At 70.6% G+C, this 455,561-nt stretch carries 418 protein-coding genes, 16 tRNA genes, 2 other RNA genes and 11 pseudogenes (2 of these 447 cut by a window edge); 150 read left to right on the top strand and 297 right to left on the bottom strand.

What is annotated here, in order from left to right:
• The 24 genes from carB to FB391_RS11710 form a co-directional block, all read right to left on the bottom strand.
• Positions 1 to 256, bottom strand: the start of a protein-coding gene (gene carB, locus FB391_RS11825) for a carbamoyl-phosphate synthase large subunit (protein ID WP_141894555.1). The gene continues 3,032 nt to the left of window position 1, outside the view; the window shows 256 of its 3,288 coding nt (coding positions 1-256); the start codon lies at positions 254 to 256; its stop codon lies off the left edge, out of view.
• Positions 249 to 1,406: a glutamine-hydrolyzing carbamoyl-phosphate synthase small subunit gene (gene carA, locus FB391_RS11820; RefSeq protein WP_141894554.1), complete on the bottom strand. Its 1,158-nt coding sequence runs from the start codon at positions 1,404 to 1,406 to the stop codon at positions 249 to 251. Before carA ends, carB begins: the two co-directional genes overlap by 8 nt.
• Positions 1,403 to 1,912 (bottom strand): PH-like domain-containing protein, encoded by a 510-nt coding sequence (locus FB391_RS11815; RefSeq protein ID WP_141894553.1) that lies wholly within the window; start codon positions 1,910 to 1,912, stop codon positions 1,403 to 1,405. The genes carA and FB391_RS11815 overlap by 4 nt, the downstream gene beginning before the upstream one ends.
• The gene (locus FB391_RS11810; protein WP_141894552.1) at positions 1,909 to 3,219 is read right to left on the bottom strand and encodes a dihydroorotase; all 1,311 of its coding nucleotides are present in this window, start codon (positions 3,217 to 3,219) and stop codon (positions 1,909 to 1,911) included. Before FB391_RS11810 ends, FB391_RS11815 begins: the two co-directional genes overlap by 4 nt.
• Complete coding sequence (locus FB391_RS11805) at positions 3,216 to 4,193, bottom strand: aspartate carbamoyltransferase catalytic subunit (RefSeq protein WP_141894551.1); 978 nt, start codon at positions 4,191 to 4,193, stop codon at positions 3,216 to 3,218. The genes FB391_RS11810 and FB391_RS11805 overlap by 4 nt, the downstream gene beginning before the upstream one ends.
• 6 nt (positions 4,194 to 4,199) lie before the next feature.
• Positions 4,200 to 4,733 (bottom strand): bifunctional pyr operon transcriptional regulator/uracil phosphoribosyltransferase PyrR, encoded by a 534-nt coding sequence (gene pyrR, locus FB391_RS11800; protein ID WP_141894550.1) that lies wholly within the window; start codon positions 4,731 to 4,733, stop codon positions 4,200 to 4,202.
• Between the two features lie 117 nt (positions 4,734 to 4,850).
• On the bottom strand, positions 4,851 to 5,381 hold the full coding sequence (locus FB391_RS11795; protein ID WP_141894549.1) for a DoxX family membrane protein: 531 nt from the start codon (positions 5,379 to 5,381) through the stop codon (positions 4,851 to 4,853).
• A 160-nt stretch (positions 5,382 to 5,541) separates the two neighbouring features.
• A complete protein-coding gene (locus FB391_RS11790) occupies positions 5,542 to 7,116 on the bottom strand; it encodes a Rieske 2Fe-2S domain-containing protein (protein ID WP_141894548.1) in 1,575 nt (524 codons plus the stop codon).
• A gap of 97 nt (positions 7,117 to 7,213) precedes the next feature.
• Positions 7,214 to 10,510 carry a DEAD/DEAH box helicase gene (locus tag FB391_RS11785; RefSeq protein WP_246093472.1) on the bottom strand — a complete coding sequence of 1,099 codons (3,297 nt, stop codon included), beginning with the start codon at positions 10,508 to 10,510 and terminating at the stop codon, positions 7,214 to 7,216.
• A gap of 49 nt (positions 10,511 to 10,559) precedes the next feature.
• Positions 10,560 to 10,970: a transcription antitermination factor NusB gene (gene nusB / locus FB391_RS11780; RefSeq protein WP_141894546.1), complete on the bottom strand. Its 411-nt coding sequence runs from the start codon at positions 10,968 to 10,970 to the stop codon at positions 10,560 to 10,562.
• Between the two features lie 3 nt (positions 10,971 to 10,973).
• Positions 10,974 to 11,534: an elongation factor P gene (gene efp, locus FB391_RS11775; RefSeq protein WP_141894545.1), complete on the bottom strand. Its 561-nt coding sequence runs from the start codon at positions 11,532 to 11,534 to the stop codon at positions 10,974 to 10,976.
• Between the two features lie 106 nt (positions 11,535 to 11,640).
• Positions 11,641 to 12,099, bottom strand: a complete 459-nt coding sequence (gene aroQ / locus FB391_RS11770; RefSeq protein WP_141894544.1) for a type II 3-dehydroquinate dehydratase — start codon at positions 12,097 to 12,099, stop codon at positions 11,641 to 11,643.
• Positions 12,100 to 12,119: 20 nt separating this feature from the next.
• Entirely contained in the window at positions 12,120 to 13,709 is a 1,590-nt protein-coding gene (locus FB391_RS11765) for an MFS transporter (RefSeq protein ID WP_141894543.1), read from the bottom strand.
• Positions 13,710 to 13,839: 130 nt separating this feature from the next.
• Positions 13,840 to 14,370 carry a GNAT family N-acetyltransferase gene (locus FB391_RS11760; RefSeq protein ID WP_141894542.1) on the bottom strand — a complete coding sequence of 177 codons (531 nt, stop codon included), beginning with the start codon at positions 14,368 to 14,370 and terminating at the stop codon, positions 13,840 to 13,842.
• Positions 14,367 to 15,443 (bottom strand): 3-dehydroquinate synthase, encoded by a 1,077-nt coding sequence (gene aroB / locus FB391_RS11755; RefSeq protein ID WP_141894541.1) that lies wholly within the window; start codon positions 15,441 to 15,443, stop codon positions 14,367 to 14,369. The genes FB391_RS11760 and aroB overlap by 4 nt, the downstream gene beginning before the upstream one ends.
• A complete protein-coding gene (locus tag FB391_RS11750) occupies positions 15,440 to 15,970 on the bottom strand; it encodes a shikimate kinase (RefSeq protein ID WP_141894540.1) in 531 nt (176 codons plus the stop codon). Before FB391_RS11750 ends, aroB begins: the two co-directional genes overlap by 4 nt.
• On the bottom strand, positions 15,954 to 17,198 hold the full coding sequence (aroC, locus tag FB391_RS11745; RefSeq protein ID WP_141894539.1) for a chorismate synthase: 1,245 nt from the start codon (positions 17,196 to 17,198) through the stop codon (positions 15,954 to 15,956). The genes FB391_RS11750 and aroC overlap by 17 nt, the downstream gene beginning before the upstream one ends.
• A gap of 30 nt (positions 17,199 to 17,228) precedes the next feature.
• Entirely contained in the window at positions 17,229 to 18,107 is an 879-nt protein-coding gene (locus FB391_RS11740) for a shikimate dehydrogenase (protein WP_141894538.1), read from the bottom strand.
• Positions 18,074 to 19,831, bottom strand: a complete 1,758-nt coding sequence (gene mltG / locus FB391_RS11735) for an endolytic transglycosylase MltG (protein WP_141894537.1) — start codon at positions 19,829 to 19,831, stop codon at positions 18,074 to 18,076. The genes FB391_RS11740 and mltG overlap by 34 nt, the downstream gene beginning before the upstream one ends.
• Entirely contained in the window at positions 19,831 to 20,298 is a 468-nt protein-coding gene (gene ruvX / locus FB391_RS11730) for a Holliday junction resolvase RuvX (protein ID WP_141894536.1), read from the bottom strand. The genes mltG and ruvX overlap by 1 nt, the downstream gene beginning before the upstream one ends.
• On the bottom strand, positions 20,295 to 22,952 hold the full coding sequence (gene alaS, locus FB391_RS11725; protein ID WP_141894535.1) for an alanine--tRNA ligase: 2,658 nt from the start codon (positions 22,950 to 22,952) through the stop codon (positions 20,295 to 20,297). The genes ruvX and alaS overlap by 4 nt, the downstream gene beginning before the upstream one ends.
• 81 nt (positions 22,953 to 23,033) lie before the next feature.
• A complete protein-coding gene (locus FB391_RS11720; protein WP_141894534.1) occupies positions 23,034 to 23,330 on the bottom strand; it encodes an ATPase in 297 nt (98 codons plus the stop codon).
• Positions 23,331 to 23,459: 129 nt separating this feature from the next.
• Positions 23,460 to 24,089 carry a 30S ribosomal protein S4 gene (gene rpsD, locus FB391_RS11715; protein ID WP_141894533.1) on the bottom strand — a complete coding sequence of 210 codons (630 nt, stop codon included), beginning with the start codon at positions 24,087 to 24,089 and terminating at the stop codon, positions 23,460 to 23,462.
• Between the two features lie 198 nt (positions 24,090 to 24,287).
• Complete coding sequence (locus tag FB391_RS11710; protein WP_141894532.1) at positions 24,288 to 25,661, bottom strand: replication-associated recombination protein A; 1,374 nt, start codon at positions 25,659 to 25,661, stop codon at positions 24,288 to 24,290.
• A 134-nt stretch (positions 25,662 to 25,795) separates the two neighbouring features.
• On the opposite strand from FB391_RS11710, the gene FB391_RS11705 reads away from it, so the two are divergent.
• The 3 genes from FB391_RS11705 (at position 25,796) to FB391_RS11695 (ending at position 28,483) form a co-directional block, all read left to right on the top strand.
• Complete coding sequence (locus FB391_RS11705) at positions 25,796 to 26,089, top strand: dioxygenase (protein WP_141894531.1); 294 nt, start codon at positions 25,796 to 25,798, stop codon at positions 26,087 to 26,089.
• A 123-nt stretch (positions 26,090 to 26,212) separates the two neighbouring features.
• The gene (locus FB391_RS11700) at positions 26,213 to 27,775 is read left to right on the top strand and encodes a DUF349 domain-containing protein (RefSeq protein WP_185843037.1); all 1,563 of its coding nucleotides are present in this window, start codon (positions 26,213 to 26,215) and stop codon (positions 27,773 to 27,775) included.
• A gap of 132 nt (positions 27,776 to 27,907) precedes the next feature.
• Positions 27,908 to 28,483 carry a type IV toxin-antitoxin system AbiEi family antitoxin gene (locus tag FB391_RS11695; RefSeq protein ID WP_141894530.1) on the top strand — a complete coding sequence of 192 codons (576 nt, stop codon included), beginning with the start codon at positions 27,908 to 27,910 and terminating at the stop codon, positions 28,481 to 28,483.
• Here the strand turns inward: FB391_RS11695 and FB391_RS11690 are convergent.
• The 11 genes from FB391_RS11690 to pdxS form a co-directional block, all read right to left on the bottom strand.
• Positions 28,453 to 30,702, bottom strand: coding sequence for a RelA/SpoT family protein (locus FB391_RS11690; protein WP_141894529.1), 2,250 nt, complete (start codon positions 30,700 to 30,702; stop codon positions 28,453 to 28,455). The genes FB391_RS11695 and FB391_RS11690 overlap by 31 nt on opposite strands.
• 101 nt (positions 30,703 to 30,803) lie before the next feature.
• Positions 30,804 to 31,796 (bottom strand): protein translocase subunit SecF, encoded by a 993-nt coding sequence (secF, locus tag FB391_RS11685; RefSeq protein ID WP_141894528.1) that lies wholly within the window; start codon positions 31,794 to 31,796, stop codon positions 30,804 to 30,806.
• Positions 31,796 to 33,520 (bottom strand): protein translocase subunit SecD, encoded by a 1,725-nt coding sequence (gene secD / locus FB391_RS11680; RefSeq protein ID WP_141894527.1) that lies wholly within the window; start codon positions 33,518 to 33,520, stop codon positions 31,796 to 31,798. The genes secF and secD overlap by 1 nt, the downstream gene beginning before the upstream one ends.
• Positions 33,521 to 33,564: 44 nt before the next feature.
• Positions 33,565 to 34,026: a preprotein translocase subunit YajC gene (locus tag FB391_RS11675; protein WP_141894526.1), complete on the bottom strand. Its 462-nt coding sequence runs from the start codon at positions 34,024 to 34,026 to the stop codon at positions 33,565 to 33,567.
• An 83-nt stretch (positions 34,027 to 34,109) separates the two neighbouring features.
• Positions 34,110 to 35,135 (bottom strand): Holliday junction branch migration DNA helicase RuvB, encoded by a 1,026-nt coding sequence (gene ruvB, locus FB391_RS11670; protein WP_141894525.1) that lies wholly within the window; start codon positions 35,133 to 35,135, stop codon positions 34,110 to 34,112.
• Positions 35,128 to 35,754 (bottom strand): Holliday junction branch migration protein RuvA, encoded by a 627-nt coding sequence (gene ruvA, locus FB391_RS11665; RefSeq protein ID WP_141894524.1) that lies wholly within the window; start codon positions 35,752 to 35,754, stop codon positions 35,128 to 35,130. Before ruvA ends, ruvB begins: the two co-directional genes overlap by 8 nt.
• A 70-nt stretch (positions 35,755 to 35,824) precedes the next feature.
• Complete coding sequence (ruvC, locus tag FB391_RS11660) at positions 35,825 to 36,406, bottom strand: crossover junction endodeoxyribonuclease RuvC (RefSeq protein WP_141894523.1); 582 nt, start codon at positions 36,404 to 36,406, stop codon at positions 35,825 to 35,827.
• Between the two features lie 80 nt (positions 36,407 to 36,486).
• On the bottom strand, positions 36,487 to 37,248 hold the full coding sequence (locus FB391_RS11655) for a YebC/PmpR family DNA-binding transcriptional regulator (RefSeq protein WP_141894522.1): 762 nt from the start codon (positions 37,246 to 37,248) through the stop codon (positions 36,487 to 36,489).
• Positions 37,249 to 37,320: 72 nt separating this feature from the next.
• A complete protein-coding gene (locus FB391_RS11650; RefSeq protein WP_141894521.1) occupies positions 37,321 to 37,842 on the bottom strand; it encodes a hypothetical protein in 522 nt (173 codons plus the stop codon).
• Between the two features lie 10 nt (positions 37,843 to 37,852).
• On the bottom strand, positions 37,853 to 38,479 hold the full coding sequence (gene pdxT / locus FB391_RS11645; protein ID WP_185843052.1) for a pyridoxal 5'-phosphate synthase glutaminase subunit PdxT: 627 nt from the start codon (positions 38,477 to 38,479) through the stop codon (positions 37,853 to 37,855).
• The gene (pdxS, locus tag FB391_RS11640) at positions 38,473 to 39,363 is read right to left on the bottom strand and encodes a pyridoxal 5'-phosphate synthase lyase subunit PdxS (RefSeq protein ID WP_141894519.1); all 891 of its coding nucleotides are present in this window, start codon (positions 39,361 to 39,363) and stop codon (positions 38,473 to 38,475) included. Before pdxS ends, pdxT begins: the two co-directional genes overlap by 7 nt.
• Positions 39,364 to 39,496: 133 nt before the next feature.
• On the opposite strand from pdxS, the gene FB391_RS11635 reads away from it, so the two are divergent.
• Positions 39,497 to 40,837 (top strand): aminotransferase class I/II-fold pyridoxal phosphate-dependent enzyme, encoded by a 1,341-nt coding sequence (locus FB391_RS11635; RefSeq protein WP_141894518.1) that lies wholly within the window; start codon positions 39,497 to 39,499, stop codon positions 40,835 to 40,837.
• Between the two features lie 7 nt (positions 40,838 to 40,844).
• Positions 40,845 to 41,696: a pyridoxal kinase PdxY gene (gene pdxY, locus FB391_RS11630; protein WP_141894517.1), complete on the top strand. Its 852-nt coding sequence runs from the start codon at positions 40,845 to 40,847 to the stop codon at positions 41,694 to 41,696.
• 51 nt (positions 41,697 to 41,747) lie between these two features.
• Here pdxY and FB391_RS11625 read toward each other — a convergent pair whose 3' ends face one another.
• Positions 41,748 to 42,329, bottom strand: coding sequence for an HIT family protein (locus FB391_RS11625; protein ID WP_141894516.1), 582 nt, complete (start codon positions 42,327 to 42,329; stop codon positions 41,748 to 41,750).
• Complete coding sequence (gene thrS, locus FB391_RS11620) at positions 42,326 to 44,320, bottom strand: threonine--tRNA ligase (protein WP_246093470.1); 1,995 nt, start codon at positions 44,318 to 44,320, stop codon at positions 42,326 to 42,328. Before thrS ends, FB391_RS11625 begins: the two co-directional genes overlap by 4 nt.
• A 182-nt stretch (positions 44,321 to 44,502) precedes the next feature.
• Here thrS and FB391_RS11615 point away from each other — a divergent pair, with 182 nt between their 5' ends.
• Positions 44,503 to 44,715 carry a KTSC domain-containing protein gene (locus FB391_RS11615; protein WP_141894515.1) on the top strand — a complete coding sequence of 71 codons (213 nt, stop codon included), beginning with the start codon at positions 44,503 to 44,505 and terminating at the stop codon, positions 44,713 to 44,715.
• Between the two features lie 43 nt (positions 44,716 to 44,758).
• Here the strand turns inward: FB391_RS11615 and FB391_RS11610 are convergent.
• The 3 genes from FB391_RS11610 to FB391_RS11600 form a co-directional block, all read right to left on the bottom strand.
• Positions 44,759 to 44,830, bottom strand: a tRNA-Val gene (locus FB391_RS11610).
• 26 nt (positions 44,831 to 44,856) lie between these two features.
• Positions 44,857 to 44,927: transfer RNA gene (locus tag FB391_RS11605), tRNA-Cys, on the bottom strand.
• Positions 44,928 to 44,980: 53 nt separating this feature from the next.
• Positions 44,981 to 45,053 (bottom strand) — tRNA-Gly (locus FB391_RS11600).
• 157 nt (positions 45,054 to 45,210) lie between these two features.
• Between FB391_RS11600 and FB391_RS11595 the strand changes: the two genes are divergently transcribed.
• Positions 45,211 to 45,286, top strand: a tRNA-Val gene (locus FB391_RS11595).
• Positions 45,287 to 45,346: 60 nt separating this feature from the next.
• Positions 45,347 to 45,796: a pyridoxamine 5'-phosphate oxidase family protein gene (locus tag FB391_RS11590; RefSeq protein WP_141894514.1), complete on the top strand. Its 450-nt coding sequence runs from the start codon at positions 45,347 to 45,349 to the stop codon at positions 45,794 to 45,796.
• Positions 45,797 to 45,833: 37 nt separating this feature from the next.
• Here FB391_RS11590 and FB391_RS11585 read toward each other — a convergent pair whose 3' ends face one another.
• The 3 genes from FB391_RS11585 to zapE all read right to left on the bottom strand — a co-directional run bounded on the left by FB391_RS11585 (position 45,834) and on the right by zapE (position 48,977).
• On the bottom strand, positions 45,834 to 46,367 hold the full coding sequence (locus tag FB391_RS11585; protein WP_141894513.1) for a type II toxin-antitoxin system PemK/MazF family toxin: 534 nt from the start codon (positions 46,365 to 46,367) through the stop codon (positions 45,834 to 45,836).
• A 116-nt stretch (positions 46,368 to 46,483) separates the two neighbouring features.
• Positions 46,484 to 47,752, bottom strand: coding sequence for an ammonium transporter (locus tag FB391_RS11580; RefSeq protein ID WP_141894512.1), 1,269 nt, complete (start codon positions 47,750 to 47,752; stop codon positions 46,484 to 46,486).
• A gap of 196 nt (positions 47,753 to 47,948) precedes the next feature.
• Positions 47,949 to 48,977: a cell division protein ZapE gene (gene zapE, locus FB391_RS11575; RefSeq protein ID WP_141894511.1), complete on the bottom strand. Its 1,029-nt coding sequence runs from the start codon at positions 48,975 to 48,977 to the stop codon at positions 47,949 to 47,951.
• 172 nt (positions 48,978 to 49,149) lie between these two features.
• Here zapE and FB391_RS11570 point away from each other — a divergent pair, with 172 nt between their 5' ends.
• On the top strand, positions 49,150 to 50,055 hold the full coding sequence (locus tag FB391_RS11570) for a sulfurtransferase (protein WP_141894510.1): 906 nt from the start codon (positions 49,150 to 49,152) through the stop codon (positions 50,053 to 50,055).
• Between the two features lie 47 nt (positions 50,056 to 50,102).
• On the top strand, positions 50,103 to 50,540 hold the full coding sequence (locus tag FB391_RS11565; RefSeq protein ID WP_141894509.1) for a SufE family protein: 438 nt from the start codon (positions 50,103 to 50,105) through the stop codon (positions 50,538 to 50,540).
• Between the two features lie 12 nt (positions 50,541 to 50,552).
• Here FB391_RS11565 and FB391_RS11560 read toward each other — a convergent pair whose 3' ends face one another.
• Entirely contained in the window at positions 50,553 to 51,806 is a 1,254-nt protein-coding gene (locus FB391_RS11560) for an alpha/beta hydrolase family protein (protein ID WP_141894508.1), read from the bottom strand.
• A gap of 25 nt (positions 51,807 to 51,831) precedes the next feature.
• Between FB391_RS11560 and FB391_RS11555 the strand changes: the two genes are divergently transcribed.
• The 4 genes from FB391_RS11555 (at position 51,832) to FB391_RS11540 (ending at position 57,049) form a co-directional block, all read left to right on the top strand.
• Positions 51,832 to 52,422 carry a DUF3000 domain-containing protein gene (locus FB391_RS11555; RefSeq protein WP_141894507.1) on the top strand — a complete coding sequence of 197 codons (591 nt, stop codon included), beginning with the start codon at positions 51,832 to 51,834 and terminating at the stop codon, positions 52,420 to 52,422.
• Positions 52,415 to 53,614: a ribonuclease D gene (locus tag FB391_RS11550; RefSeq protein WP_141894506.1), complete on the top strand. Its 1,200-nt coding sequence runs from the start codon at positions 52,415 to 52,417 to the stop codon at positions 53,612 to 53,614. The genes FB391_RS11555 and FB391_RS11550 overlap by 8 nt, the downstream gene beginning before the upstream one ends.
• A gap of 72 nt (positions 53,615 to 53,686) precedes the next feature.
• Entirely contained in the window at positions 53,687 to 54,892 is a 1,206-nt protein-coding gene (locus FB391_RS11545; protein ID WP_141894505.1) for a thiolase family protein, read from the top strand.
• A gap of 12 nt (positions 54,893 to 54,904) precedes the next feature.
• Positions 54,905 to 57,049, top strand: coding sequence for a 3-hydroxyacyl-CoA dehydrogenase NAD-binding domain-containing protein (locus FB391_RS11540; protein ID WP_141894504.1), 2,145 nt, complete (start codon positions 54,905 to 54,907; stop codon positions 57,047 to 57,049).
• Between the two features lie 81 nt (positions 57,050 to 57,130).
• On the opposite strand, the gene pepN (FB391_RS11535) is transcribed toward FB391_RS11540, so the two are convergent.
• Positions 57,131 to 59,638 carry an aminopeptidase N gene (pepN, locus tag FB391_RS11535; protein ID WP_141894503.1) on the bottom strand — a complete coding sequence of 836 codons (2,508 nt, stop codon included), beginning with the start codon at positions 59,636 to 59,638 and terminating at the stop codon, positions 57,131 to 57,133.
• Positions 59,639 to 59,679: 41 nt separating this feature from the next.
• On the opposite strand from pepN (FB391_RS11535), the gene FB391_RS11530 reads away from it, so the two are divergent.
• Entirely contained in the window at positions 59,680 to 60,372 is a 693-nt protein-coding gene (locus FB391_RS11530) for a TetR/AcrR family transcriptional regulator (protein WP_141894502.1), read from the top strand.
• Positions 60,373 to 60,388: 16 nt separating this feature from the next.
• On the opposite strand, the gene dxs is transcribed toward FB391_RS11530, so the two are convergent.
• From dxs to dut, 5 genes are all read right to left on the bottom strand, one after another.
• Positions 60,389 to 62,341, bottom strand: coding sequence for a 1-deoxy-D-xylulose-5-phosphate synthase (dxs, locus tag FB391_RS11525; RefSeq protein WP_141894501.1), 1,953 nt, complete (start codon positions 62,339 to 62,341; stop codon positions 60,389 to 60,391).
• Positions 62,342 to 62,439: 98 nt separating this feature from the next.
• On the bottom strand, positions 62,440 to 65,274 hold the full coding sequence (gene acnA, locus FB391_RS11520; protein WP_141894500.1) for an aconitate hydratase AcnA: 2,835 nt from the start codon (positions 65,272 to 65,274) through the stop codon (positions 62,440 to 62,442).
• A 135-nt stretch (positions 65,275 to 65,409) separates the two neighbouring features.
• Positions 65,410 to 66,216, bottom strand: a complete 807-nt coding sequence (locus FB391_RS11515; RefSeq protein ID WP_141894499.1) for a DUF3159 domain-containing protein — start codon at positions 66,214 to 66,216, stop codon at positions 65,410 to 65,412.
• Positions 66,213 to 66,812, bottom strand: a complete 600-nt coding sequence (locus FB391_RS11510; RefSeq protein WP_141894498.1) for a DUF3710 domain-containing protein — start codon at positions 66,810 to 66,812, stop codon at positions 66,213 to 66,215. Before FB391_RS11510 ends, FB391_RS11515 begins: the two co-directional genes overlap by 4 nt.
• Positions 66,809 to 67,261 (bottom strand): dUTP diphosphatase, encoded by a 453-nt coding sequence (gene dut / locus FB391_RS11505; protein ID WP_185843036.1) that lies wholly within the window; start codon positions 67,259 to 67,261, stop codon positions 66,809 to 66,811. Before dut ends, FB391_RS11510 begins: the two co-directional genes overlap by 4 nt.
• 12 nt (positions 67,262 to 67,273) lie before the next feature.
• Here dut and FB391_RS11500 point away from each other — a divergent pair, with 12 nt between their 5' ends.
• Positions 67,274 to 67,792, top strand: coding sequence for a DUF3093 domain-containing protein (locus tag FB391_RS11500; RefSeq protein WP_141894497.1), 519 nt, complete (start codon positions 67,274 to 67,276; stop codon positions 67,790 to 67,792).
• Here FB391_RS11500 and FB391_RS11495 read toward each other — a convergent pair.
• The gene (locus FB391_RS11495; protein WP_141894496.1) at positions 67,767 to 68,060 is read right to left on the bottom strand and encodes a DUF4193 domain-containing protein; all 294 of its coding nucleotides are present in this window, start codon (positions 68,058 to 68,060) and stop codon (positions 67,767 to 67,769) included. The two genes, FB391_RS11500 and FB391_RS11495, sit on opposite strands and share 26 nt — an antisense overlap.
• 206 nt (positions 68,061 to 68,266) lie before the next feature.
• On the opposite strand from FB391_RS11495, the gene sepH reads away from it, so the two are divergent.
• On the top strand, positions 68,267 to 69,310 hold the full coding sequence (sepH, locus tag FB391_RS11490; protein ID WP_141894495.1) for a septation protein SepH: 1,044 nt from the start codon (positions 68,267 to 68,269) through the stop codon (positions 69,308 to 69,310).
• Position 69,311: 1 nt separating this feature from the next.
• Here sepH and FB391_RS11485 read toward each other — a convergent pair whose 3' ends face one another.
• The gene (locus FB391_RS11485) at positions 69,312 to 70,427 is read right to left on the bottom strand and encodes an alkaline phosphatase family protein (RefSeq protein ID WP_141894494.1); all 1,116 of its coding nucleotides are present in this window, start codon (positions 70,425 to 70,427) and stop codon (positions 69,312 to 69,314) included.
• Positions 70,428 to 70,495: 68 nt separating this feature from the next.
• Here FB391_RS11485 and FB391_RS11480 point away from each other — a divergent pair, with 68 nt between their 5' ends.
• Entirely contained in the window at positions 70,496 to 72,955 is a 2,460-nt protein-coding gene (locus FB391_RS11480) for a DNA gyrase/topoisomerase IV subunit A (RefSeq protein ID WP_141894493.1), read from the top strand.
• 64 nt (positions 72,956 to 73,019) lie between these two features.
• Here FB391_RS11480 and FB391_RS11475 read toward each other — a convergent pair whose 3' ends face one another.
• A complete protein-coding gene (locus tag FB391_RS11475; protein ID WP_425462949.1) occupies positions 73,020 to 75,101 on the bottom strand; it encodes a DNA gyrase/topoisomerase IV subunit B in 2,082 nt (693 codons plus the stop codon).
• Positions 75,102 to 75,271: 170 nt separating this feature from the next.
• On the opposite strand from FB391_RS11475, the gene FB391_RS11470 reads away from it, so the two are divergent.
• A complete protein-coding gene (locus tag FB391_RS11470; protein WP_141894492.1) occupies positions 75,272 to 75,490 on the top strand; it encodes a DUF7455 domain-containing protein in 219 nt (72 codons plus the stop codon).
• 16 nt (positions 75,491 to 75,506) lie between these two features.
• Here FB391_RS11470 and FB391_RS11465 read toward each other — a convergent pair whose 3' ends face one another.
• Both FB391_RS11465 and FB391_RS11460 read right to left on the bottom strand, forming a co-directional pair.
• Positions 75,507 to 76,556, bottom strand: coding sequence for an alanine racemase (locus FB391_RS11465; RefSeq protein WP_141894491.1), 1,050 nt, complete (start codon positions 76,554 to 76,556; stop codon positions 75,507 to 75,509).
• Positions 76,553 to 77,236, bottom strand: a complete 684-nt coding sequence (locus tag FB391_RS11460) for an alanine racemase C-terminal domain-containing protein (RefSeq protein ID WP_246093469.1) — start codon at positions 77,234 to 77,236, stop codon at positions 76,553 to 76,555. Before FB391_RS11460 ends, FB391_RS11465 begins: the two co-directional genes overlap by 4 nt.
• A gap of 43 nt (positions 77,237 to 77,279) precedes the next feature.
• On the opposite strand from FB391_RS11460, the gene FB391_RS11455 reads away from it, so the two are divergent.
• The gene (locus FB391_RS11455) at positions 77,280 to 78,302 is read left to right on the top strand and encodes a sugar-transfer associated ATP-grasp domain-containing protein (protein ID WP_141894490.1); all 1,023 of its coding nucleotides are present in this window, start codon (positions 77,280 to 77,282) and stop codon (positions 78,300 to 78,302) included.
• 6 nt (positions 78,303 to 78,308) lie between these two features.
• Here the strand turns inward: FB391_RS11455 and FB391_RS11450 are convergent, their stop codons facing one another.
• From FB391_RS11450 to FB391_RS11435, 4 genes are all read right to left on the bottom strand, one after another.
• Complete coding sequence (locus tag FB391_RS11450) at positions 78,309 to 78,752, bottom strand: VanZ family protein (RefSeq protein WP_141894489.1); 444 nt, start codon at positions 78,750 to 78,752, stop codon at positions 78,309 to 78,311.
• A 98-nt stretch (positions 78,753 to 78,850) separates the two neighbouring features.
• Positions 78,851 to 79,546 carry a coenzyme F420-0:L-glutamate ligase gene (locus FB391_RS11445; RefSeq protein ID WP_141894488.1) on the bottom strand — a complete coding sequence of 232 codons (696 nt, stop codon included), beginning with the start codon at positions 79,544 to 79,546 and terminating at the stop codon, positions 78,851 to 78,853.
• Positions 79,543 to 80,880 carry an RNA polymerase sigma factor gene (locus tag FB391_RS11440; RefSeq protein WP_141894487.1) on the bottom strand — a complete coding sequence of 446 codons (1,338 nt, stop codon included), beginning with the start codon at positions 80,878 to 80,880 and terminating at the stop codon, positions 79,543 to 79,545. Before FB391_RS11440 ends, FB391_RS11445 begins: the two co-directional genes overlap by 4 nt.
• Before the next feature lie 256 nt (positions 80,881 to 81,136).
• The gene (locus FB391_RS11435; protein ID WP_141894486.1) at positions 81,137 to 82,057 is read right to left on the bottom strand and encodes a PAC2 family protein; all 921 of its coding nucleotides are present in this window, start codon (positions 82,055 to 82,057) and stop codon (positions 81,137 to 81,139) included.
• An 85-nt stretch (positions 82,058 to 82,142) separates the two neighbouring features.
• On the opposite strand from FB391_RS11435, the gene FB391_RS11430 reads away from it, so the two are divergent.
• The 3 genes from FB391_RS11430 (at position 82,143) to sucB (ending at position 86,823) form a co-directional block, all read left to right on the top strand.
• Entirely contained in the window at positions 82,143 to 83,630 is a 1,488-nt protein-coding gene (locus tag FB391_RS11430; protein ID WP_141894485.1) for a leucyl aminopeptidase, read from the top strand.
• Positions 83,627 to 85,000, top strand: a complete 1,374-nt coding sequence (lpdA, locus tag FB391_RS11425) for a dihydrolipoyl dehydrogenase (RefSeq protein WP_141894484.1) — start codon at positions 83,627 to 83,629, stop codon at positions 84,998 to 85,000. Before FB391_RS11430 ends, lpdA begins: the two co-directional genes overlap by 4 nt.
• A 62-nt stretch (positions 85,001 to 85,062) precedes the next feature.
• Entirely contained in the window at positions 85,063 to 86,823 is a 1,761-nt protein-coding gene (gene sucB / locus FB391_RS11420) for a 2-oxoglutarate dehydrogenase, E2 component, dihydrolipoamide succinyltransferase (protein WP_141894483.1), read from the top strand.
• Positions 86,824 to 86,839: 16 nt separating this feature from the next.
• Here sucB and FB391_RS11415 read toward each other — a convergent pair whose 3' ends face one another.
• Positions 86,840 to 88,162, bottom strand: a complete 1,323-nt coding sequence (locus FB391_RS11415) for a hypothetical protein (protein WP_141894482.1) — start codon at positions 88,160 to 88,162, stop codon at positions 86,840 to 86,842.
• A gap of 125 nt (positions 88,163 to 88,287) precedes the next feature.
• Here FB391_RS11415 and FB391_RS11410 point away from each other — a divergent pair, with 125 nt between their 5' ends.
• Positions 88,288 to 89,004 carry a DUF4191 family protein gene (locus FB391_RS11410; RefSeq protein ID WP_141894481.1) on the top strand — a complete coding sequence of 239 codons (717 nt, stop codon included), beginning with the start codon at positions 88,288 to 88,290 and terminating at the stop codon, positions 89,002 to 89,004.
• Between the two features lie 89 nt (positions 89,005 to 89,093).
• Here the strand turns inward: FB391_RS11410 and FB391_RS11405 are convergent, their stop codons facing one another.
• Entirely contained in the window at positions 89,094 to 89,486 is a 393-nt protein-coding gene (locus FB391_RS11405) for an RDD family protein (RefSeq protein WP_141894480.1), read from the bottom strand.
• A gap of 132 nt (positions 89,487 to 89,618) precedes the next feature.
• Here FB391_RS11405 and glnA point away from each other — a divergent pair, with 132 nt between their 5' ends.
• Together glnA and FB391_RS11395 are read left to right on the top strand one after the other, a co-directional pair.
• Positions 89,619 to 91,043, top strand: coding sequence for a type I glutamate--ammonia ligase (glnA, locus tag FB391_RS11400; RefSeq protein WP_141894479.1), 1,425 nt, complete (start codon positions 89,619 to 89,621; stop codon positions 91,041 to 91,043).
• A gap of 253 nt (positions 91,044 to 91,296) precedes the next feature.
• Complete coding sequence (locus tag FB391_RS11395; protein WP_246093468.1) at positions 91,297 to 91,896, top strand: peptidase M23; 600 nt, start codon at positions 91,297 to 91,299, stop codon at positions 91,894 to 91,896.
• A gap of 25 nt (positions 91,897 to 91,921) precedes the next feature.
• Here FB391_RS11395 and FB391_RS11390 read toward each other — a convergent pair whose 3' ends face one another.
• Genes FB391_RS11390 through FB391_RS11380 form a run of 3 tightly spaced genes read right to left on the bottom strand, consistent with a single transcriptional unit; the run spans position 91,922 to position 96,563 of the window.
• Positions 91,922 to 94,924 carry a bifunctional [glutamine synthetase] adenylyltransferase/[glutamine synthetase]-adenylyl-L-tyrosine phosphorylase gene (locus FB391_RS11390; RefSeq protein ID WP_141894477.1) on the bottom strand — a complete coding sequence of 1,001 codons (3,003 nt, stop codon included), beginning with the start codon at positions 94,922 to 94,924 and terminating at the stop codon, positions 91,922 to 91,924.
• Between the two features lie 13 nt (positions 94,925 to 94,937).
• The gene (locus tag FB391_RS11385) at positions 94,938 to 96,275 is read right to left on the bottom strand and encodes a glutamine synthetase family protein (RefSeq protein WP_141894476.1); all 1,338 of its coding nucleotides are present in this window, start codon (positions 96,273 to 96,275) and stop codon (positions 94,938 to 94,940) included.
• A 60-nt stretch (positions 96,276 to 96,335) separates the two neighbouring features.
• Entirely contained in the window at positions 96,336 to 96,563 is a 228-nt protein-coding gene (locus tag FB391_RS11380; RefSeq protein WP_141894475.1) for an SPOR domain-containing protein, read from the bottom strand.
• An 89-nt stretch (positions 96,564 to 96,652) separates the two neighbouring features.
• Here FB391_RS11380 and ppgK point away from each other — a divergent pair, with 89 nt between their 5' ends.
• Positions 96,653 to 97,417, top strand: a complete 765-nt coding sequence (gene ppgK, locus FB391_RS11375) for a polyphosphate--glucose phosphotransferase (protein WP_141894474.1) — start codon at positions 96,653 to 96,655, stop codon at positions 97,415 to 97,417.
• 30 nt (positions 97,418 to 97,447) lie between these two features.
• Here ppgK and rnpB read toward each other — a convergent pair.
• An RNA gene (gene rnpB, locus FB391_RS11370) (RNase P RNA component class A) lies at positions 97,448 to 97,807 on the bottom strand.
• 245 nt (positions 97,808 to 98,052) lie between these two features.
• Between rnpB and FB391_RS11365 the strand changes: the two genes are divergently transcribed.
• Positions 98,053 to 98,643 carry a cell wall protein gene (locus FB391_RS11365; RefSeq protein WP_141894473.1) on the top strand — a complete coding sequence of 197 codons (591 nt, stop codon included), beginning with the start codon at positions 98,053 to 98,055 and terminating at the stop codon, positions 98,641 to 98,643.
• A gap of 4 nt (positions 98,644 to 98,647) precedes the next feature.
• Entirely contained in the window at positions 98,648 to 100,432 is a 1,785-nt protein-coding gene (locus tag FB391_RS11360) for a DUF4012 domain-containing protein (protein ID WP_141894472.1), read from the top strand.
• A gap of 3 nt (positions 100,433 to 100,435) precedes the next feature.
• Here the strand turns inward: FB391_RS11360 and FB391_RS11355 are convergent, their stop codons facing one another.
• Positions 100,436 to 102,163: a bifunctional 3'-5' exonuclease/DNA polymerase gene (locus FB391_RS11355; RefSeq protein ID WP_141894471.1), complete on the bottom strand. Its 1,728-nt coding sequence runs from the start codon at positions 102,161 to 102,163 to the stop codon at positions 100,436 to 100,438.
• An 18-nt stretch (positions 102,164 to 102,181) separates the two neighbouring features.
• Positions 102,182 to 102,913, bottom strand: coding sequence for a zinc ribbon domain-containing protein (locus FB391_RS11350; protein WP_141894470.1), 732 nt, complete (start codon positions 102,911 to 102,913; stop codon positions 102,182 to 102,184).
• Between the two features lie 89 nt (positions 102,914 to 103,002).
• On the opposite strand from FB391_RS11350, the gene FB391_RS11345 reads away from it, so the two are divergent.
• Complete coding sequence (locus tag FB391_RS11345; RefSeq protein ID WP_141894469.1) at positions 103,003 to 104,520, top strand: amino acid permease; 1,518 nt, start codon at positions 103,003 to 103,005, stop codon at positions 104,518 to 104,520.
• A 23-nt stretch (positions 104,521 to 104,543) separates the two neighbouring features.
• Here the strand turns inward: FB391_RS11345 and FB391_RS11340 are convergent.
• Positions 104,544 to 104,616 (bottom strand) — tRNA-Val (locus FB391_RS11340).
• Between the two features lie 141 nt (positions 104,617 to 104,757).
• On the opposite strand from FB391_RS11340, the gene aceE reads away from it, so the two are divergent.
• From aceE to FB391_RS11310, 6 genes are all read left to right on the top strand, one after another.
• Positions 104,758 to 107,484: a pyruvate dehydrogenase (acetyl-transferring), homodimeric type gene (aceE, locus tag FB391_RS11335; RefSeq protein ID WP_141894468.1), complete on the top strand. Its 2,727-nt coding sequence runs from the start codon at positions 104,758 to 104,760 to the stop codon at positions 107,482 to 107,484.
• Between the two features lie 7 nt (positions 107,485 to 107,491).
• Positions 107,492 to 108,712 carry a PucR family transcriptional regulator gene (locus FB391_RS11330; protein ID WP_141894467.1) on the top strand — a complete coding sequence of 407 codons (1,221 nt, stop codon included), beginning with the start codon at positions 107,492 to 107,494 and terminating at the stop codon, positions 108,710 to 108,712.
• A 92-nt stretch (positions 108,713 to 108,804) separates the two neighbouring features.
• Complete coding sequence (locus FB391_RS11325; protein ID WP_141894466.1) at positions 108,805 to 109,716, top strand: ACP S-malonyltransferase; 912 nt, start codon at positions 108,805 to 108,807, stop codon at positions 109,714 to 109,716.
• Between the two features lie 13 nt (positions 109,717 to 109,729).
• Positions 109,730 to 110,731: a beta-ketoacyl-ACP synthase III gene (locus FB391_RS11320; protein ID WP_141894465.1), complete on the top strand. Its 1,002-nt coding sequence runs from the start codon at positions 109,730 to 109,732 to the stop codon at positions 110,729 to 110,731.
• A gap of 91 nt (positions 110,732 to 110,822) precedes the next feature.
• Entirely contained in the window at positions 110,823 to 111,071 is a 249-nt protein-coding gene (locus FB391_RS11315) for an acyl carrier protein (protein WP_013586517.1), read from the top strand.
• 60 nt (positions 111,072 to 111,131) lie between these two features.
• Complete coding sequence (locus tag FB391_RS11310) at positions 111,132 to 112,370, top strand: beta-ketoacyl-[acyl-carrier-protein] synthase family protein (RefSeq protein ID WP_141894464.1); 1,239 nt, start codon at positions 111,132 to 111,134, stop codon at positions 112,368 to 112,370.
• 164 nt (positions 112,371 to 112,534) lie between these two features.
• Here the strand turns inward: FB391_RS11310 and FB391_RS11305 are convergent, their stop codons facing one another.
• Together FB391_RS11305 and FB391_RS11300 are read right to left on the bottom strand one after the other, a co-directional pair.
• Positions 112,535 to 113,038: a DUF3145 domain-containing protein gene (locus tag FB391_RS11305; protein ID WP_141894463.1), complete on the bottom strand. Its 504-nt coding sequence runs from the start codon at positions 113,036 to 113,038 to the stop codon at positions 112,535 to 112,537.
• A gap of 147 nt (positions 113,039 to 113,185) precedes the next feature.
• A complete protein-coding gene (locus FB391_RS11300) occupies positions 113,186 to 113,959 on the bottom strand; it encodes a hypothetical protein (protein ID WP_141894462.1) in 774 nt (257 codons plus the stop codon).
• Positions 113,960 to 114,123: 164 nt separating this feature from the next.
• Between FB391_RS11300 and FB391_RS11295 the strand changes: the two genes are divergently transcribed.
• Complete coding sequence (locus tag FB391_RS11295; RefSeq protein ID WP_141894461.1) at positions 114,124 to 116,130, top strand: DUF262 domain-containing protein; 2,007 nt, start codon at positions 114,124 to 114,126, stop codon at positions 116,128 to 116,130.
• Between the two features lie 54 nt (positions 116,131 to 116,184).
• Here FB391_RS11295 and nagE read toward each other — a convergent pair whose 3' ends face one another.
• From nagE to FB391_RS11280, 3 genes are all read right to left on the bottom strand, one after another.
• Positions 116,185 to 118,122 (bottom strand): N-acetylglucosamine-specific PTS transporter subunit IIBC, encoded by a 1,938-nt coding sequence (nagE, locus tag FB391_RS11290; RefSeq protein ID WP_141894460.1) that lies wholly within the window; start codon positions 118,120 to 118,122, stop codon positions 116,185 to 116,187.
• Positions 118,123 to 118,286: 164 nt separating this feature from the next.
• Positions 118,287 to 118,360 (bottom strand) — tRNA-Ile (locus FB391_RS11285).
• Between the two features lie 24 nt (positions 118,361 to 118,384).
• Positions 118,385 to 119,479 carry a DMT family transporter gene (locus FB391_RS11280; RefSeq protein ID WP_141894459.1) on the bottom strand — a complete coding sequence of 365 codons (1,095 nt, stop codon included), beginning with the start codon at positions 119,477 to 119,479 and terminating at the stop codon, positions 118,385 to 118,387.
• Between the two features lie 42 nt (positions 119,480 to 119,521).
• Between FB391_RS11280 and def the strand changes: the two genes are divergently transcribed.
• Positions 119,522 to 120,088 (top strand): peptide deformylase, encoded by a 567-nt coding sequence (gene def / locus FB391_RS11275; protein WP_141894458.1) that lies wholly within the window; start codon positions 119,522 to 119,524, stop codon positions 120,086 to 120,088.
• A gap of 52 nt (positions 120,089 to 120,140) precedes the next feature.
• Here the strand turns inward: def and FB391_RS11270 are convergent, their stop codons facing one another.
• From FB391_RS11270 to dusB, 7 genes are all read right to left on the bottom strand, one after another.
• On the bottom strand, positions 120,141 to 120,779 hold the full coding sequence (locus FB391_RS11270; protein ID WP_141894457.1) for a DUF1345 domain-containing protein: 639 nt from the start codon (positions 120,777 to 120,779) through the stop codon (positions 120,141 to 120,143).
• 36 nt (positions 120,780 to 120,815) lie between these two features.
• Positions 120,816 to 121,484, bottom strand: coding sequence for a hypothetical protein (locus tag FB391_RS11265; protein ID WP_141894456.1), 669 nt, complete (start codon positions 121,482 to 121,484; stop codon positions 120,816 to 120,818).
• Between the two features lie 65 nt (positions 121,485 to 121,549).
• Positions 121,550 to 121,622: transfer RNA gene (locus FB391_RS11260), tRNA-Asn, on the bottom strand.
• Between the two features lie 77 nt (positions 121,623 to 121,699).
• Positions 121,700 to 122,488: an ATP-binding cassette domain-containing protein gene (locus tag FB391_RS11255; protein ID WP_141894455.1), complete on the bottom strand. Its 789-nt coding sequence runs from the start codon at positions 122,486 to 122,488 to the stop codon at positions 121,700 to 121,702.
• A gap of 63 nt (positions 122,489 to 122,551) precedes the next feature.
• Entirely contained in the window at positions 122,552 to 124,420 is a 1,869-nt protein-coding gene (gene dnaG, locus FB391_RS11250) for a DNA primase (protein WP_141894454.1), read from the bottom strand.
• The gene (locus tag FB391_RS11245) at positions 124,420 to 125,781 is read right to left on the bottom strand and encodes a deoxyguanosinetriphosphate triphosphohydrolase (RefSeq protein ID WP_141894453.1); all 1,362 of its coding nucleotides are present in this window, start codon (positions 125,779 to 125,781) and stop codon (positions 124,420 to 124,422) included. Before FB391_RS11245 ends, dnaG begins: the two co-directional genes overlap by 1 nt.
• On the bottom strand, positions 125,771 to 126,937 hold the full coding sequence (gene dusB / locus FB391_RS11240) for a tRNA dihydrouridine synthase DusB (RefSeq protein WP_141894452.1): 1,167 nt from the start codon (positions 126,935 to 126,937) through the stop codon (positions 125,771 to 125,773). Before dusB ends, FB391_RS11245 begins: the two co-directional genes overlap by 11 nt.
• Before the next feature lie 60 nt (positions 126,938 to 126,997).
• On the opposite strand from dusB, the gene FB391_RS11235 reads away from it, so the two are divergent.
• On the top strand, positions 126,998 to 127,501 hold the full coding sequence (locus FB391_RS11235; RefSeq protein ID WP_141894451.1) for a glutathione peroxidase: 504 nt from the start codon (positions 126,998 to 127,000) through the stop codon (positions 127,499 to 127,501).
• A gap of 59 nt (positions 127,502 to 127,560) precedes the next feature.
• Here the strand turns inward: FB391_RS11235 and FB391_RS11230 are convergent, their stop codons facing one another.
• Genes FB391_RS11230 through recO form a run of 3 tightly spaced genes read right to left on the bottom strand, consistent with a single transcriptional unit; the run spans position 127,561 to position 129,844 of the window.
• A complete protein-coding gene (locus FB391_RS11230; protein ID WP_141894450.1) occupies positions 127,561 to 128,250 on the bottom strand; it encodes a DsbA family oxidoreductase in 690 nt (229 codons plus the stop codon).
• Between the two features lie 29 nt (positions 128,251 to 128,279).
• Positions 128,280 to 129,104 carry an isoprenyl transferase gene (locus FB391_RS11225; RefSeq protein ID WP_141894449.1) on the bottom strand — a complete coding sequence of 275 codons (825 nt, stop codon included), beginning with the start codon at positions 129,102 to 129,104 and terminating at the stop codon, positions 128,280 to 128,282.
• Positions 129,101 to 129,844, bottom strand: coding sequence for a DNA repair protein RecO (gene recO / locus FB391_RS11220; protein ID WP_141894448.1), 744 nt, complete (start codon positions 129,842 to 129,844; stop codon positions 129,101 to 129,103). The genes FB391_RS11225 and recO overlap by 4 nt, the downstream gene beginning before the upstream one ends.
• 59 nt (positions 129,845 to 129,903) lie before the next feature.
• Between recO and FB391_RS11215 the strand changes: the two genes are divergently transcribed.
• On the top strand, positions 129,904 to 130,590 hold the full coding sequence (locus tag FB391_RS11215; RefSeq protein ID WP_141894447.1) for a trimeric intracellular cation channel family protein: 687 nt from the start codon (positions 129,904 to 129,906) through the stop codon (positions 130,588 to 130,590).
• A gap of 66 nt (positions 130,591 to 130,656) precedes the next feature.
• Here FB391_RS11215 and leuA read toward each other — a convergent pair whose 3' ends face one another.
• The gene (gene leuA / locus FB391_RS11210; protein WP_141894446.1) at positions 130,657 to 132,417 is read right to left on the bottom strand and encodes a 2-isopropylmalate synthase; all 1,761 of its coding nucleotides are present in this window, start codon (positions 132,415 to 132,417) and stop codon (positions 130,657 to 130,659) included.
• A 246-nt stretch (positions 132,418 to 132,663) separates the two neighbouring features.
• On the opposite strand from leuA, the gene FB391_RS11205 reads away from it, so the two are divergent.
• Entirely contained in the window at positions 132,664 to 133,290 is a 627-nt protein-coding gene (locus FB391_RS11205) for a hypothetical protein (RefSeq protein WP_141894445.1), read from the top strand.
• Positions 133,291 to 133,299: 9 nt separating this feature from the next.
• Here the strand turns inward: FB391_RS11205 and era are convergent, their stop codons facing one another.
• The 10 genes from era to FB391_RS11155 all read right to left on the bottom strand — a co-directional run bounded on the left by era (position 133,300) and on the right by FB391_RS11155 (position 142,477).
• Positions 133,300 to 134,226 carry a GTPase Era gene (era, locus tag FB391_RS11200; protein WP_141894444.1) on the bottom strand — a complete coding sequence of 309 codons (927 nt, stop codon included), beginning with the start codon at positions 134,224 to 134,226 and terminating at the stop codon, positions 133,300 to 133,302.
• Complete coding sequence (locus FB391_RS11195) at positions 134,223 to 135,575, bottom strand: hemolysin family protein (RefSeq protein ID WP_141894443.1); 1,353 nt, start codon at positions 135,573 to 135,575, stop codon at positions 134,223 to 134,225. The genes era and FB391_RS11195 overlap by 4 nt, the downstream gene beginning before the upstream one ends.
• Positions 135,572 to 136,042, bottom strand: coding sequence for an rRNA maturation RNase YbeY (ybeY, locus tag FB391_RS11190; RefSeq protein ID WP_141894442.1), 471 nt, complete (start codon positions 136,040 to 136,042; stop codon positions 135,572 to 135,574). Before ybeY ends, FB391_RS11195 begins: the two co-directional genes overlap by 4 nt.
• Positions 136,039 to 137,151, bottom strand: a complete 1,113-nt coding sequence (locus tag FB391_RS11185) for a PhoH family protein (protein ID WP_141894441.1) — start codon at positions 137,149 to 137,151, stop codon at positions 136,039 to 136,041. Before FB391_RS11185 ends, ybeY begins: the two co-directional genes overlap by 4 nt.
• Positions 137,129 to 137,476, bottom strand: a complete 348-nt coding sequence (locus FB391_RS11180) for an HIT domain-containing protein (RefSeq protein ID WP_141894440.1) — start codon at positions 137,474 to 137,476, stop codon at positions 137,129 to 137,131. The genes FB391_RS11185 and FB391_RS11180 overlap by 23 nt, the downstream gene beginning before the upstream one ends.
• A gap of 53 nt (positions 137,477 to 137,529) precedes the next feature.
• Positions 137,530 to 138,267 (bottom strand): 16S rRNA (uracil(1498)-N(3))-methyltransferase, encoded by a 738-nt coding sequence (locus tag FB391_RS11175; RefSeq protein WP_141894439.1) that lies wholly within the window; start codon positions 138,265 to 138,267, stop codon positions 137,530 to 137,532.
• A 3-nt stretch (positions 138,268 to 138,270) separates the two neighbouring features.
• Positions 138,271 to 139,386: a molecular chaperone DnaJ gene (gene dnaJ, locus FB391_RS11170; RefSeq protein WP_141894438.1), complete on the bottom strand. Its 1,116-nt coding sequence runs from the start codon at positions 139,384 to 139,386 to the stop codon at positions 138,271 to 138,273.
• A gap of 48 nt (positions 139,387 to 139,434) precedes the next feature.
• Entirely contained in the window at positions 139,435 to 140,475 is a 1,041-nt protein-coding gene (gene hrcA, locus FB391_RS11165) for a heat-inducible transcriptional repressor HrcA (RefSeq protein ID WP_141894437.1), read from the bottom strand.
• A gap of 120 nt (positions 140,476 to 140,595) precedes the next feature.
• A complete protein-coding gene (hemW, locus tag FB391_RS11160) occupies positions 140,596 to 141,813 on the bottom strand; it encodes a radical SAM family heme chaperone HemW (protein ID WP_141894436.1) in 1,218 nt (405 codons plus the stop codon).
• Positions 141,814 to 141,826: 13 nt separating this feature from the next.
• The gene (locus FB391_RS11155) at positions 141,827 to 142,477 is read right to left on the bottom strand and encodes a DUF1990 domain-containing protein (RefSeq protein WP_141894435.1); all 651 of its coding nucleotides are present in this window, start codon (positions 142,475 to 142,477) and stop codon (positions 141,827 to 141,829) included.
• A 109-nt stretch (positions 142,478 to 142,586) separates the two neighbouring features.
• On the opposite strand from FB391_RS11155, the gene FB391_RS11150 reads away from it, so the two are divergent.
• The gene (locus FB391_RS11150) at positions 142,587 to 143,327 is read left to right on the top strand and encodes an AAA family ATPase (RefSeq protein WP_141894434.1); all 741 of its coding nucleotides are present in this window, start codon (positions 142,587 to 142,589) and stop codon (positions 143,325 to 143,327) included.
• A 23-nt stretch (positions 143,328 to 143,350) separates the two neighbouring features.
• On the opposite strand, the gene lepA is transcribed toward FB391_RS11150, so the two are convergent.
• On the bottom strand, positions 143,351 to 145,201 hold the full coding sequence (lepA, locus tag FB391_RS11145) for a translation elongation factor 4 (RefSeq protein WP_141894433.1): 1,851 nt from the start codon (positions 145,199 to 145,201) through the stop codon (positions 143,351 to 143,353).
• 63 nt (positions 145,202 to 145,264) lie between these two features.
• On the opposite strand from lepA, the gene FB391_RS11140 reads away from it, so the two are divergent.
• Together FB391_RS11140 and rpsT are read left to right on the top strand one after the other, a co-directional pair.
• A complete protein-coding gene (locus FB391_RS11140; RefSeq protein ID WP_141894432.1) occupies positions 145,265 to 145,984 on the top strand; it encodes an alpha/beta fold hydrolase in 720 nt (239 codons plus the stop codon).
• A gap of 117 nt (positions 145,985 to 146,101) precedes the next feature.
• Positions 146,102 to 146,362, top strand: a complete 261-nt coding sequence (rpsT, locus tag FB391_RS11135) for a 30S ribosomal protein S20 (protein ID WP_141894431.1) — start codon at positions 146,102 to 146,104, stop codon at positions 146,360 to 146,362.
• Between the two features lie 77 nt (positions 146,363 to 146,439).
• Here rpsT and holA read toward each other — a convergent pair whose 3' ends face one another.
• The 5 genes from holA to FB391_RS11110 all read right to left on the bottom strand — a co-directional run bounded on the left by holA (position 146,440) and on the right by FB391_RS11110 (position 154,640).
• The gene (gene holA, locus FB391_RS11130) at positions 146,440 to 147,477 is read right to left on the bottom strand and encodes a DNA polymerase III subunit delta (RefSeq protein WP_141894430.1); all 1,038 of its coding nucleotides are present in this window, start codon (positions 147,475 to 147,477) and stop codon (positions 146,440 to 146,442) included.
• Positions 147,478 to 147,515: 38 nt separating this feature from the next.
• Complete coding sequence (locus FB391_RS11125) at positions 147,516 to 149,858, bottom strand: ComEC/Rec2 family competence protein (protein ID WP_246093467.1); 2,343 nt, start codon at positions 149,856 to 149,858, stop codon at positions 147,516 to 147,518.
• Position 149,859: 1 nt separating this feature from the next.
• Entirely contained in the window at positions 149,860 to 150,402 is a 543-nt protein-coding gene (locus FB391_RS11120) for a helix-hairpin-helix domain-containing protein (protein ID WP_141894740.1), read from the bottom strand.
• A 251-nt stretch (positions 150,403 to 150,653) separates the two neighbouring features.
• Positions 150,654 to 153,230, bottom strand: a complete 2,577-nt coding sequence (gene leuS, locus FB391_RS11115) for a leucine--tRNA ligase (RefSeq protein ID WP_185843035.1) — start codon at positions 153,228 to 153,230, stop codon at positions 150,654 to 150,656.
• 102 nt (positions 153,231 to 153,332) lie between these two features.
• On the bottom strand, positions 153,333 to 154,640 hold the full coding sequence (locus tag FB391_RS11110; protein WP_141894428.1) for an anthranilate synthase component I family protein: 1,308 nt from the start codon (positions 154,638 to 154,640) through the stop codon (positions 153,333 to 153,335).
• 42 nt (positions 154,641 to 154,682) lie between these two features.
• Between FB391_RS11110 and FB391_RS11105 the strand changes: the two genes are divergently transcribed.
• From FB391_RS11105 to FB391_RS11090, 4 genes are read left to right on the top strand one after another with little or no spacing between them, the layout of a single operon-like run.
• Positions 154,683 to 155,372, top strand: coding sequence for a DedA family protein (locus FB391_RS11105; protein WP_141894427.1), 690 nt, complete (start codon positions 154,683 to 154,685; stop codon positions 155,370 to 155,372).
• 5 nt (positions 155,373 to 155,377) lie between these two features.
• Positions 155,378 to 156,424 (top strand): App1 family protein phosphatidate phosphatase, encoded by a 1,047-nt coding sequence (locus tag FB391_RS11100; protein WP_141894426.1) that lies wholly within the window; start codon positions 155,378 to 155,380, stop codon positions 156,422 to 156,424.
• A 50-nt stretch (positions 156,425 to 156,474) separates the two neighbouring features.
• Positions 156,475 to 157,188 carry an SOS response-associated peptidase gene (locus FB391_RS11095; RefSeq protein WP_141894425.1) on the top strand — a complete coding sequence of 238 codons (714 nt, stop codon included), beginning with the start codon at positions 156,475 to 156,477 and terminating at the stop codon, positions 157,186 to 157,188.
• A 42-nt stretch (positions 157,189 to 157,230) separates the two neighbouring features.
• Entirely contained in the window at positions 157,231 to 158,103 is an 873-nt protein-coding gene (locus tag FB391_RS11090) for a 3-methyladenine DNA glycosylase (RefSeq protein WP_141894424.1), read from the top strand.
• A 3-nt stretch (positions 158,104 to 158,106) separates the two neighbouring features.
• On the opposite strand, the gene FB391_RS11085 is transcribed toward FB391_RS11090, so the two are convergent.
• From FB391_RS11085 to FB391_RS11055, 7 genes are read right to left on the bottom strand one after another with little or no spacing between them, the layout of a single operon-like run.
• Positions 158,107 to 159,312, bottom strand: a complete 1,206-nt coding sequence (locus FB391_RS11085; RefSeq protein ID WP_185843034.1) for a glycoside hydrolase family 3 N-terminal domain-containing protein — start codon at positions 159,310 to 159,312, stop codon at positions 158,107 to 158,109.
• A 27-nt stretch (positions 159,313 to 159,339) separates the two neighbouring features.
• Entirely contained in the window at positions 159,340 to 160,983 is a 1,644-nt protein-coding gene (locus tag FB391_RS11080) for an acyl-CoA dehydrogenase family protein (RefSeq protein ID WP_141894423.1), read from the bottom strand.
• On the bottom strand, positions 160,980 to 162,065 hold the full coding sequence (locus tag FB391_RS11075) for a zinc-binding metallopeptidase family protein (RefSeq protein WP_141894422.1): 1,086 nt from the start codon (positions 162,063 to 162,065) through the stop codon (positions 160,980 to 160,982). Before FB391_RS11075 ends, FB391_RS11080 begins: the two co-directional genes overlap by 4 nt.
• 46 nt (positions 162,066 to 162,111) lie before the next feature.
• Complete coding sequence (locus tag FB391_RS11070) at positions 162,112 to 163,254, bottom strand: PQQ-dependent sugar dehydrogenase (protein ID WP_141894421.1); 1,143 nt, start codon at positions 163,252 to 163,254, stop codon at positions 162,112 to 162,114.
• Positions 163,251 to 163,727 carry a VOC family protein gene (locus FB391_RS11065; RefSeq protein ID WP_141894420.1) on the bottom strand — a complete coding sequence of 159 codons (477 nt, stop codon included), beginning with the start codon at positions 163,725 to 163,727 and terminating at the stop codon, positions 163,251 to 163,253. Before FB391_RS11065 ends, FB391_RS11070 begins: the two co-directional genes overlap by 4 nt.
• A gap of 58 nt (positions 163,728 to 163,785) precedes the next feature.
• Positions 163,786 to 164,853 carry a sensor histidine kinase gene (locus FB391_RS11060; RefSeq protein ID WP_141894738.1) on the bottom strand — a complete coding sequence of 356 codons (1,068 nt, stop codon included), beginning with the start codon at positions 164,851 to 164,853 and terminating at the stop codon, positions 163,786 to 163,788.
• Positions 164,854 to 164,863: 10 nt separating this feature from the next.
• Entirely contained in the window at positions 164,864 to 165,544 is a 681-nt protein-coding gene (locus FB391_RS11055; RefSeq protein WP_141894419.1) for a response regulator transcription factor, read from the bottom strand.
• A gap of 86 nt (positions 165,545 to 165,630) precedes the next feature.
• Here FB391_RS11055 and FB391_RS11050 point away from each other — a divergent pair, with 86 nt between their 5' ends.
• Positions 165,631 to 166,260 carry a M15 family metallopeptidase gene (locus FB391_RS11050; RefSeq protein ID WP_141894418.1) on the top strand — a complete coding sequence of 210 codons (630 nt, stop codon included), beginning with the start codon at positions 165,631 to 165,633 and terminating at the stop codon, positions 166,258 to 166,260.
• 79 nt (positions 166,261 to 166,339) lie between these two features.
• On the opposite strand, the gene FB391_RS11045 is transcribed toward FB391_RS11050, so the two are convergent.
• From FB391_RS11045 to rplU, 10 genes are all read right to left on the bottom strand, one after another.
• A tRNA-Ala gene (locus FB391_RS11045) sits at positions 166,340 to 166,412 on the bottom strand.
• A gap of 70 nt (positions 166,413 to 166,482) precedes the next feature.
• Positions 166,483 to 166,863 (bottom strand): ribosome silencing factor, encoded by a 381-nt coding sequence (gene rsfS / locus FB391_RS11040; protein WP_141894417.1) that lies wholly within the window; start codon positions 166,861 to 166,863, stop codon positions 166,483 to 166,485.
• Positions 166,863 to 168,101, bottom strand: a complete 1,239-nt coding sequence (locus FB391_RS11035; RefSeq protein WP_141894416.1) for a hypothetical protein — start codon at positions 168,099 to 168,101, stop codon at positions 166,863 to 166,865. Before FB391_RS11035 ends, rsfS begins: the two co-directional genes overlap by 1 nt.
• A complete protein-coding gene (gene nadD, locus FB391_RS11030) occupies positions 168,098 to 168,694 on the bottom strand; it encodes a nicotinate-nucleotide adenylyltransferase (RefSeq protein ID WP_141894415.1) in 597 nt (198 codons plus the stop codon). The genes FB391_RS11035 and nadD overlap by 4 nt, the downstream gene beginning before the upstream one ends.
• 10 nt (positions 168,695 to 168,704) lie before the next feature.
• On the bottom strand, positions 168,705 to 168,929 hold the full coding sequence (locus tag FB391_RS11025) for a hypothetical protein (protein WP_141894414.1): 225 nt from the start codon (positions 168,927 to 168,929) through the stop codon (positions 168,705 to 168,707).
• Positions 168,930 to 168,984: 55 nt separating this feature from the next.
• Entirely contained in the window at positions 168,985 to 170,244 is a 1,260-nt protein-coding gene (locus FB391_RS11020; RefSeq protein WP_141894413.1) for a glutamate-5-semialdehyde dehydrogenase, read from the bottom strand.
• 33 nt (positions 170,245 to 170,277) lie between these two features.
• A complete protein-coding gene (gene proB / locus FB391_RS11015) occupies positions 170,278 to 171,102 on the bottom strand; it encodes a glutamate 5-kinase (protein WP_141894412.1) in 825 nt (274 codons plus the stop codon).
• Positions 171,099 to 172,619: a GTPase ObgE gene (gene obgE / locus FB391_RS11010; RefSeq protein ID WP_141894411.1), complete on the bottom strand. Its 1,521-nt coding sequence runs from the start codon at positions 172,617 to 172,619 to the stop codon at positions 171,099 to 171,101. Before obgE ends, proB begins: the two co-directional genes overlap by 4 nt.
• Before the next feature lie 93 nt (positions 172,620 to 172,712).
• The gene (rpmA, locus tag FB391_RS11005) at positions 172,713 to 172,970 is read right to left on the bottom strand and encodes a 50S ribosomal protein L27 (protein ID WP_141894410.1); all 258 of its coding nucleotides are present in this window, start codon (positions 172,968 to 172,970) and stop codon (positions 172,713 to 172,715) included.
• An 18-nt stretch (positions 172,971 to 172,988) separates the two neighbouring features.
• Positions 172,989 to 173,297 carry a 50S ribosomal protein L21 gene (gene rplU / locus FB391_RS11000; RefSeq protein ID WP_141894409.1) on the bottom strand — a complete coding sequence of 103 codons (309 nt, stop codon included), beginning with the start codon at positions 173,295 to 173,297 and terminating at the stop codon, positions 172,989 to 172,991.
• A gap of 161 nt (positions 173,298 to 173,458) precedes the next feature.
• On the opposite strand from rplU, the gene FB391_RS10995 reads away from it, so the two are divergent.
• Entirely contained in the window at positions 173,459 to 173,725 is a 267-nt protein-coding gene (locus tag FB391_RS10995; RefSeq protein WP_141894408.1) for a DUF4031 domain-containing protein, read from the top strand.
• Here the strand turns inward: FB391_RS10995 and FB391_RS10990 are convergent.
• Both FB391_RS10990 and FB391_RS10985 read right to left on the bottom strand, forming a co-directional pair.
• Positions 173,662 to 174,819: a glycosyltransferase gene (locus FB391_RS10990; protein WP_141894407.1), complete on the bottom strand. Its 1,158-nt coding sequence runs from the start codon at positions 174,817 to 174,819 to the stop codon at positions 173,662 to 173,664. The two genes, FB391_RS10995 and FB391_RS10990, sit on opposite strands and share 64 nt — an antisense overlap.
• A 71-nt stretch (positions 174,820 to 174,890) precedes the next feature.
• Positions 174,891 to 177,323: an Rne/Rng family ribonuclease gene (locus FB391_RS10985; protein WP_141894406.1), complete on the bottom strand. Its 2,433-nt coding sequence runs from the start codon at positions 177,321 to 177,323 to the stop codon at positions 174,891 to 174,893.
• 317 nt (positions 177,324 to 177,640) lie between these two features.
• Here FB391_RS10985 and FB391_RS10980 point away from each other — a divergent pair, with 317 nt between their 5' ends.
• Positions 177,641 to 178,249: a vitamin K epoxide reductase family protein gene (locus FB391_RS10980; protein WP_141894405.1), complete on the top strand. Its 609-nt coding sequence runs from the start codon at positions 177,641 to 177,643 to the stop codon at positions 178,247 to 178,249.
• 69 nt (positions 178,250 to 178,318) lie between these two features.
• Here the strand turns inward: FB391_RS10980 and ndk are convergent, their stop codons facing one another.
• From ndk to ileS, 4 genes are read right to left on the bottom strand one after another with little or no spacing between them, the layout of a single operon-like run.
• Positions 178,319 to 178,732: a nucleoside-diphosphate kinase gene (gene ndk, locus FB391_RS10975; RefSeq protein ID WP_141894404.1), complete on the bottom strand. Its 414-nt coding sequence runs from the start codon at positions 178,730 to 178,732 to the stop codon at positions 178,319 to 178,321.
• Positions 178,733 to 178,750: 18 nt separating this feature from the next.
• Positions 178,751 to 179,179, bottom strand: coding sequence for a DUF4233 domain-containing protein (locus FB391_RS10970; protein ID WP_141894403.1), 429 nt, complete (start codon positions 179,177 to 179,179; stop codon positions 178,751 to 178,753).
• Positions 179,176 to 180,534 carry a bifunctional folylpolyglutamate synthase/dihydrofolate synthase gene (locus tag FB391_RS10965; protein ID WP_141894402.1) on the bottom strand — a complete coding sequence of 453 codons (1,359 nt, stop codon included), beginning with the start codon at positions 180,532 to 180,534 and terminating at the stop codon, positions 179,176 to 179,178. Before FB391_RS10965 ends, FB391_RS10970 begins: the two co-directional genes overlap by 4 nt.
• Positions 180,531 to 183,968 carry an isoleucine--tRNA ligase gene (gene ileS, locus FB391_RS10960; RefSeq protein ID WP_141894401.1) on the bottom strand — a complete coding sequence of 1,146 codons (3,438 nt, stop codon included), beginning with the start codon at positions 183,966 to 183,968 and terminating at the stop codon, positions 180,531 to 180,533. Before ileS ends, FB391_RS10965 begins: the two co-directional genes overlap by 4 nt.
• 317 nt (positions 183,969 to 184,285) lie before the next feature.
• Here ileS and FB391_RS10955 point away from each other — a divergent pair, with 317 nt between their 5' ends.
• The 4 genes from FB391_RS10955 (at position 184,286) to FB391_RS10940 (ending at position 190,160) form a co-directional block, all read left to right on the top strand.
• Complete coding sequence (locus FB391_RS10955; RefSeq protein WP_141894400.1) at positions 184,286 to 185,776, top strand: GH1 family beta-glucosidase; 1,491 nt, start codon at positions 184,286 to 184,288, stop codon at positions 185,774 to 185,776.
• A gap of 64 nt (positions 185,777 to 185,840) precedes the next feature.
• Positions 185,841 to 187,175 carry an MFS transporter gene (locus tag FB391_RS10950; RefSeq protein WP_246093465.1) on the top strand — a complete coding sequence of 445 codons (1,335 nt, stop codon included), beginning with the start codon at positions 185,841 to 185,843 and terminating at the stop codon, positions 187,173 to 187,175.
• Between the two features lie 143 nt (positions 187,176 to 187,318).
• Entirely contained in the window at positions 187,319 to 189,919 is a 2,601-nt protein-coding gene (valS, locus tag FB391_RS10945; protein ID WP_141894399.1) for a valine--tRNA ligase, read from the top strand.
• Position 189,920: 1 nt separating this feature from the next.
• On the top strand, positions 189,921 to 190,160 hold the full coding sequence (locus tag FB391_RS10940; RefSeq protein ID WP_141894398.1) for a hypothetical protein: 240 nt from the start codon (positions 189,921 to 189,923) through the stop codon (positions 190,158 to 190,160).
• Positions 190,161 to 190,236: 76 nt separating this feature from the next.
• Here FB391_RS10940 and FB391_RS10935 read toward each other — a convergent pair whose 3' ends face one another.
• The 3 genes from FB391_RS10935 to FB391_RS10925 are packed head-to-tail and all read right to left on the bottom strand — an operon-like array spanning position 190,237 to position 192,459.
• Entirely contained in the window at positions 190,237 to 191,601 is a 1,365-nt protein-coding gene (locus FB391_RS10935; RefSeq protein ID WP_141894397.1) for an MFS transporter, read from the bottom strand.
• Positions 191,598 to 191,828, bottom strand: a complete 231-nt coding sequence (locus FB391_RS10930) for a hypothetical protein (protein WP_141894396.1) — start codon at positions 191,826 to 191,828, stop codon at positions 191,598 to 191,600. The genes FB391_RS10935 and FB391_RS10930 overlap by 4 nt, the downstream gene beginning before the upstream one ends.
• A gap of 10 nt (positions 191,829 to 191,838) precedes the next feature.
• Positions 191,839 to 192,459 carry an ArsR/SmtB family transcription factor gene (locus FB391_RS10925; RefSeq protein WP_141894395.1) on the bottom strand — a complete coding sequence of 207 codons (621 nt, stop codon included), beginning with the start codon at positions 192,457 to 192,459 and terminating at the stop codon, positions 191,839 to 191,841.
• A 107-nt stretch (positions 192,460 to 192,566) separates the two neighbouring features.
• Between FB391_RS10925 and FB391_RS10920 the strand changes: the two genes are divergently transcribed.
• Complete coding sequence (locus FB391_RS10920; RefSeq protein WP_141894394.1) at positions 192,567 to 194,615, top strand: M3 family metallopeptidase; 2,049 nt, start codon at positions 192,567 to 192,569, stop codon at positions 194,613 to 194,615.
• Here the strand turns inward: FB391_RS10920 and FB391_RS10915 are convergent, their stop codons facing one another.
• From FB391_RS10915 to FB391_RS10880, 8 genes are all read right to left on the bottom strand, one after another.
• The gene (locus tag FB391_RS10915; protein ID WP_141894393.1) at positions 194,616 to 195,365 is read right to left on the bottom strand and encodes an alpha/beta hydrolase; all 750 of its coding nucleotides are present in this window, start codon (positions 195,363 to 195,365) and stop codon (positions 194,616 to 194,618) included.
• Positions 195,366 to 195,375: 10 nt separating this feature from the next.
• Entirely contained in the window at positions 195,376 to 196,494 is a 1,119-nt protein-coding gene (locus FB391_RS10910; protein ID WP_141894392.1) for an epoxide hydrolase family protein, read from the bottom strand.
• Positions 196,495 to 196,528: 34 nt separating this feature from the next.
• A complete protein-coding gene (locus tag FB391_RS10905; protein ID WP_141894391.1) occupies positions 196,529 to 197,500 on the bottom strand; it encodes a serine hydrolase domain-containing protein in 972 nt (323 codons plus the stop codon).
• A gap of 26 nt (positions 197,501 to 197,526) precedes the next feature.
• Positions 197,527 to 198,795, bottom strand: a complete 1,269-nt coding sequence (gene clpX / locus FB391_RS10900) for an ATP-dependent Clp protease ATP-binding subunit ClpX (RefSeq protein WP_141894390.1) — start codon at positions 198,793 to 198,795, stop codon at positions 197,527 to 197,529.
• A gap of 193 nt (positions 198,796 to 198,988) precedes the next feature.
• Complete coding sequence (locus FB391_RS10895) at positions 198,989 to 199,666, bottom strand: ATP-dependent Clp protease proteolytic subunit (RefSeq protein ID WP_141894389.1); 678 nt, start codon at positions 199,664 to 199,666, stop codon at positions 198,989 to 198,991.
• 32 nt (positions 199,667 to 199,698) lie between these two features.
• Entirely contained in the window at positions 199,699 to 200,301 is a 603-nt protein-coding gene (locus FB391_RS10890) for an ATP-dependent Clp protease proteolytic subunit (RefSeq protein WP_018171012.1), read from the bottom strand.
• Positions 200,302 to 200,470: 169 nt separating this feature from the next.
• Positions 200,471 to 201,982 (bottom strand): trigger factor, encoded by a 1,512-nt coding sequence (gene tig / locus FB391_RS10885; protein ID WP_141894388.1) that lies wholly within the window; start codon positions 201,980 to 201,982, stop codon positions 200,471 to 200,473.
• Positions 201,983 to 202,060: 78 nt separating this feature from the next.
• Positions 202,061 to 202,134, bottom strand: a tRNA-Pro gene (locus tag FB391_RS10880).
• Positions 202,135 to 202,283: 149 nt separating this feature from the next.
• Between FB391_RS10880 and FB391_RS10875 the strand changes: the two genes are divergently transcribed.
• Together FB391_RS10875 and FB391_RS10870 are read left to right on the top strand one after the other, a co-directional pair.
• A tRNA-Gly gene (locus FB391_RS10875) sits at positions 202,284 to 202,357 on the top strand.
• A 94-nt stretch (positions 202,358 to 202,451) separates the two neighbouring features.
• On the top strand, positions 202,452 to 203,351 hold the full coding sequence (locus FB391_RS10870; RefSeq protein WP_141894736.1) for an alpha/beta fold hydrolase: 900 nt from the start codon (positions 202,452 to 202,454) through the stop codon (positions 203,349 to 203,351).
• Positions 203,352 to 203,368: 17 nt separating this feature from the next.
• Here the strand turns inward: FB391_RS10870 and FB391_RS10865 are convergent, their stop codons facing one another.
• Entirely contained in the window at positions 203,369 to 203,908 is a 540-nt protein-coding gene (locus FB391_RS10865) for a gamma carbonic anhydrase family protein (protein ID WP_141894387.1), read from the bottom strand.
• Complete coding sequence (locus FB391_RS10860; protein ID WP_141894386.1) at positions 203,905 to 206,052, bottom strand: acyltransferase family protein; 2,148 nt, start codon at positions 206,050 to 206,052, stop codon at positions 203,905 to 203,907. Before FB391_RS10860 ends, FB391_RS10865 begins: the two co-directional genes overlap by 4 nt.
• A gap of 165 nt (positions 206,053 to 206,217) precedes the next feature.
• Between FB391_RS10860 and FB391_RS10855 the strand changes: the two genes are divergently transcribed.
• Positions 206,218 to 206,703 (top strand): Dps family protein, encoded by a 486-nt coding sequence (locus FB391_RS10855; RefSeq protein ID WP_141894385.1) that lies wholly within the window; start codon positions 206,218 to 206,220, stop codon positions 206,701 to 206,703.
• Between the two features lie 59 nt (positions 206,704 to 206,762).
• Here FB391_RS10855 and FB391_RS10850 read toward each other — a convergent pair whose 3' ends face one another.
• The 8 genes from FB391_RS10850 to FB391_RS10815 form a co-directional block, all read right to left on the bottom strand.
• Positions 206,763 to 207,437 (bottom strand): response regulator transcription factor, encoded by a 675-nt coding sequence (locus FB391_RS10850; protein ID WP_141894384.1) that lies wholly within the window; start codon positions 207,435 to 207,437, stop codon positions 206,763 to 206,765.
• Between the two features lie 20 nt (positions 207,438 to 207,457).
• Positions 207,458 to 208,855 (bottom strand): sensor histidine kinase, encoded by a 1,398-nt coding sequence (locus tag FB391_RS10845; RefSeq protein WP_141894383.1) that lies wholly within the window; start codon positions 208,853 to 208,855, stop codon positions 207,458 to 207,460.
• Positions 208,836 to 210,413, bottom strand: coding sequence for a multicopper oxidase family protein (locus FB391_RS10840; protein WP_246093462.1), 1,578 nt, complete (start codon positions 210,411 to 210,413; stop codon positions 208,836 to 208,838). Before FB391_RS10840 ends, FB391_RS10845 begins: the two co-directional genes overlap by 20 nt.
• Before the next feature lie 87 nt (positions 210,414 to 210,500).
• A complete protein-coding gene (locus tag FB391_RS10835; protein ID WP_141894382.1) occupies positions 210,501 to 212,012 on the bottom strand; it encodes an amidohydrolase in 1,512 nt (503 codons plus the stop codon).
• Positions 212,009 to 212,650 carry an FMN-binding negative transcriptional regulator gene (locus FB391_RS10830; RefSeq protein WP_141894381.1) on the bottom strand — a complete coding sequence of 214 codons (642 nt, stop codon included), beginning with the start codon at positions 212,648 to 212,650 and terminating at the stop codon, positions 212,009 to 212,011. The genes FB391_RS10835 and FB391_RS10830 overlap by 4 nt, the downstream gene beginning before the upstream one ends.
• 54 nt (positions 212,651 to 212,704) lie before the next feature.
• Positions 212,705 to 213,703 carry an Fpg/Nei family DNA glycosylase gene (locus tag FB391_RS10825; RefSeq protein WP_141894380.1) on the bottom strand — a complete coding sequence of 333 codons (999 nt, stop codon included), beginning with the start codon at positions 213,701 to 213,703 and terminating at the stop codon, positions 212,705 to 212,707.
• 4 nt (positions 213,704 to 213,707) lie between these two features.
• Complete coding sequence (locus FB391_RS10820; protein ID WP_141894379.1) at positions 213,708 to 214,274, bottom strand: ribose-5-phosphate isomerase; 567 nt, start codon at positions 214,272 to 214,274, stop codon at positions 213,708 to 213,710.
• A gap of 84 nt (positions 214,275 to 214,358) precedes the next feature.
• Positions 214,359 to 215,558 carry a ferrochelatase gene (locus FB391_RS10815; RefSeq protein WP_141894378.1) on the bottom strand — a complete coding sequence of 400 codons (1,200 nt, stop codon included), beginning with the start codon at positions 215,556 to 215,558 and terminating at the stop codon, positions 214,359 to 214,361.
• A gap of 163 nt (positions 215,559 to 215,721) precedes the next feature.
• On the opposite strand from FB391_RS10815, the gene pepN (FB391_RS10810) reads away from it, so the two are divergent.
• From pepN (FB391_RS10810) to FB391_RS10775, 8 genes are all read left to right on the top strand, one after another.
• Positions 215,722 to 218,268 (top strand): aminopeptidase N, encoded by a 2,547-nt coding sequence (gene pepN / locus FB391_RS10810; protein ID WP_141894734.1) that lies wholly within the window; start codon positions 215,722 to 215,724, stop codon positions 218,266 to 218,268.
• Between the two features lie 162 nt (positions 218,269 to 218,430).
• Positions 218,431 to 219,342, top strand: coding sequence for an ABC transporter ATP-binding protein (locus FB391_RS10805; RefSeq protein WP_141894377.1), 912 nt, complete (start codon positions 218,431 to 218,433; stop codon positions 219,340 to 219,342).
• Entirely contained in the window at positions 219,339 to 220,157 is an 819-nt protein-coding gene (locus FB391_RS10800) for an ABC transporter permease subunit (protein ID WP_141894376.1), read from the top strand. Before FB391_RS10805 ends, FB391_RS10800 begins: the two co-directional genes overlap by 4 nt.
• A 10-nt stretch (positions 220,158 to 220,167) precedes the next feature.
• The gene (locus FB391_RS10795) at positions 220,168 to 221,436 is read left to right on the top strand and encodes a sensor histidine kinase (RefSeq protein ID WP_246093461.1); all 1,269 of its coding nucleotides are present in this window, start codon (positions 220,168 to 220,170) and stop codon (positions 221,434 to 221,436) included.
• Entirely contained in the window at positions 221,433 to 222,122 is a 690-nt protein-coding gene (locus FB391_RS10790) for a response regulator transcription factor (protein WP_141894375.1), read from the top strand. The genes FB391_RS10795 and FB391_RS10790 overlap by 4 nt, the downstream gene beginning before the upstream one ends.
• A 36-nt stretch (positions 222,123 to 222,158) precedes the next feature.
• On the top strand, positions 222,159 to 223,250 hold the full coding sequence (locus FB391_RS10785; protein WP_141894374.1) for a mechanosensitive ion channel family protein: 1,092 nt from the start codon (positions 222,159 to 222,161) through the stop codon (positions 223,248 to 223,250).
• Complete coding sequence (locus tag FB391_RS10780) at positions 223,247 to 223,726, top strand: globin (RefSeq protein ID WP_141894373.1); 480 nt, start codon at positions 223,247 to 223,249, stop codon at positions 223,724 to 223,726. Before FB391_RS10785 ends, FB391_RS10780 begins: the two co-directional genes overlap by 4 nt.
• A 36-nt stretch (positions 223,727 to 223,762) precedes the next feature.
• Positions 223,763 to 225,427, top strand: coding sequence for an FAD-binding dehydrogenase (locus tag FB391_RS10775; protein ID WP_141894372.1), 1,665 nt, complete (start codon positions 223,763 to 223,765; stop codon positions 225,425 to 225,427).
• A 42-nt stretch (positions 225,428 to 225,469) separates the two neighbouring features.
• Here the strand turns inward: FB391_RS10775 and FB391_RS10770 are convergent, their stop codons facing one another.
• Positions 225,470 to 226,147, bottom strand: a complete 678-nt coding sequence (locus tag FB391_RS10770) for a DUF8185 domain-containing protein (RefSeq protein WP_141894371.1) — start codon at positions 226,145 to 226,147, stop codon at positions 225,470 to 225,472.
• A gap of 103 nt (positions 226,148 to 226,250) precedes the next feature.
• On the opposite strand from FB391_RS10770, the gene FB391_RS10765 reads away from it, so the two are divergent.
• On the top strand, positions 226,251 to 227,111 hold the full coding sequence (locus FB391_RS10765; protein WP_141894732.1) for an acyl-CoA thioesterase: 861 nt from the start codon (positions 226,251 to 226,253) through the stop codon (positions 227,109 to 227,111).
• A 68-nt stretch (positions 227,112 to 227,179) separates the two neighbouring features.
• Here FB391_RS10765 and FB391_RS10760 read toward each other — a convergent pair whose 3' ends face one another.
• The 4 genes from FB391_RS10760 to ssb form a co-directional block, all read right to left on the bottom strand.
• On the bottom strand, positions 227,180 to 227,701 hold the full coding sequence (locus FB391_RS10760) for an acyl-CoA thioesterase (protein ID WP_141894370.1): 522 nt from the start codon (positions 227,699 to 227,701) through the stop codon (positions 227,180 to 227,182).
• Complete coding sequence (ettA, locus tag FB391_RS10755; protein WP_141894369.1) at positions 227,694 to 229,373, bottom strand: energy-dependent translational throttle protein EttA; 1,680 nt, start codon at positions 229,371 to 229,373, stop codon at positions 227,694 to 227,696. The genes FB391_RS10760 and ettA overlap by 8 nt, the downstream gene beginning before the upstream one ends.
• Before the next feature lie 75 nt (positions 229,374 to 229,448).
• Positions 229,449 to 229,985 (bottom strand): DUF6993 domain-containing protein, encoded by a 537-nt coding sequence (locus FB391_RS19690; protein ID WP_246093460.1) that lies wholly within the window; start codon positions 229,983 to 229,985, stop codon positions 229,449 to 229,451.
• A gap of 58 nt (positions 229,986 to 230,043) precedes the next feature.
• Positions 230,044 to 230,595, bottom strand: a complete 552-nt coding sequence (ssb, locus tag FB391_RS10745) for a single-stranded DNA-binding protein (RefSeq protein ID WP_141894368.1) — start codon at positions 230,593 to 230,595, stop codon at positions 230,044 to 230,046.
• 222 nt (positions 230,596 to 230,817) lie between these two features.
• On the opposite strand from ssb, the gene FB391_RS10740 reads away from it, so the two are divergent.
• Positions 230,818 to 231,081 carry a hypothetical protein gene (locus tag FB391_RS10740; RefSeq protein WP_141894367.1) on the top strand — a complete coding sequence of 88 codons (264 nt, stop codon included), beginning with the start codon at positions 230,818 to 230,820 and terminating at the stop codon, positions 231,079 to 231,081.
• Positions 231,082 to 231,088: 7 nt separating this feature from the next.
• On the opposite strand, the gene yczR is transcribed toward FB391_RS10740, so the two are convergent.
• Positions 231,089 to 232,513, bottom strand: coding sequence for a MocR-like transcription factor YczR (gene yczR / locus FB391_RS10735; RefSeq protein WP_141894366.1), 1,425 nt, complete (start codon positions 232,511 to 232,513; stop codon positions 231,089 to 231,091).
• Positions 232,514 to 232,574: 61 nt separating this feature from the next.
• On the opposite strand from yczR, the gene yczE reads away from it, so the two are divergent.
• Positions 232,575 to 233,228, top strand: a complete 654-nt coding sequence (yczE, locus tag FB391_RS10730) for a membrane protein YczE (RefSeq protein WP_141894365.1) — start codon at positions 232,575 to 232,577, stop codon at positions 233,226 to 233,228.
• Positions 233,229 to 233,246: 18 nt separating this feature from the next.
• Here the strand turns inward: yczE and FB391_RS10725 are convergent, their stop codons facing one another.
• Entirely contained in the window at positions 233,247 to 233,459 is a 213-nt protein-coding gene (locus FB391_RS10725; protein ID WP_141894364.1) for a methyltransferase, read from the bottom strand.
• A 106-nt stretch (positions 233,460 to 233,565) separates the two neighbouring features.
• Here FB391_RS10725 and FB391_RS10720 point away from each other — a divergent pair.
• From FB391_RS10720 to FB391_RS10695, 6 genes are all read left to right on the top strand, one after another.
• Positions 233,566 to 233,638, top strand: a tRNA-Arg gene (locus FB391_RS10720).
• A 76-nt stretch (positions 233,639 to 233,714) separates the two neighbouring features.
• Complete coding sequence (orn, locus tag FB391_RS10715; RefSeq protein ID WP_141894363.1) at positions 233,715 to 234,341, top strand: oligoribonuclease; 627 nt, start codon at positions 233,715 to 233,717, stop codon at positions 234,339 to 234,341.
• A 37-nt stretch (positions 234,342 to 234,378) separates the two neighbouring features.
• Positions 234,379 to 234,454: transfer RNA gene (locus tag FB391_RS10710), tRNA-His, on the top strand.
• A 58-nt stretch (positions 234,455 to 234,512) separates the two neighbouring features.
• Positions 234,513 to 234,860 (top strand): metallopeptidase family protein, encoded by a 348-nt coding sequence (locus FB391_RS10705; protein WP_141894730.1) that lies wholly within the window; start codon positions 234,513 to 234,515, stop codon positions 234,858 to 234,860.
• Positions 234,860 to 235,159 (top strand): ATP-dependent Clp protease adapter ClpS, encoded by a 300-nt coding sequence (clpS, locus tag FB391_RS10700; protein WP_141894362.1) that lies wholly within the window; start codon positions 234,860 to 234,862, stop codon positions 235,157 to 235,159. The genes FB391_RS10705 and clpS overlap by 1 nt, the downstream gene beginning before the upstream one ends.
• Entirely contained in the window at positions 235,156 to 235,647 is a 492-nt protein-coding gene (locus FB391_RS10695) for a DUF2017 family protein (protein ID WP_246093458.1), read from the top strand. Before clpS ends, FB391_RS10695 begins: the two co-directional genes overlap by 4 nt.
• Positions 235,648 to 235,657: 10 nt before the next feature.
• Here the strand turns inward: FB391_RS10695 and FB391_RS10690 are convergent, their stop codons facing one another.
• From FB391_RS10690 to gatC, 6 genes are all read right to left on the bottom strand, one after another.
• Positions 235,658 to 236,251 (bottom strand): nucleoside/nucleotide kinase family protein, encoded by a 594-nt coding sequence (locus FB391_RS10690; protein ID WP_246093456.1) that lies wholly within the window; start codon positions 236,249 to 236,251, stop codon positions 235,658 to 235,660.
• Entirely contained in the window at positions 236,226 to 236,546 is a 321-nt protein-coding gene (locus tag FB391_RS10685) for a hypothetical protein (protein ID WP_141894360.1), read from the bottom strand. Before FB391_RS10685 ends, FB391_RS10690 begins: the two co-directional genes overlap by 26 nt.
• A 68-nt stretch (positions 236,547 to 236,614) precedes the next feature.
• Positions 236,615 to 237,877 carry a DNA polymerase IV gene (gene dinB, locus FB391_RS10680; protein ID WP_141894359.1) on the bottom strand — a complete coding sequence of 421 codons (1,263 nt, stop codon included), beginning with the start codon at positions 237,875 to 237,877 and terminating at the stop codon, positions 236,615 to 236,617.
• A 91-nt stretch (positions 237,878 to 237,968) separates the two neighbouring features.
• Positions 237,969 to 239,486 (bottom strand): Asp-tRNA(Asn)/Glu-tRNA(Gln) amidotransferase subunit GatB, encoded by a 1,518-nt coding sequence (gene gatB, locus FB391_RS10675; RefSeq protein ID WP_141894358.1) that lies wholly within the window; start codon positions 239,484 to 239,486, stop codon positions 237,969 to 237,971.
• Positions 239,486 to 241,033: an Asp-tRNA(Asn)/Glu-tRNA(Gln) amidotransferase subunit GatA gene (gatA, locus tag FB391_RS10670; RefSeq protein ID WP_141894357.1), complete on the bottom strand. Its 1,548-nt coding sequence runs from the start codon at positions 241,031 to 241,033 to the stop codon at positions 239,486 to 239,488. The genes gatB and gatA overlap by 1 nt, the downstream gene beginning before the upstream one ends.
• A gap of 9 nt (positions 241,034 to 241,042) precedes the next feature.
• Positions 241,043 to 241,342 (bottom strand): Asp-tRNA(Asn)/Glu-tRNA(Gln) amidotransferase subunit GatC, encoded by a 300-nt coding sequence (gatC, locus tag FB391_RS10665; RefSeq protein ID WP_141894356.1) that lies wholly within the window; start codon positions 241,340 to 241,342, stop codon positions 241,043 to 241,045.
• A gap of 68 nt (positions 241,343 to 241,410) precedes the next feature.
• Between gatC and FB391_RS10660 the strand changes: the two genes are divergently transcribed.
• Positions 241,411 to 243,111, top strand: coding sequence for a long-chain-fatty-acid--CoA ligase (locus FB391_RS10660; protein ID WP_141894355.1), 1,701 nt, complete (start codon positions 241,411 to 241,413; stop codon positions 243,109 to 243,111).
• Between the two features lie 20 nt (positions 243,112 to 243,131).
• Here the strand turns inward: FB391_RS10660 and FB391_RS10655 are convergent, their stop codons facing one another.
• The 4 genes from FB391_RS10655 to FB391_RS10640 all read right to left on the bottom strand — a co-directional run bounded on the left by FB391_RS10655 (position 243,132) and on the right by FB391_RS10640 (position 248,378).
• Entirely contained in the window at positions 243,132 to 243,623 is a 492-nt protein-coding gene (locus FB391_RS10655; protein ID WP_141894354.1) for a DUF4262 domain-containing protein, read from the bottom strand.
• Positions 243,624 to 243,696: 73 nt separating this feature from the next.
• A complete protein-coding gene (gene ligA / locus FB391_RS10650) occupies positions 243,697 to 246,030 on the bottom strand; it encodes an NAD-dependent DNA ligase LigA (protein ID WP_141894353.1) in 2,334 nt (777 codons plus the stop codon).
• 56 nt (positions 246,031 to 246,086) lie between these two features.
• Positions 246,087 to 247,184 (bottom strand): tRNA 2-thiouridine(34) synthase MnmA, encoded by a 1,098-nt coding sequence (gene mnmA, locus FB391_RS10645; protein WP_141894352.1) that lies wholly within the window; start codon positions 247,182 to 247,184, stop codon positions 246,087 to 246,089.
• 9 nt (positions 247,185 to 247,193) lie between these two features.
• Complete coding sequence (locus FB391_RS10640; RefSeq protein WP_141894351.1) at positions 247,194 to 248,378, bottom strand: cysteine desulfurase family protein; 1,185 nt, start codon at positions 248,376 to 248,378, stop codon at positions 247,194 to 247,196.
• A gap of 105 nt (positions 248,379 to 248,483) precedes the next feature.
• Between FB391_RS10640 and glgX (FB391_RS10635) the strand changes: the two genes are divergently transcribed.
• From glgX (FB391_RS10635) to glgB, 3 genes are all read left to right on the top strand, one after another.
• Complete coding sequence (gene glgX / locus FB391_RS10635) at positions 248,484 to 250,568, top strand: glycogen debranching protein GlgX (protein WP_141894350.1); 2,085 nt, start codon at positions 248,484 to 248,486, stop codon at positions 250,566 to 250,568.
• A gap of 188 nt (positions 250,569 to 250,756) precedes the next feature.
• A complete protein-coding gene (locus tag FB391_RS10630) occupies positions 250,757 to 252,724 on the top strand; it encodes a maltotransferase domain-containing protein (RefSeq protein ID WP_141894728.1) in 1,968 nt (655 codons plus the stop codon).
• Positions 252,721 to 254,901, top strand: a complete 2,181-nt coding sequence (gene glgB / locus FB391_RS10625) for a 1,4-alpha-glucan branching protein GlgB (RefSeq protein ID WP_141894349.1) — start codon at positions 252,721 to 252,723, stop codon at positions 254,899 to 254,901. The genes FB391_RS10630 and glgB overlap by 4 nt, the downstream gene beginning before the upstream one ends.
• A 35-nt stretch (positions 254,902 to 254,936) precedes the next feature.
• Here glgB and FB391_RS10620 read toward each other — a convergent pair whose 3' ends face one another.
• Together FB391_RS10620 and FB391_RS10615 are read right to left on the bottom strand one after the other, a co-directional pair.
• Positions 254,937 to 255,881, bottom strand: a complete 945-nt coding sequence (locus tag FB391_RS10620; protein WP_141894348.1) for a tetratricopeptide repeat protein — start codon at positions 255,879 to 255,881, stop codon at positions 254,937 to 254,939.
• Positions 255,878 to 257,776: a DUF8094 domain-containing protein gene (locus tag FB391_RS10615; protein WP_141894347.1), complete on the bottom strand. Its 1,899-nt coding sequence runs from the start codon at positions 257,774 to 257,776 to the stop codon at positions 255,878 to 255,880. Before FB391_RS10615 ends, FB391_RS10620 begins: the two co-directional genes overlap by 4 nt.
• A gap of 170 nt (positions 257,777 to 257,946) precedes the next feature.
• On the opposite strand from FB391_RS10615, the gene FB391_RS10610 reads away from it, so the two are divergent.
• Positions 257,947 to 259,020 carry an AI-2E family transporter gene (locus FB391_RS10610; RefSeq protein WP_141894346.1) on the top strand — a complete coding sequence of 358 codons (1,074 nt, stop codon included), beginning with the start codon at positions 257,947 to 257,949 and terminating at the stop codon, positions 259,018 to 259,020.
• Positions 259,021 to 259,026: 6 nt separating this feature from the next.
• Here the strand turns inward: FB391_RS10610 and FB391_RS10605 are convergent, their stop codons facing one another.
• The 9 genes from FB391_RS10605 to rpsB all read right to left on the bottom strand — a co-directional run bounded on the left by FB391_RS10605 (position 259,027) and on the right by rpsB (position 265,755).
• Positions 259,027 to 259,752: an alpha/beta hydrolase gene (locus tag FB391_RS10605; RefSeq protein ID WP_141894345.1), complete on the bottom strand. Its 726-nt coding sequence runs from the start codon at positions 259,750 to 259,752 to the stop codon at positions 259,027 to 259,029.
• Position 259,753: 1 nt separating this feature from the next.
• On the bottom strand, positions 259,754 to 260,038 hold the full coding sequence (locus FB391_RS10600; protein WP_141894344.1) for a hypothetical protein: 285 nt from the start codon (positions 260,036 to 260,038) through the stop codon (positions 259,754 to 259,756).
• A gap of 3 nt (positions 260,039 to 260,041) precedes the next feature.
• Positions 260,042 to 260,635, bottom strand: coding sequence for an aggregation-promoting factor C-terminal-like domain-containing protein (locus FB391_RS10595; protein WP_141894343.1), 594 nt, complete (start codon positions 260,633 to 260,635; stop codon positions 260,042 to 260,044).
• Between the two features lie 191 nt (positions 260,636 to 260,826).
• Entirely contained in the window at positions 260,827 to 261,390 is a 564-nt protein-coding gene (locus FB391_RS10590) for a DivIVA domain-containing protein (protein ID WP_141894342.1), read from the bottom strand.
• Entirely contained in the window at positions 261,387 to 262,469 is a 1,083-nt protein-coding gene (locus FB391_RS10585) for a phosphatidate cytidylyltransferase (protein ID WP_141894341.1), read from the bottom strand. The genes FB391_RS10590 and FB391_RS10585 overlap by 4 nt, the downstream gene beginning before the upstream one ends.
• An 8-nt stretch (positions 262,470 to 262,477) precedes the next feature.
• The gene (frr, locus tag FB391_RS10580) at positions 262,478 to 263,032 is read right to left on the bottom strand and encodes a ribosome recycling factor (RefSeq protein ID WP_141894340.1); all 555 of its coding nucleotides are present in this window, start codon (positions 263,030 to 263,032) and stop codon (positions 262,478 to 262,480) included.
• A 52-nt stretch (positions 263,033 to 263,084) separates the two neighbouring features.
• Positions 263,085 to 263,804 carry a UMP kinase gene (gene pyrH, locus FB391_RS10575; RefSeq protein WP_141894339.1) on the bottom strand — a complete coding sequence of 240 codons (720 nt, stop codon included), beginning with the start codon at positions 263,802 to 263,804 and terminating at the stop codon, positions 263,085 to 263,087.
• A gap of 116 nt (positions 263,805 to 263,920) precedes the next feature.
• The gene (tsf, locus tag FB391_RS10570) at positions 263,921 to 264,748 is read right to left on the bottom strand and encodes a translation elongation factor Ts (RefSeq protein WP_141894338.1); all 828 of its coding nucleotides are present in this window, start codon (positions 264,746 to 264,748) and stop codon (positions 263,921 to 263,923) included.
• 86 nt (positions 264,749 to 264,834) lie between these two features.
• The gene (gene rpsB / locus FB391_RS10565; protein ID WP_141894337.1) at positions 264,835 to 265,755 is read right to left on the bottom strand and encodes a 30S ribosomal protein S2; all 921 of its coding nucleotides are present in this window, start codon (positions 265,753 to 265,755) and stop codon (positions 264,835 to 264,837) included.
• Between the two features lie 340 nt (positions 265,756 to 266,095).
• Here rpsB and FB391_RS10560 point away from each other — a divergent pair, with 340 nt between their 5' ends.
• Entirely contained in the window at positions 266,096 to 266,671 is a 576-nt protein-coding gene (locus tag FB391_RS10560) for a murein hydrolase activator EnvC family protein (protein ID WP_246093455.1), read from the top strand.
• A gap of 3 nt (positions 266,672 to 266,674) precedes the next feature.
• Here FB391_RS10560 and FB391_RS10555 read toward each other — a convergent pair whose 3' ends face one another.
• From FB391_RS10555 to FB391_RS10515, 9 genes are all read right to left on the bottom strand, one after another.
• Positions 266,675 to 267,583: a tyrosine-type recombinase/integrase gene (locus FB391_RS10555; protein ID WP_141894336.1), complete on the bottom strand. Its 909-nt coding sequence runs from the start codon at positions 267,581 to 267,583 to the stop codon at positions 266,675 to 266,677.
• Positions 267,584 to 267,643: 60 nt separating this feature from the next.
• A complete protein-coding gene (gene dprA / locus FB391_RS10550) occupies positions 267,644 to 268,861 on the bottom strand; it encodes a DNA-processing protein DprA (RefSeq protein ID WP_141894335.1) in 1,218 nt (405 codons plus the stop codon).
• Entirely contained in the window at positions 268,858 to 270,381 is a 1,524-nt protein-coding gene (locus FB391_RS10545; RefSeq protein ID WP_141894334.1) for a YifB family Mg chelatase-like AAA ATPase, read from the bottom strand. The genes dprA and FB391_RS10545 overlap by 4 nt, the downstream gene beginning before the upstream one ends.
• Complete coding sequence (locus tag FB391_RS10540) at positions 270,378 to 270,746, bottom strand: YraN family protein (protein WP_141894333.1); 369 nt, start codon at positions 270,744 to 270,746, stop codon at positions 270,378 to 270,380. Before FB391_RS10540 ends, FB391_RS10545 begins: the two co-directional genes overlap by 4 nt.
• Positions 270,747 to 270,848: 102 nt before the next feature.
• A complete protein-coding gene (locus tag FB391_RS10535) occupies positions 270,849 to 271,172 on the bottom strand; it encodes a DUF2469 family protein (protein WP_045297888.1) in 324 nt (107 codons plus the stop codon).
• Between the two features lie 66 nt (positions 271,173 to 271,238).
• Entirely contained in the window at positions 271,239 to 271,898 is a 660-nt protein-coding gene (locus FB391_RS10530; protein ID WP_141894332.1) for a ribonuclease HII, read from the bottom strand.
• The gene (gene lepB, locus FB391_RS10525) at positions 271,895 to 272,686 is read right to left on the bottom strand and encodes a signal peptidase I (protein WP_141894331.1); all 792 of its coding nucleotides are present in this window, start codon (positions 272,684 to 272,686) and stop codon (positions 271,895 to 271,897) included. Before lepB ends, FB391_RS10530 begins: the two co-directional genes overlap by 4 nt.
• A gap of 147 nt (positions 272,687 to 272,833) precedes the next feature.
• Positions 272,834 to 273,181, bottom strand: coding sequence for a 50S ribosomal protein L19 (gene rplS / locus FB391_RS10520; RefSeq protein WP_141894330.1), 348 nt, complete (start codon positions 273,179 to 273,181; stop codon positions 272,834 to 272,836).
• A gap of 168 nt (positions 273,182 to 273,349) precedes the next feature.
• Positions 273,350 to 273,853, bottom strand: a complete 504-nt coding sequence (locus tag FB391_RS10515) for an MFS transporter permease (RefSeq protein WP_141894328.1) — start codon at positions 273,851 to 273,853, stop codon at positions 273,350 to 273,352.
• A 117-nt stretch (positions 273,854 to 273,970) separates the two neighbouring features.
• Between FB391_RS10515 and map (FB391_RS10510) the strand changes: the two genes are divergently transcribed.
• Positions 273,971 to 274,753: a type I methionyl aminopeptidase gene (map, locus tag FB391_RS10510; RefSeq protein WP_141894327.1), complete on the top strand. Its 783-nt coding sequence runs from the start codon at positions 273,971 to 273,973 to the stop codon at positions 274,751 to 274,753.
• A gap of 36 nt (positions 274,754 to 274,789) precedes the next feature.
• Here map (FB391_RS10510) and glgX (FB391_RS10505) read toward each other — a convergent pair whose 3' ends face one another.
• Together glgX (FB391_RS10505) and FB391_RS10500 are read right to left on the bottom strand one after the other, a co-directional pair.
• On the bottom strand, positions 274,790 to 276,991 hold the full coding sequence (gene glgX / locus FB391_RS10505; protein ID WP_141894326.1) for a glycogen debranching protein GlgX: 2,202 nt from the start codon (positions 276,989 to 276,991) through the stop codon (positions 274,790 to 274,792).
• A gap of 24 nt (positions 276,992 to 277,015) precedes the next feature.
• Positions 277,016 to 278,461 (bottom strand): aminotransferase class V-fold PLP-dependent enzyme, encoded by a 1,446-nt coding sequence (locus FB391_RS10500; protein ID WP_141894325.1) that lies wholly within the window; start codon positions 278,459 to 278,461, stop codon positions 277,016 to 277,018.
• Positions 278,462 to 278,754: 293 nt separating this feature from the next.
• Between FB391_RS10500 and nirB (FB391_RS10495) the strand changes: the two genes are divergently transcribed.
• From nirB (FB391_RS10495) to FB391_RS10480, 4 genes and pseudogenes are all read left to right on the top strand, one after another.
• Positions 278,755 to 281,334, top strand: coding sequence for a nitrite reductase large subunit NirB (nirB, locus tag FB391_RS10495; RefSeq protein ID WP_141894324.1), 2,580 nt, complete (start codon positions 278,755 to 278,757; stop codon positions 281,332 to 281,334).
• Complete coding sequence (gene nirD, locus FB391_RS10490; protein ID WP_141894323.1) at positions 281,331 to 281,744, top strand: nitrite reductase small subunit NirD; 414 nt, start codon at positions 281,331 to 281,333, stop codon at positions 281,742 to 281,744. The genes nirB (FB391_RS10495) and nirD (FB391_RS10490) overlap by 4 nt, the downstream gene beginning before the upstream one ends.
• On the top strand, positions 281,741 to 282,493 hold the full coding sequence (gene cobA / locus FB391_RS10485) for a uroporphyrinogen-III C-methyltransferase (RefSeq protein ID WP_141894322.1): 753 nt from the start codon (positions 281,741 to 281,743) through the stop codon (positions 282,491 to 282,493). The genes nirD (FB391_RS10490) and cobA (FB391_RS10485) overlap by 4 nt, the downstream gene beginning before the upstream one ends.
• Positions 282,490 to 283,627: pseudogene (locus FB391_RS10480) on the top strand (uroporphyrinogen-III synthase). The gene cobA (FB391_RS10485) and the pseudogene FB391_RS10480 overlap by 4 nt, the downstream one beginning before the upstream one ends.
• 27 nt (positions 283,628 to 283,654) lie before the next feature.
• On the opposite strand, the pseudogene trmD (FB391_RS10475) reads toward FB391_RS10480, so the two are convergent.
• A pseudogene (trmD, locus tag FB391_RS10475) lies at positions 283,655 to 284,356 on the bottom strand (tRNA (guanosine(37)-N1)-methyltransferase TrmD).
• Between the two features lie 177 nt (positions 284,357 to 284,533).
• On the opposite strand from trmD (FB391_RS10475), the gene FB391_RS10470 reads away from it, so the two are divergent.
• Positions 284,534 to 285,892, top strand: a complete 1,359-nt coding sequence (locus FB391_RS10470; protein ID WP_342778190.1) for an MFS transporter — start codon at positions 284,534 to 284,536, stop codon at positions 285,890 to 285,892.
• Between the two features lie 172 nt (positions 285,893 to 286,064).
• Here FB391_RS10470 and FB391_RS10465 read toward each other — a convergent pair whose 3' ends face one another.
• Positions 286,065 to 286,271, bottom strand: coding sequence for a hypothetical protein (locus FB391_RS10465; RefSeq protein WP_141894329.1), 207 nt, complete (start codon positions 286,269 to 286,271; stop codon positions 286,065 to 286,067).
• Between the two features lie 261 nt (positions 286,272 to 286,532).
• On the opposite strand from FB391_RS10465, the gene FB391_RS20095 reads away from it, so the two are divergent.
• Positions 286,533 to 286,661: a hypothetical protein gene (locus FB391_RS20095; RefSeq protein ID WP_281286425.1), complete on the top strand. Its 129-nt coding sequence runs from the start codon at positions 286,533 to 286,535 to the stop codon at positions 286,659 to 286,661.
• Positions 286,662 to 286,780: 119 nt separating this feature from the next.
• On the opposite strand, the pseudogene FB391_RS10455 reads toward FB391_RS20095, so the two are convergent.
• A pseudogene (locus FB391_RS10455) lies at positions 286,781 to 288,191 on the bottom strand (MFS transporter).
• A gap of 177 nt (positions 288,192 to 288,368) precedes the next feature.
• Here FB391_RS10455 and trmD (FB391_RS10450) point away from each other — a divergent pair.
• A pseudogene (trmD, locus tag FB391_RS10450) lies at positions 288,369 to 289,071 on the top strand (tRNA (guanosine(37)-N1)-methyltransferase TrmD).
• A gap of 27 nt (positions 289,072 to 289,098) precedes the next feature.
• Here trmD (FB391_RS10450) and FB391_RS10445 read toward each other — a convergent pair.
• From FB391_RS10445 to nirB (FB391_RS10430), 4 genes and pseudogenes are all read right to left on the bottom strand, one after another.
• Positions 289,099 to 290,236, bottom strand: a pseudogene (locus FB391_RS10445) (uroporphyrinogen-III synthase).
• A gap of 16 nt (positions 290,237 to 290,252) precedes the next feature.
• On the bottom strand, positions 290,253 to 290,885 hold the full coding sequence (cobA, locus tag FB391_RS10440; protein WP_246093454.1) for a uroporphyrinogen-III C-methyltransferase: 633 nt from the start codon (positions 290,883 to 290,885) through the stop codon (positions 290,253 to 290,255).
• Positions 290,886 to 290,981: 96 nt separating this feature from the next.
• Positions 290,982 to 291,395, bottom strand: a complete 414-nt coding sequence (gene nirD, locus FB391_RS10435) for a nitrite reductase small subunit NirD (protein ID WP_141894323.1) — start codon at positions 291,393 to 291,395, stop codon at positions 290,982 to 290,984.
• Positions 291,392 to 293,972 (bottom strand): annotated as a pseudogene (nirB, locus tag FB391_RS10430) (nitrite reductase large subunit NirB). Before nirB (FB391_RS10430) ends, nirD (FB391_RS10435) begins: the two are co-directional and overlap by 4 nt.
• Positions 293,973 to 294,265: 293 nt before the next feature.
• Here nirB (FB391_RS10430) and FB391_RS20190 point away from each other — a divergent pair.
• From FB391_RS20190 to glgX (FB391_RS10420), 3 genes and pseudogenes are all read left to right on the top strand, one after another.
• Positions 294,266 to 295,186 (top strand): annotated as a pseudogene (locus FB391_RS20190) (aminotransferase class V-fold PLP-dependent enzyme); the annotation flags it as partial.
• Positions 295,187 to 295,289: 103 nt separating this feature from the next.
• Positions 295,290 to 295,712, top strand: a complete 423-nt coding sequence (locus FB391_RS20185) for an aminotransferase class V-fold PLP-dependent enzyme (RefSeq protein WP_425462954.1) — start codon at positions 295,290 to 295,292, stop codon at positions 295,710 to 295,712.
• 24 nt (positions 295,713 to 295,736) lie between these two features.
• Positions 295,737 to 297,938 carry a glycogen debranching protein GlgX gene (glgX, locus tag FB391_RS10420; RefSeq protein WP_141894326.1) on the top strand — a complete coding sequence of 734 codons (2,202 nt, stop codon included), beginning with the start codon at positions 295,737 to 295,739 and terminating at the stop codon, positions 297,936 to 297,938.
• A gap of 36 nt (positions 297,939 to 297,974) precedes the next feature.
• On the opposite strand, the gene map (FB391_RS10415) is transcribed toward glgX (FB391_RS10420), so the two are convergent.
• Entirely contained in the window at positions 297,975 to 298,757 is a 783-nt protein-coding gene (gene map, locus FB391_RS10415) for a type I methionyl aminopeptidase (RefSeq protein ID WP_141894327.1), read from the bottom strand.
• Between the two features lie 117 nt (positions 298,758 to 298,874).
• On the opposite strand from map (FB391_RS10415), the gene FB391_RS10410 reads away from it, so the two are divergent.
• Complete coding sequence (locus FB391_RS10410; RefSeq protein ID WP_141894328.1) at positions 298,875 to 299,378, top strand: MFS transporter permease; 504 nt, start codon at positions 298,875 to 298,877, stop codon at positions 299,376 to 299,378.
• 169 nt (positions 299,379 to 299,547) lie between these two features.
• Positions 299,548 to 300,075, top strand: a complete 528-nt coding sequence (locus FB391_RS10405; protein ID WP_425462948.1) for a 50S ribosomal protein L19 — start codon at positions 299,548 to 299,550, stop codon at positions 300,073 to 300,075.
• A 146-nt stretch (positions 300,076 to 300,221) separates the two neighbouring features.
• Here FB391_RS10405 and rplS (FB391_RS19945) read toward each other — a convergent pair.
• A pseudogene (gene rplS / locus FB391_RS19945) lies at positions 300,222 to 300,572 on the bottom strand (50S ribosomal protein L19); the annotation flags it as partial.
• Between the two features lie 169 nt (positions 300,573 to 300,741).
• A complete protein-coding gene (locus FB391_RS19940; protein ID WP_246093453.1) occupies positions 300,742 to 300,948 on the bottom strand; it encodes a hypothetical protein in 207 nt (68 codons plus the stop codon).
• 413 nt (positions 300,949 to 301,361) lie between these two features.
• Here FB391_RS19940 and map (FB391_RS10390) point away from each other — a divergent pair, with 413 nt between their 5' ends.
• Positions 301,362 to 302,144 carry a type I methionyl aminopeptidase gene (gene map, locus FB391_RS10390; RefSeq protein WP_141894327.1) on the top strand — a complete coding sequence of 261 codons (783 nt, stop codon included), beginning with the start codon at positions 301,362 to 301,364 and terminating at the stop codon, positions 302,142 to 302,144.
• Between the two features lie 36 nt (positions 302,145 to 302,180).
• On the opposite strand, the gene glgX (FB391_RS10385) is transcribed toward map (FB391_RS10390), so the two are convergent.
• Together glgX (FB391_RS10385) and FB391_RS10380 are read right to left on the bottom strand one after the other, a co-directional pair.
• Positions 302,181 to 304,382, bottom strand: coding sequence for a glycogen debranching protein GlgX (gene glgX, locus FB391_RS10385; RefSeq protein WP_141894326.1), 2,202 nt, complete (start codon positions 304,380 to 304,382; stop codon positions 302,181 to 302,183).
• Between the two features lie 24 nt (positions 304,383 to 304,406).
• Positions 304,407 to 305,852: an aminotransferase class V-fold PLP-dependent enzyme gene (locus tag FB391_RS10380; RefSeq protein WP_141894325.1), complete on the bottom strand. Its 1,446-nt coding sequence runs from the start codon at positions 305,850 to 305,852 to the stop codon at positions 304,407 to 304,409.
• Positions 305,853 to 306,145: 293 nt separating this feature from the next.
• Between FB391_RS10380 and nirB (FB391_RS10375) the strand changes: the two genes are divergently transcribed.
• Genes nirB (FB391_RS10375) through FB391_RS10360 form a run of 4 tightly spaced genes read left to right on the top strand, consistent with a single transcriptional unit; the run spans position 306,146 to position 311,017 of the window.
• Positions 306,146 to 308,725 carry a nitrite reductase large subunit NirB gene (gene nirB, locus FB391_RS10375; RefSeq protein ID WP_141894324.1) on the top strand — a complete coding sequence of 860 codons (2,580 nt, stop codon included), beginning with the start codon at positions 306,146 to 306,148 and terminating at the stop codon, positions 308,723 to 308,725.
• The gene (gene nirD, locus FB391_RS10370) at positions 308,722 to 309,135 is read left to right on the top strand and encodes a nitrite reductase small subunit NirD (protein ID WP_141894323.1); all 414 of its coding nucleotides are present in this window, start codon (positions 308,722 to 308,724) and stop codon (positions 309,133 to 309,135) included. The genes nirB (FB391_RS10375) and nirD (FB391_RS10370) overlap by 4 nt, the downstream gene beginning before the upstream one ends.
• Positions 309,132 to 309,884, top strand: a complete 753-nt coding sequence (gene cobA / locus FB391_RS10365; protein ID WP_141894322.1) for a uroporphyrinogen-III C-methyltransferase — start codon at positions 309,132 to 309,134, stop codon at positions 309,882 to 309,884. Before nirD (FB391_RS10370) ends, cobA (FB391_RS10365) begins: the two co-directional genes overlap by 4 nt.
• Positions 309,881 to 311,017 (top strand): uroporphyrinogen-III synthase, encoded by a 1,137-nt coding sequence (locus tag FB391_RS10360; RefSeq protein ID WP_141894321.1) that lies wholly within the window; start codon positions 309,881 to 309,883, stop codon positions 311,015 to 311,017. The genes cobA (FB391_RS10365) and FB391_RS10360 overlap by 4 nt, the downstream gene beginning before the upstream one ends.
• A gap of 27 nt (positions 311,018 to 311,044) precedes the next feature.
• Here the strand turns inward: FB391_RS10360 and trmD (FB391_RS10355) are convergent, their stop codons facing one another.
• Complete coding sequence (trmD, locus tag FB391_RS10355; protein WP_141894320.1) at positions 311,045 to 311,746, bottom strand: tRNA (guanosine(37)-N1)-methyltransferase TrmD; 702 nt, start codon at positions 311,744 to 311,746, stop codon at positions 311,045 to 311,047.
• A 176-nt stretch (positions 311,747 to 311,922) separates the two neighbouring features.
• On the opposite strand from trmD (FB391_RS10355), the gene FB391_RS10350 reads away from it, so the two are divergent.
• Positions 311,923 to 313,332 (top strand): MFS transporter, encoded by a 1,410-nt coding sequence (locus tag FB391_RS10350; protein ID WP_141894319.1) that lies wholly within the window; start codon positions 311,923 to 311,925, stop codon positions 313,330 to 313,332.
• 119 nt (positions 313,333 to 313,451) lie between these two features.
• Here FB391_RS10350 and FB391_RS10345 read toward each other — a convergent pair whose 3' ends face one another.
• The 4 genes from FB391_RS10345 to rpsP all read right to left on the bottom strand — a co-directional run bounded on the left by FB391_RS10345 (position 313,452) and on the right by rpsP (position 319,018).
• A complete protein-coding gene (locus FB391_RS10345; RefSeq protein WP_141894318.1) occupies positions 313,452 to 317,570 on the bottom strand; it encodes a bifunctional nitrate reductase/sulfite reductase flavoprotein subunit alpha in 4,119 nt (1,372 codons plus the stop codon).
• Between the two features lie 117 nt (positions 317,571 to 317,687).
• Entirely contained in the window at positions 317,688 to 318,350 is a 663-nt protein-coding gene (gene rimM / locus FB391_RS10340; RefSeq protein WP_425462953.1) for a ribosome maturation factor RimM, read from the bottom strand.
• Position 318,351: 1 nt separating this feature from the next.
• Positions 318,352 to 318,582, bottom strand: a complete 231-nt coding sequence (locus tag FB391_RS10335; protein WP_141894317.1) for an RNA-binding protein — start codon at positions 318,580 to 318,582, stop codon at positions 318,352 to 318,354.
• A 4-nt stretch (positions 318,583 to 318,586) separates the two neighbouring features.
• Positions 318,587 to 319,018 carry a 30S ribosomal protein S16 gene (rpsP, locus tag FB391_RS10330; protein ID WP_141894316.1) on the bottom strand — a complete coding sequence of 144 codons (432 nt, stop codon included), beginning with the start codon at positions 319,016 to 319,018 and terminating at the stop codon, positions 318,587 to 318,589.
• A gap of 192 nt (positions 319,019 to 319,210) precedes the next feature.
• On the opposite strand from rpsP, the gene FB391_RS10325 reads away from it, so the two are divergent.
• Positions 319,211 to 320,374 carry a glutamate--cysteine ligase gene (locus FB391_RS10325; RefSeq protein WP_141894315.1) on the top strand — a complete coding sequence of 388 codons (1,164 nt, stop codon included), beginning with the start codon at positions 319,211 to 319,213 and terminating at the stop codon, positions 320,372 to 320,374.
• A gap of 48 nt (positions 320,375 to 320,422) precedes the next feature.
• Here the strand turns inward: FB391_RS10325 and ffh are convergent, their stop codons facing one another.
• The 3 genes from ffh to FB391_RS10310 are packed head-to-tail and all read right to left on the bottom strand — an operon-like array spanning position 320,423 to position 323,465.
• Positions 320,423 to 321,985 carry a signal recognition particle protein gene (gene ffh, locus FB391_RS10320; protein ID WP_141894314.1) on the bottom strand — a complete coding sequence of 521 codons (1,563 nt, stop codon included), beginning with the start codon at positions 321,983 to 321,985 and terminating at the stop codon, positions 320,423 to 320,425.
• A gap of 49 nt (positions 321,986 to 322,034) precedes the next feature.
• A complete protein-coding gene (locus FB391_RS10315) occupies positions 322,035 to 323,024 on the bottom strand; it encodes a TetR family transcriptional regulator (protein WP_141894313.1) in 990 nt (329 codons plus the stop codon).
• Between the two features lie 9 nt (positions 323,025 to 323,033).
• Entirely contained in the window at positions 323,034 to 323,465 is a 432-nt protein-coding gene (locus tag FB391_RS10310; RefSeq protein ID WP_141894312.1) for an ACT domain-containing protein, read from the bottom strand.
• A gap of 55 nt (positions 323,466 to 323,520) precedes the next feature.
• Here FB391_RS10310 and lipB point away from each other — a divergent pair, with 55 nt between their 5' ends.
• Both lipB and lipA read left to right on the top strand, forming a co-directional pair.
• Complete coding sequence (gene lipB / locus FB391_RS10305) at positions 323,521 to 324,198, top strand: lipoyl(octanoyl) transferase LipB (protein WP_281286430.1); 678 nt, start codon at positions 323,521 to 323,523, stop codon at positions 324,196 to 324,198.
• Entirely contained in the window at positions 324,195 to 325,244 is a 1,050-nt protein-coding gene (gene lipA / locus FB391_RS10300; RefSeq protein WP_141894310.1) for a lipoyl synthase, read from the top strand. The genes lipB and lipA overlap by 4 nt, the downstream gene beginning before the upstream one ends.
• A 33-nt stretch (positions 325,245 to 325,277) precedes the next feature.
• Here lipA and FB391_RS10295 read toward each other — a convergent pair whose 3' ends face one another.
• The 4 genes from FB391_RS10295 to smc all read right to left on the bottom strand — a co-directional run bounded on the left by FB391_RS10295 (position 325,278) and on the right by smc (position 331,133).
• Positions 325,278 to 325,778, bottom strand: a complete 501-nt coding sequence (locus FB391_RS10295) for a DUF2004 domain-containing protein (RefSeq protein ID WP_141894309.1) — start codon at positions 325,776 to 325,778, stop codon at positions 325,278 to 325,280.
• An 80-nt stretch (positions 325,779 to 325,858) separates the two neighbouring features.
• Positions 325,859 to 326,731 carry a signal recognition particle-docking protein FtsY gene (gene ftsY, locus FB391_RS10290; protein WP_141894308.1) on the bottom strand — a complete coding sequence of 291 codons (873 nt, stop codon included), beginning with the start codon at positions 326,729 to 326,731 and terminating at the stop codon, positions 325,859 to 325,861.
• A 69-nt stretch (positions 326,732 to 326,800) separates the two neighbouring features.
• Positions 326,801 to 327,484, bottom strand: coding sequence for a hypothetical protein (locus FB391_RS10285; RefSeq protein ID WP_141894307.1), 684 nt, complete (start codon positions 327,482 to 327,484; stop codon positions 326,801 to 326,803).
• A gap of 49 nt (positions 327,485 to 327,533) precedes the next feature.
• A complete protein-coding gene (gene smc / locus FB391_RS10280) occupies positions 327,534 to 331,133 on the bottom strand; it encodes a chromosome segregation protein SMC (RefSeq protein ID WP_141894306.1) in 3,600 nt (1,199 codons plus the stop codon).
• Between the two features lie 492 nt (positions 331,134 to 331,625).
• On the opposite strand from smc, the gene FB391_RS10275 reads away from it, so the two are divergent.
• From FB391_RS10275 to FB391_RS10265, 3 genes are all read left to right on the top strand, one after another.
• Complete coding sequence (locus tag FB391_RS10275; RefSeq protein ID WP_141894305.1) at positions 331,626 to 331,877, top strand: hypothetical protein; 252 nt, start codon at positions 331,626 to 331,628, stop codon at positions 331,875 to 331,877.
• Positions 331,878 to 331,959: 82 nt separating this feature from the next.
• Entirely contained in the window at positions 331,960 to 333,042 is a 1,083-nt protein-coding gene (locus FB391_RS10270) for a GNAT family N-acetyltransferase (RefSeq protein ID WP_185843031.1), read from the top strand.
• Positions 333,035 to 334,126 carry a GNAT family N-acetyltransferase gene (locus tag FB391_RS10265; RefSeq protein ID WP_141894304.1) on the top strand — a complete coding sequence of 364 codons (1,092 nt, stop codon included), beginning with the start codon at positions 333,035 to 333,037 and terminating at the stop codon, positions 334,124 to 334,126. Before FB391_RS10270 ends, FB391_RS10265 begins: the two co-directional genes overlap by 8 nt.
• Here the strand turns inward: FB391_RS10265 and mutM are convergent, their stop codons facing one another.
• From mutM to FB391_RS10235, 6 genes are read right to left on the bottom strand one after another with little or no spacing between them, the layout of a single operon-like run.
• Positions 334,127 to 335,053, bottom strand: a complete 927-nt coding sequence (mutM, locus tag FB391_RS10260) for a bifunctional DNA-formamidopyrimidine glycosylase/DNA-(apurinic or apyrimidinic site) lyase (RefSeq protein WP_141894303.1) — start codon at positions 335,051 to 335,053, stop codon at positions 334,127 to 334,129.
• On the bottom strand, positions 335,046 to 335,747 hold the full coding sequence (gene rnc / locus FB391_RS10255) for a ribonuclease III (protein WP_141894302.1): 702 nt from the start codon (positions 335,745 to 335,747) through the stop codon (positions 335,046 to 335,048). The genes mutM and rnc overlap by 8 nt, the downstream gene beginning before the upstream one ends.
• A gap of 14 nt (positions 335,748 to 335,761) precedes the next feature.
• Entirely contained in the window at positions 335,762 to 335,971 is a 210-nt protein-coding gene (gene rpmF, locus FB391_RS10250; protein WP_141894301.1) for a 50S ribosomal protein L32, read from the bottom strand.
• Between the two features lie 2 nt (positions 335,972 to 335,973).
• Entirely contained in the window at positions 335,974 to 336,519 is a 546-nt protein-coding gene (locus tag FB391_RS10245; protein ID WP_141894724.1) for a YceD family protein, read from the bottom strand.
• Between the two features lie 41 nt (positions 336,520 to 336,560).
• Entirely contained in the window at positions 336,561 to 337,058 is a 498-nt protein-coding gene (coaD, locus tag FB391_RS10240; protein WP_141894300.1) for a pantetheine-phosphate adenylyltransferase, read from the bottom strand.
• 38 nt (positions 337,059 to 337,096) lie between these two features.
• Complete coding sequence (locus FB391_RS10235; protein ID WP_141894299.1) at positions 337,097 to 339,259, bottom strand: ATP-dependent DNA helicase RecG; 2,163 nt, start codon at positions 339,257 to 339,259, stop codon at positions 337,097 to 337,099.
• Between the two features lie 22 nt (positions 339,260 to 339,281).
• Here FB391_RS10235 and rsmD point away from each other — a divergent pair, with 22 nt between their 5' ends.
• On the top strand, positions 339,282 to 339,842 hold the full coding sequence (rsmD, locus tag FB391_RS10230; RefSeq protein ID WP_141894298.1) for a 16S rRNA (guanine(966)-N(2))-methyltransferase RsmD: 561 nt from the start codon (positions 339,282 to 339,284) through the stop codon (positions 339,840 to 339,842).
• Here rsmD and FB391_RS10225 read toward each other — a convergent pair.
• The gene (locus tag FB391_RS10225; protein WP_185843030.1) at positions 339,803 to 341,185 is read right to left on the bottom strand and encodes a serine hydrolase domain-containing protein; all 1,383 of its coding nucleotides are present in this window, start codon (positions 341,183 to 341,185) and stop codon (positions 339,803 to 339,805) included. The two genes, rsmD and FB391_RS10225, sit on opposite strands and share 40 nt — an antisense overlap.
• A gap of 42 nt (positions 341,186 to 341,227) precedes the next feature.
• Positions 341,228 to 342,223 (bottom strand): thiamine-phosphate kinase, encoded by a 996-nt coding sequence (gene thiL / locus FB391_RS10220; protein ID WP_141894296.1) that lies wholly within the window; start codon positions 342,221 to 342,223, stop codon positions 341,228 to 341,230.
• A gap of 64 nt (positions 342,224 to 342,287) precedes the next feature.
• Here thiL and FB391_RS10215 point away from each other — a divergent pair, with 64 nt between their 5' ends.
• A complete protein-coding gene (locus tag FB391_RS10215) occupies positions 342,288 to 342,779 on the top strand; it encodes a DUF3515 family protein (RefSeq protein ID WP_141894295.1) in 492 nt (163 codons plus the stop codon).
• Between the two features lie 15 nt (positions 342,780 to 342,794).
• On the opposite strand, the gene FB391_RS10210 is transcribed toward FB391_RS10215, so the two are convergent.
• The 7 genes from FB391_RS10210 to FB391_RS10180 form a co-directional block, all read right to left on the bottom strand.
• Positions 342,795 to 343,886, bottom strand: a complete 1,092-nt coding sequence (locus FB391_RS10210; protein ID WP_141894294.1) for a D-alanine--D-alanine ligase family protein — start codon at positions 343,884 to 343,886, stop codon at positions 342,795 to 342,797.
• Positions 343,786 to 344,922 carry an NAD(P)H-dependent glycerol-3-phosphate dehydrogenase gene (locus FB391_RS10205; protein WP_141894293.1) on the bottom strand — a complete coding sequence of 379 codons (1,137 nt, stop codon included), beginning with the start codon at positions 344,920 to 344,922 and terminating at the stop codon, positions 343,786 to 343,788. Before FB391_RS10205 ends, FB391_RS10210 begins: the two co-directional genes overlap by 101 nt.
• A complete protein-coding gene (locus FB391_RS10200) occupies positions 344,912 to 345,706 on the bottom strand; it encodes a lysophospholipid acyltransferase family protein (RefSeq protein ID WP_425462947.1) in 795 nt (264 codons plus the stop codon). Before FB391_RS10200 ends, FB391_RS10205 begins: the two co-directional genes overlap by 11 nt.
• Positions 345,681 to 347,063, bottom strand: coding sequence for a UDP-N-acetylglucosamine 1-carboxyvinyltransferase (murA, locus tag FB391_RS10195; protein WP_185843029.1), 1,383 nt, complete (start codon positions 347,061 to 347,063; stop codon positions 345,681 to 345,683). Before murA ends, FB391_RS10200 begins: the two co-directional genes overlap by 26 nt.
• 111 nt (positions 347,064 to 347,174) lie before the next feature.
• Positions 347,175 to 347,771, bottom strand: coding sequence for a 3-isopropylmalate dehydratase small subunit (gene leuD, locus FB391_RS10190; RefSeq protein WP_141894291.1), 597 nt, complete (start codon positions 347,769 to 347,771; stop codon positions 347,175 to 347,177).
• Between the two features lies 1 nt (position 347,772).
• Positions 347,773 to 349,245 carry a 3-isopropylmalate dehydratase large subunit gene (gene leuC / locus FB391_RS10185; protein WP_141894290.1) on the bottom strand — a complete coding sequence of 491 codons (1,473 nt, stop codon included), beginning with the start codon at positions 349,243 to 349,245 and terminating at the stop codon, positions 347,773 to 347,775.
• A gap of 195 nt (positions 349,246 to 349,440) precedes the next feature.
• Positions 349,441 to 350,478, bottom strand: coding sequence for a TerC family protein (locus tag FB391_RS10180; protein ID WP_141894289.1), 1,038 nt, complete (start codon positions 350,476 to 350,478; stop codon positions 349,441 to 349,443).
• Between the two features lie 267 nt (positions 350,479 to 350,745).
• On the opposite strand from FB391_RS10180, the gene FB391_RS10175 reads away from it, so the two are divergent.
• Genes FB391_RS10175 through FB391_RS10160 form a run of 4 tightly spaced genes read left to right on the top strand, consistent with a single transcriptional unit; the run spans position 350,746 to position 353,235 of the window.
• On the top strand, positions 350,746 to 351,315 hold the full coding sequence (locus tag FB391_RS10175) for an RNA polymerase sigma factor (protein ID WP_141894288.1): 570 nt from the start codon (positions 350,746 to 350,748) through the stop codon (positions 351,313 to 351,315).
• Positions 351,312 to 352,496, top strand: a complete 1,185-nt coding sequence (locus FB391_RS10170; RefSeq protein ID WP_141894287.1) for a DUF4349 domain-containing protein — start codon at positions 351,312 to 351,314, stop codon at positions 352,494 to 352,496. Before FB391_RS10175 ends, FB391_RS10170 begins: the two co-directional genes overlap by 4 nt.
• A 29-nt stretch (positions 352,497 to 352,525) precedes the next feature.
• Positions 352,526 to 352,888, top strand: a complete 363-nt coding sequence (locus tag FB391_RS10165; RefSeq protein ID WP_141894286.1) for a YidH family protein — start codon at positions 352,526 to 352,528, stop codon at positions 352,886 to 352,888.
• Complete coding sequence (locus FB391_RS10160; RefSeq protein WP_141894285.1) at positions 352,885 to 353,235, top strand: DUF202 domain-containing protein; 351 nt, start codon at positions 352,885 to 352,887, stop codon at positions 353,233 to 353,235. The genes FB391_RS10165 and FB391_RS10160 overlap by 4 nt, the downstream gene beginning before the upstream one ends.
• Before the next feature lie 65 nt (positions 353,236 to 353,300).
• Here the strand turns inward: FB391_RS10160 and FB391_RS10155 are convergent.
• Both FB391_RS10155 and FB391_RS10150 read right to left on the bottom strand, forming a co-directional pair.
• Positions 353,301 to 353,373 (bottom strand) — tRNA-Glu (locus FB391_RS10155).
• Positions 353,374 to 353,413: 40 nt separating this feature from the next.
• Positions 353,414 to 353,489 (bottom strand) — tRNA-Glu (locus FB391_RS10150).
• Positions 353,490 to 353,597: 108 nt separating this feature from the next.
• Here FB391_RS10150 and FB391_RS10145 point away from each other — a divergent pair.
• Positions 353,598 to 354,233, top strand: a complete 636-nt coding sequence (locus FB391_RS10145) for an MBL fold metallo-hydrolase (protein WP_141894284.1) — start codon at positions 353,598 to 353,600, stop codon at positions 354,231 to 354,233.
• Positions 354,234 to 354,337: 104 nt separating this feature from the next.
• On the opposite strand, the gene FB391_RS10140 is transcribed toward FB391_RS10145, so the two are convergent.
• The 4 genes from FB391_RS10140 to FB391_RS10125 all read right to left on the bottom strand — a co-directional run bounded on the left by FB391_RS10140 (position 354,338) and on the right by FB391_RS10125 (position 358,495).
• Positions 354,338 to 354,607: an HPr family phosphocarrier protein gene (locus FB391_RS10140; protein WP_141894283.1), complete on the bottom strand. Its 270-nt coding sequence runs from the start codon at positions 354,605 to 354,607 to the stop codon at positions 354,338 to 354,340.
• An 80-nt stretch (positions 354,608 to 354,687) separates the two neighbouring features.
• Complete coding sequence (locus FB391_RS10135) at positions 354,688 to 356,736, bottom strand: PTS fructose transporter subunit IIABC (RefSeq protein ID WP_141894282.1); 2,049 nt, start codon at positions 356,734 to 356,736, stop codon at positions 354,688 to 354,690.
• A 41-nt stretch (positions 356,737 to 356,777) separates the two neighbouring features.
• Positions 356,778 to 357,719, bottom strand: coding sequence for a 1-phosphofructokinase family hexose kinase (locus FB391_RS10130; protein ID WP_141894281.1), 942 nt, complete (start codon positions 357,717 to 357,719; stop codon positions 356,778 to 356,780).
• Positions 357,716 to 358,495, bottom strand: coding sequence for a DeoR/GlpR family DNA-binding transcription regulator (locus tag FB391_RS10125; RefSeq protein WP_141894280.1), 780 nt, complete (start codon positions 358,493 to 358,495; stop codon positions 357,716 to 357,718). Before FB391_RS10125 ends, FB391_RS10130 begins: the two co-directional genes overlap by 4 nt.
• 91 nt (positions 358,496 to 358,586) lie before the next feature.
• Here FB391_RS10125 and FB391_RS10120 point away from each other — a divergent pair, with 91 nt between their 5' ends.
• Positions 358,587 to 359,510 carry an aminoglycoside phosphotransferase family protein gene (locus FB391_RS10120; protein WP_141894279.1) on the top strand — a complete coding sequence of 308 codons (924 nt, stop codon included), beginning with the start codon at positions 358,587 to 358,589 and terminating at the stop codon, positions 359,508 to 359,510.
• Positions 359,511 to 359,523: 13 nt separating this feature from the next.
• On the opposite strand, the gene FB391_RS10115 is transcribed toward FB391_RS10120, so the two are convergent.
• Positions 359,524 to 361,176, bottom strand: a complete 1,653-nt coding sequence (locus FB391_RS10115) for an MFS transporter (protein WP_141894278.1) — start codon at positions 361,174 to 361,176, stop codon at positions 359,524 to 359,526.
• The gene (gene glsA / locus FB391_RS10110) at positions 361,173 to 362,192 is read right to left on the bottom strand and encodes a glutaminase A (RefSeq protein ID WP_141894277.1); all 1,020 of its coding nucleotides are present in this window, start codon (positions 362,190 to 362,192) and stop codon (positions 361,173 to 361,175) included. Before glsA ends, FB391_RS10115 begins: the two co-directional genes overlap by 4 nt.
• A 169-nt stretch (positions 362,193 to 362,361) precedes the next feature.
• Here glsA and FB391_RS10105 point away from each other — a divergent pair, with 169 nt between their 5' ends.
• Together FB391_RS10105 and FB391_RS10100 are read left to right on the top strand one after the other, a co-directional pair.
• Positions 362,362 to 362,694 (top strand): PadR family transcriptional regulator, encoded by a 333-nt coding sequence (locus tag FB391_RS10105; protein ID WP_141894276.1) that lies wholly within the window; start codon positions 362,362 to 362,364, stop codon positions 362,692 to 362,694.
• Positions 362,691 to 363,515: a permease prefix domain 1-containing protein gene (locus FB391_RS10100; RefSeq protein WP_141894275.1), complete on the top strand. Its 825-nt coding sequence runs from the start codon at positions 362,691 to 362,693 to the stop codon at positions 363,513 to 363,515. The genes FB391_RS10105 and FB391_RS10100 overlap by 4 nt, the downstream gene beginning before the upstream one ends.
• Positions 363,516 to 363,569: 54 nt before the next feature.
• Here FB391_RS10100 and FB391_RS10095 read toward each other — a convergent pair whose 3' ends face one another.
• On the bottom strand, positions 363,570 to 364,193 hold the full coding sequence (locus FB391_RS10095; protein WP_141894274.1) for a TetR/AcrR family transcriptional regulator: 624 nt from the start codon (positions 364,191 to 364,193) through the stop codon (positions 363,570 to 363,572).
• A gap of 87 nt (positions 364,194 to 364,280) precedes the next feature.
• Between FB391_RS10095 and FB391_RS10090 the strand changes: the two genes are divergently transcribed.
• Positions 364,281 to 364,970, top strand: coding sequence for a DUF998 domain-containing protein (locus FB391_RS10090; protein WP_141894273.1), 690 nt, complete (start codon positions 364,281 to 364,283; stop codon positions 364,968 to 364,970).
• A 397-nt stretch (positions 364,971 to 365,367) separates the two neighbouring features.
• Here the strand turns inward: FB391_RS10090 and FB391_RS19685 are convergent, their stop codons facing one another.
• Complete coding sequence (locus FB391_RS19685) at positions 365,368 to 365,949, bottom strand: hypothetical protein (RefSeq protein WP_185843028.1); 582 nt, start codon at positions 365,947 to 365,949, stop codon at positions 365,368 to 365,370.
• Positions 365,918 to 366,409 (bottom strand): hypothetical protein, encoded by a 492-nt coding sequence (locus FB391_RS10080; RefSeq protein WP_141894272.1) that lies wholly within the window; start codon positions 366,407 to 366,409, stop codon positions 365,918 to 365,920. The genes FB391_RS19685 and FB391_RS10080 overlap by 32 nt, the downstream gene beginning before the upstream one ends.
• A 271-nt stretch (positions 366,410 to 366,680) precedes the next feature.
• On the opposite strand from FB391_RS10080, the pseudogene FB391_RS10075 reads away from it, so the two are divergent.
• A pseudogene (locus tag FB391_RS10075) lies at positions 366,681 to 367,771 on the top strand (fatty acid desaturase family protein).
• Between the two features lie 34 nt (positions 367,772 to 367,805).
• On the opposite strand, the gene FB391_RS10070 reads toward FB391_RS10075, so the two are convergent.
• On the bottom strand, positions 367,806 to 368,141 hold the full coding sequence (locus FB391_RS10070; protein WP_246093450.1) for an ANTAR domain-containing protein: 336 nt from the start codon (positions 368,139 to 368,141) through the stop codon (positions 367,806 to 367,808).
• Between the two features lie 59 nt (positions 368,142 to 368,200).
• Here FB391_RS10070 and FB391_RS10065 point away from each other — a divergent pair, with 59 nt between their 5' ends.
• Positions 368,201 to 368,800, top strand: coding sequence for a MarR family transcriptional regulator (locus FB391_RS10065; RefSeq protein ID WP_141894271.1), 600 nt, complete (start codon positions 368,201 to 368,203; stop codon positions 368,798 to 368,800).
• A 724-nt stretch (positions 368,801 to 369,524) separates the two neighbouring features.
• Here the strand turns inward: FB391_RS10065 and FB391_RS10055 are convergent.
• The 11 genes from FB391_RS10055 to FB391_RS10015 form a co-directional block, all read right to left on the bottom strand.
• Positions 369,525 to 369,803 carry a hypothetical protein gene (locus FB391_RS10055; protein ID WP_141894270.1) on the bottom strand — a complete coding sequence of 93 codons (279 nt, stop codon included), beginning with the start codon at positions 369,801 to 369,803 and terminating at the stop codon, positions 369,525 to 369,527.
• Positions 369,785 to 371,008 carry a diacylglycerol/lipid kinase family protein gene (locus FB391_RS10050; protein WP_246093449.1) on the bottom strand — a complete coding sequence of 408 codons (1,224 nt, stop codon included), beginning with the start codon at positions 371,006 to 371,008 and terminating at the stop codon, positions 369,785 to 369,787. The genes FB391_RS10055 and FB391_RS10050 overlap by 19 nt, the downstream gene beginning before the upstream one ends.
• Before the next feature lie 685 nt (positions 371,009 to 371,693).
• Positions 371,694 to 371,891, bottom strand: a complete 198-nt coding sequence (locus FB391_RS10045) for a hypothetical protein (RefSeq protein ID WP_141894269.1) — start codon at positions 371,889 to 371,891, stop codon at positions 371,694 to 371,696.
• A gap of 673 nt (positions 371,892 to 372,564) precedes the next feature.
• Entirely contained in the window at positions 372,565 to 372,939 is a 375-nt protein-coding gene (locus tag FB391_RS10040; RefSeq protein ID WP_141894268.1) for a hypothetical protein, read from the bottom strand.
• 310 nt (positions 372,940 to 373,249) lie between these two features.
• On the bottom strand, positions 373,250 to 373,579 hold the full coding sequence (locus FB391_RS19935; protein WP_246093487.1) for a tyrosine-type recombinase/integrase: 330 nt from the start codon (positions 373,577 to 373,579) through the stop codon (positions 373,250 to 373,252).
• Entirely contained in the window at positions 373,519 to 373,800 is a 282-nt protein-coding gene (locus tag FB391_RS19930) for a site-specific integrase (RefSeq protein ID WP_246093496.1), read from the bottom strand. Before FB391_RS19930 ends, FB391_RS19935 begins: the two co-directional genes overlap by 61 nt.
• 8 nt (positions 373,801 to 373,808) lie before the next feature.
• On the bottom strand, positions 373,809 to 374,453 hold the full coding sequence (locus tag FB391_RS19925) for a hypothetical protein (protein ID WP_246093448.1): 645 nt from the start codon (positions 374,451 to 374,453) through the stop codon (positions 373,809 to 373,811).
• Positions 374,446 to 374,646: a helix-turn-helix domain-containing protein gene (locus FB391_RS10030; protein WP_141894267.1), complete on the bottom strand. Its 201-nt coding sequence runs from the start codon at positions 374,644 to 374,646 to the stop codon at positions 374,446 to 374,448. Before FB391_RS10030 ends, FB391_RS19925 begins: the two co-directional genes overlap by 8 nt.
• Positions 374,647 to 374,842: 196 nt before the next feature.
• Positions 374,843 to 374,914 (bottom strand) — tRNA-Gln (locus FB391_RS10025).
• 70 nt (positions 374,915 to 374,984) lie between these two features.
• Positions 374,985 to 376,514 carry a glutamate--tRNA ligase gene (gene gltX / locus FB391_RS10020; RefSeq protein WP_141894266.1) on the bottom strand — a complete coding sequence of 510 codons (1,530 nt, stop codon included), beginning with the start codon at positions 376,512 to 376,514 and terminating at the stop codon, positions 374,985 to 374,987.
• Between the two features lie 11 nt (positions 376,515 to 376,525).
• Positions 376,526 to 377,497 (bottom strand): LysR family transcriptional regulator, encoded by a 972-nt coding sequence (locus FB391_RS10015; RefSeq protein ID WP_141894265.1) that lies wholly within the window; start codon positions 377,495 to 377,497, stop codon positions 376,526 to 376,528.
• An 82-nt stretch (positions 377,498 to 377,579) separates the two neighbouring features.
• On the opposite strand from FB391_RS10015, the gene FB391_RS10010 reads away from it, so the two are divergent.
• The 7 genes from FB391_RS10010 to FB391_RS09980 all read left to right on the top strand — a co-directional run bounded on the left by FB391_RS10010 (position 377,580) and on the right by FB391_RS09980 (position 384,641).
• Positions 377,580 to 378,650, top strand: a complete 1,071-nt coding sequence (locus FB391_RS10010) for an aminotransferase class V-fold PLP-dependent enzyme (protein ID WP_141894264.1) — start codon at positions 377,580 to 377,582, stop codon at positions 378,648 to 378,650.
• Between the two features lie 126 nt (positions 378,651 to 378,776).
• Positions 378,777 to 379,433 carry a DUF2306 domain-containing protein gene (locus FB391_RS10005; protein ID WP_141894263.1) on the top strand — a complete coding sequence of 219 codons (657 nt, stop codon included), beginning with the start codon at positions 378,777 to 378,779 and terminating at the stop codon, positions 379,431 to 379,433.
• On the top strand, positions 379,430 to 380,575 hold the full coding sequence (locus tag FB391_RS10000) for a sensor histidine kinase (RefSeq protein ID WP_221886295.1): 1,146 nt from the start codon (positions 379,430 to 379,432) through the stop codon (positions 380,573 to 380,575). The genes FB391_RS10005 and FB391_RS10000 overlap by 4 nt, the downstream gene beginning before the upstream one ends.
• Entirely contained in the window at positions 380,563 to 381,246 is a 684-nt protein-coding gene (locus tag FB391_RS09995) for a response regulator (RefSeq protein ID WP_425462946.1), read from the top strand. The genes FB391_RS10000 and FB391_RS09995 overlap by 13 nt, the downstream gene beginning before the upstream one ends.
• Before the next feature lie 44 nt (positions 381,247 to 381,290).
• On the top strand, positions 381,291 to 382,952 hold the full coding sequence (locus FB391_RS09990) for an N-acyl-D-amino-acid deacylase family protein (protein WP_141894261.1): 1,662 nt from the start codon (positions 381,291 to 381,293) through the stop codon (positions 382,950 to 382,952).
• A gap of 40 nt (positions 382,953 to 382,992) precedes the next feature.
• Positions 382,993 to 383,379 (top strand): RidA family protein, encoded by a 387-nt coding sequence (locus FB391_RS09985; protein WP_141894260.1) that lies wholly within the window; start codon positions 382,993 to 382,995, stop codon positions 383,377 to 383,379.
• Between the two features lie 5 nt (positions 383,380 to 383,384).
• The gene (locus FB391_RS09980; protein WP_141894259.1) at positions 383,385 to 384,641 is read left to right on the top strand and encodes a type III PLP-dependent enzyme domain-containing protein; all 1,257 of its coding nucleotides are present in this window, start codon (positions 383,385 to 383,387) and stop codon (positions 384,639 to 384,641) included.
• A 40-nt stretch (positions 384,642 to 384,681) separates the two neighbouring features.
• Here the strand turns inward: FB391_RS09980 and FB391_RS09975 are convergent, their stop codons facing one another.
• The 6 genes from FB391_RS09975 to FB391_RS09950 all read right to left on the bottom strand — a co-directional run bounded on the left by FB391_RS09975 (position 384,682) and on the right by FB391_RS09950 (position 391,419).
• Positions 384,682 to 385,467: a class I SAM-dependent methyltransferase gene (locus FB391_RS09975; protein WP_141894258.1), complete on the bottom strand. Its 786-nt coding sequence runs from the start codon at positions 385,465 to 385,467 to the stop codon at positions 384,682 to 384,684.
• Positions 385,460 to 386,743 (bottom strand): MFS transporter, encoded by a 1,284-nt coding sequence (locus FB391_RS09970; RefSeq protein WP_141894257.1) that lies wholly within the window; start codon positions 386,741 to 386,743, stop codon positions 385,460 to 385,462. Before FB391_RS09970 ends, FB391_RS09975 begins: the two co-directional genes overlap by 8 nt.
• A 35-nt stretch (positions 386,744 to 386,778) precedes the next feature.
• Positions 386,779 to 387,588: a fumarylacetoacetate hydrolase family protein gene (locus FB391_RS09965; protein ID WP_141894256.1), complete on the bottom strand. Its 810-nt coding sequence runs from the start codon at positions 387,586 to 387,588 to the stop codon at positions 386,779 to 386,781.
• An 80-nt stretch (positions 387,589 to 387,668) separates the two neighbouring features.
• The gene (locus FB391_RS09960) at positions 387,669 to 388,781 is read right to left on the bottom strand and encodes a branched-chain amino acid aminotransferase (protein WP_141894255.1); all 1,113 of its coding nucleotides are present in this window, start codon (positions 388,779 to 388,781) and stop codon (positions 387,669 to 387,671) included.
• 36 nt (positions 388,782 to 388,817) lie between these two features.
• On the bottom strand, positions 388,818 to 389,870 hold the full coding sequence (locus FB391_RS09955) for a 3-isopropylmalate dehydrogenase (RefSeq protein WP_141894254.1): 1,053 nt from the start codon (positions 389,868 to 389,870) through the stop codon (positions 388,818 to 388,820).
• Between the two features lie 7 nt (positions 389,871 to 389,877).
• On the bottom strand, positions 389,878 to 391,419 hold the full coding sequence (locus FB391_RS09950) for an MFS transporter (RefSeq protein WP_425462945.1): 1,542 nt from the start codon (positions 391,417 to 391,419) through the stop codon (positions 389,878 to 389,880).
• Between the two features lie 63 nt (positions 391,420 to 391,482).
• On the opposite strand from FB391_RS09950, the gene FB391_RS09945 reads away from it, so the two are divergent.
• A complete protein-coding gene (locus tag FB391_RS09945) occupies positions 391,483 to 392,028 on the top strand; it encodes a TetR/AcrR family transcriptional regulator (protein ID WP_141894253.1) in 546 nt (181 codons plus the stop codon).
• 4 nt (positions 392,029 to 392,032) lie between these two features.
• On the opposite strand, the gene FB391_RS09940 is transcribed toward FB391_RS09945, so the two are convergent.
• The 8 genes from FB391_RS09940 to FB391_RS19680 form a co-directional block, all read right to left on the bottom strand.
• Complete coding sequence (locus FB391_RS09940) at positions 392,033 to 392,386, bottom strand: hypothetical protein (RefSeq protein ID WP_141894252.1); 354 nt, start codon at positions 392,384 to 392,386, stop codon at positions 392,033 to 392,035.
• 172 nt (positions 392,387 to 392,558) lie between these two features.
• Positions 392,559 to 394,163 (bottom strand): phosphoglycerate dehydrogenase, encoded by a 1,605-nt coding sequence (gene serA, locus FB391_RS09935; protein WP_141894251.1) that lies wholly within the window; start codon positions 394,161 to 394,163, stop codon positions 392,559 to 392,561.
• A gap of 148 nt (positions 394,164 to 394,311) precedes the next feature.
• Complete coding sequence (locus tag FB391_RS09930; RefSeq protein ID WP_141894250.1) at positions 394,312 to 394,704, bottom strand: bacitracin resistance protein; 393 nt, start codon at positions 394,702 to 394,704, stop codon at positions 394,312 to 394,314.
• On the bottom strand, positions 394,701 to 395,252 hold the full coding sequence (locus FB391_RS09925) for a DNA polymerase III subunit gamma/tau (protein WP_141894249.1): 552 nt from the start codon (positions 395,250 to 395,252) through the stop codon (positions 394,701 to 394,703). The genes FB391_RS09930 and FB391_RS09925 overlap by 4 nt, the downstream gene beginning before the upstream one ends.
• 78 nt (positions 395,253 to 395,330) lie before the next feature.
• The gene (locus FB391_RS09920; protein ID WP_141894248.1) at positions 395,331 to 396,176 is read right to left on the bottom strand and encodes a peptidoglycan-binding domain-containing protein; all 846 of its coding nucleotides are present in this window, start codon (positions 396,174 to 396,176) and stop codon (positions 395,331 to 395,333) included.
• A 132-nt stretch (positions 396,177 to 396,308) separates the two neighbouring features.
• Positions 396,309 to 397,025, bottom strand: a complete 717-nt coding sequence (locus FB391_RS09915) for a copper homeostasis protein CutC (RefSeq protein WP_141894247.1) — start codon at positions 397,023 to 397,025, stop codon at positions 396,309 to 396,311.
• A gap of 105 nt (positions 397,026 to 397,130) precedes the next feature.
• Positions 397,131 to 397,334 (bottom strand): hypothetical protein, encoded by a 204-nt coding sequence (locus tag FB391_RS09910; RefSeq protein WP_141894246.1) that lies wholly within the window; start codon positions 397,332 to 397,334, stop codon positions 397,131 to 397,133.
• A gap of 90 nt (positions 397,335 to 397,424) precedes the next feature.
• A complete protein-coding gene (locus FB391_RS19680; protein ID WP_185843027.1) occupies positions 397,425 to 397,583 on the bottom strand; it encodes a hypothetical protein in 159 nt (52 codons plus the stop codon).
• Between the two features lie 159 nt (positions 397,584 to 397,742).
• On the opposite strand from FB391_RS19680, the gene FB391_RS09905 reads away from it, so the two are divergent.
• The gene (locus tag FB391_RS09905) at positions 397,743 to 401,990 is read left to right on the top strand and encodes an nSTAND1 domain-containing NTPase (RefSeq protein WP_141894245.1); all 4,248 of its coding nucleotides are present in this window, start codon (positions 397,743 to 397,745) and stop codon (positions 401,988 to 401,990) included.
• On the opposite strand, the gene FB391_RS09900 is transcribed toward FB391_RS09905, so the two are convergent.
• The 7 genes from FB391_RS09900 to FB391_RS09870 all read right to left on the bottom strand — a co-directional run bounded on the left by FB391_RS09900 (position 401,987) and on the right by FB391_RS09870 (position 411,350).
• A complete protein-coding gene (locus FB391_RS09900) occupies positions 401,987 to 403,822 on the bottom strand; it encodes a bifunctional metallophosphatase/5'-nucleotidase (protein WP_246093447.1) in 1,836 nt (611 codons plus the stop codon). The two genes, FB391_RS09905 and FB391_RS09900, sit on opposite strands and share 4 nt — an antisense overlap.
• Positions 403,823 to 403,975: 153 nt before the next feature.
• Positions 403,976 to 405,001, bottom strand: coding sequence for a ketol-acid reductoisomerase (gene ilvC / locus FB391_RS09895; protein ID WP_141894243.1), 1,026 nt, complete (start codon positions 404,999 to 405,001; stop codon positions 403,976 to 403,978).
• 66 nt (positions 405,002 to 405,067) lie between these two features.
• Positions 405,068 to 405,577: an acetolactate synthase small subunit gene (gene ilvN / locus FB391_RS09890; protein WP_141894242.1), complete on the bottom strand. Its 510-nt coding sequence runs from the start codon at positions 405,575 to 405,577 to the stop codon at positions 405,068 to 405,070.
• A 3-nt stretch (positions 405,578 to 405,580) separates the two neighbouring features.
• A complete protein-coding gene (locus FB391_RS09885; protein ID WP_141894241.1) occupies positions 405,581 to 407,383 on the bottom strand; it encodes an acetolactate synthase large subunit in 1,803 nt (600 codons plus the stop codon).
• Positions 407,384 to 407,430: 47 nt separating this feature from the next.
• A complete protein-coding gene (ilvD, locus tag FB391_RS09880; RefSeq protein ID WP_141894240.1) occupies positions 407,431 to 409,152 on the bottom strand; it encodes a dihydroxy-acid dehydratase in 1,722 nt (573 codons plus the stop codon).
• 48 nt (positions 409,153 to 409,200) lie between these two features.
• The gene (gene otsB / locus FB391_RS09875) at positions 409,201 to 409,980 is read right to left on the bottom strand and encodes a trehalose-phosphatase (RefSeq protein ID WP_141894239.1); all 780 of its coding nucleotides are present in this window, start codon (positions 409,978 to 409,980) and stop codon (positions 409,201 to 409,203) included.
• On the bottom strand, positions 409,977 to 411,350 hold the full coding sequence (locus FB391_RS09870) for an alpha,alpha-trehalose-phosphate synthase (UDP-forming) (protein ID WP_246093486.1): 1,374 nt from the start codon (positions 411,348 to 411,350) through the stop codon (positions 409,977 to 409,979). Before FB391_RS09870 ends, otsB begins: the two co-directional genes overlap by 4 nt.
• Positions 411,351 to 411,624: 274 nt before the next feature.
• On the opposite strand from FB391_RS09870, the gene FB391_RS09865 reads away from it, so the two are divergent.
• A complete protein-coding gene (locus FB391_RS09865) occupies positions 411,625 to 411,879 on the top strand; it encodes a hypothetical protein (RefSeq protein WP_141894238.1) in 255 nt (84 codons plus the stop codon).
• 72 nt (positions 411,880 to 411,951) lie between these two features.
• On the opposite strand, the gene FB391_RS09860 is transcribed toward FB391_RS09865, so the two are convergent.
• Genes FB391_RS09860 through FB391_RS09850 form a run of 3 tightly spaced genes read right to left on the bottom strand, consistent with a single transcriptional unit; the run spans position 411,952 to position 414,585 of the window.
• A complete protein-coding gene (locus tag FB391_RS09860; protein WP_141894237.1) occupies positions 411,952 to 413,136 on the bottom strand; it encodes an acetyl-CoA C-acetyltransferase in 1,185 nt (394 codons plus the stop codon).
• Positions 413,133 to 413,798 carry a CoA transferase subunit B gene (locus FB391_RS09855; protein ID WP_185843026.1) on the bottom strand — a complete coding sequence of 222 codons (666 nt, stop codon included), beginning with the start codon at positions 413,796 to 413,798 and terminating at the stop codon, positions 413,133 to 413,135. Before FB391_RS09855 ends, FB391_RS09860 begins: the two co-directional genes overlap by 4 nt.
• Before the next feature lies 1 nt (position 413,799).
• Positions 413,800 to 414,585, bottom strand: a complete 786-nt coding sequence (locus tag FB391_RS09850; protein WP_141894236.1) for a CoA transferase subunit A — start codon at positions 414,583 to 414,585, stop codon at positions 413,800 to 413,802.
• 104 nt (positions 414,586 to 414,689) lie between these two features.
• Here FB391_RS09850 and FB391_RS09845 point away from each other — a divergent pair, with 104 nt between their 5' ends.
• Complete coding sequence (locus FB391_RS09845) at positions 414,690 to 415,475, top strand: IclR family transcriptional regulator (protein ID WP_141894235.1); 786 nt, start codon at positions 414,690 to 414,692, stop codon at positions 415,473 to 415,475.
• A gap of 100 nt (positions 415,476 to 415,575) precedes the next feature.
• Here FB391_RS09845 and FB391_RS09840 read toward each other — a convergent pair whose 3' ends face one another.
• The 9 genes from FB391_RS09840 to FB391_RS09800 are packed head-to-tail and all read right to left on the bottom strand — an operon-like array spanning position 415,576 to position 424,261.
• Complete coding sequence (locus tag FB391_RS09840) at positions 415,576 to 416,502, bottom strand: alpha/beta fold hydrolase (RefSeq protein WP_246093446.1); 927 nt, start codon at positions 416,500 to 416,502, stop codon at positions 415,576 to 415,578.
• On the bottom strand, positions 416,499 to 417,251 hold the full coding sequence (locus tag FB391_RS09835) for a 3-hydroxybutyrate dehydrogenase (RefSeq protein WP_141894233.1): 753 nt from the start codon (positions 417,249 to 417,251) through the stop codon (positions 416,499 to 416,501). The genes FB391_RS09840 and FB391_RS09835 overlap by 4 nt, the downstream gene beginning before the upstream one ends.
• The gene (locus FB391_RS09830) at positions 417,248 to 417,943 is read right to left on the bottom strand and encodes a TetR/AcrR family transcriptional regulator (protein WP_141894232.1); all 696 of its coding nucleotides are present in this window, start codon (positions 417,941 to 417,943) and stop codon (positions 417,248 to 417,250) included. The genes FB391_RS09835 and FB391_RS09830 overlap by 4 nt, the downstream gene beginning before the upstream one ends.
• Positions 417,943 to 419,544, bottom strand: a complete 1,602-nt coding sequence (locus FB391_RS09825; protein WP_141894231.1) for a class I adenylate-forming enzyme family protein — start codon at positions 419,542 to 419,544, stop codon at positions 417,943 to 417,945. Before FB391_RS09825 ends, FB391_RS09830 begins: the two co-directional genes overlap by 1 nt.
• Positions 419,541 to 420,644: a branched-chain amino acid ABC transporter permease gene (locus tag FB391_RS09820; protein WP_141894230.1), complete on the bottom strand. Its 1,104-nt coding sequence runs from the start codon at positions 420,642 to 420,644 to the stop codon at positions 419,541 to 419,543. Before FB391_RS09820 ends, FB391_RS09825 begins: the two co-directional genes overlap by 4 nt.
• On the bottom strand, positions 420,641 to 421,516 hold the full coding sequence (locus tag FB391_RS09815) for a branched-chain amino acid ABC transporter permease (RefSeq protein WP_141894229.1): 876 nt from the start codon (positions 421,514 to 421,516) through the stop codon (positions 420,641 to 420,643). Before FB391_RS09815 ends, FB391_RS09820 begins: the two co-directional genes overlap by 4 nt.
• Positions 421,513 to 422,226, bottom strand: a complete 714-nt coding sequence (locus tag FB391_RS09810) for an ABC transporter ATP-binding protein (RefSeq protein ID WP_141894228.1) — start codon at positions 422,224 to 422,226, stop codon at positions 421,513 to 421,515. The genes FB391_RS09815 and FB391_RS09810 overlap by 4 nt, the downstream gene beginning before the upstream one ends.
• The gene (locus tag FB391_RS09805; RefSeq protein WP_141894227.1) at positions 422,223 to 423,038 is read right to left on the bottom strand and encodes an ABC transporter ATP-binding protein; all 816 of its coding nucleotides are present in this window, start codon (positions 423,036 to 423,038) and stop codon (positions 422,223 to 422,225) included. Before FB391_RS09805 ends, FB391_RS09810 begins: the two co-directional genes overlap by 4 nt.
• A 20-nt stretch (positions 423,039 to 423,058) precedes the next feature.
• Positions 423,059 to 424,261 carry a substrate-binding domain-containing protein gene (locus tag FB391_RS09800; protein ID WP_141894226.1) on the bottom strand — a complete coding sequence of 401 codons (1,203 nt, stop codon included), beginning with the start codon at positions 424,259 to 424,261 and terminating at the stop codon, positions 423,059 to 423,061.
• A gap of 195 nt (positions 424,262 to 424,456) precedes the next feature.
• On the opposite strand from FB391_RS09800, the gene FB391_RS09795 reads away from it, so the two are divergent.
• From FB391_RS09795 to FB391_RS09785, 3 genes are all read left to right on the top strand, one after another.
• The gene (locus FB391_RS09795; RefSeq protein ID WP_141894225.1) at positions 424,457 to 424,900 is read left to right on the top strand and encodes a MarR family winged helix-turn-helix transcriptional regulator; all 444 of its coding nucleotides are present in this window, start codon (positions 424,457 to 424,459) and stop codon (positions 424,898 to 424,900) included.
• The gene (locus tag FB391_RS09790) at positions 424,897 to 426,129 is read left to right on the top strand and encodes an MFS transporter (protein ID WP_141894224.1); all 1,233 of its coding nucleotides are present in this window, start codon (positions 424,897 to 424,899) and stop codon (positions 426,127 to 426,129) included. Before FB391_RS09795 ends, FB391_RS09790 begins: the two co-directional genes overlap by 4 nt.
• 78 nt (positions 426,130 to 426,207) lie before the next feature.
• Positions 426,208 to 427,353: a flavin-containing monooxygenase gene (locus tag FB391_RS09785; RefSeq protein ID WP_141894223.1), complete on the top strand. Its 1,146-nt coding sequence runs from the start codon at positions 426,208 to 426,210 to the stop codon at positions 427,351 to 427,353.
• Positions 427,354 to 427,436: 83 nt separating this feature from the next.
• On the opposite strand, the gene FB391_RS09780 is transcribed toward FB391_RS09785, so the two are convergent.
• A tRNA-Lys gene (locus tag FB391_RS09780) sits at positions 427,437 to 427,512 on the bottom strand.
• A 93-nt stretch (positions 427,513 to 427,605) separates the two neighbouring features.
• Here FB391_RS09780 and FB391_RS09775 point away from each other — a divergent pair.
• The 3 genes from FB391_RS09775 to FB391_RS09765 are packed head-to-tail and all read left to right on the top strand — an operon-like array spanning position 427,606 to position 429,599.
• Complete coding sequence (locus FB391_RS09775) at positions 427,606 to 428,433, top strand: inositol monophosphatase family protein (RefSeq protein ID WP_141894222.1); 828 nt, start codon at positions 427,606 to 427,608, stop codon at positions 428,431 to 428,433.
• A gap of 44 nt (positions 428,434 to 428,477) precedes the next feature.
• Positions 428,478 to 429,056, top strand: coding sequence for a hypothetical protein (locus tag FB391_RS09770; RefSeq protein ID WP_141894221.1), 579 nt, complete (start codon positions 428,478 to 428,480; stop codon positions 429,054 to 429,056).
• A gap of 3 nt (positions 429,057 to 429,059) precedes the next feature.
• A complete protein-coding gene (locus FB391_RS09765; RefSeq protein ID WP_141894220.1) occupies positions 429,060 to 429,599 on the top strand; it encodes a YaeQ family protein in 540 nt (179 codons plus the stop codon).
• A 19-nt stretch (positions 429,600 to 429,618) separates the two neighbouring features.
• Here FB391_RS09765 and FB391_RS09760 read toward each other — a convergent pair whose 3' ends face one another.
• Positions 429,619 to 430,035: an NUDIX hydrolase gene (locus tag FB391_RS09760; RefSeq protein ID WP_141894219.1), complete on the bottom strand. Its 417-nt coding sequence runs from the start codon at positions 430,033 to 430,035 to the stop codon at positions 429,619 to 429,621.
• A 49-nt stretch (positions 430,036 to 430,084) separates the two neighbouring features.
• Here FB391_RS09760 and FB391_RS09755 point away from each other — a divergent pair, with 49 nt between their 5' ends.
• Both FB391_RS09755 and FB391_RS09750 read left to right on the top strand, forming a co-directional pair.
• Positions 430,085 to 431,566: an SDR family oxidoreductase gene (locus tag FB391_RS09755; RefSeq protein ID WP_185843025.1), complete on the top strand. Its 1,482-nt coding sequence runs from the start codon at positions 430,085 to 430,087 to the stop codon at positions 431,564 to 431,566.
• The gene (locus FB391_RS09750) at positions 431,560 to 431,784 is read left to right on the top strand and encodes a putative acetyltransferase (RefSeq protein WP_141894218.1); all 225 of its coding nucleotides are present in this window, start codon (positions 431,560 to 431,562) and stop codon (positions 431,782 to 431,784) included. The genes FB391_RS09755 and FB391_RS09750 overlap by 7 nt, the downstream gene beginning before the upstream one ends.
• A gap of 8 nt (positions 431,785 to 431,792) precedes the next feature.
• On the opposite strand, the gene FB391_RS09745 is transcribed toward FB391_RS09750, so the two are convergent.
• Positions 431,793 to 432,584, bottom strand: a complete 792-nt coding sequence (locus FB391_RS09745) for an SDR family oxidoreductase (RefSeq protein WP_141894217.1) — start codon at positions 432,582 to 432,584, stop codon at positions 431,793 to 431,795.
• 501 nt (positions 432,585 to 433,085) lie between these two features.
• Between FB391_RS09745 and FB391_RS09740 the strand changes: the two genes are divergently transcribed.
• The 4 genes and pseudogenes from FB391_RS09740 to FB391_RS09725 all read left to right on the top strand — a co-directional run bounded on the left by FB391_RS09740 (position 433,086) and on the right by FB391_RS09725 (position 435,225).
• Positions 433,086 to 433,442, top strand: coding sequence for a hypothetical protein (locus FB391_RS09740; RefSeq protein ID WP_185843024.1), 357 nt, complete (start codon positions 433,086 to 433,088; stop codon positions 433,440 to 433,442).
• Between the two features lie 9 nt (positions 433,443 to 433,451).
• Positions 433,452 to 433,925 carry a hypothetical protein gene (locus FB391_RS09735; protein WP_141894215.1) on the top strand — a complete coding sequence of 158 codons (474 nt, stop codon included), beginning with the start codon at positions 433,452 to 433,454 and terminating at the stop codon, positions 433,923 to 433,925.
• A gap of 224 nt (positions 433,926 to 434,149) precedes the next feature.
• Positions 434,150 to 434,777 (top strand): annotated as a pseudogene (locus tag FB391_RS09730) (transposase); the annotation flags it as partial.
• Between the two features lie 97 nt (positions 434,778 to 434,874).
• Positions 434,875 to 435,225 (top strand): LysR family transcriptional regulator, encoded by a 351-nt coding sequence (locus tag FB391_RS09725; protein WP_141894214.1) that lies wholly within the window; start codon positions 434,875 to 434,877, stop codon positions 435,223 to 435,225.
• A 12-nt stretch (positions 435,226 to 435,237) separates the two neighbouring features.
• Here FB391_RS09725 and FB391_RS09720 read toward each other — a convergent pair whose 3' ends face one another.
• Positions 435,238 to 436,902: an ABC-F family ATP-binding cassette domain-containing protein gene (locus FB391_RS09720; RefSeq protein WP_141894213.1), complete on the bottom strand. Its 1,665-nt coding sequence runs from the start codon at positions 436,900 to 436,902 to the stop codon at positions 435,238 to 435,240.
• A 68-nt stretch (positions 436,903 to 436,970) separates the two neighbouring features.
• Here FB391_RS09720 and FB391_RS09715 point away from each other — a divergent pair, with 68 nt between their 5' ends.
• The 3 genes from FB391_RS09715 (at position 436,971) to FB391_RS09705 (ending at position 439,519) form a co-directional block, all read left to right on the top strand.
• Complete coding sequence (locus FB391_RS09715) at positions 436,971 to 438,299, top strand: flavin monoamine oxidase family protein (RefSeq protein ID WP_141894212.1); 1,329 nt, start codon at positions 436,971 to 436,973, stop codon at positions 438,297 to 438,299.
• A gap of 97 nt (positions 438,300 to 438,396) precedes the next feature.
• Complete coding sequence (locus FB391_RS09710; protein ID WP_141894211.1) at positions 438,397 to 438,753, top strand: VOC family protein; 357 nt, start codon at positions 438,397 to 438,399, stop codon at positions 438,751 to 438,753.
• 385 nt (positions 438,754 to 439,138) lie between these two features.
• On the top strand, positions 439,139 to 439,519 hold the full coding sequence (locus tag FB391_RS09705; RefSeq protein WP_141894210.1) for a RidA family protein: 381 nt from the start codon (positions 439,139 to 439,141) through the stop codon (positions 439,517 to 439,519).
• A 335-nt stretch (positions 439,520 to 439,854) separates the two neighbouring features.
• On the opposite strand, the gene FB391_RS19920 is transcribed toward FB391_RS09705, so the two are convergent.
• The 5 genes from FB391_RS19920 to ssrA form a co-directional block, all read right to left on the bottom strand.
• A complete protein-coding gene (locus FB391_RS19920) occupies positions 439,855 to 439,998 on the bottom strand; it encodes a PLDc N-terminal domain-containing protein (RefSeq protein WP_342778187.1) in 144 nt (47 codons plus the stop codon).
• A gap of 130 nt (positions 439,999 to 440,128) precedes the next feature.
• Positions 440,129 to 440,467 carry a substrate-binding domain-containing protein gene (locus FB391_RS09695; protein WP_141894208.1) on the bottom strand — a complete coding sequence of 113 codons (339 nt, stop codon included), beginning with the start codon at positions 440,465 to 440,467 and terminating at the stop codon, positions 440,129 to 440,131.
• 97 nt (positions 440,468 to 440,564) lie between these two features.
• Positions 440,565 to 441,149, bottom strand: coding sequence for a hypothetical protein (locus FB391_RS09690; RefSeq protein ID WP_141894207.1), 585 nt, complete (start codon positions 441,147 to 441,149; stop codon positions 440,565 to 440,567).
• A 2-nt stretch (positions 441,150 to 441,151) separates the two neighbouring features.
• A complete protein-coding gene (locus tag FB391_RS09685; RefSeq protein ID WP_185843023.1) occupies positions 441,152 to 441,724 on the bottom strand; it encodes a helix-turn-helix domain-containing protein in 573 nt (190 codons plus the stop codon).
• A gap of 309 nt (positions 441,725 to 442,033) precedes the next feature.
• Positions 442,034 to 442,404: a transfer-messenger RNA gene (gene ssrA, locus FB391_RS09680) on the bottom strand.
• A gap of 201 nt (positions 442,405 to 442,605) precedes the next feature.
• Here ssrA and FB391_RS09675 point away from each other — a divergent pair.
• Positions 442,606 to 443,115: a DUF2231 domain-containing protein gene (locus FB391_RS09675; protein ID WP_141894205.1), complete on the top strand. Its 510-nt coding sequence runs from the start codon at positions 442,606 to 442,608 to the stop codon at positions 443,113 to 443,115.
• Between the two features lie 19 nt (positions 443,116 to 443,134).
• On the opposite strand, the gene FB391_RS20090 is transcribed toward FB391_RS09675, so the two are convergent.
• The 5 genes and pseudogenes from FB391_RS20090 to FB391_RS09650 form a co-directional block, all read right to left on the bottom strand.
• Positions 443,135 to 443,743, bottom strand: a complete 609-nt coding sequence (locus FB391_RS20090; RefSeq protein WP_425462944.1) for an SDR family NAD(P)-dependent oxidoreductase — start codon at positions 443,741 to 443,743, stop codon at positions 443,135 to 443,137.
• Positions 443,653 to 443,865, bottom strand: a pseudogene (locus tag FB391_RS20180) (SDR family NAD(P)-dependent oxidoreductase); the annotation flags it as partial. The pseudogene FB391_RS20180 and the gene FB391_RS20090, both read right to left, overlap by 91 nt.
• A gap of 17 nt (positions 443,866 to 443,882) precedes the next feature.
• Positions 443,883 to 444,170: a hypothetical protein gene (locus FB391_RS09660; protein ID WP_246093443.1), complete on the bottom strand. Its 288-nt coding sequence runs from the start codon at positions 444,168 to 444,170 to the stop codon at positions 443,883 to 443,885.
• A gap of 70 nt (positions 444,171 to 444,240) precedes the next feature.
• Entirely contained in the window at positions 444,241 to 445,713 is a 1,473-nt protein-coding gene (locus FB391_RS09655; protein ID WP_141894202.1) for a phytoene desaturase family protein, read from the bottom strand.
• Complete coding sequence (locus FB391_RS09650; protein WP_141894201.1) at positions 445,710 to 446,369, bottom strand: SRPBCC family protein; 660 nt, start codon at positions 446,367 to 446,369, stop codon at positions 445,710 to 445,712. The genes FB391_RS09655 and FB391_RS09650 overlap by 4 nt, the downstream gene beginning before the upstream one ends.
• A gap of 116 nt (positions 446,370 to 446,485) precedes the next feature.
• On the opposite strand from FB391_RS09650, the gene FB391_RS09645 reads away from it, so the two are divergent.
• Entirely contained in the window at positions 446,486 to 447,154 is a 669-nt protein-coding gene (locus FB391_RS09645) for an SIMPL domain-containing protein (protein ID WP_141894200.1), read from the top strand.
• A gap of 18 nt (positions 447,155 to 447,172) precedes the next feature.
• Here FB391_RS09645 and smpB read toward each other — a convergent pair whose 3' ends face one another.
• The 4 genes from smpB to prfB all read right to left on the bottom strand — a co-directional run bounded on the left by smpB (position 447,173) and on the right by prfB (position 450,913).
• Positions 447,173 to 447,649 carry an SsrA-binding protein SmpB gene (smpB, locus tag FB391_RS09640; RefSeq protein WP_141894199.1) on the bottom strand — a complete coding sequence of 159 codons (477 nt, stop codon included), beginning with the start codon at positions 447,647 to 447,649 and terminating at the stop codon, positions 447,173 to 447,175.
• Between the two features lie 75 nt (positions 447,650 to 447,724).
• Positions 447,725 to 448,639, bottom strand: a complete 915-nt coding sequence (gene ftsX, locus FB391_RS09635) for a permease-like cell division protein FtsX (protein WP_141894198.1) — start codon at positions 448,637 to 448,639, stop codon at positions 447,725 to 447,727.
• Positions 448,636 to 449,730: a cell division ATP-binding protein FtsE gene (ftsE, locus tag FB391_RS09630; protein ID WP_141894197.1), complete on the bottom strand. Its 1,095-nt coding sequence runs from the start codon at positions 449,728 to 449,730 to the stop codon at positions 448,636 to 448,638. The genes ftsX and ftsE overlap by 4 nt, the downstream gene beginning before the upstream one ends.
• Before the next feature lie 70 nt (positions 449,731 to 449,800).
• Positions 449,801 to 450,913 carry a peptide chain release factor 2 gene (gene prfB, locus FB391_RS09625; RefSeq protein WP_141894196.1) on the bottom strand — a complete coding sequence of 371 codons (1,113 nt, stop codon included), beginning with the start codon at positions 450,911 to 450,913 and terminating at the stop codon, positions 449,801 to 449,803.
• Positions 450,914 to 450,938: 25 nt separating this feature from the next.
• On the opposite strand from prfB, the gene FB391_RS09620 reads away from it, so the two are divergent.
• Positions 450,939 to 452,246, top strand: coding sequence for an MFS transporter (locus FB391_RS09620; protein WP_141894195.1), 1,308 nt, complete (start codon positions 450,939 to 450,941; stop codon positions 452,244 to 452,246).
• Between the two features lie 4 nt (positions 452,247 to 452,250).
• On the opposite strand, the gene FB391_RS09615 is transcribed toward FB391_RS09620, so the two are convergent.
• Positions 452,251 to 453,267, bottom strand: a complete 1,017-nt coding sequence (locus tag FB391_RS09615; protein ID WP_246093442.1) for a transcriptional regulator TrmB — start codon at positions 453,265 to 453,267, stop codon at positions 452,251 to 452,253.
• An 86-nt stretch (positions 453,268 to 453,353) separates the two neighbouring features.
• On the opposite strand from FB391_RS09615, the gene FB391_RS09610 reads away from it, so the two are divergent.
• Positions 453,354 to 455,561, top strand: partial view of a S8 family serine peptidase gene (locus tag FB391_RS09610; RefSeq protein WP_141894194.1) — the 5' portion only. Its footprint extends 1,638 nt past the window's final position; the window shows 2,208 of its 3,846 coding nt (coding positions 1-2,208); it begins with the start codon at positions 453,354 to 453,356; the stop codon falls past the right edge of the window.

The following is a 455,561-nucleotide window of genomic DNA, read 5'->3' as shown; positions in this document are numbered from 1 at the left end:
TGGCATCCGGCTTCTCCTTCGCGATGATCGTCTCGATGACCGCGGGCGTGATGGGCTCGATGTACGTCGCGTCGGCGAAGTCGGGATCGGTCATGATCGTGGCGGGGTTCGAGTTCACGAGGATGACGCGCACGCCTTCCTCGCGCAGCACGCGGCAGGCCTGGGTGCCGGAGTAGTCGAACTCGCAGGCCTGGCCGATGACGATCGGACCGGATCCGATGACGAGGACGGAGTTGATGTCGTCGCGCTTAGGCATTCTTCTTGGTCTCCAGGTTCGCGACGACCAGGTCGCGGAAGCGGTCGAACAGGTAGTTGGCGTCGTGCGGGCCGGCAGCCGCCTCGGGATGGTACTGCACCGAGAAGGCGGGGATGTCGAGGGCGCGCAGGCCCTCGACGACCTGGTCGTTGAGGCCGACGTGGCTGACCTCGACCTTGCCGTAGCCGTTCGGGCTGTCGAACTCGCCGTCCAGCGGGGCATCGACGGCGAAACCGTGGTTGTGGGCGGTGATCTCGACCCGGCCGGTGACCTTGTCGAGCACGGGCTGGTTGATGCCGCGGTGACCGAAGGGCAGCTTGTAGGTGCCGAGGCCCAGGGCGCGGCCGAGCAGCTGGTTGCCGAAGCAGATGCCGAAGAACGGGAGGCCGTCGTCGAGCACGCTGCGCAGCAGGTCGACGTGGTCTCCGGATGCGGCGGGGTCGCCCGGGCCGTTGGAGTAGAAGACCGCGACCGGGTCGATCGCGCGGATCTCGTCGATCGTGACGTCCTGCGGCAGGACGTGCACGTCGAAGCCGCGAGCGGCGAGGTTGTCGACCGTGGCCTGCTTGACGCCGAGGTCGAGCACGGCGAGGTTCCCGATGCGCTCGGCGGTCGCGGGGGTGACCTCGGCCGCGGCGACCGACACCTCGGCCGACAGGTTCTGGCCCGCCATCTCGGGCGCCTCGCGTACGAGGCGCAGCTGCTCGTCGGCGTCGATCGCGGCCGCGTCGCCCGAGAAGATGCCGCCGCGCATGCTCCCGGCCGAGCGGATGTGCCGTGTCACCGCGCGCGTGTCGATCCCGCTGATGCCGACGACGCCGTCGTTCACGAGCGCGTCGTCGAGCGACTCGTCGGCGCGCCAGTTCGAGACGACGCGGGAGGGGTCGCGCACGATGTAGCCCGACACCCAGATGCGTCGCGACTCGGGGTCCTCGTCGTTCATGCCGGTGTTGCCGATGTGCGGCGCGGTCTGCAGCACGATCTGGCCGGCGTACGAGGGGTCGGTGAGCGTCTCCTGGTAGCCGGTCATGCCGGTCGCGAAGACGACCTCGCCGAGCGTCGTGCCGTGCGCGCCGTATGCGCGGCCGACGTGGCGGGTGCCGTCCTCGAGCACGAGGACGGCCGGTGCGGTCTGGAAGAGGGAGGTCATGCGTCGGTTCCCGTCTGGGTCGGGGGAAGGATGCCGGCCACGGCGTCCGCGAGGGCGCGGGCCGAGGCATCCTGGGGGCGAAGGTAGGAGTCGACGACGGTGCCGTCGTCGAGGCGCCATGCGAGGCGCACGAGGCCGTCGGGCTCGACGACGCGGTCGATCGCGACGGTCGACTGCCCGACGTCGGCGATCCGGTCCGCAGCGAGGAAGACCCGGGGCTGGCCGGTGAGATCCAGCGCGACGCCGGCGTCGGTCACGGTGACGTCCGACCGGGAGCGGAAGCCCAGGCCCGCGATCGCGAGCCGCTCGAGCGGGTCGCCGTGCCGCGTGGTCGCGACGTACAGCGCCGCGAACTCGGCCACGGCGTGCGCCTCGCCGGGGATCTCGCCGACCGGCGCCTGGAACGCCGCGTCGCGCCGCGTTCGTCGCCACCAGGCCCACACGAGGGCTGCGAGCAGCCCCACGGCGACGGCGATCATGATCGCCAAGGCGCCCTCGCGGGTCATGCCCGCACCCCCGGGGCGTCGAGCAGGGTGCCGTCCGCGACGGTCACGGTGCCGGCGTGCAGGGTCCAGCGCACGTCGCCGGGCAGTTCGCGCCCGAGGTAGGGCGAGTTGACGCTGCGGCCGTGGAGGTCGTCGGTCGTGAACGTGCGGCGCGGCGACGGGTCGTAGAAGGCGAGGGATGCCGGCTGCCCGGCGGTCAGCGGCGTCCCGTGCCCGGCGAGCCTGCCGATGCGGGCGGGTTCGCGCGACATGACGCGGGCGACGTCTCCCCACGTGATGAGGCCGGTGTCGACCATCGCCTGCTGCACGACCCGCAGCGCGCTCTCGAGTCCGACCATGCCGTTGGCGGCTGCGTGCCATTCGCACGCCTTCGCCTCGGCCGGGTGCGGCGCGTGGTCGGTCGCGACGATGTCGATCGTGCCGTCGGCGAGGCCCTCGCGCACCGCGAGCACGTCCTCTTCGCGGCGCAGCGGCGGGTTGACCTTGAAGCGCGCGTCGTAGTCGCGCACGAGCTCGTCGGTCAGCAGCAGGTGGTGCGGCGTGACCTCGGCGGTGACGTTGACGCCCCGCTTCTTGGCCCACCGGATGATGTCCACCGAGCCTGCCGTCGACAGGTGGCACACGTGCAGGCGGGAGCCGACGTGCTCGGCCAGCAGCACGTCGCGGGCGATGATCGACTCCTCCGCGACGGCGGGCCAGCCGGCGAGGCCGAGCTCTGCCGACACGGCGCCCTCGTTCATCTGGGCGCCCTCGGTGAGGCGGGGGTCCTGCGCGTGCTGGGCGATCACGCCGTCGAACGCCTTCGCGTACTCCAGGGCGCGACGCATGATGAGGGGGTCCCACACGCAGAAGCCGTCGTCGCTGAAGACCCGCACGCGGGCGCGGGAGTCGGCCATGGCGCCGAGCTCGGCGAGCCGTTCGCCCTTCTGACCGACGGTGACGGCGCCGATCGGCTGCACGGTGACGAACCCGGCGGCCTCGCCGAGGGCGAGCTCCTGCTCGACGACACCGGCGGTGTCGGCGACGGGCGAGGTGTTGGGCATCGCGAACACGGCGCTGTAGCCGCCGGCAGCCGCTGCCCGTGAGCCGGTGAGGATCGTCTCGGATGCCTCGTACCCGGGTTCGCGCAGGTGCGTGTGCAGGTCGACCAGCCCCGGCAGTAGCACCAGCCCGCCGACGTCGACCACGGTGGCGCCGGCGCGGCTGAGGCCGGGGCCGATCTCGGCGATCACGCCGTCGTCGACGATCACGTCGGCTGCAGCGGTGCCTTCGACCAGTGCTCCGCGGAAGAGGAGGGTCTCGCTCATCGGGTGGTCTCCTTCGCGATCTCGGTCGTGGGGTCGTCCGCACCCGCCAGCAGCAGGTAGAGCGCCGCCATGCGCACCGAGACGCCGTTGGTCACCTGCTCGAGGACGGTCGAGCGCGGCGAATCCGCGGCTTCTGCGGAGATCTCCAGGCCCCGGTTCATCGGACCGGGGTGCATGACAATGCTATCGGCGCCCAGTGCGCGCAGCCGCAGGGGGTCGAGCCCCCAGCGGCGCGAGTACTCGCGCTCGGTCGGGAAGTAGGCGGCGCCCATCCGCTCCAGCTGGATGCGCAGCATCATGAGGGCGTCCGGGCCGGCCGCGATCGCCTCGTCGAGGTCGTAGAGCACGCGCACGGGCCAGCCCGACACGTCCTGCGGCACGAGGGTCGGCGGCGCGACGAGGGTGACCTCGGCGCCGAGGGCGTCGAGCAGCCAGACGTTCGAGCGCGCGACCCGGGAGTGCAGGATGTCGCCGACGATCGTGACCTTGACCCCGGCGAGGTCGCGCCCGCGGCTGGCGTCGCCGAAGCGGCGCTTGCGGATGGTGAACGCGTCGAGCAGCGCCTGGGTGGGGTGCTCGTGCGTGCCGTCGCCGGCGTTCACGACGCCCGCGCTGATCCAGCCGCTCGTGGCCAGCGTGCGCGGTGCCCCGGACGCCCCGTGGCGGATGACGACGGCATCCGCCCCCATGGCCTGCAGGGTCTGGGCGGTGTCCTGAAGGGACTCGCCCTTCGAGACGCTGGAGCCCTTGGCCGAGAAGTTGATGACGTCCGCCGACAGCCGCTTGGCGGCCGCCTCGAACGAGATGCGGGTGCGGGTGGAGTCCTCGAAGAACAGGTTCACGACGGTCTTGCCGCGCAGCGTGGGGAGCTTCTTGATCTCGCGCTGCTGCGTGTCGGCCATGTCCTCGGCGACGTCAAGGATGCGCAGCGCGTCCTCGCGGGCGAGCGTCTGGGTGTCGAGCAGGTGCCTCATATCAGATCACCGTCCCTCGATCGTGACGGAGTCGCTGCCGTCGTTCTCGATGAGCCGCACGTTCACGCGTTCCTCGCGCGAGCTCGGCAGGTTCTTGCCGACGAAGTCGGGGCGGATCGGCAGCTCGCGATGGCCGCGGTCGACGAGCGTCGCCAGGCGGACGGCGGCGGGGCGTCCGATGTCCTGCAGTGCGTCGAGGGCGGCGCGGATGCTCCGCCCCGAGAAGAGCACGTCGTCGACGAGGACGACGACCTTGCCGTCGATGCCGCCGTCGGGGATGTGCGTGCGCTGCGGGGCACGCGTCGGGTTGCGGTGCAGGTCGTCGCGGTACATCGTGACATCGAGCGATCCGATGGGCACCGCCGTTCCGCCGAACTGCTCGACGAGGGCGCCGATGCGGTTCGCGAGCGTGACGCCGCGAGTGGGGATGCCGAGGAGGACCAGGCCATCGGGTCCCTTGTTGGACTCGAGGATCTCGTGCGAGATCCGAGTCAGGGCCCGGGCGATGTCGGCCTCATGCAGCACGATGCGCGTGCTCATCCGCCGCTCCCTTCTCCGCCTCACAGGACGGGGTTAAAGGTTGCTGTGATCGCCACCCAGTCTACGACACGGAGCCGGGGCGGATCGTCACGATCCACCCCGGCTCCGATGTGACGGTCAGCTGCGGTGCGGCGCCGAGCGCAGGGCTCGGGATGCCACGACCAGCGCCGCGGCCACGAGCACGACGTCCTTCAGGATGTACTGGGCGGTCAGCGTGGGGCCCGGCGTGAAGAGGTCGCCCGTGAAGAACACCAAGGGCGACAGGATGCCGATGAACGTGACGGCGAGCAGCGCCAGGGCGAATCGCTGGAACACCCCGATCACGAGGAGGACGCCGACGACGGACTCCATCGCGGCGGTGAGGGCCATCGCCGGGTAGCCGGTGACGATCCCGAACGACAGGGCGTCCCACGTGCGCACCACGAGCGCTTCGATGGGGCTCACTCCGGGGAGGAACTTCAGCGCCCCGAACACGAGGAACACGAGGCCGAGCGCGACGCGCAGCGCGGGGATGCTCCAGCGTCCGAGGAAGACCTTGACGGCGCCCTCCGCGCGGGCCTCGAAGGCGAGGGCCGCGCGCAGCGGGCTGGTGCGGCGGGCAGGGGGCGTGACGACGCCGGCGGCGCCGCGGACGGGAACAGTGGTCATGACGGGCTCCTTCGAGTTCTGATCGCCCGTCTGGCGGGCACGGTGATCAGGACTCGCTCGCCCGCCTCGGTGATACTCGCCCGGCAACATTCGGCGCCGCCGTACAACGAAACGCCCGCCGGAGCGGGCGTTTCGTTGTAAGAGTTCTACAAGATCACGGTCAGGCGGCCGGAGCCGCCGCCTCGCTCTCGCGCTCCGGCTCGACCTGCGACGCCCGGATCGGGTGGCCCTGGCTGGTGAGGCAGCGGCCCGACGCCAGGTCCCACTTCCAGTCGTGCAGCGAGCACGTGAGGACGCCGTCCTCGATCTTGCCGGTCTTGGTGAGGTCCGCGCGCAGGTGCGGGCACCGGCGCTGCACGGTCCACTCCCCCAGCTGCGCATCCTCGGTCTGATCGGTCTGCTCGGCGTACCAGTTCTCGACGTACTCGATGCGATCCCGCGACAGGCACTTGAGGAAGGTCGTGAGGAACTCGTTGAACTTGCCGCTGCGGCCCACCTCGAACTGCATCGACAGGAAGATCGAGTTCGACCAGTCGATCTCGTGGTCGCGGATGTTCGTCGAGACGAGATCGGCGGGGATCGTGTACCAGTAGATGCACTCCTCGCCGTCGTACTCGCGCACCTTGGCCTTGGGGAAGTCGACGACCATGTCGAGGTCGCCGATGCGGAAGCGCACGTTGCCGCCGACGCCGTTGCGGATGGTGCGGGCGCGTCGCAGCAGCGGCTCCCACCACTCGCGGATCGCTGCCAGCATCTCGGCCGGCGGCAGCACGGCGGCGCGGGACGCCTCCTCCGCGCGGATCTCGTCCTGGCGGGAGTCACGCTGCTCGCCGAGGTACGACCACTTGTCGTCGAAGACGCGGTCGATCTCGGCGTCGGTGTACAGCGTCTGCGTGATCGAGACCTCGCTGCCGACGATGTCGACGACCGTGCCGGGAAGGAACTCGTACCCCTTCTGGTCGGGACGCTGCTCGCGCATGTGGGCGAGGAACTCGCGCTGGTCGGTGAAGATCGCGTCGCCGTCGAGACCCTGGCCGTTGTAGCGGAACAGCTCCTCGCGCAGGAACATGGGCGGCCCCGCCATCGGGAAGACGTGCTCGGCGTCGACCTTCTCGATGTAGTAGAGCGCACGCTTGTTCTGCGCGTCGCGCTTGAGCTTCGCGAAGTTCTGCTTGGCGTCCTGCGGCAGGTCGTACACCATCGGCCACCAGATGGCGCCCGACACCTGGGTGAAGTACGCGTCGGGCTTCGAGAACGACATGAGCTTCTCGAGGTCGAGCGGATGCGAGTCGTTCTGGTTCAGGATGCTGGCGGTGCCGTCGTCGACCGACAGCGACGAGTCGCCGATCGGGCCGTCGCTGGGCGCGCGCAGCGGCGTGACCATGAGCTTCAGCGGGCCGAACTCCAGCGGCACGCCGGCCTGCGTGTAGACGATGTTGTCGTAGCCGAGCTTGCGGAGGTCCTGCTCGAGATCGTCCGTGGGGTACTCGGGCAGCAGGACCTTGATGTCCTTGGGGACCACGCGCTCCATGAGGGCGGGGTCGAAGTGGTCGCGGTGCCGGTGCGACACGTACAGGAAGTCCGCCTTGCCGTACTTCTCCCAGTCGAGGCCGCGGTTGTCGGGGAACGGGAACCACGATCCGAAGAAGGTCGGACCGATCACCGGGTCGCAGAGGATGCTGCCGCCCGCCGTCTCGATGAACATTCCGGCGTGGCCGAGGCCCGTGACGCGCATGGGAGGACCTGCCCTTTCCTGCAGACGATCGGTGGAACCCGTCGATTCTAGGCGAGAGCCCGTGCGGACCCGGATCGACCGGCCGTGCAAAACCGGGTCATCCGTCGAACAGCCCGCGGATGTCGTCGGCGGTCAGGGCCCGGCCGAACAGGGCATCGTCGTCCATGACCGCTCGGAAGAGGCGTGCCTTGCGCTGCTGCAGCGCCATCACCTTCTCTTCGATCGTGCCGTTGGCGATGAGCCGGTAGACCATGACGCTGCGATCCTGACCGATCCGGTGCGCGCGGTCGACGGCCTGCGCCTCGGCGGCGGGATTCCACCAGGGGTCGAGCAGGAACACGTAGTCGGCCTCGGTGAGGGTGAGGCCGAAGCCGCCGGCCTTGAGGCTGATCAGGAAGACGGGGGCCGCACCCCCGCGGAACGCCGCGACGGCGGCATCCCGGCCCCGCGTCGAGCCGTCGAGATAGGCGTACGGGATGCCGCGTGCCTCGAGTTCGGCGGCGGCCAGCCCCAGGAACGACGTGAACTGGCTGAACACCAGTGCGCGATGCCCCTCGGCGAGGATCTCGTCCAGCTGTTCGAACATCGCGCCCAGCTTGCTCGGGGCGATGTGCGCGTGCGCGGGATCGACGAGCTCGGGCGCGAGCGCCAGCATGCGCAGCAGCGTGAGCGAGCGGAACACGATGAAGCGGTTGCGGTCGAGGTCGTCCAGCAGCCCCAGCACCTTCTGCCGCTCGCGCTGCAGCACGGTGTCGTAGAGAGCCCGGTGCGCGGCGCCGAGCTCGATGCGCACCTCCTGCTCCTGCTTGGGCGGCAGGTCGGCGGCGACCAGTTCTTTCGTGCGCCGCAGCACGAGGGGGCGGATGCGGCGGCGCAGCCGGGCCAGGCGTCCGGCGCGGTACTCGCCGCCCTCCTGGTTCTCGGGCACCTTGCCCTTCTCGATGGGCCCGACGTACTCCTCGCGGAACCGCCGTGCGGACGCGAACAGGCCCGGGGCGGTCAGCGACAGCAGCGCCCACAGCTCGGTGAGGCTGTTCTCCATCGGTGTGCCGGTGATGGCGAAGACGACGTCGGCGCTGAGGTCGCGCGCGGCCCGGTACACCTTCGTCTGGCTGTTCTTCACGAACTGCGCCTCGTCGAGGATGAGTCCGGCCCACTCGACCGCCGCGAACTCGGCCTCGTCGAGCCGCAGCAGCGTGTACGACGTCACGACGAGATCCGCGGAGGCCGCCGCCTGTGCGACCGTCATCCCGCGCTTCCTGCGCGTCGCGTCGACCACCGCGACGCGCAGCCCGGGCGTGAAGCGCGCCGCCTCGGTGCGCCACGTCGACAGGACCGAGGTCGGCGCCACCACGAGGAACGGCCGTCGTTCGTCCTGCTCGACCGCGTGTGCGACCAGCGCGAGCAGCTGCAGCGTCTTGCCGAGCCCCATGTCGTCGGCGAGGATGCCGCCCAGGCGGTGCTGCCACAGGAAGGCGAGCCACTCGAACCCGGTCCGCTGGTACGGGCGCAGCTCGGCGTCGAGCCCGGACGGGAGGGGCGTGGACGGCACCGAATCGACGTCGCGGAGCGCCTCGACGGTCGCCCGCCACGACACCGCCGGCTGCGCCTCGTCGGCCAGATCCTCGAAGTCCGCCCACAGTGCGGTCTGGTACCGGCTGATGCGCGGCCCGGTCTCCCACTCGTCGAGTTCGCCCGCTTCGTCGATCAGATCCCGCAGTCGCTGCAGCGCGGGATGCGACAGCGAGAAGTACGCCCCATCGCTCAGCATGATCCGCTTGCGTCCGCGCGACAGCGCGGTGAACAGCGTCCCGAACGGGATCGTGCGGCCGTCGATGGAGACGACCACGCCGAGGTCGAACCAGTCCGCGTCGGCCGTCTCGACGGTGCTGATCTCGATCCGCGGGTCACCGGCCAGTTCGCGATAGCGCGGCCGCTCCCCCGACAGCTCGACATCCACATCGGGGTCGGCCTCCAGCAGCGGCAGCAGCACGGCCGAGAACTCCGCGGAGTCCAGCCCCGTCAGGGTGCCGGCCGCCGTGAACCCCACGGGCGACGCCTCGTGCCACAGCGCCTCCACGCGGTCGCGGATCGCGAGCTCTGCGGCCGGGTCCCGGTCGTCGTCGAGCAAGCCAGGCGCTCCGTCGCGCTCGCCGGAGCCGTCGAGCCCGACGAGCGCCCCGCCGTAGCGCCAGGCGACGGTGAACACGATGCGGTGGCCCTCGTCGAAGCGCGCGGACACCAGGAGCCGAGGAGGTGCCGCGGGCGCGACCTCGATGCCGGGGGCGGCGACCTCGACGCGCCGCGCGAGCCGCGGCAGGTGGTCGCGCACGAACTCCGCGGCGTCGTCCGGTGGCACGGTGACCGCCTCACGGGCGGCCAGGAGCGCCGGCACGGGGTCGGGCAGCGCCACTTCGGCCAGCAGGAGGTCGATGCGGTCGTGCTGGACGGCGAAGCGGTAGAGGCCGGTGCGCCCGACCGGGCGAAGCTCCGCCGCCGCGATCCGCTCGCCGTCCAGGACGACCACCGGCGCGACCTCCACGCCGCCGCCGGTGCGTCGCGCCTGGACCGACACGGACGCCGTCTCGGCCAGCGCGACGGTCGTGCCGCGCCGGGTCGGGACGACGGGAATGCCGCGGTCCGCGGCGGCGGCGAGGTGCGGCCACAGCAGGCTCGACTCGATGTCGTCGAGGGTCAGCCACTCCGACACGTCCGAGAACGCCCCGAACGACCGCACGTCGCGCCCGATGCTGTGCAGCTCGGCGAACCACCGCGCCTGCGCCGGATCGAAGGCCGTCGACGGGCGTCGCAGCGCGTCCCACGAGACGCCGCCCTTGATCCACGCCGCCGACCGGCCGGAGCGCTGCAGCGGGCGCAGGCCCACCAGCACGTCGGCGCCGAACTGGTGGAGGCCGCGCGCAGTGGCCGTCTCGATGCGCGCCGGCGCCCAGTTCGAGGTGCCGCGGCGCACCCGCTGGCGCAGCTCCACCCCGAGCGCCAGCGGCGTGCGGTCGTGGACGGGCGCGACGGCGGGAGCGAACACGCTGCGCCACGCGGTCTCGGACGACGCCGCGGGCGCCTGCCGCGCGAGCCGGTTCGCCGCCAACAGCACCGCGACCGTGTGCTTGCAGTCGAACTGGACGGGGCACGTGCACGATGTCGCCGCGATCGGCCTGTCGGTCCGCTGCGGGTCCAGCCGGATGCGGCAGCGGTACGCGTCTCGGCCGCTTCCTGCGACGCTCGCTTCGAGCACCGAGGTGAACGGATCCCACGTCAGCTGCTGGACGGCGCCGTCGGCGAAGTAGGCGACGCCGCGCTCGTACGTGCCGCCGTCGGTGAACCGCCGGATGTGCGCCGGGTCGATGAACGGCGGCGCGGCGTTCGGCGGGGTCACGGCATCCATCCTGCCAACACCCGCGGACACGGGGCCCGGTGCGGGAGGGTCAGGATGCGCGGGCGATGTTGGCGAGGACGCCGTGGACGAAGGCGCCCGACTCGTCGGTCGAGAACTCCTTGGCGAGCTCGACCGCCTCGTCGATGGCGACCGCGGTGGGGACCTCGTCGTTGTACAGGATCTCCCACACGCCGATGCGCAGCACGGCGCGATCGACCGCGGGCATGCGGGCGAGCGTCCAGTCCTTCGCGAACGTCGTGATCTGCTCGTCGATGGCTTCGCGGTTGTCGATCACGCCGTCGACGATGTCGCGCGCGTACAGCCATGACGCCTGACGGGCGGGCTCGCCCGCGGCGCGCTTGGCCTCGGCGGCGAGGATCGTCGCGGGCTGCTCACCGCGGACGTCGGCCTGGAACAGGATGTCGAGCGCGCGCTTGCGCGCCTTCGAGCGGGCGCTCACGCCTTACTTCTCGCGGCCGAGGTACTCGCCCGTGCGGGTGTCGACCTTGACCTTGGTGCCGGTCTCGAGGAACAGCGGCACCTGGATCTCGTAGCCGGTCTCGAGCGTGGCGGGCTTGGTGCCGGCCGACGAACGGTCGCCCTGCAGGCCGGGCTCGGTGTACGTGATCTCGAGGATGACGGATGCCGGCAGCTCGATGTACAGCGGGTTGCCGTTGTTGAGCGCGATCTGCACCTGCTGGTTCTCGAGCAGGAAGTGCGCCGCGTCGCCCACCGTCGCGGCGCCGACCGTGAGCTGGTCGTAATCGGCGACGTCCATGAAGACGAAGCCTTCGCCGTCGTTGTACAGGTAGGTGAAGTCGCGGCGGTCGACGTTCTCGATCTCGATCTTCGCGCCCGCGTTGTACGTGCGGTCGACGACCTTGCCCGAGACCACGTTCTTGAGCTTCGTGCGGACGAACGCGCCGCCCTTGCCGGGCTTGACGTGCTGGAACTCGACCACGCTCCACAGCTGTCCGTCGATGCTGAGGACGACGCCGTTCTTGATGTCTGCGGTGGAAGCCATGAGGTGATTCTGTCCGTTCGTCAGGGAAAGTCATGCGGGGCCGGCACGCGCGATGGCGCACCGCCGACAGGACATTCTACGGGATGCCTCGCCGCGAGCGGATTCGTCAGCCCTCGGCCTGGCCCGTCAGGATGTCGATCAGGCGCGTGACCGCGGTGCCGTACCCCGCGACGCCCTCGCCCACGACGTGCACGACGGCGACATCGGCCACGTACGAGTGGTGGCGGAACTCCTCGCGCGCCCTCACGTCCGAGATGTGCACCTCGGCCACCGGCAGGCCGACGGCCGACAGCGCATCGCGCAGGACGACGGAGGTGTGGGTGAGCCCGCCCGGATTGATGACGATGCCGGCGCAGTCCTCGCGCGCCGCGTGGATCGCGTCCAGCAGCACGCCCTCGTGGTTGCTCTGCACCGCCCGGACGTCGAAGCCGCGCCGGGCGGCGGCATCCACCGTCGTCTTCTCGACGTCGGCGAGGGTGTGCGTGCCGTAGATCTCGGGTTCGCGCGTGCCGAGCAGGTTGAGGTTCGGTCCGTTGACGAGGAGCAGGCGGCGCGGCGTGGTCACCGGCCCACCCTACCGTCGCTTCACGCGGCGGACGGCGCCCTCGGTGACGGCTGCTCGTCCTCGGCGCGGTACTGCGCCAGCAGGGCCTTCTCGCGCTCGAACTTCGGGAACGCGAAGAACACCAGCACGGCGCCGATCGCCACGGCGATGATCCCGGCGAGGTACGCCCATGTCTGGCCCTGTTCGAACGACTCCCTGGCGGCCTTGATGATCGCATCGGAGTACTGGGGGTACTGCTGTGCGACGTTGGCTGCGCTGGCGAACGACTTCGTGAGCTGGCTCTGCACGGACGCGGTGATCTGGTCCGCGTCGGGCGCGTCCCCGATGAGCTTCGCGGCGGAGGCGGCGTACCCCGCCGTGAGCAGGGCGCCCAGGATGGACTGCATGATGGCGCCGCCGAGGTCGCGCTGCAGATCCGCCGTGCCTGACGCCATGCCCGCTCTGCGCACCGGCACGGCGCCCGTGAGCGAATGCGACGCGGGGGTGCCGGCGAGCCCCACGCCGGCGCCGACGAACGCGTACCCGAGGCCCACCGCCCAATACCCGGCGCTGCCGGTCCACAGCACCAGCATCGTGAGGAAGCCCAGCAGCACGGCGACATAGCCGACGAGCAGGGTGAACCGCGCGCCGCGGGTCTCGACCAGCTTCGCCGACCGGGGCGCCAGCAGCACCATGAAGATCGCGGCCGGGAGGATCGCGAACCCCGACTCGAGCGTCGAGTAGCCGAGGACGTTCTGCAGGTACTGCTGCCCGATGAACATCGCGCCCATGAGTGCGCCGAACACGATGATGCCGGCGCATGCGGCGACCCAGAAGATCGGCCGCGCTGCGATGGTGAGGTCGTACAGCGGGTTCTTCGCCTTGCGCTGCCGGATGACGAAGGCGATGAGCGCGGCCGCCCCGATGATGACGAGGCCCAGCACCAGCGTTCCGGCGTCCGGCACGGCGGCGAAGTTGATGGCCAGGATGAGTCCGCCCACGAGGATCACCGACAAGAACCCGCCCAGGTTGTCGACCGGATCCGTCGACTCGTTCACGTGGCTCGGCACCACCTTGATGACGAGCGGGATCGCGACGAGGATCAGCGGGATCGTCAGGAGGAAGACCGACCCCCAGTGGAAGAACTCCAGCAGCACGCCGGACAGCAGCGGGCCGAGGGCCGAGATCGCTCCGCCCGTCGCCGACCACAGCGCGATCGATCGCGTGCGCGCCGCGCCGGACCACAGCGCCGTGATGAGCGCCAGCGTCGTCGGATACGCCATGCCCGCGGCGAGCCCGCCGACGATGCGCGCGACGATCAAGACGTCGATGGTCGGCGCGAACGCCGCGACCAGCCCGGCCGGCAGCGAGAGGAGCACGCCGATCAGCAGCATCATCTTGCGGCCGTAGCGGTCGCCCACCGCCCCGAGCCACAGCACCGAGGCGGCCAGGCCCAGCGAATAGCCGACCGCGACCAGGTTCAGCTGCGTCTGCGAGGCGTCGAAGGCCTCGCCGATGTCGGGGAGGGCGACGTTCGCCACCGACAGCGGCAGGTTCGCGACGGCGGCGACGAGGATGAGGGTCGAGAGGATCGCGCCGGACTTCGCGGGGGCGTTCGTGGTGGCACTCATGCGAGGACTCCCTTCGACGGGCGCGCATCTGCCGCGCGGCGACAGTCTGGCAGTGCCCTCCCCTGCACCGCATCACCTCATCGGCGTGAAGCCTCTCGAACGCCCGGAGCGCATCGGCACGCCTGTCCGGTCAGAGCGGGCGTGCCATCTCCAGCTCGGGACCGATGGGGCCGGTGAACGTCACGCCCGTGGGCGAGAAGCCGTTGCGCCGGTACGCGGCCTGCGCTCGGGCGTTGTCGGCGTGCACATCGAGCGTGAGACGACGAAGTCCCTGGGATGCCGCCCACGCGGCGGCCGCGTCGAACAGCGCGTCCACGGTGCCCGTGCCGCGGTAGGCGGGGTTCACGTAGACGCCCACCGCGTCGGCACGACGGTCGTCGACGTAGCGGCCGAGGTGGTCCTTCTGCCCGGTGGCGCGGATGAGCACCGAGAGGCTCGCGACCCAGACGCCCTCGGCCTCTGCGACGAACTGCGCGGCGACCTCGCTCTCGGCCGCGCGCGCCGTGCGGTCCCTCCAGAAGTCGTCGGGCCGCGCCGCCACCTGCTCGGGCGTCTCCAGGAACGCGATGGCCGCGTCGGGGTCGCTCGTCGACTCCAGGCGGAGCGCGCGCACCTCGGGCCACTCGTCGGCCCGGACGCGACGCACCGCCGCAGCGGTCATCCCGCGACCTCCTGGTATGCCGCGAACAGCAGCGACTCATCCGGCGCCTGCAGCACCGTCGGCTTCGCGATGTCGTCGAGCACGATGAAGCGCAGCATCCCGCCACGGCTCTTCTTGTCGCGCTGCATGGTCGACAGCAGCTGCGGCCAGGCGCCCGGGCGGTAGCTCGTCGGCAGTCCGAGCGAGTCGAGGATGTCGCGGTGGCGCTGGGCTGCGGCATCCGGAAGCCGGCCGGCCAGTCGCGACAGCTCGGCGGCGAACACCATGCCCACCGAGATCGCCGCGCCGTGCCGCCACCGGTAGCGCTCGGCATGCTCGATGGCGTGCCCGAGCGTGTGGCCGTAGTTGAGGATCTCGCGCAGCCCCGCCTCGCGCAGGTCCTCGCCGACGACGCGCGCCTTCATCTCGATCGCCAGCTCGATGGTGCGACGGAACGCCGCGCTCTGCGGATCCACGGCCGTCTCGGGGTCGGCCTCGACCAGATCGAGGATCTCGGGCGCCCAGATGAAGCCGGCCTTCACGACCTCGGCGTACCCGGCCACGCGCTCGTTGCGCGAGAGGCTGTCGAGCAGGTCGAGGTCGCACAGCACGGCGCGCGGGGCCCAGAACGCGCCCACGAGGTTCTTGCCCTCGGCGGTGTTGACCCCGGTCTTGCCGCCGACGGCGGCGTCGACCATGCCGAGGACCGTCGTCGGCACCTGCACGACCTCGACGCCGCGCAGCCACGTTGCGGCGACGAACCCCGCGAGGTCGGTCACCGCCCCGCCGCCGAAGCCGATGACGGCGTCGGTGCGGGTGAAGTCCGCCTTGCCCATGACCTGCCAGCAGAACGCTGCCACCTCGATGCGCTTGCCCGCCTCGGCGTCGGGGATCTCGGCGAGCAGCACCTCGCGGTCGCCGACGAGCTGCGCGCGCAGGCGCTCCGCCTGCTCCGCGAGGGTCGGCGGGTGGATCACGAGCACCTTGCGCGCGGCGGGCGGCAGCGCGGCGCCGAGGGACGAGAGGATGCCGCGCCCCACGGTGATGTCGTAGCTGGCGTCTCCGCGCACGGTGATGGTCGTGGCATCCGTCATGCCGTCTCCTCCTGGTCGTGCTCGCCGCGCACCCACGCGACGAGCGCATCGACGATGTCTTGGATGGGGCCGCTCGACGTGTCGAACGTCACGTCGGCGAGCTCCTCGTACACGGGGCGGCGCTCTTCGTAGATCGCCGTCCATCGTTCGATCGCGTCCTCGCCCTGCAGCAGCGGGCGGCTGGAATCGCGCACGCGGCCCGCGACGACGCGGGGTGCGACCGTGAGCAGCACGACGCGGCGCTGGGCGAGTTCGGCCCGCGTCTCGGGATGGGTCACCGCTCCGCCGCCGAGCGAGACCACGCCGCCCGTGGCGAGTCCTTCGCTCACCGCGGCCCGCTCCAGCGCGCGGAAGTGCGCCTCGCCGTGCTCGGCGAACAGCCGCTCGATCGGACCGTGGTCGCGAACCACGGCCGCGTCGGTGTCGAAGAACGGCACACCCAGGGCGCGCGCGGCCTTCTTGCCGATGCTGGTCTTGCCGGCCCCCATCGGGCCGATCAGCACGACGGCGTCAGAGGGCGAGGTCATGGCTGACAGCGACGTCGCCCGTCAGGGCGGCGTCGCTCTCGGCTGCGGTGCGCAGGGCGTCGGGGATCGCCGCGAGGTAGCCCTCGAGGTTGCGGCGGGTCTCGGCGACGCTGTCGCCGCCGAACTTCTCCAGCACGACCTCGGCCAGCACGACCGCGACCATCGCCTCGGCCACGACGCCCGCGGCGGGGACGGCGCACACGTCGGAACGCTGGTGGTGGGCCTGTGCGGAATCGCCGGTCGCGACGTCGACCGTGTGCAGCGCGCGGGGGACGGTGGCGATCGGCTTCATGCCGGCGCGCACCCGCAGCACGGTGCCGGTCGACATCCCGCCTTCGGTGCCGCCCGCCTTGTCGCTGGAGCGCGTGATGCCGTCCTCGGCGGTGTAGAGCTCGTCGTGCGCGGCCGATCCGCGGCGTCGGGTGGTCTCGAAGCCGTCGCCGACTTCGACCCCCTTGATGGCCTGGATGCTCATGAGGGCCTGCGCGAGCTTCGCGTCGAGGCGGCGGTCCCAGTGCACGTGCGAGCCGAGCCCCGGAGGCAGGCCGTACGCGAGCACCTCGACGATGCCGCCGAGCGTGTCGCCGTCCTTCTTGGCCGCATCGACCTCTTCGACCATGGCGGCGCTGGTGGCCGGGTCGAAGCACCGCAGCGGGTCGGCGTCGAGGGCGTCGACGTCGTCGGGGGTCGGCAGCGCGGACCCGGCCGGCACCTGGACGGGACCGATGGACAGCGTGTGGCTGACCAGGCGGATGCCGAGCTCGCCGAGGAAGGCACGGGCCAGCGCGCCCAGTGCGACGCGCGCAGCCGTCTCGCGGGCACTCGCGCGCTCGAGGATCGGGCGGGCCTCGTCGAAGCCGTACTTCTGCATGCCGACGAGGTCGGCGTGGCCGGGCCGGGGACGTGTCAGCGCAGCGCCGCGACCGCGGGACTTGTCGGTGAGCTCGACGGGCTCGGGGCTCATCACCTCGACCCACTTGGGCCACTCGGTGTTGCCGATGCGCAGCGCGATGGGGCTGCCGAGCGTGTAGCCGTGGCGGACGCCCGACGAGATCGTCAGCTCGTCCTCTTCGAACTTCATGCGCGAGCCGCGGCCGTAGCCGAGCTTGCGGCGCGCGAGATCCTCCTGGATCGCGGCGCGAGAGATCGGGACGCCCGCAGGCAGACCCTCCATGACGGCGACGAGTTCGGGGCCGTGGGATTCGCCGGCCGTGAGCACGCGGAGCATTGCTCCAGTCTCCCACGCCCCGGGCGCCGGTTACGCCGCCGCGGGGCCTTCGAGCGCCTGGCGCATCGCCTCGAGCACGCGGTCCTCGGCGTCCAGCGCGGTGTCGGCGTCCCCGTGGCGGAAGATCCTGACCTGCAGCAGAGCCTGATGCAGCAGCATCCCGAGTCCCGATCGAGCGGGTGCGCCCGCCCGGTCCCACGCGGCCGAGAGCGCCGTCGGCCAGTGACCGTAGACCACGTCGAGCAGCAGCCCGCCCGACTGCGCGAGGGCGTCGGCCGCGGCATCCCCCACCGGCGCATCGCCCGGGAGCGTCGCGATCGTGAGGGGAACCTCCTGGAAGGTGGATGCCGTGAAGGACGCCGCCGTGACCTGCACGCCGATACGGCCGCCCAGGGCCGTCAGCGGCTCGACCGCCTCAGGGCGTCGGGCGACGACCTCGACGGCGGCCGCGCCGAGTTCGCCGAGGGCGACGAGCGCGGAGGTCGCCGTCGCGCCGGCACCGATGATCCGTGCGCGCGGCACGGCGGTGAGCCCGTCGTCGGCGAGCGAGCGGACGATCCCGCCGACGTCGGTGTTGAAGCCGCGGGGTCCGTCAGGATCGAGGAGCAGCGTGTTCACCGCTCCGGTCAGCTGCGCGCGACGGTCGAGGCCGGCCGCGGCCGCGCGCGCCACGCCCTTGAGCGGCATGGTCAGCGACAGGCCGCGCCACGTGTCATCGAGCCCGGCGAGCTCGGCGCCGAACGACTGCTCGTCCACGCGGCGCCGTCCGTAGCTCCAGTCGAGTCCCAGCACCTCGTACGCGGCGGCGTGCAGCTGCGGCGAGCGGCTGTGCGCGATGGGATCGCCCCACACCTCCAGGCGGGCGGCTGCGGGGTTCAGCACCCCGAGTCCGGGTGCTCCGAGCACCACTGCTGCATCTGCTTCACGTACTTCTGGTGCTCGCTGTAGGTGTCGGTGAAGATCGTCTCGCCGGTGTCCATGTTCACTGTCACGAAGTACAGCCACGGTCCGTCCGCCGGATGCATCGCGGCGTCGATCGCCACGTCGCCCGGGTTCGCGATCGGCCCGATGGGCAGACCGGTGTGGACGTACGTGTTCCACGGGTTCGGGTCGTTCTGGGCCTCGTCCGACGTGCTGGCCGAACCGGCGTGCAGCTCGCCGAAGCCGTACTGCGCGGTCGAGTCCATCTGCAGCTTGCCGAACGTCTCCTGGTTGTTCGCGTCCAGCCGGTTCAGGATCACGCGCGACACCTTCTGCATGTCCGCCTCGTACCGCGCCTCGCGCTGGATGATCGAGGCGGTCGTCAGCACGCTCTGCCGCTGGTCGGCGGGCACGCCGGCGGCATCCAGCGACTGGATCGTGCGGTTCACGAGCGTCTGGATCGCCGTCTGGGCCGTCACGCCCGGATCGAACGTGTACGTCGCCGGGAACAGCCAGCCCTCCAGCGGCTGCCCGCCGGCCGCCGCGATGGCCGGATCGACGGAGATGCCGTACAGCGAAGGGTCGGCGGCGGCAGCCTGCAGGTCCGCGAGCGGGATGCCGGTGCCTTCAGAGAGGCGCTGCAGCGTCCCGTCGACGGTGTAGCCCTCGGGGATCTGCGCCGTGTTCTCCTGGCGATTGGCGGGGTCCATCAGCGCCGCGAGGGCGGCCTCGCTCGTCATCTGCTTCTGAAGCGTGTAGACCCCGGGCTGGAAGTTGGGGTTCTGGCCGGTCTCGATCAGGTAGTCGTAGAAGGCGCCGGCGGTCTTCGTGACGCCCGCGTTGAACAGCGCCTCCGAGATGGGCTGACCTGTGTCGCCGGACATGATGGTGATCGAGGTCTCGCCGTTCGCGAGCCCGGCCTCGTAGTCCTTCGGCTCTTCCCAGCCCATGACCTTGCGGATCTGAGGCTCGTACGTGTTCCACACGTAGAGTCCGCCCGCCGCGACGCCGCCCAGGATCAGCAGGACGACGCCGAGCGCGATCCATCCGCCGATGCGGCGGCGCTTCTTGTTCTTGGGCGGGGGCACGTGTCCGATGTCGTCGGTCGAGGTCGAACCGCTGAACAGATCGTCGAGCGTTCCCGTCGCGGGGCTCTGCACCGCCTGTTCGGGCGCCTTCTCGGGCATCGTCGCCGTCCGTGTCGCCGTCGCGGTCACCGTCGCGGTCGCGCCGGTGTTGCCCCGACTGTAGGGCATCGCGGGCGCCGTGTCTCCGGAGAACAGCCACGGATCGGTCTCGGGCGTGGCGTCGACGTCGGTGCGAGTGGGCCGCGGCGCACGCAGCGGAACGGGCTGGAAGCCGCTGCCCGCCGTCTCGTCCCGGGTCTGCGCGGCTGCCGGCGTCGCCGGCGCGGTGGGGGCCGATGCGGGTGCAGGGGCGGTGGGACCGCTCCCGACGATGGGGGTCGCGCCGGTGATCAGCGACTCCCACGTGGGTGCGGGCTCGTGCGGCTGCGCGGGGGCGGGCTGCGCGGGCGCGGGCTGAGCGGCAGACGGGGCGTGAGGGGCGGATGCCGCCGACACCGGCGCCGCCGGAGACGGCTGCGGGGTCACCGCCGGTGTCGCTCCGGTGGCCGCCCGTCGAGCGGCGGCCTCACGGGCGGCGCGGCGCGACAGCGGTGCTGCGGCGCCATCGGGCGATGAGTCGGGCATCAGGCGGGCTCCTGGGGGACGGGGGTTCCGGGCGGGCGGCCGGTGCTCTTCTCGACATCGAGTGCCTGCTGAAGCAGCACGACAGCGGCGACCTGGTCAACGATGCTACGCGACGATCGCTGGGATCTGCCCGAACTGCGCAGTGCCGCGTGTGCCGACACCGTCGACAGGCGCTCATCGACGAGGCGCACCGTGAGGCCCGAGGCTGCCGACAGCGCAGCCGCGACGTCCCGCGCGTCCTGCGTGGACGGCGTGTCTTCGCCGCGCAGATTCAGGGGCAGTCCGACGTACAGCTCGAGCGCCGAGTGCTCCTCGGCCAGCGCGACGATCCGCGCCACCGTGGCGTCGTCTCGGGGCACCGTCTCGACGGGCGTCGCGAGCAGGCCGTCGGGGTCGCATCTCGCGACGCCGACCCGGGCCTTGCCCACGTCGATGCCGAGCCGGGTGCCCCGCCTGAAGCCGGTCACGCGCCGACGGCGTCCTTCACCGAGGCCAGCGCGGCGGGCAGCGCCGCAGCATCCGCTCCCCCGCCCTGCGCGACGTCGTCGCGGCCGCCGCCGCCGCCGCCGAGCACGCCGGCGGCGGTCTTGGCGAGCACGCCCGCCTTGGCGCCCGCGGCGCGAGCGGCGTCGTTGGTCGCGACGATCACGACGGGACGCTCGCTGACGACGGCGCCGAGCGCGACGACGGCCGCCTCGGAGCCGAGGCGCTCCCGCACCTGCAGGGCGAGCGAGCGCACGTCGTCGGCGGAAGCCGCCGTTCCGAGCGATTCGGCGACGACCAGCGTGTCGCCGACACGCGTCGCCGCATCCGCGAGAGCCGGGAGACGGTCGCCGAGCGCCTTCGACTCGAACGCGGCGATCTTCTTCTCGGCCGTCTTCAGGTTCGCCTGGAGTTCCGCGATGCGCGCGGGCAGCTGCTCGCGCGGCGCCTTGAGCGACGACGTCAGCTGCGACACGAGCGCGCGCTCGGCGGCCAGCGACCGGAACGCGTCGAGACCCACGAGCGCTTCGACGCGACGGTTCGAGGCGCCGACGGACGACTCGCCGACCAGGCTGATGAGGCCGATCTCGGCGCTCGTCGAGACGTGGGTGCCCGCGCACAGCTCGCGCGACCACGGCCCGCCGATGTCGACCATGCGCACGGTGTCGCCGTACTTCTCGCCGAACAGCGCCATCGCACCGAGCGATCGCGCCTCGTCGAGCGGCAGCACGCGCGTGGTCACCTCGAGGTTGTCGCGCACGGCGTTGTTGGCGATCTCTTCGATCTCGGACTTCGTGTCGTCCGACAGCGCCTGGCCCCAGGAGAAGTCGAAGCGCATGTAGCCGGCGCGGTTGAGCGATCCGGCCTGCGTCGCCGTCTTGCCGAGCGTGTCGCGCAGCGCGGCGTGCACCAGGTGGGTGGCGGAGTGCGCCTGGCGGGCGGCACGGCGGTTGGCGGCATCCACCACCGACGTCGCCGGCTGGCCGACGCCGACCTCACCCGAGGACACCTCGACGGTGTGGCTGATGAGGCCCGGCACCGGCTTCTGCACGTCGAGCACCTCGAGCTCGTAGCCCGGGCCGACGATGACGCCCTTGTCGGCGACCTGACCGCCCGACTCGGCGTACAGCGCGGTCTCGGCGAGGATGACCTCGGCGATCTGACCCGTGGTGGCACGGTCGACAGACACGCCGTCGACGAGGATGCCGAGCACGCGAGACTCGGTCTCGAGGTCGCTGTAGCCGGTGAACCCGGTCTCGCCCAGCGCGCGCAGGTCGCGGTACACGCTCGTGTCGGCGAGCTGGCGCTTGCGGGCGCGGGCGTCGGCCTTGGCGCGGGCGCGCTGCTCCTGCATGAGGGTGTCGAACGCCGCGCGGTCGACCGAGAGGCCGGCCTCTTCGGCGATCTCGAGCGTCAGATCGATCGGGAAGCCGTACGTGTCATGCAGCAGGAACGCCTCGGCGCCGGCGATCGTCGTGCCGCCCGCGGACTTGGTCTCGACCAGCGACTCCTCGAGGATCGACTCCCCCGCCGCGAGCGTGCGCAGGAACGTCGCCTCCTCGGCCAGCGCGTACTGCGAGATGCGCGCCCAGTCCGTCTCGACGACGGGGTATGCGCTCTTCATCGCGTCGCGGGATGCCGTGAACAGCACCTCGAACGTCGGGCCGTCGACGCCCAGCAGCCGCATGGAGCGGATCGCGCGCCGCATGAGCCGCCGCAGGATGTAGCCGCGGCCGTCGTTGGACGGGGTGACGCCGTCCGACATCAGCATGAGGGACGACCGCACGTGGTCGGCGATCACGCGGAACCGCACGTCGTCCTCGTGATCCGCGCCGTACGTGCGGCCCGAGAGCTCCACGGCCTTGTCGAGCACCGGACGCACCTGGTCGGTCTCGTACATGTTGTCGACGCCCTGCTTGATGAACGCGATGCGCTCCAGGCCCATGCCGGTGTCGATGTTCTTGTTCGGCAGTTCGCCGACGATGTCGAAGTCGTACTTCGAGCGCACGTTGGTGATCTCGTACTGCATGAACACGAGGTTCCAGATCTCGACGTAGCGGTCGTCGTCTGTCGCGGGGCCGCCGTCGATGCCGTACGCGGGTCCGCGGTCGAAGAAGATCTCCGAGCACGGGCCGGCGGGACCGGGCAGGCCGGTGCTCCAGTAGTTCGTGTCCTTGCCCAGGCGCTGGATGCGCTCGGCGGGCAGGTCGGTCAGCCGCAGCCAGAGGTCGTGGGCCTCGTCGTCCTCTTCGTACACCGTGACCCATAGGTCCTTCGGGTCGAAGCCGAGGCCGCCGTCCTCCTCCGCGCTGGTCAGCAGCTCCCAGGCGTAGCGGATCGCGCCTTCCTTGAAGTAGTCGCCGAAGGACCAGTTGCCGAGCATCTGGAAGAACGTCCCGTGACGGGGGGTCTTGCCGACCTCTTCGATGTCGTTGGTGCGGATGCACTTCTGGTTATCGGCCGCGCGCGCATAGGGGGCGGGCACATCGCCCGACAGATACGGGATGAACGGCACCATGCCGGCCACCGTGAACAGCAGCGCCGGGTCGTCGGTCACCAGCGACGCCGAGGGGACGATGGTGTGGCCGTTCTTCTCGAAGTAATCGAGGTAGCGCTGCGCGATCTCGGCGGTCTTCATGCGGGTCCTTGCTGTGCGTGCGAATGCGTGTCGGGCGGCACGCCGACTCTCCGGCTCTGCCGGTGAGCGGTGGTGCGCGGGTCAGTCGGTGAGCTTGTCGGCCGCGCTCGCGGCGGCGTCTGCGACGGCCTCGGCGGCGGTGGATGCGGCGTCCTTCGCGGTGCCGGCGGCTTCGGCGGCGGCATCCCGGACGTCGTCGACGATGCCGGCGAAGCGGGCCTCCTGCTCGCGGTAGGCGTCGCCGATGCGGTCGGTGAACTCGGTGATGCGCGCGTCGACCTCGGCCAGGATCTCGTGCCCACGGGGGTCCTTGTTCATGAAGTGCGCCACCACGAATCCTCCGGCGATGCCGAACAGGAACCACACCAGGTTCTTCATGTCACCACTTCCTCGCGGGCCGCCGGGGCGCGGCATCCCTCCATCGTAAGGGGAAACGACGAAGGGCGTCGGGTGACCCCGACGCCCTTCGTGCTTCGGTCGTCGAGCGAGCGAAGCGAGACGAGACGCTTAGCGCGCTGCGTAGTACTCGACGACGAGCTGGACGTCGCAGACCACGGGAACCTCGGCGCGCTTGGGGCGACGCACGAGACGGGCCTGGAGCTTGTCGAGCTCGACCTCGAGGTAGCCCGGAACCGGGGGCAGGACCTCGGCGTGACCGCCGAGCGCTGCGACCTGGAAGGGCTCGATGCCCTCGCTCTTGGCCTTGACGTGGATGAGCTGACCCGGCTTCACGCGGAAGGACGGGCGGTCGACGAGCTGGCCGTCCACGAGGATGTGGCGGTGCACGACCATCTGGCGCGCCTGCGCGGTGGTGCGGGCGAAGCCGGCACGCAGCACGAGGGCGTCCAGACGCATCTCGAGCTGCTCGACGAGGTTCTCACCCGTCAGGCCCTGGGTGCGACGGGCCTCGTTGAACTGGATGCGCAGCTGCTTCTCGCGGATGCCGTACTGCTCGCGCAGACGCTGCTTCTCGCGGAGGCGGACGGCGTAGTCGCTGTCCTGCTTGCGCTTGGTGCGGCCGTGCTCACCCGGAGCGTAGGGGCGCTTCTCGAGGTACTTGGCGGCCTTCGGGGTGAGGGCCACGCCGAGAGCGCGGGACAGACGGACCTTGCGGCGGTCCTGGGACTTCGTTGCCACGAAGTGTTCCTTTCGATGACGCTGCCGTGTCTTTCACGGCTCGCGGACGTATCGCCCTGTCTTCGCCCTGTCCGGACTGCACGCCGGGGCATGCCGGAAGGTAGGTCAGGAAGAGAGGGGATGCCCGAAAACTGCGTTTCGAGCCGCTCAAGCTTATCAGACACGGGCTTTCGCCCCGGTCGGCCGATGTTCAGGCGCTCAGTCGCCGCCGAGGATGCGACGGATCTTCTCCAGTCGTGCCTGCACGTCGCGCTCCGCGCCGAGCGCCTTCGGCTCGTAGTAGCGGCGGCCCCGCAGCTCGTCGGGCAGGTACTGCTGCGCCGCGATCCCGATGTCCGAGTCGTGGGGGTACACGTAGCCCTTGCCGTGGCCGAGCCGCTTGGCACCCGGGTAGTGCGCGTCGCGCAGATGCATCGGCACGCGCCCGAACCCGCCCGAGCGGACGTCGGCGATCGCCGCGTCGATCGCCAGGTACGCGGCGTTCGACTTCGCCGTGGTGGCGAGGTACGCGGTCGCCTCGGCGAGCGGGATGCGTCCTTCGGGCATGCCGATGAACTGCACCGCGTCGGCGGCGGCGACCGCGATCGGCAGCGCCTGCGGATCGGCGAGGCCGATGTCTTCTGCGGCCGAGATGATGAGACGCCGCGCGATGAACCGCGGGTCCTCCCCCGCCTCGATCATCCGCGCGAGGTAGTGCATCGCCGCGTCGACATCCGACCCGCGGATCGACTTGATGAACGCACTGATGACGTCGTAGTGCTCGTCGCCCTGCCGGTCGTACCGCAGGAGGGCGCGGTCGACGGCCTGTGCGACGTGGTCCGCCGTGATCACGGGCGCGTCGACGGCGTCCTCGGGGGTCTCGGAGCCGTCGTCTTCGCCATCGTCCTGGTCCTCGGAGGGCACGGCGAGGGATGCCGCGGCCTCGAGCGCCGTGAGAGCCCGGCGGGCATCTCCCGACGCGAGACGGACGAGCGCGTCGCGGGCGTCGTCGCCGAGCGTCACCGCCCCGGCGAGGCCGCGCGCATCAGCGACCGCGCGGTCGAGCAGCATCGCCAGGTCGGCGTCGGTGAGCGGCTTGAGAGTCAGCAGCAGTGAACGCGACAGCAGGGGCGAGATCACCGAGAAGGACGGGTTCTCGGTGGTCGCGGCGATCAGCACGACCCAGCCGTTCTCGACGCCCGGGAGGAGCGCATCCTGCTGCGCCTTCGTGAACCGGTGGATCTCGTCGAGGAAGAGGATCGTGGACTGGCCGTACAGATCGCGCTGCGTGAGCGCCTCCTGCATGACCTCGCGCACGTCCTTGACGCCCGCGGTCACGGCCGACAGCTCCACGAAGCGGCGCCCGGACGAGCGTGCGATCGCCTGCGCGAGGGTCGTCTTGCCCGTGCCGGGCGGGCCCCACAGGATGACGGAGGTCGCAGCGCGGGCCGCGGCATCCGGATTCGCCAGCGTCACCAGCGGCGACCCCGCGCGCAGCAGATGCGACTGCCCTGCGACCTCGTCGAGCGACGAGGGGCGCATGCGCACCGCCAGCGGCGTCAGCCCCTGGAACAGCGCGGTGGGTGAACTCACTCGTCAAGGCTATCCCGGGGGCGCGACAGCGGTTCCGGTGCGGGTTTTGGCCGCCGTGCCGCCGGGCCGTAGGATCAACCCGCCCCGGGGCTGTGGACCGGGTGAGCCTGGGACGACGACAATGAGGAGGCCCCGTGGCCGGCGGTGGCAAGGATCGAGACGCACGTGCCGCACGTGAGCGGACGCGGACCTATCAGGCGCGCCGTCAGTTCCACGACGACCAGGCTCGTCGCCGCACGCGCGACAACCTGATCGCCGGCATCGCCGGCGGCGTTCTCGTGCTCGGCATCGTGGGCATCCAGACGGCCTACTTCATGGCGGGCCCAGGCGCCCCGGAGCCGTCGCCGACCTCGACGTCCACCCCGACTCCGACGCCGACCGTCACGGACGCGCCGACCCCGAGTGCCACACCGACTCCGACGCCCTGAGGCCACGGGGACGCATCCGCGTCCGAAGCTGCCCGCAACGGCACCGGGATGAGGCATCCGCCGTACTAGGCTGTGAGCCGTCCTACTCCCACAGACGGCGCAAGCCGCGATGAGGTGCATCCCGTGACTGCCGCAGCAGACCCCCAGCCCGAGACCGACGCCCCCGAGCTCCCCGAGAACGGCGAGCCCGAGACGACGTCCACCCCCGACCAGAACCCTGCCGAGACCCCCGTCGCCGACGACGCGGTCGAGGCGGATGCCGCCACCGCCGACGCGACGGCGCCGGAGGCCGCGGAGACCGAGGCCGACGCCGCCGACGCGGACGCCGCCGAGGCCGACGCCGCAGCGGCCGAGGTCGTCGAGGTCGAGGCCGTTGAGATCGTCGAGGTGGTCGAAGACGCCGAGGGCGACGTGGTGGCCGTCGAGGTGACTGAGATCGTCGTCGAGACGCCTGTCGGCGCCGATGAGCCGTGGGGCCGCGTCGACGACGACGGCACCGTCTCGGTGCGCGAGGCCGACGGCTGGCGCGTCGTCGGTCAGTACCCCGACGGGTCGCCCGAAGAGGCGCTCGCATACTTCGAGCGCAAGTACGCCGATCTCGCCAGCGAGGTCACGCTGCTCGAGGTCCGCCACCGCCGCGGAGGCGCGTCGGCCGCGGACCTGCGGGCGACCGCGCGCACCATCAACGGGAAGCTCGACGGCGCTGCCGCCGTCGGCGACCTGGCCAGCCTCGTCGCCCGCGTCGCCGCGCTCACCGAGGCGCTCACCGCGCAGTCCGAGACCGAGGCCGTCGCCGCCCGCGAGGCCGTCGATGACGCCGTGAAGGCGCGCACTGAGCTCGTCGAGAAGGCCGAGGCCCTCGCCGCGCGCGACCCGCGCACCGTGCAGTGGAAGCAGGCGACGGCCGAGATCAACGGCCTGTTCGACCAGTGGCAGTCGCAGCAGCAGAACGGCCCCCGTCTGCCGAAGTCGACCGCGCAGCAGCTCTGGAAGCGATTCCGCGATGCACGTGCCACCGTCGACAAGCACCGCCGCGCGTTCTACGCCGAGCTCGATGAGGCGCACAAGGGCGTCCGCGACCGCAAGACGCGGCTGGTCGAGAAGGCGGAGGCACTCGCTCCCAAGGGCGAGGACGGCATCCCCGCCTACCGCGATCTGCTCGACGAGTGGAAGACCGCGGGCCGGGCAGGCAAGAAGGTCGACGACGCGCTGTGGGCGCGGTTCAAGGCCGCCGGTGACGCGCTGTACGGCGCCCGTGTCGAGCGCGAGGCGGCCGATGCCGAGGCGTCGCGCGAGAAGATCGAGGCCAAGCGCGCGCTGCTCGAAGAGGCCAAGGCCGTGGGCGACGAGCGCGACATCGCCAAGGCCCGATCGATCCTCACCGGCATCCAGCGCCAATGGGACGAGATCGGGCGCATCTTCCCGCGCGATGCCGAGCGCTCGCTCGACGACGAGCTGCGTCGCATCGAGAACGCACTGCGCGGGCGTGAGGACGCGGACTGGAAGCGCAACGACCCCGAGCAGAAGGCGCGCGCCAACGACATGACGCGCCAGCTCACCGATGCCATCCAGAAGCTCGAGGACGAACTCGCCGTCGCGAAGAAGTCCGGTGACAAGAAGGCGATCGCTCAGGCCTCCGACGCGCTCGACGCACGCAAGTCCTGGCTCAAGGCCCTCGGCGGCTGACGCCGGCGTCGATCCGAACCAGGGCCTGCGGCCGGCACGGGATGCCGGCCGCAGGCCCATTTCGGCGTGGGTTGTCCACAGGCGACCGGGGTGCGGCATCCACCCGTCCGCCGGGTGCGCCACACTTCACGCATGGCCTCGCCGTTCCTGTACTTCGCCGACGACCGGCTGTCACGCGCGGAGCTGACCGCCGCCTGCCTCGACGGGCACCTCGTCGAGCTGGGTGACGCGTACATGCCCGCCGATGCCGTCGAGACGGCGGCGCTGCGCGCCGGCGCCCTCGCTCCGCTTCTGGGCGAGACGCTGGCCGCCACGCACCTGACCGCGGCGTGGATCCACGGCGGACTCCCCCACCCGCCCGCGCGCCACACTGTGCAGCGCGCGGTGGAGCGCCGGCTTCACCTCGTCCCCGACCGTCACGTGGTGTACCGCGACCCGTCGGTCCAGCCCGAGGACGTCGACCTGATCGGCGGCGTGCGGGTCACGACGCCGGTGCGGACGCTCATCGACCTGGCGAGGACGACGGATGCCGTCCACGCACGTGCCGCGTGCCAGCTGGCGCGGGTGCACGCGGCCGCCGTGGCGCGCGCGATCGCACGGCTGGAGCACGGACGCCTCCCCCACAAGAACGCCGGGCTCCGCGTGCTGCGGTCGATCGCCGCGGAGCGGGCGGAGGATCAGGACGACGTGACGCGGTACACGTCGTAGACGGCGTCGATCCGGCGCACCGCGTTGAGGACGCGGTCGAGGTGGACGATGTCGCCCATCTCGAACACGAACCGGCTGAGCGCGAGGCGGTCGTTCGTGGTCGACACCGTCGCCGAGAGGATGTTGACGTGGTGCTCGCTGAGCACGCGGGTGACATCGCTCAGCAGTCCCGAGCGGTCGAGTGCCTCGACCTGGATCTGGACGAGGAAGACGCTCTTGGTCGTCGGCGCCCACTCGACGTCGATGAGCCGCTCGGGATCCTCCATGAGCGACTTCACGTTCGTGCAGTCGGTGCGGTGGACCGAGACGCCGCTGCCGCGGGTCACGAAGCCGACGATCTGATCGCCGGGGACCGGGGTGCAGCACTTCGCGAGCTTGACCAGGATGTCGGGAGCCCCGCGCACGAGCACCCCCGAGTCGCCGCCGCGCGGAGCGCGCGACCGGCCGACCGGGGGAAGATCGATCGGGCCGGTGGCGGTGTCGTTGGCGGCGACGAGCGCGGTGACCTTCTCGATGACCGACTGGGTCGAGACGTGTCCTTCGCCGACGGCCGCATACAGCGCCGACACGTCCTCGTAGCGCAGCTGGTGCGCGACCTCGGAGAACGAGTCCTGGCTCATGAGCCGCTGCAGCGGCAGGTTCTGCCGCCGCATCGCGCGCGCGATCGACTCCTTGCCCTGCTCGATCGCCTCTTCGCGGCGCTCCTTCGTGAACCAGCCGCGGATCTTGTTGCGGGCCCGCGTGCTCTTGACGAAGCCCATCCAGTCCTGCGACGGCCCCGCGTCCGGGTTCTTCGAGGTGAACACCTCGACGACGTCGCCGCTCTTCAGCTCGGACTCCAGCGGCACCAGCCGGCCGTTGACCTTGGCGCCCATCGTGCGGTGGCCCACCTCGGTGTGCACCGCGTACGCGAAGTCGACCGGGGTCGCACCCGCCGGCAGGCCGATCACGCGGCCCTTCGGCGTGAAGACGTAGACCTCTTTCGCTCCGATCTCGAAGCGGAGCGAGTCCAGGAACTCGCCGGGGTCGGCGGTCTCGGCCTGCCAGTCCGAGATGTGCGCGAGCCACGCCATGTCGGTGTCGACGGACTTGGAGTCCGACTTGCCGCCGTTCATGCGCTCTTTGTACTTCCAGTGCGCAGCGACGCCGTACTCGGCCTGCTGGTGCATCTCGTGCGTGCGGATCTGGATCTCGACGGTGCGCCCGCCGGGACCGATGACCGTCGTGTGCAGCGACTGGTAGAGGTTGAACTTCGGCGTGGCGATGTAGTCCTTGAACCTGCCCGGAAGCGGCGTCCATCGCGCGTGGATGGCACCGAGCACCGCGTAGCAGTCGCGCACGCTGCCGACGAGGATGCGGATGCCGATGAGGTCGTAGATGTCGTCGAACTCACGACCGCGCACGACCATCTTCTGGTACACCGAGTACAGCTGCTTGGGGCGGCCCATGACACGCCCCCGGATGCGGAGCTCGCGCAGATCGCTGTCGACGGCGTCGATGACGTTCTGCACGTACTGCTCGCGCTGCGGGGTGCGCTGCTTGACCAGGCTGTCGATCTCGGCGTACAGCTTGGGCTGCAGCACGGCGAACGAGAGGTCCTCGAGCTCGGACTTGATCGCCTGGATGCCGAGCCGGTGCGCGAGCGGAGCGTAGATCTCGAGGGTCTCGGTGGCCTTCTTGCGCGCCTTCTCGGGCGGGACGAATCCCCACGTCCGCGCATTGTGAAGACGGTCGGCGAGCTTGATCAGGAGCACGCGGATGTCGCGCGACATCGCCACGATCATCTTGCGGACGGTCTCGGCCTGGGCGCTCTCGCCGTACTTGACCTTGTCGAGCTTGGTGACGCCGTCGACGAGCATCGCGACCTCGTCGCCGAACTCGGCGGTCAGCGTGTCGAGGGAGTAGTCGGTGTCTTCGACCGTGTCGTGCAGCAGCGCCGCCGCGATGGCGCGCGGGCCGAGGCCGAGATCGGCGAGGATCTGCGCCACGGCGAGCGGGTGCGTGATGTACGGCTCACCGCTCTGTCTGGCCTGACCCGAGTGCGCGCGCTCGGCCACCGAGTAGGCGCGCTCGATGATCGAGAGATCGCCCTTCGGGTGGTGGGTGCGCACCGTGCGGAGCAGCTGCTCGACGTCGTCGCGACGGGCCGACCGCGAGAAGATGCGCGGCACCAGGCGGCGCAGCGACGACGATTGGGCGGGCGGGATGGTCTCGGTCATACGAACCCTCCCCTCCGCCGAATCCCACAATCCTACGCCCGCGGCCGGGCGTCACCGGCCGCGGAGGGCCGGGCCGGCATCGTGCCGGCCCGGCCGTCGCGTCAGGCCGGGGTGCCCGCGAGGGCGCGTGCGTCGGTGACGCGCTGGTCGCGCGCCTTGATCGCCGGCTCGTTCTCGCGCAGCAGCGAGTACAGCGGCGACGCGACGAACAGCGTCGAGTACGCCGCGACGATGGTGCCCACGAAGATCGACAGCGACAGGTCGGTGAGCGTCTGCGCGCCGACCCAGATGAGGCCGATGAACAGGATCGCGCCGGTCGGCAGGATCGCCACCACCGTCGTGTTGATCGAGCGCACGAGCGTTTGGTTGACCGCGAGGTTGACGGATTCGCCGAAGGTGCGACCCGACACCTCGCCGTCCTCACTCGTGTTCTCCCTGATCTTGTCGAACACGACCGTCGTGTCGTACAGCGCGTACGACAGGATCGTCAGGAAGCCGATGACGGCGGCGGGCGAGATCTCGAACCCGAACAGCGCGTACACGCCGATCGTGATCACGAGCACGTCGACCAGGCCGATGATCGCCGAGACGGACATCTTCCAGGTGCGGAAGTACAGCGCGAGGATCAGGAAGGTCAGCGCGAGGAAGATCGCCAGACCCCACAGCGACTGGCGCGTGACGTCGGCTCCCCAGCTGGGACCGATGAACGAGGCGCTGACCTCGCTCTCAGGCACGTCGTAGGCCTCGGCGAGGGCGGCAGTCACCTGGCGGCTCTCGCTGTCCTCGAGCTGGTCGGTCTGCACCCGGACGGTGTCCTCACCGACGGTGGTCACCTTCGTCGTGGCTCCGGGCACGACCGAGTGCACGGCCTCTGTCGCGATCAGCTGATCGACGGGCGTCGCCACGCCGCTCACGGTGAACTGCGACCCGCCGGTGAACTCGATGGAGAACTGGATCGGGCGGAACACCGGCACGAGCGCCGATGCCACCACGAGGATCGCGGCGATGAGGAACCACAGACGCCGGCGGCCGACGAAGGGGAACGACGTCTTGCCGGAGTAGAGGTCGTTGCCGAGCTGGCTCATGGAGCGCATCAGTCGTCTCCCTCCTTGAGAGTCGTGACGGGTTTACCGCTCTCGGTGGCCGACTGCTCCGCCTGCTTGCGCTCGGCGATGGTCTGCCGGCGAGCGGCCTCGCCCCGCGATTTGGCGTTGCGGCGCCCGGCCGTGCCCGTGGTGAGCACCGGGTCGCGGAACTGCGCGCGACCGCGGTACACGGCGCCGAGCGCGGTCGGGTCGAGCCCCGACAGGGGATGCCCCGAGCCGAAGAACTTCGTCCTGGCGAGCAGCTGCAGCACCGGGTGGGTGAACAGGATGAAGATCAGGACGTCGATCGCGGTCGTGAGACCGAGGGTGAAGGCGAAGCCCTTGACCGTGGCGTCCGCGAGGATGTACAGCACGACGGCGGCGAGGATGTTGATCGACTTCGAGATGTAGATCGTGCGCTTGGCGCGACCCCAGCCGTCCTCGACGGCCGCGGTGATCGACTTGCCGTCGCGCAGCTCGTCTCGGATTCTCTCGAAGTAGACGATGAACGAGTCGGCGGTGAAGCCGATCGTCACGATCAGGCCCGCGACACCGGCCAGCGACAGGCGGAAGCCCATGCGCCAGGCCAGGATGCACAGCGTGAGATAGGTCAGGACCGCCATCACCACGAGCGAGGCGATGATGATGAAGCCGAGTGCGCGGTAGACGATCAGTGAGTACAGCGCGACGAGAGCCAGACCGATGAGACCGGCGATGAGGCCGATCATCAGCTGCTGCGAGCCGAGCGTCGCCGAGATCGAGTCCGAGCTCACCACGGTGAAGCTCAGCGGCAGCGCACCGTACTTGAGCTGGTCGGCCAGAACCTTCGCGCTCTCCTGGGTGAAGCTGCCGGTGATGCTCGGCTTGCCGTCCATGATGACGCCGTTCATCGACGGCGCCGACAGCACGTAGCCGTCGAGGACGAACGCGAACTGGTTCAGCGGGGCGGTCGCACCGTACAGGCGCTGGCTGATCTCGCCGAAGGTCTTGGTGCCCTCGTCGTCGAACTGGAGGTTGACGGCCCACTGGTTGTTGGTCGTCTGCAGGCCGAAGGTCGCGTCGTCGATCGACGAACCGTCGAGCTCGACCGGGCCGAGGATGTACTTGACCGTGCCGTCGGCGTCGCACGTGATGAGCGGCTCGTCCTTGGGCGCGTTGGCCGGGTCGTTCGCCGGGTCGGAGCAGTCGTACGCCAGGTACTCGGCCTGCAGCGCAGGAGTGATCCAGGCGGTGTCGCTGCCGTTGGTGGGCGATGCGGTCGGCGTCGCCTGCAGCGAGGGGTCGGGCGTCGGGTACGGCGTCTCGTTGCCGTCGTCGCCGACGAAGGTGTTCGCGGGAGCGCCGGTGTACAGGACGGCGCGCAGCTGGAGCTGCGCGGACGCCTCGATGCGGTTGCGCGTCTCTTCGTCCGCCTGGCCGGGGATCTGCACGACGATCTGGTTGCCGGCCTGGGTCGTGACGTCGGCCTCGCCGACACCCGATGCGTCGACGCGCTGGCGGATGATCGTGACCGCCTGCTGCATCTGCTCGGTCGACGGGTCGGCGCCGTCCTCGGTCTGCGCTTCGAGGACGATCTGGGTGCCGCCCTGCAGGTCGAGCGCGAGGGACGGGACCCACGAGCTCTTGCCGAACACGTAGACGCCGAGCGCGTTGATGCCGACGAGGATCGCCACGATGGCGAGAAGGCCGGTCAGCGCGCGCCACGCATGCCGGACGGGAGTGGATGTCGCCACGTCTTCGCTTTCTGGAGGTGCCCGAACGGGCGAACGGTCAGACCTTAGTCCTGTGCCTTGGTGCCGGACGGGGCATCGCCGTTGCCGGCGTCCTTGTCCTTCGCCTGGGCGGCGTCGTCGCTGATCGAGCTGATGTCGCCGTTGGCGACGCCCTCCGCGTACTCGGCGTGGCTCTCTTCGGCCTCGAGGTACTCGTCCTCGGTGACCGAGTCGGCACCGGGCGTCACGACGCGCAGGATGGCCTGGCTGTGGACCTTGATCTCCACGCCGGGGGCCAGCTCGACGATGGCGGGCTGGTCGAGGTTGTCGGCGTCGTACGACACGATCGTGCCGTAGAGGCCGCCCTGGAGGAGCACCTCCGAGCCGGGCACGGTCTGGCGCGCCTTCTCCTCCTGCTCGGCCTTCTGCTTCTGCATACGACGGCGGGAGCTCCAGAACATGAAGACGAGGAGCACGACCAGCAGGATGATGAGGCCGTAGTTGCTCAGGAAGGCAGCGAAGTCCATGGAGCCGGTGGCACCTTTCGGGTCAGGCACGCGCCGTGGCGGCGGTGCCTTGCAGGAGGGGGGTAGGCGAAAGCCTCCAGTGATTATAGGTCATCGAATCGGAGCGCCGATTCTGCGGAGGGGACGCCCATGTGGGCATAGGCGTCGGGCATCGCGATCCGGCCGCGCGGCGTGCGCCCCATGAAGCCGATGCGGACGAGGTACGGCTCGACCACCGACTCGATCGTGTCGGGCTCCTCGCCGACCGCGACAGCCAGCGTGCTGAGCCCGACAGGGCCGCCGCGGAACCGTCGCACGAGCATGTCGAGCACGGCGCGGTCGAGCCGGTCGAGCCCGATCGCGTCGACGTCGTAGAGGTCGAGGGCGGCATCCACCGTGGCGATGTCGGCGCCAGTCCGCCCGTGCACGACGAGGTAGTCGCGCACCCGGCGCAGCAGGCGGTTCGCGATGCGGGGCGTGCCGCGTGAGCGCCGGGCGATCTCGGCGCGTGCCGCGGGCGGCAGCGAGACGCCGAGCATCACCGCGGAGCGCTCGATGACGCGTTCCAGCTCTTCGGGCTCGTAGTACTCCAGGTGCGCGGTGAAGCCGAAACGGTCGCGCAGCGGGTTGGGGAGCAGCCCCGACCGGGTCGTGGCGCCCACGAGCGTGAACGGCGCGAGGTCCAGCGGGATGCTGGTGGCGCCGGCGCCCTTGCCGACCATGATGTCGATGCGGAAGTCCTCCATCGCGAGGTAGAGCATCTCTTCGGCCGACCGGGCCATGCGATGCACCTCGTCGATGAACAGCACCTCACCGGGGGTCAGGCTCGACAGCAGCGCCGCCAGATCGCCCGCGTGCTGGATCGCCGGACCGCTGGAGAGCCGCAGCGGACGGTTGCTCTCGTGCGCGACGATCATCGCGAGCGTGGTCTTGCCGAGTCCGGGCGGCCCCGACAGCAGGATGTGATCGGCCGGCCGCTGCTGGATGCGCGCCGCGTCGAGCAGCAGCTGCATCTGCCCGCGCACCTTCTGCTGGCCGACGAACTCCGAGAGCGAGGTCGGACGCAGCGCCCCCTCGATGGCGAGCTCGGCCTCGTCGACGGGCTCGCTGTCGTCGTGGACGTCAACCACCGACCGTCTCCTTCCGTGCCGGCCCCAGTGCCGCCAGCGTCAGGCGCAGGAGCGCGGGCACCGACGAGCGGTCGGCCTCGGCGGCATCGGATGCCGCCGCCTCGACCGCGTCGACCGCCGTGCGCTCGGACCACCCGAGGCCCACCAGAGCCTGCACCACCTGGGCGGGAACGGTGGCGGAGGCTGCGGCATCCACTGCCCCGGATCCGGAGGGGCGCGTCACCGCGATCTTGCCGGCGAGCTGCACGACGATGAGCTTCGCCGTCTTGGGGCCGATTCCCGAGACGCGGCGGAACGGGGCGTCGTCGTCCGCGGCGACGGCATCGGCGATCTGGGGCACCGTGAGGGTCGCGAGCACGCCGAGCGCGGACTTCGGCCCGACTCCGGTGACCCCCAGCAGCTGCCCGAACACCGTCAGCTCTTCGCGCGTCTCGAAGCCGAACAGCGACAGGGCGTCCTCGCGGACGATGAGCGTCGTGTGCAGCAGCACGGTGTCGCCGAGGTGGGTCGTGCGGGCCACCTGCGGGGTGACGGCGACGTGAAGCCCGACTCCCCCGACCTCGACGACGACCGAATCCGCATCGACGTGCACGGCGGTGCCGCGGACTGAGGAGATCATGCCCCGAGCCTACGTGCTGGTTCGGACGTTTGTTCGAGCGACACGCATGGGCGCCGCCGCGGCACGCCTCTCAGCGGCGGGCGAGGCGCTCGGCGTCCGCCCAGGCGCGCTGAGCGGGCGTCAGGGGCGACGACGAGCGCCCGGAGGCCGCCGGTGCGCCGCGCCACGCGTGGCACAGCGCGAGCGCGAGGGCGTCGGCCGCGTCCGCCGGCTTCGGGAGCTCCTCGAGGCGCAGCACGCGGGCGACCATGGTCTGCACCTGACGTTTGTCGGCGTTGCCGTATCCCGTGATGGCCGCCTTGACCTCGGAGGGCGTGTGCGTCGCGGCGGGGATGCCGCGCTCGCCCGCGATCAGCAGCGCGATGCCGCTGGCCTGAGCCGTACCCATCACGGTCTGGCGGTTATGCTGCGCGAACACCCGCTCGACGGCGACCACGTCCGGGCCGTGCGCTTCGAGCACGGCGCGCAGCCCGGCGGCGATGACGGCGAGGCGCTCCTCGATCGGCGCGTCGGCGTCCGAGCGCACGACGCCCACGTGCACGAGCTGGGCGGACCGGTCGGGGGCGACGTCGACCACGCCGACGCCGCAGCGGGTCAGGCCGGGGTCGATGCCGAGGACGCGGAGTGATCCGCGGGAGCTGCCGGTGCGCACTCCCTCACGCTAGATGAGAGAAGCGGATGCCTCGGCCAGGCGCGCTGCGCCGGGCCGAGGCATCCGCTCGATCCGTCCGCTCAGTCCTCGTCGGACTCGAGCTCGGCCTGCACCTCGGCGGTGAGGTCGAAGTTGCTGTAGACGTTCTGGACGTCGTCGCTGTCTTCGAGCGCGTCGATGAGGCGGAAGACCTTGCGTGCGGTGTCGGCGTCGACCTCGACCTTGAGGTTGGGGACGAACTCGACGTCTGCCGACTCGTAGTCGATGCCGGCATCCTGCAGCGCAGAGCGCACCGCCACCAGGTCGGACGCCTCGGTGATGACCTCGAAGCCCTGCGCGTGCGGCTCGACCTCTTCGGCGCCCGCCTCGAGGACGGCGAGCATGACGTCGTCCTCGCTCGTGCCCTCGCCGCCGACGACGATCACGCCCTTGCGCGTGAAGTTGTACGCCACGCTCCCCGGGTCGGCCAGCGTCCCGCCGTTGCGGGTCAGCGCCGTGCGCACCTCGGCGGCGGCACGGTTCTTGTTGTCGGTCAGACACTCGATCATGAGCGCGACGCCGTTGGGGCCGTAGCCCTCGTACATGATCGAGGCGTATTCGACGGACTCGCCGCCGATGCCCGCACCGCGCTTGATGGCACGATCGATGTTGTCCTTGGGGACCGACGTCTTCTTCGCCTTGAGCACGGCGTCGAAGAGGGTCGGGTTGCCCTGCAGGTCAGCGCCGCCCAGCTTGGCGGCGACCTCGATGTTCTTGATGAGCTTGGCCCACGACTTCGCACGGCGCGCGTCGATGACGGCCTTCTTGTGCTTGGTCGTGGCCCACTTGGAATGCCCGGACATGGTCCTCCTGAAAATCGCTCGTCAGCGGAAGGCGCGTGAGCGCTTCGCCCGATGGACCAGTTTATCCCCCGGCTACAGCGCGAACTCGAAACCGAACCGCGAGGACAGCAGTGCGACGAGGTCGCGCGGCACCTTCGTGAGGTATGCCGGGGCGGGCGCGAGCGTCTCGGGCGACCCGATGAACGGGAAGTACACCGGCCCGTCGGTGAGCGCCTCGACGCGGTCGCGGACGTCGACGATCTCAGAGCCCACGCGGCGCAGACTCGGCAGCGTGATGGGCGCGGCGAGGCGCAGGGTGTCGCTGATCGGCATGCGCCAGTGCGGGAGGTCGTCGCCGCGGCGGTCGCGCGTCTCTTCGCCCAGCGGTCCGAGCACGCGGCCCCACGCCGCGATCCCCGGCACGGGCAGCGTGCGGTCCCACACGAACAGCGTGTCGCCGGGCTCGGTGTACCCGACGAGCTCGTGCGACCACTCGAAGCGGCGCTCGTCCTGCGCCTTCGAGGCCGACAGGGCGTCTCCGACGACACCGCGCGACGGCGCGATCATCCAGTAGCGCTCCTCGGGGTGCTCGCGCCACCAGTCGTTGATCGTCATGGCACAGAATCTACCTCGCGGCGTCGCGTCGGCCGGCTCGCCGCACGCGCTCGCGCACCAGATCGAGCAGGAGCGCATGGAAGCGCTGTTCGCCGGTGACCTCGGGATGGAACGAGGTGCCGAGCAGGGCGCCCTGGCGCACCGCGACGACGCGGCCGTCGTCGAGTGTCGCGAGGGCCTCGACCCCCGGACCGACCTCCTCCACAAGCGGCGCGCGGATGAACGCCGCGTGCACGGGCGGCGCGCCGAGCGCCTCGACCTCGAGATCCACCTCGAAGGAGTCGACCTGGCTGCCGAAGGCGTTGCGGCGCACGGTCACGTCCAGCCCGCCGAGCGTCTGCTGACCGGGCGCCCCGTCGGCGATGCGGGCGGCGAGCAGGATGAGGCCCGCGCACGTGCCGTAGACGGGCATCCCGTCGGCGATGGCGGCGCGGAGCGGATCCTGCATCCCGAACGCGCGCGCGAGCTTGTCGATGACGCTGGACTCGCCGCCCGGGATCACGAGGCCGTCGACCTCGGCGAGCTCGTCGGGCCGGCGGACGGTCACGACGTCGGCGCCCAGGTCCGCGAGCACGCGGACGTGCTCGCGGACGTCGCCCTGCAGCGCGAGGACGCCGACGCGCGGAGTTGTCACCAGCCGCGCTCGGCGAGCCGGTGCGGGGCGGGCAGGTCGGCGACGTTGATGCCGACCATCGCCTCGCCGAGACCGCGCGAGACGTCGGCGATCACCTTCGCGTCGTCGTAGAACGTGGTGGCCTTGACGATCGCGGCGGCGCGCTCGGCCGGGTTGCCCGACTTGAAGATGCCCGAGCCGACGAACACGCCGTCTGCGCCGAGCTGCATCATCATCGCGGCGTCCGCGGGCGTCGCGACGCCACCCGCGACGAAGAGCACGACGGGCAGCTTGCCGGTCTCGGCGACCTCGGCGACGAGCTGATAGGGCGCCTGCAGCTCCTTGGCCGCGACGTACAGCTCGTCCTTCGACATCGAGCGCAGGGCGTTGATCTCGGCGTTGATCTTGCGGATGTGCTTGGTCGCCTCCGACACGTCGCCGGTGCCGGCCTCGCCCTTGGAGCGGATCATGGCGGCGCCCTCGTTGATGCGGCGCAGGGCCTCGCCGAGGTTCGTCGCACCGCACACGAACGGCACGGTGAAGTTCCACTTGTCGATGTGGTTGACGTAGTCCGCGGGCGAGAGAACCTCGGACTCGTCGATGTAGTCGACACCGAGCTGCTGCAGCACCTGCGCCTCGACGAAGTGGCCGATGCGGGCCTTCGCCATGACCGGGATCGAGACGGCGTCGATGATGCCGTCGATCATGTCGGGGTCGCTCATGCGCGACACGCCGCCCTCGGCGCGGATGTCGGCGGGCACGCGCTCCAGCGCCATGACGGCGACGGCGCCGGCGTCCTCGGCGATCTTGGCCTGCTCGGGGGTGACGACGTCCATGATGACGCCGCCCTTGAGCATCTCGGCGAGGCCGCGCTTGACGCGGTCGGTTCCCGTGTCGGCAGTGGTCACGAGGGTTCTCCTTCGACGGGTCGCGGGCTGTGCGCGCGACAGATGAGGACAATGGCGGGTATTGACCTAGGCCAAAAGATAGCATGGTCTGCGTCCTACAATCGGCGGACCGGCGAAGAGCAGGGACGGTGCCATGACCTCCGACATCCGCGGCAGATCCGCGACCGAGATCGCCGACAGCGTGCGCGCCCTCATCGAGCGCTCGCAGCTGCGCGCCGGCGACCCGCTGCCCCCGGTGCGGTCGCTCGCCGACGACCTCGGGGTCAACCGCAACACCGTCGTGGCCGCGTACCGCCAGCTGACGCAGGCAGGCGTCGTCGTCACCCGCGGCCGTGGCGGCACGCGCGTGGCCGACCTCTCCCCCGTCGCGCAGGAGGGTTTCGCGGCCGACAGCGTGCTCCGGGACGTGGGGACGGGAAACCCCGATCCGGACCTCATCCCCGATCTGGCGCCCGCCCTGGCGCGCATCGCCGGACGACCCGTGCTCTACGGCGAGCCTGTCGTCGATCCGGGCCTGGAGCAGTGGGCCCTCGAGTGGATGGCCGGAGACCTCGCCGCGGGCGACGTCCGGCTCACGATCACCAGCGGCGCCGCCGACGCGGTCGAGCGCCTGCTCGCCCAGGCGCTGACGCGCGACGACGCGGTCGCTCTGGAGGACCCGTGCTTCCTCACGAGCATCCACACGGTGCGGATCGGCGGTTACCGCGCCGTACCGGTCCCGGTCGATGACGAGGGCATGACCGTCGAAGGACTGCGGGTCGCACTGGAGCAGGGCGTGCGCGCCGTCGTCCACACGCCGCGGGCCCAGAACCCGACCGGCTCGAGCCTGTCGGCCGCCCGGGCGGCACAGCTCCGCGAGGTCCTGCGCGCCCACCCGTACGTCCTCGTGATCGAGGACGACCACTTCTCGATGCTGTCGCAGCAGCCGTTCCATTCGCTGATCGCGCCCGAGCACCGGCGCTGGGCGCTCGTGCGGTCGGTGTCGAAGTTCCTCGGACCCGACATGTGCCTGGCCGTGACGGCATCCGATCCCGAGACCGCGGAGCGCCTCGCCATGCGACTGACCCCGGGCACCACGTGGGTCAGCCATCTTCTGCAGCGACTCACCCACGCGCTCGTGACGGATGCCGCCACCGCGGCGTCGATCGCCGACGCCGGCGCGCACTATGCGGCGCGCAACGCGTCGTTCGTCTCGCTGCTGCGGGAGCACGGGCTGGATGCCGACGCCGGCGACGGGCTGAACCTCTGGATCCCGCTTCCGGTGCCCGCACGCGACGTCTCGGAGCAGCTCATGCGGCGCGGGTGGCTGGCTCGCCCCGGCGACGAGTTCGTCCTCGCCGGCGACGAGCCCTCGCACCGGCTGCGGCTGACCGTGCACGACCTGGACGACGACGACGCCGTCCAGCTCGCGGCGGATCTGGCCGCCGCGGTCGGCGCGGCCGGCGGCAGGGCCCGGCTGCGGGAAGTGGGATGATCGACCGGTGAAGATCCTCTCGATCCAGTCGGCGGTCGCTTACGGCCACGTCGGCAACTCGGCAGCCGTGTTCCCGCTCCAGCGCATCGGCGTCGAGGTGATGCCGGTGTACACCGTCAACTTCTCGAACCACACCGGGTACGGCGCATGGCGCGGCCCGATGATCAGCCCGGACGACGTGCGCGAGGTGATCCTCGGCATCGAGGAGCGCGGCGCGTTCCCGCAGATCGACGTCATCCTCTCGGGCTACCAGGGCGGTGAGGGCATCGCCGATGTGATCCTCGACGCGGTGGCGCGTGTGAAGGCCGCGAACCCCGACGCCGTCTACGCGTGCGACCCCGTCATGGGCAACGCCAAGTCGGGCTGCTTCGTCGCCCCGGCGATCCCGGTGCTGCTGCGCGACCGCGTGGTTCCGGCCGCCGACATCATCACGCCCAACCAGTTCGAGCTGGGGTTCCTCACCCAGACCGAGCCCGCCGACCTCGAGTCCACGCTCGCCTCCGCCGACCTCGCCCGCGGGATGGGCCCGCGCACGGTGCTCGTCACGAGCGTCGAGCGGCCCGACCGCCCGGAGGGCACGATCGAGATGCTCGCGGTCACCGACGACGGCGCGTGGATCGTGCAGACCCCGCACATCCCGATGAAGGCGAACGGCTCGGGCGATGTCACCGCCGCGCTGTTCACCGCGCACTACCGCCGCACCGGCGACGCCGCGGACGCGCTGGCGCGCACGACGTCGAGCGTCTTCGACCTGCTCGAGCGCACGCACGCCTCGGGCGAGCGCGAGCTGCAGCTCATCGAGTCGCAGGACGCCTACGCGAACCCGCGCCTGCAGTTCACCGTCGAGCAGGTGCGCTGACGGGATGTGAGAAGGGGATGCCGCGGCCTGCGGCATCCCCTTCTCACACGCTCACACGTTCCAGGCGTCGGCGATCGCGCGGCGCACGTCGCCGAGCAGCTGCGGCAGCGCCTTCGTCTTGGCGATGATCGGGAAGAAGTTCGCGTCGGACGCCCACCGCGGCACGATGTGCTGGTGCAGGTGCTCATCGACGCCCGCGCCCGCCACATGGCCCTGGTTCATGCCGATGTTGAACCCGTCGCAGCGCGACACCTGACGCAGCACGCGCATGCCCTGCTGGGTGAGCGCGCCGATCTCGGCGACCTCTTCGTCGGTCGCCTGGTCGTACGTCGCGATGTGCCGGTAGGGGCACACCAGCAGGTGCCCGGAGTTGTACGGGAACAGGTTCAGCAACGCGTACGCGGTGCGTCCGCGGAAGACGATGAGTCCGTCCTCGTCCGACTTGCGCGGAGCCTCGCAGAACGGGCACTCCTTGCGCAGCACCTCGGGGCCGGCCTGGATGTACGCCATGCGGTGCGGCGTCCACAGGCGCTGGAACTCGTCCGGGACTCCGGCGAACGTCGCGGCGTCGACGAGGGCCGAGTCGGCGGCATCCCCTTCGGGAGCGCCCGACCCGGCCCCGTCGTCGTTCACGCGAAGTCCTCCGCGGTGTTCACCAGCGCGTGCGACGCGATCGCCTCGCGCACGCGGCGCACGGCGTCCGCGATCGGCACGCCGTTCTCCTGCGAGCCGTCACGGAAGCGGAACGAGACCGTGCCGGCCGCCTGGTCCTGGGCACCCGCGATCAGCTGCAGCGGCACCTTCTGGGTGGTGTGCGTGCGGATCTTCTTCTGCATGCGGTCGTCGGAGTGGTCGAGCTCGGCGCGCACGCCCTCGGCCTTGAGCAGGTCGACGACCTCGCCGAGGTAGTCGGCGAACTCCTCGGCGACGGGTATGCCGACCACCTGCACCGGCGACAGCCACACCGGGAACGCGCCCGCATAGTGCTCCAGCAGGATCGCGAAGAACCGCTCGATCGAGCCGAACAGGGCGCGGTGGATCATGATCGGGCGCTTTTTCTGGCCGTCCCGGTCGGTGTACTCCAGCTCGAACCGCTCCGGCAGGTTCGGGTCGACCTGGACCGTGGACAGCTGCCAGGTGCGGCCGATGGCGTCACGGGTCTTGAGGTCGATCTTCGGCCCGTAGAAGGCGGCCTCGCCCGGCACCTCGGTCAGCTTCAGCCCACTGGCGACGGCGACGTTGCGGAGCGCATTCGTCGAGTACTCCCAGAACTCGTCCGAGCCGATCCACTTGTCCTTCTCGTCGTCGCGCATCGACAGCTCGAGCTCGAAGTCGTCGAGGCCGAAGTCGCGCAGCATCGAGATGACGAACTCGAGCACGCGGGTCGCCTCGCCCTCGAGCTGCTCCGGAGTCACGAACAGGTGCGAGTCGTCCTGGGTGAACCCGCGGACGCGGGTGAGGCCGTGCAGGGCACCCGAGAGCTCGTTGCGGTAGACCGTGCCGTTCTCGGCCAGGCGCATCGGCAGATCGCGGTAGCTGCGTGCGCGCTCCTTGTAGATCAGGATGTGCATCGGGCAGTTCATGGGCTTCAGGTAGTAGTCCTGGCCCTGCTTGGTGATCTCGCCGTTCTCGTCGCGCTCCTCGTCCATCACGATGGGCGGGAACATGCCCTCCTTGTAGGTGACGAGGTGGTTCGAGGTGAGGAACAGGTCCTGCTTCGAGATGTGCGGGGTGTACACGTAGGTGTAGCCGCCGGCGATGTGACGACGGCGCGCGTGCTGCTCCATCTCGCCGCGGACGATGCCGCCCTTGGGATGCCACACCGACAGGCCCGAGCCGATCTCGTCGGGGAACGAGAACAGGTCGAGGTCCTTGCCGAGCTTGCGGTGGTCGCGCTTGGCCGCCTCTTCGAGGCGGGTCTGATACGCGCGCAGCTCGTCCTTCGTGGGCCATGCGGTGCCGTAGATGCGCTGCAGCTGAGGGTTCTTCTCACTCCCGCGCCAGTAGGCGCCGGCGACGCGCTGCAGCGCCCAGCCGTTGCCGATCAGGCGGGTGTTCGGCAGGTGCGGGCCGCGGCAGAGGTCCTTCCACACGGTCTGACCGTCGCGGTCCACGTTGTCGTAGATGGTCAGCTCGCCGGCGCCGACCTCGACCGAGGCGCCCTCGGTCTTCTCGGCGCCGCCGCCCTTGAGGCCGATGAGCTCCAGCTTGAACGGCTCGTCCACGAGTTCGGCCCGGGCCTCTTCGTCGGTCACGACACGGCGGACGAAGCGCTGGCCCTCGCGGACGATGCGCTGCATCTCTTTGTCGATGGCCTTCAGATCCTCGGGGGTGAAGGGATGCTCCACGCCGAAGTCGTAGTAGAACCCGTCGGTGATCGGCGGGCCGATGCCGAGGTTCGCCTGCGGGTTGATCCGCTGGACGGCCTGCGCGAGGACGTGCGCGGTCGAGTGGCGGAGGATGGCGAGGCCATCCGGGCTGTCGATGGTGACCGGCTCGACGGCATCCGTCTCGGTCACCACCGTCGCGAGGTCTTTCAGTTCGCCGTTCACCCTCAGCGCGACCACGGATCGGTCGGGGAACAGGGCGAAGCCGTCAGCGGGATAAGGCACAGCGTCAGTCACGGAAACTCTCCTGGGAATGGCTCGGATCAAGGCTACTCAGCTTCGGGCGCACGCCGCGCCCCGCCCGCTCAGGCGCCGAGCGTTCGCGTGACGGCCTGATATGCCGCCGCAGCGAGCGACCGGACGAGTTCCACGCGACGATTCTACCCAGTGACCAGGCCCGGGCCGCTTAGCCTGAAGCCGTGCGACGACACCGGCTCGACTCCACGGCGATCACGTCGGCGGGGTATGACGCCGACGTGGCCGTGCTCGAGCTCGAATTCACCTCCGGCGAGGTGTACCGCTACTTCGCGGTGCCGCCGTCCGTGCACCGGGCACTCCTGTCGGCCGACAGTGCGGGGCGGTTCTTCCGGGAGTCCATCCGGGACGTCTACCCGGCTGAGCACGTGCGCTGATTCCGGGCAACAAAAAACCCTCGGAGAACCGAGGGTTTCGTCGTGCGCGATACTGGGATCGAACCAGTGACCTCTTCCGTGTCAGGGAAGCGCGCTACCGCTGCGCCAATCGCGCCTAAAGAGGCTGTTAAGTTGTCGGCGAGGTGGCGACGGGATTCGAACCCGTGTAAACGGCTTTGCAGGCCGGTGCCTAGCCGCTCGGCCACGCCACCGCGTGTGGTTTGACCCCACGTGCTGTGGTCCCTGGAGGAGACCCCTGCACTTGAGCGGATGACGAGACTCGAACTCGCGACCCTCACCTTGGCAAGGTGATGCGCTACCAACTGCGCTACATCCGCATTTCGTTCCCTTCGCTCTCGCGCCGGGCACTTGTAAGACTTTAGCCGATGCTCGGCCGCATGCAAAACCAGATGCACCCCGCGCGTGTCACACCGTTGTGGTTCGAGGCATGCCTCGGCATCCGGTACTATCGTTACTCGTCCCCCTCGGGGGCACGGGCGATTGGCGCAGTTGGTAGCGCGCTTCCTTCACACGGAAGAGGTCATCAGTTCGAGTCTGGTATCGCCCACCATGAGAAAACCCGCGGTTCGCCGGGGGTTTTCGCTGTTCTCCGGGCTGTATCGTGCTGTCCATGGTGCTCGATCCCCACGAGCGGGCGTCCGTCGTGGCGTTCCTGCGTGACCATGGCCGCGGCGTCGTGGCGACGGTCTCCCCCGATGGCTCGCCCGAAGCCGCCCTGGTCGGGCTCGTGGCACTCGACGACGGGTCTATCCTCTTCAACGCCTTCGCCTCCTCCCGCAAGGTCGCGAACCTCCGCGTCCAGCCGGCGATCGCGCTGGTGGTCGGCACCTCGGGGGACGTCACACTGCAGATCGAGGGGACCGCGGCGCTCGCGCCTCTCGACCGACGCGACGCGCTGGGCGAGGAGTTCCTCCGTCACGCGCCGGGATCACGCGTGCACGACGAGGCAATCGCCCTGATCGTGGTCACGCCCCAGTGGGTGCGCTGCTACGACGCGTCCACCGCGCCCTCGGTGAGCGCGGAGGCGCGCTGGGATCGCGGCATCCTGCCCTCGGACTGAGGCGAGCGCGGCCGACGGCGGACCGGGCGGGCTCAGCCTAGCGCGGCTCCCCCACGGCCCAGCCGTAGCGGCGATGCAGCGCGTCCGCGACGCGCACGAAGCGCTCCAGGTCGAGCGCGGCGGCCTCGCGTCGCATGCCGGAGCGGTGCACGAGGTAGAACTGGTCGATGTCGACCCACGACGGCCGCCCCTGCGAGTCCCACGCCCCGGACCCGATCGGGAGGAAGTCCCGCTGTCCGTCGTGCGCCTTGCTCGTGAGCTTGACGGCGTACACGGTGTCGGCGTCGCGCCGCCCGATGACCAGCACGGGCCGGTCCTTGCCGCGGCCGTCGCGCTCCGCGTACGGCACCCAGGTCCAGACGATCTCGCCGGCGTCGGGGTCCGCGTCGTGGACGGGCTTGTAGGTGATACGCAGCGCCGAGCTGCGGGGCGGAGCGATCTCGCGTGTCGCGGTGGCGCCGTAGCGGCCGGGACCGGCCTCACCGGTGACCGTCGCGGTCGTCGTGCGCCTCGACGGCCGACGGGACGGAAGGAGGACGTTCAGGAGGGACGAGAGGATGCCGCGGGCCACGGCATCACGATAACGGGCGTCTGCAGCATCCTCCCCCCGGCTGCGGCGCGGGAACGCCGAAGGGGCGTCGCGGCGGGGGGAACCGCGACGCCCCTTCGGGGTCGGTACGGGACGGATCAGACGCGAGCGCCCTCGAGGACGTAGCCCTCCTCGCCATGCACGACCGTGTCGATCCCGGCGACCTCGTCCTCGTTCTTCACGCGGAAGCCGATCGTCTTCTCGATGCCCCAGCCGATGGCGTAGGCGAGCACGAACGAGTAGACCAGCACCGCGATGGCGGCGATCGCCTGCACCATGAGCTGCGTCAGGTCACCGCTGTAGATGAGGCCCGTGTTGTTCGCGAAGAAGCCGAGGTACAGCGTGCCCAGCAGGCCGCCGACGAGGTGGATGCCCACCACGTCGAGCGAGTCGTCGAAGCCCCACTTGTACTTGAGCTCGATCGCCAGCGCGCAGACGGCACCGGCCACCAGGCCGAGCACGATCGCCCAGATCGGGGTCAGCGCGGCACAGGCCGGGGTGATCGCGACGAGACCGGCGACGGCGCCCGAGGCGGCGCCGACCGAGGTCGGCTTGCCGTCCTTGATCTTCTCGACGAGCAGCCACGCCAGCAGGGCGGCGGCGGGGGCGGCGATCGTGTTGACGAAGGCCACGGCTGCGGTGCCGTCGGCGGCGAGCTCGGAGCCCGCGTTGAAGCCGAACCAGCCGAACCACAGGAGACCCGCGCCCAGCAGCACGAACGGCGGGTTGTGCGGGACGTGCACGCCCTTCTGGAAGCCGAGGCGCTTGCCGAGGACGAGCGCGAGGGCGAGGGCGGCCGCACCCGCGTTGATGTGCACCGCGGTGCCGCCGGCGAAGTCGATCGCGCCGACGCCGAACCACTCCTGCATGCCGTACGTGATCCAGCCGCCGTACGCGAAGCTGCCGTCCTCGGCCAGGCCGAAGTTGAACACCCAGCTCGCGACCGGGAAGTAGACGATCGTCGCCCAGATCGCGGCGAAGATCATCCACGAGCCGAACTTCGCGCGGTCGGCGATGGCGCCCGACACGAGTGCGACGGTGAGGATGGCGAAGGTCGCCTGGAACGCGACGAAGGCCAGCGGCGGGTAGGCGGCGCCCTCCGGAACCTCCAGCAGGCTCGTCAGGCCGATCGCCGACCAGTCGATCGACCACGGCGGCACGAGGCCCTCAGAGCCGGGGAACGCGATCGCGTAGCCGTAGATGACCCACAGCACGCCGATGAGGCCGAGGGCGCCGAAGCTGAGCATCATCATGCTGATGACGCTCTTGGCCTTCACCAGGCCGCCGTAGAAGAATGCGAGACCGGGCGTCATCAACAGGACGAGCGCAGCCGCTATGAGCATGAATGCGGTGTTGCCTTGATCCATCTCGGTGGAGAACCTCTCTGCGGGGGACGCAGGATAGCGTCGGGTCCCCTCAGTGTCGCGAGGCGCCGTTTCCGCAGCGGACCATCCCGTGTTTCCCGTCGGTTACACGGCGGCCCTCAGCGTAAACATCGTGTTTCGGCGCGCCGAAGACGACCCGTGAATCAGGCCGGAGCCTGCCGGGTCGCGCGCGGCGGACTCAGGCCAGAGTGGATGCCACGAGACGCGAGATCGCGCGCAGATACTTCTTGCGGTACCCCCCGGCGAGCATCTCGTCGGGGAAGACGAGATCCAGCGAGGTGCCCGTCGCGCGGATCGGGAGCTGCGCGTCGTATACGCGGTCGATGAACGCGACGAAGCGCAGCGCCGCCGACTGGTCGGTGAAGGGCTGCACCTCGCGCAGGCCGACCATGGCGACGCCGTCGATGAGGCGGATGTAGCGGGAGGGATGCACCTGGGCGAGATGTGCCACCAGCCCGTCGAAGCCGTCGTCCGAGACGAGACTCGTGGTGGCGGCATCCGCGACGGCCGCCTCGTACGCGGGGGCCGACAGCACCGCCGCGTGACCGTCGACCGCGCGGTGGCGGTAGTCGGTGCCGTCGATGCGCACGGTCTGGAAGCTCGACGCCATGGCGTGGATCTCGCGCAGGAAGTCCTGCGCGGCGAACCTGCCCTCGCCTAGGGCGTTCGGCGGGGTGTTCGAGGTCGCCGCGAGGCGCGTCCCCGACGCGACGAGCTCACCGAGCAGTCGCGTCATGACCATCGTGTCGCCCGGGTCGTCGAGCTCGAACTCGTCGATGCAGAGCAGGTCCGAGCCGCGGAACAGCTCCACCGTGTTCTGGTAGCCGAGCGCTCCGACCAGGGCGGTGTACTCGATGAACGATCCGAAGTACTTCCGGCGCGCGGGCATCGCGTGGTACACCGACGCCAGGAGGTGGGTCTTGCCGACGCCGAAGCCGCCGTCGAGGTAGACGCCCGGCTTGATCTCGGGGCGCTTGGCCCGCCGGAACAGGCCGCCCTTGGCCGGGGCTCCCCCGCCGGTGAACGCGATCAGCAGGTCCTTCGCCTCCTGCTGCGACGCATACGCCGGATCGGCTCGATACGTGTCGAACGTGGCGCCGGCGAACTGGGGCGGCGGAACGAGCGCGGCCACCATCTCCGCTCCGGTGAGCTGCGGCGCACGCTCCGTGAGGTGGACGATGCCGGTGCGGGTGGCGGAGACGGTCATGCGGGTCCTCTGTCGCGGTCTCACGCGGCCTGTGACGGCGTCTTACGTCGCGGGGCCGCGCGGGCACGTGGGAATCTAGGGTCGGAATCGACGGTTCAACCCTAACCGTCAGCCCTGTGCTCATCGTCAGCACGCCGCCGGCACCCCGGCGCACAGAACCGCAGGAGAAGCCATGCCCGTCGAGATCGACACGTCGTCCGAGAAGTTCGCCGAGTACGCCCAGCCGGGCCGGCTCGTCACCGGCGACTGGCTGCAGGCGCGGCTGGGAGAGCCGGGGCTCGTCGTCGTCGAGTCCGACGAGGACGTCCTGCTGTACGAGACGGGGCACATCCCTGGGGCGGTGAAGGTGGACTGGCACACCGAGCTCAACGATCCCGTCGTGCGCGACTACGTCGACGGCGAGGGCTTCGCCGCGCTGCTGAGCGCAAAGGGCATCTCGCGCGAGGACACCGTCGTGATCTACGGCGACAAGAACAACTGGTGGGCGGCGTACGCGCTGTGGGTGTTCTCGCTGTTCGGCCACGAGGACGTGCGCCTGCTCGACGGCGGCCGCGACAAGTGGATCGCCGAGGGACGCCCGATCACGACGGATGCCTCGAACCCGGCGCCGACGCAGTACCCCGTCGTCGAGCGCGACGACTCCCTGCTGCGCGCGTACAAGGACGACGTGCTCGCGCACCTGGGCGCCGGGCCCCTCATCGATGTCCGCTCCCCCGAGGAGTACGACGGATCCCGCACTTCTGCCCCGGCCTACCCCGAGGAGGGCGCGCTGCGCGGCGGGCACATCCCGACGGCCCAGAGCGTGCCGTGGGCGCGGGCGGTCGCCGAGGACGGCGGGTTCAAGCCCCGCGCCGAGCTCGACGCCATCTACCGCGGCGAAGCCGGCCTCGAGGACGGCGACGCGATCGTCGCCTACTGCCGCATCGGCGAGCGGTCCAGCCACACCTGGTTCGTGCTGACGCACCTCCTCGGCTTCCAGGACGTCCGCAACTACGACGGCTCGTGGACGGAGTGGGGCAGCGCGGTGCGCGTGCCGATCGTGACGGGTGGCGAGCCGGGCGCCGTCCCGGGACGCTGACGCGCCGGCATCCTCCCCGCCCGGCTGCGCGTGGGAGACTGGTCGCGATGAGTGACGCCCTTCCCGAACCCCTCGCCGAGATCCGCGACGAGTTCCTCGAGCTGCCCGAATCCGACCGGCTGCAGCTGCTGCTGGAGTTCTCGTACGAGCTGCCGGCGGTGCCCGCCGAGTACGAAGGGCACCCCGAGCTCGCCGAGCGTGTCGTGGAGTGCCAGTCGCCGGTGTACATCATCGTGGACGTCGACGCCACGGGCACCGTCACGATGCACGCGACCGCTCCCGCCGAGGCGCCGACGACGCGCGGCTTCGCCAGCATCCTGGCGCAGGGGATCACCGGTCTCAGCAGCGCCGAGGTGCTCGCCATCCCCGGCGACTTCCCGCAGACCCTCGGGCTCACGAAGGTCGTGTCGCCGCTGCGGATCTCGGGGATGACCGGGATGCTCCTGCGCGCACAGCGCCAGGTGCGGGCGAAGTCCGCCGCGTGAGCGAGGCGGCGCCTACCCGGCCGTGAGGCCCTGGCGCTCCAGCCACGAACGGATGCTGTCGGACCAGCGCTCCTGGTCGTAGTTCCACAGCTTGGTGTGCCGCGCGACCTCGAACACCTGCAGCTCCACGAGATCGGGGCGCGCCAGGGCGAGACCGTGCGAGGCGTCGGACGGCACGAAACCGTCGTCATCGCTGTGGAGGATGAGGATGGGATGCCGCAGCTCGGCGGCCCTCGCCACGACATCGAGCCGGTCGAGATCGATGGCCCCGCCGGTGCGCGCGAGCGGTGCGGCCCACTCCGATTGCAGTGCGCTGATCGCGAACCGGCTCACGGCACCGGGGACCCGCTCGGCGCGCGCGTGGAAATGCAGGACGACCCGCCAGTCGACGACGGGAGACTCGAGGATGAGGCCCGCGATCACGTCGCCGTGGGCGGAGTTGAGCGACAGCTGCAGGGCGATCGCACCGCCCATCGACCACCCCATCACGATGATCCGCCGGGCGCCGCGGCGACGCGCGAAGCCGACGGCGGCATCCACGTCGCGCCATTCGGTGTCCCCGAGCGCGTACGTGCCCGTGCGGCTGCGCGGCGCTTCGCCGTCGTTGCGGTACGAGACCACCAGGGAGGTGATGCCCAGGCCGTGGAACACCGGCACGGCGCGCAGGCACTCCGCCCGCGTGGTGCCGCGGCCGTGCACCTGGATGACCCACGTCTCGCCGTCGCCCGCCGGGAAGAGCCAGGCGGGGCATGGGCCGACGGTCGAGCCGATGAGCTCCGGGGTGAACGGCAGATGCAGCTGCTCCGGGCGATCGAAGTACCAGCCGCTGAACGCGGCGTCCGGCTCCAGCCGCGCGTCCGAGCCGACGTGGGTGAGCAGCTTGCGCTTGACGCTCGCGGCGTCCTCCGACAGCACCGAGCCGAGCTTGACGTAGTCCGAGGTCCCGGTCGTGAACAGGCCGTAGCGGCCGGGCAGCTCGGTGTCGGCCGTCCGAGAGAGGGTGATCGTCTGCGCGGCGGTGTCGAGCGCAAGGATGCGGGTGTCGGGCAGCCGCCGGGCAGGCGTGACGACCTTCCGCGCCATCACCACGGAACCGGCCGCCAGTGCGCCGACGGCAGCGGCGAGGCCGAAGCTCAGCACCGTGAGCGCGGCTTTGACGCCGGCGACGTAGGCACGAGAACGCGGTCCGGGTGCGGGGCGAGAGGCCCTCAGCCGGCTGCGGGTGGGTGTTGCGCCGTCTCTCGCGGCGCGCCTGGAGACGACCATCGAGGCATCACTCTAGTCTGTCCGCGTGGCTGAGCAGCGTCCCCCCGCGGCACCCGACTCGTTCGAGCAGGCGGCCGACGCGGTGCGCGCGATCGTGTTCCGCGACGATCTGACGGTGCGCGAGATCGCGGCGCCGCAGGGACTGGCCCCCGACTCCATCGCGATCGCCGGCGACGTGCGCCCGGATGCCGACGAGGGCGATTCCCCGTACGGCACCGGTCGCCTGGTGCTGCTGCACGATCCGGATGAGCCGACGCCGTGGAACGGGGCGTGGCGGATCGTCTGCTTCGCCCAGGCGCCGCTCGAGCCCGAGATCGGCATCGACCCGCTGCTCGCCGACGTCGCCTGGACCTGGCTCACCGACGCCCTGGAGTCCCGGAAGGCCGCCTTCCACTCGGCGTCCGGAACGGCCACCAAGACGCTGTCCAAAGGCTTCGGCTCCCTGACCGCAGAAGGCGACGGCGCCCAGATCGAGCTGCGGGCGTCGTGGTCGCCGGAGGGCGCGATCGCTCCACACGTGGAAGCATGGGCGGAGTTGGTTTGCATGCTGGCGGGTCTTCCGCCCGGCTCGGAAGGGATCGCGATGCTCGATTCGCGCAGGTCGCCTCGTGGCTGACTACGACGTCATCGATGAGGCAGGCGGCGCAGCCGAGGCCGCGCGCCGTCTCGCCGACGGCACGGGGCCGGTGGCGGTGGACGTCGAGCGCGCCTCCGGATTCCGCTACTCGCAGCGGGCGTACCTCGTGCAGGTGTACCGCCGCGGAGCGGGGGTGTTCCTCTTCGACCCGCCCCCGATCGGCGACTTCCGGCCGCTCGAGGACGCCATCGGCGGCGAAGAGTGGGTGCTGCACGCGGCCAGCCAGGATCTGCCCTCGCTGCGCGAGCTCGGTCTGGAGCCGCCGCGGATCTTCGACACCGAACTGGCGGCCCGCCTGCTGGGTCACGATCGCGTGGGGCTCGGAGCGGTCGTCGAGGACACGCTGGGCATCACGCTCGCGAAGGCGCACTCCGCGTCCGACTGGTCGACGCGCCCGCTGCCCCAGTCGTGGCTGGAGTATGCGGCGCTCGATGTCGAGCACCTGATCGACGTGCGCGACAAGCTGGCGGTGGAACTGGACGAGCAGGGCAAGACGGACTTCGCCGCGCAGGAGTTCCAGGCGGTGCTCGAACGCGAGCCCAAGCCGCGGCGCGAGGAGCCGTGGCGGCGCTTGAGCGGACTGCACACGGTGCGAGGGCGCAAGGCGCTCGCCGTGGCGCGAGAGCTCTGGACGGCGCGGGAGGAGTACGCCCGTGAAGAAGACGTCGCGCCGGGACGACTCGTGCCCGACCGCGCCCTCGTCGCGGCGGTGCTCGCCGACCCCGCGTCCAAGAGCGCCCTGGCCGCCGTGAAGGACTTCACGGGTCGTGCGAGCCGCACGCAGCTGGACCGGTGGTGGGCGGCGATCGAGGCCGGCCGCGCCGTCACGCAGCTCCCGCTGGAGCGCGCCAGCGGCGGTGACACCCTGCCGCCGCCCCGCGCGTGGATCGACCGCAACCCCGAGGCGGATGCGCGGCTGAAGGCGGCGCGCCCGCTCGTCGAGCATCGCGCCGAAGAGCTCCACATGCCCACCGAGAACCTTCTGACCCCTGAGCTGCTGCGCCGCGTCGCCTGGGCGCCGCCGCAGCCGCTGTCGGCGGCATCCATCGGCGACGCCCTCGCGGAGCTCGGTGCGCGCCGCTGGCAGATTGAGCAGACCGCACAGGTGATCGCCGATGCCTTTGTGGGTTCCGTGCAAGAGGCCTCGAGGGCGTCCGAAGCGGCTTCGTAGGTTTCCGCCACCCGATTCCAGTCGCTCTGCGCCCCCTCCTAGGCTGGCGTCATCCCTATTTTTGGAGGCAGAGTGGCCGAGATCTCGGACGTCTTCTTCGTCGATGGAATGCGCACCCCCTTCGGGCGCGCCGGCGAGAAGGGCATGTACTGGAACACCCGAGCGGACGACCTCGCCGTCAAGGCGACGATCGGGCTCATGGAACGCAACCCGAACGTTCCGAAGGACCGCATCGACGACGTCGCGATCGCCGCGACCTCGCAGACCGGCGACCAGGGGCTCACGCTCGGGCGCAGCGTCGCGATCCTCGCCGGGCTCCCCCAGACGGTTCCGGGCTTCGCGATCGACCGCATGTGCGCCGGCGCGATGACGAGCGTCACCACGATGGCGGGCTCGATCGGCGTCGGCATGTACGACGTCGCCCTCGCCGGCGGCGTGGAGCACATGGGGCATCACCCCATCGGCGGCAACGCAGACCCGAACCCCCGCTTCGTCGCAGAGCGGATGGTCGACCCGGGCGCGCTGAACATGGGCGTCACGGCGGAGCGCATCTTCGACCGCTTCCCGCACCTGACCAAGGAGCGCTCGGACCGCTTCGGCATGCTGAGCCAGCACAAGGCGCAGGCGGCGTACGACGCCGGCAAGATCCAGCCCGACCTCGTGTCGGTCGCGATCAAGGACGCCGAGGGCTCGTGGGGCCTGGCCACCGAGGACGAAGGCCGTCGCCCGCAGACCACGATGGAGGACCTGGCTGCGCTGAAGACCCCGTTCCGGCCGCACGGCCGCGTCACGGCGGGCACGTCGTCGCCCCTCACCGACGGTGCGACGATGTCGCTGCTCGCCGGCGGCGGTGCGGTGAAGGAGCTCGGCCTGCGGCCGAAGATGAAGCTCGTCTCGTTCGCCTTCGCCGGCGTCCAGCCCGAGATCATGGGCATCGGGCCGATCCCCTCGACCGAGAAGGCCCTGAAGAAGGCCGGCCTGAAGATCGACGACATCGGCCTGTTCGAGCTCAACGAGGCCTTCGCCATCCAGGTGATCTCGCTGCTCGACCACTTCGGCATCGCCGACGACGACCCCCGCGTCAACCAGTGGGGCGGCGCGATCGCCCTCGGCCACCCGCTGGCCGCCTCGGGCGTCCGCCTGATGATCCAGCTCGCGGCGCAGTTCGCCGAGCGTCCCGACGTCCGCTACGGCCTCACCGCGATGTGCGTGGGCCTCGGCCAGGGCGGCTCGGTCATCTGGGAGAACCCGTTCTACGACGGCAAGAAGCGCAAGTAAGGGCCTGCACGAATGACGAACTACGACGACATCGACTTCTCGCCGATCCTCGCCCTCACCGAGGGCGAGGTGATCACGCACTCCCGCGTGCGCGACATCCGTCTCGCCTCGGGCAAGGTGCTCGCACTCATCACCCTCGACAACGGCCGCGACCACACGCGCCCGAACACGCTCGGACCGGCGACGATGTTCCAGCTCGGCGAGACGCTCGACGCGCTCAAGGCGCGCGTCGCGGCGGGTGAGATCCAGGCGGTCGGGATCACCGGCAAGCAGTACATCCTGGCTGCCGGCGCCGACCTGAGCGACATCACCAAGGTCGGCTCAAAGGACAACGCCCGGCTGGTCGCACAGCTCGGACACAAGGTGTTCGGCAAGCTCGGCGACCTCGGCGTGCCGACGTTCGCCTTCGTCAACGGGCTGGCGCTCGGTGGCGGGCTCGAGATCGCGCTCAACAGCGCCTACCGGACGGTGGATGCCTCGGCCGCCGCCATCGCGCTGCCCGAGGTGTTCCTGGGCATCATCCCCGGCTGGGGCGGCGCCTACCTGCTGCCGAACCTGATCGGCATCGAGAACGCGCTCGAGGTGGTCATCTCGAACCCGCTCAAGCAGAACCGGATGCTCAAGCCCCAGCAGGCGTTCGACTACGGGATCGTCGACGCGATCTTTCCCGCGGCGAACTACCTCGAGGACTCGCTGAACTGGGCGGACGGCGTGCTCACGGGCAAGGTCAAGGTGGAGCGCAAGAACGAGCCCGGCAAGATCGAGCGCCTCACCAAGTGGCCGATCGCCATCAAGATGGCGCGCGGCATGCTCGAGTCCAAGATCGGCACCGTGCCGAAGTCGCCGTATGCGGCGCTGGAGTTGCTCGACAAGGCCAAGGGCGGCACGAAGGCAGAGGGCTTCGCCCGCGAGGACGAGGCGCTGGCCGAACTCGTCACGGGCGACCAGTTCGCGGCGTCGATGTACGCCTTCGACCTGGTGCAGAAGCGTGCGAAGCGTCCGGTCGGAGCTCCCGACAAGGAGCTGGCCAAGAAGGTCACCAAGGTCGGAATCATCGGCGCCGGTCTGATGGCGAGCCAGTTCGCCCTGCTGTTCGTGCGCAAGCTGCAGGTGCCGGTGCTCATCACCGACCTCGACCAGGCGCGCGTCGACAAGGGCGTGGCGTACATCCACGACGAGATCGGCAAGCTCGAGGCGAAGGGCCGCCTCGACGGCGACAGCGCCAACAAGCTCCGTGCGCTCGTCACCGGGACGACGGACAAGAGCCTGTACGCGGACTGCGACTTCGTCATCGAGGCCGTGTTCGAAGAGGTCGGTGTCAAGCAGCAGGTGTTCGGAGAGATCGAGCAGATCATCGCCGAGGACGCGATCCTCGCGACCAACACGTCTTCGCTGTCCGTCGAGGAGATCGGCGCGAAGCTCGCCCACCCGGAGCGGCTGGTCGGCTTCCACTTCTTCAACCCGGTGGCGGTCATGCCGCTCATCGAGATCGTGAAGACGCCGCACACGTCGGACGCCGCGCTGTCGACGGCGTTCGTCGTCGCGAAGAACCTCGGCAAGAACGCGGTGCTCACCGCCGACGCCCCCGGGTTCGTCGTGAACCGTCTGCTGGCGAAGGTCATGGGCGAGGCCGCACGCGCCGTGTACGAGGGCACGCCGGTCGCCGACGTCGAGAAGGCGTTCGCCCCGCTCGGCCTGCCGATGGGCCCGTTCCAGCTGATCGACCTGGTCGGCTGGAAGGTGGCCGCCCACGTGCAGGACACCATGGTGCACGCCTTCCCGGAGCGCTTCTACGCGAACGAGAACTTCCACGCGCTCGCGGAGCTGCCCGAGGTGGTCGAGAAGGACAAGGGCGGTCGCGTGACCGGCTGGACCAAGGCCGCCGAGAAGCTCCTGAAGCCGGCTGTCGGCTCGTCGCCCGCGTCGGCGGCGACGATCCTCGGTCGCGTGCAGGACGGACTGGCGCAGGAGATCAAGCTGATGCTCGACGATGGCGTCGTGCCCGAGGTCGAAGACATCGACCTGTGCCTCATCCTCGGCGCCGGTTGGCCGTTCATCGACGGTGGCGCCTCGCCGTACCTCGACCGCGAGGGCGCGTCCGAGCGCGCGTTCGGCGACACGTTCCACCACCCGCCCATCCGGGGCATCGAGAGCTGACCCCTCCGACGACACGGTGGCCCCGGGCGCTCGCCCGGGGCCACCGCCGTTTCAGGCCCCGTGTTCCCGGGGCCGCGGCTGTCAGGGCGCGACGGGCTGCGCGGCGCGGACTCGGAGGTCCCGAGCGAGGCCGTCACGCTGCTCGATCACGAGGCGACGGAGAGCGGCCGGGGCATCGTCGTTCTCGGCGAGCCACCCGTCCACATCGTCGAGCGAGCCCGACGACGGGAACAGTCCGACCACCAGCCGCCGCGCGATCTCGATGCTGCGCGATGCCCAGGCCGGGCGGATGCGGGCGAAGTAGTCGTCGTCGAGGTCCGCGACCAGATCCCGCCGGTCACCGGCGCGCGCACCGGCGATCGTCGCGGCCAGGTGATCGTTGGTGAGGCTCTCGTCCTCCCAGGCTGCGCGCCACGCCGACACGCGCACCGCGGCGTCGGGGCGGGCGGCCAGCGCCGTCCGGTGGGCGACGTGGCCCTGCGCAGACGGATCGGCCGCGAGTTCGGCGTCGGCGTCCTCCGTCGACGCATGCCCGGTGGCCGCCAGCGCGATGAGCCACGCCCAGCGCAGCTCGGGGTCAAGTGCGAGGCCGTCCGGAGCCGGCGCGGTGCGCGCGAGGATCGCGTGCATCTCGTCCGCCTTGCCCGCGGAACGTCCGGCGGCCGCACCGAGGGCACGCGCCCAGGCGAGCTGCGCGTCAGAACCCGGCTGCGCTGCCCACAGCGCGTTCCAGCACGTCTCGACCCACGCGCCGGCAAGGGCATCACGCGCATCGGCCGCTGCGTAGTGCCCGATCGCGGCGTGGGTATGAGCGAGCGCGTCGGCGAGCAGCGCGACGTTGGGCTCGTGCGTCGCATGCCGCGACACGACCGCCACGAACCGCGTGACCGGCAGGTCGCCGTCACGGGTGGCGTTCCACAGCGCCGCCCAGATCACCGCCCGGGCCACCGGATCGTCGATGGATGACAGGTGGTCCGAGGCCACATCGGTCGAGCGCGCGTCCAGGCGCACTTTCGCGTAGGTGCTGTCGTCGACGTTCGGCAGCACGAGGTCGATGCCGTCCGCGCTCACCCGCCCGAGCGGCGTGCGTGCGTCGACGACCTCGACCTCGACGTCTCCTTGCCGCACGAGACGATCGCCCGTGACCGAGAACAGTCCGCATGTGAGCCGATGCGGGCGCGGGTCGGTCTGCGTCAGCACCAGCCCGTTCACGTCGTCCCGCTCCACCGCAATCTCTGACAGCCCGCTGGTCTGCAGCCAGGCACGGCTCCACGCCGTCAGGTCACGCCCCGACTCGGCTTCCAGCGCGGACAGCAGGTCGGGCAGCGTCGTGTTGCCGAACGCGTGGTCGGCGAAGTACCGCTGCGCTCCGCGGAAGAACGCGTCCTCGCCCACGAAAGCGACGAGCTGCTTGAGCACCGAGGCCCCCTTGGCGTACGTGATGCCGTCGAAGTTGAGCTTGGCAGCCTCGAGGTCAGGGATGTCGGCGACGATGGGATGCGTCGTCGGCAGCTGGTCCTGGACGTACGCCCACCCCTTGCGCCGGCTCGCGAACGTCACCCACGCGTCCGGGTATCCGCCCGCGGCGACGGCGGTGTGGGCGCCCATGAAGTCGGCGAAGGACTCCTTCAGCCACAGATCGTCCCACCAGCGCATCGTCACGAGATCGCCGAACCACATGTGCGCCATCTCGTGCAGGATCGTGTTGGCCCGGCCCTCGTGCTGAGCCGCGGTCGAGGCGCCGCGGAACACGTAGCCTTCGGTGAACGTCACCAGCCCCGGGTTCTCCATGGCGCCGAGGTTGTACTCGGGCACGAAGATCTGGTCGTACTTGCCCCACGGATACGGGTAGGCGAACGCCTCCTCGAAGAACTGCAGCCCGCGCCGGGTGATGTCCAGGATCTCGTCGGCGTCGAGGTGCACGGCGAGCGATGCCCGGCACAGCACGCCCAGCGGAACCACCCGGTCGCCGCCCTCCCACACGCCGTCCACGCGGTGATACGGACCCGCCGCGACAGCGGTGATGTAGCTGGAGACCGGCAGGGTCTCGGCGAACGCGACGCGCACGCCGTCCGGCAGGGCCTCGCGCCCGGTCTCCATGCCGCCGGACAGGACCTGCCACGCGTCCGGGGCATCCACCGTGAAGCGCCACCGCGCCTTCATGTCGGGCTGCTCGAAGACGGGGTACACCCGCCGGGAGTCCGCGGGCTCGTACTGCGTGTAGAGGTAGACCTCGCCGTCGACCGGGTCGCGGAACCGGTGCAGGCCCTCACCCGAGGTGCTATAGCGCCCGTGGGCGCGGACGCTCACGACGTTGTGCTCCGCGAGGCCCTCGATGCGGATGCGGGAGCCGTCCCAGTCGACCTCGCGCGGGGCGCCGTTGACGGTGACGCCGTCCACGGAGGCGCCGATGAAGTCGATCCACGTCGCATCGGCCGTGGCGTCGAAGGTCAGCGTGGCGGTCGTCGGAAACGTCTGCGTCGTGAGATCGCGTGCGTTGCGCAGGTCGAGCTCGACCTCGACCGCCTCCAGGCGGATCACGTTCGAGCGGGCCGCGGTCTCGTCGCGGGTGAGGTTCGCAGAGGTCATGCCACCATGCTTTCATGCGGTGTCCGTGCTAGCTTCTGAACATGTTCAGTGAGGATGCCGCGGTCTCGACTCCCCCGCTCACGAAGAGCGAACGCACCCGGGCGAAGCTGCGCGACATCGCCCTGCTCTCGTTCCACGAGCGCGGGTACGACGCCACGACCATCCGCCTCATCGCCGAAGAGGCCGGCGTCTCGGTGGGCACCACGCACTACCACTTCGCCACGAAGAACCACCTCGTGCAGGAGCTGTATCTGGACGTCCAGCAGAAGCACCGGGATGCCGCCCTGCCGGAGCTGGCGGCATCCACGGATCTCGTGGACCGGCTGGCGATCGTCTACCGCACCGGCCTCGACCAGCTCACGCCGTTCCATGCCCATGCCCCGGAGTTCCTGTCGGCCGCGGTGTCGCCCCGCTCGCCGATCAACCCGTTGTCGGACGAGTCCGCCGAGGCGCTCGGGATCACGCAGGAGCTCTTCCGCGAGGCTGTGGACGGCGCTGCCGGCTCACCGCTCCCGGACGACTTCCGGGCGGCGCTCCCCCGGGCGCTCGTGCTCGGCCACCTGCTGCTCGCGCTGTTCTGGGTCTACGACCGTTCGCCCGGCCAGGAGCGCACGCGTGCGCTCCTGGATCGCGGTCTGCGACTGCTGCGCCTCGCGCTCCCGCTGACCCGCATGCCCCTGCTCCGCCGGCCGCTGCAGGAGCTGCTGGACCTCGTCGCGTCCGTGGGTGCGTGACGCGCGGCGGACGGCTCTAGCCGCGATCGTCGCGTGAGAACGTGGGGATGACGGGGATCTCGGTGGTCTGCGCGCCGCGGGCGACCGGGATGCGCGTCCCGAGAACCTGGGCGACGACGTCGTGGGCGATCTTGGACGCGGTGAGCCCGGCGTCTTCGAGGATCTGCTCGCGGCTCGCGTGATCGATGAACTCGTCGGGGACACCGAGCTCGTCCACCGCCGTGTCGACGCCCGCCTCGCGCAGCACCTGCCGCACGCGCGTGCCGATCCCGCCCACCCGGATGCCGTCCTCGATCGTGATGACGAGGCGATGGGATGCCGCCAGCTCGACGATCGACGGCTGCACCGGGACGACCCACCGGGGATCGACCACGGTCGCGCCGATGCCCTGCGCGCGCAGACGGTCGGCGACCTCGACCGCCACGTGCGCCATCGGTCCGATGCCGACGAGGAGCACGTCGGGCGTGTCGGAGCGGACGAGCACGTCCACGCCGTCGGCGAGGCGCTCGAGCGTCGGGATCTCGGCGCTCACGCCGCCCTTCGGGAAGCGGATGACCGTCGGGGCGTCGTCGACGGCGACGGCCTCGCGCAGCTCCTCGCGCAGACGCGCCTCGTCGCGCGGCACGGCGATGCGGATGTGCGGCACGATCTGCAGCATCGCGAGATCCCAGATGCCGTGGTGACTGGGGCCGTCGGGGCCGGTCACGCCGGCGCGATCGAGGACGAACGTCACCCCGGCCTTGTGGAGCGCGACGTCCATCAGCACCTGGTCGAAGGCGCGGTTCATGAACGTCGCGTAGATCGCGACGACCGGGTGCAGTCCACCGAAGGCCAGGCCCGCAGCCGACGCGACCGCGTGCTGCTCGGCGATGCCCACGTCATAGACGCGGTCGGGGAACCGCTGCGCGAAAGGCAGCAGGCCGGTCGGCCGCAGCATCGCGGCGGTCATCGCGATGACGTCGGAGCGCTCCTCTCCGACGGTCACCAGCTCGTCGGCGAACACGTCGGTCCACGCCTTGCCGCCCGATCCGCCCAGCGACTCGCCGGTGACCGGATCGATCTTGCCGACGGCGTGGAACTGGTCGGCTTCGTCCTCGAGTGCCGGGGCATAGCCGCGGCCCTTCTCGGTGATCGCATGCACGATGACCGGCGCGCCGTACGACTTGGCGAGCTCGAGAGTCTCCAGGAGCGTGGCCAGGTCATGCCCGTCGACCGGACCCAGGTACTTGATGTCGAGGTTCGAGTAGAGCGCGGCATTGTTGGTGAACCTCGACAGGAACCCGTGCGTGCCGCCCCGGATGCCGCGGTACATCGCGCGCCCGGCCGGCCCGAACCGCCGGAACAGGGTGTCGGATCCGCGGTGGAGCGTCCGGTACGAGTCGGCCGTGCGGACCCGGTTGAGGTATCGCGCCATGCCGCCGATCGTGGGCGCGTACGATCGCCCGTTGTCGTTGACCACGATGACGAGGTTGCGGTCGTTGTCGTCGGAGATGTTGTTGAGCGCCTCCCACGTCATGCCGCCGGTGAGCGCGCCGTCGCCGACGACGGCCACGACGTGGCGGTCCTTGCGCCCGGTGCGGGTGAGGGCGCGTGAGACGCCGTCGGCCCAGCTCAGCGAGCTCGACGCGTGCGAGGACTCGACGACATCGTGCGGGCTCTCTGAACGCTGCGGGTATCCGGCGAGGCCGCCGCGCGTGCGCAGGCCGGTGAAGTCCTGGCGCCCCGTCAGGAGCTTGTGCACGTACGACTGGTGTCCGGTGTCGAACACGATGGGGTCGTGCGGCGAGTCGAACACCCGGTGCAGCGCGATCGTCAGCTCGACGACTCCCAGATTGGGGCCGAGGTGACCGCCTGTGCGGGAGACGTTCTCGACGAGGAACCCGCGGACCTCGTCCGCCAGCTGCTCCAGCTGATCGATGCTCAGGGCATCGAGATCACGGGGCCCGGTGATGGACGACAGCAACGACATCCCCCGCTCCTTTCCCGGCCCGGACGGGCCTTGTCAGTCTACCCGCGGCATGACGAAGGACCGGGTGCCGCGGCACCCGGTCCCCCGTGAATCCGCTGTCAGACGAGCGAACGCAGCACGTACTGCAGGATGCCGCCGTTGCGGTAGTAGTCGGCCTCACCGGGCGTGTCGATGCGGACCACCGCGTCGAACTCGACGGTCTGCTTGCCCTCGGGCGAGAACTCGCTCGGCGCCGCGGTGACGTGCACGGTCTTCGGCGTGACGCCCTCGTTCAGCTGCTCGAGGCCGCTGATCGAGACGATCTCGGTGCCGTCCAGGCCCAGCGACTTCCAGCTCTCGCCGGCGGGGAACTGCAGCGGCACGACGCCCATGCCGATGAGGTTCGAGCGGTGGATGCGCTCGAAGCTCTCGGTGATGACCGCCTTGACGCCCAGCAGGCTGGTGCCCTTGGCCGCCCAGTCGCGCGACGAGCCGGAGCCGTACTCCTTGCCGCCGAAGACGACGAGCGGGGTGCCCTGCGCCTGGTAGTTCATGCTCGCGTCGTAGATGTACGACTGCGGGCCGCCCTCCTGGGTGAAGTCGCGCGTGAAGCCGCCCTCGACGATCTGACCGTCGTTGACGGCCGCGACCAGTTCGTTCTTCAGGCGGATGTTCGCGAACGTGCCGCGGATCATGACCTCGTGGTTGCCGCGGCGCGAGCCGTAGGAGTTGAAGTCCTTCTGCGCGACGCCGTGCTCGGTGAGGTACTGCGCGGCCGGGGTGCCGGCCTTGATGTTCCCCGCGGGCGAGATGTGGTCGGTGGTGACCGAGTCGCCGAGCGTCGCCATCACGCGGGCCCCGGAGATGTCGGCGACGGGCGTCAGCTCCATCGACATGCCCTCGAAGTACGGCGCCTTGCGCACGTAGGTCGAGTCGGCGTCCCACTCGAAGATGGGGCCCTCGGGCGTCGGCAGGTTCTGCCAGCGCTCGTCGCCGTCGAAGACCGTCGCGTACTGCTTGATGAACTGCTCGCGCGAGATCGACGTGTCGATGATCTGCTGCACCTCTTCAGGCGACGGCCAGATGTCCTTGAGGAAGACGTCGTTGCCGTCGGTGTCCTTGCCGAGCGCGTCGGTCTCGAAGTCGAAGTTCATCGAACCCGCCAGCGCGTACGCGACCACGAGGGGCGGCGATGCGAGATAGTTCATCTTCACGTCGGGGCTGATGCGGCCCTCGAAGTTGCGGTTGCCCGAGAGGACCGCCGTGACGGCGAGATCGTTCTCGTTGATGGCCGCCGAGACCTCTTCGATGAGCGGACCCGAGTTGCCGATGCAGATCGTGCAGCCGTAGCCGACCGTGAAGAAGTCGAGGCCCTCGAGCGCCTTGTCGAGTCCCGACTTCTCGTAGTAGTCGGTCACGACCTTCGAGCCCGGGCCGAGCGTCGTCTTGACCCACGGCTTGCGCTTGAGGCCCTTGTCGACCGCCTTCTTGGCGAGCAGGCCCGCCGCGATCATGACGGAGGGGTTCGACGTGTTCGTGCACGACGTGATGGCCGCCAGGGTCACCGCCCCGTTGTCGAGGATGTAGGCCTCGCCGTCGGGCGTGGTGACCTTGATCGGCTTGGACGCCGATGCGGGCGCACCGCTGTTGATGTGCACGGGGCGCGTCGACGGCTCCTCCTCGCCGGGGACCTGACCCGGGTCGGAGGCCGGGAAGGAGTGCTTCGACTCGAGGTCGACGATGTCGTCGCTCGTCGAGGGCGACGCGTAGTTCACGATGTCCTTCTCGAACTGCGCCTTGGCCTCGGACAGCAGGATGCGGTCCTGCGGACGCTTCGGGCCGGCGATCGAGGGGACGACCGTCGAGAGGTCGAGCTCCATGTACTCGCTGAAGTTCGGCTCGTTGCCGGCGTCGTGCCACAGCGCCTGCTCCTTGGCGTACGCCTCGACGAGCGCCACGGCGTCCTCGTCGCGGCCGGTCAGGCGCAGGTAGTCGAGCGTCACGTCGTCGATCGGGAAGATCGCGGCGGTCGAGCCGAACTCGGGGCTCATGTTGCCGATCGTGGCGCGGTTGGCCAGCGGCACCGAGGCGACGCCCTCGCCGTAGAACTCCACGAACTTGCCGACGACGCCGTGCTTGCGGAGCATGTCGGTGATCGTGAGCACGACGTCGGTGGCGGTGACGCCGGCGGGGATCTCGCCGGTCAGCTTGAAGCCGACCACGCGCGGGATGAGCATCGACACGGGCTGGCCGAGCATCGCGGCCTCGGCCTCGATGCCCCCCACGCCCCAGCCGAGCACGCCCAGGCCGTTGACCATGGTGGTGTGCGAGTCGGTGCCGACGCAGGTGTCGGGGTAGGCGCGGAGGACGCCGCCCACCTCGCGGTCGTAGATGACCTTGGCCAGGTGCTCGATGTTCACCTGGTGGACGATGCCGGTGCCCGGGGGGACGACCTTGAAGTCGTTGAACGCGGTCTGGCCCCAGCGCAGGAACTGGTACCGCTCGCCGTTGCGCTCGTACTCGATCTCGACGTTGCGCTCGAGGGCGTCCTCGCGGCCGAACAGGTCGGCGATGACGGAGTGGTCGATGACCATCTCTGCGGGCGAGAGCGGGTTGATCCGGCTGGGGTCGCCGCCGAGGGCGGTGACCGCCTCGCGCATCGTCGCGAGGTCGACGATGCAGGGCACACCCGTGAAGTCCTGCATCACGACGCGTGCGGGCGTGAACTGGATCTCGGTGTCGGGCTCGGCGTCGGGGTTCCACGAACCGAGCGCCTGGATCTGCTCCTTCGTGACGTTCGCACCGTCCTCGGTGCGCAGAAGGTTCTCCAGCAGCACCTTGAGGCTGAACGGGAGCTTGTCGTAGCCCTCGACCGTCGCGATGCGGAAGATCTCGTAGTCGGTACTGCCGACCGTCAGGGTGCCCTTGGCACCGAAGCTGTCAACCGTGGACACGTCTGTCTCCTTCGTCGGCGGCGGGAGCTGGCCGGAACCCCGGCATCCCCATCTTCCCTCGCGGCGAGGCCCTCGGCTAGTGAGGCCGCCCTAATCCCGGCGAGGGAAATTTATCTTGATGTCGAGATAAATGTATCACTCGTCGGCGGGGGCCGCTTCCGCCTCGCGGCGGGGGTACAGCGCCCGGACCGCCAGCCAGGTGACCGCGACGAGCGGCGCGAACAGGGGCAGCCCCATCACCAGCTTGAGCGTTCCGAGGGCGGTCACGTTGCCGGAGAAGTAGAGCGGCAGCTGCACGATGAGGCGCGCCGCGAACAGGCCCGCCCACGCGATCGACAGCCAGAAGAACACGCGGCGCTTGCGCTTGTCGGCGCGCCACGCGGTGCCCTCCCCCATCAGGAACCCCACGGCGAGGCCGATGAGCGGCCACCCGATCAGCGCCGAGACCAGGAACGCGGTGCCGTAGATGGTGTTGGTGAGGAATCCGGGGATGAAGCTGTCCTCGCCGCGGCCCGTCCACAGCGAGAGTGCGGCGGCGGCGGCCGCGGCGATCAGTCCGCCGATCGCCGCGCTCGCGGACTGGCGCTGGATGAGACGGACGACGGTGAACACGGCGGCGAGCCCGACCGACAGGCCGAGGCTGAGCAGCAGGTTGCCCGAGCGCACATCCGGATCCGGGTCGTACGTCGCCGTCCAGACCACCAGGAAGACGACGCCGGGAAGGACCGATTCGAGGATGCCGCGCCATCCGCCCATCGCGGCCCAGACGACGTGACCCGTGCTCTTGCCTGCCGCCGGATCGAGCCCGGCGCGCCGCGCGGCGCCCCCGAGAGCCGCCCCGAGGATCTCGGATGCCGACGCCGGCGCATCGGGCGGCGTCGCGGACGGACGGTCGGCCGACGGGTCGGGCGATCCGTCCTCGGGGTGCGGGGTGTCGCTCACGCGGTGCCCGGCGTGGCCGGCATCTTCAGCGGGATGAGGTCGCGCGGCGGCATCGGCGATCCGCCCCGGACGACGACGATCGAGCGGAACAGGTCCTCGACCGCGGCGGCGGCCTCGACGTCGGCGGTCGCGGCGCCGCCGATCACACCGCGCAGGAACCAGCGCGGACCGTCGACGCCGACGAAGCGCGCGAGGCGCTTGCCCGCGGTGGCCTCGGGGCCGGCGACGACCGGGACCTCGGCGAGCAGCTCGGGCCCGAGCGGACCCTCGCGCTCCTCGACACGGCCGCCCTGCTGGCGGATCTGCTGACGGATCTGCTCGCGGGTCTCCTCCCACAGGCCGGCCGTTCGCGGCGCCGCGAACGGCTGCACCTGCAGGGTCGAGCCGGCGTAGTCGAGGCCGACGGCAACGATGCGCTTCGTCTGCTCCTCGACCTCGAGCCGCAGGTTCAAGCCCTCACGGGGCAGGATCTTGATGCCGCCGAGGTCGATGTAGGGGCGGACCGGGTTGGCCTCCGACTCGTCGAAGGGTCCGGACGTCGCGCGGTCCTCGGGCGCGATCTTGCGGGGGCTGTCGGCGGGCGTGGGGTCGGTCATGCGAGGACTCCGTCCTTCTGGTAGCCGGTCGAGCCGAAGCCGCCGTCGCCGCGGACGCTGTCGGGCAGCTCCTCCACGGGGACGAAGCGGGCCCGGGGTACCGGCATCACGATGATCTGTGCGATGCGGTCGCCGACCGCGATGTCGTGCGCGTGCTCGCGATCGGTGTTGAGCAGGATGACCTTGATCTCGCCGCGGTAGCCGGCGTCGATGGTGCCCGGGCTGTTCACGACCGTGATGCCGTGCTTGGCCGCGAGGCCGCTGCGCGGCACGACGAAGGCGACGTGGCCGTCGGGCAGCGCGATGCGCACGCCGGTCCCGACGAGCGCGCGGGCTCCAGGCTCCAGGCGCACCGCTTCGGCGGCGACGAGGTCGGCTCCGGCATCCCCAGGGTGCGCGTACACCGGGACGTCGGAGGCGATAATGGGGACGTCCACCGTTTCAGTCACCCAACGAGGGTAATGCAGAACACAGCGCGCAATGCCGGGCCCGACGCGGCCGCAGCCGGACGAGCCCCCGCGGAGCGATATCGAGAGCGGCTGGGGCCTTCGCTGTGGGTCCTCGTGGCCGCGGCGCTGGCCGGCCCGATGGCGGCCCTGGTCTTCACGCCGATCGACACGACGGTCGCGCTCGTGATCGGCGCAGCAGTCAGCGTGCTGGTGATCGCGCTGCTGATCCTCGCGGCGCCCGTGGTGCGCGTCGAGGGCGGCGAGCTGCGGGCGGGGCGGGCGCACATCCCGGTCGACCTCCTCGGTGAGCCGACGGTGCACACCGGCGATGACGCACGTCATCAGCGCGGCGCCGGACTCGACCCCCGCGCGTGGCATCTCATCCGCGGCGGGATCGATGGCGTGCTCGTCGTGCCGGTCGTAGATGCAGACGATCCGACGACCGCGTGGGTGATCTCCTCGCGGACGCCGGATCGGCTTGCTGCCGCAGTGCGGCGTCATCAGGTCAAGCAGCGCACTCCGCGCAGATAGGACCGTCTGCGCTTTCGTGGTCGAGCTGCGAGCGGTGCTTCACGAGGAAACAGTTCGCACAGGTGAACTCATCCTCCTGAGCGGGGAGAACGACGACGTCGAGCTCGAGGTCCGAGAGATCGGCTCCGGGCAGCTCGAAGCCCGACGGGTTGTCGGCGTCCTCCACGTCGACCGAGCCGGAGAGCTTGTCGGGAACTCGCTCCTTGAGCGCTTCGATCGACTCGCTGTCGTCCTCGGTCTTGCGGGGGGCGTCGTAATCGGTGGCCATGCGTGAAGATCTCAACTTCCGGGGTATCGCGGTTGCGCTCGCCCTTGCGGGCGGCGATAGTTTGCACGACGGCTCTGGTTTTCGCAAATGCGGAGTGCCGGCTTCGCACCGTGCGTTCGCGTGAAACTCGCGCCACGCGTGGGATATTCCCGGCCCATGCTGCGCCCTGTGACAGCATGGGCGGGACAGCTGGAAGGGGCGTTCGCATGGAACAGCTCAAGGTCATCGGAACCGAGGACGACAAGCTCATCCTGGCGACCGAGTCGGGCGACAGATTCTCGCTCGATGTCGACGACGTGCTGCGGGTCGAACTGCGCAAGGCGCGCCGTGATCGCGATCCCGATGCGCAGACCCCGCGGCCGAGTCCCCGCGAGATCCAGTCGCACATCCGCGCGGGACTGTCGGCACGGGAGGTCGCCGAACTGCTCGGCGCCCGTGTCGAGGACGTGGAGCGCTTCGAGGGCCCCGTCCTCGCCGAGCGCGAGCACATCGTCGGCCAGGCTCTGGCCGTGCCCGTGCTGCTGGGCGGCGACTTCGACAGCGACGGCCAGTCGACCTTCGGCTCGGCGCTGCGCGTCAAGCTGTCCGAGGCGGGCGCGTCCGGCGAACGGTGGACCAGCTGGAAGGAGCCGACCGGCTGGATCGTGAAACTCGAGTTCACGGCCGGTGAGATCGACCACGACGCACGCTGGGGGTTCGATCCCCGTCGCAGCACGCTCACGCCTCTGAACACGGACGCGATGCAGCTCTCCCGCCAGGGCTCGCTCCCCGATGGGCTGATCCCCCGCCTGCGCGCCCTCGACGCCGTGCACCCGAAGGACGACTCGCGCTTCGACAGCGGTGCCTTCGGCCCCCGCCGTCTTCCCGACGCGGACCTCGAGTCGCCCGATCTGCCGGCGCCTGCCGCTCCTGCGGTGCAGGAGGCGGCGATCAAGCGTGCGACCGAGCCCACCGTGGTCACATCCGCCGAGACGGCCGACCTGCTCGAGGCACTCCGGCGCCGTCGGGGCCAGCGCGAACCGCTCCCCGGCGCTGAGGAGGTGGCCGCCGCACCGCGCGGCGCGGCCCCGGTCGCCCTCTTCGACGCCCTGGAGCCGGGGTACGACGAGTCCTCCGCGGACGACGAGCCGACGCCGTCGGACTACCAGGCGCCCTCCCCCGCCGTCGTCGCCGAGGCGGGCCGGCGCAAGGGGCGCACGTCGATGCCGTCGTGGGACGAGATCGTCTTCGGCGCACGCACCGAGGACTGAGTCAGGCGAACGCGCCCAGCCGGATCAGGGGCACGGTGCGCTCCTCGTCGGTGAGGGAGCCGTGCTGTCCGATCATCTTCTGGGGCGCTTTGTCGGGCACCCGATCGTCGTAATACGCGATGCCTGCCCGCGGCGCGACGATCACGTCGCCGATCCGCTCGCGCACATCCGGAGCGACGTCGCCGATCAGTCCCGATGCGATGAGCTCGTCGCGCGAGACGACCCACGATCGGGATGCCTCGGCCTGGCGCCACCGGGCCAGCACCGCGTCCGCTTCACCGGGCTCGGCATACAGGTGCAGCATGCGCGGCTCGCCGCCGATGAGGCGGACGCCCGAGACCAGCTCGTCGCCGTCGTGCAGCAGCACGTGGCGGTGGCGGGGGACGTCGATCATGCCGTGGTCGGAGGTCACCACCACCCCCGTGCCGCGATCCAGCGCGCCCGCGAGCGTGCGGGCGGCGGCATCCACCCTCTCCAGGGTCGCCACCCACTCGTCGGACTCCCAGCCGCGCCGGTGGCCGATCGCGTCGAGGTCGGGTGCGTACAGATAGACGAGAGAGCCCGGCGTGCGTGCGGCCAGGTCGGCTGCCAGGCGCACCCGCTCGTCGAGGTCGTCCGCGGCGTGGAACTGCGCACCCCCGAGCGTGGCCGCGGTGAAGCCGGTGCCGGCGTACTCACTGCGCGACACCGCGAAGAAGGGGCGACCCAGCGACGTGGGAAGAGGCTCGGCGCGCTGGAACGAGAGCGGCAGCCCGTCGGTGTCCCAGCCGCGCAGCTGGTTCACGACGTCATCGGTGCCGGGCACGCGTGCGCGGTAGCCGACGATGCCGTGCTCGCCCGGGAGCGTGCCGGTCAGCAGGCTGGTGAGCGCCGCCGCCGTGGTCGACGGGAACACCGTGCGTGCGGCATCCCGCTTCGTCTTCGCCTCGGAAAGGAATCGGGCATGCCCGGCACGCTGGGCGAGGTTGTGCGCACCCAGGCCGTCGAGCACCCAGACGATCGCGCTGCGCGCCGGCGCGAACCACTCCGATGCCCCGTCCAGAGCCGCCGCCATCTCGGGGACGACACGGGTGAGGCTCCGGGCGCGGGGCGGGTCCGCGGGTAGGCTGAGTGACATCGGGGCCAGTTTCGCACACCGCGGCCGCGCCCCTTCTCTCCCGCCGTCACCCGAGGCTTTCAGGTCCTATGCCCGCATCCCGCACCGACTCCTCTCCCGCCGACCACGGACGCATCGAGGATGTCGACGTCTCATCCGAGATGCAGACGTCCTTCCTCGAGTACGCGTACTCGGTCATCTACTCGCGCGCCCTCCCCGACGCGCGCGACGGCCTCAAGCCCGTGCAGCGCCGCATCCTGTTCCAGATGGCCGACATGGGGCTGCGTCCCGACCGCGGTCACGTCAAGAGCGCGCGCGTCGTCGGCGAGGTGATGGGAAAGCTGCACCCGCACGGAGATGCCCCGATCTACGACGCGCTCGTGCGGCTCGCCCAGCCGTTCTCGCTGCGGGTGCCGCTGGTCGACGGACACGGCAACTTCGGCTCGCTCGACGACGGCCCCGCCGCGCCCCGGTACACCGAGGCGCGCCTCGCACCGCCCGCGCTCGCGCTGACCGAGAACCTCGACGAGGACGTCGTCGACTTCATCCCCAATTACGACGGCCAGTTCCAGCAGCCGGAGGTGCTGCCGGCCGCGTTCCCGAACCTGCTCGTCAACGGCACGACCGGCATCGCGGTCGGCATGGCCACCAACATGGCGCCGCACAACCTCATCGAGGTGGTGGGGGCCGCGACCCACCTGCTCGACAACCCGGAGGCGACCGTCGAGGAGCTGATGGAGTTCGTGCCGGGGCCGGATCTTCCCGGCGGCGGCATCATCGTCGGCCTCGACGGCATCAAGGACGCGTACACGAACGGCCGTGGCAGCTTCCGCACACGGGCGAAGGTGTCGATCGAGTCCCTCGGCCCGCGACGCACGGGTCTCGTCGTGACCGAGCTGCCGTACCTCGTCGGTCCGGAGCGCGTGATCGAGAAGATCAAGGACGCCGTCAACGCCAAGAAGCTGCAGGGCATCGCGGACGTCACCGACCTCACGGACCGGCACAAGGGCCTGCGCCTCGTGATCGGAATCAAGACGGGCTTCGACCCGCAGGCGGTGCTCGACCACCTGTACCGGCTCACGCCGCTGGAGGACTCCTTCAGCATCAACAACGTCGCGCTGGTCGAAGGCCAGCCGCAGACGCTCGGCCTGCGCGAACTGCTGCGCGTGTACCTCGACCACCGCATCAGCGTCGTCACGCGTCGCAGCCGGTACCGCCTGGACCGGCGCAAGGAACGACTGCACCTCGTCGAGGGCCTCCTCATCGCGATCCTCGACATCGACGAGGTCATCCAGGTCATCCGCGCCTCGGACGACGGCGAGCAGGCGCGCACGCGCCTCATGGACGTCTTCGACCTCTCGCAGCCGCAGGCCGAGTACATCCTCGAGCTGCGCCTGCGCCGGCTGACGAAGTTCTCGCGCATCGAGCTGGAGACCGAGCGCGACAACCTCAAGGCCGAGATCGCCCAGCTCGAAGAGCTGCTCGGCAGCGACGTGCTGCTCCGCGCGCAGGTCGCGAAGGAGCTGGATGCCGCAGCCGAAGCGTTCGGCACGCCCCGGCGCACCCTCCTGCTGAACGGCGGACCGGTGCAGCCGCGCTCCCGCGCGGCGGCCGCGGTCGCCGATCTGCAGATCGCCGACTCCCCGTGCCGCGTCTACCTCTCGGCGACGGGCCGGATGGTGCGCGCCGAGCTGGACGCCGCAGCGCCGGGCGGCGGCATCGTCGCGCCGGCACGACGCTCCAAGCACGACGCCGTCCGCTCCGCGGTCGACACCACGACGCGCGGTGACGTGGGCGCCGTGACGAGCCTCGGGCGCCTCGTGCGGTTCACGCCCGTCGACCTGCCGTCGGTCCCGGGGAATTCCGTGCAGCTGGCCGCCGGCACGCGCGTCGACCAGTACCTGGGCCTCGGCTCGGGCGAGCACGTCGTGGGGCTCGTCCCGCTGACCGACGCACCGCCCATCGCCATCGGGACGGCGCAGGGCGTCGTCAAGCGCGTCGCCGCGTCCGAGATCGGCAGCAAGCACGACATCGAGATCATCGCGCTCAAGGACGGCGACCGGGTGATCGGCGCCGCACCGGCTTCGGACGGCGCGGAACTCGTCTTCGTCACCTCTGACGCCCAGCTGCTGCGCTTCGACGCCTCATCGGTGCGCCCGCAGGGGCGTTCCGCCGGCGGCATGGCCGGCATCCGGCTGACCGACGGCGCCGTCGTCATCGCGTTCGACGTCGTGGGTCCGACGGCGTTCGACGCCGTCGTGGTGACGGTCGCGGGCTCCGACAGCGCCATCGCGGGCACCGACGCCGGCAGCGCCAAGGTGTCGCTGTTCAGCGAGTTCCCCGCGAAGGGCCGCGCGACGGGCGGTGTGCGCGCCCAGCGTCTTCTGAAGGGCGAGGACGCGCTGACGCTCGCGTGGGTCGGCTCCGACCCGCGCGCGGTGGGCAGCGACGGCGCGACGCGTGTGCTCCCCGATTCCGGCGCGAAGCGCGACGCCTCGGGCACGCCGCTTGACGGCGTGATCGGGGCCGTGGGCACCGGCATCCGCTGACCCGCCCGGAATGACCTGAGGCGCACCGGCTGAGCCGGTGCGCCTCGCGTCGTCTCGGGACGCGTCAGGCGTCGATGCGCTCGCGCACCAGGCGGTCGCTCGAGTCGATGATGAACTCCTTCCGCGGCGCCACGTCGTTGCCCATGAGCAGTTCGAAGACGGTTGCCGCGGCCTCGGCATCCTGCATCCGGACGCGGCGCAGCGTGCGGCCGGCACGGTCCATCGTGGTGACCGCGAGCTGGTCGGCGTCCATCTCGCCCAGGCCCTTGTAGCGCTGTACGGGCTCCTGCCAGCGCTTGCCGGCCTTCGTGAGCTTCGTGAGCAGGGCGTGGAGCTCCTGCTCGGAGTACGTGTAGATCGTGTCGTTGGGCTTCGAGCCGGGGTTCATCACGACCACGCGATGCAGCGGTGGGACGGCGGCGTACACACGTCCTTCGTCGATCAGCGGACGCATGTAGCGGAAGAAGAGCGTGAGCAGCAGCGTGCGGATGTGCGCGCCGTCCACGTCGGCGTCGCTCATCAGGATGATCTTGCCGTAGCGGGCCGCGTCCAGGTCGAACGAGCGCCCCGACCCCGCGCCGATCACCTGGATGATCGCGGCGCACTCGGCATTGGACAGCATGTCGCTGATCGACGCCTTCTGCACGTTGAGGATCTTGCCCCGGATGGGCAGCAGCGCCTGGAACTCGCTGTTGCGGGCGAGCTTGGCGGTGCCGAGCGCCGAGTCGCCCTCGACGATGAACAGCTCGGATTCGGCGACGTCGTTCGAGCGGCAGTCGGCGAGCTTGGCCGGCAGCGACGAGGACTCGAGCGCGTTCTTGCGGCGCTGCGTCTCTTTGTGCGTACGCGCCGAGATGCGCGCCTTCATCTCGGAGACGACCTTGTCGAGCAGCAGGGCGGTCTGCGCCTTGTCGTCGCGCTTGGTCGAGGTGAAGCGCGCCGTCAGCTCGCGGATGACGACGTTCGTGACGATCTGACGCACGGCCGGGGTGCCGAGCACCTCTTTCGTCTGTCCCTCGAACTGCGGCTCAGGCAGACGCACCGTGAGGACGGCGGTCAGGCCGGCGAGGATGTCGTCCTTCTCGAGCTTGTCGGTTCCGACCTTGAGGCGCCGGGCGTTCTGCGTCACCTGGTCGCGGAGCACCTTCATGAGCCCCTGCTCGAAGCCCTGCTGGTGCGTGCCGCCCTTGGGGGTGGCGATGATGTTGACGAAGGAGCGCGAGACGGTCTCGTAGCCCGTCCCCCATCGCACCGCGATGTCGACGTGGCACTCACGCTGCACTTCGGTCGGCAGCATCGCGCCGGACGGCTGCAGCACGGGCACCGTCTCGGTGAAGGACCCGATGCCGGTCAGGCGCCAGGTGTCGGTCACCGCCGTGTCGGGGGCGAGGAAGTCGGCGAACTCCGAGATGCCGCCGTCGAAGCGGTAGCTGGTCTCGACGGGTTCCTCGGTCTCGCGCCCGGCGCGCTCATCACGGATGACGATCTCGAGCCCGGGGACGAGGAACGCCGTCTGGCGGGCGCGCTGCTCCAGCTCCTGCAGGTTGAAGGCGGCGTCCTTGGTGAAGATCTGCCGGTCGGCCCAGTACCGGATGCGGGTGCCCGTGGCGCCCTTCGCGGCGCGACCTGCGACCCGCAGCTCGCTGCGCTCCTGGAACGGCGTGAACGCGGACTCGGGGCTGCCGTTGGAGAAGACGCCCGGCTCGCCGCGGTGGAACGACATGGCCCAGGTCTTGCCGCCGCGGTCGACCTCGACGTCCAGGCGCTCGGACAGGGCGTTGACCACCGAGGCGCCGACGCCGTGCAGACCGCCCGAAGCGGCGTACGAGCCGCCGCCGAACTTGCCGCCGGCGTGCAGCTTGGTGAAGACGACCTCGACTCCCGAGAGCCCGGTGCGCGGCTCGATGTCGACGGGGATGCCGCGCGCGCGGTCCTGGACCTCGACGCTGCCGTCGGCGTGCAGGATCACATCGATGCGGGTGCCGAAGCCGCCGAGGGCCTCGTCGACCGCGTTGTCGATGATCTCCCACAGGCAGTGCATGAGGCCCCGAGAGTCGGTCGAGCCGATGTACATGCCGGGGCGCTTGCGGACCGCTTCGAGCCCTTCGAGCACCTGAAGATGATGGGCGGAGTACTCGGCGGTCACAATCTCCCATCGTAATCGCGGCGCCCGACACCCCCGCGCCGACACGCTCCCGCGGACGCCGGCGCTACGCGCACAGCGAACTGTGAGCAGTCAAGGGCATTCTCGCAACTGCGGCGTGGTTGTATTTCTTGACCGATACGGATGTTCTACGTACACGAGGAGGCACCGAGATGAACACGCTATCGACACCCACCGAGACCGCCGCCGTCCTCGAGTACCGCCTCACCGCGATGGACCGCTGCGACTCCTGCGGAGCACAGGCCTACATCGCGGCCGAGGTCAACGGCACCGAGATGCTCTTCTGCGCCCACCACGGCCGCAAGTACGAAGAGAAGCTCCGCTCCATCGCCACGTCGTGGCACGACGAGACGGCGCGTCTCTCGGAGTGATCCGCCCCGCCGCGCGTCAGCTCTCGTAGGCGCGCGGCACCAGCGGCGACACGCGAACGGCGATCTCTTCCCCGATCGTGCCGATGAGCTCGGCGAGATCCGTGCTGGATCCTTCGCCGCGCACGCCCGGGCCGAACACCGTGACGGTGTCTCCCACGGCGGCCCCGGGCCAGCGCTCGACGAGAGAGTGCGTCTCGCCCACGAGTTCCAGGTGCCGGCCGCCTTCGGACGTGCCCACCCGCACGCGCCCACCGCCCAGCGACGTGGGCAGTCCGTGGAGGGCCCCGATGCCGACCTCGACGTTCTCGTGGTGCACCGCGGTGACGTCGGCCTCGAGCCGTGCGATCGGCCGCAGCCCGAGTTCGCCGGCCGACGGTCCGCCCGACGACCGGATGCCGTAGCAGAACGCCCCCACCCGCACGAGGTCGTAGCGGAACTCCGGCCGCGCGAACGATGCTGCGCTGGCCGCGAGGTGACGGACCGACGGAGGGATGCCGGCGGCCGCCGCTTCCCCGAGAGCCCATTCGTACACCGCGCGGGCGTCATCGTCCTCGTCGTCCGAGGCCTCGGCGATGTGGCTCCAGACGCCGACGACGTCGATCGCCCCCTGCGTCTGCAGCTCGGCGGCACGCCGCACGAAGGCGGGCCAGGCCTCCGGCCGCACGCCGTTGCGGTGCAGCCCCGTGTCGATCTTGAGGTGCACCCGCACGGTCGCGCGGGCGGCGTGTGCGGCATCCGCCAGTTCTTCGAGAAGGTCGGCGTCGCCGATGCCGAGGTCGAGGTCCGCGGCGATCGCGGTGTCGAGGTCGTGGCGCGACGCGGCGATCCAGGCGAAGATCCGCGGCCCCTTGCCGAGGACGGCGCGCACCGCCGCTCCGGTGCGGGTATCGAATGCGCCGAACCAGTTCACGCCCGCCGCCGCGGCGGTGCGGACCACCGGCTCCAGGCCGTGTCCGTAGGCATCGTCCTTCACGACGAGCATCAGCTCGGCCGGCGCGACGGTCTCGCGCACGCGGTCGAGGTTCGCCGTGAGGGCGGCCAGATCGACGTGCAGCCGCGCGGTCATGGTGCCTCCTCGCGGATCGCTCGCAGGCCGATCATCGTGATCAGCTCAGCCGCCTGCAGGTCCGTCGCGTCCATCCAGTCCCCGAGAGACGGTTCCCCCGCGGCAGGATCGCCGAGGAACAGCACCTCGTCGCCGCGCCGGACGCCGGCATCCCGGATCTCGACCACGCACACGTCCATCGCGACGCGACCGACGATGCGGTGCGGCTCCCCCGCGATCGACACGTCGACGGCGCCGCCGAGCGCCCGCACGATGCCCTGGGCGTAGCCGCCGGTCACAAGAGCGACGCGCGTGTCGGCAGGGGCGCGGAACGCGTAGCCGTACGAGACGCCCTCGCCGGCGCGGAGATCCTTGACCGACAGCACGGTGCCGGTGAGACGCAGGGCAGGAGTCACGCCGGGTGCGACGCCGGGAAGCCCGAGCAGGCTCGCCGCAGACAGGGTGTCGCGTGCGGCGGGATCCGGCACGAACTGCTCCGCCGCCAGGACGCTCCGCACGAGCTCCGCACCGTGCCCCCAGGCATCCGCCTCGAAGATCGACGGAGAGAACGAGTGGATGCCGCGCGCCCTCGCCGCACGGGCGTTCGCGGTGAGCGCGGACCTCGAGATGCGGGCGACCGGTGCGCTGCGGGGTCCGGATCCTGGTGCCGGCATGCCGTGCCCAGGGATCGACGAACTCACGCCTCTAGACTATCGGGGTCCCCGAACCGAACCCGGAGCACGCATGTCTTCTCAGGGCCTCGCCCTCTCGAACCGCCTTCGCTATCTCGCCTGGCGCATCCGCCGCATCGATGTCGGATCCGTGCTGGAGCGTGCGAAAGAGACCGCCCACGAGCACGGCAAGTGGACGCCCGCCGTCGTGGTCGACATGCTGTGGTCGGCCGGTTTCCGGCAGGTGGGCTTCCAGGACTACGTCGACTACGACTTCGCGATCCTCAATCGCGCCGAGCGCGCCACGTACATGACGCACCCGGTGTCGAACGAGCTGTCGCAGAAGTACGACCACCCCGACTACCGCGGCCTGTTCCAGGACAAGGTCGAGTTCGACCGCACCTTCAGCGAGTTCCTCCGTCGCGACTGGATGGTCGTCGAGGCCGGCAACGCCGACGAGGTGCGCGCATTCGCCGAGAAGCACGGCACGATCGTCACGAAGGAGCCGGTGGGTCAGGCCGGAACCGGCGTCCACCGCTACCACGCGGCCGAGATCTCGGACTGGGATGCCTTCCACCGGGGCTTGCTCGATCGCGGCGAGCTGCTGATCGAAGAGGTCATCCGCCAGCACGCCGACCTCGCGGCGGTCTGCCCGGGCACAGTCAACACCACGCGGGTGACGGCGTTCTTCGACGGAGAGAAGACACACATCCTCGCGATGGCGCAGAAGTTCGGGCGCGGCGCGGTGAGCGACCAGATGACGTTCGGCGGCTTCTACACGATGCTCGACGAGAACGGCCATGCGGTCGGGCCCGGGTACGACTCGCACGCGCACGTGCACGTCACGCACCCCGACAGCGGGTTCGTGATCGCCGACTTCCAGCTGCCCATGATCGACGAGGTGAAGGCGTTCGTCGACCAGGTGGCTCGCGTCGTGCCGCAGATCCAGTACGTGGGCTGGGACATCGTGGTGACACCCGAGGGGCCCGTGCTCGTCGAGGGCAACTGGGGAGCAGGCGTGTACGAGAACAAGCCGAGCGTCACCGGCATCCGCACAGGTCACAAGCCTCGCTATCGCGCCGCGATCGGGTTTTGACCCGACTCAGCGCCGGTGGCGGGACCGCCCTGTCACCAGGAGGAGCAGCCCCGCCGCGGCGGCGCCGGCGATCGAGCCCGCAGTGTTCCAGAGGACGTCCTGAAGGTCGGGGACGCGACCGGGGATCTGTGACTGCGCGTACTCGACCGCGCACGAGACGGCGAGGCCGAGCACGGGTGCCAGCATCCACAGCCGCCGTCCCAGGAGGAGCGCCAGCGCTGCCGCGAGCGGGACGAACAGCAGCGCGTTGAGCATGCTCTCGATCTGCGGATAAGTCAGTCCCGCGATCAGCGGGCCGGCCCAGCGCTCCGCCGCCGCCATGAAGAGGCCGCGGGCGGGCGCGACGGCGCCGCGGGGCGCGAGAGTCAGGGCGAGGACGAGGGCCGTCGCCAGGACGGACAGGAAGAGTCGCGGGCCGACGGAGGACTCGGTGCGAACAGGGGTGGACATTCCTCCACCTCACCGCAGCCGATGTTGCGTGAGCGTATGCATCCACGCACGCGAAAGGCGCGGCACCCGCGGGCACCGCGCCTTCCTGCTGTGTCGATTCAGACGGCACGGACGACGCCGAGCGGCGTCGACTGGTGTCCCTGACCGAGCGGATTGTCCTTAAGGATCGCGACGAGCTGCTTCTCGCCGGCCCTGTCGAGCGTCGAGCCGAGGATGTTGCCGCCGAGATCGTTGATGTCGACCACGGCGACCTCAGGGACGCCGCCGAGCAGCGCCTTGAGGTGCTCCGCAACTTCGCGCGGATGCTCCGGTCCGAGGACGACCGCCTTGTTGTACGGCGGGATCGTGCCCGACGTCGGACCGTCGATGGCGCGGGCCTTGTCGCCGGCGATGCGGTAGAAGTCGCCCTTGCGGCCGAACAGCTTGGTGACCGCCGAGACCGCCGCCGCGAACAGGATCCGCAGCGTGCCGCACTCGCGCAGCGCCATCTCCATCGTCTCGGGCATGCCCAGGCCGATGCCGTACGGCGTGCGCGTGACGTACTTCGAGAGGAAGAACGCGAGCTTTCGCGGCTTGATGTCCTCGACGAGATACGAGCGGCCCTGCGTGATCGCGACGATCTTCTCCGTCACGAACAGCAGGTCGCCGTCGCGCACGACGTCGCTCGCGTATTCGCGGATGAAGTCGTCGAGGTCGTCGCCCGGCATCACGACCCGCGTGCGGATCGGGATGCGAGCGAACGACGAGCCTTCGACCTGGACGGTGAGCGCCTTGCCGGCGTTCGCCTCACTCACTCGAGGTAGTCCCGCAGCGACTGCGAACGCGACGGGTGGCGCAGCTTCGCCATCGTCTTGGACTCGATCTGGCGGATCCGCTCACGGGTGACGCCGAAGGTGTCGCCGATCTGGTCCAGCGTCTTGGGCTGGCCGTCACCGAGGCCGAAGCGCATGCGGATGACGCCCGCCTCGCGCTCGGACAGCGAGTCCAGCAGCGACTCGAGCTGACGCTGCAGCATCGTGAAGCCCACCGCGTCCGCGGGGACCACGGCCTCGGTGTCCTCGATGAGGTCGCCGAACTCGCTGTCGCCGTCCTCGCCGAGGGGCGTGTGCAGCGAGATGGGCTCGCGGCCGTACTTCTGCACCTCGATGACCTTCTCGGGGGTCATGTCCAGCTCGCGGCTGAGCTCCTCGGGCGTGGGTTCGCGACCGAGGTCCTGCAGCATCTGCCGCTGGACGCGGGCGAGCTTGTTGATGACCTCGACCATGTGCACCGGGATGCGGATCGTGCGGGCCTGGTCGGCCATCGCGCGCGTGATCGCCTGACGGATCCACCAGGTGGCGTACGTCGAGAACTTGAAGCCCTTGGTGTAGTCGAACTTCTCCACCGCGCGGATGAGACCGAGGTTGCCCTCCTGGATCAGGTCCAGGAACTGCATGCCACGGCCGGTGTAGCGCTTGGCGAGCGAGACCACGAGGCGCAGGTTCGCGCCCAGCAGGTGGCTCTTGGCGCGCTGGCCGTCACGGGCGACCCACTGCAGGTCGAGTCCGAGCTGCGAGGTCTTCTCGGCCGCCGACATGTGCGACAGCTTCTCTTCGGCGAACAGGCCGGCCTCGATGCGCATCGCGAGCTCGACCTCTTCGGCCGCGTTCAGGAGCGGCACCTTGCCGATCTGCTTGAGGTAGTCCTTGACCGGGTCGGCAGTGGCGCCGGTGATCTGCGTCGAGTAGACCGGGACGTCGTCCTCGTCGCTCGACGAGATGACGATCGCGCCGGTGGGGAGGGGCTCGGTGAACGCCGGCTTGGTGCTCTCCTCGTCCTCCTCCTCGTCCTCGGAAGCGCTCTCGTCGCCCGACGCCGGCTTGGCGGCGCCCTTGGCGTCCGTCGCCTCGCCGGCCTCGTCGTCCGCGGACTCGTCCTCGTCGAGTTCGACGTCTTCGTCGAGCTCTTCGACGTCGTCCTCGAACTCGTCGTCCGACTTCTTCGCGCGCTTGGACGCGGTCTTCGGCGCAGCCTTGGCCTTGGCGGCGCCCTTCGCTGCGGGAGCCTTCTTGGCGGCTGTGGTCTTCGTCTCGTCCGACTCGGTGTCCTTCGCGGCCGAGCGAGCCTTGGTGTTCGTGCCTGGAGTCACGTTTCGCCTTTCACCGGTCGACGCGCACGGCGCGTCTCCGGTCGGTTTCGGACACTAGTAAGACCCTTGTCAAGTCCCGAGCTTCGCAGAGTGCTCTCGCGAAGACGGTTGACAACGGGTCAGAGCGTCTAGTATCTCATACTTGCCGTGCGCCGCCAGCATCGCCCCGCCGAGGCCGGCGCACCTCCGTACTGATGACAACGCGCAGGCAGGAACGAGAATTCCGCGCCGCGCCGACGGAGCAGGCGGCGCCGGCTCAGGAGCCGCGCTTGTCGTCCTCGCCGGGCCGGGTCGCCAGGAACCGTTCGAGCTCTGCCGCCAGCTCGTCGGCGCTGGGCAGGTCGCCGGTGTGGATCATGGGCGTCGCGAGCGTCGAGCCGGCCATGTAGGCGTCGTACCGCTCCTCCAGGCCCTGGACCATGCGCGCCAGCTCGTCGCTGCCCTCGATCTGCTCGGTGACCTTCTCGAGGTACTCGCGGTTGTCTTCGCGCAGCTCGTCGCCGGCGAAGACCAGCCCCGTCGCGACCGTCAGGCTGTCCAGCGCGGCGAGGGCGGCGGCCGGGTACTCGGAGTCGCCCAGGTAGTGAGGCACCAGCAGCACGAACCCGGCGACACGGACCCCCGCCTCGGCGAGCCGGTACTCCAGCAGGTGACCCGCCGTCGCCGGCACCTGGGTGTGCGGCTGCCACACCGAGTGCGCCTCGGTGAGCTCGGTGCGGGTGCCGCTCACCGTCGTGCCGATGGGGCGCGTGTGCGGCACCGGCATCGGGATGGCATGCACCCACGTGACCGTCGACACGCCATAGAGCTCGGCGAGCTCCAGGACCGCGGCGGCGAACGCGTCCCACGCGAAGTCCGGCTCGTATCCGGCGAGGACCAGGAACGGCTGACCGAGCGAGTCGTGGGCGAACGACAGCTCCAGGCGCGGCGGACGGTAGTCAGTCAGGTGATCCTTGTCGAACGCGACGATCGGGCGGCGTGCGCGGTAGTCGAGCAGCGTGTCGTTCGAGAACACCACGAGCGGCGACGGGGACAGGTCGTCCCGCACATAGTCGATGACACGGCTCACGGCGCTGCCCGCGTCGGTGAAGCCGGTCAGGGCGATCACCAGCGGCAGACCGCGCGGTACCGGGGGCGCGGAGACCGCGCGCTCGAACAGCGGGCCGGAGAGAGGCATGACCCCATGCTACGAGTCGTCGGCGGGGCCCGGGTCGGGCCCGTCGCGCTCAGAGCGAACACGCATGCTCCCTAGGATGGATCCCATGTCGTTCCCCGACCTCGAGTACCGCAACACCCCCGTCCGAGAGTCCGAAGCCGACGCACTCCTGCTGGCGCTGCCCCCGATCGAGGGCGACAGCGCACCCGACCTGTCCGACTGGCCGGGCCTGCGCGACGCGCTGTCGGCCGTCGGCTTCGCGGGCTCGACCGGGTCCTTCCTCCGCGTCTACGCGCCGGAGTCCACGACCCTCCCGCTGGCCGTCGTGGGGACGGGCACGGACCCGGATGCCGCGGCCCTCCGTGACGCCGTTGGCGCCGGCATCCGCTCGCTCACGGGCTACGCGACGGTCGCCGTCGCCGCACCGTTCGCGGACCCCGCGCTGTGGACCGCGGCAGCGGAGGGCGCCGCCCTCGGCGGGTACCGGTTCGACGGCTACAAGTCGGAGGCGCCGAAGCCTCGTGCCTCGCGGGTGCTCGTGCACGGCGCGGCGGATCCGGACGATGTCGCGCTGCGCCTCGTCGCCGAGACTGCGGCATCCGTCGCCCTGGTGAAGGATCTCGTCAACATCCCCGCCGAGTGGCTCGGCCCGGCCGACGTCGCGCAGAAGGCCGCCGACGCGGTCGCGGGCCTGCCCGTGCAGGTCGAGGTGCTCGACGAGGAGGCGCTGCGCGCGCAGGGCTTCGGCGGCATCCTCGGCGTGGGGCAGGGGTCGGACCGGCCGCCGCGCCTGGTGCGGCTCGACTACGCGCCGGCCGGCGCGACGCGCCACATCGCGCTCGTCGGCAAGGGCATCACGTTCGACACCGGCGGACTGTCGCTCAAACCTGCCGCCTCGATGGTGGGCATGAAGTACGACATGGCGGGTGCCGCGACGGTCCTCGCCGTCCTGCGGGCTGCGGCGTCGGTTGCGGCGCCCGTCCGCGTCACCGCCTGGCTCTGCGTCGCCGACAACATGCCCTCGGGGGCCGCCATCCGTCCTGGCGACGTGCTGCGGCTGCTCGACGGCACCACCGTCGAGGTGCTCAACACCGACGCCGAGGGGCGCCTCGTCCTCGCCGACGGCCTCGTGGCCGCCAGCCGCGAGCATCCCGACGTGATCGTGGACGTCGCCACGCTGACCGGCGCCGTCCTCGTGGCGCTCGGCACGAGGCACACCGGCGTCATGGGCGACGAGCAGGCGGTCGCCGATTTCCTCGCCGCCGCGGCCGACGCGGGTGAGCCGGCGTGGCAGCTGCCGCTCCCCGCGCACATGGTCGAAGAACTCGACTCCCCCATCGCCGACCTGCAGAACGCCAAGATCGGCGATCCCGCGGGCGGCTCGCTCTTCGCAGGAGTCTTCCTGCGTCACTTCGTCGGCCGCACGGGCGACGAAGCCGATGCCCCCCGCATCCCGTGGGTGCATCTCGACATCGCCGGCAGCGGGACCCACAAGGGCGCGCCGTACGGCTACACCGACAAGGGACCGACTGCCGCGACCGTGCGCAGCCTGATCCGCTTCGTCCTGACTGACCTCGATGAGGAGGCACGATGACCGACCACACCTTCGATCTCGTCGTACTGGGCGGTGGCAGCGGAGGCTACGCGGCCGCACTGCGCGCCGCGGAACTCGGCAAGACGGTGGCGCTCATCGAGAAGGACAAGGTGGGCGGCACGTGCCTGCACCGCGGGTGCATCCCCACCAAGGCGCTGCTCCACGCCGCCGAGGTCGCCGACACCGCCCGCGAGGCGGCGGCGTACGGCATCCGCGCGACCTTGGAAGGCATCGACGTCGCGGGCGTCCGCAGCTACCGCGAGGGCATCGTCGCGAAGAAGTACAAGGGGCTCGAGGGCCTCGTGAAGGCGCGCGGAATCACCGTCGTCAGCGGCGAGGGCCGGCTCGAGTCGGGCACCGCGGTCCGCGTCGGCGACGACCTCTACCGCGGCGCGGACGTGATCCTCGCCACCGGCTCCTACAGCCGGACGCTGCCGGGGCTCGACATCGGCGGTCGGATCCTCACGAGCGAGCAGGCGCTCGAGCTCGACGAGATCCCGTCGAGCGTCGTGATCCTCGGCGGCGGCGTGATCGGTGTCGAGTTCGCGAGCGTCTGGCAGTCCTTCGGCGCAGAGGTCACGATCGTCGAGGCGCTCGACCACTTCGTGCCCAACGAGGACGTCGCCCTCAGCAAGGCTCTGGAGCGCGCGTACCGGCGTCGCGGCATCCAGTACTCCCTCGGCGTGCGGTTCCAGACCGCGACGCAGACGGCGGATGCCGTCACGGTGACGCTCGAGGACGGCAAGACCTTCACCGCCGACTATCTGCTCGTCGCCGTCGGCCGCGGGCCGGCGACGGCGGGGCTCGGCTACGAAGAGGCCGGGGTCTCGCTGGATCGCGGTTTCGTCGTCACCGACGAGCGCCTGCGCACCGGTGTGCCGCACGTGTGGGCCGTCGGCGACATCGTGCCGGGACTCCAACTCGCGCACCGCGGGTTCCAGCAGGGCATCTTCGTCGCCGAGGAGATCGCCGGGCTCTCCCCCGTCGTGATCCCCGATGTCCAGATCCCCAAGGTCACCTACAGCCACCCCGAGGTCGCCTCGGTAGGCCTCACCGAGGCGCAGGCCGTGGAACGGCTCGGCGCGGACGGCATCGTCGCGTACGAGTACAACCTGGCGGGCAACGGCAAGAGCGAGATCCTCGGCACGAGCGGCATCGTCAAGGTGGTGCGCGAGAAGGACGGCCCCGTCCTGGGCGTCCACCTCATCGGCGACCGTGTCGGCGAGCTCATCACCGAAGGCCAGCTGGCCGTGGGATGGGAGGCGCACCCCGAAGACATCGCGCCGTTCATCCACGCGCACCCCACTCAGTCGGAAGCGCTCGGTGAGGCGTTCCTCGCCCTCGCGGGCAAGCCCCTGCACACGCTCTGACCCTCCCGACCGCCCCCGATCACTAAGCTAGATCCGATATTCATTCAGAAGGAGACTTCCTCATGAGCACATCCGTGGTCCTCCCCGCTCTCGGCGAGAGCGTCACCGAGGGTACGGTCACCCGCTGGCTCAAGAACGTCGGCGACACGGTCCAGGCCGACGAAGGCTTGCTCGAGATCTCCACGGACAAGGTGGACACCGAGATCCCCTCGCCGGTGAGCGGCGTCATCGAGGAGATCCTCGTCCAAGAGGATGAGACCGTCGAGGTCGGTGCCGTGCTCGCCAAGATCGGCGACGGCTCCAGCGCGCCCGCCGAGGCGCCGGCACCTGAGGCCGCCGCCGCCGAGCCTGCCCCCGCCGCCCCCACGGAGGCCGCGCCCGCCGCTGCTCCCGCCGCTGAGGCACCGGCCGCCGCCCCCGCCGCCGAGGCGCCCGCCGCTGCACCGGCGCCTGCTGCTGCCCCCGCCGCAGGCGGTGCCGGCAAGGAGGTCGTGCTCCCCGAGCTCGGCGAGAGCGTCACCGAGGGCACCGTCACCCGCTGGCTCAAGCAGGTCGGCGATGAGGTCGCCGTGGACGAGCCGCTGCTGGAGATCTCGACCGACAAGGTCGACACCGAGATCCCGTCGCCCTTCGCCGGCGTCCTGCAGGAGATCCTCGTGAGCGAGGATGAGACGGTCGAGGTCGGCGCGGCGCTCGCCCGCATCGGCGAGGCCGGTGCCGCTCCGGCTCCCGCCGCCGAGGCGCCTGCTCCGGCCCCTGCTGCTGCTGCCCCGGCTGCTGCTGCCCCGGCTCCTGCTGCTGCTGCCGCGCCGGCTCCCGCTGCCGCGCCGGCTCCCGCTGCCGCGCCGGCTCCTGCTGCCGCGGCGGCTCCTGCTGCCGCGGTGGCTCCTGCTGCTGCCGTGGTCGCCGACGACGACGCGGTCACCTACGTGACCCCGCTCGTGCGTCGTCTCGCCCAGCAGCAGGGCGTCGACCTGGCGTCGGTCAAGGGCACCGGCGTGGGCGGTCGCATCCGCAAGGAGGACGTGCTCAAGGCTGCCGAGTCGGCTGCCGCCCCGGCCGCCGCGGCTCCCGCAGCCGCCGCCCCGGCGCCGCTGGAGGTGTCGCCGCTGCGCGGCACGACGCAGCCCATGTCGCGTCTGCGCAAGGTGCTCGCCTCTCGCGCGGTCGAGTCGATGCAGTCGACGGCACAGCTGACGACGGTGGTCGAGGTCGACGTGACGAAGCTCGCGAACTTCCGCGACAAGGTGAAGAACGACTTCCTCGCCAAGACCGGCGACAAGCTGTCGTTCCTGCCGTTCTTCGCGCTGGCCGCCGCCGAGGCGCTGCAGGCGTATCCGGTGATCAACTCGACCGTCGACGGCGACCAGATCGTCTACCCCGCGACCGAGAACCTGTCGATCGCGGTCGACACCGAGCGCGGGCTGCTCACGCCGGTGCTGCGCGACGCCGCCACGAAGAACCTGGCGCAGATCGCTCACGAGATCGCCGACCTCGCCGCGCGCACGCGCGACAACAAGCTGAAGCCGGACGAGCTCGCCGGCGGCACGTTCACGCTGACCAACACCGGTTCGCGCGGCGCGCTGTTCGACACTCCGGTGGTGTTCCTTCCGCAGTCGGCCATCCTCGGTACGGGTGTCGTCGTCAAGCGGCCCGGCGTCGTGACGGTCGACGGCAAGGATGCGATCTCGGTGCGCTCTTACGTGTTCCTCGCGCTGTCGTACGACCACCGTGTCGTCGACGGTGCCGACGCGGCCCGTTTCCTCAGCGCGGTCAAGACCCGCCTGGAGGCCGCGGCCTTCGAGAGCCAGCTCGGCATCTGACCCGCAACGCGGATCCTCACGGCTGCTGCGCGACGTCATGGACGTCGCGCAGCAGCCATTTCTCGTCTGTGCGGAGGATCACCACGAGCTGAGGGACGACGCTGCCATCGATCGCGTCGAGGCGGAGCACGGCCACGTCCCCGAAGTCGTCCAGGAGGGTCACGGTGCGATCGGGCGCCGCGAGATCGATCGCACCGGTGACCTCCGCCAAAGCCGCGGGCTCGACGGCGACGCGTGACACGCACGGTTCGTCTCCCGCGCACGCGATCCGCGCGTCGAGCAGGTCGGCTGTGACCGCGGCGAGGTCGTCCGGGGAACCCGCGCCGGCGGCTGCCGGGTCCTCGACGCCGCCGGTCCCATCGCCGTCGTCGGATCCGCTCGCGGCCGATGCCGACGGCGAGGGTTCGGCCGTCGGCACCGCGCTGCCGTCGGCCGTCGCCGGTCCCCCGGCCGGCCAGAGGGCGCCGGCGACGAGGACGGCAGCGGCGACGCCTCCCGCCACGATCCACGGCATCCGTCGTGACCCTTTCACCTCTCCACCGGTCGCGCGTCGCCCGCTCAGCCGCCGCCAGACCGCCGTCGTGGCGTGCGACACCGTGTCGGCGAGGTCCGCGTCCACCCCGTGCAGGAGTGTCTGCCAGACCGAACGGGGCGCATCGGCTGCATCCGGCGCGCGCTCCGTCCGCGCCGCGGCGGCGACGTCGAGGGCCGCTCGGGGCCCGAGACTCGTCGTGCCGAGGGGTTCAGGCGTCGCCAGGGCGAACAACGCGTCCTCGGCGGAAACCAGATCGGTCACCGACAGGCGTTCCGCGGTGATCGCGCGCAGCGCGGTGTCCCATGTGCGCCGCAGGGTGGGATCGAGATCGAGCGCCGTCATCGCGTCGGCGGTGGCGTCCCGCGCGCGTCGAGACCCGACGTCCGTCGCCAGGACGGGCCGGCCGCCGTCGTCGAGCCACCACTCCCCTGCGCTGTCGGGCGCAGAGACGAGCTGAGCGCACCCCCGCAGCAGACTCACGCCGAGGGTGACGGCCTCACCCGGGGTGAGGGCAAGCCGTTGCGCGCGCCGGCGCAGGAAGTCTTCCAGCCGCTCCACGCATACCGGCAGCACCACGTCGTGCCCGTCGCGGCGCCGTGCGACGTCGAGGGCTGTCAGCACGTGGCCGTCGGGCGCGGCATCCCATCCGCTCCAGTCGGGCCCGAGCTCGCCGGCATCCACGAGCAGACGCATCCCACCGCCCTCCTCACGTGCGAGCACCCCTTGCCACGGAGCGTCCTCCTTCGCGCGCACCGTGCGGACCGGGCGGTACGGGGCGCCGAGCAGGCTGTCGTCGGTGGTCACGCGGCAAGTCTCCGCCGGTATCGCGGCGGCGCGAGAGCGAGGCGAGCGATCTGTGGACGACGTCCGCCGAGGCCCACCTGGGGAGGAGCCGAGGATGACCGCTCCGAAAAGGTAGGCTGGAAGGTATGGCCGCGCGCAGTTCCGCACCCGAGAAGAGCCCGGGCTTCTTCTCCCAGATCCGTACCCTCTACACCTTCACGCAGAAGGAGTTTCGCTGGCTGCCGTATCTGCTCGGCGGCATCCTCCTCCTCGGCGTCGCCGTCGGCGTCGGCATCGGGTTCCTGATCCCGCCGGTGGCGATCTGGAGCGTCATCCTGTGGGGCATCACGGGCCTCATGCTCGGCGTCCTCGCCTCGATGATGACGATGACGCGCCTGTCGACGCGGGCGATGTACAAGAAGATCGACGGGATGCCGGGGGCCACGGGTCACGTGCTCTCGACGTCGCTCGGCCGCTCCTGGCAGGCCAGCGAGATGCCCGTCGGCATCAACCCGAAGACGCAGGAGGCCGTGTACCGCGCGGTCGGCAAGGGCGGCGTCGTGATCGTGGGCGAAGGCGCCCGCGGGCGGCTGACCCGACTCGTGAACGACGAGCGCTCCAAGGTGCAGCGGGTCGCCTCGGGCGTGCCGGTAACCGTGCTCTACGTCGGTCACGGGGACGGCGAGGGCGAGGTCACGATCGCGAAGCTCGCGTCGACCATCAAGTCGCTCCCCAAGAAGATCGACCGCACCACGCAGGCGGCGGTCGTCAAGCGCATCGACTCCGTCTCGCAGTCGCTCACGTCGCTGCCGATCCCGAAGGGCATCGACCCGACGAAGGCGCGCGCACCGCGTCCGCGCTGACACGCCCCGACGGCCTGACAGTCGCGCCCGGCCATGTGCCGGGCGCGACGGCGTTACAGGCGAGATCCGGTCCGCGGGCGTGGAGCGTGTCAGGCGCGCAGCAGCACCGTGCCCGCAGCCTTGTCGTGGAGTCCCCGGTGGTCAGCATCCCAGATGACCGCGGGGATCACGACGATGAGCAGTGCGGTGCGGATGACCGGACGCCACAGCCCGACCCACGCACCGTCGAGGCGCACGAGCCGCAGCCCGAACAGCCGGTGCCCGGGGCTCCCCTGCAGCGTCGGCAGGAACACGATCTGGATCGCCGCGAACAGCGCGAGGATCGCCAGCGGATCCCACCCGAAGAACCCGGAGATGAGGTACGCGGCGCCGTAGTCGATGAACAGCGCGCCGACGCGACGGCCCAGGTGGCCGATCGATCCGCTGCCCTCCCGCGGGAGTCCGAGGCGTTCGCCGGGGTAGTCCTGAGTGCTCTGCGTCACTTCTCAAGGGTACCCAGCCCGTCGTAACATCCCCGAAACACAGGTGATACTGCCGGGCAATCCCCTGCAGGTACTTTGCCAAGGAGCCCGACCCGCACGGGCGGATCCGAATGCCCTACCTCTGGAGTCTTCATGTTCAAAGATTCATCCGAGGTGCTGAAGTTCATCAAGGACGAGGACGTCAAGTTCCTCGACATCCGTTTCACGGACCTTCCTGGCGTGCAGCAGCACTTCAACATCCCGGCCTCGACCGTCGACGAAGAGTTCTTCACGGTCGGCCAGCTGTTCGACGGCTCCTCGATCCGAGGCTTCGCGAACATCCACGAATCTGACATGCAGCTCATCCCGGACGTGTCGACGGCATACCTCGACCCGTTCCGTGAGGCGAAGACCCTCATCATGGTCTTCGACATCTACAACCCGCGCAACGGCGAGATCTACTCGAAGGACCCCCGCCAGGTCGCGAAGAAGGCCGAGAAGTACCTCGCGTCGACGGGCATCGCCGACACCGCGTTCTTCGCTCCCGAGGCCGAGTTCTACATCTTCGACGACGTCCGCTACGAGGTGAAGCAGAACTCGAGCTTCTACTCTGTGGACTCCGAGGAGGGCGCCTGGAACACGGGCCGCGCCGAAGAGGGCGGCAACCTCGGCAACAAGACCCCGTACAAGGGCGGCTACTTCCCCGTCTCGCCCGTGGACAAGACGGCCGATCTGCGCGACGACATCAGCCTGCGTCTCATCGAGTCGGGCCTGCACCTCGAGCGCGCCCACCACGAGGTGGGCACCGGTGGCCAGCAGGAGATCAACTACCGCTTCGACACCATGGTGCACGCGGCCGATGACATCCTGAAGTTCAAATACATCGTGAAGAACGTGGCCGAGGAGTGGGGCAAAGTCGCGACCTTCATGCCGAAGCCGCTGTTCGGCGACAACGGCTCGGGCATGCACACGCACCAGTCGCTGTGGCTCGAGGGCAAGCCGCTGTTCTACGACGAGAAGGGCTACGCGCAGCTCTCCGACCTCGCGCGCTGGTACATCGGCGGCATCCTGGCGCACGCTCCGGCGCTGCTCGCCTTCACCAACCCGACGCTGAACTCCTACAAGCGTCTGGTCAAGGGCTACGAGGCTCCCGTCAACCTCGTCTACTCGGCGGGCAACCGGTCGGCTGCGATCCGCATCCCGATCACCGGCTCGAACCCCAAGGCCAAGCGCATCGAGTTCCGCGCCCCCGACGCCTCGGGCAACCCGTACCTCGCGTTCGCCGCGCAGCTGATGGCGGGCCTGGACGGCATCCAGAACCGCATCGAGCCGCACGAGCCGGTCGACAAGGACCTGTACGAGCTTCCCCCCGAGGAGGCGAAGAACATCCCGCAGGTGCCGAACTCGCTGCTCGACTCGCTCGAGGCGCTGCGTGCCGACCACGAGTTCCTGCTGAAGGGCGGCGTCTTCACGCCCGAGCTCATCGAGACGTGGATCGAGTACAAGATCGAGAACGAGATCCAGCCCCTCAACGCACGTCCGCACCCGTTCGAGTACGAGCTGTACTTCGGCGTCTGACGTTCCAGCACCGCAGTTCCTGCACGCCAGAAGGGCCCCGGGCGACCGGGGCCCTTCTGCATGCGCGGCGGTCGGATGCCGCCGCCGGGCGTGCGCGTAGGCTGGATCAACGCGTCCGCGCTCCCCGACCGAAGGCGACACGATGCCCTCCCGCACCACCGCCACGACCCGTGCGCGTCGTGTCCGCGCCGTGAAGACGGCGCCGCGGCGGCGCCCGTCACGGCGTTCGCACGCCCGCTCCCGAGGGCGGCGGATGAAGATCGCGTGGGCGATCGCGGTGCCGGTCGCCCTCGTCGCCGCCTTCCTCATCGGCACCGGCTACCTCGCGCGGTCGCTGGATCAGACCTTCCCCGACTACGGGTCGCACGTCTCCGTCCCGGCCGTCGCCGGGTATCGCGCCGAGCAGCTGCAGAACGCCTGCGCCATCCTCGCCGCCGGCAGGGACCTCGGCTTCGACGAGCGCGATCAGACCATCGCGGTGATGACGGCGATGGGCGAGTCCTCGCTGCGCAACATCGACTACGGCGATTGGGAGACCAGCGGCGAGACGAACCCCGACGGCTCCCGCACCACCTCGATCGGCCTGTTCCAGCAGCAGGACTCGTGGGGGTCGAGAGAAGCGCGACTGGATCCGTACACGGCGGCAGTGGTGTTCTACCGTGCGATGGCCGAGCGCGTTCCCGACCGCGCCGGGATCGAACCGACGCTCGTCGCCCACCGCACCCAGGTGAACGACGATCCGCTGCACTACGCGCGCTTCTGGGACCGCGCCGTGCGCGTGGTGGCGGCCGTCAGCGGCGCACCGATCGCGGGCGACAGCGTCGAAGGGATCCCGCAGTGCCCCGTGGTGTGATGGATGCCGGCGGCCGCGGCATCCTCTACCCGTAGAAGAGCTTCTCGAAGACGCGACGCGCCCGGCGGGTCGTGCCGAGGTAGTCCTCCTCGACGCGCGTGGCGGAGCGGGGCGGGTACTCGAGCAGGCGTCCGATGCCGTCGAGCCGGTTGCGGTCGACGGGCAGCACGTCGCTGGTCTGGCCCGACAGCAGCGTGTTCGCCGAGCGCAGCCGGCTGGCGAGCCGCCATGCCGCCGCGAGCCGGTCGGCCGCGTTCGACGGGATGAGGCCGGCGTCGACGGCCGCTTGCAGCGCGCCGAGGGTCGAGGTCGTCCGCATGGCGGGGATCTCGCGGGCGTGCTGCAGCTGCAGCAGCTGCACCAGCCACTCGACGTCGCTCAAGGATCCGGGCCCGAGCTTGAGGTGGCGCGAGGGATCGACACCCTGTGGCAGCCGCTCGCTCTCGACGCGCGCCTTGATCCGCTTGATCTCACGCACAGCGGTGGGTTCGACCTTCTCGGGGTACCGCACCGTGTCGGCGAGCTCCATGAAGTCGTGGATGAGCTTCACGCTGCCCGCGACACCGCGTGCGCGCAGAAGAGCCTGCGCCTCCCACGAGAGGGCCCAGCGCCGGTAGTACTCGGCGTAGGCGTCGAGCGATCGCGCGAGCGGCCCGTTGCGGCCTTCGGGCCGCAGATCGGCATCCAGCTCCAGGGGTACCCGGTGGTCCTCGGAGTGTGTGCGCAGGCCGGCGACGAGCTTGAGGGCGAGCTCGTGCGCGCGTTGCGGGTCGACCCCGTTGGCGCGGTACACGTACATGACGTCGGCATCCGATCCGAACCCGAGCTCGGCGCCGCCGAACCTGCCCATCGCGATGACCGAGAAGTCGAGCGACTCGTCCTCCGGGGGCACGACATCGCGCCGCACCGCGCGCAGCGTGGCCTGGATGGTCACCTCGGTGATGGTGGTCAGGGCCTCCGCCACCTCTTCGATCGTCACCGCGCCCAGGATCGCGGCCAGCGCGAGACGCAGCTGCTCGCGGCGCCGGAGCGCGCGGACCGCACGCATCGCGTCCAGAAGGCCTGCGTGGCGTGTCTGGATCGCCCGCGCCTCTTCCTGCAGCGCCAGGCCCGAGCGCGGCCGCAGCAGCTCGGGGTCATCCAGCCAGGCGGCCGACTCGGGGATCCACTCCATGAGCTCGCCCACGTAGCGGGATCCCGACAGCACGCGGGACAGGCTTTCGGCAGCACCCGACGAGTCGCGCAGCATCCGCAGGAACCAGTGCGTGTCGCCCAGCCGTTCGCTGAGGCGCCGGAACGCGAGGAGGCCGTAGTCCGGGTCGACGCCGTCGGCGAACCACCGGATCATGACGGGCATGAGGTGACGCTGGATCGTGGCCTTGCGGCTCAGACCGCTCGTCAGCGCCGCGATGTGCCGCAGCGCCCCGGCGGGGTCGGCGAAGCCGATCGCCGCGAGCCGGTCGTGCGCCTGCTCGGTGGACAGCACGCGCTCATCGGCGGGAAGCGCCGCGACCGCGGACAGCAGCGGCCGGTAGAACAGGCGCACGTGGATGTCGCGCACTTCGCGCTTGACCGATTCCCACAGGTCCCACACGCCCTGCCCGGTGTCGGCGAGGGCGCTGGCCCGGGCGAGCACCCGCAGATCGTCCGGCCGCTCCGGCATGAGGTGCGTGCGGCGCAGGTGGCGCAGCTGCACGCGGTGCTCGAGCAGACGCAGCACGCGGTAGTCGCGCGAGAAGGCAGAGGCCTCGGTCCGGCCGATGTAGCCCTCAGCGACGAGGGCGTCCAGCGCCGCGAGCGTACCGCGCTGGCGGATGCGATCGTCCGACAGCCCGTGGACGAGCTGCAGCAGCTGCACCGTGAACTCGATGTCGCGGATGCCGCCCGGCCCGAGCTTCAGCTGGTACGGGACGTCGCCGGCCGGGATGTGCTCGGTGACGCGTTCGCGCATGCGCTGCACGCTGTCGACGAAGTTCTCGCGCGCGGCGCTGGTCCACACCTTCGGCTGCACGGCGGCGATGTACTCCGCGGCCAGCTCCGGGTCGCCGGCGATGGGACGCGCCTTGAGCAGCGCCTGGAACTCCCAGCTCTTGGCCCAGCGCTCGTAGTACGCCACGTGGGAGTCGACCGTGCGGACGAGAGCGCCTTGCTTGCCCTCGGGCCGCAGGTTGGCGTCGACCTCCCACAGCGGCGGCTCGATCTCGACGCCCGAGATGCCCCGCATGGTCTGCACGGCGAGCCGGGTCGCGATGTCGACGATACGGCTCTCGCCGAACTCGGTCATCGCCTCGGCCGACCCGCCGGCCACGAAGATGACGTCGACGTCGCTGACGTAGTTGAGTTCGCGGGCGCCGGTCTTGCCCATCCCGATGACCGCGAGCCCGGTGTGGGCCACCTGCTCGCGCGGGAACAGGCCGGCTCCTGCGGCTCCGCCGGACACCCGCGTGCGGGCGACCGCGAGGGATGCCTCCAGCGCCGCGCCCGCGGCATCCGCGAGCCGCGCCGAGACGGCGGCGATCTCGTCGACCGGCGAGGGGCTCAAGAGGTCGTAGGCGGCGATCCGCGCGAGCATGCGGCGATACCGTACGCGCAGAGCCACCCACGCGCTCTCGCCGCCGTCCGAGGCGAAGCCGTCGACCGCTCCGACGGCGTCGAGCAGCGAGCCGCGCAGCTCGTCATCGGTCGGGAGCCGCTCACCGGCGTGGACGAGCTCGTCCAGCTCGGCCGGGTGGCGTGCGAAGAACTCGCCGAACCCCGTCGACGCGCCGAGCAGAGCCCACAGTGCACGCCACGCGCGGGAGTCTCGGTGTCCGCGCTGCACGGCCCGGTCGTCGCGACGGGCGAGCTTGGTGACCGCGTGCAGCGCCTCGTCGGGATCGGCAGCGGTCGCCGCGCGTTCGAGGATGGCTTCGCGAGGGATGCCGGTCAGCCCGGTGAGCTCGTCGAGCAGCTGTTCGGCGTCGCCCAGCCGGCTGAAGCCGACGCGCGCGAGCGGCGTGAGGGAGCTGGGCCGATCGCTCGCAGACATGCGTCAGACGGCCTCAGAGCAGTTCGAGGTTGCTCTTGAGCTCGAACGCGGTGACCTGAGAGCGATACTCCTGCCACTCGCGACGCTTGTTCAGCAGCACGTGGTTGAAGACCTGCTCGCCGAGCGTCTCGGCGACGAGTTCGGACTCCTCCATGAACTCGAGCGCGTGATCGAGGCTCGCCGGCAGCGGGGCGTAGCCGAGGGCCCGGCGCTCGGCGTCGGTCAGCGACCACACGTTGTCTTCGGCCTCGGCCGGAAGCTCGTACTCCTCTTCGATGCCCTTCAGACCTGCGGCGAGCATGAGGGCGTACGCGAGGTAGGGGTTGGCGGCCGAGTCCAGTGCGCGGTACTCGACACGGGAGGACTGCCCCTTGCTCGGTTTGTAGAGCGGCACGCGGACGAGCGCGGAGCGGTTGTTGTGGCCCCAGCAGATGAAGCTGGGGGCCTCGTCGCCGCCCCACAGGCGCTTGTACGAGTTGACGAACTGGTTGGTGACCGCCGAGATCTCATTGGCGTGGCGGAGCAGACCGGCGATGAAATGCCGGCCCACCTTCGACAGCTGGTACTGCGCGCCCTCTTCGTAGAACGCGTTCATGTCGCCCTCGAACAGGGACATGTGCGTGTGCATGCCGCTGCCCGGCTTGCCGGTCATGGGCTTCGGCATGAACGTGGCGTAGACGCCCTGCTCGATGGCGACCTCTTTGATCACCGTGCGGAACGTCATGATGTTGTCGGCGGTCGTCAGCGCGTCCGCGTAGCGCAGGTCGATCTCGTTCTGTCCGGGGCCGCCCTCATGGTGGCTGTACTCCACCGAGATGCCGAGGTCTTCGAGCATGCGGACCGAGCGACGGCGGAAGTCGTGCGCCGTGCCGCCGGGCACGTTGTCGAAGTAGCCGGCGGAGTCGACGGGCTCGGGGCCGTCGGTGCCGTAGGACGACGACTTGAGCAGGTAGAACTCGATCTCGGGGTGCGTGTAGAACGTGAAGCCGGCATCCGCGGCCTTCGCGAGCGTGCGCTTGAGCACGTGGCGGGGATCGGCGACCGCCGGCTGCCCGTCCGGGGTCGTGATGTCGCAGAACATGCGCGCGGTCGGGTCGATCTCGCCGCGCCACGGAAGGATCTGGAACGTCGTGGGATCGGGGTGCGCGAGCAGGTCGGACTCGTACGACCGCGTGAGGCCCTCGATGGCGGACCCGTCGAAGCCCAGTCCCTCGGCGAACGCGCCCTCGACCTCGGCCGGCGCGATCGCCACCGACTTCAGCGTGCCGATCACGTCCGTGAACCACAGGCGGACGAACTTGACCCCTCGTTCTTCGATGGTCCTCAGAACGAAGTCACGCTGCTTGTCCATCGCGTCCTCTCCGGTGCCCGATCCGGCCCGCTCGCCCTGATGAGCGGGGTCGAAGCCAGACTACTGGTCGGCGTCGGACTCGTCGGACACGGGGCCGCTCCCCCACGAGTCCTCGCGGGCCTCCTCGTCGGCCCACGCCCGCGAGCGCTCGCGGATGACGTCGGGCGCCTTGGCGGCCTCCTCAGGCGTGTCGAACGGACCTGCACGGTCGGGCGCGGGCGATTCGAAGCCCTTCTCGACCTCGCCGGTCTTGAGGTTGTACCAGTACTTCTCGCTGCCGTCCGTCATCGTGCGCTCCTCGATCGGTGGCTGGTCGTCAGCACGATCCTACTGACGGCGGCTCGGGTTCGGCGGCGCGTCGTGGATAGGCTGAGGGCATGGCATCTGACGCGGCACGCGCCGTCGGCGTGGACATCGGCGGGACCGGCATCAAAGCGGGCATCGTGGACCTCGAGCGTGGCGAGCTCGTGAGCGACCGGGTCAAGGTCGCGACGCCTCCGGGAGCGCACCCGCCGGACGTGCTCGCCGCCGTGACCCAGGTGCTCTCGACGCTGGGCGTCGCGGACGACACCTCCGTCCCGCTCGGCGTCGCCTTCCCCGCCATCGTCAAGAACGGGCGCACCCTGTCGGCGGCGAACGTCTCGGACCAGTGGATCGACTTCGAGGCGGAGAAGTTCTTCGAAGACGGTCTCGGCCGCGACATCCACTTCGCGAACGACGCCGACGTGGCCGGCGTCGCCGAGGTCCGCTACGGCGCGGCGAAGGACCAGCCCGGCCTCACGATCCTCACGACGCTCGGCACCGGCATCGGCTCGGCACTGCTCTACGACGGCGTGCTCGTGCCCAACTCCGAGCTCGGCCACGTGCAGCGCGCCAAGCACGGCGGCGACGCCGAGTCCTACGCCGCATACTCCGCGATGGAGCGGCACAGCCTCTCGTGGGAGAAGTGGGCGAAGCGGCTGCAGTGGTACTACAGCCACATCGAGTTCCTGTTCAGCCCCGACCTGTTCGTGGTCGGCGGCGGCGTGTCCAAGCACGCAGATCAGTTCCTGCACCTGCTCGACCTGAAAACGCCGATCGTCCCGGCCGTGCACCGCAACAACGCGGGGATCATCGGCGCTGCGGCGCTCGCCCGCGGCTGAGCCGCGGTCGAAGGCGGCCGGCCCGAGAGGCGAATGGGCCGGCCTGTACGCCGGGTTCTGTCCGGGGGCGTGAGCCCCGTGGACGGTCATCTCTCTCGGCGACACGTTGCCGTGCCGCTCCAGCGGCCTACCCGGGGACTCGGCGGGCCGCGTCATCATCCCCTGTCTGGCCTTGCTCCGGGCGAGGTTTGCCGTGCGGGTCGTGTCACCACGACCCCGGTGGTCTCTTACACCGCCCTTTCACCCTTACCCGGCCGAAGCTGGGCGGTCTGCTCTCTGTGGCACTGTCTCGCGGATCGCTCCGGGTGGGTGTTACCCACCGCCCTGCCCTGTGGAGCCCGGACGTTCCTCGGCGCGGGAGTCCCGCGACGCGACCGTCCAGCCGACCCATTCGCTCAGCCATTCTACGGGTCTTCCGGGAGACCGGTCGGCGTGGATCGTTCCCGCGGAGGAACTGCGTGCGGTACCATGACGATGACTGGATCCGCCATGGGAGGTCGGCATCCGGTTCAAGCCACCTGGGGAGGCTGATTACTGTGCGCAAGATCGTTGTGTCCGCGTGTGTCATCGCGGCAATGCTGTGTGCTCTTCCGACTGCCGCGTCTGCTGCTGTCGGCAGTGCCGTTCCCGCATACGTGCAGACGGAGGGCGACGACGGTTACACGCCAAATCAGCACCAGGCGCCCACGCTCGCCGGGTCGACCGCTGTCGGCGAGTGCGACGGAGACGTGCCGTGGATCAGCTATTCGGTGGAACTGACGGATCCCGACAACCAGTCCACGGGGCACACCGCTCGACTGGTGATCACCAACGGCACCGAGTCGGAGACGATCGTGCTCGGCGAGCTCGTGAACGGGACGCTCTCGGGGCGGGTGCTCTGGCCCGGAGCCTCGGTCGATGAGAACGGCAACCCCACCGGGTGGCCCGGCTGGGCGTTCGTGAACGGCGAGTGGGTCGAGACCGACGGCAACTTCCGGTGGACGCGAGGTGACATCTCGGCCACGATCGAAGTGAACCCCGAGGTGGCAGTGCCCCTGTCGTATCCGCCGTCGACGCCGCAGTGTGCCACCAACCCGCACAACCCGGGCGAACCCGCGACCGCTGGCCTCCCGGCGACGGGTCTGAGCGCGTCAACACTGCCGATCGCCGTCACGGGTGGAGCGCTGGCCGTCCTCGGCGTCGTGCTCCTGTTCGTCATGCGTCGTCGCGGTCGCGCGCTACGATGACGCGGTGACGCCTCCCGACAGCCCGACGTCTGGCGACATCGGGCGCAAACGGAAGACTCGTCGGAACATCCTGCTCGTTCTCACGGGTGCGCTGGTGGCGCTCGTCGGGGCGACCGCCTGGGTTGGCATCCGCGCGGTGCTGCTGAAGAGCGAGCTGGAGGCGATGCTTCCGGTAGCTTCCCGAATCGAGGAGGCCGTCGGAACCCGTGATCTGAGTGGGCTCGGCGATCTGGTCGGGAACCTTCGAGGCCACGCGGCACAGGCGGAGGCTTTGAGCGGAGATCCGATCTGGCGCATCGCCGAGCTCATCCCCGGATTGGGTGCCGACCTGACGGCCGCGCGTGTGGTGTCGTCGAGCCTTCACGACATCGCGACCGCGGCCGGGCCGCTTGTCGATGTCCTCGCGACGGCGAACACTGCGGGAGCCTCAGGGTTGGATCTCGAATTGCTCGCGCGGCTCGGCGGCCCGCTTCAGCAGACATCGACGGCGTTCTCTGCGGCTGAGACCGACCTCGCCCGGCTGGATACCAGCGTCCTCGTCCCGCAGCTCGCGTCAGGAGTGGAGCGACTCAGTGCGACAGTATCGGCTGCGGCGCAGCCGATTGCCACGATCACCCCCGCCGTCCGAGCGCTGCCCTCGATGCTCGGGGCAGACGGTCCCAGCAATCTGCTGGTGATGCTGCAGAACAACGCCGAACTGCGAACGGGAGGAGGGATCACCGGCGCATTCGCGATGCTCCGCTCGGACCACGGCACGGTGACGCTCGTCGATCAGACGGACCCGGGTGAGTTCCCCGGATTGCCACAACCGATCGCTGCCGTGCCGGAATCGACGACGGAGCTGTTCGGAGACCAATTCGCACGGTTCGTCCAGAACACGTCGATGACACCTGACTTCGCACTCACAGCCGACTTGGTGTCGGCGTGGTGGAAGACTCGCTCCGACCAGGCGCCGGACGCGATCGTCTCCCTCGACATGCCCGCCGTCGCCGCCCTGCTCAAGGCCACGGGACCGGTACAGCTCCCCGCCGGTGAGCTGACAGCGGACAACTTCCTGCAGGTGATGCTTCAGGACGTCTACACCGCTCTCGATCGTGACGAGCAGACAGCGTTCCAGCAGCAGGTCACCGCGGCGGTGTTCGCTTCGGCGCTCTCCGGTGACGTCGACGCGCTCGGTCTTATGGAGGCCCTCGCGGACCCGGTCGACGACGGGCGGGTGTCCCTGTGGAGTGCGGATCCCGACATCGAGGAGCTCCTTCGAGAAAGCGCTTACGGCGGTCCGAGCGCCCGACAGGCCGACGCCGAACCGGGAGCCTTCGCCGTTTACTTCAACGATGCGACGACCGGCAAAATGGGGCCTTTCCTTGACGTGGCACTGGGTATCGGGCGCGCGGAGTGCCGATCCGACGGCCTGACGGATGCCGTCGTCACCGTGACCCTCACGAACACCGCGGCAGCTGACGCGGGCACCACGCTCCCGTGGTGGGTATCCGGCGGCGGGATCGAAGGCGTGCCGCCCGGCGACATCGCCACCAGCGTCAGCGTCGCTGCTCCGACGGACTCGTTCTTCGCCGGCGTCAGCATCGACGGCGAGCAGCTGCCGTCGACGGATGTCAAAGACGCGGGGTATCCCACCAGCGCAGTGACTGTCACGGTGCACCCCGGTGAGACGAAGACGATCGAGTACCGCTTCACGCTCGAACTCGACCAAGGCCTGGTTCCCTCGCTCCTTCACACCCCGTTGATCACCGATCCCGAGATCGTTGTCACGAACCCGAGCTGCGGCTGACCGTCAGTCCTTGAGCGCGGTCTCGGCGATGCGCACATCGAGCCGGAAATCGAGCGGGAACCCGCCGAACAGCAGGCGCCCCGCTGACGCTGCGGCCTCGCTCACGGCCTCAGCGGCGGCCTCCGCGTGCTCCTGCGGCGCATGGACGATCACCTCGTCGTGGAGGAAGAACGCCAGGTGCGGCTGACGCGCGAACACCGGACCTGATCGCACCGCGGCGTTCTGGGCGGCTACAGGCGGCATCGCGGCCAGACGCGTGCGCAGATCCGCGAGCCAGGCGAGCGCCCACTCGGCGGCCGTGCCCTGCACCACGAAGTTGCGGGTGAACCGCCCCCGATCGCGTGCCCACCTCTTGGCGCGCGTCTCGTCGGATCGGGATGCCTCCGCCTCGGTCGCCAGCGACTGCAGGGCCGACCAGTCCGATGAGGGCGGCGGTGAGCTCCGGCCGAGCCACGTCGACACGATGCCGCCGTCCTCGCCGGTGCGAGCGGCCTCATCGACCAGGCCCATGGCACGCGGATACGCGCGGCGCAGCCGCGGCACGAGGCGACCGGACTCCCCCGTCGTCGCGCCGTACATCGCCCCCAGGAGGGCGATCTTCGCCTCCTGGCGCGTGGCCACGGCGCCGCTGTCGACGATGCCCGCATACAGGTCACGGCCGCGCGCGGCCTCGGCGAGTGAGGTGTCGCCCGACATCGCCGCCAGCACGCGCGGTTCGAGCTGGGCGACATCGGCGACGACGAGCCGCCAGCCGGGATCGGCGCGCACGGCCTCGCGCAGCTGGCGGGGCAGTTGGAGCGCGCCGCCGCCCGACGACGCCCACCGCCCGGTCACCACGCCTCCGGGGATGTACACGGGCCGGAATCGGCCGTCGGCGACCCACTCCGCGAGCCACGACCACCCGTTGGCCGAGAGCAGCCGCGAGAGCTTCTTGTACTCCAGCAGCGGTTCGATGACGGGATGCCGCTGCTCGGCGAGCTCCCAGCGGCTCGTCGACTCGACGAGCACGCCGACGCGATGCAGCGATCGCAGCAGCTTGGGCTGCGAGTCGAGGCTGGCGGTCGGGTCGCCGAGCGCCTCGCGCACGCGGGCGGCGGCGCCGGCGAGAAGGGCGGGCTGACCACCGCCCGGGGGCCGTTCCCCGAGCGTCTCGACGAGGATGCGGTCGTGCTCGGCCGCATCCCATGGCAGCCCGGCCGCGCGCATCTCGGCGGCCACCAGCGCGCCCGCCGATTCCGCCGCGGTCAGCAGGCGCAGGCGGCCGGGGTCGCGTGCGCCGGCGACGGCGGCGCGCTGGCGGACGAACTCGTCCCGCGCGTCGTCGGCGCCGTCGGGCAGGCCGGTGCGCGCCGCGGCCCCGTCGAGCTCGAACAGGGTCGGCGCGGCGTCTTCGGGCACGTGCGGTGCGGCATCCCACCCGCTCGGACGGCGGACCGGGGCGTCGGGATCGACGAGCGCCGAGTCGCGGAGCATCGCGTGGCACAGCCGCAGATCGTGGCAGCGCGCGACGCGCACCCCGGCGGCGAGGAGCGGCGCGTACCACCGTGCGGTGTCGTTCCAGACCCACCGCGGGGCGTGCGCCGCCTCCACATCGGTGATCCACGACGCGAGTTCGCCGTCGTCCAGCTCGACGCGAGCGGACTGCGCCGCATCGGCGTCGAGCAGCAGTGCCGTCGCCCCGTGCGGGGAACGCCCCAGGACGACCCAGGCGGCCGGCTCAGCGGCGTCCACGGCGGCGCAGGGAGCGGCTCACAGGCCGGACTCCCCGTCGCGGACGAGGATGCAGCCGCATTCGGGGCAGTACACGACGGCGTCCTCTGCGGCCTGGCGCAGCACCTGCAGGTCGGTGCCCGCGAGGACCATGTGACAGCCTTCGCACGTGCGAGCTCGCAGGAACGCGGCGCCCGCACTGCGGGCGGCGAGGCGATCGTACGCGGCCAGGAGGTCGGCGGGCACCGTGCCCGCGATCGCGGCGCGGTCCCGTTCGGCGGCGTCGAAGGCGGCGGTGGCCTCGGCCACCGCGCGCTTGCCGTCGGCGCTGAGCTCGGCTCCCTCGGCATTGGTCGTCGCGATCAGCGCCTCCTGCTCGGCGACCGCCGCATCGGCGGCCTCGAGCTGCTCCATCACGGCGAGTTCGGCGTCTTCGAGGTCGTCCTTGCGGCGCGCCAGCGAGGCGAGCTCGCTCTCGAGGCTCTGCGCCTCCTTGGGGTTGCTGGAGGCTGCCAGGCGCTCGCTGTCGCGCGCGGCACGGGCGTCGACGACCGCCACATCCGACTCGATGCGCGAAAGCTCCGTGCGAAGGTCGTCGCGCACCCCGAGGCGCACCGACAGCTCCCGCGAGAGCTCTTGGCGCCGGCCGAGCAGCTCCTGCACCCGCGCGGCCTGCGGCGGGTTCCGCCGCGCGTGGTCGGCCTGTCGGATGCGGGCGTCGAGCTGGGCGACCTCGACGAGGCGGCGCTGATCTGCGGGGCTGGCGTTCACGGAACAAACCTATCGCGGGGCGTCGACGCCGCGAGCGGCGAGGACTAGCATTCGACGACCGGCCCTTCCGATGACGAAAGGCGCGAACGATGGGTGTTCTCCGTACCAAGTCCGTCGAGCAGTCGATCGCGGACACCGACGAGCCGGAGTTCCGGCTCAAGAAGTCTCTGACCGCGCTCGATCTGACGGTGTTCGGCATCGGCGTGGTGATCGGCGCCGGAATCTTCACGCTGACCGGACGCGCCGCGCATGAGGTCGCAGGTCCCGCGATCGTCATCAGCTTCGTGGTCGCCGCCATCGCGTGCACGCTGGCGGCTCTCTGCTACGCCGAGTTCGCCTCCACCGTCCCGGTGTCGGGCTCCGCCTACACGTTCTCGTACTCCTCGCTGGGCGAGCTGTTCGCGTGGATCATCGGCTGGGACCTGATCCTGGAGATGTTCCTCGGCGCGAGCGTGGTCGCACAGGGGTGGAGCGCGTACCTCGGCACGCTGCTCGCGCAGCTCGGCATCCCGATCCCCGCCGAGATCGGTTACGGCGGCACGGTCGACCTCATGGCCATCCTGCTGGTCCTCGTGCTGGGCGGGCTCATGACGTTCGGGATCAAGGAGTCGCTGCGGGTGAACCTGGTCCTGGTCGCGGTGAAGATCTTCATCGTGCTCTTCGTGATCGTCGCCGGGCTGCTCTTCGTGAATCCGGCGAACTGGTCGCCCTTCGTCCCCGACCCCGCGCCGCGTGAGGCGGCGACCGGACTCAGCCAGCCGCTGCTGCAGTTCTTCTCGGGCATCGAGCCGACCGCGTTCGGGGTCGGCGGCATCTTCGCCGGCGCCGCCCTGGTGTTCTTCGCCTACATCGGGTTCGACGTCGTCGCCACGACCGCGGAAGAGACGCGCAATCCGCAGCGCGACATGCCGATCGGAATCATCGCCTCACTCCTCATCTGCACGCTGCTGTACTGCGCCGTCGCACTCGTGGTCACCGGAATGGTGCCCTATCAGGACCTCGATCCTGCGGCGGCACTGGCGAACGCGTTCGCGTTCCACGGGGCGACGTGGATGGCGACGCTCATCTCGGCGGGCGCCGTCGCCGGCCTCACCACCGTCGTGCTGACGCTCCTCATCGGAGCCACGCGCATCATCTTCGCGATGTCGCGCGACGCCCTGCTGCCGATGGGGCTCGCGAAGGTGCACCCGCGGTTCCGCACGCCGTGGGTCATCTCGATCGTCGTCACCGTGATCGTCGCGGTCGTCGCCGGATTCACGCCGGTCGGGCTCCTGGAAGAGATGGTCAACATCGGCACGCTGTCGGCCTTCGTGCTGGTCTCGGTGGGCGTCATCGTGCTGCGCCGCAAGCGCCCCGACCTGCATCGCAGCTTCCGCGTCCCCCTCAACCCCTGGCTGCCCGGCCTCTCCGCGGCGATCTGCGTCTACCTGATGCTGAATCTCACCGTCGAGACGTGGCTCCGGTTCCTGGTGTGGCTGGTCGTCGGGTTCGTCATCTACTTCGCCTATTCGCACCGGCACTCGCGCGTCGGACAGCCCGGTTACGAGGACTTCGCGCTCCCCCATGTCGTGTCCCACGAGCGGGAGGGGGACGCGGAACGCGGGTGAGCGGCATCCACGGGATCCGAAGGTGGGCCCTGCCGGGATCGAACCGACGACATCCACGGTGTAAACGTGGCGCTCTACCAGCTGAGCTAAAGGCCCTCGCGGTCAGTCTACGAGGTGCGTCCGCAAGCTCTCGAACTCGGTAGGCTGGCAGATGGTGCGTTGTGGCGGGCAGACAAAGCCCGCCCCGCTCCGGTAGCGATTCCCTGGCACGATCTGCCAGACGACGAAAGGTCTTCTGTGACTGTCAACGATCAGGATCCGTACTCGCAGGACTCCCTCGACAGCGATCCCGACGAGACCTCCGAGTGGCAGGAATCCCTGCAGCAGCTCGTGCAGGCCAAGGGCCACGGTCGTGGCCGCGAGATCATGCTGAGCCTGCTGCAGACCTCGCATGAGCTTCAGCTGAACGTGCCGCAGGTTCCCACCACGGACTACATCAACACCATCGCCCCCGAGAACGAGCCCGAGTTCCCCGGCGACGAGGAGCTGGAGCGCCGGTACCGCCGCTGGATCCGCTGGAACGCCGCCATCACGGTGCACCGCGCGCAGCGCCCCGGCATCGGCGTGGGCGGTCACATCTCGACGTACGCCTCGTCGGCGGCGCTGTACGAGGTGGGCTTCAACCACTTCTTCCGGGGCCTCGACCACCCGTCCGGCGGCGACCAGGTCTTCTTCCAGGGCCACGCCTCCCCCGGCATGTACGCCCGCTCCTTCCTCGAAGGACGCCTGGGCGAGGACGACCTCGACGGGTTCCGCCAGGAGAAGTCGCACGCGCCGCACGCGCTGCCGTCGTACCCGCACCCGCGCCTGATGCCCGACTACTGGCAGTTCCCGACCGTGTCGATGGGTCTCGGCCCGATCAACGCGATCTACCAGGCACAGGCCAACAAGTACCTCACCAACCGCGGCATCAAGGACCTGTCCGACTCGCACGTGTGGGCGTTCCTCGGCGACGGCGAGATGGACGAGGTCGAGAGCCGCGGTCAGCTGCAGGTCGCCGCGAACGAGGGGCTCGACAACCTCACGTTCGTCGTCAACTGCAACCTGCAGCGCCTGGACGGCCCCGTCCGCGGCAACGGCAAGATCATCCAGGAGCTCGAGGCGTTCTTCCGCGGCGCGGGCTGGAACGTCATCAAGGTCGTGTGGGGCCGCGAGTGGGACGACCTGCTCGCGCGCGACGACGCCGGTGCGCTCCTCAACCTCATGAACGTCACCCCCGACGGCGACTACCAGACCTACAAGGCCGAGAGCGGCGCGTACGTCCGCGAGCACTTCTTCGGCCGTGACGAGCGAGCCGCCGCCCTGGTCAAGGACTACACCGACGAGCAGATCTGGAACCTCAAGCGCGGCGGCCACGACTACCGCAAGGTGTACGCGGCATTCAAGGCCGCGGTCGAGCACAAGGGCCAGCCGACGGTCATCCTCGCCAAGACCATCAAGGGCTACGGCCTGGGTCCGCACTTCGAGGGCCGCAACGCTACCCACCAGATGAAGAAGATGACGCTCGAGGACCTCAAGCACTTCCGCGACGGGATGCAGATCCCGATCTCGGACGCGCAGCTCGAGTCGAACCCCTACCAGCCTCCGTACTTCCACCCGGGCGAGCAGGACGAGACGGTGCAGTACATGCTCGACCGTCGCCGCAGCCTGGGCGGTTACCTGCCGGAGCGCCGCAGCCACCACGTGCCGATCACGCTCCCGGGCGACGAGGCGTACGCGCTGCCGAAGAAGGGCTCGGGCAACCAGGAGATCGCCACCACGATGGCGTTCGTCCGTCTGCTCAAGGACCTGCTCCGCTCGAAGGACTTCGGCAACCGCATCGTGCCGATCATCCCCGACGAGGCCCGCACGTTCGGTATGGACGCCTACTTCCCGACGGCGAAGATCTACAACCCGAACGGGCAGCACTACACCTCGGTCGACCGCGAGCTCCTGCTGGCGTACAAAGAGAGCCCGCAGGGCCAGATCGTGCACGTCGGCATCAACGAGGCGGGCGCCATGGCCGCCTTCACCGCCGCCGGCACGTCGTACGCGACGCACGGTGAGCCGCTGATCCCGGTCTACATCTTCTACTCGATGTTCGGTTTCCAGCGCACCGGCGACGCCAACTGGGCTGCCGGCGACCAGATGGCGCGCGGCTTCGTGGTCGGCGCGACCGCAGGCCGCACGACGCTGACCGGCGAGGGACTGCAGCACGCGGACGGGCACTCGCCCCTGCTCGCCTCGACGAACCCGGCGACGGTCGCGTACGACCCCGCCTATGGCTACGAGATCGCGCACATCGTCCGCGCGGGCCTGGACCGCATGTACGGCGGCAACCACCCCGACCCCAACGTCATGTACTACCTCACGGTGTACAACGAGCCTCTCGTGCAGCCGGCCGAGCCGGCAGACGTGGACGTCGACGGCATCGTGCGCGGCATCCACCGCATCTCGGTCGCCGAGGGCGAAGGGCCGCGCGCGCAGATCTTCGCGTCGGGCGTCGGCGTGCCGTGGGCGCTCGAGGCGCAGCAGCTGCTGCGTGAGGACTGGGGCGTTCAGGCTGACGTGTGGTCCGTCACGTCGTGGTCGGAGCTGCGCCGCGACGGCCTCGCCGCCGACGAGCACAACTTCCTCTTCCCCGGCGAGGAGCCGCGCACCGCGTACCTCACCGAGAAGCTGAAGGACGTCCAGGGCCCCGTGGTCGCCGTGAGCGACTTCATGCACGCGGTCCAGGACCAGATCCGTCCGTGGGTGCCGAACCGCTTCGCGACGCTCGGGGCCGACGGCTTCGGCTTCTCGGACACGCGCGCGGCCGCCCGCCGGTTCTTCAAGATCGACGGCCCGTCCGTCGTGGTCCGCACCCTCCAGGCGCTGGCCGAAGAGGGCGCGGTCGACCGCGGCCTCGCTGCGCAGGCGATCGAGAAGTATCGCCTCCACGACGTGACCGCCGGTACGAGCGGGAACGCGGGCGGCGAGAGCTGATCCGCGAATGGGCAAGCCTGTCGAGGTGATGGAGAAGACCGAGACGCTGGCGTGGCTGCGCCGCATCTCGGGCGATATCGCGACCGTCACCATCAAGCGCCTCGAAGACACGCTGCCCTGGTACGCCGAGATGCCACCGGCCCGACGGTCCGCCGTCGGGCTGGTGGCCCAGGCCGGCATCACCTCGTTCATCCAGTGGTACGACGACCCCGGGTCGACGCCGTGGATCGCCTCCGACATCTTCGCCGCGGCTCCGCGCGAGCTGCTGCGCAGCGTCAGCCTGCAGCAGACGCTCCAGCTCATCCGCGTGACGGTCGAGGTGACCGAGGAACGCGTCGCCGGCAGGGGCGACGACCTCCGCGAGGCGATCCTGCTCTATTCGCGCGAGGTGGCGTTCGCCGCGGCGGACGTGTACGCGAGGGCCGCCGAGGCGCGCGGGCTCTGGGATGCGCGTCTGGAGGCGCTCGTCGTCGACTCGATCCTCACGGGCGAGGCCGACGAAGAGCTCCCGAGCCGCATCGCGGCACTGGGCTGGCACGGCCACGGCGAAGTGGCGGTGCTCGTGGGCACCACCCCCGCGCAGTTCGACGTGGACCAGCTGCGTCGCACCGCCCGCAAGCTGGGCGTCGACGTGCTGATCGGCGTGCAGGGATCGCGGCTCGTGCTCGTCGTCGGGCGCTCCGAGACGTCGGCGGGCACGGACGAGACCGTCGTGGAGCTGCCGTTCGGCGACATCGCCAAGCGGCTCGAGCCGGGCTTCGGTTCCGGATATCTCGTGCTGGGGCCCACGGTGCCCGCACTGGTCGACGCGAGCCAGAGCGCGCGCGCCGCCCTCGCCGGCTTCGCCGTCGCACGGGCCTGGCGGCACGCGCCGCGGCCGGTCGAGGCGGATGACCTCCTTCCCGAACGCGCCCTCGCGGGCGACCCGCTCGCCAAGCTCACGCTCGTCGAGCGCATCTACCGCCCACTGCAGTCGCACAGCGCCGACCTCGTCTCCACCCTGTGGGCGTACCTCGACAACGGACGCTCGCTCGAGGCGACCGCGCGCGAGCTGTTCGTCCACCCCAACACGGTGCGGTACCGCCTGAAGCGCGTGTCCGAGGTGATCGGGTGGGATGCGACGGGCCCGCGTGAGGCGCTCATCCTGCAGACGGCGCTGATCCTCGGATCCATCGGCACGGATGCCACCCGCCGGCGTCCGACCGCGGCCCGGCGCGGTCCACTCTGACAGCAGTCCGTGTGGGACGCGCACAAAGGTCCGCGGAATTCTTGTGACGGTGTCGCCAGAACGCGCGTGCTGATCCTTGGCAGGATGGAACGGTGCGTATCGCTGTCTTCCCGGGGCAGGGCTCCCAGTCCCCCGGCTTCCTGACCCCCTGGCTCCAGCTCGACGGCACCGCCGAGCGGCTGGCCCAGTATTCCGAGTGGTCGGGCGTCGACCTCGTCGCCGCCGGCACCGAATGGGACGCCGACCGCATCCGCGACACCCAGGTGGCGCAGCCGCTCATCGTGGCGGCGAGCCTCCTGTCGTGGAACGCCCTCCCCGACCGCGCAGGCATCGCGGGCGTCGCCGGCCACTCGGTCGGAGAATTCGCGGCGGCAGCGGCCGCCGGCATCCTCAGCGAGCAGGCCGCGCTGGCCCTCGTGGGCATCCGCGGGCGCGCGATGGCGGAGGCGGCAGCGGCCGCCGAGACCGGCATGAGCGCCGTCATCGGAGGCGATGAGGCGGCCGTCCTGGCGCGGCTCGCCGAGCTCGGTCTGTCGCCGGCCAACTACAACGGCGGCGGACAGCTCGTCGTCGCCGGCGCCGTCGAGGCGCTGCAGGCGCTCGCGGCCGAGCCGGTGGCGGGCACGCGGGTCATTCCGCTGCAGGTCGCGGGCGCCTTCCACACCGAGTACATGGCGCCGGCCGTGCAGGCGCTGCGCGTCGCGGCCGCCGAGGTGGCGGCATCCGACCCGTCCCTGACCATCTGGACCAACCGCGACGGCTCGGCCGTCGCGTCCGGGTCCGCGTTCGTGGATCTGCTCGTCGACCAGGTCGCCTCCCCTGTGCGCTGGGACCTGTGCATGGCGTCTTTCGCGGACGCCGGTGTGTCGGGCATCGTGGAGCTGTCACCGGCGGGGACGCTGGTCGGGCTCGCGAAGCGCGCGCTGCGCGGCACGCCCGCCGTCGCCGTCAAGACACCCGACGACCTGGAGGCCGCCGCCGCGCTGGTGGCCGTCGACGCCTGACCCGGAGAGAAGCATGACCCGCACCCTCGTCCAGCCCACCGGGCCCGCTCACACGCGCATCTACGCCTACGGCGCCGCGCGCGGTGAGATCGCGGTCCCCAACGAGGACCTCATCGGCCCGATCGACTCCAGTGACGAGTGGATCCGGCAGCGCACCGGGATCGTGACGCGCATGCGCGCGGTGCCCGAGACGGACGCGATCGATCTCGCGACGGATGCCGCACGCGAGGCCATCGAGCGCTCCGGCGTCGACCCCAGCCAGGTCGACGCGGTGATCGTCGCCACCATCAGCAACCCGAAGCAGACGCCGTCGGTGTCGGCGATCGTCGCCGACCGCGTCGGTGCCAACCCCGCCGCGGCGTACGACGTCAACGCCGCGTGCGCGGGATTCGCCTACGGCATCGCGCAGGCCGACGCGCTGATCCGCGCCGGCGCCGCGCACTACGCCGTCGTGATCGGCACCGAGAAGCTCAGCGACATCGTCGACCCGACCGACCGGAGCATCTCGTTCCTCCTCGGCGACGGTGCGGGCGCCGCCGTCGTCGGTCCGAGCGACACCCCGGGCATCGGCCCGACGGTGTGGGGCTCCGACGGCTCCAAGGCCGACGCTGTCGGCATGAACCACACCCTCAACGAGTTCCGCGACGGCGCCGCGCCGTGGCCGACGCTGCGCCAGGAAGGCCCGACGGTGTTCCGGTGGGCCGTGTGGGAGATGGTGAAGGTCGCGCGCCAGGCGCTCGAGGAGGCCGGGGTCGAGGCATCCGACCTCGCCGCCTTCGTCCCCCACCAGGCCAACATGCGCATCGTCGACGAGTTCGCCAAGCAGCTGAAGCTGCCCGAGAGCGTCGTCATCGCCCGCGACATCGAGACCACCGGCAACACGTCGGCGGCGTCGATCCCGCTGGCCACGCATCGCCTGCTCGAGGAGCACCCCGAGCTCAGCGGTGGCCTGGCGCTGCAGATCGGCTTCGGCGCAGGACTGGTGTTCGGCGCCCAGGTCGTCGTCCTCCCCTGACGCGGCGAACCGCGACTCTAGACTGATTCCCGGCCCGTCCGGGCACCGCAATCCCTGACACACAGGCCCCAACCCAAAACAGGAGAATCCCATGGCATTCACCAACGACGAGGTCCTCGCCGGACTCGCCGAGCTCATCACCGACGAGACGGGCATCTCGGCCGACGAGGTCGCGCTCGAGAAGTCGTTCACGGACGACCTCGACATCGACTCGATCTCGATGATGACGATCGTCGTCAACGCCGAGGAGAAGTTCGGTGTGACGATCCCCGATGACGAGGTCAAGAACCTCAAGACCGTCGGCGACGCCGTCACCTTCATCACGTCGAACCAGGCGTAATCGTCACCGGCGGGGGCGCAGAGCCCCCGCCGGTAGAAACCCACGAGGATCTAGAACGACATGAGCAACTCCCGCATCGTCGTGACCGGCATCGGCGCCTCGTCGCCGCTGGGCGGCACGGCACCCGAGAGCTGGTCCGCGCTCCTGGACGGCGTCTCCGGCACCCGCACCCTCGAACACGACTGGGTCGAGCAGTACCAGCTGCCCGTCACGTTCGCGGCCGAGGCCAAGGTGCGCCCCGACACCGTGCTCGAGCGTCCCATCGCCAAGCGCCTGGACCCGTCCTCCCAGTTCGCGCTGGTCGCGGCCATGGAGGCGTGGGCGGATGCCGGCAGCCCCGAGGTCGAGCCTGAGCGTCTGGGCGTCGACTTCGCGACCGGCATCGGCGGCGTGTGGACCCTCCTGGACGCGTGGGACACGCTGCGCGAGAAGGGCCCGCGTCGCGTCCTGCCGATGACGGTCCCGATGCTCATGCCCAACGCTGCGGCGGGCAACCTGTCGCTGCACTTCGGCGCGCGCGCCTACGCGCGCACCGTCGCCAGCGCCTGCGCGTCGAGCACCGAGTCGATCGTGAACGCCGTCGAGCACATCCGCGCCGGCTACGCCGACGTCGTGATCGCCGGTGGCACCGAGTCGGCGATCCACCCGATCACGATCGCCTCGTTCGCGTCGATGCAGGCGCTCTCCAAGCGGAACGACGACCCGGCGACCGCGTCGCGGCCGACGAGCATCGACCGTGACGGCTTCGTCATGGGCGAGGGCGCCGGTGCGCTCGTGCTCGAGACCGAGGAGCACGCCCGCGCCCGCGGCGCCAAGATCTACGCGGCCGTCGTGGGCGGCGGCGTCACGGCCGACTCGTACCACATCACCGCCAACGACCCCGAGGGCCTCGGCGCCGCACGCGCCGTCGAGCTCGCGCTGAAGATGGCGGATGCCGCACCCGGCGATGTCACCCACATCAACGCCCATGCCACGTCGACACCCGTCGGCGACCCGAACGAGTACAAGGCCCTCAAGGCCGTGTTCGGCGATCGCATCGACGACATCATCGTGTCGGCCACCAAGGCGTCGACCGGACACCTGCTCGGCGGCACCGGTGCGCTCGAGGCGATCTTCACGGTGCTCGCGCTGCGCGACCGCGTCGCTCCCCCGACCATCAATCTGACGACGCAGGACCCCGAGGTGCCCTTCCGCATCTCGGGCACCCCGACGCCGCTCGGCGACGGGCAGCAGCTCGCGATCAGCAACTCGTTCGGGTTCGGCGGGCACAACGCCGTCGTCGCGTTCGCGTCCGTCTGACGCATCACAGACGAAGACGCCCCCCGGGAAGCCTCCGGGGGGCGTCTGTCGTGTCAGGCGGTGGTTCGCGGTCCCGCGACCCGGGATTCATGGCCTCCGAGCCTCGGTAGTGGCGCCTCGCACCGCCTGCGCCTGTGTCACCCCACGTTCACGTCGCCGCTGCCTCAGCCGACCTTGTGCAGCCAGACGACGGGGGCGTCGTCGCTGGCGTGACGGAACGGCTCGAGCTCGTCATCCCAGGCGGAGCCGAGCGCGACCTGGAGCTCGCGGTTGAGTTCGAGCGGGTCGCTCCCCGCGATCTCGAGGGCGTAGCGGATGCGGTCCTCGCCGATGACGACGTTGCCCGCGGTGTCCGTCTGGGCGTAGTGGATGCCGAGACCTGGCGTGTGCAGCCAGCGACCGCCGTCGCTGCGCGGTGTGGGGTCTTCGGTGACCTCGAAGCGCAGGTGCTCCCAGCCGCGGATCGCGGTCGCGAGGGCGGCGCCGGTGCCCGCCGAGCCCTCCCAGTAGAACTCCGCACGACGGCTGCCGGCGAGGACCGGCTGGTCTGCCCAGTCGAAGCTCACCGCACGACCGAGAGCACGGCCGACCGCCCATTCCAGGTGGGGGCACAACGCGCGTGGCGCGGAGTGGATGAAGATCACCCCACGCGCCTGTGTTGTCGCCATGATGTCTCCGTTTCTTCAGGTGCGTCTTCCCCTACGACCTGAAACGGGTTCATGGCTGCTGTTCGGTTGTGCTGCGGCCCATTATGGCCGAGAGGGCGTGGGAATCACAAGACTGTGATTCCCACGCCCTCTCGCACGGCTGGTGGCTCAGGCCTCGCTCATCGCCTGGACCTCGGCCTTGCCCTTCGCGGCGTAGTAGGCGGCACGGGCGGCGTCGCGGCGCGCCTGCTCGGCCTGGCCGGCGTCGAGGACGTCCTGTGCGACCTCGAACTGCGGCGCGGTCGGCACGGCGTGGTACTTCTCCATGTAGGCGTCGAGCTCGGGGCCGGACTCCCACGACGTGATGAGGCAGTAGCGCGGCTCGGTGCCGTCGTGGTGCACCGCGTGCCACAGGCGCTGCGTGTCGACGATCAGCTGCGCGCCGGCGGGCAGCGCCACACGGTACTCGATGCTCGGGTCCGTGCGGTTCTCGCGCAGCACGAAGTAGCTGTTCTTGTCGTCGGTGAGGTTGAAGAACCCGCGCACGACCCAGCCGGTGCCGTCCGGATTGAGGCGGTTGTTGTCGTCCTGGTGCAGGTTGTACAGCGCGTCCGCGTACGAGTTCGGCTGCAGTTCGATGATGCGGCAGCGGCCGACGTTGGCGCCCGGCTCCTGCGCGCGACGCGTCAGCGTCGGGGCCTTCTCGGTCTGCTCGGGGATCCAGACGCCGTCCTTGTCGGTGCGCGGCGGCGTGTGGTTCCAGAAGCCGTTGCACTCGATCTCGCCCTTGGCCGAGGCCAGCGGAGCGAAGCGGGTGTCACCCGACGACTTCCAGTCGACGTACTCGATGCTGAGCCATTCCTTCGGGTCGACCTCTTCCCCGTAGGAGTCGAGGACCACGAAGCCGGTCTCATCGAGAGCGGCGGACTTGATGTAACCCATGACGAATCATGCCTTTCGGTCAGTGAGCCAGCACGTTTTAACAGGCTCAACTTAGGCAAGCCTACCTCGGGGCCCCGGAGGGGCCCGGTGGCCCGGCCGTGAATAACCGGAGGCCGCCCGTCGCCCGGCTCGGCGCCGCACCGCCCTCCTAGACTGGAACGGCTATGGTCACTGCCACGAACGTCGACGCAACTGCTGTCAACACGGTCGGGTGGCTGTCAGCCGCGGACTGGACGATCGTCGTCCCGGTCTACCAGCGGCAGTACCGGTGGGACATCGGCGGGTGCGAGCAGCTCCTGGCCGACATCCGCGCGGTGGCAGACCTCGACGACCGCCACATGCACTTCATCGGATCCATCCTCTCGTCCGCCAGCGGTGAGGGGCCGGAGGCCGAGCTCGTGCTGATCGACGGCCAGCAGCGCACGACGACGCTCATGCTCCTGGTGGCGGCGCTGCACCACACCGTGCGCGAGTCCGACCCCGCCCTGGCCGACGAGCTCCAGCGTGTGCTCGTGCACTCGCACGACCAGACGCGCACGAAGCTGCGCCCTCATCGCGCGTGGGCGTCCGTGTTCGAAAGGGTCGTGCTCGACCTTCCGCTCCCGCCCGGCGAGCAGCGCGATTCGCGGTTCGACGACAACTATGCCTTCTTCCGCAGCCAGATCAGCCTCGACGAGGCCGCGCACATCTGGCGCGGCCTGCAGAAGCTCGAGCACGTGGCGATCACGCTCGGCGCGGGGGCGAACGCCCAGCAGATCTTCGAGAGCCTCAACTCGACGGGCGAGCCGCTGCGTGATCACGAGCTCATCCACAACTACGTGCTGATGGGGCTCACCCACGCCGAGCAGCGTGAGGTCGAGTCGGACTACTGGCAGCCGATCGAGCAGAACACCGGAGAGGCGATCGCCGAGTTCTGGCGCCAGTACCTCGTCATGCGGACCGGCCGCGAGGTGACGGTGGTGGGCGGACGCGGTGTGTACGACGCGTTCCGCGCCGAGTTCCCGCGCCTGGAGTTCGCCGACCTCGTCACCCACGCCGAGGAATGGCGTGCGTTCTCGCGCGTGTACCGCGTGCTGCTGCATCCGGAGGAGGCGACGGATGCCGTCGTCGCGCGCCAGCTCGGCTACCTGAGCACGTTCGGCTCGGGGATGTACCCGCTCGTGATGCGCGCCTACCGCGATCACGAGCTGGGCGCGATCGGGCGGGACGAGCTGATCGAGACGCTGGAGATGGTGCAGTCCCTGCTCGCCCGTCGCTCCGTGGTCGGGACCGGGACGGACCGGCTCGTCGCGCGCCTCTGCCGTGCGCGCGAGGAAGGGCCCGAAGCGCTCGTGTCGGCGATCTCGCGCATCACGCCTTCAGACGAGCGCATCGCGGTGGCGCTCAAGTACTCCGAGCTCCCCCACGCCGCCTACATCCTGGGCAGGATCGCGGGTGTCGACGGCGCCACCGGGCTGGACCTCGAGCACATCTTCCCGCTCGCGCCCGGCGACGGCTGGTCGGGCGACGGCGTGCGCGAATGGTCGTCGTACAGCGACGACGAGCAGAACAGCCATCGCGCCCTCGCGAAGACGATCGGCAATCTGACCGTCCTCGAAGAGGATCTGGCCGTCCGTGCCTTCGATCGCTCCTTCCCCGACAAACGCGCGCTCTACGCGCGCAGCGCGGTGTCGACGACGGCCGAGCTCGCCGGGCTGCCCGCCTGGGGCACCGCCGCCATCGCGGAGCGGTCGGCGCGGCTCACCGACCGTTTCGTCGAGGTGTGGCGGCGTCCTGGCGGCCCCGCCATCGATGACGATGGGCTCACGCCGATCCTCGATGCCGTCCGCCGCCGCGGCTGGCCCGCCGGGTGGCATCGCGAGTGGTCGTACGTGGAGTACTGCGGCGAGCACTGGGAGGTGCCCGACGTGAAGTACCTCTTCAACCGCGTCTTCAAACGCCTGTGGGCCGATGCGCGCGACGCGGTCGTGTCGTACAGCGCGCGACGCGGCGGTCCCGTGTACACGGCTCAGTCCTGGAACGGCCAGTGGGACCGGCTGGACGACGAGCACTCGCTCTACATGGGCTGGGACTCCAGCTACATGCTGGCCGCCGTCCAGGGCGTCCTCGAAGAGGCCGGGCTCGCGCCCGAGGTCTTCGTCAAGTACTCGTACATCGGCGCCGCGATGTGAGAGAGGGAGTGGATGCCGCGAGCCGCGGCATCCACTCCCCCTCTGTCGTACGCGTTACTCGAACGCGACCGTCGCGTCCTCGTTGTTGAGCACGATCACCGGCGTGATCGCCGGGTGACCGGCCGCCTGGATCTTCGCGAGGTCGAAGCGCAGGAGCGGCGTGCCGGCCGTGACCTTCTGACCCTTCTCGACCAGCGTCTGGAAGCCGTCGCCCTTCATGCCCACCGTGTCGATCCCGACGTGGATGAGCAGCTCGGTGCCGTCTTCCAGCACGAGGGCCACGGCGTGGCTCGTGTCGAAGGTGGCGCCGATCGTGCCGTCGGCGGGAGCCACGACCGTGTCGCCGGTCGGCTGGATCGCGAGACCCGGGCCCATGATCCCCTGTGCGAACGTGGGGTCGGGCACCTCCGAGAGCGGAACGACGCGGCCCTCCAGCGGCTGGCGCAGCGTCACGGTCGCCTTGGCGGTGTCGGTCAGGACCGCGGTGCTGCCGGCGGCCGCTTCGACGGCCGGCTCGGGCGTGGCACCGACGGGTGCCTCGGCCTGGCCGTTCATGATCGCCTCCATGGCGTCCTTCACGAACTGCACGTTGGTCCCGTAGACGACCTGGACGGACTTGCCACCCGGCTTCATCGTGCCGGCGGCGCCGGCGCGCTTGAGGGCGGCGTCGTCGACCTTGCTGACGTCGCCGACCTCCAGTCGAAGGCGGGTCGCGCAGTTCTCCAGGTCGGTGATGTTCTCCTTGCCGCCCAGAGCGGTGAGGAAGCGACCGGCCGTCACGAGGTACTTGTCGTCGGTCGACGATGTGTCGTACTCGGTGCCCTGCGACAGGGTGTCGTCGTCCTCGCGGCCCGGCGTCTTCAGGTTGAACCGCTTGATCAGGAAGTAGAACACCCCGAAGTAGACGAAGAACCAGAACACGCCCATCACCGGGATGAGCCACGGGTTCTGCGCCATGGGGTTCATCCAGCCGAGCACGAGGTCGATGAAGCCGCCCGAGAATCCGAAGCCCATGCGCACCGGAAGGATCTGGCTGATCGCCATCGAGATGCCGGTGAACACCGCATGGACCACGTACAGCAGCGGGGCGACGAACATGAACGCGAACTCGAGCGGCTCAGTCACGCCGACGAAGAACGACGAGATCGCGCCGCCGAGCAGGATGCCGTAGGCGATCTTCTTCTTGGTGGTCTTGGCCGTCAGGTACATCGCCAGCGCCGCGCCCGGCAGACCGAACATCATGACCGGGAAGAAGCCCGTCATGTACTGACCGGTCACCCCGTACGTGCCCTCGCCCGCGAGGAAGTTGTTCAGGTCGTTGATGCCTGCCACATCGAACCAGAACACCGAGTTCAGCGCGTGATGCAGGCCGACCGGGATCAGCAGGCGGTTGAGGAAGCCGTAGATGCCGGTGCCGAACGGGCCGAGCGTCACGATCCACTCGCCGAACGTGACCAGGCCCGTGTAGACGAACGGCCACACGAAGAAGAGCACGATGGCGACCACGAGCGAGAAGCCCGCGGTGACGATGGCGACCGAGCGCTTGCCCGAGAAGAACGACAGGGCGTCGGGGAGCCTCGTGTCCTTGAACTTGTTGTAGCAGTATGCGCCGATCAGACCGCAGATGATGCCGACGAAGACGTTCTGCACCTTCAGGAACGCCGGGTCGACCTGGTTCACGTCGTCGACGCCCGTGAACAGCATCACGGTCTCGGGCTTGAGCAGCGTGGTGACCGTCAGCCACGACACGAGACCGGCCAGGGCCGAGGTGCCGTCGGACTTGTTGGCCATGCCGATCGAGATGCCGACCGCGAACAGCAGCGCCATGTTGTCGAGCAGCGCACCACCGGCGGCGCCCAGGAACGCCGAGAAGATGTTCGCGCCGCCCGTGGCGCTGCTGATCCAGTAGCTGATGCCGGACAGGATCGCAGCGACCGGCAGCACAGCCACCGGGAGCATGATCGATCTGCCGAGCCTCTGCAGGAACTTCATTGTTGCCTCCGTCAGGAGTCAGGGACAGGTTGCTGTCGATGACGCTACAGCCAACGCGCCCGCAAAGTCAGTAGCAGTCCCCCCGAAAGTTAGGGCACTGTACGAAATAGTCCCGACAAAGACCGCGGACGCCGCAGCCCGGTGAGCTGCGGCGTCCGTGTGAGTAGGGCGGGCGGGACTTGAACCCGCGATCGTCGGGTTATGAGCCCGCTGCCTTGACCAGCTTGGCCACCGCCCCGCACGCGTGTGCGCGCACAAGAGCCTACCGTTCGCGGCTGTCCGGCGAGTCGGACTTGTCCTTCACCGGCGGCTCGGGCCACACCTTCGCCACGGCCTCGGTGACCTTGACCGAGCCGGTGCGCGGGTGGGCGGCATCCACCGGTCCCCCCTGGCTGCCGCGCTGGATGGGAAGCTCCTGGCTGTCGCTCACGACCTGGGGGTGATGCCGGGCGAGCTGGAAGACGCCCCACACCGCGATCGCGCCGACGATGCCGAACGAGATGAACACCCACAGCGGAGCGCCGGCGGCCTCTTGCAGGATCGTCAGGCCGATGATGATCGCGACGATCGGATCCACGACCGTGAGGCCGGCCACGACGAGGTCGGGTGGGCCCGATGCGTACGCGCTCTGCACGAAGTACGCCCCGACGATCGCCGCCACGAGGAGCGCACCCAGGCATGTGAACGTCAGCCAGTCGAAGTCGGACGCCTTGATGCGCTCGATGATGACCTTGGCGAGTGTCGCGACGAAGCCGTACAGCACGCCCGCGGCGATGATGTAGAACAACGGCCCGATCCGCTTGCGCAGCCAGATCCACAGGCCGGTGAAGACGATGGCGACGACCGCGAGCAGCACGAGGATCGTGATCAGCTCGGTGTTGGACACCGGCTTCTCGGTCGCGTACAGCGCGGCGATCGCCACGAAGACGAAGATGCCGCCGACGCACGCGGCGATGGCGATGAGCGAGCGCCTGGTCGGCTTGTGGCCGCTGATCTGCGCGTTCAGGAGGGTCGTGATGACGAGGGCGATGGCGCCGAGCGGCTGCACCACGATGAGGGGTGCGAAGGCCAGCGCCGACAGCTGGCACACGATCGCGAGCCCCAGCATGACGGTGCCGATCACCCATGACGGGCGCGCCAGCAGCCGCAGCAGATGGCTGAACTCGAGTCCGCCGCTGCCCGATGAGCCGGTGAGCCTCTCGACCTTCGTCACGCCGCGATGCTGGTACTGCGCACCGAACGACATGAAGACCGCTCCGAGCAGAGCCAGCGGGATGCCGATGAGGATGCCGGGGTTCTGGAACGCGCCGACGAGCTGATCGCCGACGTCCCCGAGCTCATCCGCATTCCACACCACCCTTCGACACTAGCCGGAGGCACCGCTCGGTAGGCTCAAGGCGTGGCTGTTCTTCCGATTCGCATCATGGGCGATCCTGTCCTGCACGCCCCCGCATCGCCGGTCGGCGAGATCACCGACGAGATCCGGACGCTCGTCGCCGACATGTTCGAGACGATGGATGCCGCACCCGGCGTGGGCCTCGCGGCCCCTCAGGTGGGCGTGCCCCTGCGGATCTACACGTACACATACGCCGACGACGACGGCAACCCGTGGCGCGGCGTGATCATCAACCCCGAGCTGTGGATGCGCCCGACCGAGCCTGGTGCCCCCGACCCCGACGACGAGTCGGAGGGCTGCCTCTCGTTCCCTGGCGAACGCTTCCCGCTTCGGCGCTCCGACGAGGTGCTGGTCACCGGCGTGGACCTGGAGGGCGAGGCCGTCCGCATCCAGGTCGACGGCTGGCGTGCGCGGATCATGCAGCACGAGTTCGACCACCTCGACGGCATCCTCTACGTCGATCGTCTGGACGACGGCGACTGGAAGACGGTGCAGAAGATCGCCCGCAAGCGAGGGTGGGGCCGCCCCGGCAGTGCGTGGACGCCGGGGATCGACGACCTCGAGGCCTGAACCGGGTTCTCGCTATGCCATACCCTCCGGCCCACCGCGACCCTGCCCGCCATCAGCCTCCGAGACTCGTCACAAGGTTGATGACGGTGGCGAGGATGACGGCGCCGAAGAGGTACGCCAGCAGCGTCTGGGCGACCACCGTGCGGCGGATCGCGTTGATCGTCACATCGGTGTCGGCGACCTGATAGGTCATGCCGAGGCCGACCGAGAAATACGCGAAGTCGCTGTAGTTGGGGTCCTCGTCCTGGTTGAACACGATGCCGCCGACCGGCTCTGCGTAGTAGATGTGGGCGTAGCGCAGCAGGTAGTCCACCTGGATCAGTCCCCACGACGCCGCGACCGCGATCACGGCGATGCCCGCCAGCAGGAACGAGGTCAGTTCGTCGGCATGCCGCGCCTGGAACAGCACGACCGCGACAGCGCCGAGGCTCGCGATGCTGCCCACCAGCGCGATGAGGCGTGTGAGGCGGCGGCTGGGGTCCTCGAGTGTCGCGTGTGCGCGCGTCTGCGCGGCATCCATCCGCCAGACGAACGGCAGCACGATGAGGATGCTGGTCAGCGACAGCGCCGACCACCCGGCGAGCAGGCCGGCGGCGACACCGAGGGACGGGGCGACCAGGACGCCCGCGACGACTCCCACGACGAGCGATGAGACGCCGCGGGTGAGGATCGCGGGACGAGGACGGGCCATGTCCGCATCATGGCACCGACCCGCCGGTGGGCGGGGTCACGGTGCGGGCGCGTCGGTGCGCCGATTCTGACGCTCGACCCACCGGCGCAGCTCGGCATCCGCGCCCGGAGGCGCCTGGGCGATCACGTTCATCCCCTGGCGGACCAGATGCGTCCCGACGCGCATCGGACCCCATACGCGGGCCGTCGACAGCGCGCCCGTGTCGACATCGCGCACCTGCACCTGGGTGGTGTCGGTCGACGAGCGCCGCCGGGCTCTGCCGGCGACGTGCTGCACGACGAGCACCGGGAGTCCGTGCGCCGACGCCGTCGCGAGCACGGTGTCGAGGTCGTGAGCGGCCCACTGGCGGCGGATGCTGCGCACTGTGGCCAGGGCGACCACGACCACCGCGATCGTCGCGAGACCGGTCGGCACGAGCCAGAGGCTCGCGACGGCGAGCAGCGCGGCCCACAGCACATTGCCGCGGAACGCGATGAGGATCGCCGCGACCGACGGCACCAGCGCGAGGAAGAGCCACGGCGCAGGCACGGCGACCGGGAACATCCACGGCTCGTCGCCGACGAGGACGACCAGCCCCACCCACGCGACGACGGCCGCGTAGACGGCCAGCACGACCAGCAGCGGCACGGAGCGGTAGATCGGGCGCGGCGCGGGGACGGATCCCTCGACCGCGACCAACGGCGAGGACTTCGCACGACCCGGCATGACACCCCTCGAAGAACTGGCCCGAGAACGAAGAAAGCCCCGGGGGTGGAGCCCCGAGGCCTTCGCTCCCCCACTTGGACTCGAACCAAGAACCTATCGGTTAACAGCCGATTGCTCTGCCAATTGAGCTATGGAGGAATGTTCCGCACTGTCGTGCAGGCAACCAGTCCATACTAGCAAAGCTCAAGCCGTGCTCATGACCATCGGGGGCATCATCATGATCCGACGAGGCGGTGGTCGGCGTCCGCGCTCGGCGTCCAGAGCAGGTCGTGGGTGCCGTGCCCGTACGCGACGGGGTGGCCGCCGCGCAGCACCAGCACGTCCGCATCCAGTTCCTTCACGACCTCGGGCTCGTTGGTCACGACGAGCGCGGCCATGTCGAGCTCGCGGCGACGCCGCAGGATCGCCTCGCGGGCCGCCTTGCGCACCTCGACGTCCATGTTCGCGAACGGCTCATCGGCGATCAGCACCCGCGGCTGGAGCACGAGCGCCCGTGCGAACGCGACCCGCCGGCGCATGCCCGCGCTCAGCTCGTACGGATACTTCGCGGACGCACCCAGCGGCAGCATCATCTCGTCGAGCAGGGAGGCGATCCGCACCGCCAGCCCGCGGGGACTCACGCGGCGGTCACGGCTGGTGATCGGCTCGCCGATGACCTCGGCGACCGTCAGGCGTGCGGGCAGCTGCGCTCCCGCGGACTGCGGCAGGTAACCCGCGTAGTAGGTCAGGTAGCGGTGCGCGCGCCCCGGATGCCGCACTGAGACGCCCTCGACGGTGCCGCTGCCGCCGACGACCGCGAGGCCGTGCTCGTCGGCGCCGGCGAGGACGGCGGCAAGCGACGACTTGCCGGAACCCGTCGGGCCCATCACGGCGAGGGTGCCGCCGTGGGGCACGCGGAAGGTCACCCCGTCGACGACGCGCTGGGCCGGTCCGCCTCGTCCCGCCCGGGCGATCGACAGATCCGAGCAGTCGATCGCCATCTCTGCATCTCGTCGGCGAGCCATTCCCTCATCCTGCCCTGCGAGGCCCGGACGCACCAGCCGACACGGTCGATCGGCGTCCGACCCTCAGGACGCCTCGTCGACGATCGTCTGCCGGCGGGCGTCGAGCTCACGCAGGCGCAGCCGGATGCCGCGTCCCTCTTCGGAGTCCGCCGGCACCCGCTGGATCGCACCGAGCAGCTCGGCCTTCTCGCGGTCGAGTCCCCGCAGCACGAGGCGGCGGAGCAGATCGCTCGCCGACGCGACGGCGGCGTCGTCGTCCAGTGCCGGGAAGTTGCCGGCCAGAAGCTCTGCCGCGAGAGACCGGTACGGTTCCCGCACGGCGGCGACGGCATCCACCGACCATCCGGGCCGCTGGATCGTCGCAGCGGCCCCGACGACGGCAGCGCGCACGGCGTCCAGCGGCGGCAGCCGGAACGGCAGTTCGAGCGCGCGGGCTACGAGCGTCGGGTCCATGCGATGGCCGAACTGCAGCACACCCATGAGAGCGTCGCGTTCGAGCGCCGCCTCGGGCGTGCGGGGCAGCGTGGCGAGGGTCACGCGCAGGGCTCCGTCGTCCCCGGGCTCCGCACCCGCCGCCGTCGGCTGGGGGTCGCGGCGGCGATCGTCGCGTCCTCCGCCCCGACCGGCCCGCTCGACCTCGCGGCGGACGTCCTCGGTGTCCATGCCGAGGCGACGCGCGAGCACGCGGATGTACTCGGGCTGCAGCAGCGGATCGCGCAGCTCCGCGACGACCGGCGCCGCGGTCCGCAGTGCTCCGACGCGGCCCTCGACGCTCGCGAGATCGAACCCTCCGATGCGCTGGTCGAGCACGAACTCGACCATGGGCACCTTGGTCTCCAGGAGGCCCCGCACCGCACCGTCGCCGCGCGCGAGACGCAGGTCGCACGGGTCGAGCCCCTCCGGCCCCGTGGCGACGTAGGTCTGGGCGTTGAAGCGCTTGGCGTCCGCGAACGCGCGCAGCGCGGCCTTCTGGCCGGCCGCGTCGGGGTCGAACGTGAACACGACCTCCCCCGCGGTCGAGTCGTCGCCCATCACGCGACGCAGCACCGTGATGTGGTCGGCGCCGAACGCCGTGCCGCAGGTGGCGATCGCGGTGGTGATCCCCGCCAGGTGGCACGCCATCACGTCGGTGTAGCCCTCGACGACCACCACGCGATGTTCGCGCGAGATGTCGCGCTTGGCCAGGTCCAGGCCGTAGAGCACGTTGGTCTTCTTGTAGAGCGTCGTCTCGGGGGTGTTGAGGTACTTCGGGCCGTTGTCGTCGTCGTAGAGCTTGCGCGCGCCGAACCCGATCACCTGACCGGTGACGTCGCGGATCGGCCACACCACGCGGCCCCGGAACCGGTCGTAGACCCCACGCTGCCCCTGCGACACGAGGCCGGCCGACGAGAGCTCCTCGTCGGTGAACCCCTGCGTGCGCAGCGCCTTGGTCATGCCCTCCCAGCCCTTCGGGGCGTAGCCGACGCCGAAGTGCCCGGCGGCGCCCGCGTCGAACCCGCGCTGTCCCAGGAACCGCCGCGCGGTGTCGGCCTCGGGCGTCATGAGCTGCGTGCGGAAGAACTCGGCGGCCGCGGCGTTGGCCGCGAACAGCCGCGCCCGGCCGGTGTGCTCGGGTGCGGCGCCGCCGTCCTCGTAGTGCAGGGCGTAGCCGATGCGGCCGGCGAGGCGCTCCACGGCCTCGGTGAAGGTGACATGGTCCATCGCGCGCAGGAACGAGTAGACGTCGCCGGACTCGCCGCAGCCGAAGCAGTGGTAGAAACCCGCCTGCGGCCGCACGTTGAAGCTGGGGCTGCGCTCGTCGTGGAACGGGCACAGGCCTTTGAGCGAACCGACGCCGGCCGATTTGAGCGCCACCCGCTCGCCGATGATGTCGGCGATGTTCGTGCGCGCCTTCACCTCGTCCACGTCGGCCTGACGGATGCGTCCCGCCATCAGCGGTCCTCGCGGAGCGCCGAGCCCCGGTGCGCGGGCACGTCCATCGGACGTGCGCCGGGCGACCACACGCCGACGGAGGCCGCATCGACGGGCGCGACGAGCGTGCCGTGCCACGCGATGGCCAGCTGATCGGTGAGGCTCGCGACCTGGTCGACGATCACCCGACGCCGGGACGCATCTGCGCCTGCCGCGGCGAAGTCCTGTGCATGGATCGCATCCAGCGCGCCCGGGTGCTCCCACAGCGCGGTCGCGAGGCGCTTCAGCAGCCGCCGCTGCTCTTTGTAGAGGTCCTTGCGTCCCTCGATCGACACGACGGCGGCGCCGATGATGCCCTTGAGCACGGCCATCTCGGCCTCGACGATGCGCGGCACCACGAGGTGTCCGCGGTAGCGCGTGAGCACCGCCAGGTCGTACGACTCCCGCGTCGCCGTCGTGGCAGCACGGGCGAAGCGCCCGATCAGGTCCGATGTGAGGTTCTTCAGGCTCGCGAGCGCCGCGCGGGTGCCGTCGAACGCGTCGATCCACTCGGGCATGCGCGTGAGCCGGAACAGCGCGTCCTCGAGCTCGTCGCGCGCGAAGTCGAAGCCGACCCACGACTGGATCGCGGTCAGGAGCGCCTCGTGCTCGGCCGGATCGACCAGGCGCGCGGGATCCAGGTATCCGTTGACGATGGCGTCCTCGAAGTCGTGCACCGAGTAGGCGATGTCGTCCGACAGGTCCATCACCTCGGCCTCGATGCACCGCACGCGGCCGGGCGCATCCGCGCGCAGCCAGCGGAACACGTCCTCGTCCTCGGGATACACGCCGAACTTCAGCCGCCCGCCCGGATCGGGGAGCGGATGGTCGGCCGTCCACGGGTACTTGCACGACGCGTCGAGGCTCGCGCGGGTCAGGTTCAGGCCGAAGCTGCGTCCCTCCGCGTCGATCACCTTGGGCTCCAAGCGCGTGAGGATGCGCAGCGTCTGCGCGTTGCCCTCGAAGCCGCCGACGTCCTCGGCCCATTCGTTGAGCGCCCGCTCGCCGTTGTGGCCGAAGGGCGGGTGCCCGAGGTCGTGGCTCAGGCACGCGGTGTCGACGACGTCCGCCGCGAGGTGCAGCGCCGTCGCGAGCTCGCGTCCGACCTGGGCGACCTCGAGCGAGTGCGTCAGGCGGTTGCGGGCGAAGTCCGCGGGACTCGCGGGGCTCAGTACCTGCGTCTTCGCCGCGAGGCGGCGCAGCGCGGCAGAGTGCAGCACACGGGCGCGGTCGCGGGCGAAGTCGTCGCGCTGCGACCGGTGACGTTCGGCGTGGAAGCGTGCGGCATCCGCGTCGTCGTACCCGAAGGGCCGCTCCGACGCGCCCGCCTCGTCACCCGCCACTGTGGTCGAGTTCCGCTTCGGCGAGGGCCATGGATGCCTCGGCCCCGAGCTCCCGCGAGTTCAGCCAGCCGTCGGGCAGGGCGGGGCGCTTCGGCGTGCCGGCGCGGCCGCGCTGGCCCTCGGCGGCCGCACCCGGGTACGGGGCGTCGAGGTCGAGCGTCGCCAGCAGGTCGTCGATCTCGGCGATGCTCGACGCGGTCGCGAGGCTGGCGCGCAGCTCGCCGCCGACCGGGTATCCCTTGAAGTACCAGGCGACATGCTTGCGGATGTCGCGGCAGCCGCGGTCCTCGTCCTCGAAGAACTCGACGAGCAGCTCCGCGTGGCGGCGGAAGGCCGCCGCGACGAAGCCGAGCGTCGCATCGACCGGCTCTGCGGGGGCGGCGCCCGGGCCGCCCAGCGCTCGGGCGAGATCGCCGAACAGCCACGGCCGGCCGAGGCAGCCGCGGCCCACCACGACGCCGTCGCAGCCGGTCTCGGCCATCATGCGCGCCGCGTCGTCAGCCGACCAGATGTCGCCGTTGCCGAGCACGGGCACGCTCGTGACGGTCTCTTTGAGCTTCGTGATCGCCGTCCAGTCCGCGTTGCCGGAGTAGAACTCCGACGCCGTGCGGGCGTGCAGCGCGACAGCCGCGACGCCCGCGTCCTCGGCGATGCGTCCCGCGTCGAGGTAGGTCAGGTGGTCGCCGTCGATGCCCTTGCGCATCTTGACGGTGAGCGGGATGTCGCCGGCGGCACGCGCCGCACGCGTGACGATCTCGCGGAACAGCCCGAGCTTCCACGGCAGCGCCGCGCCTCCGCCCTTGCGGGTCACCTTGGGCACGGGGCACCCGAAGTTGAGGTCGATGTGGTCGGCGCGGTCCTCTTCGACGAGGAGGCGCACGGCGGCCTCGGTGGTGGCGGGGTCGACGCCGTACAGCTGGATCGACCGCGGCTTCTCGGACTCGTGGTGCGTGATGAGGCGCATCGTCGTGGCGTTGCGCTCCACCAGCGCTCGCGTCGTGATCATCTCGCTCACGTACAGTCCCGCGCCGTACTCTCGGCACAGGCGCCGGAAGGCGGTGTTGGTGATGCCCGCCATCGGCGCGAGCACCACGGGGGCGTCGAGTTCGATGGGCCCGATGCGCAGCGTGCGTTCGGGAGCGAGGGCAGTCGTCACGACTCCATTCTCTTACAGGAATCCGTCCCTTGGCTGAACGCGACCGCCTACCCTGGGGATATGACCGAGGCGACCACGACCGACCTGCGTCGGATCCCCTTCCAGACCGCCGACGGCGGCTCCGCGACGCTCGCCGATTACGGCGACCAGGTGCTGCTCGTGGTGAACGTCGCGTCCAAATGCGGGCTCACCCCGCAGTACGAGCAGCTCGAAGAGCTGCAGCGCGCCTACGCGGACCGCGGCTTCACCGTGCTGGGCTTCCCGTGCAACCAGTTCATGGGCCAGGAACCGGGATCGATGGACGAGATCCTCGAGTACTGCTCGGTGACGTGGGGCGTGACGTTCCCGGTGTTCGACAAGATCAAGGTCAACGGCGGCGGTGCGGCCCCGCTGTACAAGGCGCTCAAGAAGTCGAAGGATGCCGAGGGCGGCCGCGGGCCCGTGCTGTGGAACTTCGAGAAGTTCGTGGTCACGCCGGAGGGCGGCATCCACCGCTTCCGTCCCACCGTGAAGCCGGACGACCCCGCCATCATCGAGGTCATCGAGTCCCACCTGCCGCGCTGACCCCTGGCGTCGAACAGCCCGCCACGAGCGATCGTGACGGGCCGTCGTGCTCTCGGTGCTCAGGCGACCGCTTCGCCGGCCTCGGCCGGCTCGCGGTGCTCTGCCCACACCTGGCGGACGATCTGCGCGAAGGCGTCCGCGGGCTGCGCGCCCGAGACGCCGTACTTGCCGTCGATGACGAAGAACGGCACGCCGTTGATGCCGTAGGCGGTGGCCTGTGCCTGGTCGGCGCGGACCGCGTCGAGGTAGCGGCCGCTCTGCAGCGCGTCGCGTGCCGCATCGGCGTCGAGACCCGCGTCGGCGGCGAGAGCGACGAGCTCGTCCTCGCGACCGAGGTGGCGCCCCTCGGTGAAGTAGGCGGCCATGAGGCGCTCCGCCATCTCGTGCTGGCGGCCCTGCTCCTTCGCGAAGTGCAGCAGTTCGTGCGCCTTGACGGTGTTGGTGTGCTTGAGCAGGTCGAACCGGTACTCCAGCCCGGCGTCGGCGGCGACGCCGGTGACGCGCTCCAGCATCTGCTGCACCTGCTCGCGCTGCATGCCCTTGTGCTTCGCCAGGAAGTCGAGCTCATCGCCCTCGAAGTCCACGGGCGTGTCGGGTGAGAGCTCGAACGAGTGGAAGGTCACCTCGACGGCGGGGGCGTCCTCATCAGCGGATGCCGCGGCCAGGCCGTTCTCGAGGTTGCGCTTGCCGATGTAGCACCACGGGCACGCGATGTCGCTCCACACGTCGATCTTGATGGCGTCTGTCATGTCAGGGACAACCGTGGCGATGACGCGATCTATTCCGCCGAATGTGCCGTGGCGTCGTCCGGCGTGTCGACGGCGCCTCCGAAGCGCCGGTCGCGCCCGAGGTACACGTCGATGCCGTGCCAGAGGTCCGCGCGGGTGAAGTCGGGCCAGAGCGTGTCGAGGAACACGAACTCGGCGTAGGCGGACTCCCAGAGCAGGAAGTTCGACGTGCGCTGCTCGCCGCTCGAGCGCAGGAACAGATCGACATCGGGCATCCCGGGCTGGTACAGCCGACGCTGGATGAGCTTCTCCGACACGGCGGAGGGCTTCAGCCGCCCGGCAGCCACGTCGTCGGCGATCGAGCGCATGGCGTCGACGAGTTCCACGCGGCCGCCGTAGTTCACGCACATCGTCAGTGTCAGCACGTCGTTGGCTGCGGTCAGCCGCTCGGCATACTGCAGCTCCTTGATGACCGAACCCCACAGCCGCGGCTTGCGGCCGGCCCATTGGATGCGCACGCCCCATTCGTTCAGCTGATCACGCCGGCGATGCAGCACGTCGCGGTTGTACCCCATCAGGAAGCGCACCTCGTCGGGCGACCGCGACCAGTTCTCGGTCGAGAAGGCGTACACCGACAGATGCTTCACGCCCGCCTGGATCGCACCGGCGACCACGTCGAGCAGCGCCGCCTCCCCCGCCTTGTGGCCTTCGATGCGCGTGAGTCCGCGGCGGTTCGCCCAACGGCCGTTGCCGTCCATCACGATCGCGACGTGGTTCGGTACGGCGCCCTTCGGGTAGTGCGGCGGGTAGACGCCGGTCCAGTCGAGCGGGCGATAGGGCACCGCGTCGCGGTGCGTGTACGGCTTCGGGGTCACCTGGGGCCTTCCTGCGGGGCTGCCGAGACGTGCGAGAGCGAACGGATGCCGCGTTCCAGATGCCACTGCGCGTACGCGGCGATCAGACCCGAGGCCGCCGCGGTGGAGCCCGGGGAGGCGGCATCCACCGCGTCCCACTCCCCCGCCATCAGCGACTGGAGGAGCGACACGGTGGCTGCGTCGACGCGCGCCGCACCGACGGGAGCGCAGTCGCGGCAGACGATGCCGCCCTGCTGTGCGACGAAGGTGTCGTGCGGGCCCGTGCGTCCGCACCGGGCGCACTCGCCGAGACCGGGCGCCCAGCCGGACAGCGCCATCGCCCGCAGCAGGTACGAGTCCAGCACGCTGCGGGGGGCGTGCTCGCCGCGCGAGAGCGCGCGCAGTCCGCCGACGAGCAGCAGGTACTGCTGCGGCGTGGCCTCGGCCTCGTTCAGCCGGTCGGCGGCCTCGACCATCGCGTGCGCCGACGTGTAGCGGTCATAGTGGGCGACGATGTCGGCGCCGTACGATCCGAGCGACTCGGCCTGCTGCACGATGTCGAGCGAACGGCCCTGATACAGCTGCACGTCGGCGACCATGAACGGCTCCAGGCGCGACCCGAAGCGTGACGAGGTGCGGCGCACGCCCTTGGCGACGGCCCGGACCTTGCCGTGACGGCGGCTGAGCATCGTCACGATCCTGTCGGCTTCACCCAGCTTGTGGGTGCGCAGGACCACGACTTCATCGCGGTAGGTGGGCACCTTACGATTATCGTCGCGTCGGCCGACCGGCGGGCGCTGCGCACCGCGAGAATGGAAGGGTGAACGAGCCGCTCTTCGTGATTCCGCTGTGGGCGGACCTCACCGCCGTCGGCCTCGGAGGCATCCAGGGCGCCCTGTTCGCATCGGGGTTCCGGGGCGAGCGGCGACTGGACATGCTGGGCGTGGCCATCATCGGCATCGTCGTCGGGATGGGCGGCGGACTCATCCGCGATCTGCTGCTCAACGTGACGCCCACGACCCTGCAGAGCAACTGGTACCTGCTGACGGCGACGGGCGCGGCCCTGTTCGGGATGCTGCTGGCCGGCCTCTTCCAGCGTCTGAACGCCGTCATCGTCGGGCTCGACGCGCTCGTCATCGGCCTGTTCGGCGCCTTCGGCACCAGCAAGGCGCTCGTCCTCGGCCTGCCGCTCGTGCCTGCCGTGTTCGTGGGGGTCTGCTCGGCCGTCGGGGGCGGCATCCTCCGCGACATGATCATGGGCCTGCCGGTCGCCATCATGCACGTCGGCTCGCTCTACGCGGTCGCCGCGGGGGCGGGATGCCTCGTCCTGGCGTCGGCCCACGAACTGGGGGTCGACATCGTCGTGGCCGCCGTCATCGGGATCGCGGTGACGGCCGTCATCCGCCTGCTCGCCGTGATCTTCGACATCTCGCTGCCCGAGCAGCGTGCGCTCTATCGCCGCAAGGTGGCCGTCGAGACCTCCACCATTCCGATCGTCAAGCCCTGATCGGTCCGGCGAACACCGACGGGTGCACGCGGGGATCGCCCGCGCACACCCGTCGACGGTCAGCGCTCAGACGCCCGCGAGGGCTTCCGAGCGCTCCCGCGTGCGGATGGCGCGGTTCACGCCCGACACGATCGCCTTGAGCGATGCGGTCGAGATGTCTGAGTCGATGCCGACGCCCCACAGGCGTTCGCCGTCGACCTGCAGTTCGATGTAGGCGGCCGCCTGCGCGTCGCCGCCGGCGCTGAGCGCGTGCTCGACGTAGTCGTACAGCGTCACCTCGAAGCCCTGCGCACGGACGATCTCGAGGAACGCCGCGACCGGCCCGTTGCCGCGCCCCGACTCCTCGCGCCGTTCGTCGCCGTCGCGCAGCGTGATGTCGAGTGCGACATCGCCCGACAGGTCGCTGCGGGTGCTCGTGGCCAGCAGCTCGAAGCGGCCCCAGCGCTCGTCGGCGACCTCTGACGGCAGGTACTCGTCGGTGAAGATCTTCCAGATCTGGTCGGTCGTGATCTCGCCGCCCTCGGCATCGGTCTTCGCCTGGACGACTCCCGAGAAGTCGATCTGCAGCTTGCGGGGCAGATCGAGCGAGTGATCTGTCTTCAGCAGGTAGGCGACGCCGCCCTTGCCCGACTGCGAGTTGACGCGGATGACCGCCTCGTACGACCGGCCCAGGTCCTTCGGGTCGATGGGCAGGTACGGCACGGCCCACTCGATGTCGTCGACCGTGACGCCGCTCGCCGCCGCGCGCGCCTCCATGGCCTCGAAGCCCTTCTTGATGGCGTCCTGGTGCGAGCCGCTGAACGCCGTGAACACGAGGTCGCCCGCCCATGGGCTGCGCTCGTGCACGGGCAGCTGGTTGCAGTACTCGACGGTGCGCTTGACCTGGTCGACGTCGCTGAAGTCGATCTGCGGGTCGATGCCCTGCGTCAGCAGGTTGATGCCCAGCGCGACCAGGTCGACGTTGCCCGTCCGCTCCCCGTTGCCGAACAGGCAGCCCTCGATGCGGTCGGCGCCGGCCATGTAGCCGAGCTCGGCGGCCGCGATCGCGGTGCCGCGGTCGTTGTGCGGGTGCAGCGACAGGATGACGTTCTCGCGGTGGGCGAGGCGTCGGCTCATCCACTCGATCGAGTCGGCGTAGACGTTGGGCGTCGCCATCTCGACGGTCGCGGGCAGGTTGATGATGACCTTGCGCTCGGGGGTCGGCTCGAAGATCTCGATGACCTGGTTGCAGACGTCCAGCGCGAACTCGAGCTCGGTGCCGGTGTAGCTCTCGGGCGAGTACTCGTAGAAGACCTTGGTCTCGGGGATGCGCTTCTCGAACTCGCGGCACAGCCGCGCGCCCTCCAGCGCGATGTCGATGATGCCCTGCTCGTCCGTGCGGAAGACGACCTCGCGCTGCAGGACGCTGGTCGAGTTGTACAGGTGGACGATCGCCTGCTTGGCGCCGGCGATCGACTCGTACGTGCGCTCGATGAGGTGCTCGCGCGCCTGCGTCAGCACCTGGATCGTCACGTCGTCCGGGATCAGATCCTCTTCGATCAGCTGGCGCACGAAGTCGAAGTCGGTCTGACTCGCGGACGGGAAGCCGACCTCGATCTCTTTGTAGCCCATCTGCACGAGCAGGTCGAACATGATGCGCTTGCGCTCGGGGCTCATCGGATCGATGAGAGCCTGGTTGCCGTCACGCAGGTCGACCGCGCACCAGCGCGGCGCCGTGGTGATCCGCTGGTCGGGCCAGGTGCGGTCGGGCAGGCCCACCCGGATCTGCTCGTGGAACGGCCGGTACTTGTGGATCGGCATGCCCGAAGGCTTCTGGGTGTTCTCCATGATTTCGTCGCTTCTCTCGTTGCCGACGCCCCGATGGGGCTGTCGATGCCTGATGATGCGGGCCAACAAGAAGCTCCGCGACGAGGAAGGCCCTAGAACGAGGTCTCGTCGCGGCGGCTAAGAAGAAGGAGCCCGCCGAAGCGCATGCAGCCAGGCTACACCCGCGGTCGAGTCGAAAGCCAACCGAGCGGTGCGCCGCCGCCACCGGATCTGAGACGATCCCCGCCGTGGCGACACCAGCAGGGTATGAGACGTCTCCACAGGCCGCTCGGCATCGTCGCCGCGGGCGCCCTCGTCCTGCTCGTCGCGACCGCGTGCGCCGCCCCGGCGGGCTCCGGCGACGGGCCCGCCTCTCTCGGCTCCGTCACGCCGGTCCCACCAGACGGCGAGGTGACCGCGACCGGCACCGTGCTCGATGCGGGCGGTGACATCCGGCTCTGCCTCGGTCCCGTCGCCGAGTCGTATCCGCCGCAGTGCTCCGGCATCCCGCTCCACGGCTGGTCGTGGGACGGCGTCGACGGCGCCGAGACCTCAGGCGACACGACGTGGGGGGCGTATGCCGTGCGCGGCACGTACGACGGCGCGTCGTTCACCGCGACGCAGCCGCCGATCCTGCTGGCGCTCTACGATCCGGTCCCCCTGCCCGATCCGACGGACGGGAAGCCCGGCGCAGGAGATGAGGTCACGCTCGCGGGGATCCAGTCCGAGCTGCCGGACCGGCTGGGCGACTCCCACCTCGGCTCCTCTGTGCAGGACGGCCGGCTCTGGGTGGACGTCGTGTGGGACGACGGCACGTGGCAGGAGGCCGCGGATGCGGAGTACGGGTCGGATCTGCTCGTCATCCGCTCCGCAATCCGCGACATGGACGGCTGAGCGCGCGGCTCAGAAGCCGAGCCGGCCCAGCTGCTTCGGGTCGCGCTGCCATTCCTTGGCGACGCGCACGTGGAGCTTGAGGAACACCTTCGTTCCCAGCAGCGGCTCGATCTGGGCGCGGGCCCGCGTTCCGACATCGCGCAGGCGCGACCCCTTGTGCCCGATGATGATCGCCTTCTGGCTGTCCCGCTCGACGACGATGTTCGCGTAGACGTCGGTGAGGCCGCCGTCCTCGCGCTCGGCGACGTCGTCGACGGTGACGGCGATCGAGTGCGGCAGCTCGTCGCGCACGCCCTCCAGGGCGGCCTCGCGGATGATCTCGGCGATGCGGTCCTCGGTCGACTCATCGGTGACGACGTCGTCCGGGTAGAGCGCGGGTCCGACCGGCATGAGCGCGAGCAGCTCGTCGCTCAGCACATCCAGCTGCTCCCGTGTGAACGCCGACAACGGGATCACCGCGGCCCAGTCCTCGCGCAGGCTGTCGACCTCCATGAGTCGTTCGGTGATCTGGTCGCGCGAGGCCGCGTCGGTCTTCGTGACGATCGCGACCTTCCTGGCCCGGCCGTACCCGTCGAGCGACTCGGCGATGCGGCGATCGCCCGGACCGACCTTCTCGGTGGCCGGCACGCAGAACCCGATCACGTCGACGTCGCCCAGCACCTGCTCGACGAGGTCGTTGAGACGCTGGCCGAGCAGCGTGCGCGGCTTGTGGAGTCCCGGCGTGTCGACGATGACGAGCTGCCCGCCCGGGCGGTTGAGGATGCCGCGGATCGCGCGTCGCGTCGTCTGGGGCTTGTCGCTCGTGATGGCGACCTTCTCGCCCACGAGGGCGTTCGTCAGCGTGGACTTTCCGACGTTGGGCCGGCCGACGAACGTGACGAAGCCGGATCGCCCCTCGACGGGCTCGGGCGACGGGGTGCTCGGGGACTCGCTCATGGCGTCTCCTCCTTCTTCGGCAGCCGGATCTCTCCGGTCCGCGGGTTCACGATGCGGATCTCTCCCGTCCGCGGTGCCCGGCCGAGGTCGAGGAGCGGCGCACCGCGTTCGACGAACACGGTCGAGATCCCGCGCCCACGGCCCCGTGACGCGCCGCCGGTCATGACGAGGCCGGCGTACTCCGCTGTCGCGCCGGGCTGCGGCACGCGGCCGAGGGCCTTGCCGAGCAGGCCGCCGATCGAGTCGACGTCCTCGTCCTCGAGCTCCAGGCCGAACAGGTCGCCGACCTCGTCGAGACCGAGCCGTGCGCTCACGCGGTAGTGGCCCGGCTCGAGCTCGGTCACCTCCTCGGCGCGGGGGTCGTACTCGTCCGAGATGTCGCCGACGAGCTCCTCGATGAGGTCCTCGAGGGTGACGAGCCCCGACACGCCGCCGTACTCGTCCACGACGAGGCACACGTGCACGGCGTCGCGCTTCATCTGCTGCAGCAGGGTCTCGGCCTTCATCGACTCGGGCACGAAGACCGCGGGACGGGCGATGCGCGCGATCGGAGCGTCCCGCCAGCCCGACTCGTCGCGGAACCCGAACTGCACGAGGTCCTTGAGGTAGAGCACGCCGACCACGTCGTCCGCATCGTCATCGACGATGGGGACGCGGGACACGCCCTTCTCGAGGAAGATCGTCATCGCCTCACGGGTCGAGGTCGAGGCATCCACCGTCACCATGTCGGTGCGGGGCACCATCACCGCGCGGACGAACGTGTCGGTGAAGTCGAACACCGAGTGGATGAGCTCGCGGTCGTCCTGTTCGATGAGCTCGTTCTCGGCCGCCTCGTCGATGATGCTGAGCAGCTGCTCCTCGGAGGCGAACGATGAGCCGCGCGATGCACCGGGCGTGATGCGGGTCCCGATCACCACGAGCCCGTGCGCGAGCGGACCGAGGATGATGCGGACGCCGCGGATCACAGGCGCTGCGCTGCGCAGCAGGCCCTTGGCGTGCAGGCGCCCGACGGTGCGAGGGCTCGCGCCCACGACGACGTACGAGACGCCCGTCATGAGCACCGCGGCGGCGAGCATCGCCCACCAGATGTTCGAGAAGAGAAGCGTGAAGGCCACCGTGACGAGCACCGCCGCCGTGGTCTCGGCGAGGACGCGGATGAACAGCACGGCGTTGCTGTGCGCCTCGGGGTCGGCGGCGATCCGCCGCAGCGCATTCGCGTTGCGGCCGCCGGCGCCGAGCTCCGAGAGGTCGGCGCGCGACGTCACGCCGAGGGCTGCGTCGATCGCGACCATGAGGGCGCCGAACGCGAGCAGCAGCGCCGCCGCGACGAGGAGGAGGGCCGCGGTCATGCGCGGGGTCGTCGGCGTTCGGACGCCTGGAACGACGCGATGAGCTCGCGCTGCAGTCCGAACATCTCGCGCTCCTCCTCGGGCTCGGCATGATCGAAGCCGAGCAGGTGCAGGAGCCCGTGCGTGGTCAGCAGGATGAGCTCGTCGAGCGTCGAGTGCTTGGCGGCGACGGCCTGCGTCTCGGCGACCTGGGGGCAGAGCACGATGTCGCCGAGGAGACCCGCCGGCGTCGGCATGTCCTCCGTGCCGGGGCGCAGCTCGTCCATGGGGAAGCTCAGCACGTCGGTCGGCCCGGGCTCGTCCATCCACTGCACGTGCAGCGCCTCCATGGCGCCCTCGTCGACGAGGAGGATGGCCACATCGGCGTCGGGGCTGACGTGCAGCTCCGCCAGGTTGTGCTCCATGAGCCGCAGCAGGACCGCCTCGTCGACGGCGATGCCCGATTCGTTGCCGATCTCGATGGTCATGAGCGTCCTCGCTTCGGAAGGTGGTCACGGGGGCCGCCGGATCGCGGCATCCCCGCGCGCCGCTCGGCGCGATTGGCGAACTCGGAGGCCTCGTCGCGCTCGCGTCGGGCCGCCAGGCGCAGCTCGTCGTACTCGCTGTACGCGTCGACGATGCGCCCGACCAGGTTGTGGCGGACAACGTCGTCGCTCGTGAGGTAGGAGAAGTGGATGTCGTCGATGTCCTTCAGAACACGCGTGACGAGCCGCAGCCCGGAGGCGCCCTGCGGAAGGTCGACCTGGGTGATGTCGCCCGTGACGACCATCCGCGTGCCGAAGCCCAGCCTCGTGAGGAACATCTTCATCTGCTCGGGCGTCGTGTTCTGCGCCTCGTCGAGCACGACGAACGAGTTGTTCAGCGTGCGGCCGCGCATGTACGCGAGCGGCGCGACCTCGATCGTGCCCGTCGCCATGAGCTTCGGGACGATCTCGGGGTCCATCATCTCGTTGAGCGCGTCATAGAGCGGGCGCAGATACGGATCGATCTTGTCGGTCAGGGTGCCGGGCAGGAACCCGAGCCGCTCCCCCGCCTCGACGGCCGGACGCGTCAGGATGATGCGGTCGACCTCCTTGCGCTGCAGGGCCTGCACGGCCTTCGCCATCGCCAGGTAGGTCTTGCCGGTGCCGGCCGGGCCGATGCCGAAGACGATCGTGTGCTCTTCGATCGCGTCGACGTAGGCCTTCTGCCCGAGGGTCTTCGGGCGGATCACGCGCCCGCGCGACGAAAGGATCGCCTCGCCGAGCACCTCTGACGGCCGCGGTCCGCCGTCGGGGGTGGTGCGCAGGATCCGGTTGGACGAGGTCACATCGGACTCGCCGAGCGCGTGCCCCGCCTTGGTCATCGCGAGCAGCTCCTCCACCAGGGATCGTGCAGCGGCGACGGCGTCGGCATCCCCGGTCAGGGTGATCTCGTTGCCGCGCACGTGGACATCGACGCCCGGGTGCTCCTTCTCGACGACACGCAGCAGGCGGTCCTGCGGGCCGAGCAGCTGGACCATGGCCACGCCGTCGGCGTAGACCCGGTCGGTGACGGGATTCTCAGCGGGATGTTCAGGCACCGAGGCTCTTCTCATCGAGACCGCCTGCCAGCACGTGCGCGTGCACGTGGAAGACGGTCTGGCCCGCGCCGGGGCCGGTGTTGAATACGAGACGGAAGTCGCCGTCCGACAGCTCGGCGGCGACGGTGTTGGCCAGACCCACGACCTCGGCCATCAGATCGGGGTCGCCGGCGGCGAGCTCGATGACGTTGCGGTACTCCTGGCTGCGGGGGAAGACCACGACATGCACAGGGGCCTGCGGGGCGATGTCTTTGATCGCCACCGCGTTCTCGGTCTCACCGACGAATTCGGCGGGGATCTCGCCGTTCAGAATGCGCGTGAAGATCGAGGGTTCGCTCATGCCGCAAGTCTACCGACGCGGCCCCTCCGCGGGCTCGGGGCCGGTCGGACCGCTCACCAGCGTCCGAGCCGGGTGCTCACCACCGCAAGGGCGGCGGGGCCGGCCGTCGAGGTGCGCAGCACCGTGTCGCCCAGGCGCACCGGCCGCGCGCCGCCGGCGGTGAGGGCGGCCAGCTCGTCGGGCGCGATCCCGCCCTCAGGCCCGACCACGAGCACGATGTCGCGCGCGTCGGCCGCGTCGAGCTCGAGAGCGCTCAGTGCGTCCTCGGCTGTCGGCTCCAGGACGAGGACGAGGGATGCCGCGGCCCGCTGCACGAGAGCGCCCGTGGTGGTGAGCTCGGCGACCTCGGGCAGCCAGGTGCGGTGGGCCTGCTTGGCCGCCTCTCGTGCGATCGTCCCCCAGCGGGCCCGGCCTTTCGCCGCCTTGGCCGCGTCCCACCGGGACACGCTGCGTGAGGCCTGCCAGGGGACGATCTCGTCGACGCCGAGCTCGGTCGCCGCCTGGATCGCCAGTTCGTCGCGGTCCCCCTTGGCGAGCGCCTGCACGAGCACGACGCGCGGGGCCGGCGCGGCGGCATCCCTCCGCTCCGCGATGCGGACGAGCACCTCGCGCGGCGCGACCGCCTCGACGCGGCCGGTCAGCCAGGCGCCGCGGCCGTCGCCGAGCGTGACCTCCTCGCCCACGCGCACGCGGCGCACGGTGGCGGCATGGTGCGCCTCAGCGCCGGTGAGGGTCACCGTGTCGCCGGGAGCGGCCGTGGCCGGCTCGTCGAGGAGGAAGTGCAGGGCCACAGGTCAGCCGTTCCGGAAGCGGTCGCGCAGCTTCGAGAAGAGTCCCTGGTGGAACTCCGCGAGCTTGGGCGCAGGAGCCTTCGTGCGCTTGGCGAAGTCCTCGATGAGGGCGCGCTCCTTGTGGTCCAGCCGCGTCGGCGTGACGACGTGCACGCCCACCTTGAGGTCGCCGCGCTGCGAGCCGCGCAGCGGGGTGATGCCGCGCCCCTTGATCGTCAGGATGTCGCCGGCCTGCACCCCCGCGCGCACCTCGAGGTCGACCGGGCCGTCGAGCGATTCGATCGTGGTCGTGGTGCCCAGGATCGCGTCGGGCATCGAGACCTCGAGCGTCGCCAGCAGGTCGTCGCCGTCGCGGCTGAACACCTCGTGGGGCGTGACGGTGACCTCGATGTACAGGTCGCCGTTCGGGCCGCCTGCGGGCCCGACCTCACCCGAACCGGGCAGCTGCAGGCGCAGGCCCGTCTCGACGCCGGCCGGGATGTCGAGCGACACGGTGCGGCGCGAGCGCACGCGCCCCTGCCCCTGGCACGTGGCGCACGGGTAGGGGATGGTCGTTCCGTAGCCCTGGCACACGTTGCAGGGCTGTGTCGTGACGACGTTGCCGAGCAGGCTGCGCACCTGGCGCTGCACGTGACCCGTGCCGTGGCAGATGTCGCACGTGACGGGAGTCGTCCCCGGCTGGCAGCACGAGCCCTCGCAGGTCTCGCACGTCACCGCGGTGTCGACCTCGATGTCGCGGTGCACGCCGAACACCACGTCGCCGAGCTCGAGGGTCACCCGCACGAGCGCGTCCTGACCGCGCTCGCGGCGCGAGCGCGGTCGTCCGCCGCGTCCGCCGCCGGCCGCGCCGAAGAAGGTCTCGAAGATGTCGCCGAACCCGCCGAAGCCCCCTGCTCCTCCGCCGAACGGCGAGTCGTTCCCGCCCATGTCGTAGCGGGCGCGCTGATCGGGGTCGCTCAGGACGTCGTACGCGTGCGTGACCAGCTTGAAGCGCTCGGATGCCTCTTCGCCCGGGTTCACGTCCGGGTGGAGCTGGCGCGCCAGACGCCGGTAGGCCTTCTTGATCTCGTCGGGGGTGGCGTCGCGTGAGACGCCGAGGACCTCGTAGTGGTCAGCCACTTTCGCCTTCCTGCCGCGGCCCGGCCGCGGGATCGTGTCTGCGCTGTGTCAGCGGGAGCTGTCGTCCTGCTCGAGCATGCGCGTGAGATAGCGCGCGACGGCGCGTACCGCCGCGAGGTTGGTGGGGTAGTCCATGCGCGTCGGCCCCAGCACGCCGACGCGGGCACGGGACCCGGTCGCGTCGTAGTCGCTCGTGACGACCGATGCCTCGGCGAGCCCGAAGGCCTCGTTCTCGCGGCCGATGCTGGCCGCGAGCCCCTGCTCGTCGGCGACCATCTCGCCCATGAGGCGCAGCAGCGTCACCTGCTCCTCGATGGCCTCGAGGAGCGGATAGATGCTGCCGCGGAAGTCCGCCTCGCGCCGGGCGAGGTTGGCGCTTCCGGCCATCACCAGCTTGTCCTGGCGGAACTCCTCGAGCTCCTCGGCGACCGCGCGCACGATCTCGTCCGTCGCACGCACGTGAGCGGGCGCCTGGGCGGATCGCGCGGCCAGGCGATCGGCGATGCGCTGCAGCCCGTCCCGCACGGGACGCCCGACAAGCAGCGTTCCCAGCTCCGCCCTGATGCGGGCGAGGTCCGCGTCGTCGAACTCGTCGCCGACGAACGTCAGGCGCTGCGACACGCGTCCGGTGTCGGTCACGACGATCACCAGCATCCGGCCGGCGCCCAGCTGCACCAGCTCGACGTGGGTGACGTTCGCCCGTGCGAACGACGGATACTGCACGATCGCGACCTGGCCGGTGAGCTGAGTGAGAGCGCGCACCGTGCGCACCAGCACGTCGTCGAGGTCGCCCGAGCCGTCGAGGAAGGAGGCGATCGCCGCGCGCTGGCCGGTGCTCAGGGGGCGCAGCTCGGCCAGGTGGTCGACGAAGACGCGGTAGCCCTTGTCGGTGGGCACACGACCCGAGGACGTGTGCGGGGCGACGATGAGATCCTCGTCCTCCAGCAGCGCCATGTCGTTGCGGATCGTCGCGGCCGACACGCCGAACGCGTGGCGCTCGACGATGGCCTTGCTGCCGACCGGCTCGCGCGTGTCGACGTAGTCCTGGACGATCGCCCGCAGCACCTGCAGACCCCGTTCGCTGACCATCCCGCCTCCTCGCCTCGCCGTGGACGCCATGCGCTGGCACTCGCATGTCTGGAGTGCCAATTCTATCCGATCGGCATCCCCTGATCGCCGAGTGCGCGGCGCGAGTCGGCCCGGCGGGTGTCAGTCCGTGAGCGCCCTGACGACGGCATCCGCCAGCAGCCGCCCCCGCCGGGTCAGCACGATACGGCCGCGCACGGCGTCGGCGCCCTCGATCAGCCCGTCCGCGATGAGCGCCGCGACCGCGTGGCGGCCCTCGCCGAGGAGCTCCGACACGTCCAGGCCCTCACGGATGCGGGTGCGCAGCAGGACGCCCTCCAGCGCCCGTGCCGAGGCATCCGGGATCTCGCGCCCCGCGCCGGGCGACTCCCCCGATGCCAGCCGCTGCGCGTACGCCGCGGGGTGCTTCACATTCCAGAAGCGCACGCCGGCGACGTGGCTGTGCGCACCGGGCCCGAAGCCCCACCAGTCGGCGCCCGTCCAGTATGCGAGGTTGTGCCGCGAGCGGTGCGCGACGCCGCGGGACCAGTTCGACACCTCGTACCAGTCGTAGCCGGTGGCCGCGAGCAGGTCGTCGGCGAGCTCGTACATGTCGGCCTGCAGGTCGTCGTCCGGGGCCGGAACCTCGCCGCGGCGGATCTGGCGTGCGAGCTTCGTGCCGTCTTCGATGATCAGCGCGTACGCGGAGACGTGGTCGGGCCGCAGCGCGACGGCGGCCTCCAGCGACGCGCGCCAGTCGTCGAGCGACTCGCCGGGCGCGCCGTAGATGAGGTCGATGCTGACGTCGAGCCCCGCCTCACGCGCCGCGGCCACCGCCGTGCGCACGTTGTCGGGGTCGTGCGTGCGATCGAGGGCCGCCAGCACGTGCGGCACGGCGGACTGCATCCCGATGGACAGCCGCGTGACGCCGGCGGCGGCGAGCTCGTGCGCGACGGCGGTCGAGACGGTGTCGGGATTCGCCTCGACCGTCACCTCCGCCCCGTCCGCGAGACCGAAGGCGCCGCGGACGCCGTCGAGCATGCGGGCCAGATCGCCCGGAGGCAGGAGCGTCGGCGTGCCCCCGCCGAAGAAGACGGTCGATGCGGGGCGCAGTCCGCCCGCCGCACCGAGCACCGACGTGGCGAGGTCGACCTCGCGCAGGAGCGTGTCGGCGTACTGGTCCTGTCGTGCGCCGCGCAGCTCCGAGGAGGTGTACGTGTTGAAGTCGCAGTAGCCGCAGCGCACGCGGCAGAACGGCACGTGCAGATACACGCCGAACGGCGCGGCGGGATCGACGCGGATGCCGTCGGGCAGTGCTCCGTCCGTCGGCATCGGGTCGCCCAGCGGCAGAGCCGAGCCCATCAGCGTCTCGCGTTCACGCGGGCGTCGAGTACAGGGGCGAGATCGCGCGCAGGTAGCGCGTGAACAGCTCGCGGCGGCGGCGCTTGGTCAGGCCGGGCAGCAGCTTGTACAGGAAGGCGTGCGGGGCGTCGAAGGCGCGCACGGTGAACCACACCTCGTCGTTGTCGTACCACTCGAGCATGAACGACTCCTCGCCGCTCACGACGGAGTCGCTCACGGTGCCGAGCGCGAAACCGACGCGCCGAGGCTCCTCGACGGCGAAGATCACGCGCAGTTCGGCGTCGGCCTTGAGCCCCTTCACGCGCCCGTCCACGCGCACCGTGGCGCCCGCGCCCACGTACGGCGTGCCGTCCGCGTCGAACCGCTGCTCGGCCTCGGACCGGCTCGGCGCGATCGGGTTGCCCTCGGCGTCGAAGCCGACGCCGAGATAGGCGGGACCCGACGCCGGACGCACATCCTTGACCTCCAGGCCCGCACCACGCTGCGCGGTCCACGACATCAGCGCATCGGAGGCGGCCCGGAAGCGCGTCTCGCCGCTGCCGATCCGCCACGATTCCTCCGCCGGGATGCTGCGCTCCGGCGGATACTGCATCAGGTCGGGCGCCTGCGTCGCCCCGACAGCGGCGTAGTCGACAGTGTCGTCTCTGAACGTCCCGCGGCGCATGGATACCAGCCTAAGGGGTGCCGCTGACCGGTTCGTGGGAGTCCCCCGGGTGCCGTGGCCGAGGCCCTGCGGCGGCCGGCATGTCGCACGGTCGTGTCAGACTGCCGCTATGCGCGCCCGCGGATTCCGCCAGCCTCCGGTGGTCGCGGTGCGTGCCGACGAGGAGCGGTCGGCCACGATCGACCGCGCCTCCTGGCCAGTGACGATCCTCGCTGTCGCCCAGCTGCTCGACGAGGGACTCGCGCTCGGCCCCGGTGTGACGTTCCTCGTCGGCGAGAACGGATCGGGCAAGTCGACGGTGCTCGAAGGCATCGCGCTGGCCTACGGGTTCTCGCCGGAAGGCGGATCGACCTCGGCGCGGCACAGCACGCGCCGCACCGAGTCGCCGCTCTCGGACTGGCTCCAGGTGCAGCGGGGCGTCGGCGCCGCCCGGTGGGGCTACTTCCTGCGCGCCGAGACGATGCACTCGTTCTACACGTACCTGGAAGAGAACCCTTCGAGCTCCGGCGAGCCCGCCTTCCACGAGATGAGCCACGGCGAGTCGTTCCTCGCCATGTTCGACACGCGCTTCGACGCCCCGGGGTTCTACTGCCTGGACGAGCCCGAGGCCGCACTGTCGTTCGCTTCGACGCTCGCCCTCATCTCGACGCTTCACCGGATCGCCGCCGAGGGCGGTCAGGTCCTGTGCGCGACACACTCGCCGGTGCTCGCGTCACTTCCCGGAGCGCGCATCATCGAGCTCGGCCCGTGGGGCATGCGTCCCACGGCGTGGGAAGAGCTGGAGCTCGTGTCGAACTGGCGTTCGTACCTGTCGGCGCCCGAACGCTACCTGCGCCACCTGCTGGGCTGACGCGGCGGCGATGGTCGGCAGGGCTACTTGGTGCCCTTGCCCTCGACGTCACCCGACAGCGCGGCGATGAACGCCTCCTGGGGCACCTCGACGCGACCGACCATCTTCATGCGCTTCTTGCCCTCCTTCTGCTTCTCGAGCAGCTTGCGCTTGCGCGTGATGTCACCGCCGTAGCACTTGGCCAGCACGTCCTTGCGCATGGCGCGGATGTTCTCGCGCGCGATGATCCGGGCGCCGATCGCCGCCTGGATCGGCACCTCGAACTGCTGTCGAGGGATGAGCTTGCGCAGGCGCTCGGTCATCATCGTGCCGTACGCGTACGCCTTCTCGCGGTGCACGATCGAGCTGAACGCGTCGACCTTGTCGCCCTGGAGCAGGATGTCGACCTTCACCAGGTCGGACTCCTGACTGCCCGCGGGCTCGTAGTCCAGGCTCGCGTAGCCCTGCGTGCGCGACTTCAGCTGGTCGAAGAAGTCGAAGACGATCTCGCCGAGCGGCATGTTGTAGCGCAGCTCGACGCGCTCCTCGCTGAAGTACTCCATGCCGAGCAGGCTGCCGCGGCGCGACTGGCACAGCTCCATGACGGTGCCGACGTAGTCCTTCGGCAGCAGGATCGCCGCCTTGACCATCGGCTCCGAGACGGATGCCACGCGACCGTCCGGGTACTCGCTCGGGTTGGTCACCGTCACGTGCTCGCCGGTGTCGGTGGTGACCTCGTAGACGACGGACGGCGCCGTCGTGATGAGGTCGAGGTCGAACTCGCGCGAGAGCCGCTCGGTGATGATCTCGAGATGCAGCAGGCCGAGGAACCCGCAGCGGAAGCCGAAGCCCAGCGCGACCGAGGTCTCGGGCTCGTACTGCAGCGATGCGTCCGAGAGCTTCAGCTTGTCGAGCGCCTCGCGCAGGTCGGCGTAGTCGCTGCCGTCGATCGGATAGATGCCCGAGAACACCATGGGCTTCGGGTCGGTGTAGCCGGCCAGGGCGTCGGTGGCGGGCTTGCGGGCGTTCGTGATCGTGTCGCCGACCTTCGACTGGCGCACGTCCTTCACGCCCGTGATGAGGTAGCCCACCTCGCCCACGCCGAGGCCCTTCGTGGGGATCGGCTCGGGGCTCGAGACGCCGATCTCGAGCAGGTCGTGGGTCGCCTTCGTCGACATCATCTGGATGCGCTCACGCGGCTCCAGCTTGCCGTCGACCATGCGCACGTACGTCACCACGCCGCGGTACGTGTCGTACACCGAGTCGAAGATCATGGCGCGCGCCGGGGCATCCGCGTCGCCCTTCGGGGCCGGGATCTGCTCCACGATGCGGTCGAGCAGATCCTCGACGCCCATGCCGGTCTTGCCCGAGACCCGCAGCACGTCGTCGGGCGACCCTCCGATGAGGTTCGCCAGCTCGGTGGCGAACTTCTCGGGGTCTGCTGCGGGGAGGTCGATCTTGTTGAGCACGGGGATGATGTGCAGGTCGTTCTCGAGCGCCAGGTACAGGTTCGCGAGCGTCTGCGCCTCGATGCCCTGCGCCGCGTCGACCAGCAGGATCGCTCCCTCGCACGCCGCGAGGGAGCGGCTGACCTCGTACGTGAAGTCGACGTGTCCGGGCGTGTCGATCATGTTGAGCGCGAAGGTGCCGTCGGCGGTGGCCCACGGCATCCGGACGGCCTGCGACTTGATCGTGATGCCGCGCTCGCGCTCGATGTCCATGCGGTCGAGGTACTGGGCGCGCATGTCGCGGTCGGCGACCACGCCGGTGATCTGCAGCATGCGGTCGGCCAGGGTGGACTTGCCGTGGTCGATGTGGGCGATGATGCAGAAGTTGCGGATCAGCTCAGGAGGGGTCGCAGACGGCTCGAGAGGCTTCAGGGCGCGCGGTGACATGTCCAGACGATTCTACGGGTCAGGATGCCGGGACCCTGCGAGCGGGGTGACTAGCCTGGCTGCATGGCGGTTCAGGTCGTGCTCGTCCACGGCATCCGCACGTCCGCGACGATGTGGCGGGCCCAGGTCGAGTACCTGCGTGCGCGCGGCAACCCTGTCGTCGCGGTCGACCTGCCGGGGCACGGCAGCCGGATGTCCGAGACCTTCAGCCTGGACGGTGCGTTCGCGACGATCGACGAGGCGGTGAGGGATGCCGCCACCCGCGGCCGCGTCCTGCTGGTGGGCCACTCGATGGGCGGCCTGCTCTCGATCGAGTACGTCGGCCGGGAGGACCGCCCACCCGTGGATGCGTTCATCGCGGCCTCCTGCACCGCCATCCCGCGCGGCGTGGGGCTGGCGACCTACCGGCTGCTGGCCCGCAGCTTCGACTCGCTCCCCGACCGCGGCATGTGGCTGACCGACCAGGTGCTCGATCGCACCCTTCCGGCCGAGACCCGTGCCGACTTCGGAGCGGGCGGGTACGCGTTCGACACGCAGGACGTGGCGCTGCGCAGCCTCTCGGTGCTCGATCTGCTGGCAGCGCTCCACCGCATCGACGTTCCGCTGTGGTTCGTGAACGGGCAGTACGACCAGCTGCGCGTCAACGAACGGCTGTTCATGGAGGTCGCGAAGGATGCCGAACTCATCGTGGTGCCGCGCACGAGCCATCTCGTGACCGCGATGCGGCCGCGCGTCTTCAACGCCGTGCTGGGGCTCGCGCTCACGACTCTCGAACAGACCTGATAGAATCCTTGTTTGGCTTGCGTGTGGGTTCGTCCCTCACGACCGCCGCGAGGCGCCCTCTCTCGCCGAACGGCATACTCAAACCGATTCACCTCCGAACGAAAGAACCGTCGACACGTGGCGAACATCAAGTCGCAGATCAAGCGCAACAAGACCAACGAGAAGGCCCGCGAGCGCAACAAGGCCGTCAAAAGCGAGCTGAAGACCCAGGTGCGCCGCACCCGCGAGGCCATCGCCTCGGGCGACAAGGCCGCTGCCGAGAAGGCGCTCAAGACCGCGTCGAAGAAGCTCGACAAGGCCGTCAGCAAGGGTGTCATCCACCAGAACCAGGCCGCGAACCGCAAGTCGGCCATCGCGAAGCAGGTCGCGTCGCTCTGACGCACCGCCCGCTCACACGAGCTTGAAAAGGCCCGTCCCGCAAGGGGCGGGCCTTTCTCGTGCGCCCGGTGCGACGATCAGGAGCCGTACGGCGCCCGGGTGGCGATGACCGTGATCATGCGCTCCAGCGCGAACACGGCGTCGCGCGAGCCGCCCTTGACCTCGGCATCCGCCCGCGCGGTCGCCTGGATGGCCCGGCCCAGGCTCTCTTCGTTCCAGCCCATCAGATCGCGCCGGGCGCGGTCGATCTGCCAGTCCTTCATCCCCAAGCGCGCGGCGAGGGCTGACGACGACTCCCGGGTGCCCGCGACGCGGGCCATCGAGCGCAGCTTCATGGCGACGGCCGCGACCAGCGGCACGGGGTCGGCGCCCGAAGAGAGAGCGTGCCGCAGCGCGATGAGCGCCTCGCCGTAGCGACCCGCGATCGCGGTGTCGGCGACCGTGAACGCCGAGGTCTCGACGCGGCCGCCGTAGTAGCGCTCGACCACCGGCTCGGTGATGTCGCCGGGGACGTCCGCGATCAGCTGCTGACATGCGGCGGCCAGTTCGGTCAGGTCGTCGCTGAAGGCGGACACGAGAGCTCGGAGCGCGGGAGGGGCGATCCGCTTCTTCGCGGCCTGGAACTCGCCCGCGGCGAAGTCGTATCGATCGGAGTCGCGCTTGATCGCCGGGCAGGCGATCTCGACCCCCGAGCCCTCCCCCGCCCGGATCGCGTCGAGTAGCTTCTTGCCGCGGACGCTGGCACCCGTGTGGCGGAGTACGACGGTCGCGCCATCCTGCGGTGCGGCGAGGTAGGCGACCGCCTCGGCGAGGAACGTGTCGGAGCACTTCTCGACACCGCTCACGCGCACGAGGCGCGGCTCTCCGAACAGCGACGGCGACGTGACACCGAGCAGCGTGCCCGCGGCGTAGTCGTCGGCTCGCAGATCGGTGACCTCGAGGGTCGGATCCTCGGCGCGCAGATACTCTCGCACGCCGGCGATCGCGCGTTCGGCGCACACCTCTTCAGGACCCGACACGAGCACGATCGGCGCCGGCTGCGGGGCGCGCCACGAAAGCTGCGGGATGGCGCTGCGCGCAGCCTTCGAAGCGGGGCGACGCGCAGAGGATGCCATGGCTCCAGCCTACCGACGACTCCGACATCGGCGGCATGTCAGCCGCCGCGTTCACGCCACAGCGCGACGCCCGCGCGGCCTTCCCACACGGCGAGGATGCCGTCGAGATCGGTGCGGGCGACGCGCGCTCCGATGTCGTCGAGCACGGTCAGCGTCTCGTCGCGGGGATGACCGTAGTCGTTGCCGGCGCCGACCGTGATGAGCGCGACCGCGGGCGCTGCCGCGACGTAGAGGGCGGCATCCTGATCCGCGCTGCCGTGGTGGGCGACCTTCACGATCGCGTACGGAGGGGCGAGTCCTCCGGACGCCACGAGGGCGCGCTGGGGCGACGCCGAGAGGTCGCCGAGCAGCAGCAGGGGCGGGATGGGGCCGCCGCGGACGTCCAGGACCACACTGGAGTCGTTGCCCACGCCGAACGCGCGACTGTCGCTCCGCGGCCAGAGCACGCGCCAGGTCGACGCGCCGAGCGCGCCCGACATGCCGGCGGAGGCCTCCACCGAGCGCGCGCCGGCGTCGGTGAGCGCGCGCAACACGGCGGCGCCGACGGCGTCAGCGGGGCCGTGCAGCACGGTGCCGACACGTCCGACGACCGCCGGCACTCCCCCGCGATGGTCGAGATCCCAGTGCGTGAGCACGAGCAGGTCGACGCGGGACACCCCGACGCGATCGAGGCACGCGGTCAGGTTCGCGGGTTCGGGACCGGTGTCGATGAGCGCGACCACACCTGCCGACCTCAGCAGCACGGCGTCGCCCTGGCCGACATCGCACGCCAGCACCGCCCACTCGCCGGGGACCGTCCACCGCCCGGCCACGGACGTGAGCGCCGCCGAGCCCAGCGTCGCGCCGCCGATCACGGCCACGAGCACGACGGATCCGCCCCGCAGCGCGCGCCGGGTCCGCGGTCCACCGCGCGGCAGCACGATGATGGCGCCGATCGCCGCACCGACGACGCCGAGCGTGGCGGCGCCCGGCCAGCCCTCCAGCCACGGCAGGGCATCCGCGGGCAGCGAGGCCACGGTGCCCGCCGTCGCGGCGATCCACGAGGCGGGGAGCCACGCGAGCGCGGCGAGCCCGGACTGCAGCCACGGCACAGGCAGTGCCAGGCACGCCGCGAGACCGAGCACCGTCGCCGCCGGGGCGGCGGGCTCCGCGAGCAGATTGGCCAGCACACCGTACACCGGGACCGTCGGCTCGATGAGCACCAGCAGTGGGCCGCACGCCAGCTGTGCGGCGATCGGGATCGACAGTGCGAGCGCCAGGGGGCGGGGCATCGAGCGCGCGAGCCCCGCGGCGAGCGGTCGCGCGAACACCAGCAGGGCGCCCGTGGCCGCCACCGACAGGGCGAAGCCGAGGGATGCCGCCAGCCAGGGATCGAGCACGAGCAGGACCGTCACGGCGAGCGCCAGGATGGCCGTGCCAGCCCCGGTGCGGCCGAGGAGTACCGCCAGCATTGCGACGGCGGCCATCGCCGCCGCGCGCACCACGCTCGGCTCGGGCGTGACCAGCACGACGAACCCGACGAGCACCGCGAGTCCGACGCCGACGCGGAGCGCGCGCGATGCGCCGAGCAGTGCCGCGCAGGCGAACGCGATGCCGACCACCAGCGCGCAGTTGGCACCGGACACCGCGGTGAGGTGCGAGAGTGAGGATGCCTTCATCGCGGCGTCGAGCTCCGGCGAGACGACCGAGGTGTCGCCGACCGCGAGGCCCGGAACGAGTCCCGCGCCCTGCCCCGGCAGGCCGTCCACCGCCGCGACGAGCCCGTCGCGCAGACCCGCGGTCGCCGCCGCGATGCCGGTGGGCGCGGTGGTCACCTCCACTCCGCGCGAGCCCCACACGGTGACGACAGCCCGCTCCCCCGCGCGCGCCGGCTTCGCCGTGCCGCGCGCGATCACCTCGGCGCCGACATCCAGCAGCGCCGGCTGATCGACGTCCTCCGGCGCGACGCGCACGACGACCTCGACGTCCGCGTCGCGCCGGGTGGCTCCGGTCGTGAACGCCGTCGCGCGCGCGTCGAACGCGAGCGTGCCGTCGGCGCGTCGCTCCACCTTGCCCACGACGGTCGCTGTCACGTCGACCGCGCGGCCACCCGAGAGCGCCTCGGCGGCCAGCTGCGTCCGCGCCGGCTGGGCGAGCGCCACGTGCGACGCCGCAGCCGCACCCGCGGCAAGGGCGAGGATCGCGACCAGGACGGCAGCCGACGGCCGGGTCGACGGCGTGCTCCGCCTTCGGATCGTAGCGGCCGCCAGCGCCCCGCCCACGGCGAGCCACAGCGTGAGCGCGAGCCCTGTCGACCACGTCGGCAGGAGGATCGCCGCGGCGGCGACGGACCAGGCCGCCGCGGCCACCGGGACGAGCCGCAGCCTCCGTGCCCGCGTCACGTCACACCGTGACGAGGTCGCGCAGCGACGCGAGCATCTTGTCGCCGATGCCCGGCACCGCCAGCAGATCGTCGACGCTCGTGAAACGGCCGTTGTCGTCGCGCCACGCCACGATGCGCTCCGCGAGGGCGGGGCCGATCCTCGGAAGCTCCTCGAGCTGGGCGGCATCCGCCGTGTTGAGGTTCACACGGCTGTCGGCGGCCGTCTGCGCGCCGGAGGACTGCCCCGTGCTCTCGCCGACGCGGGGAACCGGCAGCTGCTCGCCGTCGGAGACCACGCGGGCGAGGTTGACCGCGCTCCTGTCGGCGTCGTCGGCGAAGCCGCCGGCGGCCGCGACGGCATCGACCACCCGGGAGCCCGTGGGCAGCACATACAGACCCGGCGACCGCACCGCCCCCGACACATGCACGTAGAGGTCGGCCGTGGTCGTGACGGCGCCGGTGGGCGTCACGTCGATCGACACCTCTTCCGCGGGCGTCAGGGCGCCGCGGAAGATGCCGACGCCGACAGTGACCGCGACGGCGGCGACGACGAGCACCACCACCGCCCCGACCCCGAGCCTCCGGCGCGGGGAGGCGGCATGGGCCGCGGCCTCGAGGTCAGCGGGCTCACCGGAGGTCACGCCGCCACGCTAGGCGGCGCCGCGACCCGTCGGCGCGTGTTCCGGCGCGTCTGTGGACACCCCGGCGGACACCGGTCCTGTGGAGGACGGAACCCGACAGCCGACCCGTCCCTCGAACGACGGATGCCGTGCCCGCGGCTGCGGGCACGGCATCCGTCATCGCAACGCAGCGATCACTTCGTCGCGAAGCTCACGACCTTCGGCGGGCGCACCACCGCGCGGACGATCTCACGGTCGCCGAGCGCGCGGACGACCTTCTCGTCGGCGCGCGCGAGGCGCTCCAGCTCGGCGGCGTCGACGCGGGCCGAGACCTGCAGCGTGCCGCGCACCTTGCCGTCGACCTGCACCACCGCGGTCACACGCTCCTCGACGAGCAGCGTCGGGTCGGCGGTGCGCCACGGCACGAGGCCGACGAAGCCCTCGTAGCCGAGGATCTCCCACATCTCCTCCGCCGTGTGCGGCGCGAACAGGTCGAGGACCATCGCCGTCACCTCGGCCGCTTCGCGCACGGCCGGGTCTGCGGGGCCGGCGCCCGAGTCGATCACCTTGCGGGTCGCATTGACGAGCTCCATGAGGCGGGCGACGACGACGTTGAACTTCGTCTGCTCGACCAGTCCCGGAGCATCGGCGAGCAGGCGGTGCGTCACGCGGCGGAGCGACTCGTCGCCCTCGGCCCACACCACGTCCGGCGTGCTCGCCACGTCGTTCGCGACGCGCCAGGCGCGCGCGAGGAACTTCTGGGCACCGGTGGTCGACACGTCCTCCCAGTTGATGTCGTCCTCGACGGGGCCGGCGAACACCATGGCCACGCGCGAGGCGTCGGCGCCCGGGTCGACCATGCTCGAGGCGAACTCGACGAGGTTGCCCTTCGACTTCGACATCTTCGAGCCGCCCAGCAGCACCATGCCCTGGTTGATGAGGCTCGTGAACGGCTCGGTGAAGTCGATCAGTCCCATGTCGAACAGGACCTTCGTGATGAAGCGCGCGTACAGCAGGTGCAGGATCGCGTGCTCGACGCCGCCGATGTAGGAGTCGACGGGCGCCCAGCGGGCGGCCTCGGCCGACGGGAACGCCTCGGTCTGGTCGTTCGGCGCCAGGAAGCGCAGGAAGTACCACGAGCTGTCGACGAACGTGTCCATCGTGTCGGGGTCGCGCAGCGCCGGCTCGCCCGTCTCGGGGTCGGTCGTCTGCATCCACTCCGTCGCGCCGCCCAGCGGCGACGTGCCCTTGGGCTTCAGGTCCAGCCCGCGCGCATCCGGCAGCTCGAGCGGCAGCTGCTCGTCGGGCACCGGGACGATGCGGCCGTCCTGGGTGTGGATCATCGGGATCGGCGTGCCCCAGAACCGCTGGCGCGAGATCAGCCAGTCGCGCAGGCGGTACGACTTCGCCGCGCGACCGGTCCCAGCCGCGTCGAGCTGCTCGATCATGCGCGCGATGGCGTTGCGCTTGGACAGTCCGTCCAGTGCGCCCGAGTTGATCAGCCGACCTTCGCCGGTCAGGGCGATGCCCGTCTTGGCCGGGTCGAGGTCGGCCAGCGACTCGAGCGGGCCGGGATCCAGCGGCACGCCCTCGTCGTCGAGCTCGATCACCGGGATCGCGCCGGTGATGGATGCCGTCGTGTCGACGACCACCTTCACGGGCAGGTCGAACGCGCGGGCGAAGTCCAGATCGCGCTGGTCGTGCGCGGGCACGGCCATGACGGCGCCGTGGCCGTAGTCGGCCAGCACGTAGTCGGCGGCCCAGATCGGCAGGCGGTCGCCGTTCACGGGGTTGATCGCGAACCGGTCGAGGAACACGCCTGTCTTCGGGCGGTCCGTCGACTGGCGCTCGATGTCCGTCTCGCGCTGCACGCGCTCCAGGTAGTCCTGGAAGCGCATGCGCACCTCGGGGGTGGAGCCCGCGACCAGTTCGGCGGCGAGGTCGCTGTCGGGCGCGACGACCATGAACGTGGCGCCGTGCAGGGTGTCGGGGCGCGTCGAGAAGACGGTCACCTTCTCGGCGCGACCCTCGATCTCGAAGTCGATGTCGGCTCCGACCGATCGGCCGATCCAGTTGCGCTGCATGCGCAGGACCTTCTGCGGCCAGAACCCCTCGAGCTGGTTCAGGTCATCGAGCAGGCGGTCGGCGTAGTCGGTGATCTTGAAGTACCACTGCGTCAGATTCTTCTTGACGACCTCGGCGCCGCAGCGCTCGCAGTGGCCGTCGACGACCTGCTCGTTGGCGAGGACCGTCTGGTCGTTCGGGCACCAGTTGACCGGGCTCGCCTTGCGATACGCCAGGCCGCGCTCGTAGAGGCGCTGGAACAGCCACTGGTTCCAGCGGTAGTACTCGGGGTCGCTGGTGTGGAGGATGCGCGACCAGTCGTAGGACGAGCCGTACTCGTGGAAGCTCTTCTTGTGCTGCGCGATGTTCGCGTACGTCCACTCGCGCGGGTCGGAGCCGGCGCCGCCCTTGATGGCCGCGTTCTCGGCCGGCAGGCCGAACGAGTCCCAGCCGATCGGATTGAGCACGTTGTAGCCGCGGTGCCGCCAGAACCGGGCCACCACGTCGACGTACGCGTAGTTCTCGGCGTGGCCCATGTGCAGGTCGCCCGAGGGGTACGGGAACATGCCGAGCACGTACTTGCGGGGACGGGTGTCTTCGGCGCCGCCCGCGCGGAACGGGTCGGCCTCGGCCCAGCGCGCTTGCCACTTCTGCTGGATCGCGTACGCGTCGTAGCCCTCGGCGGGCGCAGTGGTGTCGGAAGACATGGTCTGACTCACGTGGGAAGTACCAATCCTGGGATGCCGGAATGCGGGCGCGACGCAGAACGCGCCGCCCAGCGCACCTTCCAGGTTAGCGGACCTGCCGCCTCACCAGCCCGGCGGAAGGGTCGCGCCCACTGCCGAGAGAGGCCCGCGAGCCTTGATCCCCACCTCGGCGACCTCCGCTGCCGCATCCGAACGCCACGTGATGCCGCCGCCGGCGCCCACGTAGGCGCCACCGGGGCGCACGACCACGGAGCGGATCACCATCGCGAGATCGAGCGCGCCGTCCTCGGCCACCCAGCCGAAACAGCCCGCGAACACGCCGCGCGGCGCGTGCTCGAGACGTTCCAGGATGGTCATCGCCGACAGCTTCGGAGCCCCGGTCATCGATCCGGCGGGGAAGGTGGCGTCCAGCAGCCCGCCCACGGTCGTCCCCGCGGTCAGCACGCCCGACACGGTGCTCACGAGCTGGTGGACCGCGGGGTACGTCTCGACCTCGAGCAGCGCGTCGACGCCCACGGTCCCCGGCTCGCAGACGCGGGAGAGATCGTTGCGCATGAGGTCGACGATCATGATGTTCTCGGCGCGCTCCTTCTCGTTCGCCCGCAGCTCGGCAGCCAGTGCGGCGTCGGCGGCGGCATCCTCTCCGCGCGGGCGGGTGCCCTTGATCGGGCGCGTGCGCACGATGGCGCCCGCCTCCTCCGCCACGACCTGGAGGAACTGCTCGGGGCTGGCGCTCAGCAGTGCGACATCGCCCGCGCGCACGAAGCCGCCGTGGTGGGCCGCCGTCGCCTGCCGCAGCCGCAGATACGCCTCGACCGGGTCGACCGCACCCTCGATCTCGAAGCGGGTGGTGAGGCAGAGCTGATACGCGTCGCCCTCGCGGATCGCGTCGCGGCACTGCTCGATGAGCGCGGCGTAGTCCGCCGCCGTGTGCCGGGAGCGGGCGGCGCGCTGCGGGAGGTCGTGCGGGCGACGCGCGACGGCAGCGGATGCCGCCACCCGGCCGATCGCCGTGACCAGCCGCGCCGCTTCGTCCGGTTCCGCCCGGACCGTCACCCGCCGGACGGCATGGTCGAACCCGATGATGCGGTCGGCGCGCAGCCACAACTGGGGCGGGACGCCGTCGGCGTCGTCACGGAACGGGGCTCCCGCGCGTGCGGCGGCCTGGTCGTACCCCCACCATCCCACCCAGCCGCCACGGAAGCCGTCGTCGCCACGGGGCGCGAGGGAGGTCGCGCGGACACGCCGTGGATCGTCGGGCATGCCGATGCCCATCCAGCTGGATCCGGTCGCCGCGTCGGGCCCGGCATCCAGCCAGAACGCATGCGGCGCATCGGCGAACAGCGCCACGAAGACCTCTGCCGGGTCGACCCATCCCGGCAGGTCGACCGCGACGAAAGCCTCCGACATGTTCCCAGGTTAGAGGGACCGCAGGCGCTCTAGGCTCGTGCCGTGAACGAGTTCCTGACGTGGCTGCTCGACGCCGTGCAGAGCGTCGATCCCCTCGTCCGGACGCTGCTGGCGGGTGTGGCCATCATGCTGGAGACGAGCGTGCTCATCGGGCTCGTCATCCCCGGCGACACGGTCGTCATCGTGGCGGCGACAGCGGTCTCGTCGCCCGCCGAGGCGGTCATCCTCGGCATCGCTGTCGTCGCGGGCGCGATCGCCGGCGAGAGCATCGGATTCTGGCTGGGGCGCGTGCTGGGGCCCCGCATCCGTCATTCGCGTCTGGGGCGCTGGATCGGCGAGGACCACTGGGCACGGTCCGAGCGGTACCTGCAGCGCCGCGGCGGGCCCGCGATCTTCCTGTCGCGCTTCCTGCCGGTGCTGCATTCGCTCGTGCCGCTCACCGTCGGCATGAGCGGGTTCTCGTACCGCCGGTTCCTGGCGTGGACCATCCCGGCGTGCGTCATCTGGTCGGCTCTGTACATCTCGGTCGCGGCGGCCGCAGCAGGGACCTACCGCGAGCTCGCCGACCAGCTGCACTACGCCGGATACATCTTCGTCGCGGTCATCGTCGTCTTCCTGGTGCTCGTGTTCGTCGCCAAGAAGATCATCGAGCGGAGCGAGCGCAGGCATCTCGAGCACGACCCGTCCGCGGACGGCACGGCCGAAGCGCCGGCGCCGGACGTGAAAGACTGAAGGGGATGCCCGAAACCGACACGTCGCCCGCGCGCGCCAAAGTCCTGTGGCTCGCGCGTCTGGAGTACCGGTTCCACGCGTGGCGCGAGCGTCGTGCGCGCCGGCGCGGCCAGACGCCCACCGTCACCCCGTTCCCCGGTTACGGCGCCCCCGACTGGGTGCGCGTGCTGGGCCGCGTCATGATCGTGCCCCCGGTCAAGCCCGTGGGCGAGGGCGAGTACGCCGCCGTGCGCGGCTGGCGCAGCTTCGTCGCGGTGCCGATCGGGTACGCACAGGTCACCGTCACGATCGCCGGTGTCGCGCACGAGGTCGTCGCCGACCGCGGCGGCGTCATCGACACCCGCATCCCGGCGCAGCTCGAACCGGGCTGGCAGACGTTCACGATGTCGGTCGAAGGCGGCGAGCCCATCGAGACGCGCGCGTTCATCGTCTCGCCCGACGTGCGGTTCGGCGTCGTCTCGGACGTCGACGACACCGTCATGGTGACGGCTCTTCCCCGCCCGCTGCTGGCGGCGTGGAACTCGTTCGTCGTCGACGAGCACGCGCGCCAGCCGGTGCCCGGCATGGCGGTGCTGATGGAGCGCGTGGTGCGAGAGAACCCCGGCGCCCCGCTCGTTTACCTGTCGACCGGGGCCTGGAACATCGCTCCGACCCTTATGCGCTTCCTCAGCAGGCACGTGTTCCCGCCGGGCGCGATGCTGCTCACCGACTGGGGGCCGACGCACGATCGCTGGTTCCGCAGCGGACAGGCGCACAAGCTGTCGAACCTGCGACGACTCGCGCAGGAGTTCCCGAACGTGCGGTGGCTGCTCGTGGGCGATGACGGTCAGCACGACGACGCGATCTACACGACGTTCACCGACGAGCACCCGAAGCAGGTCGTCGCCGTCGCGATCCGTCGGCTGTCGCCCGCCGAGGCCGTGCTCGCCGGAGGACGCACCGCCGTCAACGACCACGCCGCCGCCGCCGTGCCGTGGGTCAGCGACGAGGACGGCGCGGGGCTGCTCGAACGCCTCGAGGACGTCGGCGTCGTCGGCACCGTGCAGCCCTGACGGCCGAACCGGCCGCGCCGGCGTCGGAGGCCGCGCGTAGGCTGACTGCCATGTGCGGACGCTTCGTGGTGGCCAGTGCCGGATCCGATCTCGTCGGCGTGCTGCGCGTCGACGTCGAGGGCGACGATCTGCCCCAGCCCTCGTACAACGTGGCGCCGACCGATCGCGCGGCGATCGTGCTGGATTCGGCGAAGACCGAGCCGCCCACGCGGCGCCTCGAGTCCGCACGCTGGGGTCTCGTGCCGTCGTGGGCCAAGGATGCCAAGATCGGCGCGCGCGCCTTCAACGCCCGCGCGGAGGAGCTCGAAGACAAGCCGATGTTCCGCAGCGCCCTCGAGAAGCGCCGCGCGGTGGTGCCCACCTCGGGGTACTACGAGTGGAAGACCGTCGACGGGGTCAAGACCCCGCACTACATCCATCCGGCCGACGGCGAGCCGCTGTTCCTCGCCGGCCTGTACGAGTGGTGGCGTGACAAGACGAAGGGCGACGACGACCCCGATCGCTGGCTGCTGAGCTTCACGATCCTCACGCGCGACGCGATCGGCCACCTCGGCTCCATCCACGACCGCATGCCGCTGTTCCTCGATCCCGACCACGCGGACGCCTGGCTGGACCCCACGACCGACAACGTGCGGGACGTGCTCGATGCGGCGATCGACGCCGCGCCCTCGCTGGCCGACACGCTGGACGACCACGTCGTCTCCAAGGCGGTCGGCAACGTCCGCAACAACTCCCCCGAGCTCATCGAGCCGGCGGAGGACTGAGCCTTCCAGGGAGTGCGGAAGACGCCCGCGTATCCTCGAACGGTGACGATCGCTCCCCCGGCTCCGACGGTGCTCGCCGCCGACGAGTGGCGCGAGCGAGAGTCGGTGCACGCGGCCCGGGCGCATGCGCTCACGCGCGCGCACCGCGAACGTGCGGCGCGGCGCGAACCGCACCCGGTCGAGGACTTCCTGTTCACGTACTACGCGTACAAGCCGGCGATCCTGCACCGCTGGCATCCCGGCCAGGACGTGGAGCTGTCGGATGCCGCGGACGACGCCCGTGCGGCATGGCGGTGGTACGCGCCCGGCTCCTCCCCCGGGTCGCTCGTGGTCGACGGCGCCGGCTTGCGGGCGGAGCGCGGAACCCTCCTCGCCAACATCGGGACGATCCTGCGCGGCACGGCCGGGCGGGCGCCGGTCTTTGGGTGCTTCGGTCTGCATGAATGGGCGATGGTGTACCGGCAGCGCGAGCACCGGCATCCCGTGCCCCTGCGTCTCGGTCAGGACGGGACTGACGCCGTCGTCGAGGCGCACGACCTTCGCTGCACGCACTACGACGCGTTCCGCTTCTTCACCCCCGACGCGCTGCCCCGCAACCGCGAGGCCCCCACGCGCGAGCGCCAGGCGTCGCTCGAGCAGCCGGGTTGTCTGCACGCGGGGATGGACCTGTACAAGTGGGCGGTGAAGCTCGGCCCGCTCGTCCCCGGCGACCTGCTGCTGGACGCGTTCGAGCTCGCACGCGACATCCGCATCCTCGACATGCAGGCCTCGCCCTACGACCTCGCGGACTGGGGCTATGAGCCCGTGCGCATCGAGACGGCCGAAGGGAAGGCGGCGTACGTGCGCGCCCAGCGCGGGTTCGCCGAGCGCGGTCAGGCGCTGCGCGGGCGCCTGCTCGGCATCATCTACGGCTGACCGTCAGCCCGCCGGAGCGCAGTCGCCGCAGGGCACGAGTCCTCTGCCTTCGGCGGCGATCCGCAAGCGCAGGGCGGCCACCCGCTCCGCTGCCTCCTCGAGCCTGGCAGCCGGCAGGGCCCCCGAGTCGACGGCCGCGACCATCGCGTCGACGATGCTCGGCGCCGTGTCGGGGGTCGAAGAGACGACGGTGAGCACCAGGTCGCTGCCCGCGGCGAGCGCGGCGACGGCGTTGGCGGCGGGATCGGCGTACCGCGGATCCCCGGATGCCTGCAGCATGCCCAGATCGTCCGTCACCGCGATGCCCTCGAAGCCGAGCTCTTCGCGGGCGATCCGGTGCCACTCGGCCGACAGGCTCGCGGGCGCGGGATCCACGGCGGTGTAGGCGAGGTGGCCGAACATGAGCAGCGGCGCACCCGCGTCGACCCCCGCGGCGAACGGCACGGCATCGGTCGCGCGCCAATGGTCGTACGGGAGCGGGGTCGCGGGGATCGTGGCGTGCGAGTCGGCGGCCGTCGCGCCGTGGCCGGGGAAGTGCTTGAGAGTGGATGCCGCGACGCCGGCTTCGCCCTGGACCGCCGCCGCGACGCTCGAGGCGGCGGCGTCCGGCGTCGTGCCGAGTACGCGCCGGTAGATGAATGAGGCGGGGTCGGCGGTCTCGTCGGCGACGATGCCGAAGTTGACGCCGATGCCCGCCCGTCGGACCAGCGCCGAGCGGCCCGCGAACGCGTCTTGGACGGCCGCGGCGGGCGCCGCCTTCAGCGTCAACGCGGACGGGAACGCGTCCCACGGCAGTCGCGAGACGTCGCCGCCCTCCTGATCGACGGCGATGAGCGGCGGAAGCGCGGGGTCGATTGTGAGCGCCGCGGTGAGCCCGCGGAGGGTCGGTTCGTCGGCGGGGATGTTCGCGCCCATGAGCAGGAATCCGCCGATCCCGGTGGACGCCATGTACGAGCGCAGCGCTGCGGCATCCGTCGTCGGGATGTGTCCCATGACGACGCTCGCCGCGCGTTCCCGCACCGACATCAACGCCACGCGAGCACGCGCCGCGTCGGCGACCGCGTCGGCACCGGCCGGCTCGACGACGACGCTGGCGTCCGCCCCGTGGGTGGCCGCTGCTGTCGCCGGTGTGCCGCCGCCGCTCAGGAGGACCGCGACCACGGCGGCGAGGGCCACGCTGGCCGCGCCGGTGCGCCGGACGGATCTCACACGTCCAGCCTAGGCCGCGCCCGGAGCTCAGTGCCGGGCGAGGAGGGCGGCGGCGTCCGTCCCCGCCGGCAGGACGCCGTACTGCGCGCCCCGGTCGTCGCCGAGGCGCGCACCGATGAACGCCTCCGCCGCGTCCGAGGGCGCGTGGCGGAGCATGAGGGATGCCTGGAACGCGAGCGCGAGACCCTCGCTGAGCCGCCGCGCCTGTGCCGCGGCCTCGTCGGCGTCGGCCGTCGAGAGCCGCCCAAGGAGCAGGAGCGTGCGCTCGACGTGGGAGTCGAGCAGGGCGCTGGCACCGGTCGTCGTCGCCAGTTCGTCGCCGAACGCCGCCGCAGACTCGGGGTCCCGTGTCAGTGCGCGCAGGACGTCCAGCGCGATGACGTTGCCGGATCCCTCCCAGATCGCCATCACCGGCTGCTCGCGGTACCGGCGCGCGAGCGGGAAGTACTCGGTGTAGCCGTTGCCGCCGAGGCATTCCATGGCCTCGGCGGCGTGGTGCGGGCCGCGCTTGCAGATCCAGTACTTCGAGACGGGGGTGGCCAGGCGCCGCAGTGCGGCATCGCGATCCGACGCGCCGGCTTCGAACAGCTGCGCCAGGCGCAGCCCGGTGAGCATCGCGGCCTCGTACTCGAGGGCGAGGTCGGCGAGCACCGAGGTCATGGCGGGCTGCTCGACGAGCAGACGGCCGAACGCCGAACGTCCGCGGGCGTGCCACACCGCTTCGGCGAGCGACTGCCGCATGCCCGCCGCCGTACCCAGCACGCAGTCCAGCCGCGTCCGCTGGACCATCTCGATGATCGTCCGCACGCCCCGGCCCGGCTCGCCGAGGAGGAACCCGATGGTGCCGTCGAACTCGACCTCGGACGAGGCGTTGGAGCGATTGCCCAGCTTGTCCTTCAGCCGCTGGATGCGGAACGTGTTGCGCACGCCGTGCGGCAGCATCCGGGGCACGAACAGGCACGACAGTCCATCCTCGACACCGCTGTCGCGCGTCTGCGCGAGCACGAGGAACGCGTCCGACATCGGTGCCGAGCAGAACCACTTGTGCCCGGTGAGCTCGTACGCGTGCCCGCCCATCGCCTCACCGACGGTCGTTCCGGCGCGCACGTCGGAACCGCCCTGCTTCTCTGTCATCGCCATGCCGACCAGGGCGCTGCGCTTCTCGCCGCCGAGCAGACGGGGTTCGTATTCGCGCGACAGGAGCCGCGGCATCCACTCGTCCGCGATCCACGGCGAGCCCTCGATCGAGGCGACCGCGGCATGGGTCATCGACACCGGGCAGGCGTGACCGGGCTCGACCTGCGCGAACAGCATGAACATGGCGCCGCGGGCGACGGCGGCACCCGGACGCGGATCGGCCCACGCGGAGGTGTGCGCCCCGCGGGCCACGGCTTCGCGGATCACGCGGTGATAGGACGGGTCGTACTCGACCTCGTCGATGCGGTTGCCCCAGCGATCGTGGATCTGCGCCACCGGGGAGTGCACGTTCGCCTGCTCGGCGTCGCGCTGGAACGCAGCCGATCCGACCAGCGTGCCCGCCTCGTGCAGCCCGTCCTCGGCCCACTCCGCGCCGAGGCGCCGCACAGCCTCCGCGAGGGGCGCGTTGACGGCGTACTCGTCGAGGTCCACCCGCCAGGGCGCCTGGTTCTCGACGCGATGCGTGACGCTCACGACCGCTCCGCGTCGCCCGCCGTCGCCAGCGCGTACTGCTCACGCGGGCTGAGCGGAGCGCGGGTGACGATGTCGTGGATGAACGCCAGCTTGTGCCGCACCGGGGCGACGATCGTGAACGGGTAGAGGTCGCCGAAGCCCATCGACCGGTTGATGCGGTTGAAGCCCTGCGACATCCACTCCCAGTCGGTGAGCAGCCGCTGGATCGGCTCGTCCTCGTACGAGTCCAGCGGCACGACGTCCGTGTCGCGGAGGTTCGTGACGGCGGCGTCCAGGTGGATGCCGATGACCGCCGCCGTCTGCAGGGTCCCGGTGATGTGCAGGTAGTGGGCGAACGTCTCGGCGAAGTCCTCCCAGGGGTGCATCGTCGCGTACTCCGAGATGAAGGACTCGTGCCAGTCGGCCGGCGCGCCGACCCTGTAGTGGCGCTGGAGGGCGTCGCGGTAGCTCGTCCGCTCGTCGCCGAACAGCTCCCGGCAGCGGTCCCACAGCGCGGGATCCGAGAGCAGCACGTTCTGGTAGTAGTGGCCGACCTCGTGACGCAGGTGCCCGAGGATCGTGCGGTACGGCTCCCCGAGCTTGACCCGCAGCGCCTCGCGTCTGTCGTCCAGGCTCTCTGCGAGGTCGATCGTGATGATGCCGTTCGCATGACCGATCGTGACCCGCTGGCCGTCGGAGAGGCTCGAGATGAGGTCGAACCCCAGCCCGCCCTTCTCGACGTCCCAGCCGACGATCGGCAGCCCGAGATCGGCGAGCTGCAGCAGCAGGCGCCGCTTGGCCTCTTCGGTCTTGGCGAGCTTCTCGAGCGCGACCGTGTCGTTGGACGCAGGACTGCGCCGCGTCAGGCGGCACGAGAAGCAGCGGCCCGCGGGCGCGTTCTCCCACACCAGCCAGTTGCACGCCCATTCGCGGTTGGAGCAGGCGTACCAGACCTCGCCGTCGATGAGCGCCTGCCCGTGGCGCAGCCCCTGGAACTCGCGCGACGGCAGGTGGTAGCCGATCTCGGCTTCGCAGTTCGGACACCGCAGGGTGTCGAGGTAGACGAAGTGGCGGCAATGCGGACAGCGGGGCTGCGAGCTCACCGTCTCACCGTAGCGTGCCGGGGTGCGTGGGACCGCGGCCGAGCGGTCAGGGGGACGGAGCGACGGGGACGCGCAGCAGCAGGTCGTCCTCCGGTCGCGGGTCGCCGCGGCCGTCGGTGTTGTTCGTCAGGAGCCACAGCGAGCGGTCCGGCAGGGCCACGGCGTCCCTCAGCCGGCCGAACTCGCCGGTGAAGGCGGCGACGGGTTCGCCGGCGACCGTTCCGCCGTCGGTGTCGACCTGCCACAGCCGCTCGCCTCGCAGTCCGGCGAGGAACAGCGTCTGACCGACTGCGGCGAGACCGCTCGGACTGGCCTCGCTCGTCGGCCACTGGGCCACCGGGTCGACGTACCCGTCACTCTGCGCGATCCCCTCCACGACCGGCCAGCCGTAGTTCTCGCCCGGCTCGATGCGGTTCAGCTCGTCCCACGTGTTCTGTCCGAACTCGCTCGCCCACATCGTGCCGTCCGCCGTCCAGGCGATCCCCTGCACGTTCCGGTGTCCCAAGGACCACACCCGGGTGCCCCAGGGATTGCCGGGCGCCGCGTCGCCGTCCGGCGTGAGCCGCAGGATCTTGCCGCCGAGTGCGTCGCGCTCCTGCGCGGCGTCGGGGCGGCCCGCATCGCCCGTCGTGACATACAGAAAGCCGTCGGGACCGAACGCGAGGCGTCCGCCGTCGTGGTTCCTGGCCTTCGGGATGCCGTCCAGCACGACCTCCGGCGCGCCGAGCTCGAAAGCGCCCGCGTCGCCGACGAGCGGCATCCGCACGACGCGGTTGTCGTCGGCGGCGCCGAAGTACGCGTACAGCTCGGGTCCGGTGGGAGCATCACGCAGAGCGAGTCCGTGCAGCCCGGACTCGCCTCCTGAGACGACGCCCGGCACGGCCCCGACGGTGCGCAGCACGCCGGCGGACGTCAGCTCGAGCACGACTCCGTCGTCGCGTTGCGAGATGAGGGCCCCGCCGCCGTCCAGCGGCACGACCGACCAGGGCGACGCGAGCCCCGACGCCAGCGTGGCGGCGTCCGGTGACACGCGCCACCAGCGCGCGTCCGGAGTCACCGAGGGCGATGCGGCGATGGTGGGGGCGACGGTCGACGGCGCGGGGCGCGGCTCTGCCGCCGTGCACCCGGTGGCGAGCGCCGACGCCAGGACGAGGCATCCGATCGCGCCGAACCGGGCACGGCAGCTCATGTGCCGGCCACGGCGGCCTCGAGCGCGGCGATGTCGATGCGGCGCATCCGGAGCATCGCCTGCACGGCGCGATGCGCGACCTCGGGGTCGGGATGCCGAATCAGCTCGATGAGTCGGTCGGGGATGACCTGCCACGAGAGCCCCCAGCGGTCTTTCAGCCAGCCGCACGGCTGCTCCTCTCCGCCGTCGGCGACGAGCGCGTCCCAGTACCGGTCGACCTCCGCCTGGTCGCGGCACGACACGTACAGCGACACAGCCTCGGTGAACGGGAACTGCGGTCCGGCATCCATCCCGAGATAGTCGCGCCCGCCCAGCCGGAAGTGCACGTGCATGACCTTGCCGCCCATGCCCGGCACCTCGTCGGGGTATCGGCTCATCGCGACGATCTCGGAATCGGGGATCAGCGCGGTGTAGAACGTGACGGCCTCCTCGGCCGTGTCGTCGAACCAGAGGAAGGGCGTCACGTCGGTCATGTCTCCCACCCTCGCGGACGCCCCGCAGCGGCGCAACGGGTGCACGCGGGACGAGACGTCAGGCCGGGCCGACGGGAAGACTCACCGTCACGCGCAGACCGCCGTCGGGCCGCCCCGCGAGGACGATCGTGCCGTCGTGCGCCTCGGCGATGCTCTTCGCGATCGCGAGGCCCAGCCCGACACCTGCGTGCTGATCGCCACGGGTGCGCTCGCTCCCCCGCTGGAACGGCTCCGTCAGGGTTCCGACGAGCATGGGGCTGAGCAGCGCGCCGGTGTTCTCCACCGTCAGCTGTGCGCGGTCGTCGTCACGCGCGGTCGTCACCTCGACCGTCCCGCCCTCCGGCAGGTTGTGGACGATCGCGTTGTGCACCAGGTTCGCGACGAGCTGCCGCAGCAGCGTCGGCGACCCGACCACGGGCACGACCTCGCCCGATGTCGAGATCGACACCCCGCGCGCCTCGGCGACGGGGAGCAGCGTCTCGGACGCGTCCTCCGCGACGAGCGACAGGTCGACGGACTCGCGCGCGAACGCCCGCTGCTCGGCCCGGCTGAGCACCAGCAGCGCCTCGGTCAGGTCGATCGCGCGCGTGTTGACCGCCCGCAGCCGTTCGATGAGCTCGTCCGCGTCTCGGTCGGGGTCGCTGCGCGCGACATCCAGCAGCGTCTGGGTGATCGCCAGCGGCGTGCGCAGTTCGTGCGATGCGTTCGCAGCGAACCGCCGCTGTTCGTCGACGTGCGCCTCGAGCCGGGCGAGCATCGCGTCGAAGCTGTCGGCGAGCTCGTGGAACTCGTCGTCCGGTCCGTCCAGCTCTATGCGGTGCGAGAGCGACCCGGCCGCGGCGCGACGCGTGGCATCCGTGATGCGGCGGAGCGGCGCCAGCATGCGGCCGGCGAGGATCCAGCCGCCCACGAGCCCGAAGACGAGCAGGAAGGCCAGCGCCCATGCCGCAGCGGGGGCGAAGGCGCGCACGAGGTCGCCGCGATTGGGGATGAACGGCCCCGGCCCGCTGATGTTCCCGTCGGGCACGTAGCGCAGCAGCCACACCCAGACCACCGCCAGCAGCAGTGCCCCGGCGATCATCAGGAAGCCGGCGTAGCTGAGCGCGAGCTTGAGCCGGACGCTCAGCCCTCGGCGCCTAGTCACCGTTCCCCTCGCCGTCCGTGTCGATGCGGTAGCCGACTCCCGGCACGGTCGCGATCACCCAGGGCTCGCCCAGGCGCTTGCGCAGCGCCGAGACCGTGATGCGGACGGCGTTGGTGAACGGATCGGCGTTCTCGTCCCACGCCCGCTCCAGCAGGTCCTCGGCGCTGACGACGCCGCCTTCGGCGGCGACCAGCACCTCGAGCACCGCGAACTGCTTGCGCGTCAGCGCGATGTGGCGGCCGTCACGGAACACTTCGCGACGGAACGGATCCACGCGCAGCCCGGCGAGCTCACGCACAGGCGGGCGGCTGTGGGCACGCCGGCGGTCGAGGGCGCGCAGGCGCAGCACGAGCTCCTGCAGCTCGAACGGCTTGGTCAGGTAGTCGTCTGCGCCGAGCTCGAAGCCGGAGGCCTTGTCGTCGATCCGGTCGGCCGCGGTCAGCATGAGGATCGGGATGCCGGTCCCCGACGCGACCAGGTGCGCGGCGATCTCGTCACCGGACGGTCCGGGGATGTCGCGGTCGAGCACCGCGATGTCATACGCGTTGACGCTGAGCATCTCCAGCGCGGTGTCGCCGTCGCCGGCGATGTCGGACGCGATGGCCGCCAGCCGCAGACCGTCGCGGATGGCCTCGGCCATCAGGGGTTCGTCCTCGACGACCAGCACTCGCATGTCCTCGATGCTACGAGGCGCCACCTATCGTCCGTGTAGCGAAAACCGCATACGCTGTGGCAACCCGCGCACGGGTGTGCTGGGGAATGCACAGCACACCCCATCCCGCACGAGTCCATCGCGCACTCGCCGGCATCGTCGTCGCACTCGCGCTGATCACCGCCGCTGTCGCCGGTCTGGTGGCCTACCGCGCCGCCGCGGCCGCACAGGCGCCCGCCGCCGGTGCGACGTCGGAGGTGGATGAGACGCATGACGGGGCGGTCACCGAGGCCGACGGCATCCTTCCCGATTCGGCCAGTCCGTTCGACGACGCCTCCCCCGGCGTCGCACGTCTGCAGCCCGCCCTGCTCGACGCGCTGCGCCGGGCGGCGACCGACGCCGCCGCGCAGGGCGTCGACGTCCGCGTCAACAGCGGCTGGCGGTCGGCGGAGTACCAGCAGCAGCTGCTGCAGGAGGCGGTCGCGCAGTACGGGTCCGAGGCCGAAGCGGCCCGTTGGGTCGCCACGCCGACCGCGTCGGCGCATGTCGCCGGTGAGGCCGTCGACATCGGCCCGTACGCCGCAGCCGACTGGATGATCGCGCACGGGCAGGACTACGGGCTCTGCCGCACGTACGACAACGAGGCCTGGCATTTCGAGCTGTACCCGGATGCGGTACAGAACGGCTGCCCGCGGCCCTACCGCGATCCGACGGAGGATCCGCGGATGCAGGGCTGAGCCATCGTCACCGCTGGGCCGTGGCGCCGGAACACCCGGACAAAGCGAAATCCCCCGGTTACCCGGGGGATTTCTTCGGTGGACCTGAGGGGACTCGAACCCCTGACCCCCTGCATGCCATGCAGGTGCGCTACCAGCTGCGCCACAGGCCCTGACCGTTCCCCGCTCTCGCGGGGCAACTCGTCTAGCTTACAACACCCGGAGGCATGCTCCGAACCACGGTCACTCCTCAGCGCCGGCGCGCGCGGGAAGCTGGATCGGGACGACGGGGCAGTCCTTCCACAGCCGCTCGAGGCCGTAGTAGACACGCTCCTGCTCGTGGAAGACGTGGGCGACGAGGTCGCCGAAGTCCAGCAGGACCCAACGAGACTCCTGACGGCCCTCGCGGCGAAGCCGCTTGTGGCCGGCCTCGAGGAGTTTGTCTTCGATCTCGTCGGCGATCGCGGCCACGTTGCGTTCGCTGCGGCCGGTCACCAGCAGGAAGATGTCGACGAGCGGCAGCGGCTCCGACACATCGAGCGCGACGAGGTCCTCGCCGCCCTTCGCGTCGGCTGCTGCCGCCGCGATCTGCAGCATGTCGAGCGACTGCGGGGTCGCGGTCATCAGAAGACTCCTGTCACGAAGGCGAGGATGAGGACGCCCACGAGGGCGAGTGCGAGCACACCGGCGGTCACGGCGAGCGCCATCATGAGCTTGCCGCCCTTCTCGGGCGCCGGGGGTTTGATGACCTCGCCGGGCATCTTCACCGTGCTGACGGCCGCGCTGGCGGCGATCGGCGTCGGCGACGAGTGCACCGGGAGTTCGCCGTCGACCAGCGTCGCGTCGATCTCCTTGCCGTCGGCGGTGCCCTTCGCATGACCCGTCGAGCCGAGCCCCTCGGGCAGGTTGAACGTGCCCGTGACGATGACCTCGCCCGTGGCGGTCACGGGTGCGACCAAGGCCGACACCTCGGGCGCCTGCGACACGATGAGTGCGCTCGGCAGCGCGATCGCCCCGGTGCTGCGCGAAAGCAGCTGGTCGAACGACGGCGGGATCTCAGGCGAGTGCTCGGCGTCACGCGCGGCGGCGGGTTCCGCGTCCGCTTCGAGCAGCCCCGCGCCGAACAGCGGGCTCACGACGGCCTTCTCCTCTTCGTCGATGGGGTGCTCGACACCGGCCAGGGCGGCGTCGAACGCATCGATCCCGGGATCCGCGTCCGCCTGCGGCTGGATCCACGACACCTGCGGCGCCGGCGCGGCGGCCGGAGCCGCTGCGACCGGAGCCGGGGTCTCGGACTCGGCCTCGCGGGGGATGCCGAACAGCGCGTGCATGCCGCTGTCGGTGCTCACCTCGCCCGACGCGGGCGACGCCACGAACAGCGAGGGCGTGGGCTCGGGGGCGGCAGCGGGCTGAGGCTGCGCGAACACCGGGTGCTCGACGACCGGCGCGGGTGCCGGATCGGGCGCCGGTGAGAAGGCGAACGCCGGGGCGCCGGTCGCCGCAGCGTGTGCGGCGACGACCTCGGGCGTGATCACCGGCACCGAGGCGGTGCGGATGCGCTCCTGCTGGCGCGCCTGGCGACGCGTCAGTGGCGACACGCCCAGGTCGACGCTCGAGTCCGCGACGGGCGCGGGCGGGAGGACGGCGGGCTCGGCCGGGCGCGGGAACGGTGCGGCTGCGGGGGCCGGGACGACAGCCGCCGGGGGCGGAGTCGGCGCGACGAACTCGACGGGTGCAGGGGCCTCAGGCTCAGGATCGGCGGTCGGGGCTGCGGTGATGACGGGCGTCGAGCCCGTGTTCCGCAGCTCGCGGATCTGCTTGCGGGTGAGGGCGGGCGATGCCGGTTGCTCGGGTGTACTCATTCCTTGCTCCGGTAGAGATGATGCTTCGCAATGTATTGGACGACCCCGTCGGGCACGAGGTACCACACCGGGTGTCCTCGCTGCACCCGATCGCGGCAGTCCGTCGACGAGATGGCGAGGGCGGGGATCTCGAGCTGACTGACGTCGTCGCTGGGCAGGCCGTCCGTGTTCAGCACGTGTCCCGGGCGAGACACAGCGACGAAGTGGGCGAGATCCCACAACTCATCATGGTCTCTCCAACTGAGAATTTGCGCTATGGCGTCCGCACCCGTGATGAAGAACAGCTCCGCGTCGGGGCGCTGGGCCTTCAGATCGCGGAGCGTGTCGATGGTGTAGGTGGGTCCGTCGCGGTCGATGTCGACCCGACTCACGGTGAAGCGGGGATTGGATGCCGTCGCGATGACGGTCATCAGATAGCGATGCTCGCTCGGCGAGACGTCGGTTTTCTGCCACGGCTCGCCAGTGGGCACGAAGACGACCTCGTCGAGGTCGAACCACTGTGCGACCTCGCTCGCAGCGACGAGGTGCCCGTGGTGGATGGGATCGAACGTCCCGCCCATGACCCCGACCCTCGAGGCCTTCGTGCCGACCATGCGGACTGCCTCAGTGGCCGTGCCCCGCTCGCTGGACGTCGTTGGCGTGGGCCTTGGCATACGCCTCGGCCTTCTGCGAGTGACGGTTGGCCACGTTGCGGTACGACAGGGTCACCATCGCGAGCGCGCCGAAGACGACCAGCGCCACGATGCCGTAGCCCACTGTCTCGAGGGCGACGTTGCCGGTGTGCTCCGCCTCTTCGGCGGCGATGGCGATGATCGTGGCGAGTGTCATTCGGGCTCCGTTTCGGGTTCGCCTCTGGGGCGCGGGACTGGACCAGTCTATTCCGTCACGCGCGGACTTGTCCGGAGCCGCGCGCCAGCCACTTCGAGCTGGTCAGTTCGGCCAGGCCCATCGGACCGCGTGCGTGCAGCTTCTGCGTCGAGATGCCGACTTCGGCGCCGAACCCGAACTCGCCGCCGTCGGTGAAACGGGTGGAGGCGTTGGCCATGACGACGGCCGAGTCCACCTCGGCCAGGAAGCGTGCCTCGCTGGCGGCATCCTGCGTGATGATCGACTCCGTGTGGTGCGTCGAATAGCGACGGATGTGGTCGAGGGCGTCGTCGAGGTCGTCGACCACGCGCATGGCGAGGTCGAGGCTGAGATACTCCGTGGCCCAGTCCTCGTCGGTTGCGGGCGTGACACCCGCGGCGAGCCGTGCGACCGTGGGATCGCCGTGGACGGTCACGCCGCCGGCCTGCAGCGCCGCGACCACCGGGCCGACCAGGCGCTCGGCGGCGGCGCGGTGCACGAGCACGGTCTCGACGGCGTTGCACACGCTCGGGCGCTGGGTCTTCGCGTTGACGACGATGTCGCGTGCCCACTCCAGGGGCGCGGATTCGTCGAGGACGATGTGGACGACCCCGGCGCCGGTCTCGATCACGGGCACCGAGGACTCGGTGACGACCGTCTCGATCAGCTGCGCGCTGCCGCGGGGAACCAGCACGTCGACGATCCCCCGGGCGTGCATCAGCTCTCGGGCGCCGTCGCGGCCGAAGTCGTCGACCGTCTGGATCGCCTCGGGATCGATGCCGCGCTCCCCCAGCGCGCCGCGCATGGCGCGCACGAGAGCCGCGTTGGTGAGCTCGGCAGCCGTTCCGCCGCGCAGCACGACGGCGTTCCCGGAGCGCAGCGCGAGGGCGGCGATGTCGACCGTCACGTTCGGACGCGCCTCGTAGATGGAGCCGACGACGCCGAAGGGCACGGAGACCTTGGTCAGCGAGACGCCGTTGTCGAGGGTCCGCTCGTCGATCACCCGGCCGACCGGGTCCGGGAGCGCCGCGATCTCGCGCACCGCGGCAGCGAGGGCGGCCACGCGCGGCTCGTCGAGCCGCAGGCGATCCTGCAGTGCGACCGACAGGCCGCTCTCGCTGCCCCGGCGCAGGTCCTCGCCGTTCGCCGCGACGATGTCGGCCGCGGCGGCCTCGATGGCGTCCGCGATCGCCAGCAGCGCGTCTCGCTTCTCGGCGTCGCCGAGAAGGCCGATGCTTCGCGCCGCGTCCTTCGCGAGGAGCATGCGTTCGCGAGCCGTGGTGGCGGTGGTGGTCATCCGTCCAGTTTAGGACCGCCGGAACCTCGGCGATCAGCCGGTGCGGACGACGCCGGTGATCGGTGAGCGTGAGGGCACGGGATGGGGTTCGAACCACGTGCCGATGTCGTCACCGGCCAGCGCTTCGCCGACGAGGTCGGCACTGGTGACGAGGACGCCGATCCCGGATGCCGCCGCCAGGCGCGCGGCCGAGACCTTCGTGGCCGCGCCGCCGGTGCCGACGCTGTTGACGACGACGGAGCCGAACTCGAACCCGTGCAGGTCGTCGTCGAAGGCGACGTTCGAGATCGGCAGGGCGCCCGGCTCGTCCGGTGGACGCGTGTACAGGCACTCGATGTCCGAGAGCAGCACCAGCGCGTCGGCCCCGATCAGCTGCGCCACGAGCGCGGCGAGCCGGTCGTTGTCGCCGAAGCGGATCTCGTGCGTGGCGACGGTGTCGTTCTCGTTGACGACGGGGAGGATGCGCAGGCCCAGCAGGCGCTCCATCGCGCGCCGCGCGTTCTCACGGTGCGTGGCGTTCTCGAGGTCGCCGGCCGTGAGCAGCACCTGCCCCGCGACGATCCGGAACGGCCGAAGCGCCTCCTGGTAGCGGTAGATCAGGATGTTCTGCCCGACGGCGGCGGCTGCCTGCTGGGTCGCGAGGTCCGTGGGCCGCTCGTCGAGGAGGAGGAAGGGCATACCGGTCGCGATCGCTCCGGACGACACCAGGACCACCTCGGTGCCGCGCCCGTGCGCGGCGGCGAGAGCGTCGACCAGCGGTCGGATCTTGTGGGCGTTCTCGCCGCTGATCGACGACGAACCGACCTTCACCACCACGCGCCGCGCGGTGGGGATGTCACCGCGCTCGCGGGTGCTCACTCGTCGTCCTCGTCGTCCCAGTCCGGGCTCGGACCGCGCTCGGCGAGGCGCTCGGCCTCGAGCTCGGCCCGCGCCTCCGCCTTCGCGTCCATCATGTCGTGGTACATGTCGCGGCGCTCCGACGTGGTGCGGCGGGTGCTGCGCAGCAGACGGGGGTCGGTGCCGCGCGGGGCCGTCATGAGCTCGGCGGTCGACGACACGGACGGCTCCCAGTCGAACACGATCCCGTCGCCCTCGCCGATGACCACGGTCGCGCCCGGCACGGCACCCGCGCGGTAGAGCTCGTTCTCGACGCCCAGCTTCTCCAGGCGGTCGCCGAGATAGCCGACGGCCTCTTCGTTCTGGAAGTCGGTCTGCTGCACCCACTTGAGCGGCTTGTCGCCGAGGATGCGGTAGACGTTGCCGTACGTGCCGCCCTCGACGCGGATGCTGAACTCCTTGTCGGCACCCTTGGGGCGGATCACGATCCGCTCGGGCGCCGGCGCGGCGGCCTGCTCGGCGCGGTGCGTCGCCACGATGTCGCCCAGGGCGAAGGTCAGCTGACGCAGTCCCTCATGGCTTACGGTCGAGATCTCGAACACGCGGAACCCGCGCTCTTCGAGATCGGGGCGCACGAGATCGGCGAGGTCCTTCGCCTCCGGCACGTCGACCTTGTTGAGCGCGACGAGCTGGGGGCGCTCGAGGAGCGGCAGCTGGCCTTCGGGCACGGGATACGCGTCGAGCTCCGCGAGGATGACGTCGAGATCGGTCAGCGGGTCACGGCCCGGCTCCAGAGTCGCGCAGTCGAGGACGTGGACGAGGGCCGTGCAGCGCTCGACGTGGCGCAGGAACTCCAGGCCGAGGCCCTTGCCCTCGCTCGCCCCTTCGATGAGGCCGGGGACGTCGGCCACGGTGAAGCGCACGTCACCGGCCTGCACGACACCGAGATTGGGGTGCAGCGTCGTGAACGGGTAGTCGGCGATCTTCGGTCGCGCCGCCGAGATCGCGGCGATGAGGCTCGACTTGCCCGCGGACGGGAAGCCGACCAGCGCGACGTCGGCCACGGTCTTCAGCTCGAGGAGCACGTCGCCGGTCCATCCCGGCGTCCCGAGGAGCGCGAAGCCGGGCGCCTTGCGCTTCGGAGTGGCCAGAGCCGCGTTGCCGAGCCCGCCGAGGCCGCCCGGAGCGGCGACGAAGCGCATGCCCGGCTCGATCATGTCGACGAGCGTGTGCCCGGACGTGTCCTTCACCACGGTGCCCACCGGGACGGCGAGTTCGAGCGATTCGCCGGCCGCACCCGAGCGGTGGTCGCCCATGCCGAAGCCGCCGTTGCCGGCGGAGCGGTGCGGCGAGTGGTGGTACGACAGGAGTGTCGTGACCTGCGGGTCGGCGACGAGCACGACGTCGCCGCCGTGACCGCCGTTCCCGCCGTCGGGGCCGGCGAGCGGCTTGAACTTCTCGCGCTTGACCGAGACGCAGCCGTTGCCGCCCTTGCCTGCGCTCAGATGGAGCGTCACGCGATCGACGAACGTGACCATGCGGTCCCCCTCAGGCCTGGGTGCTCCCCAGCGTAAAGGGAAGGGGCGAGCCGAAGCCCGCCCCCTCCTCGAAGTGTGTGTGAACCCGGTGGATTACTCCGCCGCCGCCACGATGTTGACGACCTTGCGGCCGCCCTTCTGGCCGAACTCGACCGAGCCGGCGGCCAGCGCGAACAGCGTGTCGTCGCCACCGCGGCCGACGTTGGCGCCCGGGTGGAAGTGCGTGCCACGCTGGCGGACGATGATCTCGCCGGCGTTGACGGCCTGGCCGCCGAAACGCTTCACGCCGAGGCGCTGAGCGTTGGAGTCACGACCGTTGCGGGTGGAGCTTGCGCCCTTTTTGTGTGCCATCTCTGCGTCTCCTGTGGCTTACTTGATGCCGGTGACCTTGACGCGCGTGAGGTCCTGACGGTGCCCCTGGCGCTTCTTGTAGCCGGTCTTGTTCTTGAACTTCTGGATCACGATCTTCGGGCCGCGCTCCTCACCGAGCACCTCGGCGGTCACGGTGACCTTCGCGAGCTTGTCGGCATCGGTCGTCACGGCGTCGCCGTCGACGAAGAGCACCGCGGGGAGCTCGATCTTGTCGCCGACCTTCGCGGCCTGGCGGTCGAGAACGACGATCGTGCCGACCTCGACCTTCTCCTGCCGGCCGCCGGCGCGCACAACTGCGTAAACCACTTCACACCTGTTTCTTCTGGGAGCACGCGCACGCGCTCATGACGTCAACGAAGACTTGGTGCGGATGTCTCGACGCACCAAGGGTCTACTTTACCAGATGCCGGAACAGTCCGCGAAAGCGCACGACGTCGTGTCGTGCCACGCATGAATAGTATCTGGACGTGACCATCCTGATCGACGACCCGCGGTGGCCCGCTCACGGGCGGCTGTGGGCCCACCTCGTCAGCGACGAGTCGGTCGCCGAGCTGCACGCGTTCGCCCAGGCGAACGGCATCCCTCGCCGCGGCTTCGATCTGGACCACTACGACGTCCCCGAAGAGGCGCACGCCCGGCTCATCGCCGCCGGAGCTGTGCACGTCGACGGTCACGAGCTCGTGCGGCGCCTCATCGCGTCGGGCTTGAGGGTCAAGGCGCGCGACCGGCACTGACGCCGTTCACGCGCCTGCCGACATCTCGAGCACCCTCGCAGCGCGAGCAGGCCCGTCGAACGCCCGTACGGCCTCCCCAGCCGCTGCGCGCGGTCGTGCACGACGGGATCGGCCAGCAGCGCGCGGATCGCCGCCCGGATCGCATCCGGGTTCGAGCGACGGGACATCGTCAGCCCGACGCCGGCCCGCGCCACGGCACGCCCGACCCGCGGCTGGTCCGACGTGCCGTCCAGTGGCAGCGCGAGCACCGGCACCCCGTGCGCGAGCGCGGCCAGGGTGGTGCCGTGCCCGCCGTGCCCCACCACCACCGAGGCGGACGGGAACAGCTCATGATGCGGCATCCATTGGCGCACCTCGACCGCGCGCGGCACGCGCAGCTCGGTGGCCGAGATCGCGGGGCCCAGCGTCACGACGACACGGGCGTCCAGGGACTCCGTCGCATCGAGGACGCGCTGCCACGTCGCGACCAGGTCGGGGAACCGGAAGGTGCTGAGGCTCACCACCACGGTCGGCTCGGGCGGGCTCGCGGCGACGGCGGCGGTCATGGCGCCCGCATAGACGACGGCGCCGGGGGCCGCCGCCAGGGCGGGCTGCGGTGCGAACGGTGCGACGAGGGCGGGAACGGATGCGACGAGGATCGGCATGGCGTGCGAGCGGGGCGCTCCCACCCGGACGCCGCGCACCCAGCCGATCGCGCCGAGGGCGCGCATGCCCGAGGCCAGGAAGCCGTGGAGCGTGTGCTCCAGCACGGCGTACCGCCGGCCCATGCGATCGAGGGTGTCGAGGACGCCGATCAGCAGGCAGTCCACCACGACCACATCGGCCGGATGCTCGACCAGGAGGGCGACGGTGTCATCCGCGATGCCGTGGTCGAAGACGAGGCGCAGCAGGCCCCGCGGGCCGGCGTCGAGCACGAATCCGGGGGCGCTCGCGTACGCGGTGAACGGGAGTCCTGCCTCGCTGTAAGCGTCGGCCTGCGAGTCGTGCCCGAGCACGAGCACATCGTGCCCGCGGCGCTGCAGGGCGCGCGCGATCGCGATCGTGGGCATGCGGTTGCCGCCGCCGTCCCACGTCACGAACACATAGCGCGCCATGGCGCCTCCCCAGGTCCCCGCGGCCAACAATAGCGACCGGAGGACCCGAGGCGACAGTGTCTGACGCGGCGTCAGTCCTCGGTGGGCGTGTGCGGCACCGGCGTGCCCGTGAGCGCCGCCGTCGTCACGCGACGCCGCGATCGGCCCTGACCGGGCGCTTTCGGCTCGGGGAGGGCGTTGAGCACCGAGTCCAGCAGCATGTCCTTCTCGGTCTTCGGCTTCGGCTCCTTCTTGGCCGACGACTCCGAGCGCTTCTTGCGCGGCTTCTTCGGGCGTTCGACGGGAGCCTCCTCCACGGGGGCGGCGGGGGCCGCTTCGTCGCTGTGGTGGATCGTGGATGCCGCGATCTGGGCGAGGGCGGACTTCATGCCCTCGGTGATCACGTGGGTGCCCGTCGAGCCGTTCGAGGCCGGCGGCGTGCTGCTGCTGCCGCCGCGCGGACGACGGCCGCCCGAAGGGGCGGCGCCGGCGCCGGGCGCGCGGTGCTTGACGACCGGGTCGTGGTGCACGATGAGCCCGCGGCCCGCGCAGACCTCGCACGGCTCGCTGAAGGTCTCGAGGAGCCCCAGACCGAGCTTCTTGCGGGTCATCTGGACGAGGCCGAGCGAGGTGACCTCGGCGACCTGGTGCTTCGTGCGGTCACGGCTCAGGCATTCGACGAGTCGGCGCAGCACGAGGTCGCGGTTGGACTCGAGCACCATGTCGATGAAGTCGACCACGATGATGCCGCCGATGTCGCGCAGGCGCAGCTGGCGGACGATCTCTTCCGCGGCCTCGAGGTTGTTCTTGGTGACCGTCTCTTCGAGGTTGCCGCCCGATCCGACGAACTTGCCGGTGTTGACGTCGACGACGGTCATCGCCTCGGTGCGGTCGATGACGAGCGACCCACCGGAGGGCAGCCACACCTTGCGGTCGAGCGCCTTCTCGATCTGCTCCGTGACGCGGAACTCGTCGAACGGGTCGTGGTCGCCCTCGAAGCGCTCGACGCGCTCCAGCAGGTCGGGGGCCACGGACTCGAGGTATTTCGTGATGGTGTGGTGCGCGTCCTCGCCCTGGATCAGCATCTTCGAGAAGTCCTCGTTGAAGACGTCACGGACGATCTTGACGAGCAGGTCGGGCTCGGAGTGCAGCAGTGCCGGGGCCTGGATCGTCTCGACCTGCTTGGAGATGTGCTCCCACTGGTTGGTGAGACGCTGCACGTCGCGGGTGAGCTGGTCCTCGGTGGCGCCCTCGGCGGCCGTGCGGACGATCACGCCCGACGACTCGGGGAGCACCTCCTTGAGGATCTTCTTCAGACGCGCCCGCTCGGTGTCGGGCAGCTTGCGCGAGATGCCGTTCATGGCGCCGCCCGGCACGTACACGAGGTAGCGACCGGGGAGCGAGATCTGGCTGGTCAGGCGCGCGCCCTTGTGCCCGACCGGGTCCTTGGTGACCTGCACGAGCACGCGGTCGCCGGTCTTCAGCGCGAGTTCGATGCGTCGCGGCTGGTTGCCCGTCTCGACGGCATCCCAGTCCACCTCGCCCGAGTACAGCACCGCGTTGCGGCCGCGGCCGATGTCGACGAACGCGGCCTCCATGCTGGGCAGCACGTTCTGCACGCGGCCGAGGTACACGTTGCCGATCAGCGACGCGTCCTGGTTGCGGGCGACGTAGTGCTCGACGAGCACGTTGTCCTCCTGCACGGCGATCTGGATGCGGCCGTTGCGCGAGCGCACGATCATGACGCGGTCGACGGCCTCGCGGCGCGCGAGGAACTCGGCCTCGGTCACCACCGCCCGACGTCGGCCGGCCTCACGGCCGTCCCGGCGGCGCTGCTTCTTGGCCTCGAGACGCGTGGAGCCCTTGATGCGCTGCGGCTCGGTGATGAGTTCGACGGCGCGCTGTCGCGGCTGCGACGGCTCGGAGGGAGCGGATGCCTCGTCCCGGCCCTCTCCGCCGCGGCGACGGTTGCGACGGCGCGAGGTGCCGGAGGCGGCCGCTTCGGGCTCGGGCTGCGGCTCGCGGCCCGGACGCGCGGGAAGCGGGACGACCGCCGGCGCGTAGAAGTGCAGGTCGGTCGAGACGGCCGACACGAAGACCTCGGGAAGGAGTCCCAGGCTGACAGCCGTGGCCGGTCCCGCAGCTTCGGCGGCGGGCTCGGACTCCGCGGCGGGGGCTTCCGCCGCCGCGGGCTCGGTCGCCCCGGGCCGGGCCGCATCGGGCTGGGCCGCCTCGGCCCGGGCCGCCTCCGGCTCGGTCGGCTCCGCGCCGTCGTCCTCGGTGCCGGCGGCGGTGTCGACCGCCTCCGGCTCCCCCGCGCCGCCGTCGGCCCCTGCCGTCTCGGTGGCCGCGGCCGCGGCATCCTCCTCGCCGGCCTCAGCGGTCGGCTCGGCGGGCGTCTCAGCGACCGGCTCCGCCTCAGCGACCGGCTCCGCCTCAGCGGACGGCTGCGAACCGGAGTCCGCGTCTAGCGGCGCGTCCGATTCGGTCTGAGGGGTGAATTCTGCATCGGTTCCATCAGCCATCACTGGCGTACTCCTAGCGGGACGACACCGCGCGTCGCCCGGCGAAATCTCGTGCGGCGCCGCCCGTGCCCTCTGGACGGGGCGGTGCCGCGAACTCACTCGGTCTGCAGCGGAGGTCCGGCACTAGGCGGATGCTCGCGCTGCCAAGGGCATTCGTCGCCCTGAAGTCTTCTGGTGATGATCGGTGCGGCGCGGCCGCTCGTCATCGACCCCCATTATCGCACTTCCCCCGGCAGAATGCCCATTCGCGCCGCGCCGTGGGTTTCGCACGGTCCTCGGCTGGGCATCCGCGCAGGCGCCGATGCCATAATCCGAGCATGGTCACATCCCCCGCCGAGCGCCCGGAGGCGCGGACGCACTACGCCCTCGCCCTCGTGCTGATCGTCGGCGGTCTGCTCGGTCTGCTGGCATCCTTCGCGCTCACGATGGACGACATCAACCTGCTGAAGAACCCCGAGACCGCCCTGACCTGCAACGTGAACGCCGTGGTGAACTGCGGCAAGAACATCGAGTCGTGGCAGGGCAGCGTCTTCGGCTTCCCGAACCCGATCCTCGGGCTGATGATGTTCCCGGCTCCGGTGGTGGTGGGCTTCGCGCTGCTCGCCCGCGCACGGTTCGCCGGCTGGTTCTGGTGGATCTTCAACGCCGGGCTGCTGTTCGCGATCTCGTTCGTGTACTGGCTGGCCTTCCAGAGCATCTTCGACATCGGCACGCTGTGCCCGTGGTGCTCCCTGGTGTACCTCGTGACGATCCCGATGTTCCTCGCCGTCACCGTGCGCAACCTGCGTGCGGGGCTGGCGGGGCGCGCGCTCCAGAAGGTCGGTGACGCCATCGCAGGCTGGGTGCCCCTTATCGCGATCGCCGGCTACGTCATCATCTTCGGCGCCGCCCAGCTGCACCTGAACATCCTCGCGACGCTCTTCTGAGCCGCACCGATCGACGCACAAGGTCGGGACGCCTCCCTGCGGAGGCGCCCCGGCCTTGTGCGTCGGGGATCAGAACCAGATGTCGAGCTCGCGCGCCGCCGACTCCGGGCTGTCGGAACCGTGGACCAGGTTCTGCTGCACCTTCAGGCCCCAGTCACGGCCGAAGTCGCCGCGGATGGTGCCGGGCGCCGCGGTCGTCGGATCGGTGGTCCCCGCGAGCGAGCGGAAGCCCTCGATGACGCGGTTGCCGGCAAGCCGGATGGCGACCGACGGTCCCGACATCATGAACTCCACGAGCGGCTCGTAGAACGGCTTGCCCTCGTGCTCGGCATAGTGGCGCTCGAGCGTCTCGCGGTCGGGCTCGACGAGGCGGATGTCGACGAGGGCGTACCCCTTGGCCTCGATGCGGGCGAGGATCGCGCCGGTGAGGCCGCGGGCGACGCCGTCGGGCTTGACGAGGACGAGGGTCTCTTCGGTGGCCATGGGCAGTCTCCGTTCGGATCAGACTTCTTCGGTGCGGTTCGGGGGATCGGCCGCCAGCCGCGCGTTGCGACGGTCGAGAGCGGCCCCCTTGATGGTGGCATACCCGTACATGACGCCGAAAATGACGGCGACGATCGCGAAGGCCGGCACGAGGAACGCACCCAGCAGCACCACGACCTGCAGCGCCCAGCCGACGATGATGCCCCACCGGTACCGCGTCACGCGGGTCGTCGCGATCATGAGGACCGCGACGACGACGCCCGCGACGATCCCCCACCAGGGCTCGATCCCGTCGGGGAACGCCTTGAGGCCGTACACGACGAGTCCGCCGAGGAACGCCACGATCGACTCGAAGCCGAGCACGATCGTCGCGAGCGACTCCTCCGCCCCTCGCGCGCGCCGCACCCGCGCCCGGGGCTCGGCACCGGCGGATTCGGAGCCGGTCACTCGCTCCACCCGGCCTTCCAGTCCTCGGCCGCCGACAGCGCGAGCGCCTCACCGGCGAGCACGACCGATCCCGCGATGATGACGGCGCGGCGATCGGATGCCGCCGCCCAGGCGCGTGCCGCGTCGGAGGCCTCGGACAGATCGCGGTGGACCGATACACGCAGCTCGTGCGCCTCGGCGAGGTCCGCGATCGCGTCGGCCTCTTCGGCACGGTCGGAGTCCGGCGTCGTCGCGAACACATGCGCCGCGACCGGGGCGATCGCGTCCACGATGCCCGCGGCATCCTTGTCGGAGAGGACTCCCAGCACGACGCCCCACTCGTCGAAGTCGAACGACTCCCGCAGCGCGGTGACCAGAGCGCGCGCGCCGTGCGGGTTGTGTGCGGCGTCGACGAGCACCGTCGGCGCCGCACCGACGAGCTGCAGGCGGCCGGGTGAAGTGACCCCGCCGAGTCCGTCCGCCAGCACGTCGCCCGCGATCGGCTGTGAGCCCCCGCCGACGAGCGACTCGACGGCGGCGATCGCGAGCGCCGCGTTGAACCCCTGATGCGCGCCGTAGAGCGGCAGGTACTCGTCCTCGTAGGTGGCGGCGAGGCCGCGCACGGTGATCTGCTGCCCGCCGACGGCGAGCCGCTGCTGCGCGAGGGCGAACTCCGCGCCCTCGAAGGCGATCGACGCCCCGTGCGCTTCGGCGGCGGCGCGCAGGACGGCTTCGGCCGCGGCATCCTGGCGCGCCGAGACTACGGCGGCGCCGTCCTTGATGATCCCGGACTTCACGGTCGCGATCTCGGCGATGGTGTCGCCGAGGCGATCCGCGTGGTCGAGGTCGATGGGCGCGAACACCGCGACGTCGCCGTCCGCGGTGTTCGTCGAGTCCCAGGCGCCGCCCATGCCGACCTCCAGCACGAGGACGTCGATGGGCGCGTCGGCGAAGGCGACGAACGCGAGCACCGTCAGCAGCTCGAAGAAGGTGAGCGGGGCGTCGTCCGCGGCCTCGAGCTCGGCATCGACGAGGTCGACGAACGGGGCGATCTCGTCCCACGCGTCGGCGACCGCGGCGTCCTCGATCGGCTCGCCGTCCACCATGATGCGCTCGGTGAAGCGCTCCAGGTGGGGGCTCGTGAACAGTCCGGTGCGCAGCCCGTGTGCGCGCACCAGGCTCTCGATCATGCGGCTCGTGGAGGTCTTCCCGTTGGTGCCCGTGACGTGCACGACGCGGTACGTCCGCTGCGGATCGTCGAGCAGCTCCAGGACGCGGCGCGTCCGCTCGACGCGCGGCTGCACCCACCGCTCCCCCTGCCGCTGCAGGAGAGCCTCGTAGACGGCGTCGGCCCGACGCCGGTCGCGATCGCTCATGACGAGGCCTCCGCCTTCGTGACGGCCACCGTGAACTCGCCGCGGTTGGCGAAGGTCCCCGCGGGGAAGGTGGCCTGGTGGTCATGGCTGTCGACGAGCGCGTCAGGTGCGACGAGCACGGCGTGCTCGACCGCGAGGGTCTCGCCCGCCACATCCGCGATGTCGAACGCCGACTGCACAGCGGCGCCGTCCTGCGCGTCGTCGAAGACGAGCGTCAGCCGGATGCGGTCGCTGACGTCGAAGCCGGCCGCCTTGCGGGTGTCCTGCACGGCGCGGATGACGTCCCGTGCGAGGCCCTCGGCCTCCAGCTCGGGCGTGGTGGCGGTGTCGAGCAGCACGAAGCCACCCTCCGCCAGGAGGGCGATCGCCGTCCCCACCTCGACCCCGCCGGCCTCGAGGGTGAGCTCGTACTCGCCCTCCTGCAGCGCGACGCCGTCGACGACGACGACGCCGTCGCGCTCCTCCCACACTCCCGACTTCGCGCCGGCGATGACGTGCTGCACCTGCTTGCCCAGGCGCGGACCGGCGGCCCGCGCGTTGACGCTCAGCCGCTTGCTGATCCCGTAACGCGTCGACAGGTCGTCGGCGAGCTCGATCAGCTCGACCGCCTTGACGTTGAGCTCGTCGCGCAGGATGCCGTCGAACTGACCCAGGGCGGCGGCATCCGGAACCGCCACCGTCAGGCGCGGCAGCGGAAGGCGCACGCGGCGGCCCTCCTTCTTGCGCAGGGCGTTCGCCACGCTGGACACCTCTCGCACCGCGTCCATGGCGGTGCGGATGTCGGCGGCCTCGGGGAACAGCGATGCGTCCGGCCAGTCCTGCAGGTGGACGCTCCGACCGCCGGTGAGGCCCTGCCACACCTTCTCGGACACGAGCGGGATGAGCGGCGCGGCCACGCGGGTCAGCGTCTCGAGAACCGTGTAGAGCGTGTCGAACGCCTCGCGGCTCTTCGGATCGTCCGAGACGCCCACCCAGAACCGGTCGCGCGAGCGCCGGATGTACCAGTTCGTGAGCGCCTCGGTGAAGTCGCGCAGCTTGGCTGCGGCGAGCGTCGAGTCGAGCACCTCGAGGTCGGCGGCGACGTCGCGCACGAGATCGCCGGTCAGGGCGAGGATGTACCGGTCGAGCACGTCAGTCGAATCCGTGCGCCACGACGCCTGGTAGCCCTCGCCCGCTGAGCCCGTCGAGGGGCCTCCGGCGGCGTTGGCGTACGTCGCGAAGAAGTACCAGGCGTTCCACAGCGGCAGCAGGAACTCCCGCACGCCGGCGCGGATGCCCTCCTCGGTGACGATGAGGTTGCCGCCTCGCAGCACCGAGCTCGACATCAGGAACCAGCGCATCGCGTCGGAGCCGTCGCGGTCGAACACCTCGCTGACGTCGGGGTAGTTCTGCAGCGACTTCGACATCTTCAGCCCGTCACTGCCGAGCACGATGCCGTGGCACGACACGCCCGTGAATGCGGGCCGGTCGAACAGCGCCGTCGACAGCACGTGCATGACGTAGAACCAGCCGCGCGTCTGCCCGATGTACTCGACGATGAAGTCCGCCGGCGAGTGCTCGTCGAACCACTCCTGGTTCTCGAACGGGTAGTGCACCTGCGCGTAGGGCATCGAGCCGGAGTCGAACCAGACGTCGAAGACGTCCTCGATCCGCCGCATGGTCGAGCGGCCGGTCGGGTCGTCGGGGTTGGGCCGCGTCAGGTCGTCGATGTAAGGACGGTGCAGGTCGACCTCGCCCTCGGCGTTGCGGGGCAGCCGGCCGAAGTCGCGCTCGAGCTCTTCCAGCGAGCCGTAGACGTCGATGCGGGGGTGCTCGGGGTCGTCGCTCTTCCACACCGGGATCGGCGATCCCCAGTAGCGGTTGCGGCTCACCGACCAGTCGCGCGCACCCTCGAGCCACTTGCCGAACTGGCCGTGCTTGACGTTCTCGGGCACCCACGTGATCTGCTCGTTGCCCGCGAGCATGCGGTCCTTGATGTCGGTGACACGCACGAACCAGCTCGACACGGCGCGGTAGATGAGGGGGTTGCGGCACCGCCAGCAGTGCGGGTACGAGTGCTCGTAGCTGGCCTCGCGCAGCAGGCGCCCCTCCTGGCGCAGCAGCCGGATGAGCGGCCGGTTGGCGTCCATCCACAGCTCGCCGGCGACGTCGGTCACCTGCGGCAGGAAGCGCCCGCCGTCGTCGAGGCTCATGATGAGCGGGATGCCGGCGGCCTCGGTCACCCGCTGGTCGTCCTCACCGAACGCCGGCGCCTGGTGCACGATGCCGGTGCCGTCGCCGGTGGTGACGTAGTCGTCCACGAGGATCCGCCAGGCGCTGCCGGTGTTCCAGATCGAGGCGTCAGCGTAGTAGTCGAACAGGCGGTCGTACGCGACGTCCTCCAGCTCGGTGCCCAGCAGCGTCTGCTCGACGGCCTCGCGCGCCGCTTCGGCCGAGTCGTAGCCGAGGTCCTTCGCGTAGCCCGCGAGCAGCTCCTCGGCGAGGAGGTAGCGGTGCGACTCGGCCTCGGCGTGCTCGTCGTCGCGGTGCACGTCGGCGGCGCCGTTCGGGCCGCCGGGCACGACGACGTAGCGGATGTCGGGGCCGACGGCGAGCGCGAGGTTGGTCGGCAGGGTCCACGGCGTCGTCGTCCACGCGAGGGCGCGGACACCGGTGAGGCCCAGCGACTCGGCCTTCACGCCGACGAGCGGGAACGTGATGGTCACCGACGGGTCCTGACGCATCTTGTAGACGTCGTCGTCCATGCGCAGCTCGTGCGCCGACAGCGGCGTCTCGTCGCGCCAGCAGTACGGCAGCACGCGATGCCCTTCGTACGCGAGGCCCTTGTCGTAGATCGTCTTGAACGCCCACAGCACGGATTCCATGTACGTGAGGTCGAGCGTCTTGTAGCCGCGCTCGAAGTCGACCCAGCGCGCCTGCCGGGTGACGTAGTCCTCCCACTCGCGCGTGTAGGCGAGCACCGACTCGCGCGACTTGGCGTTGAAGGTGGCGATGCCCATCGCCTCGATCTCGCTCTTCTCGGTGATGCCGAGCTGCTTCATCGCCTCGAGCTCCGCCGGGAGGCCGTGCGTGTCCCACCCGAAGACGCGGTCGACCTTCTTGCCCCGCATGGTCTGGAAGCGCGGGAACAGGTCCTTGGCGTAGCCGGTGAGCAGGTGACCATAGTGGGGCAGGCCGTTGGCGAAGGGCGGACCGTCGTAGAAGACCCACTCGTCCGCGCCGTCGCGCTGCGCGATGGACGCGCGGAAGGTCTGGTCGGCCTCCCAGAACGCGAGCGTCTGCTGCTCGATCTCGGGGAAGCGCGGGCTGGGGACGACAGGGCCCACGCGCCCCGAGGCTCCGGACGGCGCGCCAGCGCCGTTTGGAGAGGGCGTGGGGAAGGCTGGCGCCGCGTCGGCGGCGGGGCCGAAGGCGGAGGGGCGGGGGTAGGTCATCATCTCTCGCAGGTGCTCGCTCGTGTGCTTCCTGCCGGGACGATCCGCCTGGATGCGGATCCAGGCCTACCGCGGTACCACCCTGCATTGACGGATGCCGTTCGCCCGGCATCCATCCCCTCTCACTGCGGCTGTGACGGGCCTGACCCGTTCGGTTCTAGTGACGGGACGTGGCCCCGCGTTCTTCCGAAGACTCCCCGGTGATGGCCGGATCGATGTCGTTGGGCTTGATTCTACCCGGCGGCGATGCGATAGGCTGTGCGACGCGTGGGAGCGCTCCCACGCGTCACCAGGAGTTCCCGCACACGAAGGCGACGATGCCCACTCCCCTGCGCCGCGACGGCGACCTTTCCCGCCGCACGTTCCTGCTCGCCACCGGCGGGATCACCCTCACCGCCGCCCTGGCCGCCTGCGCGCCGGGCAGCCCGAGCACCTCGCCGACCGGGACGCCGACGCCGTCCGCGTGGATGCCGCCCACCGAGCCGATGGCCTTCCCGAAGGGGTACACGTGGGGTGCGGCCACGAGCTCGTTCCAGATCGAAGGAGCCTTGACGGCCGACGGCCGCGGACCCTCCGTGTGGGACACGTTCGCCGCCCTTCCCGGCAAGATCGCCGACCGGTCCACGGGCGACCCCGCCGCCGACCAGTACCACCGGTACGCCGACGATGTCGCCCTCATGAGCTCGCTCGGACTCGGCGCCTACCGCTTCTCGATCTCGTGGTCGCGCGTGCTGCCCACCGGCGCCGGCGACGTGAACCAGGCGGGTCTCGACTACTACCGCCGCCTCGTCGACGCGCTCGTCGGCGCCGGCATCCGCCCGGCCATCACGCTGTTCCACTGGGATCTGCCCCAGGCGCTGCAGGATGCCGGCGGCTGGGCGACGCGCGACACGGCCGCGCGCTTCGCCGACTACGCGGCGATCTGCTTCGACGCGCTGGGCGACTCCGAAGCGGATTGGCTGACCGTCAACGAGCCGAAGACGCACGCCTTCGTCGGCCACTGGTACGGCACGCACGCACCCGGACTGCGCAAAGCCGATGCCGCGGCTGCCGCCGTGCACCATCAGCTGCTCGCGCACGGGCTGGCGGTTCAGCGGTTCCGTGACAGCGGTGCGCCCGGCCGCATCGGCGCCGCGCTCAACCTGATCCCCGTCATCGCGACCGAACCGGACTACCCCGAGGCCGCGACCTTCACCGACGCGCGCGAGAACCGGCTCTTCCTCGACCCCGTGCTGAAGGGCTCGTACCCCGATGACGCGATCGGCGACCGGCCCGGTCAGCTGCCCGCCGATCCCGCGGCCTTCGCCGCACTGCAGCAGCCCGGCGACCTCGAGGTGATCTCGGCCCCGTGCGACCTGCTCGCGATCCAGTACTACGGCGTCACCGGCGTCGACGGGATCGGCAACACCGTCGAAGTGGCTCCGACCTCCCTGGCGAGCTGGCAGCAGATCGACCCGCAGGGTCTGTACGACCTGCTCGTGCGGCTGAAGGACGAGTATCCGGCGATCCCGCTCATCATCACCGAGAACGGCATCCCCGACCCGACCGGCGATCTCACCGTGGACGACCCCGACCGGATCGAGTTCCTGCGGGCGCACCTGCAGCAGGCCGCCCGCGCGATCGGCGACGGGGTGCCCCTCGAAGGGCACTACGTGTGGTCGCTGCTCGACAACTTCGAATGGGCGGAGGGCTACACGCAGCGCTGGGGCATCGTCGCTGTGGACTTCGAGACGCAGGAGCGCACGCCGAAGAAGAGCGCGGGCTTCTTCTCGGACGTCATCGCCGCGAACGCGGTGGCACGGGACTGACGCCGGGCGAGGGAATGCCGGCGACCACGGCGGGGTTTCTGGACTCGTGCCAAGATTGACGTCCGTGACCGCAGCACCCGAAGCCGCCATCGCTCCCGAGAGCACCCCCACCCGCCGCGTCGCGTGGGCCTCGATGGTCGGCACGTCCCTCGAATCCTTCGACTTCTACCTCTACGCGTATTTCTCGGCGTTCTTCGTCGGGCCGCTCTTCTTCGACCCGCTGGGCGCGGTCGGGGCGACGAGCGTCGCCTTCCTGACGATCGCCCTCGCCTTCGTCGTGCGGCCGATCGGCGCGCTCATCTTCGGCTACATGGGCGACCGGCTCGGCCGACGCGCCACGCTGCTGTGGACCGTCGCGCTGATGGGCGTCGCCACCGGCCTCATCGGGCTGCTGCCGACCTATGCCCAGGCCGGCTGGCTCGGCGCGGTGCTGCTGATCCTGCTGCGCATCGTGCAGGGGCTGTCGCTCGGCGGCGAATGGGGCGGCTCGATCCTGATCGCCACCGAGAACTCCGGGCCCGTCAAGCGCGCGTTCTATGCCGCGATCCCCCAGCTGGGCTCGCCCGTCGGGTCGATCCTGTCGGCGGCGGTGTTCATCGTCCTGACCGCGGCGCTGCCGCCGGAGCAGATGGCGGACTGGGGGTGGCGCATCCCGTTCCTCCTCGCGATCCCGCTGCTGCTGGTCTCGCTGTACCTGCGCTGGTCGATCAGCGAGACGCCGGTCTTCACCGGCCTGGTCTCCGAAGGCCGCCGCGATCGCGTGCCGTTCGTGACGATGTTCGCGAAGCGCCCCGGGGCCATGGCCATCGCGATCGGCGCGGCGCTGCTCGGCATCGGCTCGTACTCGCTGATGAACACGTACACCGTCAACTACGGCGTGACCGAGCTCGGGTTCAGCTTCCAGGACCTGCTCGTGGCCACCACGATCGGCGGCCTGCTGCAGCTCGTGACCATCCCGCTCTTCGGCGCGTGGGCGAGCCGCATCGGCTCGGCGCGCGTCGTGCTGTGGGGCGCGCTCGGCACACTCGTCATCACGTTCCCGATGTACTTCCTGCTGCAGTTCGCGACGTTCCCGATCCTCGTGGCGACGATGATCGTCGGCGGCATCCTCCCCACGATGGCCTGGGCGGCGCTCGGCGGGCTCATGAACGACCTCTTCCCCGACCGCTTCCGGTACTCGGCGCTGTCGTTCGCGTACGCGCTGGCGGCGACCATCAGCGGGTTCGTGCCCTACGTCACCCTCCAGCTCGGGTCGGCGACCGACTTCGCGTGGTGGCACCCGGGCGTGATCCTGGCCGTCATGTCGGCGATCACGCTCGTGTCGGCGTGGCTCGCCGCGCGCTGGCCGGTCGAGCCCGAGCTCGAGACGCAGCCCGAGACGGCCACCGTCGTCGCCTGACGACGAGGACCACTGGATGCCGGCGGCCGAGGCCGCCGGCATCCACTGTTTTCCGGGGCCGGCGCCCGCCCCGGTACACTCGAGCGACATCCCACACTCAGGCACGCTCACACAGTGCCGCACATATCGATCGAGGAGACCTCATGTCCGACGCGCACATTCCGGAGAAGCCCGCACTGGAGGGCCTCGAGACCAAGTGGGATGAGGCGTGGAACGCACAGGGAACGTACCTGTTCGACCGCGCCCGCGCCGCCCAGGCGGGCCGCGACGGGGTGTTCTCGATCGACACGCCGCCGCCCACCGCGTCCGGCTCGCTGCACATCGGGCACGTGTTCTCGTTCACGCACACCGATCTCAAGGTGCGTTTCGAGCGCATGCGGGGCAAGACCGTGTTCTACCCGATGGGATGGGACGACAACGGCCTGCCGACCGAACGTCGCGTGCAGAACTACTACGGCGTGCGCTGCGACCCGTCGCTGCCGTACGAGGCCGACTTCACTCCCCCGTTCGAGGGCGGCGACAACAAGTCCAGCCGTGCCGCCGACCAGGTGCCCGTGAGCCGGCGCAACTTCATCGAGCTGTGCGAGAAGCTCACCGTCGAGGACGAGAAGCAGTTCGAGGCGCTGTTCCGTCAGCTCGGCCTGAGCGTCGACTGGACGCAGACGTACCGGACCATCTCGGACGACACGATCCGCACCAGCCAGCTGGCGTTCCTGCGCAACCTCGAGCGCGGCGAGGCGTACCAGGACCTCGCCCCCACCATGTGGGACATCGACTTCCGCACCGCCGTCGCGCAGGCCGAGCTCGAGGACCGAGAGCAGCAGGCGTCGTTCCACACCATCGACTTCCCGTTCGCCGACGGGTCGGGCGCAATCACGATCGAGACGACCCGGCCCGAGCTGCTGCCCGCGTGCGTCGCGATCGTGACCCACCCCGACGGACCCCACAAGCACCTCATCGGCACGAAGGTGCGCAGCCCCTTCTTCGGCGCCGACATCGAGATCCACGGTCATCACCTCGCGCAGCCCGACAAGGGCACCGGCGCGGCCATGGTCTGCACCTTCGGCGATGTGACCGACATCGTGTGGTGGCGCGAGCTGCGCACCGCCGACGGCCGCCATCTGCCGAACATGACGACCATCGGCCTCGACGGCCGCTTCCTGCCCAAGGCCCCCGCGATCATCGAGAACGCCGAGGCGATCGAGTGGTACGCCGCCGAGATGGCAGGCAAGACGGTCTTCTCGGCCCGCAAGGCCCTCGTCGAGAAGCTGCAGGAAACCGGCGACATGACCGCCGTCGGCAAGCCCTTCAGCCACGCCGTGAAGTTCTTCGAGAAGGGCGACCGCCCGCTCGAGATCGTGTCGACGCGCCAGTGGTACATCCGCAACGGCGCCCGCGACGAGCAGTTGCGCGACAAGCTGATCGCGCTCGGTCAGCAGATGTCGTGGCATCCCGACTTCATGCGCGTCCGGTACGAGAACTGGACCAACGGGCTCACCGGCGACTGGCTGGTGTCACGGCAGCGCTTCTTCGGCGTGCCGATCCCGATCTGGTACGGCCTCGACGAGAACGGCGAGCGGGACTACGCCCGCGTCCTCACCCCCGACCTCGCGTCACTGCCGGTCGACCCGTCGACGGACGTGCCCCCGGGATACACGGCCGAGCAGCGAGGCGTTCCGGGAGGGTTCGACGGCGAGAACGACATCTTCGACACGTGGGCGACGTCGTCGCTGACGCCGCAGCTCGCCGGAGGCTGGGAGCGCGACCCCGAGCTCTGGGACCTCGTCGCGCCGTTCGACGTGCGCCCCCAGGGTCAGGACATCATCCGCACATGGCTGTTCTCGACGATGCTGCGCAGCGCCCTCGAGGACGACCGCGCGCCGTGGACGGATGCCGCCATCTCGGGCTTCATCGTCGACCCCGACCGCAAGAAGATGTCGAAGTCGAAGGGCAACGTCGTCACACCCGCCGACATCCTGTCGCAGCACGGGTCGGACGCGGTGCGCTACTGGGCGGCGTCGAGCCGCCTGGGCACCGACGCGGCGTTCGACCCGCAGAACCCGACGCAGATCAAGATCGGGCGTCGCCTGGCGATCAAGGTGCTCAACGCGGCGAAGTTCGTGCTCTCGTTCCCGGTCCCCGACGGCGCCGAGGTCACCCACGCGCTGGACGCCTCGATGCTCGCCGCCCTGCACGGCGTCGTGCGCGAAGCCACCAAGGCGTACGAGAACTACGACCACGCGCGCGCCCTCGAGCTCACCGAGTCCTTCTTCTGGACCTTCTGCGACGACTACCTCGAGCTCGTCAAGGAGCGCGCGTACAACCAGACCGACGCGGGTCAGGCATCGGCGGCGCTCGCCCTGCGCCTGGCGCTGTCGGCGCTGCTGCGACTGCTCGCACCGGTGCTGTCGTTCGCGACCGAAGAGGCATGGTCGTGGTTCAACGACGGCTCGGTGCACACGTCGGCCTGGCCGGTCGCGCCCGACGAGGAGTGGGGCGACCCCGCCGTGCTCGAGGTCGTGGGCGAGGCCCTCATCGGCGTGCGCCGGGCCAAGACCGAGGCGAAGGTGTCACAGAAGGCCGAGGTCGCGCGCGCGGTCATCGCCGGCCCCGCAGACTCGCTCGCCCTCATCAAGCTCGCCGAAGGCGATCTGCAGGCGGTGGGCCGCATCGCCGCCATCGAATACGAGGATGCCGACACGCTGGCCGTGACGGCGATCGAACTCGCCCCTCAGGAGGACTGACATGCAGCTCGGCACACGCTGGACCGCCGGGGAACAGCCCCCGGCCGCCGTACCGGACGCGCTCCACGAGCAGCTGGCCGCCGTGGAGCGCGACCTTCCGCCGGGCGCTCCTACTCCGCGCTGGACCCTGACGTGGCTCGAAGGCCGCCCGGTCGCGGAGCTCGACACCGGCGTCATCGTGACCGTCGATCGCTCGGGAGCGGTGGTCGTGCGTCACGACGACGAGGACGAATTCGCCTGAGGCGCCGCATAGCGCAATCACGAAAGGGGTACGTCTCCGCCGCTGAGATCGGCGGTGACGTACCCTTTCTCGTGTCTCAGGCGGCAGCGCGTGCGGCGACCTCGGCCCCGGCCTCCCGGGTGCCGACGATCAGCAGCCGCAGCGCGGCGAGCGTCGCGATGGCCACGATCACGCCCGAGATCACGAACGGCAGCTGGAGGTTGATCCGCGAGACCAGTCCGCCCAGCAGCGTCGCGATCGGGAAGATCCCCCACGTCAGCATGCGCGTGATCCCCAGGACGCGACCGAACAGGTGGGGCGGGATGATCTGCTGGCGCAGCGCGCCCCACGGCACGTTCCAGGTCGACACGGCGAACGCCATGAGCGCGTAGGCGGCGATGGCCAGTCCCACGTTCGGCGCGAGGCCGACCAGCACGGACGATACCGCGACGATCGCGTTGGCACCGACCATCACCGGGCCGCGGCCGAAGCGCGCCACGAGACGCGAGGCCAGCAGCGAGCCGACGAGCGCCCCGATGCCGATCCCCGCGGTGACGAAGCCGATCGCGACGGGGTCGACGTGGTGCACGTCGAGGAAGAACAGCACCGTGACGGCCTGCGCGAACGACAGGCAGCATCCGACGATGGACGTGAACAGCACCATCGAGCGCAGATACGCGTGGTGCCACAGGAACCGGATGGCCTCCCGCGCCGATACCGACGTCTGCGCGACGGGGGCCGGCACCGGCTCGAAGGTCGGGCCTGCCGGTGCGACATCAGGTGCGGTGGGGTCCGGCACGGTCTCCGTCTCGGGCGCGGGCTCGCGCAGAGGGCGCGCGGCCGACAGCGGCAGCATCAGCGCCAGCACGATCGGCACGAGATAGGCGGCGCCACCCACCCACAGCGGCACGGCGAGGGCGATGCCGAACAGCACGCCGCCGATCGGCGTGGCGATGAAGCTGTCGATCGTGATCTGCGCCGCCTGCATCCAGCCGTTCGCCCGATCGAGCTGAGCGCGCTTCACCACGCCCGGGATGACGGCGTTCGTGGCGTTGTCGAAGAGCGTCTCACCGAGGCCGAACACGAGCGTTCCGGCGAACAGCGCCCAGATCGACAGTGTGCCGGTGACCGTCAGGACGGCCAGCACGAGGGCAGCGCCGCCGCGCACCGTGTTCGCGGCGGCCATGACGATCCGGCGGTCGAACCGGTCGACGATCATGCCGGCCGGCAGCCCGAAGAGCAGCCAGGGCAGGAATGCGAGCGCGCCCAGGACCGAGATCATGAGCGGATCGTGGGTCAGCGTGGTGGCGATCAGAGGCACCGCCGTGCGTCCGATGCCGTCGGCCAGGTTGCTGAACGCGGCCGCGGTCCAGAGCTTTCCGAAGTCGCGGCCGAGCGGGACCCTGCGTGCCCGCCCGGCCGGCGACTCGGCCTCAGACACGATGTCGACGGAGTCGCTCATCGCGGAAGAATACCCAGGGCGCCGCGCGCTTCGGCCGCGCCGCGGGTGCGGGTGGCGGCATCCTGAGCTGCGATGGCATCGCGGCGGGCTGCGCTCGCGCGGCGCTCGAGCCGTGCGGCGACGAACGCGTCGAGGGTCGATGCCGCCTGCAGCAGTGTCCGCTCGAACGCGGTGGTGCGGGCCTGGCTGCGGGACGACGCGACGTGGTGGGCGGTGATGGCGGTCATGACAGCGCTCCTAGTCTTCGAGTTCCGGAAGCGGGAACAGGTCGGCCCGGATGGTGACGGGCCGGACGTTCTCGCCGGTCTGGTTGCGGTAGTTGTCCACGGCGTCGTCGATCAGCGCCATGATCTTGCGGGAGAGTTCTGCGGACTGCTCCGGGGTGAGCCGGGCGGTGGCGGTCGAGATCATGCTCCCGTCCTGCCACGCCTCCTCTTCTTCGGCGAGCCCGCGATCGATGAACTGCATGAGCTGCTCCTGACGGAGCTTGAAGAACTCGCCCATGACGATCTGCGTCGCAGCCCGGCCGGACGGGGTCTTGATGGCCTCGGCGTTCGCGAAGGACACGCCGCCCTTCGGACGCTCCCACCACCGCTCTCGGCCCGAGCCGCGACCGTCGACCTCGTGGATGAGGTCCTGCTTGGCGAGGGCGCGCAGGTGGTAGCTGGTGGAGCCTGAGGACTCCCCCAGCCGCTCGGCCAGCGAGCTCGCGGTCTGCGGGCCGTACTGGCTGAGGATGTCGTAGATCTTGACCCGCAGCGGGTGCGCGAGTGCACGCAGCGCACCCGCATCGAGGACGCGATCGCCGCGCTCGTTCTCTGCGGCATTCGTCGTGCTGCGGGTGGTCTCGTCTTCCATGTCCCCCAAGATAGCGATGCAAAGAAGTCTTTGCAAGCATTTCTTTGCAAGATTCTTTTTGCAAAGAAATCTCGGCATACGCACCGCCGCGCATTAGGCTGACGGGCATGGCTGACAACCCGCTGCTGTCCCCCAGCACCCTCCCGTACGGACTCCCCGATTACGCCGCGATCCGGCCCGAGCACTACCTCCCGGCGTTCGAGCAGGCGTTCGGGGACCACAAGGCCGAAGTTTCTCGCATCACGGTCGTCCGTTCGATGCCCACCTTCGAGAACACCCTCGTCCCGCTCGAAGAGAGCGGCCGACTGCTGGGCGACGTCGCCCGCACGTTCTACACCGTGTCGTCGGCCGACGCGACCGACGAGATCCAGTCGATCGAAGAGCAGCTGGCCCCGCTGATGTCGGCCCACCAGGACTCGATCCAGCTCGACTCGGCGCTGTTCTGGCGCATCAAGACGCTGCACGACCAGCTCGACGAGCTGGAGCTCGATGCCGAGCAGCGCTACCTCGTCGAGCGTCACTTCACAGAGATGTCGCACGCCGGCGCGGGACTCGACGACGAGGCCAAGGCGCGGCTCACCGAGCTCAACCAGCGGCTGTCGACGCTCACCACCCAGTTCGAGAAGAACCTCCTCGCCGACACCAACGACCTGGCGGTGGTCTTCGACGACGCGGCCGAGCTCGACGGACTGAGCGAAGGCGAGCTGTCGGCGGCCGCGCAGGCGGCCGCCGATCGGGGCCTCGAAGGCAAATGGGTCGTCACGCTCACGCTCTTCACGGGGCACCCGTACCTGTCGAGCCTCACCGACCGGGCCTCGCGCGAGCGTCTGCTGACGGCATCCCGCTCACGAGGCTCGCGCGGCAACGACCACGACAACCGTGACACGCTGCGCGAGATCGTGCGCCTGCGTGCCGAGCGCGCCGCCCTGCTCGGCTACGACTCGCATGCGGCGTACATCACCTCGGACGAGACCGCCGGCTCCCCTGCCGCCGTGCACAGCCTGCTGCGCGAACTCGCCGTCCCGGCGGCGCGCAACGCCGCGCGCGAGCAGGCGAAGCTGCAGGCCATCGTCGACGCCGCGCCCGATCCGTTCCCGATCGCCGCACACGACTGGGCCTTCTACACCGAGAAGGTGCGGGCCGCCGAGTACGACCTCGACCGCGCCGCGCTGCGTCCGTGGTTCGAGGCCGAGCGCGTCCTGCAGGACGGGGTGTTCCGCGCGGCGACGGATCTCTACGGCATCACGTTCACCGAGCGACACGATCTGCAGGGCTACCACGCCGACAACCGCGTGTTCGAGGTGCACAACGCCGACGGCTCGGAGCTCGGGCTGTACGTGCTCGACCTGTACACGCGCGACACGAAGCGCGGCGGCGCGTGGATGAACTCGATCGTGCTGCAGTCGCGCCTGCGCGGGACGGCGCCGATCGTGGTGAACAACCTGAACGTCCCGAAGCCCGCCGCGGGTCGCCCGACGCTGCTGAGCCTCGACGAGGTCACGACGCTGTTCCACGAGTTCGGCCACGCGCTGCACGGGCTGTTCGCCACCGTCACCTACCCCCACTTCGCGGGCACCAACGTCTTCCGCGACTTCGTCGAGTTCCCCAGCCAGGTGAACGAGATGTGGATCTACTGGCCCGAGATCCTCGCGTCCTACGCACGCCACATCGACACCGACGAGCCGTTGCCGGCCGAGGTCGTCGAGAAGCTGCACGCGTCCGAGGCGTTCAACCAGGGCTTCGCGACCAGCGAGTACCTCGCCGCGGCGTGGCTCGACCAGGCGTGGCACTCCCTCACCGAGGACGAGGCCGCGGCCGACATCGACGTGGCGTCCTTCGAGGCGGCCGCCCTGGCCGACATCGGGCTCGACAACCCGGCCGTGCCCACCCGCTACTCGTCGACGTACTTCGCGCACGTCTTCTCAGGCGGCTACAGCGCGGGGTACTACTCGTACATCTGGAGCGAGGTGCTGGACGCCGACACCGTCGAGTGGTTCCGCGAGAACGGTGGCCTGCGTCGTGAGAACGGCGACCGCTTCCGCGGCCGGCTGCTGGGCGTCGGCGGGTCGAAGGATCCGCTGGAGGCCTACCGCGACTTCCGCGGCCGGGATGCCGTCATCCAGCCGCTCCTGGAGCGCCGGGGGCTGGCGGACTGATCAGCGCGCCGACGAGCTCCGCACGGCGATCCTGCGGAGCTCGTCGGCCAGATCGTCCGGGCGCGACCACATCGGCCAGTGCCCGGTCGGAAGATCGATCAGCTCGACCGCCGCGTAGCTCCCCAGCTCCTGGAACCACGGGTGGCCGGCCGCCGTCATCTCGCGCACCTGCTGGGCGGTGATGCTGCAGCAGACGAGGGTGACCGGGATGGCGTGGCGGCGGTCGTCCGTCAGCACGATCGGCTGCCGCGCCGGTCCGGCGGGATGCGGCACCGCACGCCGACGGAACTCCGCGCGGGCCGCGGGGTCGAGTCCGTCCAGACTCGACCCCGCCGCTTCCAGCGTCTGCCAATCCGGAAGCTCGATGCTCCGCACCTCCGGCGCGAGGTCCGGGGATGCAACCGCGCCGTCGGCGACCGGACCACTGTCGACGAAAACCAGGCCGGAGAGGGAAGCGGGAGCCCGGTCGGCCGCGCCGGTGATGACCGTCCCCGCCCCGCTGTGCCCGACGAGCACGACGGGTCCCGATGCACGCGAGATCGCCGCGACGACCGCCGCGATCTGGTCGTCGAGCGTCACGTCGGCATCGGTCGTCCCCGGCTGCAGCCCGGGCAGGGTGAGCGCCTCGACGTCCACGCCGGCGGTGTGCAACCGGGTGGCGACGGCATCCCACGCCCACTCGCCGAGCCAGAACCCGGGCACGAGGACGATCGTGGCGGGCGCCGGTGATGGTGGGCGCTTCTCGGTCATCGCCGTGCCCTCACAGCAGATCCAGCTCGCGGGCGAAGGCGCGGACGCGATCGGCCATCGCTGCGGGAACCTCGGCGACGGCGAAATGCCCGCCTTCGTCCAGCCGCTCGAACGTGCGCAGATCGAGGTAGAACCGGCGGGCGAGCGATTCCGGATAGTCCCATTCGTGGCGCTGGATGTGGACGGATGCCGGCACCTCGACGGTCGGCATGACGTCGGGCTGATCGGCACCCTCGTAGTACGGGCGGAACGAGGTGCCGATGCTCTGGGTCGTCCAGTAGATCATCGCCTCAGTGAGGATCCGATCGCGCGAGATGCGCCGCTCGACGGCCCGGGGATCGCCCTCGGGCGTGTCGCTCCACTCGGCGAGCTTCTCGGCCAGCCATGCGACCAGCCCGGCCGGAGAGTCGTTCAAGCCCGCGGCCAGGGTGTCAGGACGCGTGGCCTGCACATGACCGTAGGCGCCGTTGGCGCCGCCCCAGCCGTTCAGGCGCTCGAAGAACGCCACCTCATCGGGCGCCGTCAGGAGCGGGCGCTCGGCCTGCGCGGGGAAGTGGGCGTGCGTCGCGATGATCCCCGCCACTGCGTCGGGGTACGTGCCCGCGATGAGGTCGTTGACGTTCGCGGACACGTCCTCGCCGTACGTGAGGTAGCGACGATAGCCCAGGACATCGGTCATGAGCGCGTGCATCGTGGCGGCCAGGCGCTTCTCGGTGATGGGACCGCGCGCGTACGGTGTCGAGAACGCGAACCCGGGAAGACTCGCCACCACGACGTGGAAGTCGGGGAGCAGGTCGGCGAATTCCAGCTGCAGCGCGAAGGTGTGGGGCCAGCCGTGCATCACGAGCAGCGCCGGTGCGTCCGGCCGCGGGGACGTCAGATGCACGAAGTGCACCGTCGTGTCGTCGATCCCGGCGAGAAACTGCGGGTGCCGGTTGAGCCACTGCTCACGGGCGCGCCAGTCCCAGTGCCGCCACGTGTCGACCAGCTCCCCCAGATAGTCCGCGGTCATGCCCGCGGGCGGGCGCCGCGGCGAGTCCGGCAGCGGACGGAAGCGGTCGAGACGCTCGTGCAGGTCGGCGAGCTCGGCATCGGAGACGGCGATCGTGAACTGCTGCGGTATGGGCATGCGCCGACGCTACGCGCGGGCACCGACATCGCCGTCAGATCGCGAGGCGCACGGCATCCATCAGCGTCTTCACCCGGGCGAACGTGCGAACCTCGGTGTTGGCGAGGCCCGTCACGGTCACGCCCGTCGCCGGATCGTGCCTGCTGGACGCGGTGACCCCGTGATCGCCGCCCGAGAGGAGCAGATCCCCGCCGTCGAGCCAGATCCCCCGGCCGTAGCCGAGCCCGTCACCGGCGTCCGCGGTGACGGTCGCCGTCGCGAGCGCCGCGAGCTCCGCCGGAAGGATCCGCCCGGTGGTGAGCGCGAGCCAGAAGCGGTGCAGATCGCCGACCGTCGAGTACGCCCCGCCGTCCCCGGACCCCTGCACCGGCAGGTCGAACACGTTGGTGCGGCCGTCGGCCTTGTACCCCGTCGCGCTGGAGGCCGGAAGGGCGTCCGATCGGGGGAAGCAGGATGCCGTCATCCCCGCCGGTGCGAAGACGCGACGATCCACCAGTTCGGGGAACGACGTGCCGGACGCCCGCTCGGCGATCAGCGCGAGGACGACGAAGCCGCCGTTGCAGTACGAGAACCGCTCCCCTGCCGGGAACTTCGTCGGGAGGCCGTCGAGCACCGCGAGGTACGCGGGCGTCGAATCCAGTTGCTGGACGGGCACGGTCATGGGTGCCAGCGCGTCGATCTCTTCGTCGAGGTAGTCGCCGATCCCGGACCGATGCGTCAGCAGATGGTCGACGGTGACGTCGTCGGCGATGAGGGGCAGGTCGTCGCCGAGCACGTCGCGGGCCGCCGTGTCGAGCGAGAGCGTGCCGTCCTCGACGAGCGAGAGCACCGCGAGCGCCGTGAACGTCTTAGCCCCGCTCGCGAGCGCGAACCGCGTGTCGGCGGTGTTGGCGACGCTCCACGTGCGGTCCGCGAAGCCGACGGCCCATTCGCCGAGCACGTCGTCCCCGCGACGGGCACTGATCACACCGCTGAAGCCGTCCAGATCCGGCGCGAGGTCGATCATGGCCGCGTCCGCAGAGGAGGGGATGCTCAGGCGCTCTTGCGCTTCTCGCGCAGCACCAGGGTCGGCGGCGCGCCCTCGTCGACGGCGGCTCGCGTGACGATCACCTTGTCGACGTCGTCGGTCGACGGGATCTCGAACATGATGGGCCCGAGCACATCCTCGAGGATCGCGCGCAGGCCGCGGGCGCCGGTCTTGCGCGCGACGGCGAGGTCGGCGATCGCCTCGAGGGCCTCGCGGTCGAACTCCAGCGTCACACCGTCGAGCTCGAACATGCGGTGGTACTGCTTGACCAGCGCGTTCTTCGGCTCGGTGAGGATCTCCATGAGCGCCTCGCGGTCCAGCGGCGACACCGAGGCCACGACGGGCAGGCGGCCGATGAACTCGGGGATGAGGCCGAACTTGTGGAGGTCCTCAGGCTGCACGTCGCCGAACAGGTTGAGGTCCTCGTCCTTGCGGTGCAGCGAGGCGCCGAAGCCGACGCCGTGCTTGCCCACACGCGACGAGATGATGTCTTCGAGCCCGGCGAACGCACCGGCCACGATGAACAGGACGTTCGTCGTGTCGATCTGGATGAACTCCTGGTGCGGGTGCTTGCGGCCGCCCTGCGGCGGGACGGAGGCCACCGTGCCCTCGAGGATCTTCAGCAGCGCCTGCTGCACGCCCTCACCGGACACGTCCCGCGTGATGGAGGGGTTCTCGGCCTTGCGCGCGATCTTGTCGACCTCGTCGATGTAGATGATCCCGGTCTCGGCGCGCTTGGTGTCGAAGTCGGCGGCCTGCAGGAGCTTCAGCAGGATGTTCTCGACGTCCTCGCCGACGTAGCCGGCCTCGGTGAGCGCCGTGGCGTCGGCGACGGCGAACGGCACGTTCAGCCGCTTGGCGAGCGTCTGCGCGAGATACGTCTTGCCGCAGCCGGTCGGGCCGAGCAGCAAGATGTTGCTCTTCGCGATCTCGATCTCGTCGGCGCGCTGCTCGGCCGACTGGATGGTGCCGTGGGCGCGCACGCGCTTGTAGTGGTTGTACACCGCGACCGACAGCGCCCGCTTGGCGTCCTGCTGGCCGACCACGTACTCCTCGAGGAAGGCGAAGATCTCACGCGGCTTCGGAAGGTCGAAATCGGCGACGACGCCCGACGAGGACTCCGCCATCCGCTCTTCGATGATCTCGTTGCACAGCTCGACGCACTCGTCGCAGATGTAGACGCCGGGTCCGGCGATGAGCTGCTGGACCTGCTTCTGGCTCTTGCCGCAGAAGGAGCACTTGAACAGGTCGGCGCTTTCACCGATGCGTGCCATGAGGCTCCTCCTCGTCGCGTCGGGGGTAGCCCCCCAGCTGTTCTCCGAGCCTAATAGCTGACGCCGACATGCGGCGGCATTGCGACGCAGGTTGTGGACGACCGGTGGTTCGCGCTCAGCGGAACCGCCCCGTGCGCACGAAAACGCCCCGCCGCCCGGGCAATCCGGGCGGCGGGGCGGTGCGGCATCCGCTCTACTTCGTCAGCGCCTGCTGACCGCGCTTGCGGGTCGTGAGCACCTGGTCGACGAGACCGTAGGCGACCGACTCCTCAGCGGAGAGGATCTTGTCGCGGTCGATGTCCTTGTTGACCTCTTCGACCGTCTTGTTCGAGTGCTTCGCCAGCGTCTCTTCGAGCCACGTGCGCATGCGGAGGATCTCCTGCGCCTGGATCTCGATGTCGGACGCCTGCCCGTGACCGGCCTCGCCCATCGCGGGCTGGTGGATCAGGATGCGGGCGTTCGGCAGTGCGAGACGCTTGCCCGGCGCGCCGGCCGCGAGCAGCACGGCGGCCGCCGAGGCCGCCTGGCCGAGCACGACCGTCTGGATCTGCGGCGACACGTACTGCATGGTGTCGTAGATCGCCGTCATCGCCGTGAACGAGCCGCCGGGCGAGTTGATGTACATGATGATGTCGCGGTCGGGGTCCTGGGACTCCAGCACGAGCAGCTGTGCCATCACGTCGTCCGCCGAGGCGTCGTCGACCTGGACGCCCAGGAAGATGACGCGGTCCTCGAACAGCTTGTTGTAGGGATCCTGGCGCTTGTAGCCGTAGGCGGTGCGCTCCTCGAACTGCGGCAGGATGTAACGGCTGCCGGGCATCTGGAGTCCCTGGGGTGCCATCGGGGCACCTCCGAAGGTGGGGGTCTGCATTCCGGGTTCTCTCTCTTTCGCCTTCGAAGCCGTCAGTCCGCCGCGCGGGCGCCGCCGTCGGTTCCGCCGCCGCCGATCACGTCGACCGCGGACTCGCGGATGTGGTCCACGAACCCGTACTCGAGCGCCTCCTGCGCCGAGAACCAGCGGTCCCGGTCGCCGTCCGCGTTGATCTGCTCGACCGACTTGCCGGTCTGGGCGGCGGTGATCTCGGCCAGGCGCTTCTTCATGTCGAGGATCAGCTGCGCCTGTGTCTGGATGTCGCTCGCGGTGCCGCCGAAGCCGCCGTGCGGCTGGTGCAGCAGGACGCGGGCGTTGGGCGTGATGTAGCGCTTGCCCTTCGTGCCGGCGGTCAGCAGCAGCTGGCCCATCGACGCCGCCATGCCGATGCCGACGGTGACGATGTCGTTGGGGACGAACTGCATCGTGTCGTAGATCGCCATGCCGGCCGTGATCGAGCCGCCCGGGGAGTTGACGTACAGGTAGATGTCCTTCTCGGAGTCCTCAGCGGCGAGCAGCAGGATCTTCGCGCAGATCTCGTTGGCGTTCTCGTCGCGCACCTCGGACCCGAGCCAGATGATGCGGTCCCTCAACAGCCTGTCGAAGACGCTCGTCGCGACAAGTGGTTCGGCCATGTGTACTCCTGATTCCGTATCGGTGAGATCGAATCTACCGGCGCGTCAGGGCCGACCCGCCCGTGTTCGCCCTGGGCAGAGCGCGCCCCGGACGACGAAGAGGGTGGATGCCGCGGCATCCACCCTCTCGACGGTTCAGGTCGCTGTCACAGCGCCCCGAACGCATGCATCACTCCGCGTCGGCGGCCTTCTTGGCCGGAGCCTTCTTGGCGGCCGGCTTCTTGGCGGGAGCCTTCTCGGCGGCGTCGGCCTCGTCGGCCGCGGCCTTCTTGGCGGCGGGCTTGCGGGCCGGAGCCTTCTTCGCGGGCTTGGCCTCTTCGGCCTCGACGATCGCGTCGGCGTCGGCCGCGGCATCCGCGATCTCCTGCGCCTCTTCGACGACCTCTTCAGCCTCGTCCTCGTCTTCGACGGCGATGAAGCCGCTCAGGTCGACCGGCTTGCCGTTCGTGTCGACGACCTTCACCTTGCCGAGCGCGACCGCGAGGGCCTTGTTGCGCGCGACCTCGCCGATGATGGCGGGGAGCTGGTTGCCCTCCTGCAGCGCGTTGACGAAGTCCTGCGGCGCCATGCCGTACTGGGCGGCCGACTGCACGAGGTACTGCGTGAGCTCGTCCTGCGAGACCTGCACGTCGACCGACTCGGCGATCTTGTCGAGCAGCATCTGCGTCTTGAACTGCTTCTCGCTCGCCTCGGCGACCTCGGCGCGGTGGACGTCGTCCTCCAGGCGGCCCTCGTTCTCGAGGTGGGTGTGCACCTCGTCCTCGATGAGCTGCGGCGGGACCGGGATCTCGACCTGCTCGAGGAGCACCTCGATGAGCTTGTCGCGGGCGGCGGAGCCCTGCGTGAAGGCGCCCTGCTGGCCGACGCGCTCCTTGAGGCTGTCGCGCAGCTCGGCGATCGTGTCGAACTCGCTCGCGATCTGCGCGAAGTCGTCGTCGGCGTCGGGGAGCTCGCGCTCCTTGACCGCCTTGACCGTCACCGAGACCTCGGCCTCGTCGCCGGCGTGGTCGCCGCCCACGAGCTTCGAGCGGAACGTGGTGTCCTCACCGGCGGTGAGCGAGTCGATGGCCTCGTCGATGCCCTCGAGCAGCTCGCCCGAGCCGACCTCGTACGACACGCCCTCGGCGCGGTCGATCTCGTTGCCGTCGATCGTGGCGACGAGGTCGAGCTCGACGAAGTCGCCCGACGCGGCGGGACGGTCGACGGTCACCAGCGTGCCGAAGCGGCCGCGCAGGCGGTCCAGCTCCTCGTCGATCGCGGCGTCGTCGACCTCGACGGCCTCGACCTCGACCGTGGTGCCCTCGAACGCGGGCAGGTCGAACTCGGGACGCACGTCCACCTCGACCTCGACCTCGAGGTCGCCCGAGAAGTCCTTCTCGTTCGGCCACTCGGTGACCTCGGCGGCCGGACGGCCCAGGACGCGCAGCTCGTGAGCCGAGACAGCCTCGCGGTAGAAGTTGTCGAGACCCTCGCTGACCGCGTGCTCGAGCACCGCGACGCGGCCGATGCGCTGGTCGATGATGGGCGCGGGCACCTTGCCCTTGCGGAAGCCGGGGATCTGGACGTCCTGAGCGATGTGCTCGTACGCGTGCTTGATCGACGGCTTGAGCTCGTCGGGGCTGACCGTGATGTGCAGCTTGACCCGAGTCGGGCTGAGCTTCTCGACGGTGCTGTTCACCATGCCTGTTACTTCTCCTCTATCGGACCGCGCGAACGCGCGGCATGAAGGTCTGGGTTCGCAATTCTGTGGGCCGTGATGTCGGGGCGACAGGATTTGAACCTGCGGCCTCCCGCTCCCAAAGCGGGCGCTCTACCAAGCTGAGCTACGCCCCGGGCGGGTTCGCACGCATGCGTGCGCCCTTCTGCGCTCCGGAAAGCGCAGTGGCCCCGAGAAGTCTAGCCGACCCGCCCGGGCACTGCCTGCGATGCGGGTGTTCGCCAGCCTGTGCCATAGACTGTCGGATGCCGCGGCACGCCGCTGCGGGGATGTAGCTCAATGGTAGAGCCTCAGTCTTCCAAACTGATGGTGCGGGTTCGATTCCCGTCATCCCCTCCACCTCGTGATCGACACGCTCCTCGCGGGTCTCCCCAACGGCGCGTCGGCGCGGCAGACTGGGCATCGCACCGTTCGATGCCTGTGGGGAGCCGCGATGGACGCGTCACCGATCGACCCTTCGGCCAAGCCGCGCAAGCTTCCGCGGCGGCCTGCCTCGACACTCGCCGAGAAGTGGACCACGGTCGACGGTGTCGACGTGTTCTACCGCGAGTCGCCGGATCCGCCCGCCGACGCGCGCGTGATGGCCCATGTCCACGGGTTCGGGCTGTCGGGGCGTTATCTGCTGCCGACGGCCGAGCGGCTGGCCGACGAGTTCCACACGTACGTCCCCGACCTGCCGGGGTTCGGGCGCAGCGGCAAGGCGAAGGGCATGCTCGACATCCCGGACCTCGCGCATGCCGCGCTCCGGTTCTTCGACGACCGGGGCGTCGACAAGGCCACCCTCGTGGGCAATTCGATGGGATGCCCGGTCATCATCGAGTTCGCGCACCGCTATCCCGAGCGCATCGACCGCGCCGTCCTGGTCTCGCCCGCCGGCGGCCTCTACAACCAGCCGCTGCGCCGGGCGATCGGTCAGCTGTCGAGCGACGCGCCGCGGGAGCCCTTCAAGATGGCGACGGTCGCGGTGCCTGACTACGTGCGGTTCGGCGTGCCGAGCACGCTGCGGATGTTCCGTGCACTCACGCAGTACCCGTCGCTGCAGCGTCTGCTCGAGATGCGCATCCCCACGCTGGTGGTGCTCGGCCAGCGCGACCCGCTCCTGCCGCACGCGCACCGCGTCGACGAGGTCGCCAGCCAGACCGACAGCCATGTGCTGGTGGTGCTCCTGGAGGGTGCCGCGCACGCCATCAACTACAGCCACCCCGGCCAGCTCGCGCACGTCATCCGCGCGTTCATGGACGACCGCCCCATCGAGAACGACCCGGCGTGGCCGGGCCATGTGCGGCTCTACGAGGTGCACCGGGGCAAGCACCACCCGCCGGCGAAGGCGTAGCTGCGCAGCATCCCGACTCAGGCGACGGAGATCGCGCTGCGGTGCTCCTCGATGTGCTGGAGGTAGTGCTCGGCGTTGCGCAGCAGGCCGGCACGCTCGTCGTCGGTGAGCTCGCGCCGCACCTTGCCAGGAACCCCGGCCACGAGAGAGCCGTCGGGGATCTCGGACCCTTCGAGCACGACGGCGCCGCCGGCGATGAGGCAGCCGGAGCCGATCTTCGCGCCGTTGAGGATCACGGCGCCCATGCCGATGAGCGATCCGTCGCCGATCGTGCAGCCGTGGACGACCGCGTTGTGCCCGACCGACACGTTCTGGCCGATCACGACGGGGTGCCCCGCGTCGACGTGGACCGACACGTTGTCCTGCAGGTTGCTGTTGGCCCCCACGGTGATGGTGTCGCCGTCGGCTCGCAGCACGGCGTTGTACCAGACGCTCGCGCCCGGCCCGAGGGTCACTCCCCCGACCACCCGAGCGCCGGCCGCGACGAACGACGTGGGGTCGAGCTCAGGGGTCCTGCCGGCGGCGAAGAGGACCGAAGCACCCGGTGCGACTGTCATGGTGCGACCCTACCGGCGAGCGCGCCCTGGATCGCCTCGGTGTACCACGGGGCGAGGGTGTCGACGAAGGTCACCGTGAGGTGGTCCTGATCGCGGTAGATGTTCGCTCCGCCCACGACCGGGGCGCACGTGTCTTCGCCGCAGAAGACGTCGGTGAAGTCGAGCAGCGTCACCGCGTCGAGGCCGGTGGCGGCATTCCTCAGCGGATCGTCCTCGACGAGCACGTCGGACCGCGCGCCGTCGCACTCGGAGGCGTCCCGTGTGCGCAGGCACTTGTTGGGGTCGGTCTCCCACACCGGGTTGTCGACGACCGTGATCACGGGGATGCCGCGGTCGGTGACCGTGCTCCAGGCGTCGCGGTAGCCCGCGACCGCGGCGTCATGAGCCGAGTCGTAGCCGGCGGCCGAGTACGGCGTGTTGGCGATGGCGGCGGTGAAGACGACGTCGAGGTCGGTGTCGTCGATCGCGCGCTGGACGCCCTCTCGCCAGTCGGAGCACGCGGCCCCGAAGGCGCCCGGTGTCGACAGGGGCGTGGTGTTCCACGGACATGCGCCCTTGAACCACGTGATCAGATGCCACCCGTTCTCATCGGCCATGCGCTGAAACGTCGGCAGCAGCTGGTACGCGTGGCTGTCGCCGATGAGGGCGACCTGGGGCGCGTCGGGGTCGTCCGAGCCGAAGTGGCACGAGACGGGGCGCGAGTCGGTGAGCTGCACGAAGCACTGCGGGTGCTCGGGCCGGTCGATCCCGGCGAATCCGGGGGCGGGCAGGATCGTGTCGCCGAAGTCCGTGCCCGCGCACGTCGGATCGAGGACGGATGCCGCTCCGAAGCACTCGGGAGGGTTCTGCTGCAGCTCGGCGATGTCGCGCGTGCCCTGGTTGTACAGCGGCGCGTTGACGAACCACGCCAGTCCGGCGACGAGCGCGACGACGACCATCGCCGCGAGCGACGACCACAGGGTCACGCGGGCCGGGCGCGTCGTGAGCACCTTCCACCCGCGCACCGGGTCCTCCACGAAGCGCTTGGTGAGCCAGGCGAGCACGAAGCACAGCACGAGGAGAGCCACGCGGTGGTAGATGGTGAGCCCCCAGAACGGCACGGAGGGCGCGATGATGATGAGCGGCCAGTGCCACAGGTACAGCGAGTACGAGATGTCGCCGACGAACTGCGCCGGTCGGATCGACAGGATCCGCGTCGGGTACCACCAGCGGTCGCTGTTGGACGCGGCGATCACGGCGGCCGCGCCGAGCGTCGGCAGCGCCGCCATGTAGCCGGGGAACGGCGTCTGTCCGTCGAAGGTGAACGTCACGTACACGAGGAGCAGGATGCCGGCCCAGCCGAGCACGAAGCTGCCGATGGCGTTGCGGATCCGCAGCATCGGCACGAGGGCGATCATGGCGCCGACGCCGAACTGCCACATGCGGCCGAAGGTGACGAAGTACGCGGGTGCGGGGTTGGTGATCGTGAAGACGACGCAGAAGGCGAACGAGACGACGGTCACGATGCCGAGCGCGGTGATGATCGCCCGACGGCGTGCGCCGCGGAAGAACTTCACGCCGATCCAGGCCGCCAGCAGCATGATGAGCGGCCACATCACGTAGAACTGCTCTTCAAGGGACAGCGACCAGTAGTGCTGGACGGTGGTCGGCGACCCGGAGTGGTTGAGGTAGTCGGCCGAGTTGAGCGCCAGGTACCAGTTCTCGACGTAGAACGTCGACGACAGGATCTCACGCACCTCGTTGGGCAGCGCCGAGGTCGGCATGAGGTACGGCGACATCACGACGACGGCGCAGAACAGCAGGACGAGAAGGGATGCCGGCAGCAGGCGCCGCGCGCGACGGGCCCAGAACTGCCCGAGCTTGACGGTGCCCGTGGCCGTCACCTCGCGCATGAGGTGCGAGGTGATGAGGAAGCCCGAGATCACGAAGAAGATGTCGACGCCGATGTAGCCGCCGGTGATGCGACCGGGCCAGAAGTGGTAGAGCACGACGCACAGCACGGCGATCGCACGCAGTCCCTGCACGTGCGGCAGGAAGCGCGAGGGTTCGGCGTGTTCGGGCGAGCGGTCGTGGGGCTCTCGGGTCACCGTCTTGGCGGGGACGCCGAGATGCTGCGGTCCGAGGTCGTGATCTGCGGAAGGCACGCATCGACGTTAGCCGCTCCGCGCCCGTGCGCCCGCACCGACGGCTCGGAACACGGGATTAGCCCAGCCTTCTCTTGCTTGCGGAATGACTCCCCGTGAGTAGCGTTGCAGTCACTGGAGGACGACCGCCGTTCGGCGGCACTCCGCACGATGGAGGCGAGAGTCATGACAGACACGAAGACCGTTCCCGCAACCGCCGCGAACCCCGATGTCGCCGCAGCGACCGCGCAGTTCCTCACTCCCGTGGCCCTCGGGCTGCAGGGACTCGCCGTCAACGGCAAGCAGGCGCACTGGAACGTGCGCGGAGCCAACTTCATCGCGATCCACGAGCTCCTCGACTCGGTGGTCGCCAACGCGCAGGCCGGCGCCGACCAGGCGGCCGAGCGGATCGTCGCCCTCGGGCTGCCGATCGACGCGCGTGTGACCACGGTCGCCGAGAAGACGCCGGCGACGGCCGTCCCGGCGGGCTTCACGCAGTGGGACGCGCTCATCCGCAACGTGATCACCGACATGGACGCCGTCATCGCTGACGTCCAGGCGGCGATCGACGGACTGGACGAGTTCGACCTCACCAGCCAGGACATCGCGATCGGCATCAAGGAGACGCTCGAGAAGGACCGCTGGTTCCTCTTCGCGCACCTCGCCGAGTAAGCGCACGGACACGACGAAGGCCCCGGACGATCCGGGGCCTTCGTCGTTTCGTCTGGTGTTCAGGGATGCTGCAGGAAGGCGAGCACCGCGAGCACCCGGCGGTGCTCGGTTCCGGACTCCTCCAGCCCGAGCTTCGCGAAGATGGCGCTGATGTTCTTCTCGACGGCGCCGACGCCGATGAACAGCCGCTGCGCGATGCTCGCGTTGCTGCGCCCCTCGGCCATCAGCGTCAGCACGTCGCGTTCGCGCGGGGTCAGCGTCGACAGCGGGTCCGGCCGGGCCGACAGCAGGCCCTGCACCACGAGAGGGTCGAGCACCGTGCCCCGCTCGCGCACGCGCCGGACGGCATCCGAGAACTCGTCGAGCGAGGTGACGCGGTCTTTCAGGAGGTAGCCGACGCCACCCTCGCCGCCCGCGAGCAGCTCGCGGGCGTACACGCCCTCGACGTACTGGCTGAGCACCAGGATCCCCACCTCGGGAAGCTCCGCGCGCAGGGCGAGGGCCGCCTTGATCCCCTCGTCGCGGAACCCGGGCGGCAGGCGCACGTCGAGGATCGCGACGTCGGCCCTGGCCTCGCGCACGCGCGCCACGACGTCCTCCGCGTCCCCCCATGCGCCGGCCGTCGTGTAGCCGGCCTCGTCGAACAGCCGCACGAGGCCCTCGCGCAGAAGGACGGAGTCTTCGAACAGGACGACGCGGAGCCCGGACGGATCGTGCGAGGAGGAAGCGGCCACCTCCTCAGGATAGGGATCCGTCACGGCGCGACCGTCAGCGGGATGTGGGCGCCGATCGATGTCGGTCCGCCCACGGGGCTTTCGACGACGAGGAGGCCGCGCAGACCCGCCACCCGCTCGCGCAGGCCCTCGAGGCCGTGCCCGCTGGAGAGCACCGCTCCCCCGCGGCCGTTGTCGACGAGCCACACGTCCAGGTGCGTCGGCGCGCCCGCCGCCGACCGCCGAAGCGTCGCGCGCAGCGTGGCGGCCGTGGCACCGGAGTGCTTGACGACGTTCGTCATGAGCTCGGCGACGACGAAGTACACCGTCCGCGCGACCTCCTGACTGACGGCACGATCGATGGCGGGGTCGACCTCGACCTGGACCCACAACGGCGAACTGGTGGCCAGCGCGTCCAGCGCGGCGGCGAGCCCGCGGTCCTGCAGGAGGGGCGGCGCGACACCGCTGGAGAGGGCGCGCAGCTCGTCGAGGGCCGCCTTCGCGTGCCCGCGCGCTTCACGGGCGAGCTCGGCGGCGGCATCCCCGTCGCCGGCTTCGGCGCGGCGCTCGAGGGCGGCGAGGTCCATCTGCAGTCGCACCAGTCGCTGCTGCGGACCGTCGTGGATGTCGCGCTCGAGGCGACGCAGTGCCACGTCCTCCGCGTGCACCGCCGCACCGCGCGCAGCGGCCTCGGCGCGCACCTCGGCGGCCAGCTCGTCGGAGCTCCAGCGGCCGAGCATCGAGCGGGCGACGGCATGGTGGCCCAGCGCGAGCCCGCCCAGCACCCAGGGCATGGTGAACGTGAAGAGGATTCCGGCGACGAGGTAGAGGACGACCTCGACGGCCCACGCGTCCCAGCCGCCGAAGAGCCACGGCACGGCGCTGGAGACGTACTGCCCCCAGTCGCCGTTGTCGGCGCCGCTCGGCAGGAAGACACCCCAGAACCAGTACGTGAGACCGCCCAGGCCGACGCTCAGCCACACCGTGGTGAGGACGAACGACACCGTGCTGATGATCGGAGAGACGATCATTCCGTGGATCAGGTACACCCAGTAGTGCGCATTGCGCAGCGGGCGGGTGAGCGTGGCCCAGAACCCGGTGTTGTCAGGCGCGTCGCGGTTCCACTCCGGCTCGTCGACGGCCGGCAGTCCGGTGAGCTGCAGCATGAAGCGGTCGGCGACGCCGAAGCCGCGCGCGATGAGCAGCGTCAGCACCATGAGCGGCAGGCCGACGACGAGGACGAGCAGGCCCACGCTCGTCCAGAACAGCGACGCGAGCAGGCTGACCGAGATCATCGCGAGCACGAAGACCGCGAGCAGGTACAGGGCGCTGCCGGGGGTGCGTACCCAGGCGCGTCCGTAGGACGCCCAGAAGCTGGTGGCGCCGGAGTCACGCGTGTCGGGACCCGCCTGCGGCAGGTCAGTGGTCGTTGTGGTCATCGGTGTCTCCCTCGGGACGCGTCAGGGCGGGCTGCTGGCCCGGCTCGACGACCAGGAACTGTCCCATCATGCCCTGGTCTTCGTGCCACAGCAGGTGGCAGTGGTACATGTACGGCGTGGTCGGATCGGCGTAGTCGTCGAACCTCACCAGCAGCCGGTATTCGCGGTCGCCTTCGAGCGCGATCGTGTCTTTGTAGCCGGCGAGCCGGGCGGGCGGCGGCGAGCCGTCGATGCTGAGGATCCGGTACTGCATGTCGTGCACGTGGAACGAGTGCGGCAGCGGATTGTCGTTGCGGACGGTCCAGACCTCGCTGGTGTCGACCGTGGCGACGACATCGGCCCGCCCCAGATCCATCTGCGTGTCGTTGATGTTGTGCCCCGACATCACGAACGTGCGCTCGGTGACTGCGTTCGCCGCGTCCGGCGCCGGGACGTCAGCCAAATGGGCCGGCACGTCGGGCGAGGCGGCAAGGGATGCCGCGGCCCGCAGCTCCAGCACGTCGAACTCGGCGGAGCCGGCGTGAAGAGCGGGATCGGGTGCCGCGGACCGCAGCGCGATCCGCTCCCCCGGCGCCAGCGACACGACGATCTCGGCACGCTCGCCGGGCGAGAGCGGGATGTCCGTCGCCGCCACCGGCGCCTCGAGCAGACCGCCGTCGGTGCCGATGAGGTCGAACTCCCGCCCGTCGGCGAACGTGAAGTCGTACATGCGCGCGCTGGAGCCGTTGAGCAGTCGCAGGCGCACCTTGCCGGTGGTGACGTCGAGGTACGGCGCGGCTGTGCCGTTGACGAGGATCGTGTCGCCCAGCACTCCGTCGAACTGCATGCCGAGCCCGCCGGCGAATGAGCCGTCCGCGTTGAAGGAGCGGTCCTGCACGATCAGCGGGAAGTCGTCGATACCGTAGTCACGGGGCAGCGCGAGGGCCGCCTCTTCGTCGTCGCGCACCAGGAACATGCCGGCGAGCCCCGCGTCCACCTGCTCACGCGTGCGGCCGTGCAGGTGGGGGTGGTACCACAGCGTCGCGGCAGGCTGATCGACGGTCCACGTCGGCTGCCACAGTGCACCGGCCGCGATGGGCGTGTGCGGTCCGCCGTCCATGGCGGCCGGCAGATGCATGCCGTGCCAGTGCACGGTGGTGGTGTCGGGCAGGTCGTTGGTCACATCCACGCGCACCTGCTCGCCCCGCGCGGCGACGAGCGTGGGCCCGAGGTAGGAGCCGTCGTACCCGAGCGTCGGCGTGTCCCCCTGGGGCACGAACGACGTGCGGCCCTCGCGTGCGGTCAGGGCGAACACGCGCACGCCGTCCTCCACGTGGGACTCTGCGAGCGGCGGCACCGCCACCGGGTTCTCGAACCGCAGCGCGCCCGCCGCCGGCGGCGTCGCACGCACCGCGTTCGTGGCGAACCAGACCGCGGCCGCGCCGATGAGCAGCGCGATGACCGCGAGCGGCGCCACGATCAGCCCGATCACCAGTCCGCGCCGGCGGCGACGCGGCCGGGCGGGAACGGCGGGCATCGCGCCGGGAGGAGCCGGAGCCGGAGGCACGTCGGAAGTCATGCCTCCAGCCTCGCGACGGCGCCGATCCGACGGCATCCGACGCTCTCCCGAACACGTACGGGGGCAGACCCCCGAAGAGCCCTCGGGTCAGGCCGCGTGGGTCAGTCGCCCGGCGACGAGCGTCGCCGACACCCGCATGCCCCGCAGGGCGGCCTCATCGGCGGAGAGCGGGTCGTGCTCGCAGACGGCGAGGTCTGCGACGCCACCCGGTTCCACACGCGCTGCGAGCGCAGACCCGCCGCGCGTGGATGCCGCGAGCGCCGTCGCGGCGTCGACCCGCTGCTGCGGCTGCCACGGGTCGCGCCCGTCGCGGGTGCGGAACACCGCGGACGCCATCGCCGCCCACGGATCGAGGGGCGCGACGGGCGCATCGGAACCGAACAGCAGATTCGCGCCGGTGTCGGCGAGCGTGCGCAGCGGATAGGGCTGCGCGGTCTGGCCGGCCCAGACGGAGTCGGTCAGATCGCGGTCGTCCAGTGCGTGCTCAGGCTGCACGCTGGCGCCCACGCCGAGTCTCGCGAACCGCGGGATGTCGGCGTGGGCGACGAGCTGCGCGTGCTCGATGGTCCCCCACGCCCCGGTGGCCGCGAAGGCCTCCAGCGCGTGCGAGTTCGCGACGTCGCCGATGGCATGGATGGCCGACGCGATGCCGGCACCGGTCGCGCGCATCATGAGTTCGACCAGCGTGGCGAGGTCGACCGTGAGCATGCCGTGGTTGTGCGCGTCGCCCGGGTAGTGGTGCGAGCACGCGGCCGTGCGCGTGCCGAGGGACCCGTCGGTGATCACCTTGAGCGCTCCGACGCGGACCAGGTCGGACGGCCCGCCGTCGAGGCGGATCGCATCGCCCGTCTGCAGCCCCTGCGCGATCGCACGCTCGAGGAACTCGGGGTAGATGCCGTACGACACCCGCAGCGCGTCGAACCCGGCGCCGAGCCTGCGCCGCCACGCCTCGTCGTTCCACGCCATGTCGAAGTCGACGAGCCCGGTGACGCCGCGACTCGCGGCATCCTGAGCCATCCGCGCGACGAGCGGATCCGAGACCGCCGCGTCGACGGCGTTGAGGCGGCGCGAGATCTCGAACGCGGGCTCTTCACGCAGCACGCCCGAGCCGTCGGGCTCGAAGCCCTCGCGCCGCAGCGCGGCGGAGTTGAGCCATACGCTGTGGACGTCCGCGTTGATGAGGTAGGTGGGCACCTCGCCGGTGGCGGCATCCAGCACCGCGAGGTCCGGGGCGTCGGCCCAGAACGCATCGCGGAACCCGCTGCCGATCCGGCGTCCGTCGGCGAGGATCGGCGCGGCCGCCATGAGGGATGCCGCGTGCACGGCCGATCTGGCTTCCCCGAGCGGCGTGCGCTGGGCCGACAGCGCCCACTGCACGACGTGGACGTGATGGTCCCACAGGCCGGCGATCACGCGTCCGCCCTCCGCGTCCACGACGATGCCGCGGCGGGGCAGGGCGCCGGCCGGCGCGATGTCGACGACGAGTCCGTCGGCCAGATGCACGTCGACGGGCTCGTCCGCGAACGGGTCGGTGCGCTCCCAACCGGTCAGCCGCGCGTTGACGATGATGTCGGGGACGTCGCCGCGCGCCGCCGTCACCGCGCCGCCTTGCGCGTGTGGAGGTCTCGGCGCATCTCGCCCGGCAGGCGCGGGTCCGCGTAGGGGCTCCCACCCGCCTCCAGCTCGGCGATCACGGTCTCGACGACCTCGTCGGGCTTGTTCTGGCTGAGCTTGCGCTTGCCGACGACGCGTGTGGGCGTGAGGCGGAACCCCACGGTGCCGCGCTCGAGCCGCCGCACGAAGTCGGGATCGTTCGGCGGCTCCCACATCAGCCGGGGCTGCGGCATCCCGCTCTCGAACCGAGCGACGAGGCGCCCGAGCACCTCGAGGTTCTCTTCCGGAGTGAGCACCTCCGGGACGCCGCTCAGGTGCGCCGAGACGAAGTTCCACGTGGGGACGCTCTGCACGTCGCCGTACCAGCCGGGCGAGACGTACCCGTGAGGCCCCTGCACGACCACCAGCAGCTCGCGCTCGCCGAGCCCGTGGACGAGGTCGTCCGGCTTGCCGACGTGGCCGACGATCGTCAGGTCGTCGCGTCCCTCGTCGAGCAGAACCGCGTAGTGCGACGCGACCAGCCCCTGGTCCGTGGCGCTCACGATCGTGACCCACGGGTTCTGGTCGATCAGCCGGCGGATCTCGCCGACATCGGTCATCGCGAAGCTCGGGTTCTGGCGCATGCGCTCAGCCTATGCGCGGCGTGCGGCGGCGCGGATCACGCGGGCACAGGCCGATCACGCCTGGCACGAGGGGCACCAGTAGAGCTTGCGCCCGGCCGCCTCCTCCACCACGATCGAGGTGCCGCAGATGCGGCACGGCAGTCCGGCGCGGTGATACACCCAGTGCCGGTCGTCGCGGCTGGCCATCGCCCTGCGGTAGGCGTCGGGGTCGAGATCGTCCATGGTCATCATCTGACCCGTCTCGACGCCGATCGCGAGGAGCCGCACCCAGTCGCGCCACAGCCCCCGCACGACCTCCTCGGGCACATCGCGGCCCGGCGTGTGCGGGTTCTGGCGCGCGCGGAAGAGCAGTTCCGCGCGGTACACGTTGCCGATGCCGCTGACGACGTTCTGATCCATGAGGAGCAGGCCGATGGAAGTAGGCTTGCGGCGCACGACGGACGTGAAGCGCTCCTCGCCCTCCGCGACGTCATCCACGAGCGGGTCGGGACCGAGCTTGGCGATCGTCGCGGCGACCTCGTCCGGCGTCTGCAGCTCGCACGCCGTCGGTCCGCGCAGGTCGGCGCAGGTCGCCTCCGTGAGCAGGCGCAGGCGCACCTGACCCACGATGGGCGGCGGCCACTCGTCGCCCTCGTCGGCAAGGCCCGTGGTCTGCTCCGACATGCGCACGTGCACGCGTGCGCGGCGCGGGGCTCCGATCGAGGTGAGCGAGTTCTCGCCCGCGGCATCCAGGATCGGGTCTGCGAGATCGGTGCCGCGCTGGTTGGTCTGCCCCATGCGCCCGTTGGCCGAGGCGATCGTGGGGTCCACCAGGATCTCGCCGGCGAAGTCCCATGCCCCGTACATCCCGAGGTGCACGCGCAGCCACAGGTCGTCGTCGAACTCGAGGAACATCTGCTTGCCCACCGCCCGCACCTCGGTCGCCGTCCGACCGCTCAGGATCGCCGCCCCCTCGGCGAAGCGCCCCTGCGGACTGGACGCGGTCACCGCGCGGCCGACGAAGTTGCGGTCGAACTGGCGGGCGATGCGGTGGACGGAATGGCCCTCGGGCATGGGCTCAGCCGGCTTCGGGGTCGAACGAGCTTCCGTCGGCCGCGAGCACGTCCGGCTGCCCAGCTTCCGGTCCCTGAGCGTCTCGGGGGGCACGCGGGTCGGGTTCGAGCGACCCGTCCTGCTCGTACGCGGCGAGCTGGGCGATGCGGCGCGCGTGCCGCTCCTCGCCCGAGAACGGCGTCGCGATGAAGCGGTCGATGAAGCTCGCCGCCTCTTCGAAGGTGTGCTGACGGGCGCCGATCGCGATGACGTTCGCGTCGTTGTGCTCGCGCGCCAGTTCGGCCGTCGCGATGCTCCACACCAGTGCGGCGCGCACGCCCAGCACCTTGTTCGCCGCGATCTGCTCGCCGTTGCCCGACCCGCCGAACACGACGCCGAGGGTCTCGATGCCCGCGGCCTGGTCGCGCACGACCGCCTGCGCCGCGCGGATGCAGAACGCCGGGTAGTCGTCGAGCGGGTCGTACTCGAGCGGACCGTGGTCGACGACCTCGTGCCCCGCCGCGGCGAGGTGGTGCTGCAGCTGCGTCGAGAACTCGAGGCCGGCGTGGTCGGTCGCGATATGGATGCGCATGGGCTCAATCCTAGGGAGGGACGGGACAGGGAGGACGAGACGGACGCCGGGCTGCGGCATCCACTTGCACAGCGGCGGTGCGGATCAGGGGGCCACGCCGGCGGCGGCGGGCTTGAAGCCTGCGCGCACGTTCTCGCAGCAGGCCGGACGGCACACGTCGAACCAGGGGCCGAGCTCCGTGGCGTGTGGCCGCTCTGCCGGGGACGTGCCGTGCAGCCGCTCCTCGACGAGATCGACGAGCCCCGACACGAACACCGGGTCGACGCCGGGGGTCGGCGTGCGGACAGCGCGGATGCCGACCTCTCCGGCCGCCTCCATGGCCTCGGTGTCGAGGTCCCAGAGGACCTCCATGTGGTCGCTCATGAAGCCCACGGGCACGATCGCGATGGCCTGGATGCCGGATGCCGGCAGCTCGGCGATCACGTCGTTGACGTCGGGCTCCAGCCACGGCTGGCTGGCGGGACCCGAGCGGGACTGGTACACGAGCTCCCAGCCGATGCGCTGGGCGCCCGGCACCTCGGCCGCGACGGCGGCCATGACGACCTCGGCCACCGCGAGGTGCTGCGCGGCGTACGCGCCGCCCTCGCCGAGGTCGCGATGCAGCTCGTCGCCCTCGCGCGGGCCGGAGCGCTGGGCGTCGGCGGTCGGGATGCTGTGCGTCGAGAACAGCACGCGGACGGCCTCGGGGGCGATGCCGTCGGCGAGGAAGGCGGCGACGGCTTCGCGCACGCCGTCGATGAACGGCTGCACGAACCCGGGGTGGTCGAAGAACTGACGCACCTTGTCGATGCTCACCGTGCCCGACAGACCGGTGTCGGTCAGCACGCGCGCGAAGTCCTCGCGGTACTGCCGGCAGCTCGAGAACGACGAGTAGGCGCTGGTCGCCAGCGCCAGGAGGCTGGTGTCTCCGGCGGCGGCGGCATCCTTCACCGCATCGTCGAGGTACGGCGACCAGTTGCGGTTGCCCCAGTACACCGGCAGGTCGATGCCGCGACGGGCGAGCTCCGCCTCGAGCGCCGCCTTCAGTGCGCGATTCTGCGCGTTGATGGGGCTGATGCCGTCGAAGTGCCGGTAGTGGTGGGCGACCTCTTCGAGCCGCTCGTCCGGGATGCCGCGGCCGCGCGTCACGTTGCGCAGGAACGGGATGACGTCGTCCTGCCCTTCGGGGCCGCCGAAGCCGGCCAGCAGGATGCCGTCGTAGGCCACCGGGACCTCGACGAACGGTGCGCCGGACGCGGCGGCAGGAGAGGCGAACGGGACGAGGGGCTGTTCGGCGGGGCTCACCCCTCCATCCTGACACCGCAGCCGGATCGCCGCGCCCGGCCGCCACGGGTTCTCGCGCCGGATCTGGCTTTGCGGAACGCCTCGCGTAGGCTGGGACGGTTGTCGTCGGCGCCAGCAGCGTGGACGGCCGCGTTCGTCATCCTCACCCATGGGAGCCACAGCAGTGCCTGGAGAGAACCTCACCCGCATCGAGGCGCAGGAGCGCCGCGCGATCGTCGACACCCAGTCGTACGAGGTCGCACTCGACCTGATGAAGGGCGCCGAGGTGTTCGGATCCCGGACCGTCGTGCGCTTCACCGCGACGCCCGGCGCCTCGACGTTCATCGACCTGATCGCGCGAGATGTGCGCGAGATCACGCTCAACGGCCGGTCCCTCGACCCGGCGGCCTCGTTCGCCGACTCGCGCATCGCGCTGGACGACCTGGCCGCTGAGAACGAGCTCGTCATCGACGCGGACTGCCTCTACACCAACACGGGCGAGGGCCTGCACCGCTTCGTCGACCCGGTCGACGGCGAGGTGTACCTCTACTCGCAGTTCGAGGTCCCCGACTCGCGCCGCGTGTTCGCGGTGTTCGAGCAGCCCGACCTCAAGGCCACCTTCCAGTTCACGGTCACCGCGCCGGAGCCCTGGAAGGTCGTCTCGAACTCGCCCACGCCCGAGCCGAAGAAGCACGGCGACGGCAGCGCGACGTGGACCTTCGAGGCCACCCCGCGCATCTCTTCGTACATCACCGCGCTCGTCGCGGGACCGTACGAGGCCACCTTCTCGGAGCTCACCAGCGCCTCGGGCCGGGTGATCCCGCTCGGCGTGTACGGCCGCAAGAGCCTGTGGCAGCACCTCGACGCCGACTACATCTTCGACAAGACGCGTCAGGGATTCGCGTACTTCGAGGAGAAGTTCGGCTTCCCCTACCCGTTCGCGAAGTACGACCAGCTCTTCGTCCCCGAGTTCAACGCGGGCGCCATGGAGAACGCCGGCGCGGTGACCTTCACCGAGACCTACGTGTTCCGCTCCAAGGTCACCGGCGCGGTCAAGGAGCGCCGCGTCGTCACGATCCTCCACGAGCTCGCGCACATGTGGTTCGGCGACCTCGTCACCATGAAGTGGTGGAACGGCCTGTGGCTCAACGAGTCGTTCGCCGAGTGGGCGTCGACGATCGCGACCGCCGAGGCCACCGAGTGGACCGAGGCCTGGACGACGTTCAACGCGATGGAGAAGACCTGGGCGTACCGTCAGGACCAGCTCCCCTCCACCCACCCGGTCGTCGCGCAGATCAACGACCTCGAAGACGTCCAGGTGAACTTCGACGGCATCACCTACGCCAAGGGCGGGTCGGTGCTCAAGCAGCTCGCCGCGTGGGTGGGCATCGAGGCGTTCTTCGGCGGCGTCGCGGCGTACTTCCAGAAGCACCAGTGGTCCAACACCGAGCTGTCGGACCTGCTGTCCGAGCTCGAGGCCACCAGCGGGCGCGAGCTGTCGACGTGGTCGAAGAAGTGGCTCGAGACCGCGGGCGTCAACACCCTCGCCCCCGAGATCGTGACGGATGTCGACGGCTCGATCACGCGCTTCGCGATCGTGCAGACGGCTCCCGCGGACTACCCCACGATCCGCCCGCACCGTCTGGGGGTCGGCTTCTACGATCTGCAGGGCGACGCGCTCGTCCGCGTGCACCACGTCGAGATCGACGTCGACGGCGACCTCACCGAAGTGCCCGAGCTGAAGGGCCACCGGCGTCCGGCGCTCGTCCTCCTGAACGACGAGGACCTGGCCTACGCGAAGATCCGCCTGGACGCGCAGTCGCTGCAGACGGCGATCGACCACCTCGGCAAGATCACCGACCCGCTGGCGCGGTCGCTGGTGTGGGGCGCCGCCTGGGATCAGACGCGCGATGCCGAGGCATCGGCGTCGGACTACGTCGACCTCGTCCTGCGCAACATCGGCGCCGAGACCGAGTCCACCACGGTCCGCACGACGCTCGGCCAGCTCCAGCTGGCGGCGAACTCGTACGTCGCCCCCGACAAGCGCGACGCCACCCGTGCCGCGGTCGCCGACGCCCTGTGGGAGCTCGCCCGCGGCGCCGACGCGGGCAGCGACAGCCAGCTGCAGTTCGTGACGGCGTTCGCGTCGGCCGCGGCGACACCCGCGCAGTGGGAGAAGGTGCGCGCCGTCCGCGAGGGCACCGAGACCTTCGAGGGCCTGGAGATCGACACCGACCTGTCATGGCAGCTGCTCGTGTCGCTCGCTGCCGGCGGAGTCGTGAGCGCCGCCGACATCGATGCCGCGCTCGAGGCGGACAACACCGCCAAGGGCGGTGAGTTCGCCGCGCAGGCGAAGGCCGCGCTGCCGTCCGCCGAGGCGAAGGACGCGGCGTGGGCATCGCTCGTCGACCGCGACGACCGGCCCAACACGATCGTGCGCTCCGCGGCGCTCGGCTTCGTGCACCCGGCGAGCCGCGACCTGCTCGGCGACTACGTCGCGCGCTACTTCGACGCGCTGCTGCCGATCTGGAACTCGCGCACGTACCAGATCGCGCAGTACCTCATCGTGGGCCTCTACCCGTCGCCGCTGGCAGATGTCGCCCTGCGGGACGCCACGCGCGGATGGCTCGAGGCGAATGCCGAGGCCGCGCCCGCGCTGCGCCGCCTGGTCGCCGAGAACCTCGCGGGCGTCGAGCGCGCGCTGGCCGTGCAGGACCGCGACGCCCAGTAGCCCGTCGTCTCCTGATCGATGTGATGCCTCGGTCCTGCGTGCGCGCAGGACCGAGGCATCACGCGTTCAGGGCGCGGGTCCTCCCGCAGTACCGTCCCCCGGCGGCACGACGGCACCGCAGGAGGACGCGGCCGGCGTGCGGGTCCCCGTAGCGTCGGCTGCATGATCGTTGCAGAACAGCTCACCAAGAGGTTCGGGGACAAGACCGCGGTCGACGGCGTCTCGTTCACCGTCCAGCCCGGCAAGGTGACCGGCTTCCTCGGCCCGAACGGGGCCGGCAAGTCCACCACCATGCGCATGATCGTCGGGCTGGACCGTCCGACGTCGGGCCGCACCACCGTCGCCGGCCAGGACTACCGCGCGCTCCGTGCACCGCTGACCGAGGTCGGCGTGCTCCTGGACGCCAAGGCCGTGCACACCGGCCGCACGGCCCGCAATCATCTGCGGGCGATGGCGGCGACCCACGGCATCCCTCGCTCCCGCGTCGACGAGGTCATCGGGATCACCGGCCTGGAGTCGGTCGCCGGCAAGCGCGCCGGCAAGTTCTCGCTCGGCATGGGGCAGCGGCTCGGCATCGCCTCGGCGCTGCTGGGCGATCCGCACACCCTCATCCTCGACGAACCCGTGAACGGCCTCGACCCCGAGGGAGTGCGCTGGGTGCGCGAGTTCGTGCGCCACGCCGCCGACGAGGGACGGACCGTCCTGCTGTCGAGCCACCTCATGAGCGAGATGGCGCAGACCGCGGACCACATCGTGGTGCTGGGACGCGGACGCGTGCTCGCCGACGCACCGCTGGACGGACTCGTCCGCGCCTGGACGACCATCACGACGCGGGTGCGCAGCCCGCGCGCCACGGACCTCGCCGGACTCGTCGCGGGGCCGGACGTCCGCATCACCAGCACCACCCCGGGCGTTCTCGACATCGAGGGGCTGACCGCGGAGCTCGTCGGCGACACCGCCGCGGCCCACGGCATCCCGATCCACGAACTGACGACGACGACCGGCTCGCTCGAGCAGGCGTATCTCGCCCTCACCGAGAGCTCCGTCGAGTACAAGACCAAGGAGATCGCATGACCGCCCTCACCCAGACCCCCGCACCGGTCCGCGCCGTCGCGCGCGCATCCGCGCCGTCGCCGTACCGGCTGAGCTTCGGTCACCTGCTGCACAGCGAGTGGATCAAGATCACGTCCGTCCGCTCGACGTGGTGGTCGCTCGGCGTGACCGCCGCGCTCTCGATCGCCATCTCGATGATGATCGCCGGTGCGTCGTCGAGCTTCGGCCCCGGCTTCCCCGCCGTCAGCGCGATCCTGATGCCCACGCAGTTCACGATGCTCGTGGCCGGTATCCTGGGCGCGATCGTGATCACCGGCGAGTACTCCACCGGGATGATCCGCTCCAGCCTCACCGCAGAGCCGCGTCGCGGCGCCGTGCTCGTCGCGAAGGCCGTCGTGGTGGCGGTGCTGATGGCCGCCGTCACCGTCGTCACGTACGCGATCTCGATCGCGGCCACGGCTCCCCTGCTGACCGAGGGCCTCGACTGGTCCGAGCCGTCGCTGTCGATCGTCCCGCTCGCCTACGGCGTGCTGTCGATGGTGGCCTTCACCCTCATCGGGCTCGGCTTCGGGTTCATCGTCCGCAACGGCGCCGGCGCCATCGCCGCGACAGTGGGCGTGCTGTTCGTCCTGCCCATCGTGGTCCAGATGTTCGCGATGGCCGGCGAAGGATGGCGCTGGATCGTCGATCTGGGTCAGTACCTCCCGATGAACGCGGCGGCCACGCTGACCGCGCCCGGCGGCGAGGACCTCGTGCCGGCGGTGCTCGCCCTCGCCGGGTGGACCCTCATCCCGCTGCTGGTCGGGTGGGGCGTCCTGCGCACGCGTGACGCGTAAAGTCGAGCGCATGGCTCGCAGCAGCAGCTCCGCATCCGCTCCGGTGGATGCGGAGCTGCTGCTGCCCCGTCCTCCCGGAGTGATCCGGCAGTTCTGGGCGCGGCATCCGCGGTTCACCGACATCGTCGTCACGCTCGTCGGTCTCGCGATCGCGCTGACGACGGCGGGCCCGGTCGGCACGGACGGCGCCGATCCCGGGGCACCGGTCCACATCGTCTCGATGGTGATCGCCATCGCCGCGGCGGCGACGCTCATGCTGCGGCGCCGGTGGCCGCTCGTGCCCTACGCGCTCGCGATCCTCCTGCAGCTCGTGATGCTCGCCTATCCGTCAGCGGCCGGGTCACCCCTGCTGGTCCTCTCGATGTACGCGGTCGCCGTATACGGCTCGAGCCGCCTGTGCTGGATCGCCTACGGCGCCGGCATGGGCGCGATCGCCGTGGTCGGCGGGTTCGAGACGCTGCTGGGCACCGTGGACTTCCTCGGTGCGCTCAACGCACTGCTGTCGGCGGCGGTGGTGGCTCTGGTCGGAGCCCTCGTGGGCATCAACATCGGCAATCGCAAGCGCTACCTCGAGGCCGTGATCGACCGTTCGCGCCAGCTCCTCGTCGAGCGCGACCAGCAGGCGCAGCTGGCGGCAGCCGACGAGCGGGCGCGCATCGCCCGTGAGATGCACGACGTCGTCTCGCACTCGCTCACGGTCATCGTGGCACTCTCCGAGGGCGCCATCGCGACGCCCGACATCGAGCGCGCACGCGGAGCGATGGATGCCGCCGCCACGACGGCGCGTGAAGCGCTGACCGAGATGCGGGTCATGCTGGGTGTGCTGCGCGACGGCGACGTCGACGCTCCGCTCGCGCCGCTCGCCCCGGTGTCGCCCTTTGACGTGGTGGCGGCGGCGCAACGAGCGGGCTACCCCGCGACGCTCGTCGTCACCGGTGCCGCCGAGCTTCCTGAGACGGCGCAGTACGCGATCGGGCGCATCGTGCAGGAGGGCGTCACGAACGCCATGCGACATGCGCCGTCCGCGACCGCCATCCGCGTGCTGATCGACCACGCGGCGACGGCCACCACCGTCACGGTCCGCAACGACCGGGCTCAGCCGTCCTCCGGACCCGGAGGGTTCGGACTGCGCGGGATCGCCGAGCGCACCGCGCACATCGGCGGCACGCTCTCGGCGGGCCCCGACGGCGCCGGCGGCTGGGAGCTCTCGGCGACGATCCCCGCGCCGCCGTCCGGCGTCGACGCGGATGCGCCCGGGCCGAGAGAGGATGCCTCATGACCGACGCCGCCCCCATCCGGGTGCTGATCGCCGACGACCAGGCGCTGATCAGGGTCGGCTTCCGGCTGGTGCTCGAGGCCGAGGAGGACCTCGTCGTCGTGGGCGAGGCCGGCGACGGGCAGGAGGCCGCCGAGCTCGCCGAGCGGCTGCGTCCCGACGTCGTGCTGATGGATGTGAGGATGCCGGTGCTCGACGGGATCGCCGCCACCGCGCAGATCGCACGCGTCGCCCCCCGCACCCGTGTGCTCGTGCTCACGACGTTCGACCTCGACGAGTACGCGTTCGGGGCGCTGGAAGCGGGGGCCAGCGGGTTCCTGCTGAAGGACGCGCAGCGCGCCGAGCTGACCTCCGCGATCCGCGCCGTGCACCGCGGCGACACGCCGCTCTCGCCGAGGATCACCCGGGTGCTGCTGGACCGGCTGGCCATGCAGCCGGCGCCGAGCCCGGCGATCCCGGACCCGACCGGCGAGCTCACGGAGCGCGAACGCGAGGTGTTCCTGGCGATGGGCCGCGGCTACACCAACGCCGAGATCTCTCAGCAGCTGTTCCTCAGCGAGTCGACCGTGAAGACGCACGTGGGCCGCGTGCTGGCGAAGGTCGGCGCGCGGGACCGCGTGCACGCCGTCATCCTCGCGCACCGGCTGCGGCTGCTCGCCGACGACGAGCCGCTGCCTCCCCTGCGGTGAGGTGTTTCCAAGGCCCCGCTCGTTAGGCTGGTGCCGATGACTTGGATGCCCCTCGCAGACGCCCCACCGATCACCACTCCGGCTTTCTGGCAGGACCTCGGCCAGTTCTTCGTGGACGCCGGATGGAACGTGCTCGCGGTCGTGGGAATCATCCTGGGCGCGTTCCTGCTCGTGTGGATCCTGCGCCTCGTGATCCACCGCGTCGTGAACCGCATCGTGAACGGCGCGAAGAGCAAGGCGAACGTCGACGACACCCAGGCTCTGGAGCGGTCGCCGCTCGCGTCCGTGCGGCTCGTCCAGCGCACGCGCACGCTCGGATCGATCCTCAGCAACATCGTGAACGTCACCGTGGTCGTGATCGCGCTGCTGCTCATCATCAACGTGCTCGCGCCTACGGCGCTCGGCTCGCTGACACTGCTCACCGCCGCCGTCGGCGCCGGTCTGGGTTTCGGCGCCCAGAACATCGTGAAGGACGTGCTCAACGGCATCTTCATCGTGGCGGAGGACCAGGTCGGCATCGGCGACGTCGTCGATCTCGGCCTCGCGACGGGCATCGTGGAGTACGTGAGTGTGCGCGTCACCCACGTGCGCGACGTCAACGGCACCCTCTGGTACGTCCGCAACGGCGAGATCACGCGGATCGGCAACCTGTCGCAGGGCTGGTCGCGCGTGATCATCGACCTGTCGGTGGCCGTCGACTCCGACATCGACGAGGTCGAACGGGTCATGCTCGACACCGCCAAGGGCCTCGCCAAAGACCCGAAGTGGCGCACGCGCATCATCGAGCAGCCCGAGGTGTGGGGACTGGAGTCGATCTCGGGCGACGCGCTCGTCATCCGTCTCGTGATCAAGACCCGGGCTAACGCCAAGGACGACGTCGCACGTGAGCTGCGCATGCGGCTCAAGCACGCGATCGACGAGATGGGCATCTCGCTGCCCTCCCTCACCGCCGTCATGCCGTCGGGCATCGAAGGCGCCCAGCGCGTGCGCGGCGCGAACCCGCCGAGGACGCGCCCCAATCCGGTCGCGCCCGCAGCCGAGGGCGCCGTCTGGAAGCCCAAGCGCACGAGCAAGAAGAAGACCTCTCCGGGCGACGAGCCCGGCGCGACCCCCGGAGCGACGTCATGACCGACCCCACCCCGATCACCTTCTACGAGGAGGTCGGCGGCCGCGAGACCTTCGTGCGCCTCGTCGACCTCTTCTACCAGGGCGTCGCCGATGACGAGGTGCTCCGCCCGATGTATCCCGAAGAGGACCTCGGCCCGGCCAAGCACCGGCTGACGACGTTCCTCGAGCAATACTGGGGCGGCCCCACGACGTACGGCGAAGAGCGAGGTCACCCGCGTCTGCGCATGCGTCACGCCGCCTTCCACGTCGATCCCGAGGCCCGCGACCGCTGGCTGGCGCACATGCGCGTCGCCGTCGACGCCCTCGAGCTTCCGCCGCTGCACGAGGCGACGCTGTGGGATTATCTGCAGCGGGCCGCGCACGCCATGGTGAACACGTTCGAGCCGTCGGGCATCGGGCCTTCGGCCGGCGCGCGGGCCGCAGGGACGCTCCCCGTCGTGGCGGCCCCGCCCTCGCCGCCCGACGCCGCACACTGACACCCACACACCCCCCCGGCCGACGAAGGAGTCGACATGCCCACTTCCACCCATCGCACCGACGTGCTCGTGATCGGATGGGGGCTGGCCGGACTCGTCGCGGCCGCCGAAGCCGTCGCGGCCGGCAGGAAGGTGACGATCGTCGACCAGGAGCCGCGCACCAATCTCGGCGGTCAGGCCTGGTGGTCCTTCGGCGGGCTGTTCTTCATCGACTCCCCCGAGCAGCGACGGCTCGGCATCCACGACTCGATCGAACTGGCGCGACAGGACTGGTTCGGCAACGCCGGGTTCGACCGCGACGACGACCTCTGGCCGCGCCGCTGGGCCGAGGCCTACCTGCAGTTCGCGCACCAGGAGAAGCGCTCGTGGCTGCGTGAGAAGGGCGTCGGGTTCTTCCCCATCGTCGGCTGGGCAGAACGCGGCGGCTACACCGCGACCGGGCCGGGGAACTCGGTGCCGCGGTTCCACATCACGTGGGGCACCGGTCCCGGACTCGTCGCGCCGTTCCAGGCGGAGGTCGAGGCCGCCGAGGCCGAGGGCCGGGTCACGGTCCTGCCGCGGCACAAGGTGACGGCGCTCACGATCGAGGACGGCGTGGTGACCGGTGCCGAGGGCGACGTGCTCGAGCCGTCCGGAGCGGGTCGCGGCGTCGCCAGTTCCCGCGAGGTCGTCGACACCTTCGTCGTCGCCGCGCAGGCCACGATCGTCGCCTCCGGCGGCATCGGCGGCAACCACGACCTCGTCCGCCGCTGGTGGCCGGAGCGGCTCGGCACTCCCCCGCAGACGATGATCACCGGTGTTCCCGCCTACGTCGACGGCTCGATGCAGCCGGTCTCGGAGGCCGCGGGCGCGCGCCTCATCAACGGCGATCGCATGTGGCACTACGTCGAGGGCATCCAGAACTGGGATCCGGTGTGGCCTGATCACGGCATCCGGATCCTCCCCGGTCCGTCCTCGGTGTGGCTCGACGCCACGGGTGCGCGACTGCCCGTCCCGCTCTTCCCGGGGTTCGACACGCTGGGCACCCTCGCGCACCTGCGCGCCACGGGATACGACCACTCGTGGTTCGTGCTGTCGCAGAAGATCATCGAGAAGGAGTTCACGCTCTCGGGCAGCGAGCAGAACCCCGACCTCACCGGCAAGGACGTGCGCCTGCTGGCCAAATCGCGGCTCGGAAAGGGCGCCTCGGGCCCCGTGCAGGCGTTCATGGACAAGGGTGCCGACTTCGTCGTGCGCGAGAAGCTGGACGACCTCATCGCCGGGATGCAGGCCCTGCCGGGCGGCGAAGCGCTGGATCCCGAGCGGGTGCGCTTCGAGGTGGAGGCCCGCGACCGCGAGATCGACAACGACTTCACGAAGGACGCGCAGATCGCGATGCTCCGATCGGCTCGCGCGTTCCGCGGCGACAGGCTCATCCGCACCGCGACTCCGCACCGCATCCTGGCTCGCGACGCGGGTCCGCTCATCGCCGTGAAGCTGCACGTGCTCACGCGCAAGTCGCTCGGAGGCATCGAGACCGACCTGTCGGGGCGCGCGCTGGGCGCGGACGGTGCTCCGGTTCCCGGCCTGTACGCGGCCGGTGAGGCCAGCGGCTTCGGCGGTGGCGGCGTGCACGGCTACCGCGCGCTGGAAGGGACGTTCGTCGGCGGATGCCTCTTCTCCGGGCGCGTCGCCGGTCGCGCCGCCGCAGCCGCCGTGTGACGCCGGGGCGCCCGAGCCGTCGCGGCGGTCAGGCGGCGGCGGTCAGGGCGCGGCGGGTCCGGTGCGCCGCACCGGGGTGAGGCCCGACACCAGGGGGCCGCGGACGACGATGTGACCCCGGTCCAGGGTGATGCGCGTCCACGGGCCGTTGGCGTACACCCGCGACGTCTCGGCGCCGCTGATGAACCCCATGCTGAGCGCCGCGAAGGCCACGCCGAGCGGCAGTCCGCCGAGCTCGTCGTCCGGCGAGCCCCACACGGCGGCGCGCACCGCACGGACGGCGTCCTCGCCGGCATCCGTCGGGACGGCGTCGGACACGCGGGCGATACCGCCCTGGGCCTTCGCCGCCAGCGTGGAGGCGTCGATGCCGACCCGCGGCTCCCACCCGCCGCGGGGCGGTGCGATCCCCGCCCACGGGGCGGACAACGCGGTGTCGGGGAGCGTGAGCGCGAGCGGATCGTCGGCGACGGCCGCCAGCGCCGCGGCATCCACGACGAGATCGCACACCAGCTCCGGATCGGCGGCCAGGGTGCGCATCGCCAGCACCGTCGGCGTGGCGTCGCCCAGGCCGCGGGGCGCCAGCGGGGCGGCCGTCATCGCCAGCACGCCGCCTGACGCCTGCAGGCGCACGCCTTCGTCGGTGAAGCGGGCCGCGCGTCCCGCGAAGGTGAGCGCATCGACGGCGGAGGCGGGATCGGCGAACAGCAGTCGGGGAGACATCGCCCCTAAGCTACCAAGCGGAACGACGGGCGCGCGCCGCCCGGAGAGGAGACCCGTGAACGTCGAGCACCCCGCCGATCCCCCGTCCGACGCGGTCGCGTCGATGCTCTCGGTGCTCGACCTCAGCGGTTCCGACGCCCGCACGACGGAGGACATCTTCACCGGGCGCTCGCAGTCCATGCCCCTCGGCCGGGTGTACGGCGGCCAGGTGCTCGCGCAGTCGATCGTCGCGGCATCCCGCACGCTTCCCGAGGACCGGAAGGTCCACTCGATGCACGGCTACTTCCTGCGGCCCGGCGATTCCACGAAGGGCATCACGTTCTCGGTCGACCGCATCCACGACGGCCGGTCGTTCTCGACGCGTCGCACGCAGGCCTACCAGGAGGGCGTGCCGATCTTCTCGATGATCGCGTCGTTCCAGGATGAGGATCCGGGTGTCGAGCATCAGGCGCCGATGCCGTCGGGGGTGCCACATCCTGACGACCTCCCCGACGTCGAGGCGCACCTGGACGGCCTGCACCCGATGTCGAAGAGGTTCTTCACCGACCGCCCGGTCGAGCTGCGTCACATCCCCTCGCCCATCTACACGGCCGTGGAGGGCCCGCGACGGTCCGACCAGCTGGTGTGGATGCGGGTGCGCCGGACCATCCCCGACGACCCGGCGACGCACCGGGCGGCGCTCGCCTACCTCACCGACCTCACGATCCAGGAGTCGATCCTGCGCGCGCACGGTATCGCCTGGACCACCCCCGGGCTGAAGGTGGCGAGCCTCGATCACGCGATGTGGTGGCACCGGTTCGGTCGGGTGGACGAGTGGATGCTGTATGTCCAGGAGTCCCCGAGCGCCCGCGGTGGCCGCGGGCTGGCGACGGGGCGCATCTACAGCGCCGACGGCGCCCTGCTCGCCAGCGTGGCGCAGGAGATCATGGTGCGGGTGCCGGAGGACCGGCTCGAGCAGAGCTGACCGCGCCCGTCGTGCCGCACCGCGCGTGACAGCGATTCTCGTGCCGCGCCTGGCGTCAGCGCCTGGCGTCAGCGCCGGTGCGCGTAGACGATCGGCTCGCCGACGAACGGCGCCCAGGCCCGGCGCTCTTCGATGGTGAGCCGGAGCGGACGCCCGGTGGCGGCGTCCACCTTCACGATCACCGTCGTGGCGCGCGCATAGAGGACGCGCTGCAGGTCGGCGGTCTCGGCCGGGCTGAAGACCTCGTAGCAGACCTCGATGCTCGACCCGCCCATCTTGCCGAACCACATCTGCACGTCGAGGGGATGCCGCTGGTACGGCACAGGGGCGAGGTACTCGATCTCCTGCCGCGCGATCAGGGTGAGCACGCCGCTGAAGATGCTCGAATCGAGCACCGCCGTCGCGGGCGCGTCCTCGCCCGGGGCCGGTACCCAGAAGGCGCGGACCCGCGCCTCTTCGAGCAGTTTGAGCATCGACGTGTTGTTCACGTGGTTGAACGCGTCGAGATCCCCCCAGCGCAGGTGGATGGGGATGTGCAGCCGGAGGCCGCCCCCGGCGGAGGCGGCCTCCGCAGGCGCAGTGTCAGTCACGCGTCAGCTTGCGATAGGTCGTCCGGTGCGGGCGAGCCGCATCGGCGCCGAGGCGCTCGATCTTGTTGGCCTCGTACGCCTCGAAGTTGCCTTCGAACCAGTACCACTGGTCGGGGTTCTCTTCGGTGCCCTCGTACGCGAGGATGTGCGTCGCGATGCGGTCGAGGAACCACCGGTCGTGCGTGATGACCACCGCGCAGCCGGGGAACTCGAGCAGCGCGTTCTCGAGCGACTGGAGCGTCTCGACGTCCAGGTCGTTCGTGGGCTCGTCGAGGAGCAGCAAGTTGCCGCCCTCTTTGAGGGTCAGGGCGAGGTTGAGGCGGTTGCGCTCACCGCCCGAGAGCACTCCGGCCTTCTTCTGCTGGTCGGGACCCTTGAAGCCGAACTTCGACACGTACGCGCGCGAGGGGATCTCGGTCTTGCCGACGGTGATGATGTCGAGACCGTCCGAGACCACCTCCCACAGGGTCTTGTTCGGGTCGATGCTCGCGCGCGACTGGTCGACGTAGCTGATCTTGACGGTCTCGCCGATCTTGAGGTCGCCCCCGTCGAGCGGCTCGAGCCCGACGATCGTCTTGAACAGCGTCGTCTTTCCGACGCCGTTGGGGCCGATGACGCCCACGATGCCGTTCGGGGGCAGCGTGAAGCTCAGCCCGTCGATGAGCGAGCGGCCGTCGAAGCCCTTCTGCAGCTTCTTCGCCTCGATCACGACGTTGCCCAGGCGCGGCCCCGGCGGAATCGTGATCTCTTCGAAGTCCAGCTTGCGGGTGCGGTCCGCCTCGGCCGCCATCTCTTCGTAGCGGGCGAGGCGGGCCTTCGACTTGGCCTGCCGGCCCTTCTGGTTCGAGCGCACCCAGTCGAGTTCCTCGGCGAGGCGCTTGGCCAGCTTCGCGTCCTTCTTGCCCTGGATGGCCAGGCGCTCGGCCTTCTTCTCGAGGTAGGTGGAGTAATTGCCCTCGTAGCCGATGAGCCGCCCGCGGTCCACCTCGGCGATCCACTCCGCCACGTTGTCGAGGAAGTACCGGTCGTGCGTGATCGCGATGACGGCGCCCGCGTACTTCTGGAGGTGCTGTTCGAGCCACAGGACGCTCTCGGCGTCGAGGTGGTTGGTGGGCTCGTCAAGGAGCAGCAGGTCGGGCTTCTGCAGCAGCAGCTTCGCGAGGGCGACGCGGCGGCGCTCACCACCGGACAGGTTCGCGACCGTTGCGTCGGCCGGCGGGGTGCGCAGGGCGTCCATCGCCTGCTCGAGCTGTGAGTCGAGGTCCCACGCGTCGGCGGCGTCGATCTCTTCCTGCAGCGTGCCCATCTCGGCCAGCAGCGCGTCGAAGTCCGCATCGGGGTCGGCCATGAGGCCCGAGATCTCGTTGAAGCGATCGAGCTTCGCCTTGATCGCGACGCCCTCCTCGATGTTCTCGAGGACGGTCTTGGTGTCGTCGAGCTCCGGCTCCTGCATGAGGATGCCCACGGTGAATCCGGGCGACAGCTTCGCTTCGCCGTTCGAGGGCGTGTCGAGCCCCGCCATGATCTTGAGGATGGTCGACTTTCCGGCGCCGTTCGGACCGACCATGCCGATCTTCGCGCCCGGCAGGAACGCCATGGTCACGTCGTCGAGGATCAGCTTCTCGCCGACCGCCTTGCGGGCTCGGACCATCGAGTAGATGTACTCAGCCATCGGGTTTCTGTCTCCTTGGATCTGACGTCAGCGTCCCAGCCTACCGGCCACGCGCGGGGGCGCCGCCGGCCGCGGTCACCAGTCGATCGGGCGCGTCTGACCGATGAGACAGGTGCCTTCGCCGACCACCGGGACCACGACCGTCACGGGATCCCCGGTCGCGGGACCGACTTGCCCGACGAGGCACTCCTCGCCCCACCGCACCGAGAACTGGATGCTCTCCGCCGGGTTGCCGACCGTGGTGGTGTCGCTCGTGACTTGCATGGCGGACTTGTCGAAGCCCGCGGCGACGAGTGCGTCGATGTAGGCGCGACCCGAGACGCGCGATTCCGACGCCCACACCGAGTCGGTGACCGCCGTGAAGTACGGCAGGTTGTCGTGCGCAGTGCCGTCCGGGACGAGTGCCGCGGGCGTCGCCTGGCCGCCGTCGCTCGCGCTCGCGCTCGGCGTCGGCACCACGATCGTGCCCGACGGGGACACGGACGGTGTCGGGGTGGGCGTCACCGGCGCGCACGCCGTCACGACGGCGACCGCGAGGGCGGTGGCCCCGACCAGGCCGGCGCGGCGTGCGAAGCTCGGCCGGCCGTTCGCGGATGCAGGGTGTCGGGCCACGCGAGCAGTCTACGTGCGCCCACCCGACACCCCGCTGAACACCGGGCCCCACCGTGGCTCAGAACGGCGAGTCCGCCGAGCCTTCGCCCGCACCCCCTCCGGCGCGCGCCCCGACCAGCTCGGCGGCCGACGGATCCTCGAGTGCGGCAGGCCGCTCGCCGTCCCCGACGCCCGGGGCGGCCCACGCGTCTGCACCCGCGGGCGTCTGCCAGGCGTCGGCAGGGATCGGGTCCACGGTGCGGCGGCGTTCATCCTTGACGAAGGTCGTCGTACCCCACAGCAGGTCATGTCCGAGTGCGTCGGCCTCGATGTCGAAGGCGACGCCGCTCTTCTCGCCGCTCTCCCATTCCCGCTGGCGGAGTCGACCGGTCAGGATCACGCGGTCGCCCCGATGCAGTGAGGCGAAGGCGTGGTCGGCGAGGCCGCGGAACACCGAGACCGTGTACCAGTTGGTGCCGGAGTCGATCCAGCGCTCGGTCTGCTTGTCGTACTTGCGCTGCCCGCTCGCCACCCGGAACGAAGTGATGGGCACGCCGTTCGGGGTGCGCTTGAACTGCGGTTCGCTCGCCACGTTGCCGGTGACGGTGATGCTGTCGTACAGGTCGCTCATGTCGGTTCCTCTCTCTCGGATCGGGGTCGGTCCCCGGGTCCCGCCGGCACCCCGTGCCCGAGGGCGCCGGCGGTGGGTACAGCCTGTCCGGCGGCGATCGCCGGCCGAGCTTCTTCCGCACGATCTGGGGAGAACCGGCCGATAGCTGCCGCTGGGGAGGAGGGGCGCCCGCTCGTCGGAATGTCGGAGGTCGAACGTATCTTCTAATCGAAGGGAGTAGACATGACGACCATCCTCGAACCGACCGATCTCCCGCAGCCGCGCCTCTCGGCGCAGGCGCGCGTTCGACTCGATCCCGCGGCGCCGGGCCTCTGGCGCGTGCGTGACCCCGCAGGCTTCGTCATCGGCCACCTGCAAGCTGTGACCGAACACGCGGGGACGCGCTTCCGCGCGCGCCGCTTCCACGCGTCGACGCACACGTTCCGCGACCTCGGCGACTTCTGGAGCGCCGACGACGCGGTCGAGTGCCTCCGTCTGGGACGCTAGAACAGGCTCAGACCACCGCGCCCGCGTGCTCGATCACCGACGTCGGCGCACCGGCCCTCACCGAGGCCCAGGAGTCCGCCAGCACCTCCGCGGCGCGCACCATGTCGTCGGGCGGAGAGGTGAACGGCACCCGCAGATGCCGATCATGGCCGCCTTCGATCGAGAACCTCGAGCCCGCCGTCAACAGGACTCCCCGCGAGCGCGCCTCCATCACGAGCGCCGAGCTGAGCGGCGCGTCGAGTTCGATCCACAGGGCCACTCCCCCGTGCACGTCCGGAATGCGCCACTCGGGCAGCTGCGCGCGCAGCGCTGCCACGACCGCGTCCCGGCCGGCGCGCAGGAGTCCGGAGCGCTGCGACACGATCGCGTCGAAGTCGCTGAGCAGGCGTGCGGCGATGGCCTGCTCGAACTCTGGGGTGCCGAGGTCATGAGCAGGACGCGCGGCCACCAGTCTGCGGATCAGGTCGCCCTCGGCCCTCACCCACCCGACACGCAGCCCGCCCCACACGGTCTTGCCCAGCGACCCGATACGCACGACCGTGCCCGGTTCGGCCCCGACGAAACCCGGGGCGACCGCACCGCGATCGATGTCGAGGTCGGCCGTCGTCTCGTCCAGCACCAGCACGGTGCCCGCCCGCTCGCCAGCCGTCAGGATCGCCGTGCGCTCTGCGGCGGTCATGCTGCGTCCGGTCGGATTCTGGAAGTCAGGCATGAGATACGCCATGACCGGAAGCGTCCGAGCGAACACCTGCTCCGCCCGGTCGATGTCCCAGCCGACGTCCGTCGTCACCGGCACCCCGACGAGACGCCCGCCCGCCCGGCGCAGCGCATCCACCGCGTGCGGGTAGGTCGGCGTCTCGACGACGACGCGATCGCCACGGCCCAGCAGCACCGACGACACCAGGTGGATCGCGCTCTGCGCTCCCGTGGTGACGAGCACCTCCGCCGCCGACGTCGGGATCCCCCGCTCGGTGTAGCGCCGGGCGATCGCTTCGCGCAGCTCACCACCGCCGAGCACGTCATACCCGACCCGCGAGATGAGCGCAGCGGAGTTGGCGCCCGCCTCCGCCATCACACCGGCAAGGCCGGGCCAGGCGGGCGGACTCGCCTGCTGCAGGTCGATCATGCCCTCGGCGGCGGTCGCCCGCCCGACCTCACGATGCCCGACCGGCAGCGTGACGCTGCCCGACCCGCGCAGGCTGGCGATGTGACCGGTGTCGCGCAGGCTGCGGTACGCGGCGGCCACCGTGCTGCGGCTGACGTGCAGGGCTGCGGCGAGCTCGCGCTCTGCCGGCAGCGCCGTGCGCGGGGCGATCCGGTTGTCGAGGCAGAGGAGGCGGATGCCGTCGGCGAGGGCCTCATAGGCCGGTTCGCGCGTGCGCCACCCTCCGAGCGAGGCAGCCAGCGCGCGGGCGGAGACGCGAGAGTCCATGAGGCCAGCGTAGCGACATTGGACTGTTCACTGCGGGCCAATCATGCGATTGGATAGCTCCATGCCTCGTCGCGTCGCCCAGCTGCTGATCGGCCTGTTCCTCTACGGAGCGGGATGTGCGCTCACGGTCGAGGCGGGTCTCGGCGTCGACCCGTGGACGGTGTTCGCTCAGGGACTCTCCCTGCGCACGGGAATCGGCATCGGGTGGATCACGAACATCGTCGGCTTCTTCGTCCTGCTCCTGTGGATCCCGCTCCGCCAGAAGCCGGGAGTCGGCACGATCGCCAACATCCTGCTCGTCGGCACCAGCATGCAGATCGTGCTCGGCATCGTGCCGCCGGTGGAGGGGCTCTGGGCGCAGGTGGCGACGCTGCTCGGCGGCATCCTCGTCGTCGCCGTGGCCTCCGGACTGTACATCGGCGCGCGTTTCGGCCCTGGTCCGCGCGACGGTCTCATGACCGGCCTGAACTCCCGGCTCGGCTGGCCGATCTGGCTCTGCCGGGCCCTCGTCGAACTCACCGTGCTCGCGATCGGATGGCTCCTCGGAGGCACCGTGGGGATCGGCACCGTGCTCTTCGCGGCACTCATCGGCCCGCTCGTGCACGTGGCCCTGCCGCTTCTCGATACGCGACGCCGGCCGGCCGCGCGGCGGACGCAGCGCGGCGCCGGTCGGGTGAGCACGGGCGCGGATGCCACCGTCGAGCCCGCGCCCTGACAGCGTGCCGGCGCGGCCTCAGTGCTCCTCGAACCGGGGCCAGTCGCTTCCCGGCGTCATCCGGGCATGCAGGGCGCTCTTGGCGACCTCCATCGACGGATACGTGCCCGCGACCTGGTCGGCGCCCGCCATCGTCACCGTGTAGCCGTCGTCGCCCTTGCGGATGCTCCCGACGACGCCGCCGGTGCCGAAGGCGACCCACAGGGGGTGGTGCGTCTGCGTGGTGCTCATCATGAACTCCTTTCGATGCCTCCGCCGCTGACGCTACGCCCCGACGGCCCACGAAACCAGAGTCCGCGACGGCATGGCGCGACCGGGTAACCTGGGACTCACCCTTCCCTCCGTAGCTCAGGGGACAGAGCGAGCGGTTTCTACCCGCCAGGTCGGGGGTTCGAATCCTCCCGGGGGGGCACCGGGGTTCGGCGGCGACGCCGGGCCCCTTATCCGGAGTCCGCGATGTCGGACCCCGTCACGAGGATGGAGCACATGGTGGGGGCATCCGACAATGATCGCCTGGTGTGGATCGACTGCGAGATGACCGGGCTCGACCTGGCGGTCGACGAACTGGTCGAGATCGCCGTGGTCGTGACCGACTTCGAGCTGCGCCTGCTCGATCCCGGGTTCCACGTCGTGATCAAGCCGGACGCGTCCGCGCTGGAGCACATGAACGAGTTCGTCACCAACATGCACCGTTCCTCGGGGCTGCTCGACGAGATCCCGCACGGCGTGACCGTGGCCGACGCGGAGTTCCAGGTGCTCGAGTACATCCAGCGCTTCGTGCCGCTCGAGGGCAAGGCGCCGCTCGCCGGCAACACGATCGGCACCGACCGCATGTTCCTGGCGAAGTACATGCCGCGCGTCGATCACTGGCTGCACTACCGCAACGTCGACGTGTCGAGCATCAAAGAGCTGGCCCGCCGCTGGTACCCGCGCGCGTACATCCACGCCCCCGCGAAAGACGGCGGCCACCGCGCCCTCGCCGACATCATCGAATCGGTGCGAGAGCTCGCTTACTACCGCCAGGCGGTGTTCGTTCCCGAGCCCGGGCCCACGAGCGACGGCGCCCGCGCGGCCGCTGCCGCCGCCGTGTCATCGTTTGCCCCTGAGGTGTGAGAGAATCGTCTGGTTGCCCGCGCGAGCGGGAAGCATGGTGGCTATAGCTCAGTTGGTAGAGCACCGCGTTGTGGTCGCGGGGGTCGCGGGTTCAAGCCCCGTTAGCCACCCCATGTCAGCCGAATGGGGCGCGAGTTTCGCGCCCCATTCGCGTAGAAGCGAGGCATCATGATGGAGATGGATGCCGCGACCTTCGAGTCGCTCGTGATCGACGAGCTCGACGCCCTGCCCGACGATATGGTCGCCGGACTCGACAACGTCGTCTTCGTCGTCGAGGATCGCCCCGAGGACGGGAGTCTCGACCTGCTCGGGCTCTACGACGGCTGGGCGCTCACCGAGCGCGACCGCTACGGCGTCGGCGAGCTGCCGGACCGGATCCTGGTGTACCGGGAGCCGCATCTCGCGGTCTGCGACGACGAGGAGGAGCTCCGGGACGAAGTCCACACCACGCTCGTCCACGAGATCGCACACTTCTACGGCATCGACGACGACCGGCTGCACGAGCTGGGGTGGGCGTGATGAGCCCCCTCGCCGCACCTGCCGTCGACGAGGACGTGGACCTCGCCCGTCGGCCCGACCCGGATCGTCCGTGGCAGACCGTCGTCTGGGACGATCCGGTCAATCTGATGAGCTACGTGACGCACGTGTTCCGCGAGTACTTCGGGCTTCCTCGTGCCGAGGCCGAGCGGCTGATGCTCGCGGTCCACAACGACGGCCACGCGGTCGTCTCGCAAGGGGCCCGGGAACGCATGGAGCTGCACGCGCAGGCGATGCATGACTACGGGCTGTGGGCGACCGTCCGGCAGGAGCCGGCGTGACGGGACGCACGGTCGTGCTGGAGGTCGCGCGCCTGGAGGCCGCGCATCTCTCGGCGCTCGTCGGGCAGTTCGCGGACCTGCTGGACGACTCCGCGTCGGCGAACGACGACCCGGCGATCGCACGGCTCGTGCCCACGCCGTATCCCGACGATGACGAGGCTGCGCGCGAGTTCCGCACGCTGACCGAGAGGGATCTGCTGACCCGACGGCGGACGGACGCCGAGATCGTGCTGTCGTCGCTGGCTGAGGCCGCCGTCATCCCGGACGATCCGGAGGATCCCGCGCTGCTCGAACAGGTCGAGATCCGGCTGGAGCCCGAGACAGTGCGCGCCTGGCTGCGCACGCTGGCGGCCGTGCGCCTCGTGATGGCCCAGCGGCTCGACATCACCGAGCCCGAGGACCACGACCCGGAGGATCCCCGTTTCGGCATCTACGACTGGCTGGGCTACCGCCTGGACGGACTCGTGGCATCCTTCGACGAAGGCTAGGTCGAACGCCTCACGGCACCGGGAAGACGTGCGTCGCGAGCCGCATCGGGTCGTCGCGCTCGACGTGACGCTGCTCCTGACGCGCCCAGCGGTCCCAGTGCGGGCGGAAGGCGTCGCCGTCACGGGCGAGCGCGCGATTCTTGCGGGACGCCGCCGGGGACTCCAGCCACACGCGGACGTCGCCCAGTCGCGCCGTCGCGGGCGTCAGCAGTCCCGCACCCTCGACGATGAGCGGGAGCGACGGATCGACCGCATGCGCCTCTGCCGGCTCCGCTGTCGTCCAGTCCCAGCGCTGCCACACCCCCACGATCCCGCGCGCGTGCGGGGTGAGGATCAGCTCGCGGGCGAGCTCCACCCCGTCGTCGAGCCCGTCCCAGCCGGGGTAGAGCGAATCCAGCGCGACGAGCTGCACGCGGCCCCGGAGCGGCCATCGCGACACCAGCGCCCGCGCGAGCGAGCTCTTGCCGGCGCCGCTGCGGCCGTCGATGAGGACGACCGGATTGGATGCCGCGACCTGCTCGATCGCCGTCGTCAGGTGTGCGACGGCGAGGGCGAGCGACGATGCGACCGGGTCGGCGTCACTTCTTGAGGGCGCGGATGACACGGCTGAGGGCGCGACCGGCGAAGAACACGAACGGCACCGCCACGGTGAGCAGGGCGATGATGTTGGGTTCGAAGCGCAGATCGTCGCCGCGGCGGATGTACGCCCCCACGGGGATCGCGTAGCCGCCACCTCCGCCGCCGCCGTTGCCGACCTCATCGGACCCGCCGCCGAAGCCGGACCACGTCACGGCGACGGGGATGAGCCGGACGCCGTCCACGTCCTGCTGCTCGCCGTATGCGCTCTTCACGCCGAAGGCCGCCGACTGCTTGCCGAGTTCGAGTGCGATGTTGGGCATGCCTCCAACGTAGCGGGCGTTCGCGCTCCGGCACAGACGATCCGGCGCACGGCGGGCGATCCGGCCCGTCAGCCTTCGTCGAGACGTGGCGCAGGCGGGCTCGACGGGAGGGTGCCCCCACCGCGCGACCCGAGATTGGTCGCCCGCGTGACGGCGCCCCGACCGAACCGCGCGGTCGCGTCGTCCAGTGCGTCCTCCAGCCGCCGCCATCCCTCATCGTCGTCCCACAGACCGGGGAGGGCGGTTCCCGACGGACGCAGCTTCTCCGCGCGGACGCCGATGAGCCTGACCGGAAGGGACCGGTCGACCGCGGCGAACAGCTCGTGCGCGGCATCCCCGATCCGCTGCCCCACCGCAGTGGGCTCGGCGAGCGTCTGGGACCGCGAGATGGTGGTGAAATCGGCGAACCGCACCTTGATGGCGACCGTCGACGCCTCCCAGCCGTTCTCGCGCAGGCGGGTGCCGACGCGGTCGGCCAGCCGTCGCAGTTCGGATCGCAGCACCGCGTCGTCGCCGATGTCTTCGTGGAAGGTCTCTTCGTGGCCGATGCTCTTCTCCACGCGCGAGGTGTCGATCTCGCGTGCGTCGATGCCCCGCGCGAGATGCCAGACGCGGTCACCCATCGCCGGCCCGAGGGCGCGATCGAGCACCTCGCGCGGCGCCTCGCGCGCATCGGCGATCGTGCGGATGCCGCGCCGCTCGAGCGCCTCGGAGGCCTTGGGACCCACACCCCACAGGGCGCGCACCGAACGCGGTCCGAGGAAGGCGGCGGTGTCGGCCTCGGCGACGATGAGGAGGCCGTCCGGCTTGCTGATCGTCGACGCCATCTTGGCGACGTGCTTGGTCGCGGCCACGCCGATGCTGCAGGAGAGCCCCGTCTCGTCGAGGACTCGGGCGCGCAGCATCCGCGCGATCACGCCCGGGCTCCCCCACAGGCGCCGCGCGCCGCGGACGTCGAGGAACGCCTCGTCGATCGAGAGCGGCTCGACCAGCGGCGTCACGTCCCGGAAGATCCGCATCACCTGGGCAGAGAGCGCCAGGTAGCGCTCGAAATGCGGCAGCACCACGATCGCGTGGGGGCACAGGCGCAGCGCCTGGCTGACGGGCATCGCCGAGCGGACTCCGTATCGCCGCGCCTCGTACGAGGCGCTGGAGACCACCGAGCGGCTTTCGGGGGCGCCGATGATGATGGCCTTGCCGCGCAGCGACGGATCATCGAGCTGCTCGACCGACGCGTAGAAGGCGTCCATGTCGACATGGAGGATGCCGGTCCCGGTGTCGTCGGCGTCCTCGGGCGAGACGATCCGCCCCGTACCGTCGCCACGCCCCATGCGTCGATCCTTTCAGGGGGCTCCGACATCGGACAGTGGGGCGGTCCCGCAGGATCCGCCCCACTGTCCGATGTTCTGCGGGACTCGCCGATCAGGCGGTGCCGGCGCGCTCCAGGACGAGCTCGCGCACACGCGCCGCGTCGGCCTGGCCCTTCATCGCCTTCATCACAGCACCGATGACGGCGCCGGCGGCCTGCACCTTGCCGTCGCGGATCTTCTCGAGCACGTCGGGCTGGGCGGCCAGGGCCTCGTCGATCGCGGCGATCAGCGCACCGTCGTCAGAGACGACGGCCAGACCGCGGGCGTCGACGACCTCCTGCGGCGCACCCTCTCCTGCGATGACGCCTTCGAGCACCTGGCGGGCCAGCTTGTCGGTCAGGGTCCCCGCATCGACCAGTGCCTGGAGTGCGGCGACGTCGGCCGGAGTCACCAGATCGGCCGGCTCGCGCCCTTCGGCGTTCGCGATGCGTGCGATCTCGCCCGTCCACCACTTGCGCGACGCGGCCGGCGACGCGCCGGCAGCGATCGTGGCCTCGACCTCGTTCAGCACCCCGCCGTTGACGACACCCTGGAAGTCGATGTCGGAGAAGCCCCACTCGGCCTTCAGCCGGCGACGGCGCACCGCCGGCTGCTCGGGCAGCGCGGCACGGAGCTCTTCGATCAGCTCCGGCGCCGGGGCCACCGGAAGCAGGTCGGGCTCGGGGAAGTACCGGTAGTCGTCGGCGTCGGACTTCGGGCGACCCGGCGAGGTCGTGCCGGTGTCCTCGTGCCAGTGCCGCGTCTCCTGCGTGATGGTGCCGCCGTCCGCCAGGATGGCCGCCTGACGCTGGATCTCGTAGCGCACGGCGCGCTCGACGGAGCGCATCGAGTTGACGTTCTTCGTCTCGGTGCGGGTGCCGAGCTTCTCCTGGCCGCGCGGGCGCAGCGAGACGTTGGCGTCGCAGCGCAGGTTGCCGCGTTCCATCCGCGCCTCGGAGATGCCTAGGCCGATCACGATGTCACGGATCGCGCGGACGTAGGCCGCCGCGAGCTTGGGCGCATTCGCCTCCGCGCCGAAGATCGGCTTGGTGACGATCTCGACGAGCGGCACACCGGCGCGGTTGTAGTCGACGAGCGAGTACTCGGCGCCCTGGATGCGGCCGGTCGCGCCGCCGACGTGCGTCAGCTTGCCGGCATCCTCTTCCATGTGGGCGCGCTCGATCGGGATCTGCACGAGCGTGCCGTCCTCGAGCTCGATCTCGACCTCGCCCTCGAACGCGATCGGCTCGTCGTACTGCGAGATCTGGTAGTTCTTGCCGAGGTCGGGGTAGAAGTAGTTCTTGCGCGCGAAGCGGCTCGACGGCGCGATCGAGCAGCCGAGGGCGAGACCCAGGCTGATCGAGTAGCGCACCGCCTGCTCGTTCACGACCGGCAGCGCACCCGGAAGCCCCATGTCGACGGGAGCGACGAGCGTGTTCGGCTCGGCGTCGTGCTGCGACGGATGAGCCGGGTTCGGCGCCGACGAGAACATCTTGGTCTCGGTGTTCAGCTCGACGTGCACCTCGAACCCGAGCACCGGCTCGTACAGTTCGAGCGCCTTGTCGAAGTCCATCAGCTTGTCCTTCGCCATCAGCGGGCACCTCCGTTCGCGCCGTACTTCGTCTCGCTTCGCTCGCTCAGCAACCGCGGCGCCCGGTCGAGGAGCGGTCCTCCCCACGAGTCCACCAGCAGCGCCTCCAGGGCGGCGCCGACCCGGTACAGTCGCGCATCCTCGTACGCCGGGGCGAGGAATTGGATGCCGACGGGCAGGCCGTCCTCGGCTGCCAGGCCCGAGGGGATCGAGATGCCCGGAACGCCCGCGAGGTTCGCGGGGATCGTCGTGACGTCGTTCAGGTACATCTGCAGCGGATCGTCGATCTTCTCGCCGAGCTTGAACGCGGTCGTGGGTGCCGAGGGGGTCGCGATGACGTCCACCTGTGCGAAGGCGTCGGCGAAGTCGCGCTGGATGAGCGTGCGCACCTTCTGAGCCGACCCGTAGTACGCGTCGTAGTACCCCGCCGACAGCGCGTAGGTGCCGAGGATGATGCGGCGCTTGACCTCTTCGCCGAATCCTGCATCGCGCGTGCGCGCCATGACGTCCTCGACGGTGCCGCCGGGCACGTCGACGCGCATGCCGAAGCGCACCGAGTCGAACTTGGCGAGGTTGCTGGATGCCTCGGCCGGGAGGATCAGGTAGTACGCGGCGACGCCGTACTCGAAGTGCGGTGCGCTGATCTCGACGATCTCGGCGCCCTGCGCCTCCATGGCGGCCAGCGCGGCGCGGAACGACTCCGATACGCCCTGCTGGAACCCGCTGTCGGGCAGCTCGCGGATGACGCCGACCTTGAGTCCCTTGAGCACCTCGCCGGTCGCGCCTTCGCGGGCTGCGGCGGCGAACGAGGGCCAGGCGTGCTTCAGCGACGTCGAGTCGTGCGGGTCGTGCCCGCCGATGACGTCGTGCAGGAGACCCGAGTCCAGCACGGTGCGGGTGACAGGGCCCACCTGGTCCAGGCTCGACGCGAGTGCGATGGCACCGTAGCGACTGACCGCGCCGTAGGTCGGCTTGAGGCCGACCGTGCCGGTCACGTGCGCGGGCTGACGGATCGAGCCGCCGGTGTCGGAGCCGAGCGCGAGCGGCGCCTCGAACGCGGCGACGGCGGCCGCCGAGCCACCGCCCGAGCCACCCGGGATGCGGTCGTGGTCCCACGGGTTGCGGGTCGGGCCGTACGCGGAGTGCTCGGTGGACGAGCCCATGGCGAACTCGTCCATGTTGGTCTTGCCCAGCGGCACGAGTCCGGCGGCACGCGCCCGCGCGACGACGGTCGCGTCGTACGGCGACAGGTAGCCCTCGAGGATCCTCGAACCGCTCGTCGACGGCATGTCGGTAGTGACCAGCACGTCCTTGATCGCGAGCGGCACGCCCGCGACGGGGCTCAGCTGCTCGCCGGCGGCGCGGCGGCGGTCGATGTCGGCCGCGACGTCGAGAGCGTGGTCGCTGACGTGGAGGAAGGCGTGGATGTCGGCATCCACTGCGGCGATGCGGTCCAGGTGGGCCTGCGTCGCCTCGACGCTCGACACGTCACCGGCGGCGAGTTTGTCTGCGAGCGCGGCGGCGCTCAGCGTGGTGAGATCGGTCACGACAGCCCCTTACTGCTCTTCGCCGAGGATCGCGGTCACGCGGAAGCGGCCGTCTGCCGCGTCCGGTGCGTTCTGCAGCACCTGCGCCGGGCTCAGCTGACCACCCGCGACATCCGGGCGGAACACGTTCTGGAGGGCGATCGGGTGGCTCGTCGCGGGAACGTCGGGCGTGGCCACCTCGGACACCTTGGCGATGTTGTCGACGATGACGTCGAGCTGGCCGGTGAGGCGGTCGACCTCCTCGTCGCTCAGCTGGATCCGGGCGAGCACACCGAGATGGCGCACGAGATCGGGGGTGATTTCAGACACCCGTCAAGACTACCGGGGCCCCGGTGGACAGACTGTCCCGCGCCCGGCCGCGGCGTAGGCTGATCGCCGTGACGACATACGATCCGCCGCGCCCGTGGACCGCCAGCTACGCGGCAGGCGTCCCCGAAGACCTCACCCCGGTGACCGGCTCGCTCGTCGACATCGTCGACGCGTCGGCCAGGGACTACCCGGACGCCGCGGCTCTGCAGTTCTTCGGTCGCGAGACGTCGTACCGCTCGCTCCACGAGCAGATCGAGCGTGCCGCGGCGGGCCTGCGCGATCTGGGCGTCAAGGCCGGCGACCCGGTCGCGATCGTCCTGCCCAACTGCCCGCAGCACATCGTGGCGTTCTACGCGATCCTGCGGCTGGGCGCGGTCGTCATCGAGCACAATCCGCTGTACACGCCGCGCGAGCTGCGCAAGCAGTTCGAGGACCACGGCGCGAAGCACGCGATCGTGTGGACGAAAGTCGTGCGGACGGTCCAGGACTTCCCCGCAGACCTCGCGCTCACGAGCCTCGTCTCGGTCGACGTGACCAAGGCCATGCCGTTCGGCACGCGGCTGGCGCTCGGCCTTCCGATCGCGAAGGCCCGCGAGGCGCGTGCCGCGCTCACCGAGCGCGTGTCGGGCACGGTGCCGTGGGAGCAGGTGGTCGGCACCACCGCGCTGCCGGCATCCCATCCGCGCCCGGCGACCGATGACCTCGCGCTCATCCAGTACACGAGCGGGACGACCGGGACCCCGAAGGGCGCGGCGCTGACCCACCGCAACCTGCTGTCGAACGCGGCACAGGCACGCGCCTGGGTGCCGTCGATCGTGCGCGGCGACGGCTGCGTCGTGTACGCGGTGCTGCCGATGTTCCACGCCTACGGGCTGACGCTGTGCCTGACCTTCGCGATGTCGATGGGCGCGCGGCTCGTGCTGTTCCCGAAATTCGATCCCGACATGGTGCTCGAGGTGACCAAGAAGCACCCGGCCACCTTCCTCCCCCTCGTCCCGCCGATCGCGGAGCGCCTGCTGAAGGCCGCCCGCGAGGAGGGCGTGTCGCTCGCCGGCACCGAGGTGGCCATCTCGGGCGCGATGGCGCTCCCCCACGAACTCGTGGTGCCCTTCGAGGCCGCCACGGGCGGATTCCTCGTCGAGGGCTACGGCCTCAGCGAGTGCTCCCCCGTGCTGATGGCGAACCCCGTCGCCGACAACCGCGTGCCCGGAACGGTCGGGCTGCCGCTGCCCGGCACCGAGTGCCGCGTGGTCGACCCGGACGAGCCCACGCGCGATGTGCCGCGCGGGGAGCGCGGCGAACTGCTCGTGCGCGGCCCGCAGGTGTTCAGCGGGTACTACGGCAAGCCCGAAGAGACCGAGGCCGTCTTCGTCGACGGCTGGTTCCGCACCGGCGACATCGTCACGATCGACGACGCCGGCTTCGTGCGCATCGTCGACCGCATCAAGGAGCTCATCATCACGGGCGGCTTCAACGTCGCACCGACCGAGGTCGAGAACGCACTGCGGCAGCACCCCGAGGTCGAGGACGCCGCCGTCGTCGGACTGCCGAGCGAGCACTCCGGCGAGGAGGTCGTCGCGGCGATCGTGGTGGCACCCGGTCAGGAGATCGACGTCGAGGCGATCCGGGACTTCGCGCGAGGCATCCTCACTCCGTACAAGGTGCCGCGTCGCATCTTCGTCGTGGACGAGCTGCCGACCTCGCTCATCGGCAAAGTCCTGCGCCGGCAGGTGCGCGACCGCCTGCTCGCCCTCACCACCGGCGCCTGAGCACGGTCGCGCACCTTCCCTCACGCGCGGAACGTGCCGGGCCGCGGCTGGAGCCAGGCGGCGGTGTCGTAGCCGTCCTCCCACGGGAAGCGACCGTCGCGGTCGTCGTAGGTCAGCTGGAAGACGGGGACCGAGTGCTCGTCGGCGCGAGCGTAGTAGCGGTTCGCGGCGAACACGATGTCACCCGGGTTGGTCAGCGTCTCGACGGTGACGCGGTGCCGCCACCCCGCGAAGGTCACAACCTGGCCGGTTCGCAGATCTTCGCCGGCGCGGACCCGCCCGGCGACGTCGTCCAGCAGCAGCGCGGACGTCCGCGGGTCGAGCCCGAACACCAGGAGCTCGGGGTGACCCAGACCGAAGAGCCCGATCGTGTAGGCGAACGGCGCCTCGCGCTTCGACATGTCGCCGAAGACGTACTCGTTGCGGGTGCCATGCGCGCGGATCGTCTGCGCCGTGCGCCGGTCCTCGTCGTCCATCCAGGCGAGCGACGACGGCGTGAGAGCGGTGATCATGGGGGTCCTTTCGTCGATGCCTCGACGTTAGAACATACCTACGACACTGACGTGGTCGCCCGCCCTCCCGCACTCACCCGGCGTCCGCGTCGAGGGCATCAAGCGCAGCGGGGCCCTCGGTGACGAGGATGCGGAACTGGTCGGCGTCCAGGATGCGGATGCCGAGCTCTTCCGCCTTGGCGAGCTTGGAGCCTGCGCCCGGTCCCGCCGCGACGAAGTCGGTCTTCTTGGAGACGCTCGAGGCGGCCTTGCCGCCCGCGCTCAGGATCGCCTCCTGCGCGCCTTCACGCGTGTAGCCCTCGAGCGAGCCCGTCGCGACCACGGTGAGGCCCTCGAGCACTCCCCCGACCACGACGGCCGCCCCCGGACCCGGGTGCCCCGGCGTGGCCCACTGCACGCCCGCGCGCGTCCACTCGTCGACGATGTCGCGATGCCAGTCCACCTCGAACCACTCGAGCAGCGAGTCCGCGATGATGCCGCCGACCCCCTCGACCTGCGCGAGCTGCTCGCGGTCGGCCGCGCGGATCGCATCCAGCGACCCGAACCACTGCGCCAGTGCCCGAGCGGCCACCGGGCCGACGTGCCGGATGTTGAGTGCCACGAGCAGGCGCCAGAGGTCCTTCGTCTTCGCCTTCTCGAGCTCCGCCAGCAGCTTCACGGCAGCGGCGGACGGCTGGGGGCCCTCAAGCCCCTGCTTCTTCTCGGCGGCCGTGGGGTTGCGCCGGAACGGCGCACGGCGCACCGGCTCGCCGGTCTCGTCATCGACCTTCAGCTCGCCCGTCTCGGCATCGCGGACGATGACCGAGATCGGCACGAGGTCGTCGAGCGAGAGCGCGAACAGCCGCGCCTCGGTCTTCAGCGGCGCGGTCGCCGGAGCCTCGGCCTGCGTCAGCGCGGCCGCGGTGACCTCGCCGAGCACCTCGATGTCGAGTGCGCCGCGCGACCCGATGTGCTCGACGCGCCCGCGCACCTGTGCCGGGCACGAGCGGGCGTTCGGGCAGCGCAGATCGATGTCGCCCTCTTTGGCGGGGCGCAGCGGGAAGCCACACTCAGGGCAGTTCGCCGGCATGACGAACTCGCGTTCGGTGCCGTCGCGCAGCTCGACGACCGGTCCGAGCACTTCGGGGATGACGTCGCCGGCCTTGCGCAGCACGACGGTGTCGCCGATCAGCACGCCCTTGGCGCGCACGACATCCTGATTGTGGAGCGTCGCCTGGCGCACCACGGAGCCGGCCACGCGCGCCGGCGCCATCACGGCGTACGGGGTCGCCCGCCCGGTGCGTCCCACCGACACGACGATGTCGAGCAGCTTCGTGTTGACCTGCTCGGGCGGGTACTTGTACGCGATGGCCCAGCGCGGCGCGCGGCTGGTGGCACCCAGCTCGTCGTGCAGCGCCAGCTCGTCCACCTTCACGACGATGCCGTCGATCTCGTGCTCGACATCATGACGGTGCTCGCCGTAGTACGCGACGAACTCGAGCACCCCGTCGATGTCGTCGGTGGTGCGGAAGTACGGACTCGTCGGAAGGCCCCACTCGGCCAGCAGCGCGTAGGTCTCGCTCTGGGAGTCGACGGGCGGCCGGTTCCAGGCGCCGATGCCGTGGACGAAGAGCCGGAGCGAGTCGAGCCGCGCCTGACCGGCTTCGAGCTCCAGACCGTCCTTCTTGTCGAGCTGCTGGCGCAGGCCGCCCGACGCGGCGTTGCGGGGGTTGGCGAAGGACGGGAACCGACGCTCCGCGCTCAGCCTCGCCTTCTCTTCGTCGAACGCGCGGCTGCGCGCCCGCGTCTCTTCGACGGCGCGGTCCCGCATGTCGGCCTGCAGGGCGTTGAGCCGCTCGAACGCGGCGACCGGGATGAACACCTCGCCGCGGACCTCCACGAGGTCGGGGTGCCCGCTGCCCGCCAGTCGCTGCGGGATGCCGGCCACCCGGACGGCGTTCACGGTCACGTCCTCGCCGACACGGCCGTCGCCGCGCGTGGCCGCCGACGTCAGCACACCCTTCTCGTACCGCAGGCTGATCGCCAGACCGTCGATCTTGAGCTCGGTCAGCCACCGCACGCGGCGTCCGGCCGCGTTCTGAGCCTTGACGCACCAGTCGCGCAGCTCATCCGGGCTGAAGACGTTGTCGAGGCTCAGCATCCGCTCGGCGTGCTCGACGGGGGCGAACATCGAGCTCTCGGCGGCACCGACGGTCTGCGTCGGCGAGTCCTGCCCCTGCAGCTCGGGGTGCAGGCGCTCCAGCTCTTCGAGGCGGTGCATCCAGCCGTCGTACGTCGCGTCGTCGACGATCTCGGCGTTGCGGCCGTAGTACGCGTCGCGCGCGCCGATGATGCGGTCGGTCAGGTCCTGGGCTTCCGCCCGCGCGGCTTCGAGTCCGGCGTCGGCGGGGAGTGCGGCATCCGTCACCACGCCAGTCTAGGAGGGGGTGCCGACACCGCCGTGGCGGCCTCGCCCGCCACGGATCACACCGAGACGGGAACCGCCGAGACGGTGGTCGCGATGGTGAACTGGCCGATGACGCGCGTGCCGTCGTAGAGCACGGCGGTCTGCCCGGGCGCGACGCCGTCGAAGGGCGTCTCGGGCACGACGGTGAGCCGTCCGTCCGCGAGCGTCGCGGTGGCCGGCACGGGATCGGCGTGTGCGCGGATCTGCACGTCGCACACGAACGACCCCTCGGCCTGCGGACGCCCGGCCCACGAGTATCGCTCCCCCGCGATCTCGGCCGTCGCGAGCGCCTCTTTGGGGCCGACCACGACGGTGTTCGACACCGGCCGCACCTCGAGCACGAAGCGGGGCTTGCCGTCCGGGGCGGGCACGCCGAGCTGCAGCCCACGTCGCTGACCGACGGTGAACGCGTGCGCGCCCTCGTGCGTGCCGATGACCTCGCCCGAACGGTCGACGATGTCGCCCTGCTCGGCGCCGACCCGCTCGGCGAGCCAGCCGCGCGTGTCGCCGTCGGGGATGAAGCAGATGTCATGGCTGTCGGGCTTGTGCGCGACCGTGAGGCCGCGCTCCTCGGCCTCGGCCCGCACGAGCGCCTTCGACGGCGTCGATCCGAGCGGGAAATAAGTGTGCGCAAGCTGGTCGGCGTCGAGCACGCCGAGCACGTAGGACTGGTCCTTCGCGGCATCTGAGGCCCGGTGCAGCTCGAGGCCTTGGGGACCGTCGACCAGCGTCGCGTAATGACCCGTGCACACGGCGTCGAAGCCGAGCTCGATCGCGCGCTCGAGGAGCGCGGCGAACTTGATCTTCTCGTTGCAGCGCATGCACGGGTTCGGGGTGCGGCCGGCGCGGTACTCCGACACGAAGTCCTCGATGACGTCGTCGCGGAACCGCTCCGAGAAGTCCCAGACGTAGAACGGGATGCCGAGGCGATCGGCCGCCCGGCGCGCGTCCATGGCGTCCTCGATCGTGCAGCAGCCGCGGCTGCCCGTGCGCAGCGTCCCGCCCGCGCGCGAGAGCGCGAGATGCACGCCGACGACGTCGTGCCCCGCCTCGACGGCCCGTGCGGCCGCCACGGCGGAATCCACTCCACCGCTCATGGCCGCCAGGATCCGCATGGTCCCAGTCTACGAAGCGCGGCCTGTGCGCGGGCCGGATGCCGCACGCGCGCGCTCCACGGCCTCGGGAAGCGCCGCCAGCGCAGCCTCCACGTCCTCCGCGGTCGTGGTGCGGCCCAGGGTGAAGCGCAGCACCTGCCGGGCCTCGGCGTCGCTGCGTCCGAGCGCCAGCACGACGTGCGACGGCTCGGGGACTCCCGCCTGGCATGCCGATCCCGTCGAGACCGAGATGCCGGCCCGATCGAGCAGGAACAGCAGCGTCTCGCCGGATGCTCCCGGGAACAGCACATGTGCGTTGCCCGGCACGCGGTCGACCGGGTCGCCGAGCAGCTCCGCCCCGGGGATGGACGACCGGATGCCGCCCACCAGCCGGGTCCGCAGCGCGCTGAGCCGCGCGGCCTCCGCCTCGCGTTCGGCCGCTGCCAGCTCCGCGGCGACCGCGAACGCGGCCGCGCCGGCCACGTCCTGCGTGCCCGCGCGCAGGCGCCGCTGCTGCGCTCCGCCGTGGACGAGGGCGGTCATTTCGGCGGCGCGCGACACGACGAGCGCGCCGACGCCGGCGGGGCCGCCGATCTTGTGCGCCGAGACGCTCATCGCCACCAGTCCGGCACCCCCGTGCGCGGAGCCGCGCCAGCCGCGGAACGAGACGGGCAGGTGCCCGAAGGCGGCGACCGCGTCGAGGTGGAGCGGCACGCCGGCTGCGGCCGCGGCATCCGCGAGGGCCGCCGCGTCGTTGACCGTCCCGACCTCGTTGTTCGCCACGAGCGCCGTGGCCAGCGCCGCGCCCGCAAGGGCGCCGCCGAACGCGCCGACGGGGATGCGGCCGACGGCGTCGAGCCGGACGTGCCTCACCTCGGCACCCTGCGCCTCCAGCCACTCGACGGCGTCCAGCGTGGCGTGATGCTCACCGTCAGGCAGCACGACGGCATCCGTCGTCTCGTCACGCGCCCACCACAGCCCCTTGACCGCGAGGTTCACCGCCTCGGTGCCGCCCGAGGTGAACACGACCTCGATCGGATCCGCGTCCAGCACGGCGGCCAGTCGCTCGCGCGCCTCTTCGAGCGTGCGGCGGGCGTCCTGCCCGGCGCCGTGGATGGACGACGCGTTGCCGACGGCGGAGGCCGCCGTCAGCCACGCGTCGCGCGCCTCGGGCCGGAGCGGCGCGGTGGCGGCGTGATCGAGATAGACAGGCACCCGGCATCCTCTCGGCTCAGGGCGGTGGGCTGCGCCCGGGTGTCGTGCGCTGTGGGACCCGGTCCCGTAACGCCGCCGACTCGGACCATGGTTATGGTAGTCCGCATGGTCAGCCCGGAGTCCGTCATCACGCGCCCCGTCTCGGGGCTGCTCAGCCCCGAGCTCGAGGGACTGGGCGTCGAGCTGGTGCCCGGAGGGGCGAGACTGCGCGTCTGGTCGGGCGCCGCCGATGCCGTCGACCTCGTGGTCTTCGACGACACCGACCTCGACTGGATCACGGCGACCGAGCCGCTCGCGCCGGTCGGCGGCGGCGTGTGGGAGGTCACCTCGGCGCTGCTGCGGCCCGGCACCCGCTACGCGGTCCGCGTCGACGGGCCGCACGCGCCCGGCAACACGTTCAACCGCGGCACCCTCCTGCTCGAGCCGTACACGAAGGGACTCGTGCGCACCGGGTACGACGGCTGGCGCTCGGTGGTCGTCGAGGGGTCGTTCGACTGGGGCGACGCGCGCAAGCCCGCCGTGCCGATGGACCGCACCGTGCTGTACGAGGGCCACCTCAAGGGGCTGTCCAAGCGGCATCCCGCCCTGCCCGGCGCGCTGCGCGGCACCTATGCGGGGCTCGCGCATCCCGCGATGGTGGAGCACTTCCTCGAGCTGGGCATCACCAGCATCGAGCTGCTGCCGATCCATGCGTTCACGACCGAGCCCCGGCTGCTGCAGCACGGCTTGGCGAACTACTGGGGCTACAACACCCTGAACTTCTTCACGCCGCACGCGGCGTACGCCACCGAGGAGGCCCGGCGGCAGGGGCCGGAAGCGGTGCTGCGAGAGTTCAAGGGCATGGTCAAGCTGCTCCACGAGGCGGGCCTGGAGGTCATCCTCGACGTCGTCTACAACCACACGGCGGAAGAGGGGCTCGGCGGGCCTCGATCGAGCCTGCGAGGCATCGACAACCGTGCGTACTACCGCCAGCAGGACGACGGGGCGTACATCGACGTCACCGGCTGCGGCAACTCGGTGAAAACCTCGACGGATGCCGCGGCCCGGCTGGTCCTGGACTCGCTGCGCTACTGGGCGAACGAGGTGCAGATCGACGGCTTCCGGTTCGATCTCGCCGTGACGCTCGGCCGCGACGCGACGCACGAGTTCACGGCGCAGCATCCTCTCCTGCGTGCGATCGTCGACGACCCGGCGCTCGCCGGCGTCAAGAAGATCGCCGAACCGTGGGACGTGGGCATGGGCGGCTGGCACACCGGCGGCTTCGGCGACGGCTGGAGCGAATGGAACGACCGCTACCGCGACCGCGTCCGCAACTTCTGGCTCAGCGACGTCGACTACGCGCGCCGTGCGAACGTCTCCCCGGTGGGCATCGGCGGGCTCGCCCATCGCCTGGCGGGCTCCGCCAACACGTTCGACGAAGCGCGCGGACCGCTCGCGGGCATCAACTTCGTGACCGCCCACGACGGGTTCACGCTGCGCGACCTCGTCTCGTACGACGTCAAGCACAACCACGCCAACGGCGAGCACGGCCGCGACGGAGCGGACACGAACCGCTCGTTCAACCACGGCGCCGAGGGACGCACCGGCGACCCGGCGATCCTGGCGACGCGCCGGAAGGCGATGCGCAACCTGATGGGCACGCTGCTGCTGTCGGCGGGGGTGCCGATGATCACCGCGGGCGACGAGCACGCCCGCACGCAGAACGGCAACAACAACGCGTACTGCCACGACTCGGACCTCACCTGGCTGCGCTGGGAGCATACGCCGTGGCAGCAGGACCTCTACGCGCACGTGCGGCACCTGCTGCGGGTGCGGCGGGAGAATCCCGCGCTGCGTCCGAGCCGCTTCGCCCGCCTCGGAGAGCACACACCGTCCGCCTCGCTCATGGAGTGGTACGACGAGCACGGCGAGACGATGTCGATCGAGCGCTGGACCGACCCGTCGCACCGCACGCTGCAGTACGTCGCGACCTCGACACCCGAGTTCGAGGACGTGAACCGCATCCTGCTCATGATCCACGGCACCGAGCGCCCCATCGACGTCACGCTCCCCGACGCCGAGGGCGTGGCCCGGTACGTCTCGCTGTGGTCGAGCGCCGACGAGACGCCGTCCGATGAGGGCGCGGTGCTCGCGCCGGGCGATGTGGTGACGCTGCCCGGCACCTCGATGCACCTGTTCCGCGCCGAGTGACGACACGCGCGGGCTGCCGCGCCGCGGTCACGTCGCTGTCGTCCGGCCTGAGGGGACGGTAGGTTCGAGACGTGGTCACGACGACGCGCTCCGCGCGCTCCCGCCCGTGGCGGAGCGCCTCGGCTCTCCCTGTCCGCGATGCCCGTGCCTGGCAGCCCGACCCCGACACGGTGTCGCGGCGGATACCGCTGGCGCAGCCCTTCCCCTCCGTGCCGTGGGGCGACTACCGCCCGACGGCGTACGACGGCGAGGTGGTGCCGTTCCGGGTGACATCGTTCCGCGAGGGTCACGACCGGATCGGCGTGCAGGTGCGCCTGTTCTCGCCCACGGGCGACGAGTCGCTCCATCGCCTGGCCCCGCTCGATGACGGGTTCGACCGGTGGCAGACCGAGGTCGCGCTGCTCGCGCGGGGTGTGTGGCGGTTCCGCTTCGAGTCGTTCGGCGACGACTTCGCGACGTGGCAGCACGCGGCATCCGTCAAGATCGCCGCGGGAGTGGATGCCGCCGTCATGCGCGAAGCGGGAGCGCTGCTGTTCGCGCGCGCCGCTGCCGAGAAGGGCCGTCCGGCGGCCGAGAAGAAGGCGCTCACCGCCGCTGCGGCATCCCTCCGCGACGGAACGGTCGATGATGCCGGGGCGCTCGCAATCGTCGACGATGCCCGCATCGCGGCGTACTTCGCCCAGCGACCGGCCATGTCGCTGGTGACGCTGGGCGACGACCTGGAGGTGCTCGTCGAGCGCGAGCGGGCCGGAGTCGGCGCCTGGTACGAGTTCTTCCCCCGGTCCGAGGGCGCCAAGCGCCTCAAGGACGGCACCGTCAAGAGCGGCACGTTCCGCACCGCGGCCAAGCGCCTGCCTGCCGTCGCGCAGATGGGGTTCGACGTCGTCTACCTGCCGCCGATCCACCCCATCGGCACCCTCAACCGCAAGGGTCCCAACAACACCCTCGACGCGGGACCGGGCGACCCGGGCTCGCCGTGGGCCATCGGCTCGGCGGCGGGCGGGCACGACGCCGTCCACCCCGACCTCGGCACGCTGGCCGACTTCCGCGCCTTCGTCCGCGCCGCGCAGGCAGAGGGGCTGGAGGTCGCGCTCGACCTCGCGCTCCAGGCCGCTCCGGACCACCCGTGGGTCGCGGAGCATCCGGAGTGGTTCACCACGCTCCCCGACGGCACGATCGCGTACGCCGAGAATCCGCCGAAGAAGTACCAGGACATCTATCCCGTCAACTTCGACAACGATCCCGCGGGGATCCGCGCCGAGGTGCTGCGGGTGGTGCGGCACTGGATCGCCCAGGGCGTGCGTATCTTCCGCGTCGACAACCCGCACACCAAACCCCTCCAGTTCTGGGAGTGGCTGATCGCGACGGTGAACGCCGAGGAGCCGGACGTGGTCTTCCTCGCGGAGGCGTTCACGCGGCCCGCGCCGATGCAGAGCCTCGCCGCGGCCGGCTTCCAGCAGAGCTACACGTACTTCACGTGGCGCAACACGAAGCCCGAGCTGGAGGAGTTCCTCAGCGGGCTCGCGCACACCACCGACGCCTTCCTCCGGCCGAACCTGTTCGTCAACACGCCCGACATCCTCACCGAGTACCTGCAGTTCGGCGGGCGTCCCGCGTACCGCATCCGCGCCGCGATCGCCGCCACGGCGGCGCCGACGTACGGCGTGTACGCGGGCTACGAACTGTACGAGAACGTCGCCCGCCCGGGCTCCGAAGAGAACATCGACAACGAGAAGTACGAGTACAAGCTGCGCGACTGGGCGGGCGCGGCCGAGCGGGGCGACTCGCTCGCGCCGTTCCTGCAGAAGCTCAACGGCATCCGCCGTGCGCACCCCGCGCTGCGGCAGCTCCGCAACCTGGGCATCCACTGGAGCGACGACGACGCGATCCTCGTCTACGTCAAGCACCTCGACGCCGCGCTCTCGCCAGACGGCCGCAGCGACACCGTCATCGTCGTCGTCAACACCGATCCGCACTCGGTGCGCCAGACGATGGTGCACCTCGACACCCGCGTGTGGGGCGTCGAGCCCGGTGCGCCGTACGAGGTCGAGGACCTCGTCACCGGCGCGCACTGGACGTGGTCTGATCACAACTACGTGATGCTCGACGCGTTCACCGAGCCCGTCCACATCCTGCACGTGAAGGAGTCACGATGACGACGCCCTCCGACCAGCTCCTCGAGGCCGTCGCGGCGGGCTCGCACCACGATCCCCACGCCGTGCTCGGCATCCACCCCGACACCGATTCCGAAGGCACGCGCACGTGGACGATCCGCGCGCGGCGCCCCCTCGCCCGCAGCGTCACGGCGGTCTTCGAGGACGGCACCCGCGTTCCGCTGGAGCACGTGCGCGCGGGGATCTGGGAGGGCACGCGCGCGGGCGCGCGCGGCCGGTACGAGCTCGCGACGACGTACCCGCAGGGCCCGGACTACGTGGCCGACGACCCGTACCGGCACACGCCGACGATCGGCGAGCTGGACCTGCACCTCATCGGCGAGGGCCGCCACGAGGAGCTCTGGCGCGTGCTCGGCTCGCACGTGCGCGAGGACGACGGCACGCCGGGGGTCTCGTTCGCGGTGTGGGCGCCCAACGCGCGTGCGGTGCGCGTCGTGGGCGACTTCAACGGGTGGGACGGCCAGGGACACGCCATGCGCTCGATGGGCGCGAGCGGCGTGTGGGAGCTGTTCGTGCCGGGCATCGGACCCGGCACAGCGTACAAGTACGAGCTCCGCGGCCGCAGCGGCGAGTGGGTGCTCAAGGCCGACCCGATGGCGCGTTTCGCCGAGGTGCCCCCGGCGACCGCATCCGTCGTCGTCCACGCCTCGTACTCGTGGGGCGACGGCGCCTGGCTCGCCGAGCGCTCGCGCACCACACCCGTGTCGCGTCCGATGTCGATCTACGAGCTGCACCTGGGCTCGTGGCGGCAGGGGCTGTCGTACCGGGATGCCGCCGACGAGCTCATCGACTACGTCACCGCCCAGGGGTTCACGCACGTGGAGTTCCTGCCGCTGGCCGAGCATCCGTTCGGCGGCTCGTGGGGCTATCAGGTGACCGGGTACTACGCGCCGACGAGCCGGTACGGGCATCCCGACGACCTGCGCTACCTGATCGACCGCCTGCACCGGGCGGGCATCGGCGTGATCATGGACTGGGTCCCCGGGCACTTCCCGAAGGACGACTTCGCGCTGGCCCGCTTCGACGGCGAGCCGCTGTACGAGCACCCGGACCCCCGCCGTGGCGAGCACAAGGACTGGGGCACCTACATCTTCGACTACGGCCGAAACGAGGTGCGCAACTTCCTCGTGGCCAATGCCCTGTACTGGTTCGAGGAATTCCACGTGGACGGGCTGCGGGTGGATGCCGTCGCCTCGATGCTCTACCTGGACTACTCGCGCAGCGACGGCGAATGGGAGCCCAACATCCACGGCGGCCGCGAGAACCTCGAGGCGATCCGCTTCCTGCAGGAGGTGAACGCGACCGCCTACAAGCGCTACCCCGGGATCGCCATGATCGCCGAGGAGTCGACGAGCTTCCCCGGCGTGACCGCGCCCACGAGCCAGGCGGGACTGGGCTTCGGCTTCAAATGGAACATGGGCTGGATGAACGACTCGCTCGAGTACATCAAGCGGGACCCCGTCCATCGGTCGCATCACGAGGGCGAGCTGTCGTTCTCGTTCGTGTACGCGTTCAGCGAGAACTACGTCCTGCCGATCAGTCACGACGAGGTCGTCCACGGCAAGGGCAGCCTCTTCGGCCGGATGCCCGGCGATCACTGGCAGAAGCTCGCCAACATGCGCGCGTTCCTCGCGTACATGTGGGGGCACCCGGGCAAGCAGCTGCTGTTCATGGGTCAGGAGTTCGGGCAGCTCTCGGAGTGGTCCGAGGCCCGATCGCTGGACTGGTGGCTGCTCGACCAGCCGAGCCACGCGGAGCTGCTGGGATTCGTCGGAGCACTCAACGGCGTGTACCGCGCGAACTCCGCGCTCTGGGCGCGCGACGGCGACGGCGCCGCGTTCTCACGCCTCGGCGCGCCGACCTGGAACCCGAACGTCGTCGTCTTCGCGCGGCGGGACTGGCACGGCAACACGGTAGTCGTCGCGGCGAACTTCTCGGGCACGCCGCTCAGCGGCTACGAGCTCGACCTTCCCGAGAGCGGCGTGTGGCACGAGATCCTCAACACCGACTCGCAGGCCTACGGCGGCTCCGGCGTCGGCAACCTCGGCGTGGTGCACGCGGCCGAAGGCGGACGCGCGACGCTCGTGCTGCCGCCCCTGGGCGTGCTGTGGCTGCGTCACGAGACGCCCGCGCACGTTCCGTCACCGACGAGGGGCTGACGCCTCGGCGGCTCGGCGTCGCGCCGGGTCGCCGATCAGAACAGCAGCGACGCCAGGCGGCCCCGAGCCGAGATCACGCGAGGATCCGCGTCTCCGACGAGGGCGAACAGCTCCAGCAGGCGCTCGCGCACGGGGGCGCGCTCATCGGTCGGCAGCTGGGCGAACAGGTCGAGCAGGCGGCCGAAGGCGTCGTCGACGTGACCGCCGGCGATGTCGAGATCCGACACGGCCAGCTGCGCCGCGACGTCGGTCGGCGCTGCGGCGGCGGCCGCGCGGGAGTCCTGCAGATCCAGACCCTGGACGCGGTCGAGCAGGCGGACCTGCCCCAGTCCGGCGCGAGCGTCCTCGTCGCGCGGGTTCTCGGCCAGTGCCTTCTCGTAGGCGGTGATGGCGCGCGCGTAGTCGCCGGCCTCGATCGCCTCGAACGCCTCGGCGTGCAGCGGGGGCAGCGGCGGCTCTGCGGTTGCCTCCGGTGCGGCATCCGCCTCGCCGTCCACGGCCGCCCTGCCGGTCACGCCGTTCTGCGCCGCAACCTGCAGCAGCTGCGCGAACACCTCGCGCACCTGCTGCTCGGGCACCGCGCCCGTGAACAGCGGCACGGGCTGGCCGGACACGAGGGCGACGACCATCGGGATGGACTGCGCACGGAACGCCTGCGACAGCTGCGGATTCGCGTCGACGTCCACCTTCGCGAGCACCAGCCGACCCGCGAGCTCCTCCACGACGCGTTCCAGGATGGGGCTCAGCTGCTTGCACGGCCCGCACCACTCGGCCCAGAGGTCGACGACCACGGGAACCGTGCGCGAGAGCTCGAGCACCTGCGCGAAGGTGTCGTCCGTGACGTCCAGCACGAGCGCGGGCACGGTCACCGCCGCGCCTGCGGCCTGCGACTCCCCCGGCTCGGGCGCGACCGGGCGGTTGCGCAGCGACGAGAGATCGACCGCGCCGCGGACCGCGGCGCCGAGGGAGGGATCGCTCACGAGATGACCTTCGCTTCGAGGATGGCGGAAGAGTAGCCCAGCAGCCGGATCTTCTCGTTCGACCCCGGGCCGGGGACGTAGAAGAACACCTGGTCGCTGAACGTCGTCAGGAAGCCGGTGGCCGACTGGTCGGCAGCGGCCAGCGCCTTGACCGTCGGGCTGTTGTCGAGCTTGATGACGGCGTCGGGGTTGGTCGGCGTGGCCGTGTCGGTCTCGTCGATGTTGACGGCCACGATGGCGCCGCTCTCGACCGTCTGCAGCGCGAACGGAGGCTGCGTTCCGGCGGACGCGGCGAACGTCAGCGAGGCCGTCGTGTTGTTGGCCGTCTGGTTGAAGTCGGCGAGCCGTCGGTCGCGGTCGGCGGCGATGCTGGTGCGCAGCTGGTCGCCGTCGGCCTCGAACAGGCCGTAGTACTCGCTCTGCTCGCCCTTGTCGATGATGTCGGCATAGGCGGCCGCGACGTCCTGAGGGGCCAGGCTGAGGAAGGGCGAGTCGGGCTCGACCTGCGCGGCGCCGATGTAGGTGGGCGCGAGGTTCGGCAGTGTCGTGGAGGCCTCGAGGTTCGCGATGTACGACACGCGATAGTCCGACCAGGGGTCCTGCTGCGACATCACCATGATGCTCGACGTCTTCGACTCCTCATCGGCGCCGACGACGATGACCGAGCGGGGCCAGTCGTCATAGGCCTGCGGCAGGATGACGCTCAGCGGCTTGGCGAGGATCGGGTCCGGCGCCTTGTAGTCGGCGATCGCCGAGCGCAGCTTGTAGTTCGTGTCGCGGGCCGCCAGCGCCGCACCCGAGAGTCGGGTCTCGGCGAGGTCGCCGTCGAGTGCGGCATCGGCGTCGGCGACGGTCGCCGCGATCCGCGTCATGATCCGCTCGGCCTGCGCCTTGGTCACTGCGGGAGCCTGCTGGCCCTCGGGCGCGATCACCGACGCCGACGGACTCGGCGTCGGAGTGGTGCCGAACTGCGGCCACGCGTCAGCGGAGCAGCCGGTGAACAGAAGGGCCGACACGGCCACGATCGGCAGAGCCGCGAACGCGCGGCGGCTGCCGGCCACGGCCCGGCGCGACGACGCCTGGTTGCTGATCACGCCCTTGTCGTCGTCGTCGAGCTTCGAGATGTCGATGGGCTCGGTCACCGGGAGCGGCAGGCCCTTGCGACGCGGGCCGCGGCGACGACGGACGTGACGGATGCCGAGGATGTAGAGGAACACGCCGACGGCCATCAGGATCGCGCCGCCCACGATGAGCGGACCGGCCCACGGGGTCGAAGTCTGGAGGGGCCACGTCACCGTCACCTTGCTCGGCGCCGGCGCGGTGCCGTCCGCCGCCACGAGCACGCTCATGCCGGCGGGCAGCTGCAGGGGCGCGATGAGCAGGTCCTTCTGCGCGTACTCGTCGAGCCACAGGTCGGATCCGGCGGGGTTGCGGCCGGTCGCGGTCGCGGCATCGGCGCCTTCGGCGGGCGCGGCATCGCCGCCGGCGACATCGCCCGCGGCATCCCCTGCCCCGGGATCCGTCGCGGCGTCGTCTGACGCGGCGTCGCCCTCCGCCGGTGCGGCCGTGGTCTCGGCCTCCACCAGCGTCGTCTCGATCTTGCCGTCCTTGCCGAGCGACACGTGGTTGTAGGCGGCGTCGGCCAGCCAGTCCTCCATGTCGGCGGTGCGGCCGTAGGACGCGAAGAGGTCGCCCTCGGCCTGCGCACGGAGCGTCTGGGTGCCGGGCATCTGATTGAGCACAGCCCCGTCGATCAGGATGTAGGGAGCCTCATCCTTGACCGAGATCGCCGCCGTCTCGGTCTTGGGTCCCTCGAAGATCGTCCGCTGGGCGATGCCCGCCCCGATCATCACGGTGGCGAGCACGAAAGCCGCCACAGCCCACACGAAACGCACGAAGAAACCCTTTCCCGGGCGCACAGACAGACTGCCGCCCTTCGATTCGACAGTTCAGACTAGCGAAGATGACCTGGGAGGCGCGTGGGAGGGTGCCGTTCCCGGCCCGAACGCTCCTGATGCGTATCCTGGGCGAACAGGTTCGGCGCCGCAGATGAGAGGGGACCTCGATGAAGATCCACAACCCGTTCCGCACGGCGCTGCTGGCGACTCTCGGGGTGGGCCTGGGTCTTCTGCTCATCGGCAGCATCCAGAACCTGCAGACGATCCTGCTCTACGTCGGGACGGCCCTGTTCCTCTCGCTCGGGCTCGACCCGATCGTCGGGTGGCTCGAGCGCCAGAAGCTTCCCCGCTGGGCCGCGGTGCTGATCACGATCGTCGCCGTGCTCGCCGTGTTCGCGGGGATCATCACGATGATCGTTCCGATCATCGTGCAGCAGATCGGACAGCTGGTCACGACGATCCAGGACCTCGCCGACAAGGGGACGTTCGACGATCCGGTCGGGGCCATCCAGGACTGGCTGCACGCCGTGTTCCCCGCACTCAACGTCGACGAGGTGTGGGGGTACATCGAGGACTGGTACGCATCGCTCGACGTCGGCGCGATCGGCTCCGAGGTCGGCGGCAGCCTCATCGCCATCATCGGCGCCATCATCGCGGGCTTCGCCGGGGCGTTCATCGTGCTGATCCTCACGATCTACTTCACCGCCTCGACGCCCAACCTGAAGCGCGCCGTCTACCAGCTGGTCCCGGCATCCAAGCGCGCCCGCTTCATCGATCTCGGCGAGCAGATCACCGACTCCGTCGGCTACTACGTCATCGGCCAGGTCGCACTGGGTCTGATCAACGGTGTGCTGAGCGCGATCTTCCTGTCCATCATCGGAGCCCCGTTCCCGGCGGTGCTCGCGGTGATCGCGTTCTTCTTCTCGCTCATCCCGCTCGTGGGCACCCTCACCGGCTCGATCATCATCGTCCTGACGTGTCTGATCCCCGGGCTGGGCTCCCCCACGACAGCGCTGATCGCCGCCATCTACTACCTCATCTACATGCAGATCGAGGCGTACGTGATCTCACCGCGCATCATGGGCCGCGCCGTCTCGGTGCCGGGCGCGGTCGTCGTCATCGCCGCCCTGGCCGGCGGCTCGCTGCTCGGACTGCTGGGAGCACTGGTCGCGATCCCGGTGGCGGCCAGCATCCTGATCATCTACCGGCAGGTCGTGATCCCGCGGCAGAACGAGCGATAGCCGCGCTCAGCCGGCTTCGGCGGGGCCGTGCCACTCGGTCGGCAGCGGAAGGGCGTCCGGGTTCACCGCCGCGACGATCTCGGTCAGGACGCGCCGGGTCTGGTTCTCACCCACCCACAGGTGCTTGCCGCCCTCGACGGGGATGAGCACGGCCTCGGGCACGCTCGCGAAGCGCTCAGCGGCGGCGTCGGGACGCAGATAGTCGTCGAACTCCGGGATGAGCACGATCAGCCGGCGCGAATCGCCCGCCCATGCGGCCACCTCGTCGTCCGTCGCACGATGCAGGGGCGGCGACAGCAGCACCGCGCCCTCGACGTCGTGGTCTCGTCCGTACTTGAGCGCCAGCTCGGTGCCGAACGACCAGCCGATGAACCAGGGCCGCGGCAGGGCGCGCGCGTGGACGAAGTCCATCGCCGCCGCGACGTCGAATGCCTCGGCCCGGCCGCCGTCGAAGGCGCCGTCGCTCGTCCCCCGCGGTGACGACGTCCCGCGCGTGTTGAACCGGAGGACCGCGAGATCGGCCAGCGCGGGCAGGCGCCCGGCAGCCTTGCGCAGGATGTGCGAATCCATGAACCCGCCCGCGGTGGGCAGCGGATGCAGCGTCACCAGGGTCGCGACCGGGTCACGGTCCGGCGGCAGCGCCAGCTCTCCGACCAGGGTGAGCCCGTCGAGCGTCTCGAGCTCGACCTCTTCGCGTCGCGCCGGAAGCTCTATCGGACCGCGGATCTCCATGTCAGGCCACCTTCCAGCAGTGCTGATGCCAGTGCCGGCGAGCGGCGAGATCGGCGGCATCCCCCAGCACGCCGTCGGCGCGCCACGCCACGAGGTGCGCGACCCCGACATCGATCGGGCCGCCGCACCCTGGGCAGCGGTAGACCTTCTGAGCCTGCGCGGCCGACACCGGCTGGATCGTCCACTCGACCCCGCGACGGTACTCGGTGCGCTTCCACCCCGCGAGCAGCCGCTCGAACGAATCGTGCCCGCTCGAATCGTTCCGGCGGCGATTGGACCGCGGCATGGCTCAGTACCAGCCGGTGCTCTGCGAGTGGCCCCACGCCCCGCACGGGGTGCCGTACCGGCCGCCGATGTAGCCCAGGCCCCACGTGATCTGCGTCGCGGGATTGGTCTCCCAGTCGGCGGCCACGCTGCCCATCTTGCTGCCGGGCAGGGCCTGCGGAATGCCGTAGGCGCCGCTGCCGGCGTTGTAGGCGTTGACGCGCCAGCCGGACTCCTTCTTCCACAGGGCGACGAGGCACGCGAACTCGTCGTCGCTCCAGCCACGCGCCTTCACCATGTCGTACGCGATCGCCTGCGCCGAGCCGGGATCGGGGGTGACGAACGGTGGACGCCAGCCAGTGGAGGCGCTGGACCCTGTCGCGACCGGCGCGACGGTCGGCTTGGGCTTCACGTACACGGAGTAGCTGCCGCGGTCGAGCTCCACCGCCGGGGCCGGCACCGCGGAGGAGTCGCCGGTGATCGACTGGACGTCCTCCAGCGAACTCGCGTACAGCGACACCGACTCTGGGCCGGTATCGGCGTCGGCCAGAGCGACCCCGATCGGTCCCACGTAGGCGGCGACGAAGCCCAGCGCGGCGAAGGCCGCGAATGCCCCCACGACACCGCGCCGCCGCGACCAGCGCGACGTGGTGGACGCGGACCGGGGCGCCGCGACAGCACGACGACGAGCCCGGGTCGACACGTCCTGACGTCGGGAGCGTCTGGTCGGGGTCAGATCGTTTCCGGAAGTCACAGTGCCCCGATTCTCGCACAGGCCCGTCGGATCTTTCCATCCGACGCGGCGGGCCGTCACTTCACCGCGAGCATGACCTCGACGACCGCGTCGAGCACTGCGTCGACCTGGGCCTCCTGGTAGCCGCCCCGCTGCATGCGGAAGGCGACGGATCGCACCTGTTCGACGGTGACCGACTGGCCGGTCTCGAGGTACTTCGCCAGCTTGTCGGCGACCAGGTCGACCTCATCGACGCGGTAGCCGTAGCGCAGCGCCGAGACGCGTTCGAAGCGCTCCTTGCGCGGCCGCGCCAGCCGGTCGAGCACCTCCTGCGCGAGCTCGCGCGTGTGACCCACCCATGCGTTCACGCCCGAGGCGGCCACGGCCGTGGTCCGCTCGCGCGCGGCGAAGGCGTCCTCGATGCGGCCGAGTGCGGCATCCACCGATCCGATGACATAGCCGTGACGCACCAGCGGGAAGGCGACCTGGCGGATGTCGGCGGACGTCATGCCCGTCGCGCCGCTCTCGAACGCGCCACGGGCCTCGGCCAGGAAGTCGTCGACGGCCTCCTTCTCGTACCCCTTCTCGCGTCCGCGAGTCTCGGGGAAGGAAGCGCGCGCGGGCGCGTCGGATGCCGTCATGATGCCACCAGGGGGGTGAAGAGGTAGTACAAGGTCAGTGCGGCGACCGTGGACGGAAGGATCGAGTCCAGGCGGTCCAGGACGCCGCCGTGGCCGGGCAGCCACGAGCTCATGTCCTTGATGCCGAGGTCGCGTTTGATCATCGACTCGCCGAGGTCGCCGGCAGTCGCGGTCGCGAGGATGAGGATGCCGAACACGACGCCCATCCACCAGTCGATGCCGAGCATGAACAAGCCGACGAGCACGCCCGCGAGGATCGCGGCTGCAGCGGCCCCGGCGAAGCCCTCCCACGTCTTCTTCGGGCTGATGCGCGGCGCCATGGGGTGCTTGCCGAACGAGATGCCCGCGACGTACGCACCGGTGTCGACCGCGACCGCGACGATGATGAACCCGAGGACCCACCACTCGCCGCCGTCCTTGCTGAGCAGCACGATGCACAGGCTGCCGAGGAAGGCGACGTAGAGCTGCAGGAAGGTCGCGATGAGCACGTCGCCGAGCACGGTGCCGTACGCGCGACCGTCGTGCGAGGCCATCTGCGCGACCAGGCGCCACACGACCACGAACGCCAGCGCGACGAACAGGATCACCCATTGCAGCCACGGCGTGACGAAGTACGCCGTGCCGACCACCAGCGCACCCGCGATCAGCTGCGGCACGAGATCGACGCGGCGACCGGACGCGACCAGCGCCCTCGAGAACTCGAAGATCGACAGCAGCACCGCGGCCAGCGCGAACACCAGGAACAGCCACTTCACGAACAGCAGCGACCCCAGCAGCGCCAGGCCGATCGCCAGTCCGATCAGGATCGCGAGGAGCAGGTCGCGCCCGGTCCGCTCCTTGATGCGCTCGTTGGCCACTTCGAAGTCGGCCTTCGCCTGGGCCACCTGGCTCTCGAACTCGCTGCGCGCCGCCCGCAGGTGCGCCTGCAGCACCGCACCGGGGTCGGCATCGCCGGCCGCATCGCCCGCTTCTGGTGCACGCCGACCATCGTCCGCGAGGCGGTGGGGGTCCTCGGCGTCGTGCCGGATCCGAGGCGGCTCGCGGTCGTCGTCGCCCTGCGGGCCGGATGCGTCGGTCATGGCGGTCCTCAGACCTCGAGGAGCTCGGCCTCTTTGCGCTTGAGCGCCTCGTCGATGGCGTCGACGTGGGCGCGCGTCAGCGCGTCGAGTTCCTTCTCGGCGCGGGAGAGCTCGTCGTCGCCGACTTCACCCTTGAGCGCATCGATGTCGTCCTTCGCCTTGCGGCGGATGCCGCGCACGTGCACCTTGGCGTCCTCGCCCTTCGTGCGCGTCAGCTTGACGTACTCCTTGCGGCGCTCCTCGGTGAGCTCGGGCATCGTGACGCGCACGATGTTGCCGTCGTTCGTGGGGTTCACGCCGAGGTTGGGGATGTCGCGGATGGCCTGCTCGATCGCCTTGAGGGCCGACTTGTCGTACGGGGTGACGATGAGCGTGCGCGCCTCGGGGTTGTTGATCGACGCGAGCTGCGCGAGCGGCGTCGGCGTCCCGTAGTAGTCGACCAGGACCTTCTGGAACAGCTGCGGGTTCGCACGACCGGTGCGCACCGTCGCGAAGTCCTCCTTCGCTGCCTCGACGGCGCGGTCCATGCGCGCTCCGGCATCTGCCAAGACGTCCGCGATCACAGTGTCTCCTTCATATGGATGGGGCTGGTCAAGTCTACCGACGGCACGGCTCTCACGCCGTGACGAGCGTGCCGATGGATTCACCCAGGAGTGCGCGGGTGACGTTTCCGGCGGGCTCCATGCCGAACACCCGCATGTCCATGCGGTTGTCCATGCACAGGCTGAACGCCGTCGAGTCGACGACCTTGAGTCCGCGCTGCAGCGCGTCGAGGTAGGTGATGCGGTCGATCTTGGTGGCGGAGGCATCCTTCTTCGGGTCCGCCGTGTACACGCCGTCCACGCCGTTCTTGGCGACAAGGACCTCCTGCGCGTCGATCTCGAGCGCGCGCTGGGCGGCGACGGTGTCGGTCGAGAAGTACGGAAGGCCGGCACCGGCTCCGAAGATCACGACGCGACCCTTCTCCATGTGGCGCTCGGCCCGGCGCGGGATGTAGGGCTCCGCGACCTGCGTCATCGAGATCGCCGACTGCACCCGGGTGGCGGCACCGGCCTGCTCGAGGAAGTCCTGCAGAGCCAGGGCGTTCATCACCGTGCCCAGCATGCCCATGTAGTCCGCGCGTCCGCGGTCCATCCCGCGCTGGCTGAGCTCGGCGCCACGGAAGAAGTTGCCGCCGCCGACGACGACCGCGATCTCGACACGGTCGACGGCCTCTGCGATCTCACGTGCGATCTGGCCCACGACGTCGGGGTTCACGCCGAGCTGACCCCCTCCGAACGCCTCGCCCGACAGCTTCAGCAGGACGCGGCGGCGTCCGGTGTTCTCGTTGATCACGGTGATCCTCTCGATGACGAAAAACTAGCGGGCAAGCCGCAGACTACCCAGGAAAGGCCCCGAAGGGCATGAGAAAAGGCCCGCACCGGAATCCGGATGCGGGCCTTCTCAGCAGGTCAGGCGCCGACCTTGAAGCGGGCGAAGCCCGTCAGGGTCAGACCGGCGTCCTTCGCGACCTGCGCGACGGACTGCTTGTTGTCCTTCGCGTAGTCCTGGTCGAGCAGGGCGACCTGCTTGAAGAACGCGTTGACGCGGCCCTCGACGATCTTGGGCAGAGCGGCCTCGGGCTTGCCCTCGTTGCGCGAGATCTCGGTGACGATCTCGCGCTCCTTCTCGACCTCGGCCTCGGGGACCTCGTCGCGCGAGAGGTAGGACGGGTTGGCGAACGAGATGTGCTGGGCGAGGCTGCGGGCCGTCTCGGCGTCGTCGCCCGTGTAGGCGAGCACCACGCCGACCTGCGGGGGCAGGTCCTTGCTGGTGCGGTGCAGGTAGATCTCGAACTTGTCGCCCGAGAGGGTGACGACGCGGCGCAGCTCGACCTTCTCGCCGATGATCGCGGCCTCGTCCGAGATGAGCTCGGCGACGGTCTGCGAGCCGGCGGGAGCGGCGAGGGCGGCCTCGGCCGACTCGGCGCCCGCGGCAGCGGCGGCGTCGAGGACCTTGTCGGCCAGCGCGATGAAGCGCTCGTTCTTCGCGACGAAGTCGGTCTCGGTGTTCAGCTCGATGAGCGTGACCTTGCCGTCCTGCTCCTTGGCGGCGACGAGGCCCTCGCTGGTGGAGCGGTCGGCGCGCTTGGCGTTGCCCTTCGCGCCCTTCAGGCGGAGGATCTCGACAGCCTTCTCGAGGTCGCCGTCGGCCTCCTCGAGCGCCTTCTTGGTGTCGACCATGCCGGTGCCGAGCTGCTCGCGCAGCGCCTTGATGTCGGCGATCGTGAAGTTTGCCATGGGTGGCGGCTCCTTGTGTTCGTGAGTTCTCGTGGATGCCGCGGCGGAGTCGTCCTCAGACGACTCCGCCGGGCGGGAAGATGCGATTACGCCTGGTCGGCGGCCTCGACGGCCGGCTCCTCGGCGGCAGCCTCGGTCGCGACGGCCTCGGCGGCGGCCTCAGCGCCCGCCTCGTCGGCCGGCGACTCGGTCGCGATGGTCTCGACCTCGGCGACGTCGGTGACGACCGGGGTCTCGTCCGCGGCAGCACCCTGCTCGAGCAGCTCGCGCTCCCAGTCGGCCAGCGGCTCGGCGTCGGCGGCCTCGTCGGTGGGCTGGTGGCGCTGGATCAGGCCCTCGGCGGCGGCGTCGGCGATGATGCGGGTGAGCAGGCCCACCGAGCGGATCGCGTCGTCGTTGCCGGGGATCGGGTACTGGAACTCGTCCGGGTCGGCGTTGGTGTCGAGGATGCCGATCACCGGGATGCCGAGCTTCGAGGCCTCGTCGATCGCGAGGTGCTCGCGCTTGGCGTCGACGACCCAGATGGCCGACGGGGTCTTCTGCAGGTTGCGGATACCGCCGAGCGACTTGTGCAGCTTGTCGAGCTCGCGCTTCTTGAGGAGGAGCTCCTTCTTGGTGAAGCCGCTCGCGGCCGGGTCCTCGAAGTCGAGCTCCTCGAGCTCCTTCATGCGCGCAAGACGCTTCGACACCGTCGAGAAGTTGGTGAGCAGACCGCCGAGCCAGCGCTGGTTGACGTACGGCTGGCCGACGCGGGTCGCCTGCTCGGCGATGACTTCCTGCGCCTGCTTCTTGGTGCCGACGAAGAGGACAGTGCCGCCGTGGGCGACGGTCTCCTTGACGAACTCGTACGCCTTGTCGATGTACGTCAGCGACTGCTGGAGGTCGATGATGTGGATGCCGCTGCGCTCCGTGAGGATGAAGCGCTTGACCTTCGGGTTCCACCGGCGGGTCTGGTGTCCGAAGTGGACGCCGCTGTCGAGCAGCTGGCGAATGGTGACGACGGCCATGGCCGGTCTCCTGTTCTGGCGCACGTGCGCCTGTTGCGGTTGTCTCGCGCCGACCGTCGGCCGGCGAGCCTGGTGCCCGGCACATGCCCGCCCTGCGTTCGCCGTGGAGCGTTCGCAAGGACCGATGGGAATGGATGCCGCGTCACAGACGTCGTCCCGTTCGAGCCGAGATCCGTCACGCTGAGGGCACGCGGAGTCACTCCGACATGCGGAGTGCGGCTCCCAGTGTATCAGGAGCGGCGCCCTCGGCCCCTCCTCCCCCGCGTCCGGCGGGCGGGGGTTCTCCACGGATCCCGGGCCGCCGGCATCCCGGCGACGGCAGGTGCGCGAGGCTCGGACGATGATGCCTCACGCAGCCCACCGTGCGCGGCGCCGACGGCGGTTCGTCGCGGGGCTGCTGTCCGCGGTCCTCGCCCTGTCCGGCGCCGACTTGTCCGGCGCGGCTCAGGCGGTCGGCCCGGCGCCCGGGACGGGCGCCCCAGCGCCCGACGACGCCGCCTCGCCGCGCGGAACGGGCTGGGTGTGGCCGTCTCACCCCGTTCGCATCGCGCAGCCGTTCGTCGCCCCTCCGCACGCGTATGGCCCCGGACATCGCGGTATCGACCTGCGCCCCCTGGGCGGTGACGACATCGTCGCACCCGACGCGGGGATCGTCGCGTTCTCCGGGCCGGTCGCCGGCCGCGGCGTCCTCACCATCGACCACGGCGACGGCCTGGTCACGACACTGGAGCCGATCGACTCCCCTCTCACGGCGGGTGCACCGGTCGAGCGGGGCGATGTCGTGGGAACAGTCTCCCTCGGCGGACACGTCGAGCCGGGGACCTTCCACTTCGGGGTGCGGCTGGACGGCGAGTACATCAACCCGCTGATGCTGCTGGGCGGTGTCCCGCGCGCAGTGCTGCTCCCCTGCTGCTGAGCGTCAGGCGCGCGGGTGCGCGAGGCGGTACGAGGCCGCCAGCCGCTCGCTCGACACGTGCGTGTAGATCTGCGTCGTGCCGAGGCTCGCGTGCCCGAGTATCTCCTGGACGGCGCGCAGGTCGGCGCCGCCGTCGAGCAGGTGCGTCGCGGCGGAGTGGCGCAGCGCGTGCGGACCGACCTGCGACCCCAGTTCCGGTCCGAGTCGTCGGGACACGAGGTCGTAGACTGCGCGCGGTCCGAGTCGACCGCCGCGGGCGCCGAGGAACAGCGCGGCCGCCGCCCCGCCCCGCTCGTCTGCCCGGGCGGCGAGGACGGGGCGCGCACGCACCATGTACGCCTCGACGGCGCGCAGCGCCGGCAGGCCGAACGGCACCACCCGCTCCTTGGAGCCCTTGCCGAGCACGCGCACGGTCCGGCGATCCCGATCGACGTCGTCGAGGTCCAGCCCGCAGAGCTCCGAGACGCGCACGGCCGCCCCGTACAGCAGCTCGATGACGGCGTGATCGCGCAGCGCCGCGGGGTCTCCGTCGGCTGCAGCGGCAGCCATCGCGGCGAGCACCTCGTCGAGAGTCTGCACCGTCGCGACCTTGGGCAGCGTCTTGCCGCGCTTGGGTGAGACGAGCCGAAGACTCGGATCTGCCTCGATCAGCTCGGTCTCGGTCGCCCACGCGAAGAAGCCGCGCACCGCAGCGGTGCGGCGAGCGATGGTGCTGCGGCTGTCACCGCGTTGCACCGCCTGCCACAGCCACTCGCGCAGCATCTCGAGGTCCACCTCCGAGAGCTCGGCGTCGCCGCACGAGAGCCGCAGACCGGCGAGGTCCGACCGGTAGGCGCGAACGGTCGCGGACGACAGCCTGCGCACCTGCTCCAGGTGGCGCAGGTATGCGTCGGCGGCCGCGTCGATCGTCATCCCTCCAGCATGGCGCGCGGACCTGCCCTCCCGGGCACGACGCCCCGCGGCCGGCGACGTTCACCGGCGTGCGGACGCCGATCGCCACCCGTCGACCCCCGCGTGCACCGATCCCTCCAGCTGCAGCATGCCGAGCAGGATCCGCACCTCGTCGACCGCCATGCCCGCGCGACGTGCGACTTCGTCGGCATCCCGCCCCACCCGATTGCTCAACGCATCCTGCACGCGGGTCGCGTCATCGGTGCGCCGCGCCGCAGCCGTCGCGGCACTCCCGGCCGCCGCGGCTGCGGTGCCGCCCCCCGACGAGGGCGCCCACGACCCGAGCAGCTCGAGCACGTCATCTGCGCTCGTGATGCAGACGGCGGCGCTCTCGCGGATGAGGCGGTGGGTCCCGGCCGACGCGGGCGCCGTGATGGGCCCGGGAACCGCCCCGAGGGCGCGGCCGAGCTGCGACGCGTGGCCTGCCGTGTTGAGCGAGCCGCTGCGCCAGCCGGCTTCGACGACGACCGTCGCCGTCGTAAGGGCCGCGATCAGCCTGTTCCGCTGCAGGAACCGCCACTTGGTGGGCGCCGACCCGCACGGCACCTCGCTGACGACGGCGCCGGTCTGCGCGATGTCGTCGATGAGCCGCGTATGCCCCGCTGGGTAGGCGCGCTCGGCGCCTCCGGCGAGCAGTGCGACCGTGACGCCGCCGGCGCTCAGCGCGGCCCGGTGCGCGGCACCGTCGATGCCGTACGCGCCGCCGGAGACGATGGGCACGCCCGTCGCCGCGAGCTCCGCCGCCAGCTCGCGCGCGACGAGATCGCCGTAGCCCGAGGCGGCGCGGGCGCCGACGATCGCCACCGAGGGCTGAAGCCGGGCGAGGACGCCGGCATCCCCTCGCACCCACAGGCACAGCGGCGCGTGCGACTCGAGGTCGTCGAGCTGGTCCGGCCAGACGGCATCGTCCCGCGTGACGAGCGCGATGTCGCGAGCGCCGGCGATGCGCAGCGTATCGGCGACCGCCTGTGCCGACAGCCGGGGCAGCCAGCGCTTGCGTGCTTCGGTGCGCTCGCGGGCGGTGAGTTCGTCCAGGGGGCTCCCGGCGATCAGCGACTCAAGGGCAAGCAGGGGCCCGCGCGCGGCGACGAGGCGTCCGGCCACCGAGTCCCCGGGCTCCACGAGCTGATCCCACACGGCGATGGCGTAGCGGTCGAGGGCCTCGTCATCGGACAGGGTCAGGTGCAGGGGCGCCAGCGCGGCGCGGGCGGCGCGTGCCGAGAGCTCGAAGGCGGTCATCGTGCGAGGCCCTTCTTGAGGTACAGCGCACGGCCGATGTGGTCGACGCCGAGCCGCGGTCGCCCCTCGATGTCGGCGAGCGACCAGGCGACCCTCAGCACACGGTCGTAGCCGCGCAGCGTGATGGCACCTCGCGTCAGGGCGGCGTCCAGTGGGCGGCGCACGGTGGGCTCCGGCGACGCCGGTCCCTCGCGCAGCCACGTGCCGGGCACATCGGCGTTCACCCGCCAGGCGGTGTTCCGCAGACGATGGCGCGCCCGGGCGCGGGCCTCGGCGACCTGCTCACGGGCGGCCTCCGTCGAGGTCACCGGCGCGGCCGCGCGCTGCGCGACCGAGACCCGTGCGAGAGTCAGCTCGATGTCCATGCGATCCAGCAGCGGCCCCGACAATCGCCCGAGGTAACGCCGGATGGCGGCCGGAGGGCAGACGCAACGGCCGCCGCGGATGCCGTAGTCACCGCACGGACACGGGTTCGTCGCGAGAACGAGCTGGAACCGCGCCGGGTACTCGGCGTGAGCACCGGCGCGGTGGATCGCGATCGACCCCGTCTCCAGCGGCTGGCGCAGGGCGTCGAGCACCGAGGCGGGGAACTCACCCGCCTCGTCCAGGAACAGCACGCCCTCGCTCGCGCGCGCGATGGCGCCCGGGCGCACGACGCGTGAGCCGCCGCCCACCAGGGCGGCGACCGAGGCGCTGTGGTGCGGCGCCTCGAACGGCGGCGTGCGGGAAAGCTCGACGACACGCGCTCCGGCGAGACTGCGGATCGAGGCGGCGGTGAGCGCGGCACGGTCGTCGAGGGCCGGAAGGATGCCGGGCAGCCGTCGCGCGAGCATCGTCTTGCCGGCCCCGGGCGGCCCGCACATCAGCAGATGATGGCCGCCGGCCGCCGCGACGATGAGCGCCTCGACGGCTTCGCGCTGCCCGATGACGTCTGCGAGGTCCAGCTCATCGGCCGCGTGGGCATCCTCGTCGGCGAGCGCAACCGGCTGATCGTCGGGGATCTCGACCTCGCCGCCGTGCCAGGCGACCACCTGAGCGAGGTTCACCGCCGCAAGCACCTCGATGCCGTCGACGAGCGCCGCCTCCGGACCGTTCGCGTGTGCCACGACGACACGACGATGCCCGGCGCGGCGCGCCGCGACCACCGCCGGCAGGACGCCCGGCACCGGGCGCAGCCGCCCGTCGAGCCCCAGTTCGCCGATGTGCACCGTCGTCGCGACGGAGGCGGCATCCATTCCGGGCTCGGTCGCGAGCGAGGCGACCGCGATCGCGATGTCGAACCCGGATCCCTGCTTCGGCAGGCTCGCGGGCGACAGATTGACGGTCAGCCGGCGTCGCGGAAGCGGGGTGCCGCTGTTCGCGCACGCATTGTGCACGCGCTGCACCGCTTCACCCAGCGCCTTGTCGCCGAGCCCGATGATGCGGAACTCGGGGGTCTGCTGAGTCAGGTCGGCCTCCACCTCGACGCACTCCCCCTCGGCCCCGACCATCGCCACCGCCCACGTTCGCGCGACGCTCACGGCACCTCCACGTCGACGAGGTGCTCGAGGGCCGCGGTGGCCGGCAGCGGCCCGGTCAGGCCGATGGCGTCGATGCGAAGGCGCCGCCCCTGGACCGCCTCGCGATGCTCGGCCGCCCAGGCCGCGGCCAGGCGCCACAGCCGCGCCCGCTTGCGGGCGTCGATCGCCTCGAACGGGTGCCCGAAGTCCACGCCCCGCCGCGTCTTGACCTCGACCACGACTACGGTCCGAGCGTCCGCGACGACGAGGTCGATCTCGCCGGCGCGGCAGCGCCAGTTGCGCGCGAGGATCGTGTATCCGAGGTCCGAGAAGTAGCGGGCTGCGCGGTCCTCACCGGCGTGCCCGAGGTCGTCCTTGTCTGCCATTCCGGCATCGTCGCGCGCCGTGGCCGGCGCGCGGACGCCGGGTTGCGGCATCCGTTCACAACTGCGCCGAACCGTGCGGATCTCGCAGCTGTGGAGGAGGCGTCAGGTGTCGAGCGAGAGCTCTTCGGGAAGATGGAAGTCGCGGCGCGAGAGCTCTTCCACGTTGACGTCCTTGAACGTCAGCACCCGCACCGCCTTGACGAAGCGGTCGGCACGGTAGATGTCCCACACCCAGACGTCCGACATCGAGATCTCGAAGTAGAAGTCGTGCTCGGTGTCACGGCGGACGACGTTGACCTCGTTGGCGAGATAGAACCGCCGCTCGGTCTCGATCACGTACTGGAACTGCGACACGACGTCGCGGTACTCGCGGTACAGGGCGAGCTCGAGCTCACGGTCGTAGTCTTCGAACACCTCGTCGTCCATGGTGCCTCCATCCTATGGCGGCGAGGCGACGCGTCGGAACGAGTGCGCGGACCGCGAACGCGCCGCTCAGAACAGCGTCGGCGCCTCGGCGATCGACCACGAGGCGCGATGATGCCGGCTGATGCCGTGCTCGCGGATCGCGGCGCGGTGATCCGGGCTCGCGTACCCCTTGTTGCGCGCCCACTCGTAGGCCGGGAGCTCGTCGTGCAGGTCGGTCATGAGGTCGTCGCGCGCGACCTTGGCGATGACGGACGCCGCCGCGGCAGACGCGCAGTCGCGGTCGGCCTTGATGACCGGGCGGATGGTGAGCGCCCACTCGCCCGCCGGCGAGATGTAGTCGTAGTTGCCGTCCAGGATGACGATGGCATCCTCGACGACCACGCCCTGGCGGCGGAGGTCGGCCAGGGCACGCACCGAGGCGAGACCGAGCGCGCGCATGATGCCGATCTCGTCGATCTCCTGCGAGCTCGCCCAGCCGATGGCGCTCGCGGCGACCCACGACGCGGCACGCGCGGCGACGTCGTGACGACGCAGTTCGGGGACGAGCTTCGAGTCGCGCAGCCCCTGCGGCACGCGCTTGCGCGATCGCGGCGCGTCGACGACCGCCGCACCGACAGCGACCGGGCCTGCCAGGGCGCCGCGGCCGACCTCGTCGCAGGCGATCACGAGCGTGTGCTCGCGCAGCAGCCGGCGTTCCAGCGTGAGCCGGGGCTCGACGACGGTCATCGGGAGCCGTCGCCTCCTTCCGGCGCGGGAACCCCCGCGAAGACGTCGTGATGGAAGTCGAGGAGCCCGAAGCGGTCGAACGGCCATGTCACGAGGAACGCGCGTCCGACGACGTTGTCGATCGGGACGAAGCCCTTGCCGGGCTGATCGGTGTTGTACCGGGAGTCTTTGGAGCGGTAGCGGTTGTCGCCCAGAACCCAGAGCTTGCCGTCCGGGACGGTGACATCGAACGCGTCGGCCGAGGCCGCCGTCTCGCCCGGCGGGAACTTGACGTAGCCGGTCTCGTCGATCGGCACCTCGTTGACCGTGATCTGCCCGATCGCGTTGCAGCACACCACGTGGTCGCCGGGCAGCCCGATGATGCGCTTCACGAGGTGATCGTCGCTGTCGGGAGCGGCGAGGCCGACGAGCGACAGCACCCACTCGAACGCCTCGACCACCGGCGGGCGGGCGGGTTCGGTGCTGGGCGGAAGCCAGCCGCCCGGATCGCGGAAGACGACGATGTCACCGCGGTCGTAGCCGCCGAAACGCGGCGTGATCTCGTCGACCAGGATGCGGTCCTTGATGAGCAGTGTGTCTTCCATCGACCCGGAGGGGATGTAGAACGATCGGACGAGGAACGTCTTCACGACGAGCGAGACGAGCACCGCGATCAGGATGATCACGACGACGTCGCGGAGGAAGATCAGCCATCCCCGGCGTCGTGGCTGGATCGTCGCCGTCGCGGGCGCCGATTCGGTGCCGGCGGTGGGTGACGGTTCGGCCGGGGCCGACTTCTCAGTCGTCATCGAGATCCTCCGCGGGCGCCGACCGTCGGCGAGCCCGTCTTCAAGGGTGACACACTCCGGGCCGGTTCCTGCACGTCCAGGTGTGCGCGCCGGGAACGACGAAGCCCCGGACCACGGGTCCGGGGCTTCGGTGCGCTGCGCGATGCGTCAGTTGTCGCGCTTCTCCTTGATCTTGGCCTTCTTGCCACGGAGGTTGCGCAGGTAGTAGAGCTTGGCGCGGCGGACGTCACCGCGGGTCACGACCTCGATGTGGTCGATGACCGGGGAGTGCACCGGGAAGGTGCGCTCGACGCCGACCTGGAAGCTGATCTTGCGGACCGTGAAGGTCTCGCGCACACCGTCACCCGAGCGGCCGATGACGACGCCCTGGAAGACCTGGATGCGGGAGCGGTTGCCCTCGGTGATGTTGACGTGCACCTTGACGGTGTCACCTGCCCCGAAGGTGGGGATGTCGGAGCGGAGCGAAGCCGCGTCGACGGCGTCGAGGATCTGCATGATCGTCTCTCTCTGCGGCCGCCACAGGTCGACCGCGGGAAGGGTTGTGAAGGATGAGGTGTGCCGCAGGCCTTCGGCGTGACGCCGTCCAGCTGGTTCCCCTGAGGCAGAACCGGTCAGGGCACAAACAACCATTGTGCCACGGATGCCGCGCCCCGCCAAAACGCCTCAGTCTGCGGAGGGCGCCTGCTTCTCGGTGATCACGATGACCTCGCGGTCGGCGGCGTCAGGTGCGCCCATGCGCTCCTGCGGCGGCGGGAGGTACGCGACGCCCTCGCTGGTGTGCAGGACGACGCGCGACGGGCGCGCTTCGCTCCACAGCTGCCACAGCGCCAGCCAGAACAGGCCGACGCCCACGACGATGGCGACGACCATGACGGGCGCCCACCAGGACTCGACGAAGAACCCCAGCGAGATGACCAGGCCGTGCCACACCGTGAAGCCGAGCACGTCCCACCACGACGCGGCGCGCTGCGCACGGACCGTCCCCCGCGCGCGGACCAGGAGGGTGAGGAGCAGCTGCCACACGAAGACGCCCGGGATCGCGAGGAACAGCACCCACAGGAACGCCCAGCCGCCGGCGTTGAACACGGCCCATCCGACGAGCAGCCACAGCGGAAGCAGGAAGGCTGAGGGGATCAGCCAGCCGAAGAACGCGCGACGCAGCCACATGCTCCGATGCTACGCCGGTGCCGGTCGGGGCGGCACCGCTCCTGCGCGCCGCGGAGGATCCTCCCAGCCAGAGGCCCGTCAGCCCGGCAGAATGGAACGCGGACGAGAGGACACCACATGATCGAGTTGCGCACCCCTGCCGAGATCGAGGCGATGAAGCCCGCCGGGCGATTCGTCGCCGAGACGCTGGCGACCCTGCGCGACGAGACGAAGGTGGGCACGAACCTCCTGGCGATCGACCGCCGCGCGCACGATCTGATCCGCCGCGCCGGTGCGGAGTCGTGCTACATCGACTACCACCCCTCGTTCGGCGCGAGCCCGTTCGGCAAGGTCATCTGCACGTCGGTGAACGACGCCGTCCTGCACGGGCTGCCGTTCGATTACGCGCTGCGCGACGGCGACCTCGTGTCGCTGGACTTCGCCGTATCGGTGAACGGCTGGGTCGCGGACTCCGCCGTCTCGTTCGTGGTCGGCACGCCGCGTGACGAGGACCTCGCTCTCATCGACACGACGGCGCGGGCTCTGGATGCCGCCATCCGGACGGCGACCGTCGGCCACCGCATCGGAGACATCTCCGCCGCGATCGCGGCCGTGGCCCACGGTGACGGCTACTCGATCAACACCGACTTCGGCGGTCACGGCGTCGGCCGCATCATGCACGGCGACCCGCACGTGCCCAACGACGGAAAGGCCGGCCGGGGCTACCCGCTGCGCGCCGGGCTCGTCGTCGCCCTCGAGCCGTGGTTCCTGCAGACGACGGACGAGCTGGTGACCGACCCCGACGGCTGGACCCTCCGCTCGGTGGACGGGTCGCGCGGCGCGCACGCCGAGCACACCGTCGCGATCACCGAGGACGGCCCGATCGTCCTGACGGACCGCTCCTGGCTCGGCGTCGACTGACGCTTCTGCCTCGCCCGGCGCCTTCTGCGCGCCGCGTCAGGTGCGCAGCTCCGCGCGCGGGGCGTGCGCCGGTGTGGGCGCGGCGGCGAGCGCGGCGAGCGACGCCGCGACCGAGTGATCGACCTCGCGTTCGACGCGGGGATGCTCGCTCAGCACGATGAGCGACTTCGCCGCCAGGCGCACGGTGTCGCCCGGACGGACCAGGGCGGAGTCGGCGCGCTCCCCCGCGGTGTCGATGACGACCTCCCAGTCCGGGCTGTACTCGACCACGGGGATCCGGAAGTCGATGATGTCGTCTCCGGCGTTGAACAGCACGATGAAATGGCGATCTCGGATCGCCTCGCCGCGCCGGTCCTTCTCTCGGATGCCCTGGCCGTTGAGGAACACGCCGACCGCGCGACCGAACCCCGAGTCCCAGTCGTCGGGCTGCATGAGCGTGCCGTCGGGCCGGAGCCACGCGATGTCCGAGAGCGGGGCGCCGACGTCGCGGTGCACCGGGCGTCCCTCGAAGAACCGCCGCCGCCGGAACGTGGGGTGGTCCCGCCGCAGCCGGCTCATCGCCGCGGTGAACTCCAGAAGGGGAAGGTCAGCCGCCTCCCAGTCGATCCAGGTGACATCGTTGTCCTGCGCATAGCCGTTGTTGTTCCCCTGCTGCGTGCGCCCGAGCTCGTCGCCGTGCAGCAGCATGGGCACCCCCTGGCTGAGCAGCAGCGTCGCGAGGAAGTTCCGCTGCTGCCGTGCGCGCAGGGTCAGCACCGCCGGGTCGTCCGTGGGTCCTTCGACCCCGTAGTTGTCGGAGCGGTTGTCATCGGCGCCGTCACGGCCGTCCTCGCCGTTGGCGTCGTTGTGCTTCTCGGCGTACGACACGAGGTCTCGCAACGTGAATCCGTCGTGCGCCGTGACGAAGTTCACGGATGCCACCGGGCGGCGCCCCGAGTGCTCGTAGAGGTCGCTGGATCCGGTGAGGCGGGAGGCGAACTCGCCGAGCGCCTGCGGCTCGCCGCGCCAGAAATCGCGGACGGTGTCGCGGTACTTGCCGTTCCATTCGGTCCACTGCGGCGGAAAGTTGCCCACCTGGTAGCCGCCGGGGCCGACGTCCCAGGGCTCGGCGATCAGCTTCACCTGCGACACGATCGGGTCCTGCTGGACGAGCTCGAAGAACGTCGACAGCCGGTCGACGTCGTAGAACTCGCGCGCCAGCGCCGATGCGAGGTCGAACCGGAACCCGTCGACGTGCATGTCGACCACCCAGTACCGCAGCGAGTCCATGATGAGCTGCAGGGAGTGGGGGTTGCGGACGTTGAGGCTGTTGCCGGTCCCGGTGTAATCGGTGTAGTACCGCTTGTCGTCGTCGAGCTTGTAGTACGCGGCATTGTCGATCCCGCGCATCGAGAGCGTGGGGCCGAGGTGATTGCCTTCTGCCGTGTGGTTGTAGACGACGTCGAGGATCACCTCGATGCCGGCGGCGTGCAGGGCGCGCACCATCCCCTTGAACTCCTGGACCTGCTGGCCGCGGTCGCCGGTGGCGGCGTATCTGTTGTGCGGGGCGAAGTACGAGATCGAGTTGTAGCCCCAGTAGTTCGAGAGGCCCTTGCCCTGCAGGATCGCGTCGTCGACGAACTGGTGGACCGGCATGAGCTCGATCGCCGTCACGCCGAGCTTCGTCAGGTGCTCGATGATCGCCGGGTGCGCGACGGCGCTGTAGGTGCCGCGCATCTCGTCGGGGATGGCGGGATGCCGCATCGTGAGCCCGCGGACGTGCGCCTCGTAGATCACCGTCTCGGCGTAGGGCGTCCCCGGCCGCCGGTCCCCCGCCCAGTCGAAGAACGGGTTGATGACGACGCCCTTCATCATGTCGGCGGCGGAGTCGTCGTCATTGCGGGAGTCGGGGTCGCCGAAAGTGTACCCGTACACGGGCTGCCCCCACTCGATGGCTCCTTCGACGGCCTTCGCGTAGGGATCGAGCAGCAGCTTGGCGGGGTTGAAGCGCTGCCCGCTGCCGGGGTCGTAGGGACCGTGCACGCGATAGCCGTAGCGCTGGCCGGGCTGGATGTTCGGCACGTACGCGTGCCACACGAACGCGTCCACCTCAGCGAGGTCGAGGCGCGACTCCGCGCCCCGCGTGCCGAACAGGCAGAGCTCGACCCGCTCGGCTCCCTCGCTGAACAGCGCGAAGTTGGTTCCGCTCCCGTCGAAGGTCGCCCCGAGCGGGTATGCGGATCCTGGCCACGTGTGCACGCACGTCCTCCTCGCGTCGGGTCGCTACACCCTACCGAAGCGCGACGGGGCAACGGCGGTGGCCCGCCCCGAGGGTGTCGTGGTGCGATCCGCCGATGTGGACGGCGTCCCTGCCGATGAGAAGTCGTGCGGCGCGTCGACGGCACGGCGAACCGCCGCCACCACCCGGTCGACCTCTTCCGGCGTGTTGTAGACGGTGAAGCTCACGCGACAGCTCGCCGCCGGTTCGAGGCCGAGGTCGTGGTGGGCCAGGGTCGCGCAGTGACAGCCGGCGCGCGATTCGACACCCTGGGCGTTAAGGGCGTGCGCGATGGCGAACGGGGAGCGGCCCTCCACGGTGAAGGCGACCAGCGGGGTCCGATCCTCCCCCACGGACGCGCCGTGGATCCGCAGCCCCGCGATCGTGGACAGCCCCTCCATCGCCTGCCGGGTGAGGGATGCCGCATGCCCCGCGACGATCGCCATCGCGGCGTCGACCGCACCGGGCTCGAGCGGGTCGTCGGTGCGGAACCACGCCCGCGTCGGGTCGGCGCCCACGAGGTCGACGATGAGGCGCAGCGTCTGCGCCGAGGCGATCACGCCGAGGATGTTGGGCGTGCCCGCGGAGAACTTCCATGGCAGATCGTTGTACTCGACCCGGTCGGGGAACACCTGCCCCTCCGCGATCATGTCGCCGCCGTACAAGAAGGGCGGAAGCGTCTCGCGCAGGTCCTCCCGCGCGTAGAGCACGCCGACGCCGAAGGGCGCCAGCAGCTTGTGGAACGAGAACGCGACGAAGTCGGCTTCCATCTCCTGCACGTCGACGCGGGAGCTCGCGAACCGCTGGGCGGCGTCGACGAGGAGCAGAGCGCCGACGCGGCCGTCGGGCTGCACGTAGCCGCCGGCGTCGGCGATCGCGCGCACCTGGTCCAGCGGCGGCTTCGTGCCGAGGAAGTTCGATCCGCCGGTGCAGCAGACGAGCTTCGTGCGCGCATCCACCAGTTCCGCCAGGTGCGCGAGATCGAGCTCGCCGCTCTCGTGGTCGAAGCGCGCAAGCCTCACCTCCACGTGGCGTCCGAAGCGCGGCAGGATCTCGCGGCACATCGCATGCCAGGGCACGTAGTCCGAGTTGTGCTCCATCAGGGTCGTGACGACGTTGTCGCCGTCGCGGAAGTCCGCCAGGAGCGAGTACATCACCGCGTTGATCGCCTCGGTGGTGCTGCGGTGCATCGAGAGGGTGCGCCGGGACGGCGCGTTGATCCACGCGGCGATCGTGTCGAAGGAGGCCTCGAACATCTCCGTGGTCCGGATGGAGGCATCCGACTGTCCGCGGTGGACGTTCTCGTACGTCTCGGACAGGTCGCGCAGCAGTTCGAGCACAGCCAGCGGCGGCTGGGTGCTCGCGGCGTTGTTGGTCACGATGCGGTCGCGCAGCGAGAACGCGAACTGAGAGCGGATCAGCTCGAGCTCGCGCGAAGCGAGTGTCCCCATGCACCAGAGAATCCTCTCCTTCGGCGGACGGGACAAGAGGCCTTCGGCGCGCGGCCCGCACGCCGGGGCGCGGGCCGCGCTCGTCCGTTCTCACGTCGCGTGCCGCACCGCTGTGATCGAAACGTTCGTTCGAGGTAACCCTGGGCGGTCCGGGGGTGAAACACCCCGCTCGTAGCGTCGGGCCTACCGAGACATCCGCCCCACGAGGAGGAGCCATGGCCCATCGCGACCGTGTCGACAGCCGGAAACACGACGCTGACACCGATGCAACATCGCCCGCGTACCGTGACGACATGAGCACCCTGCCCGCCCTCGGCACGCACGTCGTGGTGGTGGGCGCGGGCATGGTGGCGCACCGGTTCGTCGAGAGCCTGCTCAGCCGCGCCGACGAGCGCTGGCACGTCACGCTGATCGGCGAGGAGGACCGTCACCCGTACGACCGCGTCGGGCTCACCGGGTTCTTCGCGGGGGCATCGACCGACGACCTCACGCTCGACCGCTCGTTCTTCGACGACGAACGCCTCCGCTTCCTGCGGGGTGACGCCGTGGTGCGCGTCGACCGCAGCGCTCGGCGCGTGACGACGAGATCCGGGCTCAGCGTCGGGTACGACCGGCTCGTCCTGGCGACCGGATCGTACGCCGCACGTCTCGCGGTCGACGGCTTCGGCCTCGACGGCTGCTTCGTCTACCGGACACTCGACGACGTCGAGAGGCTCGAGGAGTTCGTGCAGCGGCGCTCGGCGCAGCTCGGCCGCCGGCTCACCGGCACCGTGATCGGCGGGGGGCTGCTCGGGCTGGAGGCGGCCGGCGCGCTGCAGGGGCTCGATGTGGACTGCACCGTGGTGCAGTCCTCGGATCGGCTCATGTCCGCACAGCTGGACCTGCCCGCAGGCGGGGCGCTGCGCCGGCTCATCGAGTCGCGGGGCATCGCCGTCAAGACCGAGGCCATCACGACCCGCCTCGACCCCGACCGGACCGGCCAGGTGACCGGGCTGGAGTTCCGGGACGGGTCCTACGAGCGCACCGACGTGGTCGTGTTCACCGTCGGCGTCCGGCCCCGCGACGAGCTCGCGCGCTCGGCCGAGCTCGACGTGCATCCCCGCGGCGGTGTGCTCATCGACGGCGGCTGCCAGACCTCCGACCCTCGCATCCTCGCGATCGGCGAGGTCGCGAACTACGACGGGCAGTGCGTCGGGCTCGTCGCACCGGGCTACGCCATGGCGGAGGTCGCGGCGACGCGGCTCCTCGGGGGCGAGGCATCCTTCCCGGGGTACGACCTCTCGACCAAGCTCAAGCTCTCGGGCGTCGACGTCGCGAGCTTCGGGGACGCCTTCGCCGAGACCCCGGGCGCCCTCGACGTCGTGTACGCCGACCCCGTCGCGGGCGTGTACAAGAAGCTGGTGCTGTCGGACGACGCGAAGACCCTGCTCGGCGGCATCCTCGTCGGCGACGCCTCGGCGTACGGCTCACTGAGGCCTCTCGTCGGCGGCGCGCTGGGCGGAGACCCCGCGGCTTACCTCATGCCCGAGGGCGGCGTGGCCGCACCGACCGGCGAACTGCCCGACGACGCGCTCGTGTGCTCGTGCAACAGCGTCAGCGCGGGTCGCATCCGCCACGCCGTGCACGAGGAGGGCTGCACCGACGCCGGCGGCGTCAAGGCGTGCACGAAGGCGGGTGCCGCGTGCGGCTCGTGCCTCACCATGGTGAAGAAGCTCGTGGGCGCCGAGCTCGCCAAGACCGGCGCGACGGTGAGCAACGCCCTGTGCGAGCACTTCGACCTGTCGCGACGTCAGCTCTTCGACGCCGTCCGGGTGTCGGGCCTGCGCACCTTCAGCGCCGTCATCGAGCGGTTCGGCGTCGGCCGCGGCTGCGACATCTGCAAGCCCGCGCTGGCGAGCATCCTGTCGACCCTCGTCGGCGGCCACGTCCTCGATGGCGAGAACGCGACGTTGCAGGACACCAACGACCACGTGATGGCGAACCTGCAGAAGGACGGCAGCTACTCGGTCGTGCCGCGCATCCCCGGTGGCGAGATCACTCCGGAGGGGCTGCTCGTGATCGGGCAGGTCGCGCAGGATTTCGGGCTGTACACGAAGATCACCGGCGGCCAGCGCATCGACCTGTTCGGGGCCCGTCTGGAGCAGCTGCCCGACATCTGGAAGCGGCTGGTGGATGCGGGTTTCGAGTCCGGGCACGCCTACGGCAAGTCGCTGCGCACCGTGAAGTCGTGCGTCGGCTCGACCTGGTGCCGGTACGGCGTGCAGGACTCGGTGGGCATGGCCGTGCAGCTGGAGCTGCGCTACCGCGGGCTGCGCTCGCCGCACAAGCTCAAGCTCGGTGTCTCGGGCTGCGCCCGCGAGTGCGCCGAAGCCCGGGGCAAGGATGTCGGGGTGATCGCGACCGAGGCCGGGTGGAACATGTACGTCGGCGGCAACGGCGGCTTCACCCCGCGTCACGCGGTCCTGCTGGCCGAAGGCCTGAGCGACGACGAGCTGCTGACCGCGATCGACCGGTTCCTGATGTACTACATCTTCACCGCCGACCGCCTGCAGCGCACGGCGCCGTGGTTCGAAGAGCTCGACGGCGGCATCGAGGGGCTGCGCGAGGTCATCTTCGACGACAGCCTCGGCATCTGCGCCGACCTCGACACCGCGATGGCCGCGCACATCGGCACGTACGAGGATGAATGGGCCGCGACGCTCCGCGACCCCGACAAGCTGCGGCGCTTCGCCTCGTTCGTGAACGCCCCCGCCACGCCCGATCCGTCGCTCGCCTACGTCGCCGAACGCGGTCAGCCCCGTCCCGCCACCGCCGAGGAGCGCGGCGACGGCGGCGTCCTCATCGCCGGAACGACCCTGGAGGTGCGCCGATGACCCTCATCGACCCGCAGACGACCGCGCACGTCGCCCCGCCCGGCTGGGTGCGGGTGTGCGCACTCACCGACCTCGAGATCGAGCGCGGCCGGGCCGCCCTGCTCGGGGGCACGCAGATCGCGCTGTTCCTCACCCGCGGCGCGGACGGCCGCGACGGCCGGGTGTACGCGGTGTCGAACTTCGACCCATTCAGCCGGGCGAACGTCATCTCGCGCGGCATCGTGGGCACCCGTCAGGACGCGCCGACCGTGGCCTCGCCGATGTTCAAGCAGGTGTTCGACCTCCGCACCGGGATCTGCCTCGACGCGCAGGGCAAGGATCCGGTGAACCTGCACGTGTGGCCGACCGCCGTGGCCGACGGCATGGTCCTGGTGCGCTGGGACGAGCCCGCCGACGGGAGCGCACCGTGACCGGGCGCGTCCACCTGATCGGCGGCGGCCCCGGCCCCATCGACCTCATGACGGTCCGCGCGTGGCGCCTCCTCACCTCGGCCGAGGTCGTCGTGATGGACCGGCTCGGGCCGACCGATCTGCGCGGCGAGCTGCGGCCGGACGCCGAGGTGATCGACGTCGGAAAGCTGCCGGGGCACCACCCGGTCCCGCAGGACGAGATCAACGCGCTGCTGGTGGACCGTGCCCGCGCGGGCAACCAGGTCGTCCGGCTCAAGGGCGGGGACCCGTTCGTCTTCGGCCGCGGCGGCGAAGAGGTGGCGGCGTGCCTGGCCGCCGGCATCCCGGTCGACGTCGTCCCCGGAGTCACGAGCGCCGTGGCCGTGCCCCAGGCCGCGGGCATCCCGGTCACCCACCGCGGCGTCGCAACCGCCGTGCACATCGTCCACGGCCAGGGACCGGTCAGCGCATCGACCGTCGCGGCGCTGCGCGACCCCGAGGTCACCACCGTGATCCTGATGGGGGTGAGCGCGATCCCCCGCATCGTCGCGGATGCGCTGCGCGCAGGCGTCGACGCCGACCGTCCGGTGGCGATCGTGGAGCGCGGTCACCACCTCGACCAGCGGACGACGCGCACTACGCTCGGGAGGGCGGTGCTGGATGCCGGGCGCACCGGCATCCGCAACCCCGCGGTCATCGTGGTCGGCGACGTCGCCCGCGCCGAACTGCTGCTTCCCGCGCACGAGATGACAGGTGACACCGTCCGTTGAGCTCCACCACCCGCCCCACTCTGTCGGCCGCGCTCGATGGCTGCACCGTCGTCATCGCGGTCGATCGGCGATCCTCTGAGCTGTCGGCCGCGCTGGAACGGCACGGCGCCGTCGTGCGACAGGCGCCGGCGCTGACGATCGTGCCGCACATCGACGACGACGCGCTGATCGCCGCGACGCGGTCGCTGATCGCCGCGCCGCCCGACATCGTGGTCGCCACGACAGGCGTCGGGTTCCGCGGCTGGATCGAGGCGGCGGACGAGGCGGGTCTCGCCGACGAGCTGCATGCGGCGCTCGCCGGAGCGCGGATCGTCGCACGCGGGCCCAAGGCGCGCGGGGCGATCCAGCAGGCGGGGTTCACTGCGGACTGGGTGGCCGAGTCCGAGACGTCCGCAGAGCTCGGCGAGTATCTCCTCGCGGAAGGTGTCGCCGGTCACCGCGTCGCGGTGCAGCACCACGGCTCGGGCGCCGACGGTCTGGACGAGCTGCTCGGGGATGCCGGCGCCGACGTCGTGAGCCTCACGGTGTACCGCTGGGGTCCGCCGCCCGACCCCGCGGTCGTCGCGCGGTCGGTGCTCGCCGCGGCACAGGGCGAGGTGGACGCGGTGCTCTTCACGTCGGCTCCCGGCGCGGCGGAGTGGATGGCCGCGGCCGCCCGGGAGGGTGCGCAGGAGGCCATCGTCGACCGCACCAGGCGAGGACGCCTGCTGCTGGCGGCCGTGGGGCCGATCACCGCAGGACCCCTGCAGGACGCCGGAGCCGAGCCCCTCATCGCCGAGCGCGGTCGCCCTCGGCGCCCTCGTGCGTGCCGTCGTGTCGCATTTCGGCGGCGGGCACGCCGACGCGCTGCAGACGGGCGCAGGACGCCTCGAGCTGCGCAGCGCAGGCGTCGTCCTCGACGGCCGTCACATCCCGCTGTCGCGGACGGGTGCCGACCTGATGGCGGCGCTGTTCGATGCGGGCGGCGGCGTGGTCTCACGTCAGCGGCTGCAGTCCGTGCTCCCCCGCTCGGGTGAGAACACCCATGCCGTCGAGATGGCGGTGGCACGGCTGCGCGAGGCTCTCGGCACGCCCGATCTGGTGAAGACCGTCGTCAAGCGCGGTTACCGGCTGGACGTCGTCGATCCGGTGTGAGACCGCGGCCGCTCTTCTCGCGGACGCTCAGTCCGTCGCCGCGACGTCGGCCCCTTCGAGCAGGTCCGGGCGATGCGCCTGCGTGCGTGCCAGGCTCTGCTCGCGCCGCCACGCGGCGATGGCGCCGTGATTGCCGCTCAGGAGCACCGGCGGCACCTCCAGCCCGCGCCACTCGGCAGGCTTCGTATAGCTCGGGTACTCCAGCATCCCGAGCTCGTGGGACTCCTCGACGAGGCTCTCGGGGTTGCCGACGACACCGGGGATCAGCCGCGAGACAGCCTCGATGACGGCCATCGCGGCCACCTCGCCGCCGTTGAGCACGTAGTCGCCGAGGCTGACGAGACGCACGCGACCGCGGGCGGCGTAGTGGTCGACGACCCGCTGGTCGATGCCTTCGTAGCGTCCGCACGCGAACACGAGGTGCTGCTCCTGCGCCAGCTCGCGCGCGAGCGGCTGCGAGAACAGCTCCCCGCGGGCGACGGCACGAGCAGCACGGCGTCCTCGCTCAGCACGGCATCCAGCGCCTCGCCCCACGGCTCGGGCTTCATGACCATGCCGGCGCCGCCGCCGTAGGGTGTGTCGTCGACGGTGCGGTGCCGATCGTGGGTCCAGTCCCGCAGGTCGTGGACGTGCATGTCGAGGATGCCGCGGGTCGCGCGCCTTGCCGATGAGCGAGACGCCGAGGACGTCGAAGAACGTCGGGAAGATCGTGACGATGTCCACGCGCATGTTTCGAGTCTAGAAGGCCCCCGTGTTTCGGACGTGTGACGGGTCCCCCACCTCGGCACCGCGGGGTCGTGATCGAGAAGTGACGGAGAGGTAACCGCGCGGCTCGACCGGCCGAAACACCCGCTTTCTAGCGTGGGACGCACACTCACCCGCATCGTCGGTCCACCAGGAGGCGCCATGACCACGACCGTGACCCCGTCCACGCCGGATGCCGCTGCCCCGCCCCTCAGTCCGCTCACCCGGCGCCCCGGCCGCTGGATCGACGGCTGGAACGCCGAGGATCCCGCGTTCTGGCAGGCCGAGGGCCGGGCGATCGCCCGGCGCAACCTCGGCTGGTCGATCTTCGCCGAGTTCCTCGGGTTCATCATCTGGCAGCTGTGGAGCATCGTCGTCGTGATGCTGCCGGCGGCGGGCTTCACGCTCTCCAGCTCCGAGGCCTTCTGGCTGATCTCGCTGCCGAGCCTCGTCGGCGCCACACTCCGCTTCCCGTACACGTTCATGGTCGCGGTCTTCGGCGGCCGCAACTGGACCATCGTGTCGGCGGGCCTGCTGCTCATCCCCGCGGTGCTGCTCGGCATCGTCGTCTCCAACCCCGACACGCCGTTCGGCGTGCTGCTGGTGGTCGCGGCGCTCGGCGGCGTCGGCGGCGGCAACTTCGCGAGCTCGATGGCCAACATCACCTACTTCTTCCCGCAGAAGGAGAAGGGATGGGCCCTCGGCCTCAACGCCGCCGGCGGCAACCTCGGCACCTCCGTCGCGCAGTTCGCGGTGCCCATCGTCGTCACCATCGGCGCCGCGTCGACGCTCAACATCTCGCTGGCGGGCTGGATGTGGGTGCCACTGATCCTCGTCGCGATGTTCGGCGCATGGCGCTACATGGACAACCTGTCGTCGGCCAAGGCGGACTTCGGCAGCTCGGCGGCGGCGCTGCGCGAGCCGCACCTGTGGGTCATGGCGCTGCTGTACATCGGCACGTTCGGCTCGTTCATCGGCTTCGCGAGCGTGTTCCCCAAGCTGATCGCCGATCAGTTCCCGGAGTACTCGACCATCCAGATCGGCACCGCGTCGATCACGCTCGCCTTCCTCGGAGCGCTCGTCGGCTCGCTCGCCCGCCCGTACGGCGGACGCCTCGCCGACCGCTTCGGGGGCGCCCGGGTGGACCGTGTGCGCGTTCGCTGTCATGGCCGTCGGCGCCCTGGCGCTCATCTGGACCATGCAGCTGCACAGCTCGTGGTGTTCCTCGCCTGCTTCCTCGTGCTGTTCGCCGCGACGGGCATGGGCAACGGCTCGACGTATCGCATGATCCCCAGCATCTTCGGCGGCCCGCTCGCAGGCCAGGGGCTACGCGGACGGGCACCCCCGAGGCGACGAAGATGCTGCGCAAGTCGGGCCGCGGCCCTGGGCATCATCTCGGCCATCGCGCGTACGGCGGGTTCCTCGTGCCGCAGGTGCTCAACGCGTCCCCAGCTGGCGACCGGCGGCTACACGGCGGCCTTCGTCGGCTTCGTCCCGGCTACGTCGCCCTGCTGCTGGTGACCCTGTTCGTCTACGTCGTCCCGCGCGCGTCGCTCGCCATGCAGCGCATCTGACCCCACCGCGCCACGACGGGAGTGGATGCCTCGGCCCGAGGCATCCACTCCCGTCTTCGTGCGCCCACCGTGCGTGCCCGGCGCGCCGGGGTGAGGCCCGCCGCCGGAGCAGTGCCGCGTCAGTAGACGTCGCGCACGTAGCGGGCGTCGGCGGCGAGGGTGCGCAGGTACTCCCCGGCGGCCTCCTCGCCGAGACCGCCGTGCTGCTGTGCGATCGTGGCGAGCGTCGCCTCGACGTCCTTGCCATCCGGCTCGCGTCGCCGCACACGTAGAGGTGCGGCGCCGTCCTGCAGCCAGCGCCACAGGCGGGCACCGTGCTCGAGCATGCGGTTCCTGCACGTAGATCTTCTGCCGCTGGTCGCGCGAGAAACGCGACGTCCAGGCGTGTCAGGAAGCCGTCGTCGTGCATCGCGACGAGCTCGTCGCGATGCACGACGACGGCTTCCTGACACGCCTGGACGTCGCGTTCTCGCGCGACCAGCGGCAGAAGATCTACGTGCAGGACCGCATGCTCGAAGCACGGTGCCCGCCTGTGGCGCTGGCTGCAGGACGGCGCGCACCTCTACGTGTGCGGCGACGCGAGCCGGATGGCCAGGACGTCGAGGCGACGCTCGCCACGATCGCACAGCAGCACGGCGGGTCTCGGCGAGGAGGCCGCCGGGGAGTACCTGCGCACCCTCGCCGCCGACGCCCGCTACGTGCGCGACGTCTACTGACGCGGCACTGCTCCGGCGGCGGGCCTCACCCCGGCGCGCCGGGCACGCACGGTGGGCGCACGAAGACGGGAGTGGATGCCTCGGGCCGAGGCATCCACTCCCGTCGTGGCGCGGTGGGGTCAGATGCGCTGCATGGCGAGCGACGCGCGCGGGACGACGTAGACGAACAGGGTCACCAGCAGCAGGGCGACGTAGCCGGCGACGAAGCCGACGAAGGGCCGCCGTGTAGCCGCCGGTCGCCAGCTGGGACGCGTTGAGCACCTGCGGCACGAGGAACCCGCCGTACGCGCCGATGGCCGAGATGATGCCCAGGGCCGCGGCCGACTTGCGCAGCATCTTCGTCGCCTCGGGGGTGCCCGTCGCGTAGCCCCTGGCCTGCGAGCGGGCCGCGAAGATGCTGGGGATCATGCGATACGTCGAGCCGTTGCCCATGCCCGTCGCGGCGAACAGCACGAGGAAGCAGGCGAGGAACACCACGAAGCTGTGCAGCTGCATGGTCCAGATGAGCGCCAGGGCGCGACGGCCATGACAGCGAACGCGCACACGGTCACCCGGGCGCCCCCGAAGCGGTCGGCGAGGCGTCCGCCGTACGGGCGGGCGAGCGAGCCGACGAGCGCTCCGAGGAAGGCGAGCGTGATCGACGCGGTGCCGATCTGGATGGTCGAGTACTCCGGGAAACTGATCGGCGATCAGCTTGGGGAACACGCTCGCGAAGCCGATGAACGAGCCGAACGTGCCGATGTACAGCAGCGCCATGACCCACAGGTGCGGCTCGCGCAGCGCCGCCGCCGAGCTGCCGAAGTCCGCCTTGGCCGACGACAGGTTGTCCATGTAGCGCCATGCGCCGAACATCGCGACGAGGATCAGTGGCACCCACATCCAGCCCGCCAGCGAGATGTTGAGCGTCGACGCGGCGCCGATGGTGACGACGATGGGCACCGCGAACTGCGCGACGGAGGTGCCGAGGTTGCCGCCGGCGGCGTTGAGGCCGAGGGCCCATCCCTTCTCCTTCTGCGGGAAGAAGTAGGTGATGTTGGCCATCGAGCTCGCGAAGTTGCCGCCGCCGACGCCGCCGAGCGCCGCGACCACCAGCAGCACGCCGAACGGCGTGTCGGGGTTGGAGACGACGATGCCGAGCAGCACCGCGGGGATGAGCAGCAGGCCCGCCGACACGATGGTCCAGTTGCGGCCGCCGAAGACCGCGACCATGAACGTGTACGGGAAGCGGAGTGTGGCGCCGACGAGGCTCGGCAGCGAGATCAGCCAGAAGGCCTCGGAGCTGGAGAGCGTGAAGCCCGCCGCCGGCAGCATCACGACGACGATGCTCCACAGCTGCCAGATGATGAACCCGAGGAACTCGGCGAAGATCGACCAGCCGAGGTTGCGCCGGGCGATCGCCCGGCCCTCGGCCTGCCAGAACGCGGGATCCTCGGCGTTCCAGCCGTCGATCCAGCGGCCGGGGCGCCGGGTGAGCGGACTGAGGGGCGGGGCAGCGGCATCCGGCGTGGACGGGGTCACGGTCGTGGTCATGGCGCCTCCTGGTGGACCGACGATGCGGGTGAGTGTGCGTCCACGCTAGAAAGCGGGTGTTTCGGCCGGTCGAGCCGCGCGGTTACCTCTCCGTCACTTCTCGATCACGACCCCGCGGTGCCGAGGTGGGGGGACCCGTCACACGTCCGAAACACGGGGGCCTTCTAGACTCGAAACATGCGCGTGGACATCGTCACGATCTTCCCGACGTTCTTCGACGTCCTCGGCGTCTCGCTCATCGGCAAGGCGCGCGACCGCGGCATCCTCGACATGCACGTCCACGACCTGCGGGACTGGACCCACGATCGGCACCGCACCGTCGACGACACACCCTACGGCGGCGGCGCCGGCATGGTCATGAAGCCCGAGCCGTGGGGCGAGGCGCTGGATTGCCGTGCTGAGCGAGGACGCCGTGCTGCTCGTGCCGTCGCCCGCGGGGGAGCTGTTCTCGCAGCCGCTCGCGCGCGAGCTGGCGCAGGAGCAGCACCTCGTGTTCGCGTGCGGACGCTACGAAGGCATCGACCAGCGGGTCGTCGACCACTACGCCGCCCGCGGTCGCGTGCGTCTCGTCAGCCTCGGCGACTACGTGCTCAACGGCGGCGAGGTGGCCGCGATGGCCGTCATCGAGGCTGTCTCGCGGCTGATCCCCGGTGTCGTCGGCAACCCCGAGAGCCTCGTCGAGGAGTCCCACGAGCTCGGGATGCTGGAGTACCCGAGCTATACGAAGCCTGCCGAGTGGCGCGGGCTGGAGGTGCCGCCGGTGCTCCTGAGCGGCAATCACGGCGCCATCGCCGCGTGGCGGCGCGAGCAGAGCCTGGCACGCACGCAGGCGCATCGCCCGGACCTGCTCGAAGGGGCCGACGTCGCGGCGACGGACTGAGCGTCCGCGAGAAGAGCGGCCGCGGTCTCACACCGGATCGACGACGTCCAGCCGGTAACCGCGCTTGACGACGGTCTTCACCAGATCGGGCGTGCCGAGAGCCTCGCGCAGCCGTGCCACCGCCATCTCGACGGCATGGGTGTTCTCACCCGAGCGGGGGAGCACGGACTGCAGCCGCTGACGTGAGACCACGCCGCCGCCCGCATCGAACAGCGCCGCCATCAGGTCGGCACCCGTCCGCGACAGCGGGATGTGACGGCCGTCGAGGACGACGCCTGCGCTGCGCAGCTCGAGGCGTCCTGCGCCCGTCTGCAGCGCGTCGGCGTGCCCGCCGCCGAAATGCGACACGACGGCACGCACGAGGGCGCCGAGGCGACCGCGCTCGGCGATGAGGGGCTCGGCTCCGGCGTCCTGCAGGGGTCCTGCGGTGATCGGCCCCACGGCCGCCAGCAGCAGGCGTCCCTCGCCTGGTGCGGTCGACGATGGCCTCCTGCGCACCCTCCCGGGCGGCCGCGGCCATCCACTCCGCCGCGCCGGGAGCCGACGTGAAGAGCACCGCGTCCACCTCGCCCTGTGCCGCGGCGAGCACCGACCGCGCGACGACCGCGGGGTCGGGCGGCGGACCCCAGCGGTACACCGTGAGGCTCACGACGTCGGCGCCGGCATCCCCGAGCAGCTCGTCCAGACCGTCGGCGCCCGAGCCGTGGTGCTGCACCGCGACGCGGTGACCGGCGACACCTTCCGCGAGGAGATACTCGCCGAGCTCTGCGGACGTCTCGGACTCGGCCACCCAGTCCGCAGTGAACCCCGCCTGCTGGATCGCCCCGCGCGCCTTGGGCCCGCGTGCGACGATCCGCGCTCCGGCGAGCGCCGCATGCAGCTCGTCGGCGAGACCCGCCTCGTCCGCCGCCTCGATCCAGCCGCGGAACCCGACGCCTGTCGTGGCGACCACGATGTCGGGCGGCGCGGCGATCAGCGACCGCGTCGCGGCGATCAGCGCGTCGTCGTCGATGTGCGGCACGATCGTCAGCGCCGGCGCCTGTCGCACGACGGCGCCGTGCCGTTCCAGCGCGGCCGACAGCTCAGAGGATCGCCGATCGACCGCGATGACGACGGTGCAGCCATCGAGCGCGGCCGACAGAGTGGGGCGGGTGGTGGAGCTCAACGGACGGTGTCACCTGTCATCTCGTGCGCGGGAAGCAGCAGTTCGGCGCGGGCGACGTCGCCGACCACGATGACCGCGGGGTTGCGGATGCCGGTGCGCCCGGCATCCAGCACCGCCCTCCGAGCGTAGTGCGCGTCGTCCGCTGGTCGAGGTGGTGACCGCGCTCCACGATCGCCACCGGACGGTCGGCGTCGACGCCTGCGCGCAGCGCATCCGCGACGATGCGGGGGATCGCGCTCACCCCCATCAGGATCACGGTGGTGACCTCGGGGTCGCGCAGCGCCGCGACGGTCGATGCGCTGACCGGTCCCTGGCCGTGGACGATGTGCACGGCGGTTGCGACGCCGCGGTGGGTGACCGGGATGCCCGCGGCCTGGGGCACGGCCACGGCGCTCGTGACTCCGGGGACGACGTCGACCGGGATGCCGGCGGCCAGGCACGCCGCCACCTCTTCGCCGCCGCGGCCGAAGACGAACGGGTCCCCGCCCTTGAGCCGGACGACCTGGTTGCCCGCGCGGGCACGGTCCACCAGCAGCGCGTTGATCTCGTCCTGCGGGACCGGGTGGTGCCCCGGCAGCTTTCCGACGTCGATCACCTCGGCGTCCGGCCGCAGCTCGCCGCGCAGATCGGTCGGCCCGAGCCGGTCCATCACGACGACCTCGGCCCGAGGTGAGGAGGCGCCACGCGCGGACCGTCATGAGGTCGATGGGGCCGGGGCCGCCGCCGATCAGGTGGACGCGCCCGGTCACGGTGCGCTCCCGTCGGCGGGCTCGTCCCAGCGCACCAGGACCATGCCGTCGGCCACGGCGGTCGGCCACACGTGCAGGTTCACCGGATCCTTGCCCTGCGCGTCGAGGCAGATCCCGGTGCGGAGGTCGAACACCTGCTTGAACATCGGCGAGGCCACGGTCGGCGCGTCCTGACGGGTGCCCACGATGCCGCGCGAGATGACGTTCGCCCGGCTGAATGGGTCGAAGTTCGACACCGCGTACACCCGGCCGTCGCGGCCGTCCGCGCCGCGGGTGAGGAACAGCGCGATCTGCGTGCCCCCGAGCAGGGCGGCCCGGCCGCGCTCGATCTCGAGGTCGGTGAGTGCGCACACCCGCACCCAGCCGGGCGGGGCGACGTGCGCGGTCGTCTGCGGGTCGATGAGGGTCATCGGCGCACCTCCAGGGTCGTTCCGGCGATGAGGACGCCGCCGTCGCCGCGCTCCTCGGCGGTGGCGGGACGGGGCTGACCGCGTTCGGCGACGTAGGCGAGCGACGGATCGGGCGTGGCGGGGGCGTTCACGAACGAGGCGAAGCGCCGCAGCTTGTCGGGGTCGCGGAGCGTCGCGGCCCATTCATCCTCGTACGTGCCGATGTGCGCGGCCATCGCGGTGTCGAGGTCGGCGCAGATGCCGAGGCTGTCGTCGAAGATGACCTCGCGCAGCCCCTCGATGCCGCCGTCGAGCTCTTCGAACCACGGCGCCGTGCGCTGCAGGCGGTCGGCGGTGAAGATGTAGTACATCAGGAACCGGTCGATCGCGGTCAGCAGCTCGTCGTCGCTCAGGCCTTCGGCCAGCAGGACCGCGTGACGCGGGGTGAAGCCGCCGTTTGCCGCCGACGTACATGTTCCACCCGGCCTCGGTCGCGATCACCCCGACATCCTTGCCCCGGGCTTCGGCGCACTCGCGGGCGCAGCCCGAGACACCGAGCTTGAGCTTGTGCGGCGAGCGCAGCCCGCGGTAGCGCAGCTCCAGCTGCACGGCCATGCCCACCGAGTCCTGCACGCCGTACCGGCACCAGGTCGAGCCGACGCACGACTTCACGGTGCGCAGCGACTTGCCGTAGGCGTGCCCGGACTCGAAACCCGCATCCACCAGCCGCTTCCAGATGTCGGGCAGCTGCTCCAGACGGGCCCCGAACAGGTCGATGCGCTGGCCGCCGGTGATCTTCGTGTACAGCCCGAAATCCTGCGCGACCTGCCCGATCACGAGCAGCCCCTCCGGAGTGATCTCGCCACCGGGGATGCGCGGCACGACCGAGTAGCTGCCGTCCTTCTGCAGGTTCGCCATCACGTGGTCGTTGGTGTCCTGCAACGTCGCGTTCTCGCCATCGAGGACGTGGCCGCCGACGAGGGTCGACAGGATGCTCGCCAGCGCGGGCTTGCAGATGTCGCAGCCGCGGCCGACGCCGAACCGCTCGATGACGGCGCTGAAGGTGCGCAGGCCCGACACCCGGACGGCGTCGAAGAGCTGACGTCGCGACAGGTCGAAGTGCTCGCACAGGGCGTTGCTCACCGTCGCGCCGGTCTTGGCGAGCTCGGCGCCCACGAGCTTCTTCACCATGGTGAGGCACGAGCCGCACGCGGCACCCGCCTTCGTGCACGCCTTGACGCCGCCGGCGTCGGTGCAGCCCTCCTCGTGCACGGCGTGGCGGATGCGACCCGCGCTGACGCTGTTGCACGAGCACACGAGCGCGTCGTCGGGCAGTTCGCCGGTCGGTGCGGCCACGCCGCCCTCGGGCATGAGGTAAGCCGCGGGGTCTCCGCCCAGCGCGCCGCCGACGAGAGGCCTCAGTGAGCCGTACGCCGAGGCGTCGCCGACGAGGATGCCGCCGAGCAGGGTCTTCGCGTCGTCCGACAGCACCAGCTTCTTGTACACGCCCGCGACGGGGTCGGCGTACACGACGTCGAGGGCGCCCGGGGTCTCGGCGAAGGCGTCCCCGAAGCTCGCGACGTCGACGCCCGAGAGCTTGAGCTTGGTCGAGAGGTCGTACCCCGGGAAGGATGCCTCGCCCCCGAGGAGCCGCGTCGCCGCGACCTCCGCCATGGCGTAGCCCGGTGCGACGAGCCCGACGCACTGCCCGTCGTAGTTCGCGACCTCGCCGATCGCGAGGATGCGAGGGTCGGAGGTCTGGCAGCCGCCGTCGATGAGCACACCGCCGCGGGGATGCACGTCGAGCTCGGCCGAGCGCGCGAGCTCGTCGCGGGGCCGGACGCCGACGGTGAACACGACCACGTCGGTGCGCTCGTAGGACCCGTCCCGGAACTCCAGCCCGGTCACCTGGCCGGTCCGGTCGGGGTCGAGGCGGGTCGTGATGGCCTCGGTCTTGACGGCGATGCCCCGCGACTCGATGAGCCGGCGCAGCGCCCCGCCTGCGGGCAGGTCCAGCTGTGCGGACATGAGCCGATCCGAGGACTGCACCACGGTGCAGTCCACATCGAGCCCCTGCAGCGCGCCGGCCGCCTCCAGCCCGAGCAGCCCCCCGCCGATCACGGTGCCGGTGAGCCGGCGGCCGAGCTGCGCCGAGCGCCGCTGCACGAACTCCTCGAGCCTCTCGACGTCGTCGAGTGTCCGGTAGACGAAGCAGCCGTCGAGGCCGAAGCCGTCGACCGCGAGACGTGCGGCGTACGATCCGGTCGCCAGGACGAGCCGGTCGTACCCGACGCTGAGCCCGGATCTCGTCGTCACGCGCCGAGCGCTGCGGTCGACGCGCACCACGGCGTCACCCCGCAGGAAGCGGAGGCGTTCGTCGTCGAAGAACGAGCGGTCGAGCGTGAGGTCGTCGGTCGATGCCCCCGCGAAGAACCCGGTGAGCCCGACGCGGTCGTACGGGTGACGGTCCTCCTCGCCGATCAGCGTGACGTGCCAGCGCTCGTCGGCGCGGCTGAGCAGGCTCTCGACGAACCGGTGCGCCACCATGCCCGCGCCCACCACCACGACGTGCGTGCCGAGGGCGGGCAGGGTGCTCATGTCGTCACGGTACGCGGGCGATGTTGCATCGGTGTCAGCGTCGTGTTTCCGGCTGTCGACACGGTCGCGATGGGCCATGGCTCCTCCTCGTGGGGCGGATGTCTCGGTAGGCCCGACGCTACGAGCGGGGTGTTTCACCCCCGGACCGCCCAGGGTTACCTCGAACGAACGTTTCGATCACAGCGGTGCGGCACGCGACGTGAGAACGGACGAGCGCGGCCCGCGCCCCGGCGTGCGGGCCGCGCGCCGAAGGCCTCTTGTCCCGTCCGCCGAAGGAGAGGATTCTCTGGTGCATGGGGACACTCGCTTCGCGCGAGCTCGAGCTGATCCGCTCTCAGTTCGCGTTCTCGCTGCGCGACCGCATCGTGACCAACAACGCCGCGAGCACCCAGCCGCCGCTGGCTGTGCTCGAACTGCTGCGCGACCTGTCCGAGACGTACGAGAACGTCCACCGCGGACAGTCGGATGCCTCCATCCGGACCACGGAGATGTTCGAGGCCTCCTTCGACACGATCGCCGCGTGGATCAACGCGCCGTCCCGGCGCACCCTCTCGATGCACCGCAGCACCACCGAGGCGATCAACGCGGTGATGTACTCGCTCCTGGCGGACTTCCGCGACGGCGACAACGTCGTCACGACCCTGATGGAGCACAACTCGGACTACGTGCCCTGGCATGCGATGTGCCGCGAGATCCTGCCGCGCTTCGGACGCCACGTGGAGGTGAGGCTTGCGCGCTTCGACCACGAGAGCGGCGAGCTCGATCTCGCGCACCTGGCGGAACTGGTGGATGCGCGCACGAAGCTCGTCTGCTGCACCGGCGGATCGAACTTCCTCGGCACGAAGCCGCCGCTGGACCAGGTGCGCGCGATCGCCGACGCCGGCGGCTACGTGCAGCCCGACGGCCGCGTCGGCGCTCTGCTCCTCGTCGACGCCGCCCAGCGGTTCGCGAGCTCCCGCGTCGACGTGCAGGAGATGGAAGCCGACTTCGTCGCGTTCTCGTTCCACAAGCTGCTGGCGCCCTTCGGCGTCGGCGTGCTCTACGCGCGGGAGGACCTGCGCGAGACGCTTCCGCCCTTCTTGTACGGCGGCGACATGATCGCGGAGGGGCAGGTGTTCCCCGACCGGGTCGAGTACAACGATCTGCCATGGAAGTTCTCCGCGGGCACGCCCAACATCCTCGGCGTGATCGCCTCGGCGCAGACGCTGCGCCTCATCGTCGACCTCGTGGGCGCCGACCCGACGCGGGCGTGGTTCCGCACCGACGACCCGCTCGAGCCCGGTGCGGTCGACGCCGCGATGGCGATCGTCGCGGGGCATGCGGCATCCCTCACCCGGCAGGCGATGGAGGGGCTGTCCACGATCGCGGGGCTGCGGATCCACGGCGCGTCCGTGGGGGAGGATCGGACCCCGCTGGTCGCCTTCACCGTGGAGGGCCGCTCCCCGTTCGCCATCGCGCACGCCCTTAACGCCCAGGGTGTCGAAATCGCGCGCCGGCTGTCACTGCGCGACCCTGGCCCACCACGACCTCGGCCTCGAACCGGCGGCGAGCTGTCGCGTGAGCTTCACCGTCTACAACACGCCGGAAGAGGTCGACCGGGTGGTGGCGGCGGTTCGCCGTGCCGTCGACGCGCCGCACGACTTCTCATCGGCAGGGACGCCGTCCACATCGGCGGATCGCACCACGACACCCTCGGGGCGGGCCACCGCCGTTGCCCCGTCGCGCTTCGGTAGGGTGTAGCGACCCGACGCGAGGAGGACGTGCGTGCACACGTGGCCAGGATCCGCATACCCGCTCGGGGCGACCTTCGACGGGAGCGGAACCAACTTCGCGCTGTTCAGCGAGGGAGCCGAGCGGGTCGAGCTCTGCCTGTTCGGCACGCGGGGCGCGGAGTCGCGCCTCGACCTCGCTGAGGTGGACGCGTTCGTGTGGCACGCGTACGTGCCGAACATCCAGCCCGGCCAGCGCTACGGCTATCGCGTGCACGGTCCCTACGACCCCGGCAGCGGGCAGCGCTTCAACCCCGCCAAGCTGCTGCTCGATCCCTACGCGAAGGCCGTCGAAGGAGCCATCGAGTGGGGGCAGCCCGTGTACGGGTACACTTTCGGCGACCCCGACTCCCGCAATGACGACGACTCCGCCGCCGACATGATGAAGGGCGTCGTCATCAACCCGTTCTTCGACTGGGCGGGGGACCGGCGGCCGGGGACGCCCTACGCCGAGACGGTGATCTACGAGGCGCACGTCCGCGGGCTCACGATGCGGCATCCCGCCATCCCCGACGAGATGCGCGGCACCTACAGCGCCGTCGCGCACCCGGCGATCATCGAGCACCTGACGAAGCTCGGCGTGACGGCGATCGAGCTCATGCCGGTCCACCAGTTCGTCGACGACGCGATCCTGCAGGGCAAGGGCCTCTCGAACTACTGGGGCTACAACTCGATCTCGTACTTCGCCCCGCACAACAGATACGCCGCCACCGGCGACCGCGGCCAGCAGGTCCAGGAGTTCAAGGGGATGGTGCGCGCCCTGCACGCCGCCGGCATCGAGGTGATCCTCGACGTCGTCTACAACCACACGGCAGAAGGCAATCACCTCGGCCCCACGCTCTCGATGCGCGGGATCGACAATGCCGCGTACTACAAGCTCGACGACGACAAGCGGTACTACACCGATTACACCGGGACCGGCAACAGCCTCAACGTCCGCAACCCCCACTCCCTGCAGCTCATCATGGACTCGCTGCGGTACTGGGTGGTCGACATGCACGTCGACGGGTTCCGGTTCGACCTCGCATCGGCGCTGGCGCGCGAGTTCTACGACGTCGACCGGCTGTCGACGTTCTTCGAGCTCGTCCAGCAGGACCCGATCGTGTCGCAGGTGAAGCTGATCGCCGAGCCCTGGGACGTCGGCCCCGGCGGCTACCAGGTGGGCAACTTTCCGCCGCAGTGGACCGAATGGAACGGCAAGTACCGCGACACCGTCCGCGATTTCTGGCGCGGCGAGCCGCAGGCGCTCGGCGAGTTCGCCTCCCGCCTCACCGGATCCAGCGACCTCTACGAGCACTCGGGGCGCCGCCCGGTGGCATCCGTGAACTTCGTCACGGCGCACGACGGATTCACGTTGCGAGACCTCGTGTCGTACGCCGAGAAGCACAACGACGCCAACGGCGAGGACGGCCGTGACGGCGCCGATGACAACCGCTCCGACAACTACGGGGTCGAAGGACCCACGGACGACCCGGCGGTGCTGACCCTGCGCGCACGGCAGCAGCGGAACTTCCTCGCGACGCTGCTGCTCAGCCAGGGGGTGCCCATGCTGCTGCACGGCGACGAGCTCGGGCGCACGCAGCAGGGGAACAACAACGGCTATGCGCAGGACAACGATGTCACCTGGATCGACTGGGAGGCGGCTGACCTTCCCCTTCTGGAGTTCACCGCGGCGATGAGCCGGCTGCGGCGGGACCACCCCACGTTCCGGCGGCGGCGGTTCTTCGAGGGACGCCCGGTGCACCGCGACGTCGGCGCCCCGCTCTCGGACATCGCGTGGCTCCGGCCCGACGGCACGCTCATGCAGCCCGACGACTGGGACTCGGGGTTCGGTCGCGCGGTCGGCGTGTTCCTCAACGGCCAGGGCATCCGAGAGAAGGACCGGCGCGGCGAGGCGATCCGAGATCGCCATTTCATCGTGCTGTTCAACGCCGGAGACGACATCATCGACTTCCGGATCCCCGTGGTCGAGTACAGCCCGGACTGGGAGGTCGTCATCGACACCGCGGGGGAGCGCGCCGACTCCGCCCTGGTCCGTCCGGGCGACACCGTGCGCCTGGCGGCGAAGTCGCTCATCGTGCTGAGCGAGCATCCCCGCGTCGAACGCGAGGTCGATCACTCGGTCGCGGCGTCGCTCGCCGCGCTCGCCGCCGCGCCCACACCGGCGCACGCCCCGCGCGCGGAGCTGCGCACCTGACGCGGCGCGCAGAAGGCGCCGGGCGAGGCAGAAGCGTCAGTCGACGCCGAGCCAGGAGCGGTCCGTCAGGACGATCGGGCCGTCCTCGGTGATCGCGACGGTGTGCTCGGCGTGCGCGCCGCGCGACCCGTCCACCGAGCGGAGGGTCCAGCCGTCGGGGTCGGTCACCAGCTCGTCCGTCGTCTGCAGGAACCACGGCTCGAGGGCGACGACGAGCCCGGCGCGCAGCGGGTAGCCCCGGCCGGCCTTTCCGTCGTTGGGCACGTGCGGGTCGCCGTGCATGATGCGGCCGACGCCGTGACCGCCGAAGTCGGTGTTGATCGAGTAGCCGTCACCGTGGGCCACGGCCGCGATCGCGGCGGAGATGTCTCCGATGCGGTGGCCGACGGTCGCCGTCCGGATGGCGGCATCCAGAGCCCGCGCCGTCGTGTCGATGAGAGCGAGGTCCTCGTCACGCGGCGTGCCGACCACGAACGAGACGGCGGAGTCCGCGACCCAGCCGTTCACCGATACGGCGAAGTCCAGCGACACGAGGTCGCCGTCGCGCAGCGCGTAATCGAACGGCAGCCCGTGCAGGACGGCGTCGTTCACCGACGTGCAGATGACCTTGCCGAACGGGCTCGCGCCGAACGAGGGGTGGTAGTCGATGTAGCACGACTCCGCACCGGCGCGGCGGATCAGATCGTGCGCGCGGCGGTCGATCGCCAGGAGGTTCGTGCCCACCTTCGTCTCGTCGCGCAGGGTCGCCAGCGTCTCGGCGACGAATCGCCCGGCGGGCTTCATCGCCTCGATCTCGGCAGGGGTGCGCAACTCGATCATGTGGTGTCCTCTCGTCCGCGTTCCATTCTGCCGGGCTGACGGGCCTCTGGCTGGGAGGATCCTCCGCGGCGCGCAGGAGCGGTGCCGCCCCGACCGGCACCGGCGTAGCATCGGAGCATGTGGCTGCGTCGCGCGTTCTTCGGCTGGCTGATCCCCTCAGCCTTCCTGCTTCCGCTGTGGCTGCTCGTCGGATGGGCCGTGTTCAACGCCGGCGGCTGGGCGTTCCTGTGGGTGCTGTTCCTCGCGATCCCGGGCGTCTTCGTGTGGCAGCTGCTCCTCACCCTCCTGGTCCGCGCGCGGGGGACGGTCCGTGCGCAGCGCGCCGCGTCGTGGTGGGACGTGCTCGGCTTCACGGTGTGGCACGGCCTGGTCATCTCGCTGGGGTTCTTCGTCGAGTCCTGGTGGGCGCCCGTCATGGTCGTCGCCATCGTCGTGGGCGTCGGCCTGTTCTGGCTGGCGCTGTGGCAGCTGTGGAGCGAAGCGCGCCCGTCGCGCGTCGTCCTGCACACCAGCGAGGGCGTCGCGTACCTCCCGCCGCCGCAGGAGCGCATGGGCGCACCTGACGCCGCCGACCGCGAGGTCATCGTGATCACCGAGAAGCAGGCGCCCTCCGCAGACTGAGGCGTTTTGGCGGGGCGCGGCATCCGTGGCACAATGGTTGTTTGTGCCCTGACCGGTTCTGCCTCAGGGGAACCAGCTGGACGGCGTCACGCCGAAGGCCTGCGGCACACCTCATCCTTCACAACCCTTCCCGCGGTCGACCTGTGGGCGGCCGCAGAGAGAGACGATCATGCAGATCCTCGACGCCGTCGACGCGGCTTCGCTCCGCTCCGACATCCCCACCTTCGGGGCAGGTGACACCGTCAAGGTGCACGTCAACATGCACCGGAGGGCAACCCGCTCCCGCATCCAGGTCTATCCAGGGCGTCGTCCATCGTCCGCTCGGGTGACGGTGTGCGCGAGACCTTCCACGGTCCGCAAGATCAGCTTCCAGGTATCCCTGGCGTCGAGCGCAACCTTCCCGGTGCACTCCCCGGGTCATCGACCATCATCGAGGATCGTGGACCCCGCGGTAGACGTCCCGCCCGCGCCAAGCTCTACTACCTGCGCAACCTCCGCTGGCAAGAAGGCCAAAGATCCAAGGAGAAGCGCGACAACTGACGCATCAGCGCAGCTCACCGAAGCCCCGGACCCGTGGTCCGGGGCTTCGTCGTTCCCGGTCGCGCACACCGGGACGTGCAGGAAACCGGCCCGGCAGGTGTGTCACCACAGTGAAGCACGGGGCATCTCCTACTGTCCATCTGAGATCCTCCGCTGAGCGCCGACTGTCACGGCGAGCCCGTCTTCAATGTGGTGGACACACTCCGGGCCGTTCCTGCACGTCCAGGTGGGCGCGCCGGGAAACGACGAAGCCCCGGAACCACGGGTCCGGGGCTTCGGCCTGCGCTGCGCGATGCGTCCGTTGTCGCGCTTCTCCTTGATCCTTGGCCTTCTTGCCACTGGAGGTTTCGCCGCAGGTAGTAGAGCTATGGGCGCGGCGGACGTCACCGCGGGGTCACGACCTCGATGTGGTCGATGACCGGGGAGTGCACCGGGAAGGTGCGCTCGACGCCCGACCTGGAAGCTGATCTTGCGGACCGTGAAGGTCTCGCGCACACCGTCACCCGAGCGGCCGATGACGACGCCCTGGAAGACCTGGATGCGGGAGCGGTTGCCCTCGGTGATGTTGACGTGCACCTTGACGGTGTCACCTGCCCCGAAGGTGGGGATGTCGGAGCGGAGCGAAGCCGCGTCGACGGCGTCGAGGATCTGCATGATCGTCTCTCTCTGCGGCCGCCACAGGTCGACCGCGGGAAGGGTTGTGAAGGATGAGGTGTGCCGCAGGCCTTCGGCGTGACGCCGTCCAGCTGGTTCCCCTGAGGCAGAACCGGTCAGGGCAACAAACAACCATTGTGCCACGGATGCCGCGCCCCGCCAAAACGCCTCAGTCTGCGGAGGGCGCCTGCTTCTCGGTGATCACGATGACCTCGCGGTCGGCGGCGTCAGGTGCGCCCATGCGCTCCTGCGGCGGCGGGAGGTACGCGACGCCCTCGCTGGTGTGCAGGACGACGCGCGACGGGCGCGCTTCGCTCCACAGCTGCCACAGCGCCAGCCAGAACAGGCCGACGCCCACGACGATGGCGACGACCATGACGGGCGCCACCAGGACTCGACGAAGAACCCCAGCGAGATGACCAGGCCGTGCCACACCGTGAAGCCGAGCACGTCCCACCACGACGCGGCGCGCTGCGCACGGACCGTCCCCCGCGCGCGGACCAGGAGGGTGAGGAGCAGCTGCCACACGAAGACGCCCGGGATCGCGAGGAACAGCACCCACAGGAACGCCCAGCCGCCGGCGTTGAACACGGCCCATCCGACGAGCAGCCACAGCGGAAGCAGGAAGGCTGAGGGGATCAGCCAGCCGAAGAACGCGCGACGCAGCCACATGCTCCGATGCTACGCCGGTGCCGGTCGGGGCGGCACCGCTCCTGCGCGCCGCGGAGGATCCTCCCAGCCAGAGGCCCGTCAGCCCGGCAGAATGGAACGCGGACGAGAGGACACCACATGATCGAGTTGCGCACCCCTGCCGAGATCGAGGCGATGAAGCCCGCCGGGCGATTCGTCGCCGAGACGCTGGCGACCCTGCGCGACGAGACGAAGGTGGGCACGAACCTCCTGGCGATCGACCGCCGCGCGCACGATCTGATCCGCCGCGCCGGTGCGGAGTCGTGCTACATCGACTACCACCCCTCGTTCGGCGCGAGCCCGTTCGGCAAGGTCATCTGCACGTCGGTGAACGACGCCGTCCTGCACGGGCTGCCGTTCGATTACGCGCTGCGCGACGGCGACCTCGTGTCGCTGGACTTCGCCGTATCGGTGAACGGCTGGGTCGCGGACTCCGCCGTCTCGTTCGTGGTCGGCACGCCGCGTGACGAGGACCTCGCTCTCATCGACACGACGGCGCGGGCTCTGGATGCCGCCATCCGGACGGCGACCGTCGGCCACCGCATCGGAGACATCTCCGCCGCGATCGCGGCCGTGGCCCACGGTGACGGCTACTCGATCAACACCGACTTCGGCGGTCACGGCGTCGGCCGCATCATGCACGGCGACCCGCACGTGCCCAACGACGGAAAGGCCGGCCGGGGCTACCCGCTGCGCGCCGGGCTCGTCGTCGCCCTCGAGCCGTGGTTCCTGCAGACGACGGACGAGCTGGTGACCGACCCCGACGGCTGGACCCTCCGCTCGGTGGACGGGTCGCGCGGCGCGCACGCCGAGCACACCGTCGCGATCACCGAGGACGGCCCGATCGTCCTGACGGACCGCTCCTGGCTCGGCGTCGACTGACGCTTCTGCCTCGCCCGGCGCCTTCTGCGCGCCGCGTCAGGTGCGCAGCTCCGCGCGCGGGGCGTGCGCCGGTGTGGGCGCGGCGGCGAGCGCGGCGAGCGACGCCGCGACCGAGTGATCGACCTCGCGTTCGACGCGGGGATGCTCGCTCAGCACGATGAGCGACTTCGCCGCCAGGCGCACGGTGTCGCCCGGACGGACCAGGGCGGAGTCGGCGCGCTCCCCCGCGGTGTCGATGACGACCTCCCAGTCCGGGCTGTACTCGACCACGGGGATCCGGAAGTCGATGATGTCGTCTCCGGCGTTGAACAGCACGATGAAATGGCGATCTCGGATCGCCTCGCCGCGCCGGTCCTTCTCTCGGATGCCCTGGCCGTTGAGGAACACGCCGACCGCGCGACCGAACCCCGAGTCCCAGTCGTCGGGCTGCATGAGCGTGCCGTCGGGCCGGAGCCACGCGATGTCCGAGAGCGGGGCGCCGACGTCGCGGTGCACCGGGCGTCCCTCGAAGAACCGCCGCCGCCGGAACGTGGGGTGGTCCCGCCGCAGCCGGCTCATCGCCGCGGTGAACTCCAGAAGGGGAAGGTCAGCCGCCTCCCAGTCGATCCAGGTGACATCGTTGTCCTGCGCATAGCCGTTGTTGTTCCCCTGCTGCGTGCGCCCGAGCTCGTCGCCGTGCAGCAGCATGGGCACCCCCTGGCTGAGCAGCAGCGTCGCGAGGAAGTTCCGCTGCTGCCGTGCGCGCAGGGTCAGCACCGCCGGGTCGTCCGTGGGTCCTTCGACCCCGTAGTTGTCGGAGCGGTTGTCATCGGCGCCGTCACGGCCGTCCTCGCCGTTGGCGTCGTTGTGCTTCTCGGCGTACGACACGAGGTCTCGCAACGTGAATCCGTCGTGCGCCGTGACGAAGTTCACGGATGCCACCGGGCGGCGCCCCGAGTGCTCGTAGAGGTCGCTGGATCCGGTGAGGCGGGAGGCGAACTCGCCGAGCGCCTGCGGCTCGCCGCGCCAGAAATCGCGGACGGTGTCGCGGTACTTGCCGTTCCATTCGGTCCACTGCGGCGGAAAGTTGCCCACCTGGTAGCCGCCGGGGCCGACGTCCCAGGGCTCGGCGATCAGCTTCACCTGCGACACGATCGGGTCCTGCTGGACGAGCTCGAAGAACGTCGACAGCCGGTCGACGTCGTAGAACTCGCGCGCCAGCGCCGATGCGAGGTCGAACCGGAACCCGTCGACGTGCATGTCGACCACCCAGTACCGCAGCGAGTCCATGATGAGCTGCAGGGAGTGGGGGTTGCGGACGTTGAGGCTGTTGCCGGTCCCGGTGTAATCGGTGTAGTACCGCTTGTCGTCGTCGAGCTTGTAGTACGCGGCATTGTCGATCCCGCGCATCGAGAGCGTGGGGCCGAGGTGATTGCCTTCTGCCGTGTGGTTGTAGACGACGTCGAGGATCACCTCGATGCCGGCGGCGTGCAGGGCGCGCACCATCCCCTTGAACTCCTGGACCTGCTGGCCGCGGTCGCCGGTGGCGGCGTATCTGTTGTGCGGGGCGAAGTACGAGATCGAGTTGTAGCCCCAGTAGTTCGAGAGGCCCTTGCCCTGCAGGATCGCGTCGTCGACGAACTGGTGGACCGGCATGAGCTCGATCGCCGTCACGCCGAGCTTCGTCAGGTGCTCGATGATCGCCGGGTGCGCGACGGCGCTGTAGGTGCCGCGCATCTCGTCGGGGATGGCGGGATGCCGCATCGTGAGCCCGCGGACGTGCGCCTCGTAGATCACCGTCTCGGCGTAGGGCGTCCCCGGCCGCCGGTCCCCCGCCCAGTCGAAGAACGGGTTGATGACGACGCCCTTCATCATGTCGGCGGCGGAGTCGTCGTCATTGCGGGAGTCGGGGTCGCCGAAAGTGTACCCGTACACGGGCTGCCCCCACTCGATGGCTCCTTCGACGGCCTTCGCGTAGGGATCGAGCAGCAGCTTGGCGGGGTTGAAGCGCTGCCCGCTGCCGGGGTCGTAGGGACCGTGCACGCGATAGCCGTAGCGCTGGCCGGGCTGGATGTTCGGCACGTACGCGTGCCACACGAACGCGTCCACCTCAGCGAGGTCGAGGCGCGACTCCGCGCCCCGCGTGCCGAACAGGCAGAGCTCGACCCGCTCGGCTCCCTCGCTGAACAGCGCGAAGTTGGTTCCGCTCCCGTCGAAGGTCGCCCCGAGCGGGTATGCGGATCCTGGCCACGTGTGCACGCACGTCCTCCTCGCGTCGGGTCGCTACACCCTACCGAAGCGCGACGGGGCAACGGCGGTGGCCCGCCCCGAGGGTGTCGTGGTGCGATCCGCCGATGTGGACGGCGTCCCTGCCGATGAGAAGTCGTGCGGCGCGTCGACGGCACGGCGAACCGCCGCCACCACCCGGTCGACCTCTTCCGGCGTGTTGTAGACGGTGAAGCTCACGCGACAGCTCGCCGCCGGTTCGAGGCCGAGGTCGTGGTGGGCCAGGGTCGCGCAGTGACAGCCGGCGCGCGATTCGACACCCTGGGCGTTAAGGGCGTGCGCGATGGCGAACGGGGAGCGGCCCTCCACGGTGAAGGCGACCAGCGGGGTCCGATCCTCCCCCACGGACGCGCCGTGGATCCGCAGCCCCGCGATCGTGGACAGCCCCTCCATCGCCTGCCGGGTGAGGGATGCCGCATGCCCCGCGACGATCGCCATCGCGGCGTCGACCGCACCGGGCTCGAGCGGGTCGTCGGTGCGGAACCACGCCCGCGTCGGGTCGGCGCCCACGAGGTCGACGATGAGGCGCAGCGTCTGCGCCGAGGCGATCACGCCGAGGATGTTGGGCGTGCCCGCGGAGAACTTCCATGGCAGATCGTTGTACTCGACCCGGTCGGGGAACACCTGCCCCTCCGCGATCATGTCGCCGCCGTACAAGAAGGGCGGAAGCGTCTCGCGCAGGTCCTCCCGCGCGTAGAGCACGCCGACGCCGAAGGGCGCCAGCAGCTTGTGGAACGAGAACGCGACGAAGTCGGCTTCCATCTCCTGCACGTCGACGCGGGAGCTCGCGAACCGCTGGGCGGCGTCGACGAGGAGCAGAGCGCCGACGCGGCCGTCGGGCTGCACGTAGCCGCCGGCGTCGGCGATCGCGCGCACCTGGTCCAGCGGCGGCTTCGTGCCGAGGAAGTTCGATCCGCCGGTGCAGCAGACGAGCTTCGTGCGCGCATCCACCAGTTCCGCCAGGTGCGCGAGATCGAGCTCGCCGCTCTCGTGGTCGAAGCGCGCAAGCCTCACCTCCACGTGGCGTCCGAAGCGCGGCAGGATCTCGCGGCACATCGCATGCCAGGGCACGTAGTCCGAGTTGTGCTCCATCAGGGTCGTGACGACGTTGTCGCCGTCGCGGAAGTCCGCCAGGAGCGAGTACATCACCGCGTTGATCGCCTCGGTGGTGCTGCGGTGCATCGAGAGGGTGCGCCGGGACGGCGCGTTGATCCACGCGGCGATCGTGTCGAAGGAGGCCTCGAACATCTCCGTGGTCCGGATGGAGGCATCCGACTGTCCGCGGTGGACGTTCTCGTACGTCTCGGACAGGTCGCGCAGCAGTTCGAGCACAGCCAGCGGCGGCTGGGTGCTCGCGGCGTTGTTGGTCACGATGCGGTCGCGCAGCGAGAACGCGAACTGAGAGCGGATCAGCTCGAGCTCGCGCGAAGCGAGTGTCCCCATGCACCAGAGAATCCTCTCCTTCGGCGGACGGGACAAGAGGCCTTCGGCGCGCGGCCCGCACGCCGGGGCGCGGGCCGCGCTCGTCCGTTCTCACGTCGCGTGCCGCACCGCTGTGATCGAAACGTTCGTTCGAGGTAACCCTGGGCGGTCCGGGGGTGAAACACCCCGCTCGTAGCGTCGGGCCTACCGAGACATCCGCCCCACGAGGAGGAGCCATGGCCCATCGCGACCGTGTCGACAGCCGGAAACACGACGCTGACACCGATGCAACATCGCCCGCGTACCGTGACGACATGAGCACCCTGCCCGCCCTCGGCACGCACGTCGTGGTGGTGGGCGCGGGCATGGTGGCGCACCGGTTCGTCGAGAGCCTGCTCAGCCGCGCCGACGAGCGCTGGCACGTCACGCTGATCGGCGAGGAGGACCGTCACCCGTACGACCGCGTCGGGCTCACCGGGTTCTTCGCGGGGGCATCGACCGACGACCTCACGCTCGACCGCTCGTTCTTCGACGACGAACGCCTCCGCTTCCTGCGGGGTGACGCCGTGGTGCGCGTCGACCGCAGCGCTCGGCGCGTGACGACGAGATCCGGGCTCAGCGTCGGGTACGACCGGCTCGTCCTGGCGACCGGATCGTACGCCGCACGTCTCGCGGTCGACGGCTTCGGCCTCGACGGCTGCTTCGTCTACCGGACACTCGACGACGTCGAGAGGCTCGAGGAGTTCGTGCAGCGGCGCTCGGCGCAGCTCGGCCGCCGGCTCACCGGCACCGTGATCGGCGGGGGGCTGCTCGGGCTGGAGGCGGCCGGCGCGCTGCAGGGGCTCGATGTGGACTGCACCGTGGTGCAGTCCTCGGATCGGCTCATGTCCGCACAGCTGGACCTGCCCGCAGGCGGGGCGCTGCGCCGGCTCATCGAGTCGCGGGGCATCGCCGTCAAGACCGAGGCCATCACGACCCGCCTCGACCCCGACCGGACCGGCCAGGTGACCGGGCTGGAGTTCCGGGACGGGTCCTACGAGCGCACCGACGTGGTCGTGTTCACCGTCGGCGTCCGGCCCCGCGACGAGCTCGCGCGCTCGGCCGAGCTCGACGTGCATCCCCGCGGCGGTGTGCTCATCGACGGCGGCTGCCAGACCTCCGACCCTCGCATCCTCGCGATCGGCGAGGTCGCGAACTACGACGGGCAGTGCGTCGGGCTCGTCGCACCGGGCTACGCCATGGCGGAGGTCGCGGCGACGCGGCTCCTCGGGGGCGAGGCATCCTTCCCGGGGTACGACCTCTCGACCAAGCTCAAGCTCTCGGGCGTCGACGTCGCGAGCTTCGGGGACGCCTTCGCCGAGACCCCGGGCGCCCTCGACGTCGTGTACGCCGACCCCGTCGCGGGCGTGTACAAGAAGCTGGTGCTGTCGGACGACGCGAAGACCCTGCTCGGCGGCATCCTCGTCGGCGACGCCTCGGCGTACGGCTCACTGAGGCCTCTCGTCGGCGGCGCGCTGGGCGGAGACCCCGCGGCTTACCTCATGCCCGAGGGCGGCGTGGCCGCACCGACCGGCGAACTGCCCGACGACGCGCTCGTGTGCTCGTGCAACAGCGTCAGCGCGGGTCGCATCCGCCACGCCGTGCACGAGGAGGGCTGCACCGACGCCGGCGGCGTCAAGGCGTGCACGAAGGCGGGTGCCGCGTGCGGCTCGTGCCTCACCATGGTGAAGAAGCTCGTGGGCGCCGAGCTCGCCAAGACCGGCGCGACGGTGAGCAACGCCCTGTGCGAGCACTTCGACCTGTCGCGACGTCAGCTCTTCGACGCCGTCCGGGTGTCGGGCCTGCGCACCTTCAGCGCCGTCATCGAGCGGTTCGGCGTCGGCCGCGGCTGCGACATCTGCAAGCCCGCGCTGGCGAGCATCCTGTCGACCCTCGTCGGCGGCCACGTCCTCGATGGCGAGAACGCGACGTTGCAGGACACCAACGACCACGTGATGGCGAACCTGCAGAAGGACGGCAGCTACTCGGTCGTGCCGCGCATCCCCGGTGGCGAGATCACTCCGGAGGGGCTGCTCGTGATCGGGCAGGTCGCGCAGGATTTCGGGCTGTACACGAAGATCACCGGCGGCCAGCGCATCGACCTGTTCGGGGCCCGTCTGGAGCAGCTGCCCGACATCTGGAAGCGGCTGGTGGATGCGGGTTTCGAGTCCGGGCACGCCTACGGCAAGTCGCTGCGCACCGTGAAGTCGTGCGTCGGCTCGACCTGGTGCCGGTACGGCGTGCAGGACTCGGTGGGCATGGCCGTGCAGCTGGAGCTGCGCTACCGCGGGCTGCGCTCGCCGCACAAGCTCAAGCTCGGTGTCTCGGGCTGCGCCCGCGAGTGCGCCGAAGCCCGGGGCAAGGATGTCGGGGTGATCGCGACCGAGGCCGGGTGGAACATGTACGTCGGCGGCAACGGCGGCTTCACCCCGCGTCACGCGGTCCTGCTGGCCGAAGGCCTGAGCGACGACGAGCTGCTGACCGCGATCGACCGGTTCCTGATGTACTACATCTTCACCGCCGACCGCCTGCAGCGCACGGCGCCGTGGTTCGAAGAGCTCGACGGCGGCATCGAGGGGCTGCGCGAGGTCATCTTCGACGACAGCCTCGGCATCTGCGCCGACCTCGACACCGCGATGGCCGCGCACATCGGCACGTACGAGGATGAATGGGCCGCGACGCTCCGCGACCCCGACAAGCTGCGGCGCTTCGCCTCGTTCGTGAACGCCCCCGCCACGCCCGATCCGTCGCTCGCCTACGTCGCCGAACGCGGTCAGCCCCGTCCCGCCACCGCCGAGGAGCGCGGCGACGGCGGCGTCCTCATCGCCGGAACGACCCTGGAGGTGCGCCGATGACCCTCATCGACCCGCAGACGACCGCGCACGTCGCCCCGCCCGGCTGGGTGCGGGTGTGCGCACTCACCGACCTCGAGATCGAGCGCGGCCGGGCCGCCCTGCTCGGGGGCACGCAGATCGCGCTGTTCCTCACCCGCGGCGCGGACGGCCGCGACGGCCGGGTGTACGCGGTGTCGAACTTCGACCCATTCAGCCGGGCGAACGTCATCTCGCGCGGCATCGTGGGCACCCGTCAGGACGCGCCGACCGTGGCCTCGCCGATGTTCAAGCAGGTGTTCGACCTCCGCACCGGGATCTGCCTCGACGCGCAGGGCAAGGATCCGGTGAACCTGCACGTGTGGCCGACCGCCGTGGCCGACGGCATGGTCCTGGTGCGCTGGGACGAGCCCGCCGACGGGAGCGCACCGTGACCGGGCGCGTCCACCTGATCGGCGGCGGCCCCGGCCCCATCGACCTCATGACGGTCCGCGCGTGGCGCCTCCTCACCTCGGCCGAGGTCGTCGTGATGGACCGGCTCGGGCCGACCGATCTGCGCGGCGAGCTGCGGCCGGACGCCGAGGTGATCGACGTCGGAAAGCTGCCGGGGCACCACCCGGTCCCGCAGGACGAGATCAACGCGCTGCTGGTGGACCGTGCCCGCGCGGGCAACCAGGTCGTCCGGCTCAAGGGCGGGGACCCGTTCGTCTTCGGCCGCGGCGGCGAAGAGGTGGCGGCGTGCCTGGCCGCCGGCATCCCGGTCGACGTCGTCCCCGGAGTCACGAGCGCCGTGGCCGTGCCCCAGGCCGCGGGCATCCCGGTCACCCACCGCGGCGTCGCAACCGCCGTGCACATCGTCCACGGCCAGGGACCGGTCAGCGCATCGACCGTCGCGGCGCTGCGCGACCCCGAGGTCACCACCGTGATCCTGATGGGGGTGAGCGCGATCCCCCGCATCGTCGCGGATGCGCTGCGCGCAGGCGTCGACGCCGACCGTCCGGTGGCGATCGTGGAGCGCGGTCACCACCTCGACCAGCGGACGACGCGCACTACGCTCGGGAGGGCGGTGCTGGATGCCGGGCGCACCGGCATCCGCAACCCCGCGGTCATCGTGGTCGGCGACGTCGCCCGCGCCGAACTGCTGCTTCCCGCGCACGAGATGACAGGTGACACCGTCCGTTGAGCTCCACCACCCGCCCCACTCTGTCGGCCGCGCTCGATGGCTGCACCGTCGTCATCGCGGTCGATCGGCGATCCTCTGAGCTGTCGGCCGCGCTGGAACGGCACGGCGCCGTCGTGCGACAGGCGCCGGCGCTGACGATCGTGCCGCACATCGACGACGACGCGCTGATCGCCGCGACGCGGTCGCTGATCGCCGCGCCGCCCGACATCGTGGTCGCCACGACAGGCGTCGGGTTCCGCGGCTGGATCGAGGCGGCGGACGAGGCGGGTCTCGCCGACGAGCTGCATGCGGCGCTCGCCGGAGCGCGGATCGTCGCACGCGGGCCCAAGGCGCGCGGGGCGATCCAGCAGGCGGGGTTCACTGCGGACTGGGTGGCCGAGTCCGAGACGTCCGCAGAGCTCGGCGAGTATCTCCTCGCGGAAGGTGTCGCCGGTCACCGCGTCGCGGTGCAGCACCACGGCTCGGGCGCCGACGGTCTGGACGAGCTGCTCGGGGATGCCGGCGCCGACGTCGTGAGCCTCACGGTGTACCGCTGGGGTCCGCCGCCCGACCCCGCGGTCGTCGCGCGGTCGGTGCTCGCCGCGGCACAGGGCGAGGTGGACGCGGTGCTCTTCACGTCGGCTCCCGGCGCGGCGGAGTGGATGGCCGCGGCCGCCCGGGAGGGTGCGCAGGAGGCCATCGTCGACCGCACCAGGCGAGGACGCCTGCTGCTGGCGGCCGTGGGGCCGATCACCGCAGGACCCCTGCAGGACGCCGGAGCCGAGCCCCTCATCGCCGAGCGCGGTCGCCTCGGCGCCCTCGTGCGTGCCGTCGTGTCGCATTTCGGCGGCGGGCACGCCGACGCGCTGCAGACGGGCGCAGGACGCCTCGAGCTGCGCAGCGCAGGCGTCGTCCTCGACGGCCGTCACATCCCGCTGTCGCGGACGGGTGCCGACCTGATGGCGGCGCTGTTCGATGCGGGCGGCGGCGTGGTCTCACGTCAGCGGCTGCAGTCCGTGCTCCCCCGCTCGGGTGAGAACACCCATGCCGTCGAGATGGCGGTGGCACGGCTGCGCGAGGCTCTCGGCACGCCCGATCTGGTGAAGACCGTCGTCAAGCGCGGTTACCGGCTGGACGTCGTCGATCCGGTGTGAGACCGCGGCCGCTCTTCTCGCGGACGCTCAGTCCGTCGCCGCGACGTCGGCCCCTTCGAGCAGGTCCGGGCGATGCGCCTGCGTGCGTGCCAGGCTCTGCTCGCGCCGCCACGCGGCGATGGCGCCGTGATTGCCGCTCAGGAGCACCGGCGGCACCTCCAGCCCGCGCCACTCGGCAGGCTTCGTATAGCTCGGGTACTCCAGCATCCCGAGCTCGTGGGACTCCTCGACGAGGCTCTCGGGGTTGCCGACGACACCGGGGATCAGCCGCGAGACAGCCTCGATGACGGCCATCGCGGCCACCTCGCCGCCGTTGAGCACGTAGTCGCCGAGGCTGACGAGACGCACGCGACCGCGGGCGGCGTAGTGGTCGACGACCCGCTGGTCGATGCCTTCGTAGCGTCCGCACGCGAACACGAGGTGCTGCTCCTGCGCCAGCTCGCGCGCGAGCGGCTGCGAGAACAGCTCCCCCGCGGGCGACGGCACGAGCAGCACGGCGTCCTCGCTCAGCACGGCATCCAGCGCCTCGCCCCACGGCTCGGGCTTCATGACCATGCCGGCGCCGCCGCCGTAGGGTGTGTCGTCGACGGTGCGGTGCCGATCGTGGGTCCAGTCCCGCAGGTCGTGGACGTGCATGTCGAGGATGCCGCGGTCGCGCGCCTTGCCGATGAGCGAGACGCCGAGGACGTCGAAGAACGTCGGGAAGATCGTGACGATGTCCACGCGCATGTTTCGAGTCTAGAAGGCCCCCGTGTTTCGGACGTGTGACGGGTCCCCCACCTCGGCACCGCGGGGTCGTGATCGAGAAGTGACGGAGAGGTAACCGCGCGGCTCGACCGGCCGAAACACCCGCTTTCTAGCGTGGACGCACACTCACCCGCATCGTCGGTCCACCAGGAGGCGCCATGACCACGACCGTGACCCCGTCCACGCCGGATGCCGCTGCCCCGCCCCTCAGTCCGCTCACCCGGCGCCCCGGCCGCTGGATCGACGGCTGGAACGCCGAGGATCCCGCGTTCTGGCAGGCCGAGGGCCGGGCGATCGCCCGGCGCAACCTCGGCTGGTCGATCTTCGCCGAGTTCCTCGGGTTCATCATCTGGCAGCTGTGGAGCATCGTCGTCGTGATGCTGCCGGCGGCGGGCTTCACGCTCTCCAGCTCCGAGGCCTTCTGGCTGATCTCGCTGCCGAGCCTCGTCGGCGCCACACTCCGCTTCCCGTACACGTTCATGGTCGCGGTCTTCGGCGGCCGCAACTGGACCATCGTGTCGGCGGGCCTGCTGCTCATCCCCGCGGTGCTGCTCGGCATCGTCGTCTCCAACCCCGACACGCCGTTCGGCGTGCTGCTGGTGGTCGCGGCGCTCGGCGGCGTCGGCGGCGGCAACTTCGCGAGCTCGATGGCCAACATCACCTACTTCTTCCCGCAGAAGGAGAAGGGATGGGCCCTCGGCCTCAACGCCGCCGGCGGCAACCTCGGCACCTCCGTCGCGCAGTTCGCGGTGCCCATCGTCGTCACCATCGGCGCCGCGTCGACGCTCAACATCTCGCTGGCGGGCTGGATGTGGGTGCCACTGATCCTCGTCGCGATGTTCGGCGCATGGCGCTACATGGACAACCTGTCGTCGGCCAAGGCGGACTTCGGCAGCTCGGCGGCGGCGCTGCGCGAGCCGCACCTGTGGGTCATGGCGCTGCTGTACATCGGCACGTTCGGCTCGTTCATCGGCTTCGCGAGCGTGTTCCCCAAGCTGATCGCCGATCAGTTCCCGGAGTACTCGACCATCCAGATCGGCACCGCGTCGATCACGCTCGCCTTCCTCGGAGCGCTCGTCGGCTCGCTCGCCCGCCCGTACGGCGGACGCCTCGCCGACCGCTTCGGGGGCGCCCGGGTGACCGTGTGCGCGTTCGCTGTCATGGCCGTCGGCGCCCTGGCGCTCATCTGGACCATGCAGCTGCACAGCTTCGTGGTGTTCCTCGCCTGCTTCCTCGTGCTGTTCGCCGCGACGGGCATGGGCAACGGCTCGACGTATCGCATGATCCCCAGCATCTTCGCGGCCCGCTCGCAGGCCAGGGGCTACGCGACGGGCACCCCCGAGGCGACGAAGATGCTGCGCAAGTCGGCCGCGGCCCTGGGCATCATCTCGGCCATCGGCGCGTACGGCGGGTTCCTCGTGCCGCAGGTGCTCAACGCGTCCCAGCTGGCGACCGGCGGCTACACGGCGGCCTTCGTCGGCTTCGTCGCCGGCTACGTCGCCCTGCTGCTGGTGACCCTGTTCGTCTACGTCGTCCCGCGCGCGTCGCTCGCCATGCAGCGCATCTGACCCCACCGCGCCACGACGGGAGTGGATGCCTCGGCCCGAGGCATCCACTCCCGTCTTCGTGCGCCCACCGTGCGTGCCCGGCGCGCCGGGGTGAGGCCCGCCGCCGGAGCAGTGCCGCGTCAGTAGACGTCGCGCACGTAGCGGGCGTCGGCGGCGAGGGTGCGCAGGTACTCCCCGGCGGCCTCCTCGCCGAGACCGCCGTGCTGCTGTGCGATCGTGGCGAGCGTCGCCTCGACGTCCTTGGCCATCCGGCTCGCGTCGCCGCACACGTAGAGGTGCGCGCCGTCCTGCAGCCAGCGCCACAGGCGGGCACCGTGCTCGAGCATGCGGTCCTGCACGTAGATCTTCTGCCGCTGGTCGCGCGAGAACGCGACGTCCAGGCGTGTCAGGAAGCCGTCGTCGTGCATCGCGACGAGCTCGTCGCGGTAGTAGAAGTCGCTCGCCGCGTGCTGCTCGCCGAAGAAGAGCCAGTTGCGGCCGGTGTGGCCGTCGGCGCGCCGGTCGTGCAGGAACGCGCGGAACGGCGCGACCCCCGTGCCCGGGCCGATCATGATCATCGGGGTGTCCGGTGCCGCGGGCGGCCGGAAGGCGGGCGTGCGCTGCAGGTACACCGGGGCGACCCGAGATGCGCCGTCCGCGAGGAATGTCGAGCACACGCCGCCGCGCGCCCGGCCGGACTCGGTCTCGAAGCGCACGACCGACACCGTGAGCTCGACGGTATCGGGGTCGGCCTTGGGGCTGGACGAGATGGAGTACTGGCGCGGCTGCAGGCGCTTGAGCACGCCTGCCCACTCCTCGGCCGACGCGCTCACGGGGAAGTCACGCACCAGGTCGATCGCCTGCTGGCTCCACAGGAACTGGTCGAGACGGCTCTTGTTCTCGCGCCGCAGCAGCGTCGCGAGCCTGCTGTCGCCGCTGCGCTCGGCGACGAAGCGCACGAGGTCCAGCGGTGTCTTGGTGATGTCCAGGCGGGTGCGCAGGGCGTCGGCGAACGTGCGCTCCTCGCCGTCGAGCTCGACGACGGCGCTCGGCGCGATCCCGGTGGCGTCCAGCCACTCGGCGACGACCGCCGGCGCGTTCGCGCACACGACGCCCAGCGAGTCGCCGGCCTCGTAAGCCGCGCCCGTGTCCGACAGGTCGAACGCGAACCGGCGCACCTCCTTCTGCGAGCCGGGGCCGCTCAGCAGGTCGTTGCGCACGAGCGACGCGTGCACCGGGTTGGCGCGCGAGAACAGGCGCTTGGCCGGCGCCGGCGTCGACACCGCGACGCTCGAAGAAGCGGATGCCGCGTCTTCGCCCCCTGCGTCGGCCAGAGTCGCGAGGATCTGGGTCAGCCAGGCGTCGCGCGGGGCGTCCGCATCGGGTTCGAGGTCGACGCGCTCCAGGAGCGCCGTCGCGCCGAGTTCGCCGAGCCTCTCGTCGAGCCGGCGGCCGTGGCCGCAGAAGTCGTCGTAGTTCGAGTCGCCCAGGGCGAGCACCGCGTACTGCAGGCCCGACAGCTCCGGTGCGTCCTCGGCATTGAGGTCGTGCCACAGCGACGCGGCGTTGTCGGGCGGGCCGCCGTCCCCGAAGGTCGAGGTCACCACCAGCAGCCGTCGCACCTCGGTCAGATCCGCGGCACGGAGCTCCGCCATGCTCCGGGCACGAGCGGCGATGCCGCGCGCGCCCAGTGCAGCGGTCGCCGCCGTCGCGAACTCCTCGGCGTTGCCGGTCTGCGATCCCCACAGCACGACGACCTCGTCGACCGGCGAACGGCCGGCCGCAGGCATCCCTCCCGCCGGGGCGCGCGAGAAGGCGCCCGCCAGCACGCCGTCGAACCACGCGCGCACGCGGTCGCCGAGGGGCGCCTCGGGCGGCAGCACGGGCACCTGCCCCGGGGCGAGCGTCACCGAGCGCACCATCGACAGGAAGCCGGCGAGGTAGGCGCCCTCGATGTCGGTGAGCTCCGGTGGGGTCACCGTCACCCCGGCGCCCACGAGCGTCGCCTCGACATCTGCGCCGTCGTCCGCCGCAGCCGGCGCGGGCCCGACGCGGCGCAGCGACACCGCCGCGTACTTGAACTCGGGCTGTGCCGACGACGGATCCACGGCGTCGTTCGTCACGGCGTTCACCGTCACGTACTCACCGTGCTCGTCGTTCCAGTGGAACGGTGCGAACAGGCCACCCTGCTGGACGCGGTCGGTGACGACGGCGGGGACCACGACACGTCCTCGCCGCGATGCGACTTCGACCTGGTCGCCGTCGGCGATCCCCTGCAACTCGGCGTCCACCGGGTTGACCTCCACGAAAGGCCCGGGATGCAGCCGGGCGAGCTTGTCGACCCGCCCGGTCTTGGTGAGCGTGTGCCAGTGATGCGGGAGCCGCCCCGTGTTGAGAATCCACGGGTAGTCGTCGTCGGGAAGCTCGGCGGCGTCGAGGTGCGGCCTCGCGAGGAACTGCGCACGCCGCGACGGCGTCGCGAAGGCCAGCCGGGGAACCGTGCCGTCCGCCTCGACGTGCAGGGTCTGGCTGATCCCGTCGTTGCGATACCGGATGGGATGCCGTACCTCGGGGTCGTCCGGCGGCGCCGGCCACTGCACCGGCGACTGCCGCAGCCGCTCGTACGTGACGCCGCGCACGTCCCAGCCGGTCTGCGGGTTGAAGAAGCCGCGGATCTCGTCGAACACCGCCTCGCTCGTGGCGAAGTCGAAGCCGTCGTAACCCATCGCTCGGCCGATCTGGCAGATCGTGAGCCAGTCGGGCTGCGCCTCGCCGGGCGCCGGCACGATCTCTGTGACGAGGGTCATCGTGCGATCGCTGCTGACGCTCACGCCGTCGGCCTCGACCCACAGCGTGGCGGGCAGCACGACGTCGGCGTACGCGGTGGTCGCCGTCTCGCCGTACACGTCCTGCACGATGACGAGCTCCGCCGTCTCGAGCGCCTCGATGACCGTGCGACGGTTGGCGACCGACGCGACGGGGTTGCTGCAGATGATCCAGACGGCCTTGATCTCGCCCTGTGCCGCGCGGCGGAACATGTCGATCGTCCCCGCGCCGGATTCCGCGCGGATCGAGCCGGGCGCGATCCCCCACTGCTCCTCGACGAACGCGCGGTCGTCCGCGCTGAAGACCGCGCGCTGACCGGGCAGCCCAGGGCCCATGTACCCCATCTCACGACCGCCCATCGCGTTGGGCTGGCCGGTGAGAGAGAAGGGGCCGCTGCCGGGCCGGCAGATCGCCCCGGTCGCGAGGTGCAGGTTGCAGATCGCGTTCGTCGACCACGTGCCGTGCGTGGACTGGTTGAGCCCCATGGTCCAGAGCGTCATCCATTCGCCGGCCTCGCCGATCCAGCGGGCAGCGGTGCGGATGTCGTCCTCGTCCAGCCCGGTGAGCTCGGCCACGTGCGCGGGCGGGTACTCCGCGATCAGGGCGGGCATGTGCTCCCAGCCCTCGGTGTGCGCCGCGATGAACTCCTCGTCGATGTCACCCGCCTCGACGAGCAGATGCAGCAGGCCGTTGAGCAGCGCGAGGTCCGTTCCCGGGCGGATCTGCAGGAACAGGTCGGCGCGATCAGCGGTGGCGGTGCGCCGCGGATCGACGACGATGAGCTTCGCTCCCTGCTTCAGCCGGTCGGCCATCCGCAGGAACAGGATGGGATGGCAGTCCGCAGTGTTCGACCCGATGACGAAGAACAGGTCGGCGCGGTCGAAGTCCTCGTACGACCCCGGCGGACCGTCGGCGCCGAGCGACTGCTTGTACCCGGTGCCGGCGGACGCCATGCACAGCCGCGAATTGGATTCGATGTGGATGCCGCGCAGGTACCCCTTGACGAGCTTGTTCGAGAGGTACTGCGCCTCCATGCTCATCTGCCCCGAGACGTACAGCGCGACGGCGTCCGGCCCGTGCTCGTCGACGATCGCACGCAGGCGGGCGGCGGCATCCCTCACCGCATCGGCGACTGGAGCGGGCGCCGCGGGTTCGCCCCGCGCGGGGCGAACGAGCGCCGACGTCAGCCGTCCCGGCGCTCGCATCAGCTCGGCGTGCGTCGCGCCCTTCGTGCAGAGCCTGCCCGAGTTCGTCGGGTGCGCGCGGTCCCCCGCGACCTTCGCGATGAGGAGCGGCTGCCCTGCACCGGCGTCGGCGGGCGTGACCGCGATGCCGCATCCGACGCCGCAGTACGAGCAGACGGTGCGCACGGGCTGCGTCGCGCCCGGAGCGGCGCTGTGCACATCGTCCAGTGCAGTGCCGGCATCACCCATGCCATCCAGGCTCGGGCATGGAGGTTCCGAAGCGTTTCCCGCCGTGTTTCCCGCAGATCACATCTGCTGCACGCGGCGGTCGGCCCGCGTGTGAAGAAGGCCAGCGTGTGAAGCGGGTCAGTCCTCGGTGTCGGCCTCGTCGGCCTGCTGCACCGCAGCGGGCGCCTCTTCGGCCGGCTCTTCAGGGAGGTCCTCGAACAGGCCAGGGGGCGGCGTGACGACGACGCGGCCGCCGGGGACGTCGACCTCGGGGACGATCGCCTTGACGAAGGGCACGAGCACCTCGTCATCGCCCACGCGGACGATCAGCAGATCCTGCGCCGGCAGGTGCTCGACGCGCGCCACGCGACCCACGACGGCGCCGTCGCGCACGACGTCGAGGCCGACGAGCTGGTGGTCGAACCAGGCGTCCTCCTCGTCGGAGGCGGACTGCGTGTCCTCGTCGATCCAGAGGATGGCGCGGATCAGCTCCTCCGCCGTGCTGCGGTCGTCGACGCCCTCGAAGAACGCGACGGGGTGACTGTTCATCCAGCGGAAGTCGCGGACCGTCAGCGGCTTGCCGTGCCACGGCGACGACTCGGGCACCTGGAGGGTGAAGGTCGCGCCGGGGACGAAGCGTCCGTCGGGGTCGTCGGTGTACAGCTCGAGCTTGATGGCGCCCTTGAGGCCGTGGGCCTTCACGAGCCGACCGACGCGCAGCTGCGTCTTGCCGGACGGCGGAGCGGCGTTCACGGGCTTGCGGGCGTCCTCGCCCGACCCCGTGGTGTCTTCGCCTGCCACCTCAGTCATCCGCCACGTCGACGCGCACGCGGCGGCCGTCGGCGAGGGCAGTGATGAGGGTGCGCAGGGCTTTGGCCGTGCGGCCGCCGCGCCCGATCACGCGACCCCGGTCATCGGGGTGGACGTGCACCTCGAGCACGTCACCGCGAGGCGACGTGGACGAGTCGATGCGGACGTCGCCGGGGTGATCGACGATCCCCTTGACGACGTGTTCGAGCGCGGCGGCGAGCAACGGATTACTCGGCGGACTCGGCGGCCTCGTCGGCCGCGTCGGTCGCCTCGTCGGCGGGAGCCTCGGCGGGCTCCTCGGCCTTCTTCTCAGCCTTGGGCTTGATGACCGACTTCTTCGAGGAGTCGGCCTCGAAGGCGGCCTTGTCCTCGCGGGTCTTCACGGTCGAGACCGCGTTCTTGTCACCCTTGAACTGGCCCCAGTCGCCGGTCAGCTTGAGGATGGCGAGCACCTGCTCGGTCGGCTGCGCGCCGACGGACAGCCAGTACTGCGCACGCTCCGAGTCGACCTCGATGAACGAGGGCTCCTCGGTCGGGTGGTACTTGCCGATCTCCTCGATGACACGACCGTCGCGCTTGGTGCGCGAGTCGGCGACGACGATGCGGTAGTAAGGCGCGCGGATCTTGCCCAGGCGCTTGAGACGAATCTTGACAGCCACGATTCTCCTGAATGTGTGGAAGGGAACGAACCTGTCGCCTGGAGCGTGGGGTGCACACCCGGCGGGAGCTCAGAGGAGGAACAGCACGCTGGATAGAGGGTCGAGCGCATGTTCCGACCCTCTATTGTGCCAGATGACGGCGCCGGGGACGAACCCGCTCGGCGTGCGGCATCCACATGCCAGACTGTGCCCATGACGGTGCCCTTCGCGACATCCGCCCGCTCGTCGGTGGGACTGGAGTGGGAGCTCATGCTGGCGGACGCCGAGACCGGCGACCTGATCGGGCAGGCGCCCCCGCTGCTGGCGGCGCTCGAGGAGGACTCGTCGCTGGAGCGGTACACCGTGACCGGCGAGCTGCTGACGAACACGGTCGAGGTCACGAGCGGGATCGGCGACACCGTCGCCGCCGCCGTCGACGACATCGCCGACGCGATCGCCGCCGTGCGCACCTACACCGATCCACACGGCGTCGACCTGCTGTGCGCGGGCAGCCATCCCTTCGCGCAGTGGTACGACCAGAGCGTCACCGACAAGACGCGCTACCACAAGCTCATCGAGCGGACCCAGTGGTGGGGACGCAACATGATGATCTGGGGCATCCACGTGCACGTCGGCGTCGACGACGTCAACAAGGTCTTCCCGATCATCAACGCCCTCGCCGTGTACCTGCCGCACCTGCAGGCGCTGTCGGCCTCGAGCCCCTTCTGGGCCGGTGAGCGCACCGGGTACGCGTCCAATCGGGCGCTGGTGTTCCAGCAGCTCCCGACGGCGGGGCTGCCGTGGCCGCTGCACGACTGGCGCGAGTTCGAGGGCTACCTCGACGACATGATCGGCACGGGTGTCATGGCCGACGCGACCGAGGTGCGGTGGGACATCCGTCCCGCGCCCCGCTGGGGAACCATCGAGGTGAGGGCCTGCGACGGCATGTCGACGCTGCCCGAGCTGGCCGCCGTCGCCGCCCTCGTGCAGGTGCTCGTCGAGCACTTCTCGCGCCGGCTGGACGAAGGGCTCGACCTCGAGACCATCCAGCCGTGGTTCATCCGCGAGAACAAGTGGCGCGCAGCCCGGTACGGCCTGGACGCCCGCGTGATCGTCGACCATCTGGGCACCCAGCGACCGGTCGTCGAGCACCTGCGCGAGACGCTGGAAGAGGTGGCCGACATCGCGACCGAGCTCAAGTGCGCGCGGGAGCTCGCGGGCATCCAGACGATCCTGACCGACGGCGCGAGCTACGCGCGGCAGCTGGCCGTCGCCGACGCGGCCGACGGCGACCTGCGCGAGGTCGTCCGACACCTGGTGGGCGAGTTCCGCTCCGGCCCGACACTGCGCGAGCACCTCGCGAACCTCGGACACTGATCCCGCGGATCCGGGATGCCAGAGCCCCCGCATCCCGGACGCGAAGGGTCAGCCGCGGCCGAGCATCTTCTGCAGCTCGGCGAGGTCGGCCTCGCTCGGCGCTCCCTGCGCACCGCCGGAGAGACCGAAGCCCGAACCGGTCGGCGTCTGCGGAGCCTGCCCGGCGATGCCGGCGTTCTCGGCGGCACGCTTGGCGGGGTTGCCCGAGCGCGAGCCCTTGGCCTTCTGCTGCTTGCCGCGCTTGGAGGACGCACCGGGGCGCCCGGCGCCCGGGATCGGCCCCATGCCGGGGATGTTCGGCACACCGCCGCGGGCGACGGTCTTCATCATCTTGGCGGCCTGGTCGAACCGCTGCACGAGCTGGTTGACGTCCGTGACGGTCATGCCCGAGCCGCGCGCGATGCGCAGGCGCCGGGATCCGTTGAGGAGCTTCGTGTTGCGGCGTTCCGCCGGCGTCATCGAGCGGATGATCGCCTCGGTGCGGTCGATCTCGCGCTCGTCGAAGTCGTCGAGCTGCTGCTTCATCGAGCCCATGCCCGGCAGCATCCCGAGCATCTTCTTCATCGAGCCCATCTTGCGCATCTGCTGCATCTGGGCGAGGAAGTCCTCGAGGGTGAACTGCTCGGTCGCGAGCTTCTCGGCGACCTTGAGCGCCTCCTCTTCGTCGAACGCCTGCTGGGCCTGCTCGATGAGGGTGAGGATGTCGCCGAGGTCGAGGATGCGCGATGCCATGCGGTCGGGGTGGAAGGCCTCGAGGTCCTCCAGTCCCTCACCCGTCGACGCGAAGATGATGGGCCGGCCGGTGACCGACGCGACCGACAGCGCGGCACCGCCGCGGGCGTCGCCGTCGAGCTTGGAGAGCACCACACCGGTGAAGTCGACACCGTCCTGGAAGGCCTTGGCCGTGTTGACGGCATCCTGACCGATCATCGCGTCGATGACGAACAGGACCTCGTCCGGGTCGGTCGCCTTGCGGATGTCGGCGGCCTGCTTCATGAGCTCGGCGTCGACGCCGAGGCGGCCGGCGGTGTCGATGATGACGACGTCGTGCTGCTGCCGGCGAGCGACCTCGACGCCGTCCTTGGCCACCTTGACCGGGTCGCCGACGCCGTTGCCGGGCTCCGGGGCGTAGATGGCGGCACCCGCGCGCTCGGCGACGACCTGCAGCTGGTTGACGGCGTTCGGGCGCTGGAGGTCGGCGGCGATGAGGAGCGGCGTGTGCCCGTCCTTCGCGAGCTGGCGCGACAGCTTGCCGGCGAACGTCGTCTTGCCCGAGCCCTGGAGGCCCGCGAGCATGATCACCGTCGGCGGGTTCTTGGCGAACTGCAGGCGGCGCTGCTCGCCGCCCAGGATCGCGATGAGCTCGTCGTTGACGATCTGCACGACCTGCTGCGCGGGATTGAGCGCGCGGTTCACCTCGTCGCCGAGAGCGCGCTCGCGCACCTTGGAGGTGAACTCCTTGACGACGGGCAGCGCCACGTCGGCGTCGAGCAGCGCGCGCCGGATCTCGCGGACCGTGCCGTCGACGTCCGCGGGCGTGAGCTTGCCCTTGGTGCGGAGGTTGCGGAAGGTCTCGGTGAGCCGGTCGGAGAGTGTGCCGAAAGTCGCCATGATGCCCTGATTCTACGCGAGCGGATGCCCGCACCCGCCGCCCGAGGCCTCAGGCCCCGTCGAGCTCCTGGAAGAGCGTCAGCTGCAGGCCCGCCGGACCCCGGAGCCGCGCGTTGAGCGAGCGCCACGGCGTCTCGCGAGGCGACGCCTCGACCCGGGCGCCGCCGGCCGCCAGCCGCTCCGCGACCGCTGCGGCGTCTTCGACCTCGAGCGCCACACGGATCTCGTCGCTCGGCGCGTCACCGTCGGTCTCGACACGGTCGATGAAGGCGACCTGCGCGGGATTGGCGAGCTCCAGCGTGGCCCGACCGGCGTCGAGGATCGCGACGCGGGCGCCGCCTTCTGCCTCGTAGGCCTCGGCCTGCGGCATCCCGACGACATCGCGGTAGAAGGCGAGCGCCTCGTCGAAGTCCGGTGCCGTCGCGACCACGCGAAGCTGACGCACCCCGGTCGCAGGCTGCGGACGCACCGCCTCGGCGGCGTCGGCGGCACGCGTCAGGAACCGCGCGAGCGACGTGCGCCCGGCCCCGTCATGCGCCCAGGCCTCGATCGCCGCGAGTACGGCGCCGCCCCACGCGGCTCCGGCGACCTCGGCGCGCACGCGGTCCGCGCCGCCGCGGGCGAATCGTGCTGCCGCGGCCCGGGCGACCCGGGCGCGCCGAAGGGCGGCGTCGCGTTCGTACTCCGCCTCGATCCCCATGGCGGCCGCGTTCACGATACCGAGCGCCAGGCTGTCGGGCGCGAAGTCGGCGGCGACGGTCTCGGCGGCACGGCGGACGTCCGCGGAGGCATCCGCACCGTCATCGCCTGCGAGGTGGGCCTCGAAGGCGACCAGACGCTCGTCGAGGCCCGCCCACAGCACGTCGGATTTCGACGAGAAGTAGTTGAAGAAGCTGGACCGGCTCACCCCGGCGCGGTTGGCGATGTCGACGATCGACGTCTGCTCGTAGCCCTGCTCCAGGAACAGCTCGCACGCGGCTTCGGCGATCGTCTCTCGCGACGACGCCTTCGGGCGCCCCGCGCGCGGCTCGGTGGACATGAAGCCACCCTATGACCCGCGTGCGATCCGCTCCTGCTCCCACTGCTCGCAGATCGTCCGGGCCGCGGGACCGTCCTCGTCGGGGACCACGACGATGAGCCGATGGTCGTGATCGCTGTACTGCACCAGGATGCGGATGCCGGCGTCGCCGAGCCGCCGGGTGAACGCGCCCAGCTGACCCGGGACGTCCTGCGCGAGCCGGACGCTCACGACAGGCGACGCGGTCACCGGTCCCAGTCCGGCCGCCTCGAGCGCGGCCGTGGCGCCCGGCACGTCGGTCACCAGGAAGTGGGCGAGGCCGCGTCCTTCGTGGACCCACACTCCCCCGCCCTCCACGCTGATGCCGGCACGCCCGAGAGCGTCGCCGAAGTCGGCGAGGGCACCGGGCCGGTCGGGCAGGGCGAGAGAGATGTCGGCCTCCTGGCCGTGAGCGATCGTCATGGCTGCACGCTAGCGAGGGAGTCGGACGTCGAGCCGGGATGTATTGTTGGACGCGATCCATCAATCGCCACAAGCGACGACGCGAAGGAGCACGATGCTCGACATCCAGACGGTCGGCCTCTCCCCCGATTACGTCCCGTACCTGGACGGCTGGGAGCTGCAGCGCCGCGTCCACGCCGGGGTGGTCGACGGGACTCGTCCCGACACCCTGCTGCTGCTCGAGCACGAACCGGTGTACACCGCCGGTGCGCGCACCGCGGCGCATGAGCGCCCGACCGACGGCACGCCCGTGGTCGACGTCGACCGCGGCGGGAAGATCACCTGGCATGGCCCCGGACAGCTCGTCGGCTACCCCATCGTGCGCCTGCACGAGCCCGTCGACGTGGTCGCCCACGTCCGGCGTCTGGAGGGGCTGCTCATCGACGCGCTGGCCGAGCACGGCGTCGACGGCTACCGCGTCGAGGGCCGCAGCGGCGTGTGGGTGCGCCGGCCGCTCGGCGAGGACAAGGTCGCCGCGATCGGCGTGCGCGTCCAGCGCGGCGTCACGATGCACGGCTTCGCGCTCAACTGCGCCAACACGCTCGCCGGGTTCCGCGGCATCATCCCATGCGGCATCACGGATGCCGGCGTCACGACGGTGAGCGAGATCCTCGGGGCCGACGTCACCCCACGCGACGTCGTCGGAACCGTGAGCCGCGTGTTCGAGGCCGAGTACGCGGGCGTGAGCGCATGAGCGCGTGCGGCAGCGGCGCGTCCGCGGCCGGCCAGGCGGCGGCATCCACCCCGTCCGCGGCGCCCGACGGACGCAGGCTCCTGCGCCTCGAGGTGCGCAACGCCCAGACGCCCATCGAGCGCAAGCCGGAGTGGATCAAGACGAAGGCGAAGATGGGCCCGGAGTACCAGGCCCTGCACTCGCTGGTGAAGACCGAGGAGCTGCACACCGTCTGCCAGGAGGCGGGCTGCCCCAACATCTACGAGTGCTGGGAAGACCGCGAGGCCACGTTCCTCATCGGCGGCTCGCAGTGCACGAGACGCTGCGACTTCTGCCAGATCGACACCGGCAAGCCCGCCGACTACGACACGGACGAGCCTCGCCGTGTCGCCGAGAGCGTCGTCCGCATGAACCTCCGCTACGCGACCGTCACCGGCGTCGCGCGCGACGACCTTCCCGACGGCGGAGCGTGGCTGCACGCCGAGACCGTGCGGCAGATCCACGCGATGAATCCGAACACCGGCGTGGAGATCCTCGCGACGGACTTCAACGGGGATCCGGCCCTCCTCGAGGAGGTGTTCGACAGTCGCCCCGAGGTGTTCGCGCACAACGTCGAGACGGTGCCGCGCATCTTCAAGCGGATCCGGCCGGCATTCCGCTACGAGCGCTCGCTCGATGTCCTGACCCAGGCGCGGGATGCCGGGCTCATCACGAAGTCGAACCTCATCCTCGGCATGGGCGAGGAGCCCGAGGAGGTCGTGCAGGCGCTGCAGGACCTTCACGACGCGGGCACCGACATCATCACCATCACGCAGTACCTGCGACCGTCGCCGCGCCACCTCCCGGTGGCGCGCTGGGTGAAGCCGCAGGAGTTCGTCGAGTTCAAGGAGGAGGCCGAGCGCATCGGCTTCCTCGGAGTGCTCGCCGGGCCGCTCGTGCGCTCGTCGTACCGTGCCGGACGCCTCTGGGCGCAGTCGATGCTGTCGAAGGGGCGCGAGATCCCCTCGCACCTCGCACACATCGCCGAGGACGTGCACGTCGACCGCGGTTTCGCGCAGGCGGTCTGAACCCGGGTCCCCCCGACCGGATGGCGGGTCGGTTCAGTCGGCGCTCGTGACCGACTGGACCGCCCCGTCGGAGTCCAGGTTCACCAGCAGGACGTCGTCGGTGGCGTCCGGATCGAGCGCGTACTCGAGGACCGCGAACGGGTCCGATCCGCCGTGCTCGTCGGCGAGGATCGTCATGCTCATGAGCTGCAGCGACCGGATGACGTCCATGTGGACGTCCCCCGAGATGTCGACGAGCACGTCCTCCAGCGCCTCGCCGAGCGCCTCCTGCTGCTGCAGGATGTATTCGGTCACCTCGCTGGTGCGGTCGTTGAGCTCGTTGACCATCGCGTTGCGCGCGCTCAGGTCGATGGCTTCGAGCGACGAGATGAGCGCCGCGGCGACGTCGAGCGCCGCGGGCGACACGTCGTCCTGGTCGGGCGCGGTGAGGTCGACCGTGACGGACTGATCCCCCAGCTCGACGTTCTCAGACCAGAAGATCGATCCGTCTGGGCCCGATTCGAGGAGTCCGAAGTAGTCGTGCTCGATCGCCATGACCCCATGAAACCGCACCCGGCCCTCCGGCGAAAGCCCGGACACGCGGTCGCGGCGATTCGGTCGCGCGCCGCGCCCGATCAGTCGACGAGGGATGCCGCGAACACGTGGGGCGTGAAGCCCGTGAGATCGCCGATGCCCTCGCCCTGCCCGAGCAGCTTCACCGGGATGCCCGTGCGCTCTTGCACGGCCAGGACGAACCCGCCCTTGGCCGAGCCGTCGAGCTTCGTGATCACCAGACCCGTCACGCCGGCGTGCTCCAGGAACGCCTGCGCCTGCATGACGCCGTTCTGCCCGGTCGTGGCGTCCAGCACGAGCAGCACCTCGCTGATCGGAGCCTGCTTCTCGATCACGCGGCGGATCTTGCTGAGCTCGTCCATGAGCCCGCCCTTGGTGTGCAGCCGGCCGGCGGTGTCGACCAGGACGATCTCGGTGCCGGTGCTCTTGGCGTACTCGATCGTCTGGAAGGCGACGGATGCCGGGTCCTGGCCCTCCTGCTGGGGTCGGACGATCGCTGCGCCGCCCCGCTCCGCCCACGTCGCCAGCTGGTCGACGGCGGCCGCGCGGAACGTGTCGGCGGCGCCGACGACGACCGAGCGCCCGTACCGCTGCAGGAACTTCGCGAACTTGCCGATCGTCGTGGTCTTGCCGACGCCGTTGACGCCGACGACGAGGACGACCGCGGGCCGCTCGGTGAGGCGCAGGGTGGTGTCGAACTTGGCGAAGTGCTCTTCGAGCGTCTCCTTCAGCATGCGCTGGAGGTCCCGGGGATCGGTCGTGCGGAACCGCTCGACCTTCTCGCGCAGCTCGTCGACGATCCGCTCGGTGATGTCGGGGCCGAAGTCCGCCGTCAGCAGCGCGCTCTCGAGGTCCTCCCACGTGTTCTCGTCGATCGTGGGCTTGACGAACATGCCGCGCAGCGCGCGACCGAGCGACCAGGAGCTCTCTGCCATGCCTCCAGCCTAGAGGCGGGCGCGCGACGGCTCCGACCGCCCGCGCACCGCCTCCGGGGCGGTGTCGGCCTACGGGACCGGGACGATCATGGCGGCCAGGCCGTCGCCGATGAGCGTCTCGAGCTCGGTCGTCGCGTCCTGACCCGACGGGCACTGGATGCCGAGGTAGATGCCGCCGCCGACCGAGCCGAACATGCGCGCCGTGTCGAGCCACGATGTGCCGTCGTCGCTCGAGCTCGTGATGCTCCGGGTGTCGACGGTGCCGGACGGCGAGAGCGGGATCAGGTCGTCATACGCGTACTGCGCGACGTCGTCGCCGGTCACCGTGTCGCCGTCGCTGGTCAGCACGATGGCGAGCATCGAGTCGGTCAGCGCACTGTCGTCGAGCGACGTGTCGAGATCGGTGATGGTGCCCTGGTAGAAGGTCGCGACGCAGCCCGAGCGGGTGTCGGTGTACGCCCAGCTCCCGTTGCCGTCGTCGGCGGCGCTCACGGTGTAGTTCGAGTCCGTCATGAAGGGGTCGGTCCACTGCAGCGTCATGGTCGCCGCGTCGAACTCGACGTCGAACGGAAGATCGCCGATCGACGTCTCGTCCGTCGTCGGCTCATCGGTCCCGCCGTCGTCGGTGGGCTCCTGCGTCGACGATTCGGCAGGGCCGACGATCGTGGGCATCGGAAGCGCGCAGCCGGCGAGCGTCACGGCGCCCGCGATCAGGACGCCGAGTCCGGCGGCCGTGCGAAGTGGGTGGGTCATGGCGGGAACCTCTCGTCGGAAGAGCTGTCGGGTGGATCGGTGGATGCCGTCACGCCACTCGTTCGCCGACACGCTGGCCTACGACGGCCGACACGCCGTCCTGGCGCATCGAGACGCCGTACAGGGCGTCGGCGATCTCCATCGTGCGCTTCTGGTGCGTGATGACGATGAGCTGACTGGACACCCGAAGCTGCTCGAAGACGCCGAGCAGTCGGCCGAGGTTGGCGTCGTCGAGCGCCGCCTCCACCTCGTCGAGGATGTAGAAGGGGCTGGGCCGAGCTTTGAAGATGGCGGTGAGGAGCGCCACCGCCGCCAGCGACCGCTCCCCTCCGGACAGCAGCGACAGGCGCTCGATCTTCTTGCCGACCGGACGCACGGCCACCTCGATGCCTGTCGTGAGCGGTGAGTCGGGATCGGTCAGCGAGATCGATCCGGTGCCGCCGGGGAACAGGATCGGGAACACCTCTCCGAAGGCGACCTTGGTGTCTTCGAACGCAGCCAGGAAGATCGTCTGCATGCGCTCGTCGAGCTCTTCGATGATCGTCATGAGGTCTCTGCGCGTCTGCGTCAGGTCGGCGAGCTGTTCGGTCATGAACTTGTGGCGCTGCTCGAGCGCCGCGAACTCTTCGAGTGCGAGCGGGTTCACGCGGCCGAGCTGGGCGAGCTTGCGCTCGGCCTCCTGCAGGCGGCGTCGCTGACGCGCGCGGTCGAACGGCACCGACGTCACGCCCTCCTCAGGCGCCGTCTCCGGCATCGCGTCGTCCGCCGCGGGCGCGTCGTCCCCGCCGGCCGACCGGTCGGTGACGGCTGCCACGAGCACGTCGTCCGCCGGGATCGGCTGGTCAGGGCCATATTCCGAAACCAGAATACTCTCGTCGAGTCCCAGCTCTGACTGCACGCGCTCCAGCAGCCCGGTGACATGCAGCCGCTTCTCGTGGATCTGCAGCTCGAGACTGTGCACGCTCTCGGTGAGCCCAGCGAGACGCTCGCGGACCGAGGACTCCTGTGCGCGCAGCTCGGCGAGTTCGGTGGTCAGCGCCGTGCGCGCCGACTCGGCGGCGGCGAGCTCGGCGCGCGCCTGAGCGAGCGACCGGTCGACCGAGTCGATGACAGCGGGAAGCTGGCCGGCGACACCGGCGGCGATCTCACGCTGCGCGCGCCTGATCACCGCGCGTCGCGCCGCCTCCGCAGCCGCCTCCTTCTCGCGCTCCCGCTGGCGCTCGAGCGCGATGACCCGCGCTTCGCCGGCGCGGATGCGCTCGCGCAGCGTCTCGACGTCCAGTCGCGAGCGCATCTCGGCGTCCCGGGCCTCATCGAGCGCGGCCAGCATCCCCTCGCGCGCGGACGCGTCGAGGATCGGACGCGGCGCTTCCAGCGCCGCCGTGAGCTGGTCGTCTGCCGTGCGGGCGGAGCCCTCGGCCTCTTCGACCGCCGCCGTCGCCTGCGCGAGCCCCGACTCGAGGCGCTCGCATTCGGCGACCGCCGCCTCGTGCCGCACCGTCGCCCGGTTGAGCTGCTCCGCGTGAGCTGCCAGTGCCGCATCGTGCTCCCGCAGAGTCGTCAGCGCGGTCTTCGTGCGCTGCCGCGCGGACTCCAGCGACCGCGAGGCCTGCTCCAGCTGCTCCCGCAGGCTGTCGGCGACGGCGGCGACCTCGTCGCGGCGCTCCGCGGCGGCATCCCGCTCGGCCGTCAGCTCGAGGCGCGACCGTGAGGCGCCCGTTCCTGCGCGCAGCGAGTATTCGGTGTACACCTCGCCCCGGCGTGTGACGACCGTGACCGGCCCGCCCAGCTCGGCGTCGGCCAGCGACGGTCCGGCCGCCTGGGCCGTCTCCAGGTCGTCGGCGACGACGACGTACGACAGCAGCCCCAGCACTCCCTCCGGTGCCGTCACGACGTCGCGTGCCGGCACGATGCCGGGCAGCGCCGGGAAGGCCGGACGCATCATGCCGGCGTCCGCGATGACGATGTCCACGACGCCGGCGTCCTCGCCGCGGACGGCCTCGGCGACGGCGAACGCGCTCGTCCGGTCCTCGACCAGCACCCCTTCGGCGAGCGGGCCGAGCACGGCGGCGACGGCCGCTTCGAAACCCGGCGTGACCTGGACCGCGTCGCCGACGAGACCGCGCACGCCGGCGAGGCCCTGCGCGATGAGCGACGACGCGCCGTTCTGCACGTCCAGGGCGCGACTGAGCGCCGCCGTCTGGGCCGTGAGCGCCTCACGCTCGCGCTCGGCCGCGTGCAGTCGTTCGCGGAACGAGGCGACCGCGGTCTCGGCGTCGGCGCTCTCGCGCTGGGCGGCCTCGTAGGCGGCGGCGTGATCGGCCGACGCACCTTCGGGCATGAGATCCGGGTCGACGCCCGCGAGGATCTGCTCCGCTTCGGCCCGCCGTGCGAGCGCGGCATCGAGGGCCCGCTGCTGGCGCTCGACCGCCGCACGCACCGCGGCCAGCGCCGAGGCGGCAGCCTCCGCGGTCCCCCGCAGCGCGGTGATCCGCATGTCGTGCTCCGACACGAGGGCGCTCTGCGCGGCGATGTCCACGTCGAGCGCATCGAGCTCCGCCCGCGCGCGCATCACGTCGCGCGCGGCCTCGGCCGCGGCATCCTGAGCGGCCCCGAGCCCGTCCGACACCTCGTCGATCTCGGCGCGCGCCTCGTCGATCATCGCCTGCGACACCGTGGTCAGCTCGATGCGCTCCTCGTCCTCGGCGTCGCCGAGGAGCGCCAGCCGCTGGCCGGCGAGGGCGTACAGCCCGCGCAGCCGTTCCTGAACGCGCTCCAGTCCGTAGGCGACCCGGCGCGCCTGATCGACGGCTTCGGAGCGTTGATCGGCCTCGAGCTGATCGATGCGCACCTTCGCGTTGTCGAGGCGCTCCTGCAGGACGAGTCTCTCTGCGTGCCGTTCGTGCTCGCTGCGGGTGTGCGAGGCGAGTTCCTCGCGCAGGCCGACGAGCTCGTCGGCGAACAGCCGCGCCTTGGCGTCGCGCACGACCGCCGCGATCGTCGCGGCCTCACGGGCGATCTCGGCCTGCCGCCCGAGCGGCTTCAGCTGTCGGCGCAGCTCGCCGGCGAGATCGCTCAACCGCGTGAGGTTCGCCTCCATCGCGTCGAGCTTGCGGAGCGTCTTCTCTTTGCGGCGCCGGTGCTTGAGGATACCCGCCGCCTCCTCGATGAACCCGCGGCGGTCTTCGGGCGTCGCCTGCAGCACACTGTCCAGCCGTCCCTGACCGACGATCACGTGCATCTCGCGGCCGAGGCCCGAGTCGCTCAGCAGCTCCTGCACGTCCAGCAGACGGCAGGACTCGCCGTTGATCGCGTACTCGCTGGAGCCGTTGCGGAACAGCGTCCGGCTGATCGTCACCTCGGAGTACTCGATCGGCAGCGCGCCATCGGCGTTGTCGATGGTGAGCTGCACCTCGGCGCGCCCGAGCGGGCCGCGTGTCGCGGTGCCGGCGAAGATGACGTCCTCCATCTTGCCGCCGCGCAGCGTCTTGGCGCCCTGCTCGCCCATCACCCACGCCAGCGCGTCGACGACGTTCGACTTGCCCGAGCCGTTGGGCCCCACGATGCAGGTGACCCCGGGCTCGAGGGCGAAGGTCGTCGGCTGGGCGAACGACTTGAACCCTTTGAGCGTCACGCTCTTCAGGTGCATGGCTGCGCCCTCCGCCCCCGGTCGATTACCCGCCTACGCTACCGGAGCGAAACCCCCGATCCCGAGTGACGGGCCGTGGATGCCGGGATGCCGCGACACGCCATGTGCGCATCGAATCTGCGAATTCGCTTGACGCGGACCACAGAACCGCGCTAGCGTCACTCTCCGCGTCTGAAGTCGAGAAAGGAGGTCCACCGATGATGATCAACAACACCACTGGAGTCGTCGCCCGCGAAGGCGAAGCGACTCGTGCGTTTACGTCGGGGACCGTCTCCTTCGGCGCTGTGCTGAGCGGCCGGTTCCCCGCCGCCATCTGATCCCCGCAGGGGACGAGTCTGCCCGTTTCGGGGCGACGACCGTCTGCTGCGCCGCACCCGCGTCCGGGTGCTGAGCGCGCGCCCCCCTGCATCCATCCGTCGTGCTGCGGTACGGCATCCCCGCCTCCGGCGCCCGCCGGCGGCATCCCTCCTCCCCATCGGAAGAAGAACCATCATGAGTACGAATCTCGCGCCGCAGCGCCGATCGGATGACACCGACTCGCTGCGACTCCCGAATCCCGACCGCGTGCCTCTCGTCGATCGCCTCGCCATGCACCTCGCGGTGCGCCTGCTCCTGTGGAGCACGCGCACCCCGCGACTGACGGACGACCGCGGCCGGCACGCCGACGCATACCGTCGCCAGGAAGATGCCGCCGAGCGCGAACGCGCGTATCTGCGGGGCGTCATCCTCGCTCACGGCCTGTGATCGCCACCGGGTCCGCCGCCCGCTCCGGGCGGCGGACCCCTCCAGAACCTTCGACCCCTCTCACCAGGAGCACACGCACATCATGACCACCATCACCGGGCTGGAACTCCGCCCGCTCGTCATCCCCGAATCGATCGACTCCCCCGACGCCGCCGACTTCGTCGAGATGGTCCGCGTCCGCAACGAGATCTACCGTGAGATCTCGGGCCACGGCGACGAGGCCATCGCGCCCGACGAGCTGCTCCCGCACTACCGGCCGAACGCGTATGAGACCCGCTGCTCGTGGATCGTGCTCGACCAGGACGAAGTCATCGGGCGTGTCGGCGTCGACATCCCGCACGACGAAGGCTCGAACGCGGCCTTCTGGCTGATCGAGCTGCTGCGTCGGACGTGGGGACGTGGAATCGGATCAGCGGCCTACGAGCTCGTCGAGCGCACCGCTCGGGAGCACGGGCGCACCGTCCTGCAGTCATGGGCGGAGCACCCCGCGTCCGACGGCCCGCGGCTCACACCGCCGACCGGGTTCGGCAGCGTCCCCGAGGACCATGTCGCGCGCTTCTATCTCGGTCACGGCTACACGCTGGAGCAGGTCGAGCGCAGCAGCGCCTTCGACCTCACCGGGCCGTTCGACGAGGTCGAGCGTCTGCGCGCCGTCGCCGAGGCGGCGTCGAGCGACTACCGCGTCGTGCAGTGGGGTGCACCGACGCCTGCCGAGTACGTCGACGGCTACGCGTGGATGAAGTCGCGCATGTCGACGGACACCCCGACCGGTGCCATGGAGTTCGCCGAAGAAACGTGGGACGCCGCTCGCATCGCCGAGCACGACGCGAAATACACCGACGCCGGCCGCACGCTGCTCGTCACCGCCGCCCAGCACATCGCCACCGGCGAGCTGTGCGCCTTCAACGAGCTGGTCATCGGCAAGGACCTGACCGAGGCATCCCATCAGGAAGACACCCTGGTGCTCAAGGAGCACCGCGGCCACAAGCTCGGCACGCTGGTGAAGTGCGCGGGGCTCATGGCCTGGCGCGACATCGCCCCCGCGTCGCCGCGCGTCATCACCTACAACGCAGAGGAGAACCGTCCCATGCTCGACATCAACGAGGCCATCGGGTTCGTGCCGATCGCCTACGACGGCGCGTGGAAGAAGGTGCTCGATGTCTGACATCGCCACCGACGTGATCACCGTTCGGGCGGTCGCCGTCCCCGCGAGCGTCGACGCCCCCGACGCCCGGCTGTTCGTCGAGATGGTCCGGATCGCCAACGCCGTCTGCCTGCACGACGCCGGTCACGACTACCTGCACGAAGAGCCCGAAGAGATGCTGGGGATGTGGCAGGACCAGACCGACTGGACGCAGCTGGCCTTCGCGGCCCTCCGCGGCGACGACGTTCTGGGCGTGGTCAAGATGCTGATCTCGAATCAGCCGGACGTCAGCGCGATCGAGTTCGATCTGATGGTCGACCCGCCGCGCCGCGGCCAGGGCGTCGAGAAGTCCCTCCTCGCCGAGGTGGAGCGCGAAGCGAGGGACCGCGGCATCTCGACGATCCAGACCTGGACCCTCCACCGCCCGGACGCCGTCGGCGATCGGCTCGAATCGCCCACCGGCTGGGGATCGATCCCCGCGGATACCGAAGCCCTGCTGCAGCTGGCGCACGGCTTCACCCTCGAGCAGGTAGAGCGCAACAGCGTCTTCGACCTGACCGGGGACTTCTCGATGGTCGAGCGGATGCTGCACGATGCCGAGGCTGCGGCCGGCGACGACTACCGCCCTGTCGTGTGGACGTCGCCGACGCCACCCGAGTACGTGGACGGCTTCGCGTACGCGCTCTCGCGCATGTCGACCGACACGCCGCAGGGCGGGCTCGTGGTCGACGAGCAGCACTGGGATGCCGCCCGCGTGAAGCGGCGTGATGCCCGGTTGCAGGCGCAGGGGCTCACGGTGTCGGTCGCCGCGGTGCTGCATGTCCCCACGGGCCGCGTCGTCGCCTACAACGAGCTGGCGATCGCGGACGACCCGGCGGGGGCGACGCAGCAGTTCGGCACACTCGTCGTGAAGGAGCATCGCGGGCACCGGCTCGGCACCATCGTCAAGTGCGCGAACCTGCTGCGCTGGCGCACGATCGCGCCGCAGTCGCCGCGCGTGTCGACGTTCAACGCCGAAGAGAACCGCCACATGCTCGACATCAACGAGGCGATCGGCTTCGTGCCGGCGTCGTACGCGGGTGCGTGGAAGAAGGTGCTCGACTGATCAGGCCCGCGGGCGCCGCGGCAGCCGCTGGCAGTGGGCGCAGAAGTGGCTCGAGCGGTTGGTGAACGAGACACGCATGATCGGACGGCCGCAGCGGGGACACGGCTCCCCGGTGCGGCCGTAGGCGTTGAGCGAGTGCGCGAAGTACCCGGCCTGGCCGTTGACGTTCACGTACTGGGCGTCGAAGCTTGTGCCACCCTCTGCCAGCGCCTTGTCGAGCACGTGGCGGACTTCGGCCAGCGTGCGGTTGACCGCGCGCGTGGAGAGGTCGCGCGCCGGTGTCTCGGGGTGGATCCGCGCGGCCCACAGCGATTCATCCGCGTAGATGTTGCCGACCCCGCTGATCACCGTCTGATCCAGCAGCACGCGCTTGATGGCGGAGTCCTTGCGCGTCAGCGCGCGCCGGAAGCCGGCATCCGAGAACGCAGGATCGAGCGGGTCGCGTGCGATGTGGGCGACCTGACGAGGGACGGATGCCTCGTCCCCGCCGAAGCCGCCGGCCGCACCGTCGGGCGTGGCGACGAGGTCGTCGATCGCGAGCGAGCCGAACGTCCGCTGGTCGGCGAAGACGACCGACACCTCGCCGTGGACGGGGTGCGCCAGATCGATGCGCACGCGCTCATGCCGCTCGGGCGCGCTTCCCGGGGCGCGCAGCAGCAGCTGACCGCTCATGCCGAGATGGCCGACGACGGCCTGCTCGGCTGCTCCGTCGCCCGTGCGGGGTTCGAGCGGCAGCCACAGGAACTTCCCGCGGCGCACCGCCCCGCGCAGACGTCGCCCGGTCAGCGCGGCCTCGAAGTCGGATCCGTCGCCGGGATGCCGCGTCAGCGCACGCTCGTCGAGCACCGAGACGCCGAGCACGGTGGAGTGCGCCACGGCAGGCGCGAGGCCGGCTCGGACGACCTCGACCTCGGGAAGCTCAGGCACGCCCGGTGAGCTCTCGCCACGCCGTGAGCGCGGCGGCCATCTCGGCGTGCTTCTTGCTGGTGCCGACGCCGTCGGCGCTGAGGTCGCCGACCATCACCGTCGCGGTGAACTCCCGGTCGTGATCGGGACCTGTCGAGGTCACCGCGTACACGGGAGGCTGCATGCCGCCGTGCGCCGCGAACTCCTGCAGCGCCGTCTTGGGATCCATCGCCGCGCCGTACCGTTCGGGGTCGGCCAGGAGCGGCTCGACCAGCCGCAGCACGAGGGCGGTGGCGGCATCCGGACCGGCCGACAGGTGCGTGGCGCCGAAGATGGCCTCCATCGTGTCGGCCAGGATCGAGTCTTTGTCGCGTCCGCCGGTCATGTCCTCGCCGCGCCCCAGCAGCAGATGGCGGCCGAGGTCGATGCCGCGCGCGATCTCGGCGAGGGCCACGGTCGACACGACGCTCGCGCGCCGCTTGGCCAGCGCGCCCTCTTCGAGCTCGGGATGCCCGGTGAACAGGCGCTCGGTCACGGCGAGGCCGAGCACGGAATCGCCCAGGAACTCCAGCCGCTCGTTGTGCGGAGCCTGCCCGTTCTCGTACGCCCACGAACGATGCGTGAGCGCCAGCGACAGAAGCTCGGGGTCGATATCGACCCCGAGCTTCTGTGTGAGTTCTGCGAGCGCCAGACGCTCGGCAGTGACGTCGGTCACGTCAGGTGCGACGATCAGACGTCGGCGACCTTGCGGCCCTTGTACTCGAGGAACAGCTCGGTGCCCTGCGAGTCGGTGACGACCTTCGCCTGGTGCGGACGGCTGTAGACCGTCTTGCCGTTCTCGACGGTCTTGACGAGCGTGGTCGGCGTGGCCTTCCACTGCGCGCGGCGCGAGCGGGTGTTCGAACGGGAAACCTTGCGCTTCGGGGGGTTACCTGCCATGGCTAACTCTCTTCTGTCGGATCATCCCCGCGCGAGCGGGGAACGTCTGGGGTGAAGTCCTGGAGCGCGGCCCATCGTGGATCGGCCGGCTGGCTCAGCTCTGCACCGGCACTCGTGGTCAGTCGCTCACCCGTGGCCGGATCAAGGCCGGGGCAATCCGGCTGACATACCGGCTGAAATGGAAGCGACAGGACGACCGCTTCCCTGACCAGAGTTTCAAGATCCACGTGGTCGTCTTGAACCTCGAAGTCAGCTTCGTCTTCTCCAGGATACGCGAAAAGCTCCTGGAACTCGACTTGGAGCCCCTGGGCGATGTCGGTGAGGCATCGACCGCACACTCCGGTGTACTCCGTGTCGACGTCGCCGGACACCAGGATGCCCTCGTGGACCGACTCCAGCCGCACGTCCACGGCGACCGTCTCGCCCTCGGCGACGGACACGAGACCCTCGCCCCATTTCTCGGGCGCGGGTACCTCGAACGAGTGCTCGCGCATCTCGCCGGCACGGTGCACGAGATCGCGGACCGGGATCGTAAACGGACCCGTCACATGCTTTCTGACCACGGTCCCAGCCTAGCCGCGTCCGGATGTCAGATGCCCCGCGCGCCCGTATCGAGGAAGCGCGCGACAGCAGCGGGGACGTACGGCGAGACGTCGCCGCCGAGCGAGGCGACCTGCCGCACCAGCGAACTCGAGACGAGCGCGTGAGCAGGGTCCGGCAGCAGGAATACGGTCTCGACGTGGGCGAGGTGCCGGTTGACGATGGCCATCGGCGTCTCGTAGGCGACGTCCACCTGCGAACGGATGCCCTTGACGAGCACGCCGGCCCCCACGTCCGTCGCGTAGTCGACGAGCAGGCCCATGCTCCACGACGCCACGACGACGTCGCCCTCGATGCCTCCTTCGGCGATCGACTGCTCCAGGAGCGACTGACGCTGCGCGATCGGCAGCATCGCCTCTTTGCCCGGGTTGTGGACCACCAGCACGTGCAGCTGGTCGTACAGCGACGCCGCACGGCGGATGACATCGAGATGACCGAGGGTCGGCGGATCGAACGATCCCGGGACGACGGCGATCCGACTGCTCATGCCGAAAGCTTACTGGGCCGCGGCTGGGGGTCCGGCGCTCAGTTCTTGGCGAGCGCGGCGCGCTGCGCCATACCGACGCTGTGCTCGAGCGCGGCGGCGAGGCCGGGGTTGCGGGTCAGCGCGGGGTCGTCTTCGAGGACGTTCTCGGCCGCGATGCGCGCCTCGGCGATGATGTCGGCATCCTTCACAACACGCAGCAGCCGCAGCGACGACCGGGCGCCGGACTGCGCGTCGCCCAGCACGTCGCCCTCGCCGCGCAGTTCGAGGTCCACCTCGGCCAGTGCGAAGCCGTCGAGCGTCGAGGCCACCGCGTCGACGCGATCGCGCGCGGGGGTGCCTTGCGCCGCTTCGGTGACCAGCAGGCACAGCCCCGGCACGCCGCCTCTGCCGACGCGGCCACGCAGCTGATGCAGCTGCGAGACGCCGAAACGATCCGCTTCGAGGATCGCCATCGTCGAGGCGTTGGGCACGTCCACACCGACCTCGACGACGGTCGTCGCCACGAGGACGTCGACGTCGCCCCGCGCGAAGGCCTGCATGACGGCATCCTTCTCATCCGACGGCATCTTGCCGTGCAGGATCTGCACCCGAATGTCGGCGAACGAGGGATGCCGCGACAGCAGGTCGGCGACCTGCACGACGCCCCAGCGGGTGCGAGGCGCCTCCCCCATCGCATCGCCGGCAGGCTCGTCGGCGGTGTCGTCCTTCGTGAGTGCCTCGGCGTCGATCGCGGCGCATACGACGAACGCCTGCCTCCCCTGGCCGACCTCTTCGGCGATGCGCTCCCACACGCGGCCGAACCAGCCCGGTCGCTCGGCGAGCGGCGCGACGAACGTCTCGATCGGGGCGCGGCCCGCCGGCATGGTGCGGATCGTCGACACGTCGAGGTCGCCGAACACCGTCATCGCGACGGTCCGCGGGATCGGCGTCGCCGTCAGCACGAGGGCGTGCGGCGACGAGCCCTTGGCCCGCAGCGACTCGCGCTGCTCGACGCCGAACCGGTGCTGCTCGTCGACGACGACGAGCCCGAGGTCCGCGAAGGTGGTCGACTCGCTCAGGAGCGCATGCGTGCCGACCACGATGCGCGCCTGCCCCGAGGCCGCACGCAGCGCCGCCTTGCGCCGATCGGCCGCCGGCAGCTGGCCGGTCAGCAGCGTCGGCATGAGCTCGGGCGCGAGCTGTGGCCCGAGCATGCGCGCGATCGACCGGACATGCTGCGCAGCGAGCACCTCGGTCGGCGCGATGAGGGCGGACTGGCCGCCGTCCTGCGCGACCTGCAGCATGGCGCGCAGCGCGACGAGCGTCTTGCCGGATCCGACCTCGCCCTGCACCAGGCGATTCATCGGCCAGTCGCCCTGCAGGTCGCGGCGGACCTGCTCGCCCACGCTCACCTGGTCCGGGGTCAGCGGGAACGGCAGTGCCGCGTCGAAGCGCTCGAGCAGCGATCCGGGGCTGCGCCGGGTGGCCGACATGGCACGCACGAACGCGCGCTGCTGCAGCAGGGCCACCTGCAGCACGAAGGCCTCCTGCATCCGCAGTGTGGCACGAGCCTGGTCGACCTCGTCGAACTGCTGCGGGCGGTGGATGCGCTCCAGCGCCGTGCGCGCGTCGAGCAGGTCGTGCCGCGCCCGGACCTCCGGCGGCAGCGGCTCGGGGATCTCTCCCAGGCCGTCGAGCACGAGCTCGACCGTCTTCTGCAGCTGCCAGCTGGCCACCGTACTCGTCGCGGGGTAGATCGGGATCGGCAGGTGAACGTTCTCGGCCGCCTTGAGCCGCGCGGCGTCCTCGTCGTCGAACAGCTCATAGTCGGGGTGCGCGAGCTGCTGCGCACCGCGGTACACGCCGACCTTGCCCGCGAAGATGCCCTGGCGGCCCGGCCTCAGATCCCGCACGCGCCACGACTGATTGAAGAACGTGAGCGACATCTCGCCGTTGCCGTCGCTGATGACGACCTCCAGCAGCGAACCGTTGCGGTTCTTCATGCGACGCTCGTTGACGCGACGCACCTCGGCGACGATCGTCACCGGCTCGCCGATCGGCAGGGTCGAGATCGGGGTGAGCTCACCCCGGCGCGCATAGCGGCGCGGATAGTGCACGAGCAGATCGCCCACGGTCTTCATCCCGAAGGCGCGCTCGAGGGCGGCCGCCGTCTTGCCGCCGATCGCGCCGCCGAGACGCGAATCGAGGGTGAAAGACGTCATACGACGAGGCTATCGTGAGGGGGTGACGCGCATCATCGCGGGCCGCGCCGGCTCCCTCGTCCTCGACGTGCCGGACGCCGGCACACGCCCCACCAGCGACCGCGTGCGCGAGTCCCTCTTCGGGGCGCTGGAGGCCTCCGGAGTCCTCGACGGCGCCGCCGTGCTGGACCTGTACGCCGGTTCCGGAGCACTCGGGCTCGAAGCGGCCAGCCGGGGCGCCGCATCCGTCGATCTCGTGGAGAAGGCGCCGCGCGCCGCCACCGTGGCGCAGCGCAACGCCGGGCGCGTGACGAAGGCGGTCGGCGACGGCATCGCGATCCGCGTGCACAGGTCGGCGGTCGACGCCTACCTGCGCGCGGCGCGGGGGCCCTTCGATCTCGTCTTCCTCGACCCGCCCTACGACGTGGGCGAGACCGAGCTCGCCGCCACGCTCGCGCTGGTCGCGCCGCTCGTGGCCGACGGCGCCGACGTCATCGTCGAGCGCGCCTCGCGCTCGCCCGAGCCCGCGTTGCCCTCCGGCCTCGTGCCGACGCGGTCCAAGCGCTACGGCGACACCACGCTCTGGTGGGCCACCACCGGCTGACGGGCATCGCCTTCCCACAGCTCCGTGCCCTCGAAGCCGACATCCTGCGTGATCCGCATATGCCCGTCACGATCGACCTGGATCCGCAGGGTGCGGGCATCCTGCAGCAGGCGCAGGTCGGCGGTGAACAGTGCGCCGTTCCAGCCGCCGACCACGGCCACCCGGTCGCCGTACCAGAGGCGCCCGACCGCGGGATCGGCAGGGAACGTCGACACCGACCACTGCCCCGGAAGACAGCGCAGCTCGTATCCGTCGACGTCGAGGACGCCCGAGGCGATCCGGAGGCGACGCAGCGGCGCATCGTCGAACTCGAGCAGGACCTCCCCCGCACGGACCTCGCCTTCCGGCGCGGGGATCCCCGTCGTCGGGACGACGACGGCGCCACCGCCGGCCGGGGCCGCCGGCACGCTGTCGAGCGCTGGGAGCAGCTCCGCCCACACCGCGTCCAGCGGCAGCTGCATGTCGGGCAGGCCGCCGGTGATCGCCACAACGACGTCCTGCTCGGGCATCACCACCACGTACTGGCCGAACGCGCCGTCGCCGCGGTACGCCCCGTGGTGGCACCGCCAGAACTGGAAGCCGTACCCCTGGTTCCAGTCCGACTCGCCGGGGTCGTTCGCCACCTGCCGCCGCGTCGCCTCGTCGATCCACTCCGCCGGCACCAGCTGCCGGCCCTTCCAGGTGCCGCGCTGCAGCAGGAGCTGACCGAAGGCCGCCAGCTCCTCCGGCCGGATGGAGAGTCCGAAGCCGCCGGCATCCACTCCCGTGGGGCTCTGCAGCCAGGTGGGGTCGACGAACCCGAGCGGCTCGAACAGTCGCGGACGCAGGTAGTCGAGCAGGCGTTCGCCGGTGCGGGTCTGCACGATGAGCGACAGGAGGTGGGTGGCCGGCGTGTTGTACATCCAGTGCGTCCCAGGGGCGTGCACGAGCTCCGCGGCCAGCGTGTCCCGCGCCCAGTCACCGTCCCACAGCTCGGCCTCTGACGTGTGTCCGGTGGTCATCGTGAGCAGGTGCCGCACCCGCAGCTGCGTCAGATGGTCGGACGGCGCGTCCGGGGTCACGGCCGGCAGGAGGTCGATCACGCGGTCGTCGAGCCCGAAGCGACCCTCGCCGATCGCGATGCCGGCCGCCATCGACGTGAAGCTCTTGCTCACGGAGTACATGGCCGTCTGGTCGTCGCGTTCGTAGGGCGCCCACGTCGCCTGGCCCACGACGTGACCGTGGCGGACGACGGTCACCGTGTGGACGTGGGCGATGCGGCCCAGAGCGGCCACGAAGCTCTCGATCGCCGTCGCGGGGATGGACTGCTGCTCAGGCGTCGAGCGAGGAAGAAGATCGGTCACCACGTCACCGTAGCGCTCGGAACCGACGCCGCACGCCGTATGTCAGCCGGTGCGCGCGTCCCAGTCCCGATAGGGATCCCAGCCGGTGCGGCCTTCATAGCGCGCGCCGTCGACGAGCACAGGGTCCGCGCCTCGCGAGACCGCGTGGCCGATGCGGTGGAACCCCGACGGCAGCGGCAGATCGGGCGGGAAGGTCGCGAGCAGAGCGTGATCCTCGCCCCCGGTCAGTGCGGAGTGCGGGTCGTCTCCGAGTGTCGCGGAGTCGAGCACGAGCGAGACGCCGGATGCCTCGGCCAGTCGTGAGGCATCCAGCAGCAGCCCGTCCGACACATCCATCATGGCCGTCGCTCCCCCGTCGGCCGCGATCGGGCCGAGCGCCACCGGCGGCGCCGGGCGGAGCTGAGCGGCGAGGTCATCGCGCTCGGCCGGCGTGAGAACGCTCTCGTCGACGGGGAGCGGCGCGCGCGCGGCATCCGTGAACCGTTCGAACAGCACGCGCAGCCCTCGGGCGGCCCGGCCGAGTCCGCCGGCGACGGCGACGATGTCGCCGGCACGCGCACCTGAGCGCAGCACCGGCGCGCGACCGGCGAGAGCTCCGAGCGCGGTGACCGCGACGGTCAGCGTGTCCGAGACCGTGAGATCGCCGCCCTCGACCCGGCACCCGGGCGCGAGGTCGCGGCAAGCGGCGCGGAGTCCGTCGGCGAGCCCGGTGACGAACGACAGGCGAGTGGTCTCGGGCATCGCCAGCGCCACCAGCAGCGCGGTCGGCGTCGCCCCCATCGCTGCCACATCGGCGAGGTTCACCGCCGCGGACTTGTAGCCGAGGTCGTAGGCGCTCGACCAGGCGAGGCGGAAGTCGGGACCGTGCACGAGCGTGTCCACCGTCGCGACGACGCGGCCGTCGGCCGCGGCGATCACCGCGGCGTCGTCGCCCGGCCCGACCAGGGCGTTGGACTCCCCGAGCCGCTCCAGGATGTGCCGCAGGATCACGCCCTCGCGCAGCTCGCCCACCGTCGGATCCGCGTGCTCGTCGACCATCCGTCCACGGTACCGTCGCCGGGTCGGGATGCCGCCACGGCCGGGTTAGCCTGGAGGGGTGCGCGTGATCCCGACCCTCCTCGCCGCCGGACTCGCGGCCGTCGCCGCGATCGGGCTCGCCGGCTGCTCGGCCACGGTCGACATGGATCCGGCGAAGGGCGCCGACGACGCCGCGTGCGCCGAGGTGAGCGTGCGCCTGCCCGACACGGTCGACGGTCAGTCGCGCATCTGGACCGATGCGCAGGCCACCGGCGCCTGGGGCAACGACGGCTCCGCCATCCTGCTGCGGTGCGGCGTCACCCCGCCCGGCCCCACCGAGGCCAAGTGCATCACGCTCGGCGGCGTCGACTGGATCGTCGACGAGACACAGGCGCCGAAGTACCTCGTGACGACCTACGGACGCGAGCCCGCCGTCGAGGTGTTCATCGACAACGAGACCGTCTCGCCCAACGAGGTGCTCACCCAGCTCGGCGAACGCGTCGTGCAGAACGCCACGTCGAGCGACTCGGCGTGCACCAACACCGAGACGCTGCTCGACGACGCCACCGCGGGCTGAATCGCCCGCGGCGCGTCAGGCCGCGCGCTCCAGCGCCGTGTCGATCAGCTCGGTGATGAGCTCGGGATACGTCATGCCCGAGGCGATCCAGCATTTCGGGAACATCGAGATCGGCGTGAACCCGGGCATCGTGTTCAGCTCGTTCACGTAGAGCCCGTCAGCCGCGAGGAAGAAGTCGACGCGGGCGAGCCCGCGCCCGTCCACCGCGTCGAACGCGCGGATGCCGAGCTCCTGGATGGCGGCGATCTCGGCCTCCGTGAGGTCGGCCGGGCACACGACGTCAGCGCCGGAGCCGCCCAGGTACTTGCCCTCGAAGTCGTAGAACTCGCGTGTGGTCAGCACGATCTCGCCGGGCAGCGAGGCGCGGGCGCCGGAGCCGTTCCGCCCCTCGAGCACCGCGACCTCGACCTCGCGGCCGACGATCGCCGACTCGATGAGCACCTTGTCGTCCTCCGCGAACGCCAGCGCGAGCGCGGCATCCAGCTCGGAGGCGACGTGGACCTTCGACACGCCGACGCTCGACCCGGCGCGCGCGGGCTTCACGAAGGACGGCTCGCCGAGAGCCGCGGCATCCGCTCGCACGCCTTCGGGGTCGCTCTCCCAGCGGGAGCGCGTGACCGTCACCCAGGGCGACACCGGCACGCCCGCGGCGGCCAGCACGATCTTCATGAAGTGCTTGTCCATGCACAGCGCCGAGTCGAGCACGCCACCGCCCGCGTAGGGGATGCCGAGCGTGTCGAAGAAGCCCTGGACGGTGCCGTCCTCGCCGTGCAGACCGTGGAGGATCGGCAGCACGACGTCGAGGCGGCCGAGCTCGTCGACGCCGCCGTCGGCGCGGCGCACCCGCAGCACGCGGTCGGCGCCGCCCTCGGGCCACACCACGCGCGTGCCGTTGTCGACGACCTCGGGGAGACGGTCGGCGTCGAGTGCGAACTTGTCGGGGTCGTCGTCCTCCAGGACGAACACGCCGTCGCGGGTGATGCCGATCGGGATCACCCGGTACCGGTCACGGTCGATCGCCCGCAGCACCCCTCCCGCCGTTGCGGAACTGATCGAGTGCTCGCTGGATCGACCGCCAAAGAGCACCGCCACCGCCGGCTTGTCCATTCTGCGTCCTCTCCCCCTGCGGGGTGTCGTCGTCTGTCGTCAGGTGGGGCGCGATGTCGCGAGGGTTCATGGTGCCGTCGAGCACCATCTTGACCTGCTCGACGATCGGCATCTGCACGCCGACCTCGCGCGCCAGCTGCAGGATGGGCGCGACCGATGCGAGCCCCTCCGCCGTCTGGTTCATCTGCTTGACCACGTCGTCGAAGCGGTAGCCCTGGCCGAGCAGGCGCCCGGCGGTGTTGTTGCGGCTGAGCGGCGACTGGCACGTCGCGATGAGGTCGCCGAGACCCGCGAGGCCCTGAAGCGTCTCGGGGTGCGCACCGAAGGCGACGGCGAAGTCGGTCATCTCGACGAGGCCGCGCGTGATGATCGACGCCTTGGTGTTCTCGCCGTAGCCGACGCCGTCGACGATGCCGATCGCGACGGCGATGAGGTTCTTGAGGACTCCACCGAACTCGGTGCCGATGACGTCGGTGTTGACGAAGGTGCGGAAGTAGGTGTTGCGCGCACGGCGGGCGACGGCCTCTGCGGTCTCTTGGCTGATCGAGGCGATCACCGCGGCCGTCGGCTGCTCGCGGGCGATCTCGAGGGCGAGGTTGGGGCCGGATGCCACGGCGATGCGGGCAGGATCGCAGCCCAGCTCCTGCTCGATGACCTGGCTCATGCGCAGGCCGGTGCGGCGTTCGACGCCCTTCATCAGCGACACGATGGGCGCGTCGGTCTTCGCGATCAGCGGGCGCACCGCCTTGAGGTTCTGACGGACCGCCTGGCTGGGGATCGACAGGTACACCTGCTCGGCCCCCTCCAGCGCCTCCGACAGGTGGTGCGTCGCATGCATGTCGCGCGGGAGGTTGATGCCGGGAAGGTACTCGCTGTTGCGCTTGCCCTCCTGGATCTCGCCGGCGAGCTCGGGCCGTCGGGCCCACATGGTGACGTGCGCACCACCGTCGGCGAGGACCTTGCCGAACGTCGTGCCCCAGCTCCCGGCACCGACGACGGCGACGCGCGGCCGGGTGGAATCCTGCCTACGGCTCAAGGCGCCCCGTCTCTCTCTGCCCGTGGTCGGCGGGGTTCCACCGGACCGCGGGTGCAGGCTCGCCGCGCAGCTGCGACAGCAGCCCCGCGATGTCGGCCATCACGACGTCGGTGGCGGCGACCAGGGCCGTCTGCGAGGTCGCGGTGTCGGCGTACGCCGACACGTCGACCGGGTCGCCGACGATCACGCGCACGCGGCGGCGCAGCGGCCAGAGCTTGAGCTTGCCGTAGCGGGGAAGCACCTGCTGCGCGCCCCATTGCGCCATCGGGATGATCGGGATGCCGCCGGCCAGCGCCAGCCGGACCGCACCGGTCTTGCCGCGCATCGGCCACAGGTCCGGTTCGCGCGTGAGCGATCCCTCCGGGTAGACGATCACGCCGCGACCGTGGCGGACGAGCGTCTCGGACGCCTCCAGCGTCGCGCGCGCCGCGGCCGCGGACGTCGCCCGCGACACCGGCACCATTCCGGTGTGGCGAAGCACCCAGCCGAGGACGGGCACGCGGAACAGGCTCTCCTTGGCCATGAACCGCGGCGCTCGACCCATGCGCCACACGGCGAGGGCGACCACGAGCGGGTCGATCTCGCTCACGTGGTTGGGCGCGAGGACGAATGCGCCGTCCCGCGGCAGCTTCTCCGATCCCTCGATCTCGACCTTGAAAACCAGACCCATGAGCGGGACGACGATGGCCGCGAGCGGCCAGAACAGGCTCGGACGCGTCTTCTCGCTCGAAGCGCGCGGACGACGGGGGCTCAACGGGTCACCCGATGACGTCGAAGTCGGCACCGAGCATCTCGAGCTTGGTGAGGAACTTCTCATACCCGCGGCGGATGATGCCGATGTTGCGCACCACCGACTCGCCTTCCGCGGTGAGCGCCGCGATCACGTAGCTGTAGCCGCCGCGCAGGTCGGGCACCACGACGTCCGCACCGTGCAGCGGCGTCGGCCCGTTGATCACGGCCGCCTGCTCGAGGGCCCGGCGGGCGACACGGCGGCCGGGCGCGTCGATGCCGTCCGGGTGCACGACGATGTCGGCGCCCATCTGGTTGAGCGCCTCGGTGAACCCCAGGCGGTTCTCGTACACGGTCTCGTGGACCGTCGACGTGCCCTCGGCCTGGGTGAGCGCCACGATGAGCGGCTGCTGCCAGTCCGTCATGAAGCCGGGGTGGACGTCGGTCTCGACGACGACCGGCTTGAGCGCGCCGTCGCGACGGAACTGGATGCCGTCCTCGCGCACGTCGAACCAGCCGCCCGCCTTGCGGAAGACGTTGAGGAACGTCAGCATCTCCTGCTGACGGGCGCCGCCGACGAAGATGTCGCCGTCGGTCGCGAGCGCGGCGCACGCCCACGAGGCCGCCTCGTTGCGGTCGAAGATCGCGCGGTGGTCGTAGCCCTGCAGCGTGTCGACGCCCTCGATGAGGATCACGCGATTGGGCTCGTAGGAGATGATCGCGCCCATCTTCTGCAGCACGGCGATCAGGTCCATGATCTCGGGCTCGATCGCGGCGCCCCGCAGCTCCGTCGTGCCCTTCGCCTTGACCGCGGTCAGCAGCACCTGCTCGGTCGCTCCGACGCTCGGGTACGGGAGCTCGATGTTCGCGCCGTGCAGGCCGTCGGGGGCAGTGATGCGGATGCCCTCGTAGCTCTTGTCGACCACGGCGCCGAACGCGCGCAGCGCGTCCATGTGGAAGTTGATCGGGCGGTCGCCGATGCGGCAGCCGCCGAGGTCGGGGATGAGCGCCTCACCGAGCAGGTGCAGCAGCGGCCCGCAGAACAGGATCGGGATGCGCGAGGCGCCGGCGTGGGCGTCGATCTCTTCGAAGTGCGCCGCGACGGCCCCGCTCGGGTCGAAGTGGAGGGTCCCCTCCTCTTCGCCGTCCCATACGCGGACGCCGTGCACCTCCAGCAGGGAGCGCACCACCGCGACGTCGCTGATGTCGGGGACGTCGCGCAGCGTGCTCGTCGTCTCGCCGAGGAGGGCGGCGACCATCGCCTTGGTGACGAGGTTCTTGGCGCCCTTCACCTCGACGCGACCCGTCAGCGGGCGACCGCCGCGGATGGCGAGGACTTCACCGTTCACGTGCTTCTCTCCCGACTTCGCGATCGTCTCGGCGCCCGCGGCGACATTCAGAAGCGACTTCATCCGGTGGACCTCACTGTATTGGTCGGGGGCTGTCGCCCGAGGGGTGCCCGGGTGTTGGCCCGAGGGCGGTCGGCTGTGGACCGGGCACCCTGGTGGGGTGCCCGACCCGGCTCACGGAACGGGAAGCGTCCGCGGCCGCCACGCCTCGCGGCGCGCCTCGAACTGCGCGATCCTGTCGGCTTCGCGCAGCGTGAGCCCGATGTCATCGAGCCCTTCGAGAAGCCGCCACCTAGTGTAATCGTCGATGTCGAAAGGGACCTCCAGCGCGCCGATCGCCGCCGTCCGCGCCTGCAGATCGACAGTCATCCGGATGCCGGGGTCGGCTTCGACGGCGGCCCACACCGCCTCGAGGTCGGACTCCGAGATCACGCCTGTGACCAGGCCTTGCTTACCGGCGTTGCCCCGGAAGATGTCGGCGAAGCGCGGGCTCAGGACCACCTTGAAGCCAAAGTCGCGCAGCGCCCACACGGCGTGTTCGCGACTGGACCCCGTGCCGAAGTCGGGACCGGCGACGAGGATGCTGGCGCCCTGGTAGGCGGGCTGGTTCAGCACGAACTCCGGGTCCTGGCGCCAGCTGGCGAACAGGGCGTCGTCGAATCCGGTCTTGGTGACGCGCTTGAGGTAGACGGCCGGGATGATCTGGTCGGTGTCGACCGCCGAGCGCTTCAGCGGCGCGACGATGCCGGTGTGCGTGGTGAACTTCTCCATGTCAGGCTCCCTGTCCGTCTGCGGCCGATCCGACGAGCTCGTGGAGGTCGCTCGGACTGGAGAGCGTGCCGCGCACGGCGGTCGCCGCAGCCACGAGCGGAGAGACCAGGTGGGTGCGGCCGCCCTTGCCCTGGCGACCTTCGAAGTTGCGGTTGCTCGTCGAGGCGCAGCGCTCCCCGGGTGCGAGCTGGTCGGGGTTCATGCCCAGGCACATCGAGCACCCCGCGAAGCGCCACTCCGCTCCGAACTCCTCGAAGACCTTGTCGAGACCCTCTGCCTCGGCCTCCAGCCGGACGCGGGCGGAGCCCGGGACGACCATCACGCGGACGCCCTCGGCCTTCTTGCGGCCCTTGACCACCGACGCGAAGGCGCGCAGGTCCTCGATTCGGCTGTTCGTGCACGATCCCATGAAGACGGCATCGACCGGGACGGACTTCAGCGCCGTCCCCGGCTGCAGGTCCATGTACTCCAGTGCACGCTCGGCGGCCGCGCGCTCGTTGGGGTCGGCGATGTCGGACGGGGTCGGCACGACACCCGACAGCGACACGCCCTGCCCCGGGTTCGTCCCCCACGTGACGAAGGGCTCGAGCTCGTCGGCGTCGAGGAAGACCTCGGCGTCGTAGACGGCGCCCTCGTCGCTCGGCAGCGTCCGCCAGTAGGCGACCGCGTCGTCCCAGTCCTGGCCGTGCGGCGCGTGGGGACGGCCCTCCAGGTAGGCGAACGTCGTCTCGTCGGGGGCGATCATGCCGGCGCGGGCGCCCGCCTCGATCGACATGTTGCACATCGTCATCCGCCCCTCCATAGAGAGGGACCGGATGGCGCTGCCGCGGTACTCGAGCACGTAGCCCTGACCGCCGTTGGCCCCGATCTTCGCGATGATCGCGAGGATGATGTCCTTCGCGGTGACACCGGGCTTGAGCTGGCCTTCGACGGTGATCGCCATCGTCTTGAAGGCCTTGAGCGGCAGCGTCTGCGTCGCCATCACATGCTCGACCTCGCTCGTGCCGATGCCGAAGGCCATCGCGCCGAACGCGCCGTGGGTCGAGGTGTGCGAGTCGCCGCACACGACGGTGATGCCCGGCATCGTGAGTCCGAGCTGCGGGCCGACGACGTGGACGATGCCCTGCTCCTTGTCGCCCAGCGAGTGCAGGCGGACGCCGAACTCCTCGGCGTTGCGGCGCAGCGTCTCGATCTGCGTGCGGCTGGTGAGGTCGGCGATCGGCTTGTCGATGTCGAGCGTCGGAGTGTTGTGGTCCTCGGTGGCGATCGTCAGGTCGAGCCGCCGAACGGGACGCCCCTCGGCGCGAAGGCCGTCGAAGGCCTGCGGACTCGTGACCTCGTGCACCAGATGCAGGTCGATGTAGATGAGATCCGGCTGGCCGTCCTCGCCGCGGACGACGACGTGGTCGTCCCAGACCTTCTCGGCCAGGGTGCGGGGGCGGTCCGGGATGCCGGATGCGTCGATCGTGCTCATTGCTCTGTCGTTCTCCTCGGATGAGACGGCGCCCGCGACAAACCGGGGCCGTGAGGGGTGGGGGCCCGCGACGAACTCCGCGACGAGGGAGGCCTGGAACTAGGACTCGTCGCGGCCGCTAAGGAGAAGGCGAGCGATCCGCACGAGCCCAGGCTACCACCGGCGCGGTGGACCTCGGCTCGTGCGGACCCGGCCTCAGTGCGCGTCCGGGCCTGCGGGCTCCTCGACGGCGGGTGCGGCATCCACGTCGTTCCGCTTGTCACGGGCGGACGCGATGAGGCTCGCGATCGTCGCCACAGCCATCGACACGACGATGACGCCGAGCGACATCCAGGTCGAGATCTCGGGCGCCCATTCGATGGGCTCGCCGCCGTTGATGAAGGGCAGCTCGTTGACGTGCATGGCGTGGAAGACGAGCTTCAGGCCGATGAACGCGAGGATGAACGCGATGCCGTAGTGGAGATAGCGCAGGCGGTCGAGCAGATCGCCGAGCAGGAAGTACAGCTGGCGCAGGCCCATCAGGGCGAAGATGTTCGCGGTGAAGACGATGAACGCGCTCTGGGTGATGCCGAAGATCGCAGGGATCGAGTCGATCGCGAACAGCAGGTCGGTGACGCCGATCGTGACGAACACGATGATCATCGGGGTCCACATCTTCTTGCCGCCGACGACGGTGCGCACCTTGGCGCCGTCGTACTCGTCGCTGATGTCGATGAAGCGGCGGAGCACGCGGACGACGAACCCCTCCTGCTTGACGTCGTCCTCGTGGTCGCCGCCGGGGAAGGCCTGCCTGATCGCCGTCCAGACCAGGAACGCCCCGAACAGGTAGAACACCCAGCTGAACTGCTCGATGATCGCGGCGCCGAGCATGATGAACACGCCGCGCAGCACGAGGGCGATGATGATGCCGACCATCAGCACTTCCTGCTGGTAACGGCGCGGCACCGCGAACTGGCTCATGATCAGCACGAAGACGAACAGGTTGTCGATCGAGAGGCTGTACTCGGTGAGCCAGCCGGCCACGAACTGCCCGGCGTACTCGCCGCCGGCGAAGATCCACATCAGGCCCGCGAAGATCAGCGCCAGCGTGACGTAGAACAGGACCCACAGCGTGGACTCCCTCGCCGACGGGATGTGGGGGCGCTTGAGGATCAGCAGCAGGTCGGCGATGAGGATGAGCGTCAGGATCACGAGGGATCCGATTTCGAACCACAGCGGGAGGTCGAGGTCCATTGCGGGCCTTTCGAGAGGGCGAGGAGGGGTCGGTCGAATCCGAAAGTCTCTCCCCCACGGGCCGACCGGCCTGCGTCGCACACCCGGGGTCGCTCTGTCGGGACCCGTGATGACGGATGCGCGGTTACGGGATACTCCCTCTCGCTCGCATCAGGATACAGGCTCGGGATGCCGCACCCGCGCCATCCCGGCGCATCCGGCTGAGACGATCGGCTCTGTGCCGACACCGGTTGAGTGAGAGATGATTCGAGGGTTCGGAGGACGGGGATGGCTGACGACGGCTCGCGCGACGACCCGCAGGACGACGCCGCACTGGCGGCGCTGGCCGCGGGCGGGAGCGAGCGCGCCTTCCGCACCATCTACCGCGCCTACGTGCGCCCGGTGTACTGGCTCGCCCACGGCCTGGTCGGCAACCCCGCGGATGCCGAGGAGGTCACTCAGGAGACCTTCCTCGTCGCCTGGCGCAAGCTCCCCGGCTTCGAACTGGCGGGCGAGTCGCTGCTGCCGTGGCTGGCGACCATCTGCCGGTTCCAGGCAGCGAACCGCGTCCGCCGTCAGCGCCGCGACCGGGAGCACAACGTCGCCCCCGCAGATGAGAGCCTGCCCGACACGATCGACGTCGAGCAGCAGGTCGTCGATGCGGCACTCGCCGACGCGATCCTGCGAGAGGTGTCCGGCCTCGGCGACCTGGACCGCGAGATCTTCCGGCTGTGCGCGACCGAGGGCTACGCATACCAGGCGGCCGCCGAGCAGCTCGGCGTCGCCCACGGCGTCGTCCGCAACCGTCTCTCCCGCATCCGGACGCGCCTCCGGACCGTCGTGAAGGAGAGCACATGAACACGCAGCCACGGGATCCGCGGGGTGCGGCATCCCTTCCGGAGCTCAGCCCGCAGCGCATCGACGAGATCGAGGACGCGCTGTTCGCCGACATCGCGCGGGAGCGCACGCGGTCGACCGCGCAGCGCAGGCGACGGGGGCGCTACTGGATCGCCGGCGGGGCTGCGGCCGCGGTGATCGTCGTCGCCGCCGTCATCGCGCCGTCCGTCGGCACGCTGGTCTCGCCGACCGGAACCTCCGACGGCTCGGCCATCGCCCCCGCCGCGCCCGACACAGGAGCCGCCGACAGCACGGCGGAATCCAGCTCGGGCTCGCGCGACTCCGCTCCGCTGGCGGGCGAGCTCGACGCGGCAGGCGGCGCCGCCGCGGATTCTGCCGCGCAGGCGGCCGGACGCGACGTCGTGACCACCGCGTCGGCCACGGTCACCGTCGACGACGTGAACGCCGCCGCACGCACGGTCGCCGGTACGGCAGCCGCCCACGGCGGCTATGTCGAGTCGATGAGCATCGGCACAGACGGCACCGGCCAGCCCGTCGAGCCGAGGCAGGGCGACACGCTCGGCGGCGTCGTCGCGCCCGACGTCATGCCGTACCCGGTTCCCACGGACGGCGCCTGGATCACGGTGCGCGTGCCCGCCGACGAGCTCACCGCCGTGCTCGGCTCGCTCGACGACCTCGGCACGGTCACGGCGACCGACGTCAACCGGCAGGACGTCACCTCGCAGACCGTCGACCTGCAGGCCCGCATCGACGCCGCGCAGGCGTCGGTCGACCGCCTCACCGCCCTCATGGCTCAGGCGCAGAGCGTCTCAGACCTGATCGCGGCGGAGTCCGCGCTGTCAGAGCGCCAGGCACTCCTGGAGTCGTACCAGCAGCAGCTCAAGATGCTCGACGACCAGGTCGCCCTGTCGACGCTGTCGGTGACCCTCACCCCCGATGTCGAACCGGTGGCCGCCGACCCCGCGGGCTTCGGCGACGGCCTCGCGGCGGGGTGGAACGGACTCGTCGCGACGCTCAACGGCATTGTGGTGGCGATCGGCTTCCTCATCCCGTGGCTCGCCGTGGCCGCCGTCGCGGCGGTCATCGTGTGGCTCATCGTCCGCGCGGTGCGCCGGCGGCGCGCGGCGCGGTCCGCCCGGACGGCGGAGCGCACGGCGTCCATCGACGAACGCCAGGGGTGAGCCGCACCGGCCGTGGATACTGTGGGACGGTGACGTCACGCAGATTCCCCCGGTCGGTGTACCAGAGCGGCGAGGAGCCGGACGCGCGGTTCAGCCTGGCCAACGAACGCACGTTCCTCGCCTGGAACCGCACGGCCCTCGCTCTCATCGCGGGCGGCGTGGCGCTGGAGGCGCTCGGCCTGGACCTGCAGCCGGGGCTGCGGCTGGCCGCGTCCCTCGTGCTCATCGCCGCCGGCGTGATCGTGCCCATCCTCGCGTGGTCGGAGTGGGGCCGGACCGAGCGTGCCATGCGCGTCGGCGCACCGCTGCCCGGGTCTGCGACGAGCCTCGCCCTCGCGGCGACGATCGTGCTGGTCGGCGCGCTCGTCCTGCTGGGCGTCGTGCTCCGATGACCGGCCGGGCGCTGTTCGACCCCGGCCTGCAGCCGGAGCGGACGGAGCTCGCCTGGCGGCGCACGGCGCTGGCCATCGGCGTAGGTTCGCTGCTGTCGCTGCGCGTCCTCCCCGCCGTCGTCGGCGACCCCGTCTGGGCTGCGGCATGGCTCATCCCCGGCATCGCCGGGCTCGCGTTCGCGGTGCTGCTGTGGTTCCGCGCGCAGCTGCGCCACCGTCGCGTCACGGCGGCCCTGCTCGACGGACGCCCCGAGGACCTGCCCGGCAGCGGGCTCATGCTGATGCTGACGCTGTTCGTCGTGGGCTGCGGGGTGCTCTCGGCCGTCGTGGTGCTGTGGTGGACCTGACAACAGCCCCGGGAAACCGCAACGCCCCCGCAGTCGTGGAGGACTGCGGGGGCGTTGCGTCGTTGTGACCCCAGCGGGATTCGAACCCGCGTTACCGCCGTGAGAGGGCGGCGTACTAGGCCGCTATACGATGGGGCCGTACAGCGATCCGGAGCGCGAACTCCGGGTGTTGCCTGACTGGTGACCCCAGCGGGATTCGAACCCGCGTTACCGCCGTGAGAGGGCGGCGTACTAGGCCGCTATACGATGGGGCCGTTCAGGCAACCGTTCGATTATGCCACGCCCCGCATGCCCCGTCCAAATCGACGCGGCACCGGCGCCCCGGCTTGCCGACGGCGGCTCGGGACCGCTTGACTCGAGCCATGCGAGTCACCAAGTTCGAGCACGCGACGCTCACCCTCACCGACAGCAGCCGGACGGTCGTCATCGACCCCGGCTCGTTCACGGCCCCGCTCGGCGAGCTGGAAGGCGTCGTCGCGGTCGTCATCACGCACGAGCACGCCGACCACTGGACGCCCGAGCACCTCCAGCGCATCGTGGAGCAGTTCCCCGGCACGCCCATCTACGGCCCGGAAGGCGTCGCGAAGGCCGCGGCCGGCTTCGACGTGACGGTCGTCCGCCCCGGGGATGTCGTCGAGGTCGAGCCGTTCCGCCTGGAGTTCTTCGGCGGCACGCACGCGGTGATCCACCGCTCGATCCCCGTCGTCGACAACGTGGGCGTGCTCGTCAACGACGACTTCTACTACCCGGGCGACTCGTACGCCGAGCCCGGGCGACCGGTGAAGCTGCTCGCCGCGCCGGTGGGCGCGCCGTGGCTCAAGATCGGCGAGGCCATGGACTTCGTGCTCGCGGTCAAGCCGCGACAGGTGTTCGGGACGCACGATCTCACCCTGTCGGTCGCGGGACGCGACATGGGACGCGGCCGCCTCGGCTGGGCCGCGGAGCAGGACGGCGGCGAGCTCCTCCGCCTCGACCCGGGCGAGTCCGTCGACATCTGACGCTCCCCCGGACGCACGAAACGACGGATGCTGCGGCGGCTTCGACCCGCGGCATCCGTCGTCTCGTCTTCGCTCACCCGCGCCGAAGCGGGGCGAGAGTCCGCCTACTGTGCGTCGAGATCGGTCTCGAGCAGGGCCACGAGCTCGTCGAGCGCCTTCTCGGCGCCCTCGCCCTCGGCCTTGAGCGTCACGACCGTGCCCTGCGATGCGCCGAGCCCCATGAGCGACAGGATGCTGCCCGCGTTGAGGTCGGCTCCGCCCTCGACGGCGATGGTCACCGGGACGGGCTGGGACTGGACGGCCTGCACGAACAGCTTCGCGGGGCGCGCGTGCAGCCCCGAGCTGCTCGCGATGGTGGCCTGACGTTCTGCCATGGTTCTCTCCTGTCTGGTCCGACGCGCCCGTCGGAACGGAAGTGGGCGCGTCGACGATCCGATTCTGTCTGACGAGCGGGTCAGGCCGCCACGGGTACGCCGGATTCGGCCTGCTCGAGCTCCTTGCGGGCCACGAAGCGCTTGAGCCCGATGACGGCGAACGCCGACACCACGGTGCCCGCGGCAAGGGCGATGACGAAGCCCCAGATCGGGTTGATCGCGAAGAAGACGAAGATGCCGCCGTGCGGAGCGAGCGACTGCACGCCGAACGCCATCGACAGGGCTCCGGTGACCGCCCCGCCCAGCATCGATGCCGGGATGACCCGCAGCGGATCGGCCGCGGCGAACGGGATCGCGCCCTCGCTGATGAACGCTGCGCCCAGCAGCCACGCCGCCTTGCCGTTCTCGCGCTCGACCGGCGGGAACAGCGGACGCGCGAGGACGGTCGATGCGAGCGCCATCGCGAGCGGGGGCACCATGCCCGAGCACATGACCGCCGCCATGATGAGGTACGGAGTCGGGTTCTCGGGCGAGCCCGCCGCGAGCCCTGCGGTCGCGAACGCGTACGCGACCTTGTTGACCGGCCCGCCGAGGTCGAAGCACATCATGAGCCCGAGGATGATGCCGACCACCACGATGCCCGAGGTGCCGGCGAGGTCGGTCAGCCACGCGTTGAGGCCCTCCATGAGGGCGGCGATGGGGCGGCCCAGGAACAGCACCATCAGCCCCGACGCGACGATGGACGCGAGGAGCGGGATGATCGCCACCGGCATGAGACCCCGCAGCCAGCGGGGCACCGACCACGTGCCGATCCACCACGCCACGAAACCGGCGAGGAGGCCGCCGACCATGCCGCCGATGAAGCCCGCGTTCATGAGCACGGCGACGGCACCGGCCACGAAACCCGGCGCGATGCCGGGGCGGTCGGCGATCGCGAAGGCGATGTAGCCGGCCAGCGCCGGCACCAGGAAGCCCATCGACGTCGCGCCGATCATGAAGGCGACCGAGCCGAGGTACTGGCCGAGCCCGCCCGCGGGGAGGTCCCACAGCGAATTCTGGAGGATGACGTCCTTCGCGTCCGCCGTGACGTCGTAGCCGCCCAGCAGGAATCCGAGGGCGATGAGCAGTCCGCCGCCCGCGACGAACGGGATCATGTAGCTCACGCCGGTGAGGAGGATCCGCTGGATGCGGGCGCCCCACGACAGCTTCTCGGCGGGAGTGGATGCCGCGGCCGCCGCCTCGCCGCCGACACGGGTCGCCGACGGGTCCTTCGCCGCCGCGACCGCCTCGGCGATCAGCTGCGCGGGCTGCTCGATGCCGCGTTTGACGCCCGAGCGCACCACCGGCTTGCCGGCGAACCGCTGCGGCTCGCGCACGTCGACGTCGGTGGCGAAGATGACCGCGTCGGCACCGTCGATGACCTCTCGCGGCAGCGCCTGGTAGCCGCTGGATCCTTGCGGCTCGACGATCATGTCGATGCCGGCCTTCTTGCCCGCCGCCGTCAGCGCATCGGCTGCCATGAACGTGTGCGCGATCCCCGTGGCGCATGCCGTCACCGCGACGATGCGGGCGGGGCGGCCGTCGATGCTCGGCCCGTCGACAGCATGTGCCGCCGGAGCGGGCGCTCCCGCAGGCGCTGAGGCCGCTGGCGCCGCGGCGGGCTGGGGCGCGGCATCCCCCTCGCCGATGGCCGTGCGCACGATCGTCACCACGTCATCCGCTGACGAGGCGGCGCGCAGGCCCGCCGTGAAGTCCTCCTGCATGAGGCTGCGGGCGAGCTTGGACAGCACCGCGAGGTGGGCCTCGGCCGCGTCGGCGGGTGCCGCGATCAGGAACACGAGGTCGGCCGCGCCGTCCGGCGCGCCGAAGTCGACCCCCGGCGTCAGGCGCGCGAACGCGAGCGAGGGGGTCGTGACGGCGGCGCTCTTCGCGTGCGGGATGGCGATGCCGCCCGGAAGGCCGGTCTCGTCCTTCTGCTCGCGCGCCCATGCGTCGGCGTACAGCGCTTCGGCGTCCGTCGCGCGTCCCTGCGCGACGACGCGCTCGGCGAGCGCCCGGATGACGGCGGACTTGTCGTCGCCGAGGACGGCGTCCAGGCTCACAAGCCCTGGGGTGATGGTGTCGGCCATGATGGCCTCCGGTTTCTGTGGGTCGTTCGGGTGGAGAGGATTCAGGTCAGGCGCGTGAGGGGCACGTCGCCGAGGGGAAGGTCATCGGGCGCGGGGGCCTGAGTACCCGGGAGGGATGCCGCCGCCGCTCCGTAGTGGACGGCCAGGCGCAGCCGTTCGTCCGCCTGCTGCCCACGGACGTGGGCGAGCACGTAGCCGGCGAGCGAACTGTCGCCCGCACCGACGGTGCTGACGACGCGGATGGGCGGCGGGACGGCCGCCCAGGCGCCGTCCGCGTCCACGAGCAGCGCGCCGCGCGCGCCGAGGGTGACCAGTGCTGCGCCGACGCGGTCGGGAACGAGCGCCCGTGCGACGTCGAGAGCCGTCTGCGCGTCGGCGCCGGTCAGGTCCGCGCCGACCAGGTCGCCCAGCTCTTCGTCGTTGGGCTTGATGAGATCGGGGTGCCCGTGCGCGACTGCCGCCGCCAGTGCCGGCCCGGATGCGTCGACGGCGATCAACGGCGCCTGCGCACCGTGCACCGCACGGACCGCCTCGATCACCCGCACGTAGAAGTCGTCGGGCACGCCGGGTGGCAGGGAGCCCGCGAGCACGAGCCAGCGCGCCCCGGCCGCCGCGGTGACGGTGGCATCGACGACGGCCGAGATCTCGTCGGGCGACAGGCGGGCGCCGGGCAGGTTCAGCTTCGTGGTGATCCCCGCCGGGTCCGTGATGGCGAGGTTCGCGCGCACGTGGCCGGCGATGGGGACGCGATGCGCGTCCAGGCCGCTCCCCCGCAGCGCGGTGTCGAACGGGTCGTCCATCGCGAGCGGCAGCACCGCGACACACGGCTCGCCGGCGGCGACGACTGCGCGGGCGACGTTGATGCCTTTGCCGCCGGCATCCTCGCGAGCGGACTGGGCACCCTGCACATCGCCCACCTGCAGCGGCGCGGGCAGCGTGATCGTGCGATCGAGGGACGGATTCGCGGTGAGGGTGACGATCATGACAGCCAGACCTCCACGTCGGCGTCCGCGAGGGCGGACGCGAGCTCGGCATCGGGAGCCGCGTCGGTGACGAGCACGTCGATCGCCTCCAGCGGCGCGAAGCCGACGAGCAGCTCGGCCCCGAACTTCTCGGCATCCGCGACCACCACCACGCGACGGGCGGCGGTGACGATCGCGCGCTTGACGGCGGCCTCATCGGGGTCGGGGGTGCTGAGGCCGAACGCGGCCGACAGGCCGTTGGTGCCGATGAACGCCACGTCCGGCCGGAGAGCGCCGATCGCGCGCACGGTGTCGGCGCCGACGGCTGCCGCTGTGAGCCCGCGCACGCGGCCGCCGATGAGCGACAGGGACGCGCCGGGGACGGCGGCCAGCGCATGGCCGAGCGTCAGGGAGTGCGTGACGACCTCGATGCGTTCGGACACGAGTCGGGGCGCCAGCGAGGCGGCGACGGCCGCGGTCGTGGTGCCCGCGTCGAGGAAGAGCGAACCGCTGAAGTCCGCGCCCAGCGCGTCGAGCGCCCGGGTGCCGATCGCGGTCTTCGCACTGCCGTGGTGTTCGAGACGCTCGGCGAGCGAGGGCTCGCGCGTGCTCGCACGCTCACGGCCGACCGCGCCGCCGTGCACCCGGCGCAGGGCGCCGACGCCCTCCAGGTGATCGAGATCGCGCCGGATCGTCTCGGTGGTGACGTCGAAGCGCTCTGCCAGCTCGACGACGCTGACGCGGCCTTGCGCGGCCAGCAGGAGCTCGATCTGCTCGTGGCGCTCCGTTGCGTACATCTGCGGGTCCTTCCGTGGATTCCCACACATTACAACATGCTCCAACATAAACACAAGAGCGCTTCACCCGACGCGGGAGTAGGTTCGAACGATGCACGACAAGCCCACGGCAGAGATCGACATCGACACCGCTCTCGTGCGCCGGCTGGTGATCGAGCAGGCGCAGTCCATCCCGCATGCCGCCGAGCTGCCCCTGGAGAAGGTCGCCGAGGGCTGGGACAGCGAGGTGTGGCGCCTCGGAGCCGAGTACGCGGTGCGCCTTCCCCGGCGCGACCTCGCGGCCCCGCTCGTCCTCAGCGAGCAGCGCGTGCTTCCCGGGATCGCCGAGCGGCTTGCGCCACTCGGCGTCCCGGTGCCCGCGCCGGTCGTGTGCGGCGCGCCGTCAGGCGACTACCCGTGGGCGTGGTCGGTGGTCCGCTGGATCGAGGGCGACGCCGGACTGGACGTGCCGCGGGCGGCGCGCGCCGGCTGGGCCGACCAGCTCGCCGCGGCCCTGGTCGCACTGCACACCGAAGCCCCGGCGGACTTTCCGGTCAACCCCGTGCGCGGGCGGCCGCTGCAGACCCGCGCCGCGGCGTTCGCCGAGCGGATCGCCACCGCGCGCGAGACCGGCGTCCTCGACGAGGCCACCGCCGACGCGCTCACCGCCGCCTGGCAGGAGGGACTGCGGACGCCCGGCTGGAACGGGCCGCCGGTCTGGATCCACGGCGACCTGCATCCCGGCAACCTCGTCTCACGCGACGGCGCGCTCGCGGGCCTCATCGACTTCGGCGACGTGACCGCCGGCGACCCCGCGTACGACCTCGCCGTCGCCTGGCTCGCCTTCGACGCCGCCGGCCGCGCGCGATTCATCGCCGCCACCGGAGCACACTACGACACCGCGACCTGGCGGCGCGCCCACGCGTGGGCGGCCGCTGTCGCGCTGGTGCTGCTCGTGCACAGCGACGACAACCCCGACTACTTCGCGCTCGGATCGGATGCCGTCACGCACGTGCTCGCGGATCCGCCGGCGTGACGGCATCCACTGATCACGACGCAGCGCGGTCCGGCTCGTCGACCATCTCGGGGTCGACGGGGATCTCGCCGGGGCGATAGCGCGGCAGGCGCGAGGCCGGGATCGCGGCGATGAGGCTGATGCCGGCGAGGATCAGGAAGCCGAGCTTGAGGGTGCGCAGACGCTCCTCCTCATTGATCGTCACGGCGGCGTCGATCTGCGCCGGGTCGGCGTCGGTGCGCTCGAGCACGGCGCGCAGGTCGTCGTTGCTCACGAAGTTCACCTGATCGAGGTCGACCTGGGCGATCAGCTCCGGCGGCAGTTCCGGGTGATCGGCGACCGCGTTGCCGACGCCGATGCCGAGCGTCGTGACGAGCACAGCGCCCATCACCGCCGTGCCGACGGCCGATGCGAGGTTCTGCGTCGTCCCGCGGATCGAGCCGACGTCGCCCGCGAGGTTCTTCGGAGCGGAGGTCACCAGGACGTTGAACACCAGCGTCACGAGTGCCCCCTGCCCGATGCCGAACACGATGAGACCCACGATTGTCGGCAGCGTCTCCCAGTTGTTCGTGACGACCACCGACAGCCACACCAGCGCGAGCGTGGTCAGGGCGAACGAGAACAGGCCGATCGTGCGCGGCGAGTAGCGGCGGTAGAACCGCACGATGAGGGTCGCCGTGACGAACACGGTGAGGTTGAACGGCATCATCGCGAGCGACGTGTCGAAGGGTGTCCGCCCCTGCACCACCTGGATGTAGGTGGGCACGGTGAAGTTCACCGCCGCCTCCATCGCCACGATGATGAACATCGCGTACACCGCCGCCCGTTCACGACCGTGGCTGAGCACCGAGAGGTCGACGAGGGGCTGCAGGCCGCGGCGCATGCGACGACGGGTCCACACGAAGAACAACTGACCGAACACGACGCCGAACACCACGAGGATCGGCGCGGGCGACATGCCCACGACCGAGAACGGGGCGTCTTCGCGGGCCTCGAGGATGCCCCACGCGTTGAGGTTGTTGAAGCCGACGGTGAGCAGAACGATCGCGACGCCGATCAGCGCCGACGCGACGAGGTCGATCTTGACCGCCGGGTTTCCGCGGTCCGACCTCAGCCGGAAGCTCAGGATGAAGACGATGACGGCCAGGCCCAGCGTGATGCCGAAGATCGGCCGCCATCCCACGAGCGTGCCGAGCGTGCCGCCGATGAGGAACGCGCTCACGCCCGAGAACGCACGCGCCGACCCCAGCGAGCCGACCGCCGTCGCCTGCTGGCCGCCCTGGTAGTTCTCGGCGATGAGGGCGACCAGTGACGGCACGATGATGGCCGCCGCGGCGCCGGCGAGCACCTGGCCCGCGATCGCCCAGCCCATCGTCTGCGCCAGGATCATCATGAGCGACGAGACGCCGAAGACCACGATCACGACGCGGAAGATGCGCACCCATCCCACACGCTGCCCCAGCTTCGCACCCGTCATCACGAGCGCGGCCACCGCGAGGCCGTAGACCACGATCGTCGTGCTCGCCACCGTCGGCGGCACGCCGAAGTCGGTGACGAACCCGCCCAGCGAGATCGGCAGCGCCGCGACGTTGAACGACATCAGCACCTGCGCGAGGAAGAGGCCGACCATGGGCACCCAGGACCGCTTCTCGACATCGGTCTGCGGCATCCGCTCATCCGTGGTCATCGTGCATCTCCTGTCGTGCCCGGCACCCACCGTGCCGAGGCGAAGAGGTTGAGTCCGAGGGCGCGCGACAGGTAGGCGCACGCGCGCTGGCCGCGGACGCTGTTGCCGGCGGCGTCCAGGCGAGGCGAGAAGGCGCCGACGGCGCCCTTGCCGGGAGCGACCGCGACGATGCCGCCCGAGACACCGGACTTCGCCGGAAGGCCGATCTCGAACAGCCATTCGCCCGAGCGCTCGTAGAGGCCGCACGATGCCAGCACCGCCAGGGTGTCGCGGCAGACCTCGGCCGATACGACCTGCTCCCCGGTCACCGGGTTCACGCCGCCGTCGGCGAGCGTGGCACCCATGATCGCGAGATCGTGGGCGTCGACGGCGAGCGAGCACTGCCGCGTGTAGACGTCGACGCTCTCTTCCGCGTCGGCATCGAGTCGGCCGTAGCTGTGCAGCAGCTGCGCGATGGCGCGGTTGCGGTGGTTGGCCCCGGACTCGGAGCGGTACACCTCGTCATCGAGGACGAGGTCGCGTCCGGCGAACCGCGAGAGCCCATCGCGCACGGCGGACCACCGCTCCTCGGCGTCCGACCCGGGCAGCAGCGCTGTCGTCGCGATCGCGCCGGCGTTGACCATGGGGTTCATCGGGCTGCCGCCGTTCAGCTCGACGGCGATCACAGAGTTGAACGCCAGCCCGGTGTTGTTGACGCCGATCCGCTCGTGCACGCGTTCGTGACCGATCGCCTCGCACGCCAGGGCGAACACGAACGCCTTCGAGATCGACTGGATCGTGAAGCGGATGCCGGTGTCGCCGGCCTGATGCACCCTGCCGTCGACGCCCACGACGCTGAGTCCGAACCAGGCGGGGTCGGCGTGCGCGAGGACCGGGATGTAGTCGGCGACCGTGCCGGCGTCGTCCGGGGCATACCGTGCGTGCGCCGCCCTCACCCACGCGTCGACGCTGCCGCCCGGCGGCAGCGCTCCGGTGGAGGACCGCTGGGCCACATCGAGGACATCGGCTTCGAACACGGAGCTCCCTCAGGTCGTCGGTGCCCTTGCACACTATCGCCGGCCCGGAGCGGGCGTGCGCGGCGCGCGGTCTGTGACGTGCAGGCAGGACGCCAATCGGCACGCTTGACGTACTACGCCACGCGTACTACGTTGTGGGGCGTATCAACGCACGTGAGAGGGGGACGCCATGATCAGCGCCGACGCCATCCGCGGGTACGTCGACCTCATGATCCTGTCGCTGCTGCGCGAGCGTCCGTCTTATGCGTACGAGCTCGCCCAGCAGATCAGCGCGACCACGGGCGCGGAGTACACGATCAAGCAGACGACCCTGTATTCCGCCGTCAAGCGCCTGGAGAGCGCCGGCCTCGTCACGTCGTTCGCCGGCGCGTCGGAGTCCGGCAAGCCGCGCACGTACTACCGGATCACCGCCACGGGATCCGCTCATCTCGCAGAGAAGGTCGCCGAGTGGCGTGACACCAAGTCCGTCGTCGACCGCTTCGTCCAAGGAATCGAACAATGAACGTCATCACCGCCTATCTGGACACCATGTTCGCCGCGTACCCGCCGTCGCCGCGCATGACCGAGGCCCGGTCCGAGCTGCACGCCATGATGGAGGACGCCTACACGTCGCATCTCGACGCCGGGATGTCTGAGAATGAGGCCGTCGGCCGCGTGATCACCGAGTTCGGCAACCTCGACGAGCTCGCGCCACAGCTCGGGATCTCGGGCGACATCGCCTCGGTCCCCCCGGCCGCACCCTCGCCCGAAGGCCCCACAGCCCTTGCCCCTGTCACGCTCGACGAGGCCGAGGCGTACCTCGCGGCCCGGCGTGAGACGCAACCGGCACTCGCGTGGGCGCAGGTGCTGTTCATCCTCTCGCCGGCCGTCCTCATCGTGCTCTCGACGCTCAGCGCGGCGGGTGCCATCGGCCTCGCCGTCAATCCGGCGGTCCTCATCGGCACCGTGGTGCTGCTGGCGTGCGTGGCCGGCGCGGTGACGATCCTCGTGCGGCGACGCCAGCGGCTCGCGCCGTTCGCCCGGCTCGCCGAGGGCGACGCCCCCCGCTCCGGGGCGGTCGATCGCTGGGCAGGTGCGCTCGCCGCCGACGCCGCTCCGCGCCGGACGACAGCGTTCCAGATCGCCGTGGCCCTGTGGATCGTCGCACTCGTCCCCGTCCTCGCGGTGAGCCTGCTCGCGTCCCCCGAGACCTCGCGCACCTGGATCGGGATCGCCGTCGCAGCGATGCTCGGCATGTTCGCCGTCGGCACCTTCGTCCTGCTGAGGAAGGACGCGGACGCCGCGACCGCGGCGGTCCTCCTCCGCAGCCGGCGCGCGATGTAAGGGCAACGCCGCCGTTGCCGGGACCGCGGGCCGCTCCGGGCGACCTCGGCCGGTTCAGCGCGGTCCGTATGCGGCGAGGAAGACGCGTGCTCCCTCGCGGGCGTGTGCGCGCACCGTCGTCGGCTGCCCGATCTGTCCACCCAGCATCCCGCGGTCCATCTCGGCTCCCATCACCAGGAACGCGAAGTGCTCCGCCGCGAGCATCGGCGAGCCCGCCGCGAGCAGACCCCGATCGGTCAGGCGCCCGAACGCGGCGGACAGCGCCCGCAGAACCATCTCGGGCGCTCGCCGGCGGTACGTCGCGACGAGGTCGGGGAATCGTGCGGCTTCGGCGACGAGCAGCCGGCGCAGCGGCAGCACCGGACCGAGGAGCACATCGTCCGCGAGACGCTCGGCCAGTTGCGGCAGCTCCCGCTCGACATCCTCGAGCCCGTCGATGGCTTCTGTCAGCAGATGCGCGAACTGCTCGGCAGTGGCGATCGACCGGCCGAGGGCGGCACGGAAGAGCGCCTCCTTCTCTCCGTAGATGTTGTACACCGTTCGCTTGGCCACGCCGGCGCGCTCCGCGACGAGCTCGACGCTCACCCCGTCGTATCCGAACTCGAGGAACGCCTCGATGGCGGCGTCGAGGATCAGCACGCGCGAGCGCGTGATCCTCGGGTCTTCTCGCCGTGTCATCCTGCATCCCCTCTTGCGGCCGGACGCGTCACGGATCTACTCTACCCACGAGTGCACTAATGCACGCGCCAGTGCAGGAGATTGATCATGTCGACAGCATCCGCCGGTTTCGATCGCCGCGCAGCCGTGACGCGCAGCCTCTTGGGCTGGGGTGTCGTCGCCGGCCCCTTCTACGTGCTGGTGGGCGTGGTGCTCGCGCTCACGAGGCAGGGATTCCACCTGTCGGAGCATGCACTGTCACTGCTCATGCTGGGCGAGTTCGGGTGGATGCAGCGCCTCAACCTCATCCTCACCGCGCTCATGGTTCTCGCGGCAGCGTGGGGCTTCCTCCGGGCGATCCGCAACGGGCGCGGACTCGCCGTCGCCGTGCTCGTCGGCGTCTACGGCATCTGTCTCGTGCTGAGCGCGGTCTTCCCACCCGACCCCGTGCCCGGGTTCCCGCCGGGGTCGGAGGGCGGCGCGGCGTCCGTGAGCGGCATCCTGCATCTCATCTTCGGCGCGCTGGGCTTCGCCGCCCTGGCAGCGGCCGCGTTCGCCTACGCCGGCTGGTGCCGGGCGATCGGTGCGCGCACACACGCCGTCTGGGCGACCGTACTCGGCGTGATCGTCCTCATCGGCTTCTTCGGCGGCGCGGCGTTCGCGATGATCCCCCTCGGGGTGCTCCTCCTGTGGATCTCGGTGCTCGCGGGCCTGTCCTGGCTTGCCCTCGCCTCGAGCCACGTCTACGCCTGGACACCACACCCGGTCCGGGCCCAGCGGACTCCGTCGAGAGTGTGAGGGGCATGAGCCGATCCGCCGAACCTCTGCGGGCGGAGGCGCATGGAAACGACAAAACCCCCGATATTCGGGGGTTTTCGTCTTGCTGGGGTACCTGGACTCGAACCAAGAACAACTGAAGGTCGTCTGGGGCTCGGCTCCCCTACCCTGCATGCGCAGGAAACCGCGTGTTTCCGCGGTTCTCATGGGTTCAGTGTACCGGCGACCACGGGCGCGGGCGGGCTGAATCTGGGACCCGCGGGAGGTTTCTGGTCCCGTTTCTGGTCCCGCATCACCATCGTGGCAGCTGCTCATGTGAGAACGGAAAGCGACACCGGCGCCCACCGCACGGACTGCATTCGCAAAGCGCAGCTTTGAGACAGCGTCCGGACCGTCGTCGCGGTCCGCGAGTCCGGCCTCACTTCTCCGCTCGGCTGAAGCGGGCGAACCTTTGCCGGTCCGATTCGCTCCCTCCCGCTGTCTCCATTCGTTCGGCGGTGTCCGTCATGTGCGCCGCCTCCCCTCCGACGAACCCGTGGAGCGCGCTCCGCGTGGGCAGATCGACCCAGAGTCGGATACTTCCGGACTTCACTCCGGCACCGTTGACGATTGCGGCGCCTCCGATCCGGTCGAGGAACGGCCGCACCTCCTCCGCCACATCCGTCGGCAGATAGCCCACATCGCGCCCGTTGGAGAACACGGCGATGTTGACTGACCCTCGCGAGCTGTCAGGCTCGTGCCGAAGGACGTACGCGCGACGCGCACGCCCCTGACGCTCGCGATCGTTGACGAGGTAGTGCGTCCGCTCCAGTGCGACGGACCGCGACGATAACCGTCGCAGGTCTGGCAGGTCATCGTGACGCCGGACACGCCCCGTGACCGCATAGACAAGTTCTTCCCACCATGCGGACATGAGCGCCTCTCTTCGGGCCGGCAATTGCAGACGCGCTGACGTGCAGGTGCTCAGTTCAGGCGTGGACTCGGCCACCATCTGGCGCATGCGCCTGCGTGTTCCCCGTGGTCCTGAACGCCACCGACGCCGCCAGTGCTGTCACCGCCGTCGCGCGTTCATGCTCACTGGCGGTTGCGTCGGCGAACCGGGCGGCAGCCGTCTCCCGTGCCGTGCGAACGACCGCGCTGATTTCGGCGAGCCGATCAGCGAGCACACTCGCCAGCCCATCCCGCAACTCTTCCAGGTTCGTATTCGCGATCTCCAAGCGCCGATCGGAGACTGTCACCTCAACAGTGGGGTATCCCGACTTGGTGAGACAGTCGCGAGTCTCATCGCCAAGGATCGCCGTCACCTCTTCCCGCTCGGGACGGCGACTGAATACCGCCTCCACCGTGTAACGATCGGGGGCATCCCCTGTCATCAGCGCTGCAGGCAACGAGCCCACCAGCACCGATCCCAGGCCCAGCGTCGCGGCGTCTCCACCGCTCGTTCGTGTCTGCGTCTTCATGACCTGACGGTACGCCTCCAACATGTGCGCCTCACAGGATGCGCGAACCTCGCGCGCGTCGCCGGCCGCGACGAATGCGGCTGCGCCAATCCAGCGACTCTCAGTCGCTGCCCGCGGGCGCCTGCGATCTTGCCGGTTGCCGCCTTCCTGTGCGTTCACCGTGACGCCGCGAGAAGCAGCGTTTCACGGAGATACTCTCAGAACAGATGGCCCGGACTTCGTCATTGATGCGACACGATCTGTGCGCGCTTCACATGACAGGAGCACCAAGATGACCGTCTCTCCTTCCGGATCGATCGCAGCATCCGTGCGGTCCGCGACGCCGAAGTCGCCGAACCGCTACACGGAACTGTCCCAGATCGTGACCCGAAGCGGCCTCATGCGTCGTCGTTACGGCTATTACTGGACGAAGCTCGTCGCGGCCCCGATCGCCATCGCGGGTGTGCTCACCGGCCTTATCCTCATCGGCGACAGCTGGTGACGGCGACCGTGCTGGCCGTCGTTCTCACGCAGGTTGCCATGCTCGGGCACGACGCTGCCCACCGCCAGATCTTCCGCTCCGGTCGGTGGAACGACTGGACCACGTTGGTGATCGGAAATCTCCTCGTCGGAATGAGTTACGGGTGGTGGCAGCACAAGCACACGCGACATCACGCCAACCCGAACAAGATCGGCAGCGATCCCGACATCGAACTGCCAGTCATCGCGTTCACGCCGGAGCAGGCGGACCGTCGGCGCGCCAGCCGAAGCGGACCACTGCGCTGGCTCATCGCACACCAGGGGGTGCTGTTCTTCCCGATCTTGCTGCTGGAAGGTCTCTCGCTGCACGCATCGAGCGTGCGTCGCGTGTTCTCACGAGAACCGCGGCGTCGCCGTCCGATCGAGATCGCCTTTCTCACCGTCCGGATCGTCGGGTTGGTCATGCTGGTGTTCTTGGTGCTTACGCCCGGGATCGCCCTCGCTTTCATCGGCGTTCACCTCGGGGTGTTCGGCGTCTGCATGGGCATGGTGTTCGCACCGAACCACAAGGGGATGCCACTCGTCCCGGCCGACCAGAAGGTGGACTTCCTCCGTCGTCAGGTTCTGATGAGCCGGAACATCCGAGGCAACCGGCTGCTGGACACGGTCATGGGAGGGCTCAACTACCAGATCGAGCATCACCTGTTCCCGTCGATGCCCCGACCGCACCTCCGCGAGGCGTCGGCGACGATCCGCGCCTACTGCCAGGAGCACGGCGTGGCATACACCGAGACGGGTCTCTGGCAGTCCTACGGAATCGTCGTCCGGTACATCAACAGGGTCGGGCTCGGCGAACGCGACCCCTTCGAGTGTCCGCTGCTTCAGCAGCGGCAAACGCTTTAGCCGGATCCCGCCAGCGGGCGGCGCCCGGGCGCGGTCACAGGAGTAGTCGCCCCGCGATGATGTCGGCGGCGATGACGCCGATTCGCGCCTGCGTCGAGCGCGCATGACTCCGGGTCCGCGCGAACGCCTCATCCATATCGATGTTCTGTCGCTGAGCGAGATATCCCTTGGCCTGCTCGATCACCACCCGGCTGTCCAGCGCCCGCTGGAGCTGCGCCTGCGCGAGTTCGGACTCCTCGACCAGCCGCTGCTGCAGGATGCTGATCGTGGCGATGTCCGCCAGCGCCCGGGCCGCGGCGGCATCGGCTGCATTGAGCGCGCCCGGTTCATCCTTTAAGAGATTCAACGATCCGAGCGTCGAGTCGCGCAATTTCGAGCGTCGTCGACACTCGTCAATGGTTTACGAGATCGACGCATCGGTGTGGTGCAGTGGGCCAGTTCTCGCCTTTCGGCATCGAGATGTTCGGTGAAGAACGATCAGGCGCTGAGCGAATTTCAATCCGGTCCCGCGAGACGGGGATCTGGGGACAAGAGGATGACATGTCGGAGACGGTTGCCGCCGAGGGCGTAGCCGAGCCGCAGCGTCCGGACGTCGGGGCGCTGCTGGAGAGCGTGCGACGCGCTGATGCGCGAATCGGGAGGTGTCGACGCGGGACATCGCTGAGCGAGACGGACCGAGCCGCGATGAGGTTCCTGCTGGAGAGCGGACGGACGGCCGAGGTGACCACGTCGATGATCGTCGCCGCCCTTCGGCTGACGGCTCCGTCAGGCACCGCGCTGGTCGGCCGGCTGCTGGCTCGCGGTCTAGTGGTGGTCGCCGGCAGCCCTGTTGATCGCCGCAAGAAGACCGTCCTTCTGGTCGACGACACCGTGAACGCTGATGATCTCGACCCGCTCACTGCCACCCTTCGCGCCGTCGCCGACCGTCTGGTATTCAACGATGCCCGCGTTGTCGCCGGCTTCCTGCAGGAGGTCCTGGCCACGATCACCCGCGCCGGTCAGATGGCGTCAGCGCCAGTGGTCACGTGAAAGGTCGATTCCGGCAGCCATCGCCTGGCGAATGCCGCCGATAAGCTACGGGCCGTGGGAGCGCGCGACGAGCCTACTCACGGAAGGCTTGTGCGCCGCGGGGTGGACGTCACGTTGTTCGCTACCGGGGGCTCCTTCACGGCACGCACCCGGGCGCCCGTCGTGAAGCGCCCGGGGTCCTATGGCGATAAGTTTCCAACGAGCGCGTGCCGTTTCGTTCGGCTGAAAACTAAACCCTCTTCGTTTTCGCGGCCTGCATCGATAGACCGACCTCGATCAGATATGTGAGGGGTAGTGGACCGAAAACGTCCACAGTCTCGCCGCCAAGCTGTCGTGGGAAGGCAACCACCAATTCGATGGCTGATATCGAGTTCGTCGAGATCCCCCACGGTGCACGACCGGGCGCGCGATGACTGTTCCATGTCTCCTCGTTTCATCCCTTCCGCCACGGACGCGTCGTATGGGCCAACGAGCTGCCCTCCTGCGCACACGCGACAGGAGCGATGGCAACAGCGGACGCTGAATGCATCAGGGCCGGCATGGGCACGTCGATCGACCGGTGCGCCCGCCGCCGCGCTCTGCTGCTGGTGCGATCTGGTGTTTCGGCGCGATGCCGGGTCGGCGGAACGGACCGCGCTCCGTTCCCACGCCACCAGGGTTATGGACCGCAGACCAGACTCTCGACCGCCGGAGACGATCTGACGTGACACGTTCCGCGCTCATCTCAGAATCCCTCTGCCGCCGGCCAGTTGTCGTGCGTGAAGTCATCGGGGCCGAACGGGTCGGATCCTTCGTCATCCGGCACCAGAGTTCGCTCGATCAACACCAGGACACCCGGACTGATCAGGATTGACACGGCTGACCCCGCCGCCGACGTCGGCAACGTGACCACGCCGCCTCCAGCTCGCACCGCGTCGGTGAGTTCAGCGAGGACTGCGGCTTCGTCGGCCGCTCTCGGGAGGCGATGGACGTATTCTCCGATGGTCAACTCGATCGCGTACACGTGCCTCCGATTTGTTTGAGCATACGCCCGCCTCGCCGCGGTCGCCGTGGGGCTTGCACAATGTGAGGAAGTGTGCGCCAGCCCAAGTGGCCCGGATGGTGGGCACGTTGCGACGCACGCATCGGTGTGTTCTCCATCGAGGTCGGTGGACTTCTCGCGCGCCCTCGTTCCGCAGCCTCGCTGGAGCCCCCATCGAGCCGGGGCTGACGAATCACTCCGCGCGGGCGACGCTGCGAACCTGCAGTGCGCCGGGCCTGACGCTGATCCGTACTCGGCTGGCGTGACCGAAGCTGTCGCCGTCGAGTTCGACGACGTGGGGAGCTTCGAATCGCCCTTCGAAAATGTCTGCCCTGCACGTAGGCCAGCGCATGCAGATCCGGTGATCGTGCGAGTAGACGCCGAGTGAGCAGAGAGCGGCGCGCCGCGTTCTGGAGCGTGAGTCGAGTTCCGATCTGCGCCCATCCGAAGCGACGCGCTGGGCGCATGATGACGACGTCCAGAAGCCCGTCGTCGATCACCGCCGAAGGAATCAGAAGCATGTTGCCAGTGAGGGTGCCGCAGTTGCCGACGATGATCGTGTGCGCTCTAGTAGACCTCGTCCGCCCTCTGTCGACTCGGTACGTGAGATGGAATAGCCGGTTGGCGATGATAGACCTCGCAATCGGCGTGACATACGCGAACCAGCCGAGACGTTGCTTCGCGATCGCGCTCGTGTTCTGCGCCATCTGCGCGTCCAGCCCGATGCCCGCCATCACCATGAAGACGTGCGTGCGCCGAACGTTTTCCTCATCTTGAAGTTCGGCGACACCGACGTCGACCGAGCGATCGAGCCCGGCGAACGCCATCGAAACGCTGGCGGCGATGTCGTTGAGCGACACTCCGAGGTCGCGCGCCAGCAGATTGCCCGTGCCGGAGGGAACCAGCGCAACCGGAATACCGGTGTCGGCCAGCACTTCGGCCACAGCGCGGACAGTGCCATCTCCGCCGGCGACGATGACGACGGCCGGCTTGGCACCTGCAGCCTCTCCTACGGCTGCCCGCCCGGAATCATGGCTCCTCGTCGCATACCAACGGGTGGGACCCCACGCGCAGCGACCCTCATGTTCGGCGACGGCCGCGCGAATCCGGTCCAGAGGCGCCTTCGCCGGGTTGTAGATGACGGCCGCGTACGGCTGCGCTCTGCTCAAGTTTGCCAATGCGCTCATCGCCGACTTCGGCCCGCATCGCGCCGAGCAGCGGAACGCTCAGCATCCGTGACCGGCAACGCCGCTGGGGCGCCCAAACCGGCATACGCACCGCGTGCTCGAGTTCGCGCCGCCATGACCCGTACGATACGCCGGGATGCCGATCGGCTCCCGATGCCGACGAACGCGGACTCAATACCAAGGCATCTCGTCGTCATCACGGCTGACCGTTGGTGTCGTAGACGACAGTCACATCGTTACTGAGAAAGCCGCGACCGCGAATCGATCGAGCGCCGGCGACCTGATTAGTCCAGTCTCCGGCCGAGGGGGTCCTCGACGTCGCTGTGGACCGCGTCAAGCGGGTCGTCAGGGATGGGGACGCGCGCGATGAAGACCGGCACGCCAGGGCTGATGAGTACTGACCTGGAGATCTCTGAGCTAGGCGGCAACTCCACGACGCGGCAGCCGGCGCGCACCGCCTCCGTCAACGTGCGGCCATGTCGTCGTCAGTGCGGGAGGCAACGTAAGCGTGGTCACCGATGATCAGTTCCGTCGGGTGCACGGCGTGACCCATCCGTCCTCTTCCCGTGCCACGGTAGATCGCCTGTCCCGGGCTAACCTCGGGATCGGCAGGGCTCTAGGAAAATTGAGCATCCCGTTGGGCCGGTCATCCGGACTGAACTCCGTTAGTGCGGGGTGCAACTCTCTAGAGGCGTCTCACATAGACTGCAACGCCCTCCGCATCCTCGATGTCGAGGCGGTACTCCTCGCCGCGGAACCACGCGACGGTGGGGACTGATCCGTCGGATTCCCGGTCGAGGATTTCGATGCCGACAGTGACGCGGCGGCGGCCGCCGGTAACCACCTCGTCGAATCTGGCCTTGCACACGTTCGGCGGTTCCATCCACCGAGCGTACGCCGCAGTCACAGGGCAAGGCTCGAGCGCGAATGTCCGCAGTGATCGCCGACGTTCGAGTGGCGACGCGCTCCGTTTCTGAGAGCGTGCACATGTGAAGGCCCTACTGTCACAAGATGAGCAGCGGATCCGATCAGCCGTACAACCAGACGCTGGACGAACGTCGGGCCGCTCGCGACAAGCGATGGGCGGAGGCCAGAGCGGAGGACTGGCACGCGGACAGATCCATACCTTCAACCGTGCTTCAGCCCCGCGTGAAGGAACGCCTCCGCTCGCTAAAACCAACCGACATCCCCTCGCGCGCCCGGCGATGATCCACAGAATCCACCCGATTCTGCATAGGCATCCGTCCCACGAAGACTGTCCGCGCTCGGCTTGGACGCGCCGCTGGCTCGGAGCGATCCTCCAAGAGGCGCGTGCGTGGGCGTCCGTGGTCCACGCCCGGGGGCCGGTGGCGCCGGGTGGCTGTACAGGGTTCGGCGATAATCGCGTGGCCCTGGCGTGCGCTGGCGCGGATGATGGGCTGCCCGACCCGGAGTTCTCTGAGCGACCGAGCCCCTTTCGATCCCAACAGACAGCGGACCCGCGGGCGTAAGCCCGATCTTCCGGGATCCTTGGTGGACCCGAGTGGGACTCGAACCCCTGACCCCCTGACCTCGGTTCAAATCTCTTGCTCGTTCGAGGGCCGCCCTGGCCCCGGTCCCGCTTCGCGCAGACGCTCTTCGCGGCGAAGTGCAATCCGTCCACGGACAATCTCCCTGTGGGTATCCAGATCACCAAAACGTGGCGGCGTGTCATTTCGCAGCGTGTCTCCCATCGGGTTCGAGATGATCACGCCCTCGCCGGCCGCGAAGTCCAGGAGCAGCTCGATCACCTCGCGCGAGTGGGCGGCCGCCTTCTCCGACTGGATCCTCTGGACGGCCAGGTGATGTTCGATCCGTTCCGCGGTGATCTCGCGGATCGTGATCTTTCCGAAGTCGGGGACGAGCTGCGTTCGCACGATGCGGTCACACAGCGCATGGGTGACTGCGCTCACTTCGGAGAACCACCCGAGGTCGCCGAGCCACACCTACACGAGTTCGTCGAAGGGGTCTCGCGGCGTGAGATATCGCCAGCCATCGAGCTCCGAGAATCGCAGTCGCTCAGCCATCCGCTCTTTCAGCAGTGCGCGAGCGGCGGGGGCGGTGTCGGCGGTCGCTGTCACGCGGTGGAGCTCTCCATCCCACAACCGCAGTCGCGCGATTGCGCACGTCTGACCGCTGGCGACGACGTGGGTGGTGATGGTGCCGTGTGTGCCCATTTCGAGGGGCGGTCGTCCTGTGCGCATGATGCACCTTCCTTGCCTGTCAGGATCCGAGGACTTCGTCGAGGATGTCGGTCGTGATGGGGTCGACTTCGACGGCGGAGACGACGTAGCTCGCACGCGTGATCTGCTCGTTCGCGTGCCCGAGGAGACGCGAGGCGAGCGTGATGCCCGCGGCTCGCTCGACGAGCGTCGCGGTCGTCCGTCGATAGAGGTGCGTCGTGAACTCGTCGACATCGACACCCAATGCCCTCAGCTCGGCCGCGTTGTCTTCAACGAAGGTGCGCAGCAGTCGCTCGTAGTTGCTCACGCTCATCGGCCGCCCCGTCTTCGTCGGAAAGAGGAACGCATCCTCCCCCGGCCCCGCGAGCACCAGCCGACTGCGCACGGCCGCCGCCGCCACGGCCGGCAACGCGATCCGTCGACGCTGCGGGCGCGCTTGGGCGCATCCTTGCGGTGCAGCCCCTGTTTCTTGGTGCTCACGATCGTCCCGTCGACGAGCACGGTTGACGGCGAGGTGGTCATGTCGACGTCCTTGCGACGCAGACCGATGCACTCCCCCACGCGCGCCGAGGTGCCGAGCATGATGTCCATGCCGTCGATCAGCGCCCGGTAGTTCGGGCGGGGTCCGGGACCACCGGTCGCCCGCCACCGATGCATAAGGTCCCGGATCGCGGCGACCTGTTCGGCGTGAGAACGGAGGTCTTCTTCTCCGGCATCGGCAGCCGCTGCACGTCGCGGACGGGATTGCGAGGGATCGCGTCATCCCGCACCGCGTAGCCGCAGATCAGTCCGAGCACCGCTCGGGCCTTGCGGGCCTTCGAGAGCGAGCCCTCGCGCATGATGCCCTGGATGATCCGGTCGCAGCGACCGACCGTGAGCTGATCCAGCGTGACGGCGCCGCACATGGGCTTCAGGATGAGTCGCACGGCCGACTCGTAGGACTCGAGCTTCGAGTGCGCGAGGCTTCCGGCGTCGGCACGCGCGTTCGCCTGCACCAACCAGGCGTCGGCCGCCTCGGCGATCGTGCTCGACCCCGTGAGCGCGCCGGCACCGCCTGACGTCAACGACCCCACCAGACGCCGAAGCTCGGCGCGCGCGTCCTCTTCGGTGGTACCCGTGGCCTTGAGCTGCCGGACCTCGCCTGCGTCGTCACGCATCCGGGCGCGGGCACGGACCCGCCCTCCGGCGAGCTTCGTGATCTGCACCGCGCCGATCTCGCCTGCCTGGATCCGCGGCCTAGGCATGACGCTGCTCCCGCGCCCAGGCGAAGACCTCGGCGAGGTCATAGCGGACGTGCCGGCCGAGCTTCATGTACGGCGAACCGACATGGTTCAGGCGCCAGTCCTCGAGCGTGCGCTCGGGCACCTTGATGATGTCGGCGATCTCCGCCTGCGTCTTGAAGTCCGGCGGTGCGACGCCGGAAGTGCCGATGTCCATGCACATCAGGTGCGCCGACATCCCCCGTGGACACCCGTACGAGATGCCACCAGAGCGTGGAGATCGGGACACCGACCCGGCCCGCAGACGTGCGGAAGGGTTCTTGGTCCCGTTTCTGGTCCCGGACCCGGTCAGACGGGTGGAAGGGCCTCTAAACGAGGGTGGATTCTGCTGCGGAATCCTGCAAAAAACAGTGCTGGGGTACCTGGACTCGAACCAAGAACAACTGAACCAGAATCAGCCGTGTTGCCAATTACACCATACCCCAAGGCGTTTCCGCCGAAGCGGTGCCGAGGAATGAGTCTACGTCACCGCGGCACCTGCTCCAAACCGAGGCGCTACCCGCGCGCGTCGACCAGTGCGCCCAGGCGCCGGATCGTCTCGGCTTTGCCGAGCAGCTCCATCGACTCGAACAGCGGCGGCGAGACGCGGCGACCGCTCAGCGCGACGCGCAGCGGGCCGTATGCGACGCGCGGCTTGAGGCCGAGCCCGCCGTCCTCGGCGGGCGTGATGAGCGCGCCGGCAAGGGCATCCTGCACCGCGGCGGCCGAGAAGTCCGTGTCGGGCACGAGCTCCAGGGCGCCCACCGAGGCCACGAGCACCTCGTTCGCGTTGGCCGGAAGCGACGCGAGCGCATCGTCCTGATACGCGAAGTCATTCGTGAACAGGAAGCCCAGCAGGCCCGGCGCGTCGCCGAGCAGCTGCATTCGCTCCTGGACGAGCGGTGCCGCGGCCGACAGCATGGCCTGCTGCGCAGGCGTCGGGGGTTCTTCGACGACCGCCGCGGCCACGAGGTAGGGGACCAGGCGCGCCGCGAAGTCGTCGGGCGCCAGCATCCGGATGTGATCGCCGTTGATGGACTCGGCCTTCTTCTGGTCGAAGCGGGCAGGGTTGGGGTTGACGTCGACGATGTCGAACGCCGCCACCAGCTCTTCGAGCGAGAAGACGTCGCGGTCCGGCCCGATCGACCAGCCGAGCAGGGCGAGGTAGTTGAGCAGCCCCTCGTGGATGAAGCCCTTGTCGCGCTGCAGGAACAGGTCGGCCTTCGGGTCGCGCTTCGAGAGCTTCTTGTTGCCCTCTTCGCCCAGCACGAGCGGCATGTGCGCGAAGCGCGGGATGAAGGTGGTGACGCCGGCATCCACCAGCGCCCGGTACAGGGCCAGCTGACGTGCGGTGGACGGCATGAGGTCCTCGCCGCGGATCACGTGGGTGATGCCCATCAGCGCGTCGTCGACAGGGTTCACGAACGGGTACAGCGGCACACCCCCCGCACGCACGAGCACGAAGTCGGGGAACGATCCTGCCGGGAACGTCACCTCGCCGCGGATCAGGTCGACGTACGTGAGGTCCTCGTCGGGCACGCGCAGGCGCCACGCCGGCTCGCGGCCCTCCGCGCGGAAGGCCTGCTTCTGCTCGTCGGTGAGGCCCCGGTCGTAGTTGTCGTAGCCGAGCTGCTTGGCGCGGCCGTTCGCCTCGTTGCGCGCGTCGATCTCTTCCGCCGTCGAGTAGCTCTCGTAGACCGCTCCGGCGGCGATCAGCTTGTCGAGCACGTCGCGGTAGATGTCGTGGCGCTGCGACTGGCGGTACGGCGCGTGGGGCCCGCCGACCTCGACGCCCTCGTCCCAGTCGATCTTGAGCCAGCGCAGCGCATCGAGCAGCTGCTGGTAGCTCTCTTCGCTGTCGCGGGCCGCATCGGTGTCTTCGATGCGGAAGATCAGCTTGCCGCCGTTGTGCCGCGCGTAGGCCCAGTTGAACAGCACGGTGCGGATCAGTCCGACGTGCGGAAGGCCGGTCGGCGACGGGCAGAAGCGGACGCGGACGTCGGCGCCGGTGGCGGTCGTGGTGCGGGGATCAGGCGAAGAAGACATCGCCTGCAAGTCTAGTTCGCGGATGCCGTCGCGCCGGGGTCGCCCGACGGGCCCGTGACGAGGCGGGCCAGGGCCGCGAGCGTCGCCCGCACGGCCGGGACGCGGTCGGCCCCGCGCGCCGTCACCGTGTGGATCGTGCGCTGCTCCCCCGCCGGCAGCGGAACGATCGCGAGCCCCGGCAGCTGCGGGAACGATTCGATCGCCATGCGCGGCAGCGTCGCGACGCCGATGCCCTGCGCGACGAGTCCCTCGACGGCGACGAAGTTGTCGGTCTCGAACGCGATGCGCGGCGCGAAGCCGGCGCGGCCGCACAGCTCCAGCAGGTGACCCCGGCAGCGGGGGCAGCCCGCGATCCAGGCGTCGTCGGCGAGCGCGGCCACGTCGACCGACGCGGTGCCGGCCCCGGGATGGCCCTCGGGGAGCACGGCGAGCATCTCGTCGACGCCGATCGAGCGCACATCCAGGCCCCGTGCACTCGACCCGTGGGGATCGTCGCGGTCGCCCGGGTAGCTGAACGTCAGTGCGATATCGGTGCGGTCCTCGCGTACCGCCTCGACGGCCTCAGGCGGCTCCGCCTCGACGTACGTCAGCGAGATGCCGGGATGCCGCACCGCGAGCTCGGCCAGCAGCCTCGGCACGACGGTCGGCGAGGCCGACGGGAAGGCCATGAGCCTCACGCGCGCCGCGCGCAGGCCCTGCAGTTCTGCGAGCTCGCCCGCAGCGGCATCCAGCGCGGTGGTCACGGCGGGCGCGTGCCGCGCGAGGATCCTGCCGGCGTCGGTGAGGCGGACGCTGCGGCCCACGCGCTCGACGAGCGCGACGCCGAGGCGCTGCTCCAGACGCTTGAGCTGCTGGCTGACCGCCGGCTGGCTGTAGCCGAGTTCGAGCGCCGCCCCCGTGATGGAGCCGGCATCCGCGACGGCCTTGACCAGCCGCAGCTCCCTCGCGTCGAACCCGGGGTCGTCGTCGAAGACTTCCGTCATGCACCGAGCATAAGCGTGCGTTATGGGTTTCATGGGATACCTGCCGTAGACGTGTGCAATAGGCTCCTCCAGGCTGGAGGGCATGTCCGCACTGGTCGACTCCTCCCCCGCGATCCGGGCCGCGCAGCGCGAGTTCCCCGGCGGCCGCGACTACCTCGCGGCCTGCACGACGGGGCTCCCGAGCCGGTCCACGCGGGCCGCGGTCATCGCCGATCTCGACGCCGCCGCTGCAGGACGAGTCGACCTCACCGCGTACTGCGCGGCGGTGGAGCGCTCTCGCGCGCTGTTCGGCTCTCTCGTGGGCGTCGGTGCCGAGCGCGTCGCGATCGGATCGCAGACCTCCGTCGCCGCCGGCCTCGTCGCCGCCTCGCTGCCCGACGGAGCCGAGGTGCTGGTCCCGGAGGGCGAGTTCTCGTCGATGGTGCTGCCGTTCCAGCACGCCGGGCGCGGCATCCGGGTCCGTACCGCACCGCTCGACGATCTCGCCGCCCACGTCCGCGCCGACACCGCGCTCGTCGCGTTCTCGATCGTGCAGTCCGCCACCGGAGAGGTCGCGGATGCCGCCGCCATCGTCGCCGCCGCGGCCCGTGCCGACGCGATGACGATGTGCGATGCGACCCAGGCGATCGGGTGGCTTCCCGTCGCGGCATCCGATTTCGACGCCGTCGTGTGCCACGCGTACAAGTGGCTCTGCGCGCCGCGCGGCGTCGCGTTCCTCGCCCTGTCGGAGCGGCTCGCCTCTCGCATGACGCCGATCCACGCCGGCTGGTACGCCGGCGACGACCCGTGGTCGTCGTGCTACGGGGGCGACGTCGAACTCGCCGCCGACGCGCGCCGGTTCGACGTGTCGCCGGCCTGGCAGGCGTTCGTGGGCGCGGCGCCGGCACTCGAGCTGTTCGCCGCCCTCGATCCGGCCGACCTGCATGCGCACGCGACCGGGCTCGCGACCGCGTTCCGCACGGGCATGGGGCTGCCGGTGCCCGCGCGCGCGTCGGCGATCGTCACATGGGACGATCCCGAGGGGTGCGACCTCGCCCGGCTCACCGCCGCCGGCATCACCGCGTCCGGTCGCGCCGGGCGCGCCCGCGTCGCATTCCACGTCTTCAACGACGGCGACGACGTCGACCTGGCTCTCGCCGCGCTCGGTCGCTGATCCGGCACGGACCGGCGAGACGGCGGCGCGGCACGGCACGGGCACCGATCGGGTCGGCCGATCGGCCGAGGCGGTCGAGCCTCGAGGCCGATGTGCAGGAAGGCGAGGCGGCGCGAGCATCGAGCCATGACCGTCACCGCCGCGCGCCGCACGCGCCCACGTCGTCCGGAATGGCTCGTCCCCGCGGGGCTCATCGCCGTGAGCCTCGTGCCCATGCTCGCGGGCACGCTGCGCCTCACGCAACTCGCCGCCGGCGGACCCGTGACGGCGGGCAACGCCCGCTTCTTCGACTTCCCCGTGCCGGTCATCGTGCACATCGTGGGTTCGAGCCTGTTCCTCGTGCTGGGCGCGCTGCAGTTCGCACCGTCGCTGCGACGACGGCGGTGGCACCGTGTCTCGGGCCGGATCGCCGCGCCCGCCGGTCTGCTGTCGGCGCTGTCGGCGGTGTGGATGACGCTGTTCTCGGACCTCCCCGACACCGACGGCCCGCTGCTGTTCGGCCTGCGGGTCGTGCTGGCACCGGCCATGGCCGCCGCCATCGTCGTGGCCGTCGTCGCGATCCGGCGCGGGGATGCGGCCACCCACAGCGCCTGGATGACGCGGGCGTACGCGATCGGCCTCGGGGCCGGCACGCAGGCGGTCGTCTTCCTGCCGTGGACGCTGCTGCTCGGCGCACCCGGAGTGCCGGTGCACGATCTGCTGATGGGGCTCGGATGGGCGGTCAACCTCGCGGTCGCCGAAGTCGTCATCCGGCGGCGTCGCCGCCCTAGTCTGAGCGCATGACCAGCGCGCTGAGCGCGATGTGGGACGCGCCGCCCGCTCTGCCTCGACCGCCACGGCGGACGTGGCGGGACTGGGCGCTCGTCGGCATCCTTCCCCCGCTCACCTTCGCCGAAGCGGCGCTGCGGACCGATGTGCCCTCGCGGTGGGTGTGGGCCGTCGTGCTCACCGCGCTGATCCCGACGCTGCTGTGGCGGCGGGAGCGGCCGTTCACGATGCTGGCGATCGCGTTCGGCACCGGCACGATCGCCGGGCTCATCGTGGGCGGCGACCCGCAGCTGATCGCGTCGGCGTGGTTCCTGATCCTCGTCTATGCCGTGTTCCGCTGGGGGTCGGGCCGCTCCGCGCTGGGCGGGGTGCTGCTCGTCGCCGGCGGCACGCTGCTGTCGTTCCTCGCCGACAGACCGCAGGCGGGCGACCTCGTCGGCGGGATCGCGGTGGTGGTCGCGACCGCGAGCCTCGGCCTCGCCCTGCGCTGGCGCTCACGGGCGCATTCACGCGAGCTCGAACGCGCCCGCCTGCTCGAACGCGAGCGGTTCGCCCGCGACCTGCACGACACCGTCGCCCATCACGTGTCGGCGATCGCCGTCCAGGCGCAGGCGGGGGCGATCCTCGCCGCGGACGACCCCGCCGCGACCGTGACCGTGCTGCACCGCATCGACCGCGAGGCCTCTCGCACCCTCGACGAGCTGCGGTCGATGGTCCGGCTGCTGCGCGAGCCCGGCGCAGGCGCCGTCGCCCCGGCCGCGGGCCTCGACGACCTGCGCGCCCTGGCGGGCACCCGGAGCACCGCCGGCTCGTCACGGGGGCTCCAGGTGCGGGTCGACGTCGACGCAGATGCGGACTCGCTGCCCTCCGCGGTGGCGATGTCCGTGTTCCGGATCGCCCAGGAGGCGACGACGAACGCCGTCCGGCATGCCCGCGACGCGACGGCGGTCGAGGTGCGCCTGCGCGTCGACGGTGAGGGCGCTCGCCTCGACATCCGCGACGACGGGCACGCCGCGGCATCCGTCGGTCCCGGATTCGGGCTGACCGGCATGGCGGAGCGGGCGGCTCTGCTGGGAGGCACGCTGGCCGCAGGTCCCGCGGCCGACGGCGGCTGGCTCGTCACCGCGCACCTGCCTCGGGCAGGATGGGCGTCGTGACGGTGCGCGTGCTGATCGCCGACGATCAAGAGCTGGTGCGCACCGGACTGCGCGTGATCCTCGGCGCGCAACCCGGCATCGAGGTGGTGGCCGAAGCCGCCGACGGCGCCGAGGCCGTCGAGATGGCTCGCGACCTGCGCCCCGACGTGAGCCTGCTCGACATCCGCATGCCCGGCATGGACGGGCTGGCGGCGACCCGCGCCCTCGCGGGCCCCGGCGTCGCCGATCCGCTCGCGGTCGTCGTCATGACGACCTTCGACCTCGACGAGTACGTGTACGAGGCGCTCCGGTCGGGCGCCCGCGGCTTCCTGCTGAAGAACGCCGGACCCGCCCTGTTCGCCGAGGCCGTGCACGCCGCCGCCCGCGGCGACGCGCTCATCGACCCGGCCGTCACCGTACGGCTGATCGGGGTGTTCGCGGACGCGCCGCGGTCGGGGCACGCCCCGCCGTCGCCCGCGAGCCCGCTCACGGGCCGGGAGGAGCAGGTGCTGGCCGCGCTGGCCCGCGGTCTGGGCAATCCCGAGATCGGCCACGAGCTGCATCTGTCGCTCAGCACCGTGAAGACGCACGTGGGCAGCATCATGTCCAAGCTCGGCGCGCGCAACCGCGTCGAACTGGCGATCTGGGCCCATGAGCGCGACCGCGCCGGGCGCGGAGTCGTCGAGAAATAGACTGCTGAGGCGGGTCGGCCGGATCCCGCACCGACGGAGGCCGCATGTCCGCACACTCGCACCGCACTGTGCTGCGTGGCGGCGTCGTGGTCGACGGCACGGGCATGCCGCGGCGGCGCGCCGACGTCGAGATCGCGGGCGACCGGATCGGGGCGATCGGCGAGGTCGACGACCGGCCGGGGGATGCCGTGGTCGACGCGACCGGCAGGTTCGTGATGCCCGGCCTCATCGACGCGCACGCGCACGTCGATGGGCGGGTCTTCGACCCCGGCGTCCAGCTCGCGCTGCTGCGACAGGGCGTGACCACGGTGATCGGCGGGCAGGACGGCGTCTCGTACGCACCCGGTGACGGCGCGTGGGCGTCCCGCTACTTCGCCGCCATCAACGGCGCGCACCCCACGTACGCGGGCGGCGGCGTCGCCGCACTGCTCGCGTCGTACGACGACGCCACACCCCTCAACGTCGGCTATCTCGTTCCGGCCGGCACTGTCCGGCACGAGGTGATGGGCATGCAGACGGCGCGGGCGGATGCCGTCCAGCTGGCCGAGATGCAGCGGCTCGTGGCCGAGGGGCTCGACGCCGGCGCGCTCGGGCTGTCGACCGGGCTCGACTACGTGCCGGGCGTCTTCGCCGACGCCGAGGAGCTCGCGGGGCTGTGCGTCCCCCTCGCGTCGGCCGGCGCCCTGTACGTCACGCACATGCGAGGCGGGTACGAGGCGAACACCGCGGCCGGTCTCGCCGAGGTCGTCGCCATCTGCGCCGCCGGCGACAGGCACGGCGGTGTGCGCGGTCACGTGTCGCACCTGCACGTGGACGCCGACGACGCCGAGCGGCTGCTCGCGGATGCCGCGTCCGCGGGGGCCGACCTGACCTTCGACATGTACCCGTACACGCGCGGGTGCACGCTCGTGTCGATGGCCGTGCTGCCGCCCGAGTACAGCGCGCTCGACGTCGACGACGCGGTGGCGCGCCTGACCGACCCGGTCGAGCGCACGCGGCTGCGCGACGCGTGGTTCCCGGCCGTGGCAGACAAGCCGAGCCTCGGCCCCGACTGGCCCTCGATGATCCGCATTGGGCACACGCCGTCGCCGGAGTGGGCGTGGGCCCCGGGGCTGACGATCGCCGAGATCGCCGGTCGCCGCGGCACCGACGTCGTGGACGCGACGCTCGATCTACTCGTCGCCGGCCGGCTCGAGGTCAACGCGGTGATGGCGGTGCGCGACGAGCGCCCGGTGGAGAACCTCGCGCGCCTCTTCGCGCTCGACGGTCACACCGGCGGTTCGGACGGCATCTTCGTGGGCGCTGTCCCGCATCCGCGCGCGGCCGGCGCTTTCGCGCGGATGCTCGGGACGTACGTCGGACGCTCCTTCGAATGGGAGGGCGCGGCCGTGCACCTGGCGGCCCGGACCGCCGAGCGCTTCGGGCTCGACGGTCGCGGGGTCCTGCGGACGGGGGCCGCCGCCGACATCGCGATCGTCGACCCGCTCCGCGTCCGCGACGCCGCCACCTACGACGACCCCGGCGCCCTCGCCGTCGGCATCGACGACGTGTTCGTCAACGGCGTGCACGTGCTGCGCGACGGCACGCTCACCGGCGCCCGGCCCGGCCGTGGTCTGCGTCGCGCAGGCTCGGCCGCCGGCATCCACTTCCCCTCTTCGCACCCGCTTCCGCTGTCGCAACCGGCGCCCGCTCGGCACGGTTCGTGACAAAGGAACCTCCACCACTCCGAGACAGATGGGAAACACCATGGCCAAAGAAGCCGTCCTGATCCAGAACGCCCCCAAGCCCGCGGGCCCGTACAGCCACGGTGTCGCCGCGGCGGGGCTGCTGTTCACCGCCGGGTTCGGCCCGCAGGACCCCGCCACCGGCGAGGTCGTGCCCGGCGGCGTGTACGAGCAGACGCAGCAGGTGCTGCGCAACGTCCGCAGCGTGCTCGAGGCCAAGGGCGCCTCGTTCGACGATGTCGTCAAGGTGACCGCGCACCTGCAGCATCTCAAGCGCGACTTCGCCGAGTACAACCGCGCGTACGCCGAGTTGTTCGCCGAGCCGTACCCCGTGCGCACCACCGTGGGGTCGGACCTGTACGACATCCTCGTCGAGATCGACGTCGTCGCGGTCCTGCCGGGGGCGTGAGCGCGGTGCCGTCCGCACGCGACGCCCTCACGGGCGACGAGAAGGGCCTCCCCGCCCCCGCCGCCGGGGCGACGATCGCCGGGTTCCTCGCGCGCGAGCCGCGGCTCGCCGAGCTGTGGACTCCGCTCGTGGTGCTCGATCAGGCCGCGCTCGACGACAACATCGCGTTCCTCGCCGGCTGGGTCGCCGCGCGCGGCCTGGAGCTCATGCCGCACGGCAAGACGACGATGGCACCGGCGCTGTGGCATCGTCAGCTGGATGCCGGAGCCACCGGCATCACGGTCGCCACCCCCTCGCAGCTGCGCGTGGCGGTCGGTGCCGGCATCGCGGCCGTCATGCTCGCCAACCAGCTCGTGCAGCCGGAGGCGATCCGGTGGACGGCTGCCGCCGTGGCCGCCGGCACGCGCATCTGGAGCTGGGTGGACGACCCCGCGGCGGTCACGGGCATCGAGCGCGTCCTCGGCGGCGAGCCGGAGCACCCCCTCGAGGTGCTCGTCGACGTCGGGCGCGTCGGCGGGCGCACCGGCGCCCGCTCGTACGACGCGGCCGTCGCGCTGGCCGAGCGGATCGCTGCCTCGTCCGCGGTGCGACTGGCCGGCGTGGCGGGCTACGAGGGCTCCGTCGCACACGGGAGGTCGTCCGACGCGCTGGATTCGGCGCGCACGTACGTCGAGGAGCTGCTTGCTGTGCACGCCGCGCTCGCACCGCTGTACGACGACGGCGACATCCTCGTGACCGCCGGCGGGAGCGCGTACCCCGACGTCGTCGGCACCGCCTTCGCCGCCGCGGCAGCCGGCGGCGACACCGCGCGATTCGTGCTGCGGTCCGGCGCGTACGTCGTGCACGACCATGGCTACTACCGGGCCAACTCGCCGTTCGAGGCGGCCGGCCTGCGGCCCGCGGCCCGCGGCATCGCCCGTGTGGTGTCGCGGACCGAGCCGACGCTGGCGATCGTGGATGCCGGCAAGCGAGACTTCCCCTACGACGAAGGGCTCCCGCTCCCCCTGTACGCCGTCACGGCGTCGGGCGATCGCCACGCGCTGCCGGATGCCGCGATGACGAAGCTCAGCGACCAGCACGGCTTCGTGAGCATCCCGGCCGACTCCTCGCTCGCCGTCGGGGATCTCGTCGTGTTCGGGCTGTCGCACCCGTGCACGATGTTCGACAAGTGGCGTCTGGTGCCCGTGGTTCCCTCGCTCGACGATGACACCTTCGATCCGGCGACCGCCGTCGTCGTCGATCTCGTCGAGACGCGCTTCTGAGCCGAGCCGGCGGGTCGCGCCGGTCTCGAGCCGTCCGGGCTCAGGCGGGGCGGCCCGAGACCAGGACCGCGGCGTGCGTCACGATGACGCGCCCGTCGGCGCCAGACAATTCGCTCGTCACCCGTTCGTAGGCGTCTGCCATGCGCGCCCGCGTGGCGGCATCCTGCGCACGGTAGATCCCGCCCACGGTGGCCACGCCGCCCTCGACACCCGCCCACAGCCCGGCCGGCTCGAACGCGTAGTCCCACGCGATGACCCGCGCCCGCACGTCGGCGAGTCCGCCGTCGCGGAGCATCGCCGCCACGCCGTCGGCATCGCGGCCGAAGTCCTTGTCGGCGGGCAGCGTCTTGTCGGCGGGGCGATCGATCCCCACGGCATCCAGCACGGCGTCCCACATCGGGCGGAGCGGACTCGTGACGCCGTGCCAGACGGTCACGACGACCACGCCGTCCGGCGTGGCGACACGGGCGAGCTCGCGGGCCGACAGGCGCGCGTCGGGCACGTGGTTCAGCACGAAGTTCGCCGTGACGGCATCCGCGGTCCTGGGTTCGACCCCGAGCCGCGGCAGCGTGCCGAGCGCGAAGGGCAGGCCGGGGTGCAGCCGACGGGCGGTCTGCAGCATCGACTCTTCGGCATCGACGCCGGCGGCGTTCCACCCGCGGGCGGCGGCGGCCGCAGCCACCGTGCCCGGTCCGGTGCCGACGTCGAGCAGCACCCTGCCGTCGGTGCGGGCCTCGGCCTCGTCGAGCACGGCGTCGACGGACCCCGCGCACAGCGCGGCGAACGACGCGGCGTAGGCCTCTCCGACATCGGACCAGTCAGCCACCGGTGTTCCCCTCCGTCGCCGGTCGTCGTGACGCGCGCCACCCCAGCGGTGCCATGAGGACCGATGCCGCCACCAGGACCATGACGACCAGCGCCAGCCCGCCGTAGCCGATCCAGCCCAGAAGGCCGCCGGCGACGATCGCACCCGCGCCGCCGACGATGCTCATGGTGAAGTCGCTGATGCCCTGGCGCCGGGTGCGCAGATCTTCGGACGAGGACTCGACGAGAAGCGTCGCGCCGGCGACCGTCGACGCGCTCCAGCCGAGCCCGAGCAGGACGAGGGCCACGGTCACGGCGACGGTGGAGTCCTGACCGAACGAGGCGGTGAGCAGCGCGGCGGCGAGCAGCGCCTGACCCACGAGGATGGTCGGCACGCGCCCGACGCGGTCGGAGAGGATGCCGAACACCGGCGAGAGCGCATACATGCCGGCGATGTGCAGACTGATCGTGAGCCCGATGATCGACAGCGTCGCGGCGTCCGAGTCGCCGTGGGTCAGGTGCGTGAGATGAACCGGCGTCATCGCCATGATCGACACCATCGTGCCGTGTGCGGCCGCCACCGCGAAGATCGCATAGCGCGCCGCGACGGGCCGGTCGGCGCGGGCGATGGCGCGGGCGGCCGCGGGCGTGCTCGCGGTGACCCGCTGCGCCAGCAGCAGCGGGTCCGGCCGCATCAGGACGGCGTACAGCACGATCGCGAGCGCCTGCGCGACGATCGTGAAGAGGTAGGGCCCGGTCAGCGCAGGCATGCCGACGGCATCGCCCAGCACCTCGCCCGGCCCCACGAGGTTCGGGCCGAGGACGGCGCCGATCGTGGTCGCCCACACCACGATCGACAGATCGCGCCCGCGCGAGGCGTCCGTCGCCAGGTCGGCCGCCGCGAAGCGCGACTGCAGGTTGGCGGCCTGCCCGGCGCCGATGATCGCGAAGCCGACCAGCAGCAGCGGGAACGCCTGCAGCCCGACGGCCACGATCACGAGCGCCACGCCCGCGAGGGCGACCGCCATGCCGGTCGTGAGCGAGAGCCGCCGGCCGCGACGGCGGGCGATCGCGGCGAGCGGGACGGCCGTCAGCGCCGTACCGAGGGTGATGGATGCCGCTGCCAGCCCTGACAGCGATTCATTGCCCGACAGCTCCGCGGCGAGCACCGCGCCCAGCGACAGGGTGGCGCCGAACGCCAGACCGCCGAGCACCTGGCCCAGCGACAGCACCCAGACGGTGCGGCGCTGGACGCGGGCGACCTCGTCGACGGTCGGAGCGAGCGGAAGGCCGGCCATCGCGCCTTCGTCAGCTGTCGGCACAGGCCCCGGCGTCACGCGTCCCGAGCCCCGCGGTCCGCACTTCCCGTCCCATGATTGGCATCCCTGGCACTGTTGCGCAGCGTCCCGAGCCCCGTGATCTCGACCTCGACGGTGTCGCCCGCGACGATCTGCCCCACGCCGGCGGGCGTCCCGGTGAGGATGACGTCACCCGGAAGGAGGGTGAACGCGGCGGACGCGAACGCGATCACATCGGCGAGCGAGAAGATCATGTCGCTGATGGGTCCCTGCTGGCGCACCTCTCCGTTGAGCCGCGTCGTGATGACGGCGTCGCCGGCGGGGTCGAAGTCGGTCTCGATCGCGGGTCCGAGCGGGCACGAGGTGTCGAACCCCTTGGCGCGCGCCCACTGACCGTCGGTCTTCTGCCAGTCCCGCGCGGTCAGGTCGTTGGCGATCGTGTAGCCGAACACGTACTCCAGCGCATGCTCGGCGGGCACGTTCTTCGCGATGCGGCCGATGACGGCCGCCAGCTCGCCTTCGAAGCTGATGAAGTCCGAGCCTGCGGGCAGCACCACGGCGTCGCCGGGGCCTACGACCGACGTGTTCGGCTTGAAGAACAGCATGGGGGCGGCGGGCACGTCGTTGCCGAGCTCGGCGGCGTGGTCGCGGTAGTTGCGGCCGACCGCCACGATCTTCGAGCGCGGGATGACCGGTGCGAGCAGCGCCACGTCGCCGAGCGGCACGCGCTCCCCCGTCGTGTCGTACCCGGCGAACATCGGGTCGCCCGCGAGGACGACCAGCTCGCCCTCGTCGACGATCCCGTATCTGATGGCGTCGTTGTGGCTGAAGCGCGCGATCCTCACGCACTCACCCTAGCCGTACCCCCGGACGCGCGAAGCCCCCGCGGGACCGGCCCGCGGGGGCTTCGCGACACGTCTCGCGGTCAGGCGTCCAGACGCACCATCCAGCCGTGGCGGTCCTCGACGCGGCCGTACTGGATGCCGGTCAGCTCCTCGCGCAGCGACAGCGCCAGCTCGGCCGACGCGTCGCCCTCGTGCACGATCTCGTAGTCGTCGGCGATCAGCTTGCCGATGGGCACCACGACGGCGGCGGTGCCGCATGCGAAGGCGCCGACGATGGCTCCGGATGCCGCGCCCTCGCGCCACTCGTCGATCGTGACCTTGCGCTGCTCGACGGTGAGCCCGCGGTCCTGGGCGAGCTGCAGGATCGACGCGAGCGTGATGCCCTCGAGGATGGACTCGGACTCGGGGGTGATGAGCCGGCCGTCGTCGGTCACGAGGACGAGGTTCATGCCGCCGAGCTCCTCGATGTACGAGCCGTCGAGGAAGAGCACCTGCTGGCAGCCCTTCTCGTACGCCTCCGTCTGCGGCAGCAGGCTCGACGCGTAGTTGCCGCCCGTCTTGGCAGCGCCCGTGCCGCCGTGGCCGGCACGCGCATAGCGCGTGGACAGGGCGATGTTCACCGGCTGGACGCCGCCGGTGAAGTAGGCGCCGGCCGGGCTCGCGATCAGGTAGTAGGCGACCTTCTTGGCGGCCCGCACGCCCAGGAAGGCCTCCTTGGCGAACATGAACGGGCGCAGGTACAGGCTCGTCTCGGGGGCGGAGGGCACCCAGGCGCCGTCCACCGCGATGAGCTGGCGCAGCGACTCGAGGAAGTACTCCGCCGGCAGCTCGGGCAGTGCCAGGCGACGCGCCGAGCGCTGCAGACGTGCGGCGTTGCGGTCGGGGCGGAAGGTCCAGATCGAGCCGTCGGCGTGGCGGTACGCCTTGAGACCTTCGAAGATCTCCTGCGAGTAGTGCAGCACGGCCGCCGCCGGGTCCAGCGGGATCGGACCGTACGGCTGCACGCGGGGGCGGTGCCACCCGCCCTTCTCGGACCAGCAGATGTCGACCATGTGGTCGGTGAAGTGCTGGCCGAAGCCCGGATCGGCGAGGATCGCCTCGCGCTCGGCGTCGGGCGTCGGCTCGGCGTCGGGAAGGACGTTCCAGACGAGGCCGGAGGCCGAGGGCGCTTGCAGGTGGAGTTCGGTGGTCATGGGTGCATCCTTCGTCGGTGCGGCGACGTATACAGGTTAAGCCGAGAGGCGGGCGGCGATGGCGTCGCCGATCTCGGTCGTCGTCCGGGGCGCCGAGCCACGGGCGGCGATGTCCTCCTCGACGGCGATCGTGACGCGCTGGGCCTCGTCACGCAGCCCGAGATGGTCGAGCAGCAGCGAGACGGAGAGGATCGCGGCCGTGGGATCGGCCTTCTGCTGGCCTGCGATGTCGGGCGCCGAACCGTGCACGGGCTCGAACATCGAGGGGAACGCGCCGTCGGGGTTGATGTTGCCCGAGGCGGCGAGGCCGATGCCACCGGTGACGGCGCCGGCCAGGTCCGTGAGGATGTCGCCGAAGAGGTTGTCGGTGACGATCACGTCGAAGCGGCCCGGGTTCGTGACCAGGAAGATGGTGGCCGCGTCGACGTGGAGATAGTCTACGGCGACCTCGGGGTGCTCGGCGGCCACCGCGTCGACGATGCGCTGGTAGATGCCGCCCGCGTGGACGAGCACGTTGGTCTTGTGGACCAGCGTCACCTTCTTGCGCCGGCGCTCCGCGAGGTCGAACGCGTAGCGCACCACTCGCTCCACGCCGAACGCCGTGTTGACCGATGTCTCGTTGGCGATCTCGTGCGGCGTGCCGGTGCGGATGGACCCGCCGTTGCCGACGTACGGGCCCTCGGTGCCCTCGCGCACGACGACGAAGTCGATGTCGCCCGGCTCGGCGAGCGGCCCGGGGACGCCCGGATACAGCTTGGACGGACGGAGGTTGACGTAGTGGTCGAGCGCGAACCGCAGCTTCAGCAGCAGCCCTCGCTCGATGTTGGCGTCCTTGAGGCGCGGATCGCCCGGCACTCCCCCGACCGCGCCGAGCAGGATCGCGTCGTGCTCCGAGATGGCCTGCAGGTCGGCATCCGTCAGCGTGTCGCCCGTCTCGAGGAAGCGCCCCGCGCCCAGCGAGAAGCGCGTCGGCTCGAACCGCACGTCGCTGCCCGACACGGCGGCATCCAGCACCTTCTCCGCTTCGGCGATGACCTCGGGACCGATGCCGTCACCCGGGATGACGGCCAGTTTCACGACACGCGACATGGTGCTCCTACGACTTCTGGCGGGACTCTCCCAGGGTAGTGGCCGCGATGACCCCCGCGATCACGACGAGGGCGGCGCCGATCAGCGCCGTCACCGTCACACCGGCGTCGAACGCCGAGGCGGCAGCCTCGAACAGCGCCGTCCCGGTGGACCCGCCGATGCCGTCGGCGACGTGCACCGCGCCGGCGAGGGTCTCGCCGGCGGCGTCCGCCGCGGCGTCCGGAACACCCGCGGGGATCACCAGGTTCGCGCGATAGAGGGCGGTGAGGATGCCGCCGAGCACGGTGGTGCCGAGCACGGCTCCGAGCTCGTACGCCGTCTCGGACACCGCGCTGGCCGCGCCCGCCTTGGCGGGTGGCGCACTGGCGAGCACGAGCTCGTTCGAGACCGTCTCTGCCGCGCCGATGCCGATGCCGAGCGAGACGAAGGCGGCCACGAGCGCGGCGATGCTCTCGGGGCTCGTCGCGAGGGCGACCGTGACATATCCGGCCACGGAGAAGACCAGTGCCACAGGGATGACCACGCGAGCAGGCCACTTCTTCGAGATCGGCACGACCGCCAGACCCGACACGATCATCATGACCAGGCCCGGAACGAGCGCCAGACCCGCCTGCAGCGGGGTCAGTCCCACGATCAGCTGCAGGTGCTGCGCCACGAAGAACAGGAAGCCGACCAGGGCGACGACGCTGAGGAGGTTGACCAGCAGCGCACCGGTGAAGGTGCCCAGCCCGAACAGCCGCATGTCGAGCATCGGCTGGGCCGCCCGCAGCTGCCGGCGCACGAACAGCACGCCGAAGCCGAGGCCGAGCAGCGCCGGGAGCCAGGCGCTGACGCCGAATCCGTGCGCGGCGAGCTCCTTGATGCCGTAGACGATCGGGATCATCGTCGCCATCGACAGCACGATGCTCAGCGGGTCGATCCGGCCGGGGTGGGGATCACGGCTCTCGGGCACGAGCAGCGGCGCGAGGATCAGGAGCGGGATGAGCACCGGCACCGACAGCAGGAACACCGAGCCCCACGAGAAGTGCTCCAGCAGCAGCCCGCCGACGATGGGGCCGAGTGCGGCGCCGGCCGAGAACATGGCCGCCCACACCGCGATGGCCAGACGCCGCTGGTCGCGGTCCGTGAAGATGCTGCGCAGCAGTGACAGCGTCGACGGCATGAGCATCGCGCCGAACACTCCCATGCCCGCGCGCGCGGCGATGAGCAGGGCGGCCGTGGGCGCGAAGGCGGCCAGCCCCGAGACGGCCGCGAACCCGGTCGCGCCGATGAGCAGCATGCGCCGGCGGCCGAACCTGTCGCCGAGCGTTCCCATCGTCACCAGCAGGCCGGCGAGGACGAGCGGGTAGGCGTCGATGATCCACAGCTGCTGGGTGCTCGAGGGCTCGAGGTCCAGCGCGATCTCGGGCAGCGCGAAGCTCAGCACCGTGTTGTCGACCGAGACCAGCAGCACAGGCAGCATGAGCACGACGAGCGCCGCCCAGCCGCGCCATCCGACCTTCCGGCCCTGGGCATCGGCGAGCGAGAGTTCTTGAGTAAGAGTCATCATTTCTATACCGTCCAGCCGGTATAGTATCAGGATGCCGCAGCCGCTGTCGATAGCATCGACGCCATGAGCCGCCCTCCCCTGGCCCGCGAGAAGGTGCTCGACGCGTTCGAGCGCATCCTCATCGAGGACGGCGAGCGTGCGGCGACGATGGATGCCGCCGCCCGCGCTGCGGGGGTCTCCAAGGGCGGCCTGCTGTACCACTTCAGCACCAAGGAGGCCATGGAAACCGGCCTCATCGCGCGGCTGGCAGAACTGGTCGACGCCGACCTCGCGGCCATCGCCGCGGCGCCCGAGGGGCCGGTCGCCTACTTCCTGCGCTCGTCCGTGATGGACGACGAGCCCCTCGACCGCGCGATCATCGCCGCCTCACGGCTCGCGCAGTCCGGCAACGCCGCCGCGATCACGGCACTGCACGACATGCGCTCCCGCTGGGAGGATGCGCTGCGTCCGCACACGCGCGACGCCGCCGCCCTCGATCTCGTCATGCTCGTGAGCGACGGGCTGTACTTCAACAACGCCCTCGGCGGTGATGCGCCCCTCACGAAGGTTCCCGACGGCGCAGCCCTCGACGCGCTCGTGGCGCTCGTCGAGCGCACCGTGCGCGACTGAGTGCTCAGCGCGACCAGTCGACGCACACCACCCGGACGAGCGGCGGATTGACGAGGCGCTGCGTCCGCACGCAGCGTGCCGCCGCCTGCTGCCCGCTCTCCGCGCGCAGGCGCTGCGCCATCCGCTCCAGCCAGGTCGGTGGCGAGCCGGCGCCGAGCCCGGCATCCCCGGCAGGCCCATCCGTGATCCGCACGCCGTGGCCGGACGCCGGCTCCTCTGCCGTCGGGTCCTCCCCCACGACCTCGGCGACCGTCGGCGTCGGCTGCGGCATCCTCTCGTCGCCTCGGGCCGCGCATCCGCTGACGACGAGCATCATGCCGAGCGCGACCGCCGCGCCGGACCCGCACCGCGTGCGCATGACCGATCAGCCCCCTGTCCTGCCGATCCTCGTGGACCGGTGAGACAAGGGTGTTCGGCGGCGGTATCCGCGGAGAGCCGCGCGATACTCGCCGGGTACTCGCGCCCGGCGAAGAACGGATGCCGTCAGCCCGCGCCGCGAGCGGCGACGGGCGACGGCATCCTGTCGTTCGTCAGGACTCGGTGATCTCGATCTGGCGGAACAGGTCGGCGTCGATGGCCGCGCGCACGTCGTCGAGCAGCCCGTCGGGCACCGGCGAGTCCACGGTCAGCACCGACAGCGCCTGACCGCCGGCCGTCTGGCGCGCGATCTGCATGCCGGCGATGTTGATGCCCGCCTCGCCGAAGCGCTGACCGTAGACCGCGACGATGCCGGGCCGGTCGGTGTACAGCATGACGATGTGGTTCGTCTCGATCGGCAGCTCGATCGCGTAGCCGTTGATGCCCACGAGCTTCTCGACCTGCTTGGTGCCGGTGAGCGTGCCCGAGACCGACAGCTGCGAGCCGTCCGAGAGCGCACCGCTCAGCGTGATGACGTTGCGGTACTCGGGGCTGTCGTCGTCGACGAGCAAGCGCACCTCGACGCCGCGCTGCTCCGCGAGCAGCGGCGCGTTCACGTACGAGACGGTCTCGCTGACGATGTTGGTGAAGACGCCCTTGAGCGCCGCGAGCTTCAGCACGCTGACGTCGTACGCCTGCAGCTCGCCGTGCACCTCGACGTCGAGGCTCGTCAGCGGCGAGTGTGCGAGGGCGGCGAAGATCTGGCCGAGCTTCTCGACGAGGGGGATGCCGGGACGCACGTACGGGTCGATGACGCCGCCCGCGACGTTCACGGCGTCGGGCACGAGCTCGCCACCGAGGGCGAGGCGCACCGACTTGGCGACCGAGACGCCCGCCTTCTCTTGCGCCTCCTCGGTCGACGCGCCGAGGTGCGGCGTGACGACGACGTTCGGAAGGCTCAGCAGCGCCGCGGCTGTGCCACCGTCTGCGGGCGGCTCGGACGTGAACACGTCCAGGCCGGCGCCGGCGATCTCGCCCGTGGTGAGGGCGGTGTGCAGGGCAGCCTCGTCGATCAGCCCGCCGCGGGCGACGTTGACGACGTAGGCCGTCGGCTTCATGATCCGGAACTGCTCGGCGCCGATCATGCCGGTCGTCTCGGGCGTCTTCGGCATGTGGATCGTGACGAAGTCGCTCTGCGCGAGGAGCTCGTCGAGCGTCAGCAGCTGCACGCCGAGCTGCTGCGCCCGCGCGCTCGTGACGTACGGGTCGTAGGCGACCACCTTCATGTCGAACGCCTGCAGGCGCGCCGCGATGAGCGCGCCGATGCGGCCGAGGCCGATGATGCCGACGGTCTTCTCGAACAGCTCCGTGCCGGTGTACGAGCTGCGCTTCCACGCGCCGCCCGCGAGCGACGCATGCGCGGCGGGGATGCGGCGAGCGAGGCTCAGGATGTGGCCGACCGTGAGCTCGGCGGCCGAGATGATGTTGGAGGTCGGCGCGTTCACGACCATGACGCCGGCGGTCGTGGCCGTCTTGATGTCGACGTTGTCGAGGCCGACGCCGGCGCGCGCCACCACCTTGAGCACGGGAGCGGCCGCGATCGCCTCGGCGTCGATCTTCGTCGCCGAGCGGATCAGCACCGCGTTCGCCTCGGCGAGGGCCGACAGCAGCGCGGGCCGGTCGGTGCCGTCGACGCTGCGCACGTCGAAGTCGGGACCCAGGGCGTCGATCGTGGCGGGAGAGAGTTCTTCGGCGATCAGAACGACAGGCTTCGTCACGGTGTTCCTTCGGTGACTGCGCGCGAGCACGCGGTATTGCTCGGAATGAGGATCTGCCGCGCCGCACGCCGTCGGGGGCGAGGCCTCTTCCAGCCTATCGCGGGTGTATGCACACCTCCGACCGTGTGACGGCCGGTCTCGTGAGGGCTCAGCCGACGAGCGACGACGTGTTCAACGTCGTGTAGGCGACGACGTTCAGCCAGAAGACGGCAACGAGCCCCAGTCCGGTGAGCATCACGAGGAACAGCTCGTGCGCGGGGCGCCGGAAGCCGATGGCGAAGGCTCCGGCCCACACCAGCAGGGGGAAGACTGCTGCGAAGATCCACACGAACCACCCGAGCCCGTTGAGCGACAGGTCGTTGTCGCCCAGGAAGCCGACGGTCTCGACGAGGTTGCCGATCGCGTTCCACACCGCGTACGCGTAGAACAGGCCCACCAGACCCGAGATCGCGGCCACGAGCCAGGTCGGCGCCGCGCGCCGCACGGGTGCCGGCGTGACGGCATCCTCGTTCTCGCCATTCAGTGCAGCGTCGCCGCTCATTGCCCCACCGCCCCGATCAGCACGAAGGGCCACGGCACCAGCAGCACCACGCCTGCGGCGAGCCACGCGAACCGCACCCACGCGCGCGAGAGGCGCGTGAGGAGGAACACCGTCGCGAACCACAGCACCGGTGCCAGCACCGCCAGCCACAGGCTCCCCCGATACATCGCGTCGCTGACGAGGAACGGGCGCCAGTCCTGCAGGCGCAGTCCGCCGATGATCCAGCCGATGGCGAACAGCGCGTACACGCCGCCCAGCACCCCGACGCCGATCAGCTCGCCGTTGCCCATGGGGCCGCGCTGCGCGGCCGTCGCGGCCGGCGTGACCGCCGCTGGCACGACGGCCGAGGCGCCGACCGTTTCGCTGCCCCTGCCGACGGCGGTGAAGCCGTCCGGCAGGCTCGTGGCGGCCGGCGCGTCGACGTCGGCAGGGTCCGCCTCGGGCTCGGAGGCGTTCTCGGCAGCGGTGTCGCCCGAGGCTCCGACATCGAGTGTGGGGTCGTCGTCGCCGTCCCAGGACAGGGCGTCGTCGTCGCGGCCTTTCGTCACGGCTCCAGCGTAGTGCGCGGACGCGGTCGGATGCCGCGCCCCGCCGGTGCCGTACGCCGGGGTGCGGCATCCCTCGTCTCAGTCGAAGAGCCTCACCATCAGGCCGTGCCAGGTCTGCGGACCCGCGATCCCGTCCGCAGGCGGGAAGAACACCTGCTGGAACGACCGCACGGCGGCATCGGTGAGCGGCCCGAAGTCGCCGTCGACGGCCAGGCCACCCGCGAGCAGTGTCTGCAGGGCCCGCACGGCCTCGCCGTGATCGCCTTGGCGCACCGCGACGATGAGGTGCGGCCAGTCGAGCTGGCCGAGCGTCGTCGAGATCTCGACCGCACGCAGAGTCTGCTGGAAGGCGCGCGCCGCCTGACCGCTGACGGGGCCGAAGACGCCGTCGGCGACGATGGTCGCGCCGTGCGCGCGCAGCAGATGCTGAGCGGCGAGCACACGCCAGTTGGTGTCCTGCGTGGCGCCGACCTTCACGAGGGCCCAGGGCTGCGGTCCCGGCGTGAAGGTGCTGAAGAACGACCACGTCTCGCGACCGGCCACACCGTCCTGGGTGAGTCCCCACGACTCCTGGAAGAACCGCACGTGCTCGGCCGTCACGGGCCCGTACGAGCCGTCCACGACCAGCGCGTCGTCGCCCGGCCAGCGCAGCAGCCCGAACTGCTGCACCGCGCGGACCGCGTCGCCCGTCGACCCCTGCTGCACCGGGACCACGAGCTTCGGCCAGGTCACCGGCCCCACGATCCCGTCGGCGGGCGCGATGCCCTGAGCCGTCTGGAACGCCGCCGCGGCGGCGGCGGTCGCGGGTCCGTAGATGCCGTCGACGACCACCGCGTGTCCGCGCGCCCTCAGCAGATACTGGATCCCCGGCACGATCGGCGCGGTCGACCCGACCCCGATCGTGCTCCACGGTTCGACGTTCATAGCGGCTCCTCATCTCGATGTCTGCGGGAGCAGGTGCCCCGTGAGTCAGAGAGGGACCGCGCCGGATCATTGATACGTCAGACGCGCGAGGGCGGGATGCGAGAATGCCGCAGACCGGGCGTCAGCCGGCGCTCAACGCGCCGCAGCCACCGCCGCGGCGACGGTCGCCGCATCGGTGACGTCGTGCCCGGCCGAGCCGCCGCCCGGCCCAGACGGCGCATCGTGGCCGGCCCGCGATCGGGCCGACAGATGGACGGCGTCCACCCCGGCCGCGAACAGCGCGGCGACGTCGGCGGGCTGCACGCCGCCGCCCGCCATCACCTCGACGCCGCCGGAACGCGCTGCGAACGCCGCGAGCGCCTCCCGCCCGTCGATCGAGCGCGGTGCTCCCCCGGACGTCAGCACGCGATCGACCCCCTCTGCCACGAGCGCATCGAACACCGCGGCGGGATCTGCGGACGCGTCGATCGCGCGGTGGAAGACGAGCGTCGCCTCGCCCGCGGCATCCCGCCAGCGACGCAGCGTGTCGACGTCGAGCCCGCCCGATGCGTTCAGCGCGCCGACCACGACCCCGCCGGCGCCGCGCTCGACGCACGCGCGGATGTCGGCGGCCACGACGGCGGTCTCGTCGGCGTCGTACACGAACCCGCCGCCGCGCGGACGGACCAGGACGTTCACCGCCGACGGCTCGACCGCGGCGAGCACGGCCTCCAGAAGGCCGAGTGAGGGCGTCAGGCCGCCGGCCTCGAGGGCCTGGCACAGCTCCAGGCGCGCGGCGCCGGCCTCCATCGCGATGCGGGCCCCCGCGGGGTCCTGGACGGCGATCTCGACAGGGCGCAGTGCGGACATGCGCTGAAGCCTACCGGCGGGGCCGTAGGCGCCGCTTCGCCCCGCGGCCGCCGCGGCGGTGCGCCGCGGGGCCCGCCGCTCCCCGTCTGCGGCGGGACCCTGCGATCACGAGAAGCGCGGCCGACGGGGCGGGGCGAAGTGCTCGCGCAGCCACACCCCGAGTCCGGTGTGCGCGTGCACCTCGGGCCGCTCGGGGGTCAGACGCGTTCCGCGGTCGGCGACGGTGCGCCGGCTCTCGTGTTCGCGGTACAGCGTGGCCGTCCGCTCGCGGTGGATGCGGTCGGCCAGGGTCAGGGTGGTGGCGTCCATGGCCTTTCCTTTCCTTCGGGTTCGCCGGGTCTCGGCGTTGTGCTCAGTGGTGAGCGGACCGGAGTCCGCAGTGATACATCGCGGGTCCGGTCAGCGGAACAGCATCGACGAGCGGGCCGAGCCGCCGCCGTGGCCGCCGCCGTCGCCCGAGACGGCCGAGGCCGTGATCGCGGCCGCCGCGAGCACCGTGGCGACGACCGCTCCGATGACGGCGAGCCCCGCGCGGCGCATTGTCGTGGTGGCGTTCATGATGGCTTCCTTTCCCTGGACGGCAGCGGCCCCTCCGCGATGCCGTGATCCGAGGTTCGCCGGCGCCGGTATCCGTCCGCGGACCCCGCGGTACTCATCCGGTACTCGTCGCCGGGTGCGCCCGTTGACGCAGCGCCCGGGGCATCCCACACTTTCTGCATGGCCATCAGGGTGCTGGGGCCGCTCGATACGGGGAACGAGCACGCCCTGAGCCCGCGGGAGCGGGCGGTGCTCGCCGCACTGATCGTGTGCGCGGGACGCGCCGTCGCGCCCGGCGAGCTCGCCGAGGCGTACTGGGGCGAGGCTCCGCCGCGCACCTGGCCTCAGCAGGTGAAGACCTCGGTCGCCCGCATCCGCTCCGGCCTCGGAGCGGCGGCAGTGGTCACCCGGGGATCGGAGTACGCGCTCGGAATCGACCCCGCGACGATCGACGCGTTCGAGTTCGAGCGGCTCGTGTCCGCCGCCCGGCTGCAGTCGCTCCACGAGGAGCACGACCGCGCGATCGACGCGTACCGTCGTGCGCTGGCGCTGTGGCGGGGGCGGCCGTACCCCGAGCTCGCCGACTGGGAGCCGGCAGCCGTCGAGTCGGAACGGCTCGCCGAGATCCGCGACAGCGCGGAGGAGGAGCTGCTCGAGGCACGGTTGGCCGATGGCGAGCACCGCGCCGTCATCGCCGACGCCGAGCGCCTCGTGAGGGCGCGCCCGCTGCGTGAGAACCGCTGGGCCGTCCTCGCGATGGCCAACTACCGGGCCGGGCGTCAGGCCGAGGCGCTGGCGACCGTGCGCGCCGCGCGCGAGCGGCTGGCGGACGAGCTGGGGATCGACCTCGGCGAACGCCTGCGGACGCTGGAGGCTGCGATGCTGCAGCAGGATCCGGCGCTCGCGGCGGTGCGGACACTGCACCGGGTCAGTGACAGCTGCCCGTATCGCGGGCTGTCGGCGTTCTCGTCCGCCGACGCGGATGAGTTCTTCGGCCGCGAGTCCGACATCGCCGCGATCCGCGACCGCGCGCGGCCCGGCTCGCTGACCACCGTCGTGGGCGCGTCCGGCTCGGGCAAGTCGTCGCTCGTCCTCGCGGGCGTCGTCCCCCGCATCGCAGAGGGACGACGCCTCGCCGTCGTGGCGGCGGGCCGCGACACCGCGGTCGAGCTGCGGGCGCGGATGTCGAGGCGCGGCGTCGCGGACGTGATCGTCATCGACCAGTCCGAGGCGGTGTTCCAGCTCGACCCGCCGGAGCGCGACGAGTTGTGCGCCATCGTCGCCGACGCGCTCGCCGGCGGCGCGACCGTGCTGATGACCCTCCGCAGCGACTTCCTCGATCGGGCCACCGGCCTCCCCCGCATCGGCGCGGCCGTCGGCGGCGGGGTGTACGCCCTCGGGCCGCTCTCGGTCGAGGGCCTTCGCGCGGCCATCGAGCGGCCCGCTGCTCGCGCCGGGCTGCGGCTGGAACCGGGGCTGGTCGAAGTGATCATGAGGGATGCCGGCGATCGGCGTGCGACGCTCCCCCATGTCTCGCACGCCCTGGTCGAGACGTGGCTGCGCCGCGAGGGCGCGACCCTCACGGTGGCCGGTTACGAGGCGTCAGGCGGGATCGCCGGCGCCATCGCACAGTCGGCTGAGACGCTCTACCGCTCGTTCGAGCCGGACGAGGCCGACGCCTGCCGCGCGCTGATGCTGCGGCTCGTGCAGCGCGGGCCGGACGGCGCATCGGTGCGCCGCATCGCACACCTCGAGCCGCTGATCGCCGACCCGACCCGTCGGCGGGTGCTCGACCGGCTCGTCGCGGCGCGCCTGCTCACGGTCGACGGCGACCGCGTCATGGTCGCGCACGAAGCCGTCGCAGGCGCCTGGCCGCGGCTGGACGGGTGGCTCGAGCGGGACGCCGCGAACGCGCGCGTGATGGCCCTGGTCGCCACGACCGCCGAAGTGTGGGACTCCGACGGACGACGCGATGAGGATCTGCTGCGCGGTGCGCGCCTGCAGGCCGCGGTCGAGTGGGTCGAGGCATCCCATCCTGATCTCACCGAGTCCGAACGCGCGCTCGTCGAGGCCTCGACCGCGCGCGAGCAGAACGAGATGCGCGCTCTGGCCGACCAGGCCGCGCACGAGGCACGCAGCAACCGCCGGCTGCGCGGAGCCCTCGCGGGCGCCGCCGTCCTGCTGATCGTCGCGCTCGTGTCAGGCGGCGTCGCCGCGGTGCGCGGCCGCGAGGCGGCCACGTCGGCAGCAGACGCGGCGGCGTCCGCCGAGGACCGCCTGATCGAGGCGGTCACGGCCCGGTCGGTCTCGCTGCGACCCACCAACCGCGACATCGCGGCGCTCATGGCGGTCGCCGCCGCCCGCCGCTGGCCCGACGACGTGCGCAGCCGTGCCGCGCTGATGAGCACGCTGACCGGTGCCGGCGCCGTCACGGGGATCACGTATCTGGATGGGATCGACTGGCGCGCCGGGATCGCCCCCATCCCCGGCACCGACGAACTCGCCGTGGCGCGCGGCACCACGCTCAGCGTGTATGACGGCACGTCCGGCACGGTCAAGCGCCGCATCACCGACGACCTGGTGGCGAGCGACGACGTGGTGCGCCCCTGGGTGCGCGTGAGCGCGGACGGCTCGACGATCGCCGTGCTGCAGCACCGCAGGAACGACCTCGGCCTCGTCGACGACGACGAAGAGGTGATGCACTTCTTCGACACCGCCACGGGCCGCCCGCACGGCGCGCCCATCCCGGTGGACGTCCGCAGCGAGATGTTCACGCTGACCGCTGACGGCCGGTACGCGACCTGGGCCACGCCGGGGACGCTCGCCGTCGTCGATCGCGACACGGGGGCCGTGCGCACGCTCGCCGGGCTCGCCACGGGGGATGTCGACGAGGGAACGCTGGCGACTTCGGCTTTCCTCCCCGACGGCCGCGTCATCGTCGGCACCGCCGACGGCGTCATCGACGTCGTCGACCCCGCCGCGATGACGGTGCAGTCCAGCTTTCCGGGTCGTCCCGGCTTCGTCGGATGGGCGGTGGTCGTCACCGCCGGCGGGCTCGTCGCGTCGATGGGCGCGTCGGGCGTGTCGGTCTGGGATGCCGCCGGCACCGAGCTCTGGCATCGCCCGGACGAACGCCCGGACGAATGCACGCGCCTGGCGGCGTCGTCGCTCAGCGACGTCGTGGCGTGCGGCGACGAGACCGGCACCGTGCAGGCGTGGCGCCTGTCGACGGGCGAGCGCGTCCTCGCGCCGACGTCGTATCAGCTCGGCGGTTCCGGCGACCTCGCCTTCGTGGACGGCGGGCACGAGCTCCTGCTGCTGAGCGCGATCGCCCCCGCGGTCGGACATCTCCGTCTCGACGGAGCGGGACCGTCGAGCCGGCTGATCGCCCAGGGCTACACCCCGGACGGGGGGCTGGACGAAGACGGGAAGCGGATCCTCGTCGAGGCGCTGCGCAACTGGACCGATGAGGCGACCCCGCCGGCGTTCGCGGTCTGGGATGTCGCGACGGATCAGCCTCTGCTGCGCATCCCCGATGACATCATCGATCCCTATGAAGGTGTGCTGGTGGGTCTGAGATGGCTCGGCGACGAGCACGTGCTCACGTGGTCGTCCGTCGTCGACGCCGACGACGTCGAGCACTTCACCCCACACGTCATCGATGTCGCCACCGGCCGCTTCGTCCCGCACCAGCTGCCACCCGAGACGCAGGATGTCTTCCCCTCCGCGGTCGACGGCCGGCTCCTGGCGGTGCTCCGGCCCGACAACGATGTGGTGCCGATCGACGTGGCCACGCTCGCACCCGTCGGTCCACCCGTCCACGCGCCAGACTGGATCCTCACGGCCGGTGACACGGCCGACGGCGAACGCATCGTCGTCACGTACATCTCCGACGCGCAGAGCCAGGCCGAGACGAGCGTCTACGACGCGGCCTCCGGCGCCCTCCGCGACACGGGGCTGGCCACATATGTCTCATCGATCGCACTTCCGGACGGCGAGATCATCGCGTCGAATCTGCAGAGCGTGAGCCGGTTCGACGAGGACTTCGCCCGGCTCAGCGGCGTTCCCATTTCGATCGGAGGGATCCTCGCCTATTCGGCGTCCCACGACGCCCGGACGATCCTGTTCTTCAACCAGGGTCCCGGTATCGCGGCGCTGTACGACAACGTCGGCGGACTCGCGCTGGGCGATCGGCTCGCCACGCCGGGGCCGGGCAGGTCCTCGCTGGCGGGCGACGGTTCGGCGTTGGCGCTGGCCGGCAGGGACGGGGTGATCGTGTGGCGTCTGTCGCCGGATGCGCAGCTGGGGGCCGCCTGCCGGCTCGCCGGCCGTGAACCCACGGCCGACGAGTGGCAGACGCACCTCGGCGATCTGGGCGCGCAGCACCCGCTCTGTGAGGGCGTGCTCGCTCCCCTGGCGACCGGCTAGAAGACCGGCGTGCCCGCCCGCACCAGCTGCCAGTTCACGACGTGGAAGTCGGCCGGGTCGATCTCGCCCGCCGCCGACGCGAACGCGACGATCGCCTCGCGGATCGCGACCTGAGCGTTGTACACGACCGGTGCCGTGGCGATGTGCGGGAACCCGCCGCCGCCGGACTGGCGGTAGTTGTTGACCGCGACGACGAACTGCTGGTCGGGCGCCACGGCGACGCCTCCGTAGGCGAGGTTCAGGATGCGGAATCCCTGATCCTGTGAGATGTCGACGTCGTAGGTCACACCCGAGAACTGGTCGTAGTTGTAGTCGGGCGTGTTCAGCGCGTTCGTCCACGTCTCGGGCACGACCGGCGCATCGGGCGCGACCTTCTGGAAGTACTTCGCCGAGTACTCGAGGTAGTCCTTGATCTGCGCGCCGGTGAGGACGGAGGCCATGAGCGTGTTGTCGTAGATGTAGAGCCCGGCCACATCCTTGATCGTCACCTGGCCGGCCGGGAAGGTGGCCGCGCGGTTGAAGGGCGCCGCGATCGAGATGACCGGGAGGGATGCCTCGGGCGTGCCCGCGATCGCCTGCGTGACGGTCTCGACCTGCACGTGGTTCACGTAGTCGAGGATCGCGGTGTCCTTCCAGCACGACTCCGCCGCCGAGAGCACCTCGGTGGAGGTCGCGACCGCGGTGTTCACGTAGGCGACGACCGCGTCGTGCTGCGCCTTCACGACCGCCACCAGCGCGGGGTCGTCCTCGACCGTGTTCGCGTTGACGGAGTGGGCGGACTTCGAGACCACCTTCCACGTCCCCCGCGAGAACGCGAGGTCGAGATCGAAGACGCTGAGCCGCTGCCCCCATTTGGCCGGCTCGCTCATGACCACCTGCTGACCCGTCTGCGTGTTCGTGACGAAGACCTCGGGCTTGTCCAGATGCGCGTGTCCGAACAGGATCACATCGATGTCCGGCACCTGCTCGGCCAGGAGCCCGGCCGCGTTCTCGACGGGCAGATCGCTCCCGTACGACGACAGGCCGCTGTCGCCGGCGTGCACGCTCACCACGATCACGTCGACGCCGCGGCGGCGCATCACCGGCACCCAGCGCGCCGCCGTCTCGACGACGTCGAGCACGTCCACGCGGCCGCTGACGTTCGCCTTGTCCCAGATGACGACACCGGGGTTGGTGAGGCCGAGGACGCCGACGCGGATCGCGGGCAGCCCGGGACCCGCGTGCATGTTCTTGATGACGAACGGCTCGAATCGCGGCACCGTCGTGCCCGCGTACACGGCGTTCGCCGCCAGCGCCGGAGCGTCCAGCTGCGAGATCCAGTTGTCGAGGAAGTCGAGCCCGTAGTTGAACTCGTGGTTGCCGAGCGCGACGGCGTCGTAGCCGATCGCGTTGAACTGCGCCGCCATCGGGTGGATCGCGCCGGTGGTCGTCACCGGCTCGACCGTCGCGTAGTAGAACCCGAGGGGCGTTCCCTGGATCGTGTCGCCCGCGTCGAACAGCAGGGTGCGCTCGCGGCCGACGTCGGCGCGCACCTGGTTGACCAGGCTCGACACGCGGGCCAGGCCGATCGAGTTCTTCGCGCTGTCGGTGTAAGCGGCGTCCTTGTAGTAGTCCCAGTTGAGCGCGTTCGAGTGGATGTCGGACGTGCCCATGATCGCGATCTTGACGACCTTCTCGCCCGGCGCGGCGACCGCCTTCGGGGCGGCTCCCCAGCCGGCGGCCGCGAGCACGCTCGCCGCCGAGGCGCCGACGAGCAGGGTGCGGCGGCTGATGCCGGACCGCGGTGGGTCATCCGTGAGCGGGGTGAGGTCGTCGGATGCGTGGTCAGGCATGTGTTCTCCCATGGCGAGGATCACACCACGCGCGGGCCGCCCGCGACAAGAGGTCGACGATGAGGAAACTCTCAGCAATCCGCGAACACCTGGTGACACGCAGAAGACCCGGCCCCCGCGGACGGGAGCCGGGCCTTCTGGACAGCGTTCGGGTCAGCGCGCGGCCGAGCCCTCGATGTAGTCCTCGTCCTGCTGCTTCCACGCGAACAGACCGCGCAGCTCCTTGCCGACGGACTCGATCGGGTGCTGCGCCTCCTTCTCACGCAGCGCGAGGAACTCCGGCGCGCCGGCGTCCTGGTCGGCGATGAAGCGCTCCGCGAAGGCACCCGACTGGATGTCGGCGAGCACAGCCTTCATGTTCTCCTTGACGTGCGGGTCGATCACGCGGGGACCCGAGACGTAGTCGCCGTACTCCGCAGTGTCCGAGATCGACCAGCGCTGCTTGGCGATGCCGCCCTCCCACATGAGGTCGACGATGAGCTTCAGCTCGTGCAGCACCTCGAAGTACGCGATCTCGGGCTGGTAGCCGGCCTCGGTGAGCGTCTCGAAGCCGTACTGCACCAGGTGCGACATGCCACCGCAGAGCACGGACTGCTCGCCGAACAGGTCGGTCTCGGTCTCTTCGGTGAACGTCGTCTTGATGACGCCGGCACGGGTGCCGCCGATCGCCTTGGCGTACGACAGTGCGGTCGCCCACGCGGTGCCCGAGGCATCCCGCTCGACGGCGATGATGTCGGGGATGCCGCGACCGGCGACGTACTCGCGACGGACGGTGTGACCCGGGGCCTTCGGGGCGATGAGGATCACGTCGACGCCCTCGGGCGCGTCGATGTAGCCGAAGCGGATGTTGAAGCCGTGCGCGAACGCGAGCGTCTTGCCCGCGGTCAGCTTGTCCTTGATCGAGTCCGAGTAGATCGCCCGCTGGTGCTGGTCGGGCGCGAGGATCATGATGACGTCGGCCCACTCGGTCGCGTCGGCGACCGACTTGACCTCGAAGCCCTCGTCCTGCGCCTTCTCGGTGGACTTCGAGCCCTCCTTGAGGGCGATGACGACCTCGACGCCCGAGTCGCGAAGGTTCTGGGCGTGCGCGTGGCCCTGCGAGCCGTAGCCCACGATCGCCACCTTCTTGCCCTGAATGATGCTCAGGTCGGCATCGGCGTCGTAGAAGATCTCAGCCATCTTCGTGTTTCTCCTTGATGTTGCGGTTTGGGAAATCGGGATGCCGCGCACGGCGGCTCGGATGGATCAGCCGCGCAGCACGCGCTCGGTGATGCTCTTTCCGCCGCGACCGATCGCGACGAGGCCCGACTGGGCCAGCTCCTTGATGCCGAACGGCTCGAGGGCGCGCAGGAAGGCCTCGACCTTGCCCTTGTCGCCGGTCACCTCGACCACGAGCGCGTCCGGGGCGTAGTCGACGATCTGCGCACGGAAGAGGTTCACGACCTCCAGCACGTTGGAGCGGGTCTGGTTGTCGGCGCGCACCTTGATGAGCATGTGCTCGCGCTGCACCGACCCTGCCGGGTCGAGCTCGACGATCTTGATCACGTTGATCAGCTTGTTGAGCTGCTTCGTGACCTGCTCCAGGGGCAGCTCGTCGACGTCCACGACCACCGTGATGCGCGAGAGGCCCGGCACCTCGGTCACACCCACCGCGAGCGACTCGATGTTGAACCCGCGGCGGGCGAACAGTCCGGCGACGCGGGTCAGCAGACCCGGCTTGTCCTCGACGAGGAGGCTCAGCACGTGACTCGTCATGTCTCAGTCCTCCTGCTCTGCGAAGGCGGGCGAGTGGTCCCGCGCGTACTGGACGTAGCTGTTGCTGACGCCCTGCGGCACCATCGGCCACACCATGGCGTCGGCGCTCACCACGAAGTCGATCACGACCGGCCGGTCGTTCGTCTCCAGTGCGGTCTTGATCGCGGCATCCACGTCCTCCTCCTTCTCGACGCGCAGCGCGAGGCATCCGTAGGCCTCGGCGAGCTTGACGAAGTCGGGGATGCGGACCGTGCCGTGGCCGGTGTTGAGGTCCGTGTTGGAGTGGCGTCCGTCGTAGAACAGCGTCTGCCACTGCCGCACCATGCCCAGCGACGAGTTGTTGATGATCGCGACCTTGATCGGGATGTTGTTGATCGCGCAGGTGGCGAGCTCCTGATTGGTCATCTGGAAGCATCCGTCGCCGTCGATCGCCCACACCACGCGGTCGGGTTCGGCGACCTTCGCGCCCATGGCGGCCGGCACCGAGTAGCCCATCGTTCCCGCGCCGCCCGAGTTCAGCCAGGCATTGGGCCGCTCGTACTTGATGAACTGCGCGGCCCACATCTGGTGCTGGCCCACGCCCGCGGCGTAGATGCCCTCGGGACCGGTCAGCTCGCCGATGCGCTGGATCACGTACTGCGGCGACATCAGGCCGTCGGTGGGCTGCGAGTACCCGAGGGGGAACTCGTCACGCAGGCCGTCGAGGAACGACCACCACTCGGTGATGTCGGCCGTCGTCTCCGCCGCCGCGACGCGGTACGCCGCGTCCAGGTCGACGAGGACGTCCTTCAGGTCGCCCACGATCGGCACGTCGGCCGTGCGGATCTTCGAGATCTCGGCGGGGTCGATGTCGACGTGCACCACCTTGGCGTGCGGTGCGAACAGCGACGCCTTGCCCGTGACGCGGTCGTCGAAGCGCGCGCCGAGTGCCACGATCAGATCCGACTCCTGCAGCGCCAGCACGGCCGGCACGGTGCCGTGCATGCCCGGCATGCCGAGGTGCTGCGCGTGCGAGTCGGGGAACGCGCCGCGCGCCATCAGCGTGGTCACCACGGGGGCGCCGGTCGCCTCGGCGAGCGTGCGGAGCTCGTCCGACGCCTGCGCGCGGATGACACCGCCGCCGACGTACAGGACCGGCTTCCTGGCCTCGGCGATCAGCTGCGCGGCCGCCTGGATCTGCTTGCCGTGCGCCTTCGTCACCGGGCGGTACCCGGGCAGATCGATCTTCGGCGGCCACACGAAGGGCGCCTCAGCCTGCTGCGCGTCCTTCGTGATGTCCACCAGCACCGGGCCCGGACGGCCCGTCGCGGCGATCTCGAACGCGGCGGCGATCGCCCCGGGGATGTCTTCCGCACGCTTCACGAGGAAGGAGTGCTTCGTGATCGGCATCGTGATGCCGACGATGTCGGCCTCCTGGAAGGCATCCGTCCCCATGAGGGTCGAGAAGACCTGGCCCGTGATGCACACGATCGGGACGGAGTCCATGTACGCGTCCGCGATCGCGGTCACGAGGTTCGTCGCGCCGGGGCCGGACGTCGCGATCGCGACGCCGACGCGTCCGGACGCCGCGGCATAGCCCTCCGCGGCGTGGCCCGCACCCTGCTCGTGCCGGACGAGGATGTGGCGGACCGACTCATCGTCCATGAGCGGGTCGTACACGGGCATGATCGCGCCGCCGGGAAGACCGAAGACGTCGGTCACCCCCAGCAGATCGAGGGAACGGACGACCGCCTCCGCGCCCGTGAGCACGGGCGTCGAAGCGGTGCGGGCTGGCGGCCGCGGAATGGCGGCGGTGTCGGCTGACATGAAGGGATCCTCTGATTCCTGTCGGAGGGGATGTCGGAAGCCAGCACTCAACCGGTCGTCGCGCCCTCCGCAGCGGAGCGCACGAGACGGGAGTACTTGGCAAGGACGCCACGGGTATAGCGCGGGGGAAGCGGCTCCCAGCCAGAGCGGCGGGAGCTCAGCTCGGTCTCATCGACGAGTAGGTCGAGAGTGCGAGCCGCGATATCGACCCGTATCAGATCACCATCGCGCACGAAGGCGATGGGACCTGCGTCCACCGCTTCGGGTGCTATGTGGCCGATGCACAGGCCGGTTGTGCCGCCTGAGAATCGTCCGTCCGTCAAGAGTAGTACATCTTTTCCGAGCCCCGCGCCCTTGATGGCCGCGGTGATGGCGAGCATCTCGCGCATGCCCGGGCCGCCCTTGGGGCCCTCGTAGCGGATCACGACGACATCGCCGGCGTTGATCTCGCCGGCCTCCAGCGCGTCCATGGCGGCGCGCTCGCGCTCGAACACGCGGGCGGGACCCTCGAACACGTCGGCGTCGAAGCCCGCGCTCTTCACGACCGCACCCTCGGGGGCGATCGAGCCGTGGAGGATCGTGATGCCGCCCTTGGCGTGGATCGGGTCGTCGAACGAGTGGATGACCGTGCCGTCCACCGGGTCGGGGTTCAGGTCCGCCAGGTTCTCGGCGAGCGTCTTGCCGGTCACGGTGAGCGCGTCGCCGTGGAGCAGGCCCTCGTCGAGCATGGCCTTCATGATCACGGGGATGCCGCCGTGGCGATCGACGTCGTTCATGACGTACTTGCCGAACGGCTTCATGTCGGCCACGTGCGGCACCTTGTCGCCGATGCGGTTGAAGTCGTGCAGGCTCAGCTCGACGTCGGCCTCGCGCGCGATGGCGAGCAGGTGGAGCACGACGTTGGTCGAGCCGCCGAGCGCCATCGCGAGGGCGATGGCGTTCTCGAACGCCTCCTTCGTCAGGATGTCGCGGGTCGTTATGCCCTGGCGCAGCAGGTTCACGACGGCCTCGCCCGAGCGGTGGGCGAAGTAGTCGCGGCGGCGGTCCGCCGACGGCGGAGCGGCGGAGCCCGGCAGGCTGAGTCCGAGCGCCTCGGCGACCGACGCCATCGTGTTGGCGGTGTACATGCCGCCGCACGCGCCCTCGCCGGGCGCGATCGCGCACTCGATGCGCTTGAGGTCGGCCTCGCTCATCTTGCCGGCCAGGCACGCGCCGACGGCCTCGAACGAGTCGATGATCGTGACGTCCTTCTCGGTGCCGTCCGAGAGCTTGACCCAGCCGGGCGCGATCGAACCGGCGTACAGGAAGACGCTCGACAGGTCGAGCCGGGCGGAGGCCATCAGCATGCCGGGGATCGACTTGTCGCAGCCGGCGAGCAGCACCGAGCCGTCGAGCCGCTCGGCCATGATGACGGTCTCGACGGAGTCGGCGATGACCTCGCGCGAGACGAGCGAGAAGTGCATGCCCTCGTGGCCCATCGAGATGCCGTCCGACACCGAGATCGTGCCGAACTGCAGCGGGTAGCCGCCGCCGGCGTGCACGCCCTCCTTGGCGCCCTGCGCGAGCCGGTCCAGGCTCAGGTTGCAGGGGGTGATCTCGTTCCAGCTGGACGCGATGCCGATCTGGGGCTTGTCCCAGTCCTCGTCGCCCATGCCGACGGCGCGGAGCATTCCGCGGGACGTCGTCGCTTCGATGCCGTCGGTGACGACGCGGCTGCGGGGCTTGATGTCGATGGAGTTATCAGCTGCGGGTGAATCGGGCCGGGCCATTGTTGCAGTCTATTCCCGCTCCGGCACCCGCTCGTCCGGCATGACGCCTCAGCCCAGCGCGCGCGTGCGCTCCCGTGCGAGACGGGCCAGCAGCGCCGCCAGCGCGGCGATGTCGGGCACCCGGACGGCCGCTGCGGACGGCCCGTCGCCGACCCGCACCCCGACGTCGCCGGCCCCGAGGCTCGCGATGGCGTCCTCGTCCGTGACGTCGTCGCCGGCGAACAGCACGGCCGTCGCGCCCACGCGCTCACGCAGCTCCGCGACGGCGGAGTCCTTGCCCTCGTGGCGGAACGCGAACTCGACGATGTTGTGACCGGTGCGCCGACGCCACTGCGGCGCCTCCTCGGCGACGATGGCGTCGACGAGGCGGTTCGCCTCCTCGGCGTCCGCGGCGTCGGCGCGGCGGGTGTGCACGCCGAACCCGAACGTCTTCGGCTCGATCCACACGCCGTCCAGGTGTGCTGTCGCGCGTTCGGCGTGAGCGCGCAGGGCGTCGCGCAGCGCAGCGGCGCCCTGGTCCTCGCCGTGGCTGACGAGTCCCTCCCCGGGGATCCAGAACTCCGCCCCGTGCGACCCCGCCAGCCACACGCCGGCCCCGTCGTCGTGCTCGGCGATGACCCGCAGGTCGACGAGACTGCGCCCTGACACGAAGGCCACCACCGTCTCGGGCGCGGCGAGGAGGGCGTCGATCGCCACCCGTGCGGCGGGCAGCATGCGCGCGTCCATCGGCTCGTCCTCCAGCGGCGAGAGCGTGCCGTCGAAGTCCAGCGCGACCAGGAGGCGGGAGGATGCCGCGAGCCGGGCGATCGCGTCGTCCGCAGCGCTCACGCGCGGCCCCGCTTCTTGGCGCGGCGCGCCTCGTCGAGCGCGTCCAGGAACGACCGCGACCACCGGTCGACGTCGTTCTCGAGCACCTTCTTGCGCAGCGCCCGCATGCGGCGCCCCTGCTCGGCGGCCGGCATCTCGATGGCGCGCATGATCGCCTCTTTCATGCCGCCGATGTCGTGAGGGTTGATGCGGATCGCGCTCGGCAGCTCGTCTGCGGCGCCCGCGAACTCGCTCAGCACGAGGACGCCCCGGTTGTCGGTGCGCGTGGCGACGTACTCCTTCGCGACGAGGTTCATGCCGTCGCGCAGCGCCGTGACGAGCATGACGTCGGCGGCGCGGAAGAGCGCGACCATCTCTTCCCGGGGGTACGCCTGGTGCAGGTAGCGGATCGCGGTGTGCCCCATGGTGTCGTGGTCGCCGTTGATGCGTCCGACGGTGAGCTCGATCTCGTCCCGCAGCTGCATGTACGCGTCGACGCGTTCACGGCTGGGACTGGCGACCTGGACGAGCGTCACGTCCTCGACGTTCAGCCGCCCGTCCTCGAGCAGCTCGCCGAAGGCCTTGAGGCGGTGGCGGATGCCCTTGGTGTAGTCGAGGCGGTCGACGCCCAGGAGGATCTTCTTCGGGTTGCCGAGGCTCTCGCGGATCTCGGCCGCCCGGGCGACGATGTCCGGCCGCTCCGCGAGCTCGATGTACGACGATGTGTCGATCGAGATGGGGAACGCCTTCGCGAGCGCGTTGCGCGTGGTGCCGTCGGCCTGCGGCACCGTGATGCCCGTCGCCTTCGTCTGGTACCGCAGCTGGCGCCTGACGGCACGCGCGAAGTTGCCCGCATCCGCCACCCGCTGGAAGCCGATGACGTCGGCGCCGAGGAGTCCCTCGAGCACCTGGCGGCGCCACGGGAGCTGCGAGTACAGGCCGTATGCCGGGAAGGGGATGTGGTGGAAGTAGCCGATCGTGAGGTCGGGCCGCGCCTCGCGGAGCATCGCGGGCACGAGCTGCAGCTGGTAGTCCTGCACCCAGACGGTGGCCCCCTCCGCCGCGACCGAGGCGGCGGCTTCGGCGAAGCGGCGGTTCACGCGCACGTAGGCGTCCCACCACACGCGGCGGTACCGGGGCGGCGAGATGACGTCGTGGTACAGCGGCCAGAAGGTGTCGTTCGACATGCCTTCGTAGTAGTTCTCGATCTCGTCGGCGCTCAGCGAGACCGGCACCAGGTGCGTGCCCTCGAACTCGAACGGCTCGACCTCGATGTCGGGCTGACCGGGCCAGCCCACCCACGCGCCGTCCGCGCGCCGCATGACGGGTTCCAGCGCGGTGACGAGCCCGCCGGGCGACCGCCGCCACTCCGTGTCACCGTCGGGCTCCATCACCTTGTCGACCGGGAGGCGGTTCGCGACGACGACCAGATCCGCGCGGCGGTCGGCCTCCGACACCTGCTCCGGTGCGGATCCTCGGCTCTGACCTCTCGGCGCGGGCTCTGCCGGCTCGGCGGCTTTCGGCACTGTCACGGGGCTCCTGACGGTTCGTGGACGCGGCACGCTCAGGCTAACAGCGGCGTCCAGGCCCCTGACGTCCCTTGACTGCCGCGCCTCGGCATGTCAAGGGCACCCCGCGGACGGCCCGTGGCGCTAACGTTGCGGCATGCGCAAGTACCTCTTCGGCACCGGCATCATCACGGCGTTCACGGGAGGACTCACGCTGCTTCGCGCACTGCGCGAGAACGAGCCGTTCACGTGGCGCACCGCGCTGGCGTGGGCCAGCTGGGGCATCTCGCTGGCGCTGGCGGTCGGCGCGATCGTCGATGTGCGCCGCGCGTCGCGCGGCCACCTCATCGCGGGCGACTCCCCCGTGCACGGTCGTGAGAAGAAGCTGCTCAAGCGTCGGCTGGAGAGCTGACGCATCGGAGGTACGCCGAGGGGCGGGGCACATGCCCCGCCCCTCGGCGTATGGCTGCGGCCCGGCCTGGGATCAGCGCGTGAGGATCAGCGCGTCGCCCTGACCGCCGCCGCCGCACAGTGCGACGGCCGCGGTGCCGCCGCCGCGGCGGACCAGCTCGTGCACCGCGTGGACGACGAGCCGGTTGCCGGACGCGCCGATCGGGTGCCCGATCGCGATGCCGCCGCCGTGCGGGTTGACCACGTCGTCGGAGAGGCCGAGCTCGCGCTGCGAGCGGGCGACGACCGCACCGAAGGCCTCGTTGATCTCGACCAGATCGAGATCGGCCGGCGAGATGCCCTGCTTGGTGCAAGCCTTCTCGATCGCCCGGGCGGGCTGCGCGTGCAGCGAGTTGTCTGGGCCGGCGACCTGCCCGGACGCGCCGACCACGGCGAGCACCGACCAGCCGTTCGCGTCGGCGTGCGAGCGGGTGGTGAGCACCACCGCCGACGCGCCGTCCGAGATCTGCGACGAATTGCCGGCGGTGATCGAGCCGCCCGACGCGAAGGCGGGGCGCAGGCCGCCGAGGGTCTCGACCGTGGTCCCAGGCCGGATGCCCTCGTCCTTCGTGACGACCACAGGTTCCCCTCGCCGCTGCGGGATCTCGACGGGAACGATCTCGGCGTCGAACACGCCGGCCTCCTGCGCGGCGGCGGCGCGCTGGTGCGAGCGCGCGGCGACGGCATCCTGATCCTCACGCGTCACCTCGAAGCGCTCGTTGTGCCGCTCGGTCGAGGCGCCCATGCTCTCGGCGTCGTACGCGTCGGTGAGACCGTCGTACGCCATGTGGTCGAGCACCTCGACCGAGCCGTACGCCCACCCTTCGCGCGAGCCCATCAGCAGGTGCGGCGCGCGGGTCATCGACTCCATGCCGGCGGCGACGACCACCGTCGCGTCGCCGACGGCCAGCATCCGCGCGCCGTCGATGATGGCCGTGAGACCGGACAGGCACACCTTGTTGACCGAGCCCGAATGCACGTCCCACGGGATGCCGGCTCCCACCGCGGCCTGACGGGCAGGGTTCTGGCCGGCTCCGGCGGCGAGCACCTGACCGACCAGCACGGCGTCGACGGCGTCGGCGGGGATGCCGCCCTGCGACAGCGCACCGCGGATGGCGGCGCTGCCGAGCTGCACCGCGGTGAGCGGCGCGAGCTGACCCTTCAGCCGGCCCTGCGGCGTGCGGGCGGCGGCGACGATGACGATGTCGTCGTGGTTCATGATTCCTCCTTGATGCCTACCAGGAGCGCATCCGCGACCTGCAGTTCGGGTTCGGTGGCCGCGATCACGTCGGCCACGGTGACACCGGGGGCGGTCTCGACCAGCACGAGTCCGGCATCCGTCACGTCGATGACCGCGAGGTCCGTGATGATCCGGTCGACGACGCCGCGCCCCGTGAGGGGCAGCGAGCACTCGTCCACGATCTTGGCCGAGCCGTCCTTGGCGACGTGCTCCATGAGCACGATGACCTTCGCGGCGCCGTGGACGAGGTCCATCGCCCCGCCCGGTCCCTTGACCATCTTGCCGGGGATCATCCAGTTCGCGAGGTCGCCGGTGGCCGAGACCTGCATGGCGCCGAGGATCGCGGCGTCGATCTTGCCGCCGCGGATCATGCCGAAGCTCGTCGCCGAGTCGAAGAACGCCGCGCCGGGGAGCGTCGTCACCGTCTCTTTGCCGGCGTTGATGAGGTCCGGGTCCACGTTCTCGTCCGTCGGATACGGGCCGACGCCGAGGATGCCGTTCTCTGACTGCAGCACGACCGTCACGCCGTCGGGCACGTAGTTGGGCACCAGGGTCGGCAGCCCGATCCCGAGGTTGACGTACGCGCCGTCGGCGAGCTCGCGGGCCGCGCGGGCGGCCATCTCGGTGCGGGTGAGCGGCATGTCAGGCTCCTTCCGTGTTCGCGGGGGCGGCGACGGTGCGTCGCTCGATGCGCTTCTCGATGCCTGTGCCGACCTCGACGATGCGGTGCACGTAGATGCCGGGGAGGTGGATGCCGTCGGGGTCGAGCTCACCCGGCTCCACGAGCTCTTCGACCTGCGCGATGCACACGCGGCCGGCCATCGCTGCCAGCGGGTTGAAGTTGCGGGCGGCCTTGTTGAAGACGAGGTTGCCGTGGCGGTCGCCGCGCAGCGCGTGCACGAGCGCGAAGTCGGTGACGATGGCCTCTTCGAGCACGAAGTCGCGGGCCCTGCCGCCGACGTCGAACGTGCGCACGTCCTTGACGGGCGATGCGACGGCGATGCTGCCGTCCGCGGCGTACTTGCGCGGCAGGCCGCCCTCGGCGACCTGGGTGCCGACGCCGGTCTGCGTGTAGAAGGCGGCGATGCCCGAGCCGCCGGCCCGCAGCTTCTCGGCGAGCGTGCCCTGCGGTGTGAGCTCGAGCTCGAGCTCGCCCGAGAGGAACTGCCGCTCGAACTCCTTGTTCTCGCCCACGTACGACGAGGTCATCTTGCTGATGCGCTTGGCGTTCAGCAGCACGCCGAGTCCCCAGTCGTCGACGCCGCAGTTGTTGCTGACGATGCGCAGGTCGCTCGTGCCCTGTGCGAGCAGCGCCTCGATGAGCGCGATGGGGTTGCCCGAGAGCCCGAACCCTCCCACCGCGAGAGACGCCCCGTCGGGGATGTCGGCGACGGCCTCGGCCGCCGAGCCCCAGGTCTTGTCGATCACGTGCCACTCCTTCGTTGCGGATCCCCCTCATCCTCTTCCGGTCCGGGGGTCGCACGCGAGGCGCCGCTTGCCATGTGGATGGCACATCGCCTACCGTCCATATCGTGGACACGGCGAAGCGCAGCATCCCCGGCGCGCAGTCGGTCGCCCGTGCGGCGCAGCTGCTGCGGCTGGTCACCTCCGCCGGCGACGAGGGGATGCCGGTGGCCGAGCTCGCCCGTCGCGCCGACCTCACCCGGCCCACCACCCACCGGCTGCTCACGGCATTGCGGCATGAGGGCCTCGTCGACCAGGACGAGCGGACGGGGCGGTGGATGCCCGGCCCCGAGCTCTACCTGATGGGCACGGTCGCGGCATCCCGATACGACATCACCGCGATCGCGCGCGACATCGTCCGCTCCCTCGCGGTGCGCACCGAAGAGAGCGCGTTCCTGTCGGTGCGCCGCGGCGACGAGACGGTCTGCCTGCTGCGCGAGGAGGGCAGCTTTCCGATCCGGTCGTTCGTGCTGTCTGAGGGCGTCCGCTTCCCGCTCGGAGTGGCCTCGGCCGGCCTCGCCATCCTGGCGTTCCTGCCGCCCCACGATGTGGACGCGTACTTCGAACGCCACCCTTCCCTCTCCGACGACTGGGGCGTCGCTCACGGCGAGCAGCGGCTGCGCACCCGGCTGCGCGACACGCAGGAGCGCGGCTACGCCGTCAACCCCGGGCTCATCGTCGAAGGGTCGTACGGTCTCGGTGCGGCCGTGTTCACGCGTGAGGGGCACCCGCAGTGGGCGCTGAGCCTGACCGGGGTCCAGTTCCGCTTCGGCCCCGACCGGCTGCCGGAACTGGGTCGCACGCTGCTCGCGCACGCGCACCAGCTGACGACGCGCATCGCGGCGTCGCGCTAGCCGGTGCCGGCCCCCTGGTGATTCGGAGATCCCGCCTGTCTCGGACGATCCGCGTCGGAACGTCCGAGACAGGCGCGATCTCCGAGCGAACCGCGTCCGCTCAGGAAGCGGCCAGCTCCTCGCGCACGACATCGGCCACGACGTCGGCGCCGGCGGGCGACATCACGATCGTGTAGTGGTTGAAGCCGTCGATCCGCTCGTGCCGCACCCCGGGGTACTCCCCCAGCAGCCGCTCGAGGTGATCGGGGGCGTACAGCCCCGGCGGCTCGTCCTGCAGGCCGCGCGGCACCGTGAGCAGTCGAGTGGGATGCCGCAGTGCGGCGAGCGCGTCCGGCAGCGCGCTCCCCGTGTTCATGTCGACGGTGTCGTCGGCCGTCGTGGCGTAGCTCGTGGCGGGGCGGAACGCGCCCTCGCCGTCGGGCACCAGGTCGTAGGCGAGATATCGCTCCAGCTCGGGCGTCCACGCGTCCGCGAAAGCGGGGTGCGAGCGCCAGAAGTCGAGGTAGTCGGCCAGGCCGGTGAACCTCATCGACAGCCGCGCGGCGGTGGGCCCGAGGATGCCCGCGACCAGCTCGTCGGCGCTGAGCCCCGCGGGCACGTCGAGCGGCAGACCGCCGTCGACCAGCACGAGTCGCGAGACCCGTCCGGGATGCCGGTGAGCGAACACGACCGAGACGAACGCGCCCATCGAGTGCCCGACGACAATCGTGCGGTCGATGCCGAGCGCGTCGAGCAGCGCGGCCAGATCAGCGGCGTGCGCGGCCATGCCCGCGGCGCCGTCGATCCCGTTGCTGCGTCCGCGTCCGCGCAGGTCGGGCGCGACGACCCGCACGCCGGGGAGCCGGTCGACGACGAACGGCCACGCCAGGTGCGAGGCGGTGACCCCGTGCACGAGCAGCACGGTCGGCGCATCGGGACCGGCACTTGTGCTGAGCGAGGCACGAGACGAAGCATCCGGATCCCACACGGCGGCGTGCAGCAGGCCGCCGTCGACGGGCACGTCGATCTCGCGATAACCGTGGCTCACCGCGCCGTCCATCCGCCGTCGATCGTGTACGAGGCACCCGTGACCATGCCGGCCTTGTCGGACACCAGCCAGCCGGCGAGCGAGGCGACCTCGTCGGCCTCGACGAGCCGCTTGACGGCGCTCTCGGTGAGCATGATCTGCTCGACCACTTCGCTCTCGGGTATGCCGTGCACCTTCGCCTGGTCGGCGATCTGCTTCTCGACCAGCGGCGTGCGCACGTAGGCGGGGTTGATGCAGTTGCTCGTCACGCCGTGGGCGGCGCCTTCGAGCGCCGTGACCTTCGAGAGCCCTTCGAGCCCGTGCTTGGCCGACACGTAGGCCGACTTGAAGGCGCTCGCGCGCAGGCCGTGCGCGCTGGAGACGTTGACGACACGACCCCAGCCGCGCTCGTACATCGCCGGAAGCGCCGCGCGGATCAGCAGGAACGGCGACTCGAGCATGAGGCGCAGGAGCAGCCGGAACGTGTCGGGGTCGAATTCGGTGATCGGCGACACCCGCTGGATGCCGGCGTTGTTGACCAGGATGTCGACGTCGAGCGTGAGGTCGTCGAGCGCCGTCGTGTCCGACAGGTCGACCACCCAGGGCTCGCCGCCGACGGTGGTGGCGGCATCCGTCGCGGCGTCGGCGTTCAAGTCCGCGATGATGACGTGGGCGCCGCGCGCGGCGAACTCGCGCGCGCACGCGAGACCGATGCCGCTCGCGCCTCCTGTGACCAGGGCGCGCTTGCCGGTCAGATCGTGGTCGATCATCGGTCCTCCTCGGTGTCTGTGCCCGTCACCGGTCGCGGTGCGAGGGCGTTGTCGATGAACCGCGTCATGCCGGCGAACACGCGCGCGTCCAGCTCCGCCGGGGGCCGGCCGTCGGCGTCGCGCTCCCACAGCAGGAACCGCATGCCGATGAGCTCGCCCATGCCCATGAGCGCCCACGCGGTGGTCTCGGGGTCGAGGGCACGGTCGACGTCGCCCGTCGCCTGGGCCGCACGCAGGCCCGCCTCATAGCCCTCCACGATCCGCGTGTAGTGCGTGCGCAGCACGTCGGGCGAGACGAACTCCGCCTCTCGCACCACGCGGTACAGCGCAGGATGCTCGGCCGTGAACCGGAAGAATCCCGCGAAACCCGCCCGCTCGGCCTCGAGCCGGCCGGGCGCGCCGGCCATCGCCTCCGACATCGAGTGGCGCACGCGACGGTTCAGGTCGAGCACGAGCGCCTCGAAGATCGTCTGCTTGCTGTCGAAGTACAGGTAGAACGTCCCGAGCCCGATGCCCGCTCGTTCGGTGATCTTGACGATGGATGCCTCGTGGTAGCCCTGTTCGGCGAACACCAGCTCCGCCGCCTCGAGCAGCCTGTGGCGGGTCGCCTCGCCCCGCTTGGTGAGCGGCCGCCCGGTCGCGGACGACACGAGCCCCTCGTGGTGGTCGACGAGTTCGTCGGACGTGCTCATCAGGATTCCCCCCTGCTCGGCGAACGGGTCTCGGCCTGTTCGCGTGGGTCGGAGTGGGCGCGCAGCGCCCGCGCCCGTTCGCCCAGCCGTGAGCGCGCGAGCTTCTCGATCGTCGAGCGCGGCAGCTCGTCGACGAACTCGACGTGCACCGGGATCTTGAACGCCGCGAGGTTCCGTCGGGCGTGCGCGAGGAGCTCATCGGCCGACAGGGCGGCACCGGGGCTGCGCACGACGAAGGCGATCCCGCGCTCGCCCCACACCTCGTCGGGCACGCCCACCACGGCGGCCGCCTCGACGAGCGGGTGCAGGCACAGCGCGTATTCGACCTCGGCGGGCGCGACGTTCTCGCCGCCCGAGATGTAGATGTCCTTGAGCCGGTCGACGATCCGATACACGCCGCCGGCGTCGCGCGAGACCAGGTCGCCGGTGCGCAGCCACCCGTCGCTCAGCGCGCGCGACGTCGCGGCCTCATCACCGAGGAATCCGGCGAACACGCTGGGCCCGCGCACCCACAGCTCACCGGTCGCCGGCCCGTCCAGCGGCAGGCCGGTCCCCGGGTCGACGACGCGCACCGACACGTGCGGGTACGGGCGGCCGACGGCGCCCGGTGCGTCTGCGGCCTCGGCGGCGGGCAGGTGAAGCACGTTGGGTCCCGCCTCGGTCAGGCCGTATCCCTGCGTGAGCGGCACGCCCCTCTCGGTCCACGCCCGCTGCAGCTCGACGGGCATCGTGGCGCCCCCCACCAAGGCCAGACGCAGCGACGAGGTGTCGGCCGCCGTCGTGTCACCGTCGGCGGCGAGCATGGCGTACTGCGTGGGCACGCCCATCATGGCGGTGACGTGCCGGTCGGCGATGAGCTGCAGGATGCGGGCGGGCTGGAACGACCGCTCCAGCACGACCGTCGCACCGGTCCACCACGCCAGCAGCGGCTGGCAGTTCCACGCCGCGACGTGGAACTGCGGAAGCATCGCCAGCACCACGTCGTCCTGCGTGAGGGGCAGCGCCTGCGCGAGGGCGAGGTTGTTCCAGAAGCAGTTCGCGTGCGTGAGCACGACTCCCTTGGGCGCCGCCTCACTCCCCGACGTGAAGATGATGAGCAGCGGATCGTCGTCGCGGACGGGCCGCCAGGTGCCCGGACGCGGCGCCCGGGGCACGGCCGTCTCGACCCCGGTCGTCCCGAGCACCGCGGCCCGCGGCATCCGGTCGCTCCGGCGCAGCGCCTCGCCCGCGAGAGCCTCGTACTCGTCCTCGACGAGCACGAGCGACGGGTCCGAGCGCGTCAGCACGTCCGAGAGCTCGCGCGGCGTCAGCCGCCACGAGAGCGGCACGAACGCGATGCCGGCGATGGCGCAGGCGAAGAACGCGACGACGTGGTCGGTCGAGTTGCCCGACACCGTCGCGACCCGGTCGCCGGGCCCGTATCCGGCGTCGCGCAGCCCGTCGGCGAGCGCGAGGGATCGTGCCGCGAGCGTGGCGTAGTCGGTCGTGACACCGCGGTCGTCGATCGCGACGCGCTCGGGCGAGCGCGCGGCGCTGTCCACCAGCCACCGGCCGATCGTGTGCGGCCCGTCGTCGATCTCGGCGTCGGAGGTCCAGCTCATGCCCGCACCTCCGCGGGGATCTCAGCCGCGTCGTCCGCGTCGTCCAGCTGCCGCAGAGCGCCTCGCGCCCGCTCGCCGCGCCGCCGTCGCACCGCCGCGTCGATCGTGCCGGCGATGCCGCCCGGGAGGAACATCACCACGACGATGAACAGCACGCCGAGGAGGAACAGCGGCTCCGACAGCGGGACGCGCAGCCAGTCCGGAAGACCTGCGATCGCGTCAGATCCCGCGAGCACGGTGAGTCGCTGGTCGAGGAGCGTGTACAGCACACCACCGACGATGGCACCCCAGCGGAACCCCACACCACCCAGCACCACCATGACCAGCACCGTGATCGTGAGGTCCGCCGACACCGAGCGCGGCACGGTGCCCGACTGCAGCAGCATGTAGGCGACGCCGGCGAGACTCGCGAGTCCCGCCGCGATGACGAACACGATGAGCTTCACGCGGTACGGCGAGAGGCCCAGCACACGCACGCGCTGCTCGTTCTCTCGCGTCGCCCGGGCGAGGTGGCCGAGACGGGAGGTGTCGACCCAGAGCGTCACGAGATAGACCACCACGAGCACGGCGAGGGTGAACCAGTACAGGTTGCGCGTGTTGACGACGCCGATGAGGAAGTCGGGCACCTGCTCGGTGTTCAGGCTCAACCCCTCTTCGCCGCCGGTCACCTGCGAGTTGCGGCGCACCAGCACCGACCCGGCCTGCGCGAACGCGAGGGTCACCATCGCGAACGGGATGCCCGACACCCGCATCGACACGGCCCCGGTCACCAGAGCGATGACCATCCCGCCGATGAGGGCGATGAACACGCCCGGCCACAGCGGCACGCCGAAGTGCTCGAGCGCGATGCCGAGCCCGTACGCGCCCGCCCCGAAGTACAGGGCATGGCCGAACGACAGCATCCCTCCCGATCCGAGCAGCAGGTTGTACGACAGCGCCAGCGCGGCGAACACCATGCACAGCGACAGCAGGGCGAGCGTGCCCGGCATGTACGTGGGAGTGGGGAGGATGCCGGGCAGCGACAGGTTCAGCAGCGGCAGCACCGCCATGAACACGACGAGCGCGGCGCCCACGACAGCGGGGACGTAACGGCGCATCATGCCCTCCTTCCGAGGAGTCCGGTCGGCCGCACCAGCAGCACGAGGGCCAGCAGGATCACGACGATGAAGTCGCCGGTGCCGCCGAGGTAGAAGTTCGCGAACTGCTGCAGCACGGCCACGAGGACGGACGCCACCGCAGCGCCGGTCAGCGAGCCGAGGCCGCCCACGACAGTCACGATGAACGCGAAGATGAGCAGCGTCTGGCCGAGATGCGCCGACACGAACGTCGAGTAGTGCATGGCGAGCACTCCCCCGATGCCCGCCGCCGCGCCACCGATCGCGAAGACCAGCGTGAACGACCGCCGCACATCGATTCCGAGCGCCGTCACCATCGAGCGGTTCTCGACGCCGGCGCGGATGATCATGCCGTAGCGGGTCTTCTGCAGGAACAGCACCAGCGCGGTCAGCACGAGCACCGCGGCGATCATGAGGACCCAGTACGTGTTCGGGATGCGGGCACCCAGCACCTCGGTCGTCTGCGTGAGCCACGACGGCCCCGAGATGTGCACCGGGTCCGTTCCCCAGATCCCTTCGAACAGCGCCACCGCGGCGAACGAGAGGCCGACGGTGACGAGCACCTGCTCGATGTGCCGCTCGTACAGCGGGCGGATGAGCACGAGCTCGGTGAGCGTCGCGAACACGGCGCCCACGGCCGCGCCCACCAGGATCGAGAGCAGGAACGACCCCCACGAGTCGGTGCCGAGCGCCTGTGCGACCATCCACCCGATGAACGCGCTGAGGGTGAGGAATGCGCCGTGCGCGAAGTTCAGCACGTGCATGAGGCCGTAGATGAGGCTCAGCCCGCTCGCGACAAGGAAGTAGAGGGCACCCAGGCCGACGCCGGTGATGAGGGTGAGGACGAGGGTGCTCATTGGGCATGCTCCACGTGGACGCCCAGCAGGCGACGGGTGAGGTCTTCGTCGTCGAGGATCTCGCGCGCCTTGCCGACGTGCGCGACCCGGCCGCCGGCGATCACGACGGCGTCGTCGGCGAGGCGCCGCACGACCTCGAGGTTCTGCTCGACGAGGAGGATGGGGACGGTCTTGGACGCCTCTTCGAGCGCGTCGGCGACCTCGGTGACGATCTTCGGCGCGAGGCCCTTCGTGGGCTCGTCGACGAGCAGCAGCCGGTTGTCGTTGAGCAGGGCGCGGGCGACCGACACCATCTGCTGCTGACCCCCTGACAGCGTGCCCGCGGCCTGATCGCGTCGTGCGACGAGGTCGGGGAACAGCTCGGCCACGAACTCGCGCCGCGGCGTGCGCTGCCGTTCGGCCAGCGCCAGGTTCTCGGCGACGGTGAGCTTCGAGAAGACCTCACGATCCTCGGGCACGTAGCCGACCCCCCGTCGCACGATGCGGTGCGTGGGCAGGCCGTCGATGCGCTCGCCGGCGAGGCGCACCTCGCCACGGCGTGAGATGAGACCGAGGATGCCGCGGAGGGTCGACGTCTTGCCGACGCCGTTGCGCCCGAGCACCGCGGTGATGCCGGTCGCGGGCACGTCGAACGAGACGTCCTCGACGACCTGCTGGCCGGCGATCGTGCAGCGCAGGCCGCGGACGGTCAGGATGGGCTCCCCGCTCATGCCGCCTCCGTCCCGGCCGATCCGGCGCCGAGGTACGCGCTCTGCACGAGCGGGTTCTCCATGATCCGCTGCGGGGTGTCGTACGCGATGATCGTGCCGAAGTACATCACCGCCACCTTCTCGACGAGCCCCATGAGCACGTCGATGTGGTGCTCGACCATGAGCAGCGTGCACCCCTTCTCGCGCTGCATGTCGCGGATGTTCTCGACGAGGCCGGGAACGTCGCCCGACGCGACGCCGGCCATGGGCTCGTCCAGCAGCACGATGCTCGCCTCGGTGGCCAGCAGCACGGCGATCTCGAGCTTGCGCTTGTCGCCGTGCGAGATGTCGCCCGCGAGCGCGTCGCGCATGTGACCGAGCCCGACCGCGTCGAGCTTCGCGACAGCGAGCTCGGTGGCGGCATCCGTCCGCTTCGGGAAGTGCAGCAGCGAGCCGGAGCCGCCGAGCGACACCTGTGCCGCGAGGCGCACGTTCTCGAGCACCGACAGCTTCGGGAAGATGCTCGAGGTCTGGAAGGTGCGCCCCAGTCCCGCCCGCGCCCGCGCGGGCACCGACGCCGCCGTGATGTCTCGGTCGTCCAGCAGGACGCGGCCGGCCGTGGGCTTCATGAGCCCCGAGATCACGTTGAAGAGCGTGGTCTTTCCGGCGCCGTTGGGACCGATGACGCCCACGAGGGAGCCGGCGGCGACGTCGAGTTCGACGTCCTTGAGGATCGTCGCGCCGCCGATCTGCAGGCCGAGGCCCTCGATCTTCAGCGGGGAGCCGCGGCGCGCGGCCTCCGCAGCGGGCGCGGACGGGACGGGGGTGCTCATCGTTCTCCTGCCGCTCCGGACTACTTCGTCGCCTCGGCGGGCGCGACGTCGTCGGCCGCCACCGTGTCGACCAGTTCGGGGACGAACGTGCCGTCCTTGGCGACGAGCTTCGCCTGGTACATCTCCTGGATGAGGGCGTGGTCGCTCGCGCGGACCGTCATCGTGCCCTTCGGACCCTCGAACTCGAAGCCCTCGAGCGAGGACACCATCGCGTCCACGTCGCCCTTGCCCTCTTCGATCGCGTGGACGATCATGATGGCCGCGTTGAAGCCGTCGGGGCTGAACAGGTCGGGAGTGCCCCCCGCGTCCTCGATCGCCTTCACCATCGCGGCGTTGACGTCGTTGTCGGGAGCGCCCGGGAAGTAGTGGTTGAGGAAGCTGATCTTCTCGGCTGCCTCGCCGTAGGCGCCGAACGTCGCGGAGTCGCCGAGGCCGGTGACGACGGGGATCTCGTCCATCACGCCCTGCTGGCTCATCGCCTGCCACATGGCGCCCGAGGTGGCGCCCGCCCAGGCGACGAACACGAGGTCGGGAGCGCCCGCCAGCACCTGCTGCGCGAACGGCGTGAACTCGGTGGCATCCTCGGCGACGAGCACCGATTCGACCGTCGCGCCCTTGCCGCCGAGGATCGCCTGGACGGCGGCGACGTTGCCCTGGCCGAACGCGTTGTCCTGCGCGAAGACGGTGACCTTCTTGCCCTCGATGTCGTCGAGGAAGGTTCCGGCCGTCGCGACGTCCTGGGCGCTCTGGCGGCCCGAGCGGAACGTGTAGTCGTTGATGCCGGTGATCGCGTCGGCGGCGGCCGGACCCGAGATGTAGAGCACCTTGTTCTGAGCCGCCTGCTCCGCGACGGCCAGCGCGACGCCCGACGACGCCGTCCCGGCGATGATGTTGACGCCCTCGCCGATGAGCTCCTTGACGGCCGTGACCGCCTTGTCGGGGTCGCCCGCGTCGTCGCGGTACTCGACCGTGATCTTCGTGTCGCCGATCTCGCCGGTGCCGTCGGTGGCGTAGTCGAGCCCGGCCTTGAAGGCATCGAGGTACTGCTTGCCGTAGCCGGCCAGCGGACCGGACTCGCTCGTGACGATGCCGACGGTGACCTCGGACGGACCGCCGTCTGTGGATTCGCCGGACGGCGACTCGGCGGTCGGTGCGCAGGCCACCATGGCGAGCGCTGCCGTGACGACCACGGAGCCCAGGAGCAACTTCTTCGTAACCCGCATGTGCGTGCCTTTCCCCATCGGAAGGATCTGGTGCATCGAACTCAACATGAAATCCGATTCAGGTATTTGCAATCTAGAAAGAACGGCGCACACGGTCAAGTCGGAGCGGGCGGCGTTACCGAATCGCGATACGGCAGGGCGCGGCATCCGGGTTTTTCATACCGTGGGTATATATCGCTGGTATGCTTGGTCGACGTGACACACGGTCAGGACATCGAGACCCTCTTCGTCGCCGCCCACACGCTCTCGCGGCTGGCGGCGCTCGAGACAGCGAACGAAACCCCTTCCGCCCAGTGGCGAACGCTGACGATCCTGCGCGACCACGGTCCGCTGCGCGTCGGCGAGCTCGCCCGGCTGAGCCGCGTGACGCAGCCCGGCATGACCCGGCTGACCGGCCAGATGGTCGAGCAGGGACTGCTGACGCGTGCGACGGATGCCGCCGACTCGCGCGCCACCGTCCTGGCGGTGACCCCGCTCGGCCTGGAGGCGCTCCAGACCTGGCTGCTGCACCTGACGTCGGCGCTCGCCCCGCACTTCGCGGACCTCACCGAGCAGGAATGGGACGCCCTGCGCACCACGGCCCAGGTGCTGACGCGGAACCTCGCCCGCGCCACCGCCAGCGCGGAGGTCGCCCGATGAGCGCGCACGGCTCCGCAAAGGTCTCGGTCTGGCGTCAGCCCGCACAGGTGTGGGCTGTCGCGTTCGCCTGTGTCGTCGCCTTCATGGGCATCGGCCTGGTCGACCCGATCCTGCCGGCGATCGCCGAGTCGCTCGAGGCGACGCCGGTGCAGACCGAGCTGCTGTTCACGAGCTACCTGCTCGTCACCGGCCTCGCGATGCTCATCACGAGCTGGATCTCCAGCCGCATCGGCGCGAAGGCGACGCTGCTCATCGGCCTCGCGCTCATCGTGGTCTTCGCTCTCGCCTGCTCGCTCTCGGGCAGCGTGGACGCCATCATCGGCTTCCGCGCGGGCTGGGGCCTCGGCAACGCCCTGTTCATCTCGACAGCTCTCGCGACCATCGTGGGCGCCGCCTCGGGCGGCAGCAGCGCGGCGATCGTCCTGTACGAAGCCGCGCTCGGTCTCGGCATCGCCATCGGCCCCCTGCTGGGCGGTCTGCTCGGCGAGGTGAGCTGGCGCGGCCCGTTCTTCGGTGTCGTCGCGCTCATGGCGATCGCGTTCGTGGCCGTGCTGGCGCTCCTGCGCGGGCCGGGCGAGAAGCCCGTCCCCGTCCCGCTGTCGGCCCCGTTCAAGGCCCTGCGCATCCCGGCACTCGCGGTGCTGGCGGTCACGGCGCTGTTCTACAACATCGGCTTCTTCGTGCTGCTGGCCTTCTCTCCGTTCCCCCTCGGGTTCGGGGCGATGGGCATCGGCTTCACCTTCTTCGGGTGGGGCGTGGCCCTCGCCATCACGAGCGTGTGGGTCGCGCCGCTGCTGCTGCGCTTCCTGGCCCGAACGACCGTCATGCTGCTGACGCTGCCGCTGCTCGCGATCGACCTCGTCGTCGCCGGGATCCTCGTCGAGAACGCGACGGCTCTCGTGGTGTGCATCATCGTCGGCGGCCTGCTGCTCGGCATCATGAACACCGTGCTGACGGAGTCGGTCATGGAGGCGACGGACCTGCCGCGCTCGGTCGCGTCGTCGGCCTACTCGGCCGTGCGGTTCCTCGGCGGCGCTGCGGCCCCGCCCCTGGCCGCCTGGCTGTGGCACGCGTACGGTGCGACCGTCCCGTACGTGTTCGCCGCGGCATCCGTCCTCATCGCGACGGCGACGATCGCCATCGGACGCCGCGCGCTCGCGCGCATCGACGAGCGCGAAGCGGATGCCGCCGACGAGGCAGCCGCCGTGCTCGTCGGCGACGCCGCCTGAGCCGCGCCCAGCGCCCCGGTCCTGTTCGCAGGGCCGGGGCGCTCGCTTTGCCGCCCGCCACTCACTAGCGTCTGAGTCGTGGACGATCAGCACACCGAGGTGCTCGTGGTCGGCGCGGGCCCGGCTGGGCTGGCAGTCGCCGCGTGCCTGCGTCGCCGTGGCATCGACGCGATGATCGTCGACGCCGGCGAACGGGTCGGCGAGACGTGGGAGCGACGCTACGAGCGCCTGCATCTGCACACACCGCGCATCCAGTCCGCGCTCCCCGGACTGCGCATGCCTCGCCGCTTCGGCCGCTGGGTGGCCAAGGACGACATGGCGCACTATCTTCGCGTCTACGCACGCGTGCACGACCTGCAGCCCCGGTTCGGGATCCGGGTGCGCCGCGTCGAGCCCGACGGGGCACGCTGGCGCGTGGTGACCGACGGCGGTGCGATCACCGCCGACGAGGTGGTCCTGGCCACCGGCTTCAGCAGTCAGGCGATCGAACCGCAGTGGCCGGGTCAGGAATCCTTCCCCGGAGCGGTGCTGCACGCGTCGGAGTACCGCGACGCCGCGCCCTATGTCGGGCAGCGGATCCTCGTGGTCGGCGCGGGCAACTCCGGTGCCGAGATCGCGGCGGACCTGGCCGAGCAGGGCGCCGCAGAGGTGAGGCTGGCGATCCGGACTCCGCCGAACATCATCCCGCGGCAGCTCGGCCCGATCCCCACGACGATGCTCGCCGTCCCGATGGACTTCCTGCCCGCGTGGAGCACCGACCCTGTGAACCGTCTGCTCCAGCGGGTCGTCCTCGGCGACCTGACGCGCTATGGAATGCCCTCGCCGCGAGCGGGTGTGGTCGCCCAGCAGCGGTCGACGGCGGTGACGCCGACGATCGATGTCGGCCTCGTGGCGGCGCTGCGCGCGGGCACGGTGACACCGGGCGCGGCGCTCGATCGCTTCGAAGGTTCTGAGGCGGTCCTCGCCGACGGCACCCGCTGCGCCCCGGACGCGGTCATCGCCGCCACCGGCTACTCGACGGGCCTCCGGCCGGTCGTGGGGCACCTCGGCGTCCTCGACGCGCACGGTGCGCCGCTGCTCACCCGCGGGCGCTCGCACGCGGCCGCGCCACGACTGCGGTTCGTGGGCGTGCGCAGCCCCCTGAAGGGGCTTCTGCTGCAGATCAACCTCGACGCGCGTGCTGCCGCGCGCGCCATCGCGCGGGATCGGCGCCGACACGGCTGAGTCGCCCGGCTCGCCGGGGCCCGCAGGGCGCGAACGAGCCAGAAACGACAGAAGGGCGGTCCTTCCGGACCGCCCTTCTGAGCTGGTGCGCCCCCAGGGACTTGAACCCTGAACCCATTGATTAAGAGTCAATTGCTCTGCCGATTGAGCTAGAGGCGCGTGGTTCGGATGACCCGAACACGAGGGACAACATTACATGAGGATCGGCCGGAGGTGAAATCGAGACGGGAGGGGCCCCGGTATCCTGGTCCTGTGACCACCCGATCCTCCGCTCAGACGTTCGATGCGCCGTTCGACGGAGACCTCAGGGCCGATCTCGAACTCGCCATGCGTCTGGCCGACGCGGCGGATGCGGCATCCATGTCCCGCTTCGACGCCGACGACCTCGACGTCAGCCTGAAGTCCGACGCGACACACGTCACCGAGGCGGATCTCGCGACCGAGCGCGCCATCCGCTCGCTGCTGCAGGCCGAGCGTCCCGATGACGGCGTGTTCGGCGAGGAGTACGGGGTCAGCGGCGACTCGACGCGGCAGTGGATCATCGACCCGATCGACGGCACGGCGAACTACCTCAAGGGCATCCCGATGTGGACGACCCTCATCGCGCTCTCGATCGACGGCATCCCGCGCGTCGGCGTCGCGAGCCAGCCCGCCATCGGCCGCCGCTGGTGGGCGGCGAGCGGACTCGGCGCGTGGACCGATGGGCCCGACGGCGAGCCGAAGCGACTCGCGGTGTCGACCGTCGACACGATCGGCGCGTCGAGCGTGAGCTTCCAGAGCATCGGCCAGTGGCGGGATGCCGGCAGGCTCGACGCTCTCGAACGCCTCACCTCATCGGTCTGGCGCGACCGCGGCTACGGCGACGCCTGGCCTTACATGCTGCTCGCCGAGGGCCGTCTGGAGTTCGTCGCCGAATTCGATGTCAAGGAGTACGACATCGCCGCCCTCGTGCCGATCGTGACCGAGGCCGGTGGCCGCTTCACCTCGTTCGACGGTGAGGACACCCTGTCGGCGCGTTCGTCGCTGGCCACCAATCGCGTCCTGCACGACGCGTACCTCAGCCTGCTGCACCAGTCCTGATCCCCCTCCCCATCCCGCTCCCACCCCCCACGGAGACTCCCCCGATGCCTGCTAACCGCCTCCTCGGCACCGTTGCCGTCCTGGCGCTGTCCGCGCTCGCCCTGACCGCGTGCGCCGGAAGCCCCGAAGCGAACCCCGATCCGACGACGTCGTCGGTTCCGACGACGGCCGCGCCCGAGCCGTCGGCCTCGGCGGCACCCGAGCCGACCGCCGACGCCGCACCCACGTGCGAGACGCTCATCTCGGACAGCCTCGTGGCCGACTACGAGAAGATCGGCGTCACCGCGCAGGAGTCGCCGTTCTACATCGCGGGTCAAGCGATCGAGGGAGGCCTGCGGTGCATGTGGGCGAACTTCGATCAGCCGGCGGGCGACTCGGGCCAGATCTACGGCTGGGCGAAGATGTCGGACGCCGACGCCGACGCCGCGCAGCAGGCGCTGCTGGCCGAAGGCTGGGTGCGCGAGGATGCCGCCGACGGCGGCGTGTACATCACCGAGAGCCACGACACCGCCATCGTCACCGATGACGAGGGCTACGGCATGACGTACCTGTTCGCCGCCGGGCAGGTGACGGTCGCCGACACCAAGCAGGGACTGCTGCTCATCGAGTGGCCGAAGGCCTGACCCATGGCCGTCGGCGCGACGATGCACACGTTCACGGTGCAGCTGGCGGACGTCGACCGCGGCGTCTACGAGGAGCTGTCGCTGCGCGTCGCGCGGCATCCCTCCGAGACCGACGCGTTCATGATGACGCGCGTGCTCGCGTACTGCCTGGAGTACGAAGAGGGCATCGCGTTCAGCGACGGCATCTCGGCCACCGATGAGCCCGCCGTGCTGGTGCGCGACCTGACCGGCGCACTGACCGCGTGGATCGAAGTGGGTGCTCCGGATGCCGCACGCCTGCACTCCGGCAGCATGCAGGCCGGCCGCACCGCCGTGTACACGCACCGGGACCCCGCGAAGGTCGCGGCTCCATGGGCGGGCAAGCGCATCCACCGCGGCGACGAGATCCTGCTGCACAGCTTCGATCCCGGCTTCGTCGACGCGGCTGCGGCGCTCGTCGAGCGCCGCAGCGCGATGACGCTGTCGGTCACGGAACGGCGGATCTACCTCGACCACGGCGGCACGAGCCTCGAGAGCGACATCCACACGCAGACCGCCGCCTGAGACGGGTCGCGCGGCGCCGTCACGCAGGCAGGAAGTTCTCGCGCGCGAGCGGCGCGACGTCGAGCCGGTCGGCCTCGCGGCGGCCGACCCAGCGCAGCTCTTCGATCTCGGCGGCGACGACCGGCTCCTGCGCACCGATGTCGGCGGCGAACACGTCGGCCACGACGAGGAATCCGGGCTCGTTGGCGGCAGCCGCGGTGAACGACCCGAGCGACTCGAGGTCGTCGGGCGCCACCCGGATGCCCAGTTCTTCGAAGAGCTCGCGCGAGAGCGTCTGGGCAGCCGACTCCCCCGGTTCGGGCTTGCCTCCCGGCTGCATGAACGCGGTCGTGCCGGCCTTGCGCACGAGCAGCAGCTCGCCCGCGTTGTTCAGGATGACCGCGGCCGAGACATGGATGCTGCGTACGGGGGCTTCGGCGGGGTTCGAGGTCGTCACCCTGGCACGCTAACAGGTGGCGTCCACCTCGTCCGGCGTAGAATCACGTGTGCCTCCCGAATCCTCCGTCCCCTCCGACCTGCCGCCCAGCGGCATCGATCCGGACGACCTCGCCGTCGCCCTGCGCGTGCTGGACAGCATGGCGGGCATCGACGAGACGCACCCCGACTTCGTCGCGGTCCGCCGCGCGACGGCCAAGATGTTCAAGGCGGTCAAGCGCCACCGCCGCCGCGAGATCCGCGATGCGATCGCCGCTGCCGACAAGGCGGTCGTGGCGGCGACGGCCACCGGAGCGCCCGATCGCATCGACGACGAGACGCGCGGCATCCCGATCAGCTCGTCCACGACGGCGCCCACCGCGGGAACCCTCATCAAGGCGCGCGCCTGCTACATCTGCAAGCAGCCGTATACGGTCGTCGACGCGTTCTACCACCAGCTCTGCCCGGAGTGCGCGGCCATGAGCCACGCCAAGCGCAACGCGCGCGCCGACCTGAGCGGCAAGCGCGCACTGCTGACCGGCGGGCGCGCGAAGATCGGCATGTACATCGCGCTGCGCCTCCTGCGCGACGGCGCGCACACCACGATCACGACGCGATTCCCGCGCGACGCGGTCCGGCGCTTCAGCAGCCTGCCCGACGCGCCCGAGTGGATCGATCGGCTCAAGATCGTGGGCATCGACCTGCGCGACCCCGCCCAGGTCATCGGCCTTGCCGAGGACGTGGCCGCCGCGGGTCCGCTCGACATCCTCATCAACAACGCCACGCAGACCGTCCGTCGCTCGCCGGGCGCCTATCAGCCGCTGGTGGACGCGGAGCTCGCGCCGCTTCCGAACGGGCCGCTTCCCGAGCTCGTCACGTTCGGCCACACGAACGACCGCCACCCGCAGGCGCTGGAGCGCTCGGTGACGGCGCATCCCATCCTGGCCGCGGCGGCCTCACGCGCCGATGAGCTCACCGAGCAGGCGATGGCGGCAGGTTCCAGCTCGCTGGAGCGCCTCGCCGCGGGCACGGCGATCGACGCCGGCGGTCTCATCCCCGACCTCGACCACACCAACTCGTGGGTGCAGAGCGTCGACGAGGTCGACCCGCTCGAGATGCTCGAGGTGCAGCTCGCCAACACGACCGCGCCGTTCCTGCTGGTCTCCAAGCTGCGGCCCTCGCTCGCCGCGTCGAGCGCACGTCGCACCTACATCGTCAACGTCAGCGCGATGGAGGGGGTGTTCAACCGCGGGTACAAGGGGCCAGGACACCCGCACACGAACATGGCCAAGGCGGCGGTCAACATGCTGACCCGCACCAGCGCCCGCGAGCTGTTCGAGACGGACCGCATCCTGATGACGAGCGTCGACACCGGGTGGATCACCGACGAGCGTCCGCATCCCACGAAGGTGCGTCTGGCCGAGGAAGGCTTCCACGCGCCGCTGGACCTCGTCGACGGTGCCGCACGCGTGTACGACCCGATCGTGCGCGGCGAGGCCGGCGAAGACCTGTTCGGGGTGTTCCTCAAGGACTACGCCCCCGGCGCATGGTGAATCTGCCGCTGCCTGGGCACCGTGTGGTCGTGCGGTACCTCCTGCCGACGGGTCAAGCGACCGATGCCCTCGGCGAACTGCTGAGCGCGGACGCCACGACGGTCGTCGTGGACGGCAAGCGCGGCATCGAGCGCATCCCGCGGGGCGCGATCATCGCCGCCAAAGAGGTCCCGCCGCCGCCCGCACCGCGGCGGCCGCGCGAGACTCCGACCGACTAGGCCGACCTTCAGAGCGTCGCCACCGCCGCCGACAGCGCGGCCTCGCCGTCGTGCGAGGCGACCTGCCAGTCGTGGAAGTGCGTGGGCGCGATCGTCGCGTCGACGTCGGGCAGGAGCTCCCAGCGGTCCAGGCGAGCACCGAAGTACGTCGCGAGCGGATCCGAGAGCACCTCGCGCCGGTCGCGCCGGAAGCGCAGCTCTCGTGCCGCCAGATACCCCAGCTCGAACACCTCGGGCCCGGCGAACTCGACGATGCCCGCGGTGGGACGGCCGAGCGCCGTCCGCGCGACCGCGGCGGCGACATCGTCGGCTGCCATCGGCTGGATGAGGACGTCCGCCACGTGCGCGATGCCCTGCCGGGTGGCGGCATCGGTGATGCTGCGGACGAACTCGAAGAACTGCGTCGCGTGCACGATCGAGAACGGGCGACCGGATGCCGTCAGCAGGCGCTCCTGCTCGGCCTTGGCCTGGAAGTACCCGCCCTCGGATGCGGCGAGCCGATCCGTGCCCACCACCGAGAGCACGACGTGGTGGCGCACCCCCGCGGCCTCGCCGTAGGTGATGAGGTTCAGGGTCGAGCCCGAGAAGAACTCCCGCGCACCGGCCTCGTCGGTGTACGACGAGTTCGAGACGTCGACGATCGTCTCCACTCCGGCGAGCGCCTCCGCGAGGCCGTCGCCGGTGAACGAGTCCACACCGACGGCTCGCGCGACGACGACCACGTCGTGGCCGGTCGCGCGCAGCCCCGCGACGACCCTCGATCCGATCAGCCCTGTTCCCCCGATGACAGCGATCCTCATGTCGAACCCTCTCTGCTCATCGCACGCCCCTGCGCGCACGTCATCAGCACAGACCGGATGCCGACCGCGGATGTGACAGGTTCGCCGAAACGCGCGCGCGTGATGTTGCAGGAGTGAGATTGTCAACCTGATCTAGACCCCGTATGACGGTTTGGTCTAGGACCATCCAGGTGGGTATCCAGAACCCTACTTGCGCGTGGTTCTGAGAGGAGTGTCAGGAGCTGGGGTCTCAAGGTCGAGTGCCCCTGGTACATGGGGCTTCGCCCGGGCAAAGTCGGAATCGACGGTGCGCACCGCGACTGCAAGTGCCGGCGTCAGTAACTCCGAGCCGAGCGGTAAGGTGCGGAGAATGCCACCGACCTCCACCGCTTACCCCTTCAACTGTTGACAAGTCCCGGGCCCGTGCTGATAGGTTCCGGAATTAGCCCCGGTCGCGGGGGTTTTTCAGCGAGGAGGTTGGGATGAGACATGGCATCTACTAAGCGCAGGAAGACACCGCGGGTGCTGGCGGTGGTCGCATTCGCTGCAGCTGTGCTGCTGGGAGGCGCACCGGCGGCCTACGCCCTGGGCTGGAGCCCGGTGGTGAACTGCTCAGGAGGCGGGCAGCTATCTGGCCGCTCGTATCAGGTCACTTTCTCCAACGCCAGCGGGAACACCTACGCCGACAATGGTTGCGCTGGCGGCGCGTCCACCGGCATCCAGCTCTACTACCAGGCGTACCCCGGCGGGCCGTACTACTGGACGTCTCAGAAGCTGGTCCAGGGCTCGCAGGTCGCCCTGACGCAGACCGGAACCTGGAACGGCCGCCACAAGGCCTACAACGGCAGCGGCGTTCAAGTCGGCTCGACGAACTCGTAGGGGCGGGACATGAAGAAGCGAACGATCATCACCGGCGCTCTCGTGGCCGCGGCCGGCCTGGTGGCAGTCGGCGGCGTGGCCGCGGTGGGTGGAGCATTCACCAACCCCGAGGCAGGCCCACTTCCCGAAGGTGTCACCGTCGTCACGCAGAAGGTGTACGACGAGGCCTTCGCCAAGTTCGAGGCGTGCATGAAGGAAGGCGGCGCGGCGCTCGCTGGCACGCGTGTCGTCGGCGGTGTGTACGAGTTCTCCTACCTGGCGGACGCGGAACCGGTATACGACAAGTGCTACGTCGACTTCGCACCGGTCGACTACCAGTGGCAGATCGCCCACTCCTACGACTCCGAGACATTCATCCGGTACCGCGAATGCCTGACCGAGATCGGCGTGGAACCGGGCAAGGACGCCGACACGGTTCTGGCGCAGATCGAGGAGAGCAGCCTCGACGTCCAGAAGTGCTTCGAACCCGCAGCGAACGGGTGAACTGAGTACCACGCTGTCCTGTCGTCCGAACTCACGGGCGACAGGACAGTGCGTTCGACTACGCCGGGCGCGATCCGCAGGGGCACCACTCAGAGACGACGTCCCGCCGCGGATGCGGGCTGGCATCTCCCCTCGGCATCCGATCACGCGGCCCACGTCACATTCACGGGACTGTCTGATTTCCGGTGTTTCTGGGTCGGCCTGACCGGAAGGAACAGGCCGTGATGGACACGACCGAGATCATCGATCCTGTGACTGGGGAGATCATCGATGAGCAGCAGCTCGCGGAGCAGCTGTTGAAGCAAGCGAAGGAACAGAGGGTCGATCTGCTGGGCCCGGACGGGCTGCTGAACGGACTGACCAAGCGGGTGCTTGAGACCGCGCTGGATGCGGAGATGACCGAGCACCTCGGCCGCGACAAGCACCAGCCCGCCGACGGTGGGAACATCCGCAACGGCACCAGGTCGAAGACGGTGCTCACCGAGGTCGGCCCGGTGCAGATCGATGTCCCGAGGGACCGGGACGGGTCGTTGAGGGACATCCTCGGGATCTGGGCCGGCGATGGCGGCGAGGGCGCGAAGTTCTGGCTCGGCGTGATGACCGAGATCAAGAACCGTGGCGCCGAGGATGTCTGCGTCGTCGTCTGTGACGGTCTCAAGGGACTCCCGGAGTCGATCAACACCGCTTGGCCGCTTGCGACGGTGCAGACATGCATCATCCACCTGATCCGCAACACGTTCCGGTTCGCGTCCCGCCACTACTGGGAAGAGATGGGACCTCCGCCCCGTCTACACCGCCCCGACCGAAGCGGCCGCGGCGGAACGGTTCCGCGAGTTCGACGCGAAGTGGGGGTCCCCACCCAAGCTGTCACAGACACAGGAGAGGACGATACGGTCTTAGGGCGAGACGTCGATGACATCCGACGACACCACGCGCGAAAGGCCCCACCGTGAAGCCCACCCAGCTCGAGCAGTTCGTCGCCGTCGTCGACAACGGTCTGCACGTTCCGCGCGCCGCGGAGGCGCTCGGGATGCCGATGGCCGCGCTCTCCTCGACCATCGAGAAGCTCGAAGCCGAGGTGGGGCATCCCCTCTTCACGCGCAGCAAGTCCGGGTGGTCGCTGACCGCGCCGGGAACGCTGCTTCTGGCCGAGGCTCGGCAGCGGATCGCGGACGCCCCGGCACCGGTCGCCAAGCCCGCGGTGCCGGCGGGCGGCAAGGCCAAGGCGTCGAAGGGCAAGGGTCGCGCCCCTGTCGTGAAGGGCCAGCCGAGGCCGTTCAAGAAGCGCCAGGGCCGATGAGGCGGGCGCCGTCTAGAGTTCGGTGACGCGGCTGCCGTCGACCCGCCAGCGCCGGTCGAGTTCGACGGCGTCGAGCATCCGCCGGTCGTGAGTGACCAGAAGCAAGGTCCCGCGGTACGACGCCAGCGCCTGCTCCAGCTGCTCGATCGCCGGCAGATCGAGGTGGTTCGTCGGCTCGTCCAGTACCAGGACGTTCACGCCGCGGCCCTGGAGGAGTGCGAGCGCTGCGCGGGTGCGCTCACCCGGAGACAGTTCGCCGACCGGTCGGCCCACATGGTCGGCTTTGAGACCGAACTTCGCGAGCAGCGTCCGAACCTCGCCCGATTCCATCGACGGCACGAGCTCCTCGAACGCGGTCGCGAGCGGCTGTTCGCCGACCAGGAGCGACCGCGCCTGATCGATCTCGCCGATCTCGACGTTCGCGCCGAGGCTCGCGGTCCCCTCGTCAGGCTGCTGCCTGCCCAGCAGCGCTCGAAGAAGCGTCGACTTGCCGGCGCCGTTGGGGCCTGTGATGCCGATCCGCTCCCCCGCGTTCACCTGCAGCGACACCGGGCCGAGGGTGAACCCACCCTGCCGCAGGACTGCCGCGCCCAGTGTCGAGACGACGGTGCTCGACCGCGGCGACGCGCCGATGGTGAACTCGAGCCGCCACTCCTTGCGGGGCTCCTCGACCTCTTCGAGCTGAGCGATCCGGCTCTCCATCTGGCGCACCTTCTGCGCCTGCTTCTCGCTGGACTCCATCGCCGCCTTGCGACGGATCTTGTCGTTGTCGGGCGACTTCCTCATCGCGTTGCGGACGCCCTGGCTCGACCACTCGCGCTGCGTGCGCGCCCGCGCGACGAGGTCGGCCTTCTTGCCCGCGAACTCGTCGTACCTCTCGCGCGCATGCCGCCGGACGGTCTCCCGCTCTTCGAGGTACGCGTCGTAGCCACCGCCGAAGACCCGGTTCGAATGCTGCGCGAGGTCGAGTTCCAGCACGCGCGTGACGCTGCGCGCGAGGAATTCGCGGTCGTGACTGACCAGCACCACTCCGCCGCGCAGTCCTCGCACGAACGCCTCCAGCCGCTCGAGTCCGTCGAGGTCGAGATCGTTGGTGGGCTCGTCCAGCAGGACGATGTCGAACCGTGAGAGCAGGAGCGCGGCCAGGCCGACACGGGCGGCCTGACCGCCCGAGAGCGACAGCATGGTCGCCTGGTCGGCAGGCGTCCCGCCGAGGTCCAGGCCGAGGTCGGCGAGGACGACGGGGAGCCGCTCGTCGAGGTCGGCGGCGCCGCTGGCCAGCCAGCGGTCGAGCGCCGCCGAGTACACGTCGGCGGGATCGGCATCGCCGACCGACAGTGATGGGTCGCCGAGGGCGGCGGCCGCGTCATCCATGTCCCTCGTCGCCTGCGCGCAGCCCGTCCGCCGGGCGATGTAGTCCGCGACCGACTCGCCCTCGATGCACTCGTGCTCCTGCGGCAGCCAGCCGACGAACGCGTCCGCCGGTGAGAAGGTCACGGAGCCGGCCTGCGGCTCGTCGATTCCTGCGAGAAGGCGCAGCAGCGTGGACTTCCCGGCGCCGTTGGCGCCGACCACACCGACGACGTCGCCCGCGGCCACTGTCAGATCGAGCGAGTCGAAGAGCGTGCGGTGGCCGTACCCGCCGGCCAGCCCGCGGGCCACGAGTGTTGCGGTCATGCTTCGATTCTCTCAGCGCGCGCAGCGCGGGTCGGCGACGAGCACCGGCGTGCGCGAGGATGGCGAACGTGGAACATCTCGACACGATCGTCGTCGGCGCCGGTGTCGCCGGGCTCTCTGCGGCCAAGCTGCTGGTCGGCTCGGGGCGCAGGGTGGTGGTCCTCGAAGCGCGTGACCGCGTCGGCGGCCGCGTGGTCACCGACCGGGTCGACGGGCTCGCGACCGACCTCGGCGCCTCGTGGATCCACGGCGTCATAGGGAGCCCGGTCGCCGCCGCGGCCGAAGCCTTTGGCATGCGCACGGTCGAGTTCACGGTGGGCGGGTACCAGCCCGACAGCCGTCCGATCGCGTACTACGGCCTGGATGGCAAAAGGTTGACGGATGCCGCCGCCCGGCGCTTCATCGACGACATCCGAGCCGTCGACGCGGCGCTGGTCGACGTCGTGGCGGCGTCGGGCCCCGACGAGTCGTACCGCGACGTCACCGATCGCGCCCTCGCGCTGCAGGACTGGGACGACGAGCGGACGCAGCGGGTGCGCGAGTACCTGGAGCATCGTTCGGAGGAGCAGTACGGCGCCTGGATCGCGGATCTCGCGGCGCACGGACTCGACGACGATTCGATCGACGGGGACGAAGTCGTCTTCCCGGACGGGTACGACGCGCTGCCGGCTCGACTGGCGGAAGGGCTCGACGTCCGGCTGCAGCACATCGTGTCGCACGTGGACTGGTCGCGAGGATCGGTGACCGTGACCACGGACCGCGCCACCTTCACGGCCGACAGCGCGATCGTGACGGTGCCCGTGGGCGTGCTGCAGTCCGACGCCTTCGTCATCGAGCCGCCGCTGCCAGAGCCCGTCGGCGGGGCCCTCGCTCGGTTGCGGATGAACGCCTTCGAGAAGGTGTTCCTGCGCTTTCCGGCCAGGTTCTGGGACGACGACGTCTACGCCATCCGCCAGCAGGGTCCCGAGGGCGTGTGGTGGCACTCCTGGTACGACCTCACCGCTCTGCACGCAGTCCCCACGCTGCTCACCTTCGCCGCGGGTCCTGCCGCGATCGCGACGCGCCGCTGGGCCGAATGCGACGTCGTCGAATCCGTCCTCGCGCAGCTGCGCCGGCTGTACGGCGATCACGTCGAGCAGCCGACCCGCGTCGACATCACCGCGTGGCAGGACGACCCGTTCTCACTCGGCTCGTACGCCTACATGACCGTGGGCTCGACCACCGCCGACCACGACGACCTCGCCACCCCGATCGGCGGCATCCTGCATCTCGCGGGTGAAGCCACCTGGACCGATGACCCCGCCACCGTCCCGGCCGCGATGCTCTCGGGCCACCGCGCCGCGTGCCGCGTCCTGGGCGACGACGTCCCGATCGATCGCCTCTGGGACGCCCCGTAGCGGATGCCGTGATGCTGGACGGTGCTGAGAGTCCGCCCCGCCGAGCAGTCGAAACGATGCACTGGCGTCTCGTGCCGTCCGAGGGTAGACCGGACGGATGAGCGAGCCACTTCTTCGAGCGGTCGACGCCGTCACCTTCACCGTCCCTACACTCGATGTGGGACTCTCCTTCTACGGTGACCTCCTCGGGCACGAGGTGCTCTGGCGCAACGATGCCGTCGGTCAAGTGGGCTTGCGCTGTCCAGACAGCGAGACCGAGATCGTGCTCTCGACGACGCTTCCCGCTGAGGCCAATTGGCTGGTGAATTCCGCGGACCGGGCTGCCGACATCGTGCAGGCGGGCGGCCGTCTCGTCACTGAGATCCGGAACATACCGGTCGGCAGGGTCGCCATCGTCGAGGATCCGTTCGGCAATCGACTGGTCCTCGTAGACCTGAGCAAGGGGCGCTACTGACCCGAACGCCGATGGCGTTCTACAAGATGCGGCAGGCGTGACGGAACACCCGGTCCTGGCGCGCGTCGAGGATGAGCCCGAAGGCCATACTGTCACCGGCTACGCCGCGCGTCCACAACGCGTCGGTCGACAGATCCCGATCCGAGACGGCGAGTGGGAGCAATACGGGATGCGGCGCGGGCTGGGTATCGGAAGCACGCTTCAGTCCGGCACGCGCAATCGGAGCCGGAACGTTCACGTTTTGGCGTCAGCACATTCGGCGCGGTGATCCACTGCCGTCCGCGTCCGCATCACATGCGGCGCATCGAGCGTGAGCCCTGGAACTGCGTGGGATCGTCTGGGACCATGCACAGCAAAGGCATTACGCCTAGCGAGGAGGCTCGCCATGCCCAGGGAGATCATCACCACGCCGGACGCGCCGAGTTCGCCGCTGTACAGTCAGGCGGTGCGCGCGGGCACTCACGTGGTCGTTTCGGGCATGGTGGGCGTAGACGTTGCCACGGGTGCCATCGTCGGAGACACCGTCCAGCAGCAGACACGACAGGCGTTCGCGAACTGCGAGACGGTCTTGAAAGCGGCTGGCGCCGGACTCGATGATGTCGTAGAGGTCGGCGTCCTCCTCGCGAAGCCCGAGGACTTCACGGGCCTCAACGAAGAGTTCGCACAGTGGTTCCCGTCGGCCCCGCCAGCGCGGTACGTTGCGAAGCTCGGTGTCGAGTTGCCCGGCATCCTCGTGTCCATTCGGATGACCGCCGTCACCGCGTGACACCCCGACTGGGGCCGCTCTGTGGCGACGTGACGACTATGATCCCGCGCTCGACGGCAGCCACGGCGGAGCACGCTGAATACGCGTCGCTGTCTGGCCGGGCGCGCGCGCCGAACCGGTACCGTCCGCGAAAGCCGATCGTCGGGTTCTCGTACTCGACCGGGGGAATGGAGACCATCAGGCATGGAGAAGGTCGCTGCGGATGCAGCGGCCCGCACGCAGGGATGGATACCGACCGTAGGCAAGTGTGGCCGACGCATCGCGCGCCGGGCGACCGGCATCCGCGCGCTCGGCGGTGGCGGGGGTCGGCACAGGCTGATTCCGACGGTCTCCGTTTACCGCGCCGGGGCCGGCTTGCGACCGATCGTGAACCACAGGATCAAGCCAAGCCATGGGAACAGCAGAGGGATGAGCACCCAGACAGCCTTGGCCGTCCCCGAAGCGACGCGATTTCGGGCGATGCTCACGACAGTGATCACAAAGGGGACGATCCAAACGACGGAGAGGATGAGCAGGTGCCATCCGCCTAGGTTTCCAAGCACAAGCGTCAGTGTGCCACGTGGGTAGGCGCTCCATCGCGTCAGCGCACGACGGCGATCCGCAGTCGTGTCAGGTGCTGCCTCGTACGACGAGCGAGGGCAGCAGATCCACGCGACCCACGGCAGCACCGGTTCCGGCGATCATGCCGGGCAGGAGATCGAGCGCTGCGCGACCCGACTCCTCGAACGGCTGACGCACGGTCGTCAACCCGAGGCCCTCGGCGAGCGGTCCATCGTCGAACCCCATGATCGCGACGTCGTCGGGCACCCACAGTCCCTCGCGAACGAGGCCCCTCAGGGCCCGGGACGCGAGTTCGTCGTGGTTCGCCACGATCGCCGTCGGGGCGCGGGATGCTGACAGGGCGGTGCGCAGCTTCGATGTGGGGTCTGCATCGAGATCGCACGACATGCGCTAAGAGCGAGCGAGCGGGCGGGAACGGAGGCGGGTCCGACCACTGTCCTCTCGCCGTCGGAGCACTCATCGAGGTGTCATCTCGATCGCGTCGCTAGAGGTCGATCGGCCCCGGCGAGGGAACCTCATCCGGCAGCCCGCCCTCGAGGATGGCGACGAACATCTTCACGGCACGGTCCGAGAGTGCATCCCCCGGATAGAAGTCTTCGTAGAGCTCTTCGGCTTCATCGAGTGTCGTGACGTCGCAGAGTCGCAGGAGCTGGCGGATGTCGTTGGTATCGCGACCGGGCCGGTTGGCACGCAGCTTCATCGCCAGCATCGCCTCCTTCGCCGCAACCTGGATGACGATGCCGTCGTGGTCGTAGATGGTCTCCCACTCGACCGGCCTGCGGCCGAACGTGGGAAGCGCATCAGCCTTTTCGACGTCGAAGTTCAGCCAGCCTGGATCCCACCCGCGGGACTGAGCCACCTTCGCGGCAGCCGCTGTGACTTCGTCGTCGCTTCCCGGATCGATGTGGAGCGAGTCGAGATCCTGCGTCGTGCCACGGTCGAAATAGCGGAGCGCCAGAGCAGGTCCGCCGACGATCCGGATACCTGCGACCTGGCGAGAGGCACGCAGCTCCGTGATGAGCGCCCTGAGCCCGTCGAGGATGTCCTCTCTGCCGAGAGTCGTCGCCATGCTTAGACGCTCGCGAAAGTGTCACGCCAGACGAGCACGCCGCGCTCGGCGAACTCGTCGGGCACTTCCGACGTGGGCGGAGTCGGGTCGGCCGGGTCGACCTCGAGCGTCGCGGGCGTACGGAGATATCGGCTGGGATCGGACACCCACTCAGGTGCGGGCAGCCCTTCCTCGCGCAGCCGCCAGGCGACGAGACCGGCAAGCGCGGCATCCCACACTTGGTGCTGCGTCGATGCCGGCTCGGCGAGTCCGAGAATTCCTCGCACCAGTCCTCGCTCGGCCAGCAGGTTGTCGTTGAGCTGCAGGAGCGCACGGAGAGCGCGGTCCTTGTCGCCCTCCGCCAGGCGACGCCCGATCTCTTCGCCCGCGGTCGCCGCGTCGTCGCGCTGGGTAGGCGCGGAGTACAGCCGATGCCCCGCACCTGCGAGCAATCGCTCTACCGTGCCGAACTCCGTATCGCGGCCACCCTCAGATTTGGAAACACGGCTCTGATCGATGCGAGCTCGCTCTGCGAGTTGCTTTTGCGTGAGTCGCCGACTTTTGCGAGCGGCGCGGATGAGCGTTGAAGCGGTCATTGCACCCTCCGATCTGCAGTATGACTTCAGAGTCATATTCTGCCTCTTTGTCCGCCGCGCCGTCCGAAAAGCTGTCGTCTTAGGACGACGAACCAACACCCCGGCCGACAGCCCCGTCGGCTGGCGACGCGTGACGCTCTAGCTCTTGTCGGCGACGCCACGCTTGACACGGTGTTCGATCTACATGCTCGAGCGGTTTGTGGGCGATTTGTGGGCGATTCAGTTTGGCGCCGCCTCGCACACAACGAACGAAGGCCTCAACTTCCGCGGAATTACGCGGAAGTGGAGACCTTCGTCGAATGACAACGGCAGTGGAGATGGGGGGAATCGAACCCCCGTCCATCGCTGAGTAACGGCGGCTTCTCCGGGCGCAGTCTGTGCGAGCGTTCTGCTCGGCTCCGACCTTTGTCACAGACACCTAAGTCGACGAGCCCAGCCTGATAAGAGTCCCGCGTGACGCTCAGGCGTCGTCACGCAGCGAGATCCCTAAATGACGCCAATACCCGTGACGGGATCAGTCACGGATTGACGGACTCGGGCTCGCTGCTCAGGCAGCGAGGGCGAAGTCGGACTGCTTCTTTTCGGCAGTTATTGGTTTGCAGGGGGCGTTCACGAGATAACCCTGCATCCTCGGCCCGCTTCTCGCAGATTCACAGGCGATGTCGAAACCGATCATCCCCGTGCCTCTTTCGAGGTGTTCCTTCTGTCGAAGGGCCGTTGTCACACTGTGGAGTTGCCAATCCCCGGCAGCCGTGGCTACCGAGCACATCAGTCTACAACGGATGCCACCACCCCGCCATTCCCGGCGACCCGGCGTTGTCAATCCCCCTCCACGGCATCCCACGATCTAATCGGCTGGAGCCCCACCGAAGGAGTGAGAAATGTCCCAGAACACCCCGCACGCTCGGTCCAAGCATCCCCGTACCGCTCTCGCCGGCCCGTACGGGCATCCCTTCCACCCGATCCTCGTGACCATTCCGATCGGAACCTGGGTCGCGAGCCTCGTGCTCGACATCATCGGGCTCGTCTCAGACGATCCCGCACCGTACGTGCGAGGCGCCTGGATCCTCATCGTCATCGGCCTCGTGGGCGCGGTGCTGGCGGCCATCTGGGGCCTCATCGACTACGTGCAACTGGGTCGCAGCACCGCCGCCCGCCGAACAGGGACCGTGCACATGGCGCTCAACCTGGGCGTGATCGTCCTCTTCGTCGTCAATCTGCTGGTCAGGCTCTCGGCCGACGACCACGACGAGGTCAACATCGTCGGCTTCATCCTGAGCATCGTCGGCCTGGGCGTCCTCGGCATCTCGGGTTGGCTGGGCGGCAAGCTCGCGTATCGGTACGGGGTGCGCGTGGCCGACGAGCGCACGCAGATGGAGGGCTTCCGCTGAGGGCACCGCGAGGCGGGCGTCAGCGCCGGCCTCGCGCGACGGCCGTCCCCAAGAGCAGCGCAGCACCGGCGAATCCCGCCAGCAGAGCCGGACGCGACGACCGCCAGCCGCCGCTCGTCCGACCCGCCGTGCGCGGCGCATCGAACACGGTCCCGGTGGTGGGCTCGACGCCGCTCCCCCGCAGCTCGACGGCATCCATCAGCCAGCCGACGAGGGGGTCGTAGAGCCGCCGCGACAGCCGGTGCACCGGGATGACGGCGGCCTGCGTGCGGCCGACGAGCGCGGTCCGATGCGGGCGATGCGCGGCGCGAGCGATCGCCCGAGCCGCACGCTCCGGCGACGACACGGGTGGCAGAGGGTGCACACGCCGACCCGTGACGTTCGCGGCGTGCTGGTAGATGGGCGTGTCCATCGTGGCCGGGAGCACCACGCTCACGCGGATCCGCGTGCCGCGAAGCTCCTGCTGGAGCGACTCTGCAAACCCGAGCAGCCCCCAATTGCTCGCGACGTACGACGAGACGGCCGGCGATCGAACTCTGCGACCGCCGCTTCGGCAAGCGCGTGCACTTCGGTCTCGCGCGTCACGTCCGTCGGCACGACGAGGACCGGTGCACCGCGTCGGCGGCACTCCTCCGCGACCGTCTCGAGCGCATCCCTGCTCCGCGATGCCAGCACGAGAGACGCGCCGCGACCGGTGTAGAGCCGTGCGGTGGCACGGCCGATCCCGCTGGAGGCACCCGTGATGACCACCACGGGGTGCGCGGGGATCACGTCTTCTCGGGCGGCGCCGTCGGCAGATGGACGTCGCCCGGCTCCACCTCCACGTCCCCCGGATCATCGGGACCGCCGGTGCCGGGAGCCAGCCGGACGTCGGCCTCGATGTCGGGGTCGAGCGTCTGCGGCACCGGATCAGCCTGCTTCTGGCGCGTCTCGGCTTCGCTGGCGGGACTGTAGCTCATGTCCTTACGCAGCGATTCGCGCTCCGACAGCGGGCCGGGTGCAGCGTCGCGGCCAGTCGGACCGGATGCCGGGTTGTCCTCGTGTTGCGGGTCCATATCGGCGACGGTAGGCGGCATCCCGGCGTCCGCACTCCCCCTTGACATCCGGTTCGCGGAGCGACTCGGCTCAGTCCCGTGGCGAGAGGTCCGGCAGCGCGTGCGTGCCGAACTCGTGACGGAGCGCGCTCAGCGCGGCGAACCAGCCGGGCATGCCCGTGACGCCCGGACCGGGCGCGGCGGATGCCGACGCGAGGTACACGCCACTCATCGGCGTGCGCCACGGATCCATGCTGAGCACGGGCCGCCGGAACAGCTGCCACAGGTTCGGCGCGCCCGCTGCGATGTCGCCGCCCGGGTAGTTGGGATTGTGCTCTTCGACCTCGCGCGCGCTGCGAGAGCTGCTGGCGATGATCACGTCACGGAAGCCCGGGGCGAAGCGTTCGATCTGCCGTACGACGGCTTCGCGGCGATCGGCAGGGCTGCCGGCGGGCACATGCGTGTACGTCCACAGCGTGTGCATCCCCGCGGGCGCCCGGGTCTCGTCGAACAGCGAGGGCTGCGACACCAGCACGTAGGGGTGCTCCGGCAGACGCCCACGGTGCACCTCGTTCTCGGCATCCGCGACGTCCGCGCGTGTGCCTCCGACATGGACGGTGCCGGCGCGGCTCAGCTCCGGATGCGTCCAGGGCACGGGCGCGCTCAGCGCGAAGTCGACCTTGGCGACGCCGTCGCCGTAGCGGAAGCGCTCCAGCGCCCGCCGGTACCCGGCCGGCATCGCCGCGCCGGCGAGACGGACGAGGGCCTTGGGCGTGACGTCCAGCAGCGTGACGGTCGCCGCGGGCAGCGCGGCGAGCGTGGTGACCTCGTGGTCGACGACGAGCTCGCCGCCGTGGGCGCGCAGATCGTCGACGAGCGCGTCGGCGATCGCCTGACTGCCCCCGACCGGGATCGGCCAGCCGCGCGCGTGGGCGTAGGCGGTCAGCGCGAGGCCTGCTCCCGCGCCCGCGATGCTCGGCTGCGAGAGGATCGTGTGCGCGGCGACACCGGTGAGCATCGCCGGCGCCGCGGCTTCGCGGAAGCGCAGGTTCCACGCGCGCGTGCCCTGCTCCAGCGCGCGCCGTCCGAAGGAGATCGCCGTGCGAAGGTCGTCGGGGACGCGCACCAGAGACGATCCGGTGAAGTCCGCCACCGCCGTCGAGCGCTCGACCAGTGGCCGCATCAGCCGCTCGTACGCCCGGCCATCCGCTCCGAGGGCGTCCCGCGTGCGCGAGAGGTCGCGGTACGCGATGCCTGCCCGGCCGAGACCGAGCGGGTGGCCGAACGACACGTCGGGCGTCACGAACTCCACGCGGCGGCGCAGCCCGAATTCGCGGAAGAACCGCGACTCGAATGCCATCGGGTGCACGGCCGAGCACACGTCGTGACGGAATCCCGGCATCGTCAGCTCGCGCGTCGCAGTCCCGCCGCCCGGCGCGTCCGCTCGCTCGTAGACGCGGACGCGCAGGCCCGCCCGCGCGAGCGTCACCGCTGCGGCCAGGCCGTTCGGGCCGGCGCCGACGACCACCGCGTCCAGCTCGGCCGGAGAACGCCGGACGTTCACGATGCCGGTGGTGCGGAGTCGCCGTTGTCGAGATTCTCTGAGGGCGGAGTGCTCGCGGATGCCTCGCCCAGCGGATTCTCGTTGGCCTCGATGTCGATCCGCCCGGGGTCGGGGGTTGCCGAGAGGTCTTGTTCGCCGGCCGGCGCCGGGCCTGCGGCATCCGTCGCCGCCGCCTCGCCGCCGGACATCTCGCGCTGCGCGGACGACATCGGGGTGCGTCCCTCTGCCCGCCCTTCGGCGAGGTAGGCGAGCCGATGCAGGGTCTCGGCGTTGCGCCAGAACAGGAGCATGTCCATCAGCTGCCGCGGCACCAGCCGCGCCGGGCCGGCGATCGCCTCCTCCTGGATGCGCACCACCGCTCGGTCGTCGCGGGGCTTGACCTCGATCGTGACGCGGGCTTCGCCGAGCGGCCACCCTCGTGCGCGCATCACCAGCATCCGTGACGGCACGAACTGCTCGACCACGGTCTTGTCGTCGATGAGGGCCGGCCACACCCCGACGGAGTGGTGCAGCTCGGCACCGGCCATGGGCCACGTCTCATCCACCTCGCGCATGCGCGAGGCCCCGACCACCCATGACGGGTACAGCCATGCATCGCCCAGCACGTCGAACACATCCTCGGGGCTGCACTGCAGCACCCTCACGTTGCGCGACATCGCATCCCTCCTCCTCGCACGATCCCGATGCCGCGACGATACGACGACCGGCCGGCGCGTCGGACAGGCTTGCGCCGCCCGCCGCGTTGTGGCACAGGCGGGTTAGAGTCGGCGTCATGAGCGACGTCGTCATCACGGTCCGCGGTGAGCACGAGACCCGCATCGCCCCCGAGCGTGCCATCGCGCACCTCACCATCCGCGCGGAGGGCCCCGAGCGCGGCGCGGTCGTCGAGCGGATGGCCGCGCTCACCGAACCCGTCCGCGACGACCTCGCCGCCCGCAAGGCCGCGGGCACGGTGCCCGAGTGGACGAGCCAGCGCGTGTCGGTGTGGTCGGAGCGCCCCTGGAACAACGAGGGCAAGCGCCTCGCACCGGTGCACTACGCCAGCGTGGACTTCTCGGTCACCTTCACGGACTTCACGGTGCTGTCGTGGTGGGCCGGCGAGGTCGCGGAGCGCGAGGGCGTGCAGCTGGCCTGGATCGAGTGGCTCCTCACGCCCGAGACGCGGGCGCAGACCGAGAAGGACGTCGCCACGCAGGCCGTCGGCGTCGCGGTGGCGCGGGCGCAGGCGTACGCCGCTGCCCTGGGCCTGTCGAACGTGACCGCACTGGAGATCGCCGACATCGGGCTGCTCACCCGCCAGGAGCAGGCACCCGCACCCGCACCGCGCATGATGATGGCGAAGGCCTTCGCCGCCGATGCGGGCGGTGGGCCCGCCGTGCAGCTCCAGCCCGAAGACATCGTCGTGTCGTCCGCGGTCGAGGCGAGATTCGTCGCCCGCTGACCCGCGGGACCGGCACCTCTATTCGCCGAGGCGGTTGCGGCTGCGCATGGCGCGCTCAGCCTCGCGCTTGTCTTCGCGCTCGCGGATCGTCTGACGCTTCTCGTACTCGCGCTTGCCCTTCGCGACCGCGATCTCGACCTTCGCACGGCCGTCCGAGAAGTACAGCTTCAACGGGATCAGCGTGTAGCCGCCCGCCGCGATGGCGTGCGAGAGCTTGACGATCTCTGCCTTGTGCAGCAGCAGCTTGCGGGTGCGCTTGGACGAGTGGTTCGTCCAGTGCCCCTGCGAGTACTCGGGGATGTGCACCGCATCGAGGTACGCCTCGCCGTTGTCGATGTACGCGTAGCCGTCCGACAGGTTGGCGCGTCCTTCGCGCAGCGACTTCACCTCGGTGCCGGTGAGCACCAGGCCCGCCTCGTACGTCTTCTCGATCTCATACTCGAAGCGCGCGCGACGATTGGTCGCCACGACCTTCTCCCCGCGTTCCCTGGGCATGCGTGTCTCCTACGGTTGCTGAGCTTGTCGAAGCATGCCGCACCGGGTGCACGGCAGCCTGTCAGTCTATCCGACTCAGGCACGCAGCCAGCGCCGGATGGCGAATCCCGCCGACAGCGCCGCCAAGAGGACGCCGACGAGGATCAGCACCGGGACCACGAGCCACGCATCGCCGAGATCGACCCATGTCGTCACGAAGTCCACGCGGTTGCGCAGGTACTTGTCGACGCCGAAGTACACGCCTGCGAGCACCGCCGCACTGGCCAGCAGCGATCCGAGAAGCGCCGCGAACACCCCCTCGAGGATGAACGGCGTCTGGATGAACCGATTGGATGCCCCGACCAGGCGCATGATGCCCAGCTCCCGCCTTCGCGCATACGCCGAGAGCCGGATCGTCGTCGCGATCAGCAGGACGGCGGCGATCAGCATGAGCGCCGCGATGCCGACGGCGATGTAGGTCGCGATCGTCAGGGCAGAGAACAGTGGATCGAGATACTGCATCTGGTCTTTCACGTCCTCGACGCCCTGCATCCCGCTGAAGGCCTCGATCAGGACGTCGGACTGCGACGGATCGACGAGCGTGATGCGGAACGTCTCGTTGACCTGGTCCGGCGTGATGACGCTGGCGTTGTCCTCACCGGCGAGGTCGACGTACTCCTGGTACGCCTGCTCGTGGTTGAGGAACACCATCTCGCGGATCAGCGGCGCGAGGGCGCTCCCCTCGAGCTTCGCCTTGACGTCCTCGACCTGCTCGGGGGTGGCCTCGCCGTTCACGCACGTCGCGGACGTCGAGATGGTCGTGCACATGTACACGGCGACCTGCGCCCGCTCGACCCAGAAGTCGCGCATCGTCGCGATCTGCATCTGCATGAGGATCGCCGCGCCCACGAACGTCAGCGACACGAAGGTCACGAGGACGACCGAGACCACCATCGACAGGTTGCGCCGCAGGCCCGAGAACGCCTCGGACAGGATGAGCCCGGCCCTCATGATGTCGGCCCCACTTCGTCGTCGCCGTCGGATTCGTCACGCCGCAGCCCGAGCCGGTCGGCCAGCCCGAGCTCCTCGACATCGACCTCGGTCAGCTGGACCGGGATGGATTGCGTGTGCGGCGCCGTCGGTGGGGTGGATGCCTCGCCCTCGGGCTCCTCGGCGACGTCGTCCGCCGCCATCGGTGCGGGTGCCGGGGGCACGGCCGGCGGGGCGGGCGCCGGCGCGACGGCATCCCGGTACGGTGCGGCCGCAGGCGCATCCTCGTCGTCGTCGGGCACGTCGGTGGGATCGAGACCCGCGGCAGCGGCGATCGCGGCCTCGCGCTGCACCTCGAGCACGGCGGTGAGGGCCGCCACGGCTGCCGCACCGCGCTCGGGTTCGGGCGCCAGGCTCGGCAGGCTCGACGTGTCGCCGTAGCCGCCGTGTCGCTCGTCGCGGACCATCTCGCCGTGACGCAGCTCGATCACGCGCCGCTGCATCTGGTCGACGAAGCCCGCCTCGTGCGTGGCCATGACGACCGTGGTGCCGCCCGCGTTGATGCGGGCCAGCAGCTGCATGATGTCGACAGACGTGCCGGGGTCGAGGTTTCCGGTGGGCTCGTCGGCGAGGAGGATCTGCGGACGGTTCGCCAGGGCGCGCGCGATCGCGACACGCTGCTGCTCACCGCCGGACAGCTCGTGCGGGAACCGCTTCTCTTTGCCTGCCAGGCCCACGAGCGCGAGCACTTCGGGCACCGCCTGCTGGATGAAGCCGCGCGACGAGCCGATCACCTGCAGCGTGAACGCGACGTTCTGGAACACCGTCTTGGTGGGCAGCAGCCGGAAGTCCTGGAACACGGCGCCGACATGACGCCGGAAGTACGGCACCTTGCGGTTCGACAGCGTCCGCAGGTCGCGGCCGAGGACGACCACCCTGCCGTCAGTGGGGGTCTCTTCGCGGAGGATCATGCGCAGGCACGTCGACTTGCCGGACCCCGACGCACCGACGAGGAACACGAACTCGCCGCGGAGCACCTCGAAGTCGACATCGGTCAGGGCGGGCTTCGCAGTGCCGCGATAGCGCTTCGTGACGTTCTCGAACCGGATCATGGCCTATCGAGCCTATGCGGATGCCTCTTCCTGGCCTCCAGCGACACTCACGGGTGCAGCATCCGCTCGATCAGTCGTCGTCGTCCTTGCGCTTGCGCCACCGGATGCCCGCCGAGATGAAGCCGTCGAGGTCGCCGTCGAACACGACCGCGGGGTTGCCGACCTCGTGGCCGGTCCGCAGATCCTTCACCAGCTGCTGGCCGTACAGGAAGTACGAGCGCATCTGGTCGCCCCAGCTCGCGGTGATGACGCCGGCGAGCTCCTTCTTCTTGGCGGCCTCTTCTTCGCGCTGCAGCAGCATGAGGCGGGTCTGGAGCACGCGCATCGCGGCCGCGCGGTTCTGGATCTGCGACTTCTCGTTCTGCATCGACACGACGATGCCGGTCGGGAGGTGCGTGATGCGCACAGCCGAGTCCGTCGTGTTGACGGACTGCCCACCCGGCCCCGACGAACGGAACACGTCCACGCGGATGTCGCTCTCGGGCACGTCGACCTCGACGGCCTCTTCCATGACCGGGATCACTTCGACGGCCGCGAAGCTCGTCTGGCGCTTGTCGGCCGATCCGAAGGGGCTGATGCGCGCGAGGCGGTGCGTGCCGGCCTCGACCGACAGAGTGCCGTACGCATAGGGCGCGTCGACCTGGAACGTCGCCGACTTGATGCCCGCGCCCTCGGCGTACGAGGTGTCCATCACCTTCACGGGGTACTTGTGACGCTCGGCCCAGCGCAGGTACATGCGCATGAGCATCTCGGCGAAGTCGGTGGCGTCGTCGCCGCCCGCGCCGGAGCGGATCGTCACGACCGCCGAGCGGTCGTCGTACTCGCCGTCGAGGAGCGTCTGCACCTCGAGCTGGCTGATGATGTCTTCGAGCTCGGCGATCTCGCGACGGGCCTCTTCGGCGGAGTCCTCGTCGTCCATCTCGTTGGCGAGCTCGACGAGCACATCGAGGTCGTCGAGACGCTGCTCGACGTCGGTGACGCGCTTGAGCTCGGCCTGGCGGTGGCTGAGAGCGCTCGTCACCTTCTGAGCCTTCTCGACGTCGTCCCACAGGTCGGGCGCGCCGGCCTCCTCGCTGAGACGGGCGATGTCGGCGGTGAGTGCCTCGACGTCGACCACGGCCTTGATGTCGGCGAACGTGGAGCGCAGGGCCTGGATATCGGCGGAGGGATCGAAGTCGAGCATGACACTCCAGACTAACGTGGAAGGGATGAGTGAACGCGCCGAGTCCCCCACCGCTCGCGACGTGCTGTGGCGGTTCGGGCCCATGGTCTACGGCCCCACCGTACTGTTCGCGCTCGGCGAGGGCGCGGTCATCCCGCTCGTGCCCGTCATCGCGGCGCAGCTCGGAGCCGATGTCGCGACGGCGGCCCTGGTCGCCTCGGCGCTCGTGGTCGGCCAGCTGTGCGGCAATCTTCCCGCCGGCTGGGCGGTCGCCCGCATCGGCGAGCGCCTGACCATGGCGATCGCGGGCGTCCTCTCGCTCGGCGGCATCCTGGGCATGGCGCTCGCACCGTCGCTCGGCGTGTTCGCGATCGCGGTGTTCCTCATCGGGTTCTGCGCGGCGGCATTCGGCCTGGCCCGCCACTCGTTCATGACGACGCGGGTGCCGCTGTCGTTCCGCGCCCGGGCGCTGTCGCTGCTGGGCGGCACGTTCCGCCTGGGCATGTTCGTCGGGCCGTTCATCGCCGCGGGGCTGCTGGCCGTGGTCGGCGACGAACACGCGACGATCTGGTTCTTCGGAGGATGCCTCGTCGCCACGGTCCTCCTCGTGCTGTTCGGTCCCGACCCCGAGAAGCAGCTGCCCGTTCCGGCACCGGCTCCGCGTCCGGCCGACGCGGACCTCACCGAGGACACCGGTGAGGCGGTCACCGGGTCGATCCCGCTGCCCACCCACGGCGCACGCGGACCCGCCACGGGCGTCATCCGCACCATGTGGCGCCACCGGCGCGTGCTCTCGACGCTCGGCCTGGCGGCGGCATCCCTCTCGGCCGTCCGCTCGGCCCGCCAGGTGGTCCTGCCGCTGTGGGGCGTGTCGATCGGGCTCGACGCGCAGACCATCGCGCTCGTCGTCGGCATCTCGGGCGCCATCGACTTCGCCCTGTTCTACGCGAGCGGCCAGGTGATGGACCGGTTCGGCCGACTGTGGGCGGCGCTTCCGGCGATGATCCTGATGGGCGCGGGGTTCATCGCGCTGTCGCTGACGCACGACGTGCCGCAGGCGGCGATGTGGTTCGCGATGTTCGCCGCGGTGCTCGGCGTCGGCAACGGCCTGTCCAGCGGCATCCTGCTCACGCTCGGCGCCGATGTGGCTCCGAAGTCCGACCCGGCCGCCTTCCTCGGCTCATGGCGCACGCTCACCGACGCCGGTGGAGCGATCGCGCCGCTCATCGTGTCGGGCCTCGCCGCGATCGCATCGCTGGCGCTGGCGACCGGGGTCATGGGCGGGATCGGGCTGCTCGGCGCGCTCGCGTTCATCCGGTGGGTGCCGCGCTACGTCCCGCGCTCCCGCACCTGAGCACTCAGACCCAGGAGCGCCTGACGGCTTCGGCCCCGAGCTGCATGCGCGTGGTGACCCCCGCGGTCTCCATCAGCTCTGCCACGCGGCGCTGCACGGTGCGCAGCGAGATCCCCAGCTGGGCCGCGGCCGCGGCATCCGTGACCCCCAGCAGAAGAAGACGGAGCAGATCGCGGTCGACCTCTTCGGCCGTGGGCACGGCGGCGATCGGAAGGAACGCGGTCGCCGTGCGCCAGTACTCCTCGAAGATCGAGATGACCAGATCCAGCAGCCCGCTCGGGTGGATGAGCAGCGCCCCGAACCCCTGATCCTTGCCCTGCGAGTGCATCGGGACCAGGGCCATCTGGTCGTCGGCGACGAACATGCGCGTAGGGAGAGTGGGGAGCACCCGGATCTCTTCGCCGATGTCGGCCATCTCGCGTGCGACGGCGAGGAAGCCAGGCCGCTCGAGCACCGCGCTCTCGACGATCACGCGGTAGCGCACACCGCGCGCCAGCGCGCGATCCTCCTCGATGTTGTCCTCGCCGCTGACCAGCGCGATCTCGTTCAGCACGAGCACCCGCACCTGATCCGTCGCGGCCGCCTGCAGCTGGGCGACGCGCTGCCGAACGGCGTCGTCGCCGATCACGACGTCCACCACGTCGGCGACACTGCGCTGCTCCGCCGACCGCCGGTAGAGATCGCTCAGCTCGATCAGCGCCTCGTGCGCGCGGGTGAGTCCGCGTTCGCGCTCCAGCAGCAGCGGACGCAGCGAGATGAACGGCGGGGATGCCACGAACCGGTCACTGCTCGCGGCTTGGCGGGCCAGCAGTCCCAGGCGTTCGAGTTCGGCCACGATCGGACGCACGCGCGGCAACGACATGCTGAGGGCCGACGCGATGTCGGGAGTCGAGGCAGACGGCAGCTGCAGCACACACCGATAGACGGCGGTGTGGGCCTCGTCGAGGCCGAGCGCGTCGAGCACAGTGACCGTCCCCATGCCGTCCATCGTGACCCGCCGACCGTGGCGGATGGTGGACATGGCAGTTCTCCGCCATCCACTTTAGGCGGGCAGGCCGCGAAAGTTGGGGCGTACGGATCCCCCACCCCGAACCGAGAGGCTCGCGCATGACACGACCCCAGCCCATCGGCCGCCGCCTGCGCCCGATCGTCGCCGCCACAAGCGGACTGGCGATCGGCATCGCAGGCATCGGCCTCGCGTCCCTGCCTGCGGCGGCCACCCCCGCGCCCGCGGCCGCGCCCAGCGCGACTGCCGGCGAATCGCACGCCGTGACCCTCATCACCGGCGACCGTGTCACCGTCACCGACATGTCGGACGGCACCCACACCGTGCTCGTCGACACCGCCGTCGACGGCGCCGGCGTGAAGACCTACGAGGTCGGCGACGATCTGCACGTGGTGCCGGACGGTGCCATGCCCTACCTCGCGGCGGGTGCGCTCGATGAAGACCTCTTCAACGTCTCGCTGCTGCTGGACTACGGCTACGACGACGCGTCCGTCGACGCCACGCCGGTCATCGTCGAGCAGGACGACGCGACGGCGCGCGCGTTCTCGGCACCCGTCCCCGGGCTCGACGTCCAGACGCCCCTCGCGAGCATCGGCGGCGCTGCGGCGACCCTCGGCCATGACGACTCGGCCGCGGCCTGGCAGGCGCTCACCGCTCCGACCGCCCGCAGCCTCTCGGCCACGCCGACGCTGGCCGGCGGCATCCAGGCCATCCACCTCGACGGCAAGGTGAAGGCGACGCTCGACTCGAGCGTGCCGTACATCGACGCGCCCGCCGCCTGGGCCGAGGGGTACACGGGTGAAGGAGTCACCGTCGCGGTGCTCGACACGGGATACGACGACACCCACCCCGATCTGCAGGGCCGCGTGAGCCCGGAATCGCAGAGCTTCGTCCCCGGCGAAGAGGTCGACGCGGATCCCAACGGCCATGGCACGCACGTCGCGTCGACCATCGCCGGCACGGGCGCCGCCAGCGCAGGCACACACCGCGGGGTCGCCGACGGCGCGCAGCTGCTCGTCGGCAAGGTCCTCGGCGCCGACGGCTACGGCCAGGACTCGTGGATCATCGAGGCGATGGAATGGGCCGGCCAGCACGCTCCGATCGTGTCGATGAGCCTCGGCTCGACCGAGGCCTCGGACGGCAAGGACCTCATGGCCGAGTCACTCAACCGGATCTCGGAGTCCACCGGCGCGCTGTTCGTCGTCGCGGCCGGCAACGCCGGCGCAGCCGAGACGATCGGCGCCCCGGGCTCCGCCGCCGAAGCGCTCACCGTGGGGTCGGTCGACGACCCGTCCGGCTCCCTGTCGTACTTCACGAGCCAGGGTCCGCTGGCGCGCTCGGGGGCGATGAAGCCCGACCTCACCGGTCCCGGCAACGATGTCACCGCCGCACGCTCGGCCGACAGCGCGGGCTCGGGGTCGTACATCTCGATGAGCGGTACGTCGATGGCGACGCCCCATGTCGCCGGCGCCGCAGCGATCCTGCTCGGTGCGCATCCGGACTACACCCAGGATCAGCTCAAGGCGGCCCTGGCCAGCACGGCGGTCGACCTCGGGTACACGCCGTACCAGGGCGGCACCGGCGTCGTGAACGTCGCGGCGGCGCTCGATGCACCCGTCGTGGCGGCGGGCTCGGGCGACTTCGGCATGCTCGCCTGGGGCGAGGCGCCTGTTCCGGTGACCCGGACGATCGAGTACACGAACCGCACGGATGCCGACATCACGGTCGCGCTGGAGGCCTCGCTCACCGACACCACGCCAGGCGGCGGCGCAGGCCCCGGCCCTCTCGCGAGCGGCATCGCCTTCGACGCGCTCACACTCGACGCGGAGGCGCTGACGATCCCCGCCGGCGAGACCCGCGCGGTCACGATGACCGTCGACCCCGCCAAGGTTCCCGCGGGCACGCAGCTGTCGGGGGCACTCGTCGCGCTCGTCGACGGCCAGCCGGCGGCGCGGACCGCCCTGGGAACGATCTCGGAAGCGGAGCGGTACGACCTGACGATCACCGCGACGGACTTCGAGGGCGACCCGGCCGAGACCTACGCGTTCCTGTGGAACCCGGCCACGCAGTTCGCCGAGCCGATCTACGTCGGTGGCGAGACCACGCTGCGCCTCATGAAGGGCGACTACTCGGTCGTGTCGTTCATGGAGCTCGACCGGACTCCCGACACCGTCGCCAGCGTCCTCGTCGGCGAGCCCACGCTGAAGCTCGACCAGAACCGGACGGTGGCCCTCGACGCGCGCACCGCCAAGGAGGTCACCGTCGACGTCGGCGCCGACGGGCTCGACGCGGTGCACCGCCGCATGGAC

This window comes from Microbacterium kyungheense (genome assembly GCF_006783905.1).
Lineage (GTDB): Bacteria > Actinomycetota > Actinomycetes > Actinomycetales > Microbacteriaceae > Microbacterium > Microbacterium kyungheense.
Note: the sequence above shows the minus strand (reverse complement) of the source record. Positions and strands in the feature narration are given on the sequence as shown.

Coding starts and splice junctions, on each gene's coding strand:
- dnaG (WP_141894454.1), bottom strand. CDS start 124,420: ATGGCGGGACGCATCCGTCAGGCCGACGTGGACGAGGTGAAGGCGCGC.
- FB391_RS10820 (WP_141894379.1), bottom strand. CDS start 214,274: ATGCGCATCCATATCGCGACCGACCACGCCGGCCTCGAGTTCTCGACG.
- FB391_RS11110 (WP_141894428.1), bottom strand. CDS start 154,640: ATGTCGGAGGCTTTCGTCGCGGTCGACCTGCCGGGATGGGTCGACCCG.
- FB391_RS10080 (WP_141894272.1), bottom strand. CDS start 366,409: ATGAAGACGCAGACACGAACGAGCGGTGGAGACGCCGCGACGCTGGGC.
- FB391_RS09735 (WP_141894215.1), top strand. CDS start 433,452: ATGAAGAAGCGAACGATCATCACCGGCGCTCTCGTGGCCGCGGCCGGC.
- FB391_RS11590 (WP_141894514.1), top strand. CDS start 45,347: ATGGTGCTCGATCCCCACGAGCGGGCGTCCGTCGTGGCGTTCCTGCGT.
- FB391_RS20185 (WP_425462954.1), top strand. CDS start 295,290: ATGCGGCATCCCTCACCCGGCAGGCGATGGAGGGGCTGTCCACGATCG.
- FB391_RS11450 (WP_141894489.1), bottom strand. CDS start 78,752: ATGTCCACCCCTGTTCGCACCGAGTCCTCCGTCGGCCCGCGACTCTTC.
- FB391_RS10540 (WP_141894333.1), bottom strand. CDS start 270,746: ATGGCAGACAAGGACGACCTCGGGCACGCCGGTGAGGACCGCGCAGCC.
- FB391_RS10655 (WP_141894354.1), bottom strand. CDS start 243,623: ATGATCACCGCTCTCACGCCGTCGTCGCTCGCCTGGATGGACGACGAG.
- ftsX (WP_141894198.1), bottom strand. CDS start 448,639: ATGAGGGCCGGGCTCATCCTGTCCGAGGCGTTCTCGGGCCTGCGGCGC.
- FB391_RS10350 (WP_141894319.1), top strand. CDS start 311,923: ATGACCACGACCGTGACCCCGTCCACGCCGGATGCCGCTGCCCCGCCC.
- FB391_RS09825 (WP_141894231.1), bottom strand. CDS start 419,544: ATGAGCTGGACCTCCGACGCCGAGATCGACGACGGGCCGCACACGATC.
- mltG (WP_141894537.1), bottom strand. CDS start 19,831: ATGCCCGACTCATCGCCCGATGGCGCCGCAGCACCGCTGTCGCGCCGC.
- FB391_RS11815 (WP_141894553.1), bottom strand. CDS start 1,912: ATGACCCGCGAGGGCGCCTTGGCGATCATGATCGCCGTCGCCGTGGGG.
- FB391_RS11055 (WP_141894419.1), bottom strand. CDS start 165,544: ATGCGAGTGCTGGTCGTCGAGGACGAACCCCTGATGGCCGAGGCCATC.
- FB391_RS10795 (WP_246093461.1), top strand. CDS start 220,168: ATGGCTCGCAGCAGCAGCTCCGCATCCGCTCCGGTGGATGCGGAGCTG.
- FB391_RS10535 (WP_045297888.1), bottom strand. CDS start 271,172: ATGGACGACGAGGTGTTCGAAGACTACGACCGTGAGCTCGAGCTCGCC.
- FB391_RS10410 (WP_141894328.1), top strand. CDS start 298,875: ATGTGGCTGCGTCGCGCGTTCTTCGGCTGGCTGATCCCCTCAGCCTTC.
- FB391_RS09710 (WP_141894211.1), top strand. CDS start 438,397: ATGAGCGAGCCACTTCTTCGAGCGGTCGACGCCGTCACCTTCACCGTC.
- FB391_RS11035 (WP_141894416.1), bottom strand. CDS start 168,101: ATGAGTACACCCGAGCAACCGGCATCGCCCGCCCTCACCCGCAAGCAG.
- FB391_RS10980 (WP_141894405.1), top strand. CDS start 177,641: ATGGTCACATCCCCCGCCGAGCGCCCGGAGGCGCGGACGCACTACGCC.
- rsfS (WP_141894417.1), bottom strand. CDS start 166,863: ATGACCGCGACCCCGCAGTCGCTCGACATGCTGCAGATCGCGGCGGCA.
- FB391_RS10605 (WP_141894345.1), bottom strand. CDS start 259,752: ATGGAGATCCGCGGTCCGATAGAGCTTCCGGCGCGACGCGAAGAGGTC.
- glgB (WP_141894349.1), top strand. CDS start 252,721: ATGACGACGCCCTCCGACCAGCTCCTCGAGGCCGTCGCGGCGGGCTCG.
- FB391_RS11635 (WP_141894518.1), top strand. CDS start 39,497: ATGACCTCCGACATCCGCGGCAGATCCGCGACCGAGATCGCCGACAGC.
- FB391_RS11305 (WP_141894463.1), bottom strand. CDS start 113,038: ATGGCGACAACACAGGCGCGTGGGGTGATCTTCATCCACTCCGCGCCA.
- FB391_RS09950 (WP_425462945.1), bottom strand. CDS start 391,419: ATGATGACTCTTACTCAAGAACTCTCGCTCGCCGATGCCCAGGGCCGG.
- ettA (WP_141894369.1), bottom strand. CDS start 229,373: ATGGCTGAGTACATCTACTCGATGGTCCGAGCCCGCAAGGCGGTCGGC.
- FB391_RS10845 (WP_141894383.1), bottom strand. CDS start 208,855: ATGACCACAACGACCACTGACCTGCCGCAGGCGGGTCCCGACACGCGT.
- FB391_RS11760 (WP_141894542.1), bottom strand. CDS start 14,370: ATGACCGCTGCGGCGGTGCGTCGCGTCCGGGCCGACGAGTGGCCCGAG.
- FB391_RS10805 (WP_141894377.1), top strand. CDS start 218,431: ATGATCGTTGCAGAACAGCTCACCAAGAGGTTCGGGGACAAGACCGCG.
- FB391_RS10465 (WP_141894329.1), bottom strand. CDS start 286,271: ATGCTCGAGCACGGTGCCCGCCTGTGGCGCTGGCTGCAGGACGGCGCC.
- FB391_RS09990 (WP_141894261.1), top strand. CDS start 381,291: ATGTCCGCACACTCGCACCGCACTGTGCTGCGTGGCGGCGTCGTGGTC.
- FB391_RS09865 (WP_141894238.1), top strand. CDS start 411,625: ATGCGCAAGTACCTCTTCGGCACCGGCATCATCACGGCGTTCACGGGA.
- FB391_RS11560 (WP_141894508.1), bottom strand. CDS start 51,806: ATGGTCGTCTCCAGGCGCGCCGCGAGAGACGGCGCAACACCCACCCGC.
- FB391_RS19680 (WP_185843027.1), bottom strand. CDS start 397,583: ATGAACGCCACCACGACAATGCGCCGCGCGGGGCTCGCCGTCATCGGA.
- ileS (WP_141894401.1), bottom strand. CDS start 183,968: ATGACCTACCCCCGCCCCTCCGCCTTCGGCCCCGCCGCCGACGCGGCG.
- FB391_RS10090 (WP_141894273.1), top strand. CDS start 364,281: ATGTCGACAGCATCCGCCGGTTTCGATCGCCGCGCAGCCGTGACGCGC.
- gatB (WP_141894358.1), bottom strand. CDS start 239,486: ATGGCGAAGGACAAGCTGATGGACTTCGACAAGGCGCTCGAACTGTAC.
- FB391_RS10890 (WP_018171012.1), bottom strand. CDS start 200,301: ATGGCCGAACCACTTGTCGCGACGAGCGTCTTCGACAGGCTGTTGAGG.
- FB391_RS10610 (WP_141894346.1), top strand. CDS start 257,947: ATGAAGATCCACAACCCGTTCCGCACGGCGCTGCTGGCGACTCTCGGG.
- dprA (WP_141894335.1), bottom strand. CDS start 268,861: ATGACCGCCTTCGAGCTCTCGGCACGCGCCGCCCGCGCCGCGCTGGCG.
- map (WP_141894327.1), bottom strand. CDS start 298,757: ATGATCGAGTTGCGCACCCCTGCCGAGATCGAGGCGATGAAGCCCGCC.
- FB391_RS09910 (WP_141894246.1), bottom strand. CDS start 397,334: ATGGACGCCACCACCCTGACCCTGGCCGACCGCATCCACCGCGAGCGG.
- FB391_RS09835 (WP_141894233.1), bottom strand. CDS start 417,251: ATGATCGACCACGATCTGACCGGCAAGCGCGCCCTGGTCACAGGAGGC.
- FB391_RS11070 (WP_141894421.1), bottom strand. CDS start 163,254: ATGAGCTGCCGTGCCCGGTTCGGCGCGATCGGATGCCTCGTCCTGGCG.
- FB391_RS11385 (WP_141894476.1), bottom strand. CDS start 96,275: ATGGACAAGCAGCGTGACTTCGTTCTGAGGACCATCGAAGAACGAGGG.
- FB391_RS10785 (WP_141894374.1), top strand. CDS start 222,159: ATGACTTGGATGCCCCTCGCAGACGCCCCACCGATCACCACTCCGGCT.
- FB391_RS09720 (WP_141894213.1), bottom strand. CDS start 436,902: ATGACCGCAACACTCGTGGCCCGCGGGCTGGCCGGCGGGTACGGCCAC.
- FB391_RS11270 (WP_141894457.1), bottom strand. CDS start 120,779: ATGGCCCGTCCTCGTCCCGCGATCCTCACCCGCGGCGTCTCATCGCTC.
- orn (WP_141894363.1), top strand. CDS start 233,715: ATGGTGGGGGCATCCGACAATGATCGCCTGGTGTGGATCGACTGCGAG.
- gltX (WP_141894266.1), bottom strand. CDS start 376,514: ATGTCTTCTTCGCCTGATCCCCGCACCACGACCGCCACCGGCGCCGAC.
- FB391_RS10180 (WP_141894289.1), bottom strand. CDS start 350,478: ATGGACCTCGACCTCCCGCTGTGGTTCGAAATCGGATCCCTCGTGATC.
- rplS (WP_141894330.1), bottom strand. CDS start 273,181: ATGCAGATCCTCGACGCCGTCGACGCGGCTTCGCTCCGCTCCGACATC.
- nirB (WP_141894324.1), top strand. CDS start 278,755: ATGAGCACCCTGCCCGCCCTCGGCACGCACGTCGTGGTGGTGGGCGCG.
- nadD (WP_141894415.1), bottom strand. CDS start 168,694: ATGGTCGGCACGAAGGCCTCGAGGGTCGGGGTCATGGGCGGGACGTTC.
- ilvC (WP_141894243.1), bottom strand. CDS start 405,001: ATGGCTGAGATCTTCTACGACGCCGATGCCGACCTGAGCATCATTCAG.
- FB391_RS11465 (WP_141894491.1), bottom strand. CDS start 76,556: ATGACCGCGCGGCTGCACGTCGATCTGGCCGCCCTCACGGCGAACCTC.
- FB391_RS11470 (WP_141894492.1), top strand. CDS start 75,272: ATGAACACGCTATCGACACCCACCGAGACCGCCGCCGTCCTCGAGTAC.
- FB391_RS09955 (WP_141894254.1), bottom strand. CDS start 389,870: ATGTCGCGTGTCGTGAAACTGGCCGTCATCCCGGGTGACGGCATCGGT.
- FB391_RS19925 (WP_246093448.1), bottom strand. CDS start 374,453: ATGCCTAGGCCGCGGATCCAGGCAGGCGAGATCGGCGCGGTGCAGATC.
- lepB (WP_141894331.1), bottom strand. CDS start 272,686: ATGACGACTGAGAAGTCGGCCCCGGCCGAACCGTCACCCACCGCCGGC.
- FB391_RS09820 (WP_141894230.1), bottom strand. CDS start 420,644: ATGATGCGCCGTTACGTCCCCGCTGTCGTGGGCGCCGCGCTCGTCGTG.
- FB391_RS10470 (WP_342778190.1), top strand. CDS start 284,534: ATGACCACGACCGTGACCCCGTCCACGCCGGATGCCGCTGCCCCGCCC.
- aroB (WP_141894541.1), bottom strand. CDS start 15,443: ATGACGGATGCCACGACCATCACCGTGCGCGGAGACGCCAGCTACGAC.
- FB391_RS10235 (WP_141894299.1), bottom strand. CDS start 339,259: ATGACGTCTTTCACCCTCGATTCGCGTCTCGGCGGCGCGATCGGCGGC.
- FB391_RS09815 (WP_141894229.1), bottom strand. CDS start 421,516: ATGAGCACCCTCGTCCTCACCCTCATCACCGGCGTCGGCCTGGGTGCC.
- FB391_RS10310 (WP_141894312.1), bottom strand. CDS start 323,465: ATGACGATCGCTCACGGCCAGGAGGCCGACATCTCTCTCGCCCTGCCC.
- FB391_RS11500 (WP_141894497.1), top strand. CDS start 67,274: ATGCAGAACACAGCGCGCAATGCCGGGCCCGACGCGGCCGCAGCCGGA.
- ffh (WP_141894314.1), bottom strand. CDS start 321,985: ATGGCGACTTTCGGCACACTCTCCGACCGGCTCACCGAGACCTTCCGC.
- FB391_RS10910 (WP_141894392.1), bottom strand. CDS start 196,494: ATGCCCATACCGCAGCAGTTCACGATCGCCGTCTCCGATGCCGAGCTC.
- FB391_RS09770 (WP_141894221.1), top strand. CDS start 428,478: ATGCCTGCTAACCGCCTCCTCGGCACCGTTGCCGTCCTGGCGCTGTCC.
- efp (WP_141894545.1), bottom strand. CDS start 11,534: ATGGCTTCCACCGCAGACATCAAGAACGGCGTCGTCCTCAGCATCGAC.
- ssb (WP_141894368.1), bottom strand. CDS start 230,595: ATGAGCGACCTGTACGACAGCATCACCGTCACCGGCAACGTGGCGAGC.
- FB391_RS10590 (WP_141894342.1), bottom strand. CDS start 261,390: ATGACGGCATCCGACGCGCCCGCGCGCGCTTCCTTCCCCGAGACTCGC.
- FB391_RS10295 (WP_141894309.1), bottom strand. CDS start 325,778: ATGGCGATCGAGCACGACTACTTCGGACTCCTCGAATCGGGCCCAGAC.
- FB391_RS10045 (WP_141894269.1), bottom strand. CDS start 371,891: ATGGAACCGCCGAACGTGTGCAAGGCCAGATTCGACGAGGTGGTTACC.
- FB391_RS09620 (WP_141894195.1), top strand. CDS start 450,939: ATGAGTGAACGCGCCGAGTCCCCCACCGCTCGCGACGTGCTGTGGCGG.
- FB391_RS11230 (WP_141894450.1), bottom strand. CDS start 128,250: ATGACAGACGCCATCAAGATCGACGTGTGGAGCGACATCGCGTGCCCG.
- yczE (WP_141894365.1), top strand. CDS start 232,575: ATGCCTCGTCGCGTCGCCCAGCTGCTGATCGGCCTGTTCCTCTACGGA.
- FB391_RS11390 (WP_141894477.1), bottom strand. CDS start 94,924: ATGTCTGCGAGCGATCGGCCCAGCTCCCTCACGCCGCTCGCGCGCGTC.
- FB391_RS11180 (WP_141894440.1), bottom strand. CDS start 137,476: ATGAGCGAACCCTCGATCTTCACGCGCATTCTGAACGGCGAGATCCCC.
- FB391_RS10210 (WP_141894294.1), bottom strand. CDS start 343,886: ATGGACAAGCCGGCGGTGGCGGTGCTCTTTGGCGGTCGATCCAGCGAG.
- FB391_RS10105 (WP_141894276.1), top strand. CDS start 362,362: ATGATCAGCGCCGACGCCATCCGCGGGTACGTCGACCTCATGATCCTG.
- FB391_RS10865 (WP_141894387.1), bottom strand. CDS start 203,908: ATGACAGTCGCACCGGGTGCTTCGGTCCTCTTCGCCGCCGGCAGGACC.
- FB391_RS11295 (WP_141894461.1), top strand. CDS start 114,124: ATGGTCACTGCCACGAACGTCGACGCAACTGCTGTCAACACGGTCGGG.
- FB391_RS10905 (WP_141894391.1), bottom strand. CDS start 197,500: ATGATCGACCTCGCGCCGGATCTGGACGGCTTCAGCGGTGTGATCAGT.
- FB391_RS10765 (WP_141894732.1), top strand. CDS start 226,251: ATGCTCTCGGTGCTCGACCTCAGCGGTTCCGACGCCCGCACGACGGAG.
- aroC (WP_141894539.1), bottom strand. CDS start 17,198: ATGCTCCGCGTGCTCACGGCCGGCGAATCCCACGGCCCCGAACTCGTC.
- FB391_RS10940 (WP_141894398.1), top strand. CDS start 189,921: ATGCAGCTCGGCACACGCTGGACCGCCGGGGAACAGCCCCCGGCCGCC.
- FB391_RS11580 (WP_141894512.1), bottom strand. CDS start 47,752: ATGGATCAAGGCAACACCGCATTCATGCTCATAGCGGCTGCGCTCGTC.
- FB391_RS11320 (WP_141894465.1), top strand. CDS start 109,730: ATGACCCGCACCCTCGTCCAGCCCACCGGGCCCGCTCACACGCGCATC.
- FB391_RS19685 (WP_185843028.1), bottom strand. CDS start 365,949: ATGCGCCAGATGGTGGCCGAGTCCACGCCTGAACTGAGCACCTGCACG.
- hrcA (WP_141894437.1), bottom strand. CDS start 140,475: ATGGTCAGCGAACGGGGTCTGCAGGTGCTGCGGGCGATCGTCCAGGAC.
- obgE (WP_141894411.1), bottom strand. CDS start 172,619: ATGGTCACGTTCGTCGATCGCGTGACGCTCCATCTGAGCGCAGGCAAG.
- FB391_RS09660 (WP_246093443.1), bottom strand. CDS start 444,170: ATGGACCCGCAACACGAGGACAACCCGGCATCCGGTCCGACTGGCCGC.
- FB391_RS11100 (WP_141894426.1), top strand. CDS start 155,378: ATGCCCGAAACCGACACGTCGCCCGCGCGCGCCAAAGTCCTGTGGCTC.
- lpdA (WP_141894484.1), top strand. CDS start 83,627: ATGACCGACCACACCTTCGATCTCGTCGTACTGGGCGGTGGCAGCGGA.
- FB391_RS11650 (WP_141894521.1), bottom strand. CDS start 37,842: ATGACGATCAACGACTGGTGGCGCGAGCACCCCGAGGAGCGCTACTGG.
- FB391_RS09855 (WP_185843026.1), bottom strand. CDS start 413,798: ATGCCGCTCACCCGCACCGAGATGGCCGCCCGCGCGGCCCGCGAGCTC.
- FB391_RS09985 (WP_141894260.1), top strand. CDS start 382,993: ATGGCCAAAGAAGCCGTCCTGATCCAGAACGCCCCCAAGCCCGCGGGC.
- FB391_RS11310 (WP_141894464.1), top strand. CDS start 111,132: ATGAGCAACTCCCGCATCGTCGTGACCGGCATCGGCGCCTCGTCGCCG.
- FB391_RS09920 (WP_141894248.1), bottom strand. CDS start 396,176: ATGAACGTCGAACCGTGGAGCACGATCGGGGTCGGGTCGACCGCGCCG.
- FB391_RS09800 (WP_141894226.1), bottom strand. CDS start 424,261: ATGCGGGTTACGAAGAAGTTGCTCCTGGGCTCCGTGGTCGTCACGGCA.
- nirD (WP_141894323.1), top strand. CDS start 281,331: ATGACCCTCATCGACCCGCAGACGACCGCGCACGTCGCCCCGCCCGGC.
- coaD (WP_141894300.1), bottom strand. CDS start 337,058: ATGAGCAGTCGGATCGCCGTCGTCCCGGGATCGTTCGATCCGCCGACC.
- FB391_RS20095 (WP_281286425.1), top strand. CDS start 286,533: ATGGCCAGGACGTCGAGGCGACGCTCGCCACGATCGCACAGCAGCACG.
- FB391_RS11690 (WP_141894529.1), bottom strand. CDS start 30,702: ATGACCGAGACCATCCCGCCCGCCCAATCGTCGTCGCTGCGCCGCCTG.
- FB391_RS09750 (WP_141894218.1), top strand. CDS start 431,560: ATGGTGAATCTGCCGCTGCCTGGGCACCGTGTGGTCGTGCGGTACCTC.
- FB391_RS11485 (WP_141894494.1), bottom strand. CDS start 70,427: ATGTCACTCAGCCTACCCGCGGACCCGCCCCGCGCCCGGAGCCTCACC.
- FB391_RS09915 (WP_141894247.1), bottom strand. CDS start 397,025: ATGTCCGCACTGCGCCCTGTCGAGATCGCCGTCCAGGACCCCGCGGGG.
- FB391_RS09615 (WP_246093442.1), bottom strand. CDS start 453,267: ATGTCCACCATCCGCCACGGTCGGCGGGTCACGATGGACGGCATGGGG.
- lepA (WP_141894433.1), bottom strand. CDS start 145,201: ATGTCACCGCGCGCCCTGAAGCCTCTCGAGCCGTCTGCGACCCCTCCT.
- FB391_RS09650 (WP_141894201.1), bottom strand. CDS start 446,369: ATGTCGCGCAACGTGAGGGTGCTGCAGTGCAGCCCCGAGGATGTGTTC.
- FB391_RS10170 (WP_141894287.1), top strand. CDS start 351,312: ATGAACACGCAGCCACGGGATCCGCGGGGTGCGGCATCCCTTCCGGAG.
- FB391_RS10780 (WP_141894373.1), top strand. CDS start 223,247: ATGACCGACCCCACCCCGATCACCTTCTACGAGGAGGTCGGCGGCCGC.
- FB391_RS11300 (WP_141894462.1), bottom strand. CDS start 113,959: ATGGGTTACATCAAGTCCGCCGCTCTCGATGAGACCGGCTTCGTGGTC.
- ruvA (WP_141894524.1), bottom strand. CDS start 35,754: ATGATCTCCTCAGTCCGCGGCACCGCCGTGCACGTCGATGCGGATTCG.
- FB391_RS10270 (WP_185843031.1), top strand. CDS start 331,960: ATGACCACCATCACCGGGCTGGAACTCCGCCCGCTCGTCATCCCCGAA.
- FB391_RS09790 (WP_141894224.1), top strand. CDS start 424,897: ATGAGCGCGCACGGCTCCGCAAAGGTCTCGGTCTGGCGTCAGCCCGCA.
- FB391_RS11675 (WP_141894526.1), bottom strand. CDS start 34,026: ATGGACTTCGCTGCCTTCCTGAGCAACTACGGCCTCATCATCCTGCTG.
- FB391_RS10740 (WP_141894367.1), top strand. CDS start 230,818: ATGACGACCATCCTCGAACCGACCGATCTCCCGCAGCCGCGCCTCTCG.
- alaS (WP_141894535.1), bottom strand. CDS start 22,952: ATGAAGACCGCCGAGATCGCGCAGCGCTACCTCGATTACTTCGAGAAG.
- FB391_RS11235 (WP_141894451.1), top strand. CDS start 126,998: ATGACCGAGGCGACCACGACCGACCTGCGTCGGATCCCCTTCCAGACC.
- FB391_RS09705 (WP_141894210.1), top strand. CDS start 439,139: ATGCCCAGGGAGATCATCACCACGCCGGACGCGCCGAGTTCGCCGCTG.
- rpmA (WP_141894410.1), bottom strand. CDS start 172,970: ATGGCACACAAAAAGGGCGCAAGCTCCACCCGCAACGGTCGTGACTCC.
- FB391_RS11565 (WP_141894509.1), top strand. CDS start 50,103: ATGAGTGACGCCCTTCCCGAACCCCTCGCCGAGATCCGCGACGAGTTC.
- FB391_RS09905 (WP_141894245.1), top strand. CDS start 397,743: ATGGCCATCAGGGTGCTGGGGCCGCTCGATACGGGGAACGAGCACGCC.
- FB391_RS10000 (WP_221886295.1), top strand. CDS start 379,430: ATGACCAGCGCGCTGAGCGCGATGTGGGACGCGCCGCCCGCTCTGCCT.
- FB391_RS11025 (WP_141894414.1), bottom strand. CDS start 168,929: ATGACACTCGCCACGATCATCGCCATCGCCGCCGAAGAGGCGGAGCAC.
- FB391_RS11510 (WP_141894498.1), bottom strand. CDS start 66,812: ATGACCGACCCCACGCCCGCCGACAGCCCCCGCAAGATCGCGCCCGAG.
- nagE (WP_141894460.1), bottom strand. CDS start 118,122: ATGAAGTTCCTGCAGAGGCTCGGCAGATCGATCATGCTCCCGGTGGCT.
- ilvD (WP_141894240.1), bottom strand. CDS start 409,152: ATGGCCCGGCCCGATTCACCCGCAGCTGATAACTCCATCGACATCAAG.
- FB391_RS11185 (WP_141894441.1), bottom strand. CDS start 137,151: ATGAGAAGAGCCTCGGTGCCTGAACATCCCGCTGAGAATCCCGTCACC.
- FB391_RS10380 (WP_141894325.1), bottom strand. CDS start 305,852: ATGGGGACACTCGCTTCGCGCGAGCTCGAGCTGATCCGCTCTCAGTTC.
- FB391_RS10095 (WP_141894274.1), bottom strand. CDS start 364,193: ATGACACGGCGAGAAGACCCGAGGATCACGCGCTCGCGCGTGCTGATC.
- FB391_RS10915 (WP_141894393.1), bottom strand. CDS start 195,365: ATGACCGAGAAGCGCCCACCATCACCGGCGCCCGCCACGATCGTCCTC.
- ndk (WP_141894404.1), bottom strand. CDS start 178,732: ATGGCCACCGAAGAGACCCTCGTCCTCGTCAAGCCCGACGGCGTCGCC.
- clpS (WP_141894362.1), top strand. CDS start 234,860: ATGAGCCCCCTCGCCGCACCTGCCGTCGACGAGGACGTGGACCTCGCC.
- yczR (WP_141894366.1), bottom strand. CDS start 232,513: ATGGACTCTCGCGTCTCCGCCCGCGCGCTGGCTGCCTCGCTCGGAGGG.
- FB391_RS11695 (WP_141894530.1), top strand. CDS start 27,908: ATGGCCTCGCCGTTCCTGTACTTCGCCGACGACCGGCTGTCACGCGCG.
- thiL (WP_141894296.1), bottom strand. CDS start 342,223: ATGGTCGACGAGCACGCGGATCCGACGGTGGGCGAGCTGCGCGAGGGC.
- FB391_RS11805 (WP_141894551.1), bottom strand. CDS start 4,193: ATGAGGCACCTGCTCGACACCCAGACGCTCGCCCGCGAGGACGCGCTG.
- map (WP_141894327.1), top strand. CDS start 273,971: ATGATCGAGTTGCGCACCCCTGCCGAGATCGAGGCGATGAAGCCCGCC.
- FB391_RS11380 (WP_141894475.1), bottom strand. CDS start 96,563: ATGACGGACGGCAGCGAGAAGTACTGGTACAACCTCAAGACCGGCGAG.
- dinB (WP_141894359.1), bottom strand. CDS start 237,877: ATGGGGCGTGGCGACGGTACGGGGCGGATCGTCTCGCCCGAGGACGCC.
- FB391_RS09830 (WP_141894232.1), bottom strand. CDS start 417,943: ATGAGCACGTCCGACGAACTCGTCGACCACCACGAGGGGCTCGTGTCG.
- FB391_RS09675 (WP_141894205.1), top strand. CDS start 442,606: ATGTCCCAGAACACCCCGCACGCTCGGTCCAAGCATCCCCGTACCGCT.
- FB391_RS10955 (WP_141894400.1), top strand. CDS start 184,286: ATGCCCACTCCCCTGCGCCGCGACGGCGACCTTTCCCGCCGCACGTTC.
- FB391_RS11655 (WP_141894522.1), bottom strand. CDS start 37,248: ATGTCCGGGCATTCCAAGTGGGCCACGACCAAGCACAAGAAGGCCGTC.
- FB391_RS10925 (WP_141894395.1), bottom strand. CDS start 192,459: ATGGAAGACGAGACCACCCGCAGCACGACGAATGCCGCAGAGAACGAG.
- FB391_RS10965 (WP_141894402.1), bottom strand. CDS start 180,534: ATGAGCGATCGCGACCGGCGTCGGGCCGACGCCGTCTACGAGGCTCTC.
- FB391_RS10015 (WP_141894265.1), bottom strand. CDS start 377,497: ATGACGGAAGTCTTCGACGACGACCCCGGGTTCGACGCGAGGGAGCTG.
- FB391_RS11810 (WP_141894552.1), bottom strand. CDS start 3,219: ATGAGCGAGACCCTCCTCTTCCGCGGAGCACTGGTCGAAGGCACCGCT.
- FB391_RS10855 (WP_141894385.1), top strand. CDS start 206,218: ATGACAGACACGAAGACCGTTCCCGCAACCGCCGCGAACCCCGATGTC.
- FB391_RS10050 (WP_246093449.1), bottom strand. CDS start 371,008: ATGAGCGCATTGGCAAACTTGAGCAGAGCGCAGCCGTACGCGGCCGTC.
- FB391_RS11050 (WP_141894418.1), top strand. CDS start 165,631: ATGCACAGCACACCCCATCCCGCACGAGTCCATCGCGCACTCGCCGGC.
- leuS (WP_185843035.1), bottom strand. CDS start 153,230: ATGTCTTCCGACACCACTGCGCCCGCCGAGGGCTACGACGCGTACGCG.
- rpsB (WP_141894337.1), bottom strand. CDS start 265,755: ATGGCCGTCGTCACCATTCGCCAGCTGCTCGACAGCGGCGTCCACTTC.
- glnA (WP_141894479.1), top strand. CDS start 89,619: ATGTTCAAAGATTCATCCGAGGTGCTGAAGTTCATCAAGGACGAGGAC.
- FB391_RS11530 (WP_141894502.1), top strand. CDS start 59,680: ATGTTCAGTGAGGATGCCGCGGTCTCGACTCCCCCGCTCACGAAGAGC.
- FB391_RS10515 (WP_141894328.1), bottom strand. CDS start 273,853: ATGTGGCTGCGTCGCGCGTTCTTCGGCTGGCTGATCCCCTCAGCCTTC.
- FB391_RS10145 (WP_141894284.1), top strand. CDS start 353,598: ATGCGAGTCACCAAGTTCGAGCACGCGACGCTCACCCTCACCGACAGC.
- ftsE (WP_141894197.1), bottom strand. CDS start 449,730: ATGATCCGGTTCGAGAACGTCACGAAGCGCTATCGCGGCACTGCGAAG.
- FB391_RS10275 (WP_141894305.1), top strand. CDS start 331,626: ATGAGTACGAATCTCGCGCCGCAGCGCCGATCGGATGACACCGACTCG.
- FB391_RS10990 (WP_141894407.1), bottom strand. CDS start 174,819: ATGGCGCGCTATGTGTTCGTGACGTGGGACGGCGGCGGCAACCGCATG.
- FB391_RS10500 (WP_141894325.1), bottom strand. CDS start 278,461: ATGGGGACACTCGCTTCGCGCGAGCTCGAGCTGATCCGCTCTCAGTTC.
- FB391_RS11790 (WP_141894548.1), bottom strand. CDS start 7,116: ATGCGCGTCACGGGCCTCGGCCACGCCGGAATGTTCATCGAGACGGCG.
- ilvN (WP_141894242.1), bottom strand. CDS start 405,577: ATGACGAGTCACGTGCTGAGCCTCCTCGTCGAGGACAAGCCGGGTCTG.
- glgX (WP_141894350.1), top strand. CDS start 248,484: ATGGTCAGCCCGGAGTCCGTCATCACGCGCCCCGTCTCGGGGCTGCTC.
- FB391_RS10160 (WP_141894285.1), top strand. CDS start 352,885: ATGACCGGCCGGGCGCTGTTCGACCCCGGCCTGCAGCCGGAGCGGACG.
- clpX (WP_141894390.1), bottom strand. CDS start 198,795: ATGGCACGCATCGGTGAAAGCGCCGACCTGTTCAAGTGCTCCTTCTGC.
- FB391_RS10115 (WP_141894278.1), bottom strand. CDS start 361,176: ATGACCACGGATGAGCGGATGCCGCAGACCGATGTCGAGAAGCGGTCC.
- FB391_RS11020 (WP_141894413.1), bottom strand. CDS start 170,244: ATGACCACCACCGCCACCACGGCTCGCGAACGCATGCTCCTCGCGAAG.
- FB391_RS09685 (WP_185843023.1), bottom strand. CDS start 441,724: ATGACCGCTTCAACGCTCATCCGCGCCGCTCGCAAAAGTCGGCGACTC.
- nirD (WP_141894323.1), top strand. CDS start 308,722: ATGACCCTCATCGACCCGCAGACGACCGCGCACGTCGCCCCGCCCGGC.
- FB391_RS10920 (WP_141894394.1), top strand. CDS start 192,567: ATGGCTGACAACCCGCTGCTGTCCCCCAGCACCCTCCCGTACGGACTC.
- FB391_RS09745 (WP_141894217.1), bottom strand. CDS start 432,584: ATGAGGATCGCTGTCATCGGGGGAACAGGGCTGATCGGATCGAGGGTC.
- FB391_RS10685 (WP_141894360.1), bottom strand. CDS start 236,546: ATGCCCAACATCGCACTCGAACTCGGCAAGCAGTCGGCGGCCTTCGGC.
- FB391_RS09695 (WP_141894208.1), bottom strand. CDS start 440,467: ATGTCGTGCGATCTCGATGCAGACCCCACATCGAAGCTGCGCACCGCC.
- FB391_RS10345 (WP_141894318.1), bottom strand. CDS start 317,570: ATGGGTGATGCCGGCACTGCACTGGACGATGTGCACAGCGCCGCTCCG.
- FB391_RS10770 (WP_141894371.1), bottom strand. CDS start 226,147: ATGTCTCCCCGACTGCTGTTCGCCGATCCCGCCTCCGCCGTCGATGCG.
- FB391_RS11255 (WP_141894455.1), bottom strand. CDS start 122,488: ATGGCTCGCCGACGAGATGCAGAGATGGCGATCGACTGCTCGGATCTG.
- holA (WP_141894430.1), bottom strand. CDS start 147,477: ATGGCATCCTCTGCGCGTCGCCCCGCTTCGAAGGCTGCGCGCAGCGCC.
- ftsY (WP_141894308.1), bottom strand. CDS start 326,731: ATGGCAGAGAGCTCCTGGTCGCTCGGTCGCGCGCTGCGCGGCATGTTC.
- cobA (WP_246093454.1), bottom strand. CDS start 290,885: ATGGACCGGCTCGGGCCGACCGATCTGCGCGGCGAGCTGCGGCCGGAC.
- FB391_RS10830 (WP_141894381.1), bottom strand. CDS start 212,650: ATGCGCCAGAACCCGAGCTTCGCGATGACCGATGTCGGCGAGATCCGC.
- FB391_RS10405 (WP_425462948.1), top strand. CDS start 299,548: ATGCAGATCCTCGACGCCGTCGACGCGGCTTCGCTCCGCTCCGACATC.
- murA (WP_185843029.1), bottom strand. CDS start 347,063: ATGAAGTCGCTTCTGAATGTCGCCGCGGGCGCCGAGACGATCGCGAAG.
- FB391_RS09930 (WP_141894250.1), bottom strand. CDS start 394,704: ATGAGCGGCGACGCTGCACTGAATGGCGAGAACGAGGATGCCGTCACG.
- FB391_RS10130 (WP_141894281.1), bottom strand. CDS start 357,719: ATGATCGTCACCCTCACCGCGAATCCGTCCCTCGATCGCACGATCACG.
- FB391_RS10790 (WP_141894375.1), top strand. CDS start 221,433: ATGACCGACGCCGCCCCCATCCGGGTGCTGATCGCCGACGACCAGGCG.
- FB391_RS11265 (WP_141894456.1), bottom strand. CDS start 121,484: ATGCCGGGTCGTGCGAAGTCCTCGCCGTTGGTCGCGGTCGAGGGATCC.
- FB391_RS11345 (WP_141894469.1), top strand. CDS start 103,003: ATGGGTGTTCTCCGTACCAAGTCCGTCGAGCAGTCGATCGCGGACACC.
- FB391_RS10315 (WP_141894313.1), bottom strand. CDS start 323,024: ATGTCCACCGAGCCGCGCGCGGGGCGCCCGAAGGCGTCGTCGCGAGAG.
- FB391_RS11330 (WP_141894467.1), top strand. CDS start 107,492: ATGGGCAAGCCTGTCGAGGTGATGGAGAAGACCGAGACGCTGGCGTGG.
- FB391_RS09870 (WP_246093486.1), bottom strand. CDS start 411,350: ATGGAGCCCGACGGTGACACGGAGTGGCGGCGGTCGCCCGGCGGGCTC.
- FB391_RS10555 (WP_141894336.1), bottom strand. CDS start 267,583: ATGACGATCGACGCGGCCGCCGACGCATACCTGCGCCACCTGGAGCAG.
- FB391_RS19930 (WP_246093496.1), bottom strand. CDS start 373,800: ATGGACATCATGCTCGGCACCTCGGCGCGCGTGGGGGAGTGCATCGGT.
- FB391_RS09995 (WP_425462946.1), top strand. CDS start 380,563: ATGGGCGTCGTGACGGTGCGCGTGCTGATCGCCGACGATCAAGAGCTG.
- FB391_RS10530 (WP_141894332.1), bottom strand. CDS start 271,898: ATGACCGTCGTCGAGCCCCGGCTCACGCTGGAACGCCGGCTGCTGCGC.
- hemW (WP_141894436.1), bottom strand. CDS start 141,813: ATGGGCTCGGCTCTGCCGCTGGGCGACCCGATGCCGACGGACGGAGCA.
- FB391_RS11410 (WP_141894481.1), top strand. CDS start 88,288: ATGGCCGCGCGCAGTTCCGCACCCGAGAAGAGCCCGGGCTTCTTCTCC.
- leuA (WP_141894446.1), bottom strand. CDS start 132,417: ATGGAGAACACCCAGAAGCCTTCGGGCATGCCGATCCACAAGTACCGG.
- tsf (WP_141894338.1), bottom strand. CDS start 264,748: ATGGCAAACTTCACGATCGCCGACATCAAGGCGCTGCGCGAGCAGCTC.
- FB391_RS10030 (WP_141894267.1), bottom strand. CDS start 374,646: ATGGACATCGGCACTTCCGGCGTCGCACCGCCGGACTTCAAGACGCAG.
- nirD (WP_141894323.1), bottom strand. CDS start 291,395: ATGACCCTCATCGACCCGCAGACGACCGCGCACGTCGCCCCGCCCGGC.
- FB391_RS10930 (WP_141894396.1), bottom strand. CDS start 191,828: ATGACCGCCATCACCGCCCACCACGTCGCGTCGTCCCGCAGCCAGGCC.
- FB391_RS10870 (WP_141894736.1), top strand. CDS start 202,452: ATGGACGCGTCACCGATCGACCCTTCGGCCAAGCCGCGCAAGCTTCCG.
- FB391_RS09900 (WP_246093447.1), bottom strand. CDS start 403,822: ATGCCTGACCACGCATCCGACGACCTCACCCCGCTCACGGATGACCCA.
- FB391_RS11750 (WP_141894540.1), bottom strand. CDS start 15,970: ATGACCTCGCCCTCTGACGCCGTCGTGCTGATCGGCCCGATGGGGGCC.
- FB391_RS11435 (WP_141894486.1), bottom strand. CDS start 82,057: ATGCCTCTCTCCGGCCCGCTGTTCGAGCGCGCGGTCTCCGCGCCCCCG.
- FB391_RS11480 (WP_141894493.1), top strand. CDS start 70,496: ATGCCCGCATCCCGCACCGACTCCTCTCCCGCCGACCACGGACGCATC.
- ybeY (WP_141894442.1), bottom strand. CDS start 136,042: ATGACCATCGAGATCGGCAACGAATCGGGCATCGCCGTCGACGAGGCG.
- FB391_RS10100 (WP_141894275.1), top strand. CDS start 362,691: ATGAACGTCATCACCGCCTATCTGGACACCATGTTCGCCGCGTACCCG.
- leuC (WP_141894290.1), bottom strand. CDS start 349,245: ATGAGCACGATCGACGCATCCGGCATCCCGGACCGCCCCCGCACCCTG.
- FB391_RS10140 (WP_141894283.1), bottom strand. CDS start 354,607: ATGGCAGAACGTCAGGCCACCATCGCGAGCAGCTCGGGGCTGCACGCG.
- lipA (WP_141894310.1), top strand. CDS start 324,195: ATGAGCGCGTGCGGCAGCGGCGCGTCCGCGGCCGGCCAGGCGGCGGCA.
- nirB (WP_141894324.1), top strand. CDS start 306,146: ATGAGCACCCTGCCCGCCCTCGGCACGCACGTCGTGGTGGTGGGCGCG.
- FB391_RS10775 (WP_141894372.1), top strand. CDS start 223,763: ATGCCCACTTCCACCCATCGCACCGACGTGCTCGTGATCGGATGGGGG.
- FB391_RS11195 (WP_141894443.1), bottom strand. CDS start 135,575: ATGACCGCGGCCCTCCTCCTCGTCGCGGCGGCGCTGCTGCTCGCGTTC.
- FB391_RS09960 (WP_141894255.1), bottom strand. CDS start 388,781: ATGACCACCGAACTCCACCTGCAAGCGCCCTCGGCCTCCGGCCTCGTC.
- FB391_RS10725 (WP_141894364.1), bottom strand. CDS start 233,459: ATGAGCACCACGCAGACGCACCACCCCCTGTGGGTCGCCTTCGGCACC.
- FB391_RS11395 (WP_246093468.1), top strand. CDS start 91,297: ATGAAGATCGCGTGGGCGATCGCGGTGCCGGTCGCCCTCGTCGCCGCC.
- tig (WP_141894388.1), bottom strand. CDS start 201,982: ATGGTGAACAGCACCGTCGAGAAGCTCAGCCCGACTCGGGTCAAGCTG.
- FB391_RS11140 (WP_141894432.1), top strand. CDS start 145,265: ATGGCGGTTCAGGTCGTGCTCGTCCACGGCATCCGCACGTCCGCGACG.
- FB391_RS10560 (WP_246093455.1), top strand. CDS start 266,096: ATGATGCCTCACGCAGCCCACCGTGCGCGGCGCCGACGGCGGTTCGTC.
- FB391_RS10125 (WP_141894280.1), bottom strand. CDS start 358,495: ATGTACGCAACGGAGCGCCACGAGCAGATCGAGCTCCTGCTGGCCGCG.
- FB391_RS09805 (WP_141894227.1), bottom strand. CDS start 423,038: ATGAGCACCCCCGTCCCGTCCGCGCCCGCTGCGGAGGCCGCGCGCCGC.
- FB391_RS09765 (WP_141894220.1), top strand. CDS start 429,060: ATGGCCGTCGGCGCGACGATGCACACGTTCACGGTGCAGCTGGCGGAC.
- FB391_RS11315 (WP_013586517.1), top strand. CDS start 110,823: ATGGCATTCACCAACGACGAGGTCCTCGCCGGACTCGCCGAGCTCATC.
- FB391_RS10175 (WP_141894288.1), top strand. CDS start 350,746: ATGGCTGACGACGGCTCGCGCGACGACCCGCAGGACGACGCCGCACTG.
- era (WP_141894444.1), bottom strand. CDS start 134,226: ATGAGCGAGTCCCCGAGCACCCCGTCGCCCGAGCCCGTCGAGGGGCGA.
- FB391_RS11430 (WP_141894485.1), top strand. CDS start 82,143: ATGTCGTTCCCCGACCTCGAGTACCGCAACACCCCCGTCCGAGAGTCC.
- FB391_RS09940 (WP_141894252.1), bottom strand. CDS start 392,386: ATGCGCACGCGGTGCGGGTCCGGCGCGGCGGTCGCGCTCGGCATGATG.
- FB391_RS10005 (WP_141894263.1), top strand. CDS start 378,777: ATGACCGTCACCGCCGCGCGCCGCACGCGCCCACGTCGTCCGGAATGG.
- pyrR (WP_141894550.1), bottom strand. CDS start 4,733: ATGAGCACGCGCATCGTGCTGCATGAGGCCGACATCGCCCGGGCCCTG.
- FB391_RS09645 (WP_141894200.1), top strand. CDS start 446,486: ATGAGCGACGTCGTCATCACGGTCCGCGGTGAGCACGAGACCCGCATC.
- rpmF (WP_141894301.1), bottom strand. CDS start 335,971: ATGGCAGGTAACCCCCCGAAGCGCAAGGTTTCCCGTTCGAACACCCGC.
- FB391_RS10895 (WP_141894389.1), bottom strand. CDS start 199,666: ATGCAGACCCCCACCTTCGGAGGTGCCCCGATGGCACCCCAGGGACTC.
- prfB (WP_141894196.1), bottom strand. CDS start 450,913: ATGCTCGACTTCGATCCCTCCGCCGATATCCAGGCCCTGCGCTCCACG.
- FB391_RS10985 (WP_141894406.1), bottom strand. CDS start 177,323: ATGGCTGATGGAACCGATGCAGAATTCACCCCTCAGACCGAATCGGAC.
- pepN (WP_141894503.1), bottom strand. CDS start 59,638: ATGACCTCTGCGAACCTCACCCGCGACGAGACCGCGGCCCGCTCGAAC.
- FB391_RS10800 (WP_141894376.1), top strand. CDS start 219,339: ATGACCGCCCTCACCCAGACCCCCGCACCGGTCCGCGCCGTCGCGCGC.
- dxs (WP_141894501.1), bottom strand. CDS start 62,341: ATGTCGTTGCTGTCGTCCATCACCGGGCCCCGTGATCTCGATGCCCTG.
- zapE (WP_141894511.1), bottom strand. CDS start 48,977: ATGACCGTCTCCGCCACCCGCACCGGCATCGTCCACCTCACGGAGCGT.
- mnmA (WP_141894352.1), bottom strand. CDS start 247,184: ATGCGGATCCTGGCGGCCATGAGCGGTGGAGTGGATTCCGCCGTGGCG.
- FB391_RS11150 (WP_141894434.1), top strand. CDS start 142,587: ATGCGCGCCCGCGGATTCCGCCAGCCTCCGGTGGTCGCGGTGCGTGCC.
- FB391_RS10705 (WP_141894730.1), top strand. CDS start 234,513: ATGGAGATGGATGCCGCGACCTTCGAGTCGCTCGTGATCGACGAGCTC.
- smc (WP_141894306.1), bottom strand. CDS start 331,133: ATGCACCTGAAGAGCGTGACGCTCAAAGGGTTCAAGTCGTTCGCCCAG.
- FB391_RS10935 (WP_141894397.1), bottom strand. CDS start 191,601: ATGAGCGACTCCGTCGACATCGTGTCTGAGGCCGAGTCGCCGGCCGGG.
- FB391_RS10325 (WP_141894315.1), top strand. CDS start 319,211: ATGACGGTGCCCTTCGCGACATCCGCCCGCTCGTCGGTGGGACTGGAG.
- FB391_RS11570 (WP_141894510.1), top strand. CDS start 49,150: ATGCCCGTCGAGATCGACACGTCGTCCGAGAAGTTCGCCGAGTACGCC.
- FB391_RS19940 (WP_246093453.1), bottom strand. CDS start 300,948: ATGGTCGTCGCCATCGTCGTGGGCGTCGGCCTGTTCTGGCTGGCGCTG.
- FB391_RS10135 (WP_141894282.1), bottom strand. CDS start 356,736: ATGGCCGACACCATCACCCCAGGGCTTGTGAGCCTGGACGCCGTCCTC.
- FB391_RS11155 (WP_141894435.1), bottom strand. CDS start 142,477: ATGCGCCGCGGGACGTTCAGAGACGACACTGTCGACTACGCCGCTGTC.
- FB391_RS10265 (WP_141894304.1), top strand. CDS start 333,035: ATGTCTGACATCGCCACCGACGTGATCACCGTTCGGGCGGTCGCCGTC.
- FB391_RS11205 (WP_141894445.1), top strand. CDS start 132,664: ATGAGACGTCTCCACAGGCCGCTCGGCATCGTCGCCGCGGGCGCCCTC.
- FB391_RS11455 (WP_141894490.1), top strand. CDS start 77,280: ATGTCTTCTCAGGGCCTCGCCCTCTCGAACCGCCTTCGCTATCTCGCC.
- FB391_RS11095 (WP_141894425.1), top strand. CDS start 156,475: ATGTGCGGACGCTTCGTGGTGGCCAGTGCCGGATCCGATCTCGTCGGC.
- smpB (WP_141894199.1), bottom strand. CDS start 447,649: ATGCCCAGGGAACGCGGGGAGAAGGTCGTGGCGACCAATCGTCGCGCG.
- FB391_RS11765 (WP_141894543.1), bottom strand. CDS start 13,709: ATGAGTGCCACCACGAACGCCCCCGCGAAGTCCGGCGCGATCCTCTCG.
- FB391_RS09945 (WP_141894253.1), top strand. CDS start 391,483: ATGAGCCGCCCTCCCCTGGCCCGCGAGAAGGTGCTCGACGCGTTCGAG.
- FB391_RS10600 (WP_141894344.1), bottom strand. CDS start 260,038: ATGCCGCGGTCCAATCGCCGCCGGAACGATTCGAGCGGGCACGATTCG.
- FB391_RS09860 (WP_141894237.1), bottom strand. CDS start 413,136: ATGAACCACGACGACATCGTCATCGTCGCCGCCGCCCGCACGCCGCAG.
- FB391_RS10120 (WP_141894279.1), top strand. CDS start 358,587: ATGCACGACAAGCCCACGGCAGAGATCGACATCGACACCGCTCTCGTG.
- FB391_RS09810 (WP_141894228.1), bottom strand. CDS start 422,226: ATGAGCGGGGAGCCCATCCTGACCGTCCGCGGCCTGCGCTGCACGATC.
- FB391_RS10585 (WP_141894341.1), bottom strand. CDS start 262,469: ATGACCGACGCATCCGGCCCGCAGGGCGACGACGACCGCGAGCCGCCT.
- sucB (WP_141894483.1), top strand. CDS start 85,063: ATGAGCACATCCGTGGTCCTCCCCGCTCTCGGCGAGAGCGTCACCGAG.
- FB391_RS11065 (WP_141894420.1), bottom strand. CDS start 163,727: ATGACCGACGTGACGCCCTTCCTCTGGTTCGACGACACGGCCGAGGAG.
- FB391_RS09690 (WP_141894207.1), bottom strand. CDS start 441,149: ATGGCGACGACTCTCGGCAGAGAGGACATCCTCGACGGGCTCAGGGCG.
- trmD (WP_141894320.1), bottom strand. CDS start 311,746: ATGCGCGTGGACATCGTCACGATCTTCCCGACGTTCTTCGACGTCCTC.
- FB391_RS09970 (WP_141894257.1), bottom strand. CDS start 386,743: ATGGCCGGCCTTCCGCTCGCTCCGACCGTCGACGAGGTCGCCCGCGTC.
- map (WP_141894327.1), top strand. CDS start 301,362: ATGATCGAGTTGCGCACCCCTGCCGAGATCGAGGCGATGAAGCCCGCC.
- FB391_RS10285 (WP_141894307.1), bottom strand. CDS start 327,484: ATGACCCACCCACTTCGCACGGCCGCCGGACTCGGCGTCCTGATCGCG.
- FB391_RS11720 (WP_141894534.1), bottom strand. CDS start 23,330: ATGAAGAACCTGGTGTGGTTCCTGTTCGGCATCGCCGGAGGATTCGTG.
- FB391_RS11495 (WP_141894496.1), bottom strand. CDS start 68,060: ATGGCCACCGATTACGACGCCCCCCGCAAGACCGAGGACGACAGCGAG.
- valS (WP_141894399.1), top strand. CDS start 187,319: ATGTCCGACGCGCACATTCCGGAGAAGCCCGCACTGGAGGGCCTCGAG.
- secF (WP_141894528.1), bottom strand. CDS start 31,796: ATGCGCTCCATGAGCCAGCTCGGCAACGACCTCTACTCCGGCAAGACG.
- FB391_RS09885 (WP_141894241.1), bottom strand. CDS start 407,383: ATGTCAGCCGACACCGCCGCCATTCCGCGGCCGCCAGCCCGCACCGCT.
- FB391_RS11795 (WP_141894549.1), bottom strand. CDS start 5,381: ATGACCACTGTTCCCGTCCGCGGCGCCGCCGGCGTCGTCACGCCCCCT.
- carA (WP_141894554.1), bottom strand. CDS start 1,406: ATGACCTCCCTCTTCCAGACCGCACCGGCCGTCCTCGTGCTCGAGGAC.
- FB391_RS10825 (WP_141894380.1), bottom strand. CDS start 213,703: ATGCCCGAGGGCCATTCCGTCCACCGCATCGCCCGCCAGTTCGACCGC.
- leuD (WP_141894291.1), bottom strand. CDS start 347,771: ATGGAGAAGTTCACCACGCACACCGGCATCGTCGCGCCGCTGAAGCGC.
- ppgK (WP_141894474.1), top strand. CDS start 96,653: ATGGCATCTGACGCGGCACGCGCCGTCGGCGTGGACATCGGCGGGACC.
- sepH (WP_141894495.1), top strand. CDS start 68,267: ATGGAACAGCTCAAGGTCATCGGAACCGAGGACGACAAGCTCATCCTG.
- FB391_RS10840 (WP_246093462.1), bottom strand. CDS start 210,413: ATGACTTCCGACGTGCCTCCGGCTCCGGCTCCTCCCGGCGCGATGCCC.
- FB391_RS11540 (WP_141894504.1), top strand. CDS start 54,905: ATGACGAACTACGACGACATCGACTTCTCGCCGATCCTCGCCCTCACC.
- FB391_RS10010 (WP_141894264.1), top strand. CDS start 377,580: ATGTCCGCACTGGTCGACTCCTCCCCCGCGATCCGGGCCGCGCAGCGC.